The 453088-nt window shown below is 66.1% G+C and carries 421 protein-coding genes, 10 pseudogenes and 2 riboswitches (1 of these 433 running past the window's edge); of the genes and pseudogenes, 201 read left to right on the top strand and 230 right to left on the bottom strand.

Annotated elements, in window-relative coordinates; genetic code table 11:
• The first annotated feature begins 292 nt into the window (after positions 1-292).
• A complete protein-coding gene (locus BBJ41_RS30095) occupies positions 293-1132 on the top strand; it encodes a D-alanyl-D-alanine carboxypeptidase family protein (RefSeq protein WP_236872089.1) in 840 nt (279 codons plus the stop codon).
• Between the two features lie 64 nt (positions 1133-1196).
• On the opposite strand, the pseudogene aspA reads toward BBJ41_RS30095, so the two are convergent.
• From aspA to BBJ41_RS30040, 11 genes and pseudogenes are all read right to left on the bottom strand, one after another.
• Positions 1197-2614 (bottom strand): annotated as a pseudogene (gene aspA / locus BBJ41_RS30090) (aspartate ammonia-lyase).
• A 95-nt stretch (positions 2615-2709) separates the two neighbouring features.
• Positions 2710-4170: a cysteate racemase gene (gene cuyB / locus BBJ41_RS30085; RefSeq protein WP_069749813.1), complete on the bottom strand. Its 1461-nt coding sequence runs from the start codon at positions 4168-4170 to the stop codon at positions 2710-2712.
• Entirely contained in the window at positions 4167-5441 is a 1275-nt protein-coding gene (locus BBJ41_RS30080; RefSeq protein WP_069750441.1) for a dicarboxylate/amino acid:cation symporter, read from the bottom strand. Before BBJ41_RS30080 ends, cuyB begins: the two co-directional genes overlap by 4 nt.
• Positions 5442-5619: 178 nt before the next feature.
• Positions 5620-6534, bottom strand: coding sequence for a LysR substrate-binding domain-containing protein (locus BBJ41_RS30075; RefSeq protein WP_069750440.1), 915 nt, complete (start codon positions 6532-6534; stop codon positions 5620-5622).
• Positions 6535-6623: 89 nt separating this feature from the next.
• The gene (locus BBJ41_RS30070; RefSeq protein ID WP_069749812.1) at positions 6624-7427 is read right to left on the bottom strand and encodes a lipid II flippase Amj family protein; all 804 of its coding nucleotides are present in this window, start codon (positions 7425-7427) and stop codon (positions 6624-6626) included.
• A 258-nt stretch (positions 7428-7685) separates the two neighbouring features.
• Positions 7686-8234 (bottom strand): hypothetical protein, encoded by a 549-nt coding sequence (locus BBJ41_RS40760; RefSeq protein WP_156814900.1) that lies wholly within the window; start codon positions 8232-8234, stop codon positions 7686-7688.
• Positions 8235-8442: 208 nt separating this feature from the next.
• The gene (locus BBJ41_RS30060) at positions 8443-9615 is read right to left on the bottom strand and encodes an NAD(P)/FAD-dependent oxidoreductase (RefSeq protein ID WP_069749810.1); all 1173 of its coding nucleotides are present in this window, start codon (positions 9613-9615) and stop codon (positions 8443-8445) included.
• Complete coding sequence (locus BBJ41_RS30055) at positions 9612-9839, bottom strand: hypothetical protein (protein WP_069749809.1); 228 nt, start codon at positions 9837-9839, stop codon at positions 9612-9614. Before BBJ41_RS30055 ends, BBJ41_RS30060 begins: the two co-directional genes overlap by 4 nt.
• On the bottom strand, positions 9806-10957 hold the full coding sequence (locus BBJ41_RS30050; RefSeq protein ID WP_069749808.1) for a branched-chain amino acid ABC transporter substrate-binding protein: 1152 nt from the start codon (positions 10955-10957) through the stop codon (positions 9806-9808). Before BBJ41_RS30050 ends, BBJ41_RS30055 begins: the two co-directional genes overlap by 34 nt.
• 392 nt (positions 10958-11349) lie before the next feature.
• Positions 11350-11541 (bottom strand): CsbD family protein, encoded by a 192-nt coding sequence (locus tag BBJ41_RS30045; protein WP_069749807.1) that lies wholly within the window; start codon positions 11539-11541, stop codon positions 11350-11352.
• Positions 11542-11681: 140 nt separating this feature from the next.
• Positions 11682-13211, bottom strand: coding sequence for a helix-turn-helix transcriptional regulator (locus BBJ41_RS30040; protein ID WP_069750439.1), 1530 nt, complete (start codon positions 13209-13211; stop codon positions 11682-11684).
• Between the two features lie 371 nt (positions 13212-13582).
• On the opposite strand from BBJ41_RS30040, the gene BBJ41_RS41305 reads away from it, so the two are divergent.
• The 3 genes from BBJ41_RS41305 (at position 13583) to BBJ41_RS30030 (ending at position 14425) form a co-directional block, all read left to right on the top strand.
• On the top strand, positions 13583-13747 hold the full coding sequence (locus tag BBJ41_RS41305; RefSeq protein ID WP_163012986.1) for a hypothetical protein: 165 nt from the start codon (positions 13583-13585) through the stop codon (positions 13745-13747).
• Between the two features lie 71 nt (positions 13748-13818).
• Positions 13819-14169, top strand: coding sequence for a BON domain-containing protein (locus tag BBJ41_RS30035; protein ID WP_069749806.1), 351 nt, complete (start codon positions 13819-13821; stop codon positions 14167-14169).
• A gap of 58 nt (positions 14170-14227) precedes the next feature.
• The gene (locus BBJ41_RS30030; RefSeq protein WP_069749805.1) at positions 14228-14425 is read left to right on the top strand and encodes a CsbD family protein; all 198 of its coding nucleotides are present in this window, start codon (positions 14228-14230) and stop codon (positions 14423-14425) included.
• A 354-nt stretch (positions 14426-14779) separates the two neighbouring features.
• On the opposite strand, the gene BBJ41_RS30025 is transcribed toward BBJ41_RS30030, so the two are convergent.
• Positions 14780-15808 carry a DUF1338 domain-containing protein gene (locus BBJ41_RS30025; protein WP_069749804.1) on the bottom strand — a complete coding sequence of 343 codons (1029 nt, stop codon included), beginning with the start codon at positions 15806-15808 and terminating at the stop codon, positions 14780-14782.
• A 226-nt stretch (positions 15809-16034) separates the two neighbouring features.
• On the opposite strand from BBJ41_RS30025, the gene BBJ41_RS30020 reads away from it, so the two are divergent.
• On the top strand, positions 16035-16985 hold the full coding sequence (locus BBJ41_RS30020; RefSeq protein WP_069749803.1) for a LysR family transcriptional regulator: 951 nt from the start codon (positions 16035-16037) through the stop codon (positions 16983-16985).
• Between the two features lie 15 nt (positions 16986-17000).
• Here the strand turns inward: BBJ41_RS30020 and BBJ41_RS30015 are convergent, their stop codons facing one another.
• Together BBJ41_RS30015 and BBJ41_RS30010 are read right to left on the bottom strand one after the other, a co-directional pair.
• Positions 17001-17471 carry a hypothetical protein gene (locus tag BBJ41_RS30015; RefSeq protein ID WP_069750438.1) on the bottom strand — a complete coding sequence of 157 codons (471 nt, stop codon included), beginning with the start codon at positions 17469-17471 and terminating at the stop codon, positions 17001-17003.
• 87 nt (positions 17472-17558) lie between these two features.
• On the bottom strand, positions 17559-19688 hold the full coding sequence (locus BBJ41_RS30010) for a TonB-dependent receptor (protein ID WP_069749802.1): 2130 nt from the start codon (positions 19686-19688) through the stop codon (positions 17559-17561).
• A 966-nt stretch (positions 19689-20654) separates the two neighbouring features.
• Here BBJ41_RS30010 and BBJ41_RS30005 point away from each other — a divergent pair.
• Positions 20655-22283 (top strand): NADP-dependent glyceraldehyde-3-phosphate dehydrogenase, encoded by a 1629-nt coding sequence (locus BBJ41_RS30005; protein ID WP_069749801.1) that lies wholly within the window; start codon positions 20655-20657, stop codon positions 22281-22283.
• A gap of 75 nt (positions 22284-22358) precedes the next feature.
• Here BBJ41_RS30005 and BBJ41_RS30000 read toward each other — a convergent pair whose 3' ends face one another.
• Positions 22359-22991: a LysE family translocator gene (locus BBJ41_RS30000; protein ID WP_069749800.1), complete on the bottom strand. Its 633-nt coding sequence runs from the start codon at positions 22989-22991 to the stop codon at positions 22359-22361.
• A gap of 584 nt (positions 22992-23575) precedes the next feature.
• Here BBJ41_RS30000 and BBJ41_RS29990 point away from each other — a divergent pair.
• The 6 genes from BBJ41_RS29990 (at position 23576) to BBJ41_RS29965 (ending at position 29208) form a co-directional block, all read left to right on the top strand.
• Positions 23576-23899 (top strand): DNA-binding protein, encoded by a 324-nt coding sequence (locus tag BBJ41_RS29990; protein ID WP_069749798.1) that lies wholly within the window; start codon positions 23576-23578, stop codon positions 23897-23899.
• Positions 23900-23978: 79 nt separating this feature from the next.
• Positions 23979-24197: a hypothetical protein gene (locus tag BBJ41_RS29985; RefSeq protein ID WP_069749797.1), complete on the top strand. Its 219-nt coding sequence runs from the start codon at positions 23979-23981 to the stop codon at positions 24195-24197.
• A gap of 1 nt (position 24198) precedes the next feature.
• On the top strand, positions 24199-24753 hold the full coding sequence (locus BBJ41_RS29980; protein WP_069749796.1) for a hypothetical protein: 555 nt from the start codon (positions 24199-24201) through the stop codon (positions 24751-24753).
• 107 nt (positions 24754-24860) lie between these two features.
• The gene (locus BBJ41_RS29975; RefSeq protein WP_069749795.1) at positions 24861-25346 is read left to right on the top strand and encodes a hypothetical protein; all 486 of its coding nucleotides are present in this window, start codon (positions 24861-24863) and stop codon (positions 25344-25346) included.
• Positions 25347-25588: 242 nt separating this feature from the next.
• Entirely contained in the window at positions 25589-27052 is a 1464-nt protein-coding gene (locus tag BBJ41_RS29970; RefSeq protein WP_069749794.1) for a PepSY-associated TM helix domain-containing protein, read from the top strand.
• Positions 27053-27090: 38 nt separating this feature from the next.
• On the top strand, positions 27091-29208 hold the full coding sequence (locus BBJ41_RS29965) for a TonB-dependent receptor (RefSeq protein WP_069749793.1): 2118 nt from the start codon (positions 27091-27093) through the stop codon (positions 29206-29208).
• Between the two features lie 78 nt (positions 29209-29286).
• Here BBJ41_RS29965 and BBJ41_RS29960 read toward each other — a convergent pair whose 3' ends face one another.
• The 4 genes from BBJ41_RS29960 to BBJ41_RS29945 all read right to left on the bottom strand — a co-directional run bounded on the left by BBJ41_RS29960 (position 29287) and on the right by BBJ41_RS29945 (position 32516).
• Entirely contained in the window at positions 29287-29652 is a 366-nt protein-coding gene (locus tag BBJ41_RS29960; protein ID WP_069749792.1) for a copper resistance CopC family protein, read from the bottom strand.
• A 15-nt stretch (positions 29653-29667) separates the two neighbouring features.
• Positions 29668-30585: a hypothetical protein gene (locus tag BBJ41_RS29955; protein ID WP_069749791.1), complete on the bottom strand. Its 918-nt coding sequence runs from the start codon at positions 30583-30585 to the stop codon at positions 29668-29670.
• Between the two features lie 108 nt (positions 30586-30693).
• The gene (locus BBJ41_RS29950) at positions 30694-31077 is read right to left on the bottom strand and encodes a DUF2946 domain-containing protein (RefSeq protein WP_069749790.1); all 384 of its coding nucleotides are present in this window, start codon (positions 31075-31077) and stop codon (positions 30694-30696) included.
• 194 nt (positions 31078-31271) lie between these two features.
• Positions 31272-32516: an NADH:flavin oxidoreductase/NADH oxidase family protein gene (locus tag BBJ41_RS29945; protein WP_069749789.1), complete on the bottom strand. Its 1245-nt coding sequence runs from the start codon at positions 32514-32516 to the stop codon at positions 31272-31274.
• A 77-nt stretch (positions 32517-32593) separates the two neighbouring features.
• On the opposite strand from BBJ41_RS29945, the gene BBJ41_RS29940 reads away from it, so the two are divergent.
• The 3 genes from BBJ41_RS29940 to BBJ41_RS29930 all read left to right on the top strand — a co-directional run bounded on the left by BBJ41_RS29940 (position 32594) and on the right by BBJ41_RS29930 (position 34308).
• On the top strand, positions 32594-33052 hold the full coding sequence (locus BBJ41_RS29940) for a MerR family transcriptional regulator (protein WP_069749788.1): 459 nt from the start codon (positions 32594-32596) through the stop codon (positions 33050-33052).
• Between the two features lie 85 nt (positions 33053-33137).
• Positions 33138-33833 (top strand): hypothetical protein, encoded by a 696-nt coding sequence (locus BBJ41_RS29935; protein ID WP_069749787.1) that lies wholly within the window; start codon positions 33138-33140, stop codon positions 33831-33833.
• Between the two features lie 154 nt (positions 33834-33987).
• A complete protein-coding gene (locus BBJ41_RS29930) occupies positions 33988-34308 on the top strand; it encodes a DUF1330 domain-containing protein (protein ID WP_069749786.1) in 321 nt (106 codons plus the stop codon).
• 19 nt (positions 34309-34327) lie between these two features.
• Here the strand turns inward: BBJ41_RS29930 and BBJ41_RS29925 are convergent, their stop codons facing one another.
• Positions 34328-35164, bottom strand: a complete 837-nt coding sequence (locus BBJ41_RS29925; RefSeq protein ID WP_069749785.1) for an NAD-dependent epimerase/dehydratase family protein — start codon at positions 35162-35164, stop codon at positions 34328-34330.
• 108 nt (positions 35165-35272) lie between these two features.
• On the opposite strand from BBJ41_RS29925, the gene BBJ41_RS29920 reads away from it, so the two are divergent.
• Positions 35273-36388, top strand: coding sequence for a LacI family DNA-binding transcriptional regulator (locus tag BBJ41_RS29920; RefSeq protein WP_069749784.1), 1116 nt, complete (start codon positions 35273-35275; stop codon positions 36386-36388).
• Positions 36389-36478: 90 nt separating this feature from the next.
• Here the strand turns inward: BBJ41_RS29920 and BBJ41_RS29915 are convergent, their stop codons facing one another.
• The gene (locus tag BBJ41_RS29915; protein ID WP_069750437.1) at positions 36479-37771 is read right to left on the bottom strand and encodes an MFS transporter; all 1293 of its coding nucleotides are present in this window, start codon (positions 37769-37771) and stop codon (positions 36479-36481) included.
• Positions 37772-38090: 319 nt separating this feature from the next.
• Between BBJ41_RS29915 and BBJ41_RS29910 the strand changes: the two genes are divergently transcribed.
• Entirely contained in the window at positions 38091-39563 is a 1473-nt protein-coding gene (locus BBJ41_RS29910; protein ID WP_069749783.1) for a DNA-3-methyladenine glycosylase 2 family protein, read from the top strand.
• On the top strand, positions 39560-40093 hold the full coding sequence (locus BBJ41_RS29905) for a methylated-DNA--[protein]-cysteine S-methyltransferase (RefSeq protein WP_069749782.1): 534 nt from the start codon (positions 39560-39562) through the stop codon (positions 40091-40093). Before BBJ41_RS29910 ends, BBJ41_RS29905 begins: the two co-directional genes overlap by 4 nt.
• 28 nt (positions 40094-40121) lie before the next feature.
• On the opposite strand, the gene BBJ41_RS29900 is transcribed toward BBJ41_RS29905, so the two are convergent.
• Positions 40122-40940, bottom strand: a complete 819-nt coding sequence (locus BBJ41_RS29900; protein ID WP_069749781.1) for an AraC family transcriptional regulator — start codon at positions 40938-40940, stop codon at positions 40122-40124.
• Positions 40941-41017: 77 nt separating this feature from the next.
• On the opposite strand from BBJ41_RS29900, the gene panB reads away from it, so the two are divergent.
• The gene (panB, locus tag BBJ41_RS29895) at positions 41018-41872 is read left to right on the top strand and encodes a 3-methyl-2-oxobutanoate hydroxymethyltransferase (RefSeq protein ID WP_069749780.1); all 855 of its coding nucleotides are present in this window, start codon (positions 41018-41020) and stop codon (positions 41870-41872) included.
• 10 nt (positions 41873-41882) lie between these two features.
• Here panB and BBJ41_RS29890 read toward each other — a convergent pair whose 3' ends face one another.
• Positions 41883-42374, bottom strand: coding sequence for an Lrp/AsnC family transcriptional regulator (locus tag BBJ41_RS29890; protein ID WP_069749779.1), 492 nt, complete (start codon positions 42372-42374; stop codon positions 41883-41885).
• Positions 42375-42530: 156 nt separating this feature from the next.
• On the opposite strand from BBJ41_RS29890, the gene glmS reads away from it, so the two are divergent.
• Positions 42531-44360, top strand: coding sequence for a glutamine--fructose-6-phosphate transaminase (isomerizing) (glmS, locus tag BBJ41_RS29885; RefSeq protein ID WP_069749778.1), 1830 nt, complete (start codon positions 42531-42533; stop codon positions 44358-44360).
• A gap of 98 nt (positions 44361-44458) precedes the next feature.
• On the opposite strand, the gene BBJ41_RS40755 is transcribed toward glmS, so the two are convergent.
• The 3 genes from BBJ41_RS40755 to BBJ41_RS41715 form a co-directional block, all read right to left on the bottom strand.
• Positions 44459-44815 carry a hypothetical protein gene (locus BBJ41_RS40755; RefSeq protein ID WP_156814899.1) on the bottom strand — a complete coding sequence of 119 codons (357 nt, stop codon included), beginning with the start codon at positions 44813-44815 and terminating at the stop codon, positions 44459-44461.
• Positions 44816-44857: 42 nt separating this feature from the next.
• A riboswitch (SAM-I-IV-variant riboswitch) is annotated at positions 44858-44961 on the bottom strand.
• 230 nt (positions 44962-45191) lie between these two features.
• A complete protein-coding gene (locus tag BBJ41_RS29875) occupies positions 45192-46004 on the bottom strand; it encodes a hypothetical protein (protein WP_069750436.1) in 813 nt (270 codons plus the stop codon).
• 457 nt (positions 46005-46461) lie between these two features.
• Complete coding sequence (locus BBJ41_RS41715; RefSeq protein WP_236872088.1) at positions 46462-47277, bottom strand: hypothetical protein; 816 nt, start codon at positions 47275-47277, stop codon at positions 46462-46464.
• Positions 47278-47377: 100 nt separating this feature from the next.
• On the opposite strand from BBJ41_RS41715, the gene BBJ41_RS29865 reads away from it, so the two are divergent.
• Positions 47378-47629, top strand: coding sequence for a hypothetical protein (locus BBJ41_RS29865; RefSeq protein WP_069749776.1), 252 nt, complete (start codon positions 47378-47380; stop codon positions 47627-47629).
• A 156-nt stretch (positions 47630-47785) separates the two neighbouring features.
• On the opposite strand, the gene BBJ41_RS29860 is transcribed toward BBJ41_RS29865, so the two are convergent.
• The 9 genes from BBJ41_RS29860 to BBJ41_RS29820 form a co-directional block, all read right to left on the bottom strand.
• Positions 47786-48874 (bottom strand): porin, encoded by a 1089-nt coding sequence (locus BBJ41_RS29860; protein WP_069749775.1) that lies wholly within the window; start codon positions 48872-48874, stop codon positions 47786-47788.
• 231 nt (positions 48875-49105) lie between these two features.
• Entirely contained in the window at positions 49106-49441 is a 336-nt protein-coding gene (locus BBJ41_RS29855; protein ID WP_069749774.1) for a Rieske (2Fe-2S) protein, read from the bottom strand.
• 3 nt (positions 49442-49444) lie between these two features.
• The gene (locus BBJ41_RS29850) at positions 49445-49756 is read right to left on the bottom strand and encodes a YciI family protein (protein ID WP_069750434.1); all 312 of its coding nucleotides are present in this window, start codon (positions 49754-49756) and stop codon (positions 49445-49447) included.
• A 108-nt stretch (positions 49757-49864) separates the two neighbouring features.
• Positions 49865-50932, bottom strand: coding sequence for a maleylacetate reductase (locus BBJ41_RS29845; RefSeq protein WP_069749773.1), 1068 nt, complete (start codon positions 50930-50932; stop codon positions 49865-49867).
• Positions 50933-50939: 7 nt separating this feature from the next.
• A complete protein-coding gene (locus BBJ41_RS29840) occupies positions 50940-52406 on the bottom strand; it encodes an aldehyde dehydrogenase family protein (RefSeq protein ID WP_069749772.1) in 1467 nt (488 codons plus the stop codon).
• Between the two features lie 38 nt (positions 52407-52444).
• Complete coding sequence (locus BBJ41_RS29835) at positions 52445-53464, bottom strand: hydroxyquinol 1,2-dioxygenase (protein WP_069749771.1); 1020 nt, start codon at positions 53462-53464, stop codon at positions 52445-52447.
• Between the two features lie 41 nt (positions 53465-53505).
• Positions 53506-54000: a cupin domain-containing protein gene (locus tag BBJ41_RS29830; RefSeq protein WP_069749770.1), complete on the bottom strand. Its 495-nt coding sequence runs from the start codon at positions 53998-54000 to the stop codon at positions 53506-53508.
• Positions 54001-54126: 126 nt separating this feature from the next.
• Positions 54127-55056 carry a LysR family transcriptional regulator gene (locus BBJ41_RS29825; RefSeq protein ID WP_069749769.1) on the bottom strand — a complete coding sequence of 310 codons (930 nt, stop codon included), beginning with the start codon at positions 55054-55056 and terminating at the stop codon, positions 54127-54129.
• A 152-nt stretch (positions 55057-55208) separates the two neighbouring features.
• Positions 55209-56462: an MFS transporter gene (locus tag BBJ41_RS29820; RefSeq protein ID WP_069749768.1), complete on the bottom strand. Its 1254-nt coding sequence runs from the start codon at positions 56460-56462 to the stop codon at positions 55209-55211.
• Positions 56463-56781: 319 nt separating this feature from the next.
• Here BBJ41_RS29820 and BBJ41_RS40750 point away from each other — a divergent pair, with 319 nt between their 5' ends.
• Entirely contained in the window at positions 56782-56943 is a 162-nt protein-coding gene (locus BBJ41_RS40750; protein ID WP_156814898.1) for a hypothetical protein, read from the top strand.
• 76 nt (positions 56944-57019) lie between these two features.
• Positions 57020-57784, top strand: a complete 765-nt coding sequence (locus tag BBJ41_RS29815) for an SDR family oxidoreductase (RefSeq protein ID WP_069749767.1) — start codon at positions 57020-57022, stop codon at positions 57782-57784.
• Positions 57785-58022: 238 nt separating this feature from the next.
• Here BBJ41_RS29815 and BBJ41_RS29810 read toward each other — a convergent pair whose 3' ends face one another.
• Positions 58023-58982 (bottom strand): AraC family transcriptional regulator, encoded by a 960-nt coding sequence (locus tag BBJ41_RS29810; protein WP_197680899.1) that lies wholly within the window; start codon positions 58980-58982, stop codon positions 58023-58025.
• Between the two features lie 114 nt (positions 58983-59096).
• Between BBJ41_RS29810 and BBJ41_RS29805 the strand changes: the two genes are divergently transcribed.
• A complete protein-coding gene (locus tag BBJ41_RS29805) occupies positions 59097-60320 on the top strand; it encodes an MFS transporter (RefSeq protein WP_236872087.1) in 1224 nt (407 codons plus the stop codon).
• Positions 60321-60364: 44 nt separating this feature from the next.
• On the opposite strand, the gene BBJ41_RS29800 is transcribed toward BBJ41_RS29805, so the two are convergent.
• Both BBJ41_RS29800 and BBJ41_RS29795 read right to left on the bottom strand, forming a co-directional pair.
• A complete protein-coding gene (locus tag BBJ41_RS29800) occupies positions 60365-60979 on the bottom strand; it encodes an NIPSNAP family protein (protein ID WP_069749764.1) in 615 nt (204 codons plus the stop codon).
• A 95-nt stretch (positions 60980-61074) separates the two neighbouring features.
• On the bottom strand, positions 61075-62019 hold the full coding sequence (locus tag BBJ41_RS29795) for a LysR substrate-binding domain-containing protein (protein WP_069749763.1): 945 nt from the start codon (positions 62017-62019) through the stop codon (positions 61075-61077).
• Positions 62020-62128: 109 nt separating this feature from the next.
• On the opposite strand from BBJ41_RS29795, the gene metC reads away from it, so the two are divergent.
• The 6 genes from metC (at position 62129) to BBJ41_RS29765 (ending at position 68528) form a co-directional block, all read left to right on the top strand.
• Entirely contained in the window at positions 62129-63292 is a 1164-nt protein-coding gene (metC, locus tag BBJ41_RS29790) for a cystathionine beta-lyase (RefSeq protein ID WP_069749762.1), read from the top strand.
• A 42-nt stretch (positions 63293-63334) separates the two neighbouring features.
• On the top strand, positions 63335-64174 hold the full coding sequence (locus tag BBJ41_RS29785; protein ID WP_069749761.1) for an ABC transporter substrate-binding protein: 840 nt from the start codon (positions 63335-63337) through the stop codon (positions 64172-64174).
• A gap of 3 nt (positions 64175-64177) precedes the next feature.
• Complete coding sequence (locus BBJ41_RS29780) at positions 64178-64828, top strand: amino acid ABC transporter permease (RefSeq protein WP_069749760.1); 651 nt, start codon at positions 64178-64180, stop codon at positions 64826-64828.
• An 8-nt stretch (positions 64829-64836) separates the two neighbouring features.
• A complete protein-coding gene (locus BBJ41_RS29775; protein ID WP_069749759.1) occupies positions 64837-65595 on the top strand; it encodes an amino acid ABC transporter ATP-binding protein in 759 nt (252 codons plus the stop codon).
• Between the two features lie 64 nt (positions 65596-65659).
• Complete coding sequence (locus tag BBJ41_RS29770; RefSeq protein WP_069749758.1) at positions 65660-66823, top strand: NAD(P)/FAD-dependent oxidoreductase; 1164 nt, start codon at positions 65660-65662, stop codon at positions 66821-66823.
• A gap of 226 nt (positions 66824-67049) precedes the next feature.
• Complete coding sequence (locus BBJ41_RS29765; protein ID WP_069749757.1) at positions 67050-68528, top strand: aminotransferase class V-fold PLP-dependent enzyme; 1479 nt, start codon at positions 67050-67052, stop codon at positions 68526-68528.
• 33 nt (positions 68529-68561) lie between these two features.
• On the opposite strand, the gene BBJ41_RS29760 is transcribed toward BBJ41_RS29765, so the two are convergent.
• Entirely contained in the window at positions 68562-69389 is an 828-nt protein-coding gene (locus BBJ41_RS29760) for an AraC family transcriptional regulator (protein WP_069749756.1), read from the bottom strand.
• Between the two features lie 136 nt (positions 69390-69525).
• Here BBJ41_RS29760 and BBJ41_RS29755 point away from each other — a divergent pair, with 136 nt between their 5' ends.
• Positions 69526-70185 carry a glutathione S-transferase family protein gene (locus tag BBJ41_RS29755; protein WP_069750433.1) on the top strand — a complete coding sequence of 220 codons (660 nt, stop codon included), beginning with the start codon at positions 69526-69528 and terminating at the stop codon, positions 70183-70185.
• 68 nt (positions 70186-70253) lie between these two features.
• Here the strand turns inward: BBJ41_RS29755 and BBJ41_RS29750 are convergent, their stop codons facing one another.
• The 3 genes from BBJ41_RS29750 to BBJ41_RS29740 form a co-directional block, all read right to left on the bottom strand.
• Positions 70254-70685: a 2-oxoglutarate dehydrogenase gene (locus tag BBJ41_RS29750; protein WP_069749755.1), complete on the bottom strand. Its 432-nt coding sequence runs from the start codon at positions 70683-70685 to the stop codon at positions 70254-70256.
• A 43-nt stretch (positions 70686-70728) separates the two neighbouring features.
• Positions 70729-72576 carry a S10 family serine carboxypeptidase-like protein gene (locus tag BBJ41_RS29745; RefSeq protein WP_069749754.1) on the bottom strand — a complete coding sequence of 616 codons (1848 nt, stop codon included), beginning with the start codon at positions 72574-72576 and terminating at the stop codon, positions 70729-70731.
• Between the two features lie 697 nt (positions 72577-73273).
• The gene (locus tag BBJ41_RS29740) at positions 73274-75085 is read right to left on the bottom strand and encodes an ExeM/NucH family extracellular endonuclease (RefSeq protein ID WP_069749753.1); all 1812 of its coding nucleotides are present in this window, start codon (positions 75083-75085) and stop codon (positions 73274-73276) included.
• A 433-nt stretch (positions 75086-75518) separates the two neighbouring features.
• On the opposite strand from BBJ41_RS29740, the gene BBJ41_RS40745 reads away from it, so the two are divergent.
• Entirely contained in the window at positions 75519-76757 is a 1239-nt protein-coding gene (locus tag BBJ41_RS40745; protein WP_156814897.1) for a hypothetical protein, read from the top strand.
• A gap of 19 nt (positions 76758-76776) precedes the next feature.
• Here BBJ41_RS40745 and BBJ41_RS29735 read toward each other — a convergent pair whose 3' ends face one another.
• From BBJ41_RS29735 to BBJ41_RS29705, 7 genes are all read right to left on the bottom strand, one after another.
• Entirely contained in the window at positions 76777-77721 is a 945-nt protein-coding gene (locus BBJ41_RS29735) for a copper resistance D family protein (protein ID WP_069749752.1), read from the bottom strand.
• Positions 77718-78098 carry a copper homeostasis periplasmic binding protein CopC gene (copC, locus tag BBJ41_RS29730; RefSeq protein ID WP_069750432.1) on the bottom strand — a complete coding sequence of 127 codons (381 nt, stop codon included), beginning with the start codon at positions 78096-78098 and terminating at the stop codon, positions 77718-77720. Before copC ends, BBJ41_RS29735 begins: the two co-directional genes overlap by 4 nt.
• 14 nt (positions 78099-78112) lie before the next feature.
• The gene (locus BBJ41_RS29725) at positions 78113-78460 is read right to left on the bottom strand and encodes a copper-binding protein (protein WP_069749751.1); all 348 of its coding nucleotides are present in this window, start codon (positions 78458-78460) and stop codon (positions 78113-78115) included.
• A 71-nt stretch (positions 78461-78531) separates the two neighbouring features.
• Positions 78532-79827 carry a multicopper oxidase family protein gene (locus tag BBJ41_RS29720; RefSeq protein ID WP_069749750.1) on the bottom strand — a complete coding sequence of 432 codons (1296 nt, stop codon included), beginning with the start codon at positions 79825-79827 and terminating at the stop codon, positions 78532-78534.
• Between the two features lies 1 nt (position 79828).
• Positions 79829-81298, bottom strand: a complete 1470-nt coding sequence (locus BBJ41_RS29715) for a TolC family protein (protein ID WP_069749749.1) — start codon at positions 81296-81298, stop codon at positions 79829-79831.
• A complete protein-coding gene (locus tag BBJ41_RS29710) occupies positions 81295-81579 on the bottom strand; it encodes a hypothetical protein (RefSeq protein ID WP_069749748.1) in 285 nt (94 codons plus the stop codon). The genes BBJ41_RS29715 and BBJ41_RS29710 overlap by 4 nt, the downstream gene beginning before the upstream one ends.
• Before the next feature lie 88 nt (positions 81580-81667).
• Positions 81668-82024, bottom strand: coding sequence for a hypothetical protein (locus BBJ41_RS29705; protein WP_069749747.1), 357 nt, complete (start codon positions 82022-82024; stop codon positions 81668-81670).
• Between the two features lie 266 nt (positions 82025-82290).
• Between BBJ41_RS29705 and BBJ41_RS29700 the strand changes: the two genes are divergently transcribed.
• Entirely contained in the window at positions 82291-82962 is a 672-nt protein-coding gene (locus BBJ41_RS29700) for a heavy metal response regulator transcription factor (RefSeq protein WP_069749746.1), read from the top strand.
• On the top strand, positions 82959-84368 hold the full coding sequence (locus tag BBJ41_RS29695; protein WP_069749745.1) for a heavy metal sensor histidine kinase: 1410 nt from the start codon (positions 82959-82961) through the stop codon (positions 84366-84368). Before BBJ41_RS29700 ends, BBJ41_RS29695 begins: the two co-directional genes overlap by 4 nt.
• An 82-nt stretch (positions 84369-84450) precedes the next feature.
• Here BBJ41_RS29695 and BBJ41_RS29690 read toward each other — a convergent pair whose 3' ends face one another.
• From BBJ41_RS29690 to BBJ41_RS29680, 3 genes and pseudogenes are all read right to left on the bottom strand, one after another.
• Entirely contained in the window at positions 84451-84636 is a 186-nt protein-coding gene (locus tag BBJ41_RS29690) for a DUF1289 domain-containing protein (RefSeq protein ID WP_083282014.1), read from the bottom strand.
• 2 nt (positions 84637-84638) lie between these two features.
• Positions 84639-85649 (bottom strand): CDF family Co(II)/Ni(II) efflux transporter DmeF, encoded by a 1011-nt coding sequence (gene dmeF / locus BBJ41_RS29685; RefSeq protein ID WP_069749744.1) that lies wholly within the window; start codon positions 85647-85649, stop codon positions 84639-84641.
• A 12-nt stretch (positions 85650-85661) separates the two neighbouring features.
• Positions 85662-85936 (bottom strand): annotated as a pseudogene (locus BBJ41_RS29680) (metal/formaldehyde-sensitive transcriptional repressor).
• 116 nt (positions 85937-86052) lie between these two features.
• A riboswitch (yybP-ykoY riboswitch) is annotated at positions 86053-86221 on the top strand.
• An 80-nt stretch (positions 86222-86301) separates the two neighbouring features.
• On the opposite strand from BBJ41_RS29680, the gene BBJ41_RS29675 reads away from it, so the two are divergent.
• Positions 86302-87312: a sodium:calcium antiporter gene (locus BBJ41_RS29675; RefSeq protein ID WP_069749743.1), complete on the top strand. Its 1011-nt coding sequence runs from the start codon at positions 86302-86304 to the stop codon at positions 87310-87312.
• A gap of 105 nt (positions 87313-87417) precedes the next feature.
• Here the strand turns inward: BBJ41_RS29675 and BBJ41_RS29670 are convergent, their stop codons facing one another.
• The 6 genes from BBJ41_RS29670 to gstA form a co-directional block, all read right to left on the bottom strand.
• Positions 87418-87792 (bottom strand): copper-binding protein, encoded by a 375-nt coding sequence (locus BBJ41_RS29670; protein ID WP_069749742.1) that lies wholly within the window; start codon positions 87790-87792, stop codon positions 87418-87420.
• Positions 87789-90995, bottom strand: coding sequence for an efflux RND transporter permease subunit (locus tag BBJ41_RS29665; RefSeq protein WP_069749741.1), 3207 nt, complete (start codon positions 90993-90995; stop codon positions 87789-87791). Before BBJ41_RS29665 ends, BBJ41_RS29670 begins: the two co-directional genes overlap by 4 nt.
• On the bottom strand, positions 90992-92527 hold the full coding sequence (locus BBJ41_RS29660) for an efflux RND transporter periplasmic adaptor subunit (protein WP_069750430.1): 1536 nt from the start codon (positions 92525-92527) through the stop codon (positions 90992-90994). The genes BBJ41_RS29665 and BBJ41_RS29660 overlap by 4 nt, the downstream gene beginning before the upstream one ends.
• 11 nt (positions 92528-92538) lie before the next feature.
• Complete coding sequence (locus BBJ41_RS29655; protein ID WP_069749740.1) at positions 92539-93831, bottom strand: TolC family protein; 1293 nt, start codon at positions 93829-93831, stop codon at positions 92539-92541.
• A 92-nt stretch (positions 93832-93923) separates the two neighbouring features.
• The gene (locus tag BBJ41_RS29650; protein ID WP_069749739.1) at positions 93924-94310 is read right to left on the bottom strand and encodes a hypothetical protein; all 387 of its coding nucleotides are present in this window, start codon (positions 94308-94310) and stop codon (positions 93924-93926) included.
• A gap of 97 nt (positions 94311-94407) precedes the next feature.
• Positions 94408-95040, bottom strand: coding sequence for a glutathione transferase GstA (gene gstA / locus BBJ41_RS29645; RefSeq protein WP_069749738.1), 633 nt, complete (start codon positions 95038-95040; stop codon positions 94408-94410).
• A 136-nt stretch (positions 95041-95176) separates the two neighbouring features.
• On the opposite strand from gstA, the gene BBJ41_RS29640 reads away from it, so the two are divergent.
• The 4 genes from BBJ41_RS29640 (at position 95177) to BBJ41_RS29625 (ending at position 98412) form a co-directional block, all read left to right on the top strand.
• Positions 95177-95548, top strand: a complete 372-nt coding sequence (locus BBJ41_RS29640; RefSeq protein WP_069749737.1) for a winged helix-turn-helix transcriptional regulator — start codon at positions 95177-95179, stop codon at positions 95546-95548.
• 34 nt (positions 95549-95582) lie between these two features.
• Entirely contained in the window at positions 95583-95951 is a 369-nt protein-coding gene (locus tag BBJ41_RS29635; protein WP_069749736.1) for a hypothetical protein, read from the top strand.
• Positions 95952-95998: 47 nt separating this feature from the next.
• A complete protein-coding gene (locus tag BBJ41_RS29630; protein WP_069749735.1) occupies positions 95999-96850 on the top strand; it encodes an XAC2610-related protein in 852 nt (283 codons plus the stop codon).
• 182 nt (positions 96851-97032) lie between these two features.
• On the top strand, positions 97033-98412 hold the full coding sequence (locus BBJ41_RS29625; protein ID WP_069749734.1) for an MFS transporter: 1380 nt from the start codon (positions 97033-97035) through the stop codon (positions 98410-98412).
• A 52-nt stretch (positions 98413-98464) separates the two neighbouring features.
• On the opposite strand, the gene BBJ41_RS29620 is transcribed toward BBJ41_RS29625, so the two are convergent.
• On the bottom strand, positions 98465-99541 hold the full coding sequence (locus tag BBJ41_RS29620; protein WP_069749733.1) for a C45 family autoproteolytic acyltransferase/hydolase: 1077 nt from the start codon (positions 99539-99541) through the stop codon (positions 98465-98467).
• Positions 99542-99753: 212 nt separating this feature from the next.
• Here BBJ41_RS29620 and BBJ41_RS29615 point away from each other — a divergent pair, with 212 nt between their 5' ends.
• The gene (locus BBJ41_RS29615) at positions 99754-100716 is read left to right on the top strand and encodes a LysR family transcriptional regulator (protein ID WP_069749732.1); all 963 of its coding nucleotides are present in this window, start codon (positions 99754-99756) and stop codon (positions 100714-100716) included.
• 30 nt (positions 100717-100746) lie between these two features.
• On the opposite strand, the gene BBJ41_RS29610 is transcribed toward BBJ41_RS29615, so the two are convergent.
• The 3 genes from BBJ41_RS29610 to BBJ41_RS29600 form a co-directional block, all read right to left on the bottom strand.
• Positions 100747-102318, bottom strand: a complete 1572-nt coding sequence (locus BBJ41_RS29610; protein ID WP_069749731.1) for a DUF3138 family protein — start codon at positions 102316-102318, stop codon at positions 100747-100749.
• A gap of 90 nt (positions 102319-102408) precedes the next feature.
• A complete protein-coding gene (locus BBJ41_RS29605; RefSeq protein WP_069749730.1) occupies positions 102409-103524 on the bottom strand; it encodes a polyamine ABC transporter substrate-binding protein in 1116 nt (371 codons plus the stop codon).
• 214 nt (positions 103525-103738) lie between these two features.
• Positions 103739-105463, bottom strand: coding sequence for an amidohydrolase (locus BBJ41_RS29600; protein ID WP_069749729.1), 1725 nt, complete (start codon positions 105461-105463; stop codon positions 103739-103741).
• 238 nt (positions 105464-105701) lie between these two features.
• Between BBJ41_RS29600 and BBJ41_RS29595 the strand changes: the two genes are divergently transcribed.
• Positions 105702-106538, top strand: a complete 837-nt coding sequence (locus tag BBJ41_RS29595; RefSeq protein WP_069749728.1) for a helix-turn-helix transcriptional regulator — start codon at positions 105702-105704, stop codon at positions 106536-106538.
• 15 nt (positions 106539-106553) lie between these two features.
• Here BBJ41_RS29595 and BBJ41_RS29590 read toward each other — a convergent pair whose 3' ends face one another.
• The 4 genes from BBJ41_RS29590 to BBJ41_RS29575 all read right to left on the bottom strand — a co-directional run bounded on the left by BBJ41_RS29590 (position 106554) and on the right by BBJ41_RS29575 (position 110784).
• Positions 106554-107474, bottom strand: coding sequence for a LysR family transcriptional regulator (locus BBJ41_RS29590; RefSeq protein WP_069750429.1), 921 nt, complete (start codon positions 107472-107474; stop codon positions 106554-106556).
• 72 nt (positions 107475-107546) lie between these two features.
• Entirely contained in the window at positions 107547-108737 is a 1191-nt protein-coding gene (locus tag BBJ41_RS29585) for an MFS transporter (RefSeq protein WP_069749727.1), read from the bottom strand.
• Positions 108738-108834: 97 nt separating this feature from the next.
• Positions 108835-110295, bottom strand: coding sequence for an NAD(P)/FAD-dependent oxidoreductase (locus BBJ41_RS29580; protein WP_069749726.1), 1461 nt, complete (start codon positions 110293-110295; stop codon positions 108835-108837).
• A gap of 144 nt (positions 110296-110439) precedes the next feature.
• Complete coding sequence (locus tag BBJ41_RS29575) at positions 110440-110784, bottom strand: cupin domain-containing protein (protein ID WP_069749725.1); 345 nt, start codon at positions 110782-110784, stop codon at positions 110440-110442.
• A gap of 196 nt (positions 110785-110980) precedes the next feature.
• Between BBJ41_RS29575 and BBJ41_RS29570 the strand changes: the two genes are divergently transcribed.
• The 7 genes from BBJ41_RS29570 to BBJ41_RS29540 all read left to right on the top strand — a co-directional run bounded on the left by BBJ41_RS29570 (position 110981) and on the right by BBJ41_RS29540 (position 119727).
• On the top strand, positions 110981-111874 hold the full coding sequence (locus tag BBJ41_RS29570; protein WP_069749724.1) for a helix-turn-helix transcriptional regulator: 894 nt from the start codon (positions 110981-110983) through the stop codon (positions 111872-111874).
• 151 nt (positions 111875-112025) lie between these two features.
• On the top strand, positions 112026-112976 hold the full coding sequence (speB, locus tag BBJ41_RS29565) for an agmatinase (RefSeq protein ID WP_069749723.1): 951 nt from the start codon (positions 112026-112028) through the stop codon (positions 112974-112976).
• Between the two features lie 28 nt (positions 112977-113004).
• On the top strand, positions 113005-114486 hold the full coding sequence (locus BBJ41_RS29560; RefSeq protein ID WP_069749722.1) for an aldehyde dehydrogenase family protein: 1482 nt from the start codon (positions 113005-113007) through the stop codon (positions 114484-114486).
• Between the two features lie 370 nt (positions 114487-114856).
• Positions 114857-116311 (top strand): hypothetical protein, encoded by a 1455-nt coding sequence (locus BBJ41_RS29555; protein WP_069749721.1) that lies wholly within the window; start codon positions 114857-114859, stop codon positions 116309-116311.
• Positions 116312-116354: 43 nt separating this feature from the next.
• Complete coding sequence (locus tag BBJ41_RS29550; protein ID WP_167362223.1) at positions 116355-117569, top strand: S1 family peptidase; 1215 nt, start codon at positions 116355-116357, stop codon at positions 117567-117569.
• A 151-nt stretch (positions 117570-117720) separates the two neighbouring features.
• Positions 117721-118260, top strand: coding sequence for a hypothetical protein (locus BBJ41_RS29545; protein WP_069749719.1), 540 nt, complete (start codon positions 117721-117723; stop codon positions 118258-118260).
• Between the two features lie 120 nt (positions 118261-118380).
• On the top strand, positions 118381-119727 hold the full coding sequence (locus tag BBJ41_RS29540; protein ID WP_069749718.1) for a DUF2325 domain-containing protein: 1347 nt from the start codon (positions 118381-118383) through the stop codon (positions 119725-119727).
• Positions 119728-119751: 24 nt separating this feature from the next.
• Here BBJ41_RS29540 and BBJ41_RS29535 read toward each other — a convergent pair whose 3' ends face one another.
• The 4 genes from BBJ41_RS29535 to BBJ41_RS29520 form a co-directional block, all read right to left on the bottom strand.
• A complete protein-coding gene (locus BBJ41_RS29535) occupies positions 119752-120075 on the bottom strand; it encodes a winged helix-turn-helix domain-containing protein (RefSeq protein ID WP_048249146.1) in 324 nt (107 codons plus the stop codon).
• 120 nt (positions 120076-120195) lie between these two features.
• The gene (locus BBJ41_RS29530) at positions 120196-120696 is read right to left on the bottom strand and encodes a molybdopterin-dependent oxidoreductase (protein WP_069749717.1); all 501 of its coding nucleotides are present in this window, start codon (positions 120694-120696) and stop codon (positions 120196-120198) included.
• A 144-nt stretch (positions 120697-120840) separates the two neighbouring features.
• The gene (locus BBJ41_RS29525) at positions 120841-121608 is read right to left on the bottom strand and encodes a DeoR/GlpR family DNA-binding transcription regulator (protein WP_069749716.1); all 768 of its coding nucleotides are present in this window, start codon (positions 121606-121608) and stop codon (positions 120841-120843) included.
• 44 nt (positions 121609-121652) lie between these two features.
• Positions 121653-122333: an MgtC/SapB family protein gene (locus BBJ41_RS29520; RefSeq protein ID WP_069749715.1), complete on the bottom strand. Its 681-nt coding sequence runs from the start codon at positions 122331-122333 to the stop codon at positions 121653-121655.
• A 264-nt stretch (positions 122334-122597) separates the two neighbouring features.
• Between BBJ41_RS29520 and BBJ41_RS29515 the strand changes: the two genes are divergently transcribed.
• The 4 genes from BBJ41_RS29515 to BBJ41_RS29500 all read left to right on the top strand — a co-directional run bounded on the left by BBJ41_RS29515 (position 122598) and on the right by BBJ41_RS29500 (position 127105).
• Complete coding sequence (locus BBJ41_RS29515; RefSeq protein WP_069749714.1) at positions 122598-123542, top strand: choline ABC transporter substrate-binding protein; 945 nt, start codon at positions 122598-122600, stop codon at positions 123540-123542.
• A gap of 23 nt (positions 123543-123565) precedes the next feature.
• Positions 123566-124246, top strand: coding sequence for a histidinol-phosphatase (locus BBJ41_RS29510; RefSeq protein ID WP_069749713.1), 681 nt, complete (start codon positions 123566-123568; stop codon positions 124244-124246).
• Between the two features lie 116 nt (positions 124247-124362).
• Positions 124363-124551, top strand: a complete 189-nt coding sequence (locus BBJ41_RS29505) for a hypothetical protein (protein ID WP_232036196.1) — start codon at positions 124363-124365, stop codon at positions 124549-124551.
• Positions 124552-124651: 100 nt separating this feature from the next.
• Complete coding sequence (locus tag BBJ41_RS29500; RefSeq protein WP_069749711.1) at positions 124652-127105, top strand: phosphocholine-specific phospholipase C; 2454 nt, start codon at positions 124652-124654, stop codon at positions 127103-127105.
• 76 nt (positions 127106-127181) lie between these two features.
• Here the strand turns inward: BBJ41_RS29500 and BBJ41_RS29495 are convergent, their stop codons facing one another.
• Complete coding sequence (locus tag BBJ41_RS29495) at positions 127182-127841, bottom strand: M24 family metallopeptidase (protein ID WP_069749710.1); 660 nt, start codon at positions 127839-127841, stop codon at positions 127182-127184.
• Positions 127842-128060: 219 nt separating this feature from the next.
• A complete protein-coding gene (locus BBJ41_RS29490) occupies positions 128061-129224 on the bottom strand; it encodes a porin (RefSeq protein ID WP_069749709.1) in 1164 nt (387 codons plus the stop codon).
• Positions 129225-129973: 749 nt separating this feature from the next.
• On the opposite strand from BBJ41_RS29490, the gene BBJ41_RS29485 reads away from it, so the two are divergent.
• Entirely contained in the window at positions 129974-130567 is a 594-nt protein-coding gene (locus BBJ41_RS29485) for a GNAT family N-acetyltransferase (protein ID WP_069749708.1), read from the top strand.
• 30 nt (positions 130568-130597) lie between these two features.
• On the opposite strand, the gene tam is transcribed toward BBJ41_RS29485, so the two are convergent.
• On the bottom strand, positions 130598-131383 hold the full coding sequence (gene tam, locus BBJ41_RS29480; protein ID WP_069749707.1) for a trans-aconitate 2-methyltransferase: 786 nt from the start codon (positions 131381-131383) through the stop codon (positions 130598-130600).
• A gap of 138 nt (positions 131384-131521) precedes the next feature.
• Between tam and BBJ41_RS29475 the strand changes: the two genes are divergently transcribed.
• Positions 131522-132418, top strand: a complete 897-nt coding sequence (locus BBJ41_RS29475) for a LysR family transcriptional regulator (RefSeq protein WP_069749706.1) — start codon at positions 131522-131524, stop codon at positions 132416-132418.
• Positions 132419-132440: 22 nt separating this feature from the next.
• Here BBJ41_RS29475 and BBJ41_RS29470 read toward each other — a convergent pair whose 3' ends face one another.
• Together BBJ41_RS29470 and BBJ41_RS42030 are read right to left on the bottom strand one after the other, a co-directional pair.
• Positions 132441-133250 (bottom strand): transporter substrate-binding domain-containing protein, encoded by an 810-nt coding sequence (locus tag BBJ41_RS29470; RefSeq protein WP_069750428.1) that lies wholly within the window; start codon positions 133248-133250, stop codon positions 132441-132443.
• A 25-nt stretch (positions 133251-133275) separates the two neighbouring features.
• Positions 133276-134430 (bottom strand): annotated as a pseudogene (locus tag BBJ41_RS42030) (amidohydrolase).
• A 111-nt stretch (positions 134431-134541) separates the two neighbouring features.
• Between BBJ41_RS42030 and BBJ41_RS29460 the strand changes: the two are divergent.
• Positions 134542-135453, top strand: a complete 912-nt coding sequence (locus BBJ41_RS29460) for a LysR family transcriptional regulator (RefSeq protein ID WP_069749705.1) — start codon at positions 134542-134544, stop codon at positions 135451-135453.
• 54 nt (positions 135454-135507) lie between these two features.
• Here BBJ41_RS29460 and BBJ41_RS29455 read toward each other — a convergent pair whose 3' ends face one another.
• The 4 genes from BBJ41_RS29455 to BBJ41_RS29440 form a co-directional block, all read right to left on the bottom strand.
• Positions 135508-135942 (bottom strand): GNAT family N-acetyltransferase, encoded by a 435-nt coding sequence (locus BBJ41_RS29455; RefSeq protein ID WP_069749704.1) that lies wholly within the window; start codon positions 135940-135942, stop codon positions 135508-135510.
• A 167-nt stretch (positions 135943-136109) separates the two neighbouring features.
• Positions 136110-136949 carry an ABC transporter permease subunit gene (locus BBJ41_RS29450; RefSeq protein WP_069749703.1) on the bottom strand — a complete coding sequence of 280 codons (840 nt, stop codon included), beginning with the start codon at positions 136947-136949 and terminating at the stop codon, positions 136110-136112.
• Positions 136946-137932, bottom strand: coding sequence for an ABC transporter permease subunit (locus BBJ41_RS29445; RefSeq protein WP_069749702.1), 987 nt, complete (start codon positions 137930-137932; stop codon positions 136946-136948). The genes BBJ41_RS29450 and BBJ41_RS29445 overlap by 4 nt, the downstream gene beginning before the upstream one ends.
• A gap of 10 nt (positions 137933-137942) precedes the next feature.
• Complete coding sequence (locus tag BBJ41_RS29440) at positions 137943-139097, bottom strand: ABC transporter ATP-binding protein (protein ID WP_156814896.1); 1155 nt, start codon at positions 139095-139097, stop codon at positions 137943-137945.
• Between BBJ41_RS29440 and BBJ41_RS40740 the strand changes: the two genes are divergently transcribed.
• Positions 139012-139404, top strand: coding sequence for a hypothetical protein (locus BBJ41_RS40740; RefSeq protein WP_167362207.1), 393 nt, complete (start codon positions 139012-139014; stop codon positions 139402-139404). The two genes, BBJ41_RS29440 and BBJ41_RS40740, sit on opposite strands and share 86 nt — an antisense overlap.
• Before the next feature lie 161 nt (positions 139405-139565).
• On the opposite strand, the gene BBJ41_RS29435 is transcribed toward BBJ41_RS40740, so the two are convergent.
• The 3 genes from BBJ41_RS29435 to BBJ41_RS29425 all read right to left on the bottom strand — a co-directional run bounded on the left by BBJ41_RS29435 (position 139566) and on the right by BBJ41_RS29425 (position 141292).
• Positions 139566-140033, bottom strand: coding sequence for a nucleoside deaminase (locus tag BBJ41_RS29435; RefSeq protein ID WP_069749700.1), 468 nt, complete (start codon positions 140031-140033; stop codon positions 139566-139568).
• A 98-nt stretch (positions 140034-140131) separates the two neighbouring features.
• A complete protein-coding gene (gene cynS, locus BBJ41_RS29430) occupies positions 140132-140602 on the bottom strand; it encodes a cyanase (protein WP_069749699.1) in 471 nt (156 codons plus the stop codon).
• 30 nt (positions 140603-140632) lie between these two features.
• Positions 140633-141292, bottom strand: a complete 660-nt coding sequence (locus BBJ41_RS29425) for a carbonic anhydrase (protein WP_069749698.1) — start codon at positions 141290-141292, stop codon at positions 140633-140635.
• A gap of 113 nt (positions 141293-141405) precedes the next feature.
• On the opposite strand from BBJ41_RS29425, the gene cynR reads away from it, so the two are divergent.
• On the top strand, positions 141406-142338 hold the full coding sequence (gene cynR, locus BBJ41_RS29420) for a transcriptional regulator CynR (RefSeq protein WP_069749697.1): 933 nt from the start codon (positions 141406-141408) through the stop codon (positions 142336-142338).
• A gap of 43 nt (positions 142339-142381) precedes the next feature.
• Here cynR and BBJ41_RS29415 read toward each other — a convergent pair whose 3' ends face one another.
• Positions 142382-142582: a hypothetical protein gene (locus tag BBJ41_RS29415; protein WP_069749696.1), complete on the bottom strand. Its 201-nt coding sequence runs from the start codon at positions 142580-142582 to the stop codon at positions 142382-142384.
• Positions 142583-142616: 34 nt separating this feature from the next.
• Positions 142617-143936 carry a DUF3422 family protein gene (locus BBJ41_RS29410; RefSeq protein ID WP_069749695.1) on the bottom strand — a complete coding sequence of 440 codons (1320 nt, stop codon included), beginning with the start codon at positions 143934-143936 and terminating at the stop codon, positions 142617-142619.
• Positions 143937-144064: 128 nt separating this feature from the next.
• On the opposite strand from BBJ41_RS29410, the gene BBJ41_RS29405 reads away from it, so the two are divergent.
• Positions 144065-144940, top strand: a complete 876-nt coding sequence (locus BBJ41_RS29405) for a LysR family transcriptional regulator (RefSeq protein ID WP_059605089.1) — start codon at positions 144065-144067, stop codon at positions 144938-144940.
• Here the strand turns inward: BBJ41_RS29405 and BBJ41_RS29400 are convergent, their stop codons facing one another.
• The 3 genes from BBJ41_RS29400 to BBJ41_RS29390 form a co-directional block, all read right to left on the bottom strand.
• Complete coding sequence (locus BBJ41_RS29400) at positions 144941-145513, bottom strand: hypothetical protein (protein WP_069749694.1); 573 nt, start codon at positions 145511-145513, stop codon at positions 144941-144943. It lies immediately after the preceding gene.
• A 156-nt stretch (positions 145514-145669) separates the two neighbouring features.
• Entirely contained in the window at positions 145670-146020 is a 351-nt protein-coding gene (locus tag BBJ41_RS29395; protein WP_069749693.1) for a hypothetical protein, read from the bottom strand.
• A 251-nt stretch (positions 146021-146271) separates the two neighbouring features.
• Complete coding sequence (locus BBJ41_RS29390) at positions 146272-147183, bottom strand: LysR family transcriptional regulator (protein ID WP_069749692.1); 912 nt, start codon at positions 147181-147183, stop codon at positions 146272-146274.
• Between the two features lie 428 nt (positions 147184-147611).
• Here BBJ41_RS29390 and fae point away from each other — a divergent pair, with 428 nt between their 5' ends.
• The 4 genes from fae to BBJ41_RS29370 all read left to right on the top strand — a co-directional run bounded on the left by fae (position 147612) and on the right by BBJ41_RS29370 (position 152182).
• Positions 147612-148136, top strand: coding sequence for a formaldehyde-activating enzyme (gene fae, locus BBJ41_RS29385; RefSeq protein WP_069749691.1), 525 nt, complete (start codon positions 147612-147614; stop codon positions 148134-148136).
• Between the two features lie 40 nt (positions 148137-148176).
• A complete protein-coding gene (locus BBJ41_RS29380; protein ID WP_069749690.1) occupies positions 148177-149199 on the top strand; it encodes an aldo/keto reductase in 1023 nt (340 codons plus the stop codon).
• A 22-nt stretch (positions 149200-149221) separates the two neighbouring features.
• A complete protein-coding gene (locus tag BBJ41_RS29375) occupies positions 149222-150673 on the top strand; it encodes an NAD-dependent succinate-semialdehyde dehydrogenase (RefSeq protein ID WP_069749689.1) in 1452 nt (483 codons plus the stop codon).
• A gap of 135 nt (positions 150674-150808) precedes the next feature.
• Positions 150809-152182 carry an MFS transporter gene (locus BBJ41_RS29370; protein ID WP_069749688.1) on the top strand — a complete coding sequence of 458 codons (1374 nt, stop codon included), beginning with the start codon at positions 150809-150811 and terminating at the stop codon, positions 152180-152182.
• Positions 152183-152375: 193 nt separating this feature from the next.
• Here BBJ41_RS29370 and BBJ41_RS29365 read toward each other — a convergent pair whose 3' ends face one another.
• The 3 genes from BBJ41_RS29365 to BBJ41_RS40735 are packed head-to-tail and all read right to left on the bottom strand — an operon-like array spanning position 152376 to position 153159.
• Positions 152376-152675 carry a type II toxin-antitoxin system RelE/ParE family toxin gene (locus BBJ41_RS29365; protein ID WP_069749687.1) on the bottom strand — a complete coding sequence of 100 codons (300 nt, stop codon included), beginning with the start codon at positions 152673-152675 and terminating at the stop codon, positions 152376-152378.
• Positions 152672-152929 carry a type II toxin-antitoxin system ParD family antitoxin gene (locus BBJ41_RS29360; RefSeq protein WP_069749686.1) on the bottom strand — a complete coding sequence of 86 codons (258 nt, stop codon included), beginning with the start codon at positions 152927-152929 and terminating at the stop codon, positions 152672-152674. Before BBJ41_RS29360 ends, BBJ41_RS29365 begins: the two co-directional genes overlap by 4 nt.
• Before the next feature lie 50 nt (positions 152930-152979).
• Positions 152980-153159, bottom strand: a complete 180-nt coding sequence (locus BBJ41_RS40735) for a hypothetical protein (RefSeq protein ID WP_156814894.1) — start codon at positions 153157-153159, stop codon at positions 152980-152982.
• On the opposite strand from BBJ41_RS40735, the gene BBJ41_RS29355 reads away from it, so the two are divergent.
• From BBJ41_RS29355 to BBJ41_RS29345, 3 genes are all read left to right on the top strand, one after another.
• Positions 153158-153877: a hypothetical protein gene (locus tag BBJ41_RS29355; protein WP_069750427.1), complete on the top strand. Its 720-nt coding sequence runs from the start codon at positions 153158-153160 to the stop codon at positions 153875-153877. The two genes, BBJ41_RS40735 and BBJ41_RS29355, sit on opposite strands and share 2 nt — an antisense overlap.
• A 75-nt stretch (positions 153878-153952) precedes the next feature.
• Complete coding sequence (locus tag BBJ41_RS29350) at positions 153953-154711, top strand: hypothetical protein (RefSeq protein ID WP_069749685.1); 759 nt, start codon at positions 153953-153955, stop codon at positions 154709-154711.
• Positions 154708-155061, top strand: a complete 354-nt coding sequence (locus BBJ41_RS29345) for a hypothetical protein (RefSeq protein ID WP_069749684.1) — start codon at positions 154708-154710, stop codon at positions 155059-155061. The genes BBJ41_RS29350 and BBJ41_RS29345 overlap by 4 nt, the downstream gene beginning before the upstream one ends.
• A gap of 25 nt (positions 155062-155086) precedes the next feature.
• On the opposite strand, the gene BBJ41_RS29340 is transcribed toward BBJ41_RS29345, so the two are convergent.
• On the bottom strand, positions 155087-155962 hold the full coding sequence (locus tag BBJ41_RS29340; RefSeq protein ID WP_069749683.1) for a LysR substrate-binding domain-containing protein: 876 nt from the start codon (positions 155960-155962) through the stop codon (positions 155087-155089).
• A 223-nt stretch (positions 155963-156185) separates the two neighbouring features.
• On the opposite strand from BBJ41_RS29340, the gene BBJ41_RS29335 reads away from it, so the two are divergent.
• The 5 genes from BBJ41_RS29335 to BBJ41_RS29315 all read left to right on the top strand — a co-directional run bounded on the left by BBJ41_RS29335 (position 156186) and on the right by BBJ41_RS29315 (position 163269).
• Positions 156186-157124: a LysR substrate-binding domain-containing protein gene (locus BBJ41_RS29335; protein WP_069749682.1), complete on the top strand. Its 939-nt coding sequence runs from the start codon at positions 156186-156188 to the stop codon at positions 157122-157124.
• A 383-nt stretch (positions 157125-157507) separates the two neighbouring features.
• The gene (aldA, locus tag BBJ41_RS29330) at positions 157508-158932 is read left to right on the top strand and encodes an aldehyde dehydrogenase (RefSeq protein ID WP_069749681.1); all 1425 of its coding nucleotides are present in this window, start codon (positions 157508-157510) and stop codon (positions 158930-158932) included.
• A 106-nt stretch (positions 158933-159038) separates the two neighbouring features.
• The gene (locus tag BBJ41_RS29325; protein ID WP_083282067.1) at positions 159039-160370 is read left to right on the top strand and encodes an MFS transporter; all 1332 of its coding nucleotides are present in this window, start codon (positions 159039-159041) and stop codon (positions 160368-160370) included.
• Positions 160367-161584 carry a mandelate racemase/muconate lactonizing enzyme family protein gene (locus BBJ41_RS29320; protein ID WP_069749680.1) on the top strand — a complete coding sequence of 406 codons (1218 nt, stop codon included), beginning with the start codon at positions 160367-160369 and terminating at the stop codon, positions 161582-161584. The genes BBJ41_RS29325 and BBJ41_RS29320 overlap by 4 nt, the downstream gene beginning before the upstream one ends.
• A 17-nt stretch (positions 161585-161601) precedes the next feature.
• Positions 161602-163269 carry a GMC family oxidoreductase gene (locus tag BBJ41_RS29315; protein WP_069749679.1) on the top strand — a complete coding sequence of 556 codons (1668 nt, stop codon included), beginning with the start codon at positions 161602-161604 and terminating at the stop codon, positions 163267-163269.
• A 226-nt stretch (positions 163270-163495) separates the two neighbouring features.
• On the opposite strand, the gene BBJ41_RS29310 is transcribed toward BBJ41_RS29315, so the two are convergent.
• The 3 genes from BBJ41_RS29310 to BBJ41_RS29305 all read right to left on the bottom strand — a co-directional run bounded on the left by BBJ41_RS29310 (position 163496) and on the right by BBJ41_RS29305 (position 166398).
• A complete protein-coding gene (locus BBJ41_RS29310) occupies positions 163496-165007 on the bottom strand; it encodes a lysozyme inhibitor LprI family protein (RefSeq protein WP_156814892.1) in 1512 nt (503 codons plus the stop codon).
• Positions 165004-165678 carry a hypothetical protein gene (locus BBJ41_RS40730; protein ID WP_156814891.1) on the bottom strand — a complete coding sequence of 225 codons (675 nt, stop codon included), beginning with the start codon at positions 165676-165678 and terminating at the stop codon, positions 165004-165006. The genes BBJ41_RS29310 and BBJ41_RS40730 overlap by 4 nt, the downstream gene beginning before the upstream one ends.
• Before the next feature lie 432 nt (positions 165679-166110).
• Entirely contained in the window at positions 166111-166398 is a 288-nt protein-coding gene (locus BBJ41_RS29305; RefSeq protein ID WP_069749677.1) for a P-loop NTPase family protein, read from the bottom strand.
• A gap of 5 nt (positions 166399-166403) precedes the next feature.
• On the opposite strand from BBJ41_RS29305, the pseudogene BBJ41_RS42025 reads away from it, so the two are divergent.
• Positions 166404-166539: pseudogene (locus BBJ41_RS42025) on the top strand (GMC oxidoreductase); the annotation flags it as partial.
• A gap of 105 nt (positions 166540-166644) precedes the next feature.
• Here BBJ41_RS42025 and BBJ41_RS29300 read toward each other — a convergent pair.
• On the bottom strand, positions 166645-166944 hold the full coding sequence (locus tag BBJ41_RS29300; RefSeq protein WP_069749676.1) for a barstar family protein: 300 nt from the start codon (positions 166942-166944) through the stop codon (positions 166645-166647).
• 148 nt (positions 166945-167092) lie between these two features.
• On the bottom strand, positions 167093-167992 hold the full coding sequence (locus BBJ41_RS29295) for a LysR family transcriptional regulator (protein WP_069749675.1): 900 nt from the start codon (positions 167990-167992) through the stop codon (positions 167093-167095).
• 121 nt (positions 167993-168113) lie between these two features.
• Between BBJ41_RS29295 and BBJ41_RS29290 the strand changes: the two genes are divergently transcribed.
• The gene (locus BBJ41_RS29290) at positions 168114-169145 is read left to right on the top strand and encodes an NAD(P)H-quinone oxidoreductase (protein WP_083282009.1); all 1032 of its coding nucleotides are present in this window, start codon (positions 168114-168116) and stop codon (positions 169143-169145) included.
• A 13-nt stretch (positions 169146-169158) separates the two neighbouring features.
• Here the strand turns inward: BBJ41_RS29290 and BBJ41_RS29285 are convergent, their stop codons facing one another.
• The 3 genes from BBJ41_RS29285 to BBJ41_RS29275 form a co-directional block, all read right to left on the bottom strand.
• A complete protein-coding gene (locus tag BBJ41_RS29285) occupies positions 169159-169980 on the bottom strand; it encodes a quaternary amine ABC transporter ATP-binding protein (RefSeq protein ID WP_069749673.1) in 822 nt (273 codons plus the stop codon).
• Positions 169981-169994: 14 nt separating this feature from the next.
• On the bottom strand, positions 169995-170960 hold the full coding sequence (locus tag BBJ41_RS29280) for an ABC transporter permease (RefSeq protein WP_069749672.1): 966 nt from the start codon (positions 170958-170960) through the stop codon (positions 169995-169997).
• 70 nt (positions 170961-171030) lie between these two features.
• Positions 171031-172068, bottom strand: a complete 1038-nt coding sequence (locus tag BBJ41_RS29275; RefSeq protein WP_069749671.1) for an ABC transporter substrate-binding protein — start codon at positions 172066-172068, stop codon at positions 171031-171033.
• A gap of 569 nt (positions 172069-172637) precedes the next feature.
• Here BBJ41_RS29275 and BBJ41_RS29270 point away from each other — a divergent pair.
• The 3 genes from BBJ41_RS29270 (at position 172638) to BBJ41_RS29260 (ending at position 175967) form a co-directional block, all read left to right on the top strand.
• Positions 172638-173789, top strand: coding sequence for a porin (locus BBJ41_RS29270; protein ID WP_069749670.1), 1152 nt, complete (start codon positions 172638-172640; stop codon positions 173787-173789).
• 178 nt (positions 173790-173967) lie between these two features.
• Complete coding sequence (gene blaOXA / locus BBJ41_RS29265; RefSeq protein ID WP_462126753.1) at positions 173968-174831, top strand: OXA-1043 family class D beta-lactamase; 864 nt, start codon at positions 173968-173970, stop codon at positions 174829-174831.
• On the top strand, positions 174828-175967 hold the full coding sequence (locus tag BBJ41_RS29260) for an acyltransferase family protein (RefSeq protein WP_069749668.1): 1140 nt from the start codon (positions 174828-174830) through the stop codon (positions 175965-175967). The genes blaOXA and BBJ41_RS29260 overlap by 4 nt, the downstream gene beginning before the upstream one ends.
• Before the next feature lie 162 nt (positions 175968-176129).
• Here the strand turns inward: BBJ41_RS29260 and BBJ41_RS29255 are convergent, their stop codons facing one another.
• The 5 genes from BBJ41_RS29255 to BBJ41_RS29235 all read right to left on the bottom strand — a co-directional run bounded on the left by BBJ41_RS29255 (position 176130) and on the right by BBJ41_RS29235 (position 181539).
• Positions 176130-176873, bottom strand: a complete 744-nt coding sequence (locus BBJ41_RS29255; RefSeq protein WP_069749667.1) for a hypothetical protein — start codon at positions 176871-176873, stop codon at positions 176130-176132.
• Between the two features lie 33 nt (positions 176874-176906).
• Complete coding sequence (locus BBJ41_RS29250) at positions 176907-178298, bottom strand: alkaline phosphatase (protein WP_069749666.1); 1392 nt, start codon at positions 178296-178298, stop codon at positions 176907-176909.
• Positions 178299-178330: 32 nt separating this feature from the next.
• Positions 178331-179596: an alkaline phosphatase gene (locus BBJ41_RS29245; protein ID WP_069749665.1), complete on the bottom strand. Its 1266-nt coding sequence runs from the start codon at positions 179594-179596 to the stop codon at positions 178331-178333.
• Positions 179597-179740: 144 nt separating this feature from the next.
• Positions 179741-180331 (bottom strand): class I SAM-dependent methyltransferase, encoded by a 591-nt coding sequence (locus BBJ41_RS29240; protein ID WP_069749664.1) that lies wholly within the window; start codon positions 180329-180331, stop codon positions 179741-179743.
• Between the two features lie 224 nt (positions 180332-180555).
• Positions 180556-181539 (bottom strand): aldo/keto reductase, encoded by a 984-nt coding sequence (locus BBJ41_RS29235; protein WP_069749663.1) that lies wholly within the window; start codon positions 181537-181539, stop codon positions 180556-180558.
• A gap of 119 nt (positions 181540-181658) precedes the next feature.
• Here BBJ41_RS29235 and BBJ41_RS29230 point away from each other — a divergent pair, with 119 nt between their 5' ends.
• Positions 181659-182576, top strand: a complete 918-nt coding sequence (locus BBJ41_RS29230; RefSeq protein ID WP_069749662.1) for a LysR family transcriptional regulator — start codon at positions 181659-181661, stop codon at positions 182574-182576.
• Between the two features lie 69 nt (positions 182577-182645).
• Here BBJ41_RS29230 and BBJ41_RS29225 read toward each other — a convergent pair whose 3' ends face one another.
• The 3 genes from BBJ41_RS29225 to BBJ41_RS29215 all read right to left on the bottom strand — a co-directional run bounded on the left by BBJ41_RS29225 (position 182646) and on the right by BBJ41_RS29215 (position 185667).
• The gene (locus BBJ41_RS29225; protein ID WP_069750425.1) at positions 182646-183086 is read right to left on the bottom strand and encodes a GNAT family N-acetyltransferase; all 441 of its coding nucleotides are present in this window, start codon (positions 183084-183086) and stop codon (positions 182646-182648) included.
• Between the two features lie 62 nt (positions 183087-183148).
• Entirely contained in the window at positions 183149-184870 is a 1722-nt protein-coding gene (gene poxB, locus BBJ41_RS29220) for a ubiquinone-dependent pyruvate dehydrogenase (RefSeq protein WP_069749661.1), read from the bottom strand.
• A gap of 248 nt (positions 184871-185118) precedes the next feature.
• Positions 185119-185667: an Lrp/AsnC family transcriptional regulator gene (locus tag BBJ41_RS29215; RefSeq protein WP_069749660.1), complete on the bottom strand. Its 549-nt coding sequence runs from the start codon at positions 185665-185667 to the stop codon at positions 185119-185121.
• Between the two features lie 164 nt (positions 185668-185831).
• Between BBJ41_RS29215 and mdeB the strand changes: the two genes are divergently transcribed.
• On the top strand, positions 185832-188573 hold the full coding sequence (gene mdeB / locus BBJ41_RS29210) for an alpha-ketoglutarate dehydrogenase (RefSeq protein ID WP_069749659.1): 2742 nt from the start codon (positions 185832-185834) through the stop codon (positions 188571-188573).
• Positions 188574-188680: 107 nt separating this feature from the next.
• On the opposite strand, the gene BBJ41_RS29205 is transcribed toward mdeB, so the two are convergent.
• Positions 188681-189199 carry an Lrp/AsnC family transcriptional regulator gene (locus BBJ41_RS29205; protein ID WP_069749658.1) on the bottom strand — a complete coding sequence of 173 codons (519 nt, stop codon included), beginning with the start codon at positions 189197-189199 and terminating at the stop codon, positions 188681-188683.
• Between the two features lie 200 nt (positions 189200-189399).
• Between BBJ41_RS29205 and BBJ41_RS29200 the strand changes: the two genes are divergently transcribed.
• Positions 189400-190416: a 1-aminocyclopropane-1-carboxylate deaminase gene (locus BBJ41_RS29200; protein ID WP_069749657.1), complete on the top strand. Its 1017-nt coding sequence runs from the start codon at positions 189400-189402 to the stop codon at positions 190414-190416.
• A gap of 101 nt (positions 190417-190517) precedes the next feature.
• Here the strand turns inward: BBJ41_RS29200 and BBJ41_RS29195 are convergent, their stop codons facing one another.
• The 17 genes from BBJ41_RS29195 to BBJ41_RS29115 all read right to left on the bottom strand — a co-directional run bounded on the left by BBJ41_RS29195 (position 190518) and on the right by BBJ41_RS29115 (position 212390).
• On the bottom strand, positions 190518-191276 hold the full coding sequence (locus BBJ41_RS29195) for a heparin lyase I family protein (RefSeq protein WP_167362222.1): 759 nt from the start codon (positions 191274-191276) through the stop codon (positions 190518-190520).
• Positions 191266-192030 (bottom strand): WecB/TagA/CpsF family glycosyltransferase, encoded by a 765-nt coding sequence (locus BBJ41_RS29190; RefSeq protein ID WP_069749655.1) that lies wholly within the window; start codon positions 192028-192030, stop codon positions 191266-191268. Before BBJ41_RS29190 ends, BBJ41_RS29195 begins: the two co-directional genes overlap by 11 nt.
• Entirely contained in the window at positions 192027-193043 is a 1017-nt protein-coding gene (locus BBJ41_RS29185; RefSeq protein WP_069749654.1) for a glycosyltransferase, read from the bottom strand. Before BBJ41_RS29185 ends, BBJ41_RS29190 begins: the two co-directional genes overlap by 4 nt.
• Entirely contained in the window at positions 193040-194290 is a 1251-nt protein-coding gene (locus BBJ41_RS29180) for a hypothetical protein (protein WP_156814890.1), read from the bottom strand. The genes BBJ41_RS29185 and BBJ41_RS29180 overlap by 4 nt, the downstream gene beginning before the upstream one ends.
• A complete protein-coding gene (locus tag BBJ41_RS29175; RefSeq protein WP_069749652.1) occupies positions 194287-195573 on the bottom strand; it encodes a hypothetical protein in 1287 nt (428 codons plus the stop codon). The genes BBJ41_RS29180 and BBJ41_RS29175 overlap by 4 nt, the downstream gene beginning before the upstream one ends.
• A gap of 20 nt (positions 195574-195593) precedes the next feature.
• Entirely contained in the window at positions 195594-196838 is a 1245-nt protein-coding gene (wecC, locus tag BBJ41_RS29170; protein ID WP_069749651.1) for a UDP-N-acetyl-D-mannosamine dehydrogenase, read from the bottom strand.
• Between the two features lie 28 nt (positions 196839-196866).
• Positions 196867-198045, bottom strand: a complete 1179-nt coding sequence (gene wecB / locus BBJ41_RS29165; RefSeq protein WP_069749650.1) for a non-hydrolyzing UDP-N-acetylglucosamine 2-epimerase — start codon at positions 198043-198045, stop codon at positions 196867-196869.
• Positions 198046-198064: 19 nt separating this feature from the next.
• Positions 198065-200314 (bottom strand): polysaccharide biosynthesis tyrosine autokinase, encoded by a 2250-nt coding sequence (locus tag BBJ41_RS29160; RefSeq protein WP_083282007.1) that lies wholly within the window; start codon positions 200312-200314, stop codon positions 198065-198067.
• A 7-nt stretch (positions 200315-200321) separates the two neighbouring features.
• Positions 200322-200810 carry an arsenate reductase/protein-tyrosine-phosphatase family protein gene (locus tag BBJ41_RS29155; RefSeq protein WP_069750423.1) on the bottom strand — a complete coding sequence of 163 codons (489 nt, stop codon included), beginning with the start codon at positions 200808-200810 and terminating at the stop codon, positions 200322-200324.
• Positions 200810-201991: a polysaccharide biosynthesis/export family protein gene (locus tag BBJ41_RS29150; RefSeq protein ID WP_236872083.1), complete on the bottom strand. Its 1182-nt coding sequence runs from the start codon at positions 201989-201991 to the stop codon at positions 200810-200812. Before BBJ41_RS29150 ends, BBJ41_RS29155 begins: the two co-directional genes overlap by 1 nt.
• Before the next feature lie 86 nt (positions 201992-202077).
• Entirely contained in the window at positions 202078-203370 is a 1293-nt protein-coding gene (locus BBJ41_RS29145; protein WP_418222321.1) for an undecaprenyl-phosphate glucose phosphotransferase, read from the bottom strand.
• Positions 203371-204938: 1568 nt separating this feature from the next.
• Positions 204939-205598 carry a response regulator gene (locus BBJ41_RS29140; protein ID WP_069749647.1) on the bottom strand — a complete coding sequence of 220 codons (660 nt, stop codon included), beginning with the start codon at positions 205596-205598 and terminating at the stop codon, positions 204939-204941.
• Positions 205599-205967: 369 nt separating this feature from the next.
• Positions 205968-206156, bottom strand: a complete 189-nt coding sequence (locus tag BBJ41_RS29135) for a hypothetical protein (RefSeq protein ID WP_175984661.1) — start codon at positions 206154-206156, stop codon at positions 205968-205970.
• Positions 206157-206228: 72 nt separating this feature from the next.
• A complete protein-coding gene (locus tag BBJ41_RS29130) occupies positions 206229-209333 on the bottom strand; it encodes an ATP-binding protein (RefSeq protein ID WP_083282005.1) in 3105 nt (1034 codons plus the stop codon).
• 390 nt (positions 209334-209723) lie between these two features.
• The gene (locus BBJ41_RS29125; RefSeq protein ID WP_069750421.1) at positions 209724-210743 is read right to left on the bottom strand and encodes a hypothetical protein; all 1020 of its coding nucleotides are present in this window, start codon (positions 210741-210743) and stop codon (positions 209724-209726) included.
• Positions 210744-210857: 114 nt separating this feature from the next.
• The gene (locus tag BBJ41_RS29120; protein ID WP_069749646.1) at positions 210858-211685 is read right to left on the bottom strand and encodes a hypothetical protein; all 828 of its coding nucleotides are present in this window, start codon (positions 211683-211685) and stop codon (positions 210858-210860) included.
• A gap of 117 nt (positions 211686-211802) precedes the next feature.
• Complete coding sequence (locus BBJ41_RS29115) at positions 211803-212390, bottom strand: tetratricopeptide repeat protein (protein ID WP_069749645.1); 588 nt, start codon at positions 212388-212390, stop codon at positions 211803-211805.
• 359 nt (positions 212391-212749) lie between these two features.
• On the opposite strand from BBJ41_RS29115, the gene BBJ41_RS29110 reads away from it, so the two are divergent.
• Genes BBJ41_RS29110 through atsR form a run of 3 tightly spaced genes read left to right on the top strand, consistent with a single transcriptional unit; the run spans position 212750 to position 215993 of the window.
• Positions 212750-213622, top strand: coding sequence for a response regulator (locus BBJ41_RS29110; protein ID WP_069749644.1), 873 nt, complete (start codon positions 212750-212752; stop codon positions 213620-213622).
• Positions 213623-213667: 45 nt separating this feature from the next.
• Positions 213668-214168, top strand: coding sequence for a putative pterin-binding protein (locus tag BBJ41_RS29105; protein ID WP_069749643.1), 501 nt, complete (start codon positions 213668-213670; stop codon positions 214166-214168).
• Positions 214169-214181: 13 nt separating this feature from the next.
• Entirely contained in the window at positions 214182-215993 is a 1812-nt protein-coding gene (atsR, locus tag BBJ41_RS29100; RefSeq protein ID WP_069749642.1) for a hybrid sensor histidine kinase/response regulator AtsR, read from the top strand.
• 45 nt (positions 215994-216038) lie between these two features.
• Here atsR and BBJ41_RS29095 read toward each other — a convergent pair whose 3' ends face one another.
• A complete protein-coding gene (locus BBJ41_RS29095; RefSeq protein WP_069749641.1) occupies positions 216039-216458 on the bottom strand; it encodes a secondary thiamine-phosphate synthase enzyme YjbQ in 420 nt (139 codons plus the stop codon).
• A 10-nt stretch (positions 216459-216468) separates the two neighbouring features.
• Positions 216469-216795: a thioredoxin family protein gene (locus BBJ41_RS29090; protein WP_069749640.1), complete on the bottom strand. Its 327-nt coding sequence runs from the start codon at positions 216793-216795 to the stop codon at positions 216469-216471.
• Positions 216796-217027: 232 nt separating this feature from the next.
• On the opposite strand from BBJ41_RS29090, the gene BBJ41_RS29085 reads away from it, so the two are divergent.
• The 5 genes from BBJ41_RS29085 to BBJ41_RS29065 all read left to right on the top strand — a co-directional run bounded on the left by BBJ41_RS29085 (position 217028) and on the right by BBJ41_RS29065 (position 221782).
• On the top strand, positions 217028-217732 hold the full coding sequence (locus BBJ41_RS29085; protein WP_069749639.1) for a flavin reductase family protein: 705 nt from the start codon (positions 217028-217030) through the stop codon (positions 217730-217732).
• 121 nt (positions 217733-217853) lie between these two features.
• The gene (locus BBJ41_RS29080; protein WP_069749638.1) at positions 217854-218387 is read left to right on the top strand and encodes a MerR family transcriptional regulator; all 534 of its coding nucleotides are present in this window, start codon (positions 217854-217856) and stop codon (positions 218385-218387) included.
• The gene (locus BBJ41_RS29075) at positions 218368-219810 is read left to right on the top strand and encodes an MFS transporter (protein ID WP_069749637.1); all 1443 of its coding nucleotides are present in this window, start codon (positions 218368-218370) and stop codon (positions 219808-219810) included. The genes BBJ41_RS29080 and BBJ41_RS29075 overlap by 20 nt, the downstream gene beginning before the upstream one ends.
• Before the next feature lie 45 nt (positions 219811-219855).
• Positions 219856-220188 carry a DUF2322 family protein gene (locus tag BBJ41_RS29070; RefSeq protein WP_069749636.1) on the top strand — a complete coding sequence of 111 codons (333 nt, stop codon included), beginning with the start codon at positions 219856-219858 and terminating at the stop codon, positions 220186-220188.
• Between the two features lie 1162 nt (positions 220189-221350).
• Entirely contained in the window at positions 221351-221782 is a 432-nt protein-coding gene (locus BBJ41_RS29065; RefSeq protein WP_069749635.1) for a DUF1090 domain-containing protein, read from the top strand.
• A gap of 81 nt (positions 221783-221863) precedes the next feature.
• On the opposite strand, the gene BBJ41_RS29060 is transcribed toward BBJ41_RS29065, so the two are convergent.
• From BBJ41_RS29060 to BBJ41_RS39750, 6 genes are all read right to left on the bottom strand, one after another.
• A complete protein-coding gene (locus BBJ41_RS29060) occupies positions 221864-224926 on the bottom strand; it encodes a hybrid sensor histidine kinase/response regulator (protein WP_069750420.1) in 3063 nt (1020 codons plus the stop codon).
• A gap of 144 nt (positions 224927-225070) precedes the next feature.
• The gene (locus BBJ41_RS29055) at positions 225071-225748 is read right to left on the bottom strand and encodes a response regulator (RefSeq protein WP_069749634.1); all 678 of its coding nucleotides are present in this window, start codon (positions 225746-225748) and stop codon (positions 225071-225073) included.
• 331 nt (positions 225749-226079) lie between these two features.
• Complete coding sequence (locus BBJ41_RS29050; RefSeq protein ID WP_069750419.1) at positions 226080-228647, bottom strand: fimbria/pilus outer membrane usher protein; 2568 nt, start codon at positions 228645-228647, stop codon at positions 226080-226082.
• Between the two features lie 202 nt (positions 228648-228849).
• Positions 228850-229608: a fimbrial biogenesis chaperone gene (locus tag BBJ41_RS29045; RefSeq protein WP_083282003.1), complete on the bottom strand. Its 759-nt coding sequence runs from the start codon at positions 229606-229608 to the stop codon at positions 228850-228852.
• A gap of 107 nt (positions 229609-229715) precedes the next feature.
• On the bottom strand, positions 229716-230291 hold the full coding sequence (locus BBJ41_RS29040; protein WP_069749632.1) for a fimbrial protein: 576 nt from the start codon (positions 230289-230291) through the stop codon (positions 229716-229718).
• A 757-nt stretch (positions 230292-231048) separates the two neighbouring features.
• Positions 231049-231924, bottom strand: a complete 876-nt coding sequence (locus BBJ41_RS39750; protein WP_083282002.1) for a fimbrial protein — start codon at positions 231922-231924, stop codon at positions 231049-231051.
• A 623-nt stretch (positions 231925-232547) separates the two neighbouring features.
• On the opposite strand from BBJ41_RS39750, the gene BBJ41_RS29035 reads away from it, so the two are divergent.
• The 9 genes from BBJ41_RS29035 to BBJ41_RS29000 all read left to right on the top strand — a co-directional run bounded on the left by BBJ41_RS29035 (position 232548) and on the right by BBJ41_RS29000 (position 240527).
• Positions 232548-232811, top strand: coding sequence for a hypothetical protein (locus BBJ41_RS29035; RefSeq protein WP_069749631.1), 264 nt, complete (start codon positions 232548-232550; stop codon positions 232809-232811).
• A 106-nt stretch (positions 232812-232917) separates the two neighbouring features.
• A complete protein-coding gene (locus tag BBJ41_RS29030; protein ID WP_069749630.1) occupies positions 232918-233223 on the top strand; it encodes a P-loop NTPase family protein in 306 nt (101 codons plus the stop codon).
• A 229-nt stretch (positions 233224-233452) separates the two neighbouring features.
• A complete protein-coding gene (locus BBJ41_RS29025; protein WP_069749629.1) occupies positions 233453-233986 on the top strand; it encodes a fimbrial protein in 534 nt (177 codons plus the stop codon).
• A gap of 121 nt (positions 233987-234107) precedes the next feature.
• Positions 234108-234869 carry a fimbrial biogenesis chaperone gene (locus tag BBJ41_RS29020; RefSeq protein WP_069749628.1) on the top strand — a complete coding sequence of 254 codons (762 nt, stop codon included), beginning with the start codon at positions 234108-234110 and terminating at the stop codon, positions 234867-234869.
• Positions 234870-235032: 163 nt separating this feature from the next.
• Positions 235033-237693 carry a fimbria/pilus outer membrane usher protein gene (locus BBJ41_RS29015; RefSeq protein WP_069749627.1) on the top strand — a complete coding sequence of 887 codons (2661 nt, stop codon included), beginning with the start codon at positions 235033-235035 and terminating at the stop codon, positions 237691-237693.
• Between the two features lie 90 nt (positions 237694-237783).
• Positions 237784-238800, top strand: a complete 1017-nt coding sequence (locus BBJ41_RS39745; RefSeq protein WP_156814889.1) for a fimbrial protein — start codon at positions 237784-237786, stop codon at positions 238798-238800.
• Positions 238801-239063: 263 nt separating this feature from the next.
• Positions 239064-239696 (top strand): LysE family translocator, encoded by a 633-nt coding sequence (locus BBJ41_RS29010; protein ID WP_069749626.1) that lies wholly within the window; start codon positions 239064-239066, stop codon positions 239694-239696.
• A 215-nt stretch (positions 239697-239911) separates the two neighbouring features.
• Complete coding sequence (locus BBJ41_RS29005) at positions 239912-240253, top strand: type II toxin-antitoxin system RelE/ParE family toxin (protein WP_069749625.1); 342 nt, start codon at positions 239912-239914, stop codon at positions 240251-240253.
• Positions 240240-240527: a helix-turn-helix domain-containing protein gene (locus BBJ41_RS29000; RefSeq protein ID WP_069749624.1), complete on the top strand. Its 288-nt coding sequence runs from the start codon at positions 240240-240242 to the stop codon at positions 240525-240527. The genes BBJ41_RS29005 and BBJ41_RS29000 overlap by 14 nt, the downstream gene beginning before the upstream one ends.
• A gap of 68 nt (positions 240528-240595) precedes the next feature.
• Here the strand turns inward: BBJ41_RS29000 and BBJ41_RS28995 are convergent, their stop codons facing one another.
• The 3 genes from BBJ41_RS28995 to BBJ41_RS28985 form a co-directional block, all read right to left on the bottom strand.
• Positions 240596-241285 carry a YebB family permuted papain-like enzyme gene (locus BBJ41_RS28995; RefSeq protein WP_069749623.1) on the bottom strand — a complete coding sequence of 230 codons (690 nt, stop codon included), beginning with the start codon at positions 241283-241285 and terminating at the stop codon, positions 240596-240598.
• A gap of 242 nt (positions 241286-241527) precedes the next feature.
• A complete protein-coding gene (locus BBJ41_RS28990; RefSeq protein WP_069750418.1) occupies positions 241528-242097 on the bottom strand; it encodes a hypothetical protein in 570 nt (189 codons plus the stop codon).
• A 220-nt stretch (positions 242098-242317) separates the two neighbouring features.
• Entirely contained in the window at positions 242318-242776 is a 459-nt protein-coding gene (locus BBJ41_RS28985; protein WP_006749370.1) for an Lrp/AsnC family transcriptional regulator, read from the bottom strand.
• Between the two features lie 125 nt (positions 242777-242901).
• On the opposite strand from BBJ41_RS28985, the gene BBJ41_RS28980 reads away from it, so the two are divergent.
• From BBJ41_RS28980 to BBJ41_RS40725, 4 genes and pseudogenes are all read left to right on the top strand, one after another.
• Positions 242902-243636 (top strand): AzlC family ABC transporter permease, encoded by a 735-nt coding sequence (locus BBJ41_RS28980; RefSeq protein ID WP_069749622.1) that lies wholly within the window; start codon positions 242902-242904, stop codon positions 243634-243636.
• The gene (locus tag BBJ41_RS28975; RefSeq protein WP_069749621.1) at positions 243629-243937 is read left to right on the top strand and encodes an AzlD family protein; all 309 of its coding nucleotides are present in this window, start codon (positions 243629-243631) and stop codon (positions 243935-243937) included. The genes BBJ41_RS28980 and BBJ41_RS28975 overlap by 8 nt, the downstream gene beginning before the upstream one ends.
• A 180-nt stretch (positions 243938-244117) precedes the next feature.
• Positions 244118-244897 (top strand): 5'/3'-nucleotidase SurE, encoded by a 780-nt coding sequence (gene surE / locus BBJ41_RS28970; RefSeq protein ID WP_069749620.1) that lies wholly within the window; start codon positions 244118-244120, stop codon positions 244895-244897.
• A 43-nt stretch (positions 244898-244940) separates the two neighbouring features.
• Positions 244941-245078 (top strand): annotated as a pseudogene (locus BBJ41_RS40725) (5'/3'-nucleotidase SurE); the annotation flags it as partial.
• 102 nt (positions 245079-245180) lie between these two features.
• Here BBJ41_RS40725 and BBJ41_RS28965 read toward each other — a convergent pair.
• The 4 genes from BBJ41_RS28965 to BBJ41_RS28950 form a co-directional block, all read right to left on the bottom strand.
• Positions 245181-246002 (bottom strand): SDR family NAD(P)-dependent oxidoreductase, encoded by an 822-nt coding sequence (locus tag BBJ41_RS28965; RefSeq protein WP_069749619.1) that lies wholly within the window; start codon positions 246000-246002, stop codon positions 245181-245183.
• Positions 246003-246131: 129 nt separating this feature from the next.
• Positions 246132-247259 carry a cysteine desulfurase family protein gene (locus BBJ41_RS28960; protein ID WP_069749618.1) on the bottom strand — a complete coding sequence of 376 codons (1128 nt, stop codon included), beginning with the start codon at positions 247257-247259 and terminating at the stop codon, positions 246132-246134.
• Between the two features lie 4 nt (positions 247260-247263).
• Positions 247264-248535 (bottom strand): MFS transporter, encoded by a 1272-nt coding sequence (locus BBJ41_RS28955; RefSeq protein WP_156814939.1) that lies wholly within the window; start codon positions 248533-248535, stop codon positions 247264-247266.
• 13 nt (positions 248536-248548) lie between these two features.
• A complete protein-coding gene (locus BBJ41_RS28950; RefSeq protein ID WP_069749616.1) occupies positions 248549-249289 on the bottom strand; it encodes an MBL fold metallo-hydrolase in 741 nt (246 codons plus the stop codon).
• A gap of 72 nt (positions 249290-249361) precedes the next feature.
• On the opposite strand from BBJ41_RS28950, the gene BBJ41_RS28945 reads away from it, so the two are divergent.
• Complete coding sequence (locus tag BBJ41_RS28945; RefSeq protein ID WP_069750417.1) at positions 249362-250039, top strand: metalloregulator ArsR/SmtB family transcription factor; 678 nt, start codon at positions 249362-249364, stop codon at positions 250037-250039.
• A 36-nt stretch (positions 250040-250075) separates the two neighbouring features.
• On the opposite strand, the gene BBJ41_RS28940 is transcribed toward BBJ41_RS28945, so the two are convergent.
• The 6 genes from BBJ41_RS28940 to BBJ41_RS28915 all read right to left on the bottom strand — a co-directional run bounded on the left by BBJ41_RS28940 (position 250076) and on the right by BBJ41_RS28915 (position 259077).
• Positions 250076-252739 (bottom strand): GH92 family glycosyl hydrolase, encoded by a 2664-nt coding sequence (locus BBJ41_RS28940; RefSeq protein ID WP_069749615.1) that lies wholly within the window; start codon positions 252737-252739, stop codon positions 250076-250078.
• Positions 252740-252853: 114 nt separating this feature from the next.
• A complete protein-coding gene (locus BBJ41_RS28935; protein WP_069749614.1) occupies positions 252854-255316 on the bottom strand; it encodes a GH92 family glycosyl hydrolase in 2463 nt (820 codons plus the stop codon).
• Positions 255317-255643: 327 nt separating this feature from the next.
• On the bottom strand, positions 255644-256111 hold the full coding sequence (locus BBJ41_RS28930) for a cupin domain-containing protein (RefSeq protein WP_069749613.1): 468 nt from the start codon (positions 256109-256111) through the stop codon (positions 255644-255646).
• A gap of 173 nt (positions 256112-256284) precedes the next feature.
• Positions 256285-257637, bottom strand: coding sequence for a pyridoxal phosphate-dependent decarboxylase family protein (locus BBJ41_RS28925; RefSeq protein WP_069749612.1), 1353 nt, complete (start codon positions 257635-257637; stop codon positions 256285-256287).
• A 20-nt stretch (positions 257638-257657) separates the two neighbouring features.
• Positions 257658-257957, bottom strand: coding sequence for an ArsR/SmtB family transcription factor (locus BBJ41_RS28920; protein WP_069749611.1), 300 nt, complete (start codon positions 257955-257957; stop codon positions 257658-257660).
• A gap of 232 nt (positions 257958-258189) precedes the next feature.
• Positions 258190-259077: a LysR family transcriptional regulator gene (locus BBJ41_RS28915; protein ID WP_069749610.1), complete on the bottom strand. Its 888-nt coding sequence runs from the start codon at positions 259075-259077 to the stop codon at positions 258190-258192.
• Between the two features lie 125 nt (positions 259078-259202).
• Between BBJ41_RS28915 and BBJ41_RS28910 the strand changes: the two genes are divergently transcribed.
• Positions 259203-260240 carry an aldo/keto reductase gene (locus BBJ41_RS28910; protein WP_069749609.1) on the top strand — a complete coding sequence of 346 codons (1038 nt, stop codon included), beginning with the start codon at positions 259203-259205 and terminating at the stop codon, positions 260238-260240.
• A 36-nt stretch (positions 260241-260276) separates the two neighbouring features.
• On the opposite strand, the gene BBJ41_RS28905 is transcribed toward BBJ41_RS28910, so the two are convergent.
• The gene (locus tag BBJ41_RS28905; RefSeq protein WP_069749608.1) at positions 260277-261941 is read right to left on the bottom strand and encodes an ABC transporter ATP-binding protein; all 1665 of its coding nucleotides are present in this window, start codon (positions 261939-261941) and stop codon (positions 260277-260279) included.
• Positions 261942-262108: 167 nt separating this feature from the next.
• Here BBJ41_RS28905 and BBJ41_RS28900 point away from each other — a divergent pair, with 167 nt between their 5' ends.
• The 3 genes from BBJ41_RS28900 (at position 262109) to BBJ41_RS28890 (ending at position 264119) form a co-directional block, all read left to right on the top strand.
• Positions 262109-262411, top strand: coding sequence for an ArsR/SmtB family transcription factor (locus tag BBJ41_RS28900; RefSeq protein ID WP_069749607.1), 303 nt, complete (start codon positions 262109-262111; stop codon positions 262409-262411).
• A gap of 61 nt (positions 262412-262472) precedes the next feature.
• The gene (locus tag BBJ41_RS28895) at positions 262473-263468 is read left to right on the top strand and encodes a zinc-dependent alcohol dehydrogenase family protein (protein ID WP_069749606.1); all 996 of its coding nucleotides are present in this window, start codon (positions 262473-262475) and stop codon (positions 263466-263468) included.
• A 174-nt stretch (positions 263469-263642) separates the two neighbouring features.
• Positions 263643-264119, top strand: a complete 477-nt coding sequence (locus tag BBJ41_RS28890; protein WP_069749605.1) for a GNAT family N-acetyltransferase — start codon at positions 263643-263645, stop codon at positions 264117-264119.
• A gap of 23 nt (positions 264120-264142) precedes the next feature.
• Here the strand turns inward: BBJ41_RS28890 and BBJ41_RS28885 are convergent, their stop codons facing one another.
• Entirely contained in the window at positions 264143-264868 is a 726-nt protein-coding gene (locus BBJ41_RS28885; protein WP_069749604.1) for a class I SAM-dependent methyltransferase, read from the bottom strand.
• Positions 264869-265113: 245 nt separating this feature from the next.
• Here BBJ41_RS28885 and BBJ41_RS28880 point away from each other — a divergent pair, with 245 nt between their 5' ends.
• The 3 genes from BBJ41_RS28880 to BBJ41_RS28875 all read left to right on the top strand — a co-directional run bounded on the left by BBJ41_RS28880 (position 265114) and on the right by BBJ41_RS28875 (position 267383).
• Positions 265114-266034, top strand: a complete 921-nt coding sequence (locus tag BBJ41_RS28880) for a hypothetical protein (RefSeq protein WP_236872082.1) — start codon at positions 265114-265116, stop codon at positions 266032-266034.
• 384 nt (positions 266035-266418) lie between these two features.
• The gene (locus tag BBJ41_RS40720; RefSeq protein ID WP_156814888.1) at positions 266419-266580 is read left to right on the top strand and encodes a hypothetical protein; all 162 of its coding nucleotides are present in this window, start codon (positions 266419-266421) and stop codon (positions 266578-266580) included.
• The gene (locus BBJ41_RS28875) at positions 266574-267383 is read left to right on the top strand and encodes a TlpA family protein disulfide reductase (protein ID WP_069749602.1); all 810 of its coding nucleotides are present in this window, start codon (positions 266574-266576) and stop codon (positions 267381-267383) included. Before BBJ41_RS40720 ends, BBJ41_RS28875 begins: the two co-directional genes overlap by 7 nt.
• A 148-nt stretch (positions 267384-267531) precedes the next feature.
• On the opposite strand, the gene arsH is transcribed toward BBJ41_RS28875, so the two are convergent.
• From arsH to BBJ41_RS28840, 7 genes are all read right to left on the bottom strand, one after another.
• Positions 267532-268254 carry an arsenical resistance protein ArsH gene (gene arsH / locus BBJ41_RS28870; RefSeq protein ID WP_069749601.1) on the bottom strand — a complete coding sequence of 241 codons (723 nt, stop codon included), beginning with the start codon at positions 268252-268254 and terminating at the stop codon, positions 267532-267534.
• Between the two features lie 86 nt (positions 268255-268340).
• Complete coding sequence (gene arsB / locus BBJ41_RS28865) at positions 268341-269411, bottom strand: ACR3 family arsenite efflux transporter (protein ID WP_069749600.1); 1071 nt, start codon at positions 269409-269411, stop codon at positions 268341-268343.
• 65 nt (positions 269412-269476) lie between these two features.
• A complete protein-coding gene (locus BBJ41_RS28860; RefSeq protein ID WP_069749599.1) occupies positions 269477-269971 on the bottom strand; it encodes an arsenate reductase ArsC in 495 nt (164 codons plus the stop codon).
• 22 nt (positions 269972-269993) lie between these two features.
• Positions 269994-270329 carry an ArsR/SmtB family transcription factor gene (locus BBJ41_RS28855; protein WP_069749598.1) on the bottom strand — a complete coding sequence of 112 codons (336 nt, stop codon included), beginning with the start codon at positions 270327-270329 and terminating at the stop codon, positions 269994-269996.
• A gap of 94 nt (positions 270330-270423) precedes the next feature.
• Positions 270424-272016: a DHA2 family efflux MFS transporter permease subunit gene (locus tag BBJ41_RS28850; protein WP_069749597.1), complete on the bottom strand. Its 1593-nt coding sequence runs from the start codon at positions 272014-272016 to the stop codon at positions 270424-270426.
• The gene (locus BBJ41_RS28845; protein WP_069749596.1) at positions 272013-273131 is read right to left on the bottom strand and encodes an HlyD family secretion protein; all 1119 of its coding nucleotides are present in this window, start codon (positions 273129-273131) and stop codon (positions 272013-272015) included. The genes BBJ41_RS28850 and BBJ41_RS28845 overlap by 4 nt, the downstream gene beginning before the upstream one ends.
• 59 nt (positions 273132-273190) lie before the next feature.
• Entirely contained in the window at positions 273191-274672 is a 1482-nt protein-coding gene (locus BBJ41_RS28840; RefSeq protein ID WP_069750416.1) for an efflux transporter outer membrane subunit, read from the bottom strand.
• A gap of 98 nt (positions 274673-274770) precedes the next feature.
• Between BBJ41_RS28840 and BBJ41_RS28835 the strand changes: the two genes are divergently transcribed.
• Entirely contained in the window at positions 274771-275544 is a 774-nt protein-coding gene (locus tag BBJ41_RS28835) for an AraC family transcriptional regulator (protein WP_069749595.1), read from the top strand.
• 102 nt (positions 275545-275646) lie between these two features.
• Positions 275647-276459, top strand: a pseudogene (locus BBJ41_RS28830) (LysR family transcriptional regulator); the annotation flags it as partial.
• A gap of 321 nt (positions 276460-276780) precedes the next feature.
• On the opposite strand, the gene BBJ41_RS28825 reads toward BBJ41_RS28830, so the two are convergent.
• The gene (locus BBJ41_RS28825; protein WP_069749593.1) at positions 276781-277947 is read right to left on the bottom strand and encodes a Fic family protein; all 1167 of its coding nucleotides are present in this window, start codon (positions 277945-277947) and stop codon (positions 276781-276783) included.
• Positions 277948-278189: 242 nt separating this feature from the next.
• A complete protein-coding gene (gene leuA, locus BBJ41_RS28820) occupies positions 278190-279899 on the bottom strand; it encodes a 2-isopropylmalate synthase (protein ID WP_069750415.1) in 1710 nt (569 codons plus the stop codon).
• Positions 279900-280845: 946 nt separating this feature from the next.
• On the opposite strand from leuA, the gene BBJ41_RS28815 reads away from it, so the two are divergent.
• From BBJ41_RS28815 to BBJ41_RS28805, 3 genes are all read left to right on the top strand, one after another.
• Positions 280846-281235 carry a fucose-binding lectin II gene (locus BBJ41_RS28815; RefSeq protein WP_069749592.1) on the top strand — a complete coding sequence of 130 codons (390 nt, stop codon included), beginning with the start codon at positions 280846-280848 and terminating at the stop codon, positions 281233-281235.
• Positions 281236-281363: 128 nt separating this feature from the next.
• The gene (locus BBJ41_RS28810; protein ID WP_069749591.1) at positions 281364-282197 is read left to right on the top strand and encodes a fucose-binding lectin II; all 834 of its coding nucleotides are present in this window, start codon (positions 281364-281366) and stop codon (positions 282195-282197) included.
• Positions 282198-282554: 357 nt separating this feature from the next.
• Positions 282555-283760: an NAD(P)/FAD-dependent oxidoreductase gene (locus BBJ41_RS28805; RefSeq protein ID WP_069749590.1), complete on the top strand. Its 1206-nt coding sequence runs from the start codon at positions 282555-282557 to the stop codon at positions 283758-283760.
• Between the two features lie 69 nt (positions 283761-283829).
• Here BBJ41_RS28805 and BBJ41_RS28800 read toward each other — a convergent pair whose 3' ends face one another.
• Positions 283830-284351, bottom strand: a complete 522-nt coding sequence (locus tag BBJ41_RS28800) for an RrF2 family transcriptional regulator (protein ID WP_069749589.1) — start codon at positions 284349-284351, stop codon at positions 283830-283832.
• Between the two features lie 167 nt (positions 284352-284518).
• Between BBJ41_RS28800 and BBJ41_RS28795 the strand changes: the two genes are divergently transcribed.
• Entirely contained in the window at positions 284519-285358 is an 840-nt protein-coding gene (locus BBJ41_RS28795) for an AraC family transcriptional regulator (RefSeq protein WP_069749588.1), read from the top strand.
• A 110-nt stretch (positions 285359-285468) separates the two neighbouring features.
• On the opposite strand, the gene BBJ41_RS28790 is transcribed toward BBJ41_RS28795, so the two are convergent.
• The 3 genes from BBJ41_RS28790 to BBJ41_RS28785 all read right to left on the bottom strand — a co-directional run bounded on the left by BBJ41_RS28790 (position 285469) and on the right by BBJ41_RS28785 (position 290636).
• Positions 285469-288768, bottom strand: a complete 3300-nt coding sequence (locus BBJ41_RS28790; protein WP_069749587.1) for an autotransporter outer membrane beta-barrel domain-containing protein — start codon at positions 288766-288768, stop codon at positions 285469-285471.
• A 157-nt stretch (positions 288769-288925) separates the two neighbouring features.
• Positions 288926-289153: a hypothetical protein gene (locus BBJ41_RS40715; RefSeq protein WP_156814887.1), complete on the bottom strand. Its 228-nt coding sequence runs from the start codon at positions 289151-289153 to the stop codon at positions 288926-288928.
• A 109-nt stretch (positions 289154-289262) separates the two neighbouring features.
• The gene (locus BBJ41_RS28785) at positions 289263-290636 is read right to left on the bottom strand and encodes a M23 family metallopeptidase (RefSeq protein ID WP_069749586.1); all 1374 of its coding nucleotides are present in this window, start codon (positions 290634-290636) and stop codon (positions 289263-289265) included.
• Positions 290637-290964: 328 nt separating this feature from the next.
• Between BBJ41_RS28785 and BBJ41_RS28780 the strand changes: the two genes are divergently transcribed.
• Positions 290965-291834 (top strand): mechanosensitive ion channel family protein, encoded by an 870-nt coding sequence (locus BBJ41_RS28780; protein WP_069749585.1) that lies wholly within the window; start codon positions 290965-290967, stop codon positions 291832-291834.
• Positions 291835-291931: 97 nt separating this feature from the next.
• Here the strand turns inward: BBJ41_RS28780 and BBJ41_RS28775 are convergent, their stop codons facing one another.
• Positions 291932-293074 carry a branched-chain amino acid ABC transporter substrate-binding protein gene (locus tag BBJ41_RS28775; protein WP_069749584.1) on the bottom strand — a complete coding sequence of 381 codons (1143 nt, stop codon included), beginning with the start codon at positions 293072-293074 and terminating at the stop codon, positions 291932-291934.
• Positions 293075-293145: 71 nt separating this feature from the next.
• The gene (locus tag BBJ41_RS28770; RefSeq protein WP_069749583.1) at positions 293146-294183 is read right to left on the bottom strand and encodes a histone deacetylase family protein; all 1038 of its coding nucleotides are present in this window, start codon (positions 294181-294183) and stop codon (positions 293146-293148) included.
• Between the two features lie 125 nt (positions 294184-294308).
• On the opposite strand from BBJ41_RS28770, the gene BBJ41_RS28765 reads away from it, so the two are divergent.
• From BBJ41_RS28765 to dbpA, 5 genes are all read left to right on the top strand, one after another.
• Complete coding sequence (locus tag BBJ41_RS28765) at positions 294309-294797, top strand: Lrp/AsnC family transcriptional regulator (protein ID WP_047901925.1); 489 nt, start codon at positions 294309-294311, stop codon at positions 294795-294797.
• Between the two features lie 70 nt (positions 294798-294867).
• Entirely contained in the window at positions 294868-295161 is a 294-nt protein-coding gene (locus tag BBJ41_RS28760) for a hypothetical protein (protein WP_069750414.1), read from the top strand.
• Between the two features lie 571 nt (positions 295162-295732).
• On the top strand, positions 295733-297394 hold the full coding sequence (mqo, locus tag BBJ41_RS28755; protein WP_175972522.1) for a malate dehydrogenase (quinone): 1662 nt from the start codon (positions 295733-295735) through the stop codon (positions 297392-297394).
• Between the two features lie 274 nt (positions 297395-297668).
• The gene (locus tag BBJ41_RS28750; protein ID WP_048243036.1) at positions 297669-297866 is read left to right on the top strand and encodes a hypothetical protein; all 198 of its coding nucleotides are present in this window, start codon (positions 297669-297671) and stop codon (positions 297864-297866) included.
• A complete protein-coding gene (gene dbpA / locus BBJ41_RS28745) occupies positions 297863-299260 on the top strand; it encodes an ATP-dependent RNA helicase DbpA (RefSeq protein ID WP_069749581.1) in 1398 nt (465 codons plus the stop codon). The genes BBJ41_RS28750 and dbpA overlap by 4 nt, the downstream gene beginning before the upstream one ends.
• 64 nt (positions 299261-299324) lie before the next feature.
• Here the strand turns inward: dbpA and BBJ41_RS28740 are convergent, their stop codons facing one another.
• On the bottom strand, positions 299325-300149 hold the full coding sequence (locus BBJ41_RS28740; protein ID WP_069749580.1) for a phosphate/phosphite/phosphonate ABC transporter substrate-binding protein: 825 nt from the start codon (positions 300147-300149) through the stop codon (positions 299325-299327).
• A 267-nt stretch (positions 300150-300416) separates the two neighbouring features.
• Here BBJ41_RS28740 and BBJ41_RS28735 point away from each other — a divergent pair, with 267 nt between their 5' ends.
• Together BBJ41_RS28735 and BBJ41_RS28730 are read left to right on the top strand one after the other, a co-directional pair.
• Positions 300417-301442 carry a fatty acid desaturase gene (locus tag BBJ41_RS28735; RefSeq protein ID WP_069749579.1) on the top strand — a complete coding sequence of 342 codons (1026 nt, stop codon included), beginning with the start codon at positions 300417-300419 and terminating at the stop codon, positions 301440-301442.
• A gap of 239 nt (positions 301443-301681) precedes the next feature.
• Positions 301682-302884, top strand: a complete 1203-nt coding sequence (locus tag BBJ41_RS28730) for a benzoate/H(+) symporter BenE family transporter (RefSeq protein WP_069749578.1) — start codon at positions 301682-301684, stop codon at positions 302882-302884.
• Positions 302885-302918: 34 nt separating this feature from the next.
• On the opposite strand, the gene BBJ41_RS28725 is transcribed toward BBJ41_RS28730, so the two are convergent.
• From BBJ41_RS28725 to BBJ41_RS28715, 3 genes are all read right to left on the bottom strand, one after another.
• Positions 302919-303806, bottom strand: a complete 888-nt coding sequence (locus tag BBJ41_RS28725; protein WP_069749577.1) for an NAD(P)H-binding protein — start codon at positions 303804-303806, stop codon at positions 302919-302921.
• 283 nt (positions 303807-304089) lie between these two features.
• Positions 304090-305247 (bottom strand): PDDEXK nuclease domain-containing protein, encoded by a 1158-nt coding sequence (locus BBJ41_RS28720; protein ID WP_069749576.1) that lies wholly within the window; start codon positions 305245-305247, stop codon positions 304090-304092.
• Positions 305248-305920: 673 nt separating this feature from the next.
• A complete protein-coding gene (locus tag BBJ41_RS28715) occupies positions 305921-306838 on the bottom strand; it encodes an AraC family transcriptional regulator (protein ID WP_069749575.1) in 918 nt (305 codons plus the stop codon).
• A gap of 191 nt (positions 306839-307029) precedes the next feature.
• Here BBJ41_RS28715 and BBJ41_RS28710 point away from each other — a divergent pair, with 191 nt between their 5' ends.
• Positions 307030-307227 (top strand): hypothetical protein, encoded by a 198-nt coding sequence (locus tag BBJ41_RS28710; RefSeq protein ID WP_069749574.1) that lies wholly within the window; start codon positions 307030-307032, stop codon positions 307225-307227.
• Between the two features lie 54 nt (positions 307228-307281).
• Here BBJ41_RS28710 and BBJ41_RS28705 read toward each other — a convergent pair whose 3' ends face one another.
• On the bottom strand, positions 307282-308235 hold the full coding sequence (locus BBJ41_RS28705; protein WP_069749573.1) for a LysR family transcriptional regulator: 954 nt from the start codon (positions 308233-308235) through the stop codon (positions 307282-307284).
• 99 nt (positions 308236-308334) lie between these two features.
• On the opposite strand from BBJ41_RS28705, the gene BBJ41_RS28700 reads away from it, so the two are divergent.
• The 3 genes from BBJ41_RS28700 (at position 308335) to BBJ41_RS28690 (ending at position 312243) form a co-directional block, all read left to right on the top strand.
• Complete coding sequence (locus BBJ41_RS28700) at positions 308335-309693, top strand: NAD(P)/FAD-dependent oxidoreductase (protein WP_069749572.1); 1359 nt, start codon at positions 308335-308337, stop codon at positions 309691-309693.
• 322 nt (positions 309694-310015) lie between these two features.
• Positions 310016-310450: an HAD family hydrolase gene (locus BBJ41_RS28695; RefSeq protein ID WP_069749571.1), complete on the top strand. Its 435-nt coding sequence runs from the start codon at positions 310016-310018 to the stop codon at positions 310448-310450.
• Between the two features lie 179 nt (positions 310451-310629).
• Complete coding sequence (locus tag BBJ41_RS28690; protein ID WP_069749570.1) at positions 310630-312243, top strand: histidine-type phosphatase; 1614 nt, start codon at positions 310630-310632, stop codon at positions 312241-312243.
• An 18-nt stretch (positions 312244-312261) separates the two neighbouring features.
• Here the strand turns inward: BBJ41_RS28690 and BBJ41_RS28685 are convergent, their stop codons facing one another.
• Positions 312262-312942 (bottom strand): alanyl-tRNA editing protein, encoded by a 681-nt coding sequence (locus BBJ41_RS28685; RefSeq protein WP_069749569.1) that lies wholly within the window; start codon positions 312940-312942, stop codon positions 312262-312264.
• A gap of 83 nt (positions 312943-313025) precedes the next feature.
• Positions 313026-313997, bottom strand: a complete 972-nt coding sequence (locus BBJ41_RS28680) for a sterol desaturase family protein (RefSeq protein WP_069749568.1) — start codon at positions 313995-313997, stop codon at positions 313026-313028.
• A gap of 79 nt (positions 313998-314076) precedes the next feature.
• Between BBJ41_RS28680 and BBJ41_RS28675 the strand changes: the two genes are divergently transcribed.
• Complete coding sequence (locus tag BBJ41_RS28675; RefSeq protein WP_236872080.1) at positions 314077-315138, top strand: AraC family transcriptional regulator; 1062 nt, start codon at positions 314077-314079, stop codon at positions 315136-315138.
• A 73-nt stretch (positions 315139-315211) separates the two neighbouring features.
• A complete protein-coding gene (locus tag BBJ41_RS28670) occupies positions 315212-315511 on the top strand; it encodes a hypothetical protein (RefSeq protein WP_069749566.1) in 300 nt (99 codons plus the stop codon).
• A 42-nt stretch (positions 315512-315553) separates the two neighbouring features.
• On the opposite strand, the gene BBJ41_RS28665 is transcribed toward BBJ41_RS28670, so the two are convergent.
• Positions 315554-315850, bottom strand: a complete 297-nt coding sequence (locus BBJ41_RS28665; protein WP_069749565.1) for a hypothetical protein — start codon at positions 315848-315850, stop codon at positions 315554-315556.
• A 445-nt stretch (positions 315851-316295) separates the two neighbouring features.
• Here BBJ41_RS28665 and BBJ41_RS28660 point away from each other — a divergent pair, with 445 nt between their 5' ends.
• Positions 316296-317894 (top strand): EAL domain-containing protein, encoded by a 1599-nt coding sequence (locus tag BBJ41_RS28660; RefSeq protein WP_069749564.1) that lies wholly within the window; start codon positions 316296-316298, stop codon positions 317892-317894.
• 47 nt (positions 317895-317941) lie between these two features.
• Here BBJ41_RS28660 and kdgR read toward each other — a convergent pair whose 3' ends face one another.
• The 3 genes from kdgR to kduI are packed head-to-tail and all read right to left on the bottom strand — an operon-like array spanning position 317942 to position 320548.
• Positions 317942-318841 (bottom strand): DNA-binding transcriptional regulator KdgR, encoded by a 900-nt coding sequence (kdgR, locus tag BBJ41_RS28655; RefSeq protein ID WP_156814886.1) that lies wholly within the window; start codon positions 318839-318841, stop codon positions 317942-317944.
• Positions 318842-318900: 59 nt separating this feature from the next.
• Positions 318901-319707, bottom strand: coding sequence for a 2-dehydro-3-deoxy-D-gluconate 5-dehydrogenase KduD (gene kduD / locus BBJ41_RS28650; RefSeq protein ID WP_069749563.1), 807 nt, complete (start codon positions 319705-319707; stop codon positions 318901-318903).
• A 4-nt stretch (positions 319708-319711) separates the two neighbouring features.
• The gene (gene kduI / locus BBJ41_RS28645; protein ID WP_069749562.1) at positions 319712-320548 is read right to left on the bottom strand and encodes a 5-dehydro-4-deoxy-D-glucuronate isomerase; all 837 of its coding nucleotides are present in this window, start codon (positions 320546-320548) and stop codon (positions 319712-319714) included.
• Between the two features lie 279 nt (positions 320549-320827).
• On the opposite strand from kduI, the gene kdgT reads away from it, so the two are divergent.
• Positions 320828-321847, top strand: coding sequence for a 2-keto-3-deoxygluconate transporter (gene kdgT, locus BBJ41_RS28640; RefSeq protein WP_069749561.1), 1020 nt, complete (start codon positions 320828-320830; stop codon positions 321845-321847).
• 82 nt (positions 321848-321929) lie between these two features.
• On the opposite strand, the gene BBJ41_RS28635 is transcribed toward kdgT, so the two are convergent.
• The 3 genes and pseudogenes from BBJ41_RS28635 to BBJ41_RS28625 form a co-directional block, all read right to left on the bottom strand.
• A complete protein-coding gene (locus BBJ41_RS28635) occupies positions 321930-322850 on the bottom strand; it encodes a hypothetical protein (protein ID WP_069749560.1) in 921 nt (306 codons plus the stop codon).
• Positions 322851-322875: 25 nt separating this feature from the next.
• Positions 322876-323187: a hypothetical protein gene (locus BBJ41_RS28630; protein WP_069749559.1), complete on the bottom strand. Its 312-nt coding sequence runs from the start codon at positions 323185-323187 to the stop codon at positions 322876-322878.
• 29 nt (positions 323188-323216) lie between these two features.
• A pseudogene (locus BBJ41_RS28625) lies at positions 323217-324236 on the bottom strand (SEL1-like repeat protein); the annotation flags it as partial.
• Between the two features lie 25 nt (positions 324237-324261).
• Between BBJ41_RS28625 and BBJ41_RS42195 the strand changes: the two are divergent.
• Entirely contained in the window at positions 324262-324690 is a 429-nt protein-coding gene (locus BBJ41_RS42195) for a hypothetical protein (protein ID WP_425129375.1), read from the top strand.
• A gap of 165 nt (positions 324691-324855) precedes the next feature.
• Entirely contained in the window at positions 324856-325848 is a 993-nt protein-coding gene (locus BBJ41_RS28620) for an IS5-like element ISBmu2 family transposase (protein ID WP_006412423.1), read from the top strand.
• A 143-nt stretch (positions 325849-325991) separates the two neighbouring features.
• On the opposite strand, the gene BBJ41_RS39735 is transcribed toward BBJ41_RS28620, so the two are convergent.
• Positions 325992-326809 (bottom strand): IS5-like element IS402 family transposase gene (locus BBJ41_RS39735; protein ID WP_085954470.1). Its coding sequence is split into 2 segments (ribosomal slippage): positions 325992-326461 and positions 326461-326809, totalling 819 coding nucleotides; the frame shifts between segments, so codons are not numbered across the junction.
• Positions 326810-327001: 192 nt separating this feature from the next.
• Between BBJ41_RS39735 and BBJ41_RS28615 the strand changes: the two genes are divergently transcribed.
• A complete protein-coding gene (locus tag BBJ41_RS28615) occupies positions 327002-327304 on the top strand; it encodes a hypothetical protein (RefSeq protein WP_069749557.1) in 303 nt (100 codons plus the stop codon).
• Between the two features lie 58 nt (positions 327305-327362).
• On the opposite strand, the gene BBJ41_RS28610 is transcribed toward BBJ41_RS28615, so the two are convergent.
• Entirely contained in the window at positions 327363-327854 is a 492-nt protein-coding gene (locus BBJ41_RS28610; RefSeq protein ID WP_069749556.1) for an NUDIX hydrolase, read from the bottom strand.
• 217 nt (positions 327855-328071) lie between these two features.
• On the opposite strand from BBJ41_RS28610, the gene BBJ41_RS28605 reads away from it, so the two are divergent.
• From BBJ41_RS28605 to BBJ41_RS28595, 3 genes are all read left to right on the top strand, one after another.
• A complete protein-coding gene (locus BBJ41_RS28605) occupies positions 328072-330450 on the top strand; it encodes a DNA polymerase II (protein ID WP_069749555.1) in 2379 nt (792 codons plus the stop codon).
• A 265-nt stretch (positions 330451-330715) separates the two neighbouring features.
• The gene (locus BBJ41_RS28600; protein WP_069749554.1) at positions 330716-331039 is read left to right on the top strand and encodes a DUF4148 domain-containing protein; all 324 of its coding nucleotides are present in this window, start codon (positions 330716-330718) and stop codon (positions 331037-331039) included.
• Between the two features lie 110 nt (positions 331040-331149).
• Positions 331150-332277: a J domain-containing protein gene (locus tag BBJ41_RS28595; RefSeq protein WP_069749553.1), complete on the top strand. Its 1128-nt coding sequence runs from the start codon at positions 331150-331152 to the stop codon at positions 332275-332277.
• Between the two features lie 106 nt (positions 332278-332383).
• Here BBJ41_RS28595 and BBJ41_RS28590 read toward each other — a convergent pair whose 3' ends face one another.
• Positions 332384-333760, bottom strand: coding sequence for a pectin acetylesterase-family hydrolase (locus BBJ41_RS28590; protein WP_069749552.1), 1377 nt, complete (start codon positions 333758-333760; stop codon positions 332384-332386).
• 66 nt (positions 333761-333826) lie between these two features.
• Positions 333827-334537 (bottom strand): phospholipase C accessory protein PlcR, encoded by a 711-nt coding sequence (gene plcR, locus BBJ41_RS28585; protein ID WP_069749551.1) that lies wholly within the window; start codon positions 334535-334537, stop codon positions 333827-333829.
• A 139-nt stretch (positions 334538-334676) separates the two neighbouring features.
• Here plcR and BBJ41_RS40705 point away from each other — a divergent pair, with 139 nt between their 5' ends.
• The 6 genes from BBJ41_RS40705 to BBJ41_RS28560 all read left to right on the top strand — a co-directional run bounded on the left by BBJ41_RS40705 (position 334677) and on the right by BBJ41_RS28560 (position 341287).
• Positions 334677-334970, top strand: a complete 294-nt coding sequence (locus BBJ41_RS40705) for a hypothetical protein (protein ID WP_156814885.1) — start codon at positions 334677-334679, stop codon at positions 334968-334970.
• Positions 334967-336193, top strand: coding sequence for an amino acid deaminase/aldolase (locus BBJ41_RS28580; protein WP_069749550.1), 1227 nt, complete (start codon positions 334967-334969; stop codon positions 336191-336193). The genes BBJ41_RS40705 and BBJ41_RS28580 overlap by 4 nt, the downstream gene beginning before the upstream one ends.
• Positions 336194-336258: 65 nt before the next feature.
• On the top strand, positions 336259-337656 hold the full coding sequence (locus BBJ41_RS28575; protein ID WP_069749549.1) for a D-arabinono-1,4-lactone oxidase: 1398 nt from the start codon (positions 336259-336261) through the stop codon (positions 337654-337656).
• Positions 337653-338837: an MFS transporter gene (locus BBJ41_RS28570; protein ID WP_069749548.1), complete on the top strand. Its 1185-nt coding sequence runs from the start codon at positions 337653-337655 to the stop codon at positions 338835-338837. The genes BBJ41_RS28575 and BBJ41_RS28570 overlap by 4 nt, the downstream gene beginning before the upstream one ends.
• 136 nt (positions 338838-338973) lie before the next feature.
• On the top strand, positions 338974-340170 hold the full coding sequence (locus BBJ41_RS28565; RefSeq protein ID WP_069749547.1) for a porin: 1197 nt from the start codon (positions 338974-338976) through the stop codon (positions 340168-340170).
• Between the two features lie 94 nt (positions 340171-340264).
• The gene (locus BBJ41_RS28560) at positions 340265-341287 is read left to right on the top strand and encodes an AraC family transcriptional regulator (RefSeq protein WP_069749546.1); all 1023 of its coding nucleotides are present in this window, start codon (positions 340265-340267) and stop codon (positions 341285-341287) included.
• Between the two features lie 28 nt (positions 341288-341315).
• Here BBJ41_RS28560 and BBJ41_RS28555 read toward each other — a convergent pair whose 3' ends face one another.
• Together BBJ41_RS28555 and BBJ41_RS28550 are read right to left on the bottom strand one after the other, a co-directional pair.
• Complete coding sequence (locus BBJ41_RS28555; protein WP_069749545.1) at positions 341316-342590, bottom strand: Zn-dependent hydrolase; 1275 nt, start codon at positions 342588-342590, stop codon at positions 341316-341318.
• Positions 342587-343972, bottom strand: a complete 1386-nt coding sequence (locus BBJ41_RS28550) for a dihydroorotase (RefSeq protein WP_069750412.1) — start codon at positions 343970-343972, stop codon at positions 342587-342589. Before BBJ41_RS28550 ends, BBJ41_RS28555 begins: the two co-directional genes overlap by 4 nt.
• Positions 343973-344071: 99 nt before the next feature.
• Here BBJ41_RS28550 and BBJ41_RS28545 point away from each other — a divergent pair, with 99 nt between their 5' ends.
• The 7 genes from BBJ41_RS28545 (at position 344072) to BBJ41_RS28515 (ending at position 353378) form a co-directional block, all read left to right on the top strand.
• Positions 344072-344962, top strand: a complete 891-nt coding sequence (locus tag BBJ41_RS28545) for a LysR family transcriptional regulator (protein ID WP_069749544.1) — start codon at positions 344072-344074, stop codon at positions 344960-344962.
• 260 nt (positions 344963-345222) lie between these two features.
• Complete coding sequence (locus tag BBJ41_RS28540) at positions 345223-346314, top strand: DUF917 domain-containing protein (protein ID WP_069749543.1); 1092 nt, start codon at positions 345223-345225, stop codon at positions 346312-346314.
• A gap of 15 nt (positions 346315-346329) precedes the next feature.
• Positions 346330-347979, top strand: coding sequence for a urocanate hydratase (locus tag BBJ41_RS28535; RefSeq protein WP_069749542.1), 1650 nt, complete (start codon positions 346330-346332; stop codon positions 347977-347979).
• A 30-nt stretch (positions 347980-348009) separates the two neighbouring features.
• Positions 348010-349332 (top strand): MFS transporter, encoded by a 1323-nt coding sequence (locus tag BBJ41_RS28530; RefSeq protein WP_069749541.1) that lies wholly within the window; start codon positions 348010-348012, stop codon positions 349330-349332.
• Positions 349333-349349: 17 nt separating this feature from the next.
• A complete protein-coding gene (locus BBJ41_RS28525; RefSeq protein ID WP_069749540.1) occupies positions 349350-350984 on the top strand; it encodes an HAL/PAL/TAL family ammonia-lyase in 1635 nt (544 codons plus the stop codon).
• Positions 350985-351124: 140 nt separating this feature from the next.
• Entirely contained in the window at positions 351125-352225 is a 1101-nt protein-coding gene (locus tag BBJ41_RS28520; RefSeq protein ID WP_069749539.1) for a porin, read from the top strand.
• Between the two features lie 85 nt (positions 352226-352310).
• Entirely contained in the window at positions 352311-353378 is a 1068-nt protein-coding gene (locus BBJ41_RS28515) for a porin (RefSeq protein ID WP_069749538.1), read from the top strand.
• A gap of 39 nt (positions 353379-353417) precedes the next feature.
• Here the strand turns inward: BBJ41_RS28515 and BBJ41_RS28510 are convergent, their stop codons facing one another.
• Positions 353418-354122: a GntR family transcriptional regulator gene (locus BBJ41_RS28510; RefSeq protein WP_069749537.1), complete on the bottom strand. Its 705-nt coding sequence runs from the start codon at positions 354120-354122 to the stop codon at positions 353418-353420.
• A 183-nt stretch (positions 354123-354305) separates the two neighbouring features.
• On the opposite strand from BBJ41_RS28510, the gene BBJ41_RS28505 reads away from it, so the two are divergent.
• The 4 genes from BBJ41_RS28505 to BBJ41_RS28490 all read left to right on the top strand — a co-directional run bounded on the left by BBJ41_RS28505 (position 354306) and on the right by BBJ41_RS28490 (position 360886).
• Positions 354306-355526 carry a pyridoxal-phosphate-dependent aminotransferase family protein gene (locus BBJ41_RS28505; protein ID WP_069749536.1) on the top strand — a complete coding sequence of 407 codons (1221 nt, stop codon included), beginning with the start codon at positions 354306-354308 and terminating at the stop codon, positions 355524-355526.
• Positions 355527-355727: 201 nt separating this feature from the next.
• Positions 355728-357002 carry an MFS transporter gene (locus BBJ41_RS28500; RefSeq protein WP_069749535.1) on the top strand — a complete coding sequence of 425 codons (1275 nt, stop codon included), beginning with the start codon at positions 355728-355730 and terminating at the stop codon, positions 357000-357002.
• Positions 357003-357052: 50 nt separating this feature from the next.
• The gene (locus tag BBJ41_RS28495) at positions 357053-357814 is read left to right on the top strand and encodes a 2-keto-4-pentenoate hydratase (RefSeq protein ID WP_069749534.1); all 762 of its coding nucleotides are present in this window, start codon (positions 357053-357055) and stop codon (positions 357812-357814) included.
• A gap of 42 nt (positions 357815-357856) precedes the next feature.
• Positions 357857-360886, top strand: a complete 3030-nt coding sequence (locus BBJ41_RS28490; protein ID WP_069749533.1) for an FAD-binding and (Fe-S)-binding domain-containing protein — start codon at positions 357857-357859, stop codon at positions 360884-360886.
• Positions 360887-360930: 44 nt separating this feature from the next.
• Here the strand turns inward: BBJ41_RS28490 and BBJ41_RS28485 are convergent, their stop codons facing one another.
• The 6 genes from BBJ41_RS28485 to BBJ41_RS28460 all read right to left on the bottom strand — a co-directional run bounded on the left by BBJ41_RS28485 (position 360931) and on the right by BBJ41_RS28460 (position 366522).
• Complete coding sequence (locus BBJ41_RS28485) at positions 360931-361836, bottom strand: LysR family transcriptional regulator (RefSeq protein ID WP_069749532.1); 906 nt, start codon at positions 361834-361836, stop codon at positions 360931-360933.
• A gap of 100 nt (positions 361837-361936) precedes the next feature.
• Positions 361937-363181, bottom strand: a complete 1245-nt coding sequence (locus BBJ41_RS28480) for an acyl-CoA dehydrogenase family protein (protein ID WP_069749531.1) — start codon at positions 363179-363181, stop codon at positions 361937-361939.
• A gap of 33 nt (positions 363182-363214) precedes the next feature.
• On the bottom strand, positions 363215-363973 hold the full coding sequence (locus BBJ41_RS28475; RefSeq protein ID WP_069749530.1) for an SDR family NAD(P)-dependent oxidoreductase: 759 nt from the start codon (positions 363971-363973) through the stop codon (positions 363215-363217).
• 7 nt (positions 363974-363980) lie between these two features.
• A complete protein-coding gene (locus BBJ41_RS28470) occupies positions 363981-364745 on the bottom strand; it encodes an SDR family oxidoreductase (RefSeq protein WP_069749529.1) in 765 nt (254 codons plus the stop codon).
• 51 nt (positions 364746-364796) lie between these two features.
• Positions 364797-365828 carry a phosphotransferase gene (locus BBJ41_RS28465; protein WP_069749528.1) on the bottom strand — a complete coding sequence of 344 codons (1032 nt, stop codon included), beginning with the start codon at positions 365826-365828 and terminating at the stop codon, positions 364797-364799.
• A 19-nt stretch (positions 365829-365847) separates the two neighbouring features.
• Complete coding sequence (locus BBJ41_RS28460; protein WP_069749527.1) at positions 365848-366522, bottom strand: histidine phosphatase family protein; 675 nt, start codon at positions 366520-366522, stop codon at positions 365848-365850.
• Positions 366523-366716: 194 nt separating this feature from the next.
• Between BBJ41_RS28460 and BBJ41_RS28455 the strand changes: the two genes are divergently transcribed.
• The 3 genes from BBJ41_RS28455 (at position 366717) to BBJ41_RS28445 (ending at position 368813) form a co-directional block, all read left to right on the top strand.
• Positions 366717-366872 carry a DUF3309 family protein gene (locus tag BBJ41_RS28455; protein ID WP_069749526.1) on the top strand — a complete coding sequence of 52 codons (156 nt, stop codon included), beginning with the start codon at positions 366717-366719 and terminating at the stop codon, positions 366870-366872.
• 124 nt (positions 366873-366996) lie between these two features.
• Positions 366997-367731 (top strand): response regulator, encoded by a 735-nt coding sequence (locus BBJ41_RS28450; protein ID WP_069750410.1) that lies wholly within the window; start codon positions 366997-366999, stop codon positions 367729-367731.
• Positions 367728-368813 carry an ATP-binding protein gene (locus tag BBJ41_RS28445; RefSeq protein ID WP_069749525.1) on the top strand — a complete coding sequence of 362 codons (1086 nt, stop codon included), beginning with the start codon at positions 367728-367730 and terminating at the stop codon, positions 368811-368813. Before BBJ41_RS28450 ends, BBJ41_RS28445 begins: the two co-directional genes overlap by 4 nt.
• 25 nt (positions 368814-368838) lie before the next feature.
• Here BBJ41_RS28445 and BBJ41_RS28440 read toward each other — a convergent pair whose 3' ends face one another.
• On the bottom strand, positions 368839-369525 hold the full coding sequence (locus BBJ41_RS28440) for a hypothetical protein (RefSeq protein ID WP_069750411.1): 687 nt from the start codon (positions 369523-369525) through the stop codon (positions 368839-368841).
• Between the two features lie 296 nt (positions 369526-369821).
• Between BBJ41_RS28440 and BBJ41_RS28435 the strand changes: the two genes are divergently transcribed.
• The 8 genes and pseudogenes from BBJ41_RS28435 to BBJ41_RS41695 all read left to right on the top strand — a co-directional run.
• Positions 369822-371087, top strand: a complete 1266-nt coding sequence (locus tag BBJ41_RS28435) for an ABC transporter substrate-binding protein (protein ID WP_069750409.1) — start codon at positions 369822-369824, stop codon at positions 371085-371087.
• Complete coding sequence (locus BBJ41_RS28430) at positions 371071-372030, top strand: carbohydrate ABC transporter permease (RefSeq protein ID WP_236872079.1); 960 nt, start codon at positions 371071-371073, stop codon at positions 372028-372030. Before BBJ41_RS28435 ends, BBJ41_RS28430 begins: the two co-directional genes overlap by 17 nt.
• Positions 372018-372845 (top strand): carbohydrate ABC transporter permease, encoded by an 828-nt coding sequence (locus tag BBJ41_RS28425; RefSeq protein ID WP_069749524.1) that lies wholly within the window; start codon positions 372018-372020, stop codon positions 372843-372845. The genes BBJ41_RS28430 and BBJ41_RS28425 overlap by 13 nt, the downstream gene beginning before the upstream one ends.
• A gap of 10 nt (positions 372846-372855) precedes the next feature.
• Positions 372856-373890, top strand: coding sequence for an NAD(P)-dependent alcohol dehydrogenase (locus BBJ41_RS28420; protein ID WP_069749523.1), 1035 nt, complete (start codon positions 372856-372858; stop codon positions 373888-373890).
• A 3-nt stretch (positions 373891-373893) separates the two neighbouring features.
• Positions 373894-375087, top strand: coding sequence for an ABC transporter ATP-binding protein (locus BBJ41_RS28415; RefSeq protein ID WP_069749522.1), 1194 nt, complete (start codon positions 373894-373896; stop codon positions 375085-375087).
• A gap of 32 nt (positions 375088-375119) precedes the next feature.
• Positions 375120-376055 carry an AraC family transcriptional regulator gene (locus BBJ41_RS28410; RefSeq protein WP_069749521.1) on the top strand — a complete coding sequence of 312 codons (936 nt, stop codon included), beginning with the start codon at positions 375120-375122 and terminating at the stop codon, positions 376053-376055.
• A complete protein-coding gene (gene xylB / locus BBJ41_RS28405; protein WP_069749520.1) occupies positions 376052-377518 on the top strand; it encodes a xylulokinase in 1467 nt (488 codons plus the stop codon). Before BBJ41_RS28410 ends, xylB begins: the two co-directional genes overlap by 4 nt.
• Before the next feature lie 5 nt (positions 377519-377523).
• Positions 377524-377673, top strand: a pseudogene (locus BBJ41_RS41695) (MerR family transcriptional regulator); the annotation flags it as partial.
• A 7-nt stretch (positions 377674-377680) separates the two neighbouring features.
• Here the strand turns inward: BBJ41_RS41695 and BBJ41_RS28400 are convergent.
• Positions 377681-378496 carry an alpha/beta hydrolase gene (locus tag BBJ41_RS28400; RefSeq protein WP_069749519.1) on the bottom strand — a complete coding sequence of 272 codons (816 nt, stop codon included), beginning with the start codon at positions 378494-378496 and terminating at the stop codon, positions 377681-377683.
• 13 nt (positions 378497-378509) lie between these two features.
• Positions 378510-379802: an MASE1 domain-containing protein gene (locus BBJ41_RS28395; protein ID WP_069749518.1), complete on the bottom strand. Its 1293-nt coding sequence runs from the start codon at positions 379800-379802 to the stop codon at positions 378510-378512.
• A 309-nt stretch (positions 379803-380111) separates the two neighbouring features.
• Between BBJ41_RS28395 and BBJ41_RS28390 the strand changes: the two genes are divergently transcribed.
• Positions 380112-381068, top strand: a complete 957-nt coding sequence (locus BBJ41_RS28390) for an LAPAL motif-containing putative phage structural protein (RefSeq protein WP_083281999.1) — start codon at positions 380112-380114, stop codon at positions 381066-381068.
• 43 nt (positions 381069-381111) lie between these two features.
• Complete coding sequence (locus BBJ41_RS28385; protein ID WP_069749516.1) at positions 381112-381549, top strand: GNAT family N-acetyltransferase; 438 nt, start codon at positions 381112-381114, stop codon at positions 381547-381549.
• 22 nt (positions 381550-381571) lie between these two features.
• On the opposite strand, the gene BBJ41_RS28380 is transcribed toward BBJ41_RS28385, so the two are convergent.
• The 3 genes from BBJ41_RS28380 to BBJ41_RS28370 form a co-directional block, all read right to left on the bottom strand.
• Complete coding sequence (locus BBJ41_RS28380; RefSeq protein ID WP_069749515.1) at positions 381572-382402, bottom strand: peptidylprolyl isomerase; 831 nt, start codon at positions 382400-382402, stop codon at positions 381572-381574.
• 301 nt (positions 382403-382703) lie between these two features.
• Entirely contained in the window at positions 382704-384638 is a 1935-nt protein-coding gene (locus tag BBJ41_RS28375) for an SMP-30/gluconolactonase/LRE family protein (RefSeq protein WP_069749514.1), read from the bottom strand.
• A gap of 521 nt (positions 384639-385159) precedes the next feature.
• Positions 385160-386461, bottom strand: a complete 1302-nt coding sequence (locus BBJ41_RS28370; protein WP_069749513.1) for a dicarboxylate/amino acid:cation symporter — start codon at positions 386459-386461, stop codon at positions 385160-385162.
• On the opposite strand from BBJ41_RS28370, the gene BBJ41_RS40700 reads away from it, so the two are divergent.
• The 4 genes from BBJ41_RS40700 (at position 386442) to BBJ41_RS28355 (ending at position 389477) form a co-directional block, all read left to right on the top strand.
• Positions 386442-386849, top strand: a complete 408-nt coding sequence (locus BBJ41_RS40700; RefSeq protein WP_156814883.1) for a hypothetical protein — start codon at positions 386442-386444, stop codon at positions 386847-386849. The genes BBJ41_RS28370 and BBJ41_RS40700 overlap by 20 nt on opposite strands.
• 158 nt (positions 386850-387007) lie before the next feature.
• Positions 387008-388153, top strand: coding sequence for a glycosyltransferase (locus tag BBJ41_RS28365; RefSeq protein ID WP_069749512.1), 1146 nt, complete (start codon positions 387008-387010; stop codon positions 388151-388153).
• Positions 388153-388719 (top strand): hypothetical protein, encoded by a 567-nt coding sequence (locus BBJ41_RS28360; protein ID WP_236872078.1) that lies wholly within the window; start codon positions 388153-388155, stop codon positions 388717-388719. Before BBJ41_RS28365 ends, BBJ41_RS28360 begins: the two co-directional genes overlap by 1 nt.
• Before the next feature lie 38 nt (positions 388720-388757).
• Positions 388758-389477: a polysaccharide deacetylase family protein gene (locus BBJ41_RS28355; RefSeq protein WP_156814882.1), complete on the top strand. Its 720-nt coding sequence runs from the start codon at positions 388758-388760 to the stop codon at positions 389475-389477.
• A gap of 24 nt (positions 389478-389501) precedes the next feature.
• Here the strand turns inward: BBJ41_RS28355 and BBJ41_RS28350 are convergent, their stop codons facing one another.
• Complete coding sequence (locus BBJ41_RS28350) at positions 389502-390659, bottom strand: alkane 1-monooxygenase (protein ID WP_069749510.1); 1158 nt, start codon at positions 390657-390659, stop codon at positions 389502-389504.
• Positions 390660-390694: 35 nt separating this feature from the next.
• Positions 390695-391726 (bottom strand): 2Fe-2S iron-sulfur cluster-binding protein, encoded by a 1032-nt coding sequence (locus tag BBJ41_RS28345; RefSeq protein ID WP_069749509.1) that lies wholly within the window; start codon positions 391724-391726, stop codon positions 390695-390697.
• A gap of 137 nt (positions 391727-391863) precedes the next feature.
• Between BBJ41_RS28345 and BBJ41_RS28340 the strand changes: the two genes are divergently transcribed.
• Positions 391864-392871, top strand: a complete 1008-nt coding sequence (locus BBJ41_RS28340) for an AraC family transcriptional regulator (protein WP_069750406.1) — start codon at positions 391864-391866, stop codon at positions 392869-392871.
• 205 nt (positions 392872-393076) lie between these two features.
• On the opposite strand, the gene BBJ41_RS28335 is transcribed toward BBJ41_RS28340, so the two are convergent.
• The gene (locus BBJ41_RS28335) at positions 393077-393919 is read right to left on the bottom strand and encodes an oxidoreductase (RefSeq protein ID WP_069749508.1); all 843 of its coding nucleotides are present in this window, start codon (positions 393917-393919) and stop codon (positions 393077-393079) included.
• 26 nt (positions 393920-393945) lie between these two features.
• Positions 393946-394668: an SDR family oxidoreductase gene (locus BBJ41_RS28330; protein ID WP_069749507.1), complete on the bottom strand. Its 723-nt coding sequence runs from the start codon at positions 394666-394668 to the stop codon at positions 393946-393948.
• 99 nt (positions 394669-394767) lie between these two features.
• Between BBJ41_RS28330 and BBJ41_RS28325 the strand changes: the two genes are divergently transcribed.
• Positions 394768-395670, top strand: a complete 903-nt coding sequence (locus BBJ41_RS28325; protein WP_069749506.1) for a LysR family transcriptional regulator — start codon at positions 394768-394770, stop codon at positions 395668-395670.
• Positions 395671-395881: 211 nt separating this feature from the next.
• On the opposite strand, the pseudogene BBJ41_RS41690 reads toward BBJ41_RS28325, so the two are convergent.
• From BBJ41_RS41690 to BBJ41_RS41290, 4 genes and pseudogenes are all read right to left on the bottom strand, one after another.
• A pseudogene (locus tag BBJ41_RS41690) lies at positions 395882-396055 on the bottom strand (Crp/Fnr family transcriptional regulator); the annotation flags it as partial.
• Positions 396056-396176: 121 nt separating this feature from the next.
• Entirely contained in the window at positions 396177-396443 is a 267-nt protein-coding gene (locus BBJ41_RS28320) for a DUF1488 family protein (protein ID WP_069749505.1), read from the bottom strand.
• On the bottom strand, positions 396444-396629 hold the full coding sequence (locus BBJ41_RS28315) for a hypothetical protein (protein ID WP_069749504.1): 186 nt from the start codon (positions 396627-396629) through the stop codon (positions 396444-396446).
• Positions 396630-397160: 531 nt separating this feature from the next.
• Positions 397161-397316, bottom strand: coding sequence for a hypothetical protein (locus BBJ41_RS41290; protein WP_163012966.1), 156 nt, complete (start codon positions 397314-397316; stop codon positions 397161-397163).
• Positions 397317-397995: 679 nt separating this feature from the next.
• Between BBJ41_RS41290 and BBJ41_RS28310 the strand changes: the two genes are divergently transcribed.
• The 3 genes from BBJ41_RS28310 to BBJ41_RS28300 all read left to right on the top strand — a co-directional run bounded on the left by BBJ41_RS28310 (position 397996) and on the right by BBJ41_RS28300 (position 399624).
• Positions 397996-398535, top strand: a complete 540-nt coding sequence (locus tag BBJ41_RS28310) for a trimeric intracellular cation channel family protein (RefSeq protein ID WP_418222306.1) — start codon at positions 397996-397998, stop codon at positions 398533-398535.
• A 114-nt stretch (positions 398536-398649) separates the two neighbouring features.
• Positions 398650-399267: a LysE family translocator gene (locus tag BBJ41_RS28305; RefSeq protein ID WP_069749502.1), complete on the top strand. Its 618-nt coding sequence runs from the start codon at positions 398650-398652 to the stop codon at positions 399265-399267.
• A gap of 108 nt (positions 399268-399375) precedes the next feature.
• Positions 399376-399624, top strand: coding sequence for a hypothetical protein (locus BBJ41_RS28300; protein ID WP_069749501.1), 249 nt, complete (start codon positions 399376-399378; stop codon positions 399622-399624).
• Between the two features lie 97 nt (positions 399625-399721).
• Here BBJ41_RS28300 and BBJ41_RS28295 read toward each other — a convergent pair whose 3' ends face one another.
• The 7 genes from BBJ41_RS28295 to pobA all read right to left on the bottom strand — a co-directional run bounded on the left by BBJ41_RS28295 (position 399722) and on the right by pobA (position 406680).
• Positions 399722-401080, bottom strand: coding sequence for an MFS transporter (locus tag BBJ41_RS28295; protein WP_069749500.1), 1359 nt, complete (start codon positions 401078-401080; stop codon positions 399722-399724).
• Positions 401081-401281: 201 nt separating this feature from the next.
• Entirely contained in the window at positions 401282-401668 is a 387-nt protein-coding gene (gene pcaC, locus BBJ41_RS28290; protein WP_069749499.1) for a 4-carboxymuconolactone decarboxylase, read from the bottom strand.
• A gap of 10 nt (positions 401669-401678) precedes the next feature.
• On the bottom strand, positions 401679-402464 hold the full coding sequence (pcaD, locus tag BBJ41_RS28285; RefSeq protein WP_069749498.1) for a 3-oxoadipate enol-lactonase: 786 nt from the start codon (positions 402462-402464) through the stop codon (positions 401679-401681).
• Entirely contained in the window at positions 402464-403837 is a 1374-nt protein-coding gene (locus BBJ41_RS28280; RefSeq protein WP_069749497.1) for a 3-carboxy-cis,cis-muconate cycloisomerase, read from the bottom strand. The genes pcaD and BBJ41_RS28280 overlap by 1 nt, the downstream gene beginning before the upstream one ends.
• Positions 403838-403920: 83 nt before the next feature.
• Positions 403921-404577 (bottom strand): CoA transferase subunit B, encoded by a 657-nt coding sequence (locus BBJ41_RS28275; protein ID WP_069749496.1) that lies wholly within the window; start codon positions 404575-404577, stop codon positions 403921-403923.
• Between the two features lie 10 nt (positions 404578-404587).
• Positions 404588-405304 carry a 3-oxoacid CoA-transferase subunit A gene (locus BBJ41_RS28270; protein WP_069749495.1) on the bottom strand — a complete coding sequence of 239 codons (717 nt, stop codon included), beginning with the start codon at positions 405302-405304 and terminating at the stop codon, positions 404588-404590.
• Positions 405305-405447: 143 nt separating this feature from the next.
• Positions 405448-406680 (bottom strand): 4-hydroxybenzoate 3-monooxygenase, encoded by a 1233-nt coding sequence (gene pobA, locus BBJ41_RS28265; protein ID WP_069749494.1) that lies wholly within the window; start codon positions 406678-406680, stop codon positions 405448-405450.
• 116 nt (positions 406681-406796) lie between these two features.
• On the opposite strand from pobA, the gene BBJ41_RS28260 reads away from it, so the two are divergent.
• The 3 genes from BBJ41_RS28260 (at position 406797) to BBJ41_RS28250 (ending at position 409254) form a co-directional block, all read left to right on the top strand.
• Positions 406797-407723 carry a LysR family transcriptional regulator gene (locus BBJ41_RS28260; RefSeq protein WP_069749493.1) on the top strand — a complete coding sequence of 309 codons (927 nt, stop codon included), beginning with the start codon at positions 406797-406799 and terminating at the stop codon, positions 407721-407723.
• 92 nt (positions 407724-407815) lie between these two features.
• Entirely contained in the window at positions 407816-408451 is a 636-nt protein-coding gene (gene folE / locus BBJ41_RS28255; protein ID WP_069749492.1) for a GTP cyclohydrolase I FolE, read from the top strand.
• Positions 408451-409254 (top strand): SDR family oxidoreductase, encoded by an 804-nt coding sequence (locus BBJ41_RS28250; RefSeq protein ID WP_069749491.1) that lies wholly within the window; start codon positions 408451-408453, stop codon positions 409252-409254. The genes folE and BBJ41_RS28250 overlap by 1 nt, the downstream gene beginning before the upstream one ends.
• Before the next feature lie 182 nt (positions 409255-409436).
• Here BBJ41_RS28250 and epsC read toward each other — a convergent pair whose 3' ends face one another.
• Positions 409437-410357, bottom strand: coding sequence for a serine O-acetyltransferase EpsC (gene epsC, locus BBJ41_RS28245; RefSeq protein WP_069749490.1), 921 nt, complete (start codon positions 410355-410357; stop codon positions 409437-409439).
• Between the two features lie 136 nt (positions 410358-410493).
• Positions 410494-410727 carry a hypothetical protein gene (locus tag BBJ41_RS28240; protein WP_048250603.1) on the bottom strand — a complete coding sequence of 78 codons (234 nt, stop codon included), beginning with the start codon at positions 410725-410727 and terminating at the stop codon, positions 410494-410496.
• Between the two features lie 277 nt (positions 410728-411004).
• Between BBJ41_RS28240 and BBJ41_RS28235 the strand changes: the two genes are divergently transcribed.
• From BBJ41_RS28235 to fnr, 4 genes are all read left to right on the top strand, one after another.
• Positions 411005-411415 carry a DUF3005 domain-containing protein gene (locus BBJ41_RS28235; RefSeq protein ID WP_069749489.1) on the top strand — a complete coding sequence of 137 codons (411 nt, stop codon included), beginning with the start codon at positions 411005-411007 and terminating at the stop codon, positions 411413-411415.
• Positions 411416-411498: 83 nt separating this feature from the next.
• On the top strand, positions 411499-411786 hold the full coding sequence (locus tag BBJ41_RS40690; RefSeq protein WP_156814880.1) for a hypothetical protein: 288 nt from the start codon (positions 411499-411501) through the stop codon (positions 411784-411786).
• Positions 411787-412196: 410 nt separating this feature from the next.
• Complete coding sequence (locus BBJ41_RS28225) at positions 412197-412664, top strand: universal stress protein (RefSeq protein WP_069749488.1); 468 nt, start codon at positions 412197-412199, stop codon at positions 412662-412664.
• 143 nt (positions 412665-412807) lie between these two features.
• Entirely contained in the window at positions 412808-413554 is a 747-nt protein-coding gene (gene fnr / locus BBJ41_RS28220; protein WP_047902056.1) for a fumarate/nitrate reduction transcriptional regulator Fnr, read from the top strand.
• A gap of 50 nt (positions 413555-413604) precedes the next feature.
• On the opposite strand, the gene BBJ41_RS28215 is transcribed toward fnr, so the two are convergent.
• Complete coding sequence (locus tag BBJ41_RS28215) at positions 413605-414498, bottom strand: LysR family transcriptional regulator ArgP (protein ID WP_069749487.1); 894 nt, start codon at positions 414496-414498, stop codon at positions 413605-413607.
• Between the two features lie 100 nt (positions 414499-414598).
• Here BBJ41_RS28215 and BBJ41_RS28210 point away from each other — a divergent pair, with 100 nt between their 5' ends.
• The gene (locus tag BBJ41_RS28210; RefSeq protein WP_069749486.1) at positions 414599-415219 is read left to right on the top strand and encodes a LysE/ArgO family amino acid transporter; all 621 of its coding nucleotides are present in this window, start codon (positions 414599-414601) and stop codon (positions 415217-415219) included.
• Positions 415220-415312: 93 nt separating this feature from the next.
• Here BBJ41_RS28210 and BBJ41_RS28205 read toward each other — a convergent pair whose 3' ends face one another.
• From BBJ41_RS28205 to BBJ41_RS28190, 4 genes are all read right to left on the bottom strand, one after another.
• The gene (locus BBJ41_RS28205) at positions 415313-416956 is read right to left on the bottom strand and encodes a T6SS phospholipase effector Tle1-like catalytic domain-containing protein (RefSeq protein ID WP_236872077.1); all 1644 of its coding nucleotides are present in this window, start codon (positions 416954-416956) and stop codon (positions 415313-415315) included.
• A gap of 125 nt (positions 416957-417081) precedes the next feature.
• Positions 417082-417768 carry a DUF3304 domain-containing protein gene (locus tag BBJ41_RS28200; RefSeq protein ID WP_236872076.1) on the bottom strand — a complete coding sequence of 229 codons (687 nt, stop codon included), beginning with the start codon at positions 417766-417768 and terminating at the stop codon, positions 417082-417084.
• An 83-nt stretch (positions 417769-417851) separates the two neighbouring features.
• Positions 417852-418793, bottom strand: a complete 942-nt coding sequence (locus BBJ41_RS28195) for a DUF4123 domain-containing protein (protein WP_069749484.1) — start codon at positions 418791-418793, stop codon at positions 417852-417854.
• 13 nt (positions 418794-418806) lie between these two features.
• A complete protein-coding gene (locus BBJ41_RS28190; RefSeq protein ID WP_069749483.1) occupies positions 418807-421308 on the bottom strand; it encodes a type VI secretion system Vgr family protein in 2502 nt (833 codons plus the stop codon).
• Positions 421309-421679: 371 nt separating this feature from the next.
• Here BBJ41_RS28190 and BBJ41_RS28185 point away from each other — a divergent pair, with 371 nt between their 5' ends.
• From BBJ41_RS28185 to BBJ41_RS28175, 3 genes are all read left to right on the top strand, one after another.
• Complete coding sequence (locus BBJ41_RS28185) at positions 421680-422627, top strand: aldo/keto reductase (protein WP_069749482.1); 948 nt, start codon at positions 421680-421682, stop codon at positions 422625-422627.
• Positions 422628-422998: 371 nt separating this feature from the next.
• The gene (locus BBJ41_RS28180; protein WP_069749481.1) at positions 422999-423967 is read left to right on the top strand and encodes a helix-turn-helix domain-containing protein; all 969 of its coding nucleotides are present in this window, start codon (positions 422999-423001) and stop codon (positions 423965-423967) included.
• Between the two features lie 154 nt (positions 423968-424121).
• Positions 424122-425687: a GMC family oxidoreductase gene (locus BBJ41_RS28175; protein ID WP_069749480.1), complete on the top strand. Its 1566-nt coding sequence runs from the start codon at positions 424122-424124 to the stop codon at positions 425685-425687.
• A gap of 78 nt (positions 425688-425765) precedes the next feature.
• Here the strand turns inward: BBJ41_RS28175 and BBJ41_RS28170 are convergent, their stop codons facing one another.
• Positions 425766-426746: a helix-turn-helix domain-containing protein gene (locus tag BBJ41_RS28170; RefSeq protein ID WP_069749479.1), complete on the bottom strand. Its 981-nt coding sequence runs from the start codon at positions 426744-426746 to the stop codon at positions 425766-425768.
• A gap of 177 nt (positions 426747-426923) precedes the next feature.
• Here BBJ41_RS28170 and BBJ41_RS28165 point away from each other — a divergent pair, with 177 nt between their 5' ends.
• From BBJ41_RS28165 to BBJ41_RS28145, 5 genes are all read left to right on the top strand, one after another.
• A complete protein-coding gene (locus BBJ41_RS28165) occupies positions 426924-427457 on the top strand; it encodes a 2,4'-dihydroxyacetophenone dioxygenase family protein (RefSeq protein ID WP_069749478.1) in 534 nt (177 codons plus the stop codon).
• An 18-nt stretch (positions 427458-427475) separates the two neighbouring features.
• Positions 427476-428780, top strand: coding sequence for an MFS transporter (locus BBJ41_RS28160; protein WP_069749477.1), 1305 nt, complete (start codon positions 427476-427478; stop codon positions 428778-428780).
• Position 428781: 1 nt separating this feature from the next.
• Positions 428782-429903 (top strand): 2,3-butanediol dehydrogenase, encoded by a 1122-nt coding sequence (locus BBJ41_RS28155; protein WP_069749476.1) that lies wholly within the window; start codon positions 428782-428784, stop codon positions 429901-429903.
• On the top strand, positions 429881-430603 hold the full coding sequence (locus BBJ41_RS28150; protein ID WP_069749475.1) for an SDR family NAD(P)-dependent oxidoreductase: 723 nt from the start codon (positions 429881-429883) through the stop codon (positions 430601-430603). The genes BBJ41_RS28155 and BBJ41_RS28150 overlap by 23 nt, the downstream gene beginning before the upstream one ends.
• 169 nt (positions 430604-430772) lie before the next feature.
• Positions 430773-431864, top strand: coding sequence for a porin (locus tag BBJ41_RS28145; RefSeq protein ID WP_069749474.1), 1092 nt, complete (start codon positions 430773-430775; stop codon positions 431862-431864).
• Between the two features lie 264 nt (positions 431865-432128).
• Here BBJ41_RS28145 and BBJ41_RS28140 read toward each other — a convergent pair.
• From BBJ41_RS28140 to BBJ41_RS28125, 4 genes and pseudogenes are all read right to left on the bottom strand, one after another.
• A pseudogene (locus BBJ41_RS28140) lies at positions 432129-435095 on the bottom strand (TOMM system kinase/cyclase fusion protein); the annotation flags it as partial.
• Entirely contained in the window at positions 435092-436093 is a 1002-nt protein-coding gene (locus BBJ41_RS28135) for an FHA domain-containing protein (RefSeq protein WP_069749473.1), read from the bottom strand. The pseudogene BBJ41_RS28140 and the gene BBJ41_RS28135, both read right to left, overlap by 4 nt.
• 1193 nt (positions 436094-437286) lie before the next feature.
• Positions 437287-437715, bottom strand: a complete 429-nt coding sequence (locus tag BBJ41_RS28130) for a hypothetical protein (protein WP_069749472.1) — start codon at positions 437713-437715, stop codon at positions 437287-437289.
• 41 nt (positions 437716-437756) lie between these two features.
• Positions 437757-438539, bottom strand: coding sequence for a COG4705 family protein (locus tag BBJ41_RS28125; RefSeq protein ID WP_069749471.1), 783 nt, complete (start codon positions 438537-438539; stop codon positions 437757-437759).
• Between the two features lie 504 nt (positions 438540-439043).
• On the opposite strand from BBJ41_RS28125, the gene BBJ41_RS28120 reads away from it, so the two are divergent.
• From BBJ41_RS28120 to BBJ41_RS28110, 3 genes are all read left to right on the top strand, one after another.
• Complete coding sequence (locus BBJ41_RS28120; protein ID WP_069749470.1) at positions 439044-439757, top strand: PadR family transcriptional regulator; 714 nt, start codon at positions 439044-439046, stop codon at positions 439755-439757.
• 38 nt (positions 439758-439795) lie between these two features.
• Complete coding sequence (locus tag BBJ41_RS28115; RefSeq protein ID WP_069749469.1) at positions 439796-440611, top strand: siderophore-interacting protein; 816 nt, start codon at positions 439796-439798, stop codon at positions 440609-440611.
• 150 nt (positions 440612-440761) lie between these two features.
• Positions 440762-440995, top strand: a complete 234-nt coding sequence (locus BBJ41_RS28110; RefSeq protein WP_069749468.1) for a hypothetical protein — start codon at positions 440762-440764, stop codon at positions 440993-440995.
• Positions 440996-441015: 20 nt separating this feature from the next.
• Here BBJ41_RS28110 and BBJ41_RS28105 read toward each other — a convergent pair whose 3' ends face one another.
• Positions 441016-441597, bottom strand: a complete 582-nt coding sequence (locus BBJ41_RS28105; RefSeq protein ID WP_069749467.1) for an undecaprenyl-diphosphatase — start codon at positions 441595-441597, stop codon at positions 441016-441018.
• 439 nt (positions 441598-442036) lie between these two features.
• Here BBJ41_RS28105 and BBJ41_RS28100 point away from each other — a divergent pair, with 439 nt between their 5' ends.
• Genes BBJ41_RS28100 through BBJ41_RS28085 form a run of 4 tightly spaced genes read left to right on the top strand, consistent with a single transcriptional unit; the run spans position 442037 to position 445353 of the window.
• Positions 442037-442777 (top strand): acetoacetate decarboxylase, encoded by a 741-nt coding sequence (locus tag BBJ41_RS28100; RefSeq protein WP_021157498.1) that lies wholly within the window; start codon positions 442037-442039, stop codon positions 442775-442777.
• Positions 442778-442828: 51 nt separating this feature from the next.
• Positions 442829-443614 carry a 3-hydroxybutyrate dehydrogenase gene (locus BBJ41_RS28095; protein WP_069749466.1) on the top strand — a complete coding sequence of 262 codons (786 nt, stop codon included), beginning with the start codon at positions 442829-442831 and terminating at the stop codon, positions 443612-443614.
• Positions 443611-444828 carry a patatin-like phospholipase family protein gene (locus BBJ41_RS28090; RefSeq protein ID WP_069749465.1) on the top strand — a complete coding sequence of 406 codons (1218 nt, stop codon included), beginning with the start codon at positions 443611-443613 and terminating at the stop codon, positions 444826-444828. Before BBJ41_RS28095 ends, BBJ41_RS28090 begins: the two co-directional genes overlap by 4 nt.
• A 60-nt stretch (positions 444829-444888) precedes the next feature.
• Positions 444889-445353 (top strand): hypothetical protein, encoded by a 465-nt coding sequence (locus BBJ41_RS28085; RefSeq protein ID WP_069749464.1) that lies wholly within the window; start codon positions 444889-444891, stop codon positions 445351-445353.
• 40 nt (positions 445354-445393) lie between these two features.
• On the opposite strand, the gene BBJ41_RS28080 is transcribed toward BBJ41_RS28085, so the two are convergent.
• Positions 445394-446278, bottom strand: coding sequence for a LysR family transcriptional regulator (locus tag BBJ41_RS28080; RefSeq protein ID WP_069749463.1), 885 nt, complete (start codon positions 446276-446278; stop codon positions 445394-445396).
• 120 nt (positions 446279-446398) lie between these two features.
• Here BBJ41_RS28080 and argC point away from each other — a divergent pair, with 120 nt between their 5' ends.
• On the top strand, positions 446399-447337 hold the full coding sequence (gene argC, locus BBJ41_RS28075; protein WP_069749462.1) for an N-acetyl-gamma-glutamyl-phosphate reductase: 939 nt from the start codon (positions 446399-446401) through the stop codon (positions 447335-447337).
• 110 nt (positions 447338-447447) lie between these two features.
• On the opposite strand, the gene BBJ41_RS28070 is transcribed toward argC, so the two are convergent.
• The gene (locus BBJ41_RS28070; protein WP_069749461.1) at positions 447448-448371 is read right to left on the bottom strand and encodes a LysR substrate-binding domain-containing protein; all 924 of its coding nucleotides are present in this window, start codon (positions 448369-448371) and stop codon (positions 447448-447450) included.
• Positions 448372-448487: 116 nt separating this feature from the next.
• Here BBJ41_RS28070 and BBJ41_RS28065 point away from each other — a divergent pair, with 116 nt between their 5' ends.
• Positions 448488-449573, top strand: a complete 1086-nt coding sequence (locus tag BBJ41_RS28065) for a tartrate dehydrogenase (RefSeq protein ID WP_069749460.1) — start codon at positions 448488-448490, stop codon at positions 449571-449573.
• A gap of 48 nt (positions 449574-449621) precedes the next feature.
• Here BBJ41_RS28065 and BBJ41_RS41465 read toward each other — a convergent pair whose 3' ends face one another.
• The 3 genes from BBJ41_RS41465 to BBJ41_RS28055 all read right to left on the bottom strand — a co-directional run bounded on the left by BBJ41_RS41465 (position 449622) and on the right by BBJ41_RS28055 (position 451350).
• Positions 449622-449981, bottom strand: coding sequence for a hypothetical protein (locus tag BBJ41_RS41465; protein WP_156814878.1), 360 nt, complete (start codon positions 449979-449981; stop codon positions 449622-449624).
• Positions 449982-450200: 219 nt separating this feature from the next.
• Positions 450201-450680, bottom strand: coding sequence for a nuclear transport factor 2 family protein (locus tag BBJ41_RS28060; RefSeq protein ID WP_069749459.1), 480 nt, complete (start codon positions 450678-450680; stop codon positions 450201-450203).
• A 55-nt stretch (positions 450681-450735) separates the two neighbouring features.
• The gene (locus BBJ41_RS28055) at positions 450736-451350 is read right to left on the bottom strand and encodes a TetR/AcrR family transcriptional regulator (protein WP_069749458.1); all 615 of its coding nucleotides are present in this window, start codon (positions 451348-451350) and stop codon (positions 450736-450738) included.
• Positions 451351-451531: 181 nt separating this feature from the next.
• On the opposite strand from BBJ41_RS28055, the gene BBJ41_RS28050 reads away from it, so the two are divergent.
• Together BBJ41_RS28050 and BBJ41_RS28045 are read left to right on the top strand one after the other, a co-directional pair.
• Positions 451532-452170: a GNAT family N-acetyltransferase gene (locus BBJ41_RS28050; protein WP_069749457.1), complete on the top strand. Its 639-nt coding sequence runs from the start codon at positions 451532-451534 to the stop codon at positions 452168-452170.
• Positions 452167-452583: a hypothetical protein gene (locus tag BBJ41_RS28045; RefSeq protein ID WP_069749456.1), complete on the top strand. Its 417-nt coding sequence runs from the start codon at positions 452167-452169 to the stop codon at positions 452581-452583. The genes BBJ41_RS28050 and BBJ41_RS28045 overlap by 4 nt, the downstream gene beginning before the upstream one ends.
• Positions 452584-452981: 398 nt before the next feature.
• On the opposite strand, the gene tdh is transcribed toward BBJ41_RS28045, so the two are convergent.
• On the bottom strand, positions 452982-453088 hold the final stretch of the coding sequence (gene tdh, locus BBJ41_RS28040) for an L-threonine 3-dehydrogenase (RefSeq protein ID WP_047902093.1). It continues 922 nt past the right edge of the window; the window shows 107 of its 1029 coding nt (coding positions 923-1029); its start codon lies off the right edge, out of view — the gene reads right to left on this strand; its stop codon occupies positions 452982-452984.

The raw sequence follows: 453088 nt of genomic DNA, 5'->3' as shown, positions 1-453088 counted from the left end.
TCTCTGCTATGCCGCCCAAGCATCATGTTATGCCGATGCGGCATCAGGCATTCGAGTTGATCGTTTACGATCGGCGACTGCGAGTCATCTCAAGAACTCGCACCGTTGGCTCAGACCAACCGGGCGCCGGCTTCTTCGGCCGACGCGCTCGCTCTGAGCCGCTCCTCCAGCAACAACTCATATCTCCATGCAAGCTTTACGTTCGTCGATGCGACGATTGCATTCACTCCTTCAACTCCCCCTCTTGCTGGCTGGTGCTACATCCTGTCTGGCAGGTGGGGCAGGCAGTGCCATGGCACACGAACCGCCGAGCGTCCAGGCGGTGTCATGGATGGTGGTCGACGGCGAGTCGGAACAGATTTTGGCGGAACATAACGCGGATGCAGAACGTCAACCTGCATCGCTCACCAAGCTCATGACCGCGTATATCGTCCTTCGCGCTCTCAGAAACGAAACCCTGCGCTGGGACGAGAAGGTAAAGGTCAGTGCTTCAGACGTTGGAGTGGTTGGTGGTGACGAAGCCAAAATGTATTTGGCTCCTGGACAATTCGTTCCCGTCAGGGACCTGGTTCAGGGGCTGATTGTCGCGTCAGCGAACGATGCTGCCATGGTTCTCGCTCAACGCGTCGGCGGTTCGCTTTCCGGCTTTGAGCTGTTGATGAACGACACGGCCCGGCAGCTCGGAATGCAGCACACCCACTTCTCGACGCCGTCGGGCATCACGACTCCCGGGAACTATTCAACCGCCCGGGATCTGTCCACGCTGGCGCTGCGCCTAACCAGCGATTTCCCGGAATACTACGGTTATTCTTCCGAGCAGCATTTCGCATACGGAAAATTTGCAAAGCGGAACAAGAACTGGCTGCTGGGAATGGATCCGTCTGTGGACGGCCTGAAGACTGGACACACCAAGGCCGCGGGATACTGCATCGTTGCAACCGCGAGGCGGCCACAGGAAGCGCCTGCGATGAAGCGACGTGTATTTGCAATCGTCCTCGGTGCGCCTACAGCCGGCACTCGAATATCGAGCGCCGGTACGCTACTGAACTATGCCTTTTCGTCGTACAAGGACTACCCGGCATCCCGCGAGTCCGGACACCGTTTCGTCACGCGCGCGCTTGAGCCGAGTTGAGTGACGCAAAGGAGAACGTATCTGGCTCCGAGGTGCCTGAGCGCACCTCGGACTTGATGCATCGTCAGTTGAAAGCGAGGGGCTTCCTCGGCAGCGTCAGCATTGTCGGCTGGAGAATTTCGTCGAGTTGCGCACGTGTCAGCAGGCCTCTTTCGATCACGATCTCGGCGACGCCTCTGCCCGATTCCAGCGCTTGCCGCGCAACGTCGGTGGCATTTGTGTAGCCAATATACGGATTGAGCGCTGTCACGATTCCGATAGAATTCTCGACGATCGACTGCAGTCTTTCTCGATTCGCGGTGATCCCGTCGACACATTTCGATGCCAATGTGAGACAACCTGCACGCAGATGGGCGACGCTTTTGAAAAGACTGTAGGCGATTACCGGCTCAAACGCGTTCAACTGCAACTGCCCCGCTTCGGCGGCAAACGTAATCGTGACGTCATTGCCGATAACTTCAAAGGCGATCTGATTCACAACTTCGGGGATGACCGGGTTGACCTTGCCGGGCATGATGCTCGATCCAGCCTGAACCGCTGGCAGATTGATTTCACCGAGGCCCGCACGCGGCCCACTCGACAGAAGCCGGAGATCGTTGCAGGTCTTGGAGAGTTTGACGGCCACGCGTTTCAACACGCCCGACAACTGAACGAACGATCCGACGTCCTGGGTCGCCTCAACGAGGTTCGGTGACGTGGTTACCGGTATTCCGGTGATGGAAGCGAGATAGCGGCACACAAGGGGCGCGTACTCCGGCGAGGTATTGATACCGGTACCGATCGCCGTCGCTCCGAGATTGATTTCACAAATCAGTTTGGATGCCTCTCGGAGGCGCTCCTCGTCCTCTCCAAGCATTACCGCAAACGTGCTGAACTCTTGACCGAGCGTCATCGGAACAGCATCTTGCAACTGCGTTCGCCCCATCTTCAGGTCGTTGCGAAACTCTTCCGCTTTGCGTTCGAACGACGCACGCAGGACACCCATCGAATGGACCAGCTGCACAATCCCCATGTAGGCGGCAATCTTAAGCGCCGTCGGATAAACATCATTTGTGCTCTGCCCCATGTTGACATCTTCGTTAGGGTGCAGCATCGCGTAATCACCCCGCTTATGGCCGAGATACTCCAGGGCCAGATTGGCAATTACCTCATTCGCGTTCATGTTCGTGGACGTACCGGCGCCCCCTGGATCACATCTACGACGAACTGCTCGTGCGCGCTGCCATCACGTATCGTCCGACAAGCATGCGCGATCGCCAGCATCTTATGCTCCGGAAGCAGCCCCAAATCGTGGTTCGCCAACGCTGCTGCCTCTTTGACGCATGCCAGCGCGTTGACCAAGGCCGGATAGGTCGAAATCGGGACGCCTGAAATCGGGAAGTTTTCGAGTGCACGTAGTGTGTGGACGCCGTAATAGGCCTCGTTAGGTACTGCGCGATCGCCAAGAAGATCGTGCTCGATGCGTGTGTCGATATTTTTCATGCTGGTGATCATGGGATATAAGTCGATGCGAGGGGCCGGCGCCATATGCGACTGCAGGCACGCCGGATGTCTGAATGGGTTGGGGGCTCTACGGTTCAACCGCCGGCGGTGGTCGCATAAGCTATGCATCTGCGCGCCAGTACTTCGGTCGGATCGACAAGCGTGACCCGTGCGCCGTTTCGTGCGACGTACTCCCCGCTTGGCAGCAGAATCGGAAGCTCGGTACATCCGAGGACAATCACTTCGACACCGTCGGCAATCAATCCGTCGACAGCTGCGTTGATGTCTTCTTCACATCGTCCTGTCGAGAAACCTGCCTTGACGCCGTTCTTGCCGTAGATCGCTTCCATCACGCGCGCCTGCAGCGCTGGCCCTGGCGCTACCTGTTTGAGTCCGTGCGCCTCAAGCGCCTTCTTATAGACGCCGCTTTCGATCGTGCCGGACGTTGCGAGCACACCGACCTCTCGCAGCGCAGGGTAGGTCTCGCGCAGGTAAGCGACGGTGACCGTCAGCATGTTGACGATCGGGATGCCGAGATAAGGTTGAATCCGCTCGACAAACGCATGGGCGGTGTTGCATGGAATCGCAATGATGTCTGCGTCTCCGTCCTCGAGCTTCTTGCATGTCGCATACAACGAGATCGTCGGATCCGCACCGGTGCCGACGAGGTTTTCCGTCCGGTCTGGAATTTGTGGATTCTGTTCGACAAGCAGCTTGATGTGGTCCTGATCACGCGACGCCGGTGTGTTTCGAACGACCTTGTTCAAAAAATCGACTGTCGCCGCCGGCCCGACACCACCGACGACACCGACCTTGAACGTCGGTGCGCGCGAGCCGCCTGGCGCCGAGACGGCGTACTGCGCATATGCCAGATTGGAGTCAATCAGCGGCACCCGCTGCGGGCCGAGCTCGTCGGCTACAAGTGCGATTTCAGTCAGAGCCGGGACAATGACCTGTGCCCCCTGATCCACCAGATCCTCACTCGCAGCGCGCAGTAGTTCGATCGGCCGCCCGCGGAGGTTGCCACGTTTGATCCCGTCCGGCCCATAAATCGCGTCGGTCACAAGATCGTTATCGCCATGCGCCCGCGGATAGATGATGTCGAACTGCGGTGACGGGAAGTACGTCTCGAACAGTTTCTTGCCGCGCACATAGTCCGAAGCCATCACGCCAATGCGGGTAGCGCCGGGGAACTTTCGCTGCACGTAACAGCGAATCGCCTCGACGATGTTGACGATCGGCAGCCGCGTGTTCGCCTTCAATTCGTCAATAAACGTGTGGCTGAGAAAACATGGGAGCACTACGGTCGTCACACCGCGCTTTTCGAATTCCCGGATCATGTCGAAAACGTAAAGCTTGCGTTCCGTTGTAGCCGCGCTGCTTGATCCCGAGCCGCTGAATGGGCGCTGTTCGAAGATCAGATCGACATGCTCATCGTCGGACGATGCAGGGGTCGCCTTCACCAGCTTGAAAAAGACGTCCGCACTTCCGAGCGGCCCAAGGCCACCGACGACGCCGAATTTCTGCCGAGTGCTCATGGATTCGGGCCGTTTCATGCGTTCAGCTCCGGTTGGTCGAATGAGGCGTTGCTCGACTTTGCCGGCCGCTTACCTTCCCACTTCGCAATCACCGCAGTCGCGACACTGTTGCCGATGACGTTGGTCACCGTGCGTCCCATATCGAGAATCTGATCGATCGCGAGGACCATTGCGACGCCCGCGGCCGGCAGATGAAACATCGGTGCCACGGCAGCGACGACGACGACCGATCCGCGTGGCACGCTTGCCATGCCCTTGCTGCTAAGCATGAGAATCAACAACATGAAGATCTGTTGCGACAACGGCATGTCCACACCGAAGGCTTGCGCGATGAAGATCGCCGCGAATGCCTGATACATCATCGAACCATCGAGGTTGAACGCGTAACCCAACGGAAGCGTGAACCCGACCACCTTCTTGTCGACGCCGAACTTCTCCAGTTGTTCGGTCAGGCGTGGATAGGCGGCCTCGCTGCTCGCAGTGGAGAAGGCGATCAATGCGGGTTCACGCACCGCTTTCAGCAGACTGCCGATACGTCGCCCAAGAAATGCATAACCGATACCCACCAGGATCACCCAAAGGATGAGCAACCCGAGATAGAACGAGCCGATCAGCTTGCCGTACGTATAAATCACATCCAGACCGCGAAGCGTGACTGCGGAAGCAATTGCGCCGAATACGCCGAGCGGCGCCGCACGCATCACGTAGTTCGTAAGACGCAACATCACCGGCACCAGACCGTCAATTGCCTGGATAACAATGCCGACCCGTGGGTCTTTCTTCAGCGCACTCAGCGCGATGCCAAGGAACACCGAAAATACGAGAATCTGCAGAATGTCGTTGCGTGCCATCGCGTCGATCAGGCTGGTCGGGAATGCGTGCGTGATCACGTCCCGCGCGTTTAACGCAGCCGTATTCAGCCCAGTGTTTACCTCGCCGGCGGTGTCCGTGAGATGAAGACCGGCTCCCGGTTCCAGCGCATTGGCCATGATGAGCCCGAGGCCCAACGAAATCAGTGAGGCGCAGATGAACCAGCCGACCGAGCGAAGACCGATACGGCCGACGTCTTCGCCACTGTCCATCCCGGCCAGACCGGAGATGAGTGTGGCGAAGACCAGCGGCGCAATGATCATCTTGATCAGCCGCAGAAAGATGTCCGTCACGATCGAGAAATAGCCGGCGACCGTTTTGAGCGTGCCCGGGTCGGTGATGCTCTTGTGACACGCGTAGCCGGCAATGACACCGAGGATCATGCCGACAGCGATGCTGAGAGTGAGGCGATTTTTCATGTCCATTCGTCCTTGGGTGACGCCGGGCAGCCGAAGGCTGCCGAGCGCTAGGAATGGGCCCAAATGACGCTGGCCAGGCGTCACATTTGCCGTTGGAACGAATGGTAGGGAGCGTCAATAAAACCGTGATGCTAGTGCATCATGATGGTATGCGAGATCCGCATAACGTGGGAAAACCCTAGCTGAGTCGGGGCGACGCAGCACGGAGGTGTTGCCAAAGCGTATCTAGAAATTCGCTGCGGTTGGTGGCGTCGCGATAGACGCGCAGCTCGACTTCGAGATACCACGCTGCCGGGCCGGCAGGCACGAGGTCGCCAGTCTCCAGCTCGGCGGCGATCGAGCTCTTGGGCAACCACGCTACCCCCTCGCCCTCCAGCACGAGCTTCTTCAAGACTTCGGCCATGTCGGACTCGTAGTGCAGCTGCAACGCAGGCGTATCAGGTGCTCGAGCGAGCAGCAGCGCAAGACAGCGTCCGAAGTAGCTAGTTTCCGTATACGAAATATGCGGAAGCGGATTCTGCTTCGTCCCCGGCAGGCGAAAAGTGGGGGCCGACCGCCGGTTGGGCTTGCATGTTGGCATCAGCGTATCGATACCGACGGTCACGTGCTCGTATCTGCCCGGGTCGAGATGCAACGGCAGCTCGGGATGATGATAGGCAAACATGAGCTCGCAGTTTCCGTTGACGAGCATCAGGATCGAGTCGTGGACGTTCGTTGGAATGACGCGCGCCCGCACCTCGCCGAAATGGGGCGCAAGCGCTTTGAGCCAGCCCGGCAGGAAACTGAGCGCGATCGTGTGGCCGGCAGCAATCTGCAGGCTCTTGCCGGCGATTCGTTGCTCAGTCCGGATGATTGCACGTGTGTCGAACAGCCGGCTGAGCACGTCTTCAGCCGTCTCGCGAAATAGTTGTCCGGCCGGTGTCAGCACAGGCGGGAAGCTGCTGCGATCGATCAGTTCGGCGCCGATCCACTGCTCGAGCGACTGGATTCGGCGACTAAAACCCGACTGCGTTACGTTACGAAACTCCGCTGCTCGGGAGAAGCTTTGGTATTGGGCGAGAGCGATGAAATCCTCGATCCACTTGATTTCCATATTTGCCTTGGACATCCGGGGGCTGAATCGAAGACACATTAACAAAGGGGCGGGCAAATCGGTAGAGGATCACCGGGTACCATATCGCGCTAGATAAATTCGGCGACGCGGACGATCACCCATGCCGCCGGAACGAGCACAGCCTGCGCGCACAGCGTGCCGAGCACGCGCGCGCCGGCGAGCGTCGTGATGGCCCGGCGAAAGCTGTTTTCCGAGATCCGGCCTTCGATGACATCGTCGGTCATGACGGAAACCTGCGGGTCGATGACGACGGCCAGCACCACGGTCGCGAAACCGTTGATGACGGACGACAGATTCGCGCACGTCACTCTCAGGTCGGGTTTCAGGTAGCCCGCGTACAGCGACGCGAACACGCCGACCGTCCAGATCGCCATGGCAACGACGTTCAGCACGATGACTTTCCGCGACACGCCGGTACTCGAGGCCAGTTGCGTGACGTTGTGACGGGAAGGCATGCGCGCGCCGATCCGCAGATAGTTGACGCCTGCGCGACTGCAGGCGTCCAGCAGCAGCCGGGGAATCGAACGGTTCGCCTGAAAGTGCTCGACGGCGCGGCTGAAATACCGCTGGAAGGTCGGAATCAGGAACGCTCCGACGATGCTCGCCACGGTGGCGCTCAGCAGGAAGAATCGAAAGTCGGTGAGCAACCCGCTGCCCATCCGGTGCGCGATATCCATTTCGACCCGCTTCGCAATGAACGGCCCTTGAAACGAATTGGCGGTCCGGGAAACCAGCGCGATGATCCCGAACAAGGAAAACGACAACGCGATACGACGTGTGCGAACCCCGGCGATCCGCACGGCATACGCCAGTGTCGCGATCACATGGATGACAAACGTAAGCCCGCAAATGATCCAAAGCTGACTGTCCATGCTGGTGCCGTTCGCGTGACGAGAGCACGAGTGTACTTGAGCGAAGTACGGTGCCGACGACCGGCGAATCAGTCGGTCGCTCGTGCGACGAAAAAAAGGCCCGACATACAGTCGGGCCGCCAAGCTGAGAACACAAGAAGAATCCCGACCACCCCATCCCGGGCGGCCACGCCGCACTACACGACGTTCTGTCGGACGATCGACCGGTTGGCGCCCGATCGTCATGTTGCTGTCCCGGAAGCTTCCGGGGAAAAGCGGCTACTGCGAAACCGGCGGATTGGCCGGCGTGTCCGCCGGCATCGTCGGCAGCGGCACGGCCGCCGTGTTGTTCCCACCGCCGCCCGCCGCGCTCGTCGTACCCGCCTGTCCGCGACGGCCCCGGTGCGAACCGTGCACGGCCGTTGGCGCACTCGCGGCGACCGGCCGTATCGGCGGATGGGCGATGTACTGAAAATTCTCGTTGATCGCGCTGTTGCCCGTATCGTAAGGCGGGTGCACGAATACGCTGCTGGTCACGGGCGCACTGGCCTGTGCGAAAGCGGCCGGCAACGTGGTCATCAGGGCGGTTGCCGTCGCCGCGCTCAACGCAATGATGCGCACGAGCGAACCGGCATCACGGGCTGTCGGGCGAATGGTCACGCAGGTTTCCTCCAATCTGCATCCGGCCGGTGATCGTTCGATCGCCGCCGATGCCAGCCCGAAAAATTGGCCCACGCCGGAAAGCGCGGGCCAAGCGGAGACTACACAACGCCTTGGGGGGACAAGGCGAGACCAGTCTAGCCCGAGCCATCGAAAAGAAGATTTCATGCCGGATTACAGCTATTACCTCATATGACGAAGTGACGAAGCGGCGGCCGTCACCCGGCCACGTGGTGACACATCGCCCGCGCGGCCGCGTTCGCCGATCGTCTGCGCAGAACCGCAGCGCAAAAAAAAGCCCGACAACGTCGGGCCAATGGGTTGAGACACAAGGAGAATGACGCCCGCCCCACACCGGACGGGCGCTCACGCCGCGCTACACGACGTTCTTTTCGACGATCGGCCGGTTTTCCAGCACACGCGCCCAGCCGAGCGACGACAGGTCGAGCGTGTCATACCGCCCGCCCAGAATGAGTTCACTGACCCCGCGCCCCGTCGCCGGCCCCTGCTGCAGCCCGTGGCCGCTGTAGCCATTCGCGAACACGACGTTGTCGAGATCCGGGTGATACCCGATGATCGCGTTGTGATCGAACACGTTGTACTCGTAATAACCGGACCAGCAGTTCTCCACGCGCAGCGCCTCGAACTCCGGCACGCGGTTCGCGAGCGTCGGCCAGATCACCTCGTCGAACAAGTCGTGATCGACTTCGTCGAGCGGCAGGTCGTCCGGGTCGCGATCCGGGCTCGGCGACGTCCCGCAGATATACGTGCGCCCTTCCGGCCGGAAATACACGCCCGTCGGGTCGATCAGCAGCGGGCAATCCGCGAGCTTCGCCGGCGACGACACGTTGAAGATGCTGCGGCGCCGCGCATACACGGGAATGTCGATGCCCATCATCGATGACAGCGTGCGCGTCCACGCGCCGGCCGCGTTGACGACGGTGTCGCACGCATGGCGTTCGCCGTCTGCCGTCACCACGTGCGTGACCTTGCGGCCGTCGCGCACGACGTCCTTCACATCGGCCGCCACATAGCGCGCGCCGAGCGCCTGCGCTTTCTTGCGCAGCGCCTGCACGAGCCCGTAGCCGTCGAACCAGCCTTCGCCGCTCACGCCGTATGCGCCCGACACGAGATCGTCGACGTTCAGCCACGGAAACTTCGCGTGCAGCGCATCGCGATCCATCAGCCGGATATCCGCGCCGAGGCGCGTCTGCAGCGCATGGTTCTCGCGCAGCGTCGCCTCGCCGGCCGGCGTCGCGAGGAACAGGTAGCCGCCTTCGTGCAGATCGATCGACGGCCGGTTGCCGTCGACTTCCAGCCGCTCGCCGATCGTGCGCAGGAAGTCGATGCCGAACAGCGACATCTCGATCGACAGCGGCGTCGAGAACTGCTGGCGAATCGACGCGGCCGACAGCGCCGACGACGAGCGCGCATAAGTGGGATCGCGCTCGATGACGGTCACGGATACCGTTGGATCGGTGGCGCGCAGGAAGTAGGCGATCGAGCTGCCGATCACACCACCGCCGACGATGACGACTTGAGAACTCACGACTGACTCCAGTTGCACGTAAAAAGCGCGGCCAGCCGGCCGCGCCCGAGGGTTGTTCGTGCCGCGTCGCGCGCGGCGCCGCGCGTGCAGTGTTCCCGGGCGATCGCCCCGGCGTGCGCCGCGATCGCAACCGATCGCTCCGGGTATTTCAGCACGTCCGGCATCGCCGCGAAAGCCTGCGCGCGGGCGTTCAGTCCGCCGATTTCGTCGTGACGGGCTGCCACGCGGCGTTCTTCACTTCATAGAGCGTCGAGCTCGGGTTCTTCAGGTCGCCCGTGTTCGTGAACGCGATCGTGCCCGTGATGCCGTCGTAGCGCGTACCCTTCAGCGCGCCGTTGAAATCGGCCGGCTTCGTCGAGTTCGCCTTCTGCATCGCGTTGATCGCGATCCACGTCGCGTCGTACGCGAACGGCGCATACGCGAGCATGTCGACGCCGTACTTCTGCTTGAATTTCGTTTCGAACTGCTTGCCCTTCGCGAGACGCGACAGCGGCTGCCCGTATTCCCACACGGCCGCGCCTTCCGCCGCGTTGCCGGCGAGCTTGATGAAGTTCGCGTTCATCACGCCGCCGCCCGCGAGGAATTGCGCGCGGATGCCGAGCTGACGCATGCGCTTCACGAGCATCGCGGCCTGCGCGTCGAGACCGCCGAAGAACACCAGATCGGCGTTCGTGCTCTTGATCTTCGTGAGCTGCGCGCTGAAGTCGACAGCCTTGTCGTTCGTGAATTCACGCGCGACGATCGTGCCGCCGTTCGCCTTCACCGCCTTCTCGAATTCGTCGGCTTCGCCCTGGCCGAATGCGGTGCGATCGTCGATGATCGCGATGCGCTTCGCCTTGGTCACGCTCGCCGCATACGCGCCTGCGTTGCCGGCGTTCTGCGTGTCGGTCGCGATCACGCGGTACACGGTGCCGAGCCCGGCGCGCGTGATGTCGGGATTGGTCGCCGACGGCGTGATCATCGGAATGCCGGCCTTCGCGTAGATCTTCGACGCGGGCAGCGTCGTGCCCGAATTGAAGTGGCCGATCACGACGGCCACCTGCGCGTCGGCGAGTTGCTGCGCGGCCTGCACGCCGGTGCGCGGATCGCTCTGGTCGTCCTGCGACGCGACGACGAACTTCACCGGCTTGCCGCCCACCGTCGGGTGTGCGGCGTTCGCCTCGTCGACGGCCATGCGCACGCCGTTCTCGATGTCCTTGCCGTATGCGGCGCCGCCGCCCGTCAGCGGGCCGGCCACGCCGACCTTGACGACCGTCTCCTGCGCATGGGCCGCGCCGGTCTGGAATGCGAGGATCGCGGCGGTCAATGCGACGCCGGAAAGCGAGCGGATGCGGAACGTCATCGGGCAGTCCTTCTTCTGTGGGTCGGGGTGCAACGCGCGACTGCCGCGCGTCGGCGACCTCCTTCGGGCCGATGTTTTTTCGTCCGTCGCCAGCGTCATTCGACGCGCGCCGGACGGTCACCGCGGCTCCGTCTCCGAAGAACCTTTCACCGCGAAAGAGGTGAATGGATTGTGGGTAGCCAATACCCGTGCAGCAAACGAAATATCGGAACTATGTTGTGAGGATTTGTCATCAAGTTCCGGCCGCCCGAACGGCGCACTGCCCGCGCGACGGCGGGCCGCGGGTGAAACGCGTCAACCCGAATGCGCGCTGACGCCCGCGAACAAAGGCGCGCCGCGGTCATGCCGATCGGGCATCACCGCATCGGCGGCCCGTCGCGATGCGTGATCGGTCAGTGCCGATCGGTGCCCGTATGCTTGCGCACCGCATCGGCCGCCTCGCCGGCCTGCTCCTGGATCTTGCCGGCCTGCTGTTCGGCGACGCCCTCCGCTTCCGCCTTGCGGTCGCCCGTCACCTTGCCGAGTGCTTCCTTGACCGAACCCTTGACCTGCTTGAGCTTGCCTTCGATGCGATTCCTGTCCATGGTCGTCTCCTGCGATGGTTGGGGAGAACCGGCGATGTGACGGCCTGCGCCGCACCGCCGAGTGGACAGGATCGCAAGCGCGCGCCGCATGCGGCAGATACGGATGCACCAGCACGCATGGTGCATTCGTACCGACGGCGTCAGTCCTTGCCCTTCGCGCCGCCCTTCTCGCGCGCGCCGTTCGCTTCGGCCGCGCCGACGATTCCACGCTCGCGCGCCCACACGATCGCCTCGCCGCGGCTGTGCACGTCGAGCTTCGCGTAGATCGTCGCGACGTGATTGCGCACGGTGTTCGGCGCGAGCCCGAGGCGGCCGGCGATCTCCTTGTCCGCGAGGCCGTGGCACAGCAGGTCGAACACGTCGCGCTCGCGCGCGGTCAGGTCCGACAGTTGCGCGCCCGCATCCGGGGCATTCGCGCGCCGCACGTTCGCGAGCTTCTCGATCAGCGTGCGGCTGAACCACGACGCATCCTGCATCGCGGTTTCGATCGCATAGACGAGCTCCATCTCGGTGCGCTTGCGATCGCTGATGTCGAGCAGCGCGACGAGCAGGCAATCGCGCCCGTGTATCGCGACGGGGTCGGCCGACACGACGCAATCGCGCACGTCGCCGTCGCGCGTGCGGATCTGTACGTCCGCGTTGCGCACGTTGCCGTCGCGCGCGACGCGGCTTTCGATGCGCTGCCATGCGCCGCGCTCGGCCCACAGCCCGATCTCGTCCGCGGATTTGCCGAGCAGGTCGTCCTGCGGATGGCCCGTCATCGCCGCGAACGCGCCATTGACGTCGAGCAGTTCGAAGCGGTCGGCCGTGACGATCGCGGTCGGGACCGGCGCCATCCGGAAGGCGGTCGCGAAACGCTCCTCGCTTTGCCGCAGCGCGCGCTCGGCCTGCTTGCGCGGCTCGAGATCCATGAACGTGAACAGCATGCACGCCTCGTCGTTCATGTCGATCGGCTGCCCGGCGACGACCACCGCCTTCGTGCTGCCGTCCGCGAGTTTCAGCACGGCCTCCATCTGCGGAATCGTCGCGCCTTCGCCGAGCCGCTCGATCGCGAGCTCGCGCCGCTCGGCCTGTTCGAGCACGTCGACTTCGTAGACGGAGCGGCCGAGCACGTCGTCGCGCGCGTGGCCCGTCATGTCGAGAAAGCCCTGGTTGACCTTCACGTAACGCAGATCGTCGAGCCGGCAGATCACGGCCGGCGCCGGGTTCGCGTTGAACGTGCGCTCGAAGCGCTCCTCGGCGCTCGCCCATTCGGTCGCGTCGTGCAGCACGAGCGCGAGACAGTCGGGCTCGCCGGCCGCGTTCGTCAGCACGAGGCTGCGAATCCGGTGCACCCAGCTCACGGTTTCGTCGGCGGCCGATTCGACTTCGACCGTCACGTCGCTGAACTCCTCGCCCGCGATCACGCGATCCATCGGATAGTGGCCGTCGCGCACCGGATGGTTGTTCCGGTAACGCAGCCGGAATCGCTCGCGATACTCGGTGACGGTCGCGCCGAGCGCGTTCAGCTCGGTCACGCCATGCATCGCGAGCGCGGCTTCGTTCGCCCAGACGATCCGCTGGTCGGGCTCGACCAGGATCACGCCCTCGGTGAGCCCCGCGATGATCTGGTGCAGCTGGCGCCGGTCGGTATGCGACTTGAGCACCTGTTCGTTTACCTGTTCGTTCATCGAATCGTTCCACGTAGTCAACATGGCCGCGGCCGCGGTCGCCTGTTCGTCGACACGCGCCGGCCGGCGCGTGTGGCGATGATCGCTTGCCACGCCGGTGCGCAACAGGCGCGAATGCACTATCCGCAATAGTACATTCGCACGGCGCGCCGCCACCGTGCGGCATCCCGCCGATCCGCGAAGCAGCCGCCGCGCGCGCATTCCCCCGCGCCGCCGGCACCCGGCACCCACCCGCCCCGTCTCCGCCCCCCCGTGCAAACGCACTAGCCGATCAGGTGAATTTGCGCGATGTACGGCCGTCCTTGCACCGGTACGCTGGTCCTGCATCGGCGCTCATGCGCTGCCCTTCCGAACCGCAGAGGAGAAGCACGATGAAACTGCATCAGACTCCCGATCCGACGCGGCCCGAACCGCATCCGGACAGCCCGCCCGAACCGCCGCCCGGCACGGACCCGCCGGTCCCGCTGCCGCCCGACGTGCCGCGCCCGGACATCCCGCCGCGCGAGCCCGGCTACGACACGCCGATCGTCCGGTAACGGATGCCGCCTGCCGTATTCATCCACCGTATTCATCCATTCACCCACGCCAATCGACGGAGAACCCATCCATGAACAAGACCCCGCACCTTTCGACACTGCTCGCCGTCAGCGCGGCTTTCCTGCTCAGCGCCGCACCGCTCACGAACGCGCAAGCGCAGACCGCCTCGGCCGACAACGGCATGGCCGCCGAATCGAACCAGCCCGTCACCGACACGTGGATCACCACCAAGGTGAAGAGCCAGCTGGCCGCCACCGACGGCGTGAAGAGTTTCGACATCGGCGTGAAGACGGTCGACGGCGTCGTCACGCTGACGGGCGTACTGCCCAGCAAGATCGCCGTGAAGAAGGCGATCGCCGTATCACGCGCGATCAAGGGCGTGAAGCACGTCGACGCATCCGGCCTGAAGGCGAAGGCCTGACCTCCCGCGCGGCGGACGCCGCGCCTTTTATCCCCGAATCACCCAACAGGAGCACACGATGAACGAGGACAAGATCAAGGGCCAATGGAAGCAACTCACCGGCCAGCTGAAGGCCAAGTGGGGCAAGCTGACCGATGACGACCTGAAGGTGGCCGACGGCAATCGCGAGTATCTGGCCGGCAAGATCCAGGAGCGGTACGGGATTGCCCGCGACGAAGCCGAGAAGCAACTGAAGGATTTCGATCGCGAGCTGTAACGCGATCGGCGAACCTCACCCGCCGCGGCGCCGCCGGCGCTGCGGCCACCAGGACAACGACATGGGCAAATATCTGATCGCCTGGCTGCTCGGCGTACCGGTCGGGCTGCTGGTGCTGTTCTATCTGATCACGCACATCTTCTGACGATGCGGCGCCTGGCGCGCGCCGGCCGTCTCCGCAGCACCTTCCCCTTCCCTCTTTCCGGGCCGCGCAATCGGCGGCAACGCAGTGATCTGCCGCGCGCGCGGCCATCCGAATGCCGCGGCGTCATCCGCATCGCAGGGCGCCGAACCAACGCAAATCGGGCAGGACGCTCGCACGTCCTGCCCGATCCGTTTACCGCTTCGCATCCGTTACTTCGCCGCGCTCGCCGTCATCTTGAAGATGCCTTGCGCGTTGCCCGCATCGAAACGCAGGTCGGTCACCCAGCGGCGCGCCGCCTGGTCGAACGTGCGCTTGCGCGTGATGAACTCGTAGAACGACCCCGGCACGTTGCGCTTCACCGTGCCGCCGTCGCGCGTGCGGAACTCGCGCTCGACGGTATCCGCGCGATACGCGGTCTGGAACACGCGGCCCGAGCGCGAGCGCTCGACTTCCGGCTTCATCGGCCGGCCTTTCGCCTTTTCGTCGTCGGACAGCTTGAACACGTCGGCGACGCGGTCGGTCGCATGGTTGAACGCGTTGCCTTCGGTCGAGATCCACGCCATTTCCGCCGATTCCATCAGCAGCGTTTCGTAGTCGAGCTCGTTCGGCATGTCGTGCTGGCGCGCGAACGCGCCGACGATCTCCGGCAGCAGCGCATGCGCGGCGTCGAGCGACAGCCAGCCTTCGCGCTCGACTTCCCACAGCAGCGCGACGGCCGCCGGCGACAGCGGATCGCGCGACGTGCTCACGACGTTCGTCACGGCCTGCTGGAATTCCTTCGAGAAACGCTCCGGATGCAGCTCGCTGACGAAGAATTGCGCGATTTCGTCCGGCGCATCCTCGTGCGCATACGCGCGGCCGGTCATGCCGAGCTTGTCGAGCGGATAACGGCCGTTCAGGCGGAAGCCGAGCGGACGCAGGATGCGCGTGAACGCGGCCTCGCCCGGCGGCAGCGCGCCCGTGTGCGGCCAGCGCACCGTGCGCAGCGCGCCGTGATCGAAGTACACCGAGCCGCCGCTTCCGATCGCGTCGGCCGTATACGCGCGGCCGTTCGCCGAACGCTCGAGCAGCCCTTCGAACAGCGCCATGTTCATCGCCTGCGCGATTTCCGCGCGCGTCACGACGCCGTCTTCCCACTCTTCGAGGATGGCCGGCATGTTCAGGGTCGAGAACAGGGCGTCGGTCTTCGCCTGTCCCAGCAGCTTCGTCAGCAAGCTCTCGATATTCGGATTGCGCATCAGGATTCTCGTCTCGGGGGACCGCCGGCAAACGTGCCGGCAACTCGTCGGCCGGCTGCCCCGCGGGCGCCTGACCTTGCGTGGGGAGCATTATTCAAAGGGTTGCAGCCGGGCGTAAAGCGAGATTAAATTGATATGTGATGAGTTTTTGGAACTATCAGCCACCCGTCGCCCCTGCCTTACACTCTGCGCGGTGCGGCCCCGTTCATCAGACAAACCGAGCATCATGCGCAAATTCAAGATTCCCAACATGGGGGCGCTCGTGGCTTTCGAAGCCGCCGCGCGCCACGAGAGCTTCACGCACGCGGCCAAGGAGCTGTTCCTGACCGAAAGCGCGGTATCGCGCCAGATCGCGACGCTCGAGGCGAGCCTCGGCGTGCGGCTGTTCGCGCGCGTGAAGCAGCGCGTCGTGCTGACGCGCGCCGGCAAGCTGTACGGCACGCAGGTGCGGCGCGCGCTGGAAACGCTCGACCGCGACACGCTGTCGATCATCGCGCACGGCAGCGGCGGCGGCTACCTGGAGCTCGCGGTGCTGCCGACGTTCGCGTCGCACTGGCTGATCCCGCGCATCAAGAGCTTCTACGACCGCACGCCGGACGTGCGCGTGAACATGGGCAGCCGCACCGACCTGTTCTCGTTCGAGGACACGCACTTCGAAGCCGCGATCCACTACGGCAAGCCGACCTGGCCCGGCACGTCGTCCGACTACCTGTTCGGCGAGGAAGTCGTGCCGATCTGCTCGCCCGCGCTGCTCGACGGGCCGGTGGAACGCGTGGAGGACTTGCTCGCGTACCCGCTGCTGCACTCGACGACGCGTCCCGGCGCGTGGGCGCAGTGGTTCGAGACGCACGGCGTCGAGGACATCCGCACGATGCAGGGCGTGCGCTACGAGCTGCATACGATGCTGATCAGCGCGGCCGCGGCCGGGCTCGGGATCGCGCTCGTGCCGAAATTCTTCGTCGAGGAACAGTTGCAGCAGCTCGGCCTGATCGTGCCGTGCGACGCGGCGACGGTCGGCGATTCGGCGTACTACCTCGTGTATCCGACGGAGCTCAGCCACAGCAAGCCGCTGGAACTGTTTCGCGGCTGGCTGCTGGAACAGGCGAGCGCCTATGCGGCGCCGGATGCGGACGGCGCCACCGCGGAATACGACGAGGACGACGAGGACGTCGAGTAAGGTGCAGCCTGCCGGTCACGGCGCGGCGGCGTCGCATGCGCGCCGCACCGGCAACCCTGCCGAGATCACCTTCACCAGCCGCGCGCGATCGGGCGTCTCCAGCCCCGGGCACGCCGTTTCCAGATCGCGGATCACGATCGTCGCCCGCCCTTCCAGCCGGCACACGCCGTCGGGCTGCGCGGCGGGCATCCGCAGGCTGCGCATCGCATCGCGCTGGTTCGTGAAGTCGATCACGCCCGCGCGTTGCGAACGCTCCGGCAAGCGCCGCGCCGATGCGTCATCCGCTTCGAACCATACGTCCGACCCGATCGATTCGTCGCCGTAGTCGAGCGCGTAACGGCCCGACAGCGTGATCGTCCGCGCGATATGCACTGCGCGGCAATCCGGCTCTGCGTCGGCCGGTATCGACTGTGCGCGTACTGCGCCCGCCGCGGCTGCGCCGCACGTCAGCAGCGCCACGCACAGCATGCGCGCGCGGCCGTTCATGCTCGACACATCAATCGGTTTCCGGATCATGGGCAATGAAATGCAGGCCGTCCTGACGAAAGCCCGCATTGTCGCGCAGCGAACGCGTTACATGTGCCACTTGACCGTCGCGGTCAGCGTGCGCGGATCGCCGGGCATGTTGTACAGGTCCGCGTTGCCGTGCGCCGCAATGAAGTAGCGGCGGTTGAACAGGTTGTCGAGCGTGAGCGTCACGTCGACCTTCTTGCTGCGATACCCGGCGCCCAGGTTGAACACCGTGAACGACGGCAGCGTGACGAGGTCGCTCGCCGACGTGTAACGCGCCGACTGGAACTGCATGCCGGCCGCCGCATAGAAGCCGTACGGCAGCTCGCGCTTGACCCACAGGTTCGCGCTGTGGCGCGGCATCAGCCCCGGCGTGTTGCTCGACACCGCGAGGCCGGCCGCCGTCGATTGCGCCGAACCGTCGACCGTGCCGTTCAGGTACGCATAGCCCGCATACACCGACCACTTCGGCGCAATCTCGCCGGTGAAGCCCAGCTCCATCCCGTGCACGTGCTGCGTGCCGATCGGCAGCGCATAGCCGGGATTCGCGGGGTCGCCGATCTGCTGGTTGGTCTGGCGCATGTCGAACAACGCGACGCTGGCCGTCGCCTTGCCGCCGAGGTCGAAGCGTGAGCCGACTTCGTACGCGGTGGTTTTCTGCGGCGCGAGCGCGGCGCCGTTCGCGAACGCGCCGGAACTGATCAGCGTATCGGCGAGCGGCGAGAACGACTGGCTGAACGACCCGTACAGCGTCAGCCAGTCGAGCGGTTCGTAGATCAGGCCGACGCGCGGGCTCCATGCGTGATCGGTCCGGTCGAGATTGACGTTCGACGACGTGTAGTCGTGGCGGATCTGGTTCAGGTAGTCGAAGCGCAGGCCCGCAAGCACCTTCCAGTGCTCGGTCAGCGAGATCAGGTCCTGTGCGTAGACGCCCGCGAGCCCGACGACGGTCGACGCATTCGTCTTCGCACGCGCGCCGGTCGGCACGCCGGGCAGGATCACCGGCTGCGGATTGAAGAGATCGTAGGTCGCGACCTTCGACACGCTGTAGATCGTGTCGAACTTCTGTTGCTGCGACAGCTCCAGCCCGTACAGCAGCTCGTGACGCATGCCGAACAGCGAGGTCTTCTGCGTGAGTTCGAACAGGCCGTCGATGCCGTGGTCGGTGCGCTGGCGCGTCGACTGGTCGAGCGTCACGACCGGATGCGCGGCGGTCTTGATCGGCTCGTACGTGACGTAGTTCTTGCGTTCGAGCGAGAAGTCGTACGCGCGGATCGCGCCGTGGAACGACAGCGAATCGCTGAAGCGATGATCGAGCGACACCGTCGCGCTCTTCGCGGACACATCGTTGTACGAGCTGTTCGCCGCATCGGCCGAACCGTAGTACGTGTTGATCGGCACGTCGACCGGCCGGCCGAGATACGCGGGCAGCCCCTGGTCGGACGTGCGGCGGTCATGCAGGTAGTCGAATTCGACGTTCAGCACCGTATTGCTGTCGAGCTTGAACTGCGCGGACGGCGCAATCGCCTGGCGATTGAGCTGGAACTGGTCGCGAAAGCTGTTCGAGTTCTCGGCCGCGCCGGTGATGCGGAAACGCGCCGCGTCGTTCGCGTTCCAGCCGAGGTCGAATTCGCCGCGCCGCTCGCCGCGCGTGCCGAGCGTCACGCCCACATCGCGCACGGGGTTCGCCTCCGGCCGCTTCAGCACGCGATTCACAATGCCGCCCGCCGAGCCGCGCCCGTACAGCACGGCCGCCGGCCCCTTCAGCACCTCGACGCGCTCGACGTTCGACAGGTCGCGATAGTAGAGCGCATCGTCGCGAATGCCGTCGACGTACTGATCCGTGATGCTGTTGAAGCCGCGGATCGTGATCTGGTCGCGCTGGCCGTCGCCGACCGAGAAGCCGACGCCCGGCACGTTGCGCAGCGCGTCCTGCATCGACGTCGCGTTCTGATCCTCGATCACCGCGTGCGGGACGACGTTCACCGTCTGCGGCACGTCCATCAGCGACATGTCGGTCTTGGTCGCCGCGCGCGAGTGGCCCGCGTCGTACGACGCGCGCTCGGCGGCCGCGTTGACGGAAATCGCGGGCAGCGTCGTCGCCGCGTCATTCGCCTGCGCGAACGAAGTACGGGCGCCGGCCAGCGACGTGGCGATCAGAAGCGCATGGCAGGCGCTCTTGTTGAGTTTCATCGTTGAGGTAGAGGCTGAAGAAAAACGGCGAACGGAAACGCGTGCGGCCAACGCGCGAAGCAGGCGGCGAATCGCTGACCACATCCTTTCCGTGAAGAAGAAGAGGCGCGCGGGGGATCGCCCCGTCGCGCATGCCGGCCGGCGATCGGCCGGCGCGGGTGGATGCCGGCCGGCACAACCGGCACGAAAGAAGCCGTGACGGCTGGTCACGACTCGTAACGGAGCGAAATATTAAACGAGAATGATTCGTGTTTTTAATTAATTTTTATCGACCGTGTGCGAGATGTCGCCTGTCCGCAACGTGCCGGCGTTTTGCAGTCTGGATTCCTGACGAATGCCTTTCGCTTTCACGAAATTGATTCGTGCGACGGCGTGGGTTCAGCGGAAGAAGAATGCGGTCGCAATCGGCGCATCACGCGTTGCGTGCGATGGCGATCGGACAAAAAGTGGAATTCGGAAATTCGAAAACGAAGGGAATTTGAAAGGATCACGAATGATCGGGTGATGCCGGCGATACGCGTTCGATGTCCGGTGCGCGCCGGGTCGGGCAACCCCGACCCGGCGCTCCGGGCAGCCGACCTCGCTTCGGCGACGCGGCGGACCTTCTTCTGTTCTTCACTACGTCTGCTCTCTCAGGCTCACTTCATTTTTTTCTTCGCCGCGCCGCGCCATTATCCGCTCAAACCCGCCAGAGTGAAACGTTTGCGGGTGCCCCGTACGCGTTATACCGGCCATTCGGCAACAGTCTTTCCAAATGCTTACGATTAACGCGACGCCGCTCGGCAAATCTTGCATTCACGGCGGCGTTCCTTTTTAATGGAACTGGTTCCATTCGCCGATTCGGCCATGTTCTCGCGTGACGCTCCGTCGCGCGCGCGTCATCATGCCGATTCAGGATCGAGGATCGCCCCCGCTCAGGATTCGCATCGCCCGTCCTTCCCGGACACCCCGTCAAACGAGACCGTCATGCCCGATTCCGCCTCCCTGCAGCATCTGTTTCCCGCCTATCAGGACATCCCCGCCGAGTTCCGGCTCGCTTCGCCGATCCACCAGCGCGTGTCGCTCGTCGACGGCGAATTGCGGCCCTGGGACGGCACGACCAAAACCGTGCTGTCGCCCGTGTGCGTGCGCCAGGCGGACGGCAGCGTCGAGCAGGTCGAGATCGGCAGCTATCCCGTGATGGGCGAAACGGAAAGCGACGCGGCGCTCGACGCTGCTGTACGCGCATACGACTCGGGCCGCGGCGAGTGGCCGACGATGAAGGTCGAGCAACGCATCGCGTGCATGCAGGAGTTCATCAAGCGGATGGTCGCGCAGCGCGAGCTCGTCGTGAACCTGATCATGTGGGAGATCGGCAAGAGCCTCGCCGATTCGCAGAAGGAATTCGACCGCACCGTCACGTACATGACGCAGACGATCGACGCGCTGAAGGAGCTCGACAACGCGAATTCGCGCTTCGTGATCGCGGAAGGCACGATCGGCCAGATCCGCCGCACGCCGCTCGGCGTCGTGCTGTGCATGGGCCCGTACAACTATCCGCTGAACGAAACCTTCGCGACGCTGATCCCCGCGCTGCTGATGGGCAACACCGTGGTGTTCAAGCCGCCGCAGTACGGCACGCTGCTGTTCGAGCCGCTGCTCGAGGCGTTCCGCGACGCATTCCCGAAAGGCGTGATCAACACGATCTACGCGCCGGGCGCGGTGGTCGTGCCGCACATGCTCGCATCGGGGAAGATCAACGTGCTCGCGCTGATCGGTTCGAGCAAGGTGGCCGACCACCTGAAGAAGCAGCACCCGAAGTCGCACCGGCTGCGCGCGATCCTCGGCCTCGACGCGAAGAACGCGGCGATCGTGCTGCCCGACGCCGATCTCGACCTCACCGTGAAGGAATGCCTGCTCGGCGCGCTGTCGTTCAACGGCCAGCGCTGCACCGCGCTGAAGATGCTGCTCGTGCACCGCTCGATCGTCGATGAATTCCTGAAGCGCTTCACCGCCGCGCTCGAACAGTTGAAGATCGGCATGCCGTGGGAGAAAGGCGTCAGCATCACGCCGCTGCCCGGCATGCATCGCACGGCGTACATGACGGATGCGATCGACGACGCGAAGGCCAGGGGCGCGCAGGTCGTCAACGCGTCGGGCGGCGAGTTCAGCAAGACGCTGTTCTATCCGGCCGTCGTGTATCCGGTGTCCGAAGGGATGAAGCTGTATCGCGAGGAACAGTTCGGGCCGATCATTCCGGTCGCGCCGTTCGACGACGTCGACACCGCGCTCGACTACGTGACGACGTCGGATCACGGCCAGCAGGTCAGCATCTTCGGTTCCGATCCGGCGCAGATCGGCGCGCTCGTCGATCCGCTCGTGAACCAGGTGTGCCGCGTGAACATCAACTGCCAGTGCCAGCGCGGGCCCGACGTGTTCCCGTTCGCGGGCCGCAAGGATTCGGCGGAAGGCACGCTGTCGGTGAGCGACGCGCTGCGCGCGTTCTCGATCCGCTCGATGGTCGCGGCGAAGCAGACCGAAGGCAGCAAGCAGCTGCTCGATTCGATCGTGTCGGATCACTACTCGAAGTTCATCAATACGGGCTTCATTTTCTGAATCTGAAGCCATCTCGATGCCGGAACCCGCTGCCGCGCGCCCGCGCGGCGCCGGGTTCCGGCAAGCATTGCGCGGCTACGCGTTCGACACCAGCAGCCTGATCCCCGCCACGCCGAACACGACGGCAAGACACGCTTCCATCGCACGGCGGCCGCGCACGTACAGCCGGCGCGCGCCGTCCATCGAGAACACGAGCGCATAACCGCCGAACACCAGGCAGCCGATCACGAGGCAGCCCGGCACGACCGCGCCGTGCGACGCGCCAGCGCCGTTCGACGACAGCGCGACGATCGACACCCACACGAGAATGGCTTTCGGATTGGTCAGGTGCAGCATCGCGCCGCGCACGTAGAAACGCGACAGCCGCTGCCCGTGCGCCGCGTTCGGCGACGCCGCCGCCTTGCCCGACCATGCCATGCGCCCCGACTTGAATGCCAGCCACAGCAGGTACAGCCCGCCGAAGATCTTGATCGCGACCAGCAGCTTCGACCACGCGAGCAGCGCGGCCGACACGCCGAGCGCCGCCACCGACGCCCAGAACATCGATCCGGAAATGACGCCGAGCGCGAACGCCAGCGCCGCCTTGCGCCCCTGGTTCGCGGCGACCGACATGATCGCGAGATTGCTCGGCCCCGGGCTGGCCGTACCGATGAAATAGGCCGTGTAGGCCAGCAGCAGATTGGCCGAGAAGAAACCGTGGGCGCTCATGTCGAACCTCGGAGGAAGGATCCGGAGATTGTTGGCAAATGCGTGCCGCCTGCCCATGGACAGTTGGCCCGCGATTCGCTGGGCCAGTTGAAGGGCCTCGCAATCGAATCGCCGGCCGTGAGCGAAACCGTCTCGGTTCTGAAACACCTGGCGCATGCATCGCGGGTTTGCGCCGCACGATGGAACGCGTCGCGTTGCCGCCTCCGGCCGGCCGAACGCTTGGCAGACGCGAGGCGGCACGCTTCGTGCCGTCCGCCGGCCGAAACGCACGACACGTTTTATCTCGGCGTTACGTTACATCCGTGAAGCATTTCGCTTCGGCGAACCGCGCCATGCGGCCGATGCGCATCGCGCCGCACGTATGGATGCCTTCCTCGACTGCCTCTGCAACCCAGTATCGGCGGGACTCGCCGCCCGCGCCGCAGCACCGCTCAACATTGCTCAACAATCGGATCGCGGCGCTGGTACGGAACCTGCATTCCGTTCCGGTGAAAGCCGCGCCGGTCACCGCGCGGACACGAACCCACCCTCGGGCGCGTCCACCGGAAGCGCCCGAACGATCCGCACAAGCAACGAGGCACTTCATGGATGCGCTGCCCAATTCGTCCGACACGTCGTTCCAGCTCTTTCTCGCGAAACTGCTCGAACAGCCGCTGCCCGACTGGACCGAGAAACAGCAGATGGAACTCGAGATGGCGCGCACGCTGTCCACCGAAATGGTTCACCTCGCCGAAGACATGCGCGGCCGCACGCCCGATCTCGCGCGCTGCCTCGTGCTGCTCCGTTACGCGAAGGTGCTCGACTTCATGCTGACGTCGCTCGCCGCGCACCGCGACATTCATCCGCAGACGCTGCGCACGCTGTTCCGGCTCGCGAACCTGAAGGTCGACGATGCGTATCCGGCGTGAGCCGGCTTGACGAATCGGCTGCCGAAGACGGCAATCACGGCCACGTCCCATTCGAGCCCATGCCCGGCATTCTTGTCGCGTGAGCCCCCGGAACCGGAAATCCCGGCTGGCCGGTGAGCTCGGCGTCTTCGTCAAGCGATACGGGCGAAAGGCGCAGAAGCATCTCGACCCCAACGATCGCCGCTACGATCACGACGTCGAGCGCGCGATGAGACGGCTGTCGCCGGCCGACCTTTCCGCGCTGCTGTCCGCCGACGACGAACGCGAGGACGCCGCCGCGACCGGTTCCGCCCATTGACATGCAACCCGTGAACGCCGCCGACTTCGACCGGATCTGGCCGACCATCTGCGATACGCCCGCCTGGTCCGTGACGAAAGGCCAGGGCAGCTTCCTCACGTTCGAGTTCGGGCAACCCGAACTGGAGGTCCGGGAGCCACGGGCCGGCTCGCCCGACCTGTCCGCCGCGGCTCGGGACAGGCTCGCGTCGCGGCGCGTGACGGTCGCCGGCAACGGCCATCTGTGGATCTGCTACTGCCACTGGTCGATCGCGCTCGACGGCCGCGAGTTCGCACACAGCGAATCGCGGTCCGGCGACATCGCGGCCGCCGCGCAACGTCTCGACGGACAGATCCTGCAATCGCTCGCGCCCGGCGCCGAACCGGGTGCGTGGGCGTTCGACTTCGACCTTCGCGGCAAGCTGACGACCTGGCCGTACGGCGACGATCCGTCCGACGAACAATGGCACCTGTTCGACCGGCGCTCGGGCAACGTGCTGACTGCGCGAGCGGACGGCACCTGGTCGTACGGCCCGGCCAACGATCCGCCGGGCGAAGGGCCGTTCCGCCCGGCCTGACTGCCGCCACCGCGCGCCGCGATCCGCTTCCGGTCGCATGCGGGCCGATACCGCGCATCAGCACCGCGGCCGGCCCCGCCCCGCAAACGGAGGTACAATCGCGCGCCATGAACGCACTTCGCCGCTTCCTGCTCCGGCAAGGCGTCGCGCGACAGCTGCTGTGGGGGTTCCTCCTCGTGACGCTGCTGTCCCGCGCGCTGATGTCGGGCGCCGTGATGCTCGATCCGGACGGCCCGGATGCGGGCTCGGTGGTGCTGTGTTCGGGCCGCGGCCCGCTGATCGTCAGCGTGGCCGCACTGGCCGCCCGTTTCGATGCCGCCGCGCCGATCACGCCGGCCAACGATGCGCTGGCGCTCGTCGATGCGCTCAAACACGACGCGCATGCCGGCAAGACCGCATCCTCCGGAAACGGAGACGGCCTCTGCGCATTCGGCGCCGCGCTGTTCACGGCGCTCGCCTCGTTCGTCCTGCTGGTGCTGTTGTTCCCCGCCGCGGCTCCGCGGCGTTTCCGGATTCACTTCGACTGTCCTCCCGTCGTGCGATCGATATTCGACGATCGCCCGCCCTCCCGCGCCCCTCCGCTGTTCTGCTGAACGTCCCGCCCAGCGGCTCGTGCACGTCGATGTGCATGAGCCTTCATGCCGTTCGTTTCGCACCATCCGAATCAAGCGTTCACCCGAATGCCCGCGTCGCGCGGGCGACGCCGCCATGCGCTTCGCCTGCGCATGACGCCGCGCCGCCCGTTCCGGCTGCGCGCGCAGGCGGGTGGGCCGCACGTTGACGACCGCCGGCCCGCGCCGGCCCGGTCGATCGACGACCACGAGGAGCTGACATCATGTCGACCACCGTCGAGCGGGCGATCTCGCCCGCCCGTTCCGCAAGCGCCGGTTACCGGACGCTCTGGCGCTGGCACTTCTATGCCGGCCTGTTCGTCATGCCGTTCCTGGTGATCCTCGCGATCACGGGAACGCTCTATTGCTTTCAGCCGCAGATCGAGCCGCTGCTGTATCCGCACCGGCTGATCGTCGAACCGCTGGCCAAGCCAAGGCTCGACCCCGACACGCTGCTCGCCCGCGCGCGTACCGCGATGCCGGCCGGCGCAACGCCGGTGTCGGTCCAGGTATCGACCGCGCCGGACCGCAGCGCCGAGTACGTGTTCCGGCTCCGTGACGGCAGCCGCGAGAGCGTGTACGTGAACCCGTACGACGGCAGCGTGCTCGGCACGCTGAGCGTCGAGAACCGTTTCATGCAGGTCGACCGGATGCTGCATCGCAAGCTGCTGATCGGCAAGACGGGCGAGCTGCTGATGGAGCTCGCCGCGTGCTGGACGTTCGTGATGATCGGCACCGGCATCGCGCTGTGGTGGCCGCGCGGCACCGCGCGCGTCGGGCGCGCCCTGCGGCCCGACCTGTCGCTGCGCGGCCGGCCGCTGTGGAAGAGCCTCCATGCGACGGCCGGCATCTGGCTCGCGGCCGGCACGATCGCCTTCATCCTGACGGGGCTGCCATGGTCGGGCTCGTGGGGCAAGAACTTCAAGGCGCTCGCCGCGACCGTGAACCTCGGCGCGCCGGAAGGCGCATGGGGCGGCGCGTCGGTGCGCTCGACGCGCCCGGGCGCTGCCGCGATGCCCGCACCCGCGCAGGCCGCTGCATCGTCCGGCCATCACCATGAATCGGACGCGTCGATGCCGGGAATGGTGATGGACGACCTGCCGCTGCCGCAAACGCCGTGGGCGGTCGGCAACGTGCCCGTTCCGCATTCGCCGTCGGCGCCGACGCCGGCGCCGCTGCCGCTGGCCCGCGCGATCGCGATCGTCGCAGGGCTCGGCGTGACGAGCGGCTACACGCTCGCGTTGCCGTCGGGCGCCGACGGCGTGTTCACCGCGTCGTACTTCCCGGCCGACCCGAAGGCGGAGCGGACGATCTACATCGACCAGTACAGCGGCGCGGTGCTGAAGGACATCCGCTACGACGACTACGGCGCGGTGTCGCAGGCCGTGTCGTACGGCACGTCGCTGCACATGGGCCGTTACTTCGGGCTCGCGAACCAGATCATCTGCGCGGTGCTGTCGCTCGGGCTGGCCGCGATGGCCGTGACGGGCACGGTGATGTGGTGGAAACGCCGCCCGGCCGGAAAGCTCGGCGCGCCGTCGCGCGAACGCGGCGCGCCGCCGATGCGCGGCTGGATTGCGGGACTCGTGCTGCTCGGCATCGTGTTCCCGTTGACGGGTATCACGATCGTCGCGGTCTGGTTGATCGACCGCCTGCTGTTCGGCCGTGCAGCGCAGGCCGCAGCGTGAGCGAAAAACGCATCCACCGATCCGAAGGAAACCGAAACATGAAGTTCAGATTGATACTGCCCGCCGCCGTTTTCGCCGCCTTCGCACCGGCCGGGCAAGCGCAGGAAAGCGACGTCAAGGGCGCCAGCGCGACGCTCGCGCCGATTCGCGTCGACGCGCAGAAGCCCGCCCCGCTCACACGGCCGCTCGACACCGGCAGCCATCTCGGCCTGTCGGCGTTCGAAACGCCCGCGAGCGTCGAGCAGATCGACCGCGCGACGCTCGACACGCGCGGCGACAGCTCGATCGTCGATGCGGTGAGCCGCGCGACCGGCATCAGCGAATCGCCGCATCCCGGCAACGGCGGATCGGAGCTCGGCGCGCGCGGCTTCGTCGGCGCGTCGTCGGTCACGCAGCTGTACGACGGCGTGCGTCCGTACGGCGCGATCGGCGTCACGTTCCCGTTCGACACGTGGTCGGTCGATCATATCGACGTGCTGCGCGGCCCGGCTTCGGTGATCTACGGCGAAGGCGCGATCGGCGGCGTCGTCAACATCGTGCCGAAAAAGCCGACGCGCACGCCGATCCGCAACGAACTGCAGGTCGGCGGCGGCACCGAAGGCACGGCGCGCGCCGCGTTCGGCAGCGGCGGCGCGATCAACGACAAGCTGTCGTACCGCTTCGACATCAGCGGCAACCGCTCGTCGAACTGGGTCGATCGCGGCAATTCGCGCAACCTGTCGATCTCGGGCGCGCTGCGCTACGACGTGACGCCCGACCTGTACGTGACGGCGTCGTACGCTCAGGGCTTCCAGCATCCGATGCAGTATTTCGGCGTGCCGCTCGTGAACGGCGCGCGCGATCGCGCGCTCGACAAGAAGAACTACAACGTCGGCGACAGCGACATCGCGTTTCGCGACAGCTGGGCGACGGTGTCCGCGAACTGGCAGCCGAGCGACAGCCTGAACGTGACGAGCACGCTGTACCGGATGAAGAGCAACCGTCACTGGAAGGACGCCGAGTACTACACGTACCTGCCGTCGACCGCGCAGGTCAAACGCAGCAGCTTCACGGAAATCTTCCACGACCAGGAACAGTACGGCAACGTGACGACGGCCACCGTGAGCAGCGCGCTGTTCGGGATGCGCAACACGTTCTCGGCGGGCGCCGAGTTCAATCACACGACGTTCCAGCACGACAACAACTCGCCGTACTCGGGCACGTCGACGGTCGATCCGTTCAACTTCGATCCGGGCAGTTTCATCAACGTTGCAGGCACGTACCCGAAGTACCGCAGCCAGGCGAACCAGTACGCACTGTTCGCCGAGAACCGGCTCGAAATCACGCCGCGCTGGTCGGTGATCGGCGGGCTGCGCTACGACCATGCGAGCGTGAACCGCGACGATCTCGTGAACGGCGGCGCGTTCACGAAGGTGTTCGCGAACACGGGCTGGCGCATCGGCACCGTGTACGACGTGCAGCCCGGTCTCGCCGTGTACGGGCAATACTCGGTCGCGGCCGATCCGATCAGCTCGCTGCTGTCGCTGAATGCGTCGAAGGCGAACTTCACGCTCGCGACCGGCCGTCAGATCGAGATCGGCGTGAAGCAGTCGTTCCTCGACGGCAAGGCCGAATGGACGCTCGCCGCGTACCGGATCGTGAAGAGCAACCTCGTGACGGCCGATCCGCTGAACCCGAACCAGTCGATCCAGGTCGGCCAGCAATCGTCGCGCGGGCTGGAGGCGACGGTCGGCGCGGAGATCGCGAAGGACTGGCGCGTCGACGCGAACGTGTCGATCCTGCGCGCGAAATACGACGATTTCCAGCAGACGTCCGGCGGCACGACGATCTCGCGCGCGGGCAACGTGCCGGTGTCGGTGCCGCAGCGGCTCGCGAACCTGTGGGTGAGCTGGCGTTTCGCGCCGGACTGGACGGGCATTGCCGGCGTCAAGTACGTCGGCAAGCGGTTTGCCGATACCGCGAACCAGCTGGTGATGCCGTCGTACACGACCGTCGACCTCGGGCTCGCATGGAAGCCGCGCAAGGACACGACGATCACCGCGCGCGCGTACAACGTGTTCAACCGCCGCTACGTGCAGTCCGCGTACTACAACGAGACGCAGTACCTGCTCGGCAACGACCGACGGCTCGAAGTGCTGATGAACTACCGGTTCTGATGCCGCGCGGCATGACGTGACGCAACGTCATGCGGCACGTTCGCCGGCGCATGCGCGCGGCGAACGTGCCGAGCATCGTCACTTCACCGTGAACGCGTAATGCCCCTGCGTGCGATGGCCGTCGAGCGCGACGGCCACCCACGCGACCGTGTAGACGCCCGGCGTCAACGGGCTCAGCGCGACGGACATGTGCTTCCTGTTCGACGCATCGACTTCGGCGTTGCCGTTCGTGACGGACCGGCCCTGCGCATCGGTCACGGCGATCGAGCTGAACGCAGGCTCGAGGCCGTCGTCGAAATCGATCGCGACACGCTTCGGCGACGCGGTCACGGTCTCGCCCGCGGACGGCGCCTGATGCGTCGGAAACGCATGCGCGTGCGCGAGCTGCACGCCGGCGAGCAACAGCACGGCGGCCGCCGCGCGCATCGTGGTCAGGACGTTCATGCGGTTTCTCCTCGATCAGAACAGCGGCTTGCCGAGCGAGCCGGGGAACAGGTCGTCGAAATACAGATGCGCATCGAAGATCACGCCGACATGGTTGCCGCTCGCGCGATTGACCGGAATCTGCGCCTCGACGCCGAACTGCCCGTAGCGATTGACCCACAGTACACCCGGGTTGATCGTTCCGGTCGTCTGCCCCGAACACGCCCCCGCCGTGCACGTACTCATCGGCGCCTCGACGACGAAGATCATGTTGCTCAGCGGCTGCGGCAGGCCGAGGTTCTTCACCTGCTGCTGCAGGTACGGGATGCTGTATTGCAGCGTCACGCCCCAGCCGAGCGCATTCGGGCCCTGGTCCGACGATGCCGTGGTCAGGTTCGGCCCGAGCTCGGCCGTCACCGCGAACGGGCGCAGGTAACCGAGCGACGCGGGCAGATCGCCAAAGCCCTTGCCGACATAAACGGCCGGCGTAAACGTCGAGTACGGATTCGCGATCGACTTCGCGCCCGTGCCGCCGATCTCGGCCTTGAGACCGACCGACGCCATCAATTCGTGCGCGGGATTCACGTACGCGAGGTACTTCACGCCGAGCGTCACGTTGTCCCAGCCCTTCGCGGAGCCGCCGTCCGGCGCGTTCTGCGACACGTACTGGCTGGCGACGCTGAACGCGAGGTTCTTCGTGATCAGCTTGTCCCACTCGTACGACACGGTGTTGACGTTGAGGGTGTTGCCGCTGTCGTCGGTGCTCTTGATGTGGCCGAACTGCGTGTCGAATTCGTCGCCGACGCCCGGGTCGTCGACCGTCATCGTCGCGGGAAAGACGCGATCGCCGACCACGGCGTGCGCGTTCGCGAATGAAGCATGGGACAGGCCGACGATCGCGGCCAGCAGCGCGGCGCAGGCGCGAGGCGCGTGCCGTTCGGTAAAGCGGGGCATGTGTGTGTTCTCCGGTTGTCGTTCGATGCCGTCGCGCACGCGCGCGACGAACGACCGCCCGCTTCGGTCGTGAAGCGGCGGCGTGTCGGATGAAAGGATCAGACGAACTCAGGAGAACGCGGGCGGCGCGCGCGATTGCGCGACGGTGTGGACGACACGAATGCGCGCCGGAATCGATGCCGACACGACCGGCATCTGCGAGCCCGCAACCGGCACGTCGAACGCAACCGGACGGCCCGGCAGCACGCTCGCATGCGCGACGAAGCTGCAATAAGGACACGCTTGCCAGTGCGCGTTGGCGTGCGGTGCGGGCTTGCGGTCGTCGTGCGCAACCGGTGCTTCGTCGAGGCCGGCCGAGCAATAGACGGCCAGCGCGTCGACGAGCCGGTGACGCGACGCCATCATCTGCGAAACCGCGGGGGCGAGCGCCATCATCAGGATTGCGATCAATCCGATCAGGCTGCCGGGTTTGCGGAAACGGGCGACGTGCATGACGCGCGACGATGGCGGAGTGCGATGAAGGTGGCGAATTATGCCACGCGAAAATCGCAATCAGGCGCCGGAATAATGCAGTAAACGAACCCGATATTTCAGCAAGCAATCCGAAAGTATCGGGCTCGAAAGAAGGCCCGCCGAGTGGCGAGCCGATCAGTCTGAAGCAGGTGTTTCAGACACGCACGCGCGCGTCACGCACGCGGTGCCGCCACACGTCCGGCCATCCACTTCCGATAGCGCCGCGTCTGGCACTGCGCGGCCAGTTGCTGCTTGACCAGCGCGCGCAGCGGCGACACCTGCGGCTTCGTGCGCCGCCCTTTGCTGAGCCGCGTGAGCTGGAACTTGACGACGGCCATGTTGGCCAGCGCGCCCAGCGCCTTGTTCTTCCAGCGGATCGGCTGCAGCACCGGCGCAACGTCCTTGCCGGCGCGCCAGTCGCGCGGCAGGTTCGGCTCGATCGACAGCGCGGTCGCGATGCCGACCATCGCCACGCCGCTGTCGACCACCTGCTCGGCGACCGCGCGGCGGCGGATACCGCCCGTGACCATCAGCGGCATCCGCGCGACGGCCGTGATGTCGCGCGCGAATTCGAGGAAATACGCTTCGCGGGCGAGCGTGCGCCCGTCGCGTGCTTCGCCCTGCATCGCCGGCACTTCATAGCTGCCGCCCGACAGTTCGACGAGATCGACGCCGAGCGGATTCAGCAGTTCGACCACGCGCTTCGCATCGTCCGCGCTGAAACCGCCGCGCTGGAAATCGGCCGAATTCAGCTTCACCGCGACGACGAACCCGGGCGACACCGTCGCGCGCACGTCGCGCACGATGTCGAGCAGCAGGCGCGCGCGATGCTCGATGCTGCCGCCCCACTGGTCCTGCCGGCGGTTCGCCAGCGGCGACAGGAACTGGCTCAGCAGATAACCGTGCGCCGCGTGGATCTGCACGCCCGTGAAGCCACTTTGCTCCGCGAGCTGCGCGGCGCGCACGAAGCGCTGCTGCACGTCGGCGATATCGGCCGGCGTCATCTCCTTCGGCACCGGGAACTGCTTCGACAACGCGCCGAGCTCGAGCGGCACGGCCGACGGCGCGAGCGTCGTCTGGCCGAGCGCCGCCTGCATCTGGCGCCCCGGGTGATTGATCTGCATCCACACGTGCGCGCCGCCCGAGCGCGCGATCTGCGCCCAGCGGCGAAAGCGCTCGAGATGCGCGTCGCTCTCGAGCACGACACCGTTCGGCCCCGTCATCGCACGGCCGTCCACCATCACGTTGCCGGTCAGGATCAGGCCGACCTGGCCGTCGGCCCACGCCTGGTACAGGCGCAGCAACGCATCGGACGGCGCGTGGTCCGCATCGGCCATGTTCTCTTCCATCGCGGCCTTGGCCAGCCGGTTCGGGATCACCGCACCGTTGGGCAGTGTCAGGGGCGTAAACAGGTTCATGGAGGGCATCCTCGATTGACGATGCCCAACGATAACTTTAAAGTCAACTTTAAGGTCAAGCCCCTTTGGAGCACTGCATGAAAATCGGCGAACTGGCGCGCGCGAGCGGCATCGCTGCGTCGCGCATCCGCTTCTATGAAGCGAGCGGCCTGCTCGAGCCGGCGCGCCGGCAGGCGAACGGTTATCGGGAATACGGGCCGGAAGCGCTGACGCGGCTCGCGATCATCGACCGCGCCCAGCGCGCGGGTTTCGCGCTCGACGAGATCCGCACGGTGCTGCCGCCCGATCTCGGCGCGTGGCCGCGCGACGAACTGCTCGTCGCGCTGCGGCACAAGGTCGACGAAATCGCGCTGCTCGAACAGCGGCTCACGCAGAACCGGCAGCAACTGCAGGCGCTGATCGACGAAATCGAACACAAGCCCGCCGGCGAGGATTGCGCAGGCGCCGCGCAACGCATGCTCGACCGGTTGTGCGAACAGGCCAGCGAGCCGCTGGCGCCGGCGCCCGTCGCACGGCCGGCGCGCAAGCGCGCGTGACCGATCGCACTGCGTCACCCGCCGCTCAACCGGCCCGCGCCGCGGCGGCTCCCTTTCCTTTTCGCGACTTCATGACCCGATCCGCATGACGATCCCCCGCATTCGAGGATTTCTCGTCGCCGCGCTGCTGACGTTCGGCATCGGCGGCGCTTTCGCCGCACCGTGCGGCGACACGCCTTCGTCGATCCGCTGCCCGGACACGCCCGATCTTCCGGACGACATCGTCGCGCAGCTTCCCGCCGGCTACGAAGCGCTCGATGCCGCGTCCGGCCGCCTGACCGACGGCGCCCGCACCGGTTACGTGGTCGTCGCGCACCGGCCCGGCGACTCGATGGCCAACCCGTCGCTGCGTCCGCTGCTGATCTTCCTGCAGGGCAAGGACGGACACTACCGGCTGGCAGCCAGAAACGACACCGTCATCATGAAAGCCGACGCTGGCGGGATGGGCGACCCGTATCTCGATGGCGTCGCCGAGAACGCGCTCACGGTCGAGCCGCGCGCATTCACGGTCGAACAGGGCGTATTCGCGGGACCGAGCCATTGGCGCGACCGCGTGACCTTTCGCTACGACGTTGCGCGTCGCACGTGGGTGTTCCATCGGGAAGTGTTCCGGAACTGGCGGCGCAACGACGATCCGAACGGCGATGCGCTGAAGGCCGACCCCGTTCGCGTCACGCGGGCCGATGCGGCAAGGATCGTCGCGTTCGACGCATGGCGGCCGAGCGACTGGTGCGAATCGGGCGAGCGGCGCGAGACCGATCCCGTGTGCCGCACCCATTGAGATTGCGGCGGGCCTGACACCCGCCTGCGATGCCCGCCCGCCGGCCGGCACGGCGCGGCGTCACGCGATTTGCTTACGTCGCAGGTAATCGACGCGCACCGCCCGCGCCGCGATCATGGCTCCATCGACCTGCGTCACGCCAAGGAGCCCCGTCATGACCGCCTACGCCATCGCCCACCTGCACGACGTCGACATGTGCGACGACATCGTCGAATACCTCGAACGCATCGACGGCACGCTCGCACCGTACGACGGCCGTTTCGTGATCCACGGCGCGCGGCCGGAAGTACGCGAAGGCGCGTGGCGCGGCGACCTGATCGCGATCGCGTTTCCCGATCTCGGCACGGCGCGCGCGTGGTACGAATCGGATGCGTACCGGCAGATCCAGCCGTTGCGCGCGCGGCATGCGAGCGGCCCGCTGATCCTGATCGACGGCGTGGACGAACGGCACAAGGCGACCGACATCCTGCGGTGAACCTCGACGCTTGCGGCGCTTACGACGCCTTCCGCTCCATCGGCTCGCCAACGACGAAGCCGCCGCCCTGATACCGCTGCGCGGGATCGTCGTACTCGGCGGTCGGCGCCGCGACCGGGAACAGCCCCGCGAACTGCTCGGAGCTGTCGCGCGGACGGAAGCCGAGGAAGCCGGCCTTCGCGTTGTCCCACCACTTCACCGGGTTGTCCGACGCGCCGTAGACGATCGCGTGCCCGACGCGGTTCGTCAGCAGCGAACAGCGCACGAGCTCGATGAAGTCGCGATAGCTGAGGAACGTCACGAGCATGCGCGGGTTCTTCGGCACCTCGAACGACGAGCCGATCCGCAGGCACACGGTTTCGATTCCGAAGCGGTCGAAGTAGTAGCGCGACAGCGATTCGCCGAAGCACTTCGTCACGCCGTACAGGCTGTCGGGGCGCAGCGGCGAATCGGCGTCGAGCACTTCCGTGACCGGATGGAAGCCGATCGCATGGTTCGAGCTCGCGAACACGACGCGCTTCACGCCGTGCTTGCGCGCGGCTTCGTACAGGTTGTACGTGCCGGTGATGTTCGCCCCGACCAGATCGTCGAACGGCGCGTCGACCGAAATGCCGCCGAGGTGGACGATCGCGTCCACGCCGTCGACGAGCTGCATCACGGCCGGCCGGTCGGCCAGGTCGACGACGCGGGTTTCTTCATGTGCGGCCGCGTCGCCCAGCGCCGCGATGTCGCTGACGCGCACGACGTCGGCCCAGTTCGCGAGCGCGCCGCGCAACTGGCGGCCGAGGTTGCCGGCCGCGCCCGTCAGCAGCAGGCGCCCGAACGGTTTGCGCGCGTCGGTGGATGAAGCGTTCATCGGATCTCCCTCTCTTTGAATCCCTGAATCTGACTGGAATCCGGTCCGGAATTTAGCCCGAATCGGAAAACGTTTTCCAACTATACGCGGGACCGAAGCCGAACGTCAATGGTCGAACCCGTTCGCAGCCATCCGCACTTTCCCGATATCGGCGCGTGGCCGCACGCCGGCTTTTTCTGCCACAATCCGGCGATATCGAACGAAAACGTTACCCTTCGGATGAAAAAAGTTTCCCCGACGATCCGCGACGTGGCCGCGCAAGCCGGCGTGTCGGTCGCGACGGTATCGAAATACGTGAACGGCACGCAGCGTTTCTCGCCGACGGTCGAGGCACGGCTCAAGGAGGCGATCGACCGGCTCGGCTACCGTTCGAACCCGCTCGCGCGTTCGATGATCACCGGGCGCACGCGCACCATCGGCCTCGTGATCCTCGACATCAGCAACCCGCACTTCACGAACGTGGTCAAGGGCGCGAACCGCATCGCGCTCCAGCACGACTACACGCTGCTGCTCGTCGATACCGAAGAGAGCCAGGCGCGCGAACGCTCGCTGATCGAGGCGCTCGCGCAGCGCGTCGACGGGCTGATCGTCAGCACGCGGATGCCCGACGAGGAAGCCGGCTGGATGCTCGATCTCAACAAGCCGCTCGTGCTGTTGCGCCGCAGCTCCGGCCTGCCGATTCCGAGCGTCGGCATCGACAACCGGCTGTCGACCTACATGCTCGCGCGCCACCTGCTCAATCTCGGCCACACGCGCATCGCGTACCTCGGCTTCGGCACCGCGCGCGTGAACGACGAACGGATTCAGGGCGCGCGCGACTGCCTCGCCGAAGCCGGGCTCACGCTCGACGTGCACGACGCGCATGCGCCGACCGCCGAAGCCGGCGAGCGCGCCTGCTCGCGCGTGATGCTCGGGCCGCAGCGCCCGCAGGCCGTGATCTGCTACAACGACCTGATCGCGCTCGGCTTCATGAAGGAAGCCGCGTCGCTCGGTTTCCGGTTGCCGCAGGACGTGTCCGTCGCGGGCATCGACAACGTGCCGTACGGCGAATACGCGGCGCCCGCGCTGACCACCGTCGACATCCAGAGCGAGAACATGGGCGAGCTCGCGATGCAGAAGCTGATCGACGCGCTCGCGGGCCGCACCGACGCGAGCTATTCGACGTTCGAGCCGCGGCTCATCATGCGCGCATCGACGGCAGCGGCCACGACTGTGGCCGGCTGATACGCGCGCGCCGCACCGCTTTCTCCCGCATCAAAAGAAAACGCGCCGCCCTGGGCGGCGCGTTCGTTTGCCGGCCTGCAAGGCCTGCAATTACGCGTCGAGTTTCGCCGGCTTCATCTTCGGCGTGAGCACATGCATCACGGCCAGCGCGATCAGGTACGCCGACGCGCCGATCGCGAACAGCACCCAGTAGTGGCCCGTGCGTTGCAGCACCTGGCCGATCACTTCCGAGAACAGCACGCCGCCGATCGAACCGGCCATCCCGCCGATACCGACCACCGACGCGACCGCGCGGCGCGGGAACAGGTCGGAGGCCGTCGTGAACAGGTTCGCCGACCAGCCCTGGTGCGCGGCAGCGGCCAGCCCGACGATCAGCACCGCGATCCACAGGCTCTGCACCTGCGACACGAACGCGATCGGCAACACGCAGCATGCGCAGATCAGCATCGCCGTCTTGCGCGCGCCGTTCACGCTCCAGCCCGCGCGCAGCAACTGCGACGACAGCCAGCCGCCGCCGATGCTGCCGACCGTCGTCAGCGCATAGATGCAGACGAGCGGCAGGCCGATGTGCTGCATGTCCATCCCGCGCGACTCGTTGAGCCACTTCGGCAGCCAGAACAGATAGAACCACCACACCGGGTCGGTCAGGAACTTGCCGATCAGGAACGCCCACGTCTCGCGCTTGCGGATCAGTTCGCCCCAGCGCGGCGCGCCGGCGTTCGCATTCGCCGCGTCGAGCGCTTCGGCCTCGTCGCGCGGCTCGTCGTATTCCGCGGCGAGCGCGCACGTATCGGCCTGCCGATAGAGCACGAGCCACACCGCGAGCCACACGATGCCGATCGCGCCGATGATCACGAACGCCGCGCGCCAGCCGTAGGCCACCGCGATCGCCGGGATGATCGCCGGCGCGAACACCGCGCCGATGTTCGCGCCCGAGTTGAAGATGCCGGTGGCGAGCGCGCGCTCGCGGCGCGGGAACCACTCGGCCGTCGTCTTGATCGCGGCCGGGAAGTTGCCGCCCTCGCCGATCCCGAGCAGCGCGCGCACGAACGCGAAGCCCGTCACCGAGCCGACCGCCGCGTGCAGCATCGCGGCGATGCTCCACACCAGCATCGCCAACGCATACGACACGCGCGTGCCGAGCCAGTCGACGATGCGCCCGAAGCCGAGCAGCCCGAGCGCGTAGAACGCGGAAAACGCCATCACGATGCGGCCGTACTGCACCTGGCTCCAGCCGATGTCGTGCTGGAGCATCGGCGCGAGCAGGCCGAGGATCTGCCGGTCCATGTAGTTGATGACGGTCGCGAAAAACAGCAGCGCACAGACGGTCCAGCGGTAGCGGCTGGCGGCAGCGCGCACGGCGCCGACGACGGCAGATTGCATGAATGTCTCCGATGCGCGGCCGCGCCCGTCGCGCCGCACGATGTTCGTTGACCGGCGACCGGCGCCGGGGCGGGCAGCAGGCGCGTTGTCGCATCCCGGCCGATCGCCAACTAATTTGGAAAACGTTTTTCAAAGGATAAGGCGGCTGACGGCGCCCTGTCAGTCCGGGATTTCGATGAGTCATCTCAAATTCATCGCGGCAAAAGAGACGACTGTTTCGCAGCCTGGCATTAACCGTTTTTCCCGGATTTTCCAACGTGCGGGCGGGCGCGCGGCCACCGATACACATGTCCGATTCCAGCCAGAATCGATCGCGGGGATGGTTTACAGTCGTTTCATGCGCCTCGATCCCGACACCTGCTACGACGCCCTGCTTTCGCGGAACCGCCGCTTCGACGGCTGGTTCTTCGTCGGTGTCGCGACGACCGGCGTGTATTGCCGCCCCGTATGCCCGGTGAAGCCGCCGAAAGCGGGCAACTGCAGCTATTACCCGACCGCCGCGGCCGCCGAGAAAGCGGGCTTTCGGCCGTGCATGCGTTGCCGCCCCGAGCTTGCGCCCGGCCACGGGCTGCTCGACCTGTCCGGCAATCTCGCGGACGCGGCCGCCGCGCTGATCGAGAACGATTTCCTGAACGAGCATTCAGTCGACGCGCTCGCGCAGCGGGTCGGCGTGACCGAGCGCCATCTGCGCCGGATCTTCGCCGCGCAGTTCGGCGTGTCGCCGGTCGAATTCGCGCAGACGCACCGCCTGCTGATGGCCAAGCGGCTGCTGACCGACACCGCGTTGCCGGTGGCCGTCGTCGCATCGACGGCCGGGTTCGGCAGCGTGCGGCGCTTCAACGATCTGTTCCGGCAACGCTACGGCCTCAATCCGCTGCGGCTGCGCAAAGGCGCCGGCGCATCCGCCAACGGCGACATGACGTTTCCGCTGCCGTACCGGCCGCCGTTCGCGTGGGCCGACCTGATGCGCTTTCTCGCGCAGCGGCAGATCGACGGCGTCGAGCGGATCGACGCGCAGGGCTACGCACGCGTCGTCGAATTGCCGGGCAGAAACAATCACGGCGCCGGCCGCGTGACGGGCTGGTTGTCGGTCGCGCACGTGCCGCAGCGGTTCGCGCTGGCCGTCACCGTGTCGCCCGCGCTGACGCCGGTCGTACCAGCCGTGCTCGCGCGCGTGCGGCGGCTGTTCGATCTCGACAGCCGCCCCGACGTGATCGACGCGCATCTCGGCGAACTCGCGGACGGCTCGCCCGGCCTGCGCGTGCCCGGCGCGTTCGACGGCCTCGAGATGGCGATCCGCGCGATCGCGGGCGAACGACTCGAAGCCGTGCAGGCGGGTGCGATGCTCGCGCGCGTCGCCGAACGTTTCGGTACGTCGCTGGAAAGCGCGCCGCCGGGACTGACGCACGCGCTGCCTTCCGCCGCGACGCTGGCTGCCGTGCCGCCGGCGGCACTGGAAGCGATCGGGTTCACGCACGAAGCGGCGCAGGCGATCGTGTCGCTCGCACGCGCGGTCGCCGACGGCGCGCTCGCGCTCGAACCGATGGCGCCGCTCGACGCGACGCTCGCCGTGCTGCGCGCGATGCGCGGCTTCGACGAACGCGCGGTGCAGTACGTCGCGATGCGCGCGATGGCCTGGCCGAACGCGTTCCCGGCCGACGACGCGCTGCTTCCCGCGCGCGCCGACCGAGCGCACATGCCATCATCCACGCCGCACGCGGCGCGCTGGGCGCCGTGGCGCGCGTATGCCGCACTGCACGTATGGCGCCTTCATGGAGAAGTATTGCAATGACTCCCGCTCACCTGATTCCGAGCCCGCTGGGCGACATCGCCGTGCGTATCGAGGACGATGCGCTGACGGGCCTGTACTTCGTCGGCCAGAAATACTTTCCGTCGCTCGCGCTCATGCCGGCGGCGGACGCGCACGTCGCGTCGCCGCTCGCACGCAAGATCGCCGAAGAAGTCGCGGAATATTTCACCGGCACGCGCGAAACGTTCTCCGTGCCGATTCATCTGCGCGGCACGGCGTTTCAACGGAGCGTATGGAAGGAACTGCTGGCGATTCCGTTCGGCGAGCTCGTGTCGTACGGCGACATCACCGCACGCGTCGGCTTGCCGATGAGCGCCGCGCGCGCCGTGGGCGGCGCGGTCGGCCGCAACCCGGTATCGATCATGGTGCCGTGCCATCGCGTAGTCGGCGCATCGGGCAGCCTCACCGGCTATGCGGGCGGCATCGACCGGAAACGCGCGCTGCTGTCGCTCGAAGGCGCCGGGTTCGCGCGCGATGCGCGTCATCCGGTACAGCAGGCGCTTGCGTTCTAAGTAAGGCCGTTCGGCCTGCGTTGCCGCGCTATGCAGTCAATGCCGGGCGGCGCGCTTCACGCTTCGCATACGCGCCGGGCGTCACGTTGAATTTCGCCTGGAACAGCGCGATGAACGACGACGTCGAGTCGTAGCCCAGTTGCGCGGCCACCGCACCGATCGGCTCGCCCGCATCGAGCAGCGGCAGCGACGCGAGCAGCCGCACGGCCTGCCGCCACTCGGTGAAGGACAGCCCCGTGTCCTGCCGGAACAGCCGCGACAACGTGCGCCGCGTCGCGCCGACCTGATGCCCCCATTCGTCGAGACTGCGCGGATCGCCCGGATACGCATGCAACGCACGCGCGATTTTCAGCAGGCGCGGATCGCGCGGCAGCGGCACCGTCAGCGGCGCGGGCCGCATGCGCGCGATCCGGTCGGCGATCAGGCACACGAGCGCGCCGTCCGGCCCCGTCTCGTCGTAGTTCACCGGCAACTCGGCAGTCGCGATCACCAGTTCGCGCAGCAGCGGCGTCATGCAGAGGATCGTGCAATCGTCGTTCGCATCGTCGCGCGCGATCGCATCGTCGAGATACAGGCTGTGGAACGCGACGCAATCGCGCGTCGACACCGCGTGCGGCATATGCGGCGGAATCCACATCGCGTAGTGCGGCGGCAGCAGGTGCCGGCCCGACGGCGTCGATACCTCCAGCACGCCGCTCGTCGCATACATCAGCTGCGCCCACGGATGACTGTGCGCGTCGACGCACGCGTTGCCGGGAATCTCGAACGCGCGCACGAACAGCGGCCTCGGCAGGCGCGCCATCGGCGGCACCGCCCAAGGGTCACCCGATTGTCCCGCCAGCAACATAAGACGTCCTCCGAGGGTCATTGCATCAACGAACGCGATGCTACCGTGACGGCTCTTCTTTTACACGGCTTCCGTTCATGAGCGCACATACCCGCACCACCCGCAAGACCGTCACCGCGATCCGCGCGACGAAAGGCATCGGCAGCCTCGTGTCGCTGACCGCCTATTCCGCGCCGATGGCGAAGCTGGTCGACGACGTGGCCGACGTGATCATCGTCGGCGATTCCGTCGGCATGGTGCTGTACGGCATGCCCGATACGCTGCGCGTCACGCTCGACATGATGATTGCACACGGCGCGGCCGTCGTACGCGGCGCCGCGCAGGCGTGCGTCGTCGTCGACCTGCCGTTCTCGACGTACCAGGAATCGCCTGCGCAGGCGTATCGCTCCGCCGCGCGGCTGCTTGCCGAAACGGGCGCGCAGGCCGTGAAGCTCGAAGGCGGCAGCGAGATGGCCGACACGATCCGCTTCCTGACCGATCGCGGCATTCCGGTGATGGCGCATGTCGGCCTCATGCCGCAGCAGGCCAACGCGACGGGCGGCTTCCGTGCACAGGGCATGGACCCGCGCTCGGCCGCACAGGTGTTCGACGCCGCGTGCGCGGCCGAGCGGGCCGGCGCGTTCAGCGTCGTCATCGAGGGCACAGCCGAAGCGCTCGCGCGGCACCTGACGGAAACGCTGTCGATCCCGACGATCGGCATCGGCGCATCGCCCGCCTGCGACGGGCAAGTGCTCGTGACCGAGGACATGATCGGCGCCTTCGATGCGTACACGCCGCGCTTCGTGAAGCGTTACGCCGACGCGAACGCGGTGATGCGCGAAGCGATTCGCCAGTACGCGCACGACGTGCGGCAACGCGTGTTTCCCGAACCGGCGCATTGCTTCGGGTACGGCAAGCCGTTGCAACTGGCCGACGCCGAAGCCGCCGCCTGACGGCCGCGCGTCACGCGCGCTTGCGCATCGCATGCGTGACGCGCGCGTTCGCCTCGAACTTCGCGCGATGCGTCGAGAAGAACGTCCGCACGTTGCGGACGTTCGATGCACCGGTGAACAGCCGCCGCGCGAATTCGTCGTATTCGGCGACGTCGGCCAGATCGGCCACCACCACGAAATCAGGGCCCGGCGACACGCGATAGCACTGCGTGACGGCCGGCTCCGCGCATACGTACGCTTCGAACGCGTCGTAGTCTTCAGCCGTCTGGCGGTCGAGGCTGATCTCGATCAACGCAGTGACGGCCGTGCCGATCGCGACCGGATCGAGTATCGCGACCTGCCGGCGGATCACGCCCGCTTCGGTCAGCCGCCGCACGCGGCGCATGCAGGTGGGCGGCGACGACAGCGCGCGCTCGGCCAGTTGCAGGTTCGACACCGACGCGTCGTCCTGCAGGATCGCGAGGATGCGCAGGTCGAGATCGTCGAGGGTGATGCCGGCCATCGGCGGCTCCTTCCGGTCAGGATGTGAAATTTAATTTCAACATCATAGAGCATCCGCCGCTCGTTTCATTTTTCAATGTATTTTGAAATTTAATTCCATTCACTCGCCTCTACCATCGCTCTCACTGGTCCAGACAGGACATTTACGGAGCGCGATATGTGTGGAATTGTCGGGGCGGTCGCCCAGCGGGACATCCTGCCGAACCTCGTTGACGGCCTGAAGCGGCTCGAATACCGCGGCTACGATTCGTGCGGCGTCGTGGTCTACCGCGACCGTGCGCTGGCACGCGCCCGCAGCGTCGATCGCGTCGCGAACCTGCAGCGCGAGATCGCCGAGCATGCGCTGTCGGGCTACACCGGCATCGCGCATACGCGCTGGGCCACACATGGCGCGCCCGTCACGCTCAACGCGCATCCGCACTTCTCGCCGAGCGACGCCAATGCGCGCATCGCGCTGTCGCACAACGGGATCATCGAGAACTGCGACGCGTTGCGCGCGGAATTGCAGGCCCACGGCTACGTGTTCGCGAGCCAGACCGACAGCGAGGCGATCGCGCACCTGATCGACCACCTGTACGACGGCGACCTGTTCGATGCGGTCCGGCGCGCGGTCGCGCGGCTGCGCGGCAGCTACGCGATCGCAGTGATGTGCCGCGACGAGCCGCACCGGATCGTCGGCGCGCGCGACGGGATGCCGCTCGTGATCGGTGCTGGCGAAGGCGAGAATTTCCTCGCGTCGGATGCGATTGCGCTGTCCGGCATCACCGATCGCATCGCGTATCTGGAGAACGGCGACGTCGCCGATATCCAGCTGCATCGCTACTGGATCGTCGATGCGGCCGGCCAGCGCGTCGAGCGCGCGGTGCAGCGGGTCGCCGCGCATAGCGGCGCGGCCGATCTCGGGTCGTACCGCTACTACATGCAGAAGGAGATCTTCGAGCAGCCGCAGGCGGTGGCCGATACGCTGCTCGACGTCGGGTCGATCATGCCCGAGCTGTTCGGCGACGGTGCGTGGCGCGTATTCAACGAAGTCGATTCGGTGCTGCTGCTCGCGTGCGGCGGCAGCTATCACGCGGCGCTGACCGCGAAGTACTGGATCGAGAGCATCGCGAAGCTGCCGGCGAGCGTGGAAATTGCCAGCGAGTTTCGTTATCGCGACAGCGTGCCGAATCCGCGCACGCTCGTCGTCGCGGTGTCGCAGAGCGGCGAGACGGCCGACGTGCTCGGCGCCGTGCATGTCGCGAAGCAGAGCGGGATGATGCATACGCTCGCGATCTGCAACGTCGCGACGAGCGCGTTGATGCGCGAGTGCGCGCTGCAGTTCGTCACGCGTGCGGGGATCGAGATCGGGGTGGCTTCGACGAAGGCGTTCACAACGCAGCTCGTTGCGTTGTTCTTGCTCACGCTATCGCTTGCGCAGGTGCGCGGGCGATTGAGCGACGACGAGGAGAAGGAACACTTGCGGGCGCTGCGGCATCTTCCCGATGCGATGTCGAAGGTGCTCGCGCTGGAGCCGCAAATCATGGCGTGGTCGGAACTGCTCGCGCGACGCGACAACATGCTGTTTCTCGGGCGAGGAATGCATTACCCGATCGCGCTCGAAGGCGCGCTGAAGATGAAGGAGATTTCCTATATTCACGCGGAGGCTTATCCGGCGGGGGAGCTTAAGCACGGGCCGCTTGCGTTGGTCAGCAACGAGATGCCGGTGATTGCGGTGGCGCCGAATGACATGCTGCTCGAAAAGCTCAGGTCGAACATGCATGAGGTCAGCGCGCGGAATGGACGGCTTTTTGTATTCGCGGACGTGGATTGCGGGTTGGTGCCGAGTGAAGGGATCGAGGTGATTCGGCTCAATGAATACTACGGGCCGCTTTCGCCGATCCTGCATACGGTGCCGATGCAGTTGCTCGCGTATCACGCGGCGCTCGCGCGGGGGACGGATATCGACAAGCCGCGGAATCTCGCGAAGTCGGTGACGGTGGAGTGAAGTCTCCACGTCCGGGGACACACGTAATCATGGCCGGGTATTCAGAGGCCGTGAGAAACATTCACGAGCTCAGCGGCGGCACGTCGCGCTGCCATCGCCTAACAACCGCTCCCCCGCGCCTTCTCGGACGCAACTGATCCACTCCGCACGAAATGATGCTCCACCTTCGTGCGCAGTACCCCATCCAGCGCGGCAAGCCGTTCGCGCAGCCGCACCGCTTGCCCTTCCGTCATTTCGCCGAGCACGATCTTTTGCTCGAGAACGTCGCCACAGCGGGTAATGGCCCATCGATCGACCGTCGCCGTTTCGCCTTCGAGTACGGCCGCCGCGGTCGAGACGATGCCCGGATTCCGTCTCGATACGAGATGAACGGTATGCGTCAACGTGAAACCGGGAAGGAACTGCGACCAGTCTTCACAGACGGTCGGGCGGGAAGCGGAGGAAACTTGGCTCATGGTTGCTCCGGATGATTGGTGATCGAACCGGTGCCAGCCATGCTGCTCCCGTTTCGTTGCCGTCAATCGGCCGCATCGCCTCAAAGGCGTCCACCTTGCCCGGGAGGGCAGGTTGGCGTCGGATAACCCGACTCTGGATGCTTGATTTCTCACGTTCGACATCTCGAACGTTGGTCCATTATACCGAAAAGCAGGCGTCGAGCAAGACGCCGCAGGAAAGCAGCTTTTCAGTCGGATGCTTCACCGATCCGGCCCTTGCCGGCAACTCAACGGCAGCGGCTGTAGCGGTCGCACCGAACCTGTCCGCGCTTTTATGGGCGAGGCGGTTGAACAACAGGCTCACCACGCGCCTGCATAAACCGCTCGCCGAAACCCGCTACTTCGACAAACCCAGTTTCTTCGACACCACGACGCCGCTCGACGGACTCACCAGCGAGATGCCATGGAGATCCATGTGCAACGTGGAGGTTCTCGTCGTAATGTCCGTCGGCTCGTCGATACTCGGATCGGCATGTTCGGTTTGTTCGGTCAGGTAAGGCCGAACCAGGCGTCCGGAAAAAACGAGTGCGAAATCGCCTTTCGTTCGGGCGTACTCGGCAGGCGAAAGCCGCATGCGGCTACGAACCGTGGTCTTTTTGCCTTGCCCGGAATCGAGTTCGATGATGTCGACCTGCTGGATGTACCCTTTTGCCTTCGCTTCGGGTGCAATCACGAGCCCGCGCCCTCGTGGGCCCGTCGTAACCTTGCTGAGCAGGATGCTCGTCCGGTCGTCGCGCTCCGCGTCGAACAGGTCGACATCCAGCGTCAGCAGGTGCCGATGTGACCGGTACCTCACCCCGTACCGCACCGGCACCACGAACGTCACGTCACGATCCAGATCGACGGCCGCCAGGTCGGGATTCGGTTCATGCCGGCCGGCCGCGCCGGAAACCGCGCCACGAACCCGGTCGCGCAACGAAGGTGAGAGAGGGCTGATGTGCAGCTTCTTCAACGCATCCCGGATGGCAACCGGGTCGTCGCCGACAATCGGTCGCGCCGGTGACGTGTCGTGATCGACAGCCGACGCGATGCGCGTCGTGCCGTCGAGCGCCTCCGCTTCTGCGTGCGGCGCGACTGTCGCCAGCAGCGCCGTCAAGGCGACGATGCACGCGAAGTTCGAGCGACCCAATTTGGATTTCCGGTGCAACACGGCGAACTCCTGATTTGCTTGCAGATCGATCAACGACGAGCACTATAGAGTGGAGTGGAATGATCGGCAACGCATCTGCCGCTTGATATTCACCGATGCGGCCCGGGATCGGGAATGACATTGCGCTGATTGAACTGCGCACAAACAGGTCTCTGCGTATTCTGGACCTTGCGCGCCTTGAGACAGCGCGTTCGAGCAAGCCGCTCAGCTATTTTCAACCGGACTGTCAAAAGCAGCGAAAGCGACGCGACCTTCTGAAAGTGCTGCACGCGTTGATTGCGCAGCCCGTTCGCCGGGTCATGAATCCGAGTACCTCATCACCCGGACGATGGCGCGGTCTCGGTCAACTGGAATCCTGCCTGGCGCAAAGCCTGGCTACGATTTCGCCGCCGAAAATGCCTTGCCGGGGACGCATTCATTTCCTGCGGACAGCATGCAGATGGATCGCCAGTCGTATTCATCGACGTCGCTTTACTTGGAACGGGGCCCTTTTCTTGATGTCGTCGGAAAGATTCTCCAACTTGTCAGCGAGATGGATCATTTCCGCGACGCTGCGATCGGGTTCTACCCCGCTCAGCACACCCACATCGATTTCGAGAATATCCGCAATTTTCTTTGCAAGCCCCTTGGAAATCGGCCGATGCCCTTTCTGCCCTTTCGGGGTAAGGATGTGGCTCACCCGGGACATTGACTTCCACCCAAGCTCCAAAGCCAGTTTCTTTTTCGTCCCGGCCGGCATCTTTTCCAGCAGCTCAATCAGATTTCTCCGCGTGCGCTCCTCGGGAGGCAGTTGAAAGTCCTCAATGAGCTTGCCGGCGTCAAACACGAAATTTCGCCGGTTTCTCGCTGCTTGGTCCTCCGCTGCCTGGTCCAGCAACGCCTCGCGATGCCCCGCTTCGATTCGAGACTGATTCCGCGTGAGGCCCTGTCGGCGATTCCGCCGAGCCACTCGAACGTCATTGCCAAGCTTGACGAGCGCCTCGACATCGCCGCTTTGCGCCGCTTTGACACATGCGAGCAACTGCACCTCCAGGAAATCCTGAAGATTTTCCAACCATCTCGCTCGCTGGACACTCTGATCCCGCCTGATGTCGTCAACCTTGCGCCGCAGCGCGGCCGACAACCCCGAATCAAGGCGTTCCTCGAGAAGACGCGTGAGTTCCTGCCCGATGCCCGTCCCCTGCGCTTTCGCAGAAGCAACCAGACGCCTCTTGAGACTTGCCGGAATGCGAGCGAACAACGGCTCGACGGGCTCTTTGAGTTTATCAACCATGATATCAATTTATCATACCTGGCCCGACCACAAATCCCCGTCTAAAGTCGCTCAGGTCACATGTCGTGACGAACTTTTTTAGAAAGAGAGACAACCAACCATGTCCAAGCTTGGCATCGCAGAAGGCATCAAACTGCGCGGGAACGTCAACCGCATTACCGAAATCATGGAACGGGGCACGACGCAGGATGTCGTCGCCTGTTTCGCTCAGGGCGGTGTCACGCTGCGCGCGAGCGGCGGCGATTTACCCCTCCTGCACAACCTGCCGGAACTGACCCGGACGGCCTTGCCGAAACGGGTGGTCAAGAACTACTTCGGCACTCACGGCGGTGCCGCCATGAACCCCGCGTAAGCACGCATGGCAACCGCCAATGCGTCACAAATGGAAAACGGGCCAGCCGGCCCGTTTTCTTTTGGTGCGTTCGTTTTCCGCGAGACTGATCGATCTGGAAACGCAACTTCGCGCACGCCGATGCAGTACGGCAAACGTCGTCCCGCCCAGCCCCCCTCAAAACACCGTATGCACCCCCACCCTCGCCACCGCCTGACTCGCCGAACTCGACGCCCCGTTCGCATCCAGCACGCCATTCACCTGCGCATTCGCGCCGTTGTTCGCCCGCTGATAATCCGCTGACACATAAACCATCGTCCGCTTCGACAACAGGTACTGAAGCGCGACGCTGACCTGATGCGCATGGTTGTCGTTCAAGGCCTCGTTACCCTTCATGTACATGTATTTCGCGCCCAGCACGACATCCGGCCTGACCCGCCACACGCCACCGCCTTCGGCCATCCACACGCCCGCGCCGTTGAACGAATTTCGAACGGTCGTCACCAGCGCAGTCGCCTTCACGACACCGAAGTCGTAATGCATCCCGACACCCCAGTTGCGCACGCTCGTCGACGGCGCGCCAGGCGCCGGCCCGTACTTCTCGTTCGTATAAGCCGCGCCCACACCAAACGCACCCACCTCATAGTTCACCCCGGCGCTGACGGCATTGTCCGCACCGACCGAGCCCGCCACCCCGCCAAACGCATACATCACGCCACCGGAAAAACCCGCCACCGTCGGCGAACTGTATTTCACGGAATTCGCGATCGGCTTGCTGCCCGCAGTGCGGTCCCAATCGAACGCACCGGTCGGATTGTCCGGCAGCGCGAGACGCTGGAACGGGCCGTTCCTGAACCCGTACAGCCCCGAGATGTCTCGCCCGATCGCGTTTCCTCGGGAAAACAGCGAATCCACCATGAAGTCGTACTGATTCCCGAGCGTGACGCTGCCGAACCGGTCGCTCTCGAGGCCCACATACGCATTGCGCCCGAAAATCCCGGACCCGACGATGGCGCCGTTCGCCATCGAGAACTGGTTCACGAGCGCGAACGTGGCGCGATATCCGCCGCCGAGATCTTCCGTGCCGCGAAAGCCGAAGAGGTTGGGCGCATAGATGCCGTCGTCGAATTTGACGTTCTTCCCTCCGCCCTCGTTGCTGACATACGAGACGCCCGAATCGATCAACCCGAACATCGTCACACTGCTCTGCGCCCATGCACCATGCGCCACGGCAAGAATCGCAACTGCTCCAAACCTCAGTTTCATTTTGTCTCCGTCTTTTTTAGAAAATACGAATCCACCACCCGCGATGCGACGGGTGTTCGTTCAATGCTTCCTGGAACTGCGGCGTGACTTTCCCGGATCGCTTTCATCCAGGCGAACAAAGCAACGCCGAAAACATAATTTGGTCTACTGATTCAAGACGATGAACGGCATCATGCGGATCGCCCGATCGCAATCGCCTTGATTCAACCGCTCGCGACTGCAACGCTCGAATCAGGCACTCCGACAGACGATCCACGCCGTGGAATCCACCTCGACCGCCACGGCTTCCAGCGCCGAGCCCGAGCAAGGTCCATCGATACACACACCGTCGTCGAACCGGAACAGCGCGCTGTGATGCGCACACATCAACACCTGCGACCGATAGCAGGACACACTGCCCGGCTCGAAATCGAGCGGCACCGAAAAGTGCGGGCAACGGTTCACGTACGCCCACACCTGCTCGCCGCGCCGCACGACGATCACGGGCCGCCCGATACACGCTTCGTCGACGACCCGCGCGCCGCCGTCAGGCACCTCGGAAAACCGGCAGAGTTGTCGTGCGTCCATGACTCACACTCTCCGCTCGGGGTTGCCCAGGCTCCAGTCCCAGGGGCGCACTTCCACGCGCGAGAACAACCCTTCCTTCACATACGGGTCGTTGCCGACGAAATGCATCACGGCGTCGATGTCGTCCGCCTCCACGACGAGCAGGGTTCCGTTCATCGCGTCATCCTGCGGGTCCAGCGTCGGGCCGCCGAGCCGAACGTACACGCCGTGCTGTGCGGCTGTGCGCAGGTAAGTCCGATGCAGCGGACGCACGCGGTCGCGCACTTCACGCATACCCGGCTGATCGGTCGCAAACACCGCAAAAAATCGAGCCATGGCGATCAGCTCCAATCGAGGACGAAGTCGCACTGCGCATCACGGTACGCGCCGTTCAGGCCGATCCGGTCATTCGTCACGTTTGTCTCCCTTTGCGCTTTCGTCCGCTCAATGCGGCGCGCGCCCTTCCCACGCGTGCTGGAGCAACGTGCGAATCGCCGCGCGTTCGATCGGCCGCGGATTCGCATACGGGTTCCGGCAAGCAATGTCGGCCGCTTCGTCGAGGCCATCCTCCAGCATGCCGATATCGGCGAGCGCCGGCGCGATGCCGAGTTGCGCGTTCAGCTTGAACAACAGCGGGCCGGCTTCGGCCGCGTCGTTCCCGCCCAGCGCCCGCGCGACACGACGCAACGCGTCGGGCGCCGCCGCGTGGTTGTAATGCGCGGTATGCGGCAACATCGCCGCGTGCGTCTGCGCGTGCGGCAGGTTGAAGGTGCCCCCGAGCGTGTGACACAGCTTGTGATGCAGCGCCATGCCGACCGCGCCGAGGCAGGTCCCCGCGAGCCATGCGCCATACAACGCGCGGCTGCGCATCGCGCGGTCTTCCGGATCGCGCACCACGACCGGCAATGCTTCGCCGAGCGCGCGAATCGATTCTTCCGCCATCAGGCTGATCACCGGGTTCGCGTCTTCCGCATAAAGCGCCTCGACCGCGTGCGCCATCGCATTGACGCCGGATGCCGCCGAAATGCCCGGCGGCAGCGACAACGTCAACGACGGGTCGTACAGCACGGTACGCGGCAGCACGCGCGCATCGCGCCCGGTGCGCTTCAGGCGGCCTTCCGTGAGCCCGTAGATCGGCGTCATCTCCGAGCCGGCATACGTCGTCGGCACGGCGAGGATCGGCAGCGACGATTCGAGCGCGATCGCCTTGCCCAGGCCGATCGTCGACCCGCCGCCGATCGCGATGCAACAGTCCGCGCCCAGCTCGCCAGCCATCTCGCGCGCGGCGCGCGCGACTTCGACCGGCACGTGCATGACCGCCTGCGCGCACACGCCGGCGGCACGCTCGCCCAGCACCACCGCCACGCGCTCGGCGAGCGGCCGCTGCTCAGGCGTGCACAGGATGAGCGCGCGGTGCGCGCCGAGCGTCGACAACTCGTCGGGCAGCCTGGCGAGCGCATCCCATTCGAACACCACGCGCGAAGGCGTGCCCTGATAGACGAAGCGCTCCATGACGGCCTCAGCGCTTGAAGTGCGGCGGCACGTTGCCGTCGACGTTGACCCACACCGACCGCGCTTCCGTGTAGTCGTGCATCGCTTCGAAGCCCATCTCGCGGCCGTAGCCCGACTTGCCCACGCCGCCGAACGGGCTGCCCGGATTGACGCGCTTGTAGCAGTTGATCCAGCACATGCCGGCGTTGATCTGCGACGCCATCCTGTGCGCGCGCGACAGGTCGTTCGTCCACAGGCCGCTGCCGAGCCCGTATTCCGTTGCGTTGGCGATGGCCAGCGCCTCGTCGTCGCTGCCGAAGCGCAGCACCGTGACGAACGGGCCGAACACTTCCTCCTGCGCCACGCGATCGTTCGCGCTCTTCGCTTCGATGATCGTCGGGCGCACGTAGTAGCCATTGGCGAGCGCCGGATCCTGCGGCGCGCTGCCGCCCGTGAGAACACGGCCGCCCTGCTCGCGCGCGACGTCGACGAACGACAGCACACGATCGAGGTGTTGCTTCGACGTCAGCGGGCCCATCTCGGTATCGGCGTCGAGCGGGTTGCCGATCCGTATCGACGACGCGAGCGCGACGAACCGCTCGAGGAACGCGTCCGCGATGCGCTCGTGCAGCACGAGACGCGAGCCCGCGATGCACGCCTGCCCCTGGTTGTGAAAGATCGCCCAGGCGGCGCCGTTGATGGCCGCGTCGAGGTTCGCATCGTCGAACACGATGTTGGCACCCTTGCCGCCCAGCTCCAGTTGCACGCGCTTCAGGTTGCCCTGCGACGCTTCGACGATCCGGCGGCCGGTCGCCGTCGATCCCGTGAACGCGATCTTGCCGACGCCCGGGTGTTCGGCGAGCCGCTGGCCCGCCGTATGTCCGTAGCCGGGGACGATGTTGACGACGCCCGCCGGAAACCCGACTTCGGCCATCAGCTCGACGATGCGCAGCGTCGACAGCGGCGTGATCTCCGACGGCTTGAGTACCACCGTGTTGCCGGCGGCCAGCGCGGGGCCCATCTTCCAGCTCGTGAACATCAGCGGAAAATTCCACGGCACGATCTGGCCGACGACGCCGATCGGCGCGCGTTGCACGTAGTTCAGGAAGCCGGTTTCGACGGGAATCACCGAGCCCTGGAGCTTGTCGGCCATCCCGCCGAAGTAGCGGAAGCACGCCGCCGTGCGCGGCACGTCGAGCGAGCGCGAATCGCGAATCGGGTGGCCGGTGTCGAGCGATTCGAGCTGCGCCAGCTCGTCCGCGTTGGCCTCGATCGCGTCGGCCAGGCGCAGCAGCAGCCGGCCGCGCTCGGCGGCCGGCAGCGCCGACCATTTGGGGAACGCGCGGGTCGCGGCTTCAACGGCCAGGTCGACGTCCGCTGCGGTGGCGGCCGCGATCTTCGTGATCACGGAGCCGTCGTGCGGGTTCAGCACGTCGATGGTGCCGCGGTCGACGGCGTCAACGAAGCGCCCGTCGATGAAGAGTTGGGTTTGCATGAATCGTCCTCGGTGTAGTGCGGAAGCAAAAGCGCTGCTCAGAACGCGATCGGGTACGGCGCCAGTTCGCCGCTCTCGTATCGCTGCGGCAGGTTGGGCGTCGCGTTTTCCCAGACCAGCAGCATCGAGCGCTTCGTGGAGTAACCCTGATGCCGGATGTCGGCCGGCATCGCGCAGATGTCGCCCGCGCGCATCGTGACGCGTGCGCGCGGCGCGCCGGTGTTCTTGTCGCCGATGTCCCACACGATTTCGTCGGACAGTTGCAGGAACCATTCGACGCGGTCGTTGCCGTGGAAAACCGGCAGGATGAATTCCTCGGTGGTCGGGCAGAACAGGCTGCGCCCGCACACCGACGTGACCGACGGATTCCACGTCACGTCCGAGCGGGACAAGTACTTGAACAGGTTGAACGCGTGAAGCTCGCCCTCGAAACCCGGCTCGGCGTGCACTTCCGGCTCGTCCTGCACGACGTCGAGAAACGCGCGGTTGACCGGCAGTTCGTCGCGCAGCGGCGAGTCGCCTTCGAGGCCCGGCATGCGGCGCGTCGCGATGCGCGTGCGCTCGATCGCCGAACCGTTTTCGCCATGCTTGCGCCCGAATGCGGTGCCGGTTTCCTCGGGCGCCGCGAACGGATCGAAGCCTTCGTTGGTCCAGTCGTGCAGCATCGCCTTGAAGGTCGCCATGATGGTGGGCGTTTCGAAGGTCTCGGTGTAGTCGACGCCGGCGTCTTTCAGGATGCCGTTGAAGGTGCCCGCGTACATGTCCACCTTGCCGTAGTGATTGCGCGTGCCGAACACGTGATCGAAATTCACCCAGCCGTAGAAGAAGCCCCACGCCACGTCGCGCATCATCGCGCGCAGGAACGCGTCCGCCGGCACGGCGTGCGTGCGCGTCTGGCCTTTCGCCGGCCAGCTGATCTTCACGAAGTATTCGTCGCGCTGGAACGCGAATGCGCCGAGCTGGAAGCGGCGGTAGCCGGTGACGGCATCGGCTTCCGTGGCTTGCACCAGATCGGCGGCAAAGCCGGCGGATGAATCGAGGGTGTCGAGGGTGGCCATAACGTGTCTCCTGGATATTCGAATGGGGGCGGTCGGGGGGATCAGTGCAGGCAGATGTCGGCCCACTTCTCGACGGACAGCTCGCCGATCATGGTCTGCACGAGCGCGACGCCCGGCTTGCTTGCGGTGAAGCGGTACGCGCAGCCGGCCGGGAGCAGCGCCTGGTGTCCCTTGCGCAGGACGACGTGACCCATCTTGCGGCCGGCCGGCTGCGTGCCGGCGCTCACGGTGCCGTGTCCCGACGTCGGCGGGTTGTTCAGCTTGATGAATTCGATCCGGACTTCGCCGTCCATCTGGATCGCGAACTCGTCATGCGCGCACGCGAACCAGGGCGACTGGCCCTCGGTCCTCAACACTTCGATCACGTACTCGAGATTCTTGCCGGCGACGACCTTTTCGTAGGGCGCCGATTTCGATGCGACCTCGAAGACGTTCGAGAACGCGTAGTGCTGCGCGCTGCCGCTGGTGATTTCGATCTCGCCCTTCTGGTAGTTGTCGAGCGAACCAAAGACTGTGTGATATGCCGTGTCGGTCATTGCTGTCTCCTGAGTTGAACCGCTTGTTGGATTCAACTCTAGGGGCAACGAACACCCGCAACAAGGCGCCGGACGGCGACTACGGCATTTGCGTTTCGCGAATAATCGGCCGGCTCGTCGGCCGGTTCAACGCACCCAGCCGCGCGCGAGCAAAGGCAGGTCCCACGGGGATTCGTCGCCGATGTATTCCACGAGGAATTCCACCAGCGCCTTCACCTTCAGCGCCTGTCGCTGCGTTGCGGGATAAACGGCGGCAAAGCTCAGCGGCGCGAGCTGGTAGTCGGTCAGGATCGGCACCAGCCGGCCCGCGACGAGCGCGTCGCTCGCGACCAGCGTCGGCAGGCAAACGACGCCGCCGCCGGTCAGCGCGTACTCGCGCAGCAGGTGAACGGAGTTCGAGCGGATCATGCCCGGCAACTCCATTTCGACGACCTCGTCGTCGCGCGTCATCGTCCAGCGGTTGCGCGACGGATAGCCGGAATACAGCGCCGTCGTGTGCTGCAGCAATTCGCGTGGATGTTGTGGCGCAGCATGCGCTTCGAGGTAAGCAGGCGATGCGCAAAAGAGCCGGCGGACCGTGAACAGCCGCCGCTCGATCAGCGACTCGGAAATCGGCGGGAAGATCTGGAACGCGATGTCGAACCCTTCTTCGACAGGGTCCACGACACGGTCATTGACGATGACGTCGAGCTGGATGCCCGGGTAGCGCCGGTTGAATTCGGCCAGCGGCGCGCCGAAGTGATCGAGCGCGAAACCGGGCAGCATCTGGATGCGCAGCCGCCCGGTCGGCGTCGCGCGAAGCTCGCGCATCTGGTCCGTCAGCTCGTTGACGCGCCCCACCACCTCGGCGCATTCGCGATAGAACGCCTCGCCCACTTCGGACAGGCGCACATGGCGCGTGCTGCGGTGGAAAAGCGGCGCGTTGACGAACTTCTCCAGTTGCTGGATGCGGTTCGTCACCACGGAACTGGTCACACCAAGCTGCCGCGCCGCCTCGGCGAAGCTGCTCGCCTCCGCGACCCTCACGAATGCCTCGATGCTCAGAAACCGGTCCATACCGCGCCCTTTTTCGACAGCGAAACCGGCAGTCTACCCGCACCGGGTAACGGGTTGCGTCATGCGAAAAGCGTCACTGTGTCGCCGAATCGATGTCAATCGCGGCACGCGCCGTGACCGGTTCGCGCCGCCGCGCCGCACCCGCGCGGGGATCATCGCGGCTGCTCTCCCGCGGCCAGCTCCGGCTGCGCGGCCACGCGGCGCTGCAGCACGGCAGGCGCGGTTTCCTTCAGCAGCATGCTGACCACGATGCCGAGCAACACCGCGCACATCGGCAGCCACAGAATGTTCTGGATGCCAAAGTGTGCGGCGACGTAGCCGCCCATTGCCGGCGCGATGCCGCCGCCGAAGATCTCGCCGACGCCGACCACCACGCCGATCGACGTCGACACGAGCCCGATGGGCGCGGCTTCGGTCGCCACCGGGCCGGACAGCAGCGACACCAGCCCGAGCGTGAAGAACGACGCGACGAACAGCACGGCGAACAGCACGAGCGGCTGCGGGCCGAGGCCGCGGAAGATATAGAGCATCACGGCCGTGCCCGCGAACCCGACGATGCTCGCGAGGCGGCGGCCGACCAGATCGGAGAGGCCGGGCAACCCGAACTGCCCGAGAAAGCCGCCGAAGCCGATCGCCGACACGACGAGGCCCATCTTCTGCGTGCCGAGCGACAGGTAATCCGTCAGGTACAGCGGCAGCAGCGCGCCGAGCACGAATACGCCGGTCATCGCGCAGCACAGTGCGGCCATCGCGACGATGATGTTGCGGCTCTTGAGCACATGGCCGAGCGAAGCCGGCGCGTGTTCCGACGCCACCGCCTTCTCGAGCTTCGGCTCGCGGATGACGAAGAACATGATCGCGCCGAGGATCAGCCCGGGAATCGCGACGAGCGCAAACACCCAGCGCCACGACACGAAACCCAGCAACTGCGTGGCGATGATCGGCGACAGCGCCAGCCCGAACAGCGCGAAGCCGCTTTGCTGCAGGCCGAGGTTCAGCCCGCGACGCCGCGGATGCGACGCGTCGGCGGTCGCGGCGAAGCTCGTCGGGCAGAACGAGCCTTCCGCGACGCCCATCAGCCCGCGAATCGCCATCAGCCCGAGCAGGCCGCCCGCGAGCCCCGAAAAGCCCGACAGCAACGAGAACGCGATGATTGCCGGGATGAGCACCTTCCTGCGGCCGATCTTGTCCGAGATGCCGCCCATCAGCGCCGCGAAGATGCCCCACGACAGGCCGATCACGCCGATGCAGTTGCCGACGTCCTGCGCGGTCAGGTTGAGGTCCTTCATGATCGAAGGGAACAGCGGCGCGATCAGCCAGCGATCGAGGCCGACCAGCCCGAAGCCGAGCGCCAGCAGTGTCACTGCCTTCCACTCGTAGGAGGTATCCCACTCGTTTGCTTTCATTTCCGTCTCCGTGGACGCTGGTTCGCCTGCGCGCGCCGAAGCGCCTGCGCATGAGCCAGGTTCGATGTCTTTTATGTGTGCGACGCGAATCGCGAGGAGGTGCCGGCCGCGTTTCGGGTTTCAGGTGCCGAATGCAATCAGCCGACGCCACAACGATAGGTGCATGGCCGCGAATCGGGTATGGAACAACCGGCGAACGCGCCATTCGCGAAACGCAAATAATCGGCGGCGATGGGCGGGGAGCATCGACGCAGAAGGGCGGCGCGCATCGCCACGGCGCAGGAATGGCGTTGATGCGGGCATGACGGGGGAATCCCTCATGGACATCGCAGTAACCGCGTACGCCGATCCTGATGCTTCGCCAGCATCGCTGGCACACGATCGAGCTGCGGCGGTCTCGTTCCTGAAGGCCGGCTCAAGATCACTCGAGGCGGCGTTTTACTTTCCAGGCGCGCCCATGAAAAAGGCTGCTCGAATTTAACAGCAAGAAACGGAATGCTCGTGCGTCGATATCCGACCAGACTCGCAGTTGGTCAATCCGAACATGAGAAAAAACAATGAACGTGCTTGCAGGCAAGGTCGCCATCGTCACCGGCGCGAGTTCCGGAATTGGACGCGCGACCGCGTTGCTTTTCGCGCGCGAGGGCGCAGCAGTGGTAGTCGGCGCCCGTCGCAAGGCCGAGCTGGAAAGCCTGGTAGCCGACATCACCGCGCATGACGGAAAGGCGATATGCGTCGCCGGCGACGTCCGGGACGAAGCCTATGCGCAGACGCTCGTTCAGACGGCCGTCGACCGCTTCGGCGGCCTCGACATCGCGTTCAACAACGCGGGGACGCTCGGCGAAATGGGGCCCACGCCGCAGGTATCCGAAGCGGGCTGGAGCGAAACGATTGCCACCAATCTCACCAGCGCGTTCCTCGGCGCGAAGCATCAGATTCCGGCGATGCTGCGTCGTGGCGCCGGCAGCGTCATCTTTACTTCGACTTTCGTCGGGTACACGGTCGGCTTCCCCGGCGTCGCAGCGTACGCCGCCAGCAAGGCCGGATTGATCGGGCTGACCCAGTCGCTCGCCGCGGAGTTTGGACCGAAGGCCATTCGCGTCAACGCAATCCTTCCGGGTGGAGTCGATACCCCGATGGGACGCACGATGAGCGCGACGCCCGAAGCAATGGCGCATGTGGCGGGACTCCATGCGCTCAAACGCATTGCCACGCCGGAGGAGCTTGCGCAGTCGGTGCTCTATCTCGCTTCCGGCGCCTCGTCATTCATGACCGGCGGCGCGCTGCTGGTGGATGGCGGGGTATCGATCAATCGCACCTGATGTCGGCGCCTGGGCCGCTGTGAACCCGTTCGGCAACTTCGACGTGAACGCATCGGCCCGGCGAATCGCCGTCGCGCCGCCCCGTGTGCGCACGTCGGCCGGATCGACGTGGCATGACGCCGTCATTCCTGCGTCGCTCGCAGCAACTTCCCGTGATCGATCGAGATCGCGATCGCAATTTCGATCACGGCGCGGAACATGCGCATGACTGCGCGCAGACGCCCTCCTCCCAGGCCCGCTACACCCCGGCCTGCCGGCTGGCCCCCGGCGGCTTGCCGATCACGCGCTTGAACGCGCGGCTGAACGCGGCCTGCGACGCATACCCCAGTCGCAGCGCCACGGTTTCGATCGGCAGCCTGTCATGCGTCAGCCACTGGCTCGCCAGCCGCATCCGCAGCTCGGTCGCATAACGCAGCGGCGGTATGCCGATGGTGGCCTGAAAGCGCTCCGCGAAAACGGAGCGCGAGATATGGCATTCCGCCGCCAGCTCCGACACGCTCCACTCGCGACAGGGCTGCCGATGCAGCGCCAGGATGGCCCGCGCCAGCCGGGGGTCGCGCAGCGCGGCCACCAGGCCGGACGCGTTGTCGCAACCGCATTCGACCCAGCCGCGCACGAGCATCGCCGCGACCACGTCGGCGAGACGGGCGAGGATGCCCGCGAAGCCGATGCGCCCGGAGCAGATTTCGGCCTTCATCGACGCGAGGATCGGCATGAGCCCCGGATAGCGTTTGCCCATCGCGTCGACCACCATCACGCCCGGCATCAACCGGCCCAGGCCCTGCATGCCGCCGAGATCGAACTCCATGCAGCCGGAGAAGAGGATGGAGCCTGGCGTCACGCTCTTGCTCGGGCACGCGTTCACCGCGCTGACCGTATCGCCGAGCGGGGCTGCGTCGAACGTGTCGATATCGCGAACGGGGTGACCGGCGGCGGACAGCAGTTGATGCGCTTCGCCTCTCGGCATGAACACGGCGTTACCGGCCGACAACGCGTGCAACGTGCCGTCGTCGGTGCGCAGCACCGCGGAGCCGACCGCAAGGAAGTGGAAGTACGCGTGCCCGGGCCGCGTATCGAAGCCCAGACCGAACGCGGGCCCGGCTTCGATGCGCCGGTACTGGACGCCCCGCAGGCGCATGCCGGTCAGCAGTTCGCTGATGAGATCGGACGACAACGCGAAAGGATCGGGCAAGACCATCTTCGGGGTTTTGGGTAAAAATTCAAGGCTTTCTATCATAGATCATCCTGACATTCGCACCTAGACTCGGGCTGGATTTCATTTCCCGAGGGATGTCTTGTCATGAGCGATTGTGTGAGCAACGTTGTGCCCGACGCCGGCCGTGACGGCGCGATAAAAACCGAGCCGGCCTGGACGGCCGTGTTCTCGCTGGCGATGGGGGTGTTCGGGCTGTTGACGGCCGAGTACCTGCCGGCCAGCCTGCTGACGCCGATGGCCGCCGGATTGCACGTATCGGAAGCCCTGGCCGGTCAGGCGGTGACGGTCACGGCCGTGGTCGCGCTGTTTGCCGGATTGCTGGTGCCGGGCCTCACGCGCGGATTCGACCGGCGCACGGTGCTGCTCGGTTTCAGCACGCTGATGATCGCGTCGAACCTGCTGGTGGCGCTCTCGTCGAGCCTGGCGATGCTGCTGGCGATGCGGATCCTGCTGGGCATCGCGCTGGGCGGCTTCTGGAGCATGGCCGCGGCCGTCGCGATGCGTCTCGTGCCGCCGGCGCTGCTGCCGCGCGCGCTGTCGATCATCTTCAGCGGCATCGCGGTCGGCACGGTCGTCGCCGTGCCGCTCGGCAGCTATCTGGGCGGGTTGTACGGGTGGCGCAGTGCGTTCGTCGCGGCGGCGGCGGTCGGCGCGGTTACGCTGCTCTTCCAGTGGTTCACGCTGCCGCGGATGGCGCCGCGCGGAACCGTGCGGCTGAAAACGGTGCTGCAGGTGCTGCTGAGCCCGGGTGTCGCCATCGGCATGCTCGGTTGCGTCCTCGCGCACACCGGTCATTTCGCGTTGTTCACCTATATCCGCCCGTTTCTGGAAAGCACCGCAGGCGTCGGCCCGGACGGACTGGCGCTCATGTTGCTCGGGTTCGGCGTCGCGAACTTCGCCGGCACGCTGCTCGCCGGATTCCTGATGGAGCGCAGCCTGCGCGCGACGCTGGCGCTGATGCCCTGCCTCGTCGGCATCGCGGCGTTCGCGCTGGTGCTGCTGCCGGCGTCCGTCGCCGGGCAAGCGGTGCTGGTCGCGTTCTGGGGCATGGCGTTCGGCGGCGTGCCGGTGGCGTGGTCGAACTGGGTGACGCGCGCGGTGCCCGACCAGGCGGAAAGTGCCGGCGGCATGGTCGTCGCGTCGGTGCAGTCGTCCATTGCGGCAGGCGCCGCCGCGGGCGGTGCGATGTTCAGCTTCAGCGGCATCACCGGCGTCTTCGTCGCGGGCGGGGTCGTGATGCTGCTCGCGGCGTTGCTGATCGCGCTGTGCGTCAGCATCCCGGCGCCGCAATCCGGTGCCGGGCCGGCATTACACATCTGAGACGAACGGGCGGCCCTGCATTGCCGGACAGCGCCCGGCGCGTTTCAGCACAGCGGCGACCACGCTTCTGGCAGGCAAATCGTCGAAGTCGCGCGCTCGATCTGCTGCGGGCCGCCCTTGGGCGGCCACAGCCCTTCGGCGTAGTGGCGTGCCCGTAACGCCATGCGCTCCTCGAGGCTCGCGAATCCCCAGATATGCGTGATGCGCGGCGGGCCGTCGATCGCGTACATATTGGCGACGAGGTGGGACGTATAGGCTTCGGCAGGACCGACCGCTTGCTCCCACGCAGCGATCGTCGGCGCCAGCCCCGCCGGTTTGAGCCAGTAGCGGCGCATCTCGTAGAAGCGGCCCAGCTTCATCGGCGCGATCTCGGGCAGGAACGGGAACAGCGTGTGGCTTTCCATCGTGATGCCGACGTCGCGGCCGCCGAGATTGAACGGCCCGTCGCTCATCAACGCGCGTCGGCGTTCCTGCTGCAGTTCGTCGGGATGCGCGAAGCCGCGCAGCACGACGATCCGCCCCAGCTCGCCGATCTCCGAGCGCCATGCCCCAAAAAGGCGGCCCGTGGCGCTCGCATCCGATACCCATCGATGGGCGCCGGCGGAGACGGCATCCTGCTCCAGCAGCGGACACGACAACGTCGTCAACTCGTATTGCATGTCAATGCTCCTTCGTCTCGACGCAAATGCGGGAGCGCCCATTATCCGGCGAGCGTCCCGATCGCGTGCGCGACGGCACCGGAGCCCGCGCCACCCTACGCCCCCCGCGAATCCTTCGCCTTGCCTTTCCTGCCGAACAGCGCCCCGAGCGCATTTTTATCGGCCTCCAGCTGGATCCGCATGTGCTGGAGAAACACCCGCGCGTTCTCCGACATCGGCGTGCCCGGACGAAACACCAGCACGCCCGTAAACGCGACATCGACATCGAACGGCCGCACGACGAGCCCGCGCGACACGAAGTCCAGCGCCACGAGCGGATGCGCGAAGCCCACGCCCACCCCGGCGAGCGCGAGTTCGCACACGGTATGCGAGTACGGCGTCTCGACCAGCGGCTTCAGCACGACGCCGAGCCCGCGCAACTGCGTTTCGAGCCGCAGCCGCGTGCTGTCCTCCGGGTTCAGCGCGATGAAGGCCGTCTGCGAAAGATCGTCGGCCCGGATCACGCTCCTGGCGGCGAGCGGGTGCGCCGCATTCATCACCGCGACGCCGGGCATCGTGACGAACGCCGAGTGTTCGAGCCCGGCCATCGACATCTCGTCGGACATCAAGCCGAAATCCACCTGCCCGGCCGACACCTTCTCGTGCACCTCGCGGGAGCTCATCACCTGCAGCGAAATCTGGACATCGCGCGCCGCCGCGTCGAACGATGCAATCACGCGCGGCAGGAAGGCGGTGCCGAGCGCGGGCAGCGACGCGATCGCGAGCCGCCCCAATCCATAGGAACGCAGGCTGCGAATCCGGTGCTCGATCACCTCGAAGCCGAGAAAGTAGCGATCGACGTCGCGCATCAGCGCAACGGCCTCCTGCGTCGGCACGAGACGGCTGCGCACGCGTTCGAACAGGCGGAACCCCGCCATGCTCTCGAGCCGCCGGATCGACTGGCTCACCGCCGGCTGCGAAATCTCCAGCACGCCGGCCGCCTTGCTCGTACTTCCGGCGTTCATCACCGCCCGGAACACCTCGATATCGCGCACGCTCACCTATAACCCCGGCTTATCAACCTAATTATTTCCGATGTTGCTGCAAACGGACGCGAAAGTAAAACTGCACGTCATCCAATCAGCCCGCCACGGAGCACGCACCCGAACCATGACCACGACCACGCCGTTCCCCCCGCAACCGTTCCGCAGCCTGTCGCCGGCTGTGATGCGCGCATCGACCGTCGTGTTCGATTCGCTCGACGAATTCGCCCGCCGCAAGGAGCGCCAGCCCGACGGCTACAGCTACGGCATCACCGGCACGCCGACGGCGCGCGAACTGGAGCGCCGCATCGCCGCGCTCGAAGGCGGCGCGCACTGCGTGCTGGCGCCGTCCGGGCAGGCCGCGCTGATGACCGCCGTGATGGGCTTCGTGCGCGGCGGCGATCACCTGCTCGTTTCCGCCGCCTGCTACGGCGCGCTCAAGACCTTCGCGCAGAAATGGCTCGCGATGTTCGACGTCGAAGTCGAGCTGTACGAACCGGCGATCGGCGCGCGCATCGAGCAGTACGTGAAGCCGAACACGCGCATGATCTGCATGGAGTCGCCGGGCACGGTGACGATGGAAATGCCGGACATTCCCGCGATCGTCGCGGTCGCGCGCCGCCACGGCGTGATGACGATGATGGACAACACGTGGGCCAGCCCGCTCGCGTTTCGTCCGCTCGAACACGGCGTGGACCTGAGCGTCGAAGCGGCCACCAAGCTGTTCGGCGGCCACTCCGACCTGCTGCTCGGCGCGATCAGCATGAACGACTTCGCGTACTACGAGACCTTGCGCGAGACGCAGAGCATCCTCGGCCAGCAGGCCAGCCCCGACGACTGCTTCCTCGTGTTGCGCGGCCTCGAAACGCTGAAGGTGCGCTTCGATGCGCAGAGCGCGGCCGCGCTGCATGTCGCGCAGCAACTCGAAGCGCACCCGGCCGTTCGCAAGGTGCTGTTTCCGGCGCTCCCGTCCGACGCGGGCCACGCGATCTGGAAGCGCGATTTCTCCGGCAACGGCTGCCTGTTCTCGCTGATGCTCGAACCCGCGCCGGAGGCCGCGTTCACGGCGTTCTTCGATGCGCTGCGCGTCTTCGCGATCGGCGCGAGCTGGGGCGGCGTGCACAGCCTCGCCGCGTACTACCCGGCGCCGCTGCAGGCGCAGCGCGCATTCCCGCTGACCGACCAGCCGATCATCCGCCTGTCGATCGGGCTCGAAGCGCCCGATGTGCTGCTCGACGATCTCCACGCCGGCCTCGCGGCATTCGCCGACGCCAAGGCACGCGCGGCGTAACGCCGCCGTTGCGCCCGATCAACCGAAACGGAAGAACACACGATGAAAACGCAGACCTCTATCGTCATGGCCCGATGCCTGGCCGCGCTCGGAATGGCGGGCGCGCTGGCCTTCACCAGCGCCCAGGCCGGCGCAACGGATCTTCTCGCGGCCGCGCGCGCCAATGGCGCGTTGCGGGTCGCGAACACGCAGAGCAGCCCGCCGTGGAGCCTGCTCGACGATCGCAACCAGCCGGCCGGCTACGACGTCGAAGTCGCGCGCGAAGTCGCGAAACGCATCGGCGTGAAGCAGATCGTGTTCGTCGCCGACTCGTTCAAGAACTTCGTCGAAGGGCTCAAGTCCGGGAAATACGATCTGGTGATGAACGACCTGACGCCGACGGCCGAACGCAGCAAGCAGGTCGATTTCGCGAAACCCTACGGCGTCGAGGACTTCCGCATCTTCGTACGGTCCGACAACACGAGCGTGCACGGGCAGGCGGACCTGAAGGGCAAGCGCGTCGGCGTGACCACCGGCTCGTCGAACGAGGCATGGGCACGCGCGCACCTGAAGGATTCCGATATCCGCGCGTACGACAACGGCGGCCTCGTGTTCAACGATCTCGGCAGCGGCCGCCTCGACGCGGTCATCATCTCCCACTTCGGCGGGATGAAATACGCGAACGTGAATCACCTGCCGGTCAAGGAAGTCGGCGAGCCGCTGATCTACCAGCTTTCCGCGCCCGCGCTCGTGAAGGGGCAACCGGCGCTCCTCGCCGCGGTGGACAAGGCCATCGACGACATGACGGCCGACGGCACGCTCGAGCGGCTCGCGAAACGCTGGGTCGGCGCGGACTACGACATGGTCGGCACCATCGCGAAGGCGAAAGCGCAGAAGGAGTAACGCATGTTCGATCTCTTCGTGCGTTCGCTGCCGCTGCTCGAAAGCGCGGTGACGATGACCGTGTTCCTCGGCCTCTCGTCGTTCGCGCTCGGCTCGGCACTGGGGCTCGCCGTCGCGCTCGCGCGGGTCTCGTCGATCCGGTCGTTGCGCGGCATCGCGTTCGCTTACGTGTCCGTGTTTCGCGGCACGCCGCTGCTCGTGCAGATCCTGCTGATCTACTTCGGCCTGCCGCGCTACGGCATCACGCTCGAACCGGTGCCGGCCGCGCTGCTCGCGCTGACGCTCTTTTCGGCGGCGTATCTCAGCGAGAACTTCCGCTCCGGGATCAATGCGGTCGATCGCGGCCAGTGGGAGGCCGCGCATTCGCTCGGCATGAACTACTGGAAGATGATGTGGCGTGTGATCCTGCCGCAAGGGCTGCGCATCGCCATCCCGCCCGTCGGCAGCCGCATGATCGCGCTGATCAAGGACACGTCGCTGGCGTCCACGATCACCGTCGTCGAGCTCACCCGCGTGGCCGACCAGGTCGGCGCGTCGACCTTCCGGTACATGGAGATGTTCCTGATGGTCGGCCTGATCTACTGGGTCATCAACCAGATCCTGACGATCGTCCAGACGATTTTCGAAGGCCGCGTGTCGCGGCGCTTCCAATGACACTACCTATGAATACCATCGTCGTTCAGGGATTGACCAAATCCTTCGGAGCAAACGCCGTGCTGCGCGGCGTCGACTTCTGCGTCGCACGCGGCGAAGTCGTCGTCCTGATGGGCCCGTCCGGCTCGGGCAAGACCACGCTGCTGCGCTCGCTGAATTTTCTCGAGCTGCCCGATGCGGGCACGGTGTCGGTCTGCGGCATCGAGATCGAACGCACGGGCGGCGCCGCGCTGTCGCGCGACGAGCAGCAACGCGTGAAGGCCATTCGCCAGCGCACGGCGATGGTGTTCCAGTCGTTCAACCTGTTCCCGCATCGCACCGCGCTGGAGAACGTCATCGAAGGGCTCGTGAGCGTGAAGGGCGTGAGGAAAGGCGAAGCCGTCGAGCGCGGCCTGCACCTGCTCGATCGCGTGGGCCTCGCGCACAAGGCCGGCGAATATCCCGCGCGGCTGTCGGGCGGCCAGAAGCAGCGTGTCGCGATTGCCCGCGGCCTCGCGATGGACCCGGAAGTCATCCTGTTCGACGAGCCGACTTCCGCGCTCGATCCGGCGTTGCGCGAAGACGTGCTCGCGGTCATGCGCGAGCTGGCGGGCAACGGCATGACGATGCTGGTCGTCACGCACGAAGTGCGGTTCGCGCAGGACGTCGCCGATCGCGTGGTGTTCATGGAGAACGGCGTGGTCGTGGAAGACACGACGCCCGCCGCGTTCTTCACGGGCGGCACGCATCCGCGCGTTCGCCAGTTCCTCAATCTCATCGAAACCTGACGCGCGCCGGTCCGGCCGCCGATGTGATCCGCGTTGCGACAACCACCGAAAAAAGGAGACCCGCATGAACCGCCGGCAATTCTTACCCGTCCTGGCCGCCCCGCTCGCCGCAGCGCTGCCGCGCATCACGCGCGCGGCGAAACCGAAGGATCGCGTCATCGTGATCGGCAGCGGCGTGATGGGCGCGTCGATCGCCTATCACCTCGCCCGGCGCGGCGCGGACGTCACGCTCATCGAGAAGGACGCGCCCGCCTCCGGCACGACGCGAAATTCGTTTGCGTGGATCAACGCGAACAACAAGACGCCCTACTCGTACTACGCGCTGAACTACGAAGGCATCCTCGGGTGGCGGCGCCTGCAGCTCGAGATCGGGCCGTCGCTGCAGATTCAATGGGGCGGCGGCATCTCGTGGTGCGGCCCGGACCCGCAGCAGATCGACAAGCTCCACTACACGACCGCGCTGCACCAGCCGTGGGGTTATCCGATCCGCAACATCACGCGCGACGACCTCGAACGGCTGGTGCCCGGCGTGCACGCCGGCGATTTCGGCACGGGCTGGCATTCGACCATCGACGGGACGCTCGATCCGGTGGCCGCGACGCTGGCGCTGGTCCAGGCCGGCATCCGGGCCGGCGTCACGCTGCAGAAGGCCAGCGTCGCGACGATCGATTTCAGCGGCGGCCGCGCGAGCGGCGTGACGACAGACAAGGGGCCGTTCTTCGCGGATCACGTCGTGATCGCGGCCGGCAACGACTCGACCCGGCTCGGCGCGCAGGCGGGCATCCCGGTGCCGCTGCGCACGTCGAAAGGCATTCTGGCCCACAGCAAGCCGATGCCGCCGCTCGTGCACCAGGTGCTGATGCCGGCCGGCCTCGACATCAAGCAGAATCCCGACGGGCGCATCGTGACCGGATCGAATTTCGGCGACACCGGCGCGCTGGAACCGACGCCGGCACTCGGCGCGAAGCTCCTCGAACGCGTGACCACCGTGCTGCCGGATACGCGCGGGATCGAACTCGACTACATGACGCTCGGCTACCGCGTCCTGCCGCGCGACGAATATCCGATCATGGGCCGCGGCCGCCAATACGCGAATGTCCACGTGGCCGCGATGCACAGCGGCATGACGTCCGCGCCGGCCATCGGGCAGCTGCTTGCGATCGAAGTGCTCGACGGCGTCGAAACGACCCAGCTCCAGGACTTCCGCCCGCAGCGCTTTTTCGCTTGAAGCCGTGATCCGACGACCGGCCGGCCCGGGCGGGCGTCCGCCGGTCAAACCCGCTGTTGCCGGGCGCGGCGCGGGCCGGGTCGGGTCACGAAAAACAAATTCCCCCAATCCACATCCAGAGAAAACGTTATTCCATATCAAGCTGGATCGGCGACCCATTTTGGATCCATTTTCCCTCCTGTCCCCCGTATCATTTCTCCCATTCGGAAATGAGCAAGAGACGGACATGAGCGATACCCACACGTTGCACTACCTCGACTACGCGGCCACGACGCCTGCGGACCCCCGCGTGATCGAAGCGATGACGGCCTGCCTCGGCTTCGACGGCATCTTCGGCAATCCCGCGTCGAGCTCGCACGTCGCCGGCCGGCTCGCGCGGGAACAGGTCGAACGCGCGCGCGCGCAGGTCGCCGCGCTCATCGGCGCGGAGGCCGACGAGATCGTCTGGACGTCGGGCGCCACCGAATCGAACAACCTCGCGCTGAAGGGCTACGCGGAAACCGCGACCGACAAGCGCCACCTGGTCACGAGCCGCATCGAGCACAAGGCGATCCTCGACACGATGGCGAGCCTGTCCAAGCGCGGGACGTCGGTCACCTTCCTGACGCCCACGCGCGACGGCGAAATCACCGCTGACGCCGTGGCCGCCGCGATCGGCCCCGATACCGGCCTCGTGTCGCTGATGCTCGTGAACAACGAGCTCGGCACGCTGACCGACATCGCCGCGATCTCGCGCATCGTGCACGCGGCGGGCGCGCTCCTTCACGTCGACGCGGCGCAGGCGCTCGGCAAGACGCCGATCGACGTGCGCGCGCTCGGCATCGACATGATGTCGATGTCGGCACACAAGGTGTACGGCCCGAAGGGGATCGGCGCGCTGTTCGTCCGCCGCGACATCGCGGATCGAATCGCGCCTCAGATTCACGGCGGCGGACACGAGCGCGGCTTGCGCTCGGGCACGCTCGCGACGCATCAGATCGTCGGCATGGGCGTCGCGTGCGAACTCGCTGCTGAAAAACTCGATGGCGAAGCCGCACGAATCGCGGCGCTCGGCGCACGCCTGACGAGCGCGCTGTTCGCGCTCGGCGACGTCACGCAAAACGCGGCGGCCGCCCGCCGCATCCCGCACACGTTGAGCCTGACGGTGCATGCACCGGGCTTTTTCCCGTTCATGCTCGGCGATGCGCTCGCCGTGTCGTCGACGTCCGCGTGCAACTCGACCAGCGGCGCGCCGTCGCACGTGCTGACCGCGATCGGCCTCGATACCGAAACGGCCGGCCGTACCGTGCGCATCAGCTTCGGCCGCTTCACGACCGAACAGGACGTCGATTTCGCGATCGACTGTTTCCGCAAGGCGATCGAACAATGCCGCGCGACCGCGTCGAGCGGGTTTTCCGTGTCGCGGCAGATCACGCCGGCCGAGCTGAAAGCGATCCGGAATGCCGGCTTCCGCTCGATCATCTGCAACCGGCCGGACGGCGAAGGCGCCGATCAGCCCGCGTTCGACGAGATCGCCGCGGCCGCCCGCGAACTGGGCCTCGATGCGCGCTACCTGCCGGTCGAGCGCGATCGCATCGGCGAAGCGGAAGTCGACGCGTTCGAAGCGTTGCTCGACTCGCTGCCGAAACCCGTGCTCGCGTATTGCCGCAGCGGCAGCCGCTCGGGCGCACTCTGGAACCGCGTGGCGGCCCGGCATACGGCCTGAGCCGGCGCGTATTGGCCGACTAGCGCGCGACGCTCACTCCGCGCCCGTTGCGCGGCTGTCGTCCCGCCGGTACTCCGCCGGCGCCTTGCCCACCAGCTTGCGGAAATCGCGCGTGAAATGCGCCTGATCGAAATAGCCCAGCGCGTGGGCCAGCTCCGCCAGATCGACCGTCTCGCCGCCGGCAAGTTTGTCGGCGGCTTCGTGCAGGCGATAGCGGCAGATCACCCACTTCGGCGTCACCCCCACGTAGTCGGAAAAAAGCTGCTGCAACGTGCGCTCGCTCAGGCCGGCGCGTTCGGCGAGGTCGCGCACCTGCGTGAGGCCGATGTCCTGTTGCAGCATCTGCAGAATTGCGTGGATACGCTCGACCTGCGGATCGGGCGGCGGCAGCACGCGTAACAGCAGCGACTCGGCGGCCGACACCATCCCTGCATCGTCCTGCGCGCCGAGCACGCTGTCTTCGGCTTCGGCATCGCTGCCGCCGAGCAGCGTCGACACCGGCAGCACCTTGTCGGTCAACCCGTGCACCGGCTTGCCGAAAAATGCGCGGAACGCGCCGGGCCGAAAGCGCAAACCGATCACACGCCCCGCTTCCGCCAGCGTCGTCTCGAACGCGCCCGACACCACGCCGAAGATGCCCGTTTGCCGTCGGTCGAACACCATGTTCACGCATGGATACGGCAGCGTGCGCTGCACGTACGGCGGCTGGCCGCGCAAATCCCATTCGACGATCCAGTGGTGATCGAGCACGCCGGCCAGTTCCGCGCACGGGTAGTAGCGGTTCAGGCGAAAGCGCTGGCTGAAGGCGCGAGGGCCGACCACACCCTTGGGTGTCTCGGTGACGTGACGCAAGTCGGTCATGGTGCGGGCGATGGCAGGCAGTGAAAGCGGTTGCGTGATGATGCACCGCCACAGCGGATTTTTCCAAGACGGCGGCGCGCGGCCGGCCTACATTGGGTGTCTTCGTCCCGACCCGTCACGTTCCGGAGCCCCCGCCATCCAACAAGACCGCCACCTGATCCTCTACCACGCCACGCGCAGCCGATCGGCCGGCGCCCGCATGTTGCTCGAAGAACTGAACGCCGACTATGAACTGCACGCGTTCGACCTGCCCGCCGGCCGGCACCACGCGCCCGATTATCTCGCCATCAATCCGATGGGCAAGGTGCCCGCACTGCGCCACGGCGACGTGATCGTCACCGAGCAGGCCGCCGTCTACCTGTATGCGGCGGAACTGTATCCGGAAGCCGGCCTGTCGCCGGCGGCAGGCGATGCGCTGCGCGGACCGTACCTGCGCTGGATGGTGTTCTACGGTTCATGCTTCGAGCCGGCCATCGTCGACCGTTCGATGAACCGGCCGCCCGCGCCGTACTCGACGTCGCCGTATGGCGACTTCGATACCGTCGTCAACGCGATCGGCGCACAGCTGGCGAACGGCCCCTACCTGCTCGGCGAACGCTTCACGGCGGCGGATGTGCTGTGGGCGTCGGCGCTGAGCTGGATCACGATGTTCAAGCTGATACCCGACACGCCGGTGGTGCGCGGCTATATCGACCGCGTGCTGGCGCGGCCGGGCATCCAGCGCGCGATCGCGGCGGATGCCGCGCTGGCGGAAGCGGACGACCAGGCCAGGGCCGCCGCCGCGCAGGCAAGCTAGCGCGCCATCGATACATTCAACCGGCAGCCGGCGCGCATCATGCACCGGCTGCCGCCCTGCTCACGCCATCACTCGTCCTGCTGTTCCTGCTGCGCCTGCACCTGCCGCTGCTGGATGAACTGCCGCACATCGCTCATCGTCACGCGCCCGGTGTGCTTCGAGTCGATCTCGTCGAAGTGCTTGGACACGAAACCGAGCCCGCTGCTCTGCGCCTGCGCCTTCGTCACGGCCGCGCCATTACTCAGCACCGTATTGCCGCCGAGCCGCGCGTCGACGCGTTGCTGCGCCTGCTGCTGCAGCGTCGCGCCGGTCGACGGCAGGACCGGCGCCGCACGCGTCGCAGGAAAGAACGGACCGTCGACACCGCGCCCGCCATGCGGAAGCTTCACCGGCGCCACCGCCTGCGGCGGCAACGCGTAGGCACTGCTCATCACGGCACCGAGGACGATCAACGGAGACATACGCCGCATCATTTTGATTAGGGACATGATCACTCGCATTCAATGGATGAATAGAGGGTTCCTGTAACAAGGAGTCCGTCGCTCAGGGGGCCGCTGCCAGCGTCGTCGCGGCCGTCGCGCCCGGCACGCTGCCGGTCGGCACGCTGGGCGGGTTCTCGTCCGGCCACGGCGGCGGCAGCGTGTGCAGCGTCAGCGCCGTCGGAATCCGCGCGCCCTTGTAGAACGTCTTCAGGTCACGCTTCATCTGCGGACGGGCAACGTCGTCCAGGTAAATCATGTGGCCGCCCTGGAAGAAATTCACCTGCAGCTTCGCATGGAGGCCCTTCACCGTCTGCAGCCGCGCGAGTTGCTTCTCGGTGTTGAAGAACGGCGTCGCGAGATCGTGATAGCCGTTCTCCGCGAGCACGCGAAGCTTCGGGTTGAGCTGCAGCGCACCGAGCAGATCGGGGATCGTGTCCGGCATCGGCTGGCCGTCGTGCGTGAAGTCCCATACGCCGATGATGTTGTCGTTCAGCGGCAGGTACGTCGCGTTCGGCGCGGTGTAGCCGAGGTAATCCGGCATCTGTGTCGCGAGCGCGTTCGTGAACGGCTGCGAGATCAGGATGTCGGACGGATCGCCGTCGTTCTGCAGGCGCGGATCGGAATTCGGCAGCGACACGCGTCCGTCATACCGGCCGATCGTCGTGCCGGGCAGCAGGCTCGTGCCGAACGGATTCGCGTTGAAGTAGCCGCGCAGCGCCTGTTGCGTCAGGCTCGACGGTATCGACCACAACCTGAGCGTCGCATCGCTCGGGAATACCGGCGTGCCGAGCGCGTCCGGAATGCCGAGCTGGCTCAACACCCAAGACTGCGAATACTTCTGCAGCTGGTTGTAGATCAGCGTCGTGAACAGTTCGGTCTGCAGTGCATACAGCCCCTGGTTCACCGGCGCAGGAGACACCTGGTTGAAGTACGCCGCGACCGCCGCATACCCGGGCAGATACCCGGCCACGGTATCGGTTTCGAGCAGCAGCCCTTCCGTCGACTGCGTGATCGCCACCGCTTCCACCGCATCCGCGAAGTAGTTCAGGATCGCCGACTGCAGCACGATGCCCGTCAGGTGCACGCCGGCCGATTCGAGCGCCAGCGCCAGCATGTCGGTACGCGGCGTGCCATACGATTCGCCATACAGATAGATCGGCGAGCTGCTGCGGCTGTTGACGTTCAGGTAGCGCTGGATGAAGTCGCGCATGATGTTCACGTCCGCATCGGAACCCCAGTACTTCTGGTTGGTGTTCGGCAACACGGCTTCCGACAGCCCGGTTCCCGGCGGGTCGATGAACACGAGGTCGGTGGTGTCGATCAGGCTCTCCGCGTTGTCGACGAGCGGATAGTTCGGCCAGTTGTTGCCGAACAGCGGATCGGGCGTGGCGACGCGCGTCGGCGCGAACGAGCCGAGGCGCAGCCAGATCGACGATGATCCGGGGCCGCCGTTATACACGAACGTGACGGGACGCGGCTTGCCGTTCGTGCTCGGCGCCGTGTACGCGACATACGACATCGACGCTTCGGCATTGCCGTTCGCGTCCTGCGCGGTCAGGTGGCCGGTGGTGGTCGTGTAGTTGACGGTCGTGCCGCCCGACTTCCACTGGTAATGCATGACCGCCGCTTTCTCCGACACCTGCGCAGCGGCAAGGCCGTCGGTCGCGTTCATCGAATACGCGACCTGATCGACGTAAGGCTGGTTGGCCGCCGGCGCCTGGTTGCCGGCCGCTTGCGCGCTGGCCTGCTGGCTGGCCGTGGCCTGCGCGAGGCTGGACGCGCCGACGGACGACGAATCGTCGCCGCCGCATGCCGCGAGCGCCAGTGTCATGACGGTCAATGCGCCTAGCCCGGCCAACCGGCCGTGACGATCACGGCGGCTGCCGGTACAGCTCCTGTCTGGTTTCATCTCTATCCTTGTGCCTGGTTCGAATACCACTTCACAAAGGCCGCCTTCACTGGCGAGACGCGCAGCAACACCCGCCACTCGCGCACAAGGCGGTTGGGATCGGACTGCTTCAAGAGACTGAACGTGATACAGACACAGCAAACTGCTGGCGAGAATCGTGCTTGAACCGCCCCCTGCAGTTTGGACTTCTTTTCTGATTACCGAAATTTACGACATCGACAAAATAGGCGGTGCTGCGCCGCGTTGTCAAAGATCATTCCGATATTAAAAATCCCGTAATGATGCGAAGGGCCGCAAGTGTCTGGGATTTGAAAGAAAAAATGATTATTCGTGCAAGCTGCGCCTTATCGACAATGATTCGCCGAATATTTTAATTTTCCAGCACAACCTACAAGCCTTGCCCGTATTGATGCAGCGCCTCAAAACCCTTCAGATTGACTGGATTTTTCTTTCATTTTAATTATCGGGAATCGATTAAGCCGGCGGTGCGGTGCGCATACGTCATTCGACGAACCGATTCACTTCAGCCATTCTTCAATCCGGGTGCCTGCATGCGCCTCACCATCCACAAAATACCGATTCCGTTAATGCATACCGGTTTGGCGCGGCATTATTTACCCGATATTCGACGGCATTTTCCGCGCAGATGATGCGCGGCATGTCGTATCGCCGCGCATCGTCTTCATTCAACCCGCCATCAATGCCCGCCGCCCGGCAGCGCGATATCGATCAGCACCGGATCGTGATCCGACGAACGATACGCATCCGGCGCGTAGTACGTCTTCTGCTGCTCGGCCGACTTGTACGCGAGCGTGTACTGCAGCGCGAGCGGCTCGTCCGCGTTGATGTGCCATTCGTGCACGGCCTTCACGTGCGATGCGAGCGGCAGCGTTGCGAGCGCGTGATCGAGATAACCGGCTTCGCCGTTGTACACGTAGCTGTACGCATTCGCGCCGATCCAGCGCGCGACGAGGTTGCGGTAGCCGCGCGATTCGAGCGTGCGGATCGGGTCTTCGTACGTGTAGCTGTTGAAGTCGCCGATCAGCAGCACGCCCTGGCCCGCGACGCCCGTCGGCGAGCCGGCGAGCCAGTCGGCCACCTTCGCCGCCGCGCGCGTGCGCGTCGGGTTCCAGCAGCCCTGGCCGTCGCCCTGGTCGAGATCGTCGTTCGCGGCGTCCGGGCAGTTCTTCGACTTCAGGTGATTGACCGCGACGGTCAGCGCCTGATTACCGCCGATGCGGCGGAACGACTGCGCGAGCGGCTGGCGGTTCTTGTCGTCGATCGCGAGCGTCGCCGCGCGGCCGACCGGTTCGACCTTGCGGCTGTCGTAGATCATCGCGACCGCGATCGCATCGCCGCCGAGACGCGACGTGCCCGGATCGACGACGCGCCAGTGATTGCCGAGCTTCGCCGCGAGTTGACGCACCGCGCTCAGTTCGCCGTAGCCGTTGTTCTGGATTTCCATCAGGCCGATCACGTCGGCGTCGAGCGCCTTCAGCGCGCTGACGATCTTCGCTTCCTGACGCTGGAATTCCTGGAAGTTCTTCGCGCCGCGGTTGTTCGGATCGTCGAAGCCGCCGCCGAGACCGTTGCCGTTGAAGTAGTTGAGGACGTTGAACGACGCGACGCGCAGGTTCGATTTCGGATCGCGTGCGGGCGCGTTGGTGCGCGGGTTCGCACGCGTGTCGAACGTCGGCAGCGTCGCGCCCGGCACCGGCTGCACGCGCCATGCGCCGTAGCGCACTTCGAGCACGCCTTCGACGTTGCGCACCGTGTAGCCCGCGCGCAGCGTGTTCGCGGCCGACAGTTCCGGCGCCGGATACGGCACGGTCGCGGGGTTCTGCTTGTTCGAACCGTCGTCGAGGATCAGGCGGTTGCGCGCGTTGGCGTCGATCTGCGTCTGCGCCTGTGCGGGCGGCACGACGCTCGTCGGCGTGCGCAGGCGGCCGTTGCTCAACATCACGCTGCCGTAGCGGCCGAGTTCGTAGTTGTCGGTGACGTTCAGCGTCTGCGGCAGGCGCACGAGCATCCCTTCATACGCGGCGAACACGCTCGGGTTGTCGACCGGCAGCGTGAGCGTCGCGGGCGTGACCGTCTGGCCGTTCGCGCACACCGCGATCGCGCCCGACAGCGTGAGCTGCGTCTGCCCGTATTTCTCCTCGACCTTGCCCGTCACGTGCACGAGGTCGCCCGCTTTCGCGCGCGCTTTCGGCGCATAGACGAACAGGCCCTCGGACACGCCCGGCTGGTTGCGGCGCTGCGCGTCGGCCTGCTGGACGAAGAAGCCGCCGAAGCCATCGGTGCCGCCGAAATCGGCGGTGACGACGGCTTCGATCGACACGTTCTGGCCGGCGAGCGGCGACGGCGCGCCCGGCCCCTGGATATCGGCGATCGGCGTCGTACTGCCGCCGCAGTTCGGGCTGACGGGTGCGGCGGTAGCGGCGAGCGCAGGCGTAGCGAGCGCGGGCAGAAGCAATAGCGGGGCAAACAGGCGGATTGTCGAGCGCATGACGGGAAATCCCGGTTGTGAGGGTGGCGAAAGCTTAGCGGCGCTCAATGACAGTTTTTGGTAATAAATTGATGGGTAGATGTAATTTTTCCCGGTCGCCGCAAGAGAAGAACGCCACGTTCCCGACTTGAGCCCGGGATGCAGCTCACGCTTGCTCCGTCCGCCGGCAATAGCAAAGCGTGCGTGGCAGACGGTCCGTATCAGTCAACAGCGCGCCCCGAGAGCGATCCATCAATACCTCGCTCAACAGACACCCTAAAGAATGTTGAAGATCGTCCGTCATTAAAGGTGCCACATCACCGGAATCACCTCGTCACGTTGTTTCACCAAAAGTGATCCTCGCCTGGATTCGTCATTGATCCAGCGGAGTCACACGACCACACAACGCGCTCCGAAGCGTCACGAAACTCATTTCCTACGCATTCCAAATACCGTGAATTTCAAAGAAATCCCCCGGGTGGTCTCCGACACCGTCGCCGAAGTTCAGCGGCTATGGACAACGTACAAATGGGCGAGTCATCTCACCCGTTTCGACGACATCGCCGTGGTGCCCGAGCCAATCAACCGTTGTCGATATTTTTCAGGCTTTGCGTTGGTGCTCGCGACAGCAACATCCATTCTGCTAATGATGTCCTTGAGCTTGAATGTCCTAGACATACGTCACGGCATCAATGGCTATCCGGGAGTCGGGCGCCTTGCATTGGGTATCGCCGAGGATTGGGTGTCGATCGTTCCTCGTGCGTCATTCAGCAATCCGACAGTCAGTCGCCAAACACTCGAATTCGCCATCGCTCTTGTTTTCTCCACCCTGTCATATGGGTTGGTTGTATTCCTGGGCGTATGGCGGAGGTCAGCGACCACAAGCAGATATCGGCAACTTGTGTTCTCGTCGTTTATCGCGGCGCTCTGCTTGATTCGATACACGGCGGTGACACTCCCGATCATATTGCTGGTTTGGATTGCGCGACGGCTTGGCTTCGATCCTTCGTCGAGCTCAGTGATAGCGGTATGCATTATTTTGCTCACGTACTTCGCGAGTTTCGCGTGGTCACAGCTTGCGAACCGTACATCACAGCGACATGGAACAGCAGGACCTCGCAACGACGATGCCCCGCTTGCTTATTCCTTTTTCACACCGCTACTCATCAGCCTTGCCGTGCTTTGCGCTGCTACCTGGATCAACGACCATTTCAATCCGGGCATCATGCTCCAAACATCGGATGCTTGCGGCGCACCGGACAACGGCGCATGTACGCTCTACATACGCCCACACCATATAAACGAAACGATCTTCCTCGATAAGATCGACGTTTCCATGCAGGTTATGTTCGACGAGGCCCCTGATTTCGTAGGCCCACGATATATAACGAGCACCCGATCCAGTTTCCGAATGATTGAAGCACCGGACACTCCATTGCCTGTCCGAGTCGGCACGGAAACAACGCGTGGCGTGGTCGGACATCGTGAATTTCGATGCCCGACCAGAAAAATGGTGGGAAAGGGAACAACTCCGAAGATTCGCGTCCTTCGCTACTCTGCATCTGCATTTCCGAGAGCATTATCCGAAGCCGAACCAGAGCGCAGAATTCCAATGCCCATCATTTTCGAGCACCAGTTCGATGTCGAGCTCCTGTTCCGAAACGGAGTGAAAGGGTGCACACTGATTCCATAGAAACCTCCCCCGTACTACGCTACACCGTCCCCGGCAGCGCACTCGACACGAGCACGGCCGCCACCATCAGCACGCCGGCCAGCACGACGGCCTCGATCCGCAACACCGCGCCGAACCGCCGCAACGCGACGACCGGCAACGCGGCCGCCTGATCGTTCATCGCGGCCAGCAGTTTCGGCATCCCGAAGAACCGGTTGTGTCCGCCGAGCATCGCCGCGAACAGCACGAGCGCGAGCTTGAGCAGCAGGATCTGCCCGTAACCCGACGCGAACAGGTTCGCGGGCGTATCGACGCCGCGCCATCCGTTGTACGCGCCGGTCGCGAACAGCACGACGAGCGCATACGTCGACGCGTCGGAAAGCGCCTGCACGAACGATGCGCCGGTCGCGCGTTCGCTCGCGGGCATCGCCACAAGCCGCGGCATCACGCCGAACGCCGTCACGAGCACGAGCCCGACCCACGTGCTGATCGCCAGCAGATGCAGCCAGTCGATCCACACCGGCACACTGAACAGCCCCGCATCGACCGGATGCCCGCCGTTGCTGCGCGCAAGCGCGACGCACGCGAGCGCGCCCCACGTCGCGAACGACAGGACGCGCGTGTCGTTCGCGCGCCTGACGAACGACAGCAGCACGACGACGACCATGAACGCGGCGCCGGCCAGCCACGCGTGGCCGAACCCGGTGCCGGCCAGCATCGCGCAGACGGCCGGCCCGGCTTCCAGCAGCGGCACTTCGCTCATCAGCGCGCAGTGCGCCCAGAACGCCGTGATGCTGGCGAACAGCGAGACGACGGACGCGAGGCGCAGCGTCGCGACGAGACGCCGCCCGACACCGCGCTGCCACGCCGACGCGCCGCGCGCGAGCCAGTGGCTGCCGAGCAGCGCGCCGACGACGACGGCGAACCCGGCGTTCTGGATCACCACCGACGCGAGGCGCAGCAGGCCGACGAAGCCGTCGTTCATTCCTTCACCTTGAACGTATAGGCGCCCTTCGTGCGATGCGCGTCGGCCGTCATCGCCGCCCATTGCACCGTGTATGCGCCCGCTGCGAGCTTCGGCAACGCGATGGTCATCACGCGCGGGTTCGACGTATCGACCTTCGCCTTCTCGTGCGTGACGGCATTGCCGCTCGCATCCGACACCTTCACCGAACTGAATGCCGGTTCGAGGTCCTCGTTGAAAGTGAGCCGCAACGTATCGGGTGCCGTGTCGATCGTGCTGCCCGACGCGGGCGCGGCGCTTTCCAGCTTGCCGTGCGCCGAAGCCGCGACCGGTGCGGCGGCGAGAATCATGCCGGCCGCGACGAAGCCGGCCAGTCGGTTGAGCGTCGTGGTCTTCATGTGCATGCCCGGCATCACGGCTTGCGCAGTTGAACGACGGTCAGCGCACCGTCCACGTCCTCGGCGACGAAGTCGATCTTGTCGCCCGCCTTCACCTGCGACAGCATCGCCGGGTCCTTCACCTTGAACACCATCGTCATCGCGTCCATCCCGAGGTTGTCCAGCGGGCCATGCTTGATCGTCAGCTTGCCCGCGGCCGTGTCGACCTTGCGGATCTCGCCGTGCGACATGCCGCTCGCCGCGCTCGCGCCCTGCTTCGCGCCGCCGCTCATGTCCATGCCGGCCATGTCGCCGGCCGCGTACGTCGCCGCGGAAAACGCCAGCGCGCAACCCGTTGCCATCGAAACCAGTGCCTTCTTCATCGTGCTTGCTCCAGAGTGAATGAAATGAAACCGGCGGCCGCATCGGCTCGGCCGCCGCGTGCCGTTGCTGCTCAACCGTCCGGCAATTCGCCGGTGTATTCGTATGCGACGGTGCCCTTCGGATGCCTGAACCAGCCCGGATCGCGATAGTCGTTCCGGCCGAGCCCCTGCCGGACCTTGAGCACCGTGAACATGCCGCCCATCTCCAGCGGCCCGAACGGGCCCGTGCCCGTCATCATCGGCAGCGTGTTGTCGGGCAGCGGCATCTCCATGCCGCCCATCGCGCCGCCGGTGCTGCCCATCGCCATGTAGTCGGGCACGAGCTTGCCGATGCGCTGCGCGAGATCCTTCTGCGGCACGCCGATCAGGTTCGGCACCTGATGGCCCATCGCATTCATCGTGTGATGCGACTTGTGGCAATGGAACGCCCAGTCGCCGGGGCGATCGGCGGTGAATTCGATCGCGCGCATCTGCCCCACCGCGACATCGGCCGTCACTTCGGGCCAGCGCGCCGCCGGCGGAATCCAGCCGCCGTCGGTGCCGGCAACCTCGAAGCTGTAGCCGTGCAGGTGGATCGGATGGTTCGTCATCGTCAGGTTGCCGAAACGAATCCGCACGCGATCACCCGCACGCACCGGCAGCGGATCGATGCCCGGGAACACGCGCGAGTTGAACGTCCACATGTTGAAATCCGTCATCTCGTTCACGCGCGGCGTGTAGCTGCCCGGATCGATGTCGTACGCGGCGAGCAGGAACACGAAATCGCGATCGACCGGCATCGTGCCGCGATCCTTCGGATGCACGATGAACATGCCCATCATCCCCATCGCCATCTGCACCATCTCGTCGGCATGCGGGTGGTACATGAACGTGCCGTGCGCTTCGAGCTGGAACTCGTAGACGAAGGTCTTGCGCGGCGGGATGTGCGGCTGCGTGAGGCCGCCGACGCCGTCCATCCCGTTCGGCAGCCGCAGCCCGTGCCAGTGGATCGTCGTGTGCTCGGGCAGCCGGTTGGTCACGAAGATGCGAACCTTGTCGCCTTCGACAGCCTCGATCGTCGGGCCCGGCGACTGGCCGTTGTAGCCCCACAGGTTCGCGTTCATGCCGGGCGCCATCTCGCGCACGACGGGTTCGGCCGTCAGGTGGAACTCCTTCCAGCCGTTCGTCATCCGCCACGGCAGCGTCCAGCCGTTCAGCGTCGCGACGGGCGTATAGGGGCGGCCGTTCGGCGGCACGAGCGGCGGCTGCGTGCCGGTTTTGGCCATCGTGGGCGCTTCGGGCAGCGACGCGGCGCCGGCCTTGCTGACCATCGCGGCACCGAGCAGCGCGGCGCCCGAGCCGCTGAGAAATTGTCGACGGGACACCATGTCAATGACCTTCCGGATGCGTGGCGGGCGCCGGTTGCGCCGCGGGTGAGGAAGCCGGCTGCGGTGCAGCGGCGGGTTCGGGTTGGGTCGAACGCAGCGCAGCGCCCGAGGCGGGCAAGCGGCCGCCGACGGCCATCTGCAGGTCGGTTTCGGCGAGCCAGTAGTCCTTCAGCGAATCGATGTAGCCGTTGACCGCGCCGACCTGCTCGCGCGCATCGGTCAGCAGCTCGAACACGCTCGCGAGCATCCCGTTGTAGCGCAGCAGCAGCTCGTCCGAGATCGTCTTGCGTAGCGGTACGACTTCGTCGCGATAGTGTTTCGCGACGTCGTAGCTCGTCACGTACGCCGCATACGATTCGCGCACGTCGGAGCGCGCGTCGATGGCCGTCTTCGCGAGCCGGTTCGCCGACTGCATGTAGACGGCCTCGGCCCGCGCGACCTTCGCGCCGCCCCAGTCGAACAGCGGAATCTCGACGCTGATCTCGTAGCCGTGCTCGTGGCCCTTGTCGGTCTCGTAGTTGTTCACGTAGCCGAGATCGACCGCGTTGACGAAACGCGTGGCCTTGCTGAGGCCAAGCGACGACGCGACGCCCTGCGTCTGCAGCTTCGCGGCCTGGATGTCGAGGCGGTTCGCCATCGCGAAGCGTTCGAGATCGGGCAGCGCCGGGCGCGCCGCCGGCAGGTCGGGCAGGCGCTCGGGCAGCGCGTACTGCGCGCGCTCGCCCCACAGCCCCATCGCGCGCGTGAGCTTCTCGCGCGCGGCCACCGCCTGCTGGCGCGCCTTCGCCTGCTGCGCGACGGCATCGGCATGGAACGCCTGTTCGCGCGCGTAATCGAGCCGGCTGAAGTTGCCGGCCTGCCGCATGCGCAGCGCGAGTTCGGCAGCCGCGCCCGCGGCATCGCGCACCTGTTGCGCATAGTTCGCGGCCTGCTCGGCGGCAACGGCCTCGACGTACGCGCGGCGCGCATCGGCCGCGACCTTCAGCATCGCGTCGGCCGTTTCGAGCTTCGTCTGCTCGAAGCGGCGGCGTTCGATGTTCGTCGCGAGCGGCAGCGTCAGCAGCGCGAACACGTTCGCCGAGAACGTGCGGCCGAGACTCAGCTCGCCGTCGCCGGCGCGCGTGCGGCTGAACGAGAAACGCGGGTTCGGCAAGCGGCCCGCCTGCACGAGATCGGCCTCCGACAGCCCGAGTTCCGCATACGACGCCTGCAGGCCGCGGTTGTTCAGCAGCGCGACCTGCACCGCGTCGTCGATCGACAGCAGCTTCGCGAGCAGCTCCTTCGTCCGCTGGTCGACGGCTGCGCGGTCGGCATCCGTCCTGACGACGACGGCGTCCTTCCCGATGCGCTCCGATGCGGCCGTCGAAACCGCGTCGAAACCGCCGTCCTTCGAAAACGTCGTGCAGCCCGCGAGGAAGGCGAGCACGACCACGGCCGCGCCGATCCTCGGCGATATCGCAAGATGCGTCATCGCGCGGCCCCTCCGTGTGTCGAATGCACGCCGCCGTGACCTGTCGTGTTGCCGGGCTTCGCATCGCGCTTTGCGGGTCGTGCCATTACGTCCCGGTTCAGTTGTTTCCAGCCCGGGCCTTCGTCGTCCCGATACGGGCGATAGCCGTCGAACGCGGACGTCACGGTGACGTCCGGCACCGTCGCGGCGGCATCCGCCGGGTCGGGAAACAGGGTTTGCGCCGGCGCGAGCGACGGCACGATGGCCGCCGCGCCAAGCAGCGCCGCAGTAATCAGTCGCATGAATGAATCTCGTCGTGAGTCGTCCGGCGAGCCTTGCGCGGCTGCCGGCACGGAGGTCGGATCGCGGCCGGTCGGCCGCACGCGGGGACTAGGCAGGACGCCGACGTGGCGGCCGGTCGATGCCGCCGGTCAGGAACGACACGACGACGGCTGACGGCGGCGGCGAAACGATCGCGGCCCGGACGTCCGCGACGGCCGGCACCGCGAGCGCGCCCGACATGCCCGTGCCGAAGCAGCAGGACACGCAGGCGGAGCACGACGGCGCATGCGTCGTGTGATTGCCGTGATCGTGATGACTGCCCGGCGCGCCCGGCATCGCGTGCGGCGCGGTTTCCGCACGCTGCACCGCAGCGCCCGCGCACTGCATCGAAACAGCCGCGAACGACTGAATCGGCAGGCTCAGCGCCAGCAGCACGACGAGGATGAATTTGCGCCAGTACGACATGGAAACGGAATCAGGCAGGCAACGATCGAACGGGCCGGCGCAGCGCCGCGAAGGCGTGCTCCGGATACGAGACGGCTGCAGCTTATCGCCGCCGGCGTGACGACCGCATGGCCGAAACATGACCGGTTTTTCATGAAACGCGCGCGCAGCGGCGGGCCGCGCTTCATGACAATTCCGTCATCCGGCGGTCATGATTCGCGCACGCCCGACGCCGTAAGCTCAGGCGTTAAACTGACCGGCTGGAATCACGGACAGCCAGCCTCACCATGCGGATACTGATAGTCGAAGACGAACCCAAGATGGCGTCGTACCTCCGGAAGGGGCTGATGGAGGCGAGTTATACGGTCGACGTCGCGGAGACCGGCAAGGACGGGCTGTTCCTCGCGTTGCACGAGGATTTCGATCTCGTCGTGCTCGACGTGATGCTGCCGGAGATGGACGGCTTCGAGGTGCTCAGGCGGCTGCGCGCGCAGAAGCAAACGCCGGTGCTGCTGCTCACGGCCCGCGAGGCGATCGAGGACAAGGTCGCCGGGCTCGAACTGGGCGCCGACGACTACCTGCTCAAGCCGTTCGCGTATGCCGAATTCCTCGCGCGCATCCGCTCGCTGCTACGGCGCGCGCCGCGCAACGTGCGCGACATCCTGCATGTGGCCGATCTCGAAGTCGATCTCATCAAGCGCCGCGTGCGGCGCGCCGACAGCCGCATCGACCTGACCGCGCAGGAATTCGCGCTGCTGCAGTTGCTCGCGGAACGCGAAGGCGAGGTGCTGACGCGCACCTTCATCACGTCGCAGATCTGGGACATGAATTTCGACAGCGACACGAACGTCGTCGATGCGGCGATCAAGCGGCTGCGCGCGAAGATCGACAACGCGCACGAGAAGAAGCTGATCCACACGATCCGCGGGATGGGCTACGTGCTCGAGGATCGTTCGTGACCGGCGGCCCGGCATCGTATTCGCTGCTCCGGCGCCTGACGCTCGCGTTCGCGGCCGTCGCCGCGCTCGTGTTCGCGCTGACCGGCGCGTACCTCTATCGCTCGCTGTCCGCCGAGCTGACGCGGCGCGACGACATCGAGATCTCCGGCAAGCTGAACCAGTTCCTGCAGCTCGCGCATGCGAGCGGATCGACCGCCGCGCTGCGCGCCGATCCGGCCGTGTTCCATGAAGTGCTGCTGTCGCATCCGGGCGTCTATCTCGGCATCTACGATGCGCAGAACCGCGCGCTGGTCGAGCACACCGACGCGGCCGGCCACACGCTCGCGGCCGTGATCGCCGCGCCGCACCAGGCCGCCGGAGCCGGCAGCCCGTTCACGTGCGCGCCGCCCGGTGTCGGCACGTCGCGCTGCGTCTACGCGCGCGACACGCTGCCGTCCGGCGAAGCCGTCCAGGTCGCGCTCGCGCGCACGGCGACCGATCGCCAGTCGCTGCTCGAAAGCTATCGCGTCGACATCTGGCTCGCGGCGGCCGTCGGCGCGCTGCTGGTCGGAGCGCTCGGTTATGCGGTCGCGTCGCGCGGCCTGCGCCCGGTCGAGAGCCTCGGACGGCAGACGTCGCGTATCGAGGCGCACAACCTGAACGCGCGCCTCGACGCGCGCGGCGGCCCGGTCGAGCTGCGCGAGCTCGCGACGTCGGTCAACCGGATGCTCGATCGACTCGAACGCGCATTCGTGCGGCTGTCGCAGTTCTCGTCCGATCTTGCGCACGACATGCGCACGCCGCTCGCCAACGTGATCAGCTCATCGCAGATCACGCTGTCGCGCGCCCGCACGACCGAGGAATACGAAGCGCTGATCGATTCGAACATCGAGGAATGCGAGCGGTTGCAGCGGATGATCGAGAACATGCTGTTTCTCGCGCGCACGGACAATGCGCGGCAGCACCTGAAGACCGCCGAACTCGACGCGGGCAGCGAGCTGCGCCGCCTCGCGTCGTATTTCCAGGCGCTGGCCGACGAGGCCGGCGTGCGCATCGACGTGCGCGGCACGGCGCCAGTCGTTGCGGACGCAACGTTGTTCCGGCGCGCGATCAGCAACCTCGCGTCAAACGCGCTGGAACACGCGGACGCGGCGTCGACGATCGAGCTGGCGGTTTCCGTGCAGGCCGACTACGCGGTCGTCGAGGTCACGAATCGCGGCGTCGCGATTCCGCCCGAGCAGGTCGACCGGATCTTCGAGCGCTTCTATCGCATCGATTCGTCGCGGCACGGCGCCGCAAGAAACGCCGGGCTCGGGCTCGCGATCGTCAAGTCGATCATGGAGCTGCATCGCGGCAAGGTCGAGGTCGCGAGCCGCGACGGGCGCACGACGTTCGCGCTTTACTTTCCGCGCGGCGCGCAAGGGTAAGCCGTTTGCGTCGCCCGTCGCATCGGCATGACGGCCGGTGCGACACCAGACGCGGCACGACGACCGCCGCCGCCGACCGCCTTCACTCTCCCGGCTCGCGCCGGATTTTCGCCTGGCGGCGATTGCGGTCGTTCAATATCTGGTGCCGGCGATGGTCGGTCAGCTTCTTCCAGTCGCGCGCCTCGTCGCGTGTGCGCAGGCAGCCGACACAAAAACCCGTTCGGCCGTCAAACGCGCACAGGTCGATACAGGGCGATTTCACGGCCACGGTCAGGCCACCTTCGCAGGCGTCATCACTTCGACGGTCACGTGCGACACGCCATCGAAACCCTCGATCAGCCCATGGTAGAAACGCGCGTCGCGCATCGTATCGACGGTCTCGACCGACACGATCGCGCTCATGTGGCCCGGGCCGACGCGCCACACGTGAAGATCGTTGACCTTGTCGCCAAGCGCCTCGATCGCATGACGGACGCGCGCCGCCAGCTTGCGATCGACGTTGACGTCGAGCAGGATGCCGCCCGTATCGCGCATCAGCCCGTACGACCAGTTCGCGATGACGAGTGCGCCGATAATGCCCGCGACGGGATCCATCCAGACCCAGCCGAATGCACGGGCGAGCAGCAGGCCGACGATGGCCAGCACCGACACGGCCGCGTCGGCGATCACGTGCACGTAGGCCGACCGGATGTTGTGGTCGCGATGGGCTGCCGTTTGCGAACCGTGATCGTGATGCGCGTGATGGTCATCATCGTCGTGACCATGATCGTGGTCGTGACCGTGGTCGTGCCCATGGTGATGGCCGTGCCCGTGGTGATGGCCGCCGCTCAGCAGCCACACGCTGGCGAGGTTCACCGCGAGCCCCAGCACGGCAATCGGAATCGCTTCGCCGAAGTGAATGGGCACCGGAGCCAGCAGACGCGCAACCGCCTCGTAACCGATCAGGATCGCGATCATCGCGAGCACGATCGCGCTCGTGAATCCGGCGAGATCGCCGAGCTTGCCGGTGCCGAACACGAAGCGCGGATCGTCGGCATGCTTGCGCGCATAGGTATAGGCCAGCGCGGCGATCAGCATCGCGCCCGCATGCGTCGACATGTGCAGCCCGTCGGCGACCAGCGCCAGCGACCCGAACAGCGTGCCGCCGACGATCTCGGCCACCATCATTGCCGAGCACAGGCCGATGACCATCCAGGTCCTCCGCTCGTTCTGCTCGTGTGCCGCGCCGAGGAAGATATGGTCATGCCCCGCGCCGAACGCGTCATCCCGGAAAGAATTCATGCTCTGCCCCGATTACTTGAAATAGCTATGCACCACGTCGATCAGCTGCTCGGTCGCGCTGCCTTCGTGTGCGTCGGACTCGTGCGCATCGACCAGATGCTCGCGGATGTGGTCTTCCAGCACGACGGCCAGCAAGCCGTTCATCGCGCCGCGACAACTCGTGATCAATTGCAGAACCTCGTTGCAGCCGCGCTCGTCCCGAGCGCGCGCTCGATCGCCTCGACCTGGCCCTTGATACGGCGCACGCGGTTCAGCAGCTTCTGTTTTTCCCGAACGGTATGACTCATCGACGGCTCCTGTATAGGGAAGGGGAGTATATCTCCGAAGTGCTTTCCCTATAGGGTAGAGGGGTATATTTTTTTGAGATGAAGGCTTGTCGAAAGAAATTCGCTCGGCTAGACTGCCCTTCGTCTTTGGGGAGTAGCCTGCTTTCCGTCCCCCGGAAAGCGAACGCGTCAACACACTCGGCTTCGGCCGTGGCGCGTTCGGCCTGATCGGCTTGGCGAGACCATGGGCACATCGCGTCGTTCCTGGTCGGACGTCGGCGGATGTGCCATGGTTCGTCAGCGTCCGACCACGGAGTCCCCATGTTCCTCCCCGCCTGCTCCCCGCGCTCTGCCGCCGCCCGCATCCATGCCTGCGGAGGTGCCGCATGACTTTCATGTTCCTCGAACTCGCGTTCATGCTGGTCGTGATCCTCGTGGCCGCCGAGGTTTTCACCAATGCGCTCGAACATCTGGGCGAACGTCTGAAGATTTCCGAAGGCGTGACCGGGTCGCTGTTCGCGGCCGTCGGCACCGCGCTGCCCGAAACGATGGTGCCGCTGCTCGCGCTGGCCGGCGGCACGGCGAACCAGCAAGTGAACGAGGAAATCGGCGTCGGCGCGATCCTCGGCGCGCCGCTGATGCTCGCGACGCTGACCACCTTCCTGATGACGCTCGCCGTGATCCGCTCGCGCGGGCTGCGCGGCACGATCGCGCCCGAACGCACGGGTTTCGTGCGCGACATGAACTACTTCCTCGCCGCGTTCTCGCTGGCGACCGTCGCGATGTTCGTCCCGCATCACAACTGGGCGGTGCGCGCGCTGCTCGCCGCGATGCTGGTCGGCATCTACGTGATGTACGTCGTGATGACGTTCCGCGCGTCGAACCAGCTCGTCGACGCCGGCCACGGCACCGAAGCGCCGCACGCGATGCTGCTGTCGCGCGTGGGGTTGCCGACCAACCTGGCGACGATCGCGCTGCAGCTGCTCATCGGCCTCGCACTGCTGGTCGGCGGCGCGAAGGGCTTCATTCACGGCGTGGAAGGCGTGTCGCACGTACTCGGCGTATCGGCGCTGCTGCTGTCGCTGATCATCGTGCCGATCGCGACGGAGCTGCCTGAGAAGGTCAACAGCGTGCTGTGGATTCGCCGCAAGAAGGACACGCTCGCGTTCGGCAACATCACCGGCGCGATGGTGTTCCAGGGCACGCTGCTGCCGGCGATCGGCATCATGCTGACGCCGTGGGAGCCGCGCCCCGAAGTGCTGACCGGCGTGATCATCACGCTCGCGGCGGCCGCCTGGCTGCGCATCAATGCCCGTACGCGCGGGCTCGCGATCTGGGCGCTGCTCGCGAACGGCGCGGGGTATGCGGGGTATCTGTTCCTGACGCTGGCGCGCTGAAGCGCGCAGACGCGCACGCGCGCGGACGCGGCCTTGAAAACCGCGTCCGCGCGATGCGCTTCACTGCATTGATGCGGGCAAGCAGCACCGCCCGCATCCGGACGATCAGGATGCCTTCACGAGCTTCACGATCGTCAGCGTGCCGTTGACGTTCTCGATCCGCACCTTGACCTTGTCGCCCGCATGAACCTGTTCGAGCATGGCCGCGTCCTTCGCCTTGAACGCCATCGTCATCGGCGGCATCCCGACGTTCTCGAGCGCGCCGTGCTTCAGCGTGAGCTTGCCGGTCGCGGCATCGACCTTCTTCACTTCGGCATCGGTCAGCACGGCCTTCGATTCGGCCGAACCGCCGGACGACATTTTCATGCCGGACATGTCCATGCCCGACATGTCGCCGGACGCAAAGGCAGGCAAGGCAAATGCGCCGATCGCGAGCGCGGTGACGGTAACGGTAACGGTGGTGACAATCGACTTCTTCATTGAGACTCTCCGGTTGGGGTGGATGGCACGTTCATGCCGTGAGGAACTGCATCGGAATGCCGCGCACGGCTCGCGCTTCGCACACGACGGCGCTGAAGCAGAAGCCACGCGGCGGGAATGACGAACATCGACAGCAGCGGCGCGGTGACCATGCCGCCGACCATCGGCGCGGCGATGCGCTGCATCACTTCGGAACCGGCGCCGTGCCCGACCATGATCGGCACGAGGCCGGCCAGCACGACGGCAACCGTCATCGCCTTGGGCCGCACGCGCAGTACCGCGCCTTCGCGAATCGCGTCGAGCAGCAGCGCATCGGTCAGCGGTTCGCCGTCGTCGAGCCGGCGCTTCAGCGCGCCCTTCAGGTACAGCAGCATCACGACGCCGAATTCGGCGGCCACGCCCGCGAGCGCGATGAACCCCACCGACGTCGCGACGGACACCGCGTGGCCGAGCCCCCACACGAGCCAGAATCCGCCGACCAGCGCGAACGGCACCGTCGACATCAGCAGCAGCGCGTCGGCGGCGGAGCCGAACGTGAGGAACAGCAGCACGAAGATCACGACGAGCGTCACCGGCACGACGGTGCGCAGCGTGGCCGCCGCGCGTTCGAGATACTCGAACTGCCCCGACCACGCGATCGAATAGCCGGGCGGCAATACGACCTGCTGCGCGACCGCCTGCTGCATCGCGCGAACCGCCGTGCGCAGGTCGGTGCCGCGAAGGTCGACGTACACGTAACCGGACAGGCGCGCGTTCTCGCTGCGGATCATCGGCGGGCCGTCGGCGATCGTGATGCGCGCGACGTCGCCCAGGCGGATCTGCGCGCCGCGCGCGGTGACGACCGGCAACTGCCGCAGGTTTTCGAGCGAATCGCGGATCTCGCGCGGGTAGCGGATGTTGATCGGGAAGCGCTCGCGCCCCGCGATCACTTCGCCGACGTCCTCGCCGCCGACCGCCGACGACACGACCGACTGGATATCGGCAACCGACAGCCCGTAGCGCGCGGCGGCGAGCCGGTCGATGTCGACGTCGATGTAGCGGCCGCCGTTCAGCCGTTCCGCGAGCGCGGACGTCACGCCCGGCACGTGCTTCACGGCCGCCTCGACCTGCGTCGCGATCGCGTCGATCCCCGTCAGGTCCGGCCCGGAGATCTTCACGCCGACCGGCGTCTTGATGCCGGTGGACAGCATGTCGAGCCGGTTGCGGATCGGCGGCACCCACACGTTCGACAGGCCCGGCACCTTCACCGTGCGATCGAGTTCGTCGACAAGCTTCTCCGGCGTCATGCCGGGCCGCCATGCATTGCGCGGCTTGAAGCGGATCGTCGTCTCGAACATCTCGAGCGGCGCCGGGTCGGTCGCCGTATCCGCGCGCCCCGACTTGCCGAACACCGTATCGACTTCGGGCACGGTCTTGATCAGCCGGTCGGTCTGCTGCAGCAGCTCGCTCGCCTTGTCGGCCGAGATGCCGGGCAGCGCGGTCGGCATGTACAGCAAATCGCCTTCGTCGAGCGGCGGCATGAATTCGCCGCCGAGCCGCGACACCGGCACCGCCGTCAGCACGAGCGCGACGACCGCGACGCCGATCGCGAACCACGGGCGCCGCAGCGTCGCTTCGAGCAGCGGCCGGTACAGGCGGATCAGCACGCGGTTGATCGGGTTTGCGTGCTCGTGCGGAATGCGCCCGCGCACGAGATACCCCATCAGCACGGGCACCAGCGTGACCGACAGCCCGGCTGCCGCGGCGATCGTGTAGGTCTTCGTGAACGCGAGCGGCGCGAACAGCTTGCCCTCCTGCCCTTCCAGCGAAAACACCGGAATGAACGACAGCGTGATGATCAGCAGCGAGAAGAACAGCGCCGGCCCGACTTCCGCGGCCGACGCCGCGACGAGCTCCCAGCGCCGCGCATTCGTCATTGGCTCGCCGGGATGCGCGTGGTCGTATGCCTCGAGATGCTTGTGCGCGTTCTCGATCATCACGATCGCCGCGTCGATCATCGCGCCGATCGCGATCGCGATCCCGCCCAGCGACATCAGGTTCGCGTTCACGCCCTGGTAGCGCATCACGATGAACGCTGCCAGCACGCCGAGCGGCAGCGACAAGATCGCGACGAACGCGCTGCGCAGATGGAACAGGAACACCGCGCAGACGATGCCGACGATGATGAATTCCTCGATCAACTTGTCCTTCAGGTTGCCCACCGCGCGCTCGATCAGCTGCGAGCGGTCGTAGGTCGTGACGATCTCGACGCCGGGCGGCAGCGAACGCTTCAGGTCGGCGAGCTTCGCCTTCACCGCGTCGATCGTCGTGAGCGCGTTCTTGCCCGAACGCATCACGACGACGCCGCCCGTCACTTCGCCCTGCCCGTTCAGCTCCGCGATCCCGCGCCGCATCGCCGGGCCGACCTGGATGCGCGCGACGTCGCCGAGCAGCACCGGCGTGCCGGCGGCGTCCGTGCGCAACACGACGTGCCGGAAATCGTCGAGCGTGCGCAGGTAGCCGGATGAACGCACCATGTACTCCGACTCGGCCAGCTCAACGACCGAGCCGCCGGACGCCTGGTTGGCCTTGCCGAGCGCATCCGCGACCGCCTGTTGCGTGATCCCGTAAGCGCGCAGCCTGTCGGGATCGAGCACGACCTGGTACTGGCGCACCATGCCGCCGATGCTCGCGACTTCCGATACGTCCGGCACCGCCTTCAGCTCGAACTTCAGGAACCAGTCGTTGAGCGCGCGCAGTTGCCCGAGGTCGTGATGGCCGGTGCGATCGACGAGCGCGTATTCGTACACCCAGCCGACGCCGGTCGCATCCGGCCCGAGCGACACGGTCGCGCCGGCCGGCAGCCGGCTCTGCACCTGGCTCAGGTATTCGAGCACGCGCGAACGCGCCCAGTACGGATCGGTGTGGTCGTCGAACAGCACGTAGACGAACGCGTCGCCGAACGACGAATACGCGCGGACGGTTTTCGCGCCCGGCACGCCGAGCAGCGTCGTCGTCAGCGGATAGGTGACCTGATCCTCGACCACCTGCGGCGCCTTGCCCGGATACGACGCTTTCACGATCACCTGCGTGTCGGACAGGTCGGGCAGCGCATCGAGCGGCGTCTGCCGCAGCGAATGCACGCCCCACGCGGCGATCAGCACGGTGGCGAGCAGCACCAGGAAGCGGTTGCGGACGGACCAGCGAATGACGTGCGCGATCATCGTTCGCCTCCCTGCGGCTCGACCTTCGTCAGCCGATAGCCGTCGTCGGTCTGCGTGAACGCGAAGCGCACCGTCTCGCCCGGCTTCACGTCCGGGAACGCCTGCGCGGATGGCTTGCCGAACGCCATCGTCATCGCACCCCAGCCGAGCGCCGGCACGGGCTGATGCGAGAACGTGATGTCGTCGGCCGTGACCTTCTCGACCTTGCCGGTGGTTTCATAGACCGGCGCCGCTGCTGCCGTGGAGGACGATGCCGCGGCGGCCGTTCCCGGCGCGCTCGCACCGGCCGCACGCTCCAGCCGCGGCAGCACGCTCTTCAGGCTCGCCTCGGAATCGATCAGGAACTGCCCCGATGCGACGACCGTGTCGCCCTCGTTCAACCCGCCGAGCACTTCCGTGTCGCCACCGACGTCGTTGCCCGTCGTCACCGACACCGGCTGAAGCCTGCCGTCGCCGTTCTTCACGATGACGATCGTGCGCTTGCCGGTCGCGATCACCGCTTCGGACGGCACCAGCAGGCGCGCGACGGTTTCCTTCGCGGCGACGCGCACGCGCATCAGCATGCCGGGCGTGAGCTTGAGCGTCGCATTGTCGATCTCCACGCGCGCCTGCAGCGTGCGGCTCTCCGTGCTGATGCCGGGCAGCACTTCGCGGATGCGCCCGGTGAAGTGCCGCGCCGGATCGCCCGCGAACGTCGCGTCGACCGGCATGCCCGGCTGCACGTTCAGCGCGAGCGCTTCCGGCACTTCGACGATCAGCCACAGCGTCGACAGCCCGGCGATCTTCGCGAGTGTCTGCCCTGGCGCGACCATCGCGCCGTCGCGCACGTTCAGCTCGCTGACCACGCCGGTTTCAGGCGCGGTCAGCACGACGTGCGTCTGCGCGCGGCCGGTGCGATCGAGGTTCGCGATCATCCCGTCGGGAATCGACAGCGCGCGCATGCGCGCACGCGACGCATCGAGCAGGCTGCCGTCCATTCCGCCGCGCTTGAGCGCGAGATATTCCTCCTGCGGCGCGAGCCAGTCCGGCACGAACAGCGACGCGACCGGCGCGCCCTTCGCGATGCGCTGCATCGGCGCGCGCGCATAGAGCCGGTCGATGTAGCCGGTCACGCGCGACTGGACGACGTCCGCGCGCGATTCGTCGAACTGCGTGGTGCCCACCGCATCGAAGCCGGCCGCCGTCTGCTGCCGGCGCACGCTCGCATAACGGATGCCGAGGTTCTGCTGCAGCCCCGGATCGATCCGGATGCCCGGCGCACCGCCGCCTTCGTCCGCATAGACCGGCTGCAGCTGCATGTCCATGAATGGCGATTTGCCCGGTTTGTCGAAATGCTGGTTCGGCACCATCGGGTCGTGCCAGTACAGCACCTTGCGGCCCGTCTTCGCATCGGCCGCGTCGGGGGCCGTCGCGGCCGCAGCCGCCTCCGCGCCGCTCGCCGCGTGACGCATGCCCGCGACATACCCTGCGCCGAGCAGCGCCGCGCCGGCGCATACCGTCAACGCCGCGCGCGCCAGTGATTGCTTCTTCATGAGGTTCTCCTTCACTGCGCGACGGCCAGCGTCGCCGGCACGACCTGATATTCGAGCTGCGCCCAGGTCTGCGACACGTCGCGCCTGAGATCGAGCACCTGCAACTGCGCTTCCAGCTGCGCGCGCCGGGCGGCGAAGGTGTCGGCGAGCGAACCCGTGCCGGCCCGGTAGGCGGCGTTCGCGAGCTGCACGCGCTGGTCGGCGGCGGGCAGCAGCGACGCGCTCAGGTTCGCGATGCGCGCGCGGCCGCTCGCCAGCGTCTCGGATTGCGTGCGGATATCGGCCTGCACCTGGCGCAGCGTGTCCTCGTACATCAGGCGCGCCTTCGTCGCGAGTTCGGCTTTCTCGGCGACGTCGCGGTTCTGGCGGTTCTTGCGGTTGATCGGCAGCGGGATCGTGACGCCGACCGACACCATGTTCGAATACGCGCCGCCGCGCTGCTGGTACGCGATCTCCCACGTCCAGTTCGGGCTGCGCTCGCTGTTCGCCACCGCGGTGCCGGCTTCGGCGACCGCGATGTCGTTCGACGCGGCGACGAGCGCCGGTTGCGACAGCCGCAGTTCGTCCGGCGGCAGCGACGACACGAAGGATTCGGGCGCAGGCGGCGTGCCCGTTACGTCCGCGACGGGCGCGGCCGTCCAGCGGCCGAGCGCGATGAGTGCGGTGCGATACGACTGCTGCGCCTTGAGCACCTGATCCTGCGTTTGCGCGAGCATCGCGCGGGCCTGCACGACATCGCCCGCGCTCGCCTTCGCGCCGCGATACGACGCCTGCGTCGCGTCGAGTTCATGGTGCATGTGATCGAGCAGCGCCTGCTGAAGCGCGAGCGCCTGCTTCGCATAGATTGCGTCGAGCCACGCGGTCGCGGTCTGCCGGCGCACGTCGGCAAGCTGCACGAGATAACCCGCGCGTTCGCGGCCGACCTGTTCGTCGGCCAGCGCCGAGCGCAGCCGCCGCTTGTCGCCGGATACCCACTCCTGCTCGATGCCGACGCGGCGCATCGTCATGAAGTCCTGGCCGACGGTGAAGCGCTGCCCACCGTTGACGGGCAGGTTGTCGATGCCGGCCTTGAGCATCGGGTCCGGCAACTGGCCGGCCTTGACGGCCGCTTCGGAACTTGCGCGCACCGAAGCCTGCGCGGCCTGCATCGACGCGGAATGATCGGTGGCGGACTGCAGCGCTGCGTCCAGCGTGAATGGCGACTGCTGCGCGTGAACGGCGCCCGCCGCCAGCAGCGCGGCCCACAGCACGGGCGCGCGCCGACACGCACGCCGCATCCGCGGCGTGCAGAAATCGAATGACATGGTCTAACCCCAACGTCGGAACCCAAAGGGATTCCACGTCCTGCGCACAGGACGAACCTCACCGCGACGGCGGTGAACCGGTCAAATCGGGATCAGCTGATGCGTGGAGGGCGCCACAACCCGCTCGGGTCGCGGGCCGGGACGGACTGCGTGTAGTGGAAGACGATCGTGCTGGCGAATGCAGCGGGACGGCTGATATCGGCGCGGGCGGCCGGATGATAGAGACTGCCGAACTGGCATTGGGCCGTCACCTTGCAGGCCATGCCCTTGGCTTTGGCCTTCGTGGCGCCGGCGGATGGCGATTTCATCGAATCGCAATCGCTCATGTCGGCGGACATGGGCATGTTCATGCCCGTGTCCGCTTCCATCGACATCGTGTGCTGCATCGGACATTCACCGGTCAGGCCGCTGGCTGCCAGCCCGCTGATGGGCAGCACCGCGCAAAGCAGCAGCAGGATGAAGGTCCGAAGCAATTTCATGGCGGCGATTATAGCGCGGCATTTTGCGGCGTGGCGGCACGTCGATGCGACGCAACGGCGCGCGCAGCGGCAGCCGCCCGCGCACCGCCGCCGCGTGTTACCGCAACATGCCGTCCGCCGCCAGCACGGCCTGCACCGCCGGCCGTGCCCGCACGCGCTCGTACCACGCGCGCAGATGTTCATGCCGGCTCAGGTCGATATCCGTGTTGTACACCGAGCGCATCCAGTCGGCCTTGCCCCAGCCGGTCAGCGCGAACAGGTACGCATCGGCGACGGTGAACGTGTCGCCCGTCACGAACGTGTTGCCGTCGAGCTGCCGGTCGATCCAGGCGAAGCGGCTGTCGAGCTTCTGCCGCGCGGGCTCCACGTACTTCCCCGCCTGCACCGCGTACAACAGTGGGATGAAGCCCTTGTGGATCTCGGTGCCGAGGAAGTTCAGCCATTCCATCAGCCGGTAACGCGCGAGCGTGCCGTAGGCCGGCGCGAGCGCGGCTTCCGGGCGCCGATCCGCGAGATACTGCGCGATCACCGGGCCTTCGCGCAGCATCGTGCCGTCGTCGAGTTCGAGCAGCGGCACGTAGCCGAGTTCGGTCACGTCGTAGTAATTGCTGCCGTCTTCGACGACATGCTTGCGCGGGTCGACCTTGACGATCTCCGCGTCGATGCCGGCTTCGCGCAGCACGATGCAGATGGCCTGGGAACAGCTGCCGGGAGCGTGATAAAGCTTCATGCGTTTCCTTGGTGGGTTGTCCGTGTATCGATTCGCCGCGACGCGGGCGCTAATATCTCGCATCGACGCCACACTGAGAAGACGGCAGTCGTTTGTGCCGTAGTCACAAAAAATTTACCGACCAGGGTTCAGCAGGATGAAAACGAGTGCGACAGGATGTTCCGTTGAAGAAGCGATGCGCCTGCTCGGCGGCCGCTGGCGGCTGCTGCTGGTGTCGTATCTGCTCGACGGGCCGCGGCGCTTCAGCGACCTGCGCCGCGACATGCCGGGCATCTCGCAGCGCATGCTGACGCTCGACCTGCGCGCGCTCGAAGATGCGGGGCTCGTGCGGCGCACCGTGTATCCGGAAGTGCCGGTGCGGGTCGAGTACGATCTGACCGATGACGGCGGCCGGCTGCGGCCCATCGTCGAGGTGATGCGCGAATTCGGGCTGTGGCTGAAGGCGCGCGACGCCGATACGTCTTGCGATGGAAGCGTGATCGAAACGGCAACGCACGCACCGCGATAACACCAGACAACCCTTGAAACAGGAACCTACGTTCATGGAACTTCATGCCACCGTCGGCGCGGCGATATCCGATCCCGACGACGACGAAAGCTTCGCCAACATCTACTGTCACGACGCGGAGCAGGACTATTGCTTCGCGTTGTCGCGCTTTCCGGACGACGCGCTGATCGAAGTGATGGTGCGCGACCAGATCACCTGGCGCGTCAAGGATCTGTCGGTGCGCCTGACGGACGACACGATCGACGTCGAGATCGAACCGGGCATCGCGGCACGTCTCGACGGTCACACGCGTTACGTGATTCATCTCGCGCCGGGCCAGTACGACCCGGTCGCGCTGCGCGCCGCGCTGAAGGAGATCTTCGTCGGCAAGAACGGCTATCGCGACGACGGCACGCGCGGTTAGCCTGCCGCCTTCACGTGCACCCTCATCCTTCGCTCCGACGCCTGCTCATGACGCGTTCTCCCCTTCCCCGCCTCGCCGCGCTGCTGCTCGCCGCATGCGCCGCGTTCGCCCCCGCCGCGCACGCGGCCAAACCGCTGCTCACGTTCAAGGTCGACGACACCGTCACCGCGCGCGTCGAGCGCGCCGACGGCGCGCACATCACCGTGCGCTTCCTGCCGAGCGGGAAAACGCAGACGCTCGACGTCACCGTCACCGACGAGGAAGGCCACTATCACCTCGAGTCGGACGACTACAACTTCGACGGCCACCGCGATCTCTCCGTGCGCGCGCTGCTCGGCATGGTCAACGCAAGCTACGGCATCTACCTGTACAACGCCGCACGCCAGCAGTTCGAGCCGCTGCAAATGCCGGCGGCGAACATGCCGCACGGCAACTGCGACGACCTGATCAACATCGACGCCAAACCGAAGGAGCGCACGCTGTACAGCTCGTGCCGCGGCGGCCCGATCTGGTACACCGATGCGTACCGCTTCGACGGCAACGGCCGGATGTATCTGTACCAGTCCAGCGAAGCGGTGACGGACGACCTGCGCGGCTTGCTCGACGGCGACAACGGCCCGTCGTCGATGCTGCTGACCTACGACGAGCACGGCAAGCGCGTGTCGCGCCGCCCGCAGGCATACGGCGGCGGCACGGTCACGTTCAAGGTGCACGCGGCGCGCCTGCCGCTGCACGACACGATGAGCGACGCACCCACGCGCCGCTACGTCGTTGCCGGCGACACGCTGGAGCTGATCGACGCGAGCGACGATTTCCAGTGGCTGAAGGTGCGGTATCGCAATCCGCACGCCGGCGCCGTGCAAGGCTGGGTGAGCGCGAAAGAAGCGACGGCCGAATGATCTCCGGCGCGGCGTTCCCGCCACGCTTTCCCACATATTGAGCGCGCAAAGTCCCATTAATAGGGATGCCTGTTCAAATGTTGACGCACTTCGCTCCACGGCTCTAACGTTCGCCCCAACGCCATTCGATTCGGCCGCCCCGCTCGCGGGCGCCGGCCGGGCACAGAACACAGGAGACAACCGTGGCCCAATCCGCGTCACGCACCCGCGCCAACCCGCCCGAGCGGCCGCACGCACACGCCGCCACCGCAACCGATGCCGCCGCGCGCGCCGCTGCCACCACGCCGCCGAGCCGCAAGCGGCTGCTGATCCTCGCGCTGCTGTTCGTCACGGTCGTCATCAACTATCTGGATCGCAGCAACCTGTCGATCGCCGCGCCCGCATTGTTCAAGGAGCTGAACATCGATCCCGTCCGCGCGGGCCTCGTGTTCTCCGCGTTCGGTTGGACCTACGCGCTGATGCAGATTCCCGGCGGCTGGCTCGTCGACAAGGTGTCGCCGCGCGTGCTGTACGCGGGCGCGCTGGCGCTGTGGTCGGCCGCGACGCTGCTGCTCGGTTTCGCGGGTTCGTTCGTTGGGCTGATCGTGCTGCGTCTCGCGGTGGGCGCGCTCGAAGCGCCGGCGTACCCGATCAACAACCGTGTGGTCACGACGTGGTTCCCGACCCGCGAGCGCGCCAGCGCGATCGGCGGCTACACGTCGGGCCAGTTCGTCGGGCTCGCGTTCCTCACGCCGGTGCTCGCGTGGCTGCAGGTGCATCTCGGCTGGCACATGGTGTTCGTCGCGACCGGCCTCGCGGGCATCGCATGGGCCGCGATCTGGTATGCGGTGTATCGCGAGCCGCGCGCGTTTCGCGGCGTCAATGCGGCCGAAATCGCGCTGATCCGCGACGGCGGCGGGCTCGTCGATCTCGAGGACCGCATCGCGGCGCGCAGCGAACGCGCGCCGTCGACGTGGCGCGATCTCGGCGTCGTGCTCGGCCGCCGCAAGCTGTGGGGCATCTATCTCGGCCAGTTCGCGCTGAACTCGACGCTGTGGTTCTTTCTCACGTGGTTCCCGACCTATCTCGTCAAGTATCGCGGGATGGACTTCATCAAGTCGGGCTTTCTCGCGTCGCTGCCGTTCCTCGCCGCGTTCGTCGGCGTGCTGTGTTCGGGCGTGCTGTCGGACTGGCTGATGCGCCGCGGCGCGTCGCAGGGTTTCGCGCGCAAGCTGCCGATCATCTCGGGGCTGCTGATCTCGACCTGCATCATCGGCGCGAACTACGTGAGCTCGACCGGCTGGGTGATCGCGTTCATGACGATCGCGTTCTTCGGCAACGGCTTCGCGTCGATCACGTGGTCGCTCGTGTCGGGGCTCGCACCCGCGCGGCTGCTCGGCCTCACGGGCGGCATGTTCAACCTGATCGGCAACCTGTCCGCGATCGCGACGCCGATCGTGATCGGGCTGCTCGTGAACGGCGCGGACTTCTCGCGCGCGATCACCTACATCGCCGCGATGGCGCTCGCGGGCAGCCTGTCGTACGGGCTGCTCGTCGGCAAGGTCGAGCGCATCGACGCCTGAGCGCCGAAAGGGCGGCACGCGCGTGCCGCCCATGCGTACTGCTACACGTGCATCAGAACCGCTGGAACCCGTCGCGCGCGAGGTCGTGGGGATTACCGGCCACGTAGTCGAGCGCGCACGCATCGGTATCGATGCCGACCGTCAGCAGCGTTTCCCAGCGTTCGGTATCGGGCATCGACAGGTCCGGATGGAAACACACCACGGCCTGATCGCCGGCCGCGCCGCACATCGCCGCCGCGCGCTCGCGCACATCGGCGCTCGTCATCCCCGTCACGACATCGTTCAGGTGCGCGAAGCGCTCGCGCGTCGTCGAGCTGTCGGGCATGCACTCGCCGCCGCTCAGCGCGTGATCGAGGAAGTGGTTCGTATGCAGCAGCCAGCCGTCCGGGCGCGGCACCACGACGCCGACGCCCGACGGGCTCATCTCGATGCTCGCCGCGCGCGGGTTCGCGTCGTGCCGCGTGAACACGGTCAGCACCGTCGATGCGCTCACGCGCGCAGTGCGCGCAATGTCGATCGCCTCCTGCACCGTCGTCGCTTCTTCGAGCAAGCGCCGCGCGATCGCGTGCACGGGCACGCCCGCGCTATCGTTGTCGCTCGCGTGATGCAGGATGTTGAAATGCAGCCCGAGCCCCGCGCTGTTCACGCCGAGCTTCGCCAGCATCCCGAATTCGGAGAACAGCTTGACGGTGCGGCCGTTCGGCATGGCGAACTGCATCAGCAAGCCCTGCGGCGCGAGGCTGTCGTGCCAGTCCCAGGTTTGCAGCGTGCGCGGCGCATTCGGGCCGGCTGGCGCGTAGACGGTCGTCGAGCATTCGCCTTCGGCCGACGCGGGCGCGGTGGCGAGAATCTCGGTGCGCGCGTTCAGGCATGCGAGCTGCCAGCGCGGCAGGTCGACGCCGTCGCCGATCGCCTGCACTTCGTCGGCGAGGCGCGGGCACCACGCTTCGAGTTCGGCAAGGCTCGCTTCGCCGATCTCCCGCGCGCGCTGCGGATCGATGCCGAGCTTCGGGAAGAACGCGAGATAAAGCGCGACCGTCTCGCGGATCTCGGCGGCGAAACGCGCGCCGATCTGGCGGCCGCGTTCGCGCGGATCGGTGATGTCGGTCACGAAGGTGTGCAGCTTCACGATGGGGTCTCCTGTATCGAATGGGAGCAAGGCGCGCTTGCTCCGGAATGGGATGTGCCGCGCGGCGGCGCAATGCGAACGGATGCGTGAATCGCGGCGCGATCCGTCGTATCCTCATGCAGCCGGCGTATCTGTTCCAGCGTAACGGATGTGTGCGCGCCGGTCGCGCCCGGTTTTTGCATAACTTCTGTGCCTGTCAGGAATAGATTCACATGGACAAGATGACCGCGCTCACGATGTTCGTCGCGACAGCCGAACACGGCGGCTTCAGCCGTGCCGCCGAACAACTCGGCAAGACGCCGTCGGCCGTGACGAAAGGCGTCACGCAGCTCGAAGCCGATCTCGGCGCGCGGTTGTTCGAGCGCACGACGCGGCGCATGGCGCTGACGGAAGCCGGGCACCTCTATCTCGACGCCGCACGCCAGGCGCTGATGCAGTTGCAGCTCGCCGGCGAGGAAGTCGAGCAGTTGCAGCACGAACTGCGCGGCAACCTGCGCATCGCGACATCACCCGCGTTCGGCCCGGCGTTCTTCACGCAGGTGTGTTGCCGTTTCATGCGCGAGCATCCGCTCGTGCGCCTCGAAGTGGAGATGACCGAAGCCGACCCGCTCGACGGCAGCTACGATCTCGCGTTGCGCGACGGGCCGACCGACCTGCCCGGCGTGATCGCGCAGCCGCTGCTGGAGAACCGTCTCGTGCTGTGCGCGAGCCCCGGCTACATCGAACGCAAAGGCGCCGACGTCACGCTCGACAACTACCAGACGCACGACTGGCTGATCTTTCGTCATCCGCTAATCAACCGGCATTTCTGGTGGGTCGGGCACGACGACGAACGCATCCGCGTGAAGCAGCCGACGCCGCGGCTGTCGAGCGGCAACTACGACTTCCTGCTCGCATGCCTGCTCGACGGCCACGGCTTGCAGTTCGCGCCCGCGTGGAGCGTCGCGCGTTATCTCGCGCAGGGCGAGCTCGTCGAAGTGCGCACCGAGCTGTCGCGCGAGATGAGCGCATTCGGCCCGTGGATTCACGTACTGTTCCTCCCGCATCGCCGGCACACGCGCAAGGTGCGCGTGTTCATCCAGTTCCTGCGCGAGCAACTGCAGGCGCTCGGCCTGAACCTCGCGCCGCAGGGCACGCCGCTGCCACCGCCCGAGCCGGACGCGGCGCGCCCCTGACGCGTCGGCGCACCGCGCCGGTCGACGCGGTCAGAACGAGTAGATGAACTGCATCCCGGCCAGGTCGTTGCTGCGCGCGTACGTGCCGTTGCTCTTCAGGAACACTGGATGGTTCGCCGCGTCGTGGCGGTATTCGAGCTTCACGGTGATCTGCTGGGTCGGATAGAACAGCAGGTCGGCCGTGATCGCATAGCGTTGCGCGCCCTTGCACTCGGTGCCGTTCGTCGACGAGCCCTGGAAGCACGACGGATCGATGCCGAAGCCGCTCGACCCGTTCACCGACGGATTGCCGCCCGCGAGCCCGTACTGGATGTTCGTGCCGCCGCCGCCGTTCGCGGTATTGTTCAGGTAGTCGAAGCGCAGCGTCGCGCCCATGCGGCCGACCCACGACGTCGTCCACTTCGTGTGACCGAGCAGCGACATCCCGTACCAGCGCGCGGTGCCACCGTTCCAGGCGCCCTTCTGCAGTTCGCCGTAATCGACCTGCGCGTTGATCTGCGTCTTGTCGTGCGTATAGGTCATGTCGGCTTCCACGTACTTGTAGAGGCCGGTCGGCGACGAGCCGTTGCACTGGTAGCCGTAGCCGCCCGCCGTCGGGCACGGCGAGAACAGCGACTGCCGGCCGAGCATCGCGGAGATGCCGAAGTCGTAGGCGGTCGACGTCGCGTTGTCGAAGCGCGCGGTGATCGTCGGCGTCCAGTTGGTCTTCGTCGTGTTGTTCGCCGCGTTCGCGATCGCGCCGGCCGTGCGCAGCACCTCGTTGCCGATCACCACCTGCCAGAAGCGCGTCATCGCCGCGTTGTTGCCCTTCAGCCCGATGCCGACGAGGTTGCCCGGCTCGCTGAAGTCGTACAGCAGCCCGTGCGTGAGCGTCAGCATCTGGTTCGACGGCTGCACCTCGTAGCCCGCGAGGCTCGGCATCATCCCGACTTCGAAGGTGCGCGTCGTGCTGAGCGGCACGGTCACCAGGGCCTGCGTGATGATGTTGTTGCCGACGCCACCATGCGCGTTGCTGAACACGTTGCCGAAACCGCGGTTCGGCTGGATCACGATCTCCGCCGACGGCGCCATCGGGCCGACGCCGAAGGTCTTCTTGATGTCGAGGTAGACGTCGCCGATCGTGCTGTTGAAGTAGTCGTACGCACCCGGGTCGTGATTCAGGAACTGGAAGCCGGACGTGCGTTGCGCGCGGTTGAACAGGTACACGGGATCGACGTAGCCGGTGATGCTCAGGCCCGCGAGCGGGCCGGTCGTCGCGGCTTCCTGCAGCGAGTCGACCTTCAGCGACGCGTTCGAAATCTGTTCGCGCATCTGCTGCAGGTCGTCGTTGGTGAACGCGGGCGCCGAGTCGGACGCGGCAGCGCCCGCCGCCGTGTTGACGGAGCCGATCGGCACGCTGCCCGTTGCGGCAACGGTCGCCGTGCCGGGCCGCTTCGAGGCGATCATGCTCGCGCGCAGTTCGTTCACCTGCTGCTGCAGCGCGGTGACCTGCGCCTGCAGCGCCTTCATCCTGCTCGCGTCGGTCGTCTGCGGAGTATGCGCGAATGCCGAAGCCGCTTCGAACGCGAGCAGGCACAGCGCCGTCATGTGTTTGATTTTCATGTCGTGGGTGGTCGTCGGGACGAGCGCGCCCCCGCCCGCCGCGAAAAGCGGCGGGGCGCGCGAAAGATAGGCGGGAGTACGGGGGACGGCTTACTCGGTCTTCAGCTTCGTCCAGAGACGGTTCTGCAGACGCATCAGGTCAGGCGGGATCGGTTTGCTGAGGCTCAGCTTGCGGATGACGTCGGCCGGCGGAAACACGGCCGGATCGCTCGTCACCTCGGCGCGCACGAGGCGCTTCGACGACGGCACGGCCGACGGATACGACGTATCGTTGGTCAGGTTCGCGCTCTCTTTCTCTGACAGCACGAAGTTGACGAACTTCAACGCGGCGTCCGGATGCGGCGCATCCTTCGGGATCGCCATCATGTCGAACCACATCGCGCTGCCCTCGTTCGGTATCACGTACTTGATGTGATACGACTTCTTCGCGGAAGCGGCCGCGATGCGCGCCGAGTTCACGTCGCCCGACCAGCCGAGCGCGAGGCAGATGTCGCCGCCCGCGAGATCGTTGATGTAGCTGCTCGAATTGAACTGCGTGATGTACGGCCGCACCGATTTCAGCAGCTCGTACGCGGCCTGGTAGTCGGCCGGGTTCGTCGTGTTCGCGTCCTTCTTCAGGTAGACCAGCGCCATCCCGAACGCATCGACCGGCGAATCGAGCACCGACACGCCGCAGCCTTTCAGCTTCTGCGCGTATTTCGGGTCGAACAACAGCGCCCAGCTGTCGAGCGGCGCGTCGTTGCCGAGCGCGGCCTTGACCTTCTCGACGTTCATCCCGAGGCCATCCGTGCCCCACGTCCACGGAATGCCGAACTGGTTGCCCGGATCGTCCTTCGACAGCACCTTCATGATTTCCGGATCGAGCAGCCCGTAGTTCGGCACCTGGCTCTTGTCGATCTTGCGGAAGATGCCGGCCTGCAGCTGGCGCGCCCAGAAGATGTCGGACGGCACGACGACGTCGTAGCCCGACGTGCCCGACAGCAGCTTCGCCTGCAGCGTCTCGTTCGAATCGAACTCCTGGTAGACAACCTTGATGCCGGTCGCCTTCTCGAAGTTCGCGATCGTCGCCTTGCCGATCGAGTTGCCCCAGTTGTACACGTTGACGACGTCCGCCGCGTGCGCGACGGGCGCGCCCGCCCAGACGAGGCCGCCCAGCGCGAGCGCCGCGCATGCCGTTTTCAGATGATGTTTCCAGTCCCCTGCCATATTTTCCTCCGTCGATATCATGATCCGTTCGCGCCGAACGGTGTTTGCTTCGGTCAGGAAAAATGTAGCCAGAGGAAATTGGCCGGTCTGCCCTGCCAATAGGGGGACACGCCGCACAATCGGCGCATCCGGTGCGCGCCGGATGCGCCGGCCGGCCCAAAACGGAAGCATTCCGAAAGTTTCGTCAACGCTTCGTCAGCCGGCATGCGGTCGATCAGCGTGCGCCGATGCCCGTGCGCGCGCGAAAATCGTCGCCGACGTGCGTGATGTCGCCGTCCATCATCGTCAGCGCGACGTCGATGCGGCCGATATCGTACTGGCCGACTTCGAACAGGTCGTTCTCGAGCACGACAAGGTCCGCGCGCTTGCCGGGCGTCAGCGAGCCGATCTCGTGCTCCATCCCGAGCTGGTACGCGCCGTGGATCGTGTACGCGGCGATCAGCTGCGGAATGCTCAGGCGCTCGGCGATGTCCGGGAACACCGCCGCATCGGGCTCGCCCGCGAGCTGGCGCGTATGGCCCGACTCGATGTGTTCGAGCGGCTTGTGCTGGCAGCGGCACTGGCACGCGAGGCCGTCCATGCCGATCGACACCGTCACGCCTTCGTCGAGGAACGTGCGGAACTTGTACATGTTGCTCCAGCGCTCGTGGCCGTAGTGGTCGCGCAATTGCTCGGTGTACGCGTCGACCACGCCCCATTGCAGCTGCGTGTTCGCCATCACGCCCGCGCGGCGGAAACGCGGGATATCGTCCGGATGCGTGAGGAACGCGTGCGTGATCACGTGGCGACGGTCGCGCGGCGGGTTCGCGCGGTTGACCTCGTCGAAGCCGTCGAGCGCCATCCGCACGGCCGCGTCGCCGACGCAATGCACCATCACGTTCGCGTTCGCGCGATCGGCCTCGACGAGATAGCGGTTGAACGTGTCGGCCGGCATCGTCGGTGCGCCGCAGGTGTCGGGGCGATCCGCGTACGGTTCGAGCAGGTACGCGGTGTGGTTCGCCTCGGTGCCGTCGAGGAACAGCTTCAGCGCGCGCGCCTTCACGAGCGGCGAATCGTATTGCTCGCGATACCGGACGAGCGTGCCGACCGGATCGTCGATCTCGCCGATCACCGCGACGCTGCCGACCACGCGCAGCTTCAGGTCGCCCGCCCGCTCCATCGTCTGCAGCGTCTCGTACAGCAGCGACTGGTCGCCGCTCGGGTCGAAGAACCCCGCGTCGAACACGGTCGTCACGCCAGCCGCGCACAGCTTCTTCTGCCACGGCGGAATCGATTTCAGGTACAGGTCGATGCCGGTCGGCAGCAGGCCGGCCGCGCTGATCCGCTGCATCAGCAGCGAATACGCGGCGCCGTCGACGATGAGCCCGGTCGGCTCGCCCGTCACCGCGTCCTTCTCGAACCAGCTCGCGCCTTCCTGCACGGGCGGCGTCGACGCATCGATGCCGGCGATCTCCAGCGCCTTCGAGTTCACCCACATCGTATGGAAGTCGGTCGACAGCAGGCACACGGGGCGATCCGCGCAGATCGCGTCGAGCGTCTCCTTGCGCAGCAGCGCCGGCGGGATCGTCGCCTGCACCCAGCCCATCCCGGTGATCGCCGGCTCGTCCGGATGCGTGTCGACGTACGCGCGCAGCGCGGCGAGCACCTTCTGCGGGTCCTCGTAGTTCACGAACGCCTGGAACGCGAACGCGGTCGTCTCGAAGTGCCAGTGCGACTCGACGAAGCCCGGCAGCACGAGCCGGCCTGCCGCGTCGACGACCTTCGTCTGCGCACCGATGTAAGCCTGCACGGCCGCCGTGTCGCCGACATGGACGATCCGGCCGTCGCGCACGGCGACGGCCTGTGCCCACGGCTTGTGCGGATCGACGGTATAGACCTTCGCGTTGGTCAGAACGAAATCCGCCGGCGTCGCGGCGGTCTGCGTCGGTTGAATCTGCATTGCCTGTCCTTTCTGGTCATCGGGTTTTCGAAGCGCTTTCACTATAGGCAGACGATTCGCACGGGTCTGCCCCCCCGACGCAGGGGCTTTCGCGAATTCCGGCGGCGCAGGCACGCGGCGTGTCGTCGTTTTGGGGACAACGCCCGAAATCCGTGCCCCTGATCCGGTCATTCCCCGGCTGACGCGCGCGCGGCGTTCGCGTAACGTCGCGCTGTCCCTTGACCGCTCCCGCCCGACCATGCGAATTCTCCAGCCCGACCCGGCCGCCCGTGGCCACTACCTGATCGGCGTCCGCCCCGATACGCTCGGCTCGACGTTGCGCGCGGTCGGCACGCCGGGCTTCGTCGGCGCGGTGACCGAATTCGTCAACGACAGCATCGATGCCGACGCCGTGCATCTCGAGCGCTGGCGCGCCGACACGGGCAGCACGTCGGGCCACGTGGTCGAATGGCTCGGCAGCGGCAGCCTGCGCTTCGCGGCCGATACGCTGCGCGTGATGGACCTCTACTACCAGGACTACTGTCACGCCGATCCGCTGGTCGCGCCGCTGCGCGGCCAGGCCGGCACGCTGCTGGTGCAGCGTCATGTCGACGGCATCGCGCAAGGCGAATTCCGCCGCCGGATCTTCGATGAGCCCGGTATCGCGCAGGAGTGCCTGCTCGTGCACGGCAACGCGCACGTGCAGTACGCGCTCGGCCTCGCGCGCACCGTCGGGCGGGCCGCGTTCACGACGGACGAGCTGTTCCATTTCCGGCAGATGGTCGATCTGCTGTTCCCGATGTTCGAACTGCATGCGCGCACCTGCGCGGCGCGGCGCGTGACGTCGGGATCGGGGTCGGCGAATGCCGCGTCGCAGGCCGGTTTCGACGCGCGTCTCGAACGGCAGGACGTGCAGCTGTCGCGCCGCGAGCACGAGATCTGCCGGCTGATGCTGTGCGGGCGCTCGGTGCCCGAGGCCGCGCAGCAGCTCGACGTGAAGCTGTCGACGGCCGAGTCGTACGTGAAGCGCGCCTTCGCGAAGCTCGGCGTGCGCACGCGCCGCGAGCTGTTCGACTGGGTGCTTGTCGACTGCTGAGCCGGCGCCGCGCGCTTACGCCGCCAGCGCAACCGCCTTGATGTTGAAGGCGCGCAGCAGGTCCTCGCAGAACGCGTCGACGATCGGCTTGTCGCTCGTGCTGCGCTTCATCGCGAGGTGCAGCGGCACGTCGAAGCTGAAGGTCGAACGGCCGACCGCCTTCACGAGCCCGCGCTGCTCGAACGGCTCCGCGTAATGCGCGGGCAGGTAGCCGAGATGGCCGCCCGACAGGATCAGGATCGTTGCGGCCTCGATGCTGTCCGCGCTCGCGGTCACGCGCCGCTCGGGCAGCGGATACTGCTCCTCCGGCACCGGATAGGTGCGCCACACCCAGTCGTGCGCCTGCAGGTCGTCGGCCGACACCGGGCGCGACGCATGAAACAGCGGATGCCCGCGCCCGCAGTAGATCACCTGCTGCTCGGTGAACAGCGGCGTGTACAGCAGGCCCGGCACGCGATGCCAGAAATAGCCGATCGCGAGATCGAGCTGGTTGTTGACGAGGCTTTCTTCGAGTTCCTGCGGTGACGCGACCTTCATCGAGAACGTGACGGCCTGGTCGCGCTTGCGAAACGCGCCGATCGCTTCGGCCAGGCGCGCATTCTCGACGAGCGGCGCCTGCCCGATCAGGCCGATCGACAGCGTGCCGACCAGCTTGCGGTCGATGTCGCGCACGCGCGCGACGAATTCGGACGTCGCCGCGACGAGCGTGCGCGCGGTCGCCGCGAAGCGTTCGCCCTTCGACGTGAGGCGAAAGCCGCCGCGGCCGCGATCGCACAGCTTGAAGCCGACGCGCGCTTCGAGCGCCGACAGCTGCGTGCTGATGGTCGACTGCCGCACGCCGAGCGACGCCTCGGCGGCCGTGATGCCGCGTGCGTCGACGACGGCCAGGAAGACCCGGATGAGCCGGAGATCGAGATCGGAAGTATTCGAGAACATGCTGAGCGCCGCCTTCGCCGATGAACCGAACCGGACGCGCACCGCCATCGGCAGCGGCGCGCGCCGCATCCGTCAATCAGGTGTCGCCGCGAGCGCGCGTTCCATGCCGAACACGGCCGGCCGCAGCCGCCCGTAGCACAGGAACGCCACCGCACACAGCACGATCGCCGCAATCAGCGCCGACTGCGTGCCCGCGTTCTCGATCAGCGAGCCACCCGCGACCGAACCGACGCCGTAGCCGAGCGCGACGCAGCCCGGCGACAGCGCGGCCGACTTGCCGATCAGGTCGTACTGCGGGATCGTCGCGTAGATCAGCAACGCGCCGCCCGTCCAGCAGCCGATGAACACGACCGCGCCGAGCGCGAACGTCGCGACCGACGCCGGCATCGCGAGCAGCACGGCCGCGACCGCGCAGCCGCCGAGATTCACGAGCGTCCAGCGGCGCAGGCCCGCACCGGCGCCGAGCTTCGGCATCGCCGCGCAGATCACGAGGCTCGCGACGTTCGCGACGCCGAGCACGAGCGACACCGACTTGCCGCTCAGGCCCGCATCGGTGCCGATCTTCTCGAGGAAGGTCCACACGACGCCGACGCCGCCGTACAGCGCGAGCTGCGCGCACAGCACGAGCATCGCGCCGCGGCGATCGATGCTGCCGGCGATGCCGGCGGGCGTCGGCGCGGCCAGCGTCTCGCCGCGGCGAAACAGCGGCGTCGCGAGCACGAACACGCCGAGCACGCACGCGACGAAGCCGAACACGCCGTGCGCGCCCCATGCGCCGCTCAGCATCGGGAAGATGTACGCGAGCAGCACCATGCTCCACATCACCTGCCCCATCAGCATCATCCCGAGATTGCGTTCCGGCGCGCGCGAATACGACAGGTAGCGCAGCGCGATGCCGTTCAGCCCGCCCGAACCGACGCCCGCGATGAACTGCAGCGCCGAATAAGCCACAAGCCCGTGCGTCGCGAGCGTGCCGAGATTCGCGCCGGCCGCGAGCGTCACCGCGCCCGCGAGCACGAGCCGGACCGGCTGGCGGCCGAGCACGAACGCGACGAGCAGCGTGCCCGTCGATTCGCCGAGCACCTCGACGAAGCTGGACAGGCCCAGCGCCGCTTCGCCGAAGCCCCAATGGCGCTCGACCTGCCCGACGATCGCGGGCAGGCCGAGAAATACCGTCGGCCCGAGTATGCCGAGCAGCAGCATCACGACGACGAACAGCGCGCTTTCCTGTCGCGCTTCATCCTGCAGGTTGACTACGTTCATCCGGTGTCTCTCCCCGTGTCCGCCAGGCGGACCGTCCCCTTGCGGGATTCTGGTGTGTCTTGCATGCAGGCGGCCCGGCGCCGGGCCGCCGCGTCATTTACATCGGGAAGCCCATCGCCTTGAGGCCGCTGATCCACGCGCGTTTCCAGCCGCCTTCGGCATCCGCGCCGTCGAACGCATGGAACGTGATCTTCGCGGCGACCCAGCGCATCGGCTCCGGCGGGATGTAGCTCGGGCTCTGGTTCGCGATGTCGAGCTTGCGCTCGGGGCTGTCGCGATCGAACAGGATGTTCAGCCCCATGAACGCGCCGAACCGGCTCGCCGCGACGCCGAAGCCCGTATAGCCGGCGACGAACACGGCCTTGTCGCCGAGATAACGCTTCGCGAACACCGAGCCGCGCGAGCAGTAGTCGATCGGGCCGCCCCACGCATGCGAGAAGCGCACGTCGCTCAGTTGCGGGAAGGTGCGGTAGAACGCCTCCGCGAGCCGGTAGTAGGTTTCGCGCTGGCCGTCCTGGTGCGGCTCCGGATCGCCGTCGAAGTGATAGCTCACCAGGCCGCCGAAGATGATGTTGTTGTTCTTCGTCAGGCGGAAATAGTTGAGCTGCGTGCGCGTGTCGTACACGCCCTGACGATTCTTCCAGCCGATCCGTGCGAGCTGCTCGTCAGTGAGCGGCTCGGTCGCGAGCACGTGGTCGCGCACCTGCATCACGCGGCGGTTGATGTCGGGAATCCCGACCTTCGCGGTGCCGCTGCCGAACACGACGCGCGGCGCGCGCACGCTGCCCTTCGGCGTCTTCACGACCACCGTGCTGCCTTCGTCGGTCACGGTCGTGAGCGGCGTGTGCTCGTACAGCTTCACGCCGAGCGACAGCGCCGCGCGCTTCAGCCCCCACGCGAGCTTCGCCGGATGCACGATCCCGCTGCGGTTGCGCGACCACAGCGCGCCCGCGAACATCGGCGAATTCAGCTGTGCGAGCGTTTCCTCTCGGTTCAGCAGCACGACGTCGTGGCCGTATTCGCGATGCAGGTCGTAATCGCCCTTCAGGTGCGCGATGTGCTCGGGATCGACCGCCACCGTCATCTCGCCGTTCCATTCGATGTCGGCGTCGATGTCGTAGCGCTTCAGCGTCTCCTCGAACCCGTCGAGGTTGTGATGGCCGAATTCCTCGAGCTGCGCGATGTCGTTCGGGAACACGCGTACCGCGTTCGGCAGCCCGTGCATCACCGACGTCGAGATGATCCCGCCCGCGCGGCCCGATGCGCCGTGCGCAACCTTGCCGGCCTCGATCAGCACCACGTTCAGGTGCGGCATCTGTTCCTTCGCCTGCACGGCCGACCACAGCCCCGTGAAGCCGCCGCCGACGATCAGCAGGTCGGCCGTCACGTCGCCGACGAGTTCCGGCTCGGTTGCCGGCGCGGCCGGGTTGTCGAGCCAGTACGGGAACAGCTTCGTGTTCGCGAGCGCCGCTTCGGCGCCCAGCGCGACCGGCGCGCCACGCATTGCGTGCGCCTCTACCGGCGCGGTCTGTTTTGCTTCGTTGACTTCCATTTCCATGATCCCAGCCATCCCGCGCGATCGCGGTCATCCTGCCGCGCCGCGATGCACGCGCGACGGACTTCGCTTGCGGTCGATCGAAAACGAAACCGCCGCCGGGCTCGCGTCACACGGACGACGGCGCCACGGCGGCGATTTCTCACATCACGACTTTTCGAGCAGCACGTAGAACTTCTTCGCGTCCTCGATCGTCTCCCAGCGGCCCGCGAAGCCGGCCGGCAGCAGATAGCCCTGGCCCGGCGTGAATTCCTTGCGGTTGCCTTCGACGTCGGTCAGCGCGATCCGGCCCTCGACGAGCCACACGGCTTCGTCGGCTGCGGTTTCGGGAAACTCCACCGAGCCGACCTTGCCTTCCCACCAGCCGATGATGTAGTTGCCGCTCTTGCCTTCGGCCGCGCGCCAGTCGCTTTCGTCCATGCCGAAGTCGAGCTTCGTGAATTCGCCCATGCCTGCGCCCAGCGGCAGGATGTCCTTGATCAGTTTGGTCATCTGAATCTTTCGTCTCGTGATTGAAAAAAGCAGAGACAAAGTTACTCATTTACACTGCCCCGGTATGCCCCCCTTCGGGGGGACAAGCCGTGTTTTGCGGGGCAAACGGGTCGGCAGGACACCCGACGGTGTTTCCCCCTACTGACGTTTTTCGTTGCAAACGCTAGAATCCGGCCGCCTTAGACCGGGGAACCGCATGCTGCTCAACGTGAACCCCTTCCACCGCGACAACGACCGTTTCAACGTGTCGTTCAAGTCGCTCGGCGAGCTGATCGAGACGGTCGGCACGCCGCATTTCGTGCCGCGCCTCACGCAATTGCTCAACGAAGTGGTGCCGCTCGACGTCGCGCACGTCGAACGCTCGCGCGTCGACGGCACGATGCCCACCGGCTACCGATGCGAATGGATCGGCAGCAGCGGCATCGGCGCGGCAAGCGCCGACGTGTCCGACGTGATGACGCTCTACTACGAGCGCTTTCTCGACAGCGACCCGCTGTTCGCGGGGCTGCGCGGCAAGACGGGCACGATGCTCGTCGTGCGCGACATCGCGGCGATCCCGCCGGGCGAATTCCGCCAGCGATTGTTCGACGACGTGCATATCGGGCACGAATGCGTGCTCGCGCGCGGCACGCGCTATTCGCAGCATTCGATCGCGCTCGAGCGCGGCCGCGACCGGCCGCCGTTTACGCTCGCGGAGATGAACCGCTTTCGCAGCATCAGCGACGTGCTGTTCCCGCTGCTCGAACTGCACGCATCGACCACGGCCGCGCGGCGCATCGCGCACCCGACGCCCGAAGTCCATCCGCTCGCGCAATTCGATGCGCGAATCGCCGCCGACGGCGTGAAGCTGTCGAAGCGCGAATACGAAACCTGCAAGCACCTGCTCTCCGGCAAGACCGTGCCGGAAACGGCCGACATCCTCGGCGTGCGCGTCGCGTCGGCCGAGTCGTACGTGAAGCGCGCATTCGCGAAGCTCGGCGTGCGCACGAAGCGTGAACTCGCCGCGTGGGGCTCGGCAACCGTGGCCTTCCCTGCCGCCGGATCGCCCGACGGCGTCCCGCCGCCGGGCCGGCCCGCGATCTCCGGCTGACGCGGCCGCCTTCGGTTGCGCCGCGTCGATGCGGCAGCGCCGCTCGCATCGAAACCCGTCGATGTAAACGTTGCGACTTCAAAATCTTCGCGCGTACGTTCTCCTCTACCATCGGCCGATCGCTTTACACCAGACAAGAGGAGACGGTCCCATGCCCCGCGAACTCAACCAGCCGATGGGCGGCAACGAGATGCCGCGCTTTGGCGGCATCGCCACGATGATGCGCCTGCCGCAGGCCGACACGACCGACGGCCTCGACGTGTGCTTCGTCGGCGTGCCGCTCGACCTCGGCACGTCGAACCGCTCGGGTTCGCGCTTCGGCCCGCGCCAGATCCGCACCGAATCCGTGCTGCTGCGCCCGTACAACATGGCCACGCGCGCCGCGCCGTTCGACTCGCTGCAGGTTGCCGATATCGGCGACGTCGCGACCAACCCGTACGACCTGAAGGATTCGGTGCGCCGCATCGAGCAAGCGTACGACGCGATCGTCTCGAACGGCTGCCGGCCGATCACGCTCGGCGGCGACCACACGATCGCGTGGCCGATCCTGCGCGCGCTGCACAAGAAGTACGGCCAGGTCGCCGTCGTGCACGTCGACGCGCACGCGGACGTGAACGACACGATGTTCGGCGAGAAGATCGCGCACGGCACGCCGTTCCGCCGCGCGGTGGAAGACGGCCTGCTGCAATGCGACAAGGTCACGCAGATCGGCTTGCGCGGCACCGGCTACCACGCGGAAGATTTCGACTGGTGCCGCCAGCAGGGCTTCACCGTCGTGCAGGCGGAAGAATGCTGGAACAAGTCGCTCGCGCCGCTGATGGCGCAGGTGCGCGAACGCGTCGGCGATACGCCGGTTTATCTGAGCTTCGACATCGACGGTCTCGATCCGTCGTTCGCACCCGGTACCGGCACGCCGGAAATCGGCGGCCTCACCGTGCAGCAGGGCCTCGAAATCGTGCGCGGGATGAAGGGCTTGAACATCGTCGGCGCGGATCTCGTCGAAGTGTCGCCGCCGTACGACCCGACCGGCACCACCGCGCTCACGGGCGCGAACCTCGCCTTCGAGATGCTCTGCGTGATGCCGGGCGTCGCCTACCGCTAACCCGATCGACACCGACAGGATGACCCTCATGTCCACCGCCGAGCTTTCCCCTTCCGCCACGACGTTCGTGCTGCCCGCCGCGCGCATCGCCGGCCAGCCGGTGCGCACGCATTCCGATGAAGCCGGTGCGCCGATCTTCAACGCGTCGACCGGCCCGACGATCGGCTGGCAGGAATTCGCGACGGCCGCGCACGTCGATGCGGCAGTCCGCGCCGCGCGCGACGCCTTCGCCGGCTGGCGCGACACGCCGCCCGCCGAGCGCGGCCGCGTACTCGCGCAGATCGCCGCGCGCGTCGAAGCCGAACGCGAGCGCCTCGCGGCGCTGCAGATGCAGGTGAGCGGCAAGCCGCCGTTCGAGGCCGAAGCCGACGTCGGCGACGTCGCCGCGACGTTCGCGTACTACGCGAAGCTGTGCGAAGACCCGGCGTTGTTCGCGGCCGAGCCCGTCGCGCTGCCGAGCGACGCCGTCACGGCCGAGCGCTTCCACGACGCGGTCGGTGTCGCCGCGCTGATCATGCCGTGGAACTTCCCGATGGTCACGACCGCATGGAAGCTCGCGCCCGCGCTCGCGGCCGGCTGCGCGGTCGTGCTGAAGCCGTCCGAGCTCACGTCGCCGACCGAGCATGCGTTGCTCGACATCATCATCGAAGCCGGCGTACCGGCCGGTGTCGTCAACGTCGTGAACGGCGGCGCCGAAACCGGCGCGGCGCTGACCGCGCATCCGCTGATCGACAAGATCTCGTTTACCGGCAGCACGGCGGCCGGCCGCAAGGTGATGCAGGCCGCGGCCGAAGACATGAAACGCGTGACGCTCGAGCTCGGCGGCAAGTCGTCGCTGATCGTGCGCGAGGACGCCGATCTCGACGTCGCCGTCTCGCTCGCGGTCGCGGGCGCGTTCACGAACGCAGGCCAGATGTGCTCGGCCACCGCGCGCATCCTCGTGCACGACAGCGTCTTCCGCAGCTTCATGGCCGCGTTCGAGACGGCCGTGCGCGCGCTCGTCGTCGCGCCGCCAGCGGCGGAGCAGGTCGCGATGGGGCCGCTGATCTCGGCCGCGCAGCGCACGCGCGTCGAAGCGATGCTCGAGCACGGCATCGAGGCGGGGGCGCGCGTCGCGTTCAGCGGCCGTGTCGCGGATGCCGGCGGCGAAGGCTTCTTCATGGCGCCGGTCGTGATCGCCGAACCGGCCGCCGACAACCCGCTGTGGACCGACGAAGTGTTCGGCCCCGTCGCATGCGTGAAATCGTTCCGCACCGACGACGAAGCGATCGCACTCGCGAACGACACGCGCTACGGGCTCGTCGCGACCGTCGTGACGCGCGACGCAGCCATCGCGAAGCAGTACCAGCAGCGCGTGCGCGCCGGGCTCGTGTGGATCAACGCGCCGCAGCTGATCTACCCGCACGTGTGCTGGGGCGGCTTCGGGCTCAGCGGGATCGGCCGCGAGCTCGGCGTCGCGGGGCTGCGCAGCTATCAGGAACTGCGCCACGCGATGCACGCAATCGACTGACCAGAGCGGCCGTTCAGGCCGTTGGCGACACCGTGCCTCGGCGCGGTGTCGTTTTTTTTTGCAGGAATGCGAGCCGGCAACGAGGTTGTCGTTGTGAACTGTGGAACCGGTGCCTCGCATTAACTCTCAGAGCCGAATAGATCGCCGCCCCCCCTCGGGGCAGTCTGCATTTGAAAACGAAACGTCGTTGACATATCGACGTAATCGAATGATTTTCAGCACGAATTCAATGATCTGAACAATCGTGCCGGTGCGTTCCTCGATCCACGTTCGCCATTGTCGCTTGCATCCCCGGCGGCTATCACCTATCAATCAAGCTGCAAGAAGACAAATAAAGCCAAGTCAGTCATAGGCACGTTCGGGGGTAGTCATGTCCATCACAAAACTGACGGTCGCTCTGGCGACGGTGTTCCTGTACCCACTCGCTTGCGCACAAGGGCTCGAAACACGGGCCACCTGGATGGAACAGTGCCCAAGCGAACCGCGCGTCAGTGGCAACGGCAATCGTATATTGCCGATCGTGGCAGCACTTATCCCTTATGCCATCAGTGCCGGTATCGATTACGCCAGCGCCGCCCTGACGAAGGCTGTAAGCGACAAAGCAGAAACGAGCTCCGCCAGCGTCGACGACCATCTCTATGAAATCGATGCCACCGGCGGGCTATATCCTTCAAAGACAATCCAGTGTCTCGTCGTCATTCGAGGCATTTTTGACGGCACACAAAGTGCACCCGAATTTGCGACGTGGGCGACCGGAAGTTTGGCCGGACTGCAAACTCCGTACTTCAGATTCGAAGCGAAACTGATCAACAGCGACAACGACAAAGGCGTATATCGGTTACAGCCAATCTATGCAGAGAGTCTGAGAGCGGAGAGTCGCTCGATGTTTGCTTCGTCTCGACGCGACTACAACGTTTCGGTGACACTGACGCAATTCTCGTCATCCACCCCGTTCGCATCGACGACATTCACCATGACCGTCGAATCGCCGGGTCCCGATGGGAAACTCGGCGCCGATGTGCTCAAGCGGCTAGTCAGCGGCCCGATAACCATTCCCTCGTCATCTTCCGATATCACGGCAGAGCGCAAGAAACGCGAGAAAAAGACCGCTCGGGAAATCATTGCCGCCACCATTCTCGATGCCGACTGGGAATCACGACGCCCCAAGACGGATCCTCGGCCTGACGAATTCTCTCGACCTGAAGTACAGCATGCACTGCACGCGTATTGCGCCAATATTCAGAACAAGAACAAGACCCTTGCCGCCGATCACAAGTACTACGACGAGCGTTGCATCCACGACCTCGCCACGGAGAGTGCGGGTCTTGACACGACTATCGACAAGGCACTGATCAGCCAAGAATCCGTGGCGTGGGCTACCAAGGTCTGTCCGAGCTATCAGGTGACAGCCGACAACAGGCTATCCGGGTGCAAACTGACAACCAACCTCACGCCAGTCGGCTTGTTTTTCTCCAATGTGACCTTGACCGAAACTCGCCATGGCGCCGCGTGGGCAAAGGTGTTTGCCAAGGCAATTGAGGACTCCAAGGAAACGATCAAATCGTCGGCTAAATCCTTGCTCCCGTCCGAACAGGAAAAAGCTCGCCAGACTGCCCAAGATACCGCCCGGCAGAATGCGCAAGGCGTCATGCTGGCCGATCTGGTCGTCCAAAACGCGCAAGAATCACTGGACCAACTTGTCGCTTCCCAGGCGCCGCGCGCCGATATAACGACGGCGAGAATTGCACTGCTCAAGGCCAAGATCAGCCGCAACGATGCGTATCGAAAAGCAGGACTTCCCCTTCCCGATCCTGAAGTAGGCTGAATCTACCGGATATTCGAGGATATCGTCCATGTACGCGAGACACATGATTCTGGTCGCGTGGGCCGGGCTAACGGTACTTGCCGCCACCAATGTATGCGTCGGTGCCGACAATAAAACGATCGTCCAGACACCAGTTGTCGGCCAGGGCTTCGCCGATGCCCAGAAAAAAGCCGCAAGCGCCGCGAACGCCTACGCGTCCACGCTGGCGAAGAAGGGGACTCCGACGTATACCGCCGAGCTTCGAAGAGCACTGACGCTGGCCTATCCGACGAGCATTCTGTCATCACCCAAGGCGATAAACGAATTTTCGAGCTATCTCAGGAATAATTCGAAAGACCTGTCGGAAGCGACGCCACAGCAATTGCATGCGTCGATCGTCGATATCGTCGGAGGCACACCCGTCGACGGTGATGATCGACCATTGCCCCCGCGCCCGTCCATTCCGACCGTGACCAAAGTCGATCGCGATCCGCGATTTGCCCGCAATTTCCTGGCTTTATTGTCCGAATCGCATGACCGCGTCTACGGCGGCCTCCCCACCAAACAATTCCCCAATACGGTTGCCCTGTCGGGAAAAGGACTATGCACCGGCGTCGTGGTTGGCAAAAATGCCGTCCTGACCGCCCAACACTGCATCTGTGACGGGGCGACCGAATCTGTATTCGTTGGAGCCGACATGCTCGGCAACGGCGATGAATACAAAGTCAAGTCGACAGCAGTCATGAAAGCATGCGGCTCACCGAAAGCAAGCATGGCCGACGTCGGCATCATCTTCACGGAGAACGCATTTCGGGATCCAGTCGAACCGGCCAAGATGGCATCACCGACTCAAATCGATCGCGCAACGACGCTGCGGGCCGTCGGCTTCGGACGCACGGAAGACAATGTCAGCGGCCGCAAGATGATGGTCGATCTTCCAGTCGCATCGCCGAATTGCACAGGCGTCGTTCAAATACCAGGCGGCTCTGCGAGCGACACGATCTACTACGGATGCAATGCCCATTTCGAATTGGTCGCGGGCCAACCCTTGCTTGGCAAGGACACATGCAATGGCGACAGCGGCGGTCCTCTGTTCGTGGAAGACAAAGACCCAACAACCGGAGCCAAGACGTTCAGTCTCGCCGCCATTACGTCCCGGGCGGTCGAAACACCCGGCATGGCCGCTTGCGGTGATGGCGGCATCTACGTTCGAGTAGACAGCGCTGTCCGGTCCTGGATCGATACACAACTGAAACCCGTCGCCGTCGGAACGCGCTAGTCACCGAATTGCTCTCCCGTTATCGGGACTCGCGCGTCATTCGTCGTCCACCTTCTCATTCACCACAACTCCTCCTAATTCGGCGTCGGTCGACCACGTTATCGATATATTCCGTAGAATATATCGACACCTGCACACCCGGAGAAACGCCATGGCCCGCACGCCGACGGATCGCCCCCCGCTGCGCGCCGCACGGGAACAGCCGCTGATCCGCAAGATCAGCGCGCTCAAGCCGTTGTCGAGCGACGCACGCGCGCAGCAGGTCACGGATGTCGTCGATGCGTTCCGGCGCCTGCGCGGCAGCGTCGTGCGCTTCATCCGGATGTTCTCGGCCGCGCGCGATGCGATCGCGCCGGACGATGCGCTGTCCACGATGGGCTTTCGCGAGCTGCTGTCGACGCTCGAAACCGCCGCGCGCGCCGCCCGCTTCACACGCCTGCCCGATCTCGAACAGGCGATCGCGCACGCGCACCGCCTCGAACGCACGCGCGACGACGTGTTCTCCGAATCGTTCAGCAACGACCCGGTGGCGATGCGCGACACGGTCGCCGCGCTGGAGCGCGTCGACGTACTGTTCGTCGGGCTGTGCGTCGAGTACGTGATGGCGCGCCACGCGCCGGCATCGCGCCCTGTTTCGACTGCGGCCCCGGCCGCACTGCCGCGCAACGACTGTTCCACCGTGCTCTGCTAACCGCCTCGCCCCGCCTGGCTCGGTGATTTCCCCGGAATTTCACCCGTTATATTCCGTGGTATATTTCGCGAATCTTTCGCGCATCCGTCTCCGGTCCGACAGTGCCGGATAGAGGTCAACATGCACGCTCCGCCCTTTCGCCTTGCCCGTACGGCAGGCCTTTCGTCGCCCGGCGGCCATCCGGCCGCGGCAACCGGCGCGCGGGTCGACGCATGCTGCGCGCCGTCGCGCGCGCAACTGGCCGAACTGAAGCGCCGCGCACGCCTGTCCGAACTCGATGCGAACCTGCACTGCTCGATCATCGGCACCTGCCTGACCACGCACGAACTGCGCAAGCTCGTACCGAAATTCACCGATCTCGACCGCCAGCGCTCGACCGACCTGGAAATCCATCACGCTGCCGTCGAGCTTGCGATCGAAGGCGCCGCCGGCGGCAAGGCGTTGCACAAGGCGCTCGACGAACGCTATGCGGGTGCGATACGCGCGTTCGACGGCGCGAAGGATGCGGACGAGCTCCTCGCGCGCTGGAAGGAAGCCCTGAAGAACGGCGACATTCCGCCCGCATACTGGGCGCTGATGACGCATCCGCGCACGACGATGGGCGTGCGCCAGGTCGCGTTCGGCGATCTGCACATGCTGTCGCACCTGGTCGGCTCGGCCAATCGCGCCGATATCCGGCGGCTGGTCGCGCTGGAGGAAGAGAATACGGCACTGCACGCGAAAGTCGAACGACAGCAGGCGCGCCTGCAGGAGATGAGCGCGCAGCGTGACGCGGCACTGAAAGAGCTGGATGCGATCAACGCGCGCCAGAGCGCGCAGCCGCTGGCCGCCGAAAGCGTGTTGCGCAACGAAGTGCACGAACTGCGCGAAGCGCTGGCCGCGCGCGACGAACGTCTCGCGCTTCACACGAGCCGTCGCGAGGCAGCCGAACAGCGGATCGCCGCCGAACAGGCGAGCGCCCGCGCGATGCGCGCGCGGCTCGACGACCTGATGGCGATGGTGAAGACGCTGCGCGCCGAAGCGAGCGCGATCGAACAGGCGGTGCAGGCATCGACCGACGATCCGGCCGAGCAGACGGTGGACACACTGTCGATGCTTCGGCACCGGCGGCTCGTCTATGTCGGCGGGCGGCCCGGTTCGAACCGCGCGATCCGCCGGATCGTCGAGACGGCGGGCGGCGAGGTCACGATGCACGACGGCGGCATCGAGGATCGCAAGGGCCTGCTGGCCGCGGCGTTACCGGGCGCGCACATGGTCGTGTTCCCGGTCGACTGCATCGATCACGATTCGGTGAACCTGCTCAAGCGCATCTGCGAACGCCATCACATCGCGTACTACCCGCTGCGGACCGCCAGCGTCGCCAGTTTCGTCGAACTGATCGGGCGGCTCGATGCGCAGGCGCGCGATGTCGTTGCACCGGAGGCCGCCGCGGGCGACCCGTCGCGCTTTTGCCTGCGGCACGGGTAGGCACGCATCAGCCTGAAGAAGCCTTCAGCGGCGCACCATTTTCGTGAGCGCGGCGATCTCGTCCGCGCAGGCCGCATACGCGCGTTCCTCGATCCCGCGATAGAGGCGGATGATCTCCTCGCCGACCGGCGTCAGCACGCTGCCGCCGCCGCTCTGCCCGCCATGCTCCGACACCGTCGCCGGTGACTTCAGCGAGCGGTTCAGCTCGTCCATCAGCAGCCACGCGCGCCGGTACGACATCTTCATGCTGCGCGCCGCCGCCGAAATCGAACCATGCTCGCGCACGGCCTCCAGCAACGCGACCTTGCCCGGGCCGAGCGCGATCGTGTCGGCCTGCTGGATACGCATCCTGAAGCGCGCCTCTGGCTTGGGGAGTGCCGAAGTCTTCATGTTGTCCCGCCGTTTGAACGATGCGGGCAAGCATACACGATGGCCGGCGCGGCGAACGCCGTCGGCACGCGCGCCGGCTCAGACCTCGAGCACGCGCGCGACGATGCCGGCCAGCCGCTTCACGTGGCGCGGCGCGGGCAGGAGGTCGGCGCCGGAGAACAGCAGCGGCGCGCCGTCGTCGAGCGACAGCGGCGCATCGCCACATTCGAACGCGACGATCACGCGCTCGCCAATCGGCGTATTGAACAGTTCGTGCCATGAGAACGTGACCGCATAGCCGTCGTGCGCATGCGCGATGAACACCATGCGCTTGAAGTCGCCCGGCTCGGCGTTGTGCAGCCCGGCTGCTTCGATCAGGTCCTTCAGCCGCGCGCCGCGATACGGCGCGACCGAACGGATAAAACGGTTCGTCGTGAAGCAGCGCAGGTCGAACGGCTCGGCCGTCGCGCTCGCGTATTGGCGCAGATCGTCGAGCGTGACCGTCATCGGCCGCACGAATGCGCCCGTCAGCGTGATCGAGCCCGCCGCCGTGTGATGCGCCTGATGCGCCGAAGGCGCCGCCGTCCCTGCCATCTCCATCGCCCGCCTCCGTGACGGCGCCGCCGGCTGGCGCGCCTTCGCTGTATCGGCGGATATATTACGACGGGAAACCGCCGACGGGCAGAACACACGCCGCATGGGCGGCATAACGACAGCAGAGCGCCCGCCCGGCGCGTGCCTGCATCACGACAGCACGATGTTCTTCACGACCTTCCTGATGCTCTTGAAGCTGTCGACCGACTCCGCCTTCTGGTCCGTCACCAGCGTGCCGATCCGCGCCGGCTCGCAGAAGCTGATCCGGCTGTTCGTGCCGAGCTTGCTGAAATCGGCCAGGATCGCCACGTCCGCCGCGTTGCTCACCATCGCGCGCGCCACCTCGGTTTCCATCCGGTCGAAATTGGTCGCGCCCCGCACATGATCGACGCCGACCGGCGACAGCAGCGCGAGATCGGCGCGGTAGCGGAAGATTTCCGCGATCGTGCCGTCGCCGACCGTCGCGGCCGCGCGGCTGCCGATCATCCCGCCGAGCAGGATCGTTTCGTTCTTCGCCTGCGACGGGTCGCTCGAACGCATCTTCAACGCGACGTCGATCGAATTCGTAACGATCGTGAGACCCGACAGCTTCGCGAGTTCTTCGGCCAGCAGCGTGGTGGTCGTGCCCGCGTCGATGAACAGCGTCTGCGAGCCCGTGACCAGCCTGGCCGCCGCGCGAGCGATCGCCAGCTTCGCCTTGACGTGCGTCTGCGCGCGCTCGGCGATCGGCGCTTCGTCGCCCACCTGCACCGCGCCGCCGTGCACGCGCTTCAATTCCCCCATCGCCTCGAGGTCGACGAGATCGCGGCGCACGGTTTCCCGCGACACGTTCAGGTCGGCCATGATCCGGTCGGTGGAAACGCGCTGCATCTTCGATAGCAGAAGCCGGATTCTCTGATATCGCTCTTCTTGCCACATGAAATGTCCTCGGAGTGAACGTCAATGTTATTCGAACGGAAGTGTTACGCCGCGCTCTCCTCCATCTTTTTGATGCCGCCGAGGGTCTGCAGGGATTGACGGACGGCCTGGAATTCGGCGCTCGTCATCTTCGAAAACACGACATGGATGCGATCGTCGTCCGGTGCGGCGTCGTCCTGTTCGATGATGAACTGGACGATGCGCGCCTGATCGATGCCGGGCATCGCCTGCAGCGACGTCAGCTTCACGGCGCCGCGGCTCGCGAGAATGCGCACGCCCCAGCGCTGCCGCGTGGCGAAGAAGCGTTTCTCGATCGGCTTCAGCCCGGCGAGGATCGCCAGCACGATCGCCGTCGCGGCGATCGCGGCCACGTACATGCCGCCGCCCACGGCCAGCCCGACCGCCGCGACGACCCACAGGCTCGCCGCGGTCGTCAGGCCGCGGATGATCTCGCCGCGCAACATGATCGATCCCGCGCCGAGAAAGCCGATGCCCGACACGACCTGTGCGGCGACCCGCGACGGGTCCAGCGACACGTTCTTCGCGTCCTGGATATCCGCGAAGCCGAACGCCGACACGACCATCACGAGCGCCGCGCCCACGGCCACCAGCATGTGCGTGCGCAGGCCGGCCGCCCACGACAGCCGTTCGCGCTCGATGCCGACGATGCTGCCGAGCAATGCCGCCAACAACAGGCGGGAAATGATTTCCAGCTGACTGATCATCCGGGTTCTCCTTGCGTTGCCTATCCACTTGATGACGCGCGGCCCGTCCCGGCCACCGCCCCGACTTTTCCTGCGCCTGCTCGCCCGCCCCTCCGACGACGAGCAAGTTGTATTTTTGTGCGATCTTGCGATTTTGTGCTTTCTAATATACGGTACGAAAAACTGCACGGCTAGACCCAAGTTCGTTTGTTTCATCCGATCTGCACGATCAATCGTCTTACCAATCAGGCAACACGATCCGGAACACTTGCTTAGGAGACCAACATGGCAAAGAAGGCATGGCTGCTGGCCGCAACGCTGCTGGCGACACTCGCGACGACCCCCGTTCTCGCATCCGAAGGGGACGTCTGCAAGAAGGTGACGCTCGGCGATGTCGGCTGGAGCGACATCGCCGCCACCACCGGCGTCGCGATGATGCTGCTCGACGGGCTCGGCTACGACGCGACCAAGACGATCGCGTCGCCGCCGATCGTGCTGGCCGGCGTGAAGAAGGCGCAGATCGACGCGTTCCTCGGCTACTGGGATCCGAGCATGACGCCCACGGTGAAGCCGTTCGTGGATGCCGGCGCCGTGCATCAGTTGCCGCAGCCCAACCTAGTCGGCGCGCGCTACACGCTGGCCGTGCCGCAATTCGCGTCGGACAAGGGCCTCAAGAGCTTCGCCGACATCGCGAAGTTCCGCGACCAGCTCGACGGCAAGATCTACGGGATCGGCGCCGGCAACAATGGCAACGCGCTGATCCAGCGCATGATCGACAAGAACGAATTCGGGCTCGGCGGCTTCAAGCTGGTCGAATCGAGCGAGGCCGGGATGCTCGTGCAGGTGACGCGCGCCGTGCAGGAACACCGGATGATTGTGTTTCTCGCGTGGGAACCGCATCCGATGAACATCAACTACAAGATCTCCTACCTCGACGGCGGCGACAGCGTATTCGGTCCGAACTACGGATCGGCGAAGGTCTACACGCTCGTCACGCCCGGCTATCTCGAACGCTGCCCGAACGTCGGCCGGCTGCTGACCAACCTGAAATTCACGACCGACGAAGAGAACCAGCTGATGGTCCCGATCATGAATCATGCGGACCCGGTCGCAGTCGCGAAGGAATGGGCGAAGAAGCATCCCGGCGTGCTGTCGAAGTGGCTCGACGGCGTCACGACCATCGACGGGAAAAACGCCAAGGACGCGATCGAGAAGCTGATCGGCGCGTAAGCCCGCAATACAAGGAACCCAGCATGCACAAGAATCTCGCGCTGTTCGACCTCGATCACACGCTGTTGCCGCTCGACAGCGACCAGGCCTGGGCCCGCTTCATTTCGCGGGTCGGCTGGCGGGAAGACGACGCGCATGCCGCACTGATCGACGAGCACTACGGCCACTACGCGGCCGGCACGCTCGACATGAACGCGTATCTCGCCGTGACGCTCGCGCCGCTCACCCGCTACTCGCGCGAGCAACTCGAGCGCTGGCATGCGCAGTTCATGGACGAGGTGATCCGGCCGGCCATCACGCCGCAGGCGCGCGCGCTGGTCGACCGGCATCGCGAAAACGGCGATCTCTGCTGCATCGTGACGGCGACCAACGTGTTCGTCACGCGGCCGATCGCAGCCGAGTTCGGCATCGAGTATCTGCTCGGCATCGAGCTCGATACCGACGACGGCACGCCCGGCGGGCAGTTCACCGGGCGCAGCACCGGCGTGCCGAGCTTCCGCGAAGGCAAGATCGTGCGCACGGCCGAATGGCTCGATTCGCTTGGCTATGCGCCGTCGGATTTCGAACGGACCTACTTCTACAGCGATTCGATCAACGACGTGCCGCTGCTCGACTACGTCACGCATCCGGTCGCGACCAATCCCGACGATCAGCTTTCGCAAGTCGCAGGCAGGCGCGGATGGCCTGTCATGAATCTGTTTTGATTCGGACGTTATTCTCCGCAGTTCATTTCATGTCAGGAGGGGTGATGAATTTCAGAGCGTCGAACGCCAAGCTTCATCAATCAGGAATCCGACTCAATGACGAGCGGAGCAGTTCAATGTCGTCGACCGGCGCCGAGCGCCGCTTTCGGCACTGGCCCGGCGTGATCGCGATCGCGCTGCTGTGCACGCTGGCCGGTTGCGGCGACGGCGATTCGGGCGCAGCGGGCAATGCCGCCACCGCACTCGCATCGGCACCGGGTTCGGCGTCCGCGCCGGTCCTGCACTGCGCGAGCGCGTGCCACTGAGCCTGCGCATGCCCCACGGCAGCGGTGCCCTGCCCGTGCGCCCCACCGCACGCGGCGACACCCGGCACGTCCGATTGGCAATCCACGACAGAGAACGAACATGCAAAACAAACCCTCGACACGACGTCAGTTCCTCGCCGATGCGCTGAAGCTCGCCGGCGCCACCGCGGTCACCGGCATGCTGCCCGAGAGCATCCTGCGCGCGCAGTCGATTCCGGCGGCGACCGTCACCGGCACCCTTCAGGACGTCAAGCACGTCGTGATCCTGATGCAGGAAAACCGGTCGTTCGACCACTATCTCGGCACGCTGCGCGGTGCGCGCGGCTTCGGCGATCCGCGGCCCGTCGTGATTTCGAACGGCTATCCGGTCTGGCGCCAGCCCTGGATGCTGTCCTACGTATTCCCGTTCAACCCGTCGCCGCCCGTTTCCGGCGTCGCGAACGGCGACACCTACTACGGCGACCTCGATCACTCGTGGGGCGGCACGCACAATGCGTGGAACAACGGCAAGTACGACAACTGGGCCGATGCGAAGGGCAGCGGCACGATGTACTACTTCACGCAGAACGACATCCCGTTCTATTACGCGCTGGCGAGCGCGTTCACGGTGTGCGACGACTACCACTGTTCGATGCTCGGCCCGACGGACCCGAACCGCCTGTATCTGTGGACCGGCTGCTGCGGCAACGTGCCGGGCTATTCGCCGTACACGACGAACACGATGACCGGCACCGGCTGGACGACGATGCCCGAACGCCTGAACACGGCCGGCGTCACGTGGAAGTTCTACCAGGACAAGGGCAACGGGCTGGATTCCGGCCACGGCTACGGCGAATACAACGGTTCCAAAAGTGACCTCTGGTGGAACGGCAACTATGGCGACAACGTCATCCTGAACTTCAGGCAGTACCAGAACCTCGGCGCCAACGACCCGCTTGCGCCCGCGCTCAACGGCACGCAGATCGATCCGACCGGCGGCGGCAAGGAATACGACACGAATCTGTTCAGCCAGCTGCGGGCCGACGTCGCGAACGGCACGCTGCCGCAGGTGTCGTGGATCGCCGCGCCGTATGCGTATTGCGAGCATCCGTCGTGGGCCGCGAGCGGCGGCGAATGGTACGTGAGCAACGTCCTCAATGCGCTGACGTCGAATCCGGCGGTATGGGCCAGCACGGTGCTGCTCGTGATGTACGACGAGAACGACGGCCTGTTCGATCACGTGCCGCCGGCCGTCCCGTCGAGCGCCTACGCGGGCACCGGCCAGTCGACGGTGTCGACCGCCGCGGAATTCGTCGCCAGTAGCGGCAGCGCGTCGGACGGATCGGCAAACGGCGACGTGCCGATCGGGCTCGGCCCGCGCGTGCCGATGTTCGTGATCTCGCCGTGGTCGAAAGGCGGCAAGGTCAATTCGCAGGTTTTCGATCACACGTCGGTGATCCGCTTCCTGGAAGCGCGCTTCGGGCTGCAGGAAACGAACATCACACCATGGCGTCGCGCGGTGTGCGGCGATCTCACGTCGGCATTCGATTTCGCGAATCCCGACCAGACGATTCCGTCGATCCCGGCCGCGGCCAGCAACATGGACCCGAACGGCTCGACGGTCTCGATCCCTGCCGCGACCACCACCGCGGTGCCGGCGCAAACGGCCGGGCGCAACACCGCGTGCCGGCTGCCGTACGAGTTCTTCGTGCAGGGCAAGGTCAACCGCTCCGCCAAGACGCTCGCGTTGATGATGACCAATACCGGCACGGCCGGCGTGCATCTGCAGGCGTGGGTCGACGGCACGAGCACGATTCCGCGGCAGTACACGATCGGCGCCGGCACGAGTGCGTGCGCGAGCCTGTCGGATACGCTCGCGCTGAATTCGGGCGGCGGCTACGACTACTCGATCTACGGCCCGAACGGGTTCCTGCAGACGTTGCGCGGCAACATCGGCGCGTCGGGGAATACCGGATCGGCCGCCGAAGTGAGCCTCTGCTACGACGTGCAGAACGGCAACGTGCAGATCACCCTCGACAACTCCGCCGGTTCGAGCGCGACGACGTTCCAGCTCGTCGACAACGCATACGGGATGAACACGCCGCAATCGGTCAGCGTGCCCGCCGGCGCGACGCAGGCCGTCACGTGGTACGGCGACGCCGGCTGGTACGACGCGAGCATCCGCGACGCGAACGATCCGAATTTCCTGCGCCGCGTGGCCGGTTGCGTGCAGGCGCAATCCGGCGTCCTGCTGACGGATTCGGCGATCGGCAATACGAACGGGAAATTCGTCGCGGCGCTGGCGGCGCAAGGCGCGTCGTACGGCACGCTGCGGTTCGACTATGTCGCGCCGCCGTGGCGTCACAGCCCGAAGAACTGGGTCGGCATCTATGCGCGCGGCGCGCAGCCGACCAAGGGCAACTACAAGTCGTGGGCGTACCTGCCCAAGAGCACCGGCTCGCTGCTGTTCTCGTCGAGCGCGAACAGCTCGCTGGCGTCGGGCCAGTACGACGCGTGGTATCTGTTCGACGACGGCTACACGCCGCTCGCGGGGCCCGTTGCAATCAGCATCTGACGTCGCGGCCGCACCGCCGTCGCGTGCCGGCCCCGGGCCGGCGCGCATGCGCGGTGCGCGTCGCCGGGCGCCGCGCTTACACGAGCAGGTCTTCGTAGAACGCGCCGAACGGCCGCGTCGGGTGCGCGATCTGGATTTCGAGGATCCACAAACCGGCGGCCGGCGCGCCGTCGAAATCGCCGAGATTGCCGGCCTTGTAGATCGCGTGCGGGAAATCGCTGACGCGATGCCCCTTGATGTCGACGTTCAGCCGGAAGCCGTGCGCATCCGCGCGTTGCGCCGCGAATTCGTACAGCGCGATGCCCGCGCATCCGGTGGTCCGCCAATGATGCTCGACCTCGTCGTAGATGACGCGCGCCGCGCGCGCACATGCGTGCATGTCCGGATCGTCGCCGCACACGAACGTCGCGCCCGCGTCGCCCTCGTGCTTCGCCCAGACGGCGCCGAGATCGATGAAGAAGATGTCGGCGGCGGCGAGCACCGGGTCCGCCACCGAACGCTCCTTGAACGTACGCAGCGTGTTTTCGCCGAAGCGGACGAGGATCGGATGCCAGATTCGATCCATTCCGAGATCCTTCAGCACGCTCGACCCCAGCGCGTTGGCCTCCGATTCCCGCATGCCGGGCCGGACGCCCGCGGCGATCGCGTCGACGGCCTGCCAGGTCATGGTTCTTGCGTGCTGCATTGCGTCGAGCGAGAAAGCCTCGCCGACGGCTTCGCGGTGCGTCGCATTCAAAATCGTGCTCCCGTGCTGGTGAATGTGGGTCGGTGCAATCGATCGTCACGCCGATATGCATGCTCGAATATATCGCTTTCCACGCTGACGCGTTGCGCGGTCATCGTGTCGCCCACAGCAAAACGGGCGCTCCGACGGAGCGCCCGCTGTCGTGCCGGTTCGGGTTCCGGACGTTGCGACGGGCGCTGCCTGCATCGGCAGCGCCCATTTTCCCGTCAATCAGAACTTGTGACGCAGGCCGATACGCGTAACGAGCTGCGTGTTCGCGCCCGCGTTGCCGATGAACGACGGCGACGAGCCGATCTCGGCCTGCACCGGCGTCGCGCGGCCGTTGATCGTGTTGCTGCCCGACGCCTTCTGGAAGGCCGCGCTCACGTACACGTCCGTGCCCTTCGACAGCGCATAGTCCACCGCCGCGTTGACCTGGTGCCACTTGCCTTCAAAGCGGCCGTCGAGCTTCGAGAACGTATAACCGAGCCCGCCGCTCAATGCCGGCGTAAACGCATAACGACCGCCGATTTCGTAGTTGTTCAGCTTCGACGTTTCGCCCGACAGCGGCGCGAACTTCGTATGCGTCCAGTTCGCCCATACGAGGCCGGCCGCGATCGCGTAACGCGCGCCGACGCCGACCGTCTCCAGGTCGCGCAACCCGAGCGTGTTGATGTTCGCGATGCTCACGCCGAACGCCGGCGATGCGCCGTTCGGGAAGCGGATGTTCGTGTACGCCGCGCCGATGCCGAACGGGCCTTGCGCATAATTCGCGCCGAAGCTGTATGCGCTCGACGAACCCTGCGCGCCGTTCGCGCCGGTCGTGGTCGGCGTGCCCGCGAACTGCGTCGAGTTCGAGAAGCCGTACATCGCGCCGAACGTGAGGCCCGCGAAATTCGCGCTCTGGAACTTCACCGCGTTGTTGATGCGGCTCGACGTCAGCTGGTCGAGATCGTTGATGTGGTACGCGTAGTTGCCGGCCGGCGTCTGGCTGCCCATCGTGTAGTTCCCGCCGATGTAGTCGGTCGAGAACGAGTACTGGCGGCCGAACGTCAGCGAGCCGATCCCGTTCTTCGACAGCCCGACGAACGCCTGCCGGCCGAATATCGCACCGCCCTGGCCGATCGTGCCGTCGCCGCTGCTGAAGCCGTTCTCCAGCACGAACAGCGCCTTCAGACCGCCGCCGAGATCCTCGGTGCCGCGGATGCCCCAGCGGCTGCCCGACGCAACGCCGTCGCCGTACTTGACGAGCTTGCCGTGCCCGCCCGTCGTCGCGACCTTGTTCGAATACGTGATACCCGCATCGATCAACCCGTAGAGCGTGACGCTGCTTTGCGCGTGCGCGGCGCTGCCGAACATGCCGAGTGCGGCCGCAGCCACGATGGTCTTTTTCATTCTGCTTCCTTTTGTTGTAGACGCGCGCGCCCGCGTCGCAGCCAGACGCGCCGCGTGTTGATGAAAACCGTATGACGGACGAGCGCAAGCCGCCGGATCGCCGGACGAGCACACACCTCATGCGGGTGTGCACGATGTTCCATCTCGATGCCAGTGTGGGCTTGCTGAAGCGGCATGCCGCAGGGCGGCCGCTCGTGTTGCAGCGTCGGGAAGCGTGCGCACCGGTTGCGCATGCCATGACGACGCGTTGCTCCGGCGATGCAGGTCAGAATCTCTTCCGGCTTTCGTGGAGCGGGTGGACGACGCGACGCCAGACAGCGCCGCGACCTTCGATATATTTTTCGAAATATATCGAGTTGTCACCAAACGGTAAACAATTATTCGGGTTCCTGTCGTCTTTCATCCACAGGCGTTCGACCGTCGGCATGAACCGGCGACATGACCCGACGCGGACAGCCTCGCAGCGAGGTCGACGCAGGGTCCGCGCCGAAATCCAGCATAATCAGGCGGTTGAGCGCATGCCGCGAACGGCGCGCGAACGGCGCACATGCATGCGAAGTCGCCGGTTTATCGTTTGCGCGCAGCCTGCAGCCGGGGATGCGGCAAGTCTGTGCCGGTATCGCGCGCAGCCAATTGTGCAGGTGCAAAGAAACGAAGAACGAACGGACGCGATCCGATGCGCCTCATGGCGCGCGCGATCGAGCCGCGGACAAGACCACATCATTCCGCCGAAGACAGGACACCGACACATGGACCGAGCCGACGAGCACATCAGCATCGAACAGGCGAGCGGGCTTCCCGCCGACGAACTGGAGCGATGCGACTTCTCGTTCGAAATCGCATGGGAGCTGAATGCGCCGTATCAGGACTTGCTCGATCTTCGCGCGCTGCCGGTGCGGCGCAAGGACTACGGCTTCGATCCGGCCGGCTGGGCGCATGACGCGTCAGGCAGCGCGGCCCTGTTTCGCGCGACGGCCGACGGGCGGCTCGCCGGATTCGTGGCGATCTCGCAAAGCTGGAACGGGATGGCCGAGATCGCCGAGCTTGCCGTCGATCGCCGCTACCGGCGCCAGGGTATCGGGCAGTTCCTGCTGGCAGCCGCCGAAGCCTGGGCGCGCAGCCGCGGGTTCGGCTTCATGCGGCTGGAAACGCAGGCGAACAATGTCGCGGCCTGCTCCACGTATGCGCGCGCGGGCTTCACGCTCGGCGGCCACGACCGCTTCCTGTATGCCGACGGCGAGAACGACGGGGAAGTCGCGCTGTTCTGGTACAAGGACCTGCGCGACGGGCAGACCGCACGCAGCCGCACGGTCGACCCGGAATCGGTGCGGCCGGTACCCTGACGCACCGACGCCGGCTGCTTCACCGCAGCATCACTTCCGCGTCGCGACGATGAACAGACGCGGGAACGGCAACAGCACGGTGCCGTCGCCGAGCGCCGGATAACCGTTGGGGCCGGCGAGCGCATCGCGATAGCGCGCGAGGAACGCGCGCTGTTCGCCGTCATCGAGCGCGGCGAGGAACGGCCGCAGCGCGCTGCCCTTGAACCATTCGACCACCGCGTCGGCGCCGCCGCGCAGCGGGTGGTAGTAAGTCGTGCGCCACACGTCCACGCGCGCGCACAGCGGCGACAGCAGCGCGTAGTAGTACCGTGCGTCGAACCGCTCCGTGCGCGCCGCACCTTTCAGCTTGTCCGCCCACGGCCCCGCCGCGGCGACTTCGCGCATCAGCCGGTGCGCGGGCTCGTGCAGGTTGTCGGGCATCTGAACCGCCAGATGGCCGCCCGGCGCGAGCCGGCCGACGAGCATCGGAAACAGCGTGTCGTGCGCAGGCACCCATTGCAATACCGCGTTCGACAGGATCAGGTCATAGCCGCCCGGGTCGTCCCACGCGGCCACGTCGGCGATATCGAAACGCAGCCCCGGCAGGCGCTTGCGCGCGGCCGCGATCATGTCCGCCGATGCGTCGATCCCGTGGATCGTCGCGTCGGGTGCGCGTGCGATCAATGCTTCCGTCGAATTGCCGGGCCCGCAGCCGATGTCGATCGCGGTATGGATCGGCGTGTTCGGCACGGCGGCCAGCAGGTCGCGCACCGGCCGCGTGCGTTCGTCCTCGAATTGCACGTACTGGTTCGCGTATTGATCGAGTGGGGTCGTCACGATGGTTCTCCTGGTCGGCGTGGACGGCGTCGCCGCATCCGGACGCGGGATGCGCGCGGCCGTCGATGCAGCGAATTCTGCGACGCCCGGCGTACTTCAGTAAAATGAATTTAATATCGTTATTGATTCAAAATTCTGATGAAGATCGATACGCTGGGGGTACAGGCTTTCGTCGCGATCGCCGACGGCGGCAGCTTCAGGCAGGCGGCCGATACGCTGCACGTCACGCAGACGGCCATCACGCAACGGCTGCGCAAGCTCGAATCGTTTCTCGGCGTCGCGCTGGTCGAGCGCACGACGCGCCGCACCACGCTCACCGAGATCGGCCGGCGCTTCCTGCCGCAGGCGCGCCGGCTGCTGAACGAGCTCTCCGACGCGCTGACCGAAATCCGCGAGACGGGCCTGAGCCAGCGCGGCGACGTCACGATCGCGTGCGTGCCGACGGTCGGCGTGCAATATCTGCCGCGCATCCTGCGCGCGTTCTCCGGGCATCGCCCGCACGATCGCGTGAAGATCCTCGATCACGCATCGGCGTCGGTGCTGCAGGCCGTGCTGCGGCGCGAAGCCGAATTCGGCATCAGCATCGCCGGCGATCAGCACCCCGAACTCGTCAGCGTGCCGCTTACGCACGATCCTTATGTACTCGTCTGCCGCGACGATCATCCGCTCGCGAAGCGGCGGCGCATCCGCTGGGCCGCGTTGCAGCCGCATCCGCTGATCTTCGCCGGCGAAGTGAGCGGCAATCGCGGGCTGCTCGAAGGCGCGCTGAAAAACAGCGGCGTCTCGCTGCATTCGTTCTACGAAGTGCAGCGCAGTTCGACGGCGCTCGGGCTCGTCGCGGAAGGGCTCGGTGCGGCCGTGGTGCCGAAGCTCGCGCTCCAGAAGAATGCGTATCCGATGATCCGCACGATCGAGCTCGTCGAGCCGTCGGTGTCGCGCACGCTCGTGCTCGTGACGCGCAAGTCCGCGCAACTGTCGCCTGCGGCGCGCGCGCTCTACGACATGATCGTCGAGCGCGCGACGCCGCAGCAATAACGGCGGCACGGTTTCCCTGCTCTTATTTGGCGCCGTCTTGCGCGCCGAGATACTGCCGTTCGAGCCGTGCGATCGTGCCGTCGGCCTTCAACCGCGCAAGCGCCGAATCGAGCAATTGCAGCGTTTGCGCATCGCCCTTGCGCACGCCGATCACGCTCGACGCGCCGATGATCGCCGGATCGTCGATGCGCGGCCCCGACAGCGCGAAGCGCGCGCCCTGCGGCTTGTCGAGAAAACCGAGCCGCGCGGCCGTACCGAGCGCCAGCGTGCCGTCGAGGCGCCCGTTCGCGAGGTCGGCATAAATGCTGTTCTGGTCCGCGTATTCGTGCATGACGACGCCGCGCGGCTCCCAGTTCGCCTTCACGAACGCGGCCTGCGTCGAGCCCTGCAGCACGCCGATGCGCTTGCCGGCCAGCGACGCCGGGTCGGGCGTCAGGTGGCGATCGCGCGCGGCCACCAGCCGGATGTCGGCCGCATAGAGCGGCTGCGAGAAATCCATCACGCGGCGCCGCGCGGCGGTCGGCGCCATCGACGCGTCGATCGCGTCGAACTTGCGCGCGGCGAGCCCCGCGACGAGGCCGTCGAAGCTGCTCTCGACCCACACGCAGCGCACTTGCGCAGCCGCGCACAGCGCGTTGCCGATATCGATGTCGAGGCCGGCGAGGCGGCCGTCGGGCGTCTTGTACTCGTAAGGCGGATAGGTCGGGTCGGTGCCGAAACGCAGCGTCGCGCCGGCCGCGGCCACGTCGCCCGCGGCCATCGATGCGGCAACGGCCAGCACCGCCGCCAGCGCGCGGACGAAACCGCGCGGCTGTCGTGCTTCAGAAATCATCGCGATTGTCTCCAGGTCTTTCTCGTCATGCCGCCAGCCGCGCATGCGCGAGCGTCACGAAATAGCGCACGCCGAGCGGCAGCACGTCGTCGTTGAAATCGAATTCGGGGTGATGGCAGTACACGCCGCCCTGCCCGATCAATGCATACGCGCCGGGCCGGCGCAACAGGAATTCGGAGAAATCCTCCGAGCCGTTGAGCGGCGCGAAATCGCGCAGCACGTTCTGCGCGCCGAACACGTCGGCGGCGGCAGCGGCAGCCGCTTCGGCCTGCTCGCGGTGATTGACGGTCGCCGGCGAGCTGTTCGCGAATTCGACCGAAATCGCGCACTCGCTCGCCAGCGCGATCCCTTCACAGATACCGCGAATCCGCGTTTTCGCCAGCGTGCGCACGCGTTCGTCGAACGTGCGCAGCGTGCCGGTCAGCGCCGCGTGGCTCGGAATCACGTTCGGCGCGCTGCCCGCATGCACGCTGCCGATGCTCAGCACGGCCGTCGCGCTCGGCTCGGTCGTGCGGCTCACGACCGTCTGCAACGCGCAGATCAGTTGCGCGGCGGCCATCACCGGGTCCTTGGTCTACTCCGGCGCCGAGCCGTGGCCGCCGACGCCCGTGATCGAAATCAGGATCTCGTCGCATGACGCCAGCATCGCGCCATCGCGCACGCCGAACGTGCCGGGCTCGAAATGCGGCGCATTGTGCAGCGCATAAATTTCGTCGTAGCCGAAACGATCCTCGAGGCCGTCCGCGAGCATCGCGTTCGCGCCGCCCCCCGTTTCTTCAGCCGGCTGGAACACCAGCACGATCGTGCCCGCGAAATCGCGGTGGCGGCTGAAGTGGCAAGCCGCGCCCAGCAGCATCGCCGTATGCCCGTCGTGCCCGCAGCCATGAAACACGCCGTTGCGCAGCGACCGGTGCAGCGGGCGGCCCTCCTCTTCCATCGGCAGCGCGTCCATGTCGGCGCGCAGCGCAATCGTGCGGCCCGCGCCGCGCTGTCCGCGCACGACGCCGACCACGCCCGTGCCGCCGATCCCCACATGCGTTTCGATGTCCCACGCGCGCAGCTTCGCGGCGACCAGTTCGCCGGTGCGGTGCTCGTCGAACGCGGTTTCGGGGTTGGCGTGGATGTCGCGGCGCAGCGCGACGAGTTCGTCGAGATCGACGTCGATACCGTTCGGGGTCAAGCCTGCCTCCTTGCCTTGTATACTCGTGCCGGCTTGCCGGCCGGTGCCCACACGATAAGCGCGTCGGGCCGCCTGCCGATTTCCAATTTCTCATGCGCATAGCGAATGCTTATGGAACGCGGCACCCTGAAGACGGCGCAGTTGCAGATGCTCGTCGCGATCGCCGAGCACGGCACGCTGATGGCCGCGGCCGACGCGTTGAGCGTGTCGCAGCCGGCCGTCACCAAAAGCATCAAGGAACTGGAAGCGCGTGTCGGCGTGCAGTTGCTGGAGCGCAGCGGCGCGGGCGTGCGGCTCACGCGTTACGGCGAAGCGCTGCTGCGTCATGCGCGCACGGTGGTGGCCGAGATCGCGCTGGCCGAGCGCGAGCTGGAAGCGATGCGCTCCGGGGCGGGACGCATGCTGTCGGTCGGCGTGTCGCTGCTTGCCGCGTCGATCGTCGTGCCCGACGCGCTGCGGGCATTCCGGGCCGAATGCCCCGACGTGCTGCTCAACGTATACGAATGTCCGCCGATGCAGATCATCGACGGGTTGCGCGACGGCTCGTTCGACCTGTGCGTCGCGTTCGTCGCCGACAGCGACCGCACGGCCGAATATCGCGTCGTCCCGCTCGGCACGTCGACACAATCGCTTGCGGTCGCGCACGGCGATCCGCTGGCCGGCGAAACGCAGCTCGAACGGCTCGCCGGCGCGCACTGGCTCTACAACCACACGCGCGACAGCTGGCCCGCGTTCTGGCGGGCGCTATGCGGGAAAAGCGTGCATGCGCCGATGCCGCGCGTGACCGTCTGCACGTCGCAGCGGCTCTACGGCGAACTCGCGCGGGAGCCCGGCGTCGTCAGCGTGTGGCCGGATTTCCTGCTCGACGGCGGCGTGCGCGACGGCCGGCTGGCGCGGCTGCAATCGGATGCGCACCTGTCGCCGCTGACGCTCGGGCTGATGCATCGCAAGGATCTGGTGCCCGGTGCGAGCATGACGGCGTTCGTCGAATGCCTGCAACGGGCGGCGCATCGGTCGCCGTGATCCCCGCGGCCTGTATCGCATCGCCCGGCCGGGTCGGCCGCGCGGCGACGCTGCTCAAAGCGTCTTGACCATGAACACGCGCGCGGTCCCTTCCGGCTCGCACGGCACTTCGCCGAACGTCTCGTAACCCTGCTTCCGGTAGAAATCGGGCGCCTGAAACGAGATCGTGTACAGCACTGCGCGCGCGCATCCGCGCCGTTTCGCTTCCGCTTCGGCCTCGCGTAGCAGCCTGCTGCCGAATCCGCCGCCGCGCAGCGATTCGGGCAGATAGAACAGGTCGATGAAAAAGAGGCCGAGCGAAGTGCGGCCGGAGAGGCCGCCCAGGATCTCGCCGGTCGCGGGATCGGACACGTAGACGTCGAGCGCGGCCGCGTCGGCACGGCCCGTCATCGCGTGGTTGAATTCGCCGAGCTTGCGGCTGATGAAGTCTCGTGCGGCCGGCTGCTCGGTGTCGGTCAGCTGAAGGGTAACGTCGGGATGGGCTGTCATCGGGCGAACGCGTGCGTGAAATGGCCGCCGGGTGTGCAGCACCGCTGCGGGCGTCGCATGACTATAGCGCGTCGCCCGCGTATCGGCATGCGGCCGACCCGGCCGCTGCAAAAGCACAAACGGCGGGTGCATCACGCGCCCGCCGCTTCGTTTCACGTCGCGCCCGCTCACGCCACCGCGAACGCCGCCTTCATGTCGGCCACCCGGCGCCGCTCGCGCGCGATCATCATCCGGTTCACGACGATCACGCCGATCGTCACGGCCGTGATGAACAGCGTCGCCAGTGCGTTCATCTCCGGGTTCAGCCCCAGCCGCACCCGCGAGAACACCACCAGCGGCAGCGTCGTCGACCCCGGCCCCGACAGGAACGCCGACAGCACCAGGTCGTCGATCGACAGCGTGAACGACAGCAGCCACCCCGACAGCAGCGCCTGCGAGATCAGCGGCAGCGTCACCACGAAGAACACCTTCAGCGGCGTCGCGCCCAGATCCAGCGCCGCCTCCTCCAGCGACTTGTTCATCTCCTTCACGCGCGACTGCACGATGATCGCCACGTACGACACGCACAGCATCACGTGACCGATCCAGATCGTCAGCATCCCGCGACCCTTCGGCCAGCCGAACATCTGCTCCAGCGCCACGAACAGCAGCAGCAGCGAGATGCCCTGGATCACTTCCGGAATCACCAGCGGCGCGTTGATCATCCCCGTGTACAGCGTGAAGCCCTTGAAGCGGCCGAAGCGCGCGAGCACGAAACCCGCCCACGTGCCGATCACGACCGACGCGGTGGCCGTCAGGAGACCGATCTTCAGCGACAGCCACGCGGCCGTCAGCAGCTCGTCGTCGTCCAGCAACGCCGCGTACCACTTCAGCGAGAAGCCCGACCACACCGTCACCAGCTTCGACTCGTTGAACGAGTACACGATCAGGCTGATGATCGGGATGTACAGGAACAGGAACCCGAAGGCGAGGACGCCCGTCGACAGCGGTTTGCTCGGCTTGATCATTTCGCTTCCTCCAGTTCCTTGACCTGGTAGTACTGGAACAGCGCCATCGGCACCAGCAGCAGCATCACCATCGCGACCGTCACCGCGGACGCCATCGGCCAGTCCATGTTGTTGAAGAACTCATCCCACATCACGCGGCCGATCATCAGCGTGTCGGCGCCGCCCAGCAGCTCCGGAATCACGTACTCGCCCACCGCCGGGATGAACACCAGCAGGCTGCCGGCGATGATCCCGTTCTTCGACAGCGGCAGCGTGATCCGCGTGAACGCGACCCACGGTTTCGCGCCGAGGTCGTATGCGGCTTCGAGCAGCGTGAGGTCCATCTTCACGAGGTGCGCGTACAGCGGCATCACCATGAACGGCAGGTACGAATAGACCATCCCGATGTAGACGCCCGCATCGCTGTGATACAGCCGCAGCGGCGTGTGGATGATCCCCAGCGCGATCAGCGTGTGGTTCAGCAGGCCGTCGTCCTTCAGGATGCCGATCCATGCGTACACGCGGATCAGGAACGACGTCCAGAACGGCAGCATCACGGCCATCATCAGCACGTTGCGCCGGTTCGGTTCCGAGCGCGCGATGTAGTACGCCATCGGGTAGCCGATCAGCAGGCACAGCACCGTCGACACGGCGGCCATCTTCAGCGAGCTGAGGTAGGTCGCGATGTACAGGTCGTCCTGCAGCAGGAACGCATAGTGCGACAGCTGCAGCGCGAAGTGCACGACGCCGTCCTTGAACTCGACGAGCGACGTGTACGGCGGGATGCCCATCACCTGGTCGGCGAAGCTGATCTTCAGCACCAGCACGAACGGCAGCGCGAAGAACACGGCCAGCCAGAGGAACGGCACGCCGATCGCGACGCTGCGGCCCGACGGCAGGAAACGCGACAGCGCGGCGAAACGGCTCGGGCGCGGGCGGCCGGCGCCGGTGCTCGCGGCGCTCGACGACACCGAGGCGGACGGAGTGGAAGCAGAGGTTCTCATCGTGTCGTCCTCACTGCGTCAGCACGACGCCGCTGGCCGGCGACCACGACACGAACACGTCGTCGTTCCAGGCCGGTGCGTCATCGTTCATCAGGTGCGAGCTCGACAGGTTCGATACGACCGTCTTGCCGCTCGGCAGGCGCACGTGATACAGCGAGTAGCTGCCCATGTACGCGATGTCGGTCACGACACCGCGCGCCCAGTTGTGTTTCGAGCCGGGCTTCTCGCGCGACACGTGGATGCGCTCCGGGCGCACCGAGATGCCGACCGGCATCCCGAGCGGGCCCGTCACGCCGTGGCTCACGTACATACGTGCTTCGAGATCGTCGCTCTCGACGAAGATGTGATCGGGCTCGTCCTCGACGACGCGGCCTTCGAACAGGTTCGTCGAGCCGATGAATTCGGCCGAGAAGCGGCTGTTCGGAAACTCGTATACCTCGCCCGGCGCGCCGATCTGCACGATCTTGCCTTCGCTCATCACCGCGAGGCGGCTGGCCATCGTCATCGCTTCTTCCTGGTCGTGCGTGACCATCACGCAGGTCACGTCGACCTTCTCGATGATGTTGACCAGTTCGAGCTGGGTTTTCTGGCGGATCTTCTTGTCGAGCGCGGACATCGGCTCGTCGAGCAGCAGCAGCTTCGGGCGCTTGACCAGCGAGCGGGCCAGCGCGACACGCTGCTGCTGGCCGCCGGAGAGCTGGTGCGGCTTGCGCTGCGCGTACTTGCTCATCTGCACGAGCGCGAGCGCGTCGGCCACGCGCTCCTTGATCTCGTTCTTCGGCGTGCCTTCCTGCTTCAGGCCGAACGCGACGTTCGATTCGACCGACATGTGCGGGAACAGCGCGTACGACTGGAACATCATGTTGACCGGGCGGCGGTACGGCGGCAGCGACGCGAGGTCCTCGCCGTCGACGAAGATCTTGCCGGAGGTGGCCGTCTCAAGCCCGGCGAGCATGCGCAGCAGCGTGGACTTGCCGCAGCCCGAGCTGCCGAGCAGCGCGAACAGCTCGTTCTTCGCGATCGTCAGGTTCACGTTGTCGACGGCCGTGCTGTCGCCGAATTTTTTCACGACGTTTTCGATGCGCACGAAGGCGTCGTTCGGTTTGAGCATGTCCGTCGTCGCGCGACGTGCCGCTTCAGGTGTACTGAATGAATCCCGTTTCATGATGGTCCGTATTGAGCAGGTAAGCGAATGTCAGGCGTCAGGCGCGACCGGTCGGGCGGCCGCGCGGTGCTGGCGGAGAGGGATCGAGCGATTCCTCGTCCGCAACGAATGGCGCAATGAAACAGGTAGGGGGCAACGCACGGCGATCGGCGGCAATCAGCTGCGGCCGGAAGCGGCCGCCGCGCTGGCTGTCAGATTGATTTCATCGGTTTTCATCGGGCTTTCCGCACGTTTCTGTCGTCTCCAGTGCGAATTTTTAAACCCGTCAAAAACGTTATGGATCGCAGATTTCCGTTCCGGACATTGAACGGGATCGATGTTTGGGCAGGCGGGAAAACGGGGGCACGACACGGCCCCGCGCGGCAGCGCGCGCCCGGCGGCACGGGAGCCGCCAGACGAAGCGGAGGGTGGGGAAAACGAGCAGCCGGGGCGGCCGCACCGCGCGACAGGGGCGTCGCGCGGGTCACGTCACTTTGCGTTCAGTTCCTTCCAGCGCCGGTAGACGCCGATCGCGTCGGCGTGTTTCTGCTGCACCATCGGCAGCCGCCGCTCGCCGACCGGCTTCGCATATTCGGCATAGAACGTGTCCAGCTCGAAATATTGGCGGTCGTCGCGGTAGAACGGCGCGTAGTCCTCGCGCGTCGTGATGTAGATCACGCGCTTCGGGCTGCAGTAGTACAGCGATCCGAGGCACATCGGGCACGGGCTCGCGAGAATGTAGATCTCGCAGTCGGTCAGGTGCTCGGTGCCGAGCTTGCGGCACGCGTCGCGCACCGCGAGGATCTCCGCATGCGCGGTCGGGTCGCTGGTCTGCGCGACAAGGTTCGGGCTCTCTGCAACGATCTCGCCGTCGCGGACAATCACCGTCGCGAACGGGCGGCCGCCCTCTTCCACGTTCTTCATCGCAAGATCGATCGTGCGTTTCACAAAATCCATGGCTGCGTCCTCGCTGAAACGGAATGGCGGGAACGTGCGCCAGCCGGCGCAAGTCGGGGAAACCTGCGCGGCACCCTAAGCGCGACGCCGCGCAAGCGTCAGAACGGCTTGGTGGGCAGGTACTTGCCGTCGAGCGTGATCACGGCGCGCGAACCGCCTTCGGGGTCATCGACCTTCTTCACGTCGAGCCGGAAATTGATCGCGCTGATGATGCCGTCGCCGAACTTCTCGTGAACGAGCGCCTTCAGCGTCGTGCCGTACACCTGCAGCATTTCGTAGAAGCGGTAAATGGTCGGATCGGTCGGCACGCGATCGTCGATGCTGCCGCGCAGCGGGATCGTCTGCAACAGCAGCACCGCGTCGTCGTCGAGGCCGAGCTTGTCGGCGACGACGCGCGCCGCGTCGGCCGGCAACGCATGCTGGCCGAGCAGCGCGGCCGTGACGAACGCCTCGCTCAGGCCCGTGCCTTCGGTGAGCTGCGCGAACGACAGGTTCCTGCGCGCTTTCGCGAGAACGACGGTTTCGGCCAGCGCGTGGCGGGCAGTCTGGCTGTGCTGGGACTGGATCATGGCAATACCTCGTGGACGGGTGGGAAAGGTTCAGGCCACGACGGCGCGCGTCGCGGGCGTGGCGCGGACTTCGGGATGGTCCGCGAGCGGGACGAACCGGCCGGTCGCGCCGTCGAAGGCGTCGATGCAGCCCGATTCGATGTCGTAGACCCAGCCATGCAGCGCGAGACGCCCTTCTTCGAGCGCGAGCCGCACGGCGGGGTGCGTCTTCAGGTTCGCCAGTTGCGCGACGACGTTCTCGCGCACCATCGAGTCGATCCGCTCGCGCTCGCTGCGATGCGTGCGCGCCTCGTTCACGACGCGCGCCGAATCGGCATAACGCAACCAGTGGCCGACAGCCGGCATGTGATCCATGCACTGGCAGGTCGCGATCGCGGTCATCGCGCCGCAATCGGAATGCCCGCAGATCACGACGTCGGTCACGCGCAGCGCGGCCACCGCGTATTCGACCGACGCCGACACGCCGCCCGGCTCGGGGCCGTACGACGGCACGATGTTGCCGGCGTTGCGGATCACGAACAGGTCGCCCGGCTCGCGCTGTGTGACGAGTTCGGGCACGAGCCGGCTGTCCGAACACGAGATGAACAGCGCCCGCGGGTTCTGGCTGCGCGCGAGATCGCGGAACAGCGCGGCGCGCGCCGGATAGGCGTCGCGCTGAAACTTCAGAAAGCCTTCGATGATGTCCTTCATCGCGTGTCCTCCGGTGCTGACGAAATCGATGAAGGGCAGGTTACGCCGCGCTTCCAATAACGTAAAAGACTGATTTATGATCGACCGGATAAGCAAGACTTATAGGAACCGCCATGCTGCTGCGCCATATCAACTACTTCCTGGCCGTCGCCGAACACCGCAGCTTCACGCGCGCCGCCGCCGCGCTGCACGTGTCACAACCCGCGTTGTCGCAGCAGATCCGCCAGCTCGAGGAAACGCTCGGCGCGCAGCTGTTCGATCGCAGCGGGCGCGTGACACGTTTGACGGATGCCGGCGACGTCTATTTCCGCTATGCGCGGCAGACGCTGCACGATCTCGCGGAAGGCCGGCGCGCCATTCACGACGTGCAGGATCTCAGCCGCGGCTCGCTGCGCATCGCGGTCACGCCGACCTTCACGAGCTATCTCGTCGGGCCGCTCGTCGAGGCGTTTCACGGTCGTTATCCGGAGGTTTCGCTGTCGGTGCACGAGATGTCGCAGGAGCGTATCGAGGCGCTGCTCGTCGACGACGAGCTCGATGTCGGCATCGCATTCGAGGGCGTGCAGACGGCGGACATCGAAGTGGAAACGCTGCTGGTCGAGACGCTCGCGCTAGTCGTGAGCCGCGGGCACGCGCTCGCCGGGAAACGCAAGGCGGGCCTGCGCGCGCTGCACGACGCGCCGCTCGTGCTGCTGACCGCCGAGTTCGCGACACGCGCGCAGATCGACCGTTATTTCCGCGAGCACGATGTGCGGCCGCGCGTGCTGATGGAGGCGAATTCGCTCGGTGCGGTGATCGAGATCGTGCGCCGCACGAACCTCGCGACGCTGCTGCCCGAGACGATCGCAACCGGGCACGACGATCTCGTTGCCGTCGCGCTCGATCCGGCCGTGTTGCGGCGCACGGCCGTGCTGCTGCAGCGCAAGGGCGCATACCGGAGCGCGGCCGCGCGCGCGTTCGTCGAGCTGGCGCTCGCGCTGGGGGCGGGGAAAACGAAGGAGGAAGGCGATTCACGTCCGGCGCGCCGAAGGGCGGCCGGCAAATGAACGCCTGATGCTACATCGACTCGACGCGACGCGAAAAGTCGCGTCAGTTGTACCCGAGAATCGCCACCGCCGCGACATCCGGCCGATCAAGCGTATTCCCGACGAGCGACGTCATCGGCTCCTGCAGCACGGCCTGATACGACGTGACGCGTGCGTCGTCCGGCACACCGGCATCGTCCGGTGCGGGTTCGTCGAACGCGTCGAAAGCGCTGTAAAACCCGGGTTGCTTCTGCGAAAAAGTCATCTCCACTCCTTTCCTTGATTATGTTTTCGATGTTCTAACTGGCCTGCTTCAATACCGCCGCGTGCGCAGGCGCGCCTTCATGCGAGGCTTCCGATCGCGCAAGCTGCGCGCGCGTGCGCCGCGTGATGTGAATCACCGCGAACACGACCGGCGCGATCAGCAAGCCTTCCGCCAGCTCGGGATCGACCGGCAGGTTCATCACGTGCAGCGCCTTGAACGCCGCCGTCGCGAGCGACAGCACGTAGTACGAAATGGCCGCCACCGACAGCCCCTCGACCGCGTGCTGCAGATGAAGCTGGTTGCGCGCGGTGCGCTCCATGCCCGCCAGCAGGCGCGTCACGTCCTTTTCCTGCGCGAGATTCACGCGCGTGCGCAACAGGTCGACCGCGCGCGCGATCCGCGCGGCGATCTGCTCGTGGCGCGCCCATACGCTGCGGCACGTCTCCATCGCCGGCGCGAAGCGTCGCTCCATGAATTCGGCGATCGTCGGCATGCCTTCGATGCGCTCCTCGCGCAATTCCTGGATGCGCGCCAGCACGAGCTTTTCATACGCACGCGACGCGCTGAAGCGCGCGCCCGATCCCGACAGCGATTCGACCCGCACCGCGAGATGCGTGAGCTTGACGAGCAGCGCGGTGTCGTCGCCGTCGGCGCCGCTCGCGTCCATCCGCTGCATCAGCGCGTGCAGCGCCGCGTGGATCTCGTCGAGCTCGCGGCTCATCCGCCGCGCGACTGGCAGCGCGAGCAGCGCCATCATCCGGTACGTTTCGATTTCGTAGAGACGCTGCAGCAGGCGGCCGCCCTGCTCCTCGCGGAAATCCTCATCGACGACGAGAAAACGCATGAAGCCGTCGTCGCGCACGTGCCAGTCGCAGAACACCTTGCCGCCGCCGAGCACGCTGCTGCCGACGAGCGCGGGCCCGTCGATCCAGCGGCGCAGGTCGCCGCACGCGAGCTTCGCGGCATCGCCCGACAGCAGTTCCATCCTGACCGCGACGAACCGGATGCCCGCGAGCCGCGCGAACCACGCGGCCGGAATGCCTTCGATCGCGAGATCGTCGAAATAGCCGGTGTCGCGGCGCGGCGCGACGAACGTGAAGGTCGAGAATTCGGTGTGGCGTTCCCACTTCAGGTGCCAACCGCACGGCGATTGCACCGCGTAGTGCGTCGCGCCTTCGTGCGGCGCGGGGACACCCGTATCGCGGCACAGCGCGTGCAGCAGCGTTTCGTGGATGTCGGGCTGGCCGTCCGCGTAGATCGCGTAATGCGTGAGCGACACGGCTTCGGCGAGCCGCAGGAACGGCCGGGCATGCAATTCCGCGGCCAGTGCGGCGCGCAACGGATGGTCGATCATCGAGACACCACTTTCCCTGTTCAAGCCTGCGTGCCGGGCGAAACGCCAGCGTGATCGCACTATGGCAGACACACAGCAACAATAAAAACGCATAATGCTGATCGTTACGTTCAGTTTTCCTGATACCCATGAAGATGCTCGATCACGACGTGCTGGCCACCGTCGTCGCCGTCGCGGAGACCGGCAACATGACCCGCGCCGCCGAGGCCGTGAACCGCTCGCAGTCGGCCGTGAGCATGCAGATCAAGAGCCTGGAAGACGCGATCGGCCGGCCGCTGTTCGTGCGCAAGCCGCGCAGCATCGTGCTGACGCGCGAAGGCGAGGTGCTGCTGGGATTCGCCAGACGAATGCTGGCGCTGCGCGACGAGGCGTGGGCGGCCGTGGTGCGGCCGGAAGTGACCGGCAAGGTCGTGATCGGCGTGCCGGACGACTATGCGTCGTCGCTGCTGCCGTCGGTCCTGAAGAAATTCTCGGCGACCTATCCGAAGGTCGAGATCCAGGTGATGGGGCTGCCGAGCAGCGCGCTCGCGCCGTTGATCAAGGAAGGCACCGTCGATCTCGTGTGCGGCACGCGCATCAAGGGGCTGACCGGCGACTTCATCCGCCACGAGCCGATGGCGTGGGCCGCGATGACGAACGGGCCGCGCGTGTGGGAGGAGCGGCCGCTGCCGATCGCGGTGTTCATGCCGGGCAGCGTCGCGCGCGAGAACGCGATCCGCAGCCTCGAACGTGCGAAGGTGCCGTACCGCACGTCCTATGAAAGCCCGAGCCTGCTCGGGCTGCTCAGCATGGTCGAGGCCGGGCTCGCGGTCGCGCCGCTCGCACGCTGCGCGATTCCCGCGCAACTGTCGATGCTCGGCCGCTCGCACGGGCTGCCCGACCTGCCGCCGCTCGAACTGATCCTCGCGCGCAGCACGAAATCGAAACGTCCGCCGTGCGACTTTCTCGCGGAACAGCTGATGGAGGATCTGCAGCGGCAGACGGGGCAAACCGCCGACGCGTGATCAGCGCGTCGCGTCATACCCCGCCGCGCACAGCGCCGTATTGACGGTCGCCGCCGCCGCATCGACCAGCGCTTCGAGCGTATCGCCGCACACGTGCATGTTTTCCGGCGCGACGTGTTCGGCACGCCGCCAGCCCCACTGCGGCCCCGACGCAACCGACAGCGTCGCGCCGAACCGGTTGCCGTGGCGGCAGCCGAAGATGCTCACGCGCTGCTCGCTCACATATTCCTGCTCCGGCAGGCACAGCCGGATCTCGACCGCGACCTGATCGGGATCGTTGACCCGCGCGGCCGGACTGACCGCCGGCGCGAACACCTTGCCGATCCGCAGCGTCACGCAGTTTTCCCATGCCGCGAGCGGCCCGCCAGCCGCGTCGACACGCTCGGTGTCGACCGACCACTGATGCCCGTCGGGCACGACGATCGCCTGATGCAGCAGCATTTCGGCGACGCGCACCGTCGTCACGAGCTGCCGCGCGAGCTGCCGGTCCGACGGCAGCGACGCCGTCCGCACGCGGCGGCTTGCCGGCCGCGTGGCACGCATGGCTTCCCGCATCTCTTTCGCAAGGTACATGGACCCTCCACATTCAGGCGCCGCGCCGGCCAGGGCGCAGCGCGCAACCGTCCGCCGCCGCCGGGTGGACGACACGGCGACCAGCGATTCGGCAGCGCATCGATCGAACCGGAAACGAGCGAGCAGTCATCCGGCGCGCAATCACCGCCCCGCCGCTCACCGGGCCTTCTGCCCGACGCGCAGGCGCCGCGCGACGGGCCCGATCACGGCATCGGCCTGCTGCGCGATCAGCATGTGCAGCGTGAAATCCAGATCTTCCGGCGCGATGTCGAAGTGCACGTGGATCACGTCGCGCACGGCGCGCGCGCTGACGACATACACGCCGAGCGGGGAATGCAGCAGCGCGGCGAGCCGCTCGCGCGCGCATTCGCCGGAATCGGCCGTCAGCGTGACGGGCAACTGCAGGCGCGGGCGCGGCGGCGGGAAAGGCAGGACGTTGGCGCGGGTGCCGGCGCGCAACTGGCGGCCGGCGACATCGAAGGCGGGAACGGGATGGATGAAGGTCATGGAGCGGACGGAAGCCGTCTCGGCTGTTCGACACATCCCCAGCTTAGAAGACACGGCATAAACGCCGTGCAAAAAAACGGTGCGGCGGCGCAAAAAACGGCATGCGGCACAACGGGGGCCGCCGGCCTCGATACCGCCTCGATCGGGCTGTCACCAAGCGTCCCGGCAACCGTGCACCCGCCGGGACCACGCTCCGCAGACGTCATGCGCACAGCTCACCCTGCGGCGCTTTCCGCGCCCGGATGGCCCCGCTACGCGAACGCCTCGAGCGACGCGCGCCGCCGTTCGTCGACCATCGATTCGAGCAGCGACACGAGATCGTCGGTCATCGGGTCGCAGATGCCGGGCGAGCGATGCAGTTCGAGATCGGCCGCCGGCAGCGGCGGCAGCCCGTCCGCTTCGTCGAGCACGCGCCAGTTCTCGGGCAGCGTGCAGCGATCGATCATCGTCACGGCCGCGCCGTGGTTCACCGCGATCTTGATGCCGGTCGGGCTCTGGCTCGTATAGACGACGTGATACGGCCGCTCGGCCGTCGCGAGCGCCTGCAGCCCTCGCTGCCGGTAGCAGCACGTCTCCGGAAACAACGCGAGCGGCACCGACGCGCGCGGACCGAGCGAGAAGTCGCGGTGCGCGGCCCACACGACGTCGTGACGGCCGAGCAGCCGCCCGCCCGCGTTCGACCCATGCCGCACGACGAGCGCGACATCGAGCTCGCCGGCCTGCAGCCGCTCCAGCAGTTCGAGCGACGTCCGGCACTGCACATGCAGGCGCGCACCCGGCCGCAACGCATAGAACGACTTCAGCAGGTCGGGCAGCCACAGCTCCGCATAGTCCTCGGGCAGCCCGAAGCGCACGACGCCGCGATCGCTGCTCGCCTGCTTCAGCGCGATGATCGCGTCGTTCTGCACCTGGATGATCCGCCGCGCATGGATCAGGAAATTCTCGCCGTCGCGCGACAGTTCGAGCCGCCGGCTGTTGCGCATGAACAGGTGCGTGTCGAGCCGCTCCTCGAGCGTGCGGATGCGCAGGCTGATCGTCGACTGCGTGCGATGCAGCTGCCGGGCCGCCGCGGTGAAGCCGCCGCTTTCGACGACCGCGACGAATGCCCGGATCAGCTCCGGATCGAGCGAAGTCAGCTTCGACCAGTCGGGCTTCGAGAGCACACCGGGCCGCCCCGCGTTTTCCGCCCCGAAGGAAGGCCCCTTGGGGGCGTGCCCCGCCCGGGGCGCCTCGTGCAACGCGACAGGTTTCTCAATGGCAGCCATCGGAATTACTCGCTTTCGAAAATGGAAGGGAGGACGAAAGATAGGGCTCGGAGTACGCCGATTGTTGTCCGGATGCGCGCGGCCCTCCAACCCCTGCCCGGGTATGACAAACCCGGAGCCGGCACGCGAATGCCCGCCCGCCGATCCCGCCCCGCGTGCCGCCACGATGGCGGCCGCGGGCCGCCCGGCGGGCGTTTGCGCGACGACCCGAGGGCTTTCCCGGAGACGACGAAAACTCATAGCCCGATCAGGAAACATCGATTCACCGGCCGCGCCGCGGCCCACCACAATCGCCTCACACCCAACCTCATCGACGAGACATTGCAATGACCGCACCGCAACCCAGGCAGCTCTATATCGGCGAAGGCTTCGAAGGCCCCGGCGTCAACCTCGCGCACATCAACGTGCTGGTCGGCCCGCGCAACGGCCCGGCCGGGCAGGCATTCGCGACCGCGCTCGCGACGCCGTCGGCCGGCCACGCGCCGTTCGTCGTGATCGCGCAGCCGGGCGTGCCGACCAAGCCGCTCACGCTGTACGTGAACAAGGCGCAGATCGCCAGCGACTTCCACGGCAATGCGACGTGGGGCGCGTCGCAGGCCGGCATCGCGAAGGCCGTGGCCGAAGCGCTCGAGAACGGCACGCTGCCGCCCGAAGCGGAGAACGACTGGGTCGTCGTATCGGCGAACTGGGTCAACCCGCAGACCGACGACCTCGACGCCGTGTTCGAGAACAACTATCGCGCGTGCCGCAACGCGATCGTCGCCGCGATGGAAGGGCTGCCGCATCGCGACGCGGTGTTCGCCGCCGCGCGCGACGTATCGAACCCGTTCTACACGCCGAAAAAGAACTGACAGACAACGCGCGGCCGGCCAGGCCGCACCAGGAGGAAGCATGGAATACGTCCGCCTCGGCCAGTCCGGCCTGAAGGTGTCCCGCCTGTGTCTCGGCACGATGAACATGGGCACGCCCGAGTGGAAGCCGTGGATCTTCGACGAAGCGCAGAGCGAGCCGATCGTGCGCCGCGCGCTCGACGCCGGCGTCAACTTCATCGATCTCGCGGATTTCTATTCGACGGGCGTCGGCGAGGAAGTGGTCGGCCGCATCCTGAAGCGCAACGCGCGCCGCGAGGAGCTCGTCGTGACGACCAAGGTCGGCTACGACATGGACACCTACCCGAACGCGGGCGGCCATTCGCGCAAGCACGTGCTCGACGGCATCGACGGGTCGCTGAAGCGCCTCGGGATGGATTACGTCGACATCTTCATGCTGCATTTCTTCGACGTGAACACGCCCGTCGAGGAGACGATGAGCACGCTGCACGACATCGTGCGCGCGGGCAAGGCGCGCTATATCGGCGTATCGACGATGTACACGTGGCAGTTCGCGAAAATCATGCAGGCGTGCGAGCGCAATGGCTGGGAAAAGCCGATCAACATGCAGTTGCAGCTGAACCTTGCCTATCGCGAGGAAGAGCGCGAGATGGTGCCGTACTGCATCGACCAGGGCGTCGGCGTGTCGGTGTTCAGCCCGCTCGCGCGCGGCCTGCTGACCTGCGAGCCGCAATCGACGCGCAACCAGACCGACTTCTTCACCGCGCAGATGTACGGCGATGCGTCGTCGCTCGCGATCGCCGCGTCGGTCGCAAAGGTCGCGAAGCGGCGCGGCGTGCCGCCCGCGCAAATCGCGCAGGCGTGGGTGCTGAGCCGGCCCGGCATCGCCAGCATGCTGGTCGGCGCGGATTCCGTCGCGCAGTTCGACAGCGCGCTCGGCGCGCTCGAAACGCAACTCACCGACGAAGAACTGCACGAGCTAGAACGCAACTACACGCCGTGCGACCTGATCAACGACTACACGGCCGGCAAGCGCATCGCGCGCGAATCGCGCCCGGCGCAAGGCAGTTTCGCGGCAGACTGAAGCACGGAAGGAACGAAACACGATGAACGAATTTCTGAGAACCGGCCATTACATCGGCGGTGAATGGTACGAAGCGCACGGCGCGAGCGACGCGACCTATCCGGTGCTGAACCCGGCGACCGGCGAGACGATCGCGAAGGTCGCGAAAGGCGGCGCCGACGATACGCAACGCGCGATCGATGCCGCCGCGCACGCGTTTCCCGCGTGGCGCGCGCTAACCGCGAAGGAACGCGGCGCCCGCGTGAAGCGCTGGGGCGAGCTGATGCTCGAACACCGCGACGCGCTCGCCGAGCTGCTGACGCGCGAACAGGGCAAGCCGCTCGCGGAAGCGCGCGGCGAAGTGGCGTACGCGGCGAGCTTTCTCGAATGGTTCGCGGAAGAAGCGAAGCGCATGTACGGCGACGTGATCCCGAGCCCGAAGCCGAATGCGCAGATCGTCGTCACGCGTGAGCCGGTCGGCGTCGTCGCGGCGATCACGCCGTGGAATTTCCCGCTCGCGATGATCACGCGCAAGGCCGGCCCGGCGCTCGCGGCCGGCTGCACGATGGTGCTGAAGCCGTCCGAGGAAACGCCGCTGTCGGCATTCGCGCTCGCGGTGCTCGCCGAGCGCGCGGGCGTGCCGGCCGGCGTGTTCAACGTCGTGTCGGGCGACGCGGTAGCGATCGGCGAGACGCTGACGAGTTCATCCGTCGTGCGCAAGCTGTCGTTCACGGGCTCGACGCGCGTCGGCAAGCTGCTCGCGAAGCAGTCGGCCGACACGCTGAAGAAGCTGTCGCTCGAACTCGGCGGCAATGCGCCGTTCATCGTGTTCGACGATGCCGATCTCGATGCGGCGGTCGAAGGCGCGCTTGCGTCGAAGTTCCGCAACACCGGGCAAACCTGCGTGTGCGTGAACCGCTTCCTCGTGCAGGACGGCGTGTATGACGCGTTCACGCGCAAGCTCGCGGACGCCGTGCGCAAGCTGCGCGTCGGCAACGCGCTCGCCGGCGACGTCGACCAGGGGCCGCTGATCAACGAGGCGGCGCTCGGCAAGGTCGAGCGTCACGTCGCCGATGCCGCCGCGAAAGGCGCGAGCGTGCTCACCGGCGGCAAGCGCCACGCGCTGGGCGGCACCTTCTACGAGCCGACCGTGCTGACCGGCATGACGCCCGACATGCTGATCGCCGAAGAGGAAACCTTCGGCCCCGTCGCCGGGTGCTTCCGCTTCGCGACCGAAGAAGAAGCCGTCGCCGCGGCGAACGACACGCCGTTCGGGCTGTCCGCGTACTTCTACACGCGCGACCTCGGCCGCGCGTGGCGCGTGTCGGGCGCGCTGGAAAGCGGGATGGTCGGCGTCAACGACGGGATCATCTCGACCGAAGTCGCGCCGTTCGGCGGCGTCAAGCAATCGGGGCTCGGCCGCGAAGGCTCGAAGTACGGCCTCGATGAATACGTGGAACTCAAGTACACGCTGATGGCCGGCCTCGGCCGCTGACCCCTGACCCCTGACCCCTGACCGCTCTCCGCGGTCGATCCGCGCCGCGCGCCGCCCGGCCGCGCGGCGCCTCGCACGGCTTCGCGGCGTCGTTCGACGCCCGCGCGCCCCACGCATGACAAATCCGGAGGCAGCTTGAATCAAGCCAATGTTCAACCCGGCACGGCGCGCGCCTTGCCGCTCACGCGCGGCGCCGACGCGCCGCCACGCGCCGTCGCGCTCGACGACGTGCCGCTCAACCGCTTCCACGTGAAGATCGCGGGCCTCACGTTCGGCGCGCATTTCACCGAGGGCTACACGCTCGGCACGATCGGCTATGCGCTGGCCGCGCTCGGCAAGCAGATGCCGATCGACGCGTTCTGGATGGGGATGATCGGCAGCTCGGCGCTGATCGGCATCTTCTTCGGCAGCCTCGTGTTCGGCTGGCTGTCCGACCGGATGGGCCGGCAGAAGATTTTCCTGACGAGCTTCGTGATCATCACGGCGGCCGCGTTCGCGCAGTTCTTCGTGAGCTCGCCGCTCGAACTGTGCGTGCTGCGCGTGCTGATCGGCTTCGGGATGGGCGGCGACTTCACGGTCGGCCATGCGATCCTCGCCGAATTCTCGCCGCGCAAGCATCGCGGCGCGCTGCTCGGTTCGTTCAGCGTGATCTGGACGATCGGTTATGTCGCCGCGAACGTGCTCGGCCTCGCGTACAGCGACGTCGCGCCCGACACGTGGCGCTGGCTGCTCGCGTCGGCCGCATTGCCCGCGCTGATCGTGCTGGTGCTGCGGATCGGCACGCCCGAATCGCCGCGCTGGCTGCTCGGCAAGGGCCGCGTGAAGGAGGCGCGTGCAATCGTCGCGAAGCATTTCGGGCCGCACGTGATGCTCGACGGTTCCGCCGAGCCGCATGCGAACGCGGGCTTCGGCCGGCTGTTCCAGCCCGACCTGATCCGCCGGACAGCCTTCAACTGCGCGTTCTTCGTGTGCCTCGTGATTCCGTATTTCGCGATCTACACGTTCCTGCCGACGATCCTGAAGACGATCGGTCTCGCCGAAGGCTTTGGCGCGGACCTGTTGCTGAACGCGTTCCTCGTGCTGGGCGCGCTGATCGGCATCTGGCTGACGATCCGGCTGTCGCGGCGCGGCTTCCTGATCGGCTCGTTCGCGGTGACGTGCGCGTCGCTCGTCGCGCTGGCCGTGCTGCCGTCGTCGGCGGCCATCGCGATGATCGTCGCGTTTGCAGTCTTCACGCTGACGATGTCGGCATTCAGCAACCTCGTCGGCGTGTTCCCGCCGGAATGCTTCCCGACCGAAGTGCGCGCGAGCGGCGTCGGCCTGGCGATCGCGTGCAGCCGGCTCGGCTCGGCGATCGGCACGTTCCTGCTGCCGGTCGGCATCGCAACGCTGGGCTTTCACGCGACGATGTTCGCGCTCGCGGGTGTGTTGCTGGTGGGGATGATCGTGTCGATCGCGTGGGCGCCGGAGACGAAGCATCTGACGCTCGAGGAAGCGTCGGGGCATTGACGGACGACGCGGGTTTCGTGCGTGCCCGCATCGTCTTGTCCGGAACGGCAGCATCGACAGACAGCGCGTGTGATGCGGCGATGCTCAACGCGATTTGAACGAACCCGGCTTCGGCCGGGTTCGTTCATTCTGGCTGGCAGTTTTCGTATTCCCGACGAGACGAGACGAGACGCGACGCGACTCGCGAAATCGCTCAGAACAGGATCGACGCGTAGTCCCGCGCGCCGTGCAGTATGTGAAGAATGTCGATCCGCGCCGGCGGATCGCCCACCACCCGGTAGAAGATCTGATAGTTGCCGTACACGCGATGCCGCACGCCATGGCGCTCGAAGCGCGGCACCAGCGGAAACGCCAACGGCATCCCGGCGAGGCCCAGACACTGGTCGCGAATCTCCCGCACGAAAGTCACGGCGCGTTGCGGGTTGTCGCGCGCGATGAAATCGGCAATCGCTTCGAGTTCGGCAATCGCGAAATCCGACAGGCGGACGCTCACGCCTGACGATCCACCTGTGCCCGGTACTTCGCCTCGAGGCGATCGAATACGGCTTGCGCATCGGCGCCGCGTCCTGCTTGCGCATCGGCCAGGCTGCGCGCGATCACCGCGTCCAGCGCATTCAGTTGCGCCTCGCGATCCTGAATCAGGCGCACGCCTTCCCGTAGCACTTCGCTCTTGGACCCGTAGCGCCCCGATTCGACCAGCTTCGCGACGTAAGCCTCCAGCTGCTGGCCCAGTTCGGCACTGATCATGACGACCTCCTGACGGCATTGAATTCGATGCATCCAGCCTAACCCGGTTATCAACTATTATCAAGGGAACACACTCCAGACGGATCGGCGCGCATACCGGCGCCGCCGATCGGGTGGATGAACGGAACGGGATGCCCGTCGGGCACGTTGCGGCGGCGCCCGGCATTCATCCGGCCGTCGCACGCTTTCATGTAGCCTTGCCCGACCCTCACCGTGCGAACGCCGATCATGATTGAAGACATCGTCACGCCACAACCCGGCCTGAAGGTCTATCCGCCCGACGCCGACGTGTTCGCCGAGCCCGCTGCCGCGCTCGCGCGTCACCTGCACCCGCTCGTGTCGATCGATCTGTCGGCGGTCGATCCGTCGTGGCAGGGCTGGGTCCATCTGCTGAGCCCCGTCGAGCCGTACGACGGGCTCGTCGGGCAGGCCACCGCCGCGTATCACAACGACTATCTGCGCGCGAACTGGATCGGGTTACGCCTCGATGAAAACAACCGTTACACGCTGCTCGGCGACTCGCGCTACTTCTATCTGGAAAACCCGCCCGGCGATCGCGATGCGCGCTACCGCCAGGAGCTGGAGAAGCACTACGCGGAGCAGCAGGCGAGCATCGAAGCCGCGCGCGTGCGTTTCGCGGAACACGGCCGCCTGTACTCGTCCAACCGGTTCGCGCCGGCCGAGCGCGACTTCAGCCAGGAAAAGCCGTGCAACCTGCTCGACCAGCTCGGCGGCACGGTCGGCTGGGGGAACTGGTCGGGCACCTCCGACTTCCCGATCGACGACAGCGATCCGGACGACATCCGGCCGATCGGCCCTGACGGCGCACGCTTTCGCTTCGTCGCCGGCGTGACCGGCTGGGAGTACCGCGCGATGGGCGCGGACTGGATTCTTCTGTTCTACGAACCGGTCAGCCGCGTTGCGCTGCTGACGTTCGACTGGACGTAAGGCGGGCGGAAGAGGCCATCACTTCGTCCCGTGATTGGCCGTTCGGCGGACTCTGCGAACCGGATTCGCGACGATATGCTGGGTGTTTTCCGCTTATCGCCCACAGCCATGCCCGCCCAGCGTGTCGATCTCAGTCATGTCCTGCCGTACGAGACGACGTACTTCGACGATCGGCTCGCGGTCGATCGAAACGATCTGGATATTGCCGCGTTGCTGGGCGTGGACGGCGACGTTTCCGACGCGTTGCTCGTTTCGTTGTGCGGAGCGCCGGCGGGGTCGGAAATTGAAGCGTACCTCGACAGTACGGACAGGCTGACATTCGCCGTCACCCACCCGATACTGATCCGATCGGTGAATCGCGTGTCCGTGCTCAAAACCAACGACACGTCCGCACTCGAACTCGGAACCATCGATTTCGTCGACAACGCTGCCGCCGGGCTCGGCGCAGTGATGCTGTGGCGCATCGTCAGAGCGTGTGCTACGTTGAAGATCGCCTGGATTCGCACATTCGCGATAGGTGGTCGCAAAGCGCCACCGGAGCCCGGCGGGCCGAGACGCCATGGATACTATGCATGGCCAAGATTCGGCTTCGATGCTCCCATTCCCGACCCGCATGGCGACGAGGCAGCACTGTTCCAGTACTTCCAGGGCTATCCGGTCGGGTTGGCCGACGGATCGCTTCGATCGCTGCGAGCACTGTACGCGACGCGATCCGGGCGGGACTTCTGGCGCACGGCCGGGTCGCATCGCCTGATGACATTCAACGTCGCGCCGCATGGCAAGTCCGTGCTGGCGCTGCAAGCCTATTTGATTGAAAGAGGGATTTACGAATGACCCAACAGCACCGTCCGATCGCCGGATTCCGCGTCGCGAAACCCGTGACCAGGCGCAGTCGCGTGACGAACGAGAATCGCTCCATTCGTGTCTCGGAAATCAGGCAACTCATTCGTGAACTCATCGCGCACGAGCATCACCCCGATCAAGCGCAAGTCCCGCGCACGCCTGCCGTCGAACACGGCGCACAGTCGGCCGGCGAGCCGGCGTTGCCGCCGCAAAGAAAAGTCTTCGACATAGGGCATGTCGATTGGTCGAAGAGCACTCTGCGCACCATTTCGATGGCCGACGCCGACGCGCGTTGTCGCCGGGAAACGCTGCTGCACTTCGGAATGGACCCCGACCTGTAACTTCCCGCGACCACGAGGAGCGCCCCTACCCCTTCCTCGCCACCTGCTCCCGCAACCACGCGGCGAACGCGATCACATGCCCGATCGCGACGCTCTCCGGTTCAACGTCGAGCCAGTACCCGAACGGCCCGATCGGCTGCACCGGCGACAGTCGCACGAGGCTGCCCTCACCGATCTCCTCCTCGATCATGTTCAGGTCGACGACCGCGAGCCCCGCGCCTTTGCGCGCCGCGCGGATCGCCTGTTCGAGCGTCGAGAACTCGATGCCGTCGCCGATCCGCCCGACAGGCACGCCCGCCTGCTCGCACCAGTCGGCCCACAGGGTCAGGCGCTTGCCCTCGTGCAACACATGCAGCGACGGCAGCCGGCCGAGCAGCACGTCGAGTGTATCGCCGCGATAACGCGGCGCGCCGACGAGCGCATGCCGCTCCATCATCAGCAGCTCCGACTGCATCCCGGGCCGCGCCGCGCGCCCGAAGCGGATGTGGCAATGGCAATCGTCGGCCGGCTCCGTGCGGATCGACAGCTCGACATCGGGCAGCGCCTCCGCGAGCGTGCCGAGCCGCGGCGAGAACCACTGCGTCGCAAACGTCGGCGGCAGCGACACCGTGAGGCGCCGCTTCGCATCCGGCCGCGCGGCCGCGATTTCGCCGACGCCGCGCTCGATCGTGTCGAACGCCTGCCCGATGAACGGCAGCAACCGCTGGCCGGCATCGGTCAGGTGCACGCCCTTGTGATCGCGCTCGAACAGCCGCGCGCCGAGCGCGTCCTCGAGCAGCCGGATCTGCCGGCTCACCGCGCCTTGCGTCACGCACAGCGAAACCGCCGCGCGATTGAAGCTCAGGTGACGCGCGGTCTCCTCGAAAAATCGCAGCGCGATCAACGATGGCAGGCGTCGCATGATGTGTGTTCCTCTCTTTCGTCTCGCTGCCGGCCAGCCGGCCGGCCATCTTGCGGGCAGCTTTATCGCAGAAAAGCGCGCCCGCCGTCAGGCAGTGAAAACCCGGATACCCGGCGTGCGCGGCGCGAGCATCGATCGTGCCGTTCATCACCCCGCGTCGTTGGCCGCCCGCCTACAATAAGCATCCCGCACCCAGGACGACACCGCCCCCGTGAGACGCAAGATGCCGGCGCTGAATGCGCTGAAAGCCTTCGAGATGGCCGGCCGCACCGGCAGCTTCACACGCGCGGCCGAACTGCTCAACGTGACGCAGAGCGCGGTGAGCCGCCAGGTTCGCCAGCTCGAAGGCCAGCTCGGCGAAACGCTGCTCGAGCGCCGCCATCACCAGCTCGAACTGACCGCGGCCGGCCGCGTGCTGCTGCGCGCGCTGCAACAGTCGTTCGACAAGATCGAGCTGACCGTGCGCAGCCTGCAGGAAAAAACCCATCTGAACCGCCTGCGCGTGAACGTGCCGCCGACCTTCGCCGCGCGCTGGCTGATGCCGCGACTCGGCCGGCTGCGCGACGCGCATCCCGAATTCGAGCTGAGCCTCACGACCCGCATTCACGACAGCCTCGGCGAATCGCGCGTGCTCGACTGCGCGATCCGGTTCGGCGACGGCGAATGGGACGGTTTCGACAACGCGCTGCTGATGCAGGAGCAGCATATCGCCGTCTGCGCGCCCGCGCTGTATGCGCGGCTGCGGCAGGACGGCGCGCCGATCGACCTGAGCCGCTTCACGCTGCTGCACGTGCTCGCGACCGACGACCAGCGCTACCAGACCTGGCATCACTGGCTGAAGGCGGCCGGTATCGGCGACGTCGACACGCGCGGCGGCTACGAATTCGACCTGCTCGACCATGCGATCCGCGCGGCGATCGACGGCCTCGGGATCACGATCGCCGACCGCCACATGGTCGCGCGCGAACTCGCGGCCGGGCAACTGATGCAGGTGCTCAACGTGCACGTCGACGGCCACCAGTCGTACTGGTTCGTCACGCGGCCCGAGCAGACGAACCTGCCGCACATCGTGCAGTTCCGCGACTGGCTGCAGCAGGAAGTGTGGCTCGCGAAGCGCCACCTCGAACCGTCGTCGCCGCTGCCGCAGGTGCCGCTGGCCTAGGGCCTGTTCCCGCTCATCGCGGGCTCGCACCGCCCCTCCCGCAAACGACGTTCCCCAAGCCGGGAGAACATGCCCCGGCAAGCGATCCGTCCCCGAGCGTCGATCGCGGGCCAAACCTTACCGTCTCCCGCACCCGCCCGCACTCGGACCAGTCGGAAAACGCGGCCCAGCCGCTCCCCGCGCGCCGCCGCGCCATCACCGCGCCCGCCTTGCCGGACGGGCGATTCCAGCCGATTCACCGAGTAACGTGCGTTTTTCTCATGCCCGGCTAGAAAATAAGTCGTTTGTCGTGCGCTAAACGCATGAACAGAATGGCCTCTATCCCGCGACGCGTGTTTCGCCACCAGAAGCGATCCGCCCGCATCCATCGGAGGAGCCTCTTCATGCGTACCGAACGCAACTACGTGAACGGCGGTTTCGTCGTCCCGGAAAGCGACGCGTTCATCGTCGTCCACAATCCCGCCACCGAAGCGCCGTTCGCGCGCGTGCCGGCCGCGACGCCCGCCGACGCGCTCGCCGCAGTCGACGCGGCCGCCGCCGCGCAAAAAGCGTGGCGCAAGCTGCCGAGCGCCGAGCGCGCGACCTACCTGCACCGCTTCGCCGACGCGCTGACCGCGCGCGCGCCGGACATCGGCGCAGCGCTCGCGCAGGAATCCGGCAAGAGCGTCGAGGATGCATCGAACGAAGCCGTCTACGCCGGCCAGATCACGCGCTTCCACGCCGAGTGGGCGCGCCGGATCGAAGGCGAGATCATCCCGAGCGACACGCCCGACGAGAACCTGTTCCTGCAGCGCGAGCCGATCGGCGTCGTCGCGTGCCTGATCCCGTTCAACTATCCCGTCTACACGCTGCTGCGCAAGGTCGCGCCCGCGCTGATCGCCGGCAACACGGTAGTCGTGCGGCCGAGCAACCACACGCCGGTGTCGGCGTTCGAGATCGCGAAGGCCGCCGACGATGCGGGCTTCCCGCCGGGCGTGATCAACATCCTGACGATGGATCACGCGACGGCCGAGGCGCTGTGCACACACCCGGCGGTCGGGATGATCACGCTGACCGGCAGCGTCAACGCGGGCCGCAAGGTCCTCGACTACTGCAAGGCGAACATCGCGAAGCCGTCGCTCGAACTCGGCGGCAAGACGCCCGCAATCATTGAGCCCGACGCCGACCTCGAACGCGCAGCCGCCGCGCTCGTCGCCTCGAAGACGACGCACTGCGGCCAGCTCTGCACGGCCATCGAGCGCGTGTACGTGCACGACAGCGTGCACGACCGTTTCGTCGCGCTGCTGAAGGAAAAAATGGGCGCGGTGCGCAGCGGCAACCGTGCGGCCGATCCGTCGAACATGGGCCCGCTCGTCAGCGCATCGGCGCGCGCGCACATCCACGGGATGGTCGAACGCGCGGTCGCGGCCGGCGCGACGCTCGAAACCGGCGGCGCGATGCCCGACGGCCCCGGCTTCTTCTACCCGGCCACGCTGCTCACCGGCTGCCGGCAGGACATGGAGATCGTGCAGGAGGAAACCTTCGGCCCGATCATGCCCGTGCTGCGCTACACGACGATCGACGAAGCGATCGCCTTCGCGAACGACCATCAGTTCGGGCTGTCGTCGGTGCTGTACACCGAGAACTACCGCACCGCGATGAAGATGGCCAACGCGATCGAGGCGGGCGAGCTGTACGTGAACCGCACGCCGGCCGACCCGTACCAGGGCTTCCACGCCGGCTGGAAACGCTCGGGCCTCGGCGGCGACGACGGCAAGCACGGGATGCTCGAATTCACGCAGACGCGCCTCGTCGTCATGAAGTACTGATACAGCGCCGACGCGCCGTTACCGGCGCGCGCCGCCCCTGATCCGAACCAACACAAAACAAATCTGCGGACCGCCGCCTGAAGGCGGTCCGATGGAGGAAGACATCATGCCGACCCAACCGTCGACGCCCGCCGCGTCGCTCGCGTTGCAAGACAAGACGCACGACGCGCACGCGTCGCACGACTCGCGCGCGCAGCGCTACCTGCAACTGCTGCTGCTCGTGATCGCCGCGGGCGCGATCTACCCGATGCTGTACCTGCGCCAGGTGTACCAGCCGACGATGCTGCAGTTCTTCCGCATCGACGACGTGCAGCTCGGCTACCTGTATTCGTCGCTCGGCACGATCTTCCTCGTCAGCTACCTGCCGAGCGGCTGGCTCGCCGATCGCCTGTCGCCGCGCTGGCTGATCTGCTTCTCGCTGATCGCCACAGGCGCGCTCGGGCTCGTCTACGCGACCGGGCCGTCGTTCAACACGCTCGTGCTGATCTTCGGCGGCTGGGGGCTGACCACGGGCCTCACGTTCTGGGCGGCCGTGATCAAGCGCGTGAACATGATCGCGGGGCCCGACGAACAGGGCCGCTTCTTCGGGCTGCTCGACGGCGGCCGCGGGCTCGTCGAGGCGCTGCTCGCGACGATCGCGATCACGCTGTTCGCCTACGTGACGCAAGCGCACGGCGGCACCGATGCGGCCGGCTTCAAGCTCGTCGTGCATCTGTATGCGTTCTTCTGCATCGCGCTCGGCGTGCTGCTCGCGCTGGTGAAGGAACCGGCGCGCGAAGGCGAACGCACGACGCCGGCCGAGCGCCGCCGGGGCAGCGTGCTGACCGACCTGAAGACGCTCGCGGCGATTCCCGAGCTGTGGCTCGTCGCGGCGATCGTGTTCTGCGGCTACCAGGTGTTCTGGGCGACCTACAGCTTCTCGGCATACCTGCACGAAGGCAATTTCGGGCTCAGCGCGACGGCGGCCGGTTTCATCACGACGCTCAAGCTGTGGATGCGCCCGGTCGGCGGCATCGGCGGCGGCTTCCTCGGCGACCGTGTGTCGAAGGTGTCGGTGCTGTTCTGGGCGCTCGTGCTCGCCGCGCTGTCGCTCGTCGGGCTGATCGCAGCGCCGCCGCACAGCCCGCAGGCGATGCTCGTCGTGCTCGTGCTGTTCATCGGCATCCTCACTTACGCGGTCCGCGGCCTGTACTGGTCGCTGCTCGACGACTGCAAGGTGCCGACGCATTGCGCGGGCCTCGCGATCGGCCTGATCTCGGTGCTCGGCTATTCGCCCGACGTGTTCGTGCCGCTGATCAACGGCTACGTGACGCAGACCTACCCGGGCGCGCACGGCTACCAGCTCTATTTCGGTTACATCGCGGCCATCGCGCTCTGCGGCGCGGGCGCCGCCGCGTTCCTCAAATACCGCCTCAACCGCATCAAGGAGTCCGCATGAAGATCGTTTCGCTCGAAACCCACATCGTCGCCGTGCCGCCACCGCATGTCGGCGGGATGTACTGGATCTTCGTGAAGCTCAAGACCGACGACGGGATCGAAGGCGTCGGCGAGATCTATTCGGCGACGTTCCACCCGAAGGCGATGGGCCCGATCATCGACGACGTGTTCGACCGCTACCTGCTGAACCACGACCCGCACCACGTCGAGCGGCTGTTCCGCCAGACGTATTCGAGCGGCTTCACGCAGCGGCCCGACCTGACGATGATGGGCGTCGTCAGCGGGCTGGAGATGGCGTGCTGGGACATCATCGGCAAGGCCGCCGGCAAGCCCGTGTACGAACTGCTCGGCGGGAAGATCCACGAGCGGCTGCGCTCGTACACGTACCTGTACCCGAAGAACGCGAAGGGCGAATACGACTACGACGATCCCGATCTCGCCGCCGAATGCGCGGCCGAGAACGTGAAGCTCGGCTTCACCGCGGTCAAGTTCGACCCGGCCGGCCCGTACACGGCCTACTCGGGCCATCAGTTGTCGCTTGAAGTGCTCGACCGCTGCGAACTGTTCTGCCGCCGCGTGCGCGAGGCGGTCGGCAGCAAGGCCGACCTGCTGTTCGGCACGCACGGGCAGATGGTGCCGTCGTCGGCGATCCGGCTCGCGAAGCGGCTCGAGAAATACGACCCGCTGTGGTTCGAGGAACCGGTGCCGCCGGGCCAGGAGGAAGCGATCGCCGAAGTCGCAAGGCACACGTCGATTCCGATCGCGACCGGCGAGCGCCTGACGACCAAGTACGAATTCCACAAGCTGCTGCAGGCGGGCGGCGCGTCGATCCTGCAGTTGAACGTCGCGCGCGTGGGCGGCCTGCTCGAAGCGAAGAAGATCGCGACGCTTGCGGAAGTGCACTACGCGCAGATCGCGCCGCACCTCTACAACGGGCCGGTGGGCGCGGCCGCGAGCATCCAGCTCGCGACCTGCACGCCGAACTTCCTGATCCAGGAAAGCATCATGACGTGGGGCGGTTTCCATTCGGAGGTCGTGAAGACGCCGATCCGCTGGGAAGACGGCTACATCATCCCGTCGAACGAGCCGGGCCTCGGCATCGAGCTCGACATGGACGTCGTGAAGCGCCACACGCCGTATACCGGCGAGCGGCTGCACCTGCAGATGGGCGAGAAGCCCGTCGACGTGAAGGATCTCGCCCCCGCGAAGGGCTGACCAGGAAAAACGCGACCATGACTTACGACTACATCATCGTCGGCGCGGGCTCGGCCGGCTGCATTCTCGCGAACCGCCTGAGCGAATCGGGCCGGCATTCGGTGCTGCTGCTGGAGGCGGGCGAACGCGACGCGTCGTTCTGGTTCAAGGTGCCGGTCGGCTTCACGAAGACCTACTACAACCGCCGCTACAACTGGATGTACTACAGCGAGCCGGAAGCGCAGCTCGGCGAGCGCAAGCTGTATTGCCCGCGCGGCAAGGTGGTCGGCGGGTCGGGGTCGATCAACGCGATGGTCTACGTGCGCGGCCAGCGCAGCGACTACGACGACTGGGCGGCAGCCGGCAATCCGGGCTGGGCGTACGACGACGTGCTGCCTTATTTCCGCAAGCTCGAAACGCACGCGGCCGGCACGACCGATCCGCAGCATCACGGCGCGACCGGGCCGATCCACATCACGTCGATGAAGGCCGACGTGCATCCGATCGTCCACGAGTTCCTGAAGGGCTGCGCGCAGCTGAACCTGCCGCGCACCGACGATTTCAACGGCGCGCAGTTCGAAGGCGCGGGCATCTACGACCTGAACACGAAGAACGGCGAACGCTGTTCGAGCAGCTTCGCGTACCTGCGCCCCGCGCTGGCGCGCGCGAACCTCACGCTGCGCTCGGGCGTGCTCGTGCGGCGCGTGACGTTCGACGGCACGCGCGCGACTGGCGTAGTCGTCGCGGGCGAACACGGCGACGAAACGCTCGTCGCCGCGCGCGAGGTGATCCTTGCAGCCGGCGCGGTCGATACGCCGAAACTGCTGCAACTGTCGGGCGTCGGCGATCCGGCGCTGCTCGCACGCCAGCGCGTGCCGCTCGTGCAGGCGTTGCCTGCGGTCGGCCGCAACCTGCAGGACCACCTGTGCGTGAGCTTCTACTTCAAGGCGAACCGGCCGACGCTGAACGACGAGATGGGCACGCTGCTCGGCAAGATGAAGATCGGGCTGCGCTACCTGCTGACGAAGCGCGGCCCGCTCGCGATGAGCGTGAACCAGGCCGGCGGCTTCTTCCGCGGCACGCGCGAGACCGCGGAACCGAACATCCAGCTTTACTTCAACCCGCTGTCGTACCGGATTCCGAAGAGCGACCGCGCGAGCATCACGCCCGAGCCGTATTCGGGTTTCCTGATCGCATTCAATCCGTGCCGGCCGACGAGCCGCGGCACGATCGAGATCGCGTCGAACCGCGCGGAGGACGCCGCGAAGATCCATATCAACGCGCTCACCACGCGGAAGGATCTCGACGAAGCCGTGCAGGGCAGCAAGGTGATCCGTGCGCTGATGCGCGCGCCGGCGCTGAAGTCGATGACCGTCGAGGAAATCTCGCCGGGGCCGCAGGTCGATTCCGACGAAGCGATGCTGCAGTACTTCCGCGAGCAGTCGGGTTCGATCTATCACCTGTGCGGCTCGTGCGCGATGGGGCCCGATGCGGCGACGTCGGTCGTCGATGCGTCGCTGCGCGTGCACGGTTTGCAGCAGCTGAGGATCGTCGATGCGTCGGTGTTCCCGAACATCACGTCGGGCAACATCAATGCGCCGACGATGATGGTCGCGGAGAAAGGCGCGGATCTGATCCTGGCGGATGCGGTGCGCGGCGAGATGGCAGGCGTGCAAACGCACGAACAGGAGCCCGTTTCACCCTAACGGGGGCAGCCATGTCGCTACGCCGTTGTCGATGCATTACCATTCACTGCGATGCATTCGCTCAGACGGCGACAGGCGTTGCTTCAAGCGACATAAGCCAACTTCGGGCACGCCCTTCCATGCTTTTCCAAAGGAACATACCTGAAAAGCCGTATCGGTATCCACGCGTATCTCTCCGAGAGTTTCCCCCTTTTTCAAGGATACGCGCGGTACCGACCCACTGCCGTCAATTCACTTGTCCGGTCTGCGCTATCTGCGAAAGCACTGTTCGTTGAGCAACGTACCACCGAACCAGACACTCGCGATCGTGACACGTTCTTTCCCGATAGTTCCACTGCTGTCGGGTACTCTCCTTGAATGCAGTCTTGTCGATTGCCGCCGCTCTCGCACGGGCGAACAGTGACGCCAGTTCGACATCTCGCGCAGAGAGGTCCGCATCGGAGCAAATGATTCGCTCCGAATCCGACCTCGCCTTCGAACAATCGAAGCTCGGAGCGAACATACCGACATTCGCAGCCGCCATCGCGGGACTCGACGTGGCTGGCGCAACCATACTCGCAGGCTGCACGCTAGAACCCGCATCGGGGTTTGCCAAATCTATCCGCTTCGGTGGGCCATCCTTCTTCGTAAGTACGTACTTGCCGCCGGAATACTGATAGATATGGTCCGCAACATAAACCGATTTGCCTGGCAAGCCATACGAAATGGCGACCTTCACGTCGTAGTGCGCCGGGTCCTTGCCTTTAATAAACGTCGTTTGTGACGAGAGTGACTCTTGGTCCGAGTGCCCCGTATCGCCATCGCTAACGATATTCATAAACTTCCCGTCTTTCTGTCGCAAAAACGCCGTGGTAGAGGTCGTCTCATAGCCCTGATGCATGTCGCCGCCACCGACCACCAACGCATATACGTCGTCACCTGCCGCTACCCATTCGAAATGATTTCCCACTGAACCGGAAGCGCCCATGGATGCGATGTAGGGCTGGTTGGATTCAATCTTCCACTTGTCGCCGTCTCGAACAAACACCGCCACTCCGAGCAATCCGGTACACGCGTGGCAGCCTCCACCTTGAGGCATCGAGTTGGTGACAAATACTTTCTTCGATTTACCACCTTCCAAAAAACTAAAGGTCGCCATGCTCTTCACTTGCATGACTCCGCCATTGTCCAACCCAAGATTTTCGCGCCAAGGAAGATCCGCTGGAACGGATACGTCATCCCAACGAGCCGTACCAGACGCTGGATCGTACGCGCCATACAGTAATTCAAGCGCCGCAGGTTCGTTGAACTCACCAGCTATCGCACGCGATGCCATTGCGATGCCGCAAGCCGCCTGCATCAGCTCGCCCATCCCGGGCTCGGATTTCGCAGCCACGGCACTGTCATTGCCCGGGTACTCTTTCTCGGCAGTGCCATCCTCGCGGTACTGAGTGCCGGCCATTCTCTGCGTAGCGTCTCGGCAGTTCGTCGCAATGTCGAACCGCGCATACCCGTGAGGAAATGCCTTGAGAGCGTGAATGATGTAACTGCTGCCATTCCGAGCGATGTCGGTAGGATTGAACCAAAGTTGAGCGGCATCACCAGACGCGCCGACCTGTTGATATCCAGGGTATTGACTACTTGTCGTCCCGGCGCCCAGCTTACTTTCGTCTTTTCCGCAACCACTCAATGCCAGTGCAGTAGCAACGATGCCTGCGGCCACCCGTCTCCGATTACGACAAAGCGAAAAAATGTTCATACCGTAGATGCCTCGCGCTCACCAGCTGGAGTAGTCGTACTTTTCGTATGGCTTTGGCGCAGCGATCGGGTATTTCGTTCAATTGCGAGCAGAACAAGAACCAGACTGAACAACGCAACAAGAAGGAGCCCCGCCGCTGTGACTTCAGCAACGATTTTTAGGGTTTCCCATTTTTGCAGCGACTTTGCTGCCGCAGCCTTGTATCGATCGCTCTTCACCTGCATATACGAGTTGATTGCATCAATCGCCGGGACCTTTTGGGCCTCAGCAGCGGTGACCACTGCACCAAGTTCGTCGATATATGCTTGACGCTCCGCTTCCGGTACGCCGTCAAGTTGGCCGCGGACAATCTTGCCGTTCTCTCCAGAGATGTATTTCTGAAGTGAAAACGGAATTTTGTATCCAGCGAGCGCACTCTCCTCAGGTCCTTGCCGAGTGGGAGGCTGTGCTCCGGTCGGATCCGCTACTTCGCCCGGCTTGACATTCGTTACTTTTAACGGGTCAACAATCTCTTGCGCGGGTACTTTTGTATCGATTCGGTCCTGCCATATCGATACGCCATAAACTAACCCACCAACGATCATGACAAGAAACACGGTCACGCAAAATAAGGCCACTGCGCGCGTGATATTGAAGAGCGCCTTGCGCTCGAATCCTTCGACAATACTCATGGTCTACCCCGGTTCGTTTTGATTTTTTCTGACCCTGCACTAGATCAGCGGAAAGATAGTATATGCAAATGCCGTAGGCTGACTATACCGTCGACGTGGTACTTTCCCAACGATGCTTCGAATTTTTACTATCTAATCAGGACATCTTGAAAGTGACTATTTCGAACATCGTATGGTAGGCGCTTCACACATCATTCACCCTGATACTACGTAAAAGATGCAGGATGAATGAGAGCGTTCTACGCTTTGGGAGACCGCGCCGGCAAGGTGACCACCTCCAAGACTTACGAGGGATATCGTCGAGAGGCAATCCATCTAGGCGAGGAATTTCAAATGCGGAGGTTCTCCATTGCTCGGGCACAACTGGATAAGTAACCGTCCGATAACACGCGCTGCATCTGCAAATACTTGAACACGGCGTTGTGCCGCCTCTCATTCACAGTTCGATGCACCCGCTCGGTTCACGCTCGCGCGCTTCTCGACGAATCGCTTCACACAAGCGTCCGCCGGGCGCGACAGGATGTCGTCTGGCGTCCCGACCTGCACGAGCGTGCCATCGCGTAGGATCGCGATCCGCAGCGCCCAATTGAGATCGTACGCGGAGAATGCTTCGTGCATCAGCAGTACGTCGATTTCGGCGGCCAACCCGACGCGCTGCCGTATCCTGCCTGACAGCTTGTCCGGGTAATGATCGCCGTAGCCGTCGAGCCCGACCTTCATTATGGTGCGCGATGGGGCCCGGTGTGGCGACGTCGGTCATCGCTACGCATGCACGGGTTGCAGGCACTGCGGATCGTCGATGCATCTGTGTGCCCAAACAGCACGTCGGGCAATATCAACGCACCAACGATGATGGTCGCGCATTAGAGCGGCAGCGTTCCCGCCGATGCGGGTCGGCGTGCGCAATGCGCTTGCGTGCCGTCCCGGCGATCGACTTCACTTCACAACGCAATCTCGACGCGCCGACTACGCCCAGTAGGACAACACGATCAACGGATCGCCCCCTTCCTTCGTTGCGCGCCAGTTGATGAACGCGCTGCATCCGACGAGCGCGTCGAATATCTCCGGATTGCGGTCCTTCAACGCTCCGGCGTCGTCGATCCGCAGCGACACGATGCCGTGTTCGTAGCAGTAATCGCTCATGCAATCGTTCCATGCGTCCATGTTCCGGCCGTAGTAACCCGGAAATTCGAATTCGCTCGCGAAGTAGTCGTGAAACTTCTCCCAGTCGTCGAGCATTTTTCCATCCACGCTGAACCGCTTCATCGCGCCCTCCCGCTCCCCTGAGAATCATTGAGGCCATTCGTCGTACCGCACGAAAGGCCGGTTCGCCCCCATCGAGACCGGATGCCCGTACCGCGTCGATTCCGTCGATCGCCGATGCATCGACCCGCGCCGCACCTCAACCCTCGGCTCATTCTCCATCCTCCGTCCCGCCCGGTACCGCCACCTCGTCGAACACCCGCACGATGCGGTCGATCATCGCGCTCATCCGCGCGGTATGCCGCAAGTCCTTGTGCGTCACCATCCAGACTTCGTAGGGACGCGCGCCGGTACGCGTCGGCCACACGCGCACCAGCCCGTCGCGCTCCGCGATCGGCACCGCGAGCTCGCTGAGCCCGAGCCCGGCGCGCACCGCCGCGCGCAGCATCAGGTTCGAATTCAGCCCCGACACGATTCGCCCCGCGCGAACCGGCTCGCCGACCATCGTCAGCGGCCCGCGTGCATTCAGGTGTGGCAGGAAGCACACGAGGTCGTGCCCTTCGAAGCCGGCGCCGGGCACCGGCTCGCCATGCCGGTCCAGATATTCCGCGGACGCGTACAGCCCCGTCGGCCACGCGGCGAGCCGGCGCGTGAGCAGATCGGGATTGTCGGGCTTAATCGTGCGGATCGCGATGTCGGCTTCGCGCTTGGCCAGGTTCTCCACCTGCGTCGACGTGTTCAGCAGCACGCGCACGTCCGGATGCTCGTCGTGCAGGTTGCGCATCGCCCGCATCACGAACTCGAGCCCGATCGTATCGGTCGTCGTCACGCGCACGTCGCCCGCGAGGCGCCGGTCGACGCCCTGGGTCTGCCGCACCAGATCGATCGCCGATTGTTCCATCTTCTCCACGTTGCGCAGCGCGACCTCGCCCACCGCGGTCGGCACGTATCCGGCCGACGTGCGCAGGAACAGCGTCGCGCCGAGCGCGCGCTCGAGCGCCGCGAGCCGCCTGCCGACCGTCGCCTGGTCGAGCCCGACCGCCCGCGCGGCGCCGCGCAGGCTGCGCTCCCGGTAGATGGCAAGAAAAATCCGGGTGTCGTCCCAGTTCAAGAGCGCTCTCCTGGTGTGATGCAGATTTGCATCTGTGGTCGTGAAAATCGCTGCGCGAATTCATCAACGCCCAAGCCTATACTTTTTTCACCGATCACTCACCCGTCTTTTCGAGGTAATCATGTCAGATACGCGCTTCTCCGTTCCCGCCGACATGGCGGCAGTCGAAATCACCCGCCCCGGCGGCCCCGAAGTCCTGGCGACGGCACGGCGCCCCGTGCCGCAGCCGAAGGCCGACGAAGTGCTGATCCGGGTCCACGCCGCCGGCGTGAACGGCCCGGACGTGCTGCAACGCAAGGGACACTACAACCCGCCGCCCGGCGCATCCGACATCCCGGGCCTCGAGATCGCGGGCGAAGTCGTCGCGACCGGCGAAGCCGTGCGCGGTTTCGCGCCGGGCGACCGGGTCAGCGCGCTGGTGACGGGCGGCGGTTATGCGGAATACGCGGTCGCCAACCATCTCACGACGATGAAGCTGCCGCCCGGCCTCGACATGATCGAAGCCGCGGCGATGCCGGAAACGTTCATGACGGTCTGGCTGAACCTGATCCAGCGCGGGCGGCTGCAGGCGGGCGAGTCGGTGCTGATCCACGGCGGCGCGTCGGGCATCGGCACCACCGCGACGATGATCGCGAAGGCCATGGGCGCGTCGACCATCATCACGACGGTCGGCTCGGAAGGGCATCGCACCGCGAGCCTGCGGCTCGGCGCGGATCATGCGATCCACTACCAGGAGCAGGATTTCGTCGCCGAAGTCGACGCGATCACCGCCGGCAAGGGTGTTGACGTGATCCTCGACATCATCGCGGGCGACTACGTGGCGCGCAATTACCGGGCCGCGGCGATGAACGGGCGGATCCTGCAGGTCAGCGCGCTCGCCGGGCCGGCGAAGGAGCTCGACGTGTGGCCGATGATGACCAAGCGTCTCACGCATATCGGTTCGACGCTGCGCTCGCGCACGCCCGAGGAGAAAGGCGCGCTCATCGCCGAACTGGAACAACACCTGTGGCCGCATATCGCGGCCGGCACGGTCAAGCCGCAGGTGTTCCGAACCTTCCTGCTCGACGACGCGCGCGATTCGCACGTGCTGATCGATTCGGGCGTTCACATCGGCAAGATCGTGCTGACGACGGCCGCGCACCGCGCGGCCTGACCGGCCCCGCGCGTCAGTTCGCGCTCGTGCGTTTCTCGACGAACCGCCGCACGTAGTCGTCCGCCGGACGCGACAGGATGTCGTCCGGCGTGCCGACCTGCACGAGCGTGCCGTCCCTGAGGATCGCGATGCGGTCGCCGATTCGCAGCGCCTCGTCGAGATCGTGTGTGATGAACACGATCGTCTTCGCCAGCGTCGCCTGCAATTCGAGCAGCTGATCCTGCATCTCGGTGCGGATCAGCGGATCGAGCGCGGAGAACGCCTCGTCCATCAGCAGCACGTCGGTATCGGCGGCCAGCGCACGGGCCAGCCCGACGCGCTGCCGCATCCCGCCCGACAGCTCGTCCGGGTAATGATCGCCGTAGCCGTCGAGCCCGACCTTCGTCAGCCAGTTGCGCGCCGCGTCGGCCGCATCGTGCCGCTTCTCGCCGCGCGTGCGCAGCGCATACGCGGCGTTGTCGAGCACGGTCTGATGCGGCAGCAGCCCGAAGTTCTGGAACACCATGCTGACCTTGTAGCGGCGCAGCTCGCGCAGCCCGTGTGCATCGAGCTTGATCACGTCGCTGCCGTCGATCACGATCTCGCCGGCCGTCGGCTCGATCAGCCGGTTGAAGTGCCGCACGAGCGTCGACTTCCCGGAGCCCGAAAGCCCCATGATCACGAAGATCTCGCCCGACTCGATGCCGAGGCTTACGTCGTTGAGCCCGACGTTGCAGCCCGTTTCGGCCAGCACGTCGGCCTTGCGCTTGCCCGAGCGCAGCAGGTCGAGCACGCGCGCATGCGCGGCCTGCGGTCCGAACAGCTTGTACACGTGTTTGACGTCGATGGTCGCCATGTTCGCCTCCGTTCCTATGCGCGCGACGATTGCGTCGCCTGATTCGAATCGACGCCCGCCGACGACGCCTTGCGCGGCAGCCGGTACGGCACGCGCGATGCGCCCTTCTGCCGGCGCTGCTGCGCGAGCCGGCGGCGCGCGCGCCGCTCCTGGCCGAAGCCCTGGCTGATCCGGTCGATCACGATCGCGAGGATCACGATCGCGAGGCCGGCCTGCGTGCCCTTGCCGACGTCGAGCGTCTGGATGCCCGCGAGCACGTCCTCGCCGAGCCCGCGCGAGCCGATCATCGACGCGATCACGACCATCGACAGCGCCATCATCGTCGTCTGGTTGATGCCGGCCATGATGCTCGGCCGCGCGAGCGGCATCTGCACGTTCACGAGCAGTTGCCAGCGCGTCGTGCCGAACGCCCGCGCGGCTTCCGTCACGTCCGGGTCGACCTGGCGGATGCCGAGATCGGTCAGCCGGATCAGCGGCGGCAGCGCATAGATGATCGTCGCGAGGATCGCCGGCACCTTGCCGAGCCCGAACAGCATCAGCACCGGGATCAGGTACACGAAGCTCGGCAGCGTCTGCATCACGTCGAGCACCGGCAACAGCATCCGGCGCAGCCACGCGCTGCGCGACGCGAGGATGCCGACCGGCACGCCGATCGCGACCGACAGCACCGTCGAGACGAGCATCAGCGCGAGCGTCTGCATCAGCTTGTCCCACAGGCCAAAGCAGCCGATCGCGTAGAGCAGCAGCATGAAGAGCGCGCCGAGGCCGACGCGGCGCGTCGCATTCCACGCGATCGCGCCGACGACCAGCAGCACGAGCCACGGCGGCGCCACGCGCAGCGCGCCTTCGAGCGGCACGAGCAAGTAGCGCAGCAGCATCGTGCTGAAGTGATGGAAGCTGTCGCCGTACTGCGCGACGAAAGTCTCGAGCGCGCTGTTGACCCAGTCGGCGATCGACAGGTGCAGAAAGAAGCCGTTCATGATCGTTCTCCGTCGCGCCGCGAAGGCGCGTGACGGCGGCGGCAGGCGCGGGCCCGCCGCCGCGCGCAGGTTACGCGCCCTTCAGGCTGCCGGCGATCTTCTGCGCGACGTCGGCCGGCACCCACTGCTTCCACATGTCCTGGCGGGTCTTCAGGAACTGCGTGGCCATCGCCGCGCCGTCGATCTTCTTCGTCGTCATCTCGAGGATCGTCTGGTTCAGGAAGTCCATCGGAAAGCGCACCTTGCCGAAGACGCCGACGAGATCGGGGTTCGCATCCGCGAACGGCTTCGACACGCCGACCGTCAGCCGCGACACCATGTACGACGACGCGCACTGATGCGTGCTGCTCTCGTCGCGCAGCGTCTTCCAGCATGCTTCGTTATAGGCCGGCATCTTCAGCGCGGCGAACTTGTATTTCGCCATCAGCGCGGCCGGGCCCCAGTAATAGAACACGATCGGCGCGCCGCGCTGGTACGCGGACGCGATCGCCGCGTCGAGCGCCGCGCCCGTGCCCGGGTGGAAGTTCGTATATGACTGGTCGAGCTTCAGCACGCGCAGCAGGCGCGTGTTCACGCGCTCGCAGTCCCAGCCGGTCGGGCAGTTCAGGAAGCGGCCTTTGTCCGGTTCCTCCTCGTCGGCGAACACCTGCTTGTACTTCGGCAGATCGTCGACCGACACGAGCCCCGGCGCGACCGGCTTGATGTTGCGCGCCGGATCGCCCTTCACCACGTATTCGGGCACGAACCAGCCTTCGGTTGTGCCGCCCGGCAACGTGTCGCCGATCAGCTTCACGGCGCCCGACGCGACGGCCTTCGCGGTGATCTCGCTGCGGCCCGTCCACTGCTCGGCCCAGATCTGCAGGTCGTTGCGCGCGAGCGCCGTTTCGGTCGCGGCCGTGCTGCCCGGCACGACGTCCGTCTTGCAGCCGTAGCCCTTCTCCATGATCTGCCGCAACACCTCGGTCGCGAACGACCCGCTCTCCCACGTGATGCCCGCGAAATGGACCGTCTTGCCGTCCGCGCACGCGCCGCCGGCCGCGTGGGCCACGGGCGCGGACAGGATCGCCGCGGCGGCGAGAAGGACCGTTTTCAGTCGTCGAATCTGCATGGTGGGTCGTCTCCAAATCGAATCTGTTGTTTGTGCGCCGCGGCATGCGCGGCGGCCGGCGAATCGCGAATCCATCCACGTCCGGTCAGCCTGCATGTTTGAGCGGCCAATTTGTTTAGGGAAACGAGTAATTCCGATCATTGCAATCGGCAGCGCCAATCGATCGCCAGGCGCCCCGCTAGGCCCGCCGGACGGGGCTCCCGGCCGGTTTCTCGAGACGGCGCACGGGCCGGCGCGGGCCGTCTCGCGACAACGGCCGGCGGTTGTCCGGCCGGCGTGGCGCCACGGCCGCGCACGCGCCGTTTCGGCTGCCGAAACCGTCTGCCGCGCCCCCATTGGCGATCCCGATCCCATCCATCGAAATTACTCGCTTTCGATTCCGATTCGGCTTCGGAAGAATGCGCGGTGTCAACGGAGGAGACACGACCCGACGCCGCCGGTCGCCGCGCCGCCGCGCATCGCGCGCCCCGGCGCCGCACGCGCTGCGCCGGATCGCCCCGGATGACGGGACGCGCCTCGCCGGACGCGTTCACGACAACCGATACAAGCTGGATATCCCGGAGATCTCAATGAAAAAGACCCTGACGGCGCTCGCCGTAACGACCGCCTTTGCGTCCCCCGCGTTCGCGCAAAGCAGCGTCACGCTGTACGGCGTGATCGACGAAGGCCTGAACTACACGAACAACGTCGGCACCGGCCACGTCTACGAAATGGCGAGCGGCTATGCGCAGGGCAGCCGCTGGGGCCTGAAGGGCAGCGAGGATCTCGGCGGCGGCATGAAGGCGATCTTCCAGCTCGAAAACGGCTTCGACGTGAACAGCGGCCGGCTCAACCAGGGCGGCCGCATGTTCGGCCGCCAGGCGTACGTCGGCCTGAGCCAGACGCAATACGGCACGCTGACGTTCGGCCGCCAGTACGACTCCGTCGTCGACTATCTCGCGCCGACCACCGCCAACGGCAACTGGGGCGGCTACCTGCTCGCACACCCGTTCGACAACGACAACACCGACAACTCGTTCCGCCTCGACAACACGGTGAAGTACGCGAGCCCAAACTTCGGCGGCTTCCAGTTCGGCGGCGCTTACAGCTTCAGCAACAGCACGGGCTTCTCGGACAACCGCGCATACAGCTTCGGCGCGCAATACCAGAACAACGGGCTGCTGATCGGCGCCGCCTACCTGCAGGCGAACCATCCGGGCGACGGCTCGGCCGGCGCGATCACCGCGAACGACGCGAGCTACATCGCCGAGCGCATGCGCGTGTTCGGCGCGGGCATCAACTACACGTTCGGGCCCGCGACGGTCGGCTTCGCGTACACGAACTCGAACTACAAGAACCCGACCGGCAACGGCTACCTCGGCACGCCGGGCGCGATCATCGCGCCGGGAGCGACGGTCAGCGCGATCAAGTACCAGAACTTCGAGGTGAACGGTTCGTACCAGATCACGCCGGCGTTCATGGTGGGCGCGCAGTACGTGCTGTCGCTCGAGAAGTACGACGCGTCGACCGGCGACGCGAAGCCGAAGATCCACTCGGTCGGGCTGATGGCCGACTACAACCTGTCGAAGCGCACCGACGTGTACGTGCAGGCCGCGTACCAGCACATTGCCGGCGACAAGACGAACTCGATCCTCGACCAGGCGTTCATCCCCGGCACCGACGCGCCGTCGTCGACGTCGAACCAGGTGGCCGTGCGTCTCGCGCTGCGCCACAAGTTCTGACGCAGCCCGGTTCTCCGTTCTTCACGCGACACCCGCGCCGGTCGGCCCGAGGTGTCTTCGCCCGCCCGCAGGCATACGCCTGCCGGCGGGTTTTTTCATGGGGCGCGGCCCGGCAACCGTGACAGGTCAGCCAGCGTCGATCCACCGCTACACTGTGCGATTCCCGCGCGCGCCGTCCATGGCATCGGTCCTGCATACCCGGCGCGTCTTCCCTCTCCCGAAGGAGTCCCGCTTGAAACCCTGGCGCCGCACGCTGCTCGCCTTCACCGCCGGCCTGCTGGCCGCGGCTTCCGTTCAGGCCCGCCCCGTCTGCACCGTGGTTGCCGATGCAACCACCGGCCAGATGCTCGTGCAGCAAGGCGATTGCGCAACCCGTGTCACGCCCGCGTCGACGTTCAAGGTCGCGATCAGCCTGATGGGCTTCGATGCCGGCGTCCTGAAGGACGAACATACGCCAACGCTCGACTTCCACGCCGGCTACCCCGACTGGGGCGGTGCGCCCTGGCGCGAACCGACCGACCCGGCACGCTGGATGAAGCTGTCGATCTTCTGGTATTCGCAGCAGGTCGCGCAGGCGCTCGGGCAAGCGCGTTTCCAGCAGTACACGAGCGCATTCGGCTACGGCAACGCGGACGTCACCCGCCAGCAGGGCGAATCGAGCGGCGTGATGGGCGCCTGGGTCAATTCGTCGTTGCGGATCTCGCCGCTCGAACAGGTCGGCTTCATGCGCGGGATCGCGAACCGGACGCTGCCGGTCAGCGCGCATGCGTATGACATGACCGAGCGGATCACGCTGATCGACAGGCAGCCGGACGGCTGGATCGTGCACGGCAAGACCGGCACCGGGTCGCCGGGGCTCAAATACGACGCGTCGCACGCGTATGGCTGGTTCGTCGGCTGGGCGGCGAAGGGGACGCGCAAGCTCGCGTTCGCGTATCTGATCCAGGACGACCAGCGACAGACGCCGAACGCCGGCCTGCGTGCGCGCGACACGTTCCTCGACGCGCTGCCGGCGCTCGCCGAGCCGGGCCGGCCGCAATGAGCGCCGCCCCGCGCAACACGCGGATCGACCTGCTGCGCGGCGTGTCGATCCTGCTCGTCCTGCTGCATCACTTCAACATCGCGTATCCGCTGCGCGAGACGGCGCTCGCACGCGTGCTCGGCTGGGACACCGTGCATGCGGTCGTGCGCAACGGCAACTACGGCGTGACGATGTTCTTCGTGATCTCGGGCTACCTGATCACGTCGAATGCGCGCCGCCGCTGGGGCAGCCTCGGCGCGCTCGACGTGCGCGCGTTCTACGTATCGCGCGTCGCGCGCATCGTCCCGTGCCTGCTCCTGCTGCTCGCGCTCGTCAACGGCCTCGCGGCGGCCGGCGTGCCGATCTTCACGAACCACGCGCCGCAGGGCGTCGCCGTGTCGTTCTGGCTCGTGAACCTCGCGTCGCTCACGTTCTGGATGAACGTGCTGATCGGCGCCTACGGATGGGTCAACTACGCGCTCGGCGTGCTGTGGTCGCTATCCGTCGAAGAGGTGTTCTACCTGTCGTTTCCGCTGCTGTGCATCGCCCTGCGCCGCGACACGCGGCTGTTCGCGTTCTGGCTGCTGATCGCCGCGATCGGCCCCGTGTACCGCTTCACGCATCCGGGCGACGAAGGCGGTTTCCTGTATGCGTATTTCGCGTGCTTCGACGGCATCGCGATCGGCTGCTGCACCGCGTTGCTGGCCGAACGCGCGCGCTGGCAGGCGCTCGCGGCAGCGCCCGTGCAATGGCTCGCGGCAGCGGCGATGACAGCGCTCTATCTCGCGTGGCCGATCGCGGAAAGCCATGTCGCGGGCGTCTCCGCGATGGCGCTCGGCACCGCCGTGCTGCTGATCGGCGCGCATGCCGAACGCGCACGCGCGCACGGCCGCCTGCTCGCGCCGCTGCGCTGGAGCGGCCGGCTCAGCTACGAGCTGTATCTGTTCCATCTGATCGTGCTCGGCGTGCTGCGCACGTTCTGGCCGCCATCGGGCACGCACGGCGACGCCAAGCTGGGGTTGCTCGTCGCGTATCTGGCGCTGTCGGCCGCATTGAGCGCAGTCATCGCGCGCGGTTATGCGACGCCACTCGACCGCTTCATCAAACGGGTCGCGTCGCGGCCTTCGCCGCGCGTGCCGGACGGCGCGCGGTTCTAGCGCGCCGTCTGAAATCCAAGCGGGATATCTGCGGGAGAAGGAAAAAAACGGCCAGAGCCCGGCCGTATCGAGCGATACCGGCCGGTCTGACCGCAAGCCCCGCGTGAGAATGGTCGATCGACCGGGCGGCCGCGTCATCGGTTGATCGCGGCCGCCCGCCGGTCAATCCAGATAGTCGGCGTATTCCTTGCGCGTATAGCCGGCGAGCGTCGTCCACGGCAACGACTCGCGCCGCGCAGCCGGCGCCTGCGTCAACGTCAGCTTGCGCACGACGCGGCCGTCGGCGCTCCGGTATTCGATCGACAGCGGCGCCTGCAGCCGTTCGCTCCACAGGATCCGGTTCACTCCGCGCGCGCCGGGCGACTCGACCGCCTGCTCATACCAGAGCGTGCCGGGCGCGTCGCCGCGCTTCGCGGCCGCGAGCCGCTTCAACTGCGACGGCGGCGTCACGTAGTACGCGTTGTCCCACGAGCCGTCGAAGCCGGTGGTTTCGTACTCGGCCGGCGGCACGCCGACGACCGTCCGGGTCGCCGCATCCACGTATTCGATGCGCGCCGTCTTGCCGTCATACGTGACGTGCCGCGCGGCCGCCTGGAAGTTGAAGTGCTTGTGGCCGGCGTGAGCTGCCGCGCGCTGCATGCCCTGGGGAACGCGACCGTCGTGGTCATGGCCGTGATCGTGATCGTCGGCGTGATCGCCGCCCGCCGCCGCGACGGGCAGGACGCGCTCGACCCACACGTGGCCGTCGCGCCGCACCATCCGTTCGCGGTACGTCGTCGTGCGCGTCACGCCGTCGGCCGTCACCGTGCGGCTTTCGTGCAGCAGCACGGCGTCGAGGTCGGCCGCCGCGAAGGCGGGCAGCGCGGCCAGCCCGCACGCGAGCGCGCAGAGGAAATGGCGTTTCATCGCAGGTTTCCGTTCATCGTGAAGTCGCCGGCCTCAGAAACCGAACGCCGATCGCACGAGACCGAACACCTTCGTGTTGTCGATCGTCCCCTTGAACGCCTTCGCATCCGCGCCATCGGCAAACAGCATCACGTCGCCGCCGCCGTGCGTTTCCGAACCCGCGCTGCCCATCCGCACGCCGACTTCCTGCAGATACGCTTCGTTCGTCGCCGTGGCCGAATCGACCGACGTCCGCACGTTCGGCCGGTTCGCGCCGTTGCCGAACACCAGCGTCGTGTAGGTATTGCCGTCGGCGTCCTTGCTCGGCTGGCCGTCGCGGTAGTTGCGGCTGATGTCGAGAATCGGATTGCCGCGCTTCGAATAACCGTTGATCGTCATCGTGTGGTCGTGGTCGGCCGTCACGACGATCAGCGTATTCGACAGGTCGACCTTCGACAGCGCGACGCGAATCGCTTCGTCGAACGCCGCCGTGTCTTCCAGCGCCCGTTTCGCGTTGGTGCCGTGCAGCGCATGGTCGATCCGGCCGCCCTCGACCATCAGGAAATAGCCGTTCGAGTTCTTCGACAGCACGTCGATCGCCTTCGACGTCATGTCGGCAAGGCTCGGCTGCGACGGGCCTTCGCCCTTGCCCGCCACGCGGTCCAGCTCGTACTCGAGATGGCTCGTCGAGCTGAACAAACCGACCAGCTTGCCGTTGCCGGCCTGCGCGAGCTGATCCTTCGTGGCCACGACCGTGTAGCCCTTCGCCTTCATCTCGTTGAGCAGGTTGCGCCCGTCCGCGCGGCCGCGCTTGTTGGCCACCGGATCGAACGGCGTCCAGTGGTTGCGGCCGCCGCCCATCAGCACGTCGACGCCGTCGCCGAGCGCCGCGTTGTAGCCTGCGCCGCCCGGCGCCGCCTGCGCCGCGATGTCGTATTGCGCATCGCGATGGCAGATGTGCGAATACGTCGCCGCAGGCGTCGCATGCGTGAGCTCGGTCGTCGTGATCGCGCCGACCGCCTTGCCGCGCGCCTTCGCCAGTTCCAGCAACGTCGCGACCGGCTGGCCGTTGCCCGGTGCGCAGTTGTTGACCGTCTTGTTGCCGTTGGCGTCGTTGCCCGGTGCGACCGCGCGCGTGTCCGACGACATCGACAGCACTTCGTTGTTCATCTTCACGCCGGTCATGTACGCGGCCATCGACGGTGCGCTGTCGGTGGTCTGCGCGTCGTTCGAGAAGGTCTTGACGCGCGCGGTGCGCGCCAGCTTCTCCATGGTCAGCTGACCCGACTCGCCGACCTTGTAGATCCGGCTCGCCGTCACGGTCGTCGGCCCCATGCCGTCGCCGAGAAAGAAAATCACGTTCTTCGCCTGGCCGGCGGCCTGCGCCGCGCCGCATGCGAAACCCGCGACGGCCAGCGCCGCCGCGATGCACTTGATGGTCGACATCCTGTATTCCCCTGTACCCGTATGGTCGGCGCTCAAAGCTGCACCGCGTTGCGCACCAGCTCGAAGACCTTGTTGTTCTCGATCACGCCGTGGAACGCATCCGCGCCGCGGCCGATCGCACCGAGGAACACATCCGTGCCGCCGTGCGTCTCGTTGCCCTTGTCCATCCGCACGACCGCCTCCTGGCGATAGTCGTCGGCGCCCGTCACCGCATCGGTGAGCGTGGTGCCCGCGCGGCTGCCCTGCACGCGGTTCTCGCCGTTGCCGAAGCCGATGATCGTGTACGGCGCGCCGTCCGCATCCTTCGCGACCGAGCCCGTCTGGTAGTTGCGCAGCACGCCCAGCACGCCGGGCTTGCCCGCTTCGGTCTTGCCGGTGCGCGCCGCATAGCCGTTCAACACCAGCGTGTGATCGTGGTCGGCGGTGACGACGATCAGCGTGTTCTTCAGGTCGGGATCGGTCTTGCGCACCTTGTCGAGCGTCGCCTTGATCGCGTTGTCGAACGCGACCGTGTCCTGCAGCGCGCGCTTCGCGTTGGTGTCGTGCAGCGCGTGATCGATCCGGCCGCCTTCGACCATCAGGAAATAGCCGTTCGGGTTCTTCTGCAGCACGTCGAGCGCGCGCGTCGCCATGTCGGACAGGCTCGGTTCCTTGGTCGCGCCGCGATCGAGGTCGTAGCTCATGTGGCTCGACGAGAACAACCCGACCAGCTTCCCGTTCTTGGTCGCATCCGCGGACAGCAGGTCGTCGCGATTCTGCGCGAACGCGTAGCCCTTGGCCTTCAGCTCGTTGACCAGGTTGCGCCCGTCGGTGCGCTTGCCGCCGCCGTCCTTCGGTACGAAGAATTGCGTACCGCCGCCGAGCACGACGTCGACGCCGTCGCCCAGCGCGCCGTTGTAACCCGCGCCGCAGTTACCGGTGAGCGCGGCGCTCGGCTCGATCGCCTTCGTGTCCGGCGACATCGAAATCACTTCGTTGTTGGTCTTGACGCCGGTCATGTAGGCCGACATCGACGGCGCGCTGTCGGTGACCTGCGCATCGTTGGAATAGGTCTTCACGAACGCGGATTCGGGCAGCGTGTCGATCGTGAGCGCGCCGTCCTCACCGACCGCAAAGATTCGCGCGGCCGTCAGCGTCGTGATCCCCATCCCGTCGCCGAGGAAGAAGATCACGTTGCGCGCCGCCGTCTGAACGGGCGGCTGCGTGGGCGACGTGCTGGTCGGGCCGTCGTCGCTGCCGCATCCGGCAAGCGCAAAGGCGCCGGTACACAGCAGCGCCGCCATTTTGATTCGATTCATGTTGCCGGTTCTCCCCGCCGTTGATGCTTTCGAAATGAAAGGCGATGGTAGGAACCTGATGTGACGGCAATATGAATGGTAATTGGAAGGATTTGTATGACTTACGAAAGAAACCGGCGTGGCGGGGCCGGGCTCGCGGCGGCGTCAGCCGTCGGCTTCGGCGGTGGCGCCGCGCACAGTCACGATGCGCGCAGGCGGAATATTTGCCCAGACGATCCGGCTGCCGCTGGCAATAAATGCCGGATCGCCCAGCGGATGACGGCCGGGCGGTCGCAAATCGTAGGTGAATTGAATCAGCACGCCATCGGCCGGCAGCACACGGCGGCATTGATCGACGATGGCCGTCACGTCGTCGCGCGGCAGCGTGCGCAACGGCAGGCACGACACGATCGCATCGACCCGCGCGCCGGGCGGCAGCAGCCGCTCGAGCTGCCGCGCATCGCCCCACACCACCGACACATCCGGAAAGCGCCGCCGCAGGTGCTGCACGAACGCCGGCGAACGCTCGACCACGACGAGGCGCCGCGGCGCGACGCCGCGTTCGAGCAGCGCCGCGGTGATCGCGCCGGTGCCGCCGCCGAGTTCGACGACCAGCCCGTCGCCGTCCGGCACCGCATCTGCCATCTCGCGCGCCAGATGCCGCGAACTCGGGCACAACGCGCCCACCGCGGACGGACGGCCGACCCACTCGCGCACGAACAGTGCCGAGACACGCCACGCGTTCGGCCAGATCATTGGCCATCCTCAAGCAGTTGTGCAGCCGGCTTCGACGCGCCGATGACTTCGTGGAACAGGGCTGCGGCGACACGGGGCTTTTTCACGTGCATCCTCCTGGACGAATCGGTCCGCCGCAGGAAGAGCGACGATCAAATCGATTCTAGGAAACGCAAACTTAAGGCGACGTGAAGATTGTCCCTAGTACGCAGCCTCCCGCTCCTGTGCTGCGCGCCCGCACCGCATCAGCGATCGACGCGCTGCTGAAATTGCGCGGGATAACGCTCGCCGACGATCCGGACCTGCTGCAGCGCCGTCTCGATCGCGGCGAGATCATCGGCCGTCAGCTCGACGGCGGCCGCACCCACGTTTTCGTCGAGCCGGTGCAGCTTCGTCGTGCCCGGAATCGGCACGATCCACGGCTTGCGGGCCAGCAGCCAGGCAAGCGCGATCTGCGCGCGCGTCGCGCCTTTGTCCGTCGCGATCCGGCCGAGCAACTCGACGAGGCCCGCATTGGCCTTGCGGTTTTCCTCCGAGAAACGCGGCACGACGTTGCGGAAGTCGTTCTCGGCGAACGTCGTGCTCGCATCGATCGCGCCGGTCAGGAAGCCTTTGCCGAGCGGACTGAACGGCACGAAGCCGATGCCGAGCTCCTCGAGCGTCGGCAGAATGCGCGCCTCCGGCTCGCGCCACCACAGCGAATACTCGCTTTGCAGCGCGGCCACCGGCTGCACCGCGTGCGCGCGACGAATCGTCTGCTCACCGGCTTCCGACAGCCCGAAATGCGCGACCTTGCCTTCGCGGATCAGGTCCTTGACCGTGCCGGCCACGTCCTCGATCGGCACGTTCGGATCGACGCGATGCTGGTAGAACAAATCGATGCGATCGATCTTCAACCGCTTCAGCGCCGCATCGGCCACCTCGCGGATATGCGACGGCCGGCTGTCGACACCCTTCATCGGCTCGGCGTTCTCGAAGCCGAACTTGGTGGCGATCACGACCTGATCGCGAAACGGCGCGACCGCGTCGCCGACGAGTTCCTCGTTGACGAACGGGCCGTACGCTTCCGCCGTATCGAAGAACGTCACGCCGCGCTCGAACGCGGCGCGAATCAGCGCGATGCCGCTCGCCTTGTCGGTGGCGGGGCCGTAGCCGTAACTCAATCCCATGCAGCCGAGCCCGATTGCCGAGACTGCGAGGCCGCTCTTTCCAAGTACGCGTGTCTGCATGAATTTCTCCTGCTGAAAGTGATGACGATCGACGGGATGCCGAGGAAGCCAGTGTAGGTTGATGGATACGACTCAACAATCGGCGTACCATTTCATGCGTTATTGAGGAAATTTCATAAATGCTCCGCACCGGCCTCGGCGAACTGACGACCTTCATCACGATCGCGGAGCAGCGCAGCTTCAGCGGCGCGGCGCGCATCCTGGGCGTGTCGCCGTCGGCGCTGAGCCACGCGATCCGCCATCTCGAAGCGCGGCTCGGCGTGCGGCTGTTCAACCGCACGACGCGCTCCGTCGCACTGACGGAGGCCGGCGAACAATTGCTGCTGCGCGTGCGGCCCGCGGTGGCCGATCTCGAAGATGCGATGAACGACGCCGCGACCGCCCGCAACCGGCCGTCCGGCCAGATCCGGATCAGCGCGTCGGAGGCGGCATCGCGCCCGCTGATCCGGCATGTACTGCCGGCCTTCGTCGCGCGCTATCCGGATATTCACGTCGAATTCGTCGTCGATTCACGGCTGATCGACATCGTCGACCAGGGTTTCGACGCCGGCATCCGCGTGCACGAGGACGTGCCGCGCGACATGATCGCCGTGCGGTTCGGCGACGCGATGCGCTTCATCACGGTTGCATCGCCCGCGTACCTGTCGCGGCACGCGCCGCCGGAAAGCCCGCAGGACCTCATGCGTCACGCGTGCATCCGGTACCGCTTCGAAAGCGGCACGCTCTATCGCTGGGACCTGACGCGCGACGGCAAGCGCGTGAGCGTCGATGTCGACGGGCCGCTGACGCTCGGCAACCAGAACCTGATGATCGACGCGGCGCTGGCCGGCATCGGGATCGCATGGGTCACGGAATCGCGCGTCCACGATCATCTGGCATCCGGCCGACTGGTTCGTGTGCTGCCCGAGTGGAGCCAGACCTTCGACAGCCTGTGCCTCTACTATCCGGCGAACCGCCATCCGCCGGCCGCGCTGCGGCTGTTCGTGGAAGCCGTGCGCGAGTGGGCTGCCGCCGGGCGCGAAGCGGCGCCCGCTTGAGCGCACGCGGCACCCTGCCCGCCCATCGCAGCCAGCGCGCCGCGCGACACAGCGATTCCGCCCGCGCGCTCAGCGCGTCGAGCGCATCCGGATATTCGCAAACGGCAAGCCGTCGTCGTCCTCATCGCGCCGCGACACTTCCTCGAAGCCGAGCCGTGCGTAGAACGCGCAGGCGGCACGATTGTCCGCATACACCTCCAGGTCGAGCGTGCCCTTGATCGCCAGCGCATGCGCGACCAGCGCGCGGCCGATGCCGTGGCCGTGCATCCCCGGCGCGACGAACAGCCCGCCGATCGACGCGTCGAGCAGGCCGATGAAGCCGACCGGCTCGTCCGCGCGACACGCGACCCAGGTTTCCGAGCCGGGCAGATAGATGTCCTCGACGAGCGTGCGTTGCGCGCGCAGACGCGCCTCGCCGAGGAACGGATGCGCGAGCATCGATGCGTCGAACCAGATGGCCGACAGTGTGCTCAGGTCGGATGCTTCGTATGCGCGAATCTGGATTTCCATGCTTTCGTGTTGTTCGGCGATACGACAGCGCGCGACGCACGATGCGCCACGCGCGGCACGCATCACCGCAGGTTGGTTCGCGCGAGCTCGACGATCTCGTCGCCGCGGCCGCTGAGGATCGCGCGCAGCATGAACAGGCTGAAGCCTTTCGCATGCGCGAGCTCGATCTTCGGCGGCATCGCAAGCTCGTATTTCGACGTGACGACGTCGACCACCGCCGGCCCGTCATGCTCGAACGCCATGCGCAACGCCTGCTCGACGTTCTCCGAATGCTCGACGCGCACGCTGAAGATGCCCGCGCCCTTCGCGATCGCCGCGAAGTCGGTCGGGCTCAGGTCGACGTTGGTATCGAGATAACCGGCCGCCTTCAGCTCCATCGACACGAAGCCGAGCAGGCTGTTGTTGTAGACGACGATCTTGATCGGCAGCTTGAGCTGGCGCGCACTCAGCAGATCGCCGAGCAGCATCGACAGCCCGCCGTCGCCGGACAGCGACACGACCTGCCGCCCCGGATGCGCGCCCTGTGCGCCGAGCGCCTGCGGCATCGCGTTCGCCATCGAGCCGTGATTGAACGAGCCGTGCAGTTGCCGCTTGCCGTTCATCGTCAGGTAGCGCGCGGCCCACAGCGTGGGCGTGCCGACGTCGGCCGTGAAGATCGCATCGTCGGCCGCGACTTCGTCGACGATCTTCGTCAGGTATTGCGGATGGATCGCGCGGCCCGGCGGCTCCGCCACCGCGAGATCGTCGAGCCCCTTGCGCGCGGCCGTGTAGTGCTTCAGCGCATTCTCGAGGAAGCGCCACTGCGTCTTGCGCGTGAGGCGCGGCAGCAGCGCCGCGATCGTGTCCTTCACGGTGCCGACGAGGCCGAGCGCGAGCGGCGCGCGATGGCCGAGCTGCGAGCCCTTCCAGTCGATCTGCGCGACCTTCGCGTTCGACGGATAAAACGGCCGGTACGGGAAATCCGTGCCGAGCATCAGCAGCGTGTCGCACGATTCCATCGCGTGATAACCCGAACTGAATCCGATCAGCCCCGTCATCCCAACGTCGAACGGATTATCCCATTCGACGAACTGCTTGCCGCGCAGCGCATGCACGACCGGCGCCCCAAGCGTGTCGGCCAGCGCGACCACTTCGTCGTGCGCGCCCTGCGTGCCGCTGCCGCACAGCAGCGTGACCGCGTCGGACGCATTCAGCAGCGCCGCGAGCCGGTCGAGATCGGCATCGGCCGGCACGATCGACGGCGGCGCCGATTCGCTCCACGCAGGCAGCTCGTCCGGGCCGTCGCCGAGCGCGATGTCGCCCGGCAGCACGATCACCGCGACGCCGCGCTCCTCGATCGCGGTGCGCATCGCACGCGCGAGCACGCGCGGAAACTGCGACGCGTTGGTCACCAGCTCCGCGAAGTGGCTGCACTCGCGGAACAGCTCCTGCGGATGGGTTTCCTGAAAGTAGCCGAGCCCGATCTCGGTCGACGGAATGTGCGCGGCGATCGCGAGCACCGGCTGGTGATTGCGGTGACAGTCGTACAGCCCGTTGATCAGGTGCAGGTTGCCGGGGCCGCAACTGCCCGCGCACACCGCGAGCCGCCCGGTCGACGCGGCATCCGCACCGGCCGCGAACGCGGCGCTTTCCTCGTGCCGCGTGTGCATCCAGCGGATCGAGCCGATCTGGGCCAGGCTGAACGACAGGCCGTTCAGGCTGTCGCCTGTCACGCCCCAGATGCGCTCGACGCCCGCCGCCGCCAGCGTCTTCGCCAGATATTCCGCCATCGTCTGTCTTGCCATGATGCCCTCACGCGTTGATTGACCGAGACATGCCCGCCCCGCCCGCGCGTTCGCACGCGCCGCGGACCGGACGAGCATACGTGATTGGCCCGCGCCGTGCCTCGAAGGCGCGGGCGGCCCGACTGGCGTACGAGGCGTGCTCGTGCGATGGGTTCGATGACGGGTTCGATCCGTCGCCGCGCCGTGCAGCGCGTGTCATCGTTTCGTTACCTGCGTGTCGGCAAACGGACAGGCTGGCAGCGCGTCGCTCAGCTCCAGTCGGACGCCGATTCGTCCGGATCGACGAGCGTGAGCCCCGCCGCCGGCAGCGGCAGCGCGGTCTTGTAGCGCACCTGCTTCAGCGCGAAGCTCGACCGGATGTTCGACACGCCGGGAATCGTCGTGAGCCGCTCGATGATGAAACGCTCGAGCGTGCGCATGTCGGGCATCACGACGCGCAGCAGGTAGTCGGCGTCGCCCGACATCAGGTAGCACTCCATCACCTCAGGCCGCTGCGAGATCGCCTCCTCGAAGCGCTGCAGCGCATCCTCGAAGCGCTGCAGCGCATCCTCGACCTGCTTCTCGAGGCTGACCTGGATGAACACGTTGATCCGCAGCCCGAGCGGCTCGGGATCGAGCAGCGTGACCTGCTGCCGGAACAGCCCGAGCTTTTCCAGCGCACGCACGCGGTTGAAGCATGGCGTGGCCGACAGGTTCACGGCGCGCGCGAGTTCCGCGTTCGTGATCCGCGCGTTCTGCTGGAGCTGGTTCAGGATGCCGATGTCGATGCGGTCGAGCCGCCGCGGATTTGCGCTCATGGTCGAAATATTCCTAAAGAGTGGCCACAACCGGAATATTTACACTACCAGCGCGCAAATTCCCAATGAAATCAGACGCATATTTTGCAGATCGGCGGGTAGCATGATCCGACCGATTTCCACTGATTGCGCGCCGCCTCGAACCGGTGCGCGGGAGACCTGCGATGACGGACCTGTCGAACGGTATCGAAGCCACGCGGCGCGCGGGCCTCGCGCACGCGGACGCCGACCCCGAGGAAACCGCCGAATGGCTGGAAGCGCTCGACGCGGTCGTCGCGCACGTCGGCAAGGATCGCGCGCGGTTCCTGCTCGACCGGCTCGCCGCGCATGCGCACACCCGCGGGCTCGCGGCGTCGCGCGGGCCCGTCACGCCGTACGTGAACACGATCGCCGCGCACGAACAGCCGGCATACCCCGGCGATGCCGATCTCGAGGAACGGCTGTCCGCCGCGCTGCGCTGGAACGCGCTCGCGATGGTCGTGCGCGCGAACCGCGCGTACGGCGAGCTGGGCGGCCACATCGCGAGCTACGCGTCGGCGTCCGACCTGTTCGAAGTCGGCTTCAACCATTTCTTCCGCGCGGCAACGGCCGACGGCAACGACGGCGAAAGCGACACACGCGGCCCTGGCGGCGACCTCGTCTACTTCCAGCCGCATTCGTCGCCGGGCGTCTATGCGCGCGCGTATCTCGAAGGCTTCCTCGACGAGGAACACCTGAAGCACTACCGCCGCGAAATCGCCGGGCCCGGCCTGTGTTCGTATCCGCATCCGTGGCTGATGCCGGATTTCTGGCAGTTCCCGACCGGCTCGATGGGCATCGGCCCGATCAACGCGATCTACCAGGCGCGCTTCATGCGCTACCTGCAGCATCGCGGGCTCGCGAACACGGCCGGCCGCACGGTGTGGGGCTTCTTCGGCGACGGCGAGATGGACGAGCCCGAATCGCTCGGCGCGCTGTCGCTGGCCGCGCGCGAAGGGCTCGACAACCTCGTGTTCGTGATCAACTGCAACCTGCAGCGGCTCGACGGCCCGGTGCGCGGCAACGGCCGCGTGATCGACGAGCTCGAGGCGCTGTTCGCGGGCGCCGGGTGGAACGTGCTCAAGGTGTTGTGGGGCTCCGACTGGGACCCGCTGTTCGCGCGCGACCACGCAGGCGCGCTCGCACGCGCGTTCGACGATACCGTCGACGGCCAGTTCCAGACCTTCTCCGCGAACGACGGCGCGTACAACCGCGCGCGCTTCTTCAGTCAGGACCCCGCGCTCGAAGCGCTCGCCGCCCAACTCACCGACGCGGAGATCGACCGCCTGCGCCGCGGCGGCCACGACGCGCGCAAGCTGCACGCCGCGTATGCACGCGCGCTGGCCCATCGCGGCCAGCCGACCGTGATCCTCGCGAAGACGATGAAGGGTTACGGAATGGGCGCGGCCGGCCAGGGGCGGATGACGACCCATCAGCAGAAGAAGCTCGAGGTCGACGACCTGAAGGCGTTCCGCGACCGCTTCCGGCTGCCGCTGTCGGATCTCGACGTCGAGCAGCTCAAGTTCTACAAACCAGCCGAAGACAGCCGCGAGATGCGCTACCTGCATGCTCGCCGGGCTGCCCTGGGCGGCTATCTGCCCAGAAGGCGGATGGCGGCGTCGGAGGGGCTGACCGTCCCGCCGGCGCCGGCCTGGGGTGCGTTCGCGCTGGATGCGGCGGGCCGCGAGATGTCGACGACGATGGCGCTCGTGCGCATGCTCGCCGCGCTGCTGAAGGATCGCGCAATCGGCTCGCGCGTCGTACCGATCGTCGCCGACGAAGCGCGCACGTTCGGCATGGCGAGCCTGTTCCGGCAAGTCGGCATCTACTCGCCGCTCGGGCAGCGCTACGAGCCCGAGGATCTCGGCTCAATGCTCTACTACCGCGAGGACACGCGCGGGCAGATACTCGAGGAAGGCATCTCGGAGGCCGGCGCGATCTCGTCGTGGATCGCGGCCGCGACCGCGTACAGCGTGCACGACCTGCCGATGCTGCCGTTCTACATCTACTACTCGATGTTCGGCTTCCAGCGCGTCGGCGACCTGATCTGGGCCGCCGCCGACCAGCGCTCGCGCGGCTTCCTGGTCGGCGCGACGTCGGGCCGCACGACGCTCGGCGGCGAAGGCCTGCAGCACCAGGACGGCAGCAGCCATCTGGCCGCGTCGACGATACCGAACTGCCGCGCGTACGATCCGGCGTTCGCGTACGAAGTCGCGACGATCGTCGATGCGGGCATGCGCGAGATGGTCGAGCAGCAACGCGACGTGTTCTATTACGTGACCGTCACGAACGAGAACTACGCACAGCCGTCGATGCCCGGCGACGATCCGGACGCGCGCCGCGCGGGCATCCTGAAGGGCATGCATTTGTTGCCGGCCGAATCGAACGCGACGGCGCGCGTGCAGTTGCTCGGCGCGGGCGCGATCCTCGGCGAAGTGCTCGCCGCGCAGCGCCTGCTGAAGGACGACTGGGGCATCGACGCGGCCGTGTGGAGCGTCACGAGCTTCACCGAACTGCAGCGCGACGGGATGGAAGCCGAGCGGCTGTCGCGGCTCGGTGCGGTGGCGGACGAGCCGTATGTCACGCGGATGCTGTCGGCGGCGCAAGGCCCCGTGATCGCCGCGACCGACTACGTGCGCGCGGTGCCCGAACTGATCCGTGCGTTTGTGCCGCGCCGCTACTTGACGCTCGGCACCGACGGGTTCGGACGCAGCGACACGCGCGACGCGCTGCGCGCATTCTTCGAGGTCGATCGCGCGAGCATCGTGCTCGCCGCGCTGAAGGCGCTGGCCGATGACGGCGAACTCGACCCGGCGATCGTGAGTGCCGCGCGTGAACGGCTCGGCAAGACGATGCGGCAGCCTGGCGACGCGCCCTGGCAGCGCTGAGCATGCGGGCCGTGTCCACCGTGGTGCGCTGCCCTGTCGGGCAGCGCCACCGATCAGCACGCGGCTGACGCCGCACGCGTCGCCGGCCGCGCGGCACATACGCGCCGCTACACGGGCAGCGCGTGCGTCGACAGGATTTCCTTCAGCACCATGAAGCTGCGCACCTGCCGCACGCCCGGCAGGTACAGCAGCTGCTCCGCATGCAAGCGGTTGAAGCTCTCGCTGTCACGCGTGCGCACCAGCATGAAGTAGTCGAACTCGCCGGTCACGACATGGCATTCGACACACCCCGACACCTTCTGCGCGGCCTTCTCGAACGCGGCGAACGCTTCCGGCGTCGAGCGATCGAGCACGAAGCCGATCACGACGAGCATGCCCGCGCCGAGCGGCTTCGGGTCGAGCAGCGCGACGATCCCGCGGATCAACCCCGTTTCCTTTAACCGTTCGACGCGCCGCAGGCACGCCGGCGCGCTCAGTTTGACTTTCGCGGCGAGCGCCACGTTCGAGATCGATGCGTCCTGCTGCAAATACCGGAGGATCGCGCGGTCGATGCGATCGAGCGTGGCGGCGGGCGCGGTGGACTCGGGTGCGGGTATGGCTGCCGCCGGTTTCCTGCCTAATTTCATTGCGTCTCCATGGTTTTTTGAAAACCGAAAATGCGTGACTGGCGATGTGTTCCTCATGAACGTAGGCCAACGTTATTTATTTCGCAAGCTCATTTCTCGCGTGCACGCCTATCATTTTTTCATCGGATGCCGGCCTGCGCGCAGGCGCCGAGTCCTTGATTCCCGTGCGACACACACACCACCTTCCCGGAGACGCCTCGATGAACCTGCAACGCTTCCCCCGTTATCCGCTGACGTTCGGCCCGACCCCGATCCAGCCGCTCAAGCGCCTGAGCGAACACCTCGGCGGCAAGGTCGAGCTCTATGCGAAGCGGGAGGACTGCAACAGCGGCCTCGCGTTTGGCGGCAACAAGACGCGCAAGCTCGAATACCTGATCCCCGACGCGCTCGCGCAAGGCGCGGACACGCTCGTATCGATCGGCGGCGTCCAGTCGAACCAGACGCGGCAGGTCGCGGCCGCCGCCGCGCATCTCGGGATGAAATGCGTGCTCGTGCAGGAGCACTGGGTCAACTACGACGACCCCGTGTACGACCGCGTCGGCAACATTCAGTTGTCGCGCATGATGGGCGCCGACGTGCGGCTCGTCGCAGACGGCTTCGACATCGGCATCCGCCGCAGTTGGGAAGAAGCGATGGAGAGCGTGCGACAGGCCGGCGGCAAGCCGTATCCGATTCCCGCCGGCTGTTCGGAACATCCGTTCGGCGGGCTCGGTTTCGTCGGCTTCGCGGAGGAAGTGCGCGCGCAGGAGGCGCAGCTGGGCTTCAAATTCGACTACATCGTCGTGTGCTCGGTGACGGGCAGCACGCAGGCCGGGATGGTGGTCGGCTTCGCGGCCGACGGGCGCGCGGATCGCGTGATTGGCATCGACGCGTCGGCGACGCCCGACAAGACGCACGCGCAGATCGCGCGCATCGCGCGCCATACGGCCGAACTCGTCGAACTCGGGCGCGCGATTACCGATGCGGACGTCGTGCTCGATACGCGTTATGCGGGCCCCGAGTATGGGCTGCCGAACGATGGCACGCTCGACGCAATTCGGCTGTGCGCGCGGCTCGAAGGCGTGCTGACCGATCCCGTCTATGAAGGCAAGTCGATGCACGGGATGATCGACAAGGTGCGGCGCGGGGAATTCGAGCCGGGGTCGAAGGTGTTGTATGCGCACCTGGGCGGGGTGCCGGCGTTGAGTGCGTATGCGGAGATTTTCCGGAACGGGTGAGGTGGGCGGGCATGACAAGGTGCATCGGCGCACCCGGTTCAGGAAGCCTTCGTTGGAGCCGGTGCGACGCACGCCCGGCCCGACTCCGCTCGCCAGACGGCCTAGCGCAAGACCTTCATTTCGATGTCGCCGTAATACATCGTCCGCTCGTTCACATCGGACGGGCGGGTCTTCCACCACCACTTGTAGAGGCCGAGCTTGAAGTAGGCCTGGCGATCGTCCGGATACGCATTCGGCGTACCCGTCACATGCACGACGCGCTCGCCGTTCCGGAAGACGTCGGTCAGCGCGTCGCCGCCTCTATCGTCCGGCCGATAGCGCAGCACCCACCGGACCGGTTGCCCGCGGTCCGCCGACGGGTCGCCGAATGCAAACGACTGGGTCGGCGTACCCGGCGCACCGCGTACGTCGACCTCATATTTCCCGGCGTTCAGCAGCAGCGCGAACGGCGGCGATCCGTCGTTGCCGCCCTGATGCAACTGCGCGATGAGTTCAGGCTGCCTGGAATCGAACCGGTAGTCGGCTGGAATCACCGTCGACCAGCGCACCTCGTAATCGCGGCCGTTGATGAAGCGAAACACCGGGGAAAAGCTGATCTCCGAACGCGGCGTGCCGCTCGCCACGCCGCTGAAGTCCTGCGAACGATTCATCGTCACCCTCAACAGCGGGCCGTGAATACCGGGAAGCTCGCCAGTCGCGATGTTCTGCGGCGCAGGTTCCTGCAAACGAAGCCGCGCATCGATGCCGCTCGCCCAGTCCGACCGATAGAAGCGCGTTTCGTCACGCGCGCCGCTTTCCGGGCTCGCGTGACAGAGCGACGCGACGAGCACGCAGGCGGCAGCAACGAATCTAGCGCGCATCGGACGCCCCTTTTCGCCGAAACACCCGCGACACATATGCGCCCGCCAGCATCACCAGGAACCGGCTGTTGGTCGACAGATAGCGTTTCCACATGCGCCCCGGCTCCTGAATCACGCGAAACGCCCACTCGAGACCGCTACGCTGCATCCAGATCGGCGCCCGCTTCACCTTCCCCGCCACCACATCGAACGCCCCGCCCACACCCATCACGAAATCAACGCCCAATTGCGATTTCCAGCGATTGATGAAGTTCTCCTTGCGCGGCGACGTAATCGCGACGAACAGCAGTCGCGCGCCTGACCGGCGAATGTCGTCCACGACCGCCTGCTCGTCGTCCCAGAAATAGCCATGGTGATATCCGGCGATCGGCAAGCGCGGGTAGCGCGCTGCCGCGATCCCGGCAACCCGCTCGACGATTTCCTGTGTCGCGCCGAGCAGGTAGACGGGTAGCCCTTTCGCGTCAGCCAGCGCCAGCAGCCGAACGAAAAGATCCACGCCCGCGACGCGCCCGGGCACCGGAATGCCGAGCAGCCGCGCGCCCCAGACGACGCCCATACCGTCGACGTTGACGATGTCGCACGCGCGGACCGACGCGGCGAGTTCCGCGTCGCGCTGCAGGTTGACGATCTTCGCGACGTTGACGACGACGTGCTGCGTGAATTGCCGCTTCTCGACTCTCGCGCCGACCCACTCGACCGTATCGTCCATCGACATCAGGTCGATCGGGCATGAAAAGAATTCAGCACGGTTCATTGCATTTCCTCGCTTTCCTGCCGTTCGACATCGGGACGATCGTGAGCGCACCGGGACGGCCGGCAAATCGACGTGTACAACGCCTTCAACTTCGCCGACACGTCGGCCGAGAAGTACCCGAGCGCCGCAAGTTTCTCGCGCCCGTTGGATCGCGCGCCGGCGTTCAACACATCGGCAAGCTCGTTCGTGAGCCGACCCGCGTCGTGGTCGAACACGACCATGCCCGGCGACACGCCTTCGAGCAGTTGCCGCACGTTGCCGACATCGACCGACACGACCGGCAGATTGAGCGCCATCGCCTCCTTGACCGATTGCGGCGACCCTTCCCGGGCCGACGTCATCAGCAGGCACGCGGCACGTGCCAGCAGATCGCGCACCTCACTGCGATCGAGACCGTCGATATGCCGCTCCTGAACCCGGATGCCATGTTGCGCCGAAAGCTGCCGCAGCACCTGTGAAAACAGCGGATAGTTCTTCTCCGGCCGCTGCGGCGACGACGGAAAGACGACGATCGGCACATCGGATTCCGCACGCGCATCGTCACGATGCTCAATGAAGAGCGTCTCGTTGACGGCGCACGGGATCGTCGCGCAGCGGCTATTCAGCCGGATCAGTCGCGATGAAATTTCCGCGCTCACGCCAATGCACGCGTGCGCGAAGCAGGCCATCGTTTTCGACACCGCGCGCATCCATAGCGGGCCCAGGATGTCCGTGCCGTGGAACGTGATGACGACCCGCGCCTTCGTGAACAGCCGGACCAGCGGCGCAGAGCACGCGCTCAGGCCGAAGTGGTAATGCACGATGTCGTACCGGCCCGCTCGGGCCGTCTTCCAGACCTGCCCGATCGAGCGCAGGTACTCGCTCTTGTCGCGATACCCTTCGACGACGAGCACATCCACCGTGCAGTTGCCGGATTGCCGAAGCGCCTCGACCTGCTCGGTTACGAACACACCTTGCCATGGGCTCTCGCGGTTGCTGCCGAGATACATGTTCGTGACGACCAGAATATTCATGAGCGAACCTCCACCGCACCGTCGCGATACGCCGGGCCAGCGCCCGGCCGACCCCACGAAAACGCATACATCGCCAGCAGCGCGGAAAATACGTAAGACGGCGACACAAACGCCATCGAGAAGATGTTGTCGAAGCAGAACGCGCCGACGATGTACAACCAGACAGCAGGCTTGCGCCGCGCCTGTCCGTACCCAAGCACGAACACCAGCCACGCGATCGCACCGAACACGCCCATCTCGACGAACAGGTGCGGGTAAAACGTGTCGGTCGTCTTCAGCAGGCCGCCGAGTCCGTACCAGTCGAAGTGATAGAGCTGATAGAGCGGCGACGAGAACTTCACCGAGGCTGGGCCACCGAAGCTGCCCAGCCCTTCGCCGAGCAGATGGCCGTTGCGAATCGACTCGAACATCACCCGATAGGATTCGGCGCGTGCCGAATTGCCCGCGACGACGTAGAACAGGATCTTCGCCATGCCGACCTTCAACAGCGAATCCAGCACGCCCGTCGCCGCGAGCGTGAGCATCGCGCCGGCGAGGCCGGCAGCGGCCAGCCATGTCCGCACGTCCCTTGCATTCCTCACGAACGGGTAGAACGCGAGCGCGGCGAACAGTTTGAACGAGAAGCCGAGTAACCCGAAGAACAGGAAAACCCACGACGCAATCGCCGCGCGGCGGCCGGACCAGTACCAGCGACACAGCAGGAACGCACAGAAATTGATGAAGCTGAATTCCGAAAAGAACCCCATCCACCCCTGCGCACGCAGGAACAATCCGGAGTCGATCCGCACCGGCATGAACAGCGGCAGGCCGGCCGCATACGACGCGTAGAAATACAGCTGGAACAGATCGTTGCTCACGACCACGCCGATGAACGTCTTGACCAGCACGTCGAGCCGGTCACGGTACGGGAAGATCGCCACCGTGATCGCGACCGGAAAGAGGAAGCGGACGAGCTCCTCGATCCCCGCGTCGACATTGAGCGCCAGCAGCATCCCGATGCAGAGCGACACAGCCACCGGAAGCGCGACGACGGCCAGCCGGTGAAAGCGCGGACGCAGGAGGATCGCCGCGAACACCAGGCCGAACGCGCCCATCTTCACGACCTGCGATCGATCGTCGTCGAGCGTGAGCAGCGTATCGCTGACGCAGAAGACAACGTACGCAAGCGCCAGCAGGCCGGCGCCCAGGTCGGCCACACGCGACCGACGATGCGGCGCGATCGCCGCCATTCGAATCGCCGCGCTCATGAACCCACTCCCGCCGCCATCGGCATCGCCTTGGGGTCAGCGGCGTCCGTCGCCCTGACCGATTCCGCATATGCGGCACGCACCCGTCGCGCATGCATCACGACAACGGCGTTCCGGATCAGCGTCACGACCACCGCGGCCCCCATCATGCAGAAGAACCCGGCTTCGCCGCCGAGCGCCACGCAACCGCCGAGCAGCGCGATGAACAGCACCGACGTGCCGATGTTGATCCGCGCGGTAGCCGCGCTCTGTTCGAACACCATCATCACGTTGCTGCTGACAACACCGAGCACGCCGGCCGCGCACTGGATCGCCAGCAGCACGCCGCCCGCCAGCACCGCATACGCGCCGTTGTCGCCAAGTCCATAGCGATAAGTCAGCCCCACCACCATCACCAGATTCGCAACCAGCACGACCAGATTCGACAGGTCGATGTTGCGCCGCATCGCGCCCAGCGTCGCATCGATTGACGCCTTGTCCTTCTTGCGCTTCACGAGCTCGGGCAACTGCGCGATCGAAATGGCGCGCGGCAGCAGGTTGCCGACCGCGGTCAACGACGAGAACAGCGACAGCATCCCCGCGAACGATGCGCCGCACATCGCATTCGCGGCCGGCACGATCACCAGCGCGATGCCGCCGGACAGGAAATTGGTCAGCCCGAACTGCAGCCCCTTGACGTCGATGCGCATCGAGAACGCGTGACGCACCGGCGCACCGATCGCGGCGAACATCGCGATCGACACCGCAACCAGCGAGACGGCCAGACACAGCGACGCGGATGCACCATGCCGCGTGCCGACCCAGAGCGCCGCACACGACCCCGCGATCAGCAGGCAGTCGAACGCGATCGTGATCCGGTAGCGGCGGTACGCCACGAAGAAATGCCGCGCCAGTTGATATCCGGTCCAGCCCCACATCAGCGCCACCACGCCGCCGAGATCGAACTCGACGAGACCGGTCGCGGACACCAGCATGCACGCGAGCGTGGCGGCCACGGCCGTCCATCCGGCCATCGACACCAGCGCGTAGAACGCACCGCGCGCCGCCAGCTTCCCGTCACTCGCGGGCACGCGCACCAGAATCAGCGTCGCCCAGCCGATGGCCGTGAAGAACCCGATCATCTGCGCAATCGACAGGTTGGACGCCGCATGCCCGAGCTCATCCAGCGAACAGATCCGCTGGATGAGCCAGAACGTCAGCACGCGATAGAGACCGGGCGCCCCCGTACAAACCAGTGCCTCGAGACGGCCCAGCAGCTTTCCGGCATCGGCATTCGACAGCATGACTTTCGCGCGCCCGTCCGTTACGCGCGCGCCAGCACGCCGCGCGTGTCGATCACGACCTTGGTCTGCAGCCGCACCGGGTCCATCCGCCGGAACTGCGCATGGTCGACGAGGATGACGATCACGTCTGCTTCGGCCAGCGCGGTGGTCAGATCGCACAACTGCGTCCGGCCTTCGAGCGACGCCGGCAGCGCATCGATATTGGGCTCGACGACCAGCAAGGTCGCGTTGTCGTTCTCCGCCAGCGCCTCGACGATTTCCATCGCCGGACTCTCGCGCAGGTCGTCGATATCCGCCTTGAACGCAATGCCGAGACACGCGATCACCGGCTCGCGGAAACGGCTCGCCGCCTGCTGCACGCGCTCGTAGACGAAATGCGGCTTGGCGTCGTTCACGTTACGCGCGGTGCGGATCAAGCGCGCGTGCTCGGGCGCCGAATCGACGATGAACCACGGATCGACCGCGATGCAATGCCCGCCGACGCCCGGCCCGGGCTGAAGCACGCTGACGCGCGGATGGCGATTCGCGAGGCGGATCAGCTCCCACACGTTGATGTCGAGCTGATCGCAAATCACCGACAGTTCGTTCGCGAACGCGATGTTCACGTCGCGGAACGCGTTCTCGGTGAGCTTGCACATCTCGGCGGTGCGCGCATCGGTCAGGACGCACTCGCCGCGCACGAACACGTCGTACAGCTCTTGCGCGCGCGTGCCGCATTTGCGCGTCATCCCGCCGATCACGCGGTCGTTCTCCACCAGTTCACGCACCACGTGGCCCGGCAGCACGCGCTCGGGGCAATGCGCGATACGGATGTCCGAGCGCTCGCCGGCCTGTTGCGGGAACGTCAGGTCCGGGCGCTGCGCCGCGAGCCATGCGGCCATCTTTTCGGTCGCGCCGACCGGCGACGTCGACTCCAGCACCACCAGGTCGCCCTTCTTCAATACCGGCGCAACCGACCGGCATGCAGCCTCGATGTAGCTGAGGTCCGGCTTGTTGCCGTCGGTAAACGGCGTCGGCACCGCGATCAGGAACGCATCGGCCGGCTCGGGCGCCGTCGTCGCGCGCAGGTAGCCTTGCGTCACGGCCGCATGCACGAGCATGTCCAGCTCCGGTTCGACGATATGGATCTCGCCGCGATTGATCGTGTCGACCGCGTGTTGCGACACGTCGACGCCCACCACGCTTTTACGACGCGCGGCAAAGGCCGCTGCGGTGGGCAGGCCGATATAGCCCAGCCCGATGACGGAAACGGTTTCGAATGACATGAACGGGATTCTCCAGACTTCGGGGGATTCAGCAGGACGAGCCGGCCAGGTAAGCCGGCCCCTGCGTCAGGACCGGCGGCGAGACGAGCAGATCCGCAATCCGCTCGCTCGCACGGCCGTCGCCATACGGGTTGTGCGCGCGGCTCATCGCGCGATAGGCGCTGCCGTCGTCCCACAGCTCGACCACCGCGCCGACCAGGCGCCCGACCTCGGTGCCGACCAGCCGCACCGTACCGGCCGCGACGGCCTCCGGCCGCTCGGTGGTGTCGCGCATCACGAGCACCGGCTTGCCGAGCGACGGCGCCTCTTCCTGGATTCCGCCGGAGTCGGTCAGCAGCAGCCACGCGCGGCTCATCAGATAGACGAACGGCAAATACTCCTGCGGCTCGATCAGCACGACGTTGTCGATGTCGCCGAGCAGGCGCGTGACGGGTTCGCGCACGTTCGGATTCAGGTGCATCGGGTAGACGATGCGGCACTCCGGATAGCGCTTCGCGATGGTCGCGATCGCTTCGCAGATCTGCTCGAACCCGCGGCCGAAATTCTCGCGGCGGTGACCGGTCACGAGGATCATGCGCCGCTCGTCGTCGACGAACGGGAAGCACTCGCGCATCTGCCGCACCAGCGCCTGGTCACGCTTCAGACGTTCGGTGATCGTCAGCAGCGCATCGATCACGGTGTTGCCGGTCACGTGCACGCGTTCGGCCTCGACGCCTTCGGCCAGCAGGTTGGCCCGTGAGGTTTCGGTCGGCGCGAAGTGATGCAGCGCGAGCGCACCCGTCACTTTGCGGTTCGCCTCCTCGGGCCACGGCGAATACAGGTTGCCAGTGCGCAGCCCGGCTTCCACGTGCCCGACCGGAATGCGCCGGTAATACGCCGCGAGCGTCGCGCCGAGCGTGGTGGTCGTATCGCCGTGCACGAGCACGAGATCGGGCCGGAACGATTCCAGTACCGGGTCGAGCGCATTGAGGATGTGCCCGGTCAGGCCGCCGAGCGTCTGCCCGGCGCGCATCAGGTCGAGGTCGAAATCCGGCGTGATGTCGAACAGGTCGAGCACCTGGTCGAGCATCTGGCGATGCTGGGCCGTCACGCAGACGCCGCAACGCACGCCTTCCCGGGCACGCAGCGCGTGAACGAGCGGCGCCATCTTGATGGCTTCCGGGCGAGTGCCGAAGATAACGAGAATGTTTTCGTAGCGATGGGTCATCGGATTCTCCGTCGGCGGATCACGTGCGATCCTCAGCGGTTTGCGGATCGGCGCCGTTGTACGCGTAGGCGCCGTAGTTGCCGTACTGCGCGGAGCGCAGCCCCGGCCGGAAGCCGTTGAACACGACGGCGGTCGTGCGTGCACCGACCCGCTCGATCCGCTTCGCGGATTCGAGCAGCTCGCCCGCGCTCGTCTCGCCGGAGCGCGCAACGAGCAGGATCGTGTCCGCATGCTCGGCCAGCACGACGGCGTCCGTCACGGGCAGCAGCGGCGGCGCATCGAGCAGCACGACGTCGTAATCGCGCGCGACGTGCGCCAGCCAGGCGGCAAAACGATCCGACGAAAGCAGTTCGACAGGCCGCTCGGCACGCGGCCCGGCCGGCAGCAGATCGACATTCGGCGCGGCGTCGCGAACGATCGCGTCGAAGGCGGTCACCCCGCCGCGCAGCACGGTCGACAGGCCGATATCCGGCCGGATGCCGAAACGCTTGGCCAGCTCGCCGCGCCGCAGGTCGCCGTCGATCAACAGCACACGCTTGTTCGCCTGCCCGAGCAGCGCGGCGACGTTGGCCGACACGAACGATTTGCCGACGCCCTCGGACGGCCCCGTGATCAGGACGCGGTTCGCATCGGGCCGGTCCATCAACTGGAACCGCAGCGCCGTGCACAGGCTGCGCAGCGCCTCGACCGCAGGCTCGTCCGGCTGCTCCAGCGCCAGGATCGAAGCACCTCGCCCGGCGGCGTCGGGCTGAGCGAGCCGGCGCCGAACGGTGCATTGCGGAATCGTGGCGATCACGTTCAGGTTCGTGTCGCGCTCGATTTCGACCGGATCGGTCAAACCGCCAAACAGCATCGCGCGGCCGATCACACCGCACGTACCGAGCACCAGCCCCACCAGCGCGGCAATCGCCGTGACCAGCGCGGGCTTCGGCCGCACGGGCTCGTCCGGCACGATCGCGCGATCGATCACGCGCACGTTGCCGACCTTGCTCGCGGTCGCCAGGTGAAGCTGCTGGATGCTGCTCAGCAGGCCGACGTAGATATCGGTTTGCACGGTCACGTCGCGGCGCAGCCGCACGACGTTGCGCTGCGTGTCGGGCAAGCGCCGGATCGCGTCGTTGACGGTCCCGACCTGCGCGCGGGCAGCGGCGATCTGCCGGTCGACGGCCGCGAGTTCCGGATGAGCCGGCGTCAGCGTCGACGCCAGCGCCAGCCGTTTCTGTTCGAGCTCGAACAGCGTCGTCTGCGCGGTTGCCGATTGCGTCACCATCGCCTTCGCCTGCTCGGTCAGATCCACGATTTCATGGCGCGCCTGGTATGCGTTGAGGCGGTCCTCGGCTGCACGCAACTGACGCTCCACCGTCGGCAACTGATCGCTCAGGAACGCCAGCGACTTCTCGGCGGCGGCCGCCTTGCGGTTCGCGTTCTGCCGCACGTAGTTATCGGCGATCGCATTCAGCACGGCCGCCGCGCGCGCCGGATCGTGGCCCTCGTACGACACGCCGATCACGCCGGACTGATCCTTGCCGCGGTTCGCGATCGCGAGCTTCTTCTGCAGCGCGGCGAGCGCGACCTGCTTCGACTCGGCCTTCACGACGAACTGCGCGCCGGCTTCGGCTTCGATGCCGGCCACCTGCAGCGTCACGTCACCGGCCGCCGTCTTCACCCGAAGCGGCTCGCCGGTCACGCCTTCCGCTTCGCGATCGAGACCGGCGCCGGACAAGCGATAACGCCCGTCGCCCGCCGACGTGACGATGAACGTGTGCTCCTGCAGCTCACGCGGCACGTCGAACACCGAAATATCGATACGCTCGCTGCCCCAGACGAACCCGCCGATCCCGAGCAAGCCGGGCGTCGAAACCCCGCGATTGAAGCGCGCGACGATGGGGCCGATCACGGGCACGCGGCGCGGCCGCGCTTCGATGTGCAGGTTCTGGCTGTCGACGACCGGTTCGGTCACGAGCCGCGAACGCAGGATCTGCATTTCGCCGTCGTCGGTCGATTTCACGTCGAACAGCCCACCGAGACTGCCGACCAGCCCGCCTTCCGTCATGCTGCGCAGGTCGGAGCCGCCGCTTTCCACCTGCACGGCAATGTCGGCCCGGTACACCGGCTTCGCGACGAGCGCATAACCGGCGCCGAGCGCGGTACATGCCGCGGTGACTGCGGCGATGCGGCCTGCGTGCCGGATCAGCATGTCGAGGATGCCGCGCACGTCGAGCTCGTCGGCATCGCGCAAGCCGGTCTGGTTTAGGTTCGATACGTTCATGTGAAGCTCACTGCAAGTGGTCCGGCATATCCGCGCCGGCGCCCGGACGTCGCGGCCGGTTTTGTTCGAAGGTGGCGATCCGCGCGCTCCAGTCGGCGACGCCGTGCTCGATCAGCCGCATCGCGTACTCGTAGACGTGGCGACTTCGGCGATACGGATCCGGAACGTCGGTCTGATAGCGCTCGGCCAAGCGATACACGCGGCCGCGCGCGGTCGGGTGGGTCCGCTCGATCACGTGGCGATGCATCGTCTCCATGACGAAAATCAGGTCAGCCCACCGGCATATCCCGTCGTCGGTACGCCGGGCCCGATGCGCGGCCCAGTCGAAGCCGCGCGCGGTCAGCAGGTCGTTCATCACCGGGTCGATCGCCATCCCGCCGATCGCGGCGATGCCCGCCGACTCGACCGTGCAGCCGGGCAGCGCGCGCGCAAGCAGTGCTTGCGCGGCCGGACTGCGGCAGACGTTGCCGGTACACACCACCAGGATTCGTTTCATCATTTCGTGACGATTGCGGCAGTCAGGCCCGCATTGATGGCCGGCAGCAGTTGCGCGAGCACGCGGCCGAAGCGCGCGAGCTTCGTGCTGTCGACGTACACGACGTCGCGCGGCTGCAACTCGAATTCGTTGGCGAGCACCATCGACACCGGCGAACGACCATCCAGGTGAAACACCTGTGCCTGCCGGTCTGCGCCTGCGCGAATCACGTAGGTTTGCTTCGGATCGGCCGTACTCTGGTTCACGCTGCCGGCCTGCGACAGTGCATCGGCGAGCGTGAGCCGGCCGTTGCGCAGCGGCAGCGCCGTCGTCGGCTTGTTGACTTCGCCCATCACATACACGCCGAATTGATCGCGCGCGCCGACCTGCAACAGATCGCCGCTGCGCAGCACGATGCGCGAAGGATCGAGACGCTCGCGAATCAATCCCGGCAGATCCACCGGATAGGCGTTGCCGTCACGCACGAGCGTCATGCGGCTCTGATCGGCATCGGCCGTGAAACCGCCCGCGCGCGTGACAGCTTCGAGCAGCGTCATTGGCGTGTCGTTGAGCGCTTGCGCGCCCGGGGTCCTGACTTCGCCGTCGACGTAGACACGACTCGCGCGGTACGACGCGACGCGCACCGTCATCTGCGGCGCGACGAACCACTTCGACAACCGCGTGCGAAGCGCGGCCTGAATCTCGCTCGTGCTCATGCCGGCGACATGCAATTCGCCTGCGTACGGAAACGCCAGATTGCCGGCCTGATCGACGACGAAACCGGCCGGCGGATCGGCGGCACGTACCTGCTGGGTGCCCGGGTTGCCCTGTGCGGCAGCCAGCTCGGGGTGATCCCACACGGTGATCTGCAGCACATCGCCCGCGTCGACCGTATAAGGCGCCGGCGTGGCAAGGAGCGCCGCGCGGATGCGCTCGCCCTCGGCACGCGCATCGCGCCGCTGGGTTTCGATCAGTGCACCGTCGATCGGACCGATCGGTACCGACGCCGCGTCATGTGAAGCGGCCCCTTGTTGCGGTTGACCGAGCGATGCCGCATCGATGCGATGCATCGACACCTTCAAGCCGCTTTCCACTGCCTGCGCCGTCACGCCGCCGTCCTGCGATGCATCGTTCGCAAGACTCATATGCATGCCCGGCTCGACCGCACAAGCGGACAGCAGCATCATGGGCAAAATCGCCATCACCGCTCGCAGGCGTTGCGCCCGTGAGCAGGACCATTTTTCAGTTTCCATTTCCGTTATCCAGACCGCGTGCGCAGACGCGTCATTCAATAGGCGTTGCGATGCGTGAAGCCATGCAGAACGGTCGCCGCCACGATCCGCATGTCCATCGAAAACGACCAGTTGTTCAGGTAGTAGAGATCGTGTTCGACCCGCTTCTGCATCTTCTCGACGCGATCCGTCTCGCCGCGATGTCCATTGACCTGGGCCCAGCCCGTGATGCCCGGCTTGATCCGGTAACGCTGGATGTAGCCGTCGACGAGGTGCTGGTAGAAGCGGTCGTGCTCCACCGCATGCGGGCGCGGCCCGACCACCGACATGTCACCCTTGAGCACATTGAAGAACTGCGGCAGCTCGTCGAGGCTCGTGCGCCGCAGCAGCGCACCGATGCGCGTCACGCGCGGATCGCCTTGCGTCGCCTGCCGGACTTCACCCTGCGCGCCCGTGTCGTGCACGTGCATCGTCCGGAACTTGTAGATCGTGAAGATGCGCCCGTAAGCGCCCCTGCGTTGCTGCCGGAACAGCACCGGCCCCGGCGACGAAAGCTTCACCGCGAGCGCGACGGCGGCCATCAACGGCGCGATGCCGACCAACGCCAGGCCCGCGAACGCACGATCGAAAATCGCCTTGCCCGCCAGCGCCCGCGCGGACAGCGGCGACGCGACGAGGTCGAGCGCGTGACTGCGAATGGCTCCGTGCGGATGAACCGGCGTCATGCCTGTCAGGTCCGGCATGAAGCGAATGTCGACCAGATCCTTCGCGAACGCGCGGACGATCTCGTCGACGCGATCGGCCTCCGCCAGCGGCAGCACGATCCAGATTTCCCCCGCGTGGGCGCGGCGCACGTTCTCGACGAATGCCGCCAGATCGCGATGCACCGTGGGTGTATCCGGATCGATCGACGACGACGCGGACATGTCGAGGATCGCGGCCACCTGAAACGGCGACGCCGTATCGAGCGCGCCGCAGCGAGCGATCGCATGGCACCGGTCGCGATGCCCGGCAAGCGCGATCGGCTTGCGGCGAGCGCGACGTGCCGCCGCACGAACGCCAAGCCATCGCCGCAATGCTTGCGATGCGACCAGTGCGACCACCGACAACGCGAACCAGCCGATCACCCAGCCGAGCGCGACTTCGGATTTCCAGTCCAGCGATACGACCGAAATCGCGCCGACGCACAACGCGACGGCCACGCCGGCCGGCGCCAGCCACACGTGACGCCACGGGGCACGGCGCACCGGATCGCCGTACAGACCCAGCAACGGAAACAGGACGAGCGCACACGCAATCGAGATCGCGACCAGCACGGAATCGGACCGGGAATATGACGAATCACCCAGCCAGCTTCTCGCTACCCATGCGGTGGCGACAAGCAGCCCGGCGTCCAGCAGCCTGAACCGGAAAGCTGTCCTGCGAGAGACGGAGGCGTATCTGACGTGGTTTAACGAAGACATAACCCTGATCGATCGCCCGCCTCGATCGAACGACGACGGAGCAGCGGTGCGTATTCAAATCGCACACATCACACCGGCGCCGACCGATTCCCCGATCGACGAGCAATTCTTCCTTATGTTTAGTAAGCCTAATCTCAACGAATTGCCATCAATCCGAAAAAACCTTCACAAACCATTAAATTAAGAATCCTGAAGACAGACGAAAAAACTATGGATGGTTTCCGTCGCACTCGGTTTATCGTGAATCAATCGTTGAGAGAGGCAACGCAAGTGTGAATACTGCCACCACGACCCTACGTTTTAAATCGGTCAAGTCCTAAACAAATTGATATAGAGCCGATTCTCGTCCTATTGATTGAGAATAGGCCTTTGCTTACACGACGGATTGGTGGCGGTCAAGATTACGCGGATCAACAGCACATTGCGCGATACGTATCGCGCGCCACGCCAGCCAGCGTCGAAGCAACCGCCATCATGCGATCAAGACGCACGATCGGTATCGGTGTTGCGCGCCGGAAAGACCGGCTCATGACGATCGAAGTTTTCAGTCGTCGGCAGAGATGGCACGAGAATCCCTCGTCCGCCAGCGAACATCATGCAAGGCGCATTGACTCCGCACACGTCAGTATTTATTCGATTTTCGTGCGGATGGTCTTCTCGAAATATTCGGTGAGCCGCAACGGACGAGTACGGACCCTCGAGACCGGTTCACATTATTCGATTCGGGATGGGGTATTCATATGAGCAGTCGCACTCAGGCAGCTACGCTCATCCGTATGTCGGCGGTCATGTCGGGTGGCTGGACTCCTATGCCTGGAACGAACGCATCGTCGTCACCGCCACGTACGGTTTCCGGCGACAGGCATGCGCTTCTTCTCAATGCGCTTCACATCGTGGCTCGATCGGATACCCGGTCGCGCTCCTGAAGCCTTGCATGCACGCAGAATCCCAACGCCTGGCAGGCGATACGTGACATCGAAACCGCCTGACCCGCTCGCCCTGAATCGACCCTGTGAAATCGACCGGCCTGCGTCAGAAACAGCCAGCCTGGCCACCGACGCCACCGGCTCTCGCCATCGTCCAGGTTCTTTGCATCGAAGGCGGCACGCGCGTCACGGTCGCTCAACTGAAGCTGGCACTCGCCGTTCGTGTTGACTGCAGGTTCACCGTCAGCAAACTGCAGCAGGCCACGGCATGTGGGCAACCGGAACACCACGCGGCCCGGCCAGCAACGCGCGTCAACGCGACTTCCAACCGTCGTATCCGGTGTTCGTCGGCTGGCGGTAATGCGCGCGGGAGTCACTCATTCGAACATGAGCGATCGTCTCGGTCACCACGCCTGAGCCAACCCGGTGTCGGCTCGCGCCCCGTCGCGTGAGCATGCGCTTTCAGTTTCGCAAACCGGGGCTCGCTGGCACCGCTCGGGCCGCACCGAACCAGCACATGCGCGATCGTTATACGTCCGACTCGGACCCATCGGGTAGCTTGTTCTCGCTCGCATAGCGGATCAGATCCGCGTCGCGGACGATACCCAGTTTCTTCATCGCGCTCGATTTCTGCGAACTGATGGTCTGCTTGCTGCGGTGCAATTGCGTGGCGATCTCGCCGACGGTAAATCCCGTTCCGTAGAGCCGCACGACTTCGATCTCGCGGGCCGTCAGCGTATTCGTGCGCGGCGACGGTTCGCTGCTTTCCAGGAGTTGCTTGACGAACGGCGACAGATAGCTCGCGCCGACATAAGCCGCATGAACGGCGCCGACCAGATGCGAAATGGCATCCGACTTGCTGAGAATGCAGCCGACGCCCTGCTTCTGGATCGCCCGCAACACGCTCGGGTTGTCGATCATCGTGATCGTCACGAGGTGCAGCGCCGGATAGCGGCGCTGGAGAAACGACAGCAGCGTCAGGCCGTCGCCGTACTTGCCGCCCGGCATCACGTAATCGACGACCAGCACGTCGCTCGGATGCTCGTCGAGCATCGCAACGAGATCCGTCGAATTCGACACGGTACCCAGCAGCTTGATCGTGCTGCTTCCCCCGAGCGCCTGCGACATGCCGAGCGCGGACGAAGGATGATCGTCCGCCACCATCACCCTCACGAAAAATTCACTCATCGTTCTGTTCTCCCCGATACACGCGGCCAACGTGTCATATCTCTAAGCGCCGGCATTCGAATCGTCCGGTGACAGGAACGCGCCACCGCGATCCGCGAATTGCGGCGTGCGTTACGCAATTTTAAGATAAGTGGCGGCTCAGGCGCGGCACCGGCTCACACGAACATCACGGCACCCGCGCTGGTTCGCGCCGAATGTCGACTCCGTCCACTTACCGGCAACGTGCGGAACCCCTTTTTTGCATTGCCAGCCCCGAGACGCAGCCACGCGCTGCGGAATCTCCGGTCGACCCGCTATCCGGGCCGCCGCGAACAACGCGGCCCGATGCGCCCCATTCATTACAAGCGGCTCGGCCAACCGAAGCAGCGGCTAATGCTTGCCTGCCGGCTCTTCCGGATCGCCGATGCAGTCGTCCGTCGCCTGCTGCCATTCGGCGATGGCCCGCCGCTTCTGCGGCGGCGACATTATCATGAATTCGTTCAACCTCGTGAGAAAGTCCCGTCTGGATTTCTCCGGCAGCGTCGCGAATCCAAGCAGTAGCCCGAACACCTTCTTCATGTAGCGCACGGCTTCCCCTTTGTTATTCATTCGATACCGCGCCCATCGGAGCGATGCGACGCGCCTGCCTTCTTATTTCGACGCGTGCGGCTTGTACGGCTTCCGCGTCGTATCGATTTTCCTCGTTCGCTCCGCTGGCGCGGCTGTCCGGGAAGTGCCCGGGTCTGCCGCGGCATCCGCGGTAAATTCGGCTCCCCGCCTGCGCGCGACGCGCTTCAGCGCGCGGCGCAGGTCGGCCAGCATCACCGGCTTGGTCAACACGCACTCGACATTCGCCGCCGCGTAACGACGCGCGTCATCGGGTGCGAGATGCGATGCGACGACGATCACGTCGCTTGGCAGCACGCGCTGCCGAACAGCCTCCGCGAGCTCGGCGGCCCGCATGTCCGGCAAATCGGCGCCGAGCAGCAGCACATCCCATGTCCCGCGCGCGATCGCATCGAGCGCCGCACGGCCAGACACCGCACTGCCGACCACGCACCCCAGGACGTCGAGTTGCTCGTGGAATATCGACCCGTTGACGATCGGATCGTCGGCCACCAGCACTCGAAGCGCGTTACCGCGTGCCGATGCGCGGGCCGCGCCGCCTGCGGGACCTCGCAACGCGCGCGACTCGCCCGTATCGATGCGCGCGCGGGCCAGCGCCGCACGCAGCCCGCTCAGCGAATAGCTGGACACCCGAATCACGCGACCGGCCACATCGGGCTGCAGCGGGCCGTCCGGCGACGCCAGCACGACGGGCGTGCACCCGCCGAGGCTGTCGATCTCGTCGCGCCGCCACTGGTCGGTATCGCCGAACAGCACGACCGCATGCGCGCGCGCGAGGCACCCGGCCGAAATCGCCGTCGGGCTGGAATGCATCGCAACATCGACGCCCCATTCGCGCAGGTGCGGGTACGCGAACGTTCGCCATGCCTCGTCTTCCGCCACGACGATCAACGTCCGGCCGGCGATCGGGCCGTATGCCCGCTCGACCGCGACGTCCACGCCGAGCGGCAGCCCGACTGTGAACCGGCTCCCGACGCCCGGCGTGCTGTCGACGGTGATCGCCCCTCCCATCGCCGTGACGATCCGGTCGCACAACGCGAGCCCCAGCCCCGTGCCGCCATAGCGCCGCGTGATCGACGCGTCGACCTGCGTGAACGGCTTGAACAACTTGGCCTGCTGCGCGCTGTCGATCCCGATGCCCGTATCCTCGATCGCAATCACGAATTGCGCGGCGCCCCGCGCATCGCGACGCGAGGACGCGCGAACGACGACGTGTCCGTCGCTCGTGAACTTGATCGCGTTGCCGAGCAGATTGCCGATCACCTGCGCAAGACGCGTGGGATCGCCGCGCATGCGCTGGGCGCTGCTTGCGTCGATGTCGGCGAACAGCGACAGCCCCTTGGCCTTCGCGATCGGCGCGAATGCGGCCAGTGCGCGCTCGATCACCGCGATCACATCGAACTCGATCGACTCGACCGACATCGCACCGGCCTCGATCTTCGAGAAATCGAGGATGTCGCTGACGATCGCGAGCAGCCCCTCGGCCGACGCGCGCAGCGTCTGCACACGGCTCTGCTGCGACGTGTCGAGCGCCGTGCGCTCCAGCAATTCGAGGTTGCCGAGGATCACGTTGAGGGGCGTGCGAATCTCGTGGCTCGTCGCGGCGAGGAACGACGATTTGGCCGCATTCGCCGAATCGGCCGCGCGCACGGCCTCCTCGAGCGACTGCACGAGCCGGCGTTCGGCCGTCACGTTGACGATCGCCGCGATCAGCACATCGTCGCCCTGATAGCGCGCGCCGCGCGCGATGATCTCGAGATACATGGGTGCGGCGCCGTGCTCGTCGAGTACGAAATCGACCTGCATCGTCGCGTTGGCGTCGCCGCCCGCAACGAACGCCTCGTACTTCGCGAGCACCTGCGCGGACAGCGCATGATGATCGACGCCATGCGGCAGGATCATCTGCTGGAGCGCGTCGCTCGCGAGCATCACGCGCCGGTCGGATCGCGACACGAGACCGATGCCGACCGGCGCCATGCCGATCACGCTGCGGCACAGGTTCTCGCTGTCGAACACCCGCGCCGAACGCGCATAAACGGGCACGAGCACGCGCCGGTGGAATCGCACGAGCAGCAGCCACATCACCGCGATCGCCAGCAGCGTCGGCGCCGCAAGCGCGCCCACCCCGGCACCGACGTCGGCCGCCACATCGGCCCACGACAGCGTGTAGGCAATCGTCCAGCCCGTCGCACCCAGCTTGCTGCGAAACACGATCGATCCATCGCGGAAGGCCATTTCGCCGGTCGTGCCGGCCCCCTTCGCGACGTTGAGCCTCAGCAGGCGCTCGGTCAGCGCGATCGTGCGATCGGCGCCCGGATCGATCGAGATGAGCCGGTTGTCGGCCGTCGTGATGAAGAACACGCCCGTCGACTCGCGCTCGGACAGCCACGACAGCAGGTAGTCGGGCGCATATTCGGTCACCAGCACCGCGAACGGCTGGCCGTTGGCGCGCGCCTCGGCGGCGAGGCGGATGCGGACCTGCCCCGACACGGGATTCACGTACGGCGGCAGCCAGTGGATGTGAGGCCGGTTGTCGTTCGCATCCGGCGGTGGGTCCGGGAAATCGATGTGCAGCCCGGCCATCGCATGCGCGCGCGCGTCGGGCGCCGAGAGCACCGGATTGTCGCGCGACAGGTACGGCACGAGGCCGAACAGCCCCGTGCGCGTGCTGTAGTGGTAGCCCTCGAGCGTGCGCCCGCGATTGATGGAACTGGCCGCGCAGATGCGCGACAGCATGGACGAAAGCGCGATGTAGCGCGCGACTTCCGCGCGCTGCGACGTCTGCCCCGGCACACCGACCACGAACGACGGGTAAGGCTTGATCACGACCTGCTGGTCGTTCCGGAAAAAATCGTCCACGACGCTGTCGGGCGCGGGCCCGAGGTCGCGCCAGATGAGCTGGGTGTTCGCGACAGCGTTGCGGAACGACGTCTCGCTCACCTGGACTTCGTCGATGGTCTCCTCGACGCCGTTCATGAAGCTGCGCCGCTCGCTCTCCAGATGGCCGTAGACGATCGACGCCATCCCGAGCCCGCAGGCGATCAGGATCAGGATCGTCACGACGATGCCGCCACCGAACATCGAAATGCTCTGGTAGCGGCGGATGGATTGAAGCGTGCTGTACGGCATGGCCTGGCGCGACGACGCATCAGGCACGGGCGATGAACATGCCCGGCCAGGATGGGCGTCAAGACGGAGATAGACGGGATGAAAGGATCCCGATCATGCCAAACGACACCGTGAAAATCAGCCGAGTATGAACCTTTTAGTACACGTCTTATTATTTTTGATATTGGTTTTGAACTTGACCTATCTTTCGGTCCGAAATCGTTGGCCGGCTGCGTCAAATCGACGAAGCGGATGCGCGATCGGCCCGTGACGGGCCGATGCGCCAATGAAACGCCGCCGGCGAGCCGGCGGCAAAAGGCACGCACGATACCACCATGCGTACCGAGGCACTCGAGACGTCGAACCTGCCCGACGCGTGAACGCGGCGTGTGCCGTACCGCGAAAGGCCGCTCAGTTCTGCGTGAGCGGATTCAGCGTCGTGCACAGGAAACCCGTGCAGTTCGTCGGCTTGAAATAGTACGACGCCATCACCGGCGAGGAACCGCCGAGCGCGATATCGCTCAGGTACGCGGAACCCTGCGCGCCGTACGAGTTCGATTGCTGGACGAAGCTGGCGCCGGTCGACTGGATCGTGGCCGACTGGTACGTGAAGGTCGGCGACTGCGTCTGGTCCTTCACGTAGATCCACGAAATCGCCATGCCGAACGCCATCGCCCCCTTCGCGCGATAGCCCTTCGCGCCTTCGCTGTTGGCCTGCGCGATGAAGTCGCTGACGGTCGACGTCGGCGCCAGCGCGTCGTACGTATAGGTCGCGTTCGACGCGTTGTTCTTCATGTAGACGTTCGCCTGCACCGACGCCACTGCCATCGGGCCGAGGAACCAGTAGCCCGACTGGCCCTGGCCGTTCGCCTGTGTGAGGAATGCGTTCGCGTCGGCGGGCAACCCGGTCGTCGTGTACGTGTAGGTAGCCGACGAGCCACCATCCTTGCGATAGAGATCGCCGTACGTGAGCGGTCCTTCGTAGCGGTAGCCGCTTGCCCCTTGCGCGTTGGCCGCGTTGACGAAGGACGTCATGTCGGCCGGCGCCGTCTGCAGCTGGTACGTGTAGGTCTGCGCAGTGCCGTCGTTCACGAAGATCGATTGCGTCCCGCCGTTGCCCGCGCTGTAGTAGTAGTCGCCCAGATAGCGGTAGCCCTTCGCGCCTTCGCTGTTCACCAGCGTCAGGAAGCTCGCCTTGTCGGCCGAGACGGGCTGCGCCTCGTAGCGCCACGTCAGCGTGCCGCTGCCCGAGCCGCCCGAGCCACCGGTTCCGCCGTTCCCCGTCCCGCCGGAGCCCGTGCCGCCGCTTCCGCCGGTGCCGCCGTTATTGCTCGTCCCCGATCCGCCGCCGGACGATGCAGGCGAATTGTCGTCGCCGCCGCAAGCAGTCAGCGCCAGGCAGGTCAATGCGATCAATGCAGCGGCTTTCATCGGAATCACCTCGAAACGGAAACGGCGAACGAAGCCGGCGCGCGCAAGCAGCGCCGCGCGCACGGACGGTCAGGTACGGGAATCGGCCGACGGCGCACCGCCGGCCCGTGAACGTCAGTTGACCTGGAGCTGGCCACCGCGGCCGAGGCCGCCCTTGACGTCCTGCGCCTTGTAGCTGCGCAGTGCGACGACCATCTTGTTGTACGCGTCGATGAACGCGACGACGGTCGCCTTGCCTTCCGGCGTCGACGAGAAGCCGGCCAGCGCGCCGCCCACGCCGCCGCCGAAGCCGCCGAGCGCCGCGCCGTAGTTGGTCGCCGTCGAGCTGCCTTCCGACGCCGCGATCTGCACGGCCGAGCGCACGTCGAACAGCGTCAGCGTGACGACCGATGCCTTCGTCTGCAGGTGGCCGGCCACCGCCGCCACCGCGCCGTTGCCGATCAGCCCGCCGATCATGCTGCCGATGCCGCCGATCGGCGAATCGTTGATGACGATCTGCGGTTCCATGTAGTAGTCGGCCGCGACACGTTGGCCCTTCTGCTGCTTCGAGCCCGCACGGTATTCGCCGGAGTTGCGCTGCAACTGCGTGATGCGCGACAGGCGCGCGTCGCTCTTCTGGTTGCCGATCGACGTGATCACGAAGCAGTTCGACTGCTGGACGGCCAGGCGCAGCAGCGGGTCGATGGTCGTCATCTTGGTCGCGCTGCCGAACGGGCCCCACCAGTCGGCGTTACGGCCGTCGTCGACGGCGATCGTGCCGAGCGGCGACGCGCAGCGCTGCAGCCCCGAATCGGCGCCGGCGCTCGCGCCGCCCGCAGCCGCGCCGGTCACACCGGCGTTCTGGCCGCCGGGCGTCACCACGCCGCCGCAGCCCGCCACGGAGGCGCAAAGCGCTGCGACCAGCGCACCTTGGGTGAGACGATGGGAAAGGATGGTCTTCATGTCGTTGTCGATCGTTAGAGTCGTTGTTCGGCTTATGTGTCCGTGCGAACTTCGTAAGCCCCCCGGGCATGGCGCGATGGTGGTCTCCCCGCTGCCGCCCCGTTGCTTCCAGACTGGTCAGTAGTACCAGTACGTCTGATTCCAGACGCCGTAGTACGGATAGCCCGAGTACCAGTAGCCGTAATAGACGTCACGCCATTGCGTGCGCCATTTCCAGTCTTCTTCGTCCTCTTTCTTCGCCTTGCGCGCGAGCTCGAGCAGCTTCTTCGACTCCTTGTCGCCGCGGCCTGCGGCGATCGACAGCCACTTCTCCGCTTCGCGCGGATCGGAGCCCATTTCCTCGAGACCGAACAGGTAGAAACTGCCGAGCGCCTTCTGCGCCTGGAGGTCGCCGCGCTCTGCCGCGTCGCGCATCCACTTGAGTGCCTGATAGCTGTCCTGGCGCACGCCGTCGCCGCGGAAATAACGCAGGCCGAGATCGTAGGCCGCCTTCGGCTGGGCCTTCGCGGTCTGCTTCAGCGCAACGATCCGCGGGTCTTCGCGGTCTTCCGCATCGTCCTTCTTTTGGTAGGAGACCTGATCTTTAGGACGATCGGAACAGCCAGTGTCGTCGCAAATCCGTACCGTGTTGCTCGTCACGGAAGGATCCTGCGCGCACGCGGCCAACAGCAACAGCAGCCCCGGTGCGAGTAAACGGCGATACATTGGTACTTTCCTCAAGTTTTATTGGCGCCGCAATTCTTCGAGCTATTCCCCCCGCGAGCTCGCCTCACACCCGGTTGCGCGCGGCGCGGCGAATATAATCCGCCAGCGCCGACACGCAGCCCTAGGCTCTCTCAGGTTCTCTCTTCGAATCGATCTGTCACTCTTTGCAGCCGCTTGTTCCGGTGCCGACTGTTGTCGACAACGCTCTCCAAACATGACGCGACAAACAATAGTGACGTGGTGAGCAATAATAATGGAGAAAAATGGCATGTCAAGGTCATTCGCTTTTTCAAAGCTTGCATGACGCGTCACTTTTGATATGCTCTTCCTCGCCAAAAACCCCTGGAGACCCCATCGAGATGTCCAACAGCGAGCAGGCCAACGTCGATCTCATCACCGCCACCAAGGTGCGCGATCTCCTGACCCGGAACGGCATTCCGCCGCGTAGTCACAACACGACCATCGCGAATGTGCTGGGCCTCAGTTTCTCGGTCGTCACGCGCAAGATGAAAGGCCTGATCCCGTGGAACCTGTCGCAATTGCAGGACATCGCGACGCACTTCGGCGTGCCGCCCGCGATCCTGCTCGACGACAAGGGCACGCAACCGGCCGCCGCCGAGATGGTCGACGCGACGCTCGTGATCGAGTCGCGGCGCTTTCGCTGCCGCGCGGCGATCTCGACGAAGGCCACCAGCCAGATCGAAACGGATTTCGTCGCGCTGCAGTGGCAAGGCGAATGGATCATCAGCGAACGTCAACACGCACGCGAAGGGCGCACGTATCCGGTCGATGTCATCGAGCTGCGCTCGAGCCAGCCGAACGTGTACGCAGCGCGAATTGCCGTGGTCGACGACTCGCAGGACGTCGCCGAAACGGTGTGTGAATATTTCATCGAGAAAGGCGTGAACGCGATCCCGTATTTCGACGGCGCGACGTTCCGCAAGGCGCTGGAAGTCGAGGATTTCGACGGCTACATCCTCGACTGGATGCTCGGCGACCAGACCGCCGCCGATCTCGTGCGCGGCATCCGTTCGAGCGAGAACAGCGGCGCGCCGATCTTCCTGCTGACCGGCAAGATCTCGACCGGCGAAGCGAGCGAGGACGAGATCGCGCACATCGTGTCGCACTACAACGCGCGCTGCGAAGAAAAGCCGGTGCGCCTGCCGATCCTGTTCGCCGAAGTGGCGCGCGAGCTGAAGATCACGCTGCCGGCCCAGGCCGCCGCGAACTGACATCAAAAAAAGACAATCCACCATTACCCAACCGAGGGAAAAGACATGCGCGTTCCGACCATCTGGGCCAAGAGCCTGCTGACAGCCTGCCTGCTCGGCATGGCCGCGGCGTCATGGGCCGCTTCGTTCACGTTCACCGTCGACGGCAAGATCGACAAGAGCAACCAGTCCGGCAAGACGGCCTACGTGTTTTCCGAGGAAGCGCTGATGGCGCTGCCGCAGCACACGATCGTCACGTCGACGAGCTGGACGCCGAAGGCGACCTTCACCGGCCCGCGCCTCTCGGACGTGCTGAAGACCGTCGGCGCGCACGGCACGCAGATCGAATTCCGCTGCGTCGACGAGTACACGTTCACGATTCCCGTGTCCGACGCCGATCGTTACGGTGTGATCCTCGCGCGGACGATGAACGGCAAGGTGCTCGGCAACGACAACTACGGCCCGCTGTGGATCATGTATCCGCGCGACCAGTATCCCGACGAGCTGAAGACGCCGCTCGGCGAAGCAAAGTTCGCGTGGCAGATCATCGGCCTGACCGTGAAGTGAGCCTGATCGCGACATGAAGCGTCGGCGGTGGAAAAACCGAAAAATCATCCTGGTCCTCGGGTCGCTGTGGATCACGGGCTTCGCCGCGTGGGCGTTCCTGCTGTGGGACCTGCTCGCGACGTCGGTCAACGAGGGCGTGCTCGAAGGGCCGCGCGAAGGCGTGTTCTGGACCGCCGCGCAATACCGCAACGTCTATACGCGGTTCGACCGGCAGCTGATCCTCTACGCGACGCGCGAGGACGACGACTTCGACCACGTGCAGATGCAGCTCGACAGCCTGTCGGTGTCGTTCGGGTTCCTGCAGCGGCCGTCCGAGGTGTCCGAATACTGGTTGCGCATCCCGCGCGCGCGCAACGAAATCGAAGCGCTCGGCGAATTCATGGCGCGCCTGAAGCAAGAGGTGCCGTTGTTGCGCGATACGCCGAAGCATGCGCAGCGCGTGATCGACGAGGTCAACGCGTACTGGCCGAAGGTCAACGGCCTTGCGAATTACTTCCGCGCGATCGAGATGGCGCAGCGCGACTTCACGTTCCATCAACTGAAGGAAAAGCAGCGAGCGATCCTGATCCTCGGCAGCGTGCTCGGCGTGATCCTGTGCGCGCTGTTCCTGCTGCTGTTCTATACGATGCGCACGCGCGACGAGCTGCTCGAGCGGCAGGATGCGGCGCTCGATGCGGAACGCAAGGCGTCCGACCGCGCGTTCGAGATGATCGAGGCGAAGAACGCATTCCTCGGGATGGTCAGCCACGAACTGCGCACGCCGCTGCAGGCGATCTGCGGATCGATCGAGATCCTGCTCGCGCGCCCGCAGTCCGACGCGAACCTGAAGACGATCCGGCGGCTGCAGAATTCCGCGCTGTCGCTCGAAGCGCTCGTCAAGGACCTGACCGACTACATCAAGCTGCGCTCGACGAAGCGCCTCGCCGAACTGGAAACGGTCGGCATGGCGTCGCTGCTCGCCGAAGTGGTCGAGCCGCTGCGCGAGAAGATCGCGGCCAAGCGGATCGCGATCACGCAGCTGGTCGACCCGCACGAGCTCGCGATCCGCTCCGACCGCAAGCTGTTGCGACAGGTGCTGTCGAACCTGATCGAGAATTCCGTGAAGTACACGGTCGGCGGATCGATCAGGGTATCGATCACGCTCGCCGACGCGCCGGCCGGCCAGCAACTGACCATCGCCGTGCGCGACACCGGCGCCGGTATCGCGAAACAGCATCTGTCGAAGATCTTCGAGCCGTTCTACCGCGCGAACGACGCGGTCGGCCTGCACGTGGACGGGATCGGCATGGGGCTCGCCGTCGTACGCGAAATCGTGACGACGCTGCGCGGGCATGTGGACGTTCGCAGCGTCGTCGGCGAAGGCAGCGAGTTCGTCGTGACGCTGCCGGCCGAAGCGCCCGGCACGGACGATGCGGCCGGCGATGTGCCCGCGCTGCCGGACGCTGCCGTGCACCGCGACCGCCGTGCGCTCGTCGTCGACGACAACGACAACGCGCGCGAAACGCTCGGCGCGATGCTGTCGGCGCTCGGCATCGAAGCCGACCTGTGCGGCACCGGGCAGGAGGGTGTCGCGCGATTCAACGCGGGCCGCTACGACCTCGTGGTGCTCGATCTCGAGCTGCCGGACCTGAGCGGCTTCGAAGTTGCGCGGCGTATTCGCGCCGTCGCGCAGCCCGACGACGACGGCCGGCATCCGGCGATCCTCGGCGTCAGCGCCTATGAATCGGCCGCGCTGCGCGAGAACAAGCTGGCGTTCGACGCATTCCTGCCCAAACCGGTTCACCTGCGCGAACTCGGCGCACTCGTCGAAAAGCTGCTCGCCTGAAGCGGTACGCCGCGTGCAAGCGCGCGGCGCCGCTCACACGTTCGTTTATTCGCCGATCAGGTGCAGCACGACGTCGCGCCGGTGCGCCGCGCGACGATGCTCGAACAGATAGATGCCCTGCCAGGTGCCGAGCACCATGCGCCCGTGCTCGACCGGAATCGACAGCTGCACCTGCGTGAGCGCCGTGCGCAGATGGGCGGGCATGTCGTCTGCGCCTTCCGTGTCGTGCTCGTAGCGCGTGTCGTCCTCGGGTGCGAGCGCCGCGAAGTAGCGTTCGAGATCGCGCCGCACCGACAGGTCCGCGTTCTCCTGGATCAGCAGCGATGCCGACGTATGGCGGCAGAACACCGTGAGCAGGCCCGTGCGGATTGCCTGCTGGTCGACGAACGCGCGCACTTGCGGCGTGAACTCGACCAGGCCGCTCCCGCGTGCGTCGATGGCGATGTGCGTGATGGCCTGTTGCATGGCCGTGACGTCAGGCCAGTGCGGCGAAGCCGTCGGCTTCGATCTGCTTCGCGTCGGCGGGGCGCACGACGCGCGCGACTTCCACGCCATCGCGCAGGAACACCAGCGTCGGCCACAGCTTCACGCCGAACGACCGGCCGAGCGGACGGCCCGGGCCATCCTCGATCTTCAGGTGCCGTACGGCGGGGTGCGCGGAGAACGACGCAACGATCGCGGGCTGCGCGCTCGCGCAGATCCCGCACCAGTTCGCGCCGAATTCGATGACTGTGGTGCCGGCCAGCGCGTCGACTTCGGCGCGCGTCGGCGCATTGGCGGTATAGCGTTGCTCGGTGTCCATCGGGGCCCTCGTGTGCAATTGCCGAAACGTGGCCGCGTTGCGCGCCCGGTCATGCGGCGCGGCGGCGTGCGATTTCTCACTGTAGCGGAAAAGCGCTCGCGATGCCGGCAGGCCGGACCGACGCGGCCGCCGCATGCAAGCGCCGTTTCGAATGACACGACAAGATTCGGAGCGCCGCGCCGCCGCAGCGGGATCAGCATGCGGACTGATCCCGTCAACGAAGGCTCCGACCATGAACGCTCCGCATCGTGTCACCGAACCGAACATCCTCTATTTCGGCACGCCCGTCGTGCTGGTCAGCACGCTGAACCCGGACGACACGGCCAATCTCGCGCCGATCTCATCCGCGTTCTGGCTCGGCTGGCGCGGCGTCATCGGCATCGCCGCCAGTTCGCAGACCACCCGCAACCTGCTGCGGACCGGCGAATGCGTGCTGAACCTGCCGTCGCCGGCGCAAGCGCACGCGGTCGACCGGATCGCGCGCACGACCGGTACGTATCCGGTGCCCGACGGCAAGCGCGCGAAAGGCTACGTGTACGAATCCGACAAGTTCGGCACGGCAGGGCTCACCGAGGCGGCATCGCAAACCGTATCGCCGCCGCGCGCGCTCGAATGCCCGGTGCACATGGAAGCGGTCGTCGCGGCCACGCACGGGATCGGTGACGAAGCGCCCGACCTGCGCGGCCACATCCGCCTGTTCGAATTGCGCATCCAGCGCGTGCACGTGCATCCCGACCTGCTGATGGACGGCCATCCGGACCGGATCGACCCGGACAAGTGGTCGCCGCTGATCATGAGCTTCCAGAAGTTCTACGGCCTCGCGCCGCATCAGGTGCACACGTCGCGGCTCGCCGAGATTCCCGAGCGTGCCTATCGGAGCCCGGACATCGAGCGCTCGCGCGATGCACGCATGCTGGTCGACGCCGGTCAGCAATGAAGCACGACGCACGGCCCGATGCGACCCGACCCTCGATTGCCCCGGCCCGCCGGCTCGGCAATGCTTGACCTGGAGTGTGCTCTACGGTGTTCACTGGTCGACATGACCCCGAGGAGCGCACATGACGAACCGACCCCGCAGCGTCGGCACGGACGACGCAAGCGAGCAGTCACTCACGTTGCTGATCGGCGAGATCGCACACGCGACGGGACGCAGCATCCACACGATCCGTTGGTACGAATCTCAAGTACAGCGCGACGCGGCCGGCCGGCGGCGCTACAGCCGGCATCACGCCGGCTGGCTCGACCTGATGGAACGGCTGCGCTGCATGGGGATGTCGATCGCGCAGCTGCGCGCGTACACGACGCTGGTGAAACAAGGCCCCGCATCGCTGCGCGAACGGCGCGCACTGCTGGCTGCGCACCGTGCTCGCGTGCAGGACAACATCCGCCGCTGGACCGACGCGCTCGAACTGATCGACGCGAAGGTCGCGTTCTACGACGAGTGGGTCGCGAGCGGCGAGCGTCCGGTCGTTTCGCCGCACCAGCGCATTCGTGCAACGCACGGCGGTACGCCAGCGGCGTCGAAGCCCCGGCGAATACCGACCACGACGGGAAACGCCCAGGAGAACACCGATGAACCCGACGATCCGTAATGCGCCCACCGGCACGGCAATTGCAGCCGATGCCGTCGAACCCGCCCGACACCGCCTCGTACTGCCGGCCCTGTGCATCGCCGTGCTGATCGCCCAGATCGACACCGCGATCGTCAATCTGGCGACCCAGCCGATCGGCGCCGCGTTCGGTGCGCGTGTCGGCGCGCTGCAATGGGTCATCGACGCATACAACCTCGCGTATGCGGTGCTGCTGCTCACGGGCGGCCTCGTCGGCGACCTGTACGGCAGACGGCGCGCGTTCATCCTCGGTGCGGCCGTGCTGAGCGGCGCGTCGGTCGTATGCGCGCTCGCGCCGACGCTCGGCGTGCTGATCGTGGGCCGCGCGCTCGCCGGGGCCGGCGCCGCCCTGCTGATTCCCGCGTCGCTCGCGATCGTCCGCGTGATCTGGCGCGATCCGGCCGAGCGCTCGCGCGCGCTCGGCATCTGGGCCGCGTGCGGCGGCATCGCGATGATCGTCGGCCCGACGCTCGGCGGCGTCCTGATTCATGCATTCGGCTGGCAGAGCATCTTCTGGGTCGTGATCCCGTTCGGCGTCGCCGCGATCGTGCTGGCTGCCGCCGTCGTACCGGAATCGGCCGACCCGCACGGCCGCCGCTTCGATCCGGCTGCTCAGATGCTCGGTGCGTTCGCGATCGCCTGCGTCGTGTTCGCAACGATCGACGCACGCCACGATGCACCGCGCGCAGCGCTACTGGCTGCAACGGGAGCGGTGGCAGTCGCGCTGTTCGCCCGCATCGAACGGCGTCTCGGCACGGCCGCGCTCGTGCCGCTCGACCTGTTCGCGAATCGTCCGTTTCGCGGGATGCTGATCGCCAACGGCGCGATGACGTTCGGCGGCTACGGGATGCTGTTCGTGCTGCCGCTCGCGTGGCAGAGCCACCACGTGCTCGACGCAACCGGTGCGGGCCTCGCGCTGCTGCCGATGTCCGTGCTGTTCGCGCTCGTGTCGTTCGGCTCCGGCGCGGTCGCCGCACGCTTCGGCGGACGCGCGGCCGGTGCGGGCGGCGTCGCGCTGATGGGCGTCGGGCTCGCCGCGATCGGCATCGGTGCGGCGGGATCGACCGACGCGCATGCGCCGCTGCTCGGCTGGGCGGAAACGGGCCTGGCGCTCACGGGCACCGGGCTCGGGCTCGCCGTCGGATCGCTCGCCGCGACGGCCGTCGGTGCGGTCGACGCGGCCCGCGCAGGCACGGCCGCTTCGCTGATGAACGTCATGCGGATGATCGGCGCGGTATTCGGCGTGGCCGTGCTGGGCGCGTTGTACGATGCGTGCGGCGGGGGCGCAGCCGGGTTACGGATCGCGATGATGGTTGGCAGCACCGTGCAGCTCGCCTGCGCGGCGCTCGCATGGCGCACATCCGGCTCGGCCACGCGGGCGGGCTCGCCGCGCCCGATCGGATAAGATACTGGCCGCCCTGCCTTTTATCGAACCGACGGAGTGTTTTCAGTGATTCAACCGACCGCAGTATTCAAGGACAACCTCGCTCAACTGCCGGCCATCGACGGCATCGCCCGCATCGATCTCGTCGGTACAAACGGCGAGGTGGCCGCCAGCATCGAGAACCAACCGGGCAAGCAGGGCTCGCTCGCGGTGTACAACTATCTGAAGCAGGCATTCGGCACGCTCGATGCGAAGGCCGCCGAGCACGGACTCGCCGTGTTCGCCGAGCATACGGCCGATGCACGCAATCGTCCGGGCGCGCATCCGAACGTCGATCGGCTGCTTGCGATCGTCGCCGGTGGCGAAGCGCTGCGGATCGACGTCGTCGCGAAGGACTGAGCGACTGACGGGACAGCGATGCCGCACATGAAAGTGCGGCACGCTCGTGGGCTTTGCGGTGCACATCATGCATGTCGAATCATCGTTCTGCATACGACGCTACAGTTCGACACCTTGCATAACTGGCGATATGTCGCTCAAGATCAACGACGATAAGGGCTGCCATTATTCAATGGCCTGCTTCGCATATCGTGTGAAATCGATCAGCGCGTGGCTGCGCATGTGCGGCATGTGGAATGTATCGAGCGCGAGCGGTCGACCATGAGCAACCGCGTCGATCAGCGCCGATTGCTCACCACACTGCCGAAGGCATCAAACGATTCTCGTGACCGGATACCGGGTCAATGGGATTGTTGATTCGGCGACACATCACACGCCCTGCCGCCTTGCTCCCACGCATCAATTGCATGTCGCCTCTGAACATGCGACATCATCAAGTACTCGTTCATTTCCGTAAGGAAATCCCTTCTTGATTTATCAGGAAGTGATGCAAAGTCGAGCAATAAAGTTAATATTTTCTTTTTATCTCGCACAGAAATATCTCCTCCGGATTGGGCTCACCTCCATGTGGGCCGACACCGTCCGATTACTTGCGCTTATCGCACCATCAATTGGCTTTTCCGATTGAGCTGAAGCTTGCATCCATTCAATGACCGGAGCTCTGCCAGCGCCGGCCGAATTGCCCACCACGATATTCCAGCCGACCGTGACGCCCGGTGATTGCCCGTGTGTACGGGTGGCGCCGCCGATGACCGGCGGGCCTCCCGGGACGCCGCCGCTTTCTACGGGGTTCGGACTTTGCACGTTGCGGACTCCTGGAACTCGACACAACAAAAACACGACGAATCATGACATCGATAGCTTTCCAGACCTTAGCGAAAGCTATCGAACGACGCGTCGTGAGGGGGCGCACGCCCAACACCAACAGAAAATTCATCTTAGAATTTTTAGAGGGTTGGCACCATGAGACGAATTCGAAATTTGTAAATTTAATAATTAAACAATTCCGGACGCGTCCGATTTACCACCTCGAAGATTGCCGTTCTAATGACGTCCCTCATGTCACTCGGCCACCATTCCGTCGCATCGACGTGACCGGCCAGGCCCACAAACGGCGATACGTACGCCGCCCCTCATCCATGACACACCCGCGAAATTGCTCATGAAGAAGATCCTGATTGCCGCCACCGTTCCATTCGTCCTGCTCGCCAGCACTCATGCGACTGCGGGCACGCGTCATTGTGACGCGCGGATCCAGGCGATCCAGGCGCAAATCGACAAAGCGAAGCGGTACGGCAATACGCACCAGGTGATCGGCAAGCAGGCTGCGCTCGCGCATGTCGAAGCGAACTGCAAGGGCACGGGCCACGTTGCCGGCACCGAACGCAAGCTGCGGGACAAGCAGCGTAACGTGCTCAGCGCACGGGACGATGTCCGTCAGGCAGAGGAACGCCTGCGCGAAGCCCGGGCATCAGGAGATGCGAAAGGGATCGCAAAGGCGCAGCGAAAACTCGCGAAGAAGCAGGACAAGCTGCGCGACAAGACGCGCGACCTGCAAGAAGTGGAAGCCGATCTCGGCATGTCGCAGCGCTAACGCGCCTCGCTCGGTGGTGCGCGCAGTACCCGAACCGCTCGCGCCGCCGACACGCCCCGCACACAATCCGCGCTGTTGCGCCTATGGCGCATCAACTTGCGCATCTCCACTCGCCAGACGCCTGAGCGCGAGCGTGACCGCCGCTTCGATCGAAGGCCAGATCCGTTTGAGCGCGTCGGACCCCTCGTCGCGCAAGGTCGACTCGGCGCGCGCGCACGCATCCCGTGCGTCGGCATCACGAACCAGCGCGAAACCGCCTCGCATCGAATGAAGCTCGACCCGGATGGTTTCAGAGTCGCCGCTCGTCAGCGCTGCCTCGATTGCCGCGAGCGAGTGCTGCGTCGATGCGAGTAGTGTCTCGCGAATCTCGTCGGTTATTTTCAGTTCGCGTTCCGGGTCTCCCTGCGATGCGGGTGCAACGATGTCATGCCCCGCATGCCGGCGCAACACGGCATTGAGTGCGTCGATCGATAGCGGCTTCAGCACGACTTCCACCGCGCCCGCCTTCTCGCAACGCTGGCGATCTTCGTCGGTCGCATGGGCTGTCATCGCAATCACGGGCACCCGTGCACCCTGTTCTCGCAGAAAATTCGCGAGCGCAAAGCCATCGAGTTCCGGCATCCCGAGGTCGGTCAACACGATATCGTACGGCTGCTCGAAATATGCCCGCATCGCCTCGACCCCGTTGGCCACGATCGTCGCGTCGTAACCGAGTGCATCAAGCTGATCGCGCAGCAGCGCGCGGCTCGCGGGATGATCCTCGGCTACCAGCACGCGCACCGGCTCTCCGCCAGCGCGTTGCGCCTTGACGGTTTCGTCCGTCGCCGGGGCATCGTCCAGACCGAAACCGGGCGCCCGGGCAAGGTGCGTGTCGAGATCCGACTGCTCGGCACACCAGCCGCGCGGCGCATCCGGCAGCGGTAATGCGACAACGAAATTCGAGCCTTCGCCGGGACGACTGTCGACGGACAATTCGCCATCCATCAGCCCGACGATACGTTTGCACAGCGGCAACCCGAGCCCGGTGCCCCCGAAACGCCGGTATGTCGACGCATCGGCCTGAATATAAACGTCAAACAGCGTCGACATGCTCTCCTCGGGAATGCCAACCCCTGTGTCGCCGACGACAATCTCGACACGCCGGGTTCCAAGACCGACCGGCGAGAGCCGCGCGTCTACCGTCACGGTGCCGTGCTCCGTGAATTTGATCGCGTTGCTGACCAGGTTCGTGACGACCTGCCTCAGCCGCACCGGGTCGCCTACGTAGCCATCGGCCAGCTCCGGCGAAAGACGGCATATGAGTGCCAGACGCTTCGCTTCGGCGAGCGGCTGGAAGATCGCGGTGACGTCGCGCAACAACGTGCGCAAGTCGAAGGCGATATGCTCCAGCACCATCTGGTTCGATTCGGCCTTCGACAAGTCGAGCACGTCGTTGATCACACGCAGCAACGCGTCCGACGACGACATGATCGTCCCGAGCCGGCGCCGCAACGGCGCGGTTATCTCGGCGCGCTCCATCAACTCAAGGTTGCCGACGATCGCGTTGAGCGGCGTACGGATCTCGTGACTCATCGTCGCAAGAAACGTCGACTTCGCCTTGTTTGCATAGTCGGCCGCCTCACGCGCCTCGCGGAGCTTTTCCTCCATCTGCTTTCGGGCGGTTATGTCGACCAACGTGCAAAGCAGTACATCGACGCCGCGATATCGCGTTCGCACGATGTTCACGGCAAGATAGACCGCCTCCTGGCCGGCCAGCTCGACGGCCAGCTCCCGCATCATGAAGCGCGGTGCATCGGGCGTTTGCATGCCATCCTGATACGCGCGCCAGATTCGCTTGCCGAGCGGCAAACCCGAACGTGTGTCTTCATACGGAAGAACGGCATCGTTGCGCATCATCGTCTCGCCGTCGGCCAACGACAACAAGATGATTCCGGCAGGCGCCGAACGAATCAGCGTGCGGTTGAGCGCCTCGCTTTCGATCAAGCGAATCGCGCGGCGGTTCGCAGGACGCAATGCCCTCAGGTCGAAGCGGATGATCCCGATCCAGAGAAGCGAAATCGCAATCAACGCAATTCCGGCCGTCAGACTGACGGTCTTGAAAACGGCCGCCGCAACGCTTCGCCACGAGAACGTCGCGATCATCACGAGATCGGACCCGGGCATGTAGTCCCCCATGACGAAACTGGTGCCAACGCGGCGCGCGCTCACGTGATCGCCATACGGGGCGCGCGCGTGGCCGATCGCCGTGGCTATCATCTCGCGGCCTGGCGCAGCACCGGCCAATACATTGGCGTGCGTATCGACCAATGCGTAATGATCGTCGCCGGACTGCGATGCAAGAATGTCGCCGACCTGCGCGCGACAGTTCATGATCGCCCAGGCGAACTGCTGCCCTTTGCCGTCGTACAGACGCCGGGCAAATCGCAGCACGCGACGTCCTAGCAGCGGATCGAAGTGGTTCTCGAGCAGGACGGCATTGTCACGCACGGCTTCCTGATGCCCCGCTGCAAAACTCGTATTCGACGGCGCAACTTGCTGCATCAACGACTTCAACGAGAATCCAGGCGGCAGGGCGAGTGCACGTTCGACAAGCTCGATATTGAATATGCTGAGATATTCATCGTTGGTTGCGACCAGGTAACCGGATCGACCTTTCTCGTCCGAAGTCTGGTTTACCGTGATTTTGACCTGAGGTAACGCCAACGCAAGATAGCGCGCATACCGGCTCGCCGGATACTCAGGCGTAATATGGGCCATCCCGACAAACCAGGGATGACCGCGCCGATATCCAACCATGCGCCCCTGGTCAACGATAAAACTCTGCAGTACCTCGTTCGGGACCGGCTCAGCAGCCATCCACCGCCCCTGCGCCGTGTTGACGAATTGGCCGAACAACGATTGCGTCGACATCAATTCGGCATGCAGTTGCGCCTCGCGCTTCAGAAACTCCCCGCGCACCTGCGAGAAGTAGCCAAGCACTTCGAGTCGCGCTATCAGCACGACGCACGCCAGGATGAAAACCGTGATCGCCACGCCGCTGCCATACAACAGCGTTTGCTGTTGACGCCGGACTCGGTCCGGTTCGAATGGCTTTCGACCCGCGGCCGCAATTCGCGCGCCGTGTCGTTTCAGTTTCTCTTGCATGCGCTTCATGTGGGGCAATCGTCGCGTACTGCCAGCCGGCCATTCGTGCGGATCCTGCTTCATCCGCCCTGGCCCAATACGCGATAGGTGAGCGAGTCAATGGTATCGCGCGAGCTTCATGCGATCGCGCGCGATCCGCGCCCGTTATTCCTCTTTGTGCGGGGTGCTCGACGCGGGCGAATCCGCGAATATTACAGCATCGGCATAACGGATCAGATCGACCTCGCGCGTGATGCCGAGCTTCTTCATTGCACTCGTCTTTTGCGAACTGATGGTCTGCTTGCTGCGATGAAGCTGCGCGGCGATCGCGCCCACCGTATTCCCCGCACAGAAAAGACGCACCACCTCGATCTCGCGAGAAGACAACGGCCGGGCGACAGGCTCGACATCCCCGTCGTCATTGAGCAGACTCTTGATGAACGGCGATTCGTAATGCGCGCCCACATAGGCTGCGTGCACGGCGCCGATGATGTGCGATATCGCATCCGACTTGCTCAGAATACCGCTCACGCCCTGGTTTCGAATCGCGCGCAGGATGGTGGGGGTGTCGAGCATCGTGATCGTCACGATGCGCAGGGCCGGATACCGACGCTGCAGAAACGACAGCAGCGCGAGCCCGTCGCCGTACTTGCCACCCGGCATCACGTAATCGAGCACAAGCACGTCGCTTGGCTCCTCATCAAGCGCCGCGACCAATTCAGTCGAGCTGGAAACGGTTCCCACGAGTTCGATCGTGCTGCTTCCCTGAAACGCTTGCGAAATCCCGAGTGCCGCGGCCGGATGATCGTCGGCCACCATCACGCGCAAGAAGAATTCCTTCATGATTCGTTTCCTTGATGATGTCGGGCACGTATTGCGTTCGGCGATTCGACCGACGAACGCGCTCGTGCCGTCCCGTGGATGAATAGCTACATTTGATCCTCTGAATGGAAGGTGGCGGATCGTGAATAACGTAGGAACAACTTCACCTACCGAGTGGGCTAGCGCATCGACACTGATTGCGGGCATGACATACGAGAGCCGGCGAACGCGCCTCCACGGCGCGTGACAACGTGGCCTGCCGAACGATACGGACGAACGTTCCCCGCGTTGTCATGTGCCTCGTCCGATCTTCACGCGCCCGCATCGAATATCAGGTGTTGCGCTTCAAGCATTACTTGCCGGCGACACATGTCGAATAAAGCTGTCGCACGCCACGCGCGGCCGCGCCGTGCTTTGCAACCGGCAGCATGTATTTGAGCGAACACACCTGGTCGCTCGCATCGCTCCAACGCACCGTCAACGTGCCTTGGTCATCGAGTCCGCGTGCGAAGATCCGGCTGCCCTGACCGACGACGCCGACTTCGGTGCCCTGCGCATTGACGACGGCCGCACCGAACGGCAGTGCGCTGCCGTCGCTGAGCCGAGCGTCGATCACGGCCGACTTGCCCGACGCCGTCGAGAATTCGATCAGCGGCACGGCGCCCGCGCGCGGTGCGATCTGCTGCGTGGTCGCCTTCAACTCGACGTCCGTCGACAGCCCTTCCGGGTCGAGTTCGACCGAATTGAGCGAATACGGCGTCAGGAACGGCACGATCGCATAGCCACGCCCGTCGACGCGCGCGCCCGGCGAGTTCAACACGCGTGCGCCGGCCGCGTCATCTGCCTTGACGATCGCGAAGGTTTCCGACAGCGGCTGCGACAGCGTGATCCCGCCGCGATGCGCGACCACACCGCCCCGGATGCCGACGGAGCCTTGCTGGTAGCCCGATCCTGCGCCGGCCGTCGCCGACAGTTCGCCCAGCGCGCCGCGATAGACGATGCTGCCGCTGCCGTCGTTGCTCGAGCTGCCATTGCCCGACGCCCGGTTCGCGGTGACGCTGTACGACATGTTGTCGTCACGGCCTGCGGAACCCGAGACCGTCGCGAGCGCCTGATTCTGGCCGCTCGTGCTGTGCGAGAAGCTCGTCGTGGCCGTCACCGGCGACTTGCGGCCGAGCGGGATCGTCGCGCTCACGTAGTACTGCGTGTCGCTGCGGCCCATGCTGTTCTGCTGGCGCAGCACCGACACACCGTAGGTAATGCGCTTGAACGTGTTCGAGTACGTCGCCGAATAGGTGACGTCGGTGCCGCCGCGGTTCCAGTAATTCGTCGCGGATGCCGTGAGCCCGAGTCGCCCCCCGCGTTCGCCGAGCGCCTGGTTGATCGTCACCGACGTACGACTGCGCTGCCGCGCAACCGAATCGACGTGACCGCCGTTCGCGATGCGGTCACGCGTGAGCATCGCGTCGTTCAGCCCGAAAAAGCCGTTCGTCGAGTAGCGGTATGCTGCCAGCGCGACGTCGGTCTGCGTCTGCGTGATCGACTTCGCGTAACTGACACGCGCGCTGGTGCCACTGAAGCGTTTCACACCCGGCACTGATGTGCTCGCCTGCGTGACGTCGAAGCCGAACGCGCCGAATCGCGTGTTGAGCGCGACGCCGATCATGCCGGACAAGTACCCTTGCGCGACAGTCGCGCCAGTGTATGCCGTCACCATGTTTGTCAGGCCCTGCTGCCACGTCGCCTGCATGAACAGCGGATTGCTGTCGCTTTGCGTGTCACGCACCGTACCCGCAACGAAACTGTAGCGGTGAATACCCGGCCGCAACGACATCGGCACGGCCGCATACGGCACGCTGAACTGATGGACCGAGCCATCGGCTTCCGTCACTTGCACGATCAGGTCGCCACCATAGCCGGTCGGATACAGGTCGTCGATTTCGAACGCGCCCGGAGCGACCGTCGTCTCATAGATCGTCAAGCCGTTCTGACTGATTCTCACCTTCGCGTTGCTGTTCGCCACACCCCGCACGACGGGCGCAAAACCGCGCACCGAGTCCGGCAGCATCCGGTCGTCCGACGCAAGCTGCACGCCGCGGAATTGCGTCGAATCGAACAGTTCGCCCGACGTATACGATTCGCCGACGGTGAGCTGCGATTTGAGCGCGGTGAGGTCGCGGCGCGCATAGGTTGCGATGTCCTGATACTGGGCGCCACCGCCCGTCGACCAGCTATACGAGCCCTCGTGACGAAAACGCCAAGCGCCGACGTTGACGCCGCCCGTCAGACCGACATAACCCTGCGTAAGCGTCGGGCCACCGCTGCCGCGACGGCTGTACACGTTCGCGTTGTAATTCAACATGCCGGCCGTCACACCGTCGTCCCATCGCTCGGGACTCACGTAGCCGCGCGGGCTGCGACGCAGCGCCGTTTGCGGGATGCTGAGGCGCAGACGCTGTTCACCAAATTCAAACGCCGCACGTGCGTCGGGAATTGCATCATCCACTTCGACGCATGCACGTTCGTCGCGCAGCTTCGACAGCACGTTTGGCGCGAGCCGCTCCATATCGACACCGATCGATTCCAGCTGTGCTTCGTCGAAGCACGGCTGCGCGTCAACCGATTGCGCCGACGCGCGGAATGTGACCTGCATCGTCGTGACGAGGTTTTCGTTCACATAGACGTCAACGCCATACGTACCTGGCGTGGTCGTATTTCCTTTTTCAAACCGTGACACGTCGACCTGCCCGCGGGCCTCGCGGGACAAGAACCCACTGTCGAACTCCACGCTCGCCACTTGCGTAGCGACCGCTTGCGATTCGGCATGCGCGTCCGAATGTACGGATGCGCCATCCGCGTGGACCGTCCAGCCGGCAAGCGCGGACAGCACCATCGAATAGAGTACATTCTGACGTGGCATGCGGAGCACGCTTTCGTTCGTTTTGAGATGTAGGTTCATGGTCGATTGTTATTTATTTCGTTATGCGAATTTATCGGCGAATTACTCCGCAGAAAAAATCTCCCAATATCGATCAATGCTGCCGAATGGACTCTGAAAGAGCTACCGGCCTTCGGCATCGACCCATCGCGCAAGCCATTACTACGTCGGGCAACGCGGTCGATCAGTCGTGTGCCCCGCCTCCGACCTTGACTTGTTTGATCGGCTTGATGGTGCCCCAATCGTCGATGTAGCTATAGTCGACAACGGCGCTTGCAGGCTCGGCCGCACCCGACGGAAGCGGAAACTCCTTCGTCTCACCCGGCCGCACGAAGCTCGGTTTCAGTTCGTGCTTTTGGCCGCCTACGTTGATATCGAGCTCGCCGAGATTCACGACGTACGGCGACGGGTTCGAGGCCTTCAACGCATATCCGTTGCCGCCCGACTGGCGCGCAAGCGTCCACTTCAATTGATCCGCTGCCGCCTCCGGGTGCCCGGCCAGACCGCTCGGGCGATACATCACCTTGATTCTTGAACGGAACGCGAGTTGAACCTTGTTCGCGGAATCCCCCGCACTCGCTTTCGGCGGAATTTCAAGCACGTTGAGCCAGAACAGCGACTCTCGATCCGCAGGCAGCGATTCCTGCGTCTGGATCAGGCGCAGCGATTGTCCTTTTCCGGCATCGAGCCGGAACATTGCCGGCGTGAGCACGAACGGCACCGAAATCTGCTCGGGCGTTTCCTTCTCGTTGCCGGTGTCGATCCATGCCTGAACGAGCGCGGGCGCAGTGCCATCGTTCATCAGGCGCACGGTCACCTCACGGCTTTCGCCAGGAAAGATCACGCGCGTTCCGGTGATGACGACGCTGGCTTGCGCACTGCCCATCCATAACGTTGCCAATAATGCAAATGCGGCCGTCGCCTTCGGTAGCTTCCAGTTCATAGGTCTTCCGTTGGAATTTGGCGCCGACGATCACTCCGTGTGGAGGCGGCCGACGTGAGGATTGGAGGATTGCCGCCCGGCATTGCGCCAAGCGGCCCAGTAACGGGTTACTGGTAATCGAGCGAGTACTGCACACGCGTGTTTGCCGAACCGGCGACCGACTTGCCGGTGGCGTAGTATTCCGCGAAGTAATTCAGCGTTGCGCCGCCGTCGGTCAGCGTCACGGCCTGCGAGTTCTGCTGCCCGCCCGCAGCACCCGCCACGATCGGCGCCTGCTTGTCGTTCAGCAGATTGATCTGGACATTCTTCGCGACCGTGTCTTCCGCGCCAGCCGAGACGAGATTCAGGCGGCCGCTAGCAGCGTCGATCGTGTCGCCGGGCTCGAACACGGTCGAAACCTTCGTCGAGTCACCCGTGCACCCGCTCAGCACGATCGAGAACGGCGTGCGGCCCGCCACATTGCCGGCAGTCGTAAGCGTGCTTGCGGAAACGCTCGGCAGTTTCACGGTCATGTTTTTGCTGCCCGTCGCACCGCCGCCCGCACCGATCGAACAGGTGGTCGACAGCACCTTACCGTTGAACGCGATTTCACCGTCAGCCGCCATCGCGGGAGACATCGACGCGATGATGCCCACTGCTGCCAGACCCTGAACGATGCGTGCGACGTTGATTTTCTTTTGCATGTGATTACCTCAAATATAGTTAAGCAATCTGAATAAACCGCTCTTGGAAATTGAATTCACAATCCAAACATTGCGAATCACATTTCAAGAACAATTATCCAGATCAGGCGAAAACATGAATATTTGACGTGAACGAATGTTATCTGCCATCGCATCGTACTTGTACTAATTCCAAAGACTGCACTGCGCTGACGGGCGATTTCTTCGATAGAGTCCTATCATTTGAATCGCGGGGACAGACGCGACAGAATGACGCAGGGATACATGAAGTACGCAGACTCAACCTACCGCATGTCGACGCGTCAAATCTGAACGAAAGCAAATCGCCAAAATCGATTAATGATTGAAAATTAATCGATCGACAATCTTGTTACCCAATGGAATTTGAAATGAATATAGAAAATCTATCTCGGATGGATGCACACTACTCCGATCGCCCCGCCCCTGATAAGCGAAATGACTAGTGTGTCCGAGTAGATTGTCGGTCCCCGCATCTTTTGAAGATACAAGGCGGCAACTGAGGGCGCGGCTGTCACGCTCCCCGTCAATCGGATCGCATGACGCGCCCGGCCGGTTCGGATGGTGCTGCATTGCGCGCCCCGCCGAGCATTCAGAGGGGCACTACGCCTAACGGAGTTCGCATGGAACATTCGCGATGCATGCGCACATCGAAGTTACAGACGGCCACGGTGGGCCGGTTGAAACCACACGCCCCGCTCCATGAACATCGCGCCATGTCGCGACGGACGAGAGCTTGCTACTGGTAATCGAGTAGTACAAGCGCACCTGCCCGCACCGTTCCACCTGTGACCGTTTCCGCTGTCTGCACATACGCAGCATTCAACGGAATGTCGACCAACGGCGCTGCGCTACCGTTGTAAGGGGTCGCGATCGAAAAATAGAACGGCAGCGGCAGGTCGGTTTTCGCATCGGTCAACTTGACTCCAATTCCGCTCGCAGTCGATTCGGGCCGCAGTTTCAACCATCCGGGACGGTTGCCTACGCTGCCGTCCAGTGGCACCACCTGATACCCGACCCGGTTATAACCCGCCGGACAGTTCGTCAGCCGAAGCGAAAAAGGCCGGACTCCGGCCGTCGAGCCGATACCCCGAAAGCTCGTTCGAGACACATCCGGCAGATTGACAGTTTGATTCGGGACTGAACATGTTCCGTTGATGAAATTAACATCAGCCGAAAACGATATAAGCGTAGTATCCGATGAAATTATTCCGGTTTTGTACGTGATTTGAAAATAACTCCTGAAAGGCCCCGGCCTTATCTCGCCATTCTTCGGAGTTCTGCTGTCCCTGAATAACTGGACTTCAAGCGTGTTCTGCACGGACATCCGTGTCGTCGAAGTCAGTGGCACGCCATCCAACAATAGTCGGGTCGATAGACCGTCGACCGTTGTCTCGAGATCCGGTCCCCCGCTCGTGAGAAGCCCCCCTTTCGGGTTCAAGATAGCGTACGTCACTTCGCAAACGCTTTTTCCACAAAACGCTTGTGGCGTAATGTAGTGACGAGCCAGAATGGTGCCGGATGGCGTGTTCGAAGGCGCAGCTATTCGGCCACCACCAAATGCCGTTATCGTCTCAGTACTGTGCGCTTCCCATGGAAAAAATGCACCGACCATCAACAAAATCCCTGGCAAGTACCTCGCATTGATTCCAGTACGTGATTTCGCCTTGATGCTTCGACGCGACAACGTTCGCCGAGCGATTGCGCTCGCTAGCGATGATATTTTTAACGATCTCACAGACAGGGTATTTTTTATTTCGGGCACGACATGCCTCCGGCGATAGAAGTTTCAGCACGCGTACTTGCACGGCTGACCATAGACGATGGTGAACATGCTATGGCACCAACGAGGCACGATGAATGCGACACGTACCAAATCTACATATTTATGCATCGTACAAGTACGAATAACAATCTCGTCGCCACCAAATCCAAACAAGTGAATGCATAGTTCGTCGTGCAGCGCGAATGGCAGCACGACGCCGGCTCCGATAGATGCTCAGATTTCATACACTAGTTTTCCCGCAACGTCACTGCATCATAGTCTTTTTCAACGATCGAAAATTCAACACTTCCGCCGACCGGCCCAATACCCATTCCGGTATTTACCAGGCCAATCTGACGCGATAATCAATTGAGCCCCGGATATGCGAACCCGCGCACAATATTCCACATGATCGACGTACATGTAGCGGCCACATACAAACACACCTCTCGATCGTCGTACACGCAAACAAAATGAATGTGAAACATTTGATTCAACTGGAGGTCGAGTTCATACCGGTTTCCGTCGCGCATCCGTCGCCGGCCGCGGATCTGCTCGACGCGGAATCGACGCCGCGCGGAAATTCGACACCGGCATTTCAGCCGCGCGCACTGGTTGATGGAAACTACACAAAGCGGGATCAACCGAACGCGCCGTACACGGCCGCCGTTCGCCGGCATAGCGTGTCGACCACCATCACACTAACGATCTTCGATGCTGCCCGGATTGCCGACTAAAGGCGCGACGGCACACGGCCCGACCAGACACACATCGAGGAAGCTGCGCGACTCGCGCAGGTCCACGACGATATCGCCGTCATGCTAATTAGCGATCAGTGGCGACATGGGTTCGTCGCCGTCGGACAGTCAGTGCCCGCGCGTGCTGCTCGTGCACGCGTTCTACATGCCCTCTCGCAAGCCTGAGATTCTCGTACTCGACGAGGCGACCAGCCACCTAGAGGTCGAGCGCGAGCGGCTGGTCAACGATGCGGTGCACGCGATGGACGTCACGCGGATCAGCATCGCGCACCCGCCAGAAACGATTCGGCGTGCGGGTCGGTTGATCTTGCTGGCGTACGGATGCGTGCACGAGAGTGATCCCGATGCATCCGCCCCCCCTAATTCAAACAGAGCCAAAACCGGCATTTAACAGTTTTTGCCATCTATTTATCTCACAATTTCACACAATAGATTTCGTACCGGTCCTATACAAATTAACCAGCATTTAATACTACGACGTATATGCTGAATTTTAAAGATGCGCGAAAATTCCCCTCGAAATGTCACCCATCAAATCGAGATGCTTAATTTTAGTTAACGATTTTTTTTGCGATATTTCGATAATCTCAACCTCCCAAACTTTTAAAAGATAGGTAAATATGAATAAAGCACTCGTATCGACGCTTGCAACTGTCGCGGCACTTGCTTCGTTTTCGTCCATCGCCCAAGCGGCGGATGGCCTGATCGAGTTTTCCGGTTCGTTGACGTCGGCAACCTGCAAGATCAATGGCGGCACCAAAGACTTCACTGTGACGCTGCCGTCCGTCTCCACCAATACCCTGACTAACGCTGGCTCGTGGGCCGGCCGACAGCCCTTCAAGCTTTCGCTGACCGAATGTCAACCGACAACCGGAATCGTCAGCGCATACCTCGAACCGGGTGCGACGGTCAACCCGACGACCGGCAACCTGAAGCTGGACGCAGGCGGTGCGACGAACGTCGAAATCGCTCTGCTCAACAGCAACTACGACAAGATCAACGCATCGTCCCCGATCGGCTCGCAGAACGTCGACAAGGTCAACATCAGTGCCGGCAAAGCGGATCTGCAGTTCTATGCACAGTACCAATCGCTCGGTAGCGCCACGGCTGGTGCAGCGAAATCGCGCGTGAACTACACGATCACGTACCAGTAAGCGTACAAGCGAGCGGCCGCCAGAGACTCGGCGGCCGTTCCGTGCAATCCCATCATGTCGATTTTCACTCGAAAAACCTTCACAGAAAATATAATTATCCGATGAGGTTATAGAAATTAAGATGAAAAAATCATTGATAAACCTCATATACTCGATGCTGATATGTGTAGGCTCATCAACAATTTGTGCACATGCTAGCGTCGTAATAGACAACACTCGAGTCATTTTCCCGGGCAGCGAACGCGAAGTCACAGTCAAATTGAAGAACGCCGGAACGCGGCCGGCACTCATTCAGACGTGGCTCGACAAAGGAGATCCTCGGGCATCACCTGACAAGATCGACGTGCCGTTCATGCTGACACCGACAATGTTTCGCCTTGACGCAAAGAAAGGTCAGGCGATTCGACTGATCTATACAAAGGAGCCACTCGCACTCGATCGGGAAACGCTCTTCTGGCTGAATGTCCTTGAAGTCCCGCCGGAGGCGACCGATGATGCCGCTGGCGAAAACCGCTTGCAACTCGCATTTCGTACGCGGATCAAGGTAATGTTTCGCCCGAAAGGACTGCCCGGTGATCCGCTCGATGCGCCGGGAAAGGTCAAATGGTCCGTCGTTCGCGACCCGAGCGGGCACGGCTATGCGTTGAAGGGAAAAAATCCTACGCCGTACTTCGTCAATCTCGGTGAAGTCAAGTTGAAGACACCCACTGGCAACTATAGTGCGGGATCTGGTTACATTGCACCGCTGGCGTCTGAAACGTTTCCCATCGAAAAACTCGGGCAGAAGCCGGATGTCGACGCTGAAGTCGACTATTTGTCGATCAACGACTATGGTGCCGGGCTACCGGGCACGGCCCAACTCGATACGCAGACTCATCGCTGATCTTCGACGGATCGACTGACCGTCAGGCGCTGCGGATTCGATACGGCTCCAATCCGCCGATTATTTCCAATTCACTCGAGAATCCGGACGACGCAGCCGTGCTCCGGTTGATCTTTCACGCCCGCACCGGGGGCGTGACAATCGATTAGTTGTGCAACACGATATGAACATCATCCAATCCGACATTCGGCGTAAGGCACTGTGCCTCCGACCGCTCTGCGCGGCCATGTTGTCGGCGCTGCCTTTCCATGATGCCACTGCATCGATCACCGAATCGGGCGGCGAACCGTTCGCGGTCGCCCAGGTGAAATTCGACAAACGATTCTTTCCGTCGGGTAGCAGTGCGACAACCGATTTGACTCGCTTTGAGAAAGGCAACGCGGTGTTGCCCGGTACGTACAGCGTCGATATTTATGTCAATGACAGCTGGAGCGGTCGCGCTGATGTTCGGTTCGATGTCCCGGAAGGATGGCACGGTGTAGACGCACACGCGTGCTTCGACAAATCTTTGCTGGCTCGTATCGGCGTCAGTCTAGCGAAACTCGCTCCAGCAACTCAGGAAACGCTGAGCGTTCCAGACGCATGTTTGCCGATTGACCGAATCGTCGAAGGCGCAACCGCCGCCTTCGATTTTGGTGAACAGCGTCTCGCCCTTACCATTCAGCAAGCGTCACTGGATCGAAATCCGCGCGGATACGTACCCGAAGAATTATGGGACGCTGGTGTAAACGGTGCGTTTGCCGGCTATGACGCAAACATCTATGCATACAACAACAGCGGAGCCGGTACTCAGACCCAAGGTTACCTTGGCCTGAACGGGGGCGTGAATCTCGGCGCATGGCACTTTCGACACAACGGCTCGTATGGTTGGGATTCGCAGGGGCGGTCGCAGTATCAAAGCCTCAACACCTACGTGCAGCGCGATGTGGCGCGACTCTCCTCGCAACTGGTCGCAGGTGAGTCGTATACGACGGGTGAGTTGTTCGACTCGGTCGGCTTTCGCGGTATTCGGCTTGCGACCGATGACCGGATGCTTCCGGACTCGCTGCGTGGGTACGCGCCGACGATACGAGGTGTAGCCAACAGTAACGCAAAGGTTAGGATTACACAAAACAGTGCAACGATCTATGACACGACGGTCGCACCCGGTGCATTCGAGATCAATGACCTGTATGCCACGGGCTACGGCGGCGATTTGACTGTCCAGATAACCGAGGCGGACGGCAGCGTACATTCGTTCAAGGTGCCGTATGCGTCGGTACCGATGTCGTTGCGCCCCGGGATCAGTCGCTATAGCGTGACCGCAGGCACGCTTCGTGATTTGCAGCTTTCCGGCAATCCACTGTTCGCGCAGGGAACCTGGCAACGAGGATTCACGAACGCATTGACGGGATATGTGGGCGCGACGTTCGCAGCGGGTTACGGCTCGGCGATCGCGGGCGGTGTACTCACGACCTCGGTCGGCGCATTCGGCGCCGACTATACCCAGTCAACCACGACCGTACCCGGATTCGGTCGGATGACCGGCGGCAGTGCCCGTGTCAGCTATTCGAAGAACCTGCCGCAAATCGGCACGGACATCTCTATCGCAGCGTACCGCTATTCGACAGGGGGGTTCCTCGATCTGAGCGCCGCGATGCAGGCGCGCGATGCCGTAACCTCCGGGCAGGTCGGCATCGACAGCGTAATACGTCCGCGCAATCGCGCACAGGTCACGCTCGGTCAGCAACTCGGACAACGCGGCGGCCACTTGTCGCTGACAGCCTCAACCGTCAATTACTGGAATCAGCGCGGGTCGGATATCAATTTTTCAGTCGGCTACAGCAACACATTCCGTAACGTGGGCGTGAGCCTTCAGGCAACGCGGCAGCAAATGGCGTTCGGTCGACAAAGCACGCTTTACTATTTGAGCCTCACGATTCCGCTCGGCCGTACCTATCCTGTTACGGCAACTTCGAGTGTCTCGTACGATACCGACGGCCGTACGCAGGTCCAGTCGATGCTGTCTGGCTCCCTCGGCGTGGATCGCAATTTGTCATATGGTGTCAGCGTCAATCACAGTGCAAGCGACAGTATGCGGAATACGGCCGGTAGCGCGAATGTGCTGTACCGCGGTCGTCTCGCCGACGTCTCTGCCAGTGCAGGCTCGAATGGTGACAGCTCGCAGGTATCGATCGGCGTACGTGGTGCGATCGTGGCACATCCCGGCGGCATCACGCTGTCCCAACCGTTGTCGGAAACGATCGGCATTATCGAGGCGAAGGGAGCGGGCGGCGCACGTGTGCTCAATGCGTCCGGCGTAAAACTCGACAGTCGCGGATACGCTGTCGTGCCGTACCTCACACCTTATAGCTTGAATTCGGTTGACGTTGACCCGCAAGGACTCTCTACCGACGTTGAGCTGAAAACTACCAGTCAACAAGTCGCCCCCCGCGCCGGTTCGATCGTCATGCTCAGGTATGAGACGAACACGGGCCGCTCGGCAGTCATTCGAGCGATGCAGTCAAACGGCGAGGCGCTGCCCTTTGGTGCGAACGTACTTGATGCGGAAGGTAATCTTGTCGGAGTTGTCGGGCAGGCAAGCAAGATTCTCGTTCGCGGCATACAAGACCACGGCGAACTTTCAGTACGTTGGGCTAGTACACCTGAAGCCCGATGCACGATTAAATACGACATTCCGGTTCGCACCGGTCATTCGCAAACGACCGGCTACCAGCGTATCGATACGGTATGCCGGCTCGGAGATGCCAATCCGAGAATCAGCGGTATTCCTGGCGACCGACATGCCTCCGAACCGTCAACGCACCCGACATCGTCTGACTAGCGGCTCGATATTCAATTTTCCGATCGCCATAAAAATTGATCGAGATAATTTTCATTTAAAACACCACCCATCACTCAGCAACATGCCATCATGATTAAAAATTACTGGAAATTATTTATTGCCGCGACTTCCCTACTCCCGAGCTTGGCTCATGCATTTGAACCGACATGCAAGCCAAGTCAGAATTACCCCGGATCCCAAGTTCCAGCCCCGTGGTACTTTGATGCCAGCAAGATACCACCGTTTGACCCCAACGTGGCTAATGGCGCCATCCTGGCTACTATTAAAATAAATTCCGATTCGGGTCCATATCATGCATCAGAATGCAACTTTTATACCTTCAGATACACTCGCTACATTGGATCTTATCCATATCTGGGCGCACGTGATTACCAAACACCAAAAGAAGGAGTTGGAATGAGGATTCGCCACGAAGGATTCGGAAATTATTTACCATATGAATCTCAACTTCCAAATGATCTTAACAAGATCGCAACATCCGGAGGCTTTAACGGAAATTTCTACACCTTTACGTTTATTTTTTTTAAAACTGGACCAATTACCGGAAGAGGTTCTCTGACAGGTGAATTTGCCAGACGAATCAATACCGTCTATAATTTTCCAATACAGAATTTCTTGTTCACCAAAGATATCGAGATCAAATCTCCGACGTGCTCCGCCGTAACCGGCACGCAAGCCGTGGACCTTGGGAAATATCCAACAAAACGATTCACGGGGATTGGCAGCACCTCTGATCTTAAGCCATTCAGCATCAATTTAAGCTGTTCGGGCGGTGATGAGAATGTACAGGCCAAGATATACATAACGCTGACCGACAATACAACGCAGACGAATACATCAAACACGCTATCGCTTGCGCCGGATTCGACTGCGAAAGGAATCGGCATCCAGGTATTCAAGGATTCGACACTGCTCGGTTACGGGCCCGACTCGTCAGCGCCGGGCAATACGAACCAGTGGTACGCCGGCTCGACGGGTAACGGCTTCTTCTCGATTCCATTGAGCGCGCGATTCATCCAGACGGCATCGACTGTAACGGCAGGCGCAGCCAAGGGGCGCATGACCTTCACGATCAGCTATCAATGACGCGCGACCGACACTGGAGACGGCCGGATGCAACAGAGGGTGCGCCCAAAACTCGGACGGCATGACGAATGAAAGTACCGCACATCGAAAGCCACGCCCGGCATCCCGAGCACGCATGCTGCTCTCGATACGTCAATGAGTTCTCCCGGCCCGTACCATTCATGTTGGGGGCGGGAGGCAGCAGCAGCGCAATCCTCGTTGACCGCCTGCGGCCGCGCTCCTAAACTGGCCTCCCTTTAGCCGTTCCGGCGCAAAGGCCCTCCATGATCGACCTCTCCACGCTCGCTCTTTTCTCCGGCGCATGTCTCGCGCTGACCGCCACGCCCGGCCCCGACATGCTGCTGATCGCGTCCCGCAGCGTGAGCCAGGGCCGGCGCGCGGGCTTCGCCACGCTCGCGGGGATTCAGGCCGGCACCTACTGTCATGCTCTCGCCGCCGCGCTCGGGCTGTCGCAGCTCTTTCTCGCGGTGCCGGTCGCCTATGACGTCGTGCGCTTCGCCGGCGCCGCCTATCTGCTGTATCTCGCGTGGAAGACCTTCCGTTCGAATGCGACCGCGCTGTCGCCCGTCGCGTCGCAGCGCCGGTACTCGAGCGCCGCGATCTTCCGTCAGGGCCTGATGACGAACCTGCTGAATCCGAAAATGGCGCTGTTCGTACTCGCACTGTTCCCGCAATTCGTCCGCCCCGAGCACGGCTCGATCGCCGTGCAGATTCTCGTGCTCGCGACGGTGCTCAACCTGATCGGGCTCGTCGTGAACGGTGCGGTGATCGTGTCGGCCAGCCGGTTGAGCCAGCGGATCGGCGCGCGCCGCCGCCCGTCGAAGCTGCCGCAGTATCTGCTCGGCACGGTATTCGTCGGGCTCGCGGCACGGCTCGCGGTGGCGGGGCGGAACTGATCACGCCGCCTCCCGCGACGCCCGGGCAGGCCTGATATCCATTCGGACAGCTTGGCGAAATCAGATCGCCAGCAAACAATGCGGCTCGACCATCCGCAGCGAGGCACCGAAGAAACGTCAGCACGTTTCCCCGGTGCTTCCGCGCATTCGACGAGCCGCCCTCACGACAGACACGACGGCGCTCCTTCTTGCAAGGAAATAACATATTTGTTACTATGCCAACCGTCGAATATGAAATCCGTTTTTTCAGTGAACGCGTCGAGGCTGACATTTTTGCGTTGCCGAAGACGCTCACCGCCAGGTTCTTCGCGCTCTCGGACCGAATGGAACGATATGGCCCGAATCTGGGCGAACCGCACACCAGGTCGATGGGCGACGGGTTGTATGAAATGCGCTTGAAGGGCCTGGAAGGTATCGCCCGTGTGTTTTACTGCGCGGTCGTCAATCGTCGGATTGTCATGCTTCACTGCTTCGTGAAGAAGACCCCGAAGACGCCGCCGAAAGAGCTGGAAACTGCGCGCCGCCGATTGAAGGAGATTCGAGATGGCAACCTATAGGGAATTGCGCGAACGCGCGCTAGCCGATCCGACGATACGCGCCGAATACGAGCGATTGAATCGCGAGGAATTCGCGCTGCTCGATACGATGCTTGCCGCCCGTCGGGCCGCCGGTCTTTCACAAGCCGATGTTGCGGAGCGCATGGGCACGAAGGCGCCAGCCATCACGCGGCTCGAGCGCGCGCTCGCGACGGGTCGGCACTCTCCGTCCATTGAAACGCTGCGCAAGTATGCTGCCGCTTGCGGAAAGAAACTCGTGATCTCTTTCGCCTGAGTCACACCGAACGAACGGACGGGCCACGCCCCCCGTTTCCGCTTTCTCGCCGCCTGCTCCACATCCGTTTATTCTCCGCCCGTGAATGCGCCGTAAGCGCAATCGCGCGTATCGACTACCACGCGCAATTCCCCGCTGCTCATCAGACTCGCCGGCGTCACCGTGCGGCGCTGCCACGGAATCCGGCCGAAATACCAGACCTTCCAGAAGCCAAGCGGATGATCGGGGTTCCGGCGCAGCAGCGTGTCGAAGGTTTCGACATCGCCGAGCACGATCCGCGTCGCATCGCGCACGACTTCACGCACGAAACGCGAACAGAACTGCCGGCGCGACGCGAGATTGAAACCCGTGTCGTAGACCACGCCGACCCGGCGCATCGCCGCGTCGACGAGCCGGCGCCGCTGCGCGGCGTCGAGCGGCTGCTTCAGGCGGGCGATCACGCACGCGCCGCGATCGGAGCGCGCGAGAAACCGCGACATCGTCGTGACACGCGACAGCGGAAACGTGCTTTCCGCCACCAACGGCTCGCCGCCGCGCCGGCCGACGACGATGCCGACATGATTCGTCCACGATCGCGTCGCGCTCGCCACTTCGAGAAACGGCCGCACCGTCACGCGGATGAACACGATGTCACCGATCTCCGGCTCGACCGGCAACGGCCTGTCATGCGTATCGGGAGAACCGGCGAGGAAAAGGTGCTGCCGGCCTGCGCCGGGCGAACGGATCATGAGCGGCTGGCAGCCGGTGTCGACGACCATACGGACCTCGCGCGAGTGAACATGGCGCGAGCATGTCAGCAGCGCCCGCGCCGCGCATCCGCCGCGTGCGCGAGGGCGTGAATCCGTGCCGCCGAGTGGCGGATTTCGATACCGGTGTGCGGTGTGCGGTGTGCGGTGTGCGGTGTGCGGTGTGCGGTGTGCGGTGTGCGGTGTGCGGTGTGCGGTGTGCGGTGTGCGGTGTGCGGTGTGCGGCGTGGCGCAACACCGCAACGCCCCGGCCGTCAACGCGTCGCGCCCAGCGCCACGCGCAGCCGCTCCATCAGTTGCGTGTAATGCCGCAGCACGTCGTCTCTCGGCACGACATTCGAGGTCGAGAAGCGCTCCGACCACGCCGGCTTCCACGTGTACGAACCATGCACGCTCCGGTCGCCATCGGGCGCCTGGATCAGCGAACGGATCCGCGCATCGCGGCCCGGGCCGGTGTGCATGTCGAACAGCGCGTGGATGTACGTGTGATACGCGTCGTACACGTCGTCGTCGAACAGGTAGCGGTAGATGTGGAACGTGCGGTCGAGTTCGCGCTTCGCGCGGATCACGTCATCCGGCGAAATGTCCTTCCAGTAGCCGATCCACGTGTAGAAGCACAGCAGCGCATTGAGCTGCGGCGCGACCGCGTCGTACAGCGCGAGCCGCTTCTCGATCAGTCGCTGGTTGGTCCACTGCACGAGTTCGAGCCGTTTCAGCCGGCGCGCGACGAGCCAGCCGAGGCCGGCCACCGACAACGGCGTCATCACGCCGAGCACGAGCTTGACGATTTCCAGCGAATTCCACGGACTGTTGAATGGCTGCATGAGTGGCCCGACAAGAAGAACCGCATCCGCAACCGCGCATGACCCGGCGCGCAGCGCCGTTTGCCCGATCGCGTCGACATTGACCGTTAGTTGCTTGCGCATCGAACGCCGCACGACAAGCCATGCGAGGCGTACGAAGCGGCATACCGCGCCAGTTTATCGGGCGATTGTCACCCGCCCGTGACCGTTCGTCGATGCATCGCCGCGCGCCCGCGCCGCACTAGGTCGGCAGTGCCGACGTGAGCTTGACCTTCTGCATCGGAATGTCGGTCTTCACGCTCAGCACGCCCGGAATGCGCGTGAGGGTTTCCATCTGGAAGCGCCGGTAGTCGTCGATGTCGGCCGCGACGACGCGCAGCAGGAAATCGCAATCGCCCGCCATCAGGTGGCATTCGACGACTTCCGGCATCTGCTGGACGGCATCGGCGAAACGGTTCACGGATTCCGCGTCCTGCCCCTTCAGCCACACCCGCGTGAAGATGGTCAGCCCCTTGCCGACCTTCGCGGGGTTCAGCACGGCCACGTATTTCTCGATCACGCCGGCTTCCTCGAGCAGCCGCACGCGCCGCAGGCACGGCGACGGCGACAGCCCGACCTCGTGCGCGAGCTCCACGTTCTGCATGCGGCCGTCGCGCTGGAGCGCGCTCAGGATCCGGCGGTCGATGGCGTCAAGTTTCATTTGGCATCCGATTCCAAAAAATTCGCAAATCGCGTGTTCAATGCCAAATTCTCCGAAAGTTATGGCCACAACGCAACCCGATTCGAGTCAAAAAAGCAGACAATCCTTCCCCCGAAGGAGGAGTAATGAGCAGTAGCGTTTCAACGTCGTCCGGGCTTCGCGACAAGCCCGCCTATGTCGCCGAGATGGGTCGCGGGTTGCGCGCGGCGCTGCCCGTCATGCTGGGTTTCGTGCCGTTCGCGCTCGTGCTGGGCGCGCAGGCCGCGCAGAAAGGGCTGAGCCTGTTCGAAGTGCCGATGATGACGGGCCTGAACTTCGGCGGCGGGTCCGAATTCGCGGCGATCCATCTGTGGACCTCGCCGCCGCACATCGCGCTGATCGTCGCGATGTCGTTTCTCGTGAATTCGCGCCATATCCTGATGGGCGCAGCGTTCGAGCCGTACATCCGGCGCTTGCCGCGCCGCCGCGCGTTCATCGCGCTGTTCTTCATGTGCGACGAGAGCTGGGCGATGTCGCTCGCCGATGCGCGCTCCCGCTCGGCCACACACATCAGCGTCCCCTATTACGCGGGCATCTGCATCGGGCTCTACCTGACGTGGATCTCGATGACCACGCTCGGCGCGGCAGTCGGCCCGACGATCGGCAACGTCGAGCAGTACGGCTTCGACATGGCGTTCACGGCGGTATTCCTCGTGCTGCTGCGCGGGATGTGGAAGGGCATGCGCGCGAGCCGCCCGTGGTTCGTGAGCCTCGTCGTCGCGGCGGCCACGCACCTGGCCGTGCCCGGCGCGTGGTACGTCGCAGCCGGCGCGTGTGCGGGGCTGATCGCCGCGCTGCTGTGGGAGCCGCGCGATGCCTGAGCTTCCGGATTTCAGCACGGTCGCGACGATCGTGCTGATGGCGTCGACGACCTACCTGTCGCGCATCCTCGGCTACGTGCTGCTGCGCAACCGCACGCTCAGCCCGCGCATGGCCTCGGTGATGGAGAACGTGCCCGGCTGCGTGCTGATCTCGGTGATCGCGCCGGCCTTCGTGTCGACGCGTCCAGCCGACCTGCTCGCGCTGGCGATCACGCTCGTCGCGGCGACGCGCCTGTCGATCCTGCCGACCGTGATCGTCGGCGTCGTGTCGGCGGGGCTGCTGCGGTATCTGCTCGGATAAGCGGTTCCGACCCGCCGCGTGTGCGGCACATCCATCGACGAACGGGCGCGCCATGCGCCCGTTTTTGCATCCACGCCGACGCGCGCGACACGACAGCGTCCGCATCGGGGTGCTAGCCTTGCGGCTGTACGCCACGATGCCTTCCCCCCGTCACCGCCCATCTCCACGAGGATCGCCCCGATGCAAGAAGCCCGCCCGCTGTTCGACCGTGTCCTGCTCACCAACGACGATGGATTCGACGCCCCCGGCCTTGAAGTACTCGAACAGGTCGCCGCGCAACTGGCGCGCGAAGTGTGGATCGTCGCACCGGCGGAGGACCAGAGCGGCACGTCGCATTCGCTGAGCCTGCACGAGCCGCTGCGCGTGCATCGCAAGGGCGAGCGCCGCTTCGCCGTGCGCGGCACGCCCGGCGACTGCGTCGCGATCGCGGTCAGCCATCTGATGAAGGACGCGCGGCCCGACGTCGTGCTGTCCGGCGTGAATCGCGGCGCGAACCTCGGCACCGAAACGGTGTTTTCCGGCACGGTCGGCGCCGCGATGACGAGCATGCTGGTCGGCGTGCCGGCCATCGCACTGAGCCAGGCGTTCACCGATCGCAACGCGGTGCCGTGGAACACGGCGCTCGCGCATGCGCCGGACGTCATTCGCCGGCTCGTCGCCGCCGGCTGGGACGACGACGCGTGCCTCAACGTGAATTTCCCTGCCCGCCCCGCGCAGGACGTGCGCGGGCTGAAGGTGACGAACCAGGGCGCCGGCACGCTGCAGGGCGTCGAGATCGTGTCGGGGCGCGACCCGCGCGAGATCGACTATCACTGGCTGAAGCTGGCCCGTGCGCCGCGCGAAGACGATCCGGATTCGGAAACGGTCGCGCTGGGCGAAGGGTATATCGCCGTCACGCCGCTGAAGTTCGAGCGTACGCACGACAACGCGCTTGCGCGGCTGCGGTCGAGCCTCGGCTGATCGGGTATTTCGGGAAGCGGCCCCGGCAGGTGTGCGCGTGATGCTGGCGCGCGCACCGTGTAATGACGAGGCCGATCCGGAGACGGTCCTACTCGGCGAAGGGTATATCGCCGTCACGCCGTTGAAGTTCGAGCGCACGCACGACAGCGCGCTCGCGCGGCTGCGGTCGAGCCTCGGCTGATCGGATATTCCGGCATGTGGCCCCGACGCGTGCGCGCGTGATGCTGGCGCGCAGCCGCCCGACTGCATCACCGCGCCTCTGCGCAACGCCCGCCGCCCCGCATCACGTCAGGTTCAATCCCCCGTCGAGCATCACGATCTCGCCCGTCACGTAATCGGACGCGACGAGCATCGCGACCGTCTGCGCGATGTCATCCGGCGTCGCCGCGCGGCGCATCGGCGCGCGTTCGCGCCAAAGTTGCTGCGCCTCGGTCCAGTCGGCGGTCAGCGGCGTATCGACCAAACCCGGCGCGACCGCATTGACGCGAATCGCCGGCGCGAGCGTGCGCGCCAGCAACCGCGTCGTGTGGTTGAGCGCGGCCTTCGCCGCCGCATACGGAATCGACGCGCCCTTCGGCCGCACGCCCGCATGCGAGCTGACGTTCACGACGCACCCGGCCCGCCCGCGCGACGCCGCTTCGAGCAGCGCGGGCTGCGCTTCGGCCACGAGCCGGAACGGCGCGATCACGTTGATCTCGTGCATCTCGCGCCACACGTCGGGCGTCGCCGCGGCGAGATCGTCGTGCGGAATCACGCGGCTGACGCCCGCGTTGTTGACGAGCACGTCGAGCCGCCCGTGCACGGCGAGCGCGTCGCGAATCAACCGCACGCGCTCGGCATCGTCGGCAAGATCGGCCTGTACGTAGGCCCCGCCCAGCTCACGCGCCATCGCACGACCTGCCTCGGCCGAGCGGCGGGAATGCAGGATCACCGCGTAGCCGTCCGCCGTCAGGCGGCGGGCGATGGCCGCGCCGATCCCCGACGTCGATCCGGTGACGAGCGCGACGGGCCGGTGCAGGCGCGACGCGCGCGGTTCGGCGACGGCTTCGGTTTCAGGTGTCGTTTCGGGAATCGGGGCAGACATTGGCGGGTGCGGCGCGTCCATATCGGGGAACCCTGTTGGTGATGTTCCCGCATCATAAGCGCGACGTCCGCTGACGCAAGCGTGACGACCGCCCTGGCCCGAGTCGCAGTGCCAAAGCCGAAGCGGCCGGGAGCGAGGCCCGCCGACCGCTCAGGTGTCGAGGGCGCGGACTTGATCCAGTTTTTCAATCACGGCTTCGATCTCTTCGGGTGTCGTTTCCCGACCAAGACTAAACCGGACGGCGCCCATTCCAGCATGTTCGGATACGCCCATTGCAGCAAGAACGGGCGAGAGCTCGACACGGCCGGAATGACAGGCAGAGCCGGTGGAAGCCGCGACCCCGTCGAGACGGTTCAACACGTCGGCCCCGACGAGCCCGACGAATGAAACGTTCAGCGTATTGGGAAGCAGGTGCTCAGGATCTCCGTTCAGCGCGACACGATCGCCAAAGCGGTCCGTCAACGCGTTCCACAATCGATCCCGCAAGACGCGCACGCGCGCCATCGGCGTCAGATCGTGCGCCAGCGCACTCGCTTCTCCCAGGCCTGCCGCCATGAGCGCGCTTTCGGTACCGGCCCGACGGCCGCCTTCGTGTCCGGCTCCATGGATCAGCGGCTCCAGCTCGACGCCGCGTCGCACATAAAGCGCACCGATCCCCTTGGGCGCATGGAACTTGTGTCCGGCGATCGACAGCAGGTCCGCCCCGAGCTCGTTGACGTCGACGGGTATCTTGCCGATCGATTGCGCAGCGTCCGTATGTAACCGGATACCGTGCGCGCGAGCAATCTCGCCAATTTCCGCAACGGGCTGGATCGTGCCCGTCTCGTTGTTGGCGTGCATGATCGTGATCAGCCGGGTACGGGGCGTAATCGCTCGTCGCACCGCATCGGGATCGACTCGCCCATGACTGTCCACCAGCAGGCGCGTGACCTGCGCACCCAGTCGCTCCAGAAAAGCCAGGGGCCGCAGGATGGCCGGATGCTCGGTGACCTGGGTAATGATGTGATCGCCCGCGGCACAAGTCGAAAAGAACGTGCCCTTGAGCGCCAGATTGTTGGCTTCGCTCCCGCCGCTCGTAAAGACAATCTCGTCGGGCTCTGCGCCGATCGATGCAGCCACCTGGCTTCGCGCGCGCTCCAGCGCAGCTTTGGACGCAATACCCGCCCAGTGTTTGCTGGACGGATTGCCGAATGCGCTCGTGAGGAGCGGGTGCATGGCTTGAACCACGCGCCGGTCGACCGGCGTGCTCGCGTTGTAGTCGAGGTAAATGTTTGCCATTTCATCAGTCCTTGTGCGAAGCGAGAGCCGCCGGAGCCGTGCTCGGGTGACGCTGCTGCATCATGAGTGCGACAACCAGGCCGGAGAGGAAGGTCAAAGCGGCGACCGCCAGGATCGCAGCGGCAAAGCCGAAGCGGTCGGCCAGGAGGCCGGCCGACAACGCGCCGATCGCATAGCCGAGATCGCGCCAGAACCGGTACACGCTCAGCGAGCGCGCGCGCCAGCCGGGCTCGGACGCATCCGACACCGCCGCAATCAGGCTCGGATAGACCATCGCGGTGCCGAGGCCGAGCAAAACGCTCGCGACGAGCCACCAGCTGAACTGCCCGGTGAGCGCGGTCAGCGCGAGCCCGGCCGCCTGCACCCACATTCCGGCGACGATCAGCCCCTTGCGCCCCCACCGATCGCTGAGCGGCCCCGTGACGATCTGGCAACTGCCCCACACGACCGGATAGACGGCTTTCAGGATTCCGATCCGCTCGATGCCGAGCCCGAGCGTCATGAAGAACAGCGGGAAGATGCCCCAGCTCATCCCGTCGTTGAGGTTGTTGATCATGCCGGCCTGAGAAGCCGCGAACAGGTTGCGGTCGCGAAACGACGTCAGCATGAAGACCTCGCGAAACGACAGCGCGGACGCGCCGCTCGCCTGGCCGCTTTCGAGCCGCACGAACTCGCGCGTGTCGCGCACGACGAGGATCGACAGCAGCAGGCCTGCAATCGCGTAGAACACGCCGAGATAGATCGGTGTCGGCCGCAGCCCGTAGCGGCTCGCGAGATAGCCGGTCGCGAACGCGGTCGCGCCCACCGCGAAATAGCCGGCGAATTCGTTCAGGCCGACCGCGAGGCCGCGACTCTTCGGGCCGACGAGGTCGACCTTCATGATCACCGTCATCGACCACGCGAACCCCTGGCTCAGCCCGAGCAGCACGTTCGCGGCGATCACCCATTCCCAGTTCGGCGCCGCGATGATCATGAACGGCACCGGCAAGCCGAGCAGCCAGCCGGCGATCAGTACGCGCTTGCGCCCCCACGTATCGGCAAGCTGGCCCGACACCAGGTTCGCGAACGCCTTGACCAGCCCGAAGCTGACGATGAACGACGTAATCAGCGCGGTCGATTCGAGATGAAACTGCTCGGCACCGATCAACGGCACGACCGTTCGCTCGATGCCGACCATCCCGCCGACGAACGCGTTGACCAGCACGAGCAGCGCGAATTGCCGCCAGTTCTCGCGCAGGCCGAGCACCACCGCACGCCCGCCGCGCGCTACCGCCATGCTCTCCATCGCATCAGCCTCCCGCCGCCTCGCGCCCCGCGTTGAGCGCGCGCAGTTGCGCGGCGGCCGGCGGGGCGGGCGGCACGTCGGTCAGCATGAAGCGAACGAACGCGCCTTCTTCGTCAATGCGCAGCGCCGCGTTGTAGCGCTTCTCGAAACCGACCGTCGATGCCGGTTTGCCGCTGAGCCCGCGTCCGCACACGGAACCCGAGAACGCGCCGGGCAGCACCTCGACGTGATCCGGCAGCGCGGCAAGACGCCGGAGGCTGCGGAACAGGTCGCGCGCGCCGGTTTCCGCGCTGACGGCCAACTCGGTGCGGCCGACGTCGCCGATCATCAGCGTATGGCCCGTCAGCACGAACCACGGTTCGTCGGCACGCGAGCGATCCGTCACCAGCAGGCTGATGTGCTCCGGTGTATGGCCCGGCGTATGCAGCACGTCGACGACGACGTTGCCGAGCGCGAGCCGATCGCCTTCCTCGACACCGGTAAACGGCACCGCGACGCCGGCCCGCGCGGACAGCACGTACGCCGCGCCGGCCGCATCGGCCAGCGCGCGGCCGGTCGACAGGTGGTCCGCATGCACATGCGTGTCGATCACGTACGCGATCTTCATGCCGGCCGCCTCGGCCGCACGCAGGTAGTCGCCGGGCGCGTCGACCGGGTCGACGACCGCGCCGGCCGCCTTGCTGCCGCAGCCGAACAGGTATGAAATGCCTCCCGTATCGGGATGAAGGAATTGTCTGAGGATCATCGGATTGCTCCCGTCCCGCGAATGCGGTAACATTCAATCAATTTGATGAATGATTGATCGATGGGAGGCGACTTGTCAAGCACGGGACCCAAGCAAGCGATCTATGCGAGCCTCGCCGAGGTTGCGCAGGCGATCGGCCACCCGAACCGGCTCGAACTGCTCGAGCACCTCGCGCAGCGCGAACGGTCGGTCGAGGAACTGACGACGCTGTCGGGGATGACGTTCGCGAACACGTCGCGGCACCTGCAGATCCTGCGGCGCGCGCGTCTCGTCGATACCGAGCGGCACGGCAAGCGCATCGTGTACCGGCTCGCCGGCGACAGCGAGGTCGTCGTGCTGATGAAGGCGCTCGGCCGCGTGGGCGAGCGCAATGTCGCCGAGGTCAACCAGGTGCTCGGCGATTACTTCCATGCGCGCGATGCGCTGGAGCCGGTGTCGCGCAACGAGCTGACCGCGCGGCTGGCCGACGGGATCGTCACGCTGCTGGACGTGCGTCCGCACGACGAATTCGCACTCGGGCACCTGCCGGGCGCGGTCAACATTCCGTTGAGCGACCTCGAAGAACGCCTCGGCGAACTGCCGGCCGGCACGGAAATCGTCGCGTATTGCCGCGGCCCTTACTGCGTGCTCGCGTTCGAGGCAGTTGCCGCCTTGCGCGCGCGCGGGTTCAAGGCAGCGCGGCTGGAAGACGGATTTCCGGAGTGGAAGGCGGCCGGCCTCGCGGTCGAGACCGACGCCGCCGCCGAGTGAAGGAACGCGGCCCGCATCGATGCGGGCCGCTTGCCGCTACTGGCCCGCCATCGCCAGCGAAGGCGCCAGCGCGCTGTTCGGGTCCTGCCCGTTCCACTGGGCGACCCACGCATCGTTCGGCGTCGGGCCCATCACGAAATCGAGCTTGCCGCCGGCCTTCATCTCGTCATAGGTGATGTACGGCCGATGCAGCGGCGTGCCGTTCAGGCTGACCGATTGAACGTAGCGATTGACCGACGACGGCGCGCCGCCGCTGGCCGTATGCGCGGTCACCCTGAAGCGCCGCGACGCGCCGAACTTCAACGCGCCACCGGCTCCGCCGCCCGATGCGACCGGGATGTCGATCGTCGCTTCCTCGAACAGCGGCGTGCCGAGGTAAAACACGCCGCCCACCGGATTGAGCGAATAGATGCCGAGCGCGGACAGCACGTACCACGCGGACAATTGCCCGCAATCGTCGTTGCCCGGAATCGCCGAATCGCGCACGCGCCTCGGGTCGTTCACCGCGGCCTTCAGGCTGTCGCCGCTCAACAATGCGCGATCGCCGGCCGTCAGCGTCAGCGAGTACATGTCGTCCATCACCGTGCGAACGCGGTCCTGCGTCTTCGACGGCATGCCCGCGACCGCATACAGGTACGGCAGGTGGTTCGCCGGCTCGTTGCCCGCGAAGAACTGGCCGCTGCGCCCGGTCAGGTCCGGAAAGCCCTGGTTGTTGAGGAAGGTCAGCGGGTTCGCCGGATCGAACGTGCGGTCGAGCTGCGCGATGAACTGGCTCTTGCCGCCCAGCAGCGCCACGAGGCCGGGGAAGTCGTGGAAGATGTTCCACGTATCGACCCACGAGTTCGATTCGGAGAAGTCGGTTTTCTCGGCCGCGCTCGGATCGAAACCGGGCACCCAGTTGCCCTGCGCGTCCTTCGGCTGCGCGAACTTCCAGCCGTTGTTCGACACCGGGTTGAACACGTTCCGGTAGTTCTGGCTGCGTTGCAGGTAAGGCCGGTAGTCGGCCGCGCTCTTGCCGGCCGCCTTGCCGACCGCCGCCGTCGCCCAGTCGTCGAACGAATAGTCCTGCGTCGTCGACACCGACGCGTTGTCGCCCGCGAACACGTAGCCGCTCTGACGATACTGGTCGAAGCCGTGCGCGCTCGCGCTTTGGGTCGTCGTCAACGCGGTCCAGATGTCGTCGATGCCCGCGCTCGTCAGATGCTTCAGATACGCATCCGCGATCAGCGGAATCGACGGGTGGCCGGCCATCGTGAAGGTTTCCGTTTGCGCGAGCGGCCACACCGGCAGCTCGCCCTTGCCGTTCTGCTTGAATTGCGTCAGCAGCGACTTGACCCAGCCGTCGACGCGCTCGGGCTGCACCAGCGTCATCAGCGGCGATTCGGCACGGAAGGTGTCCCACAGCGAGAACGTCGACGAATAGTCGAAGCCCGGATTCGCGTGCTTGCTCGTCGTCGGCGGCGAGCGCGTGCCGTCGTTGGTCGAATCGGTGCCGACGTAGCTGCCGTCCGCATTGTTGTAGACCGTCGGCGCGAGCATCGTGCGATACAGCGACGTGTAGAACATCGTCCGCTGGTCGGCGCTGCCGCCCTTGATGCGGACCCGGTCGAGCGCGGCGCTCCACACGCGCTCGGCCGCGCCGCGCACCTGGTCGAACGACTTCGCGCCGACTTCCGATGCGAGATTGGCCTGCGCATCCGCGATGCTCGACGGCGAAATGCCGACCTTCACCGTGACCGCGCCGCCGTCGTTGCCGTCGGCGAACGTCAGGTAGGCCTTGAAGCCGCTCGCGCTGAACGCGACGTTCTTCGTATCGAACGGCTTCGAGAAGCGCGCGACGAAATACGTCGGCTTGTTGTTCGCCCAGTTGTTCGTGATCTGCCAGCCGGCGATCGTCTGCGCATCGACGACCTGGATCTTGCCGCTCGCGGTCGATCCGCCGATCGGGTCGTCGATGCTCACGATCATGCTGCGCTTCTGCGCGGCCGCGCTCGGGAAATAGGTGTAACGATGCACGCCCGCATGCGAGGTGGCGGTCATCTCCGCGAGGATCTTCGCGCCTTTCACGTTCCACGGCGTGTTGCCGGTGCCTTGCGGCGACATCCGCACGCGGTAGTAGCCGGGGCTCGCGCTTTCGTCGTCGTGGCTGAACGACGCGTTGTAGGTGATCGACGAATCGGCGGCGACCTTCGCCAGCGTCGCCTTGTCGACCGGCGCGAGCGTCGGCATGAAGCGCACTTCGCCGCCCGAGCCGATGCCGGTGCCCGACAGGTGCGTATGCGTGAAGCCGGTGATGAACGGATCGTCGTACTGGTAGCCGGACGTGCGATCCCAGTTCCACGGCAGCGTGTGCGCGCCGCCGGCCGTGTCCGGCCCGAGCTGCACCATCCCGAACGGCACGGTCGCGCCCGGGTACACGTGGCCGTGGCCGCGTACGCCGCTGCTCCAGTCGGCATTGATGTCGAGATTCGCGGTGCCGATCATCGGATCGACGCTGCGCAGCACCGAATGCCTGCCGGCGCCGCCGTTTCCGCCCTGCTCGTCCTGATCGCCCTGATCGTTCTGGTCGCCTTGCGACGCGCCCGATCCGGCCGCGTTCGACAGTTGCGCCAGCATGCTCGCATCCGTCGACCCCTGATCGCCCCCGCAACCCGACAACACGGCAAGGCACCCGATACCCACCACATGACGCAGCTTCATCCGTTCGTCCCTCCCTCTCTGTGTCGATCCTGTTCGCAAGAACCGCTCGTTGAACTGCCTTCGTCTGCCACACGTGCCGAATGTGTATTCCCGTTCGCGACTGACGGCGCCGACTCAAGGCGCGCTCGCCGCCTGCGGGAACGACGGCATCGCGGACGCATCGGCGCCCCACGTCGCCGCTGCCGCGTCCGCCGTCATCGCGTATGACAGCGTGCCGCCCTTCGCGATCTTCTCCAGCGGCAGCCAGGCGGCCGGCCACGACGCGCCGTTCAGTCGCAGCGACTTCACGTAGAACGACGCGGTATCGGCAGCGCCCGCGCCGGGCGCCGCGATCCGCAGCAGGCGGTAGCTGCCGTCCATCTGCCCGACGCGCACGTCGATCTTCTCGAACTGCGGGCTCGATACCGCGAGCCCGCTCACGCCCGGCACGACCGGATAGAGGCCGAGCGAAGCCCACACGTACCAGCCCGAGATCGCGCCGAGATCGTCGTTGCCCGGCAAGCCGGCCGCGTCGGCGCCGAACGCGTTCGCGAGCGACGCGTGCAGCACGCGCTGCGTGTGCGACGGCGCACCGGCCCACGCGTAGACCCACGGCACGGCCATCGTCACTTCGTTGCCGACGTAGAAATACGGCTGCACGGTGCCGATGTTCAGGTGCGTGAAGAACGTGTCGAGCCGGTCGACGACCGACGCGGCGCCGCCGGCCTGCGCGACCACGCCGCCGAGATCGTGCGGCACGTACCACGTGTACTGCTCCGAGTTGCCTTCCATGAAGCCGGTGCCGTCGGTGACCCACGCGCCGGCCGACGTCTTCGGCTGAATCGCGTTCTTGTCGAACAGGTTCCGCCAGTTGCCGCTCGACTTCAGCAGCGTGCCGGCCGTCGCCGAATCGCCGAGCGCGGTTGCAAAGCGCGACACTGCGAAATCGCGCACCGCGTATTCGAGCGTGTTCGACGCGGTCTGGTTGTCGCCCGAGCCCGACGACGGCACGTAGCCGAGCCGGTCGTAATCCGCGCGGCTGCCCATCACCGGCGTGCCGGCGCACGCGGCGCCCGGCGCGGTGCTGCGCTTCATGATCGACAGCGCGCGCTGCGTGTCGAAATTCGTCGCGCCGAACGCGTACGCGTTGGCCGCGATGATCGAGCCCGCGTCGCCGGGCATCACGGCCGTCTCCGTATTGAAATAGGCCCAGCGCGGGAAGGCGCCGCACGCGGCCGCGTCGAGCACGAGCGACTGCACGATGTCGCTGGTGCGCACCGGATCGAGCAGCGCCTGCAACTGGATGAACGAGCGGTCGATGTCCCAGCCGGAGAAGTTCGCGTACATCGTGCGGCCCTTCTCGACCTGGCGCACCGGCGCAGACGATGCGCCGTTCGACGCATAGAAGTCCGGATACTGGCCGTTCGCATCGTTGAACACGTTCGGGTGCAGCGACGCGTGATACAGCGCGGTGTAGAACTTCGTCTTGTCGGCATCGCTGCCGCCCTTCACCTGGATCGCGTTCAGGCGCGCGTTCCATGCGGCGCTGGCCGCATTGCGCACCTTGTCGAAATGCCAGCCCGCACGGCCGTGCGCGTCGGCGCCCGGGTTTTCCGCGTCGAGGTTCGCCTTCGCATTCGCCTCGCTGACGAACGAGATGCCGAGCTTCATCATCACGGCCGGGTGCTGCCTGTCGACCGCGAACGTCACCGCGAGCGGGCTGTTGGCGGCGAGCGACGGCTTCGCCGCGAACGGCTCGCTGAACTCCGCGTAGTAGTAGAGCGGCACCGCGTGCCCGGCCCAGCAGAAGCCGCTGCCCGCGATCGTGCCGGACAGCGCGCGATCGCCGACCTGCTTCACCGTATCCGCGGTCGAGGCCTGCGAGCGGTTGTTCTGCACGGTCGGATCGATCGCGATGGTGGCCTGCTGGCCTTGCGCGAGCGCCGGATACGTGAAGCGCGCGAAGCCGGTGCGCAGCGTCGTCGTCAGCTCGGCCTTGATGCCGTTGCCGAGCGTGACGCCGTAGTAGCCGGCCTGCACGGTTTCGTTGGCATGGCTGAAGGTCGCCGGCGTGCCGGCGTCGCCGGGCGCGAGCTGCGGCATCACGTTCAGGTAGCCGCCGTTCGCCCAGCAGCCGGTGCCGCTCAGGTGCAGCACGCTGAACGCATTGATCGACGTATCGCCGTACCAGTAGCCGCCGGAGAAACCGGAGCCGTCGCCCTTGCGCGAATCGTATTGGGCCGTGGGCGTCATCGGGCTCCACTGCATCATCCCGAACGGCACCGTCGGCCCCGGGAACGTGCCGCCGCCCAACCCCGAGCCGACCGGGTCGGCCGGCTGGTCGGTCGCGTAGTCGGTGCCGATCAGCGGATTGACGTACTGGACGACGCGAATGTCGTGGTTCTTCTTCGGTGCGCCGTTTTCGTTGCCGTTGCTGTTGTCGTTGCCGCCGCCGTTGCCGTCTTCATTGCCCTGCGCGTGCGCGGCGGCCGACAGGTTGACCGCCGCTGCCGACGGCGAATCGCCATCGCCTCCACATGACGTCACGGCAACGCACAGCGCCAGCAGCGCCGTTCCCAGCCCCCAGTTCCTCGTCATCGCCTGTCTCCGGATCGTTCTTGAATCAAGCCATTGTTTCGAATTACTGATCGTTTAATCGGGAATCTTCTTGTGACTTGTCGTCCGCCCGGCCAATCGGTCGAAAATCCCGGTGCGGGTATTTATTTCCGCGCTCGGGTGGCTCAAAAAAAGACGCGCCGGCATGTCGAAATACCGGCGCCAGGAACGGACAATGGGCACAAGCGTGCCCAAATAAACGCGATTTCTCTACCCCGTATTTTTACGAATTTTTATTTTGTTTATCTAAACACGAGGTTATTGATTCTGATTTTATGCGGAATTTGGCATCGCGAATGCGATTGGCAATCAAGGTTGTTTCGGCAGATCGACATAGTCCTCGAGCTGGCCGGCGATATACAACCGTTTGCCGATTCTCGGGTATTCGCACACGTCGTGCTCGAGACGCTGGCCCATGACGATCAGTTCGAGCGGCGCGTCGCCGGTGTTCTGCAGCGTGTGCGCTTCGCCGCCGCGCGGGAAGCCGATGAAATCGCCGGGCCCGACGTCGTGCGGGCGTTCGCCGATCGTGACGGTGCCCGTGCCGGACAGCACGTACACGCATTCTTCTTCATACAGGTGCCGGTGATACTCCGCCGATTCGTGGCCGGGCATCAGCGTGAGCAAATGGACGCCGAACTGCGTCAGGCCGGTCAGGTCGCTGAGCTGTCTTTTGAGGCGAACGGCATTGGGATTCAGCGAATGCACGGCGCGCGCGGGTTCCATCTTCGCGATATCGGCGGCCTTCAGCAGTTCCCGGGGAGGGGTGGTCGACATGGGGGCTCTCGTTGGCGTGACTGCATCGGTTTGTACGAGCCGCCCGAAACGGGAAACGCGCTGCCGGGCGACGCGGCGCATCTGCGCGCACGCGTCGGTATTGTCCGGCATTTCCGTTCACGCCGCGACCCGGCATCCGCTCCACTTTCAGCGCTGCCGGGCCGCTCCGCCGTTCAGCGCGTGTGTACGCCGCGCAGCTTCGTCAGCAATGCAACGAGACGATCGATGTGCGTGTCTTCCGTGCGCCACGACGACACGCTGATCCGGAACGCCGGCCGCCCCTGCCACACGGTCGCGCCGAACCATACGTCGCCCGAATCCTGCGCGGCCGTGAGGATCGCGGCGGTTTCGTCGTCGGTGCCGGCGCGCACCAGCACCTGGTTCAGCACGACGCGGTTCAGCACGTCGTAGCCGGCTGCGCGCAGGCCGTCCGCGACACGCGCCGCCTGCGCGCAATGCCGCTCGATCATCGTGGCCAGCCCCGCGCGACCGAGCGAGCGCAGCGCCGCCCACACGGGAATGCCGCGCGCCCGCCGCGAGAATTCGAGGTTCAGGTTCTTCTGCGCGTCCTGCGCGCCGCTCAGGTAGACGGCGTCGCTGTTCATCGCGGTCGCGAGCGCGGCCGCGTCGCGGCAGATCACCATCGCGCCGTCGTACGGCGTGTTGAGCCACTTGTGGCCGTCGGTCGTCCAGCTGTCGGCGCCGTCGACGCCGTCCGTCAGCGCGCGCTTCGACGATGCGCGCGCCCACAGGCCGAACGCGCCGTCCACGTGCACCCATGCGCCGGCCGCCTTCGCGCGCGGAACCAGCGCCGCGAACGGATCGAATTCGCCGGTGTTCACTTCGCCGGCCTGCACGCAGAGGATCGTCATGTCGTCGAGCGGCGGCAGTTGCGCCGGGTCGATGCGGCCGTGCTCGTCCACGGGCGCGACGGCGATGCGCTTCATCCCGAAGCCGAGCACGCGCAGCGCCTTCTTCACCGTGATGTGCGCGAGCTCGGAGATCACGACCTTCACTTCGGGCGCACCGATCAGGCCGTCCTCGTCGATGTTCCAGCCCTTGCGCGCGAGCAGCGCACGCCGCGCGGCCACCAGCGCGACGAGCGTGCACGCGGTCGCGCTCGTACCGAAACCGACTGCGCTGCCTTCGGGCAGCGCGAGTGCGTCGACGACCCAGCGCGCGGCCTGGCGTTCCAGCGTCGCGGCGACCGGCGAATTCGCGTAGGACGATGCGCACTGGTCCCACGCGAGCATCAGCCGCTCGGCCGCCGCCGCGGCCGGCAGCGTCGCGCCGATCACGAAGCCGAAGTAGTTCGGGCCGTTCGACGCGACGGTCGCGGGCGTGCCCCGCTCGTCGAGCAGGCGCAGCACATCGTCGGCCGGGCGGCCCGCATCGGGCAAAGATTCGTCGAACGCGGCGAGGCCGGCCAGCGCAGCTGCGTCGGGGAACGCGCGCCGTTCGTTCGTCGATGCGAGATACGCGTGCGCGCGCCGGTCGGCGTCGGCCAGCAATTCGAGTTCGTCCATGTCGGTTGCCTCGGTGAGCGTCAGAGTTGCGTAAGCGCGCGGCCTAGCTGCTGCAACGCGCCGTCGATCCGTTTGTAGTACGTGAACTTGCCGACACGGGTCGCCTGCACGAGCCCCGCATCCGCGAGGATGCGCATGTGGCGCGTGGTCGTGGCCGGCGCGATGCCGAGCTTCTCGGTGATGTACGTGCAGCACACGCCGAGCTCGTCGAAATCGCCGTGCGGCTGCGGCGGGAAATGCTTGCGCGGCTGCTTGAGCCAGCGCATCACGGCCAGGCGGCTTTCGTTGGCCAGTGCGCTGATGCGGGTAACGTCGTCCATGTGGTCGGTGTGGTCGGTGTGCTTCGTTTAACGTTTCGAATATTAGCTAAATGACGAAACGTGAGCAAGCCGGTCGAACACAGTTTCACGCGGTCAGGTCGTTCGCCGGATACCGATGGTTGTTGTCATGCAGGATTCGACGTTGCGGCGTCGGCAAGCACGATGCCGTCCCGTCGAAACCGGGCGATCGGGCTGCGACTCCGTCGTCATCCGTGCGAGGTTCGGCGCACACTCAGGCGCCTGCGAGCGCCTGCGCCAGCCGATCGATCAGCGCACGCACGCGCCGCGGCTGCGCGGCGCTGCCCGGGTAGACGATCTGCAGATCGACGTCGCCCGGCGAATACGCGCGCAGCACCTCGACGAGCGCGCCGGACGCCAGATCCTGTTCGACGTCGACCAGCGACTTGAGCGCAACGCCGTGCCCTGCGATGCACCACGCGCGCACGAGCGCACCGTCGTTGGCGACGCGCCGGCCACGCACCATCACGCGCTTCGATTCGCCGTCGATGCTGAACGGCCATTCCGCATACAGGTCGAGGCCGAAGCGCATCACGATGCAGTCGTGCGCCGCAAGATCGTCAGGATGCCGTGGCGTGCCGTGCGCGGCCAGATACGCAGGCGACGCGCACACCACGCGCCGTGCACGGCCGAGCGAACGGCTGCGCAGCGAACTGTCGGCGAGCGTGCCGCGACGGATCGCGAAATCGAGCCCCTGCCCGACGAGATCGACGTAACCATCGCCGAGATGCAGGTCGACCGTGACGCCCGGATGCTCGGCCAGGAACGCGTCGACGACGGGCACGACACGCTCGCGCCCGAGATCGGCCGGCGCGCTCAGGCGCACGGGCCCCGACAGCGTCTGCACGCCGAGCCGCACACGGCTTTCGAGTTCGTCGGCCTCGGCCAGCAGGCGCCGCGCGCCCGCGACGAGCGTGCGGCCTTCGTCCGTCAGGCTGATCGCGCGGGTCGTGCGCGTGAGCAGCGCCGCGCCGTAGTGACGCTCGAGCGCCGTCAGCCGCTCGGACACCGTGGCCGGCGACAGGCCGACCTCGCGGCCCGCCGCGGCCAGCCCGCCCTTCTCCACGATGCACAGGAACAGTTCGAGGTTGTCGAGCAGCATTGTTCGCCTCTTCCGAAGGATATTTTCGTTATCTTCAGGATTATCAGGAAAAGCCGCAAACGGTACATTGGCTGCCTGGCGACCGGCATGCGGTTGCCCCGCTCATACGACGAGAGGACATGCACATGGAATACCGTACGCTCGGCCGATCCGGCCTCAAGGTTCCCGTTCTGAGCTTCGGCGCAGGCACCTTCGGCGGCACCGGCCCGCTGTTCAGCGCATGGGGCAACACGGGCGTCGCCGAGGCGCGCCGCCTCGTCGACATCTGCCTCGAAGCCGGCGTCAACCTGTTCGACACGGCCGACGTGTATTCGGACGGCGAATCCGAACGTGTGCTCGGCGCGGCGATCAAGGGGCGTCGCGACCAGGTGCTGATCTCGACGAAGACCGGCTTGCCGACCGGCGACGGCCCAAACGACGCGGGCACGTCGCGCGCGCGGCTCGTGCGCGCCGTCGACGCCGCGCTGCGCCGCCTCGACACCGACTACATCGACCTGCTGCAACTGCACGCGTTCGACGCGAGCACGCCGGTCGAGGAGGTGATGTCGACGCTCGACGATCTCGTGCGCGCGGGCAAGCTGCGCTATATCGGCGTATCGAACTTCGCCGGCTGGCAGATCATGAAATCGCTCGCGGCGGCGGACCGGCACGGCTGGTCGCGCTACGTGGCGAACCAGGTCTACTACTCGCTCGTCGGCCGCGACTACGAGTGGGACCTGATGCCGCTCGGCGCCGATCAAGGGCTCGGCGCGCTCGTGTGGAGCCCGCTTGGCTGGGGCCGGCTCACCGGCAAGATCCGGCGCAACGCGCCGCTGCCCGAAGGCAGCCGCCTGCATGAAACGGCCAGCTACGGGCCGCCCGTCGACGACACGCGCCTGTACGACGTGGTCGATGCACTCGACGCGATCGCGGAGGAAACCGGCAAAACCGTGCCGCAGATCGCGCTGAACTGGCTGCTGCAGCGGCCGACCGTATCGTCGGTGATCATCGGCGCGCGCAACGAGGAACAGTTGCGCCAGAACCTCGGCGCGGCCGGCTGGTCGCTGACCGATGCGCAGGTCGCGAAGCTCGACGCGGCGAGCGCGGTGGAGGCGCCTTATCCGTACTTCCCGTACTACCGACAACCGGCGTTCGCGCGACTCAATCCGCCGATGCCCGGATAAGCGCCAGCGGCCGACCGGCGACGCGGCTGTGGCGCACTACACGGCCACACCCGCCTCGCCGAGCCGCACGACCTTGTCGGTCGCGCCGATGACCGAGCGCCGGTGCGTGATCGCGATCACGGTGACGTCGCGGGCCAGCAGCCGCACGTGCTCCATGATGTCGCGCTCCGTGGCTTCGTCGAGCGCGGAACTCGCCTCGTCGAGAAACAGCACGGTCGGATTGCCGTACAGCGCGCGGGCGATCGCGATGCGCTGGCGCTCGCCGCCCGACAGCTTCAGCCCGCGCTCGCCCACCGTCGTGCGAAAGCCGTCCGGCAGACCGTCGATGAACGGCAGGATCGTGGCCTTCGCGGCTGCCTCGCGCAAGCGCTGCGCGTCGCGCGGCCGGCCGAGCAGGATGTTGTCTTCCAGGCTCTCGTTCAGCAGCACGACGTCCTGCGGCACGACGGCGACCGCGCCGTACCAGTCGGCGCGGTCGATGTCGGCGAGATCGACGCCGTCGACGAGAATGCGCCCGCGGGTCGGCTCGATCGATTTCAGCGCCAGCTTGAACACCGTGGATTTCCCCGCGCCCGTTTCGCCGACGACGAACGTGATCGCGCCGCGCGTGGCGACGAAATCGACGTCACTCACGCCGCGCCCGTTGCCGTACGCATAACCGACGCGATCGAACACCACGCGCCCTTCGCGCGGCACGAACGCCGACGCATGCGACACCTGCCGCTCCTCGGGCGCCGTCCACATCGCCGCGAACGGCGCGAGCGCCGCGCGGGAGCGCACGCTCTCGTCGATGGAGCGCGCGAGCATTTCGAACGGCAGATTCAGCTGCAACAGCAGCGTGTTGAACAGCACGATATCGCCGATCGACAGCGCGCCGGCCGCGTGGCGCGGCAGGAGCAGCCAGAACGTCACGGAAAACTGGATCGCAAGACCGAAGCCCAGCAGCGCAAGAAAGCCGACGTGTTGCATCACGTACGCGCGCCAGTTGTCGCGCTCGGCGCGCGCCTTCTCCGAGAAACGCTCGCTCATCCAGCGGTGGCTGCCGAAATGCCGGAGCGTTTCCATCGCGCTGATCGCGCCGCCGACGAACCGCGCATTCTCCTGCCCGGCCTCGATCGCGCGGTCGAGGAACGCCCGCGAGCGCCGCGCGGACACGATCGCGATCGTCACCGCGATCGCGCCGTATGCGGCGGTGATGGCCATCACTTCCAGATTGATCAGCGCGCCGAGCGTGACGAGCGTCAGCACGATCTGCAGCGTGCCGGGGATCAGGTCCATCAGCGCGAGCTGCACGAGTACCGACAGCGCACGGCTGCCGCGCGCGTTCGCGTTCTGGATTTCCGCCGGATTGTGCTCGACGAAGAAGGCCGTGGTCTTCTTCAGGATGCGCTCGAAAAAACGCGTGCTGGTGATGAACCCTAGGTTCTCGGCACTCATGAAGGACAGGTACTGCACCATGCGTTGCAGCGCGCTGGACAGGCCCAGTAGCACCGCATAGAGCACGAAGCCCGGAATCAGCGCGTGGAGTGCGCCGCGATGCGACAGCGCGTCGATCAGGCGCGAGAACAGGTAAGGCGCGGCGACGGCGCTCGTGCTCGCCAGGACGACGACCGCCACGACCGTCAGCAACATCCAGCGATCGGCCTTCCAGTAGGCTCGCAGCACCTCGGTCAGAGGATTCGGCGCGTGGTGTTCGTTCATGACGCGAAAAACCGGGTGCGGCCCGGATGGCGACAGGCGGCCGAAAAGTCTAACAGACCGAAAGGAACACCGCGGCGGCGTGCAGCCGGCATGGCGATGGCGGTACGCGGCCCCTGGCGGCGGACTCCCGCATTGACATATCGGTAATTCTCGATATACTGCGCGCCATGGAATTGCTCGACGTATTCAAAGCCCTCTCGAACCGGACACGCCTTGAAATCCTGCAAGGCTTGAAGGATCCCGTGAAGAACTTCCCGCCGCAGGATGAAGGGGACGTGCTCACGGTGGGCGTCTGCGTCAGCAGCATTCAGGAGGGCGTCGGCCTGTCGCAGTCGACGGTGTCCGACTATCTGGCCACCCTGCAACGCGCAGGCCTGGTCGAAGTCAGGCGCATCGGCCAATGGACCTACTACAAGCGAAACGAAGCAACCATCAGCGCCCTTGCCAAGCGCATCGGGAAAGAGCTGTAATTTTTTGTCCCATGATATCGATAATTCCCGATATCCCTTTTTATCGAAACGAGGATTTGCAATGAAAGCACTCATGCTCAAATCATTTGGCGGCCCGGAATCGTTCGAACTCCGCGACGTGCCCAAGCCGGTGCCGCCCGCTGGGCACGTCCTGGTCCGGGTACATGCAACCTCCATCAATCCGCTGGATTACCAGGTCCGGCGCGGCGACTATCCCGACCTGGTGCCGCTGCCGGCCATTACCGGACACGACGTATCCGGCGTCGTCGAAGCAGTCGGGCCGGGGGTGACGGCCTTCTCGCCGGGAGACGAAGTCTGGTACACGCCGCAAATCTTCGGCGGGCCGGGCAGTTATGCCGAATACCACGTGGCTGCCGAAGGCATCGTCGGGAAGAAGCCGCCATCGCTGAGCCATCTCGAGGCGGCAAGCCTGACCCTGGTTGGCGGGACGGCGTGGGAAGCACTGGTCGTGCGTGCGGCGCTGAGGGTGGGGGAAAGCATCCTGATACACGGCGGTGCGGGAGGCGTCGGCCATGTGGCGATCCAGCTCGCCAAAGCCATCGGCGCAAGGGTGCTCACGACCGTGCGCGACGCAAACGCCGAGTTCGCACGACGCCTGGGGGCCGATGCGGTCATCGACTACACGAAGGACGATTATGTCGACGCCGTCATGCGGGAAACGGGCGGCCGCGGCGTCGATGTCGTGTTCGACACCATCGGCGGCAACACCTTGTCGCGCAGCCCCGACGCGCTCGCCCAACTTGGCCGCGTGGTCACGATCGTGGACATCGCACAGCCGCAAAACGTGATCCAGGCCTGGGGCAAGAACGCGAGTTATCACTTCGTTTTCACCCGGCAAAACCGCGGCAAGCTCGACGAGTTGAGCGCCTTGATCGCGCGCGGCCAACTGCGGCCGCACGTGGGCGCCGTCTATTCCCTCGCCGACATTCCGCTCGCCCATGCACGACTGGAGTGCCCCGACAACGGGGTTCGGGGAAAAATCGCGATTGCGGTCGAGCCGTCGGCTCACCCCGAGCACGCCGCCGGCACTCGATGAACGCGATTTTTTCTCGGATGTCGACGGTCGCGCGCTGACCGGCATGCGCCGTGGCACCAGAAAGCGCCGTCGCCATGGGCCTACCCGTCGCGCCGCGAACTGCCTATCGTAGAGACCTGCGCGGTGCCGGCCCGTTCGGCACCGCGCCCACTCCTCATCGACAGGTCCGCAAACATGAACGCCAACGATGCCGGCCTGACCGTACGCGCGGTCCGGGAAGACGACTACGACCAGTGGCTACCGCTGTGGGACGGCTACAACCGCTTCTACGGCCGCTTCGACGATACCGCGCTGCCACTGGCCATCACGCAGCTCACGTGGTCGCGCTTCTTCGACGGCTACGAACCCGTGCATGCGCGCGTCGCGGAGCGCGGCGGCCGGCTCGTCGGGCTCGTGCATTTCCTGTATCACCGCAGCACGACGCTCGCCGGGCCGACCTGTTATCTGCAGGATCTGTTCACGCTCGACAGCGAACGCGGCAAGGGTGTCGGCCGCGCGCTGATCGAGGCCGTGTACGACGCCGCGCGCCAGCATCGCGCCGAACGCGTGTACTGGCAGACGCACGAGACGAATCACACGGCGATGCGGCTGTACGACACCATCGCGGAGAAGTCGGGGTTCGTGGTGTACCGGAAGGTGCTGCCGCGCTGAGTGTGACGGATCGGGCCGGGCGCTCAGGCGAGCGGCCGCGCCTTGATCCACAGAAACAGCGGCACGCGCGCCCACTGCTTCAACGTGTCCGTATCCGCACGGTCGGGCGGCGGCTCGCGCAGCGACACGATCGCGAACCCGGCCGCTTCCAGCGCATCCATGTACGCCTGAAGCGGCAGCGACCAGCCCGCGAAATGCATCGACAGGCCGTCGCGCGTCTCGACGCCTTCGAAATGCTCGCGGCCGAAATACGTGCCTTCCAGCACGAACGGCGCATCGGGTTCCGGCCCCGCGAAGCGGCCGCGATCGCGGAACGGATGCACGAGCGAAACGAACAGCGTGCCGCCCGGCTTCAGCACGCGGCGGGCTTCGTTCAACGCGCGCTGCATGTCGTCGAGGTCCATCAACACGTTGTAGGCCATCACGAGGTCGAACCCGGCATCGTCGAACGGCAGCGCCGCCGCGTCCGCCAGTTCGTAGTGGTGCGCGGAGTCGGCATGACGCGCGGCGTCGAGCATCGCGGGCACTGCGTCGCTCGCGGTCACGTCGTAACCGAGCACCTTCAGCTCGCGGCTCACACGGCCTTCGCCGCAACCGATTTCCAGCGCGCGGCCGGTGCCGCGACCGATGTAGGCCGCCAGCCCCGCCCGGTATTTCCAGAACGCATCGTGGCCGGGCCTGCCGGCCCAGTCGATCCATTGGCCGGCGACCCGGGTCCAGTGGGCGGTGATGGGGTTCGTATCGGTCATGGGCGCTCCTGATCGGGGTTCGTCATCCGTGGCTCGGGTGGCGCATGGTAAGCCGAAGCGGCAAAACGCGTGAGCGGGTTTCGTTTCCGGCGACGGCGTCATACAGTGGTGTGATACCAACGCCCGCGCGCCGCGCAGACCGCTTCCACCCGGCCGCACGCGCCCAAATCCGAGGAACCGCCATGCCGCCTGTCGCCATCCTTTCGCCCGATCTGCCCCCGAGCCCCGTCGCGGCGGAAACGCGCATGGTGCACGACGTCGCAACGCTGAAGCCGTCCGACTATCGTTCGGCGGATGGCGCGTCATGGGTCATTGCCCGCATCACGCCCGCGCAGGACAGCGGCGCGGCCGTGACGGGTACGTCGTACTTCGATACCGCGAAAGGACAAACCGTCCCGGTGCCCGATGCGCGCCGGCGTTACGCGAACCGCGGCACATGGCAGGTCGTCGCGAGTTCGAACCCGTCGGTGCCCGCCGCCGGCCGCTACGACTGGCTGACGCTCTCGTGGCTGCCGATCAACCGCCGGCCGCTGCCACAAACGCCCGAACACCTGTATTCGCCGTTCATTCGCGGCGGCACGATCGTGTATCGATGGAATCCGGCCGCGGAAGGCGGCGAGCAGTTCGGCAACGTGCGGATGATCTTTCCGGAATGGCAGCAGCAGGTTGCCAAGGCGCTGCGCGCGGCGTCGGCGCACGCGCCGCATACGCCGCCCCTCGATCGCGTGGAACGCGACAGCAATCCGATGACCGCCGTGCTCGACTTCGGCGACGCGCTGCGCGACGAACCTGTGGACAAGATCGTCGCGCGGTTGCCTGGCCTGATGCGCGTGGACGACCTGCACGAACTGTCGACACTCGTATTTCTGTGCGTGTCGGCGTCGCGCGATGACGACCGGTCGCGCTTCATCGAGACGATCGACGCGTCGATCGGCCGTATCGACGACGGCGCGCGTCTGCTTGCGATCGCATACGGCGCGTTCGCGGCGGGCAGGTCGCGGCCGTATCCGTTCAACGACGCCGCGCAGCAGGCTTCGATCGACACCGTGTTCAGGGCGCTCAGGCAGCGCGTGTCGGCGCTGAACGTGCCGGTCGGGGAAGGATCGCCGTGGTACGAGTTCTTCACCGCGTATCGGCTTGGCGAGCCGGCAGAGCAGCGGAACTGAGCCGCGACCGGGGCGCTGCTCAACGCTTCGTGTCTGCCTCGAGCATTCGCTTCAGCAGCAGGCAGGCACCGCCGCCCACCGCACTGACAGCCGCGACATACCCGAAGTGCATCCCCGGATACGCGGTCGTCAGTCAGCCGTTCAAGAGCAGCAGGAACACGTCGGGCGAATACCCGAGCAGCGATACGACACCGCTCCGATGCCCCACACCCTCGGCGATGCGCCGAACCCGACCGCGACGATCGACACGCCGATGCGCGGCCGCTACAAGCGCGGCGTGATGCCGCAGGTCGCCCGCGGCAGGCGCTCGCCACGGAACACCCCCAGCGCGAACACCCGCAAATCACGGTTACACACGAGCGTCAGCAAGTCGCGGCCGGTATCATGGACACCGAACTCATCGCGGCCGCGCCCGAACGCGAACCGTCACCGCACGCCTCATCCGGCAACGTCGATGCGATCACCACGCCGACGCACGACGCGTCGAAACGATCGTCGCCGGCCCCCGTCAATCCATCAACGACACTGAACGCCTTCTCATGTTGAGCATTGGTCCTTTTTCGATCCGCGTCGTCGCTGTCGTCGTCGCGGCCCTGCTCGCGTGGCTCGTTGCGCGCGTCATGCAGCGCACCCGGCCCGACGGCCAGCACCGCACGGCGGCAAGCCTGCTGCTCGATGCACTGTTGATCGGGCTGCTCGCGGCACGCATCGGCTACGTCGCGCGCTGGTGGCACGACTACGCAGCCGCGCCGCGATCCATCGTCGCACTCGGCGACGGCGGATTTACCTGGTGGATCGGCCTGCCGGTCGCGCTCGCGTATATCGGCTGGCGCTCGCGCCGCCTGCCCGGGTTGGCCCGGCCCGCGCTGGCCGGCATCGCCGCCGGCATGCTCGCGTGGGGCGCCGCGCAAGGCGTACTCGCGACCGTCGAGCACACCGCGCCGCCGTTGTCCGCGCTGCGCGCGGAAACGCTCGATGCCGCGCCCGTCGCACCCGCCAGTTACGCAGGCAAGCCTGTCGTCGTGAACCTGTGGGCAACGTGGTGCCCGCCGTGCCAGCGCGAGATGCCGATCCTCGCGCAGGCGCAGCGCGATTACCCCGGCGTCACGTTCCTGACGGTCAATCAAGGCGAGGATGCGTCGACCGTACGCGCGTTTCTCGAACGCGAAGGGCTGCGTTTCGATCACGTGCTGCTCGATCGATCGCTCGGCGCGATGCGAACCTACGGCTCGCGTGGGTTGCCGACGACGCTGTTCTTCGACGAGAAAGGCAAGCTGGTCGAGTCGCACATGGGCGAGATCACCGCCGCGCGACTCAAGGACGCGATGAATACACGCTTCAGTCGGTAACGCGTGGTGGTGTTGCGGGTGAAACGCAGCGCGGCGATAGAGATCCCCGCGCGCGTCTTCATCAGTTCGTCAGCACACCGATCATACGCAGCGTCAACGGGTACGGTTCACTGCAGACGATCCGACATGCCCTTGACACCGCGGTACGTCAGATACTCCGCTGATTAACCCGCTTCGACAATTCCTCCGCGCTTTCCTTCCGTTCGCTGTACCGATCAACCAGATAAGGCCCGACGTCCCGCGTCAGCAACGTGAACTTCACCAGTTCCTCGAGCACGTCCACCACGCGATCGAAATACGCCGACGGCTTCATCCGCCCGGCCTCGTCGAATTCAGCGAACGCCTTCGCCACCGACGACTGGTTCGGGATGGTCAGCATGCGCATCCAGCGTCCGAGCACGCGCATCTGGTTCACCGCGTTGAACGACTGCGAGCCGCCGCTGACCTGCATGACCGCAAGCGTCTTGCCCTGCGTCGGCCGAACGGCGCCCATCGACAGCGGAATCCAGTCGATCTGCGCTTTCATGATCCCGGTCATCGCGCCATGCCGTTCCGGCGAGCACCACACCATGCCTTCCGACCACTGCACGAGTTCGCGCAACTCGACGACCTTCGGATGACTCTCCGGCGCATCGTCCGGCAGCGGCAGACCGCTCGGATTGAACACGCGCACCTCGGCGCCCATCGCGGTAAGCAGACGCTCGGCTTCCTCGATCAGCAATCGGCTGAACGAACGCTCACGCAGCGAGCCGTACAGAAGCAGGAACCGGGGCGGATGGGTCGACGGCGACGCAGGCCGCAGCTGGCCGGCATCCGGCACGCGGAACGAATCGATGTCGAGTTGCGGCAGATCGTCCGGACGGTCAGACATGCGTGCCCTCCGCGTCGAGCGCGCGTTCGCCGTTCGGAATGCGATGAATCGTGATGTAGGTCATGTCGCCAGGTTCTCCTGTTTGCTCAAGCGCGCTCATACCAGCCCTTCGACCGGTTGACGATGCGTACCACCAGCAGCATGACCGGCACTTCGATCAGCACGCCGACGACGGTGGCCAGCGCCGCGCCGGAATGAAAACCGAACAGGCTGATCGCGGCCGCGACGGCCAGCTCGAAGAAGTTGGACGCGCCGATCAACGCCGACGGGCACGCGATGTTGTGCTTCTCGCCCACCGCGCGATTGAGCCAGTAAGCGAGCGCAGAATTGAAAAACACTTGAATCAGGATCGGCACCGCGAGCAGCGCGATCACCAGCGGCTGCTTCAGGATCGCTTCGCCCTGGAACGCGAACAGCAGCACGAGCGTCGCCAGCAACGCGGCGATCGACCACGGGCCGATCTTCGCCATCGCGGCGTCGAATGCCGCCTGCCCGTTCGCCAGCAGCCGCTTGCGCCAAAGCTGCGCGAGGATCACCGGAACGACGATATAGAGCACGACCGACGTGAGCAGCGTCGCCCACGGCACGGTAATCGCGGACATCCCGAGCAGCAGCCCGACCAGCGGTGCGAAGGCAATCACCATGATGCTGTCGTTCAGCGCGACCTGCGACAGCGTGAACAGCGGATCGCCGCCCGTCAGCCGGCTCCACACGAACACCATCGCCGTACACGGCGCTGCGGCCAGCAGGATCAGGCCGGCGATGTAGCTGTCGAGTTGTTCCGCCGGCAGCATCGGCGCGAACAGATGCCGGATGAACAGCCAGCCGAGGAGCGCCATCGAGAACGGTTTGACGAGCCAGTTCACGACGAGCGTGACGCCGATGCCTTTCACGTGCTGACGCACTTCATGCAGCGCGCCGAAGTCGACCTTGACGAGCATCGGGATGATCATCACCCAGATCAACAGGCCGACCGGCAGATTGACCTGCGCGTACTCCATCCGGCCGATCTGCTGGAACAGGCCGGGCAGCATCTGGCCGAGCGCGATGCCGGCGACGATGCACAGCGCGACCCAGACGGTCAGATAACGCTCGAAGAAGTTGATGGAAGGCTTGGCAACGGCCTTGCGGGGCGGAATGACGTTGGAGGTGTTCATGGGGACGGGGCTGGTCTCGCAGACGCACGCGGCACCCGGGCTCGGGCACGCCGCCGTGCGAACGCTCAGTTTCGCGAAATGTCGGTCAAGGCCGCCTGAAGGTCGGCATTGCTCATCCGGTCGAGCGGCAGCGCGAGCAATTGCAGCATCCGATAGCCGATCGCCTCGCGCGTGAGTTCGAACGCGAGACGCTTGCCTTCGTCGCCACCCGACGCGTTCGACGGATCGGCATAACCCCAATGCACTTTGACGGGGCTGCCGGGCCAGTACGGGCACGTCTCGGCGGCCGCGCTGTCGCATACCGTGATGACGATGCGCATTTCCGGCGCGCCGTCGCCGACGAATTCATCCCAGCTCTTGCTGCGGTAGCCGCTCACGTCGACACCGGCGTTCGTCAGCGCTTCCAGCGCGAACGGATTCAGCCGGCCGCTCGGCGCGCTGCCCGCGCTGTACGCGCGCACGTCCCGGCCGAGCTTCGCGGCCCAATGATTGAGCATCCCTTCCGCGAGCACGCTGCGCGCGGAGTTGTGGGTGCAGAGGATCAGTACGTTCGTGGTCATGGGCGGGGTACGCGAAGGCGCATCAGGAGGATTGCGTGCCGGACGTCGAACACGCGAACACCGGCGAACACGGATTGCCGCCACAGCAGTTCTCCGTGAGGTAGGCCAGCAGGCCGTTCATCGTCGCGAAGTTCGCGCAGTAGATGACGAAGCGGCCTTCCTGCCGGCTCGTGACGAGCTCGGCATGCGCCAGTTCTTTCAGGTGGAAGGACAGCGATGAAGGGGGCACATCCAGCAGCGTGGCGATCTGCCCGGCGGGCAGGCCCGTCGGCCCGGCCTGCACGAGCGTGCGGAAGACGGCGAGCCGGGATTCGTGCGCGAGCGCCGACAGCGCGGCAATGGTCTGGGTCGTTTCCATGTTTCGATAATAGTCGAAATATAGAACGATGGAAAGCCACCGAGATAAGAGCCGAGGCAAACGAAGCGGCGGCGCACCGTCGCGCCGCCTGCCCTTATCCGGCCTTCTTCCCCTTCAGCAAGAACGCCGCCGCCGTACAGGCGACCATCGCGACGCCGGCGATCAGGAACGTGTCGCTATACGCCATCAGCAATGCCTCGCGCATCACGCGCTGATTGACCAGCGCGAGCGCCAGTTCGTGCACGCCGCCGGTCGCACTGCCCGGCAACGCGTCGGCGCGCGGCACGTGCACGCGCGCGAGCAGCCGCGCGAGCGTCGCCATGCGTTCCTGGAACGCTTCCGAAAACGGCGTGACGGCCTCGCCGATCCGCATCGCGTGCAGCTTCTGCCGCTCGACGACGATCTGGCTCGCCACCGCGATGCCGATCGCGCCGCCCACGTTGCGCACCATGTTGAACACGCCGGACGCCGAGCCGAGCTGCGCCTTCTCGATACCGTCGACGGCCATCACCGACAGCGCGATCACCACGAGCGACTGCCCGACGCCGCGCACGACGAGCGACGGCACGATCACGTTCGACGCGGCGTCGGCGCTCAGGTGGATGTTCATCAGGCAGCCGGCCGCCACCAGCGCGAAGCCGAGCACGATCGTCGTGCGCGGGCTCGTGCGGCGCATCAGCGGCGGCGTCAGGAACGACATCACGAACTGCACGAGCCCGTACGGAATCATCGCAAGGCCGATGTCGCGCGCGCTGTAGCCGTGCAGCTCCGCGAAGTAGTTCGGCACGAGGAACACGACACCGAACACCACCGCGCCGAACAGGAACTGCATCAGGCTCGCGATCCCGAAGTTGTAGCGGCCGAGCAGGCGCAGGTTGATGAACGGCTCCTTGCGCCGCAGCTCGATCGCGACGAATGCCACCAGCCCCGCCGCCGCGACGATCGACAGCTCGACGATCAGGCCCGACGCGAACCAGTCCTTGCGCCCGCCCTCCTCCAGCACGATCTGCAGTGCGCTCAACCCGATCGCCATCGTCGCGATGCCGAACCAGTCGGCCTGGCGCAGCTTCGACAGTTGCACGGGCACCGGGCGGATCGCCCATGCGATCGCCACGATCAGCGCGATCGCGGGCGGGATCTGCAAGTAGAAGATCCAGCGCCACGAATACATGTCGGTGAGCCAGCCGCCGAGCGACGGCCCGGCCGCCTGCGCGACGTTGTTCGCGACCGCGAACAGCGCCATGCCGAGCGGATGCTTCGACGGCGGCAGCTCGGTGACGATCAACTGGAACGACAGCGGGATCAGCACGCCGCCGAACGCGCCCTGCAACGCGCGCGCGACGATCATCGACGAGATGGTCGGCGCGACCGAGCACGCGATCGAAAACGCGAGGAAGCCGCATGCGCCGACGAGCAGCACACGCCGCGCGGAGAACACCTGCACGAGCCAGCCGGTGAGCGGAATCACGACGATCTCGGCGACGAGGTACGCGGTCGAGATCCACGAGCCTTCCTCGAAGCTCGCGCCGAGCGAGCCGCGGATGTCGGGCAGCGACGCGTTCGTCACGTGCACGTTCATCCCCGCCATGAAGCAGCCGAACACGCCGCCGAGCACCGCGACCCATGCGCGCAGCGAGACGGCGTCGTCCGGTGCGGCCTGCGCGGCCGGTGATGTCGCGGCCGTCACGAGCCGGCTCCCGGCGCGCCGCGCGTATCGACGCGCGCGATCACGGACATGCCGGGCCGCAGCACGATGCCCGTCGGCGGCGCATCGAGCCGGATCTTAACGGGCACGCGCTGCACGATTTTCGTGAAGTTGCCGGTCGCGTTGTCGGGCGGCAGCAGCGCGAACTCGGCGCCCGAGCCCGGCGCGAGCCCGAGCACGCGGCCGTGCAGCGTGCGGCCCGAATAGGTATCGACGTCGATCTCGACCGGCTGGCCGTCGTGCATCGCGCCGAGCTGCGTCTCCTTGAAGTTCGCGACGACGTACACGTCGCGTAGCGGCACGACCGCGAGCAGCGGCATGCCGACCTCGACGTACTGGCCAGCCCGCACCGCGCGCTGGCCGACCGTGCCGTCGCGCGTCGCGCGGATCACCGTGTGTTCGACATCGAGTTGCGCGAGCGCGAGCTTCGCGCGGGACGCCGCAAGCCGTGCGCGCGCCTGTTCGATCGCGGCCGTGCTCTGCATGCGACGCCGGCGCAGCACCGTCTGCTGGTCGTCCTGCGCACGCACGGCTGCGCTCGCGCGGGCCAGTTCGGCGCGCGCCTTCAGCGCGTCGGCGTGCGCCTGCTCCCAGCGTTGCCCGCTCGCGGCCGATTCGGCGAGCAACTGCCTGTAGCGCGCCGCATCCGCATCGCGTCGTGTCGCCTCGGCGCGCGCGGCGGCCGCGTCGGCCTGCGCCTGCTCGATCACGCTGCGCTGCTGGCCGACTTGCGCGTCGAGCGTCGCGGCCGCGGCTTCTTCCGCCTGCAGCGTCGCATCGGCTGCCGCGACGGCCGCCTGCGCATCGTCGAGTTTCGCGCGATAGTCGCGGTCGTCGAGCGCGACGAGCACGTCGCCGCGCTTGACCGGCTGGTTGTCGTCGACGGCCACCCGCGCGACGTAGCCGGCCACGCGCGGGCTGACGGTCACGATGTCGGCGCGCACGTACGCGTCGTCGGTGTGCTCGATGAAGCGGCCGACCGTCCACCAGCGCCAGCCGAACACGGCGAGCGCGACGACAGCGATGAAGGCGCCCGAGGCGATCCAGTGGCGCCGGGCGAACCGGGCGGATTTTTCAGGTACGACTGTGGTGCTCATGATCGGAATCGGAAGGGTGGGTTTGCGTGCGGGTTTGCGGCGGATTCGCGAACGGCCGGCTAGCGCTGCCAGCCGCCGCCCAGTGCCTTGAAAACGGCGACCTGGTCGAGCGCGACCTGCTGCGTCGATGCGGCGAGCGCCGAATCGACCGCGACGAGGCTGCGCTGCGCGTCGAGCACACCGAGAAAATCCAGCGCGCCTGCGTCGTAGTTCAGCTCGGCGAGCCGGTAAGCGCGGGCGTGCTCGGCGCGTGCGGTTTCGAGCACGGACTTGCGCCGCCATTCGGCGCCATAGCGCGCGAGCGCCTGCTCGGTTTCCTTCAGTGCGCGCAACACCTGCGCGTCGAACGACGCGCGCGCGGCGGTATCGTCCGCGCGCGCCTGCGCGAGTTGCGCGCGGCTCGCCGCAAGATTCGGGAAGCGCCACGTGATGAGCGGCCCGACGCCCCAGGCGATCGCGTACTTGTCGCCGAGCGACGACGGATCGCCGGTCGTCGACAGCCAGTTCACCGAGCCGCCGAGCACGATCGACGGGTACAGCTCAGCCGTCGCGACGCCGATCCGCGCGTTCGACGCGGCGAGCCGGCGCTCGCTTTCGCGCAAGTCGGGGCGGCGCCGGAGTAACGCCGCACCGTCACCGATCGGGAATGGTCGAGCCAGCGCGGGCGTTGCGTGGCAGTGCGCGGCCGAATCGGGAATCGCGCCGGGCGCGTTTCCGGTCAGCACCGCCAGCTCATACAACGCGGCGCGGCGTGCGCCTGCAAGCGCCGGCAGGTCGGCGCGCGTGTCGTCGGCGAACGCGCGCGATCGCGCGACTTCCAGGTCGGACACCAGCCCGTGCGCGCGCTGCCGCGCGGTCAGCGCGGCGAGCCGGTCGGCGATCGCGATCGAGCGCTCGGCCACGTCGATCCGCTCGCCATATGCGCACGCTTGCGCATACGCGGCCGTCGTCTCTGCGGCCACCGCGACGCGCATCGCATCCGACGCGGCCTGCACAGCGTCCGAATCGGCGCGCGCGGCATCGACGAGATGGCCGACGCGCCCCCACAGATCGACTTCCCACGACACCGCGAACGACGGCGCGAAACCCCAGCGCGTGCGTGCGTCGGTGTCTTTCGCAGCCGCGACGATCTGGTCGGGCGAGTGCTTGCCGTAGTCGACGCCGAAGCCGGCCGTCGTGTCGGGCAACCGCGCGGCGTCCGCTTCGTCGAGCATGGCCCGCGCACGCGCGACACGCGCCGCGGCCACCGCGAGATCGCGGTTCTGCGCGAGCGCTTCACGCACGAGCGCATCCAACGCCGGATCGTCGAACAGTTGCCACCAGCGATCGGGCAAGTCGCCGCCGCGCGCGACCGGTGCGTCGGCTGCGGCATCGAACGGTGCGGTACGCGCCGCATCGATCGCGGGCGGCGTGTACGGCTCGCCGACGGAGCATGCGGCAAGCGTCGCCGCGCTCAACAGCGCGACGGCGAGGCGCGGCGCGCAGGACGCGGCAGCAACGGGTAAATCGAAGGAAAGCGAAGAGAGGAGCGAGGCGCGCATCGTGCAATGGCAGTCGAACAAACGATGGGCCTATGGTAATTTCGACCCCTTCGGTCGATCTCGCGCGCAAAGCGCATTCGTCGTCGAGAAAAGGACAAGTGGACCCATTCTTCAGCGCGCGCGAGCGTCAGGACAAGCACAAGCAGATCGCCGTCGTCGCATCCGATGCGGCGTCCGGCGTTCTGTATCCGCCGCATTCGCACCGGCACGGGCAGCTGATTCACGCGATTTCCGGCGTGATGCTCGTGCATGCGGATGCCGGCAGCTGGGTCGTGCCGACCGGGCGCGCGGTGTGGGTGCCGGGCGGCACGCAGCACGAGATCAGGATGGCCGGCGACGTGCAGATGCGCTCCGTGTTCGTCGCGCGCGAAGTGCGGCCGAGCCTGCCGCACGAGTGCCGCGTGATCGAGGTCGGCACGTTGCTGCGCGAACTGATCGTGACCGCGTGCGAGCTGCCGGCCGACTACGATCTCGCGCATCGCGCGGGCCGCGTGCTCGCGCTGATCCTCGACGAAATCGAGATCGCGCCGCTGCTGTCGCTGCATGTGCCGATGCCGCGCCATCCGGCGCTCGCCGCGCTGTGCACGCAACTGATCAACGAGCCTTCGTCGGTCGTGACGCTGCAGTCGTGGGCGCGCGACGCGCACATGAACGAGCGCACGCTCGCGCGCACGTTCAAGCGCGAGACGGGCATGACGCACGGCGCGTGGTGCCGCCATGCGCGGCTGCTGCTGAGCCTGCCGCGCCTCGCGGCCGGCACGCCGATCCTCGAACTCGCGCTCGAGCACGGCTACGACAGCCCGAGCGCATTCGCGGCGATGTTCCGCAAGGCGCTCGGCGTGCCGCCGAGCGAATACTTCCGGCGGCGGTAAGCGGCACTGTCCGTTTCGCGACGACCGATCGCTGCCGCGCGGGCGCGGTGCGGCGGGCCGCTCGTTACAGTAACGGCATCGCCCGACACTCGCGTCACGCCGATGGATCTGATTCAAAGCATGCAGGTTTTCGTCACGCTCGCCGATGCGGGCACCTTCACCGAAACCGGCAGACGGCTCGACATCACGACCGCGCAGGTCAGCCGGATGATCGCGTCGCTCGAAACGCATCTCGGCATCCGGCTGCTGAACCGCACGACGCGTTCGATGTGCCTGACCGAAGCCGGCGAACGCTATCTGGTCCGCGCGCGCGACATCACGCTCGCGGTCGACGCAAGCGAACGCGAAGCGCGCGGCGCACGGCTGCATCCGCACGGACGGCTGCGCGCGCATTGCAGCGCCAGCATCGCGAACCACTTCGTGATTCCGCTCGTCGCGCGCTTCCAGGCGCGCTATCTAGACGTCAGCGTCGACCTGACGCTCGCGCCGCATCTGCCGGACCTGATCCGCTACAGCTACGACGTCGCGATCATCGCGATGCCGAGCCTGCCGAGCTCCGACCAGGTTGCGATCGACGTCGGCCGGATCGGCAGCCTGCTGTGCGCGTCGCCCGCGTACGTCGCGCGCCACGGCCTGCCCGACACGCCGCGCGCGCTCGCGCATCACCGCTGCGTGCAACTGGTCGCGCCCGCGTATCAGGAGCGCGAATGGACGCTGACGAATGGAGTCGCCCCGGAGACGATCGCGTTCGAGCCCGCGATGACGGCCGACGTCGCCGCGTCGCTCGCGATCGCGGTGCGTGAAGGTGCGGGAATCGGTTTGCTGCCGGCGTTCGTCGCGGCGGACGATCTGCGTTCAGGCGCGCTGGTGCGCGTGCTGCCCGATTACCGCGCGGAAGACGTGGGGGTGTTTCTGGTGTATCCGTCGCGCCGGCATATCGACGCGAAGACACGCGCGTGGGTGGATTTCATGAAGGTGGAACTGCGCGACGCGCTGGCCGCGCAGCACGGCGACAGTGACGACGATCGCGATGCGGCCGCGCCGGCCCCCGCCGACGCGACCGTCACCGCGTCGCTTACGCGACGGCCTTCACCGCGGGCTGCGCGGCAAAAAACGTCGCCTGCGCCGCTTCGTCCGCGCGCACATACGCGCGGTTGACGCCGCTGATCACCGCGCGAAAGCTGGCGGTGACGCGCGGCGCCGTCGCACCGCTGGCTTGCGCAACGGTTTGACGTATCAATGTCGCGCAACGCCAGAAAGCTGATCGGAGACAAAGCCGTTATCGGCAAGCGCCTGCAATACACCCCGTAGCAGAAAGCTGTTTGTGAAGCCGGCCATATACGTGCGTGCGCCCTCGGCAAGCGGCTGAAGCATCTGGCGCTCAACGAGCTTCTTGATTTGATACGTCCGTTGAGTAGAAGACATGCCCGGCAATGCGTCAGCGAGATCCGCCGACTTTACTTCACCGAGCTTCACCGCTTTCAGCAACACGCCATACTCTAATGGTGTGATTAGACGACGCTCGCGAGCATAAGCAAGGGCCGGTTCCAGGATATAGCGGGTTAAGTAGTCAAAATCCGCCAACCGGTCCACCTTCTTGAGTTCATCCAAAATGCCCTCGAGAACGTAAACGCACCATACCTCGAGCCCCTCGTTCGTTCCCGCGTCCGCCTCCGCAAGCATGGCGTAGTAACGCTCGCGGTCATTACAGAAGACCGCTGTCGGATTGAGGATGCGATCACCGCCGGAGTGAACTCGAAACCCGTACTTGATCAGCATTGCATGCGTCAATAACCGCACGACTCGACCGTTACCATTCGAGAACGGATGTATCCAGCCAAAGCGATGATGTGCAAGCGCGACCTTCATCAAGTCATATTTGGGTGGATCGTCGCCATTGATGAAATCGACGAGTTCGTCGATGTACTCTGGTACAGCGATATGTTCGGGGGGAATATGGTTCGACTTGCTGATGCGTACTGGCCCCGTCCGAAATGCGCCGGGCGTGCGGTCGCCTTCTCGCTCAAGATCCGAGACCGCAATGTGATGCAACTCGCGAATAAAAGAGGCCGTGATGGGTGTCTCACGATTCACCGCATCCTCGGCGAATGCCATCGCCCTCTCGATGTTGGCGATTTCTTTCAGGTGATCACTGGCACTTGCCGTACCTTCGATCCGGCTCTCGACATAGTCCGCGAGCGTCGTGTTGTTCCCCTCGATCCGTGCCGACCCCAGGCTCTCCATGATGTGGAAGATGCTCTTCATCTGGTAGTACAGCGCTGGGGGCGTCGTGCCCGATATCTGCAACCTTCTGAGATGCTCCAGTTCGGTCAATACGTCAACCAACGGGGAATCGAAACCAGGGTTCAGCACTCGCAGGTTATGGTGGACAAATGTAAGCATGATTCACTTTACGTTATCTAGACTTCACATGATAAGGAAGTGTATCACTTGCCCGCAAACGCCCGTGTAGCAAGGGTCACATTAATTGGGGCCAGCAAATTATGTTGAATCCCCCTTCACGCCTTTGTGCAAATTCGAGCTCCACGATCGGAAACCGCCTTGAGGCAACGCGGGCCACATAGCGACGACATCGATGCCCGCGGCCGCGCCGGACCCCGCCGGCGCGACCGTCACCGCGTCGCTTACGCGACGGCCTTCACCGCGGGCTGCGCGGCAAAAAACGTCGCCTGCGCCGCTTCGTCCGCGCGCACATACGCGCGGTTGACGCCGCTGATCACCGCGCGGATCGACGCGGTGGTCAGGTTCGCGTCGATGCCCACGCCGAACGCGCTGCCTCGCACGCCCGACCCGGCCAGTTCCGCGATCGCGATCGCCTTCGCATCCGCGCCCTGCGACAACGCGCGTTCCTCGTAGTGCTGAATCTTCAGCGGCGTGCGCAGCGCGTGCATCAGCGCGTCGAGCGGACCGTTGCCTTCGCCGCGCAGCACGCGGCGCTCGCCGTGCACGTCGGCGGTCAGCACGATCGTCTCGCGGCCGTCGCGCTCCGACAGTTCATGGCCGACATAGTGCAGCGGCGCATCGCCTTCCACGTACTCCTGCTGGAACAGCGACCAGATCTGCGCGCTCGACACTTCGTGTCCGCTGTCGTCGGTCAGGCGCTGCACGGCCGCGCTGAAATCGACCTGCAGGCGGCGCGGCAACGCAACGCCATAACCCTGTTCGAGCAGGTACGCGATGCCGCCCTTGCCCGACTGGCTGTTCACGCGAATGATCGAATCATAAGTACGGCCGAGATCGCTCGGATCGATCGGCAAGTACGGCATTTCCCACACGGCGTCGGGGCGCTGCACCGCGAAGCCTTTCTTGATCGCATCCTGGTGCGAGCCGGAGAACGCGGTGAACACCAGGTCGCCGACGTACGGATGACGCGGATGGATCGGCAACTGCGTGCATTCCTCGGCCGTGCGCGCGATTTCGTTGATCTGCGAGAAATCGAGGCCCGGATCGACGCCCTGCGTGTACAGGTTCAGCGCGAGCGTAACGAGATCGACGTTGCCGGTACGCTCGCCGTTGCCGAACAGGCAGCCCTCGATCCGGTCCGCGCCGGCCATCACCGCGAGTTCGGCCGCCGCGACCGCGGTGCCGCGATCGTTGTGCGGATGCACCGACACGATCAGCGCATCGCGCCGCGCGAGGTTGCGGTGCATCCATTCGACCTGGTCCGCGTAGAAGTTCGGCGAGCCGACTTCGACGGTGGCCGGCAGGTTCACGATCGCCTTGTGCTCGGGCGTCGGCTGCCATACGTCGAATACGGCGTCGCAGACTTCCTTCGCGAAGTCGAGCTCGGTCGCCGTGAAGGTTTCCGGGCTGTATTGCAGCGTGAAATGCGTATCGGTCGCGGCGTCGGCGAAGCGCTTGATCGTGCGCGCCGCGTTCACCGCGAGCTGCTTCACGCCGTCGCGATCGAGCCCGAACACGATCTTGCGGAATTCCGGCGCGGTCGCGTTGTACAGGTGCACGATCGCGCGCTTCGCGCCGCGCAGCGAGTCGAAAGTGCGCTCGATCAGGTCGTCGCGCGCCTGCGTCAACACCTCGATCGTCACGTCGTCGGGAATGTGGCCGCCTTCGATCAGTTCGCGCACGAAGTTGAAGTCGGTTTCCGACGCCGACGGGAACGCCACCTCGATCTCCTTGAAACCGATCGCGACCAGCGTCTTGAACATCCGCATCTTGCGCGTCGCGTCCATCGGCTCGAACAGCGACTGGTTGCCGTCGCGCAGGTCGGTGCTCATCCAGATCGGCGCTTGCGTGATCGTGCGCGACGGCCACATCCGGTTCGGCAGGTTGACGGGCGTAAACGGTCGGTACTTCGTCGCAGGGTTCTTCAGCATCATGATGTTCGGTCCTCGGTCGGTTTGTCGGGAAACCGCGGCGCGGCGGCCCCCCGGAGCGGAGGCCGGCTGCGCGCGCAGCGGTCGAAGCGGTAAAAACGGCACAACGGCAAAGCGGTACGGCAAACGACAGCCTTGGCGGTTGAGCGACCGGGACGGAGCAGAGCGATACGGAGAAAAGACGAACTCAGGCGCCGGTCGACAACCGGGGCCAGGTCAGTGATACGGGGGAAATCTGGCGCTTCAGGAAAGAAGCAGATGGAAAGCGCGCAGCCGCAGACCCAGCCCGGAAGAACGGGCTAGTAGTCGTAGCGAGAAGAGGGACTGGGCGGCTTGCATGGCCGGAATCAGATCACAGTGCGCCGGGGCTGTCAACGGGTCGTTGACGGGACAGGCCCCCGTCGCGCGACGGCGCAGCCGCCAGAATCAGTCCAGTCCGATAGGCGGCGGTCTGTCGCGCCGATATGCTTCACGGGTGCGGCGCCGGTGGAGTCCTGTTCACGTTCGGAGTGAGTCAACGATCTTCGCCGGTTGCCGCACCCCTTCCCTTTGCGATCGGGCTTCGGTGCAGGCGTTCGACGGTGGCCGGTGGGCGCGGCCATGACAGAGATGCTGATGTTGAAACAACACGCTGCCATATGCGAGCGCCGAACACCTGCTCCGAAGCCCGATTGCCCCCCGCCTCTCCCGAACCGCTTGCGCGGCCGCGCATCATTCAAGATAACGATACGTGTCTCGATATAATTTTCCAAATATATCGAAATACACTTGATTAAACATACTCCATTAAATCAACCTCCCATCATTTTCGATTTATCAAACAATAATCGAATCAAGACGAATATTTTCTTATTTATTTTTCGACATGCTTTCCGAACCGCGTTTCAAACGACAAACGTTTGCGCAACGCGGCGAGACGCCTTACCACTGTTCTTCAGGAGGAAGCATGGCCGATTCTCAAACGTCATCCAATCGCGCCGGCGAATTTTCGATTCCGCCGAATACTGATTTCCGCGCGATTTTCTTCGCGAATGCCGCCGAACAACAGCACATCAAGCTGTTTATCGGCGACAACAAGGAACCCGCCGCTTATCACAAGCTGACCACGCGCGACGGTACGCGCGAAGCCACGCTGAATTCCGGCAACGGCAAGATCCGCTTCGAAGTGACGGTGAACGGCAAGCCGTCGGCCACCGACGCGCGCCTCGCGCCGATCAACGGCAAGAAGTCGGACGGTTCGCCGTACACGGTCAACTTCGGGATCGTCGTGTCGGAAGACGGCCACGACAGCGACTACAACGACGGCATCGTCGTGCTGCAGTGGCCGATCGGCTGATCGGCTAGCCGATCGCTCCATCGATCCGCTCACGACCGCCGGGCAGCCGCCTGTCGCGCCGCCCGGCGGTCCTGCATCGCATCGAAAAGCAACGCAATCGAAACCCGTTTCGCTTCCAGGAGACCACGATGCCCATCCTTTCGGCTTCGATCACCAGCGCGCCTGTCGTGACGTCCGAGACTTACGTCGACATCCCCGGCCTGTATCTCGATCTCGCGAAAGAAAACATTCGCGACGGCAAGCTGCTGGTCACGCTCAACGTGCCGACGCCGTACGCCACCGGCAACAATTTTCCCGGCATCTATTTCGTCATTACGACCAACAAGGGGATCGTCGCGGACGGCGCGTTCTCGTACTTCTCCAAGGTGCCGGAGAATCCGAGCCGCACGCCGTTCACGCTCGTCGTCGCCATCGACGCTGCCGACGGCCACACGTTCGTGAAAGGCCAGTGGAAAAGCGTGCGCGGCAGCGCGATGCACATCGATTCGTTCGCGAGCCTTTCCGCGATCGGTGAAACGGCCGCGCCATCGTCGTCGCAAGGCGGCGGGAATCAGGGCGCCGAAGCAGGCGGCGGCAATGGAACCGGCAACGCCGGCAACATCGGCGGCGGCGGCGAACGCGACGGCACGTTCAACCTGCCGGCCAACATCAAGTTCGGCGTGACCGCGCTCGCGAACGCGGCGAACGAGCAGACGATCGACATCTACATCGACGACAACCCGAAGCCGGCCGCGACGTTCAAGGGCGCCGGCACGCACGACGAGAACCTCGGCACGAAGGTGCTCGACTCCGGCAAGGGACGCGTGCGCGTGATCGTGACGGTGAACGGCAAACCGTCGCGCCTCGGCTCGCGGCAGGTCGACATCTTCAAGAAGTCGTTCTTCGGGATCGTCGGGTCGGAAGACGGCACCGACGACGACTACAACGACGGCATCGTGTTCCTGAACTGGCCGCTCGGTTAAGTCACACCATCCCGCCGGTCATCGCCACGCCGCCCGGCGTGGCGATGTGCTTTGGCGCGTCGTACCGGCCTATCCGGATGTCTCCCGCCTCCGCGACACATCGGCGCAGCCGGCGCCACGCTGCAAGCCTGCGATACATGCCTGGCCACGGTCCGATCGCCTTCGTAGCGATGCGGCTTCCCGTTCCCGACACTGCCTCTCGACGGGTCGCTCCCCGATATTTCGCCGACTCGTTTCCAACACGGGACTTGCGCTCCATAACTACGACTCATAGAATCGTAGTTATGGAGCGCATCGATGCGGCAGGTGAGGTCGGTGTGCGATCAACCTCACGCATCAATCAACCGGAGTGGAACAGTGGCACAGCGGATTCTTGTTATCGGGGCCGGCTTCGCCGGCATGTGGAGTGCATTGAGCGCGGCACGCTTGCTCGACGCACACGGCCGAACCGACGTGGAGATCATCGTGGTCGCGCCCGATGCGCATCTGCATGTTCGCCCACGCCTTTACGAGGATGGCCCGGCGAATTTCCGCGCGCCGCTCGGCGAGATCTTCGACGCGGTGGGCGTGAAGTTCGTCCAGGGCACGGTCGAGCACATCGACGTGGCGCGCCGGGCCGTCGACGTGCTGGGCTCCGACGGGCACGCGTCGACGCTCGACTACGACCGTCTCGTGCTGGCAACCGGCAGCCGCCTGTTCCGTCCGGCGATTCCGGGTCTGGCCGAGCACACGTTCAGCGTCGATCAGACCGACGAAGCCGTCACACTCGAAACGCATATTCGCGATCTCGCGCGGCAGCCGGCGTCGACCGCGCGCAATACGGTCGTGGTGGCGGGCGGCGGATTCACGGGCATCGAGACGGCGGCGGAAATGCCGGCTCGCGTGCGCGCCGCGCTGGGCGAGCACGCGGACGTGCGCGTCGTGATCGTCGAGCGCAACGACGCCATCGGCCCCGATCTCGGTGCGGGTCCGCGCCCCGTCATCGAGGAGGCGCTGCGCACGCTCGGCGTGACGTGGAAACTCGGGTCCGGTGTCGCGTCGGTCGACGCAGGCGGCATCACGACGGCGGACGGCGAACGGCTCGAATCGAGCACCGTGATCTGGACGGCCGGCCTGCGCGCGAGCGCACTGACCGAACAGATTCCCGGCCGCCGCGACGCAACGGGACGCCTGCATGTCGATCGCAGTCTCGCGGTCGACGGCGTGCCGGGCGTCTATGCGACGGGCGACGTCGCGTATGCGGCAACCGATGAAGCGGGCAACCACACGATGATGTCCTGCCAGCACGCGATGAACCTGGGCCGTTCCGCCGGGCACAACGCGGCGGCCGATCTGCTGGGTCTCGAACGGATTCCGTACAGCCAGCCGAAGTATGTGACGTGCCTGGATCTCGGCCCGTGGGGCGCGGTTTATACGGAAGGTTGGGATCGCGAAGTGAAGTTGACGGGTGCGGAAGCGAAGAAACTCAAGCACCAGATCAATTCGGAGTGGATCTATCCGCCGCGTGCAGATCGCGCGGAAGCGCTGGCAGCCGCGGATCCGTTGCGAATCGTCGTCGCCTGAGCGATACGCCTGCGGCGATGATGCGCCGAGTGCGCCGGACGCGCCGCGCGTGTTGTCGTCCGGTGCGAATCAGCGCTCGCCGCCGCGGCTCGCCGCGCGATCGGCAAACCAGCCGACCACCTTGGGGCCGTAACCGGCCGGCGCTTTCGACCACGCGCGCTCGGCGAGATCGGCGAGCGACTGCTTTTTGAGTTCGTCGCGCATCGCCTGTTCCGCCGCCTGCATCACTGCATGAATCGAACAGGTGCCGCGCGTGGCCCACGCGGGCGCGTCGCCTTCGAACACTGCACACTGGCCGCGCACCTCGCGGCAGTCGAACAGCCGCTTGTCGCCGTCGATCGCTTCGACGACATCCTGCACGGAGATGTCGCGTGCCGGCTTCGCCAGCGTAAAGCCGCCGCGAATGCCCTCGCTGGACACGACGATCCCGGCCTTCGCGAGACGCGTGAACAGCTTCGCCGCGTAATCGACGGATACGCCCTGCATCTCGGCCAGATCGCGCACGCTCGCGTCGCGCACGCCCGTGGAAGTGTCGGCAAGGTAGAGCAGGCAATGCAGGCCATACTCGACGCCGGTGCTGATGAACGACATGCTATTGCGACTCGGAGTATCGGAGTTGCGAGCGTAGCGCAGGTCGGCGACAAAGTCATCCGTCGCGTCGTGTGTTCCGGCACCTGCCGATGGAAGCTGCGCAAGAACGATCAAATGCCCCCGCCACCGATACCATATAGTCCACCCGACACCCTCACTGGCACGCTATGAACCCGGTTGGAAAAGCGCTTTGGTTTATCGAAACCGAACTGAACAGGGAACTGACGCTCGACAGGATTTCCGCCGGTTGCGACATGACGCGCTTCGGCTTTTCGCGCCTGTTCTCGATGAATACCGGCTGGCCGGTGATGCGCTACGTCCGGTCGAGGCGGCTGACGCGCGCGGCGCGGGCACTGGCGCAAGGCGCGCCCGACATCCTTCACGTGGCGCTCGATGCCGGATATGGCTCCCATGAGGCGTTTACGCGCGCCTTCCGCGATCTCTTCGGCGTCACGCCCGAAGAAGTGCGGGCACGGCGCACTCTCGACGGGTTGTCTCTTGTGGAGCCGTTACGCATGAAAGAGCTGAAAATCATCGCCGTTGCACCGTCACGTTTCGAAGCCAGCGAAAAGCGGCTGATCGCGGGCATGAGCAGCCGGTATACGTTTGATACCAATGAAGGGATTCCGGCGCTCTGGCAAGCCTTTGTTCCGTATATCGGCAACATACCGGGCCAGGTCAGCGACGTCACTTACGGCGTGTGCTGCAACCCGGACGCAGATGGCAGCTTCGAGTACATCGCGGGCGTGGAAGTCACGCATCGCGACCGGGTGCCCGCTCCATTGCGTTGTGTCGAACTCGAACCGCAACGTTATGCGGTTTTCGAACACAGCGGGCACATCTCCACGCTTTACCAGACCTTTTACAGCATCTGGAACGGATGGCTGCCGGCGTCGGGATTCAAGGCCGTGGACGCGCCCGAGTTCGAGCGCTACAGCGCGGACTACGATCCGGCCACGAGCGCCGGCGTGCTCGAGATCTGGTTGCCGATAGAAGATGCGCAGTGATTCGCCCGCGCGGGAACGGATCGCGTGGCGAATCCGCTCAGCGCAACGAACCGGTCGGCCGCGACGACGTGCGCCGCGCCCGATCGATCAACGCATCATCGCCATCGACATCACCACGCCCAGCGCACGCCCGCATTCCCGGTAATCGTGCGCTGATGCTCGCCGCCGAGGTTCGTCAGGTAGCTGACCGTCGCATACACGCTGCCGCGCTTCGTCAACTGCGCGACGAGCCCCGCGCCGATCTGCCCGGCCGTTTGACCAACCTGCGTGCCGATCGTCGTCGTGCCGCCGAACGTCGTTTTGTCGTCGGCGCCGAACGAGCGCAGCACGTTCACGCGCAGGTACGGCTTCCAGCTCACGCCGTTCGAATCGAACGCATATTGCAGCCGCGCGCCGATCCGGCCGAGGAACGTGTTGCCGTTGTTCCATCCAATGCTCGACACGCCGTCGTTGAAGCGATCGAGCGACAGCCATTGCCACACGAGCTGCGCCTGCGGCTCGAGCGTCAGCCCGTAGCCGAGCGCGATCGGCAGCCCCGCCTCGACCGAACCGGTGAACGCATTGCCGTTCGTCGAGCCGTTCACGTTGTCGTTCGAATGCGTGCGCACGGTCAGTGCGCTGCCCATCAGCACGGCATCCGTGTACCAGCCGCCCGGGCCGATATGCGTCCAGTAGCCGCCGAGGTTGTATGAATTGACCTGCAACGTGCCGACGCCCATGTCCTGCTGCGCGAGCGCGAAGCCGTTCACGTCGCCGACCGCGCGCGCGAAGCCGAGGAAGAAGCCGTAGTGGTTGCGATGGCCGCTCGCGGTGGTGTCCGCGTACAGATCCTGGCCGACCTGCATCCCCCACACCGTGCCGTCGAACGACGGCGTCACGTCGCCCTTCTGCTTGATGTTGCTGTTGCCGCCCCACACGCGCGCCCACGCTGCGGGCACCGAGCCGTTTTCGGCCAGCAGCCCCTGTTCGCCCTGCCGGTCATGGAACGTGTCGATCTGCAGCAGCCCGAGCTGGCGCGCGACAGCCGGCGCTTCCGCGTACAGCGGCACTTCGGGGCGGTAGACCGGCTCCGGATTGCCGCCCGCGCCCGCTTCGTCGACCGCATCGACGATCGATTCGGGCGTGCCTTCGCCCGGCGTGATCGGCGTCACCGGCGGCGGTGTCGGCTGGCCCGGTTCGACGACCGGCGGCTCCGGTTTCGGCGGCACCGTATTGCGCAAATACCAGCTGTCGCCGGTGCCGCTCGCCGCACCGCCTTTGGCGAGGAAGTACGAATACGCGCCGGCGCTCACCGTGCCGCCCGACAGCGTGAACGCGCCTGCGCTCGACGTCGCGCCGTTCGTTGCCTGCACGACCTGGATGCCGTCGCCCGTCGTCTGCGCACCCGCGCCGCCGACGTTCGTCACCTTCAGCGTACTCGCGCCGCTTGCCGTGCCGCCGCTGACGACCAGCTTGTCCGACGGCGCGCCGTCGCCGGCGAGCGTCGTGTTCAACGCGATCGTCGCGTTCTGGCCGACGTAGTTGCCGGCCACCGTCAGCGTGTTGCCCACGCCGCTGCCGCCGAGCTGCACGAGCCCCGCGTTCGTCAGATTGCCGTTGATCCGGAAATTGCCGGTCGCGCCGCTTGCGAGGCTCGCAAGCGCGTTGGCCACCGAGATCGTGCCGTTGTTCGTCACGTTGCCCGTGACGCTGCCGTAACCGCCGAGCGTCGCGCCCGATGCAACCGTCACCGGCCCGCCACCGCCCAGCGCCGCCGACGCGCTCGTACCGTCGCCGACGATCACGGTGCCGGCGTTCACGTTCGTGCCGCCCGCATAGCTGCTCGCGCCGTTCAGCGTCAGCGTGCCGCTGCCGAGCTTCGTCAGCGCTCCGGCGCCGGTGATGCCCTGCGTCAACGTCGAGTTGAAGCCCTGCGTATCGATCGTGCCGTTGTTCGACGTGATCGACACCGCGCGGCCCGAAGCGAGATTGAACGCGCTGCCGAGTTGCAGCGTGCCGCCGTTGAAAGCCAGGCTGCCCGACGATGCGCCGAGCGCGTTGTCGGCCGCAACCGACAGCGTGCCCTGCGTGATCGTCGTGCCGCCCGAATACGTGTTGCCGCCGGCCGCTGAAGGCGCGACCGTCAGCGTGCCCGCGCCAGTTTTTTCCACCGCGCCCGCGCCGCTGATCGTGCCCGTGTACGTGCCGGCGCTGTCCTGCTGGAAGCGCACGAGCCCGTTGTCGGTGACGGACAGCGGCAGGTTCGACGCATTCGCCTGCAGCGTCGCGCCCGCGTTGACGGTGGCGACGACGGACGCCGTCGTCGTGCCGAGCGTGCCCGTGAGGTTCAGCGTGCCGCTCTGCACCAGCGCGGTCGAGAACGTGCCGGTGCCCGCCCACGTCCAGTCGGTGCCGGCCATCGTCAGGCTCTGGAAGTTCGTGAACGCGTTCGACGCGGTGCCCGTGCCCTGCAGCGTCACGGTGTTGGTGCCGTTTCCGCCGTTCGCGATGCCGACGATCTGCGAGCCCGTCTGCAGGATCAGCGTCACGTTGCCGTTGCCGCCCTGGATCGCGGTGCCGCCGCCGCCCTGGATCAGCCCTGCGTTGGTGATCGTCGTCGCGCCGTTGGTCGAGCGCACGCCGATGCCGTTGTTGCTGATGATCTTGCCGCCGGCCTGGTTCGTGATCGTCGCGGTGAACGAGCTGCCGAGCGTGTTCGACACGACCGCGTCGACGCTGCCGCTGCTCGACGCGGTGCCGGCCGTCTGGATCGTGCCGCTGTTGACCAGCGTGTCGTTGTTGCCCTGCATGTAGACGGCCGGCGCGTCGCGGCCGTTCGACGTCAGCGTGCCGCTGTTGGTGATCGTGCCGTTGCCGCCGAGCAGCGACGCCGCGCGCGCGTTGTTGCCGGAGGTCGTCACGGTGCCGGTATTGACGAGCTGGTTGCCCGACGCGCCGGGATTGCTCTGCCCCCACGCGGCCGTCATCCCGTACGAGTTGTTGCCGGTGGTGGTAATCGAGCCGTTGTTGACGAGCGTGTTGTTGTTGCCGTTCGCGGCCATCCCGTCGTTGTACTGGCCGGTCGTCGAAATCACGCCGGTTGCGGCATTGGTGATGGTATTGCCGTTGTTCACGCCGATCAGCATCGCGCCGCGGTTCGCCACGCCCGTGCCGTTGCCGGACATCGACAGGTTGCCGTTGTTGGTGATCGCGCTCGACGTGTCGACGGAGAACGGTGTCGGCGTCGTCGTCACCACGTAGCTGCCCGTCACGGTCGAATCGAGGTTGATCGTCACGTTGGTGCTGCCGGCCGCGGCCACGACCGACGGCGCGTTGGCGCCGGAACACGTGACCGTCGTGTTGCTGCCCGGCGCGGTGGCCGAGCATGCCGCATAGGCACCCACCGGCATCGCGCCGGTCAGGATCGCCATACCACCCAAACCCAGGCTCCACACGTTTCTTTTCATCGTTCCGCTCGCATTTATTGGTGACGTTATTGCAGCAAACCGGTGTGTGAAACGGGTTATATCACCTGTCTCGAAATAATCGCAAGATCAGAACGCGTGATATCGGCAATCACGCCGTGATTCATTTCGCATCGGGAAATAAAGAGATGGTTTTTTCTGCGCCGCAGCATATGCCCGGCACGACAGGCGTCGTGGCCCGATGAACGGAAAACCGGTTGAATTTTCCGGCTTCCGTCAACGCGTTGAAAGTGATCGCGATGTAATCCGAAGCAATCGGAAAATTTGACGCAATTCGGTAAGCGATCGGTCGCGCACGTACTGCACGCCAATCGGCGATATTGCGTCGCATAACGCGCCGCCATTCAAATGCGGACGCACGTCGAATATCGACGCTTTCGCATCAACGCGTGTGCTTGAACGCGCGACGCGGGCCGACATGGCCGGCATCCGGCTGGCGATCAGCCCGCATGCGGCGCCACGGCCGCCGACATTGCGACCGGTTGCGTCCACGTGGCCGCGGCCAGTTGCGTGCGCGCGGCACGCACCACGCGGTTGAACGCGACACGCCGCTCGCCCTTCAGCCTCGCCGCTTGGGCTGCCTGCACCAGTTCGATCGGATCGACGAGACGCGCGTGCCGCCGGACTTCGAAATGCAGATGCGGGCCGGTCGCCGTCCCCGTACTGCCGACCGCGCCGACGCGCTGGCCGCGAACGACGCGCGCGCCGGTTCGCAGCGTCGGCTCGAACGCCGACAGGTGCGCGTAGTACGACGCATAGCCACCGGCATGGCGAATCACCACGTACTTGCCGTAACCGTTCGCCTCGGTGCCGATGAACGATACGACGCCACGCTCCGATGCATGGACGGCACGCCCGGCCGGCGCAGCGAGATCGACGCCGGAATGCACGTGGCGCGCGCCCGTCACCGGGTGCACGCGCGTGCCGAAATGCGAGCTGATCCGCGTTGCCGCGACCGGCATCGCGAACCGCGTACCGGCAAGCGGCACGCCGGCGAGGTCGTAGTACGCGCCCTGCGCGCCGGCATCGGGCGCAAACCACACGCCGGCCACCCGCTGGCCGCGAAAGCGCACGTCGAACGCCGTCACGCGCACGCCGCCCGGCAGCGTTGCGCCGTCATCCGGTTCGAATTCCACGCGGAAGGTGTCGCCGATCGCGCCGCGCTGTTTCGTATCGATGCGCGCAGCCAGCAAGCGCATGACCTGCGCCGCGACGCCGGGCGGCAGTTCGGCGCGCGCGAGCGACGCCCGCAGCGTGCCGGCAATTGGACCGGCGCGCGTGCCGCGATCCGGCTCCGCGAGCGTGAACGACTCGGCCGATGCGAGATCGACGGAACCCTGCTCGAACGCGGGCAGCGCCCCCATCGCCGGCAACGCCGACGCAAGACCGTAATCGAACCGTGCCGCGTACGCGCGTTCGACCGCCCCGCGCGCCGCCTCGCACAGCACGCGGTAAACCACGCATGCACCGAAGTGCGCAGCGGGGTCGTCACGATCGGTGCGCGCCGGCACGTTCATCGCGTGAGAGGCGTGGGTGACGTCGAGCGGCGCTGCCGCCGATGCACGCAAGCCGCCCCACGTCGTCCGGGCAACACTGAAAAAAGGCACGTCGACAAGGTCGGTCGTTTCCGCCGTCGCCGGCGCGAACGGCACGGCATCGTGAACCGCCTGTGCTGCCGCACCCTGTGCGCCGGCCACGCAGACCGTCGCGACGACACCGCGCAACAGCGCGCGGCGAATCGGAACGCATCGGACGCCGCGCCGGGCGGGTTGACCTTGTTCGCGTGCGAGACTGAAACGCAGGTCGAACCGCATGACGTCGTCACTCGCTATCAATGAGAAATCGGGAAAAAACCGGGGTTCGCGGAGGAACTGGCGTCGCGGCCCGGCAACTTGAAAGCGAGTGTATCGGCGTGCCGGAAACGCCTAAATAGGACCAATCCTATTTTTCGGAACCACCACTTAGTACTAGAACGAAACCCGCATTTCACCGTCCGACGTCATGCCGCGTCGACCCCGCGCATTCGCGCGAACCATCGTGCGGCATGTGCGGTCGAATGCTGCCTGCGCGCGAGCCCGCGCCTGCCCGAACGAGGCAGGACCGCCGCGTGTCGCGCATCGTGTCACCCAACCGGAATCCCGCATGTTTCTCGATCACCTTCATCCGGAACGCTGGACGTTCCTGTGGAACGCACTGTCCACGCTTTCCATCAAGCTGTGCGGCGGCCTTGCGCTGCTCGTCGCGGGCTGGTGGCTGTCCAAACGCATCGGCAACTGGCTGAACCGGCTGCTCTCGAACAAGGAGCGCGTCGACGACACGCTCCGGCCGATTCTCTGCGACGTCGCCGTGTGGGGCATCCGCATCGTCGCAATCGTCGGCGCACTGTCGCAGCTCGGCATCGAAACCGCGAGCATCGTCGCGGTGCTCGGCGCGGCCGGCCTCGCGATCGGGCTCGCGCTGCAGGGCACGATGCAGAACATCGCGGCCGGCATCATGCTCCTGCTGCTGCGGCCGTTCAAGGTCGGCGACTACATCGACGGCGGCAGCGGCGTCGCGGGCACCGTCGACGAAGTCGGCCTGTTCATGACGCGGCTGACGAAGCCGGACGGCATCTGCGAATACGTGCCGAACAGTGCGCTGTGGGGCAGCTCGATCCGCAACTACACGCGCAACCCGACGCGCCGCCTCGATCTCGAAGTGGAAGTGTCCGTGCACGACGATATCGACCGTGCGCTCGACGCGTTGCGCGCGCTGGCCGCGGCCGATCCCGACGTGCTGCAGGACCCGGCGCCGGACGTGATGGTGATGCGCTTCGACGACAGCACGGCGGTCGCGAACATGCGCGTCTGGACGCATACCGACAAGTTCTGGGCGATGCGCTGGCGCCTCGCGCGCCAGGTGCGCAAGACGCTCGCCGATGCGAACTGCGCGCTGCCGATCCGCACGCGCGAACTGCATATCGTGCACGACGCGGCGCGCAGCGTGGACAACGTGCGCACGCGGGCGCTGTAACGGCCGCCGGCATCGGCCGGGCCGTCGGCCCGGTCCTGCGACGGAACGCGCGCATGCGCAAACGGGCAGCAACGCCTGCTGCCCGCCCCCGCCGGCATCACATCTTCACGATATCGAGCAGCGCCTTCTTCCCGCTCTTGTACGTGAACACCGAGATCGCGCCGTGCTTCAGGTCGCCCTGCGGCGTGAAGCTCGTTTCGCCGATCACGCCGCGATAGTCGGTGGCCGGCATCGCGGCCAGCACCTTCGCCGGGTCCGTCGAGTTCGCGCGCTTCATCGCGTCGACGATGATGTACACCGCGTCGTACGAGAACGGCGCATACACCTGCATCGGCTGGTGGTAACGCGCTTCGTAGCGCTTTACGAACGCCGCGCCGCCCGGCATCTTCTCGAGCGCGATGCCGGCCTCGGAACACACGACGTTGTCGGATGCCGGGCCTGCAAGCTTCGGCAGGTCGGTCGAGCACACGCCGTCGCCGGCGAGAATCTTCGCGCGCATGCCGAGCTGCCGCGCCTGCTTCGCGAGCGGGCCGCCGGTTGCATCCATCCCGCCGTACATGATCGCGTCCGGATTCTCGCCCTTGATCTTCGTGAGGATCGCGCGGAAATCGATCGCCTTGTCGTTGGTCGCGTCGCGCGACACCACCTTCATGCCGGACGCCTTCGCCGCCTTCTCGAACTCGGTCGCGAGGCCCTGCCCGTACGCGGTCGAATCGTCAACCACGGCAACCGTCCTGATCCCCATGTTCTTCGCCGCATACATCGCGAGCGCCGGCCCCTGCTGCGCGTCGGTCGCGACGACGCGATACGTCGTCTTGAAACCCTGCTGCGTGTACGTGGGGTTGGTCGCGGCCTGCGAGATCTGCACGACGCCGCCGTCGCGATACACGCGCGACGCCGGAATCGACGTGCCCGAGTTGTGATGGCCGACGACGCCGACCACCTTGTCGTCGACGAGCCGCTGCGCAACCTGCGTCGCGGTGCGCGGATCGCCCGCGTCGTCCTGCGCGTCGAGTTGCAGCGTGACCTTCTTGCCGCCGATCACGAGCCCCTTCGCGTTGATTTCCTCGACCGCGAGCCGCGCGCCGTTCTCGCTGTCCTTGCCGAGATGCGCGATCGCGCCGGTCAGCGGCGCGACGTGGCCGATGCGCACGATCTCGTCCGCGTGCGCCGGGAACGCGGCCACCGCGCACGTCAGTGCGGCCGCAGCGGCCAATGCCGTCTTGTGATGTCGATTCATGGTTTGTCTCCTTCCTTGTCGCGCTTCGTTCGTGTTCGGATACGTCGTTCGTTGAAGGCAATGCGACGCGCTCACGCGCGCCCTTCGAAACCCAGCAGCACGTTCACCGCGTTGATGCCGATCTCCTCGACCATGTAGCCGCCTTCCATCACGAACAGCGTCGGCAGGTTCAGGCGCGCGAGCGCCTCGCCGATGCGCAGGTAGTCGGGCGAGCGAAGGCGGAAATGGCTGATCGGGTCGTGCTCGAACGTGTCGACGCCGAGCGACACGACAAGCAGATCGGGTGCGTGCGCAACGATCGCGTCCGCCGCATGGCCGAGCGCCGTTGCATAGGTGTCCCACTGCGTGCCCTTCGGCAGCGGCAGGTTCAGGTTGAAACCTTCACCCGCACCCGTGCCGCGCTCGTCCGCATAGCCGGAAAAGTACGGGTACGACACGTGCGGCTCGCCGTGGATCGACGCGAACAGCACGTCCGCGCGTTCGTAGAAGATGTCCTGCGTGCCGTTGCCGTGATGGAAATCGACGTCGAGCACCGCGACGCGCGCAGCGCCCTGCGCGATGCCGTGCTGCGCGGCGATCGCCGCGTTGTTCAGGTAGCAGTAGCCGCCCATGTACTCACGCCCCGCATGGTGGCCGGGCGGGCGGCACAGCGCGAAGGCCGCGCGCGCGCCGCCGTTCGACAGCAGGTCGGCGCCGGTGAGCGCCGAGTTCGCGCTCGCGCTCACCGCGTCCCACGTGCCCGCGTTGATCGGCGCGCCGGCGTCCATCGCGAAGAAGCCGAGCTTGCCGTCGATGAAATCGGGCAGCGTCGCGGCCGCCGGCATCGCGCGCACCGGCCACACGAGCGGCAGCGCCTGGCAGGTGCGGCCGGTCGCGGTCCATTCATCCCACGCGCCGGCGAGGAAATCGACGTAGCGCGCGCTGTGCGCGCCCGCATAACACGCGCGGTCGAACGCGCGCGGCGCGATCACGTCGCCGAGGCCGGCCGCGCGGACCTGCGCAAGCACCGTTTCGGCACGAAGGGGGTTTTCGAACGACTCGGTGATCGCGCCGTCCTTCAGTTCGACGCCGCGATGCAGGTGATGATCGCTGCTGTAGACCGTGAGCATGGTTGAGCGGGGCAGTGATGACAGTGAAGGGTGACAACAGTCTATTGACCCCGACCGGCAATAACTTTGCTTTTCGCTCGCACGTTTCGTAGAATTTTGAGAAAACTGTCTACGGAATCACGGATATGAGCAAAAATCGCGCTTCGGTTGAACTGGACGGCGTCGACCGCGCGATGCTCCGCCTGCTGCAGGAAGACGGCGCGCTGTCGAACGCGACGCTCGGCGAAAAGCTGTCGCTGAGCGTCACGCCGTGCTGGCGCCGCCGCAAGCGGCTCGAGGACGAACGCGTGATCACCGGCTACCAGGCGAACCTCGACCGGCGCGCGCTCGGCATGAACGTGTTCGCGTTCGTGCAGGTGACGTTCAACATGCACTCGGACCAGGATTCCGATCACTTCGAGGATGTGATGCGCCGGCACGACGAGGTGACGTCCTGCCACAAGATCACCGGCGCGGCCGATTACATCCTGCAGGTCGTCGCGGCCGATCTCGACGCGTATGCGGAATTCGTCGAGCGCGTGCTGCGCAAGCAGGCCGGCGTATCGTCGATCCAGTCGAGCCTCGCGTTGCGCGAGGTGAAGTTCTCGTCGCGCGTGCCGGTGCCGGACGCATGAGCGGCGCGATGCAGATGCACATGCAGGCCGTCATTCCGTTCCCGATCCCCATCCCATGGAGCACTACCTGATGAAGCGTTTCACTTCTTTTGCCCCGGCGGCCGCCGCGCTTGCGTGCGCGTTCGCATTGAGCGCCTGTGCGGCGCAATCGTCTGCGCCGGCGCCTGCCGATGCTTCGGCGCAGGCCGCGCCGCCGCGCGTCGGCGGCGATCGCGACGCGCACGGCTGCATCGGCTCGGCCGGTTACGCGTGGTGCGAAAAGACGCAGCAATGCGAGCGCCCGTGGGAACTCGCGAAGCAAAAGGGTTTCGCGAATTCGGCGCAGGCGTACGACCAGTTCTGCGGAAGCAGCGCAGCGAAGTGATGCGGGTCGCGGCGCCATGCCGCGACGCAATGACATCGCCGACGTGAAGCGTGGCACGACCGTTCGTGCACCGCATCGGCACATCGACATTCCGACGTTTCCCGTCGGCACGCGGCGCGCACGAAATCGCGCGCGTCGGACCTTCGAATTCCCGCCTTTTTTCCGGCATCGCCCACCGCGATTCCGGAAACCCGGACGCACAAAAAACCCCACGAAAACAAGGCTATTTCGCGTGTGCGACACGGCAATCGAGTTCGGTTATATTACGCGCCCCTTGCCACCCCGCCCACGGCAGCGACGTCGCGTGCGGCCCTTTCAGACGCAGCCTGAACCCCCAACCGCTCAGGCTTGCCGCAAGGGCCCCGGCGCAATGCGCGCCCCGTGACGTCCGCAATTGCGCGCCTGCCGCGAGCCGAACCGAAGGTGTCCTTCGCATCGGTCTCGCGTGCGCAAATGCAACGCCGGCACGCACCAATCCGGAATTCCGGATTCGCGATCCGGATCTCCGGATACGCGTGCCGGCCGCGATCGACACGCGCGCCGGGCGGCATGGCAAACCGATGCATCCAAGTTGAAAAAGGGATCTGCTGTGATCAAAACGTTACGGGTAATACTGTCGGCGCTCGCGCTGTGCGTCGCCGCGTCGTCCGCGCACGCCGCCGACACCAAGAAGGTCGACGTCCTGCTGGTGGGCGGCGGCATCATGAGCTCGACGCTCGGCGTCTGGCTGCACGAGCTTCAGCCTGACTGGTCGATGACGATGGTCGAGCGCCTCGACGGCGTCGCGCTGGAAAGTTCGAACGGCTGGAACAACGCCGGCACCGGCCACTCGGCGCTCGCCGAGCTGAACTACACGCCGGAGAAGGCGGACGGCAAGATCGACATCTCGAAGGCGATCGAGATCAACGAGTCGTTCCAGATCTCGCGCCAGTTCTGGGCATGGCAGGTCAAGCAGGGCGTGCTGAAGAACCCGCACTCGTTCATCAACTCGACGCCGCACATGAGCTTCGTCTGGGGCGACGACAACGTCCGCTTCCTGAAGAAGCGCTACGACGCGCTGCAGGCGAGCCCGCTGTTCCGCGGCATGCAGTATTCGGAAGACTACGACCAGATCAAGCAGTGGGTGCCGCTGATGATGGAAGGCCGCGACCGCAACCAGAAGGTTGCCGCGACGTGGACGCCGATCGGCACCGACGTGAACTTCGGCGAGATCACGCGCCAGTTCGTCGGCTACCTGAAGACGCAGCCGAACTTCACGCTGTCGCTGTCGAGCGAAGTGCGCGAGATCACGCGCAATGCCGACGGCACGTGGCACGTGTCGTGGGTGAAGCTGCATTCGGATGAACCGCCGCAATCCGTCGACGCGAAGTTCGTGTTCATCGGCGCGGGCGGCGGCGCGCTGCACCTGCTGCAGGCGTCGGGCATCCCCGAGGCGAAAGACTACGGCGCATTCCCGGTCGGCGGCTCGTTCCTCGTGACCGACAACCCCGACGTCGTGAAGCAGCATCTGGCGAAGGCATACGGCAAGGCGTCGGTCGGCTCGCCGCCGATGTCGGTGCCGCACCTCGACACGCGGATCATCGACGGCAAGAAGATCATCCTGTTCGGGCCGTTCGCGACGTTCTCGACCAAGTTCCTGAAGAACGGCTCGTATTTCGACCTGCTCAAGAGCACCAACACGCACAACGTCGCGCCGATGATGCGTGTGGGCGTCGACGAATTCCCGCTCGTGCAGTACCTCGCGGGCCAGCTGATGCTGTCGGACGACGACCGCTTCAACGCGCTGAAGGAATACTTCCCGAACGCGAAGAAGGAAGACTGGCGCCTGTGGCAAGCCGGCCAGCGCGTGCAGATCATCAAGCGCGACCCGGTGAAGGGCGGCGTGCTGAAGCTCGGCACCGAGATCGTCAGCTCGCAGGACGGCAGCATCGCGGGCCTGCTCGGCGCGTCGCCGGGCGCATCGACGGCCGCGCCGATCATGCTGAACCTGATGAAGAAGGTGTTCAAGGACAAGGTCGCGACGCCCGAGTGGCAGCAGAAGATCCGCCAGATCGTGCCGAGCTACGGCACGAAGCTGAACGACAGCCCGGCGAAGGTCGTCGAGGAATGGACCTATACGAGCGACGTGCTGCAGCTCTCGCCGCCGCCGAAGATCGACCTCAACGTGCCGTCGCAGCCGACCGGCAACGCGCCGGCCCGTCCGGCGAAGGCGTCGGCCGACATGGCGCTGTAACGCAGCGAGCGCCGTTTCGCCCCGTTTCACCCCGTTCCGCCGCACGACACGGCCGCCCTCCGGGGCGGCCGTTTTTCATGGCAGGCACCGGCGGGGCGGCCCGCATCCGCTAGAATTGCGGCACGCGCGGCCCCGTCGCCGCCCGATCCATCATCCGCATCGACGCAATCCAGGCGACCGCCAGTGCGGCCCGCGCCCAAGCCGCGCGAGCGCCGCCCGCCGCTGTCGCGCCCGCCCGGGCGCGCCACCAACCGAATTCAGCTGGAGAAAGACCGTGTTTACTTGCCGAAACCAGAGCTGCGGCACGCAGTGGGAGACGTCCGACGTCGTCATCAAGGACGAAGGCCAGGGGCTGCTGTTCCGCTGCCCGCTGTGCGGCGCGCGCAACTACCTCGAACGCTTCGAGGGCGACGACGGCACCGTCGTCTACGAACAGATGGAAGGCAAGCCTTACCTCGGAGACCTCGAATGACCCAACCGACCGCCACGCCCTTCAGCGCGCTGCCGCTGACGCCTGCGACGCTCGCCAACCTCGCGCAGCTCGGTTATGTCGACATGACGCCGATCCAGGCCGCGAGCCTGCCGATCGCGCTGGCCGGCCAGGACCTGATCGCGCAGGCGAAGACGGGCAGCGGCAAGACCGCCGCGTTCTCGCTCGCGCTGCTGTCGCGCCTCGATGCGCGCAGCTTCGACGTGCAGGCGATGATCCTGTGCCCGACGCGCGAGCTCGCCGATCAGGTCGCGCAGGAAGTGCGCCGCCTCGCGCGCGCCGAGGAGAACGTGAAGGTGCTGACGCTGTGCGGCGGCACGCCGATGCGCCCGCAGGCGCAGAGCCTCGAACACGGCGCGCATATCGTCGTCGGCACGCCGGGCCGCATCATGGATCACCTCGACCGCGGCAACCTGAAGCTCGACGCGCTGAACACGCTCGTGCTCGACGAAGCCGACCGGATGCTCGACATGGGCTTCTTCGACGACATCGCGAAGGTCGCGCGAATGTGCCCGACGACGCGCCAGACGCTGCTGTTCTCCGCGACCTATCCGGACGGCATCGTCAAGCTGAGCCAGCAGTTCCTGCGCAACCCGAAGGAAGTGAAGCTCGAAGAGCGCCACGACAACAGCAAGATCCGCCAGCGCTTCTATGAAGTGACCGAGAACGAGCGGCTGCACGCGGTCGGCCAGTTGCTGAACCACTACCGGCCCGTGAGCACGATCGCGTTCTGCAACACGAAGCAGCAGTGCCGCGACCTGCTCGACGTGCTGCATGCGCAGGGCTTCCACGCGCTCGCGCTGCACGGCGAGCTCGACCAGCGCGAGCGCGACCAGGTGTTGATCCAGTTCGCGAACCGCAGCTGCTCGGTGCTGGTCGCGACCGACGTCGCCGCGCGCGGGCTCGACATCGCACAGCTCGAAGCGGTGATCAACGTCGACGTGACGCCCGACCCCGAAGTGCACGTGCACCGCATCGGCCGCACGGGCCGCGCGGATCAGGACGGCTGGGCGCTGAGCCTCGCGAGCATGGACGAGATGGGCCGCGTCGGCGCGATCGAGAACGCACAGAAGCGCGACGTCGAATGGCATCCGCTCGCCGAGCTGAAGCCGGCCGGCGACGACACGCTGCTGCCGCCGATGGAGACGCTGCAGATCCTCGGCGGGCGCAAGGACAAGATCCGCCCGGGCGACGTGCTCGGCGCGCTGACCGGCGACGCTGGCTTCGACGGCAAGCAGATCGGCAAGATCAACGTGACCGAGTTCTCGACGTATGTCGCGATCGAGCGCGGCGTCGCGCATGATGCGCTGCGCAAGCTCAATGCAGGGAAGATCAAGGGCAAGCGGGTCAAGGTCCGGTTGATGGACGAAGAGTGACGGAAAGCGGCGCGGACGGTCGCACCGTTGCGCGCCGCCCGGCACGACCCGCACACCCCGCGCATCACGCCAGCTCGGGATACCCGTGCGCGGCGGCGTCCCGCGCCAGCCGGTCGATCGTGTCGTAATCGACCGGCGACAGCCGCTCGAACCCCTTCAGCCGCAACACGCGCGCACGTTGCGCATCGGCCGCGACCGCGCGATCGAGCGCATCACGCAACGCGTCGGTCCGACCTTCTTCCAGCCCCCGCGACGCGATGAACGGCAACCCCGGCGCGAACGCGGTCGTGCCGATGATCCGGATGTCCTTCAGCAGCTCAGGCAACCCGTCGCGCACATACGCGAACGTCACGCAGTCGATCGCCGCGCAATCGGCTTCGCCCGACCCGAGCGCACGCAGCACGTTCACGTGCGAGCCGAACGGCGTGACCGATCCGAAGAATGTGCCGTCGTGCGCATGCGGCGCGACCGCATGCCTGAACGCATTCATCCCGCTGTGCGAATCCGCGCCGTTGAATCCGGCCCGCAGCCCGCGACACGCGGCGAGCGTCGTCGCGCCGCCCGCATGCACGCGCGCCGACACGACCAGCACGCTGCTGTAGTGCGCCCCCCGGCAGCCGTTCACGTCGAACACCGGCGTCGCGATCAAGCGCACGGTGTCGCGCAGGCCGAGCATCCGGTACGGGTAGCCGCAGGTCTGCGACAACAGCAGATCGCCGCGCCGCCACAGCGCATGCAGGTCGGCGGAAGGCGCATCGGGCAGCGCGACGTCGGCAGGCCCGCCCGCCGCCGCGAACGCATCGAGCGTGTCGCGCAGCAGCGCGCGCCACAGCGTGGCGTGGCGCGGCGTCACGTTGTACATCGGCAGTTCGGCGATCCATGCGTTCATGCGCGCATTCTACGCATCGCCGCCGGCACCGTGGAACCCGGTGCGATCGCACCCAAACGGGGGCCGAACGCGCCCCGGCAGCCCGAATGCTTATCGGCCGCCCGGCGATAAGCAAATGCGAATCGCTTGGTTGGCCATGCCGCGCGATCCCGGTAACGTCCCGATGCCTGCCCCGCATCACCGCCGCGCGTCATGCGGGGGCAGACCGACCGTGATCCGCGAGACACCCGGGCATCCGGGCCGCCCGTTCCATCCCGCTTCAGCACCATGGCCGAATACTTCGACGTCGATCATGCGCGCGCGATTGCCGCGCTCGACGCCCGCTTCACTGCCCGCACCGAATGGCCGACCTGGCTGCTGATCGCCGCGATCTACGGCGGCTGGCTCGCGGTAATGCTGCTCGTGCGCGCGCGGCACCTGTCGCTCGCGACTGCCACGCCGCCGCTGATCCTGCTCGGCGCGTGGCACCTGTCGCTGCAGCACGAGCTGCTGCACGGCCATCCAACCCGTTCCGCTCGCTTGAACAAGCTGCTCGGCTACCCGCCGCTGACGATCTGGTATCCGTACACGCTGTATCGCGACACGCACCTCGACCATCATCGCGACGAAGACCTGACCGTGCCCGGCGTCGATCCGGAAACGAACTACGTATCGCGCGAACGCTGGGCGCGGCTGCCACGCTGGCGCCGCGCACTGACGGCCGCGCGCAAGACCTTCGTCGGACGGATCGTCGTCGGGCCGCCGCTCGCCATCGCCGCGATGTTCGCCGATGCGTTCGCCGAACTCCGGCGCGGCGAGCGCCGCTACCTGCCGATGTGGGCGACGCACATCGCGTGCGTCGCGGCGCTGCTCGCGTGGCTGCAATCGGCGATCGGCGTGCCGTGGTGGTACTACCTGCTCGCCGTCACGTGGCCCGCGCACGCGCTCGCGATGATCCGCTCGCTGTACGAGCACCGCGCCGCGCGGCATCCGAAGGCGCGCATCGCGATCAACGAAGCCGGCTTCGCGATGCGGCTGCTGTACCTGAACAACAATTACCACCTCGTCCATCACGACCTGCCGAAGCTGCCGTGGTACGACCTGCCGCGTGCGTACCGGATGCGGCGCGACGCGTATGCGGAAAAATGCGGCGGCTTCGTGATCCGCGGCGGATATCGCGAGCTGCTGACGCGCCATGCGTGGACGCCGACCGATACGCCCGTGCATCCGTTCGATCAGGGCACGGCATCGCTGTCGACAGGCAGCGGGGTGAAGGTGGCGGCGGTCGACAAGGTTCTGCAGATCAGTACGTAACGGTCGAGCGCACCGCAATCCGTCGTCACGCCGCGGTTCGGCGATGCCGTTTCAATGCCCCGCGGCAAGCCGCCCCGCCCGCTCCGGCGCGAACACCTTACGAAATGCCGACAGCGCGGCAACCTGCCGGCGAATTGCCAATTGCATCGTCAATGCGCAGAATGGCGGCTCATCCGGGGCTTCCAACAATCATTCGCCCCGGCTCTGCCTCCGGCCCCGCGCCACATTCCCCGACGACGATGCAACCGAACACCCCGCCCGGCGCGATCCGCGCGATCGGCAACGACTGGTCCGTTTCCGCGATCACCGCGGGCTTTCTCGCGGTCCTGATTTCCTACGCGGGCCCGCTCGCGATCTTCTTCCAGGCCGCGCAGGCCGCTCACGCATCGAACGAGATGGTCGCGTCGTGGGTGTGGGCGATCTCGATCGGCGCGGGCGTATCGGGCCTGTTCGCGAGCTGGAAGCTGAAGGTGCCGGTGGTCACCGCATGGTCGGCGCCCGGCACCGCGCTGCTCGTCGGCCTGTTTCCGCAACTGACGCTCAACCAGGCGGTCGGCGCGTACATCACGGCCGCGCTGATCATCCTGCTGATCGGCGTGACCGGTTATTTCGACCGGCTCGTGCGCCACATCCCGCGCGGCATCGCATGCGGGATGATGGCCGGCATCCTGCTGCCGTTCGGCACGCATGCATTCGCCGCTGCGTCCGCGCAGCCCGCGCTCGCGTTCGGGATGATCGCGGCCTACGTGATCTTCAAGCGCCTGCTGCCGCGCTACAGCATCGTGCTCGTGCTGCTGACCGGCGCCGCGCTCGCGGCGCTGCTCGGGATGACGCATCTCGGCAACGTGTCGCCGAGCATCGCGCGGCCGATCTTCATCGCGCCCGAATGGACGCTCGGCACGACGCTCAGCCTCGCGCTGCCTCTCGTCGTCGTGAGCCTCACCGGCCAGTTCCTGCCGGGAATGACGATCCTGCGCGTATCGGGCTATCACACCCCCGCGCGCCCGATCATCACGGCAACGAGCGTGATGTCGCTGGTCGTCGCGTGCTTCGGCGGGATCACGATCGTCGTCGCGGCGATCACCGCGGCGCTCTGCACCGGCAAGGACGCGCACGAGAATCCGGACCGGCGCTACATCGCGGGGCTCGCGAACGGCGCGTTCTACCTGATCGGCGGGCTCTTCGCGGGCACGATCGTCACGGTGTTCTTCGCGTTGCCGAAAGCGTTCGTCGCGATCCTCGCGGGGCTTGCGCTGATCGGCGCGATCGGCGCGAACGTGCACGGGATCTTCGAGGACGAGAACCACCGCGAAGCGTCGTTGATCACGTTCCTCGCGACCGCGTCGGGCATGACGTGGCTCGGGCTCGGTTCCGCGTTCTGGGGGATCGTGATCGGGTCGCTTTCGTATGCGGTACTGAACAAGGTGCGGCGGCAAGCGTGATGCACGGTGTGCGCACGGTTCGCCGCCGCTTCGATCACCGCGCGTGCCGGCTGACGAGTTGCGCGAGCGCATCCGTCAGCGTTGTCGTGCCGTAAAGCCGCTCCGACACGCCGTCCTCCACATCGATCTGCCCCGCGTTGTGCACGTCGTAGAGATCGACGATCAGTTGCGCATGGCGTTCGCTCAGCCCCGCGCGCAGCAGCGTTGCCACCCACGTGTCGCGCGGCAGCTCGTGCGCGACGATCGCGCGGCCGGCCGCTGCGCCGAGCGTATCGGCGATCGCCACCACGCTCACCCGCCGCGGCCCTTCGATGCTGACGATGCGCGGCTCGCTGCCGCCTTCCGGCGCATCGAGCAGCAGCCGCGCGGCAGCGACGCCCACATCGGGCGCCCAGACGGTCGGAAACACCTTGGCCACCGGATGATGAAAGCTCGGCAGCACACCGGTGCCGAGCGCGACGGGCAGCACGCGCGCCCAGTTCTGCAGATGCTCGGCCGAGCGCAGCAGCGTCAGCTGCGTCGGGATCGCCTTCAGCCGCGCTTCGAAATGATGGAAGAGACGCGTGATGCCCGTATTGCCGTCGCGCTCGGCGCCGTAGTCCGACAGCGCGAGCAAAGCCGGCGGCGGGTTCGCGGCGAGCGCGGCGGTCGCGATGTCGATCGTCCGCGTCATCGTCGCGGCCGGATCTGAGTCGGCGACGGGCACCGGGCACAGCAACTGCACGGCACGCGCGCCGTCGATCGCCGCCGCGACCGCGTTTGCATCCGTCAATTCCGCGATCGCCACGTCGCAGCCGAGCTGCGCGAAGCGCTCACGATGGCGTGTATCGCGCAGCACCGCGCGCACGGGATGGCCTGCGTTACGCAAGGTCGTCACGGTCGACAAACCGACATTGCCTGATGCACCGAAGATCACGAACACGATCCGCTCCTGGGGGATGAAGGTGAGGTGATTGTCGGCATGCGCGGCCGGAATGGCGCGCAGGGAGGGATGAATCGAGCAGGAAAGGATGACGGATTGAGTGGCGGCTGCGATGCATGTTGTGCGTTGCGTCGACCGTCCCTTCAAAGGCCAGGGTTTGCCAAAGAGCGATCCCGGCGATCGACTGGATACTAGAAATAACTAGGCCGCCGCGTTCAGCAAGCGCCTCGACCTCGGTCACTCGCGAACAAGGCATCGTTCGTCCCGTGTTCGCATCGCAGTGTCACTTGCCGCGGCCACGTCGCTCGAGCTCGACACGGGTGCGGTCCAACTCCCTCACAAAGGTAGCTTCGTCCGGCAACACCATTTGATATTCAGCGGCAAGCACCTTGTTTGGCAAGTTGTCCAGCGCGTAATGTGCCTCCGCAGCGCCTTTTTCAGCACACAGGATCAGGCCCACCGGCGGATTTTCTCCGGGCTTGGTCCAATGCTCGCGAGCGTAGTTCAGATACAGATGCATTTGGCCCGCGTCTGCATAGCTGAAGCGCCCGACCTTCAAATCAATAATCAGCAGGCATCGCAACCGACGATGAAAGAACACCAGATCGACCCGAAACCACACGTCATCGATTCTCAGGCGCCGCTGCCGCCCAATGAAGGCAAAGTCGTCGCCGAGCTCCAGCAAGAAATCGGCGAGGCGCTGGATCAAGGCTGCCTCCAGATCCGACTCGGAGTACTCGTCTTTCATATCGAGAAACTCGAGGACGAACGGATCGCGGATCGCTTCTTCCGGCGTGAGGAGATCCCCCTTCTGAACGTCAGACGCTTTGCCCAGGAGCGCAGCCTTGTTGTGCGACAGCGCCAGTCGCTCGTATAGCTGACTGCCAATTTGTCGATCGAGCTGACGCACCGACCAGCCTTCGCGTAACGCCTCGGCCTCATAGAACGCACGGGCATCAACCGTCTTCACGGAAAGCAGGCGCACGTATGCAGACCAAGGCAAGGGGAAGGCCTGCGCGAGAACTTCCGGGCCTGGAATATGCCGTATAGGGTGGTCGGCAGCCATGCGCTCGGCCGATTTTGCAGATGGTGTCCGCACAATCCATGACTCAAGCGATTTTGCAGACAGCGTCTGCAAAATCAGCTCGGCAGGCCAGGCGAGGAAAAAGGCACGCATCTGCGCAAGATTCCGCCAGCCAAAACCGCGGCCGAAGCGCTGCGATAGATCAGTGCCGAGGCGCTTGATCAGGGCCTCGCCGTACGTGGCCCTGCCCGCGCCACCTTGCTCGAACTCGACAATTCGCCGACCAATTTCCCAGTAAGTCGCCGTCATCAATGCATTGACGCTGCGAGCCGCAGCTGCGCGCGTGGACTCCACAACGCCCGCGATCTCACGGTGCAGCCCCGCATAGGCTGTCTGCGGAACGTCTTGATTCATCATGAGGCGTTCACCACACCCTTGAATGCCTTGTTGGCGGTGGCTTTCGGAGTTTTCGCTGCGGTCATCGCGCTGATCGGTTCCTGCTTATTCATGATTGGCGTTGCTTACAAAACGAAAGCATCACCGTAACGCATCCCACACCCAATAAGCAAACCCGCGAAAGCCGCTAAATCAGCACCCCCGTGCAACTGCCCGCTCGCCCAACGACACGCAGCAGAATCGGATTCAACACGCGGCCTACGTAGTCGCCCATACGAAGCGTGCCCCTTGTTCGGTCGATCGAAACCCTGCTTCTCGACCCTCCACAATCAGAAAATGATTGTGGGGCACGGCTGCAGCGGAGCCTGGAATCCGGGCGAGCATGCGAGGCGGGCTGGCCATGCAGGACAGACAGCATCGCCTGTCCGACCGGTACGCAATTGCCCGTAGGCCAGTTTCCAAATTGTCCTGACTTGGGAGCGCTGCGAATCGACGCGTGGACAGAAGCAATCAGGATTGGGCACGCCCCCTATCGTCGAATACTCGCGCCGGATAGTGACGAATCGTTTCGTCGTGCTTCAGGCGCTTGGAACCGTCGAATTCGCTGGCTCGCTGATTTTCAAACTCGTTCCTTCAGTCTGCCAACGAGCGGATCGGACACTGCGCGCACATCCGGCGCGATGTCATTGCTCCGTTATGCATCACTCCCGCTTCCATCGCCGTCATACGCGAGCCGCAGCCCGCCCCGCGCACCCGACCGCACGATCTCCGTCGGCGTCGCGCCGAGCACGCGGTTCATCCAGTTCGCCATGTGGCTCTGGTGCGCGAACCCGGCTTCGAGCGCGATCTGGCTAATACTGAGCCGCCCCTCGAGCAGCAGCGCCTTCGCGCGCTCGACCCGGCGCCGCACGACGTACTGGTGCACGGGCATCCCGAGCGTTTCGCGGAACAACACCTTGAAATGCGGCACGCTGATCGACACGAGCGCCGCGAGTTCGGCCAGCGTCAGGCGCCGGTCGAGGTTCGCTTCGACGTAGTCGATCACGCGCGCCGCCGCTTTCGGTGCGAGCACGCGCCGGCGCTCGCGGAACGCCGGCTGGCTGTCGACCAGCCGTGCGACGAGCGCCGTGCACAGGCTTTCTGCGTAAAGAGGATCCGATGCGTCGTCGGCTTCGAGTTCGGCGGCCATCGCCCACGCGATGTGCTGCATGCGCGGATCGCGCACCTGCAGCCGGCGGCGGATCTGCGCCTGCGACGGCTTCAGTTCGAGATGCTCGAAGGTCCGCCGCACGAACGTATCGCTGAGCATGATGTGCAGGATCCGGCAGTCGGCGCTGTCGGTCCACTGGCCGGGCACGCCGGCCGGAATCACGTCGACGTCGCCGTGCGCCTGGATGCGCGACACGCGTTCGCCGTCGCACACGCAGTCCGCACGAACAGGCCCGCCGATATGCACGCCGATGCGGTGATGGTCGGCCGCCGGAATCCGGTACGTGCCGGCACGAATGTCGAGCAGCGCCGCGCCGAAGCCGCGCCAGCCGAGCCCGCGGCTGGAACGCAGGCTGACCGGCAGGCCGTTGTCAGGCGGCGCGGCGAGAATCGGGTCGCTCATGGCTGGGCTCCACCAGATCGTGTGTCGAACGCGCATTGTGACGCGTTTTCCGCCCGCGTGCCGGGGCTGCGGGGGCCTGATCCGGGCCGGCGGAAAAGATCATCCGTTTCTGCTCAGGCCGATCCTTACGTGAGCGCCGGCGGGCACCGGGCCGCCTACGATTGCGCCATCCGACACCTACGGAGCCCGTCATGCCCCATTCCTGCCCGCAATGCGCGGCAATCGCCGCCTTGCCGCCGTCCGGCGCCGCTCGCCGCCAATCCCCGTCCCGCGCCGGTGGCGCTCGGTCCGCCGTCGCCGAATGGTGCCTGCGCGTGATCGGCTGGCACCGGCTCGAACGGTTGCTCGCATCGATTCCCGACAGCAACGACGATTTCGGGCTCGTCTGACCGGCCGGCGCGAGCGGCATCCGTCCGCTTGCGCCGACGTCGACCGACGTGTGCCTACTTGCGCCGCCGATCGTGCGGCGCCACCGTCGCGCCGTCGATCACCGGCGCACCCTGCTTGATCAGGAAGTCGCGGAACAGCCCCGTCACCTGCGAGATCCGGCGGTCGGCAAGCGTGACCACATACCATTCGCGCTCGATCGGGTTGCCGGGAAACGGCAGTTGCCCGAGCAGCCCCGTGCGCAGTTCGAGTGCACACGCGTGCAACGACAGGAACGCGATGCCGAGCCCTGCTTCGGCCATCTGCTTGATCGCCTCGTTACTCGACAATTCGGACCCCACATGGAAGCGGTAGCCGGACGTCTTGAACAGGTTCTCGACCGTCGAACGCGTGCCTGCGCCGCGTTCGCGCACGAGCAGGTGTGCGGATTCGAGATCCTTCAGCGAGATCCGCTTGCGCTGCATCAGCGGATGGCCGGGCGCCGCGACGAACACCATCGGATGCTTCGCGAACTCGACCGCGTGCGTGCGCAGCTCCTTCGGCGCGCTGCCCATCACCGCGAGATCGATTTCATGCGTCGCGAGCATGCGGATGATGTCGTCGCGGTTGCCGACCTTGAAGTACGTCTTCACATGCGGGCGCGTCGCGGTGAATTTGACGAGCAGCGGCGGGATCAGGTACTCGGCCGTCGTGATCGCGCCGATCCGCAGCGTACCGCCCAGATCGCCGGTCAACGCCGCGACTTCGTCGCCGGCCTCGCTCCACAGATGCAGGATCTCGCGCGCATAACGCGACACGATCTCGCCGGCCGCGGTCAGTTGCACGCCGCGCCCCACCCGTTGCAGCAATGCGGCGCCCACCGCCTCCTCGAGCAGGCGAACCTGCAGCGACACGGCCGGCTGCGTCAGGTTCAGCTCCTCGGCCGCGCGCGACACGCTGCCGAGCCGCGCAATCATGTCCAGCGCCTTCAATTGCCGGAACGTCGCGGTCTTTCCTATAAGTGAATACATATGAGTCGCTTATAAACATTAAATTGTTCGAGTGGGTTCGAAACTATATCGTCGGTTCTTGAGCAATGTCATCCGAATCGTCATCAGCGGGAGCCCAATATGGACAACATCACGCCCAACCTTGCAACGGACCGCGCACCGCGCATGCCGCGCATCGTGATCGTCGGCGGCGGCGCCGGCGGCCTGCAGCTCGCCACGCGCCTCGGCGATACGGTCGGACGCCGCGGGCAAGCCGAAGTCGTGCTCGTCGACCGCTACCCGACGCACTTCTGGAAGCCGCTGCTGCACGAAGCCGCATCGGGCCATCGCGACCCGGCATCGCACACGATCGAATACGCGGCGCAGGCGAAGCGCCACGGCTTCCGCTTCGTGCAGGGTGCGCTGCAACGGGTCGACCGCGCCGCACGCACGGCGACGATCGCGGCCGTGCAGGACGCGGACGGCACCGAAATCCTGCCGCAGCGCGAGCTCGCCTATGACGATCTCGTGCTGGCGGTCGGCAGCGTGACGAACTTCTTCAACGTGCCCGGCGCGGCACGCCATGCGCTGCCGCTCGAAAACCTCGACCAGGCCGAGGATTTCCGCCGCAAGTTCCTCGCGGCGTGCACGAAGGCGAATCACCTGGCCGAGCAGCATCCGGCGCGGCGCGCGGCGCCGATCTGCATCAACGTGATCGGCGCGGGCGCGACAGGCGTCGAGCTGGCCGCCGCGCTGCGGCACGCGATCCAGCAACTGACGACGTACCGCTTCAAGGCGCTGGTGTCCGCGCGCGACGTGCATATCCGGCTGATCGAAGGCGGCCCGCGCATCCTGCCGGCGCTCGACGAGCGGCTGTCCGGGAAGATGCATGCGCAGCTTCGCGCGCTGAACGTCGACGTGCTGACGGACACGCGCGTGGCGGAAGTCGGCGCGGACGCCGTGACGACCGCGACGGGCGAGCGGCTCGCGAGCGACATCACGATCTGGGCGGCCGGTGTCGCGGGACCTGCGATCCTGCGGGAAATCGGTGACATCGCGCTCAACCGCTCGAACCAGGTGATCGTGACCGACACGCTGCAGACGCCCGACGATCCGCACGTGTATGCGTTCGGCGACTGCGCCGCATGCCCGTCGGCCGGCGCGAGCGGCTTCCTGCCGCCGCGCGCGCAGGTCGCGCACCAGCAGGCCGTGTATCTGGTCAACGCATTCGCGCGCCGCGTCGCCGGCAAGCCGGTGGCCGGCTTCACGTTCCGCGATGCGGGCACCGTCGTGTCGCTCGGGCAGGCCGGCGCCGTGTATCAGGCCGACGTCGGCGCGCGTTCGCGCTCGCTGATCGTCGACGGGCTTGCCGCGATCGGCCTGTACAAGTTCCTGTACCGCAAGCACCTGTTCAGCGTGGTCGGACTGAAGCGCGCGCTGTTCCAGTCGCTGAGCCACTGGCTGCAAAGCCGCAACCAGCCGTCGATCAAGCTGCACTGAACGACAGCCTGCACGCGGCATCGCAAGACGGCATATCGGGTGCATCGCCCGATATGCCGTTTTTTTATATGCATATGACCGTTGCATACGCAACGTGCGCGAGTTTGGTGCATCACATCGAACCCGGTCGATGCGATGCATGTCTCGCGAAAACCGCCGCATCACACGCATCCCGCGCCGGCTCTGGCTCGCCGCCCGATTCATTAGCCAAATCGTATGAGTCGGCTATAAATATTAATTAGTCGCAATTTCCGGATCGACGCTAAGGTGTGTGGCATTCCCGTCGGCGAACGGACCATCACGTTTCTGAAGAGGAATCACCGTGGTTATCGAAGCCATCGTCACCCGTCTCGACGCTGCATTCGCGCAAATCGAAGCAACACCGGATTCGCGTGAATCGCGCCATCAACGCGATGCGATCATCCAGTGGCTCGACCGGGCATCGGAAGAAGGATATCGACTCGGTCTCGTCACGACGCTGCCGGCCGCACGGCTCAGCGACATGTTCGAAGGCCAGTTCGGCCGCGCGAATCTCGACCGCTTCTCGGTCGTCGTCACGGACGCCAATCAGCAGGATTCCGGATCAAATCAGCATCCGTTCGACGTCGCGCTGCAAGCGCTCGGCGTGCCGCCCGAACGTGCGGTGGCCATTGCGAGCAGCGAACCGGAGCGCCGCGAAGCCGAGCATTTCGGCCTGTCGCGCTGCGTGCACATCACCGACACAGTGCGCTCGATCGCATCGGCCGGCCTGCACTGAACGCCGGCACGCGGGCCGGCGGTGGCCGGCCATCTTCGGTTTGGCCGCATTCCGACGATTGCCCGACCGAATCCTGACATTCTGCTGTCAAAGTCGCTTGCAACACTTCCGGGCTTGACCGATCCCTCCCGGACACGGGACGACGCGAACCCGCATCGTCCCGCCCGTTGCACGCCACGATGACACGCCCGACCCGCACCGCCTCCGCCCTCACGCTCGCCTGCCTGCTGCTAGCCGCTTGCGGCGGGGAGACCTCGACACCGCCCGCCACGCCGGCCGACAACAACGGCTCGACGCCCGCGCCGCAACCCACGCCGACACCCGCTCCCGCGACCTACTACCAGACGAAAACGCCGTATCGTCCGCAACAGGACGCCGCGACGTACGAAGCGCCGCCCGCCGGCTACACGCCGGTCTACGTCGAACTCGTCGCGCGTCACGGCTCGCGCGGGTTGTCGGGCTTCAAGTACGACGGCGCGATCTACGCGATGCTGGTCAAGGCCGAGGCCGATGGCGCGCTGAGCGCGCTCGGCGTGCAGCTCAAGGCCGACACGTACGCGATGATGAAGGCCAACGCGTTGCTCGGTTACGGCGTGTCGGGCATCTCGACACCCGGATACGGCAACCTCACGCAAACCGGCATCCGCGAACACCAGCAGCTTGCCGCACGTCTCGCGCAGCGGCTGCCCGCGCTGTTCTCGGCGGGCAACCGGCAAATCGTCGTCGTCAACTCGGGGCAGGATCGCGCGGTCGACAGCTCGACGTATTTTTCCGCGGCGCTCGTCGCCGCACAACCGGCGCTGGCTGCGGCGATCACGCTGCCGGCCGCACCGTCCGGCTATCCCGCGAGCGCGCCGGCCGCGCAGCCGGCCGGCACCAACCGCTTCCTGCTGTATTTCCACTCGCTGAAGCCGGGCACCGATCTCGTGACCGATACGAGCGATCCGTACTACGCGACCTATCAGGCGAGCCAGGCCTATCAGGCTTACGCGAACGATACGGTGGTGGCCGCGAAGCTCAAGGCGATCAAGGCCGCGCCGCAGGCGGCCGACGTCGCGCAAACGGTGCTGTCCGCGCTCGTGTCGCCGGCGTTCATCGCGAAGCTCGGCACCGACGGCTACACGTTCGCAAACACGGGAACCTACGCGTTCACGTCGGCGGACGGCAAGTTCACCAACACGCTGAAAGGCGACGGCAAGACGAAGATCTCGACGGCCGTCGATGCGGTGAACGTGCTGTACAACCTGCTGCAGGTCGCACCCGCGATGACGGCGGAAACCGGCGGCGTCACGATGGAGAAATACATCGGCGCGGAGCAGGCGCAGTATCTCGCCTATCTGCAGGATGCCGAAGACTATTACCAGAAGGGGCCCGGCATCCAGGAAGCGAACCCCGTCACGTACCGGATGGCGAAGGTGCTGCAGGACGACTTCTTCGGCGAAGTCGATGCGGTCGCGCGCGGCGACCTGACCCGCGCCGCGAAGCTGCGCTTCACGCATGCGGAGATCGTGATTCCGTTCGCGTCGATCATGAACCTGAAGAACGGTTTCGTGCCGACGCCGCAGGCGCAGACGTACACGTATGCGAACAACCCGTGGCGCGGCGACCAGGTATCGCCGATGGCCGCGAACATGCAGTGGGACGTCTATCGCAACGGGTCGCGGCTCATCGTGAAGATGCTGTACAACGAGCGCGAAACGGATTTCCAGGCCGCGTGCGACGGCGCGAAGATCGCGCCGGGGAGCCACTTCTACGACTACGCGGGGTTGAAGCGGTGTTACGGGTATCAGTGACGTGACGCGGCGCGCGGGTCAGGCAACGCGCTCGCCCGAATGCCTGCCCGCGACCTGCGGGTCGAGCAGCATGACCTCGATCCGCTCCTTGCCCTTCCCGGTATTTTTGCGTTTGAGCGTCAGCATGCCGATCTCGCCGGTCGATGCCGGATGCGTGCCGCCGCACGCCATCGTCGCAAAACCGTCGACCGTCCAGAAGCGGCGCTGCGCATCGACATCGCTGAAGTCGGTCACGATGCGCAGGTCGCGCTTCGACAGGTCGGCCACCGCCGATTCGATCTCGGGAAACAGCGGCGACAGGTTCGTGTCGCTCGCGAAATCGATGCGCGCCTTGTCCTGCGCGATATGCGCGCCGATGCGCTCGATGCCCGGCCTGAGCCGATACACCAGTTGCAGCACCATCTCGGCCGCGAAGTGCAGGCGCATCAGCCGGTATCGCCGCGCCCAGTCGATGCGCCAGGTCACGCTGTCCCCGACGCGCAGCGCATGGTCGCGCGGCAGCGTATAGACGATGTCGAGACCCCGCTTTTCAGCGCTGATGACCGGATAACCGCCGAGCGACCCCGCGTCGCTTTCCTGACCGCCCGAAAACGCGAAGAAGATCGTCGCGTCCACCCGCACACGGTCGTCGTCGACGTGACTGACGACGGTATCCAGCGTGGTCCGGTACGGATCGTCCCAGAATACTTTCTTCGTCATCGCCAGCCTGTCCTTTCGCGCAAGAGAGGAACAGGTTAGCCGCGACGTGCCCGGGTGGCTTGTACGATCTTGCGGCCGGATCGTCACGCGCGTTCGGCAGGCACGGGATGCGGCGCCGCCGCGCGTTCCTCGCCCTCTTTCCGCTCGACGCTCCACGTATGGATCGGCCGATGCCCGGGCCGCTCCCACTCGGGCGGCATCCAAAGATGCCTGATCCGCTGCCGCAACGGCCCCGGTGCGAGCACATCGCGCCACATGTCGACGAACTCGTGCAGGTTGAGCACCAGGAAATTGTACGAACGGATCTGCTGCGTGATGCCGTAGTCGACCGGCTCCGTTTCCTCGACATACGTGCCGAACATCCGGTCGAAGATGATCAGGATACCGCCATAATTCCTGTCGATATAACGCGGGTTGCGGCCGTGATGCGCACGATGGTTCGACGGCGTGTCGAACACGTACTCGAACCAGCGCGGCAGCCGCCCGATCGATTCCGTGTGCACGAAATACTGGTACGTGAGATCGACCGCGAGCAGGAACAGCACGACGGCGGGCGGAATGCCGAACCAGACCGGCGGCAGGTAGAACAGGAACACGCCGACGAACGCGTTCAGCAACGACTGCCGCATCGCGGTCGTGAAGTTCATCACTTCGCCACTGTGATGCGGCACATGCGCGGCCCAGAACCAGCGCACGCGGTGCGACGTGCGATGAAACCAGTAGTAGCAGAACTCCACGACGACGAAGATCGGCACGATCGTGAAGCCGTTCACCGGCACGTCGAACAGCCGGTGCCGGTAGACCCACGCGAAGATCGCGCCGGTGAACAGCAGCCCCATCACGGTCTCGGCCACCTGATAACCGGCGCCGAGCGACAGGTTCGCGACGATCTCCTTCCAGCGGAACGGCTCGCGGCGCCCGCGCCGGGTCGCGATCGCGTATTCGATCGCGAACGCGATCAGGAACACCGGCGTCATGCCGATCAGCAGCACCTGCTTCCAGTCCACGTCGTTCCCCAGGAACGCATGAAGCCACGTCATCAACTCGGTCGGCATGTTCACGGCCTCGATCAGAAACTGACGGGCAGTATGGTCGCGCGCGGGTCGGCTCGCGTTGACACTTGCCGACGATTACTTGACACTTTCCGCCATGCCCGCCGCCTCCCCGCTCTCGACCCAGCGCGTCTACTACTCGAGCACCTACGTGCGGCTGCTGTTCGACTATCTGTCCGAGCAAGGCAAGGATGCGGCGCGCGTGCTCGGCGAAGCGCGCCCGCCCGAGGACGATCGCGGACTGACGCTCTACGCGAGCGCGCATTGGCGGCGCCTGCTCGAATGCGCGGTCCGCGCGCTCGACGATCCGTTGCTCGGCCTGCACGTCGGCCAGCGGATCACGCCCTCGCATCTCGGCGCGCTCGGTTATGCGCTGCACGCTTGCCGCGATGCCGGCGCCGCGCTCGCGCGCTGGCAGCAGTACGAACACCTGATCGCGAACGTCGCGCGCATGGAAGTGCGCGTCGAAGCCGCGTCGGTCGCGATCGAATGGCACGACGCGCCCGAGCCGCTCGGCCCGCTCGTCGACGAAGTGGCGCTCACCGCCATCGTCCAGTTTGCGCGGAACATCACCGGCACGCGTGACGGGCCCGACGAAGTCTGCTTCGTGCATCCGTCGCCCGGCGACGAACAGCCATATGTCGACTATTTCGGCTGCCCGGTCCGGTTCGGCCGGCCGGTGAACCGGCTCGCATTCCCGTTGCGCCTGCTCACGCAGCCGCTGCGTCAGCCGGACGACGCGCTGCGGCAAATGATGGAACGCCAGGCGAGCGCGCTGCTCGCCGAGCTGCGGCAGACGGACGATCTCGAACAGTCGGTGCGCGAAGCGGTCGCGCGCCTGCTGACGCAAGGCGAAGCGAGCATCGAGCAGATCGCGGCGGAGCTGCATGTGTCGTCCCGCACGCTGCATCGCCGGCTGGCCGAACTCGGGCTCAACTTCCGGATCCTGCGCGAGGACACGCGGCGGCGGCTCGCGATCGACCATCTGAACGATCCGCGGCTGACGCTCGCGGAAGTCGCGTGGCTGCTCGGTTATTCGGAACACAGCGCGTTTACGCGCGCCTTTCGGCGCTGGACCGGCGAATCGCCGCAGCAATGGCGCACGCGGCAGCCGGCTCGCTCGGCAAACGTCGCGCGCGGATGAACGGCCGGCGCAGCCGCGCCGTGACGAACTCGCGACCGCGCGCGCAGTCGAACGAGCATCGCCGGAGAATCCCATGAAACGCGTTGCCGCCTTCGCCGTACTGACCCTGCTCGCCGCCGTCAGCTTGCCGGCCACCGCCGGCGCAGCCGCGGATGCCGCCGCACCGGTTCCGGTGCATGCGAAAAATTGCGTTCCGTCCCGCGATGCCGCGCGTGACGCGCGCTCGCCGTCGAAGGCGCCGCCGATCAGCGTGTGCGTCGGCGATTCCAATACCCAGCTGAACCTGCCGTGGTTCCTGACCGACGTGCTCACCGCGGTCGACACGCGCCAGTCGCCCGGCGACCTGCTTCACAAGATGCGCAACGATTTCTGAATCACGGCCGGCCCGTTCCAGCGCTGGCCGGCACTACACCGTTCATTCGACGGCAGGCTGCGTCAGCACCTGCATGAACGTGTCGACGATACCGGCCCACATGCCGGGGTCGGCAATACGCGCCAGCAGCAACAGCAATTCCTGTCGTTCTCCTTTCGACAGCGGGCCGTTTGCGCCGCGGATCTCGTCGTAGCGCGGTGTCCCGCGCGACGTGAGTGCGCGATCGAGCAGGTAGTTGCCGATCTGTCCGTTCACTGAAATCCGGATCCACAGCGAGCCGCCGTCGGTCGCGGCTGCGCCATCGGTCACAACGACCGTGGGTGCGGTATTTTCTTCCATCGCGAAACGCCTGCAGGACAGGTGCCCGGGCCGCTCGCGCGCCCGCCGCGGATCGCCGCGAACCGCACCTTGCGACAATAATTCCTGTCGATACGCAATCACAAAACTACACCATTTGTTAAATAACAATATTTCGTAATCTCGCGTCCCATCTTATACTTGCCGCGCACCATCCTCGTGCCAAGAGACGGTGTCTTTTTATCCCGGCCGCACCACCGTGCGGCCGGGGTTTTTTTCGGTGTGCTACGTCATATACATGTGCAATACGCACATGTTATGGGCGCCAGTTTCCGGAAGAACGGCCGATTGCGACGGTGCTGCCACCCATGCCCCTCGCGACCGTTGAATCGATTAGCATCGCGATATCGGCGCGCGCGCCGTATTGCCGGACCAGGCATGACGCATGCTCGCCGCTTGCGCATCGACCGGTCCGACTTGCCTCTCCATGCGAACAACATCAAAGGCAACCGCGGGAATGTCGGCGCTCATGCCAGGCTCGAAGCCAGTTTTCCAGCGCAGCGGTGCGTGGCCGCGAGTTGTCTTTTTCGTTGCCGTAATCGTTTGCGTGCTGGTGCCCGCATTCGCGATGATGCTTGCCGACCGCTACGCGCGCGAGGCCGTGACCACACATGAACGCGTCGTCGCGAACGACATCGTGGCATCGGTGGACCGCATCCTCGACGGCGTTCAACTGCGGCATTCGGACGAGCTGACCGCGCTCGTCGGGCGGCCATGCGCGGCGGTATTCCGCACGCTGGCCGAAGTGGGCACCCGCTTGCGCTACCTGCGCGCCGTCGGGCTGGTGAGCGGCGGCCGCGTCATGTGCTCGTCGGCGCTCGGCGCGATCGACTTGCCGCTCGACGCCTACACGCGCGAGCCGGAGCCGGGATCGACGATCGTCACGCTGCTGCGCCAGACGCCGTTTCAGCACAACGTTCCGGTGCTCGCCGTGTTTCGCTCCACTGCGCGCGGCGCGGGCCTGCTCTACCTGATCGAAGGCGACTATGTGGCCGACGCGCTCTCGCACAGCGCCCGATTCGGCGCGGAAACCGCCACGCTGTCGATCCAGGGTTCAGGCCGCCTCGACCAGCGCGGGAAATACACGCCGGAATCGGCCGCAGGCCCCGCACGCGGCAGCGCGATCGCGTCGCACCGCTGGCCGTTCACGGTGTCGGTCGCCGCATCGACCGGCTATGCGTCGCAGGTCCAGCGCCGCTACCGGCTGACCTGCGCGACGATCGCACTGCTGGCCGACGGCCTCGTGATGGCCGCCTACCTGCTGGCGATGGCGCCTCGCCGGTTGTTGCTGAAAGCCGTTCGCCACGCGCTCAGGCGCAACGAATTCCACGTCGTGTACCAGCCGATCGTCGATGTGCAGACGCGCAGGACCGTCGGCGTCGAGGCGCTGCTGCGCTGGCACCATCCGAAGTGGGGGGCGATCAGCCCGGCCGGGTTCATCCCGCAGGTGGAATCGAGCACGGTGCTGCCGAAGGTGACCGAATTCGTGCTGCGCACGGCGGTATCCGAACTGACCGCGCTGACGCCATCCATGCCGTTGCGCATTGCCGTGAACATCGCGCCGAAGGATCTCGAACGCGCACGGTTCGTGTCCGTCGTCGACGACGTGATCCGCGCGTTGCCGCCCGGCTTTACGCTGGTGCTCGAAGTCACCGAACGCATCCTGCTCGAAAAGAACGCGCGAACCACCGAGATATTCCAGGCACTCCGATCCAAAGGCGCGAAGTTCGCCATCGACGATTTCGGCACGCATCACAGCAATCTCGACATGCTGTCGCGCTTTCCGTTCGACTACGTGAAGATCGACCGCCAGTTCGTCGCACAACTGAACGATGGCGGTGCGGGGCTGATCGAGGGGATCGCGGCCGTCGCGCATCACTATGACCTGAAGATCATCGCGGAAGGCGTGGAAACGGAGGCGCAGCATCGCGCGCTGCATGCGGTCGGGATTCAGTATGCGCAGGGCTATCTGTATCAGCGGCCGCAGCGGGCGGAGAGTTTGAAGCGCGACGGCGCGTGGGCGTAGCGTCGTGGCGGCCGATGCGTGCAGTCATCGCGCCGCACGCCGAACGCTCAGTCCTGCGCGACGACCGCCGCCGATGCAGCGCCGGCGGCTGCCGGACGATGCCCGAGCCGCGCGGAAATCGCCTGCCCGGCCGCCTTCAGCAACGCGACGTAATGCGCCTTCGTATCCGCGCCGCAGCGCATCGTCGGAAACGAAATCGACAGCCCCGCGATCACGCGATCGAAACGGTCGAACACGGGCACCGCGAGACACATCAGGCCGTCTTCCTGTTCTTCGTTGTCCTCGCCATAACCCTGCTGCCGCACGTGCGGCAGGATGCTCATCACCGCGTCCGCCGACGACAGCGTCTTCGCGGTCGACTTCCTGAACTCGATGTCGGCCAGCACCGCGCGCGCCTCGCCGGGCGCCATCCACGCGAGCAGCACCTTGCCGATCGCCGTGCTGTACAGCGGATTGCGCCGGCCGATCCGCGACTGCATGCGCAGCCCGTAATCGGCGTCGATCTTGTGGATGTAGATGATTGCGTCCTCGTCGAACGCGCCGAGATGCACGGCTTCGCGCGTCAGTTGCCCGATGCGGCGCATCTCGAGATCGGCCTCGCGCACGAGGTCGACGCTCTCCAGCGCCTTGCTACCGAGCTCGAACAACCGGATCGTCAGCCGGTAGCGATCGGTCTCGCCTTCCTGCGCGACGTAGCCGAGCGTCTTGAGCGTCTGCAGGAAGCGATGAACCGTCGTCTTCGACATGCCGAGTTGCTGCGATAGCTCACTGATGCCGATCTCGCGGCGATCGCCGAGCGCCGCGAGGATCGTGAAGACCTTCCCGACGGCCGCGACCGAATCGGCCTTTTCCGCAGCGCCGGCCGCCGGCGGCTCGGCCCCCGGATGGCCGGCCCCCTGCTCCATGTTCGCCTGATCGCGGTTGCGCTGTCTGGGCGTTGCTGTCATGTCCGTGAATCCGTGAGATGCGAATCGGGAGAGCATAACGCGTCCGCCTCGCCGCACGGTCAACGCGCGAGCCACCCGCCGTCGACGGCGAGCGTGTGACCGTGCACGTAGTCCGACGCGCGCGAGGCGAGGAACACGGCCGCGCCCGCGAGATCATCGGGCACGCCCCAGCGGCCCGCCGGGATGCGGCCGAGAATTTCGTCGCTGCGCCGGCTGTCCTCGCGCAACTGCGCGGTGTTGTCGGTTTCCATGTAGCCGGGCGCGATCGCGTTCACGTTGATCCCGCGCGCGGCCCATTCGTTCGCGAGCAGGCGCGTGAGGCCCAGCACGCCGCTCTTCGACGCCGTATACGACGGCACGCGGATGCCGCCCTGGAACGACAGCATCGACGCGACGTTCACGATCTTGCCGCCGCCGCCCTGCCGCACCATCTGCCGCGCAACGGCCTGCGACAGGAAGAACACGCTCTTCAGGTTCACGTCGATCACGGCATCCCAGTCGGCCTCGGTGAAATCGAGCGCATCGCAGCGGCGAATCATGCCCGCGTTGTTGACGAGGATGTCGACGTGACCGAACGCATCGACCGCGCCGCCGACGATCCGCTCGACCGGCTCGAGCGTCGACAGGTCCGCGCGCACGTCGACGAAACGCCGGCCGGCCGCCTCGACGCGAGCCGATGTCTCGGCAGGTGCCGAACGGTTCGCGCCGACGATGTCGCACCCGGCCGACGCGAGCGCGACGGCCATCGCCGCGCCGAGCCCCGTGTTGCAGCCGGTGACGATCGCGACCTTGCCGGTCAGGTCGAACAGGCCGGCGAGCGCGGAACGCGCATCGGCGGAAGGAAGATCGGGGTTGTCGCGTTTCATGGTGTCAGCGCAGGTCGGCAACGGCGATGTGGTCCATGTCCTTGAACACCTGGTTCTCGCCGACCATCCCCCAGATGAACGTATAGGCCTTCGTGCCGACACCCGAATGGATCGACCAGCTCGGCGAGATCACCGCCTGCTCGTTGTGCACGACCACGTGGCGCGTCTCCTGCGGTTCGCCGAGCATGTGGAACACGGCCGCGTCGTCGGCGAGGTTGAAGTAGAAATACACCTCCATCCGGCGCTCGTGCGTATGGCACGGCATCGTGTTCCACAGGCTGCCCGGCTCGAGTTTCGTCATCCCCATCGACAGCTGGCACGTGGGCAGCACGTCGGGCACGATGAACTTGTAGATCGTGCGGCGATTGCTCGTGGCCGCATCGCCGAGCGTTTCGGGCGACGCCTGCGCGAGCGTGATGGTGCGCGTCGGATACGCGGTGTGCGCGGGCGCGCAGTTCAGGTAGAACTTCGCCGGATGCGCGCGATCGTCGCTGCCGAACACGACACCCTGCGCGCCTTGCCCGATGTAGATCGCCTCCTCGGTGCCCACCGCGTGACGCTGCCCGTCGGCCTCGACCCAGCCCGGCCCGCCGATGTTGATCGCGCCCAGCTCGCGCCGCGCCAGTAGATGACTCACGCCCATCGCGGCGCCAAGCGACGCGGGCACCTCGACCGGCCGCTCGGCCGGCCACGCGCCGCCGACGATGATGCGGTCGATATGGCTGTAGGTGAGCGACAGCGCGTCCGGCGCGAACAGGTTCTCCACCAGGAAATGCCGGCGCAGGCCGGCCGTATCGAGCGTCTTCGCGTGTTCGCTATGTATGCCTTGCCGCACTTCCATGCCGGTTCTCCGTGGGGATGGACAGGCCGCCGACGCCGGTTCGGCCGGTGGTCATACGATGAATTGAAGCACAAATTTTTCAATTCCGGAACGACGAACCGAATTTTTCGGTCATCGCAAAAATACCTTCAAGCCCATATTTATCAAGGATTTATAGTGATACGGGTATACGACTATTCGTGAATTCAACAAAAACGGACCACCGTTCCGAATCATGTCCTATAGTCAGTCAGCAGACATCATTCGACAACGGGACGCATCGACGTCCACGGAGGAGACGTGAAGCTGAAACAGGCCATCGACCGCATTCCCGGCGGACTCATGCTGGTCCCGATGCTGCTCGGCGCGTGCGTGCACACGTTCGCGCCGAACGCCGGGAAGTACTTCGGCTCGTTCACCAATGGCCTGATCGCGGGCACGGTGCCGATCCTCGCCGTCTGGTTTTTCTGCATGGGCGCGACGATCAACCTGCGCGCGACGGGCGTCGTGCTGCGCAAATCGGGCACGCTGCTCGCCACGAAAATCGTGGTGGCGTGGCTCGCGACGGTGATCGCCGCGCAGTTCATCCCCGACGACGGCATCCGGACCGGCCTCTTCGCGGGCCTGTCGCTGCTCGCGATCACGACGTCGATGGACATGACCAACGGCGGCCTCTACGCGGCCGTGATGCAGCAGTACGGCAGCAAGGAGGAAGCCGGCGCGTTCGTGCTGATGTCGATCGAATCGGGGCCGCTCGTCAGCATGCTGATCCTCGGCGCGGCGGGCGTCGCGGTGTTCGAGACGCGGCTGTTCGTCGGTGCGGTGCTGCCGTTCCTGATCGGCTTCACGCTCGGCAATCTCGATGCGGACCTGCGCGAGCTGTTCGGGCGCTGCGTGCATCCGCTGATCCCGTTCTTCGGCTTCGCGCTCGGCAACGGCATCGATCTGAACGTGATCGCGAAAAGCGGGCTGCCGGGCATCGCGCTCGGGCTCGCGGTGATCGTCGTGACGGGCGTGCCGCTGATCCTCGCCGATAAATTCCTCGGCGGCGGCAACGGCACGGCCGGGCTCGCCGCGTCGTCGACGGCCGGCGCCGCGGTCGGGAACCCGGCGATCATCGGCGAGATGATTCCGAAGTTCAAACCGATGGTGCCGGCCGCGACGGCGATCGTCGCGACGGCTTGTCTCGTGACAGCGATTCTCGTGCCGATTCTGACGGCGATGTGGGCGAAGCGGGCGGCACGGGCGTCAGGGGCGACGGTGATGGTCGCGGCAAGAGCCGGGCGCGGTGGGGTGGTCGAACATGAGGGGCATGTTTGAAGGGGGCGTCGGGATCTGCAATCTTCCGGTGATCCGCCGTCGCGCCGTGCGCCGGCGAATCGCCCCCATCCGCGTTCGGCTGCTACGACGACGGCAATCCCTGAGACGTTTCCGCAGTCTCGCGGCCCACGGGAGCGTAGAACACGCGGAACCACACCCAGTAAGCAACAAAGGCCCCGCCGAGAACAACGATCGCCATCACTCCGGACAACATGCTCACCCCAAGCAGGCTCTCCAGCAACTGCAACGCCAAATAGAACAGAACCGCGGTGGATGCCATCGCCGCGAGCGACGCGCCCAGCCAACGCCAGCCGTGCAGTCGAACGAGATCACGACGCAGACCGAGCCTCGCTCCCGCAAAGATCAGCGCCGCGGGAACCGCCAACGCGCCAACGTAGCTGAACATCACGCGCATGAGGTCGTCGTCGAAGGTGTCGAGCAGCATCGGCACGGTCTGCGTCATCAAAAGCAGCCATACGCTTGCGAACAGCCAGGCCGCGAGGCCTGCGATGGACCGCGTTGCGTGACCGCGGGGCGCCTCGGCGGGTAACGCATCGTTGCGAAACACGCGCGTGACGAACCACCACGCAAGCCAGGCCACGCACGCATAGAGGACGGCACTTACCGGCGCGATGAGCGTCAAGATCGCCGTCAGATGGGCGCCATTGCCGACCAGACTCAGCATCATCACCTGGATGATGAATATCTGCGCGACCTGCCAGACCAGCAGGCACAACGCATAGGCCGCCAGCAGCCGCGCGGGGCGCCGGAACGCAAGCCGATCGCGATGCTCCCCGTACCAGCGAACGATCAGATAAACCAGGCCGGTTCGAAACACCAGGTTCTGGATGAAGCTGGTCAGTTGAATAACCACCATCTGCGAGCTTGGCGAGAACTTCGTCAACTGCACGTAGAGGCTGGGTAGAAACAGCACCGTGATGATGAGTGCTGCGACGAGCGCTGCCGCACCGGGTAACGAGACGGGCCGGGTTTGTGAATTCATGTGGATTCCAGGGAAAATAAGATCATCAGCCGTGCGGCGCCAAACTTCCAATAAAAATGGCCAACCACGCCATCCCGGCTCCAATAGACCAGCCCAGCATCAGCCAACCGATTTCGCCGGTGCGTCTTGCGTCGTACTTCCAGGCAGTGACAAACAACAAAGGCACCGGCACGCCTGCAATTCCAGCCATTTTCGGCCACTCGGCAAACCGGTCGAGTACCTGCAGCGCATCGCTGAGAAGCGCCCAACACGGCAGCCCAACGACGAACAGCAACCAGCCGAAACCGATCAGGGTCAGCGGATGTGTTTGCTTTTTCGACTCTTCACTATCGCTCATGTCGAACGATGTTCCTGCGGGTTACGGAGCGGCCGCTCAAGCGGCAACCCTGTCGCTGGATCGAGATGCTTGGCTTTCGCCATCTCGTTGACGAGCTCGTCCGAAGGCTTCTGCGCCGGCTTGGCTGCGTCTTGTTCCTTTTGCCACTGGAACGTGCCGTCCCACGGCGGGAGCTTGGCAGGTGGCAGTGGGACGATCCTGTCGATGTCTGGAACCTTGGGGCTGCGACCATCGTTGGCATCGAGAAATTTGCCAATTAAATCGTATCGTCGCGAACGCTCGGGATCGTTCGGCAGGTCGAGATAATCGAGTTGATTCGATTGGGGCGGCCCCTTGAATCCGTCTCTCAAGAACGACGCAGACATGGTATCGCCTGCACTCACGCCTTTCTGAAAAGTCCTGGCGGCGTCGGGATATAGCCCACCCGTCTTTTGGTCGACCCCTAGCAGGTTTGCCGCCTCGCCAAATCCTTGATCGGCTGCACACGCCAACATGTGCCTTGCGATATCAGGAGCTTTGTCATTGGGCAGAAGCAGATCTCCGACATGGAACTGCGCTTCCGGATTACCAAGATCGGCTGCCTTGCGAAAATATTGCAATGCCCCTTCGGCGTCCTGCTTCAATCCATAGCCTGTCTCAAGATAGTGACCGATATCGTAATAACCACTTGGGATACCTTGCTTGACCAATTTCATGCCAAGGTCGACGACCTCCGTCGGTGCGTTCGGTGAGTCAACCAGCCCTTGTGAGATAAGTGATTGCAGGTTCTGGTTCGCCTTGTAATGATCGTGCTCCGCCGCGATCCTGTAATAGCGGGCGACATCGTTGAAGTCCTTCGGGCCGTCCTTTTTCTCCAGATACCTTGCGTAACGAAACAGGCTGTCGGCTTGCGGATCGAGTGGCGGCAGATGGTCCGCTTGATGCATACAGGTAAAAGCAAGATTGGCGCGCACGGCGCTCATGTCAGATGCTGAGGCCACCGGGGGTTCCTTTTTCGTGCAAGCACACAACAGGAGCGAAAGCGCAACGATCAGAATGTGCCGGGTCATGGCTCAATCACTACGGGTAATGTCGTTGGACGATCGCAAAAACCCGACAAGCGATGCGGCAGGATCCAAGCCTCGATTTTTATTGACCTTGTTCTGCGTGATGATTTTTCCCCATCGCTTGAATGCTTCTGCGGGATCGTCTTGTATGCCGGCCCCACTGCTAGGCCATGCGTCCGACGAGGGATTAAGCAAATACCTGATGATCGATCGGCAACTGTCCCGTCTTGTCGAACATGCCCTGCTTGACCAGCTCACCATCCGCACCCAGTTTCCTTGCGGTATGGACATAACCGTGATGGGGAAAATAAGTCTTGTCGGTCTGCTGAATCCAGAACGTGACGGGCTGCGAAATCAGCGCCTTGAGCTGAACGTCGTTCGAAGTCGATCATGCTGCGCGCATCCATGGCGCCTCTCTCAGAATTATGTTGTTCTTGATCGAGGATTCTACGGATGACGAATCTGTGACGTCAATCAGGCGGAAGTCAAACAATTGAAAATTGTAATTAGATATTCACTTATGTGAATCAGTTTAGGGAAACGCTGATTTATTCGGCTCGGCGGTCATCGCAGACGTAGCCGAGGACGTTTAGAAGACAGCTCACGGAACGGACCCACGACGATGAAGAGGCAGATCGGCTTCGCGGAAGCGGAAATTGCAGGCAAGAAGCGAGTGACGAGGCGCCAACGCTTCCTGGAAGAGATGGAGAAGGTCGTTCCGTGGCAGCGCTTGCTGTCGGCCATCGAACCGCACTATCCGAAGGGCACGCGAGGTCGCCCGCCGATTGGCCTTGAGCGGATGCTGCGAATCTACTTCGTGCAACAGTGGTACGGACTGTCGGACGAAGGACTGGAAGACGCGCTGTATGACAGCATCACGCTGCGAGCCTTCGCCGGCATCGATCTGGCGATCGAGAACGTGCCTGATGCAACCACGCTGTTGAAGTTCCGGCGCCTGCTGATCGAACACGAACTGACACGGAAGTTGTTCGACGAGATTGGCATCTCGCTGTGCGAGCGTGGGCTGATGATGAAGGAAGGCACGCTGGTTGACGCGACGATCATTGAAGCGCCGCCGTCGACCAAGAATGCCGGGAAGAGCCGTGACCCGGAAATGCATCAAACGAAGAAGGGCAACGAATGGCACTTTGGCATGAAAGCCCACATTGGCGTCGACGCCGACTCGGGCCTGATTCACAGTGTGGTTGGCACGGCGGCCAACGTGTCGGATGTATCGCAAGCTCATGCCCTGCTGCACGGGCATGAAGAGCAGGTGTTCGCCGACGCGGGCTACATTGGCGTCGACAAGCGCGAGGAAATGGCGGGCAAGGCCGTGAAGTGGCACGTCGCTGCCAGGCGGGGAAAGATCAAGGCGATGCAAGAAGGAGCGCTGAAGGACCTGGTGATCGCGCTCGAGCGAACCAAGGCGCAGATCCGTTCGCGGGTTGAGCATCCGTTTCATATCGTCAAGAATCTGTTTCAGCATCGCAAGACCCGATACAAGGGCTTGGCCAAGAACACCGCGCAACTGTTCAGCCTGTTCGCTCTGGCGAATCTGGTGATTGCGCGAAATCTGTTGCGATCGGTCCATGGGAGCAGTCCGTCATGCGTATGAAAAATGCGAGCAGGGGAGGCTCGCTTACGCGCCAAATTCACTGAATTGAGCGCCGATTCGCTTCGTCATCCAGAAAATTTGAAGCCATCTCGCCTGCAACTTCGGAAGTTGGTCCATTGATCAGCGTTTCCTTAGAGACGGTTTCATAAAGACTGATCGGCCCGCCGAAGGGTATTCCAGCAGATCAGACAGCAACCGAGTTTGAGGAACGCGCCGTGAATGTCTGCACGGCGCTCGAAACGAATACGGAGACGACGGAAGTGATGCAGCCAGGCATGCGTGCGTTCGACGACCCAGCGATATTTGCCAAGGCCGCTGCCATGTTCGGTACGGCGCTTGGCGATCACTGGCTCGATACCGCGATCGCGCAACGCGCGCCGATGTCGCTCGGAGTCGTAACCGCGATCCGCGTAGACCACACGCGGCCGCTGCAATGGGTGGCCACGCAATCCGCGGATCGGCGGAATCGCGTCGATCAGCGGCAGCAATTGCGTGACGTCGTTGACGTTCGCGCCGGTCAGGATCGCGGCGAGCGGCGTACCGTTGGCGTCGGTGACGATGTGGTGCTTGGAACCGGGTCGCGCGCGATCGGTGGGGTTTGGCCCAGTTTTTGGCCTGCCCCAACGGCGCGAATCGATGATGAATCGACGGCGGCTCGTGAGAAGTCGATCTGGTCCGCTGCGCGCAGCTTTGCGAGCAGTAGCTCGTGCAAGCGATCCCAGACACCGGCTGCTTGCCAATCGCGCAGCCGGCGCCAACATGTCACGCCCGAGCCGCATCCCATCTCGGCCGGCAGGTCGCGCCAGCGTAGTCCGGTCTTGAGAACGAACAGGATGCCGGTCAGCGCGGCGCGATTCGAAACAGGCAGGCGGCCCGGGTTCTTCTCGCGCCGCGGCTTGGGTGGCGGCAGTAACGGCTCGATCAGTGTCCACAATTCATCGTCGATGATCGGCTTGGCCATCTCCTCAGTCTCGGTTGTTCCGATGCCTGAGGTTAACAGCTCACCGCGAAAGTTAACAGCCCCACGGGGCCTTTTTGAAACCGTCTCTTAGTAATGTTCAATTCCGCATATAGCGGTATGACGCACGCTGTCGCATCTGCTCCGGAACGCCGCGCGCGTCACCCGGGCACGCTTCTTCCGGAGCCGCCTTCAATGTCCACCGCCCTGCTGCTGCGCACAACCCGTTCGCACCTATACCCCGGCAGCATCGTGACGTTCGGCAAAAACGCGCCTCGCATCGGTGAACCCCATCCCGCCGTGATCGAATTCGCCGACGGCTCCGGCGCGTCCGCAACGCTCGCCAGACTCGACGACGACACGCTCGAACTCGCCGTCGATGCCTACGTCACGCACAAGCGCCACGCGATCGTCGCGAAGCGATGGCTGCTGCGGCCCGAGGACGCGGCGCGCACGACCTGGCGCGTGGCGAAACGCACTGCGGATGCACGAACGTGACGAGCGACAAAGTCGCTCGTCACCCGCGAACGATCCGCCCGCTTCATGTCACCTGATGTCAGTACGCGATTTCGTAATGCTCGTCCTGCTGGACGACGTGCGCGAGCGTGTGACGATCGGCATTGAGCAATTCGCGCAGGAATGCAGGCTGCACGTCGATTTCGGACAGGCGATCGCGCAGGAACCATGCGAACGTCAGCCCCTTGTCGGCTTCGGCGCCGCGATGCGCCGTCGTCACATCCGACAACGGCGAGCCGGCTTCCAGCTCCGCCGCGAAATAGACACCGACCTCATGGTGTTGCCGGCCGGCGTGCGTGTAGAAGTTTTCCGCGATGCACAGCATTTTCCCGGCCCGGACCGACGCGCCGATCTCTTCCCGCATTTCGCGGACGACCGTATGCGCGGCCGGCTCCCCCGGCTCGACGCGTCCGCCGGGGAGACTCCAGAAGTCGTCGCCGTCGACGCGATGCAGCAGCACGTATTCGCGTTGAACGATGACGGCGGCCGCCCTCAGGTTGAAACGGTGACTCCCTGCATCGAACGAAATCATGGCGCTGCCTGACGAATGTTGTGGGGGCGCTATTTCACACAAGTGCGCGCATCATCGCAAGTGGGCGCCGTATCGGGCATCGCCATCCGGCCACCCGACAGGCCCGGCGACATCGGTGCCAACCAGTCCGCCCCCTTTTCCCGCGCGGCCGCCTCGGACACATCCCGCGCCCAGGCGCTAAAATCCGCCGCCTGGGCATCCACGACGAGCAAGCGTTTTGACGGAGTTCGAGCAGGGTTTCATCCTTACCCGCCACTGGCGGGACACCGCATCCGGCATCGAGATCGAGTTCTGGCTGGCAACCGAACACGGTCCGCGCCGCGTGCGGTTGCGCCCGCAGGAAGCCGTCGCGTTCATTCCGGCCGAACAGCAGGCGCTCGCCGAACGCGCGCTGGCCGGCGAGCGCGAAGCCGAACTGCGCCCGCTCGCGCTGCGCGACTTCCGGCAGCGCCCGGTCGTCGGCCTCTATTGCAAGCGCTACCGCCATCTGTCCGGGCTCCAGAAGCGCCTCGCGGCGGCCGGCGTCGACGTCTACGAAGCCGACGTGCAACCGCCCGACCGCTACGCGATGGAGCGCTTCATCACGGCCTGCGTGCAGTTTCGCGGCCAGCCCGGCAACGATGGCACGCTGACCGGCGTCGAACTGAAAACCGCGACCGGCTACCGCCCGGCGCTGCGCTGCGTGTCGCTCGACATCGAAACCAGCGTGCACGGCGAGCTGTATTCGATCGCGCTCGAAGGCTGCGGCCAACGGCAGGTCTACATGCTCGGCCCGCCGAACGGCGACGCCGACACGAGCGCCCTCGACTTCCGCCTCGACTACTGCGACAGCCGGGCCGCGATACTCACGCGGCTCAACGACTGGTTCGAAACGCACGATCCCGACGCGGTGATCGGCTGGAACCTCGTGCAGTTCGACCTGCGCATCCTGCATGCGCATTCGGAGCAATACGGCGTGCCGCTGAAGCTCGGGCGCGGCGGCGGCGTGCTCGACTGGCGCGCGCACGGCCAGCAGCCCGACCACTTCTTCGCGGGCGCGGCCGGCCGGCTGATCCTCGACGGCATCGACATGCTGAAATCGGCGACGTGGACGTTCCCGTCGTTCAGCCTCGAATACGTCGCGCAAACGCTGCTCGGCGAGGGCAAGTCGATCGACAATCCGTACCAGCGGATGGACGAGATCCAGCGCCGCTTCGATCACGACAAGCCCGCGCTCGCGCGCTACAACCTGAAGGACTGCGAGCTCGTCACGCGCATCTTCGACAAGGCCGACCTGCTGTCCTTCGCGCTCGAACGCGCGAGCGTCACGGGGCTCGCGGCCGATCGCACCGGCGGGTCGGTCGCGGCGTTCACGCACCTGTACCTGCCGCGCATGCACCGGCTCGGTTATGTCGCGCCGAACCTCGGCGACGTGACGGGACAAAACAGCCCCGGCGGCTTCGTGATGGATTCGCGCCCTGGCCTCTACGACTCGGTGCTCGTGTTCGACTACAAGAGCCTCTATCCGTCGATCATCCGCACGTTCCTGATCGATCCGGTCGGACTGATCGAAGGGCTCGCGAATCCCGGCGACGACGCATCGGTGCCCGGCTTTCTCGGCGCGCGCTTCTCGCGCACCGCGCATTGCCTGCCCGATGTCGTGCGCCGCGTGTGGGAAGGCCGCGACGACGCGAAGCGCCAGCGCAACGCGCCGCTGTCGCAGGCGCTGAAGATCATCATGAATTCGTTCTACGGCGTGCTCGGCTCGACCGGCTGCCGCTTCTTCGACCCGCGCCTCGCGTCGTCGATCACGATGCGCGGCCACGAGATCATGCATCGCACGCGCGAGCTGATCGAAGCCCAGGGTTACGAAGTGATCTACGGCGATACCGATTCGACGTTCGTGTGGCTCGGCCGCGCGCACGACGACGACGAAGCCGGCCGCAAGGGCCGCGCGCTCGTCGAACACGTGAACCGCTGGTGGCAATCGCACCTGCACGAAAACTTCGGGCTCGAAAGCGCGCTGGAGCTGCAGTACGAGCGGCATTACCGCCGGTTCCTGATGCCGACGGTGCGCGGCGCGGAGGAAGGCAGCAAGAAGCGCTACGCGGGCCTCGCGGCAGCAGCCGACGGCGGCGAGGATATCGTCTTCAAGGGGCTCGAAACGGTACGCACCGACTGGACGCCGCTCGCGCAGCAGTTCCAGCGCGAGCTGTACCGACGCGTGTTCCGGCGCGAGCCGTATCAGGATTTCATCCGCGACTACGTGCAGCGCACGCTGGCCGGCGAATTCGACGACCAGCTCGTCTACCGCAAGCGTGTGCGCCGGCCGCTGCGCGAATACGAGCGCAACGTGCCGCCGCACGTGCGCGCGGCACGGATCGCCGACGAGTTCAACCAGGCGCAGGGCCGGCCGCTGCAGTACCAGCGCGGCGGCTGGATCAGCTACGTGATGACGACGGCCGGCCCCGAGCCGCTCGAGACGATGGGTTCGCCGATCGATTACGCGTTCTACCTGAGCCGCCAGCTTCAGCCGGTCGCGGATGCGATCCTGCCGTTTCTGCGGGACGATTTCGAACGCGTGATTTCCGGGCAGGGGCAGTTGTTCGGCGATTGATGGAGCGGAGCGGTGCCGCGCCGCACGCTCGCTTGCGCAGCAGCCGCCTCGCCCCTTCTGCCCGCGATTCCGAAGCAAACCGACGGGTCACTGCACATGCGGCAGCCGACGCCGGCATCGCCCCGCGCCGCCCACTCTGACGCATTCTGGAACACTGCTGGCCAGGAATCGCCCTATATCCGGCCGCTCCGGGTTCCTAAACTTGTCTCGTCGGTTCAGCCAGGCATGTGCGGGCAGAACCGCAACGAAACCGTCTGAGGAAACCGTGAAATCCATCATCGTCACCATTGCCGCCGTCGCCGCTACCGCCACCGCTCTCCTTGCCGCACCGGCCGCGTCGTACGCGCAGTCGTCGCACTCGACGCTCACGCGCGCACAGGTTCGCCAGGAATTGCTCGACCTCGAATCGGTCGGCTACGAGCCGGTGGCCGGCGACGGCGACAACTATCCGGGCGACATCGTCGCCGCGCAGGAACGCCTGGCGGCCAAGCGCCTCGCCGAACGCAAGAGCGCCGAAGCCGCCTACGGGTCGAACGGCGCGCCGGGCACGGATTCGGGCGCGCCGGCGGTGACGGCAGTGAAGCAGTAACGCGCCGCCGGCCACGTCGGCGGAGCACGCCCGTTCCGGGCCGCCGCACGGGACATCCGGCTAAAATACCGGCCTGCCGCGCGTCCTGCCGCGGCCGGAGGACATTCATCATGACCGCACGTCGCGGTGCCGCGGTCGTCATCGCGCCCAGCCACGAGACAGCCAGCCTGTCGAAAGCCCAGAAGACGTTCAATACGCTCGTCAAGGAAATCGAAAAGCGGCGCGAGCGTCTCGGCGCGTGGGAAGCCGTCATGCCGGCCTTCCAGAAAAAATTCGTCGACGGACTGTTGCCGCTCGAACAGGCGTCGACGGCGCTGCGGATCGAACTGCTCCATCGGCTCGACGACGCGTTCCTGCAGAAAGGGTTGAGCAAGGCCGAGCAGCGCACGCTGTCCGAGCTGATCGCCGGCATGGCGCGCAACCTGCTCGACGTCAGCGACGACGCGCAACTGAAAGGCATCTACGACCGGCATCGCGCAACCGGCTACGACGACAAGGCAGCCGCCGCCCCCGAGCCGGCGAAACCGGCACCGGAACCGGCCCCCCGCGTCGAAGCGGCCGACGATCTCGACTCGCTGTCGCCCGACGAACTCGCCGCGCGCATGCAGGCCGAGCAGGACGAACAGTTCAGGCGCGACATGGCCGCCCACGAGGCCCGCGAGGCGCAGCGCGCGAAACGCAAGAAGGCGCCGAAGCAATCGGCCGCGCAGGCCAAACGCGAAGCCGAGCAGGCCGAATCGAGCCGGTCGATCCGCGAGGTCTACCGCAAGCTCGCCAGCGCGCTGCACCCCGATCGCGAAACCGATCCCCGGGAACAGGAACGCAAGACCGTGCTGATGCAGCGGGTCAACCTGGCTTATGCGAAGGGCAATCTCCTGCAACTGCTGGAGCTGCAGCTGGAGATCGAGCAGATCGACCGGCGCGCGATCGACGGCCTCGGCGAAGAACGGCTGACGCGCTACAACGGCATCCTGGAAGACCAGCTTCGCGAGCTGGACCAGGAGATCGTGCACGTCGAGACCGGTTTCCGGCGGACTTACGGCATCGCGCCGTCGGTCAAGGTGGCGCCCGACACCGTCGTGCGCATGCTCACGCGCGACATTGCCGGCATGCAGCGCAGCAACCACGACCTGAGCGTGGCGCTGCGCGAATTCGACGATCCGGAAAAAGTCAGGGACTGGCTGAAAGACGTGAAGCGTCAGCACGCATCGTCCCACTTCGACGACGATCCGTTTTAAGCGCACGCGCTTCCCGCACGACGCCGGGCGCGCCTCACCCATGAACGAAACGGCGGCGCGGCATGGCACGCCGCGCCGCCGACACCCTCTCAAGCCAGCCGTACGGTCACGCCTTGTGCCCCGAGATCGGCCCCGCTTCACCTGTCAGGTTGAACACGCTGTCGATCCACGCGAGAAACGTCGAGAACGTGAAATCCGACCACTGCTGCGTGCGGAATGCCTTCATCACCGGCGTATCGGCCGGGTCCTGCTGGTTCAGCAGGTTGTCGACGAACGTGCCGATATCGGCATCGATGCCGTTCTCGTGGATCCCCGACCCGGTGAAGCTGACCGCCGTCACCTGATGGTTGGCGATGAAGTCGTTGCGCGCCCACGGCATGAAGTAGCCGAAGTTCGGCAGCGGGTTCAGCGTCTGCTTCAGCCCGTCCAGTTCCGTCGCGAACATCGCGAGCGACAGCGAATCCTTCGTCGCGTCGTCGGGCGCCGCCATCACGGCCGGCACGAATGCGCGGTAGTGATAGGCCGCGATGATCTTGTCGCGCTGGTAGCTCGAGAAGCCGAAGCGATCGTGCGGGTAAGTCGCCGACAGCGCCGCATACGCGCTTCCCATGTTGCCCGGATCGAACTTGCTGGTGAGCCGGCTGTTCACGGTGATCATCCCGTCGGGGCCGGTCATCCCCCACTCGGTGCGCACCTTGTCGTACAGGCCGACCGACGGATGCGTAGCCGCATCCGCATCGAACGGCGTGTTGAACACGGTGCCGGCATCGTCGAGCAGCGAGCTATGCGCCTGCGGCTGCAGCGTGTTGCGCAGCGTCGCGTAGTTCGCGAGCGTGCCGTAGCCGCCCGCGCTCATCCCGTACACGAGCAGCCGGCTCGGCTTGCCCAAGCCGTGCGACACCAGCCATTGCGCGACGGCCTGGATGTTCTTCAGGCCGCTGTAGTGCTGCAGGCGCCAGTCGCCGTTCGGCGACGTGTAGTTGCGCACCGCGCTGCCCATGTGGATATCTCCGGTGCAATAGGGCACGAAAACCTGTGTCCACTGCTGCGTCTCGACCTTCGGCTCGCCGACGAGGATGTGCGCGAGATCCATGCGCGTCAGCAGCGGCGACAGGAACGACGACAGCAGGCTCTCGTTCGCGGTGCCGTTCATGTAGTTGTGCGGGATGCCGTCCGGGTTGAAGCCGCCGAGGCCGGCCTCCGCGCCGGTGGACGTCTGCGTGCAGGTGCCGTAGTCCCAGCACGCGCCGCCGGGCTCCATCATGTACAGCAGGTTGTCGGACTGCGCGCGATTGACGTAGAAGCGCATCGGCGTGCCGTTGCCGCACGACGCGCCGCTGCTCTCCGGCAACGTCACTTCGTACCACGAGTAATACGGAATCGACGGGTCCGGCGCCGTCGTATCGGCGGCATGGCCGTTCAGTGCCGCGCAACCGAGCAGCGTGGCGACGGCGACGCGCAGCAGGCATCGTGCTGATGACATTTCCCCTCCTGGTCCATGGACATGACGCGGCCGCCGGGCATCGGCCCGGCGTCGCGGATTCGGCGCTCAGTGCGCGCCGGACGGTGAAGCGCCGTCGAACAGCTGGACACGCAGCGCCTGCAGGCGCTGCGCGATGACGGTCTGTTGCTGGTCGGGATCGGCAATGCTCGCCTGCACCTGGCGGACCACGTCGCGGCTCTGCTGCTCGTAGGTGAGGTAGCGCGGGTCCTGCGCGGGCGACGGGCCGACCGTCTGCTGCGCATATGCGTCCCATTGCGCGCGCATCGACCGAATCGCCGCGCCGCGCGTCGCCGGATCGGCTTCGGTGTCGGTCAGCAGCGCGGCGCTGAGCGCTTCGGCCTGCACGGGCACGATCTCGTTGCGCGCGACATGGTCGGGCAGCTCGTCGAGAATCCGGCGCGCGAGCGCGCTGCGCTCGGCTTGCGGCAGGCTGTTGCGGCCATTGCCGTAAACGGCGACCTCGTCGCGAAAACGCGCGAACGCGACGATGCGCTTCACTTCGGCATCCGCATCGGGACGCCCCGCGAGGCTGCGGCGCAGCGCGTCGACATCGAGCCGCCGCTCCTCGGGGCCGGGTGTCGCGGGGCCGCTGCCGAACGCATCGGCAGCGGCAAGCTGCGTGCTCGCCGTCGCGCCCGGCATGCCGGATGAAGCAGCCTGCGCCGGCGTCGCCGATTCGTATCGCCAGATCGCGACGGCCACGCCGATCGCCGCGATCGCGCCCGTGCGCCGCCAGAGTGCCCTGTTCTTCTTCACGTCCCCTCCTCGTCACGTCATGCCGTTCTTCGCCGGTGCATCCGCGAGTAGGTTCTAGGTCGAATCCGGCACGCAGTCAAAAGCGTCGCTAGAACGCAGGCACTAAACCTGCGCGCTGCGGTGATGCCCGGCGAAACGTTTGAAACGCATTTCGCCGCTGCACACGCGAACGCGCGGCCTCGCGCGCCACGCCCGTCCGGCGGCGGTTCGCGTCGGCACGCATCACATGCGTCGCGACGCCAAGCAAACAGCGAACCAGCCGCGCATCGGACGACGGACGGCCATCCGCATGGCCGATACGGATGGCCGGATCGGACCCGTCGAACGACCCGCTCAGCGCTTGGTCGGCATTTTGGCGAGCCCTATGCTGATTTCCGACACGCGCCGAACGGTCGGCGCGACGCACCCCGACCCAGCCGAGCCCGCCCCATGAGCCGTGCAGACCTCCCGCATCGCGCACCCACCGCCGTCCACGATTACCCGACCTACCGCGACGCACTCGCGGGCCGCCGACTGCCCGCCGCGTTCGTCGATCTCGATTGCCTCGACGCCAATCTCGCCGACCTGAAGCGCCGCGCGCGCGGCATGCCGATCCGGCTCGCGACGAAGTCGGTCCGCTCGCGCGAACTGATCGGCGCGGTGCTGGCCGCCGGCCCGTTCATGCAGGGGCTGCTGTGCTATTCAGCGGCAGAAGCCGCGTGGCTCGCGCAAGGCGGCTTCGACGACATCGTCGTCGCGTATCCGACCGTCGAACCCGACGACCTGCGCGCGGTGGCCGCACAACTCCGGCAGGGCCGCTCGATCACGCTGATGGTCGACGACGATGCGCAGGTCGACGCGATCGACCGCATCGCGCGCGACGAACGCGTGACGATCCCGCTCGCGATCGATCTCGACATGTCGTCGGCGTATCCGGGCCTGTACTTCGGCATGTACCGCTCGCCCGTGCGCGATGCCGCAGGCGCGCTCGCGCTCGCGAACCGCATCGGCCAGCGGCAGCACGTGCGGCTCGACGGGCTGATGGGTTACGAAGGGCAGATCGCGGGCGTCGCGGATACCGCGCCGGGCGGCGGCGCGCGCAACGCGCTGGTGCGCCACCTGAAACGGCGCTCGGCCCGCGAAATCAATGCGCGCCGCCACGCGGCCGTGCAGGCGCTCGCAGCGGCCGGCCACACGCTGCGCTTCGTGAACGGCGGCGGCACCGGCAGCTTCGAGAGCACGCTCGACGACGCGTCCGTCACCGAGCTCGCGGCCGGCTCCGGCCTCTACGCGCCAGCGCTGTTCGATCACTACGCGGCCTTTCACGTGCAGCCGGCCGCCGGCTTCGCGCTGCCGGTCGCGCGGATTCCGCAGCCGGGCATCGTGACCTGCGCGGGCGGCGGGTACATCGCGTCCGGCCCGGCCGGCAAGAGCCGCCTGCCGCGGCCGTGGCTGCCGGCCGGCTGCACGCTGATCGGCAACGAAGGCGCGGGCGAAGTACAGACGCCCGTGCGCGTGCCGCACGGCTTCTCGCCAAGGATCGGCGAACCGATCCTGTTCCGTCACGCGAAGGCCGGCGAGCTGTGCGAACGCTTCAACACGCTGCTGCTGATTCGCGGCGGCCGCGTGGTCGACGAGGCGCCCACCTATCGCGGCGAAGGCAAAAGCTTCTTCTAGCGGGCCGCACGGCCCGTCGTTCAAACCGTTCAAATCATTCAAACGATAACCAGGGAGACAACGCCATGTGGCGAAACTGGTCGGGATATGTCTGCAGTCCTGATGCAACCGTATCGACGCCGACGTCGCGCGCGGCGCTCGCGGCCGTGCTGCGCGACGCGGCGGCGGCCGGCGCAACCGTGCGCGCGGCCGGCGCGGGTCATTCGTTCTCGCCGCTCGTGCAGACCGACGACGTGATCCTGTCGCTCGACGCGATGCAGGGCGTGATCGACGTCGATCGCGACCGGCGCGTCGCGCGCGTGCATGCCGGCACGCGGCTGTGGGCGCTGGGCCCCGCGCTCGCCGCGCACGGCCTCGCGATGGAGAACCTCGGCGACATCAACGTGCAGTCGATCGCCGGCGCGACCAGCACCGGCACGCACGGCACCGGCATCACGCTCGGCAACCTGGCGACGCAGATCGACAGCCTGACCTTCATGTGCGCGGACGGCAGCGAGATCCGCGCGACGGCCGACACGCATCCCGAGCTGTTCGCGGGCGGCCGGATCGGGCTCGGCGCGCTCGGCGTGCTGACCGAGATCGGCCTGCGCCTCGTGCCCGCGTTCAACCTGCGCCTCGAGCGCGGCGGCATGCAGCTGGACGACTGCCTCGCGCAAGCGGACGCGCTGATCGCGCGCCACCGCTCGTTCGAGTTCTACTGGTTCCCGCATACGGATACCGTGCTGACGAAGGCGTGGGACCTCACCGACGAGCCGGCCGACAGCGTGCACTGGGCGAGCCGTGCATCTGAGTCGTTCCTCGAGAACACCGTGTTCGGCGCGCTGTGCGGGCTGGGCAAGCGCGTGCCGTCGCTGTGCCCGGCGCTGAGCCGGCTGTGCGCATCGACCGTGTCGGCCGGCCGGCACGTCGACGCGAGCTACGCGATGCTGTCGACGGTGCGCCGCGTGCGCTTCAACGAAATGGAATGGTCGGTGCCGGCCGAGCGCGGCGCCGACGCGCTGCGCGAAATCCGCGCGTTCATCGCGCGCCGCAGCTTCCCGCTGATGTTCCCGATCGAATACCGCTGGGTGCGCGGCGACGACATCTGGCTGAGCCCCGACTACGGGCGCGACAGCGTGCGCATCTCGGCGCACCAGTATCGCGGGATGCCGTTCGATGCGTACTTCTCGGGCGTGCAGGCGATCTGCCGCAATCACGGCGGGCGGCCGCACTGGGGCAAGGTGCATGCGCTGAAAGCCGCCGAACTCGCGGCGTGTTATCCGCACTGGGACGATTTCCTCGCGCTGCGCGAACGGATGGACCCGCACGGCCGCTTCCTGACGCCGTACTTGCGCACGCTGTTCGGCATCCGGCAGGGCGGGCGCGCCACCGCCGCCGCGCCCGCCGGCCGCGGGACACACCCGATGCACGAAACGGCCGGCATCGCGCAAGATCGGCCGCGATCCAACCAGGAGGCCTCATGAGCACCGCCACCCTGCACCTGGCCGCGCAGTCGCGCCCCGACCCGTCGACCGGTGCGGTCGTCCGCCTCGCGCTCGCATTCGCGGCGGCCACCAACGGGCTGATCCTGTCGCCGTTCCTCGTCGCGGCGGTGATGACGCGCTTCCGGCTCGACGAAGGCATGGCGACCGCGCTCGTCAGCGCCGAGATCCTCGGTATCGCGATCAGTTGCGCGCTGCTGTCGCACCGGATCGCGCGCGCCGCGCGGCCGTTCACGCTGGCCGGCCTGATCGGCGCGATCGCGGGCCAGGCGCTCAGCGCGGTCGCGCCCGGCATGGCATCCGCGGCCGTCGCGCGCGGCATGACGGGGCTGTTCGAAGGGATGCTGTTCGTCGTGGTCGCGTCCGGCGTGTCGCAGCGCGCGTCGACCGACCGCCTGTGGGGGCAAATCAACCTGCTCGCGGGCGGCATCAACGGCGGCATCCTCGTGCTGATCTCCGCATTGCCGGCCGCGTGGCTCGGGCGCTGGGTCTTCGCGCTGCTGGCGGCCGTCGTCGCCGTGCTGGCGCCCGCGATCCGCGGCATCGGCGCATTCGCGAGCGCGCAGTCGCAGGCCCGCGCGCGCGGCCACGCGCTGCCGTGGCGGCCGGTCGTCGCGATCTGGGTCGTGACCGCGCTCGTCTACGGCGTGCAGGCGTCGCAATGGGCGATCGCCGGTTTCGTCGGCATGCGCGCCGGGCTGTCGGCCACGACGATCGGCGTGCTGCTGTCGGTGTCGTCGCTGCTCGGTTTCGTCGGCGCGGCGATCCCGTCGCATCCGGCCAGCCACAAGCACCGCCTCGTGCTGATCTGGGCCGCGCAGCTCGCGATGATCGGATCGATCGAATGGTTCTTCGGCGCGCGCGGCGGCAGCGCGTACTTCCTGAGCCAGTTCGTGCTGAACAGCGCGTTCTTCGTGATCGTGCCGTTCCTCACCGGCATGCTGTCCGACGTCGACCCGGACGGCTCGCTCGTCGCGCGCACGCTCGTCGTCACGTTCTTCGCGGCCGGCATCGGCACCGCGCTGTCCGGCGCGCTGCTCGACCGCTTCGGCGGCACGCACGTCGCGCACGTGCTGTGCGTGGCCGTGCTGGCCGCCGCGCCGTTCGTGCGGCTCGCGCTACGCCGCCCGGCGGAGGCCGCCGTGGCCCGCGCGTCGCCCTGACCGCACTGCGCCATCGGGTGGCCGCGACGCACCACGAGATTGGCCGCCGCGACCTTGGCCCGTGCAAATTTGGCTTTCTACATTCGTTTCCGGCGGTGCGAAGCCGCCTGTTCCACTATTCCATGCGGAGTCCGGAATGAATCGTCCCGATAGCATTCGCGCGGCGTGCTGCGCGTTGATGGTCCTGGCCTGGTCCGGCGCGTACGCGCAAAGCAACGTGACGCTGTACGGCGTGATCGACGCGGGCATCCGCTACGAAACGCACGGCGTGTCCTACGGCGCCGACGGCACGCCGGTGTCGACCGGCCGCAAGATCTCGATGGCCGACGGCGGCGGCCTGACCGAAAGCTACTGGGGCCTCAAGGGCAACGAGGACCTGGGCGGCGGGCTGTCCGCGCAGTTCAACGTGGAAAGCCACTTCGGCCCCAACAGCGGCGCCATCGTGCCGGCCGGCTCGCCGAACTTCTTCCAGGTCGCGTACGTGGGGCTCACGTCGACGTCGCTCGGCCAGCTCGCGCTCGGGCGCCAGTACAACGTGCCGTTCGAGATGGTGTCGCTGACCTTCGGCTCGAACCTGTGGGCCGGCCCGCAGGACCCGTACTTCAACCTGTTCAAGCCGGAGCAGACGATGCTCGCGGGCGCGCGCACCAGCAACATGATCCAGTACGGCGCGCAGCTCGGCAGCCTGTACCTGCTCGCACAGTACGCGCCGGGCGGCCACGCGGGCGGCGGCGTGCTCGGCAGCCAGCTCGGCGCGGCCGTCGCGTACGCGCCGGACAAGGGGCCGTTCACGGTCGGCGCATCGTTCATGCGAAGCTGGGACGACGTCACGCACGCGAAATTCGACATCTACACGGGCGGCGGCTCGGTGACGATCGGCAACGCGACCGTCAATGCCGGTTATATCGAGAACGCGCGCGACAACGACTTCACGTCGTTCGAGAACGGCCCGTTCAGCCCGACCGATCTCGCGGGCCTCGGCATCATCTCGCCCACGCAGGTGGTCGATCCGACGACGCCCGGCGGGTTCCGCCGCCGCAAGATGGCGCTCGCCGGGCTGACCTACCGCTTCACATCGGCGTTCACGGCGGCCGTCAATGCGTGGTGGACCCAGCAGTCCGGCTACACGTCGGATTTCGACGGCCGCGCGCGCCAGTTCCAGGTGATCGCCGGCTACAACCTGTCGAAGCGCAGCATGCTCTACGCGGAAGTCGACTACGCGATCTATCGCGGCGGGCTGGTGGGCGCGCAACTCGTCGGCGTGAACGGGCAGGCGCCGAGCACGAGCACCACGCAGCTCGGCGCGACGGTCGGCCTGCGCCACTACTTCTGAAGCGGGGCCGCGTGGCATGTGGCCGATAACGGCCGGGGCGGCACCCCGGCCGGGCGGGACGAGTACAATCCGTGGAAAAAAACACGGAGCGTTCATGGACGATACCGCCCGTTATACGACGGCGAATCTGCCGGTCCATTTACTGCGGTGCCTCACGGAGACAAGCAAGGAACTGGGCATCGACCCCACCCGGCTATGCCTCGGGCTCGGCTTCGACGTCGCGGATCTGTCGAATCCGTCGTGCCGGATCTCGCTGCGCCAGGCGAGCACGATGATCCGGCGCGCGCTCGAGATGGCGCCGGGGCGCGCGCTCGGCCTCGAACTCGGGACGAGCGAGACGATCGCGTCGATCGGGCTGGTCGGCTACGCGATGCTGACGAGCCCCACGCTGAAGGATGCGATCACCGTCGGCCTCGAATTGCAGCGCCACACGGGGCCGCTGATGCGCTTCGACCTGGTGTCGGACGCGCGCACGCTGTCGATCCGCGCGACCAACGTGTTCCTCGAGCCGGACATCGAGGCGTTCCTCGTCGAGGAAGCGTTCGGCAGCTTCATGAAGATCGGGCGCTCGCTCGCGGGCCCCGCGTTCCAGCCGAAGGTCATCGATCTCAGCTACCCGCCGCCCGCCTATGCGGAGCAGTACGCGCGCGTATTCTCCTGCCCGGTGCGCTTCGAGCAGGAGCAGAACCTGCTGTCGTGCGACGCGTCGCTCGGCAGCCGCGCGATCGCGACGCACGATCCGCTCGCGCATCGCCAGGTGCTCGAATTCCTGCAGGACGCGCTGCCGCCCGAACCCGAAGGCACCGATTTTCTCGAATCGATCGAACGGATCATGCGGCGCGACCTGCGCCATACGCCGACGCTCGCCGAAATCGCCGCGCAGCTGTTCATGAGCGAGCGCACGCTGCGGCGCAGGCTGGCCGACCAGGGCGTGTCGTACCAGACGGTGATCGACACGATCCGCCGCAAGCGCGCGTTCACGCTGCTGAGCAATCCGCGGCTGTCGATCGAGGACGTCGCGCACGAAGTCGGGTTCAGCGACGCGCACAACTTCCGGCGCGCGTTCAAGCGCTGGACCGGGCACGGCCCGAGAGAGGGGCAGCGGACGGTGCTGTAAGGGCGCTGCCCGCCGCCGCTCGCCACCGTTACCCGGCGTTCGCCAGCGAGCGATCGAGCGCGACGAGCGTCTGGTACAGCACGCGCGTGCCGTCGAGCAGTTGCTGCGGCTCGATCCACTCCTCCGGGCAATGGCTGCGGCCGCCCAGGCACGGAATGAAGATCATCCCGATCGGCCCGGTCGGCGCAACATACACGGCATCGTGCCCCGCACCGCTCGGCAGCCGCATGCTCGGATAACCGAGCTGCGTGGCCGCCTGCTCGACCGCGTCCATCACGAGCGGCTGGCAGTCGGTCGGCCGCGCGCGGCTCACGTGCTCCGCGCGGGCAGCGAGCCGCAACGCGTCGAGCCGCGCGGCCGCACCGGCCAGCAGCGCCTCGGGGAAGTCGTCGAGCACCGCATCGCTGTCGCTGCGCACTTCCAGCATCAGCTCGACGTGCCCCGGCACCGCGTTCGGCACGTTCGGCGTCATCGCGATCCGCCCGATCGTCGCGACCACGTAGTGAGGGTTGCCCGACAGCGCCGATGCGCGCGCATGCGCGGCCTCGATCAGGTGCGCGGCGCCGACGAGCGCGTCGCGGCGGATATCCATCGGCGTCGTGCCCGCATGATCGGGCTGGCCGGTCACGGTGATCAGCACGCGCCGGATGCCGACGATGTTGGTCACGACGCCGATCGGCAAGCCGCGCGTTTCCAGCACCGGGCCCTGCTCGATATGCAGTTCGACGAACGCGGCCGTGCTGCCCGGCGCGCGCAGCGGTTCGCGCAATGCGTCGGGGTTGCCGCCGATACGGCGCAACGCTTCCGCGAGCGTTTCGCCTTCGGCGTTGGTCGCGCGCAGCATGCCCGCATCGAGCACGCCGGACAACGCGCGACTGCCGACGCACGAAATGCCGTAATCGCTCGGCTCCTCGGACAGGAAGTCGATCACCTCGAACGGATGGTCGAGCACGATTCCCTGCTCGTTCAGCGTGTGCGCGACCTCGATGCCGGCCAGCACGCCGATGATCCCGTCGAAGCGGCCGCCGCCGACGACCGTGTCGCAATGCGACCCCGTGACGAGCGGCTTCGCGCAGCGGCCGCTGCCGGCGCGGCGGCCGATCAGGTTCCCGCCCGCGTCCATCGACACCGCGAGCCCGGCTTCGGCGAACTGCGCGGCGAGCCATGCGCGCGCTTCCGTGAACAGCGGCGAGAACGCGCGGCGCGTCCACGGGACGTCGGGCCGCGTGAAGCGCGCCAGTTGCTCGACACGCGCGTTCAGGCGCTCGGCGTTCAGGGGCGGGAATACTACCGTCGGATTCATGCCTGCTCCATGTGTGTGGCAATCGACCGGCTGCCGTGCGGCTTCAGGAAGCGGCCCGACCCTGCCGGATTGACGACGCGCTCGCCGTCGTACACGAGCGCGCCGCGACAGTAGGTGGCGGCGATGCGCACCGTGAATTCCATGCCCTCGAACGCGCTCCACTGCACGGCGGACAGGCTGCGCGACGGATCGAACGCGTAGCGTTCGGGCGTGAGGATCACGAAATCCGCGTCGGCGCCGACGTCGAGCGACCCCTTGCGGTCGTCGAGCAGGAAGTGCCGCGCGGGGTTCGTCGCGAGCAGCTCGGCCACGCGCGTCGGCGCGACGCCGTGCTGCTCACAGCCGGTCCAGAACGCGGGCAGCAGCGTTTCGAGCCCCGGGCCGCCGGACGCGTTGCGGAACACGTTGGCGTCGCCCTTGCGTTCGAGCCCCCAGCTCACGTGATCCGACGACACGAACGTGCACTCGCCGCGCGCGATATGCGTCCACAGCAATTCCTGCTCCGCGCGCGGCCGGATCGGCGGATAGTGCTTCGTCTTCGCGCCGAAGCGCTTCGTATGCGTTTCGTGATCGAGCATCAGGTACTGCACGCATGTCTCGATACTCGCGCGATGGCCGGCCTGCCGGAACATGTTGCACAGTTCGAAGCCGCGCGACGTCGACACATGCACCGCATGCGCGCGGGCGCCCGTCTCTGCACCGATCTCGTAGATCAGCGCGGTCGCGAGGTTCTCGATCAACGGCGGATGCGCGCGCAGGAACGCGTCCCAGCCCGTGTCGCCGGCCTCGATCATCCGCGCGACGCTCTTGCGCGTCATGTCCTGCATCTGGTTGTGCACGCCGCAGGCGAGGCCCGACGGCGCGATCAGCCGGAACGCGTCGTACAGCACGTCCTCCTCGACACGCGGGAACCGGCCGGGCGTCGCCTCGAACGTCGAGAACTTGAACGCGCATACACCGCCGTCGATCAGCCCGGCGGCCGCCTCGAGGCCGTGCTTCGCGTTGAGCGTGCCGTACAGCGCGACGTCGACGTGACAATCGCGCTCGGCTTCCGCGATCTTGCGATCAAGCTGCGCGCGCGACGCGACCGGCTCCGGATCGTCGTACGGCATGTCGACCATCACCGTCACGCCGCCCGCGGCCGCCGCGCGCGACGCATGGCCGAGCCCTTCCTGGTTCGCCTGGCTGGCCGCATGCACCTGCCCGTCGACGACGCCCGGCAGCACCCACTGCCCGCGCGCGTCGATCGTGTCGCGCGCCGCCGGCGGCGCACCCGCGCCGCGCGCGGCGATCCGCCCGTCGCGAATCGCGAGCCAGCCGTCGTCGACCACCTCGCGCGCATCGACCAACCGGCCGCGCACCACCTGCTCGAATTCGCTCATCTCCACCTCCTGCATTTTTGATCACGAGCAGTTTAGGCAGCGCTCTGACAGAATGTCTCATGCCGATTTATCACCCCCACATAACATGGAGTTAAGGCTGTGCGTCTGAACCTGCGCCAGATCGAGGTGTTTCGCGCCATCATGCTGACCGGCTCGATCAGCGGCGCCGCGAAGCTGCTGCACGTGTCGCAGCCGGCCGTCTCGCGGCTCATTTCGTATGCCGAGCAGCGGCTCGGCCTCGCGCTGTTCGAGCGCATCAAGGGGCGGCTCTACCCGACGCCGGAAGCACAGCGGCTGTTCGTCGAAGTGAATGCGGTGTACCAGAGCGTGCAGCGCGTCAATGAAATCGCGGAAGACCTGATCGAGAACCGGATGGGCCACCTGCGCATCGCGTGCAGCCCCAATCTCGGGCAATCGCTGCTGCCGCGCGCGATCGCCGCGTTCTACGCGCGCTTTCCCGACGTGCGGATCATCCTGCACACGATGATCCCGAGCGTGTTGCTGCAGGCCGTGCTCACACAGCAGGTCGAGCTCGGCATCGCGTTCCTGCAGGACACGCACCCGAACGTCGAGAGCCAGCGCCTGTATGAAAACCGGATGGTCGCGGCCGTGCCCGCGTCGCATCCGTTCGCGCGGCGCAAGACGCTGGCCGTGCGCGATCTCGCGAACCAGCCGCTGATCGGCTATGGCAGCGACATTCCGCTCGGGCAACTGGTGCGGCGGCTGTTCAGCGACGAAGGCCTCGTGCCGCAGGTCAAGATCGAAGTGCAGCAGGCGCACGTCGCATGCGCGCTCGCGCAGGCCGGCACCGGCATCGCGCTGATCGACGAACTGACGGTCGCGGGGCCCGTGTGGCCGCAGATCGTCGTGAAGCCGATCGTGCCCACCATCGCCGCGCCGGTCAGCGTGCTGCACCCCGTGCTCGCGCCGCTGTCGCGCCTTGCGCACGAGTTCATCGACACGCTGCACGCGCTTTCCGCCAACGCGTGAATTTCGTTGCCCGAACAGGCTGAAACCGTTGTCCAGCCTGCCGTTCATCGTCGAACCGGCGGCTGCGGATCGCACCGCTCGCGATCCGTCGCTCGAGCGTCACCGGGATTACCCTACGCTTAACATCGCGTTATGAAGTCTCCATAAAATAGCAATAACGCTCAATATTCGGCGTCCCTAGAATCGTTTGGACAGTACCGCCACACAAGGCTTTCAGCCCGGCGCGTACAGCCCTTTTCCCCTCTCAGGACAAACGACACATGGGACGCATTCTGTCTTCGAAGGACGTCGAAGCCGCCGTCAAGGGCGGCTCGGTTTTCGCATGCGGCGGCGGCGGCTGGGCCGACCACGGCCGTGAGCTCGGCACGCTCGCGGTCACGATCGGCCGCCCCGAACTGGTGACCATCGACGAATTGCCGGACGACGCATGGATCGCCACGGCCGCCGCGATTGGTGCGCCGGGCGGCCTCACCGACTGGCAAATGCTCGGCGCCGACTACGTGAAGGCCGCGCAGCTCGTGCAGGAAGCACTCGGTGCGCCGCTCGCCGGGCTCATCATCGGGCAGAACGGCATGTCGAGCACGCTGAACGCGTGGCTCCCGTCCGCGCTGCTCGGCACCAAGGTGGTCGACGCGGTGGGCGACATCCGTGCGCATCCGACCGGTGACATGGGCTCGCTCGGTCTCGCATCGAGCACGGCGCAGATGATCCAGGCCGCGGCCGGCGGCAACCGCGCCCGGCATGCGTATATGGAAGTCGTCGTGCGCGGCGCGACCGCGAAAGTGTCGCCGGTGCTGCGCAAGGCGGCCGACATGGCCGGCGGCTTCATCGCGAGCTGCCGCAACCCGATTCGCGCGTCGTACGTCCGCCAGCATGCGGCGCTCGGCGGCATCAGCCGGGCGCTCGCGCTCGGCGAAGCGATCATCGACGCCGAACGGCGTGGCGGCAGCGCGGTGATCGACGCGATCTGCGCGGCCACGCACGGCGAGATCATCGCGAGCGGCAAGGTCGAACGCAATACGCTCGAATACACGCGCGAAGCGTTCGACGTCGGCCTCGTCTACCTCGGCGGCGGCGCACGGCGCGCGGTCATCCATGTGATGAACGAACACATGGCGGTGGACGACGCGCACGGCGAGCGGATCGCCACCTACCCGGACGTGATCACGACGCTCGATGCCGAAGGCCGCCCCGTCAGCGCGGGCCAGTTGAAGGAAGGGATGGAGATTCACGTGCTGCGGGTCGCGAAGGCGCACATTCCGCTGTCGTCGTCGGTGTTCGATCCGGCGGTCTATCCGCCCGTCGAAGCGGCGCTCGGCATCTCGATCGCCGACTATGCGCTCGCGCGCTGAACGGAGGGCACGACCGTGAACCAGACGACCCGTACCTTCGAAGTCACGTCCGGCAATACGCTGCGCTGCAAGGGCTGGCGCCAGGAAGCGCTGCTGCGCCTGCTCGAGAACGTGCTCGCCGTCGGCGAGGACCCCGAACAATTGATCGTCTATGCGGCGCTCGGCCGCGCGGCGCGCGACTGGCCGTCGCACGACGCGATCGTGCGCACGCTGAAGACGATGGACGAAGCGCACACGCTCGTCGTCCAGTCCGGCAAACCCGTCGCGCTGCTGCGCACGCATGCGAGCGCGCCGCTCGTCGTGATGGCGAACTGCAACCTGATCGGCCAGTGGGCAAAAGCCGAGCACTTCTACGAACTGGAACGGCGCAACCTGATCTGCTGGGGCGGGCTCACGGCCGGCGACTGGCAGTACATCGGCTCGCAGGGCGTGATCCAGGGCACCTACGAGATCTTCTCGCGGATCGCGGAGCGCCACTTCGACAACGACCTGCGCGGCCGCTTCATCCTGACGGCCGGCCTCGGCGGCATGGGCGGCGCGCAACCGCTCGCGGGCCGGATGGCGAACGCGGCGACGCTCGTCGTCGAGATCGACCAGACGCGCATCGACAAGCGGCTGCAGATCGGCTTTCTCGAACGGCAGGCGCGCGATCTCGACGAGGCGCTCGCCCTGATCCGCGACGCGCAGGCGCGGCGCGAGCCGATCTCGGTCGGCCTGCTCGGCAACGCGGCCGACGTGTTCCCGGCGATCCTCGCGCGCGGCGTCGTGCCCGACATCGTCACCGACCAGACGGCCGCGCACGATCTCGTGTACGGCTACGTGCCGTCGGGTTACACGCTCGACGAAGTGCGCGCGCTGCGCGACAGCGATCGCACCCGGCTGATGGACGCGAGCCGCGCCTCGATCGTGCGTCACGTCGAAGCGATGCTCGGCTTCAAGGATCGCGGCGCGATCGTGTTCGACAACGGCAACCTGATCCGCACGCATGCGAAGGACGGCGGCGTGGCGCGCGCGTTCGAGATTCCGGTGTTCACCGAGGCGTTCCTGCGCCCGCTGTTCTGCCGCGCGATCGGCCCGTTCCGCTGGATCGCGCTGTCGAACGACCCGGACGACATCCGCATCATCGACGACTACCTGCTCGAACACTTTCCGGACAACCGGATCGTCACGAACTGGATCCGGCGCGCCCGCGAATGCGTGCCGTTCGAAGGCCTGCCGGCGCGCATCGCCTGGCTCGGCCACGGCGAGCGCACGCGGCTCGCGCTCGCGGTCAACGCGATGGTGCGCGACGGCGTACTGGCCGGGCCGATCGCCTTCACGCGCGACCACCTCGACGCCGGCGCGATGGCGCACCCGAACATCATGACCGAGAACCTGCGCGACGGCTCCGACGCGGTGGCCGACTGGCCGCTGCTCAACGCGATGATGAGCTGTTCGTCGATGGCCGATCTCGTCGCGATCCATTCGGGCGGCGGCGGCTACAGCGGCTACATGACGAGCGCGGGCATCACCGTCGTCGCCGACGGCAGCGCGGCCGCGAACGAGCGGCTGACGCTGTCGATGACCAACGACACCGCGCTCGGCGTGATCCGCTATGCGGACGCCGGCTACGAAGAAGCGCTCGACGAAGCGGAACGCAAGCAGATTCCGCATATCCGGCTGTAATTCCGTCCCGCACGACGACAGGAGATCGAAGTGAAGCAAACCGCGGTTCCCCTCGACACGGCCACGGCCGTGTCGCCCCCCGCCACGCGCGCCGGGCGCGCCATCGCCGCGGCCTCGATCGGCAACGCGCTGGAGTGGTACGACTTTTCCGTCTACGCGTTCTTTGCCGTGTATATCGCGCAGAACTTCTTCCATCGCGGCGATACGGGCACCGAACTGGTCGAGGCGTTCATGGCGTTCGGGATCGGCTTCATCGCACGGCCGCTCGGCGCGCTCGCGATCGGCGTGTACGGCGACCGGGCGGGCCGCAAGGCCGCGCTGACGCTGACCATCCTCGTGATGGCGGCCGGCACCGGCATCATCGCGTTCGCGCCGCCGTTCACCGCGATCGGCATCGGCGCGCCGCTGCTGATCCTGTGCGGCCGCCTGCTGCAGGGCTTCTCGGCCGGCGGCGAAGTCGGCGGCGCCGCGGCGTTCCTGATCGAGCACGCGCCGGCGGACAAGAAGGGCCGCTACGCGTCGTGGCTGCAGGCGAGCATGGCCGCGTCGAACATTCTCGGCGCGCTGGTCGCCACCGGCGTGACGCTCACGCTGTCGCACGAACAGATCGGCGACTGGGGCTGGCGGATTCCGTTCATCCTCGGTCTCGCGATCGCGCCGGTCGGCCTGTGGCTGCGCAAGACGCTCGACGAAACCCCGCATTTCCGCGCGGAGATGGCCCGGGCCGCACACGCGCCGGCCGAGCGCAAGACGCCGCTGCTGCAGGTCGTGCGCGACTATCCGCGCGCGCTCGTCGTCGGTACCGGGTTCTCGGTGCTGTGGGCCGTATGCGTGTATGCGCTGGTGATCTACATGCCGACGCACGTGCAGCGCGCGCTGCACTTCGACGGCCGCGACGCGTTCATCGCATCGCTGGTCGGCAACTGCCTGATGGCCGTCACCTGCGTGTGCGCGGGCAGCTGGTCCGATCGCTTCGGCCGGCGCACGGTCCTCACGGCCGGCGCGGTGCTGATGCTCGTGTCGGTGTATCCGCTGCTGCGCTGGCTCGCCGATGTCCACACGCTCGCGGCGCTGATCGTGGTGCAGAGCGCGTTCTGCGTGATGGTCGCGATCTTCACCGGCGTCGCGCCCGCCGCCCTGTCGGAGTTGTTCCCGACCCGCGTGCGCGCCACCGGCATGTCGCTGTCCTACAACATCGCCACGACGATCTTCGGCGGCTTCGCGCCCGCGATCCTCGCGTGGCTCACGCAACGGTCCGGCAACCCGTTCGCGCCTGCCTGGTATGTGATGGTCGCAAGCGTCATCGCGCTCGCGTCGATCGCCGCGTTGTCTTCCACGTCACGTCACGCCTGAATTCGGAGAACTGCTTCATGCAACGCTTCCTCATGCGGAGCGCGGTCGCGCTCGCGCTTTTCGCCGCCGTCCCGGCCTTCGCGGACGTCACGCTCGACGGCCGTTCCGTCACGCCCGAATCGATCGCGCGCATCGCCGACGGCGAAGCCGTGTCGATCGCACCTGCCGCCCGCCAGCGGGTCGTCGCCGCGCACGACGTGCTGCTGAAGGCCGCCGCGGCCGGCCAGCAGATCTACGGGCTGACGGTCGGCGTCGGCCTCAACAAGGACCGCGAGATGGTCGACGCGCACGGCAAGCTGAGCCAGGAGGTCATCGACGCGTCGACGCGCTTCAACATCGGGCTGATCCACGCGCACTCGGGCAGCGTCGGCCCCGACATGAGCGTGCGCGTCGCCCGCGCCGCGATGGCCGCGCGCCTGAACGCGATGCTCGACGGCGGCGCCGGCGTGCAGCCGGCGATCGTCGACGCCTACGCGCAGTTCCTCAATCGCGGCGTCACGCCGGCGATGCCGGCGGACGGCTCGATCGGCGAAGCCGACATCACGATCCTGAGCCACGTCGGCCTCGCGATGCTCGGCGAAGGCGACGCGTACTACCAGGGGCGCAAGCTCGCCGCCGCCGACGCGTTGAAGTCGGCCGGCATCGCGACGATCCGTCCTTACGGCAAGGACGCGCTCGCGATCCTCAGCTCCAACGCCTATTCGGCCGGCATGGCCGCGCTGGCGCTCACCGACATGGCGCGTCTCGCGCGGGTGTCGAAGGCCGTGTTCGCGTTGAGCCTGCAGGGGCTGAACGGCAACGTGTCGCCGTTCCGCGAGGACACGCTGGCATTGCGGCCGTTCCCGGCCACGCTGCGCGCCGGCGCGACGCTGCGCACGCTGCTCGCGGGCAGCAGCCTGTGGAACAAGGACCCGGACCGGCCGCTGCAGGATCCGCTCAGCTTCCGTTCCGGCGTCTATCTGCTCGGCGAAGAAGATCGCACCTACGACGAAGCGCGCGCGCTGCTGCAGGTCCAGCTCAATTCGAGCGACGACAACCCGGGTGTCGCGGTCGGCGTCACGCCGAAGTCGGCCCGCGCGCAGGATGCGGCCGGTTATGTCGACGGCGGCGGCGCGGTGCTGCCGAGCGCGAACTTCGAGCCGCTGCCGTGGGTGCTCGCGTTCGAACAGCTCGGGCTCGCGCTCGGCCACAACGCGCTCGCGTCCGCGCAGCGCATCGTCAAGCTGAACGACCCGCACCTCACCGGCCTCGCACGCTTCCTCGGCACCGAGGAAACCGTGCATGCGTTCGGCGCGATGGAAAAGCCGCCGACCGCGCTCGCGATGACGGTGAAGTCGCTCGCGATGCCCGTGTCGCTCGACTACCTGCCGGTCGCCGGCGGCATCGAGGACATCGCGACGAACGCGCCCGACGTCGTACGGCGCGTGCAGCAGCAGATCGACGCGAGCTACACGCTGCTCGGCCTCGAACTCGTCGAAGCCGCGCAGGCGATCGACCTGCGCCAGCGCAAGCAGCCGTCGTTCACGCTCGCGCCAGCCACGCAGCCGCTGTACCGCGCGCTGCGCGCGAAGGTCGCGTTCCTCGAGCGCGACCGCCCGCTCACGCCCGACTTCCGGGCCGCCGATACGTTGCTGCGCGCCTATCGCGACTGAGCGAGCGCGGCACGCCCCTTCCCGTTCGCTTCACCGTTTTTGCCGCCGCCGCGATCGTCGTCCGATCGCGGCGCGGGCAACGCATGTCCGCCTGCAACCCCGTTCGCCGTCCTTTACCCACATCGCACCGGAACACCACCATGAAAAAACTCCTGTTCGCGCTGCCGCTCGCCGCGGCTGCCACCGCTCACGCGCAAAGCAGCGTCACGCTGTACGGCATCGTCGAGGACGGCGTCGACTACGTGTCGAACGTGCAGGGCAAGCACCTCGTGCAGCTCGCGTCGGGCGTGACGGCCGGCAGCCGCTGGGGCGTGCGCGGCACCGAGGATCTCGGCGGCGGCCTGAGCGCGATCTTCCGCCTCGAAAGCGGCTTCGACATCAACTCCGGCCGCCTCGGCAGCGGGCTCGCGTTCTCGCGCAACGCGTACGTCGGCCTGAACGATGCGAAGCTCGGCACGCTCACGCTCGGCCGCCAGTGGGATTCGATCGTCGACTACGTCGAGCCGTTCACGCTGAACGGCAACATCGGCGGCTACTACTTCGCGCACCCGAACGACATGGACAACACCGACAACGGCTTCCCGATCTCGAATGCGGTCAAGTACCGCAGCCCGACGATCGCGGGCGTCACGTTCGGCGGCCTCTACGCGTTCGGCGGGCAGCCCGGCCGTTTCTCGGACAACGCGACGTTCAGCGTCGGCGCGAGCTACGCGGCAGGCCCGGCCGGCTTCGGCATCGGCTATCTGCGGATCAACAATCCCGGCGTATCGACGCAGGGCTACCAGAACTATCCGGGCTTCACGAACGCGATCTACGGCAACTACCTCGATGCGGCGCGCGCACAGAAGGTGTTCGGCGTCGGCGCGTCGTACCAGGTCGTGCAGTGGCTGAAGGTACTGGCCGACTTCACGAACACGAACTTCCAGCAGGGCAGCGCGGGGCACGACGCGACGTTCCAGAACTACGAGGTGTCCGCGCTCGTCACGCCGACGCCGGCGGTGACGATCGGCACCGGCTATACGTACACGACGGGCCGCGACCACGCGACGAACGCGGAGCCGAAGTATCACCAGTTCAACCTGAGCGTGGAATACGCGCTGTCCAAGCGCACGAGCGTCTATGTGATGGGCGCGTTCCAGAAGGCGGCGGGCGATGCGCCGGTCGCGCAGATCGCGGGCTTCAATCCGTCGGGCAACCAGAAGCAGGCAGTGGGCCGAGCCGGCATCCGGCACGCGTTCTGACGTTCCCCATGGCTGCCTGAACGTGCGTCGCGCGTGCAGGCAGCCGTTCCGCCCGCCTTCGCCTCCTTCACACGATTCGATCAGTATGCCTGTCCATTCAATCCGGAATACCGGCCGGCACCGCCTGCTGTCGACCCTCGGCGCATCGCTGCTCGCGTGCACGATCGCCGGCGACGCCGCGGCCCAGTCGTCCGTCTCGCTGTACGGACTGGCCGACGTTTATGTCGGCACGCAAAAGAGCCTCGGCAAGCCGCGCGCATACGCGATGAATTCGGGCGGTTTCACGACGAGCTTCTGGGGCATCGGCGGCCGCGAGGATCTCGGCGGCGGGTACGCGCTGCAGTTCGCGCTCGAAGCGTTCATGCGCCCGTCGAACGGCGGCGCCGGCCGCTTCGGCGGCGATACGTTTTTCGGGCGCAACGCGTATGTCGGCGTCGCGACGCCGTACGGCGCGCTGCGTGCGGGACGCAACACGACGCCGTATTACATCTCCGTCGTGCGCTTCAACCCGTTCTCGACGTCGTTCGGCTTCTCGCCGGCGCTGAACCAGATGTACAAGGGCGTCTCGGCGCAAGGCCTCGTCGGCGACAACGGCTGGAGCAATTCGGTGCTGTATGCGACGCCCGCCGACCACGCGCTGCAGGCGAGCCTGATCTATGCGACGGGCAACGAACCCGGGCACGCCGGCGCGAACCAGTGGGGCGGCAGCGTCACCTACGACCCGCAACGCGCGTTCAGCGCGACGCTCGCTTTCCAGCAGGCGAAATACGACCGCACGCCGGGGGACCTGAGTGCGTCGGTGACCGGCTTCACGCAGCAGGACGCCATGCTCGCCGGCATCGGCTACGACCTGAAGTTCGTGAAGTTCACCGCGTTCTACCAGTACGTGCACGACGCGATCGACGGCGGCGGGCTCGGCACGCACAGCGGGCAGGTCGGCGCGGCCGTGCCTGTCGGCTTCGGCACGCTGCTCGCGTCGGTCATGGCCGCGAAAAGCCACGGCCGCGACCGTCCGTCGAGAACGACCTGGGCGCTCGGCTACGACTACCGGCTGTCGAAACGGACCGACGTCTACGTCGCGTTCATGCGCGATCGCGCGAGCGGATACGGAAACGGCGATTCGGCCGGGCTCGGCCTGCGCACCGCATTCTGAGCCGGCGCGGCATCACGACGGCTCGCACTCGGTGCGCGATCAGGCGTCGGCTTCCGCGTGCAGCAGCAACACCGCGTCGCGCTTCTCCAGCAGATGCCGCCTGAGAATCGCCGCGAGCGCCTTGCCGTCGCGCGCCTCCAGCGCCTTGATCATCTCCTCGTGATCGTGCACCGCGCGATCCCACTTCTCGACGTGCTGGTTCGAGCGAAACCGCATCGACATGATCCGCCGGTTGATCGACTGGTACGTGCCGCGCAGCGCCGAATTGCGCGCAGCCTCGTTGATGCGGTCGTGGATCTCCTGGTTGCGGCTGTAGTAGCCGGGCAGGTCGTTCTGCATCCGGCACGCGAGCATCGAGTAATGCAGCGCCTTGATCTCGGCGAGCTCGGCCGGCGTGATGCGCTCGCAGGCCAGCTCGCCTGAAAACGCCTCCAGCCCGGACATCAGCTCGAAGGTCTCGCGGATCTCCGATTCGCTCATCCGGTACACACTCGCGCCGCGGTTCGGCGACAGCACCAGCAGCCCCTCGGCGGCCAGCACCTTGAATGCCTCGCGCAGCGGCGTGCGCGAGATGCCGAGCGTCTCGCACAACTCGCGCTCGTTCAGCCGCATGCCCGGCGTGAGCACGCCTTCCACGATGAATTTGCGCAGGTGCTCGACCACGGTGTCGTGCAGCCGTTGCCGCTCCAGTTTCGGCAGTGCCGGCGCGCCGCCGGCATGCTCCAGATCGTTCAAATCTTGCATGCAAAGTCCTTCCTTCTTGCTTCCCGCGATTCTACTGCAACTCGCCCGACCCGAATATCTCCCCTCGAATGCCGGGTAAACACCGGCATTTTCGGTCAAATCAGCGCTTGGTTTACCGTCGGGCGCTCTGCTAAAGTATTTTGCATGCAAAATTCAAAATGCAACCAAGGAGACAGAACGACCATGCTGCAACTCGACTTTCATCCGTCCGGCCGCCACTTCCTGCAGATCCCGGGGCCGAGCCCGGTGCCCGACCGCATCCTGCGGGCGATGAGCTATCCGACCATCGACCACCGTGGCCCCGAATTCGGCGCGCTCGGCCTGAAGGTGCTCGCCGGCATCAAGAAGATCTTCAAGACCACGCAGCCGGTGATCATCTATCCGGCGTCGGGCACCGGCGCGTGGGAAGCCGCGCTGACCAACACGCTGAGCGCCGGCGACACCGTGCTGATGTTCGAGACGGGCCACTTCGCGACGCTGTGGAAGAAGATGGCCGAAGCGCTCGGCCTGAAGCCCGAATTCCTCGGCCTGCCCGGCATCGAAGGCTGGCGCCGCGGCGTGCAGCCCGACATGATCGAAGCGCGCCTGCGCGCCGACACCGCGCACGACATCAAGGCCGTATGCGTGGTGCACAACGAGACGTCCACCGGCGTCACATCCGACATCGCCGCGGTGCGCCGCGCGATCGACGCGGCCGGGCACCCGGCGCTGCTGATGGTCGACACGATCTCGGGGCTCGCGTCCGCCGACTACCGCCATGACGAATGGGGCGTCGACGTCACGGTGTCGGGCTCGCAGAAAGGGCTGATGCTGCCGCCGGGCATCAGCTTCAACGCGGTGTCGCCGAAGGCGCTCGCGGCGAGCGAGCACGCGAAGCTGCCGCGAGCGTTCTGGGGCTGGCAAGAAATCATCGAAGCGAACAAGCACGGCTACTGGCCGTACACGCCGAACACCAACCTGCTGTACGGGCTCGCCGAAGCGCTCGACATGATCCTCGGCGAAGGGCTCGACACGGTGTTCGCGCGCCACCAGCGGCTCGCGGAAGCGACGCGCCGCGCGGTGCGCGCCTGGGGCCTCGAGATCCAGTGCGCGGACCCGGCCGTCTACAGCCCCGTGCTGACCGGCGTGATGATGCCCGACGGCGTCGACGCGGACGCCGTGCGCAAGCTCGTCTACGAACGCTTCGACATGTCGCTCGGGCAAGCGCTCGGCAAGATGCGCGGCAAGATGTTCCGCATCGGCCATCTCGGCGACTGCAACGACCTCACGCTGATGGCCACGCTCGCCGGCTGCGAGATGGGACTGAAGCTCGCCGGCGTGCCGGTTGTCGCGAGCGGCGTCGTCGCGGCGATGGACACGCTCGCATCGAACCCGCACGCGCCCGCACTGCGCGCGGCGGCCTGAGCGCCGGCCAGCGGCGCGCACGCTTTCCGCGCGCCGCCTGACACGCCCTTTCCCCTTCACGGGCGGCCGCACGCCGTCGTCAGGGCGCGCACCGTCCGCGGCCGACGCGCGGCCGCCCTTGCTTCATCGGCACGACCCGCCTCGATGCCGGCCTCGACGCCGGCACGGGCAGCAAACCAGACAACATCCAGGAGACAAGACATGAAGCTGTTCCGAGCGACCGGCATCGTGCTGGTGATGCTGTGCGTGATGTACTTCATCACGTATCTCGACCGCGTGAACGTGAGCACGGCCGCCGCCGGGTTCGGCAAGGAATTCGGGCTGAACAAGACGGAAATCGGCCTCGTGTTCTCCGCATTCGCGTATCCGTACCTCGTGTTCCAGATCATCGGCGGCTGGGTCAGCGACCGCTTCGGCGCGCGCCGCACGCTGCTCGCGTGCGGGCTGCTGTGGGCCGTCGCGACGCTGCTCACCGGGATGGCCGGCGGCCTCGCGTCGCTGCTCGCCGCGCGCCTGCTGCTCGGGCTCGGCGAAGGCGCGACGTTCCCGGCGGCGACGTCGGCGATGTCGCGCTGGGTGCCGCGCGAGAAACGCGGCTTCGCGCAGGGCATCACGCACGCGTTCTCGCGCGTCGGCAACGCGGTCGCGCCGGCCGCCGTCGTCGCGGTGATGGCCGTGTACGGCTGGCGCGAATCGTTCTACATCTGCGGCGTGATCAGCATCGTCTGGGTCGTGATCTGGGCGCTCGTCTACACCGAACACCCGAAGGATCACCCGCGCATCACGCAGGCCGAACTCGACGCGCTGCCGCCGCCGAAGCAAAAACCCGCAGCAGTGCCGTGGGGCCCGCTGTTCCGCCGGATGATGCCCGTCACCCTCGTCTACTTCTGCTATGGCTGGACACTGTGGTTGTTCCTGAGCTGGATTCCGCAGTACTTCCTGCACAGCTACGACCTCGATCTGAAGAAATCGGCCGTGTTCGCGTCCGCGGTGTTCTTCGCGGGCGTGATCGGCGACACGCTCGGCGGCCTCGTCACCGACCGCATCCTCGCGCGCACCGGCAGCCTCAAGCGCGCGCGCAGCTGGATGGTGTCGATCTGCATGCTGCTCACGCTGCTGTCGCTGTTGCCGCTGCTGTTCATGCACGACCTGTACGTGTCGATGGCATGCCTCGCGGCCGGCTTCTTCTTCGCCGAGATGACGATCGGGCCGATGTGGGCCGTGCCGATGGACATCGCGCCGGAACACTCGGGCACCGCGAGCGGGATGATGAATTCCGGCTCCGCGCTCGCGGCGATCCTGTCGCCCGTGATCTCCGGCTACGTGATCGACCGCTTCGGCAGCTGGGAGCTGCCGTTCATCGGCAGCATGGTGCTGATGGGCCTGGGCGTGCTGCTCGCGTTCCGCATGCAGCCGGAAAGCCGCTTCGCCGATGCGCCCGCCGAGCAGGCCACCGCCAATCGCTCGCCGGCCTGATGCCGCCGGGGCGGTGCGCCGCCCCGCTTCTTCTCCTTTTCACACTCACGATGACTCAAGCCACTCACGACCTCGCCGCCCGGCTCGCCGCCGGCTGGCAACACGGCATCGCGTTCGCCGCGCTGCCGCCCGAACTCGTCCCCGCCAGCGCCGACGCGGCCTACGCGGTGCAGGCGCAGGTGCTCGCCGAACGCAACGCCGCGATCGGCGCATGGAAGGTCGGCGCGAAGCAGCCCGACGGGCCGATCCAGTGCGCATCGCTGCCCGACGATTGCCGGCACGCGAGCGGCGTCACGCTGCCGCGCGGCGCGTACCGGCCGCTCGGGCTCGAACTGGAAATCGCGTTCCGCTTCGGCCGCGACTTCGCGCCGCGCGCCGGCGCGTATTCGGATGACGAAGTGTTCGACGGCATCGCGCAGATGGGCGCGGCGATCGAGATCGTCGCGAGCCGCTACCGCGAGTGGCCGGACGTCGCGCCCGCCGCGCAGCTCGCCGACCTGCAGAACCACGGCGCGCTCGTGCTCGGCGAGATGACCGGCTACCGCGCCGATTTCCCGTTCCTGTCGCCCGACCTTGCGTTCGCGTTCGATGCGCAGGACATCGCCGGCACAGCGCCCCACGCGAACCCGGCCGGCGACCCGCGCCGCCTGCTGCCGTGGCTCGTGAATCACGCCTCGCGGCGCGGCATCGCACTGCCGGCCGGCACCGTCGTCACGACCGGCTCGTACACGGGCATGCATTTCCCGCAGGCCGCAGGCACGGCCGCCGGCCGCATCGCGGGGCTGCCGCCCGTCAGCGTCACGCTCGCCTGACCCCGTCCGCCCCGTTCTCACCCGATACCGACTGCCGCCGCCATGAAATCCGCCGTCCCGTCTTCGCTGGTTCGCCCCGTCCACCTCGTGCCGTCGCAAGGCGCCGCGCTGTCGCCGCTGTTCGAGCGGCTGCGCACGGAAATGCGCGGCGACGTCCTCGCCGACCGCGCGAGCCGCGGCCGCTACGCGACCGACGCGTCGATCTACCAGATCATGCCGCTCGGCGTGGTCGTGCCGCGCGACCAGGACGACCTGCGGATCGCGCTCGACATCGCGCGCGACCGCAAGATCCCCGTGCTCGCGCGCGGCGCCGGCACGAGCCAGTGCGGGCAGACGGTCGGCGAGGCGCTCGTCGTCGACAACAGCAAATGGCTGAACCGGATCGTCGAATTCGATGCGCAGGCGCGCACCGTCACCGTCGAGCCGGGCATCGTGCTCGATCACCTGAACGCGTGGCTGAAACCGCATGGGCTGTGGTTCCCGGTCGACGTGTCGACCGGCGCGCAATGCACGATCGGCGGGATGGCCGGCAACAACTCGTGCGGCTCGCGCTCGATCGAGTACGGCAACATGGTGCACAACGTGCTCGCGATCGACGCGATACTCGCCGACGGCAGCGAATGCCGCTTCGGCTCGCTCGCGCAGCCGGTCACCGAGCGCCGCACGCTCGCGCTGCTGCACGGCGTCGAACGGATCGCGAAACGCGAGCGCGACGAGATCGTCGAGCGCGTGCCGAAGGTGCTGCGCCGCGTGGCCGGCTACAACCTCGACCTGTTCGACTGCCAGAATCCGCGCGCGTACACCGACGACGGCCACGCGAATCTCGCGCACCTGCTCGTCGGCTCGGAAGGCACGCTGGCCTGCAGCCGGCAACTCACGCTGAAGCTCGCGCCGCTGCCCGCGCACAAGGCGCTCGGCGTCGTGAATTTCCCGACCTTCTACCAGGCGATGGACACCGCGCAGCACATCGTGAAGTTGAAGCCGGTGGCCGTCGAGCTCGTCGATCGCACGATGATCGACCTGTCGATGGAGAACCCCGCGTTCCGGCCGGTGATCGAACAGGCGCTGGTCGGCGAGCCGCAGGCGATCCTGCTCGTCGAGTTCGCGGGCGAATCGCGCGATGCGCAACTCGCGCAGCTCGATCGCCTGGCCGAACTGATGGCCGATCTCGGCCTGCCCGGCAGCGTCGTGAAGATGACCGACGCCGGCGCGCAGAAGGCGCTGTGGGACGTGCGCAAGGCCGGGCTGAACATCATGATGAGCATGAAGGGCGACGGCAAGCCGGTGTCGTTCATCGAGGATTGCGCGGTGCCGCTCGAACATCTCGCCGAATACACGCGCCGCCTGACCGACGTATTCCACAAGCATGAAACCGAAGGCACGTGGTACGCGCACGCGAGCGTCGGCACGCTGCACGTGCGGCCGATCCTCGACATGCGGCGCGACGGCGCGGCGCGCATGCGCGAGATCGCCGACGAAGCCTCCGCGCTCGTGCGCGAGTACAAGGGCGCGTATTCGGGCGAGCACGGCGACGGGCTGTGCCGCGGCGAATGGGTTGCGTGGCAGTACGGCCCGCGCCTCAATGCGGCGTTCGCGGAGATCAAGGCGCTGTTCGATCCCGACAACCGCTTCAACCCCGACAAGATCGTCAATCCGCCGCGCATGGATGCGCGCGAGAACTTCCGCTTCGCGCCCGGCTATGCGGCGCTGCCGCTGCAGCCCGCGCTCGACTGGTCCGCATGGAACGTCACGCGCAACCCGCTGACCGGCGAAGAAACCGAACCCGGCACGGGCACCGACATCACGCACGGGCTCGCGTCGGCGGTCGAGATGTGCAACAACAACGGCCACTGCCGCAAGTTCGACGCGGGCACGATGTGCCCGAGCTACCGCGTGACGCGAGACGAGCAGCACGTGACGCGCGGCCGCGCGAACACGCTGCGGCTCGCGGTGACGGGCCAGCTCGGCGCGGACGGCCTCGCCGGCGACGACGTGAAGGCCGCGCTCGATCTGTGCGTGTCGTGCAAGGGCTGCAAGCGCGATTGCCCGACCGGCGTCGACATGGCGCGCTTCAAGATCGAAGCGCGGCACGCCTGGAACCGCAAGCATGGCGCGACGCTGCGCGAGCGGCTCGTCGCGTGGCTGCCGCGCTATGCTCCGTGGGCTGCACGGATGCGCGGCGCGATCGCGTTCGCGAACGGCTTGCCGGTCGTCGCGCCGGTGATGAAGCGGTGGATCGGCCTCGCGCCGCAACGCGCACTGCCTTCGTTCGCGCGGCCGTTCCTGCCGGATGTCGTTGCGGCTCAGGCGCACGCGCAAACCGGCGCGGCCATCCGCGAAGTGCTGCTGTTCGTCGATACGTTCAGCAACTACCAGGAACCGGACAACGCGCGGGCCGCGCAGGCCGTGCTCGAAGCAGCCGGTTATGCCGTGCATTTCAACGTGCGCGAAGGCGAACGGCCGCTGTGCTGCGGTCGTACGTTTCTCGCGGCCGGTCTCGTCGACGAAGCGAAGGCCGAGGCGAAACGCACGCTCGACACGCTGCGGCCTTACCTCGAACGCGGTGTCGCCGTCGTCGGGCTGGAGCCTTCATGCCTGCTGTCGATGCGCGACGAATTTCTCGCTTACGGCTACGGCGACGAAGCGGCGCGGCTCGCGAGCCACGCGTTCCTGTTCGAGGAGTTTCTCGTGCGCGAGCACGACGCCGGCCGGTTGCAACTGCCGCTGCGCGCGATCGATGCGGCCGAGGCGCTGGTGCACGGTCACTGCCATCAGAAGGCATTCGGCGCATTCACGCCGGTGCAGACCGTGCTGCGCTGGATTCCGGGGCTGAAGGTGTCGCCGGTCGAATCGTCTTGCTGCGGGATGGCCGGCAGCTTCGGTTACGAAGCCGAACACTACGACGCGTCGCAGGCGATGGCCGAGCTGTCGCTGCTGCCGGCCGTGCGCGCGCGGGCGGATGGCGCGATCGTCGTCGCAGACGGCACGAGCTGCAGGCATCAGATCAAGGACGGCGCGCAGACGCAGGCGCTGCACGTGGCACGGGTGCTGGCGCAGGCGTTGCGCGGTTGATGGCGATATCGGGAAACGCGTGATGCAAGCGCAACCCGCCTGCGTCACAGCGGCTCGCCCATCCCGCCCATCAGCGTCATCAATTGCTCGCGCAGCCACTGGCTGCCCTGATCCTGATCGGCGCTGCGATGCCAGTAGCAGAAGTAGTCGAGCCCCGGCATCTCGAACGGCAGTTCGAGGATGCGCGCCGGATAACGCTGCAGCAGCCGCAGCGGCGCGGTCAGCGCGAGATCGCCGCGCATCGCGATCAGCGGCGCGACCATGTAGTGCTGCACGCGCATCTGGATGTTGCGGCGCAGCCCGAGGCGCGTCAGTTCCGCGTCGACGTGCCCGCTGCCCTTGCGGCGGCTCGACACGTGGATGTGCCCCATCGACAGGTAGTCGTCCATGGTCAGCGTGTCGCCCTTGAACGGGTGATCGTCGCGGATCATGCACGCGTAGCGGTCGCGCACGAGCAAGGCCTGGTGAAGATGCGGATCGCCGATCAGCGGCGCGTCGATCGCGAGGTCGACCGAGCCGTTCGCGAGCGCGGTGGCCACTTCGCGGCGGTCCATCGTGTAGCTGCGCACGTGCATGCCGGGCGCTTCCCGTTGCAGCAGCTCGCCGAGCGCCGGCAGCAGCAGCGCTTCGGTCAGGTCGCTCATGCTGAGCCGGAACACCCGCGCCGACGAAGCGGGATCGAACACGTCGCCTTCGTGCGCGCTCGAATCGAGCAGTTGCAGCGCCTCGCGCACGCGGCCGACGATGTTCTCGGCCATCGGCGTCGGCATCATCCCGGCCGGCGTGCTGACGAACAGCGGATCGTCGAGCGTCTTGCGCAGCCGCGCCAGCGCGTTGCTGACGGCCGGCTGCGTGAGGTTCAGCACCTCGGCCGCGCGCGTCAGGTTGCGCTTGTTGTAGATCGCCTCGAATACGACGAACAGGTTCAGATCAATCTTCGAAAGGCGCATCGCCGGATCTCCTTGCCGGCATCTTACGGCGTGCGCCTCTCGTTCGTCCATGCCGGCCCCGCGCGGGTTCGCGGATGCGTTGCGCATGCCGGCGCGACGGTCAGCCGCGCAGCGGCGGGGTCAGGTACGGCGCGGTCGAACCCGGTTCGCCGTTCTTGATCTCCATCCGCGCGATCGTCTGCAAGTGCACCTCGTCCGGGCCGTCGGCGAAGCGCAGCGCGCGGCCCCAGGTCCACAGATCGGCGAGCGGCGTATCGGGGCTCAACCCCGCCGCGCCGAACACCTGCATCGCGCGATCGCACACGTCCGTATAAACGGTCGGCACGAGCGCCTTGATCATCGAGATTTCCTTGCGCGCGGCCTTCGCGCCGACCTTGTCGATCATCCACGCGGCCTTCAGCACCAGCAGGCGCGCCTGGTCGATCTCGATACGCGAGCGCGCGATCCATTCGCCGACCGTACCGTGACGGTTCAGCGGCTTGCCGAATGCGACGCGCGACTGCGCGCGGTCGACCATCAGCTCCAGCGCGAGCTCGGCCGCGCCGATCGAACGCATGCAGTGATGGATGCGGCCCGGCCCGAGGCGCGCCTGCGCCAGCGCGAAGCCGCTGCCTTCCGCGCCGAGCAGGTTGCTCGCCGGCACGCGCACGTTGTCAAACGTGATCTCGCAGTGCCCTTCCGGCGCGTAGTGATTGACCACCGTGATGTTGCGCACGACCGTCACGCCCGGCGTGTCGCGCGGCACGAGGATCATGCTCTGCTGCTGGTGCGATTCGGCATCGGGATCGGTCTTGCCCATCACGATGAAGATCTTGCAGTTCGGATGCGCGGCGTTCGTGATGAACCACTTGCGCCCGTTGATCACGTAGTCGCCGCCCACGCGCTCGATGCGCGTCGTGATGTTCGTCGCATCCGACGACGCGACGTCGGGCTCCGTCATCGCGAACGCCGAGCGGATCTCGCCGCGCAGCAGCGGCAGCAGCCATTGCTCGCGCTGCTCGGGCGTCGCGAACATGTGCAGCAGCTCCATGTTGCCGGTGTCCGGCGCGTTGCAGTTGAACACCTCCGACGCCCAGCTCACGCGGCCCATGATCTCCGCGAGCGGCGCGTATTCGAGGTTCGTCAGGCCCGTGCCGGGCTCGTCGTCCTTCAGGTGCGGCAGGAACAGGTTCCACAGCCCTTCCGCCTTCGCGCGCTCCTTCAGCTCCTCCATGAACGACACGGGATAGTGCCCCGCGTGCACTTCCTCGTTCCACTGGCGGATGCGCGGCACGATGTGCGCGTCCATGAACGCGCGCACGCGCTCACGCAATTCTTCCACTTTCGGGGTGTAGCCAAAGTCCATGATCGACTCCTCGAGATTCCGTGTTGCGTTCGGTCAGAAGGCCGAGACACCGCCGTCGACGGCGACGGCCTGCCCGGTCAGATAAGTGTTTTCCTTCGCGCACAGCATCAGCATCGTCGCGACGATTTCGTCGGGCCGGCCGAGCCGCTTCATCGGCGAGCCCTGTGCGAGAAAATCCTGGCGGTCGCCGATCTCGCTGTCGGTGACCATCGGCGTCGTGCTGTAGAACGGGCACACCGCGTTCACGCGAATGCCGTGGCGCGCGTATTCGAGCGCGGCCGTCTTCGTGAGGCCGATCACCGCATGCTTCGACGCCGCATACGCAGCCAGCTTCGGCGCGCCGCCGAGCCCGGCCATCGACGCAACGTTCAGGATCACGCCTTCGCGCTGCGCGAGCATCTGGCGGATCTGGTGCTTCATCCCGAAGAACACGCCCTTCGCGTTCACCGCGAAGTTCAGGTCGAGATCGGCTTCGTCGGTGTCGATCAGCGCCTTCATCGGCGGTGCGATGCCCGCATTGTTGACGCCGACGTCGAGCCGCCCGAAGCGCGCGACGGCCGCCTGAACCAGCGCCGCAACGTCCGCTTCGACCCGCACGTCGCAGCGCTGCGCGATCACGTCCGCGCCGGCCGCGCGCAGCGGCGCGGCCACGCGTTCGAGCGCTTCGCCGTTCAGGTCGCCGAGCGCGAGCCGCGCGCCCATCGCGGCCAGCTCGCTCGCGAGCAGCGCGCCGAAGCCGCTCGCGGCGCCGGTGATCATCACGGCCTGCCCGGCGTAGCTGTCGATTTTCATCGCGCGCTCAGATCGTCAGGCCGCCGTCGACGACGATGCATTCGCCGTTCGTGTAGCTCGCTGCGTCCGACACGAGGTACAGCACGGTGCCGGCCATCTCGCGCGGCTCCGCGTGACGGCGCAGCGGAATCTTCGCCATCCAGTTCTCATAGATGTCCTTGTCGGCGAACAGCGCGCCCGCGAACTTCGTTTTCGTCAGCCCCGGCAGCAGCGCGTTCACGCGGATGCCGAGCGGCCCGCACTCCTTCGCGAACGCCTTCGTCATGTTGACGACGGCCGCCTTCGTGATCGAGTAGATACCCTGCCGGTCGCCCGGCTGCAGCGCGTTCACCGACGCCGTGTTGACGATCGCGCCGCCGCCGTGCGTCTTCATCAGCTTGCCGGCCTCGACCGACATGAAGAAGTAGCCGCGGATGTTCACGTCGACGGTCTTGTCGTACGCGGCGAGGTCGGTATCGAGGATGTGCCCGAAATACGGGTTCGCGGCCGCGTTGTTCACGAGGATGTCGAGCCGCCCGTGCTTGCCGCGGATGGTCTCGAACGTCGCGGCGATATCCTCCAGCCGCCCGACGTGGCACGCCAGCGCCTCGGCGCGGCCGCCGGCCGCGACGATCTCGTCGGCCACGGCCTGGCAGTCGTCGAGCTTGCGGCTCGACACGATCACGTGCGCGCCCTGCTCCGCGAGCAGCTTCGCGATTTCCTCGCCGATGCCGCGGCTCGCGCCCGTCACCAGCGCGATCTTGCCCGTCAGGTCGAACAGATTCGTTGCCATGTTGTTTCGCTCCTCCATTGATGGATTGTGTCGTGTCGTCGCCCGGCGGTCTCAGCGGTGCGCGTCGATCACGCGCACGGCTTCCTCGGCGAGCTTGCCGGCCATCGCGCCGACGCGCAGCGCTTCCGCGCTCGACGCATTGCCCTGCAGCGCGCGCGCCTTCACGCCTTGCGCGATCGACGCGAGCCGGAAGAAGCTGAACGCGAGATAGAAGTGCCAGTCGCGGATCGGTTCGATGCCGCGCAATTCGCAATAGCGCGCGATGATCTGCGCTTCGTCCGGCACGCCGAGCGCCGCGCGATCCAGGCCCGCGATCCCGCGCACCTGCCCGCCGGACGGCAACCGCAAGCACATGCAGAAATACGCGAGATCGGCGAGCGGGTTGCCGAGCGTCGACAGTTCCCAGTCGAGCACGGCCTGCACGCGATAGCCGTCGCGCGCGAACATCACGTTGTCGATCCGGAAATCGCCGTGCACCAGCGCCGGCCGGCCCGTATCGTCGGGGCATGCTTTCGGCAGCCAGTCGATCAGCGTCTCCATCGCGTCGAGGCGCTCCGTCTCCGCCGCGCGATACTGCTTCGTCCACACGCCGATCTGGCGCTCGAAGTAGTTACCGGGGCGGCCGTAGTCGGCCAGGCCCACCGCGTCGACATCGACGTCGTGCAGCGCGGCCATCGTCTGCAGCAACGCGTCGTAGCACACCGCACGATCGGCCTTCGGCAGTTCCGGCAGCGCCGGGTCCCAGAAGATCCGGCCGTCCTCGAAGCTCATCACGTAGAACAGGCTGCCGATCACGTCGCGGTCTTCGCAGAGGTGATACGGCCGCGCGACCGGCACCGCCGTGCCCGACAGCGCGCTCAGCACGCGGAATTCGCGGTCGACCGCATGCGCGGATTTCAGCAGTTCGCCCGGCGGCTGGCGGCGCAGCACGTAGCGGCCGCTCTTCGCGTGCAGCAGGAAAGTCGGATTCGACTGGCCGCCGGCAAACTTCTCCGTGTCGACCGGGCCTTCGAAGCCCGGCACGTGCGCTTCGAGGTAGCGCGTGAGGCGGGCTGTATCGAGTTGCTGGGAAGGGTTCGTCATCGTCGCGAGGGTTCGTGGGTCAGCCGTAGGTCCGCCACGTGTGTCGTGCGGGATCCTCGAGATGCGGGATGCCGTTGAACGACGCGAGGTGGAACGCATCGGCGTTGAAGAAAAACTGCGAAAGACTGCTGTTGCGGATCTGCAGGTTCAGCGCGATCGCGCTCGACGGCGGCGCGGCCAGCACCTGCTGCACGGTGACCGCGATCGGGCCGCCGGAGCTCACCGCGAGCACGCGCTGCCCGCCGCCGCCGCGGATCGCGGCGCGCGCGTCGGCGACGCGCTGCTGGAAGTGCGCCCACGTCTCGGGGGCCGATTCGCCGAGCTTGTCCTCGGACCACAGCTGCAGCACCTGCCGAAGCGCGCGGAAATGTTCCTTCATCGATCCGGCCGCGAGCCGCGCGATCTCCGGATAGTCGCTGGCGGCCGCCGCGAACAGCCCGTGGAAGTCGTATTCGTTCAGGCCCGGATGGCGGTCGACCACCACGCCTTCGCGGCCCATCCCGCGCAGGATCGCGTCGACCGTCTGCGCGTGGCGGTTCAGCGTGCCGCACATCACGCGGTCGAACGTCAGGCCCTGCTGCGCGAAGTATTCGCCGAGCCAGACGCCCTGCTGTTCGCCGGGCGCGGAAAGCCGGTCGTAGTCGTCGGTGCCGAACGACGCCTGCCCGTGCCGTACCAGAAAGAGTTCAGCCATCGCATGCCCGCCAGATCAGAAGGATTCAGCATAGCGAGCGGAGGTGCATTTTTGAAATTTATTTTCTGAATCGGTCGGTATTCATTTCGTGAATTCAAACGCTTTCGGCCCGACCGCGTTGGGAGACGCCGTCGGCGGCACGCGAATTGCGGCGCCAGCCACCGTCAAGTCGGCCACCTTCCAGGAGGAACGCGATGCTCGGTACGATCCTTATCGTCATACTGATTTTGGTGCTCATCGGTGCATTTCCTACATGGCCGCATAGCCGAAGCTGGGGCTATTGGCCATCGGGCTCGGTCGGGCTGATTGTCGTCATCGTCGTCGTGCTGGTGGTGCTGGGTCAAATCTGACGCACGACGCGACGGCTGGCCATCACGCACGGAGGCGCACGCCGTGTGCGCCTCCGCTCTGTGCACCAAACCGTGCGGTAGTATGGCGACTCGATGGAAACCCGATGGATCTGAACGAATGGCCCTGCCCGATACTTCGTCATCTTCCGGCGCCGGCCAGAGCGCCCAGGCGCTCGTCCTCATCGCCGAGGACGAACCCGAGATCGCCGAGATCCTGATCGCCTATTTCGCGCGCAACGGCCTGCGCACCGTGCACGCCGCCGACGGCCGCCGCGCGCTCGAACTCCACCTGTCGCTCAAGCCCGACCTCGTGCTGCTGGACGTGCAGATGCCGCACGTCGACGGCTGGAAGGTGCTCGCCGAGATCCGCCACCGCGGCGACACGCCCGTCATCATGCTGACCGCGCTCGACCAGGACATCGACAAGCTGACCGGGCTGCGCATCGGCGCCGACGACTACGTGGTCAAGCCGTTCAATCCCGCCGAAGTCGTCGCGCGCGCGCAGGCCGTGCTGCGCCGCTCGATGGCGGGCGCGCGCCAGGAAGAGCGCGTGCTGCGCGCCGCGCCGTTCGAGATCGATCTCGAACGCCACGAAGCGACGGTCGAGGCCGGCGGCACGCGGCACACGCTCGTGCTGACGCTGACCGAATTCAAGCTGCTCGCGCAACTGGCGCGCGCACCGCGCCGCGTGTTCAGCCGCGGCGAACTGATGGCCACCTGCCTGCCGGAAGGCGATGCGCTGGAGCGCACGGTCGACAGCCACGTCAGCAAGCTGCGCAAGAAACTCGACGACCTCGGCGTCGCGGGCGTGCCGGTGAGCGTGCGCGGCGTCGGCTACAAGCTGTGGAGCGGCGAATGAAGCTCGACGGGCTGAGCCGCCAGATCGCGCTGACGATGGGCGCGATGGTATTCGGCGTCACGCTGCTGCTCGTGCTGACGGCCTACGTGTTCTATTACCTGCTGTACACGTACCAGCCCTCGGCCTTCAACCTGTCGGACTGGACGCCGACCGGCCCCGAATGGGTCTGGCTGGTCGCGACCACGGCGGTCGGCCTCGCGCTCTCCGTGTTCGTGGCGACCCACCTTGCGGGGCGCATCCTCGAACCGCTCAACTCTGTGACGGACAGCATCCGCCGCGTCGCGCGCGGCGATCTCGGCGCGCGCGCCGTCGCCGGCGACCGTTCGCTGCGCGAAGCCGCGCTGCTCGCCGACAATTTCAATGCGCTGGCGAGCGAGCTGCAGCGCGTAACCGACGAGCAGACGTTCTGGAACGCGGCGATCGCGCACGAACTGCGTACGCCCGTCACCGTGCTGCGCGGGCGCCTGCAAGGGCTCGCCGAAGGCGTGTTCACGCCCAGCGAAACGCTTTATCGCAGCCTGCTCGCGCAGGTCGAGGGGTTGACGCGGCTGATCGAGGATCTGCGCGTGGTCAGCCTCGCGGACAGCGGCCACCTGAGCATCGAGATTCGCGAAACCGATCTCGCCCACGACGTGCACGCGGTGGTCGACGCGTTCGCGCACACGTTGCAGGCCGCCGGCCAGCATGCGACGCTCGATCTCGACACGCGGCGCATGTGCTGCGACCCGGTCCGCATCCGCCAGGCGTTGCTGGCGCTGCTGGAGAATGCGCGCCGCCATGCGGTGCCCGGCGCGATCCGGATCCAGACGCGCGTCGAAGGCGGGATGTGCCGCCTGCGCGTCGAGGACGACGGCCCCGGCATCCCGGCCGATTTCGCGGCCCACGTGTTCCAGGCGTTCCGGCGCGTCGACGATACGCAGCCCGGCGGCAGCGGCCTCGGGCTCGCCGTCGTCGCGGCGATCGCGCATGCGCACGGCGGCGAAGCCGTCTGCGTGCCGACCGGCGCGGGCGGCACGCGCTTCGAGGTGCAGTGGCCCGACAACCTCGTGCCGGCGCCGGCGCATCGGCGCTTTCCGGCTTAGCGCGGCTCCGCGCCTTTCCGCGCCGTTATGCGCGCGGTTCGTGCCCGACCTGTTCGAGCGGCGGGCTGAAGCCGAGCACCGTGTACTCCATCACGGACACCGTCCCTTTCCCGGCCGCGCCCCGCACGACCACCGCCCGCACGGCGCCGGCCCGGTCGAATTTCAGCTTCGTGCCGACGGTGGCATTACGCAGCGCTTCCAGCTCCTCGATCCGCGCGATCGCCAGCTTGCGCACCGCGCCGGAGACATACACGGGCAGGAACACCAGCGCGATGAAGATCGATACGGCGTCCTTCGACACGCTGTCGAGCATCGGCTGACCCGACAGCACGAGCGACAGCGACGTCGCCGCGACGAAGATCGCGAGCACTGTCGCGCCCACGCCGAGCGACGAGAACCGCTCGGCCGCCTTCTTCGTGCGCGCCTTCACGAGCGCGCGCGTGGTCGCGGACGTCACGAGCCATTCGTGCTGCGCGCCGTGGAACCCGGCGAAGCCGAGGAACAGCGTCGCGACGGCGCTCACCGCGATGCTGGGGTACAGCGCGTCGAACATCATGCAGACGAATTCGAGCGCGAACACGATGACGGGCGGCACCAGCAGCAGGCGGAACGAATAGCCGTCGCGGCCGTGCCCGCGAATCCACCATCTCACCGGCGCAAGCCGCCAGAAGCGGCTTTCCGGGCGAAGCGAAAGTTCGTCGTTGTCGGTCAATTTCCCACCTGTCGGATCCCGCGCCGTGTCGGCGCCGGCCGTGAATCGGCACGGCCGCAGCCGCATTCTCCCAGATGCGCGACGCAGCGAGAAAGGGGGCGCCGCCGGCCACCCGATTCCTTGCCGATTCTCTGCCCACCGACACATTTTTTGCATCGCACGATCAACCTTGAGCAAAAAGTATCGGTTCGCGATTTCTTTTGATGTGGTGAACGCATCGCCCCCGTCACACCATTGCTCCTGCCGTCACCGACGGCATTCGAACAAGCAGAATCAAGGAGACACGGGTGAACAAGATGCGAATCGTCGCAGCCTGCCTGCTGCTCGGCGCCTGTCTGCCGGGCGTCGCGGCCGCACAGGTCTGCAAGGTGCCGACCCTTCGGGTGCTCGCGCAGAAGAGTCTCGGCCTGTCGGTGATGGAGAAATCGCTGGCCGACTACGAAAAGAAGAACGGCACCAAAGTCGAGATCAGCTATTTCGGCGAGAACGACCGCCGCGCGAAATCGCGTCTCGACGCATCGACGGGCGCCGGCTCGTACCAGATCTACTACGTCGACGAGGCGAACGTCGCCGAATTCGCGTCGGCCAACTGGATCGTGCCGCTCCTCAAGTACTACCCGAAGGAATACGACTACGACGATTTCCTGCCCGGCCGCCGTGCGGTCGCGAGCTACAACGGCGTCGCGTACTTCGCGCCGCTGATCGGCGGCGGCGACTTCCTGTTCTACCGCCGCGATATCCTCGACGCCGCGCACATCCCGGTGCCGAAGACGCTCGACCAGCTCGTCGCCGCCATCAAGAAACTCAACGCGCCGCCGAAGCTGTACGGCTGGGTCGCGCGCGGCCAGCGCGGCTCGGGGATGAACGTGTGGCGCTGGTCGCCGTTCATGCTCGGGATGGGCGGCGCATGGACCGACAAGGGCGGCCAGCCCGCATTCGGCTCACCGGCCGCCGTGAAGGCCACGCAGCTCTACAGCGACCTGTTCAAGTACGCGCCGCCGGGCGCCGCGACCTACGACTGGAGCAACGCGCTCGAAGCGTTCCGCTCGGGCAAGGTCGCGTTCATGATCGAATCGACGCCGTTTGCGGACTGGATGGAGGATGCGGGCAAATCGAGCGTGGCCGGCAAGGTCGGCTATACGCGCCCGCCCGCGCCGCTGCCGTCGGCCGCATACGGTCACGGCTTCGCGATCTCGGCGGTCGGCGCGAAGGACGACTGCACGCGGATGGCCGCCGGCCGCTTCATCGCGTGGGCGACCAGCAAGGACCAGGAACAGGCGCGACTGCGCAACGGCGTGTTCAGCGACTACAACCGCACGAGCACGATCGGCAGCCCGTACTTCAAGCAGCACGTCGCGCCGCAGATCCAGGCCGGGCTGAACGACACCAACCCGGTCACGCAGGTGACGATCTGGCGCACGCCGCAGTGGCCGGATATCGGCGACAACCTCGGCATCGCGCTCGAACAGGTATTCACCGGCACGCAGACGGATATCCGCGGCACGCTCGACGACGCGGCCCAGTACGCGAAGGACGCACTCGAACATGGCGCTCGCAAATGACGGCGCCGGCGGACGCGCGCTCGGCGTCCGCCCGGCCCCTTCCGCACTTTCGGCCCGCCGCGGCCGCGCCCGCCGCGACCGCACGAGCCTGCCGTGGGTGTTCCTCGCGCCCACGCTCGCGCTGCTCGCGGTCCTGAGCCTCGTCCCGACAATCGCCGCGATCAATCTCGCGCTGCGCAACCGCGTGCTGCGCTACCCGGACAGCGAATACGTCGGCCTGCGCAACTTCGTGCGGCTCGCATCAGACCGGCGCTTCCTGAACGCGATCGAGGTATCGGTGCTGTGGGAAATCGTCACGATCGCGGGCGCGGTCATCGTCGGGATCGCGCTCGCCGTGTTCCTGTTCGAGCGCGTGCACGGCCGCTGGCGCCGCCTCGCATCGCTGGTGCTGATCCTGCCGGTGCTGCTGCCGCGCGTATCGGCCGCGTTCATCTGGAAGTTCATGTACGCGCCGCTCACCGGGATCCTGAGCTGGCTGCTCGGCGCGCTCGGCATCGAGAACACCGCCTTCCTCGCCGATCCGCATCTCGCGCTGTACGCGGTCGCACTCGTCGACGTGTGGCAATGGGGGCTGTTCTTCGCGGTCGTGATCCTAAAGCTGCTGGAGACGCTGCCGCCCGAGCCGCTCGAAGCCGCGCGGCTCGACTACGCGACCACCTGGCAGGTGCATGCGTACATCGCGCTGCCGATGCTGAAGGCGCCGCTCGTGAGCCTCGTGTTCATCAAGATGGTCGAATCGCTGCGCTCGTTCGACCTGATCTACGTGATGACCAAGGGCGGCCCCGGCATCGCGACCGAGACGCTCGATCTGTACGCGTACCAGCAGGGCATCGGCCTCGCCGGCAAGGTGTCCTACGCATCGGGCATGGCCGTGCTGATGATGGTCGCGACCACGCTCGTCTTCACGCTCATCTGGAAGAGGGTCAACAAATGGGACGACTGATCGCCCGCGGCGGCGCCGCCACCGTTTCGACCGTCGCGATCGCCGGCCTGATCCTGCTCGTCGCCGCGTTCCCGCTGTTCTGGGCGGTGCTCAATTCGCTCAAGCATCTGCTCGACATCGTCACGCCGACGCCGCGCTTCTTCTTCACGCCGACGCTCGCGAACTACGAACAGGTGCTGTCGAGCCCCGAGGTGCTGATCGGCCTCGGCAACAGCATCGCGATCGTCGGCGCGGCCGTCGCGATCGGCGCGCTGCTCGGCGTGCCGGCCGCGTATGCGATCGCGCGCTACCCGGTGCGCGGCAAGCGCGACATCCAGTTCTTCCTGCTGTCGCTGCGCTTCCTGCCGCCGGTCGCGGTCGCGCTGCCGCTGATCGCGATCTGGGTCGATCTCGGGCTGTACGACACGAAGCTGTCGATGATCGTCACGTACCTGCTCGTCACGCTGTCGACCATCACGTGGCTGTCGATCCCCGTGTTCCGCCGGCTGCCGCGCGAGATCGAGGAAGCGGCCGCCCTCGACGGCTACGGGCCGTACGCGGTGTTCTGGCATATCGCGCTGCCGGTGTGCGCGAGCACGCTGCTCGGCGGCATCGTGTTCAGTTTCGTGCTGGTCTGGAACGAACTGATGATCGCGCTCGCGCTCACGTCGTCGCGCAGCGCGACGCTGCCGGTGGTCGCATCCGCGTTCACGTCGCTCGGCCAGGAAGTGCCGTGGGGTGTCATCAACGCGTCGACGGTGCTGCTCGCGCTGCCGCCGCTCGTGTTCGTCGGCATGCTGAGCCGGCTGCTCAATTCGATGGTCAAGGGAAAATAAGGAGGATGTGTTGAAAGCCCTCGTACTCGAACGCACGCGCGAGCTCGCGCTGCGCGACATCGACCTGCCGCAAGAGGTCGGCCCCGGCGACGTCCGGATCAAGGTCCATACGGTCGGCGTCTGCGGCAGCGACGTGCATTACTACGTGCACGGCGGAATCGGCCCGTTCCGCGTCGACGCGCCGATGGTGCTCGGCCACGAAGCGTCCGGCACCGTCGTCGAGACCGGGCCCGGCGTCACGCACCTGCGCGTCGGCGACCGCGTGTGCATGGAGCCCGGCGTGCCGCGCCTCGACTCGCCCGCGACGCTGCGCGGCCTCTACAACCTCGACCCCGACGTGCGCTTCTGGGCGACGCCTCCCATACACGGCTGCCTGACGCCGTTCGTCGTGCATCCGGCCGCGTTCACGTACCGGCTGCCCGACAACGTGTCGTTCGCCGAAGGCGCGATCGTCGAGCCGCTGTCGATCGGCCTGCAGGCCGCGAAGAAGGCGGCGATGAAGCCCGGCGACATCGCGGTCGTGATCGGCGCGGGCACGATCGGCGCGATGACGGCGCTCGCCGCGCTCGCGGGCGGCGCCGCGCGCGTGATCCTCGCCGACGTCGTGCCCGACAAGCTCGCGCTGTTCGACGGCAACCCGGCGGTCACGACCGTCGACGTGCGCGCGCGGCCGCTCGCCGATGCGGTCGCGGAAGCCACCGGCGGCTGGGGTGCGGACGTGGTGTTCGAGGCGAGCGGCAGCGCGAACGCGTATGCGGGCCTCGTCGACCTGATGTGCCCGGGCGGCTGCGCGGTGCTGATCGGCATGCCGGTCGATCCGGTGCCGCTCGACGTGGTCGCGCTGCAGGCGAAGGAAGGCCGCATCGAATCGGTGTTCCGCTACGCGAACATCTTTCCGCGCGCGCTCGCGCTGATCGCGTCCGGCGCGATCGACGTGAAGCCGTTCATCTCGCGCACGTTCCCGTTTTCCGAAGGCGTGCGCGCGTTCGAGGAAGCGGCGAGCGGCCAGCCGCGCGACGTCAAGATTCAGATCGAAATGGATTGAACCATGGCCCAGATCACCTGCAAGGCTTTGTCGAAACACTACGACGGCGGCCCCGCCGTGCTGCACCCGCTCGACCTCGAGATCGCCGACGGCGAATTCATCGTGCTGCTCGGCCCGTCCGGCTGCGGCAAGTCGACGATGCTGCGGATGATCGCGGGCCTCGAGGCGATCACGGGCGGCGAGATCGTGATCGGCGACACGGTCGTCAACGACCTGCCCTCGCGCGAGCGCAATGTCGCGATGGTGTTCCAGAACTATGCGCTGTACCCGCACATGACGGTGTACGACAACATCGCGTTCGGGCTGCGGCGCCTGAAGGTGCCGGCCGACGAGATCGACCGCCGCGTGCGCGACGTCGCGCGCATCCTGGGCCTCGACGCGCTGCTCGAGCGCCGCCCGCGCGCAATGTCGGGCGGCCAGCAGCAGCGCGCGGCGATCGCGCGCGCGATGATCAAGACGCCCGCCGTGTTCCTGTTCGACGAGCCGCTGTCGAATCTCGACGCGAAGCTGCGCACGCAGTTGCGCGGCGACATCAAGCGGCTGCACCGCCGGCTGAAGACGACGACGCTGTACGTCACGCACGACCAGCTCGAAGCGATGACGCTCGCGGATCGCGTCGTGCTGATGCGCGGCGGCCACATCGAGCAGATCGGCACGCCGGCCGAGCTGTACGGCCAGCCGCACACCGTGTTCGCCGCCGGGTTCGTCGGCACGCCCGCGATGAATTTCGCGGCGGGCACGATCGAGCGCATCGGCGCGAACGTCCTGCTCGACTGCAACGGCGCGCGCTGGCCGCTCGCGTCGCCGCGCTTCGCACGGCTGCAGGACGGCCAGCAGGTCAAGGCCGCGATCCGCCCGAACCACCTGCGGCTCGTGACTGAAAACGATCTGACCCCCGGCGTGCTCGCGCTGACCGGCACGGTCGAGCTCGTCGAGCTGCTCGGCGCCGAGGCGCTCGTGACGCTGGACTGGCGCGGCCAGCCGTGCGCGGCCCTCGTACCGGCCCCGATGGCCCCGGCGCCGGGCGCCGTGGTAGCGTTCCGCTTCGACGAAGAAGCCCTGCATCTGTTCGACACCGGCACCGAGCGCAACGTCGCGCTGCCGGATGCGAACCCGATCGCGCACGCAGCGCCGCCGGCTGCCGCGACGCGCGCCACGCCGCCAGCCGCGACGGGCTGGTCGATGTCCCGTTCGTAGCGCGCCGGCCCGACCCGCACACGGAGCACACGATGAACCCGGATCTCGAGATCGTTCCCACCCACCGCGACGAATCGTTCCGCGCGTGGATTCACGACTATCCGCATTCGGTCGCGAAGTGGCACTTTCATCCCGAGTACGAGATTCACCTGATCCAGGCGTCGCACGGCAAGGTGTTCGTCGGCGACCACATCGGCGATTTCGGCCCCGGCAACCTGATCGTCACCGGGCCGAACCTGCCGCACAACTGGGTCAGCGAGCTCGCCGACGGCGAACGCGTGCCGTCGCGCGACGTGGTGCTGCAGTTCTCGCGCGACGCGATCGAGAAAATGGTCGACGCGTTCAGCGAGCTGCAGCCGGTGATCGAGCTGATCGACGATGCGTCGCGCGGCGTGCAGTTTCCCGACCGCGTCGGCATCGAGGTCGCGCCGCTGATGTTCGAACTCGCGAACGCGCACGGCTGCCGGCGCGTCGAGATCCTGATGTCGCTGTTCGACCGGCTGTCGTCGTGCCGCGAGCGGCGCGTGCTCGCGGGCCCCGGGTACCGCAGCGATGCGCAGCACTACATGTCGTCGACGATCAACCAGGTGCTGTCGTACCTGCAGCAGAACCTGCCCGGCATGCTGCGCGAGACCGACGTCGCCGCATTCGCCGGCATGAGCGTCAGCACCTTCACGCGCTTTTTCCGCCGTCATACCGGCTCGTCGTTCGTGCGCTACCTGAACCGGCTGCGCATCAACGAAGCCTGCGAGCTGCTGATGTTTTCCGACCTGACGGTGACCGACATCTGCTACCGGGTTGGCTTCAACAACCTGTCGAACTTCAACCGTCAGTTTCTCGCGATGAAGCAGGTGCCGCCGTCGAGGTTCCGCGCGCTGCACCGCCTCAACGAACCGCATGACCGCGACGACGCGCCGCCCCCGCGCCGCGCGCCGCCGCGCGCCCCAGACAGGATGCTTCATACGTGACTTTTCTCGGCATCGATCTCGGCACGTCCGAGGTCAAGGTTCTCCTCACCGATGGCCAATCGGTGCCCCTCGCGACCGGCTCGGCCACGCTGTCGATCAGCCGGCCTCATCCGCACTGGTCCGAACAAAGCCCGCAGGCGTGGTGGCACGCGATGCTCGACGCGATCGCGTCGGTGCGCGCCGCGCACCCGGCCGGCTTCGCCGCGCTGCGCGGCATCGCACTGTCCGGGCAGATGCACGGCGCGACGCTCGTCGATCGCGCGGATCAGGTGCTGCGCCCCGCGATCCTGTGGAACGACACGCGCGCCGGCACCGAATGCGTCGAGCTCGAGGCGCTGGTGCCGGAATCGCGCGCGATCACCGGCAACATGGCGATGCCGGGCTTCACCGCGCCGAAGCTGCTGTGGCTCGCCAAGTACGAGCCCGCCGTGTTCCGCGCGGTGCACAAGGTGCTGCTGCCGAAGGATTACCTGATCTGGCGGCTGTCCGGCGAATTCGTGTCCGATCTCTCCGACGCGTCGGGCACGCTGTGGCTCGACTGCGCGCGCCGCGACTGGTCCGACCGGATGCTGGCCGCCACCGAGCTGTCGCGCGCGCAGATGCCGCGCCTCGTCGAAGGCAACGCCGCCGCCGCGCAGTTGCGCGATGCGCTGCGGCGCGAATGGGGCATCGCCGGGCCCGTGACGATCGCCGGCGGGGCCGGCGACAACGCGGCGTCGGCGATCGGCATGGGCGTCACGGGCGCCAGCAGCGGCTTCCTGTCGCTCGGCACGTCGGGCGTGCTGTTCGCCGGCAACGACCGCTTCGCGCCGAACCCGGACGCCGCGGTGCACGCGTTCTGCCACTGCGTCGAAGGGCGCTGGCACCAGATGAGCGTGATCCTGTCCGCCGCCGCGAGCCTCGATTGGCTCGCCCGCGCGCACGGCACGACCGCCGGTGTGCTGGCCGCGCGCGCCGAACGCGCCGATCCGGCCCGCGCGCCGGTGTTCCTGCCGTATCTCGGCGGCGAACGCACGCCGCACAACGACGCACATGCACGCGGCGTGTTCTTCGGGTTGACCAACGAACACGATACGCACGACCTGGCCTACGCGGTGATGGAGGGTGTCGCGTTCGCGATGGCCGACGGTTACGACGCGCTGCGCACGGCCGGCACCACGCTCGACGCCGTGTCGTTCATCGGCGGCGGTTCGAAGAGTGCGTTCTGGGCGCGGCTGTGCGCGAATGCGACCGGCATTGCGATGCATCGTCATGCGGATGGCGCGGTCGGCGCGGCCTTGGGCGCCGCGCGTCTCGCGCGACTGGCTGCGACGGACGACCCGCTCGCTGCAGTCTGCGTTGCGCCGTCCGTCACGGAGACGGTCGCACCCGATCCGGCTTCGGCCGATCTGCTGGCGGGGCGGCTCGCGCGGTACCGGCGGTTGTATCGTGCGCTGCGGGATGAGTTCGCGTACGGCGACTGAGCGGTGACGAAACCATCATCCTGTGCCCGGCCAATCACATCCCGCCTGCGCGCGTGACGCCTTACGCGGGCGCGCCCGGTTACGAAGCCGTCGCCACCTGCCTGGCGTCGCCCGAGATCCGCGAGCGGATTGCACGACGGCCGGACGCAGCGTAGTCCGGCGTCAGGGTTCCAGCCGCCCCATCCTACGCGCCATCGCCGGGCTCACCGCATGCACCGGATCGAAGCCGAAGAATTCGAGCACATGCCGCGCGACGTCGTCGCGATCGTTGTCCGCGCAGATCATGTGGTAGCTGTTCTCCAGCACGATGCCGCGCGCGTCGGGCATCTTCTCCAGCAGGAAATCGGCCGAGCGCAGGCTCGTCAGTTCGTCCTCGCGCGCATGCAGCACGAGCGTCGGGCAACGCGTGCCGGCCGCGGCCTCGAGCGCCCAGTCGCGCATCCGGTCGACCTGGCGCACGCACGCGAGCGGCACCCACGCGTAGTGGAAACTGTCCTGCCGCTCGAACTTCTTCTTCACGATCGCGCGGATCGTCGCGTTCTTGATGCCGAACGGCTCGCCTTCTTCGACGCGCATCCGTTCGGCGACGCCCGGCACGCGATACAGCACGTGCCGCAGCCCGCGATACCACGGCGTCGACCAGCCGTCGATGAACATCGGCGTCGCCAGCAACGCCAGCCGGCCGCGCGCATGCTGCACGCGATGACACAGCAGCAGCGCGACCAGCGCGCCCATGCACATGCCCGCGACGTGCAGCGTGTCGTATTCGCGTTCCAGCGCGCGATACTGCCCGATCACCGCGTCGAGCCACGCCTCCGCGCGCACGCCGACCAGATCCTCGGGGCGCGTACCGTGCCCCGGCAGTGTGATCATATGCGTGTCGGCGCCCGCGCGCCGCATCGCCTTGTGCAGCGCACCGAGATCGTATTGCGTGCCGCCGAGCCCGTGGATCAGCAGCACGCCGGTGCGGCCGGTCATGACGCGCTCCCGCTCATTCTTCCGCCGGCCACACGCGCTCGATCTGCCAGACGCCCGCGACCACCGTCACGTCGACGTTCGAATCGAGCAGCGGCGCGCCGTGGTCGGTGATCGTCTGCGTACTGCCGTCGCGCTGCACGACACGCAGCGACAGCGATGCGCGATCCTCGCCCGCGATCTCCGCGTGCCAGTACTCGCGCAGCGCATCGCGGTCGCCGGGCTGCACGCGCTCGAGCACGAGCGGCACGCTCGCGATCTGCGCGGCATCGACGCCGACGCCGAACACGCGCTCGACGTCGCCGCTCCATTCGATCCGGCCCGATTCCGGATCGAGCACATACGCGATCTGGCCGGCGCTCGCGAGCGCGAGCTCCATGTTGTTCTGCAGCACCGCCGCATGCTCGTGCACGCGCTCGCGCGTCGTCTTCAGCGTGCTCACCGTCAGCACCAGCAGCGACGCGACCGCCAGATAGAGCTGCGCCTCGAGCAGCGAGCTGCCGTAATGCTCGTGGAACGACGCGAACGGGCCGTCGCCCTGCGCGGTCTGCTCGATCACGAGCAGCGCGAGCACCAGCACCGACGACGAGCCGGCGCGGCCGCCGAGCAGCAGCGTCACCGCGACGGTCAGGAACAGCGGGATGTAGGTCAGCGCGAAGCCGGCGCCCGTGCCGAATTTCTGCGACGTGTCGCCATCGAAGATCACCAGCGCGACGATCACGAGCAGCACGAACGCGACGATGCCGAGCATCAGGTCGAAGCGCTCGTGGTCGCCCGAGCGGTGCGCGCGAAAGCGCGACCACGATGCGAGCACCGGCGTGACCAGCAGCACGCCGACGAAATCGGATGCCGCCCACACGGACCACACGTCGAAGAACGGCGCGCCCTTCACCGTCGTGTACCACGCCGCGCCGCCGATCGCGCCGACGACGCCGGCGATCAGCCCGGCGAGGATCACCGAGCGCAGGAAGTACAGCCCTTCGAGCGAGAAGCGGATACGCCGCACGAGCCACACCGCGAGCGCGGACGCGCCGACCTCGTCGACCGTGAACAGCGTCGCGTTGACGAGGTTGCCGTGCTCGATGCCCGTCAGCGCGAGCTGCGCGACGAGGAACGCGCCGGCCAGCGTCAGCCAGTCGCGCGTCGGCCTCAGCATGAACGCGCCGACCGTCACGCCGGCGGGCAGCCAGATGTAGCCCGTCAGCCGGACGGGGCCGTTGAACTCGTGCGAGATGTAACCGGTCGCGAGATACAGCGCCGCCCAGAGCAGCGCGGCGACGAGCCCCGGCCGCGATCGTTTGGTGTCCATCGGGAATCCCTGTGTGCTGCGCCTGCGGCCTGCAGGTGCGCGATGTGCGAATGATATGCGGACGCGGCGGGCGGGGGAATACCGGGTGCCGGAGGCGCATTCGGGGCGCCGGCATGCCCGCAAGCTGACGGTTGTGACCGGGAAAATATCGGAAAAGTTCGTGGCTTGCCGGACGCTATCGGGACACGTCCGCCTGCCGTCTTGTCCGGATGGCCAAAATCGCGTGCAGCCGGTCGTTCGGCCCTACCATGAAAGACATTCGAAAGCGCTCGTTTCGGGTATCGTCCACTTCTCCAGCCCACATCCCGCATGTCTACACATCATGGAAACAGTCCCGGCCCGGCCGATGTCGGCCCCTTCGATGCAATGAGCCGATTTCGCGTCACGTACGACGGGCCCGCGCTCGAATCGTCCGAGATGGACGTGCGCGAACTCGCGCCCGCGCTGCTTGCATTCGGCGATTTACTCGACGCGTCGACGCGCGCACTGTGCGGCGATCAGGTCCGGCCGCAGGTGAACGTGCGCGGCAGCTTCAAGACCGGCAGCTTCGGCATCGACTTCACGCTGGCGACCTCGCTGCTCGGCCGCATGCGCGACATGCTGAGCGGCAACGAAGGCACGGCGCTCGCCAATGCGGTCACGATCCTGACCGCGCTCGGCATCGCCGCACCCAAGGCGCGCAAAGGGCTCTTCGCCGTCCTCAAATGGCTGCGCGGGCGCGAGATCCGGCAGGTGCGGATGCGGGACCATACGGCGGTGCTGCAGGTCGAGGGCGACGAACTCGAAATCGACCTGCCCGTCCTCACGCTGCTGCGCGACGTCCGCGTTCGCCACGCAACCGCGCAGGTTCTCGCGCCGCTCGCACGCGAAGGCATTGAGATTTTCGCGGCTGGCACCGATACGGAAGTGTTCGAGACGGTCGCCCGCCACGAAATTGCGTGGTTTCACGCGCCCGAGCCAACCGACACGCTCCTGCTCGACGAGCATCGCAAGATGGCGTTCTCGATCGTGTCGCTCGCGTTCAAGGACGACAACAAGTGGCGGCTGTACGACGGCACGTCGACGATTCATGCGGCGATCACGGATGCCGGCTTCCTGTCGCGCGTCAACAACAGCCAGATCAGCTTCAGCAAGGGAGACGTGCTCCTGTGCAATGTCCGTATGCAGCAATGGCAAACTTCGGACGGGGCAAAAACCGAATACGAAGTCACGGATGTCCTCGAACATCGCCCGGCCGGGTTGCAGATTCAGTTGCCCGGCCTGTGATCCGCGTCGAAGTCCAGGCGCTCAACGCCCCCTCTCGTCCATCATGAAACCGATGATCCGTCTGCGCGCTGCCTCGTTGGAAGACATGCCGTTCCTGCTCGCGCTGCGCAAACTCACGATGACCGAGCACCTGCAACGGGTCGGCGAACCGACCGACGACGACGCGCACGACCAACGCATCCGCGCGCACTTCGACGATGCGTTGATCGTCTGCGAAGGCGCCGAAGCGATCGGCCTGCTCAAGGTGACGCGCGCCGCCGACGAATGGCACGTGCATCAGATTCAGATTCTCCCCGCCCGCCAGGGCCGGGGCATCGGCGAGGCCGTGCTGCGCGAATTGCTGAGCGACGCGGCACGCGAGAACGTGCCCGTGTCGCTCAGCGTGCTGCACGGCAACCCGGCGCGGCGCCTCTACGAACGACTCGGCTTCCGGCCCGCAGCGGAGACGGAAACGAGTACGAGCCTCGTCTGGCGCGCGTGACGCTTCACGTGTCGACGCGGCATTATTGCGTGATCTTCGCGTCCTTCAGCAAATTGCCGATCATCTGCGCGCTCGCCTTCTCGACGGCGATCGCCTGCAGTTGCTGCTGAAGCGCGGGCTTCGCGGTCTCGAAGCCCGGTACCTGCGTCGGCCGCTTCGCATCCAGCTTCACGATTGCGCGCACGCCGTCGACCGGAATCGAATCCTTCGTCGCGGCGCCGACCGTCAGCTTCTCGATCGCCTGAGCAACCGGCAGCGGCAACCCGCCTGTCTTACCCTCCGCCGCCGGCGTGTGGAAGCTTACCCACGGCAGCTCGCCGCCGGTATCGCGGCTCGGCGCCATGCTGTACTGACGCGCCAGCCCCTCGAACGACTTGCCCGACTTCAGCTCGCTCAGCACGGTCGCGGCCGTCACCGGGTCCTTGACGACGATCAGGCGCGGCTTGTATTCGTTTTTGCCGAGCGCCGCGACGAGTTCGTCGTAACGCGCCTTGACCTGCTCGTCGGTCACCGGCTCGGGCTTCACGTTGTCGCGCAGGTACAGCTGCACCTCGGCGTTCACCTTCGCCTGCTGCACCGCCGCCTTGACCTCGGGTTTGTCGCCGTAATTCGCCTTCTCGGCCGCCTGCTGAACCAGCACGCGCGTGATCAACTGGTTCTTGATCGCCTGGCGGACCTGCGGCGAATCGGGCTGCCCGGACGCGCGCAGCAGCGTGTCGACGTCCGCCTGCGTGATCGCCGTGCCATTGACCGTCGCAACGGCCGCGGCCGTCTGCGCATGGACGGGGCCGCTCAGCACGCCGGCCAGCGCGGCAATCAGCAACAGGCGGTTCGGTGTCGTTTTCTTCATCATCGTTTCGTCGCTTCGGGCTCAAAAAACGCGGCAGGGGGTTGCCGCGCAAGTTCTCACGTGCGCGGGCAGCCGCTGCCCGCGCCGCTGTCATTGTGCCCGGAACCGGATTCCTGCGTCGGGACGTTGGGGAAGGCCGCCCGAGGCGGCGACGCGCGCGTTGCACGCGCGTTCCGTCACGCGCGCGGATACGCGCGCCCGGTGCGGAACCCCCGCGACGGCGCGACGAACGCCGTCGTCGCCTCGCCAGCGCGCCGCCGGCGCAGCGGCCGGCATGCGCGGTCGATGCCGGCCGCTGCCATCGTCAAGGCGTCCACCGATACACGGTGATGCTGTTTCCCTTCACGTTGTTCTTCGTCACCACGTACTCGCCGTTCGAGCGGCGAAACGCGCGGATGCTGTACATCGCGTCGATCGCGCTGCTGGTGTCCACGGTCGCGGGGCTCGCGTTGACCAGCGTGGTGTCGAGGCTGCCCGTCGTGAGGTTGAACGCGTCGACGTTCGGCCACAGCGGCCCGCTGCTGCTGAACCAGTAGCCGACGAACAGGTGGTTGCCGGCCGCGTCGATCGATTTCGCGCCGCTGTGCGGCAGCGTGATCACCGGGTCCGGCCGGGTCGTGTTGCCCGCGCTCCAGCCGTGATACACCTCGATGCGCGTGCCGATCGACGTCCAGTCGTTGGTCCCGACGGCGCCCTGCGCGAGCACCATCGTGTCGCTGTCCGCGAGGTAGACGATGCGCGTCAGCGGCTGAATGCTGGCGGGAATGCGGGTCGCGACGCCCGGCCCCCACGACGGCTTGCCGCTCGCGTCGAAGCCGGTCAGCGGGTAGTGGGTGATCGCGCCGGTCTTGTCGAGGCCGGCCCACACGCCGCCCTTGCTGTCGATGCTGAAGCCGCCCGTCACGCGCTGCGTCGTGTTGAACGCGGGGCCCGGGATCGATCCGTCCGGAATCGCGATGTAGCCGTTCGCCGCGTTGAAATGGAAGAAGTACAGGACCGGCGGATTCTGGCCCGCCGCGACGAGAATCCGGTTCGCGCCGACCGACGTGAGCAGCCCGAAATGCTCGTCGCGCTGCGTGTCGCTCATGTTGATGCGCGGGTCCGACGGGTACGCGAACGGATCGACGGTGTTCGCGACGAACGTGCCGCCCGCGCCGCCGCTGTAGATGTGCGTGCCGCCATAGAACAGCGCGCCGTCCGTGACCGGGTCCGGCGCGGCGATGCCTTCGAAGTTCAGCGACTGCAGCGTCCAGCGCAGGCTGCCGGCGCTGCCGTACGCATGAATGTCGGTCGCGCCGTTGCGGCCGAGATCCCAGCTGCCGCCCCACGGGTTGTTTAGCACGTAGAGGTTGCCGCCGGTGTCCTTGCCGAGCCCGGCGATGCGCGTGAAGCGCTGCGCGCCGACCTGCCCCTTGATGCCGGTCGTCGTGTCGAGATAACCGCCGCGCACGCCGAACGTGCCGGCCAGTGCGGGCCGGCCCGACACCGCATAGCGTTTGATGTTCATATCGGGGCCTTCGTCGCCGACCAGCAACTGCCCGGCCGCCGCATCGAAATACAACGCCGACGGCTGCGACCCGGCCGGCATCCGGATCGTGTTCAGCAGCGCGCCGGCGGGGCTGAAGCCGACGACCGAGCCCGCACGCTTCTGCGCGACCCACACGTTGCCCGCGCCATCCACCGCGAGCGCGCCCGGGCTCGACACGTTGATGTCGCGCTGCCACACGCCGTCGGTGGTGAACACCCGCACGCGATTGCCGTAGAAGTCGCTGGCATAGAGCAGCGAGCCGGCCGTCGCGAGCCCGGTGACGACGTCGATACGCGGCTGGTTGGTCGCCGCGCTGACCTGGATAACGCGATCGCGATACTTCGTGGCGCGGCTGTAACGCCCGACCGCGCCGCTGCCGTATGTTTTCCCGGGCTGCAATGCGACGAACAGCGACGTTGCGTTGCCGGTGATCGCGCTGCCCTGGAATTCGGAATGCGTGCCGATCGAGCCGACGCTCTTGCCGTTCTGGTAGATCGCGACGCCGCCTTCGTCTTCGTCCCACATCGACGCCGTATAAATGACGCCTTCGGGCGCGACCCACATCGAACGCGCGACATTGCCGACGTGGGCCGCCAGCGTGCCGTACGTGTTCGCGAGCCAGTCGGTAGTGTTGCGGGCGGGCGTGGCAGGCGCAATCGCGGCGATCGCCGCGGCGAGAAGCGCGGCCTGAATGCGTTGTCTGGCGACCATGACGGATGCTCTCCTGAATGATGCAAACATTCACATGAGGGGTCGGCCGGCCAGACGGCTTGACATCCGCGATCCGTAAATTCTTCCCTGAATCATCTGGCGCAGTCGGTAATTGCGTGCCGCGTGATGCCGATAATGAGCAGGGCGAGAATAGCGCTATATAAATCGAAAAAAATTGCGGACCGTCCGGTTTGCGCGGATACGCATTTCACCGGTTCGGCTTCGCGCGCAGCGCCAGTGGAAGCGGCGCGCAACGACGCGACAGTGAATGTTCACTCGCGCATTCGATCGGGAATGGGGAAAGTCAGGCCGTCGCCTGCGGGAATATCGCCGCGCGTTCGACGACGATATATTGAAACTGAAAATGCCTTTTGCGGAGAATCGGCGAACGCCGCCGCCGGTCATGCTGCATCACCGCATCAAAAACAAATCGCCGGCCCGAATCCGTTGCGGATCCGGGCCGGCGATCATCATTTACCGTGCAGGCAGGCCGCGTGCCGTTGCGGCCGCGTTGCCGCGCATCATGCCGATGCCGACGTCTCCGGCACCTTCACCTGCATTGCGCGCCCGCCGTCCGGATCGTCGTCGCGCGGCTCGTCGAGCTGGCCTTCCCACTTGGCGACGACAGCCGCCGCGATCGAGTTGCCGACCGCATTGGTGGCCGAGCGCCCCATGTCGAGGAACATGTCGACGCCCATGATCAGCAGCAACCCCGCTTCGGGCATGTTGAACTGGTTGAGCGTCGCCGCGATCACGACCAGCGATGCGCGCGGCACGCCGGCCATCCCCTTCGACGTCACCATCAGCAGCAACAGCATCGTGATCTGCGTGCCCAGCGGCAAGTGGATGCCGTACACCTGCGCGATGAACAGCACCGCGAACGTGCAGTACATCATCGACCCGTCGAGGTTGAACGAATAGCCGATCGGCAGCACGAAGCTCGAGATCTTGCGGTTCACGCCGAAGCGGTCGAGCGCGTCCAGCAGCTTCGGATACGCGGCTTCGGAGCTCGCCGTCGCGAACGACAGCAGGAACGGCTCGCGGATCAGCCGGATCAGCGTGAACGCGCGCTTGCCGAGGAACGTCACGCCGGCGAGCGTCAGCACGCCCCACAGCAGCGCGAGCGCCAGATAGAAGCTCGCCATGAACTTCGCGAACGTGAGCAGGATGCCGAGCCCTTCGGTCGTGATCGTCGACGCCAGCGCGGCGAACACCGCGACGGGCGCGAACCACATCACCGCGCTCGTCACGCGCAGCATCACTTGCGCGAGATCGTCGATCACGCCGGTCAGGCGCTTGCCCGATTCGCCGAGCGCGGACAGCGCGGTACCGAAGAAGATCGAGAACACGACGATCTGCAGGATTTCGTTGTTCGCCATTGCCTCGGCGATCGATTTCGGCACCAGGTGGACTACGAAATCCTTCAGCGTGAACGCACCCGTCTTCAGGTTGAGGGTCGCATCGGAAGCCGGCAACGGCAGGCTCAGGTGGCTGCCCGGCTGCAGGATCGTCGCGGTCAGCAAGCCGAGCAGCAACGACGTGAACGACGCGATGAAGAACCAGCCGAACGCCTTGATGCCCACGCGTCCCACCGCGCTGCCGTCACCCATCTGCGCGATGCCGACGGTCAGCGTCGCGAATACCAGCGGCGCAATGATCATCTTGATCAGGCGCAGGAACACGTCGGACAGCAACGATACGTAGCCCGCGACTTCCTTGGCCATCTTCGGGTCGGGAAACGCGCTGTGACACGCGTAACCCACTGCGATACCAAGAATCATCGCGACAACGATGTACTTGGTAATGTTGTGCTTCTTCTTCATTAGCAATCCAAATTACAAGGCGTGTGTTTCCAACGGCTGGCGAATCATTCGTGCCCGGCTGCGAACCGAAAACCATGCCGCAATGGGCGCGACGCGCCCGCTTCCGGCGGTCGCCATGGCGGACAGGGGGGGCATTCTAACGCAATTGGTGCACCTGCTTTCAAATCTGAAAGCAGGTGCGGGTTATCTGCGTCCATCCCGCACAGGAAAGGCACGTTTTGTCGCGATCCCGCCGAGCGGCGCGAACGGGCGTCGGGCGCTTCGACCCGGCTTCGATCCGGCCGCACAGACCGCCCGCGCCGACAAACGGCGACACAGGCTGACGATCGCGACACATTCTCACAAAGATGCGCAGAGCTCGACACTACGCCACGTAACCAATCTGTAATATTACGAAATGTTTCGTGTTGCCGGCGTGCCCGGGCGTCATCGCGCCATCGCACGCCGGGAACGCGCAACCGTGTTCGAGTCGTTGTTCCAGACAGGGCGAGTCGTTCGTTTCATAAGCAGTCCTCCCAATGAATCGACGGGAAAACCGGCATCGTGATGAACATTCTGTACACCAACTTCCATGGCGACTACGGCGGCGGCCAGGATACCTACGTCCGCGATCTCGCCGCCGAGATGAGCCGGCATCACCGCGTGACCGTCGCGTCGCCGGAAGGAAGCCGCCTGTCGCGACTGTTGAAGGACAACCCCGACGTGGCCATCTTCGACATGGAATTCAAGCCGCGCTGGAACCGGCTGTACACGGAGCTCGCCCGGCTGCGCCAGCGGATCGCCGCCGAGCGCTTCGACATCATCCACGTCAACGGGTCCGCCGATCATCGGCAGGTGATGCTCGCGCTGCTCGGGTGCCGACATCGGCCCGCGGTCGTCCTCACCAAGCACAACACGTATCGCGCCGACAGCTTCGGCAATCTGCTGCGCGCCCGGCTCGCGACGGATCACACCATCGCGGTCAGCGACTACGTGGCGAGCATGCTCGCGCTGCGGTCGCCGTACGGCAAGGTCACGGTCGTCAAGCACGGCGTGCGCCGGCCGGCCGCGGAGCGACTGGCCGGCGACGAGATCCGCCGCCGCAAGATCGCGCTGTTCGGGCCGTCCGGCGCAAACGCGATCGTCCTGGGCAGCAGCGCCGGCACCGCGCCGGAAAAAGGCTGGATGGACCTGATCGCGGCGCTCGGCCGCCTGCCCGAACGCGAGCGCGAGCGATTTCGCGTGCTGCTGGTCGGCGCGGAGCCGTCCGGCGAGCAGCGCGAGCAGATCGCGCGGCACGGCATGGCGTCGCGCACCGCGTTCACCGGGCGGATCGACGACGTATCGGCTCCGTTCTCGATCATCGACGTGTCGTTCGTGCTGTCGTACCACGAGAGCCTGTCGTACGCGTGCCGCGAAGCGATGTCGCTGGGCTGCCCCGCGATCGTCACGCGCGTGGGCGGCCTGCCCGAAAACGTCGAGCCGGGCGTGGACGGATGGGTCGTTCCGCCGCGCGAGCCCGAGGCGATCAAGGCGATCCTGCGCGCGATCGTGCGCGAACCGGGCTGCGTGCGCGCGATGGGACGTTGCGCGCTGCTCAAGGGCGACCGCGAGTTCTCGTTCGACAAGTTCGTCGACGCCACGTTGTCCGTCTATCAAAAGTCGATCCGGCACAACCCCGATCGCTGGGTGACATCCATGAGGTCCTTGTAATGGCAATGAATATCTGGAAGAAGTATTGGGACCTGCGGACGCAGGAGTGTCCGTGCGACGTGCACTTCGTCGAATGGCTGGAATCGGTTCGTCTCAACGGCATCCGCATCTATCACTTCGGCACGGGCGGCCACCACTACGTCGGCACGGAATGCGCGCGCCCGCACCTCAACAACACGGTGTTCGGCGTGACGGCGTCGCCGAAGGAATACAAGTCGTACGTCGATCTCGTCACGCGGCAACCGGAGGTGAGCAAGACCTACCTGGCCTATTTCGGCGACATCTATACGAGCAACTCGGACCTGCTGCCGGCATTCGACGTCGTCACGCTGTTCCACCTGTGCGAATTCCGCGACGAGGCCAACAGCCGCTACGGCGCGCAGACCGACGCGGAAGTGCTCGAGCTGTTCGCACGTCATACCGCGCGTGAAGGCCATCTGCTGTTCTACAAGGGCTCGTCGGCCTACCGCAAGGCCGAGCCGATCATCGAGCAATGGGCGGCGAATGCCGATTTCACCGAGATCGGCGACTTCAAGACCCTGCGGATCTTCCGCAAGGCCGCGTAATCGCGCGTCTTCGCGGCCCGCCGATGCCTGAGCCCGCCATGCGCCATCCGATCCTGATGTATCACCAGATCCGCCCGCTGCCGCCGCCGGCCGACCGGCTGCGCGGCCTGAGCGTCGCGCCCGATGCCTTCCGCCGCCAGATGACGCTGTTCAGGCGGCTCGGCTACCGCGGCCTGAGCGTGGGCGAACTGCAGCCGTATCTTCGCGGCGAGCGGCACGGCAAGGTCTTCGGCATTTCGTTCGACGACGGTTTTCGCAACGTGCTCACGCATGCGATGCCCGTGCTGGACGCACTCGGGTTCACCGCAACCTGCTACTTCGTCGCCGGCCGGTTCGGCGGCGAGAACGACTGGGATGCGCTCGCCGATACCGCGCGCGCACCGTTGATGACGTGCGAGGAGATGCTCGCGTGGCGCGATCACGGCCATGAAATCGGTTCGCACACGCTCGATCACGTCGCGCTGTCACGTGTGCCGGAGCATGCGTCCGATCTTCAGATCACCGAATCGAAGCGACGACTCGAAGCGATGAGCGGCCGGCGCGTCGAATCGTTCTGCTATCCGTACGGCGACCTGGACGCGCGGGTCCGGAACCAGGTCGCGGCCGCCGGCTACGGCAACGCGACGACGACCCGGCGCGGCTACGCCGATACGGCCGACGATCCGTTTCTGCTGCCGCGGATTCCGGTGGCGGGCGGCGTCGGCGCGTTTCGGTTGCTGTTCAAGTGTGCGCGCTGGCGTATGCGCAAGCGCGGGTAGCGCCGGGCATGCGCGTTGGCCTGCTCACGTCGCGGCAGCAAACCTGGCTACGCCGCTGCGCGCGTTCGCATCGGCGGCGAGGCGTCTTTCGCGTTCCGTCGCGTGGTCGCGATCCCACGCGAGCACCTTCGGCGTCATCAGCCGGTGCCAAAGCGGCGGGATCATCGCGACGACGATCGTCGTCAGATAACCGCCGATCATCATCGGCGCATCGGAAAACGGCTTGAGATCCTGGTAAGGCACTTCACCCTGCGCATGATGATGCGAATGGCGCGTCAGGTTGAACATCGACCACGAACTGATGCGCCTGTTCGTATTCCACGAGTGACGCGGCTGAACGGGCGTGGCCGGATCGCGCACGATGCCGTAGTGCTCCATGTAGTTGACGATTTCCAGCAGCGCCTTGCCCCACAGCGCGCAGACCATGAAATAGGCGGCCGTTCTCCATCCGCCGACGCCCCATGCGCACGCGAGCAACAGCACGCTCATCAGGTGCCCGCGAATAACCGCATTGAACGGCGTGAGCAGCCCGTGCCCGGCGCGCTTCAAGCGCTTTCCCTCGATCTTCCACGCGCTGACGTTACCCCGGATCGTCGAAATGATCACGTGCAGGTAGACGTTGCGGCCGCGCGGGGCAGTCGCGGGATCTTCCGTCGTCGACACGTAGCGGTGATGCCCGTATACGTGCTCGATCGAGAAAATCGTGTCGAAGCTGAACGCCAGCAGCCAGCGGCCGATGAACATCGACATCCGGTCCCAGGTGCGATGCGTCAGCTCGTGCGCGGGAATCGTCCCGATCATGCCGATCATCAGGCCGGTCAGCAGCACGCCGGAAACGTGGTGCCCCCAACCCGTCGCGGCGCGCGCAGCCAGGGCGTCGTATCCGGTCACCCTGCCGACCAGCGCGCCGAACCCGAGCGGATCGGATGGACTGATCGACCACACCGACGCGAACACGATCAGCGACAACAGCGGCAACGCCATCCAGAGCTGGAACGTCAGGATGCCGGAATGCCGCAGCACGGGTGTCGACGTGTCATCGCCGGCTATCGCGTCGCCGACGATATAGAACATGACGATCGCGATGAAATCAGCCGTGATCCAGGCGCCGCCGGCGACGAACGCGATGACCGACGCGATTCCGACAAGGTGGAACAGAAAGTACTTCAGGTAATGGAACATATCGACGTGTCCTCCTCCATGTTGGTATTTGAAATTCAGGCCGCAGCCTGAATGTCGTGCTGCGTGGTGAAACGATCCGCGTGGATATGCGCGCGAGAAAGGCCGCGCGCGATCAGCACGTCGGTGGCTGCATCGATCATCCGGGGCGGCCCGCACAGGTACGCATGCGCGTCCGGCGGCAAATCGGCGGCGATACCGTCGGTCACCAGCCCGCGCGATCCGCGCCATGACGAATCGGCCGGCTCTTCGGACAGGATCGGCAGGAAATCGAAGCGGCCCTGCCAGCGGCCGGCAAGATCGCGAATCGTGTCGAGCGCGTACAGGTCGCGCTGCGCGCGGGCGCCGAACAGCAGCGTGACGGGGCGTGCCACGCGCGCCGCCGCCCCCTCTTCCAGCAGTGCAAGAACGGGCGCAAGCCCGCTGCCGCCGGCAATCAGGATCAAAGGAGCGCCAGCCGGACGCATCCAGAAATCCCCGAGCGGGCCTTCGACCGTCACCGTCCGGCCAACGAGGTCGTGATCGTGAACATGGCCGGAAAACACGCCGCCCGGCACCTTGCGCACGAAGAAGAACGCTTGCGCATCCGGCCGCACGTTCGTTGCAAACGAGTAATTGCGCGCTTCGCCGGGTAACGACGCGATCGACACCAGCGCGTACTGCCCGGCCTTGTACGGAAGCGCTTCGTCGAGCTGGACGCGCAAGCGCAGGATGTCGTGCGTCAGCCGGTCCTGGCCGATCACGCGGCCGTCGATCTTCCGCCGCGCGCCATAGCGGCTCGTGTCGACGGCGATTGTCACGTCGGATTGCGGGATGCTCTGGCACGCGAGAATGAACCCCTGATCGAGCTCTTCGTCGGACAGGATGTATCCGCTTTGCGTGAGTTCCTTCACACGCCCGTCGATCAGCTGGCACTTGCAGGTCGCGCATCCGCCGACCCGGCAGCTATGCGGGAAATCGATGCCCTGGCGCAATGCCGCCTGCAACAGCGTTTCCGCGGGTTGAACCGTGATCGCGCGATCGTTGATGACGGCCGTCACAGTCTTGGATTTTGTCAGGAGCCTGAACATGGTGCGATCCGTCCGGTCGGTGCGGTTGAGGTAGGTTCATCGTAGGGAACCGGCCGCCGTTACGGGAGTGCGCGAATTGACATCGATGGCGCATTTAATGTCAATTGATGTCCGTCGCCTCACCAAGGATGTCCGACATGTCCGAGACGGACTTTTTTCTTCAACCGCAATACGTGTTTCAGATCTCGGATCAGCTCGTCCGGATGGGTGCGCATTTGCCCGACTGGTTTGTGCAATTGCAGCATCCCGGGCCGAACGGTGAGCTGACCATCCGCGATTTTTCGTTCGACGCATTCAAGCGGCTGGTGCGCGATGCGATCGACGCGACCGGCGAGCCCGCATTCGGGTTGCTCGTCGGCGAACGCTTGCGCGTCGGCAGTCACGGGATACTGGGCTATGCGGTCACCAACAGCGTGACGCCGCGGCAAGCACTCGAACTCATCGAGCGTTTCGTGCAGGTGCGGACCTCGCTCGTTTCCGCGAAGCTCGTGATCTCGGGCGAACATGCGCAGCTCGTATTCGCCGAGTGTCATCCGCTCGACAGGATCCGGCAGCCCGTGATGGAGGCGATCGTATTGACGATCAAGAATATGCTCGACTACATCACGCGCGGCGCGAACCCGGCATCGTTCGTGGCGCTCCCGTTCGATGTGCCCGACTACGCGAATCTCGCAAGAGACTTGTTCGGTTGCGACGTGCGTTACGGCGCCGAATGGGCCGGCATGGCATTCCCGGTCGCCGATCTCGACCAGCCGCTCGGCAGCAGCAATCCGCGCGCGTTGACGGAAGCGGTGCGCGTCTGCCAGGTCGAACTCGCGAACCTGACCCGACAGCACGCGCTTTCATCGAGGGTCCGCCGGTTGATGTTCGAGAAGGTGGGCGATTTCCCGTCGCAGCAAGTGACGGCACAGCTGCTGAACATGACGCCGCGCACGTTGCACCGGCGATTGACCGACGAGGGCACGTCGTATCGCGACATCCTGGAAAGCGTGCGCCACAAGCTCGCGGTCGAGAGCGTCAAATCGGGCAAGCTCAGCCTGCAGGAAATCGCGTTCCTGCTGGGCTACGACAGCCTCGGAAATTTCCGGCGCGCCTTCATACGCTGGGAAGGCAAATCGCCGTCCGAATATCGTCGATCGGTGTAGTGCGTGTTGCACGCACCGCTCACTACCGTCAGCGCTGATCCAACGCCTCGCGCTTTGAACCTCGCGCTTCGCGCCGAACAACGCGCGATGTCGACCGGGATATGGTCGACGCGCCGGGCGCATCGCGGTGGCCTCACCTGCGCATGCGACGCATCGGCACGTCGGCACGTCGGCACGTCGGCACGTCGATTTCACCCGGCCGGCATCACGCCGGGAAATCGGCACTTTTCGTCGTGTCCGCCCACGCTTCGAAGTTCTCGCGCAGCGCATCGAGCCGCGCAAGCGCGACCTTGAGCGCGATGCTGCCGAGCAGAAGCCGCAGCGGCGGCTCCCCGGCTTCGTACGCGGCGATGATGGCCTGCGCGGCACGCGCCGGGTCGCCGGGCTGCTTGCCCGATACCGCGCGCGTCGCGGCACGGCGTTTTCCGGCCGTTTCCGCGTAGTCGTCGATCACCGTCGCGGATTCGACCATCGAACGGCCGGCCCAGTCGGTGCGGAAGGCGCCCGGTTCGACGAGGGTGACGCGGATGCCCAGCGGCGCGACTTCATGTGACAACGATTCGGACAACGCCTCGACCGCGAATTTCGTCGCATGGTAATAACCGGTCGCGGCGAACGCGACGAGCCCGCCAAGCGACGAGAAATTGAAGATGTGGCCGCGGCGCTGCTGCCGCATGCCGGGAAGCACGCGCTTCGTCAGCGCATTGAGGCCAAAGACGTTGACCTCGAACTGGTTGCGGATCTCGCGGTCCTCGCCCTCCTCGATCGCGGCCAGATAACCGTAGCCGGCGCAGTTGGCGAGCACGTCGATCGTGCCGAAACGCGATCGGGCGTTCTCCACGGCGCTGTCGATCGAAGCCGGATCGGTGACGTCGAGCGGCAGCAGCAGCGCACGTTCGCCGTATCGGCGGGAGAAATCCGACAGGCTGTCGGGCCGGCGCGCGGTCACGACTGCGCGCCAGCCGCGTTCGAGCACGGCTTCGGCCAGCGCGCGGCCGAGGCCGGACGATGCGCCGGAAATGAACCACACGGGTGATCGATCGTTCATCGGTCGTTCCTCGGGAATGCGGGGTTTCAGCTGACCTGGCCGGTCGGCCGGATCGTCAGTTCGTTCACGCTGACGCTCGCCGGCGACTCGATCACGTGGCGCACCGCGCGCCCGATATCCGACGGTTGCAAGGCGATCGCGCGGTACTCGTGCATGAATGCCTGGGTCGGCGCGTGCGTGATCGTGTCGGCCAGTTCGCTTTCGACGACGCCCGGGTTGATGCAGGTGATCTGCAGCGCCGGATGTTCCTGGCGCAAGCCATCCGACAACGCGCGCACCGCGAACTTCGTTGCGCAGTAGACGGCGGCGGTCGGCACGACCGACAGCGCGCCGATCGACGCGATATTGATGATCTGCCCCGTGCCGCGCGCGTCCATGTGCGGCAGCACGGCCGCGATGTTCCACAGGACGCCCTTGATGTTGACGTCGATCATGCGGTCCCATTCGTCGTGATGACCGGCGACGAGCGGCGACAGCGGCATGATGCCCGCGTTGTTCACCAGCACGTCGATCCGTCCCCACGCTTCGAGTGCCGCATCCGCGAATGCCTGCGCCGAACGGCGATCGGTGACGTCGAGCGCGCAGGTCTCGACCGCCGCGCCCGTCGCGCGCAGATCGCGGGCGATGGCGTCGAGCCGGTCCGTGCGGCGCGCACCCAGCATGAGCTTGACGCCCGGTGCGCCGAGTGCGCGTGCAATGCCTTCGCCGATTCCGCTCGACGCACCCGTGATGAGAATGACTTTGTCCATGACGACTCCCTGTTTCGATGGGAGAACGATATCGCCGCTTCTCTGTCGCTTGTAGATGGTTAATACTGCACGGGTTGGTTAGCGTTACTGGACAATGATATGGACCTGAATCTTCTGCCGCTCCTCCTCGCGGTCGCGAAAGAACGGAATTTCCGCGCGGCGGCCGACCGGATGGGCGTCACGCGTTCGGCGGTCAGCCAAGGCATCCGGCGGCTCGAGGACAGCCTCGGCGTCGCGCTGGTGGTGCGTACGACACGGTCGGTTCAACTGACCGAAGCGGGCATGCAGTTGGTTCAGTCGCTGGAAGGGCCGCTGGTCGACATCGGCAGCGCGCTCGACGCGACGGGCACGACGGACGCGCCGCGCGGCCATCTTCGGCTGACGGCCACGTCGATCGCCGAACCCTTTCTCTCCGGCCCGCTGCTGGCGAGCTTCGCCGAGCGCTATCCCGACGTGACGATCGACGTGACCGTCACGGACGAGGAATTCGATATCGTTGCGCGGGGCTTCGATGCCGGAATCCGGCTCGGCCAGGTGATCGAGAAGGACATGATCGCCGTACCGCTGGGCGGCGAGCAGCGCGAGCGCGCGGCGGCGGCGCCGGGTTACGTCGAGAAACATGGCGCGCCCGGCCACCCGAACGAGCTCGTCCGGCATCGCTGCATCGGCTGGCGCCTGTCGCCGGAGCTTGCGCCTTATCGCTGGGAGTTCGTCGAAGACGGCCGCCCGTTCGACGTCGCGGTCGAGCCGCAGCTGACGACGAACGACCTTCGCCTGATGCTGCGGCTCGCGCTGGCGGGGGCCGGCATCACGTTCGCGCCCGAAGACTGCCTGCGCGCGCATTTCGACGACGGCTCGCTCGTGCCGTTGCTGGAGGAATTCCTCCCGCCGTTTCCGGGCTTCTTTCTCTACTTTCCCGGGCGACGCAACATGGTGCCGAAGCTGCGTGCATTGATCGACCATGTACGGCAATGGCAAGCGCCTTCCGGCGTCACGGATTGACTCGCGCCGCTCGAGCCGAAATAAAACCGCACAAGTGAAACGGATAGCAGCGGCCCGCTTCCCTCGCGGCGTACCTGTCATCATGAAAATTGCGGCTGGTCTGCGGCCTGCGCGTCATGTGCCGCGATGCGCCCGCACGCTTCGCGCAGTCGGTACGCTGCCGTACGGGCCTGACGGCACGGGTACGCGCGTGGCCCCGGTGACGGTTATGCAGGCGTTGCAGATCCGGGAGCAAGCCATCGAATTTTCGCCGGGCCACGCCGCAGCATTCGCACACGCGCTTTTCAAGCTCGGCGCGATCCAGTACCTCGATGTGCCCATGACCGGGCCGGATCAACCCGGCATCCAGAAGTTTCAGCACGGCTTCCGTCGTGCCCGATCGCCGGAAAGTTGCTGCAGGTCTGCCTTACCGAGCCATCAGGCTTTTTCGCCAGAATGATTAGCAGTCCAGATACAACACGACAAAGAAAGCGCATGCCGAATACGTGCGTAAACGGAAAGCACGCTCACGAGATCGTGTACCGGTTCTGGGGGCCGCCCTTGTAAAGCTCCCTGGCGAGCCCCAGAATCCGGTCGCGGTTGCGGTCGAATGCCGCAAGCAACGCGGGCTCGCTGGAATCCATGCCGGTGTTCAGTTTCGCCAGCATCGTATCGACGACCTGGAAGGTAATCTCGCGAGCATTGTCGTAGCCCCAGAAGCACACACAGTGCCTGGACGTGTCGTAGGTGCGGCTGGGATTCGGGAAGTTGAGCGTCGCGTCACTTTTTCCCATCTAGCCCTCCTGACAGATATAGCGCCACTTGCTCGCGTTGACGTTGATGCGCGCATCATTCTCAGCCCGCTTCTCGGCGCGTTCGATGTCCGCGCGCTTCAGCGCCTGGGCGCGAGACTTCTGCAGGTCGACGTAATCGTTCTGCCGGACGGGCGTGGCCGACTTCGGTGTGGTTTGCTTGGGCATGCCGGTTCCCGAAAAATGAATTTCAAATGTCAGGACCGTCGCGGCGACCGAATTTCGTCGTCGTCCGCCGTACACGAGGCATGAACGACTACCCGCGGGCCTGCCGCCGACGGCCTCTCTTGCGCACTGAACTGCCGGATCGAGCCTCACGGGAAGGCCGGGTTGACGCGCGACGTCAGCAGCTTCGACGTTCTCGCGCGGGATCGTGGTGGTGAGCGTTCTGCGGAGCCGTGCGGGCAGGGGGAAGCGTAAGGAGTCGAAACAAAAACGCCGGCGCGCACATCGAACCTCATGAGAATGCGCCCTATATCACGGCCATGCAAGCGCTATCTCGCATCGACGGCACGATCGGCACGATCTCCGTCACGCCACACGGGTGTCATCAACTCAGGCATCGCAGCCTTCGGCCGGTGTATTACCCGACCCCATGCCCCGGTGCAGCGCAGTGCGCGCGACGGCGGGTTCGACGTGGCGCGCAACTGTATTCACTACGTCGCAGAGCGGGATCGGAACCGCATTGTCGACACCACATCAATGCTTGTGGTGCATCCAGCTCATGTGATGGGCATCAAGCCACTGAACCATCCCTTCGCTCTTGTGGTCGCGCAGGTAGCGTTGCACCAGCATGACCACGATGGCCAATACGACGGCCAGGCCAACCACAAAGCTAATCATTGACTGAGTCATGGCAGCCTCCTTACCAGGTCGCGACCATCTTTACATTGTAGGTGACGTACTCACGGAAACCAGCATCCGTCCTGACCCTATCCATCAGGAAAACAAATCAGAAATTTCCTGTTTTGGTGGTCGATGAAGGCTGCGAGCTTCGCTCCGGATTCGGCTAATTTCCTGGTGCGTCAGACAAAAGATGGGGGGTGCTCAGATGGATTCTGCCGACTGCTCGCCAGCAGTCTCGCGACTGACGCTCGGAATGTGCACGGCAATTCAGAACGCGATGTGATTGCTTTACCGACAGGCGTGCGCCTCATCAATATTTGATATGGAGTCCATCATTTATCGCACTTCGGAGCATGCGCAGACCGCACGTAAAATCACGATCGGTCAACCCGCGGCTCAAGATACCAAGGCACGTCGAGTTCCGGATGCGCTTCGCGTACGATTCGTTTGGTCACCACCCATGTCCCGAGCTCCGGTCCGGCATCGAGAAACGCGTCGTCACCACTCGCGCGTCTCGCCAGGAACCTGTACCCGGAAACCCGTGCCGCTTGTTTCACCATTTTCATGCAACGTCCGCTCGTACGCGGGCTCTCCTCTTCCGCGCTCAATGAAAACTACGACGAAGCTCGTTCTGGCAGCCGATCTGGCAGGCACAGCCGTATTCGCCATCGAAGGCGCGATCGCCGCCATGCGCGGCGGCCTCGATCTGCTCGGCGTGATGGTCATCGCGTTCACCGTGGCGCTCGGCGGCGGTGTAGTCCGGGACCTGTTGATCGGGGCAGCGCCGCCGAATGCAATCCGTGACTGGCGCTACCCGGCACTCGCGTTCACGATGGGGCTCCTCACCTTCGTGTTTCACGCGCAAATCCTCGCCATTCCCGAACCGATCCTCGTCGCGCTCGATGCGGCTGGGCTCGCGTTGTTTGCGGTCGCCGGCGCGCAGAAGGCAGTCGAATACGGGATTGGTCCGTTCATCGCGGCGCTGATGGGTGCCGTGACGGGCGTCGGCGGTGGCGTGGTGCGCGACCTGCTGCTCGCGCGCGTGCCGACCGTCCTGGTGGCCGACATATACGCGAGCGCGGCGTTCGTCGGCGGCGTGCTCGTCGTTGCCGGCCGCCGCGCAGGATTGCCGCCAGTCGTTGCGGCGGTGGGTGCGGGCGCCGCCTGCTTTGCCCTGCGGCTCACCGCCGTGCGTTATGGCTGGCATCTGCCGCGTGCGGAGCTTTGATACCACCACCCCTCCCCGTACCGGCAATCGTCAAACAAACTGTACCGGTACTGTACAGAAAACCGTCGCTAAACTGACCTCCATCCCAGTCTCGAACCGAATGGAGAATCCGCGATGGAATTCCTCACCCTGAGCGCGCTGCCCGCCGGCATGCTGTTCGCGCTCGTCACGTCGATCACGCCCGGCCCGAACAACACGATGCTGCTCGCGTCCGGCGTGAATTTCGGTTTCCGCCGCACGATGCCGCACCTGTTCGGCATCAGCATCGGCGTCGCGATCCTGATGCTGTGCGTCGGCTTCGGCCTCGGCGAGGCGTTCAAGCGCCTGCCGCTGCTTTACACGATCCTCGAAGCCGCGAGCGTCGCGTACCTGCTTTATCTCGCGTGGCGCATCGGCACGTCCGGCGAAGTGAAGGCGCACGGCGGCAAGCCGCGGCCGATGACGTTCATCGAAGCCGCCGCGTTCCAGTGGGTCAATCCGAAGGCATGGATGATGGTGCTGACCGCCGCGACGACGGTCCGCCTGTCCGCCGACTACGGCATGAACGCCGCGTGGATGGCCGTCGTGTTCATCCTGATCGGCTTTCCGTGCATCTGCCTGTGGGCCGCATTCGGCCTCGGCCTGCGCCGTTTCCTGTCGAACTCCCGGGCGCTACGCATCTTCAACGTGACGATGGCCGTGCTGCTGATCCTGTCGCTGTATCCGCTGATCGCGCATCTGCTGCCGCAGTAAGCGCTCACAGCGCGCGCGTTGAGATTCGCGCGACGCAGGCGTACCCTCTCGGTACGGGCGCGCGCGGCCGCTTCACCGGCTGCGCCGCTGCTGCCGGGAGACAAGCCCATGAAGCCATTGCTGAAGGCAGGCGAGCACATCGAGGGGATGCACTGGGTCGCCGAGTATCGCCCGCTCACGCACGATATCCGCGTGCTGCGCGAGAACATCGAAGTCGGCACTTACTGCGCGCCGCCGACGCTGTTCGGCGACGAGGAAGAGATGGGCGCCGCGAACCTCGCCGATCATCGCGGCCGGGAGGCCGCGCTGCGCGCGTTTCTGCGCAACTTCGTCAAGGAACACGACGCGGAGGAATAGCGGCGCGAAGCCGCCGGATCGGCAGGGCTGCGAAAAGCAGCCTGCCACGCGTTCGCGCATCGGCCCGCGCGCAGGATGCGCGCCGGCCGCGGCCTGCTCAATGCCCGAGCGACTCGATCTTGCCCGCCGGCTGCGCGACGCCATGCGGCCGCGCCATCTGCTTGATCAGCAACGCGACGCAGGCCAGCACGCCCGCAACCGCGATCGTCGCGAACACGCCCGCGAACGTGAAGTGGCGGCGCGTCAGTTCGGCGACGAGGAACGACCCCGCAATCCCGCCGAAGCGGCCGACGCCGAGCATCCACGCCACCCCCGTGCCGCGCCCTTCGGTCGGATAGAACGCGGCGGCCAGCGCCGGCATCGACGATTGCGCGGTGTTCATCAACACGCCGGCCACGAACACGACCAGCACCAGCAGCCCGACGTTGCCGGCCGCCTGCCCGATCGCATACACGCTGACGGCCGTCAACGCATAGCACACGGCGATCACGCGGTTCGCGTTGAACCGGTCCATCAGCACGCCACACAACACGGCGCCCACGCCGCCGAGCGGGAACAGCGCGGAGATCAGCGTCGCGCTCTTCGGCGTCAGGCCGGCATCCTTCAGCAGGATCGGCATCCAGTTGATCGACGCGTAGAAGATCACGAGGCCCATGAAGTACGCGATCCACAGCATCACGGAGCCGACGATGTACGAGCGCGACAGCACGACGCCGAGGCCCTTGCTGCCCGTCTGCGGCGCGGCTTCGGTCATCGCGAACGAGCCGGCGTTCAGCGCGTCGCGCGAGATGCGCGCGAGCGTTGCACGGATCTTGTCGACGGTCTGGCCGCTCGCGACCATGAAGCGCACCGATTCAGGCATCTTCAGCAGCAACAGCACGCCGAGCAGCAGCGGCGTCACGCCGCCGAGCATCAGCACGCTGCGCCAGCCGAAATGCGGAATCATCCACGCAGCGAGAAACCCGCCGAACGCGGCGCCGAGCGGGAAGCCGCAGAACATCAGGTTGATCACGGTCGCACGGCGCTTGTCCGGGCAGAACTCGCCCATCATCGTGACCGCGTTCGGCATCGCCGCGCCCAGCCCGACGCCGGTGATGAAACGCAGGATCGTCAGGTGCCCGATGGTCGTCGAGAAGGCGGACACGAAACACGCGACGCCGAACAGGAACACCGAGCCGAGCAGCAGCGAGCGGCGCCCGAGCCGGTCGGACAGCGGGCCGGACACGAGCGCGCCGCACGCGAGGCCGAACAGCGCGGCGCTCAACACGGGCGCGAGATCGGGTTTGGTCAGGTTCCATTCGCCCAGCAGCGACGGCGCGATGAAGCCGATCGCGGCCGTATCGAAGCCGTCGAGCAGCACGATCACGAAACACATGAGGAACACGAGCCACTGAAAGCCGCCGAACGGCTGCTCGTTGATGAAGGTCTGGACATCGACCACGGGTGCGCGATTCATCGCGAGTCTCCTGGATATATATCTGAGCAATACGGCCTGAAGGCCGCGCCCTTCCTTTGTTCGCACACCGGCCATCCGGTGCGCCGCGCGCCGATACTCTGCCGGCGCGTTCATCGATGCCATCGTCGACGGCTCACATGCAACAGCAAGCCGCGCGATCGGTTGCGGCCGCCCTCAGCCGGCCGCGCCTGACCGGCCGTCTTACGCGGCCGCGTCCTGTTCCTTGAAGATCCTGTCCGCGAGATGGAACGCGGAATTCGCGGCCGGCACGCCGCAATAGATCGCGGTCTGCAGCAGCACTTCCTTGATCTCGTCGCGCGTGACGCCGTTGTTGCGCGCGGCGCGCAGATGCAGCGCCAGTTCCTCGCCGCGATTGAGCGCCACCATCATCGCGATGGTCAGCAGGCTGCGCGTATGGCGCGGCAGGCCGTCGCGCGTCCAGATCTCGCCCCATGCGTAGCGCGTGATCAGGTTCTGGAATTCGTCGGTCACCTCGGTGCGGTTCTCGAGCGAACGGTCGACGTGCGCGTCGCCGAGCACCGCGCGGCGCACCTTCATCCCTGCTTCGTAACGTTCCTGGTCGTCCATCGTCGAACCCTCACGCAGTCAGAAAATCGAGCAGCGCGCGGTTGAAGCCGTCGGTGCACTCGATGTTCGAAATATGCGCGGCGTCGAATTCGACGTGACGCGCACCGGGAATCGCGGCCGCGAGCGCACGGCCCAGATCGGGCGGCGTCGACATGTCCTTCGCGCCGGTCACGACGAGCACCGGCAGCGCGATGCCCTTCACTTCGTCGCGCAGGTCGGCCGCGTTCAGCGCGTCGCAGTTCGCTGCATAGCCGTCCTTGTCGGTATGCACGAAGGTGTCGCGGATCGCGTCGAACAGGCGCGGCTCGCGTTCGACGAATGCGTCCGTGAACCAGCGCGGCAGCACGGCGTCGGCCAGTGCGGCCATCCCTTCGGCGCGCGCCTTCTGCGCACGCGGCGTCCAGACTTCCGGCGAGCCGATCTTCGCGGCGGTGTTCGACAGCACGGCGCGCACGATGCGCGATGGAAAGCGCGCGGCCAGCGCCGCGCCCGTCAGGCCGCCCATCGAGATCCCGCAGAAATGCGCGCGCGCGATGCCGACGTGATCGAGCAGGCCGATCACGTCGCCGGCGAGCTGCTCGATCGTGTACGACCCGGCCGGCGCATCCGAATGGCCGTGGCCGCGCGTGTCGTAGCGCAGGATGTTGAAGTGCTGCGTGAGCGGACGGATCTGCGGCGCCCACATCTGCAGGTCGGCGCCGAGCGAGTTCGAGAAGACGAGCCACGGCGCGTCGTCGCGCGCGGCACGGTCGATCCGGTAATGCAGTTTCACGCCGTTGACAGTGGCGAAAGGCATCAGTGTTCTCCTGGTTGTGTCGTGCCCGCATGCAGCGCGAGCACGGCGTCGACGTAGGCCTGCGCCTCGCCGACGTAATGTGCGGGATCGAGCAGCCGCGCGAGCGCGTCGCGCGACAGGTGGGCCGAGACGGTCGCATCCGCGGCGAGCACGTCGAACAGCGTCGCGCCCGCGCGCACGGCTTCCTTCGACGCGTGCTCGACGACGTGATGCGCATCGAGCCGGCCGATGCGATCGCCGAGCGCGAGCATCACGGCTTCGCCGAGGATCAGCCCGTGCGTCAGGTCGAGGTTCGCGGCAAGGCGTTCGGTGTTGACGTCGAGGCCGGCGACGATCTGCGCGATCTGCGCGAGCGCGCCGCCCGTCAGGCGCGCGAGGTCGGGCAGCGCATCCCATTCGGCCTGCCAGCCGCCGAGCGCGCGCTCGTGCTCCTGGACCATCCCCGCGAACACGGTCGCGACGAGGTTCGGTGCGCGTACGGCAGCGGTCAGCACGGCCGCGCAGCCGACCGGGTTGCGCTTGTGCGGCATCGTCGACGAGCCGCCCTTGCCGGCGGCGGCCGGTTCGCCGAGCTCGCCGACTTCGGTCTGCATCTGCAACGACACGTCGCGCGCGATCTTGCCGAGCGTGCCCGTCAGCATCCCGAAGCATGACGCGGCTTCCGCGATGCGATCGCGCTGCGTATGCCACGGCACGGCCGGCACGGCGAGCTTCAGGTCGGCTGCCAGCGCGGCCGTCACGCCGGCCGCGTGCTCGCGCAGGCTCGCGAGCGTGCCCGCCGCGCCGCCGAATTGCAGCACCAGCACGCGTGCGCGCAACTCGGCGAAGCGCGTGCGATGGCGCAGCAGCGCATCGAGCCATTGGGCGAATTTCAGGCCGAGCGTGATCGGCAACGCCTGCTGCAGCCACGTGCGGCCGATCATCGGCGTCGCGCGGTGCGTACGCGCGAGCGCCGCGAGCGACGCGCAGGCTTCGTCGAGCATCGGCTCGAGCACGTCGAAGGTATCGCGGAGTTGAAGGACGGTCGCGGTATCGATGATGTCCTGGCTCGTCGCGCCCCAGTGCACGAACTTCGCAGCCTCGGGGTCGTCGGCCTTCACTTGCGCGGTGAGCTGCTTGACGAGCGGAATCGCGAGATTGCCGCCGAGCGCGGCGCCGTGCGCGAGCGCGTCGGCATCGAGCCGGCTCGCGTCGCATGCGCGTTCGATCGGCGCGACCGCGGCGGCAGGAATCACCTGCTGCGCGGCGAGCGCACGCGCGAGCGCGGCCTCGACGTCGAGCATCCGCTGGATCGTCGCGTGCGGCGACCAGATCCGGTTGAGCGGCTCGGTGCCGCAGATGAGGGAGGTCAGGCGGGCGCTGTCTTCGAGCATGGCATCAGATTGGGGAAACGGCGTGCGCCTATTGTCCACCCAAGCGTGCCGGCGTGCGCTCGCGCGCGCCGGCCGCTTCCGGTTCAGGCGGCGGCCTTTTGCGTCGCGTCGATCAGCGGCACGCCGGTCAGCTTCTGCAGTTCGTCGAACGACAGGTCGGTGAAGATCTCGCTCACCGCGAGGCCGTCGGCCGTCACGTCGAGCACGGTGAGATCCGTATAGATGCGGCTCACGCATTGCACGCCGGTGACCGGATACGAGCACTGCGCGACGATCTTGCTTTCGCCCTGCTTCGTCAGGTGCTCCATCATCACGAACACCTGCTTCGCGCCGATCGCGAGATCCATCGCGCCGCCGACCGCCGGAATCGCGTCGGGCGCGCCCGTATGCCAGTTCGCGAGGTCGCCGGTCGCGGACACCTGGAACGCGCCGAGCACGCAGTAGTCGAGGTGGCCGCCGCGCATCATCGCGAACGAATCGGCGTGGTGGAAATACGCGCCGCCGGTGAGCAGCGTCACGTGCTGCTTGCCGGCGTTGATCAGTTCGTCGTCTTCTTCGCCGGGCGCGGGCGCGGGGCCCATGCCGAGCAGCCCATTCTCGCTGTGCAGGAAGATTTCCTTGCTCGGGTCGAGGTGGTTCGCCACCAGCGTCGGCACGCCGATGCCGAGGTTCACGTACGCGCCTTCGGGGATGTCCTGCGCGACGCGCTTGGCCATTTCATCGCGGGTCAGTCGTTTCATGTCGATCTCCTCAGGCGGCTTGCGATGCAGCGTGTTCGGCGGCCAGCTCGGCCGCGTGCGCGGCCTGCGGCACCTCGACGACGCGCTGGACGAAAATGCCCGGCGTCACGATGTGTTCCGGGTTCAGCGCGCCGAGCGGCACGACTTCCGACACCTGCACGATCGCGACCTTCGCGGCGCTCGCCATGATCGGCCCGAAGTTGCGCGCGGTCTTGCGATACACGAGATTGCCCCAGCGATCGCCCTTGTACGCCTTCACGAACGCGAAATCGGCGTGGATCGGCGTTTCGAACACATACTGCTTGCCGTCGATCACGCGCGTTTCCTTGCCTTCCGCGAGCTTCGTGCCGTAACCGGTCGGCGCGAAGAAGCCGCCGATGCCGGCGCCCGCCGCGCGGATGCGCTCCGCGAGGTTGCCCTGCGGCACGAGCTCCAGCTCGATCTCGCCCGCGCGGTACAGCCCGTCGAACACCTGCGAGTCGCTCTGGCGCGGGAACGAGCAGATGATCTTGCGCACCTGTTTCGCCTTGAGCAGCGCCGCGAGGCCCGTCTCGCCGTTGCCCGCGTTGTTGTTGACGATCGTCAGGTCGCGCGCGCCCTGCTCGATCAGCGCGTCGATCAGCTCGGACGGCATGCCGGCCGTGCCGAAGCCGCCGATCATGATTGTCGCGCCATCGTGGACGTCGGCAACCGCCGACTGAAGCGATTCGAAAATCTTGTTGACCATGTCTCTTCCTGATACGAACCCGCGGCACGATGCGCGGCCTGTCGAGGGGACACGCGCGTGCCGCGTGCCGCGCCGGGGCCGATATCGAACCCGGCATTTGTTCGCTATTCGAACCTAGATTCGATTAGCGAACGATGCGCCGATCATAGAGTCGCGCACAGCGCGTTGTCAAGGCGGGTTGCCTCGGGGGGCGTCGCATCGTCGAACGGCAATCCGACGTAGTTTTCGGCGAGCGATTGCGCGGCGGCCCGCGAGCGCGTCACGTATTTCAGTTCGGCAAACTTCAGGCGATTGACGAACGGCGAATCCTCCGGCGACGAATGCAGCATGTTCGTCATGAAGTACGAGAAGTGTTCGGCGCGCCAGACGCGTTCGAGGCAGGTCGCGGAATACGTGTCGAGCAGCGTCGCGTCGCCGTTCCGGTAGCGCGCGCCGAGCGCGCGGGACAGTGCGCGGACGTCGGCCACCGCGAGGTTCATCCCCTTCGCGCCGGTCGGCGGCACGATGTGCGCGGCATCGCCGGCGAGGAACAGGCGCCCGTGCTGCATCGTCTCCGACACGAAGCTGCGCATCGGCGTCACGCTTTTCTGCGTGATCCGGCCCTCGGTCGGCGTCCAGCCGGTGTCGTTCGAAAAGCGCGTGTGCAGTTCGTCCCAGATCCGCGCATCGGACCATTCGGCCAGGTTTTCGTCGGGCTTGCACTGCAGGTAGAGTCGGGTAACCGTCGGCGAACGCATCGAGAACAGCGCGAACCCGTTGTCGTGGTGCGCATAGACCAGTTCGTCGAGCGACGGCGCCGCGTCGGCGAGGATGCCGAGCCACGCGAACGGGTAGACGCGTTCGAACGTATTCAGCCGCTCGGCCGGGATCATCTGGCGCGCGATGCCGTGGAAGCCGTCGCAGCCGGCGATGTAGTCGCAGTCGATGCGGTCTTCGCGGCCGTCCGCGTGCTTGAACGTGACGAACGGGTGCTCGCCTTCGACATCGTGCAGCGCGACGTCGCTGACTTCGAAGTGCATCGCGTGGCCCTGCTCGACGCCCGCCGCGATCAGGTCGCGCACGACTTCGTGCTGGCTGTAGACGGTGATCGCGCGCCCGCCGGTCAGCGCGCTCAGGTCGATGCGGTGGCGCTGGCCCGAGAAAAGCAGCTCGATGCCGTGATGTTCGAGCCCTTCGCGGCGCATCCGGTCGCCGAGGCCGGCTTCGTTCAGCGTGTCGACCGTGCCCTGCTCCAGCACGCCGGCGCGGATGCGGTTCTCGCAGTATTCGCGCGAACGCGCTTCGACGAGGATGGAATCGACGCCTTGCAGGCGCAGCAGATGGGAAAGCAAAAGGCCGGACGGACCGGCGCCGATGATGGCGACCTGGGTGCGCATTGTTCGTCTCCTGAACATTGGTTCGAGTAATGGAACACATTTGAGCGCTTTCCCGACTATGCGGCAACGCGATTCAGGAGATATGTTGTATACGTTTTGAAGATAGTGGCCCGGTGATGGATACGCTCGATCTCAACCTCATTCCGTACCTCGTCGCACTCGACGACACGCGCAACGTCAGCCGCGCGGGCGACCTGCTCGGCGTGAGCCAGCCGCGCGTGAGCACGGCGCTCGGCAGGCTGCGCGAGTATTTCGGCGATCCGCTGTTCGTGCGCACGTCGCGCGGGATGGAGCCGACGCCGCGCGCGCTCGCGCTGCTGCCGGCCGCGCGCGACGCGCTCGCGCAGATCGAGCGCGGCCTCGTCGCGCCGCACGACTTCGATCCGGCCGCGAGCACGCATACGTTCTCGATCGCGCTGTCGGACGTCGGCGAGATCGTGTTCCTGCCGAAGCTGCTGCAGGCGTTCGCGACGCGCGCGCCGCACGCGAACCTGCGCTCGGTCTCGCTCGCGCACGACGAGGTCGGGCGCGGCCTCGAAGCCGGGTCGATCGATCTCGCGGTCGGCTACTTCCCCGATCTGGACGGCAACAACTTCTTCCAGCAGCGTCTGTTCACGCACCGGTTCGTCTGCCTGATGCGGCGCGGCCATCCGTTCGAACAGGCGCCGCCGTTCACGGTCGAGCAGTTCCTCGCCTGCGGGCACGCGGTGGTGCGCGCGGAAGGCCGCAGCCAGGAGGTGCTCGAGAAATATCTCGCGAAGCAGCGCATGCAGCGCCGCGCGGTGCTCGAAACGCCGCACTTCATGAGCCTGCCGTTCATCCTGAGCCGCACCGACCTGATCGCGACGGTGCCGCATGCGATCGGCTATGCGTATGCGGCCGAGCACGCGTTCATCGTGCCCGTCGAGCCGCCGCTCGCGCTGCCGCGCTTCGACCTGAAGCAGCACTGGCACCGCAAGTACCACAACGATCCGCGCACCGCGTGGCTGCGCGGCGTGGTCGCATCGCTGTTCAACGACGAGCAGGACGAATGGCCCAAGTAAGCGCCGGGGCCCGGCACGCACGCCCCGCGAAAGCATGAAACAATGCCCGGATTCAGGCCGCCTCGGGCGGCTGCATTCGATGGAGTCTGTACATGGGTAAAAAGAAGACCGTGCGGCCCGAGCCGGCCGCGGCATCCCGACCGAGCCGTGAAGAAGCCGAGGACGCCGTCCGCGTGCTGTTGCGCTGGGCCGGCGACGATCCCGCACGCGAAGGCCTGATCGACACGCCCGCGCGCGTCGTGCGCGCATACGAGCAGTTCTTCGCCGGCTATGCGCTGGAGCCGCGCGACATCCTCGCGCGCACGTTCAGCGAAGTCGATGGCTACGACGAGATGATCGTGCTGAAGGACATCCGTTTCGAGAGCTACTGCGAGCACCACATGGTGCCGATCATCGGCCGCGCGCACGTCGCGTATCTGCCGAACCATCGCGTGGTCGGCATCTCGAAGCTCGCGCGCCTCGTCGACGCGTTCGCGAAGCGCCTGCAGATCCAGGAAAAGATGACCGTGCAGATCGCCGATACGCTGTTCGACGTGCTGCAGCCGAAAGGCGTCGGCGTGATCCTCGAAGCCGCGCACCAGTGCATCTCGACGCGCGGCGTGCACAAGCCGGGCGTCGAGATGGTCACGTCGCGCATGCTCGGCACGTTCCGCACCGATCCGTCGACGCGGCGCGAATTCCTGTCGATCGTCGCCAATCCTTCTTCAGTCAACCTGACGAACACGTAATGGAGTCGACGAAGCAAACGGCGCACGCGCCCGTCGTGCTCGTGACCGGCGCGGCGCGCCGGGCCGGGCGCGCGTTCGCCGAGTATTTCGCCGCGCACGGCTATCGCACCGCGGTGCACTACGACCGTTCGGCCGATGCCGCGCAGGCGGCGGCCCGCGCGATCGCCGAACGCGGGCCCGATTCGATCGCGCTGCAGGCCGACCTGTCGGATGCCGCGCAGATCACCGCGCTGATCGATCAGGTGTATGCACGTTTCGGGCGCCTCGACGTGCTCGTCAACAACGCGTCGGTGTTCTGGCAGGATCATTTCCCGAGCTTCGACCTCGCGGCGTTCGACCAGGCATGGGCCGTCAACTGCCGCGCGCCGATCCTGCTCACGCGCGCGTTCTACGAGCGGGCCCGCGCGGCCGGCACGCAGGGTGTCGTCGTGAATGTGGTCGACCAGAAGATCAAGGAAAACTTTCACCGCGACCACTTCAGCTACACGGTCGCGAAGGCCGCGCTCGGCAATCTCACGCAGATGCTCGCGTTGTCGTCGGCGCCCGTGCTGCGCGTGAACGCGGTGTCCCCGGGGCTGATGCTGCCGAGCGACGACCAGACGCAGGCCGACTTCGAACACGCGAGCCGCGCGTCGACGCCGCTCGCGCGCATTGCCGGCCCCGACGATGTCGCGAGCGCAATCCTGCTGCTGACGGGCAACGCGTACAACGGCGTCGATTTCGTGGTGGATGCGGGGCAGAACCTGATCCGCGTCGACCAGGACGTGCTGTACAAGCACCGCTCGCCCGACGGCAAGCACTGACACGAGCGTCGTGGCGGCCGCGCGCCGCCTTCGCTCGCCGGAGCGCTCGGCCGGTCGGACATCGCGTCGCACACGATGTGCATCGGCAGCTGCGCGCCGGCCGCTCCGGTGCCCTGATGCGCTGCGGCCCTTCGCCGGGTTGCGTTGCGCGAAAGACGCCCTCGCCTTTCGCGCGCACCGCGTTACGGCTTGTCGGCGCTCCCGCCTTCGCGAACCTTGCCCTGCGCGACGCTCGTGCCGGGCGGCACGCTGTGCGTGAGCCACACGTTGCCGCCGATCACCGAGCCGCGCCCGATCGTCACGCGGCCGAGAATCGTCGCGCCCGCGTAGATCACCACGTCGTCCTCGACGATCGGGTGCCGTGCGTTGCCCTTCACCAGCGCGCCTTCGCCATCGGCCGGGAAGCTCTTCGCGCCGAGCGTGACGGCCTGGTACACGCGCACGCGCTCGCCGATGATCGCCGTTTCGCCGATCACGACGCCCGTGCCGTGGTCGATGAAGAAACTCGGGCCGATCCGTGCGCCCGGGTGAATATCGATGCCGGTGGCCGAATGCGCGATTTCATTGATGAAACGTGCGAGCAGCGGCACGCCAAGCTGGTGCAACGCGTGCGCGAGCCGATGGTGCATCATCGCCAGCACGCCGGGGTAGCACAGCAGGATCTCGGTGATGTGCTGCGCGGCCGGATCGCCCGCGTACGCGGCCTGGATATCGCTGACGAGCAGCGCGCGGACCGCCGGCAACTGGCGGCCGAACTCGCGCGCGATCTCGAACGCGCGTTCGTCGAGCACCGCGAACGGCGTGTCCGCATACTCGGGCAGAAACGGCAACGCGCGCCGGATCTGTTCGGACAGCACACGCAGCGTGCTTTCGAGCGTGTGGCCGACGTAGTAGTCGACGCTTTCGTCGGTGAGATCCGGCGCGCCGTAGTGCGTCGGAAACATCGACGCGCGCAGGCCGGTCACAATCTTGCAGATCGCGTCGCGTGACGGCAGTTCGCGGATGCCGCGCGGGTGGCGCGTGCGATGGAGTTCCTCGCGCGACTCGCGCAAGCCGGCAACGATTTCTTCGAGGCCCCACTGACGGGCGGGTGATGTCGACATATGCCAATGCAGGCGGCCGCGCTCGGTCGCACGGCCGCTAATAAAGTGACGGGTTCCGCAAGATTACCGCGTTTTCTGTCGGGAGCGGCACGCCGGGAATCGGCCGGACGGCCGACGGCGCCGGAACGCGGCGGCGTCAGATCGTGATGCTGCTCGCGTCGATCCAGCGCACGGCCCAGTCGCGCGCGTGCGCGATCGCGGCGTCTTCGTCGTTGAACTGGAGCTCGATCGGAAAAAAGCGGTTCGCAACGAGCTCCCCGTCGCTCGATCGGGAGATCACGACGTAGGGCTTGAACGAACCGTCACTGGCGCGTGCGGGCGCGCAATTCAACAGATAACCGCGGTGCGTGAAGGCAGTAGTCGCTTGCATGAATCCGCCACCTCTAGTCCCTTGCTTTGTTGTTCACTACCCGTCTTAAGGGTGCTGCGGCGCCCCGGCGCGGGCAGAGGCGGCGAGATCGCATCCCCTGTCGCCGCTTCGCAGGAAAAGAATCATACTCTGTAGAAAACGCGTCTTCTAGCTGAAATAAATCACGACAAATCAGTGCGCGCCGCGCGACCGCGGCGATCGTCCGCGCGCCTTTTCCCGTCGTACCCGGAACGGGATTTGCTTCGATCCGGACCGCTTCGCCGCCAGGAGAGCCGCGATGGAATCATCCGGTCAAACAGGTCGTTTGCATCCGCACAGCGTCGAGCTCGACAACGACGACACGCATGACAGCACGGTCGACACCGATGGCAAGAACCGCGAGGCGGCGCTGCTCGCGGGCGGCGGACCGATCTCGCCCGACCAGGTCACGCGCAGCAACGCGTCGCTCGTCAATGCGATGCCCGAAGCCGGCGACGGCTTCGCCGGTTTCGACAGCCGTGTCGGCGGTAACCATCCGGCGTTCGCGCTGCGCGCGGGCTACACGGTGATCGAGAAAGGCTTCACCGTGCCGCCGCCCGCGAGCGACGCGCTGTTCGGTCCCGTCCACCGGATGTACGGCAGCGCGTACTGGCCCGGCCATGCACGGCGTCCGGAGCGCGTGATCGAGCTGACGTCCGTGCCGAGGTAGCCGGCGCGGCGTTTGAATCGATCGTTCGTTTGCGGATCGGCATCGGTCGAAAGCCGACCGCTGCGGATCGGTGCACGCGCGCGGTGCGCAAGCGGACGATTCCGCGCTTCGGCTTCGGCTTCGGCTTCGGCTTCGGCTTCGGCTTCGGCTTCGGCTTCGGCTTCGGCTTCGGCTTCGGCTTCGGCTTCGGCTTCGGCTTCGGCTTCGGCTTCGGCTTCGGCTTCGGCTTCGGCTTCGGCTTCGGCTTCGGCTTCGGCTTCGGCTTCGGCTTCGGCTTCGGCTTCGGCTTCGGCAGCATCATGCACACAACGAATCGCGCCAACGCACATGCGTTGATCGAAGTCATGCCGAAACTGCGCGGTTGCGATTGAATGGCGATGCGTGCGGCGCATCGGTGCGACTGTCACGTCATGTCGATGCGGAATGCGTGCGCCGCAATGCGCGTGCGTCTGCGTCTGCATCTGCATCTGCATCTGCATCTGCATCTGCATCTGCAACGTGCGATGCCGATGCGTGCGCATTCATTCCCTGCGACGACACGATCGTCACTCGCAGTCGACACGCGTCCGGCTGCCGCGAGCCGCCGTCGGCCACGCATCGCGCAATGCAGCATGCGCGGCGCGCATGGTCGCGCGTCGCAGCGACTGATGCGTCGCGGCTGCGCGGCACGACGGGCACCGCACTGCAAAGTCCCCGCCATTGGTTTACTCTGCCTCGCAGCACTACCCAGCCTGATCGGCCATCCGGCCGACTTCGTTTCAACCCGCCACTCGGAGACACTATGTACAAGCGTATTCTGGTTGCCGTCGACGGCAGCGACACGTCCCGCCATGCGTTCGATGCCGCGCTGGCGCTCGCGAAAGCGCACGGCGCCGAGCTGCAGCCGTTCTACGTCGTCGAGAACGCCGCGATCTACTACAACGTGCCGGGCTACGATCCGTCCATCCTGCGCGACCAGCTCGTCGAACAGGGCAACGCGCTCGCGAAGGATTTCACGCAGCTGATGCAGGCAGCGGGCGTGAAAGGCGAGACGCGGCTGAGCGAAGCAACCTCGCTCAACGATGTGTCGTCGCTGATCCTCGACGGCGCGACGGCATTCGGCGCCGATCTGCTGGTGCTCGGCACGCATGGCCGCCGCGGGTTCCGCCGTCTCGTGCTCGGCAGCATCGCGGAACAATGCGTGCGGCACGCAACGCTGCCCGTGCTGCTGATTCCGGCGGCGGCAAACGCGAACGAGCCGGCGGCCTGAACGGCGTTCGGCCGCGCACGCCGCTGCGCTGCGATGTCATACGCGCGCGCGGCATGCGCAGCGGTCGCGACGTTTTGTCACCCGACAGCGGCAACTTGCGGTGGGACAATGATTCCGTCGATTCAACGCCGGAGAAAACGATCATGCTGACGCCCGTCGCCACACGTCCCGCCGCCACGCCTCATGCCGGTAGCTGGGCCCCTCGTCAGGCCGCGCACTGCTCGTCGTGCGCCATGCGGCATCTGTGCATGCCGCAAGGCCTGGCGCCCGAAGCGCTCAGCCGCCTCGAGTCGGTCATCTGCGCAGCGCGCCCGGTCAAGCGCGGCGAAGCGCTGTTCCGCGAAGGCGACGCATTCGACAACCTGTACGCGGTGCGCTCGGGTTCGCTGAAAACCGTCGCGACGCGCCATGACGGTCGCGAACAGGTCACGGGCCTGCATCTCGCGGGCGAAGCGCTCGGCCTCGACGGCATCTGCGACGACACGCATCCGCGCACCGCGGTCGCGCTGGAAGACAGCTCCGTCTGCGTGATTCCGTACAGCGCGCTCAAGACGCTGTGCTCGGAAGCCGGCTCGATGCAGTTGCGCATGCACAAGCTGATGAGCGAACAGATCGTGCGCGAAACGTCGCAAACGATGCTGCTCGGTTCGCTGAATGCCGAGGAACGTGTCGCCGCGTTCCTGCTCGACGTGTCGTCGCGCTACCTGAAGCGCGGTTACTCGCCGTCGGAATTCAACCTGCGGATGACGCGCGAGGATATCGGCAGCTATCTCGGCATGACGCTCGAAACGGTCAGCCGCACGCTGTCCAAATTCCAGAAGCGCGGCCTGATCGAAATGCAGGGCCGCCACGTCCAGATCGTCGACTTCGACGGCCTGCATCAGGTCTGATACGGCACGGCACGCGCATCGCGCGCGTGCGGTTCGCCTCCCGCCATCGATCAATCGAGAAACAGCGCGGCACGCGCCTTGAGCGCCGCGCTGAAATCGTCGAGCCAGCCGATCGACAGGCGCCAGCTCTGCCAGTAGAGATCGATGTCGGTGGTGCGTCCCGGCGACATGTCGACCAGTTCACCCGCCGCCAGTTGGCGATCGACCATCCGGTCCGGACACATTCCCCATCCCAGCCCCGTTTCGCATGCGCGCAGGTAGCCCGCGACGTGCGGTATCCAGTGCTGCGGCGGATCGAGATCCGCTCGCGTCACGCGCCGGATGAAACGCGCCTGCAGCCCGTCCTTCGGATTGAACATCACGCACGGCGCGCGGCGCAGCGCGTCGCGCGTAACGCCCTTGCCGAAATAGCGTTCGTGAAACGCCGGCGAACACACCGCGCGATAGCGGATGCGCCCGAGCCGCACCGAACGGCACCCCTGGATCGGCTCGGCCTGCGCGGTCACCGCGCCCTGCACGCTGCCGTCGCGAATACGTGACGCCGTGTAGTCCTGGTCGTCGATCACGAGGTCGAGCAACATCTCGCGTTCGTTGCAGAACGGCCCCACCGCGTCGATGAACCACGTGGCGACGCTGTCGTCGTTGACGGCCACGCGCAACATCGGCCACGCGCTCGCGATCTGGCCCGGCAACGCCGGCATCCGGCCGCCCAGTTCGGCCTCGAGCAATTGCACGCGCTCGGTATGCCGGCACAGCAGCGCGCCTGAGGTCGTCGCGACGCACGGCTGCCCGCGCTTGACGAGCACGCTGCCGACGCGTTCCTCCAGCAGCTTCACGCGCTGCGATACGGCCGACGGCGTGACGTTCAGCTCCCTGGCCGCACGCTCGAACGAGCCGTACCGGATCACCGCCGAGAGCGCATCGAGCAGGGCGTAGTCGAGCATTAGATTTCCTTAATCCGCATTAGGTGATTTAGCTTCTCTTATTTTCATGCTGACCGCAGACTAGCGCTACCCGATCCTTCCGTCTACTGCCGTCACCATCATGAACTGGCTTGCCTTCTCTCACGGCGTCGCCCTGTGCGCGTCGCTCATCGTCACCATCGGCGCGCAGAACGCATTCGTGCTCCGGCAGGGCATCATGCGCTCGCACGTCGGCAAGATCGTGCTGCTGTGCGCGCTGTCGGACATGCTCCTGATCGGCGCGGGCGTCGGCGGCGCATCGGTGCTCGTCGAACGCTATCCGACCTTCGTTCACGCGGTGCTGTATGTCGGTCTCGCGTATCTCGCGTGGTTCGGCATCAATGCGCTGCGCCGTGCGTTCAAGCCGGGGCACGCAACGCTCGACGTGCGCGGCGACGCGGTCGCGCCGCCGCCGCAAAGCGGGATGGCGGTCGTGCTAATGACGCTCGCGTTCACGTGGCTCAACCCGCACGTGTATCTCGACACGTTCCTGCTGATCGGCACGGCCGGCGCACGCGAGCCGGAAGGCGCGCGGTCCGCGTTCGCGATCGGCGCGATGACGGTCAGCGTCGTGTGGTTCGTCGGGCTCGGGTATGGCGCGCGGCTGCTCGCGCCGTGGTTCCGCAAGGCCGTGGCGTGGCGTGTGCTGGACGGCGCGATCGGCAGCATGGTGCTGTTTCTCGCGGCCGTGCAGTTGCGGTAAGGAAGGAAGCGTCCCGGCAGAGGCAGAAGCAGATCCGCTCTGCCGCGACGACAGCTCAACCGCCCGCATTCGCGGGCGGTGTCGCGTTCGGCGTCAGGCCGTCGACGTCGCGTCAGGCAGCGTGCCGCCGGTCGCCGCAGGCTGGTTGCTGGCGAGTTGAGGCTCGTTGGCCGCCGCCGGGTCGGTCTGCTTGGCCGGATCGACCTTGGCCAATTGCGTCGCGGCATGCTCGGCCTTGTCGCCTTCGTAGCGCCAGTACAGGTACTTCTTGCCGCGCTTGCCCATGAAGTACTGGCGATTCACCGACCAGCGGCTCGATTCCGCAAAGCCGACGTGCCCGTCTTCCATCTGCTTCTTGAAACCGGCGATCGAGTCGTGCACGTAGTGATCGAAGAACTGGTCGAACGTCGCGCGCGCCGCCGCATCGATGCCGCCCAGCCAGTTGCCCTTGACCCGCGTGGCCACATCGATGGCCTTGTGCTGCTCCGATACGTAGCTCGTCACGAAGCCGCCGGCGTCCTCGCGGATGTCTTCGGCATCCGCGTTCCATTCGCCGTCGGTAATGGCCATGTAGGAATTCACGCCGCCCGGCGGCTTCAGCCGGCCGTCGTGCAGGCGCCGGCTGCGGCTGGCGCGCCACTGGTAGTAGCGGTTCATGTGCCAGATGATCTGCGGCTCGAGCCTGTCGCTGTTCGGCGCCACGCCCGCGCGTCTTTCGTTGCCCTGGCCCATGTACACGTTCCAGGCCGCCTCCAGTTCCTTTGAAATCGCGAACAGGCCGCCGGCATCGGCCATCACGTCCTTCGGCGGGCGGAACGGCACGCCGGCCTTCCACGCCTCGATGTAGAGATTGTTCAACGGGACGTTGGCCAGTTCGTTGGTTCGCCCTTCCTGATAGTTGCGCTCGTAGCCGCCGCCCACATCCGAGTGCATGCCGGGGTAATACACCTCGCGGCAATTCGACGGAAGCTTCTGGTCCTCCCGCACCGAGTCGCCGGGGAATTTCTCCCGGACTTCCTGCGAAGCGACATAGTGGACGCACTGCCGCACGTAGTCCGGAATGCGGATGTCGTTCGCCCACTCCGCATGACCGCCCTTGTCGATGTTGCGGAGCAGCCCGCCGGCAACCGGCCCGAGGATCCCGCCGACGATGTAGGGCGCCGCCTTCTCCAGGCGGCTGCCGCCGAAGCCCGTCGACGCCACCGTATCCAGGATGCCGAGGAAGTAGACGACCACTTCGGGCCGCATCCCCTTCATGTTCTGCTTGTTCCACCAGAGCCGGCCGCCGATGTTCTCGGACAGCCGCTCGGTCAGCATGCGAACGAACGCCCGGGCCTCCGTGGCGCCGCGCGAGAAACCGAACGCGGCCACGTTGATCTGGCTCACGGCCGGCATGTGGTTCGTCACGTGCTTTTCGAGTTCGGCGAGCATCCAGCGGATGCGTGCCTCGCCCTTTCTCGCGGCCGCCATGCCCAGCGCGCCGTCGAGGCCATCCCCCGAATCGCCGACCTTGCTGCAGGGCGTGCCGACGCCTTCGACATACCGGCCCATCGTGCGCGGATTGGCCTTGTTGAACGGGACGTGCGCAAACATCGCGAGCTTCGCGATGTTGCTGTATTTGGTCTTCGCGACATCCGTCGAGCCGTTGCCGTCCGCGCCGTAGTTGTTGCCCGTTCCGTCGAAGAACGCCGTGAACCACACCGGCTTCGGGCACTCCTTGCATTGCTCGACGCGCACCGGATCGAGCGCCTCGCGATGCCCGGTGCGGATGGCGTCCTCGACGGACGTGAGATCGGTGATGCGTCGAACGAGGGGGGATTGCTCATGACAGTTACGCTCCTGTTCCGGCTATGCGTCCAGCGTCAATTCCACTGGGCCGGTTTCTTGCGCCCATAGAACGGATTCGGAATTTCCTTCAGGCACGCGCGGCCGGCCAGCACACGCTGCGCGTCGCGCTTTGCGAGCGCGACCTTCGGGTCCGGGCCGTCGGCTTCGAAATCCATGTCGCCTTCCACGCGGCCGTCGGGGAAGAAGTGCAGCACGATACCGCCGGCCTTGTCCTTGACGGGCGCACGCGTGACCGTGATTTCGCCTTCGCACCACGCCATGCCCGGCTGGGTTTCGCGATGCGTGTAGGGGTCGTAATTCGCGGACGACGCTTCCATCGCCTGCTTGTCGACCACCCGCTCCCACCACACCTTGAACTTCTTCGGCGTATTCCAGCGGAAATCCCACGCGAGACTCGCGCGCGAACCGCCGCCACCCGACCAGTACTTCGCGCTTCGCGGCGTGGCACGCGCGCCGTCGGCGCTTGCCGCGTCATCGAGGCTGTTCTTGTCCGGCGGCAGCAGATAGACGCCGTAAATATCGTAGTCCGTATAGTTGAAGGACCCGGCGGTGATGATGTCGTAGTTCGGGTCGTTCCATTTATTCACTTCGCCGGGCGCAAGGCTGTCCTTTTCGGCATCGTTCACGCCCTTGCTGCACGCAGCCGTGGAAAAAACCATCACGGACAGCACGGTGATCCAGCAGCGGTTCATGTTGAACATCCTTCTTTTCCTGTCGATTTCATTCGGGGCGCCCGCGGCATCCGGGACGCAAATCCGGTCGGAACGGCGCCGCGAACGCGCCATCAGCCTGCCGCTTCCTGCATCCGCCGCCAATCCTCGGCGGGCACCAGCGCCAGCGCCTGCGGAAATTCCTGTCCTTGCGCGACCGCGTCGAACACCACGGCCATCGCCGGGTCCTCGTCGAAGCGCGGGCCATACTGCAGCGCCAGTTCGCAATAGATCAGCAGCGACACCGCGCTTTCCGCACCGTGTGCGCGGCATCGCGCCAGTTGATCGCGCACGAAACCGTAGTGCTGCCCAGCCGGCAACGCCGCCAGCAGCGCGGGCTTCTCGGTCCGTAGCCGCTCGATCAGCGTGTACGGATAGCAGGCGGCCAGCAGGTCGTCCTCCTGAGCCTGGGTCAACTGAAGCGGAAATTCAGCGTCGGCCTTGACGTTGGCGGGTGCTTCAATGTCCGCGGCCCGGATCTTCAGTTCGGTATCCGGATGAATCCAGTGCCGCACCCCCTGCGCCAGATACGCGCGATGCGCCGCGGGCAGCGTATCGAGCCAGAACGGCAGCACGCGCGGATCGAAGAAGCGCATCAGCATCGTGCTCTCCATCTGCTCGAGCTGAACGTCCAGCATCGGCGCGAGATGCGCGGCCAGCCGCCCGAACGGCAGCGGGGAAACGAGCACGCTCGCGGCCGACCACGGGATGCTGCGCGGATCGGTCGGGTCCTGCGCCCCTGCGTCGGCGTCGGCGTCGGCGTCGGCTTCGGCTTCGGCTTCGGCGCCGCCGGCCGGATGCCACTCGAACAGCAGCGGGCCGACGGCCCGCGCGTCGTCGTCGGCATCCTCCAGCAGCGACGCGGCGACGAACGCCGGCCACCGGGCCCGTTCGTCATCCGGCAGGCTGTCCAGCAACGCGCCGTCGATCAGCACGTATGCGCGCAACCCGTCCTGCGACGACAGCGCGCTACGAAGGGCATCGGCCGCCTGCGCGGCCATCGGGTCATTCGTCATTCGGCACCCTGCTTCAAGCCTTGGCCGCGAATGGCGACGCCATCGACGCCGCATTGACCATGCACGGCGCGCACGCGGTGCCCGGGAACGCGCGCGCGGGCACCGGCAGGCTGTCCGGCCCGATGAACGTATGCGACGCGGCATGCGCGGTCCATTCGCCCTTGGTCCCGTGGACGATACCGCCGCCGCTCCAGCGCGTGTAGCTGGTGCCGCCGTTGATCAGGACTTCTTCCTTGGCGGTGATCGTGATGCGGTTCGCATCGACCTTGACGTCCAGCTTGGCCAGCACGTTGATGCTGTCCTTCAGCGCCTGGATGTCGATGTCGGCGGCGGCCGCAACGAGCCGGATGCCCTTCTCGAACGCGGCGACGCGCACGGCTTCCTGCGCGCTGACCAGCATGCTTTGGCCCGCGCCGATGCTCGTATGCGCGCCGCTCGTCAGCGCGACGTGCTGATCGCTCGCGACATGGGTCGACCCCGTCGTCGTCGCGAGGATGCCGGCCGGGCTGGCGAATGCCAGGAACGGCTGCGCAAACTCCGGAAACTCGCCCTGCTGCGGATTGCCGCCGGTGCCCTTGAGGCCGTCGTTCTGCGTCCTGATCGCCTGATGAACGGCATCCTGGTCGCCGGACTCCTGCGCCTTCACGTCATGCGCGGAGCCCGACAGCGATTCGTGCAGGTCGTGCGCCTTCTCGAGTCGCGCGACGGTCTCGCCGATGTCCGTCGCATGGGCGCGCGCGTCGGGGCGCGCTTCGCTGGTCACCAGCAGGCCCTTGGCTGCCCGCACGGCGCCGTGCGCGTCGGTTCGCAGCTCGAAGCCGCGCGCGCGCTGATCGGTGCGCCCCTGCGTATTGTCGATGCGGACGTTGTGCCCGAGCGTCAGTTCGCTGGCGTCGGTATCGCTGCGCAGCTTGAGCTGGAGCTGCTGCGGCGTGTCGTCGAGCAGCACGTGATTCGAACGGCCGCCCGCCGCATTGCCGGCGTCGCCCAACTCGCGGCTGCGCAGGCCGGTCAGCACCTGCTGGTCGGGCAACGCCCACGGCGGCATCCGTTCCGCGTTGTACGTGGTGCCCGACACGACGGGCCGGTCGGGATTGCCGTCGAGACACATCACGAGCACTTCGCTGCCCACGCGCGGATGCGCGATCATGCCTTTCTCGCCGCCGGCCCAGCCGGCGGCCACGCGAATCCGCGCGCTGGTCTGCGCCGCGCGATCCCAGTGATACACGATGCAGACGCGGCCGTATTCGTCGACGTCGACACTGCCCGCGCCCTTCGCGCCCGCGACGGTCGCGGTTTGCGGCGCCAGCACCCGCACGGGCTCGCTGTTCAACCCGCGGCCCGGGCGCCAAGGCGTGTGCCGAAGGCCCGCGACGAAACGGTTGCGATACTCGGGCTTGCCGTCGGCCTGCAGATAATTGTTCGCCGCCTCATGATGGGCTTCGAGAATCAGGTACCGGTGATCTTCCGGGCTGCCCGACGCCGTGCTGAAGTGGTCGGACAGCTGGAACCAGCGTCCGGGCAGGATGCCGTGATGGTTGCCGGCCGCATCGAAGCGCGACGCCGCGGCCTCGATCTCTTCCATCCGCATGCGCGCCAGCGCATCGCCGGAACGCGTTTCCTTCACGAAACCATAGTGCCCCACGTATTCGTGACGCTCGACCTGCGGCGCGACGCCCGACGGATGCAGCGTCGGTATCTGCGCACTGGCGGCATGCGGCGCCTTGAAGTCGAACGCCGTCGCGCTATAGCTGCCTGCAGCCAGCGACCGCACTGCGGACCACTGCGAAATCGCGTCCGCGGCCATCGGGCCGTCATGCGTCTGGAAACGGATCTCCGGCGAACGGCCGTCGACGGCGGGGCACTGCACCGTGCTGTCGTCGCCGACGATCAGCTTCAGCCCCTTCTCGTCGTGCTCCCACCAGTACAGGCAGCCGGCGGCTTCCAGATGGCGCACGATGTAGTTCCAGTCGCTTTCGCCGAGCCCGCCGCCCTGCACGTTCATGGTTCGCGCAGGATCATCGCCGCGCACGCGCCACTCCCACGACGGTGCGAGCCCCTGGTAATCGGCGAGCAGCGTGCCGATCTGCTGCTGAAGCGATTGCCCGAGGAACAGGCGGTTGTTCACGCGCGTTCTCAGGAAGTGGCTCCACGGGCGCAGCACCGCGCGGTATTCGGCGATCGAATCGTCGTTGCGGACGAGCGAGAACTCCGTGCAATAGCCGGTGAAATGGCGAAGACCGCCATCGGGGCGCACCATCGACACCGCGAGCAGCTTGCCGAGCATGTCGGCCAGCGTCACGCCCGCCTCGCCGGACAACAGCGTCACGTCGAACGTGAAGTCGATCCCCAGCCCCTCGTGCGCGACGAGACGCTCGACGACCAGCCGCGCCGGACGATGCCGGCCATACGAGTCGGTGACGGAGGGCGCGTCGTCGTGAGGAAAAGACAGCGCAAGCAGGCGCTTGTCTTGCAGGAAAAACGGGGTTCGAATGAATGCCGCAAGGTCAGCCATGACCGCCTCTGAATGATTTTTTCGTTCGTATGGCAGCGGCCCGCTGCCTCCCTTGATTTTGGGATGAAAGGATATCGTAGAGAACGCCGCGCGACAACGTTGACGCTTGACGTCAACTACCTGATGCAGCGCCGCAAATCGGTAATAAATGCAGGATTCCGTGAGAATTCCGAACGGGCGCCCTGACAGACGGCTTCGTCGCGATCGCGTCGCGTCGTCCGCGATGCCGGCGCGCGGCCTCAAAACGTGGTGGAAACACGGCGATTTGCGCGCCGGCGGCGGAACCTCGCGACCCGCGCCGCCGTCTCACCGCGACCGGCTTCGTCTCCCCGCAGTTCAATCGCACCATCCCGCAGATATCGGAGAGCACCATGGCACTACGCACCCTCGGCACGTCGGATATCCAGGTTTCGCCGCTCGCGTTCGGCGGCAACGTCTTCGGCTGGACCGTCGACGAGAACACGTCGTTTTCGCTGCTCGACGCGCTCGCGGATACCGGCATCAACTTCATCGACACGGCCGACGTCTATTCGGCCTGGGTACCCGGCAACAGCGGCGGCGAATCCGAAACGATCCTCGGCAAATGGCTCAAGCGTTCCGGCAAGCGCGAACAAGTCGTGATCGCGACCAAGGTCGGCCTGCTGGCCGCGCGCGCGGGCCTGACGAAGGACAACATCCTGAAGGCCGCCGACGATTCGCTGCGCCGCCTGCAGACCGACTACATCGACCTGTATTTCTCGCATCGCGATCTCGCCGATACGGCACCGCTCGAAGAAACGCTCGGCGCGTACCAGGCACTGATCGACGCGGGCAAGGTGCGCATCATCGGCGCATCGAACTACAGCGGCGCGCGCCTGCGCGAAGCCGCCAGCATCAGCAAACGCGACGGCCTGCCTGCGTATCAGGTGATCCAGCCCGAGTACAACCTGATCGATCGCGCCGAATACGAACGCGATCTCGAACCGGTCGTGCGCGACCTGAAGCTGGGCGTCGTCAACTATTACGCGCTCGCGAGCGGCTTCCTGTCGGGCAAGTACCGCAGCGAGGCCGACCTGAAGAAGAGCGTGCGCGGCGATCGCGTCGCCGGTTATCTCAACGAACGCGGCCTGCGCATCCTCGCGGCGCTCGATGCCGTCTCGACGAAGCACGGCACGCAACCGGCCGCGATCGCGCTCGCATGGCAGATCGCGCGGCCGACGATCACCGCGCCGATCGCGAGCGCGACGTCGCTCGCGCAGCTCGGCCTGCTCGGCGAAGCGATCCGCGTGCGGCTCGATCAGGACGACATCCGCCGGATCGACGAGGCCAGCGCGACCTGACGTCGGGGGCCGCAGGCAAGCGGCCAGGCGGAATCGCGCAAGCTCGTGAATCCGCCCGGCCTGCCTGTGCCACCTGCGTTCACGCATCCTGGCACGTGCTGAAAATAGCGGCGATACCGGCCTGCGCCTTCGACGAAACGAAACGCCGCCACGGCCATTCCTGTGTCGCACCCAAAAACCTAGCCGTTATTCGCGCCTGCGTTTTGATCCATACGGCCGCTTTTTTTGACTCAGCCGGACATCGATCGCCCACGCGGGCGCAACGCGCCGCCGCAAGCGCATCACACGCATTTCCCCGGTCTTTCACGGATTGACCCCGGCATTCGACGTGCCCGAGACTGCGCCGCTCGGGCGGTCATTGGGAGAACGTCATGCCGGACATCAGCACGGGGATCGACACGATCTCGACGCGCGCCGTACGCGGCGCGGAGCGCATCGACTTCTGGGTCGACCATGTCGCCCGCACGCTCGTGCGGATCGAATGCAGCGGAAAATCGTCCGAAGGCATCGACGCGACACTGCGCAAGCGCGATCTCGGGCTGTTCAGCGCATGCGACATCGTCGCGAACCGGCATGCGGTCGTGCGCACGCCGCACAACATCCACGCGGACCAGCGCGATGCCGTGTTCATCTGCCTGATGCACGAGGGGCAAGGCTATACGTTCCAGGACGTCGACTGCATGCAGCACGCGCCCGGCGACCTCGTGCTCTACGACACGTCGATGCCGTACGGCCACGGCTTTCCCGCCGACATGGCGATGACCGTGCTCGACGTGCCGCGCGACGTGTTCGAGGCGCGCGTCGGCCCGTGGCGCTATCGCAGCCTCGTGAAGATCGACCGCGGCGACGGTGTCGCGTCGTGGGCCGTGCGGCAGGTGTATGCGCTGCTCGCCGCGCCGCAGGAGAGCGCGCCGGACGCGCGCGAACGGCGCGCCGCCGCGATCCTCGATCTCGTACAGTCGATGCTGCGGCTGCGCGACGGCGACACGTCGCCGACGAAGTCGACCGTCCACACGCTGTCGCGCGCGAAGGCGTTCATCGACAGCCATCTCGCCGACGACGATCTCGACAGCCAGTCGGTGAGCCGCGCGATCAACCTGTCGCCGCGCCAGCTCGCGCGCGTGTTCGAGATCGAAGGGATGCCGCTCACGCGCTACATCCTCGCGCGGCGGCTCGAACGCTGCCGCGCCGACTTGCGCGACCGGTCGCTGAAGCACCTGACGGTCAGCGAAATCGCATTCCGCTGGGGCTTCAACAACAGCGCGCACTTCAGCCGCAGCTATCGCGCGCGCTTCGGCGAGACGCCGAGCGACACGCGCGCGCCGACCAGCGCGCGATAGCCTCGCGCGGTCCGGCCCCGCCACCCGACACCGCGTCCCGGCGAGGCAAGCACGGCGTCCGTCCCGGTCAAATGGGGTGGCAAGGCGCTCGCTAAGCTGGCTTCTTGCGCGGCGGCACTCGTTCCGCCGCCGGACAGCAAGGAGAAGAAGCGGGATGGAGACGTACGACCACATCGTCGTCGGCGGCGGCTCGGCCGGTTGCACGGTCGCGCACCGGCTGGTGAAGGCCGGCAGGCGCGTGCTGCTGCTCGAGGACGGCCCGAAGGACGACAGCCTGTTCATCCGGATTCCGGCGACGTTCATCCGGGTGCTCGGCACGCAGCGCACGGTCACGTTCGAAAGCGAGCCGCAGCCCGGCGCGGCGGGACGCAAGACTTACGTGCCGCAGGGCCGCACGCTCGGCGGCGGCAGTTCGGTCAACGCGATGCTGTACGTACGCGGCACGCGCGACGACTACGACGACTGGGCCGCGCTCGGCTGCACCGGCTGGGGATGGGACGACGTGCTGCCCGTTTTCAAGCGCGCCGAATCGCACCTGCGGCTCTCCGAGCCGTTTCACGGCACCGACGGGCCGTTGAAGGTCGGCGACACGCGCTTCCGGCATCCGCTGAGCCTCGCGTTCGTGAAGGCCGCACAGGAAGCCGGCATCGCGTACAACGACGACTTCAACGGCGCCGCGCAACACGGCGTCGGTTTCTATCACACGACGATCTTCGACGGACAGCGCGGCAGCACGGCGGCCACCTATCTCGCCGACGCGATCGGCCACCCGAACCTGCGCGTGCTGACCGGCTGCCGCGTGACGCGCGTGCGGTTCGACGGCCGGCGCGCGACCGGCGTCGAATGGCGCACGGAAAGCGGCGCGACGGGTTCGGCCGCCGCGCGCGCGGACGTCGTGCTCGCGGCCGGTGCGCTGAGCACGCCGAAGCTGCTGATGCTGTCAGGCATCGGCCCCGGCGCACACCTGCGCACGCACGGCATCGACGTACTGCACGACAGCCGCGACGTCGGCGCGAACTACCAGGACCACCTCGAGGTATCGATCTACGGCCGCAGCCATGCGCCGGTCAGCCTGCTCGGCGAGGATCGCGGGCTGAAAGCGTTGCGTCACGGGCTGCAGTGGATGCTGTGCCGCACCGGCCTGCTGACGTCGAACGTCGTCGAATCCGGCGCGTTCGTCGACACGACCGGCAGCGGCCGCCCGGACATCCAGTTCCACGTGCTGCCGACACTCGTCGGCGACGTCGATCGCGAACCGCTGCCCGGCCACGGGCTGTCGATCAACCCGTGCCTGCTCAGGCCGCGCTCGCGCGGCTCCGTGCAGTTGCGCGGCAGCGATCCGGCCGCACCGATCCTGTTCGACAGCGGCGCGCTGTCCGACCCGGCCGACGTCGCGGGCCTCGTGCGTGGCGTCGCGCTCGCGCGGCAGATCATCCGCGCGCCGTCGCTCGCGCGCATCGTTCGCGAAGCGGAGACGCTGAATGATGCGGCGCTCGCCGACTACGTGCGACGCCGCGCGAAAACCGTCTACCACCCGGCCGGCACCTGCCGCATGGGCAACGACGCGCATGCGGTCGTGACGCCGCGCCTCGCGGTGCAAGGCGTCGACGGGCTGAGGATCTGCGATGCGTCGGTGATGCCGCGCATCGTATCGGGCAACACGAACGCACCGACGATCATGATCGCGGAGCGCTGCGCGGCGTTCATGCTGGCGGATTGACGCGGCGCACCTGCGCAACCGCGCAAACAAAAACGGCGCGTGGAACGCACGCGCCGCCGCGACCGCACGCCGCCGGCCTCAGCGTTCCGCCGCACGCACCGCGTCGCGCAACGCCATCGGCGACGCGCCATAGCGCTCGCGAATCGCGCGGCTGAAGTGCGCCTGGCTCGAGAACCCCCAGCGAAACGCAATCTCGCCGATGCTCGTCTTGCGCAGCCGCGCGTCCGTCAGCTCGCGATGCGCGTGCGACAGCCGCTCCGACCAGATGTGCTGCGTGATCGACTCGCCTTCGGCGGCAAAGAGCCGGCCGAGGTGCCGCAACGACAGGCCGACCGCATCGGCGACGGCCTGCGGCCCGAGCTCCGGCTCGCCGAGATGCGTCGCGATGTACTGCTTCGCGGTCAGCAGGTACGACAGCGATGCGCGCGACGCGCCCGCGCCGTTCACTTCCGCGTCGATGAGTTCCGCGATCAGCGTGCGCGTGTGCTCGGCAAAACGCGCGGCGTCCTGCTCGACCGGCTCTTTCATGAACCGCTCGACGCTCGCACGCAGCGTCGTGCCGAGCATCGCGCCGGCGCCCGGCTTCGGTGCGATCCGCAGCGGCAGCGCCGCCAGTTCGGCATCGAGCCGGTCGTCGAACGTCGTGATCGGGATATCGATCAGCAATTGCCGCATCGGCGTCAGGAATCCGAACAGATAAGGCACGCGCGTGTCGTAGACGACCACGTCGCCGGCTTCCGCGAGCAGGCACCGGTCACGCTGGATGAAATACGCGCGCCCGCTCAGGATCTGGCACGCGAACAGCGACTCCTTCGGCAACTGGCGCACCAGCGCGGGGCTGCGCTCGATCACGTGATCCCGGCCGCTGATATCGGCGATGCCGAGGCCCGGCAGCGCGATGTCGGTCTTCTCCACTTCGAGCCCCGCGGGCGACAGCGACGAGCAGCGCAAACCGACCAGCGTCGCCGCATTGAACGCATCCCAATACGCCATCCTGTCGCGCGCCGGCACGTCGGCCGTCGAGCCTCGCGTGCGTGAAAAAACGGTCGAATTCGTCACGTCGCCTCCTGCGGGCGCCTGTCGTGCGGAGCGGCACGGATTGGGGGATGGTTCGTCTGGATTCTGGTGCAGCGCAATGTCCGGCGCGGTCAAGCAATTCGTCCAGCCCAGTCAAGAGCGGCGCGCACCGGCTGGCTAAAGTCGAGCCCACGACACCCATACACAAGGAGACGAACCGTGGTCGACAAAGCCGTATCCGAATTCTGGCAAAACATCCCGCCGATTGCCAATCCGTTCAAGCCCGATGCGCTGCCCGAAGCCTACATCCCGAACGCGGCCACCGACGACGAGCGTTATTACGTTCCGTTCACCGAAACGGTTTCGTCGCGGCCGCTGTGGATCTCGCCGTCGCAGAACAAATGGTGCGACATCCTGATGGCGAAGGAAGCCGGGCTCGTGAACCGGCACTATCACCCGCACGAGGTGTTCGCGTACACGCTGTCGGGCAAATGGGGGTATCTGGAGCACGAATGGACCGCGACGCGCGGCGATTTCGTGTACGAGACGCCGGGCGAAGGCCACACGCTCGTCGCGTTCGACCACCCCGAGCCGATGCGCGCGTTCTTCATCGTCAAGGGGCCGCTGATCTGGCTCGACGAGGCAGGCAACCCCGACGGCTACTTCGACGTGCATTCGTACATCGCGATGTGCAAGGCGCATTACGAGAAGGTCGGCCTCGGCGCGCAAGCGATCGAGAAGCTGTTCCGCTGACGCGCGACGAGGCCGGCCATGACATCCCACCCCTCCCCCAAACGCGCATGGACGTACGAGAACAGGCTGCTGCTGATCCTGTTCATGACGTTCGGTTTCGTCTTCTTCGACCGCCTCGCGCTGTCGTTCCTGTTCCCGTTCATGTCGGCCGAGCTGCACCTGACGAACACGCAGCTCGGCATGGTGTCGTCCGCGCTCGCGCTCACGTGGGCGCTGTCGGGCGCCGCGACCGGCGCATGGTCCGACGCGCGCGGCACGCGCAAGCCGCTGCTGATCGCGGCGGTGCTCGGTTTTTCCGTGTGCTCGGCGCTGTCGGGGCTCGTCGGCGGCTTCGCGAGCCTGATCGCGTTCCGCGCGCTGATGGGCATCGCCGAAGGCCCGGTGCTGCCGCTGTCGCAATCACTGATGGTCGAGAGTTCGACGCCGAGCCGCCGCGGGCTGAACATGGGCCTGCTGCAAGGCTCGGCCGCCGGCCTGCTCGGCGCGATGATCGGCCCGCCGATCGTGATCGGTATCGCGACCGCGTACGGCTGGCGCGAGGCGTTCTACGTGTCGTGCATTCCGGGCTTCCTGATCGCGTTCTGCATCTGGCGCTGGGTGCGTGAAGTGCCGCCCGGCGGCGTGCGGCATGCACAGGCCGACACGGCCGCCGCGCCAGCCACCGTCGGCGCGGCGATCAGCCGCTGGGCGCTGCTGAAGGAACGCAACATCCTGCTCTGCGTGCTGATCAGCTGCTTCTTCCTCACGTGGTTCGTCGTGATCATCTCGTTCGCGCCGGTGTTCCTCGTCGACAGCCGCCATCTCTCGCCGTCCGACATGGGCGTCGTGATGACCTGCCTCGGCGCCGCGTGGGTGTTCTGGGGTTTCGCGGTGCCGGCGATCTCCGACCGGATCGGCCGCAAGCCGACGATGATCGTGTTCGCACTGATCGCCGCCGCGTGCCCCATCGCGATGATTCACGCGAATTCGCTGGTGGCGCTCTGCGTGCTCGTGCTCGCGACCTACACGGGCCTCGGCTGCTTCACGCTGTTCATGGCGACGATCCCGGCCGAAACGGTGCCGCCCCGCTCAATCGCCAGCGCGCTCGGGCTGATCATGGGCGCCGGCGAGCTGATCGGCGGCTTCGTCGCGCCGACCGTCGCCGGCTTCGCGGCCGACAAGTACGGCCTGCAGTTCGCGATGTGGACCTCGGCGACCGGCGCGATCCTCGCGTGCGTGCTGTCGTTCGGCCTCGTCGAAACCGCGCCCGCCGTGCTGCGCAAGCGCGCGCTCGCCGGCGCCGCCGCGACCCGTCTCGATACGCAGAACCTCGGAGGCCGATGACATGCGAGCCCTTCAATGGCATGGCCCGCGCGACGTCCGTCTCGTGGAAATCGACGTGCCGCGCGTCGGCCCCGGCGACGTGCGCATCGCGGTCGCGTATTGCGGCATCTGCGGCAGCGACCTGCACGAATATGCGGACGGCCCGCACGCGATTCCGGTCGACACGCCGCATCCGCTGTCGCAACGCACCGCGCCGCTGACGCTCGGCCACGAATTCTGCGGCACCGTCGTCGAAGTCGGCGCAGGCGTGACGGCGCTGCGCGCGGGCGACCGCGTCGCGGTCGAGCCCGAATATCGCTGCCACCAGTGCGCGTACTGCCGCTCCGGATCGTACAACCTGTGCGTGTCGATGGGATTCGCCGGGCTGATGGGCGACGGCGGGATGGCCGACTTCGCGGTCGTGCCGGCCTACATGCTGCATCGCCTGCCCGACGGCGTGAGCCTCGAACAGGCCGCGGCGATGGAGCCCGCTGCGGTCGCGCTTCACGCGCTGCGACGCGGCGCGCTTCGGCTCGGCGAAACCTGTGCGGTATTCGGGCTCGGGCCGATCGGCCTGCTGCTGATCATGCTCGCGAAGCTGCAGGGCGCAACGACGATCGTGGCCGTCGACGTGTCGCCCGAACGGCTCGCGGCAGCCACACGCTTCGGCGCGACGCACGCGCTCGATGCGCGCGCGCTCGACGCGCCTGCGCTGCAGGGCGCGATCCGCGCGGCCACCGGCGGGCTCGGCGTCGACGCGAGTTTCGAGGCGGCCGGCCTGCCGGCCACGTTCGAAGCGGCGATGCAGGCGCTGCGCAAGGGCGGCCGCGTCGTGATGGTCGGCCTGATGCCGCACGCGGGCTTCGACGCGTTCCGCGCGGTCAACGACGAGCTGACCATCACTGCGAGCGTCGGCTACCGGCATGCGTACGAAGACCTGCTGCGCATCGTCGCGTCGGGTGCGCTCGATCTCACGTCGATCGTCACGCGCACCGTGTCGCTCGAAGACGCCGTCACCGACGGCTTCGACGCGCTGCTCGCCGATCGCACGCAGATCAAGATCCTCGTTTCACCCGCGCAACGGCCGGCCCGGCGCGCACACACCACCGGGAGTGTCGAGCATGAGTCGTCAGTGGGCGTTTGACGGCCAGTCCGTCGTCGTGACGGGCGGTACGTCGGGCATCGGCGCGCGTACCGCGCTGCGGTTCGCGCAAGCCGGCGCGTCGGTCGTCGCGCTCGGGCTCGATGCCGCCGGCCCGCATGCGCCGGTGCATCCGGGCATCCGCTGCGTGGAGCTCGACGTGACCGACAGCGATGCGCTGACGCGCACGATCGCCGCGCTGCCGCGGCTCGACGCGCTCGTCAACGGCGTCGGCATCAGCCGGCACGCGGACGAATACCGGATGGACCAGTTCGAGCTCGTGCTGAACGTGAACCTGACGTCGGTGATGCGCGCCGCCGATGCCGCGCGACCGGCGCTGTCCGCGAACGGCGGCAGCATCGTCAACATCGCGTCGATGTACACGTACTTCGGCAGCAAGGACCGGCCCGCGTACAGCGCGAGCAAGGGCGGCATCGCGCAGCTCACGCGCTCGCTCGCGCAGGCGTGGGCCGATCGCGGCATCCGCGTGAACGCGGTCGCACCCGGCTGGATCGATACGCCGCTCAGCACCGGCCTGATGGCCGACGCACAGGCATCGCGGCGCATCCTCGAGCGCACGCCGCTCGGGCGCTGGGGCACGGCCGACGAAGTCGCGGAAGTGATCCTGTTCCTGTGCTCGCCCGGCGCATCGTTCGTGACCGGCGCGGTCGTGCCGGTGGACGGCGGGTATTCGACGGTCTAGCACGCGGCGCGCGAGGCGTCGGCAAGCGCTGCCGAACCCTCGCGCGCCATACCGTTCCCTTCGGTTGCACCCGAACCGGCTTCCCGTCGGTCCGGGTTCAGCCGTTTCAATCAGTAGTCCAATTAAAAATATCCGACTCGATCGGAAACATGTGAGGAGCACCCTGGAGATGACGAAAAAGACCATTCTGGCGCTCGCCGCCTGTGCGATCCCGGCCGTATCGTTCGCGCAAAGCAGCGTGACGATGTTCGGGCTGATGGATGCCGGTATCAGCTATGTCAGCAACGAAGGCGGCCACGGCAATCCGAAATTCGACGACAACATTTTCTTCCCGAACCTGCTCGGTTTCGAAGGCAAGGAAGATCTCGGCGCGGGCACGCGCGCGATCTTCCGGCTCGTCAACCAGTATTCGCTCGGCAACGGGTCGATCATCGGCGGCGGGCTGTTCGCGCGCACGGCCTATGTCGGGCTGCAGAACGACCGGTACGGCACGCTGACGCTCGGCACCCAGTACGAGTTCATGGTCGATTCGCTGGCCGCCAGCGGCAACGAGATCGCGCAGGATCTCGTCGGCCTGTACGGCTTCCGCAACGGGCCGTTCGACAAGCTCGCGTTGCCGAACAACCCGACCGGCGCCTTCGACTGGGATCGCGTCGCGGGCAGCAATCGCGTCGCGAATGCCGTCAAGTACACGAGCCCGTCGCTGTCGGGCCTGACCTTCGGCGCGCTGTACGGCTTCGGGAACGTCGCGGGCTCGGCCGGCGCGAACAACACGGTCAGCATCGGCGCGAGCTATGACAACGGCCCGTTCGGCGCGGGCGCGGCCTATACGAACCAGAAGTACGGCGCAGCCGGCGGGATGCCGGCCACCAGCGTGCGCAACTGGGGCGCGGGCGTGCATTACACCGTCGGCACGGTCACGGGGAAGGCGCTCGTGACCACCGTGCACAACGCGCAGAACGGCGCGGGCGTGTGGTCGGCGGAAGCCGGCGCGGCATGGCGGCCGGCGCCCGAGTGGGTCATCGGCGCGTCGTACACGTACATGAAGGGCAACGACACGCTCGACAACGCACATGCGCATCAGATCCTGGCGGCCGTGCAGTACTGGCTGTCGAAGCGCACGATGGTGTACGTCGCAGGCGTGCATCAGCGCACGGGCCACGGCAGCAACGCGCAGATCAACGGCGTGATGGACGCGAACGGCGCGTCGAGCAGCGCGCTGCAGTCGATCGCGCGGGTCGGTTTCAGCACGCGGTTCTAGGCTTCAGCTCCGCGGCGAATCCGGCCGGTGGTCCGGCACGGCAGCCGGATCGCCAGCTCGTGGTGTTCTCGGCCGCCATGTCGGGATCTCCCCGTCGACGGCCGGAATTCGCGGATGAACCGGCCGCTCATGCGGCAGCGGCGCACCTCGGTCGACACCCTGCGACACGGTTGTCGCGCATCTGCAGTCGCCCGGCGACGCACGGCAACCGCAATGTCTGCTTCAACTCCGGTTCGCCGCGCGGCCGGGTGTGCCGGCCGGGTTCCGCCCGAACCGGATAACGCCGTCGCGTACCGACACATGGCCGGAAATCGCGCGGCGCGTCGCGCCGATGCAGCGGGCGATCGCTGCAGCGAAAGCGCCCGGCCGGGCATCGGGCCCGACGATACGGAACGCCTGTGAGCAGGCCCGACGATCGGCATCCGTGACCAGCGCCCGGTCCACGCGCGCATGGTTGTCGCGCCGCATGGCAGGCTGCATCGATGCGTAGGCCGCATCGCGAATCAACGCGTGGCGGAACGTATAGAACACGCGATCGCGACGATGTTGCGCGTACATGATCCGCTCGTCGACCAGCAGCCGCAGATGTGCGTCGAGCGTGGCGCGATCGTGCGGCGAGGCGTCGGCGAGCAGTTGCGCATCCACCTCGACGCCGATGGTTGCGGCAAGCTGCGCGGTGTCGCGCGCGCCGTCGATCCGGTCGAGCGCGAGATCGAGCATGGCGCCGAGACTGACCGGAATCGGGCAAGGGTCCGTCGCCTCCCGGCCCGCGAGCGGACCGTCCGCGCCGCTCATCGCGAGCTCGCGCGCGACGGCCTCGATGAACAGCGGGATACCGGCCGTGCGTTGCGCGAGGTGGTCGAGCCACGCCGGATCGGGCGCGCCCTGGCCGAGACACGCCGCGACCAGCCGCCGCGCGTCGTCGCGCGGCAGGCGGCGCAACGCCAGGCGTTCGGCCGCGCCGCGCCAGCGCCCGAGCTTGTCGGGGCGCGACGTGAGCACGATGCCGAGCGCCGCGGCGCGCGGCGAGCGCTGCAGGTACGCGAGAAACGCCTCCGTCGAGCGGTCGATCCACTGTACGTCCTCGACGACGAGCAGCACCGGGGCGCCGCTGCCGAGCGACGCGATCAGTTGCTCCAGAACGTCAAACAGCAGGTGCCGCTCGCGTGCGCTCGACCACTGGACCCCCTTCGTATCGCAGGGCAGCCCAAGCCAGCTCGCGAGTGCGATTCGGGCCGCCGCATGATCGCATTCGAGCGGCGCGATCATCGCGTCGATCGCCGCGAGCGTGAAACCGCCCGGGAAATCGGCGTCGATGTGCCAATGCGCAGCGATGAATCGCAGGATCGGAAACAGCGCATGATTCACCCGTTCGGGCAGGCACCCGCAATACGCGAACGCGTGGCCGCGCGCCCGAACCGCTTCGCACAGCGCGTGCACGAGGCGCGACTTGCCGAGCCCCGCGTCGCCGACGACGAGCCACGGCACGCTCCACGGCGCATGCTCGCCGCGCGTCACGCGACGATGTCGCGCGAGCGTGTCCTGCCACCCGCGCAGCAGTGCGTCCAGCTCGCGTACGCGGCCGACCATCGGCACGCTCGTGCTGGCGTCGAGCGAATCGAACGGCGTATCGGCGCGGCGCTCGCCGAGCAATTCGTGCACCGGCTGCGCGCCGAAACCCGCCCGCGCCAGCCGCAACGACGTCGGTCGATGGTCGGCATGCCGTTCGAGCGCGCGCCGCGCATCGTCGCTGATCAGAATCTGCCCGGGCCCGGCAAGCCGCAGCAGCCGCGACGCAACGGCGGACGTCGATGCGTCCGGCAGGCGCGACGCATCGGCGAGAACCCGCCCGACGTGAATCGCGGCGGCCACCTCGACGCGCCAGCTTGCGCTGTCGTCGGCCGCCGGTGCGGGCAACCGGGCGCGCTCGGCCACCCGCACCATGTCGAGCGCCGCACGCGCCGCACGGCGCGCCGGCCGATCGATATCGCCTCGCAGTCCGAAGTGGAACAGCAGCGTGTCGCCGAGCCGTCCGCCGGCGTGCGCGCCATAGCCGATCGCGATATCCGCGCACGTCGTCAGCCATTGCGCCGCGTAGCCGTCGAGCCATTCGCCGTGATCGGCGTCGGCCGGGTGTTGCCGGCCCGCTCCGGCAATCGTCACGCAACAGCACAGCGTCGTGACCTGCCGGTACTCGCCGACCGTTCCGTTCGTGCCGTCGTGCGGCGCGAACGGACGCGGACCTGCATCCTGGTCCGTGCGGCCGGCATCGAGCCGGCCGACGAGCGCCGCGAAGTTGAGCGCGCGAAACTGCTCCGCGAGTTCGTCGGCCGATGCGGCGCGCTGCGTCGGATCCTTGCTCAGCGCACGCCGCAGCACCGGGCCGAGCGAATGCGACGCGATCGACGGCGGAAGCGCGACATCCCCCGGGCTGAGCTGCTGATAGAGAATGTCGGCCACGCTCGCGCCCTGCATCACGACAGCGCCGGTCAGGCACTCGAGCACCACCAGCCCCCACGCATACAGATCGCTTCCGGGCGTCGGCGTCTCGTTGCGCAACTGCTCGGGCGCGCAGTATTGCGGCGTGCCGATCACTTCGGTCGCCCGCGTCGCGGTCTGGTGCGCGATGCCGTCCGTACCGGGCAGCAATGCGCCGATGCCGAAGTCGAGCAGCTTCGCGTGCGGCCCGTCGTCGTCCGTCGTGATCAGGATGTTCTGCGGCTTCAGATCCCGATGCACGATGCCGCGCCGATGCGCGGCCGCCAGCGCGTCGAGCACCTCCGCCATCAGCCGGCCCGTCTCGACGGCCGACAGCGGCCCCTCCGCCGCGAGCCGATCGCGCAGCGTCCGGCCCTGCACGAATTCGAATACCGCGAACAGCCGCCCGTCGGGCGCTTCCCCCTTGTCCAGCAACGCCACGATGTTCGGATGCCGCAGCGCCTCGCACAGGCGCGTCTCGCGCCGGAAACGCGTACGCTGGCGCGCGCGCTCCGCCGCGGTTCGCGCGGCATCGTCGCGCATCAGCTTGATCGCGACGTCTCGTCCCGTCTCGTCGCAGGTCGCGCGAAACACCACGCCGTTACCGCCCTCGCCGAGCAGCGGCCCGATCCGGTAGCGCCGCTGGCCGGCCAGTTCCGCAAAAGGCGCGGCGGCCCGATGCGGCCCGGGCGTGTCCGGCGCGACCAGTGCGCCGGACACGATCGGCAACCCGGCCGGCTCCCCCGCGTTCACGAGTAGTGGGCGACCGGGTTCGGCGCCACGCGATGCACGCCGATACGCGGCTCTGCGCCCGGCACCGACTGGCATTCGAGGTGCTCGCCACGCACGATGCGGAACGGGAAATCGCCGAAGCGGACGCTGCCGCGCCGGCGCTCGACGAGCTGGCTCGCGTCCAGCCCGGGCAGCGCCGCGAACTGGCTGCGCGCGCGGTGAATCTGCACGTTGAGATGAGACGGATCGATGCCGAGCATGCGGGCCAGCCGGTCGAGTTCGATCCAGCCTTGCGTGGCCGCGTCGTAGCCGGCCTGCATGTCGGCCGAGCGCGCGCGGGCAAGCGTGACGAGGCTGTAGTGATGGGCGCGCTCGCCGAGGTCGACCACGCCACCGCGCACATGCAGCAGCATGCGCACGTGCTCTTCGTTCCGGCTGACGAAGAATTCGAGCAGTTGCGGCGTCGCGGCAGGACCGCCCGCCGCCGCCAGCGTCAACGTCGAGCCGCTGCGCACGAGCGCCAGGCGCCAGGTGAAATCGCCGGTCGACACTTCGTCGCCGTCATGGAGCGCGCGCGGCGGCAGCGTGTCGTCGCACAGCCATTCTCCGGCCGACGACCGGACGATCGTGACCGGCTGCGCGGCGTGTGCAGGCAGGATCTGGCGCGGCGCGAGCACGATCGGATGCGCGGCGCCGCGGATCGGCCACAGCGTATCGGCCGGATCGTCGAGCGCATCGATGCGCCACGGCGCGATGCCCGCCTTGCCGAACCGGATCACGTCGCCTTGCTGCAGCACCGCATGCTCGCCGTCGCGCAACCGCACGCCCGATACCGACGTGCCGTTGCTGCTGTGGTCGTGCAGTTCCCACAGCCCGCCGACCCAGCGGATATGGGCATGCACGCGAGACACCGACGCATCCCGGATGACCGTGTCGCAGCGCGCGGCATCGCGGCCGAACACGTGATACGCGCGGAGCAAGCACACTTCTCCGGAAGAATCATTCTTGAGTATCGCCATGACCGCCCCGTGTCGGATTCGCCCGGATCGCCCGAGTGACGCATCGGCGCTGCCGGGCAAGCGATTGATTCGCTGATCGCGAACAATGTCGAATGTTCGCCGCCTCATTACCTGTTTTTTCGTCCGCTTCCTTTCAAATCGTTGCCCGTCCGGTGCGCGTTATTTCATCCAGTTGAATTGTCGGCCGCTTTGTTGTTTTAAAATCCGGCAACTTGATAAAAATCCTGCCAAATAAATCATAGCGTCGCAACAGGAATAATCAGCCCGGCATTTTATATTGCAATGCTTTACGTTTTCGACAGGTTTTCAGGCTGGAAATATAGGGTCGAAGAACAATCAATTCCCCGCAAACCCATGTAGCGCCTGGCCATCAAGGATACATGCGCATTGAATTACAGGTCGGATTTTCAGGATTTTGCTGGCGCGGAAATTTAGTTTGATGAAACGGAACACCCATTAAATCATTTTCACACCTTGAATAATGATCGCCGGTGTTTTGGTAATTCACATTACATCATCCATTACGGGAAATTGCTGCATTACGGTAAATATCTCGCGATGTCACCGGCTGACAAACGAGGGTCGGTACCGCTGCTGCAGCGGCTGCGAAAGCAGACATCGCGCCGGTCATCCGACCATCGGAATCTGGCCGCCAGAGAGGTTGACGGAACGCATCGACGGCACCCCTCGCCGCACGCTTCAGGTTTGAAGAACAGGCGGCCTTTCCCGACAGGATTGGCGGAAGAGTTGGTCTCCGCGCTTCGGCGATTCGGTCACTTTCGTGAAAGCGGCAGCCTGCCTCTGCGCCCGGAGCGGGGCGGGCCGGATGCATGTTGATCCAACCCGCTACGCGCAAGCGTTCGATGGGTGGTGCCGAGAAGTGATGACGCCCGGCGAAGAAAAGTGTCCGGACGTTCCATCGGGAAGCGTGTCGACTCGTCTGCGCCGCAACCGACGTATCGGGCGGCGTACAGCGCACGCCATTCGGGTATCGCGACGAGCCGTCTCGCCCATGCTTGACGATGAGACCACCGAGCGATTCGTGCCTGACGGGCGTGCGAATGAACCGTCTCGCTACATCGCGTCACGTGAGGCCGATGCTGCGGGATGGAACATCAATGCTCCCCCGCCGTGGTCGCGCTTCATCACACGACCCCGGCGCGTTGCTGGCACGTAAAAAAGCGCGGCGTTTTTTATTTGTGACCTGCCAGCGTGTCGAACGTGTGAAGCAGGTCCGTCATGGCCGCCGCGCAATCAGCCTGCGCGGGATGATCGGCACGCAGCGCGGCGAGCGAGCGGTCGATCGCCTTGTCGAGAACATGCCAGTCGTCGGCCGCACGCGGCTTCAGGCCGGCTTCGGCTCCGTCCCACGCAACTTCCAGATCCTTGATGCGGGCCTTGCCTGCGGCAAGATCGCCCTTCGCGACGAGACCGGCAACGTCGGAGGCGATCGTCCGGAACTGCGACAGGTCGCCGAGCTTCGACGCGCTCGCGGGTGCGGAAGCAGCCGACGCGGGCGACGCGGCGCTGTCCGCCGGCTTCGAGCAACCGGCGGTCAGGCCCAGCGCGGTGCACACGGCAACCGTGACGAACAGACGTGACGAAAAAACCGAATGACGCATGAGGGAACCTCGATTCGTGGATGAAGAAAACAGGGCGCAGCTCATTGGGAAGCGTCGGACGCTCCGCGATTTCCGGAGGCGAATTGCGCGACCGCAACAAGCAGCACGATGACGGTCAGGAACAGCAGGCTGGTCCAGGCGGCGCCGATCCCGACGCCCCCATACGTGTGCGATTGCGTCAACAGGTCGCCGAGCGCGGCACCGAACGGACGCGTCAGGATGTATGCGGTCCAGAACGCCAGCACCGCGTTCACGCCGAGCATGCGCGCAACGTAGACGGCCGCGAGCAGTCCGCCGAAGCACACGACGCCGATCGAGAAACCCAGGCCGAGCGCTTCGGTCGCCAGATCGCCCGCTGCGGTGCCGAGCGCGAACGTGCACAGAATCGCCCCCCAGTAGAACAGCTCGCGGCGCGGCGTGACGACCGCTTCGATCGATAGCGTGCGCTCGATCCGATACCAGATCGCAAAGATCATCGCGAGCGCGACCGCGAACACGCCGGTGCTCACGTACAGGCTGACGCCGAGGCCATCCGTCAGCAAATCGGTAATCTGCGTGCCGACGATGCTGACGAGCACGACCGTGAGCCAGTAGACCCATGGCGTATAGCGGCGCGTGCGCAACTGCAGGAACAGCGCGACGGCGAGCAGCGAGGCCATCAGCGCACGCGTCGTGCCCTGCCCCCATCCCGCGTTGACCGCGAGAAAATCCGCGGCGGTCTCGCCCACGGTCGTCGACATGATCTTGATGATCCAGAACGCGAGCGTCACGTCCGGAACCTTGTTCAACCAGCGCAACGCCGGTCGGTCGGAAGAAGTAATCATGCCGGGTGCCTCTGGAAAATTCTGGGTTAAGGGCGGCAGTCCGGACGGGCGAACCCGGCCAGCCATCGACACACGTGACCGGCATCGGCTCCCGCACCAGACGCGCATACGCCGAATCTTGTTCCGTCGATGCTTAAGCGACCGTTAAGCAGGTGGCCGACGGGATCATGCGAACCCGCGTTCCGACGTACCGGATGATGTTTTCGTGATGACCGTAACGGGAGCGCCTGTTGTGCCGCTCGTCCCGGACGGGGTCGTCATGGCTCGCACGCTCGCCGCATGCGCGCAGTCGGACGGCTCCGAACCCGGCACAGGACGCATGCACACCCTCGGCCGGCCGGGCCGCCCTTACGCACCCGGCCCGCCGGCGTCCGTCACGGGTCGGTCGACACCGACAATCTCGAAGGCGAACCCGCCCCTCACTCCATCCCCATTAATTCCCCTTGACGACCTATCTTTCGATATATATCTTTAGATATGTTTTCCGATATATAGGACACGATCATGCGACACAACCACTTCCGCGGCCATGCCCGATGCGACGGGCAAGGTGCGCATGCCCGCCCTGACTGGTTCGCCGGTCTCTGGTACGCGATCGGCCGCCACCGCCGCGGCCACGATTCGTTCGGTGGCGGCGGCCCGTTCGGCGGCCGTGGCGGGCGCGGCGGCTTTGGCGATTTCGGCGACGACGGCATGCCGCGTGGCCGCCAGTTCAGCTCCGACGATCTCCAGTTGCTGCTGCTCGCGCTGGTCGCCGAGCAACCGAGCCACGGCTACGAGCTGATCAAGGCGCTCGACACGCGTTCGAACGGTTTCTACAGCCCGAGCCCCGGCATGGTGTATCCGGCGCTCACGTATCTCGAAGAAGTCGGCTTCGTCGCGTCGACGGCGGAAGGCAACCGCAAGCGCTATGCGCTGACCGACACCGGCCGCGCCCATCTCGACGCGCAGCGCGAACGTGTCGACACGCTGTTCGCCCGCCTCACGCACCTCGCACGCAAGATGGAATTCATGCGCCGCGCGTTCGCCGGGGAATCGGCGGGCACCGAGGCGCAGGACGAATCGCAGGCCGGCTGGCTGCCGGAGTTCGTCGAGGCGCGTCTCGCGCTCAAGCGGGCGCTGCTGCACAAGAGCGCCGCCGACGCCGACGAACAGCGGCGCATCGCGGCGATCATGCGCCGCGCGACGGCCGAAATCGAAGGCGGCACCGGCGCGTAACCCGCGCCGCCCCGTCAAAACCCAAGGAGAACGGATTAATGCAGAACGCATCCGAGCGCACCGTGACCCGCGTGCGCCACACCCTCAAGTTCCGCCTGCTCCAGGTGCTGCGCGTGCACGCCGTGACGCCGCATCTGTTGCGCGTCACCGTCGGCGGCCCCGATCTCGCGGATTTCGAATCCGCGTCGTTCGACGATCACGTGAAAGTGTTTTTCCCGCCGCCCGGCGCAGAACGGCCCGCGATGCCGACGCTCGGTGCGAACGGCCCCGAGTTTCCGGAAGGCGAGCCGAGGCCGGTCGCGCGCGACTTCACGCCGCGCCGCTTCGACCGCGCTGCCTGTGAACTGGATCTGGAATTCGTGATGAACCATCCGGGCCCCGCGTCGCAGTGGGCCGCGCAGGCGCGCGTCGGTCAATGGCTCGGCATCGGCGGCCCGCGCGGTTCGTTCGTCGTCCCGACCGGTTTCGACTGGCATCTGCTGATCGGCGACGATACGGCGCTGCCGGCCGTCGCGCGGCGTCTCGAGGAATTGCCGGCCGGCGCACGCGCGGCGGTCGTCCTCGAAGTCGCGGATCGTACCGCGCAGATCTCGTTCGACACGCGCGCCGACGTGCATGAAATCTGGCGCTTCCGCGCCGAAGCAGCGAGCGGCGACACGTTGCTGGATGCCGTGCGCGACCTGCCGCTGCCGCCGTCCGGCGAAGGCTACGTGTGGGCGGCCGGCGAAGCGCAGTCGATGCGCGCGGTGCGCCAGCACCTGACCGGCGAGCGCGGCATCGACAAGTCGCGCATCCGCGCGGCGGCCTACTGGAAGCGCGGCGCGGCGGGCGTACACGAAACGCTGGAAGACTGACGCGACGGGCACCTGTCCGAAGGACGGGCATGGGACCGTGGCACCGGCGCACCGGCGGGCTTGGCATCGGCATCGCGGCTGGTATATATCTATGTCTGCGACGCCGCTGTCGGGCGACAGCCGCCGCAGCCCGCCCAGGAGCGCCCGGTCATGACAAAAGAAAGCCACGCTTCGCCTTTCCTTCGCAACCTGAAGATCGTCGGCTATTGCGGCCTCGCCGCAGTCGTACTCGCGCTGTTCGTCGCGATGTGCGCGATCCTGAAGGAAAGCGCCCTCGAGCGCGACGCCGCGCAGCACCCGGCCGATACGCCTGAACTTCACGATGCAGGCGGCGGTCCTTCCGCATCGGCCGAATCGGCCCGCACGCCGGGCTCGCCCGGCTGACGGCCGCCGGCCTTTCCCGCTTACGGCGCGCGCTCGCGCCCCATCATGACTGCGTGCACGGCATCGCCGATCCGCTCCAGCGGCGCGGTGATGCGCTGCCCGTACAGGTGTGCCGCCAGCGCGCCCGCCGTACCGACCAGCACGCCGCCCGCCATGTCGAACGGCCAGTGCACGCCCGCATAGATACGCCCCCAAGCGATCACCACGGCCAGCGCGGCCATCACGAACCCGGTCACGCGCGTCGTGCGGCCAAGCAGCATGCCGACTGCCATGCTCCACGCGAACGTCATGTGATCGCTCGGAAACGAGCTGTCCGGCGAATGCGGAATCAGTTGCGTGCCGACACCGGCCATGAACGGGCGCGGCGAAAACCAGAAATGCCCGATCACTTGCGCGAGCGCGAGCGCCACGCAGACGCCGACACCGGCCTCGATCGCCTGGCGCCGCGTCGGGCGCTCGCCGAAGATCCAGGTCAGCAGCAGCATCACGGGCAGCGCATAGACGAGCCAGTCGGCGGCGAAGATGGCAAGACGGGCAACGCCGGGATGCGGCGCAGCGCCGGCGTTGATGGCGGAAAACAGGGTGAGATTGAGGTTCTGCATGAATCCGGTTGCGTGGGACGTGAAGATTCGACCGGTGGTCCGGCCGTACATCGACGATGCTAGGGGGCGCCCGCTTAAGCGATGCTTAATCCGGCGGGAATGCACGACAGGCGCTACCCGCCGCGGCGAACGCACTTAGAGCCTGCACCGCAACACAAGTTCACACAATTGTCACATTCCCGCGCGACCTTCTCCCGAAAAGGCTCACCCGGCATCCTGTAAAAGCTCACCTTTTTCACATCGTGGCGTCATCGACGCATGCGAACATCGGGCCGCCGGGCGCCTTCCGGGCCGTTTGCACCGTTCATCTCAATATTTACGCCGCGAATTCCTCGAAATCGGCAACAATTAATTCCAAATGCGGCATCGCACAACGGCAACGCACAGGCATACGATTACGAGCACTCATCCACGAAGCGATCAACAACAAGGAGTCCGCATGAAACCCAGCGATGTCCGATCGAAAGCGTTTGCGATGCCGTTGACCAGCCCTGCCTTCCCCATGGGCCCTTACCGTTTCGTCGATCGTGAGTTTCTGATCATCACGTATCGCACCGATCCCGACCGTCTCCGTGAAATTGTCCCCGAGCCGCTGCAGGTCACCGAGCCGCTCGTACATTACGAATTCATTCGCATGGCCGATTCGACCGGCTTCGGCGACTACACCGAAAGCGGCCAGGTGATTCCGGTCGAGTACAACGGCCAGCCGGGCGGCTACACGCTCGCGATGTATCTCGACGATCACCCGCCGATCGCCGGCGGCCGCGAGCTGTGGGGCTTCCCGAAGAAGCTCGCGTCGCCCACGCTGCACGTGAACACCGACCACCTCCTCGGCACGCTCGACTACGGCAAGGTGCGCGTCGCGACCGGCACGATGGGCTACAAGCACAAGGAACTCGACATCGACGAGCAGACGAAGCGTCTCGCCGGCCCGAATTTCCTGCTGAAGATCATTCCGCACGTCGATGGCACCGCACGCGTGTGCGAACTGGTGCGCTACTACATGCAGGACATCAAGATGAAGGGCGCGTGGACGGGCCCCGCATCGCTCGAGCTGGCGCCGCATGCCCTCGCGCCCGTGGCCGACCTGCCCGTGCTCGAGATCGTCGAAGCCCGGCACATCGTCGCAGATTTGACACTGGGCCTCGGCGAAGTCGTCTACGATTACCTGGCTCAATAACACGTCCGCAGTCCTTTCTCCCTGTCAAACCTTTCACCACGGGAATTCGAAATGAGCAATCTGAATGGCAAGACCGCAGTCGTCACGGGCGCCGCGAGCGGCATCGGCAAGGAAATCGCACTCGAGCTCGCGAAGGCGGGCGCGGCCGTCGCGATCGCCGACCTGAACCAGGACGGCGCGAATGCGGTCGCCGACGAGATCAACAAGGCGGGCGGCAAGGCGATCGGCGTCGCGATGGACGTGACGAATGAAGAAGCCGTGAACAGCGGCATCGACAAGGTGGCCGAGGCGTTCGGCTCGGTCGACATCCTCGTGTCGAACGCGGGCATCCAGATCGTCAACCCGATCGAGAACTACGCGTTCTCCGACTGGAAGAAGATGCAGGCGATCCACGTCGACGGCGCGTTCCTGACGACCAAGGCCGCGCTCAAGCACATGTACAAGGACGATCGCGGCGGCGTCGTGATCTACATGGGTTCGGTGCACTCGCACGAAGCGTCGCCGCTGAAGTCGGCCTACGTGACGGCCAAGCACGGTCTGCTCGGTTTGGCACGCGTGCTCGCGAAGGAAGGCGCGAAGCACAACGTGCGCTCGCATGTCGTGTGTCCGGGTTTCGTGCGCACGCCGCTGGTCGACAAGCAGATTCCGGAGCAGGCGAAGGAGCTCGGGATCAGCGAAGAGGAAGTGGTGAAGAAGGTGATGCTCGGCGCCACGGTCGACGGCGTGTTCACGACGGTGCAGGATGTCGCGCAGACGGTGCTGTTCCTGTCGGCGTTCCCGAGCGCCGCGCTCACGGGCCAGTCGTTCATCGTCAGCCACGGCTGGTTCATGCAATGAAGCCCCACGCCCGCACCGAAAGGCAGGCCGTCGATGCGGCGGACCTGCATCACGAAGCCGGCGCGCCCACCGCTGCGCGGTCGTTGCCGTACGAGACGATCGCGCTCGTCCTGCAGGGCGGCGGCGCGCTCGGCGCGTATCAGGCCGGCGTGTTCGAAGGGCTGCACGAAGCAGATATTCCGCTCGACTGGATCGCGGGCATCTCGATCGGCGCGCTCAACACCGCGCTGATCGCCGGCAACGCGCCCGAGCATCGCGTCGAGCGCCTGCGCGAATTCTGGGAAACGATCTGCCAGCCGGCGTTCTTTCCCGTCATTCCGGCCGCGTTCGAATTCGCGCTGTTCAACAGCATCGACCAGATCCGCACGTTCTTCACGGCGTCGCAGGCCGCGAGCGCGATGATGCAGGGCCAGCAGGGCTTCTTCTCGCCGCGCTTCCCGCCGCCGCTGCCGGGCGTGTCCGACCATCCTGAAAAAATCAGCTGGTACGACACGTCGGCGCTGCGCACGACGCTGCTGAAGCTGTGCGACTTCGACCGGATCAACTCGGGCGAGACGCGCGTGTCGGTCGGCGCGGTCAACGTCGGCACCGGCAACTTCGTGTACTTCGACAACTCGCGTATCCGCCTCGCGCCCGAGCATTTCATGGCGTCCGGCGCGCTGCCGCCTGCGTTCCCGCCGGTCGAGATCGACGGCGAGTATTACTGGGACGGTGGTGTCGTGTCGAACACGCCGCTGATGGAAGTGCTCCGCGCACGGCCGCGGCGCGACACGCTCGCGTTCCAGGTCGATCTGTGGAGCGCGCGCGGGCCGCTGCCGCGCACGATGGCCGACGTCGCCGAGCGCACGAAGGACGTGCAGTATTCGAGCCGCACGCGTTTCGTCACCGACACGCTGCAGCGCGAACAGCGCTACCGCAACGTGCTGCGCCACGTGCTCGAGCAGGTGCCGGAGGAGCAGCGCAAGAACGACCCGTGGTGCATCGAGGCTGATGCGATGTCGAGCGGGAAGAAGTACAACATCCAGCACCTGATCTATCAGCAGAAAGCGTACGAGCATCACTACAAGGACTATCAGTTCGGTCTGTCGACGATGCGCGACCATTGGTCCGCGGGTCTCGACGACATCCGCAAGACGCTCGCAGTGAAGGACGGCCTCGCGCTGCCCGTCAACGACGCGGGCTTCGTGACGCACGACGTTCACCGCAAGCGGTAATGCCGTGTGCGACGGGTCGGCGCGATGCATGCGCCGGTCCGTCCTCTTCTCCGATTCGACATGCCGATTTTCATTGCACTGTTCGCGCTCATCGCTCTGGGATGGGGCGCGGTTCACCTGTTTCACGTCATCGCCGCGCAGTTCGGCCAGCCGGTTGCCATCGCCGCCGCCGTGCTCGCCGCCGCGATCCTGATTGCGCTGGTTGCGTGGTGGATCAAGCGCCGCCGCGACGTCGCACCGAACACGAAGGAAGAAGGCTGGACGCACGTCGTGCATCGCGCGTGGGGCGAGTTGCGCGTATCCGCGACGCAAGGGCTGCTGTGGCTGTCGCACGACGGCGCGGACGGCCGCTATACGCTGTCGCAGCTCGACGGTTGCCAGGCCGCGCCGATCGGCGGCCGCTGGCATCTCGTCGTGCACGTGCGCGACGCCGTGCGCAGCGAATGGAAGCTGCCGATGACCGACAAGCGCGATGCACAGCGCTGGGCGCGCGTGCTGATGCTCGCGAAGGACAACCGGCTCTGAACGCGCAGGCCGCCCGGACGGGCAGCCGCGCCATGATCCGCTATCGCGCGCCGAGCGCCCACAGCGCATCGAGCACGTGCTGCGTCGCCCGCTCGACCGACCCCGCCCGATGGGCGATCCCCAGTTCCCGCCACAACGCCGGCCGCAGCGCGCGCATGACGATGCGCGCATCCGGCAGCGGCGCTCCGGCCTCGTGCGGGAGTAGCGTCGCGCCATACCCCGCGGCGACCAGGCTCTTGATCGCATCGTTGTAGTTGAGTTCGATCCGCGGCGCGGGCCGATGGCCGCTGAGCGCAAACCATTCCGTCGTGAGTCGCGACAGGCGCGTGGACGCATCGTTGAGAATCAGCGGACGCGCGGCCAGATAGGCCGGCGTCACGCGAGCCGGAAGCCGCCAGTCCGCGGGCAGGAAAGCCATCACCGGATCGCGCCGCCATGCGCGGATCGACAACCCCGCGACCGGCGCCTGCGGTAGCGCGACCAGCCCGACGTCGAGCGTGCCCTGTGCAATGCGCGCCAGCGTATCGTGCGACGTGAGCACCGCGATCTGGACGTCGATGTCCGGATGCTGTTCGCGCAGCCGCGCCACCGCCTGCGGCAACAGGTGCGCGATCGCCCCGGTCGACGCGCCGAGGCGCACCCGTCCGGTCAACCCCTGCACCTGCCGCTGCACGTCGTCCAGCGTGGATTCGACCTCGGCCAGCAGACGGCGCGCCCGCTCCACCAACACTTCGCCGATAGCCGACGGCCGCACGTTGCCGCGCGTGCGGGACAGCAGCGGCGCGCCGACGCGGCTTTCCAGCTCGGCGACATGAAGACTGACGGTCGGCGGCGCGAGATGAAGCAATTGCGCCGCCGCCGCAAAGGAGCCCTGGTCCGCGATCGCGACCAGCGTGCGCAGGCGGTCCAGACTGATCTCGCGCATCACACACCTCTCGTTCAGAAAAGCTGAATCAGATGGTCAGTAAATTCAACTTTTCCTATTCTAGGCGTTCGATGGACGATACGGTTTTCTCGACGACCGAGCGCAAGGAACGCGACTATCATGAGCTTCCCCACTGTCTATATCGACGGCGATCAAGGCACGACCGGATTGCAGATTCACGCGCGCCTGAGCGGGCGCACCGACTTGCAGCTCGTCACGCTGCCGGATGCCGAGCGCAAGGACCCGGTGCGGCGCGCCGAAGCGATCAACGCAGCCGACATCGCGATCCTGTGCCTGCCCGACGCGGCCGCACGCGAAGCGGTCGGCTTCATCCGGAATCCTGAAGTCCGCGTGATCGATGCGAGTTCGGCCCATCGCACGCAGCCGGAATGGGTGTACGGCTTTCCCGAGATGGCCGACGGACATGCGCAGACGATCGCGCACGCGCGGCGCGTCACCAATCCGGGCTGCTACCCGACCGGTGCGATCGGCCTGTTGCGACCGCTGCAACAGGCCGGCCTGCTGCCGCGCGACTACCCGGTGAGCATCCATGCCGTCTCCGGGTACTCGGGCGGCGGCCGAGCGGCCGTCGACGCATTCGAAGCGGACGGCGCCGTGCACGCCAAGCCGCTGCAAATCTATGGCCTCGCACTCGCGCACAAGCACGCGCCCGAGATCCAGCTGCATGCCGGTCTCTCGCACCGGCCGCTGTTCGTGCCGGCTTACGGCGCCTATCGGCAAGGCATCGTGCTGACCGTGCCGATCGAGATGCGCCTGCTCCCGGCCGGCGTGACCGGTGAGCAGCTGCATGCGTGTCTCGCGCACCATTACGCCGGCGCGCGTCACGTCGACGTCACGCCGCTCGCAGACACGCCCGCGATCACGCATCTCGATCCGCAAGCGTTGAACGGCACCAATGACCTGCGGCTCGGCGTGTTCGTCAATGCCGATCACGGTCAGGTGCTCCTGTCCGCCGTGTTCGACAATCTCGGCAAGGGGGCCTCCGGCGCAGCGGTGCAGAATCTCGACCTGATGCTCGGTGCGTCGGGCGCGGCGTGAGTTTCCCGCGGACACCGTCGAAGGCCTGCGCAGCAGGCCGATCGGCGTCGCGTGAAGCGACGCGTCGGTGCCTGCGCACGCCCCCCGTAAAAGCTCACCTTTAGCCGTATTCAGGCCGCATCGTCACCCGCTGCGGCGTTCAGGCCGGCCAGCGTCTCCACGAGAAAATCCACGCACACGCGCACTTTCGCCGATGCCGCGACGCGTTCCGGATACACGGCCCAGATGTTCGCGGGCTGGATCGCGTCCGGCAGCACGCGGCACAATGCGCCGCGTTCGATCAGCGGCCCGGCTTCCCAGATCGAGCGCAACACGATCCCGCGTCCGGCCAGCGCCCACTGCACGGCCACCTCGCCGTGGTTCGTCGACAGCGCGCCGCCGACCTTCACCGTCGCCGTTTCTCCACGCACGTTCAGCCGCCACACGCCGAACGGGTGATCGCGCTCCTTGATCGCGAGACAGTCGTGCGACGCGAGATCCGCGAGCGAGCGCGGCGTGCCGCGTCGCGCGAGATAGTCGGGCGACGCGCACAGCACGCGATAGTTCGCCGCGAGGCGGCGCGCGATCAGGTGATCGGAGATCTCGTCGCCGATCCGCACGTCGAGGTCGTAGCCTTCGCCCGCGACGTCGACCAGCCGGTCGAACAGATCGAGCCGCACGTTCAGTTGCGGATAGCGCGCGGTGAAGTCGAGCAGCGCCGGTGCAACGACGTGCCGGCCGAAACCGAAGCTGCTCGACATGCGCAGCGTGCCGCGCGGCACCGTGCGCGTGGTCGACACGTCTTCGACGAGATGATCGACGTCGTCGAGGATCTTCTCGGCGCGCGCGAACACGCGTTCGCCGGCTTCCGTGACCGTCACGCGGCGCGTCGACCGATGCAGCAGGCGCGTGCCGAGTTGTGCTTCGAGCAGCGCGATGCGCTTGCTGACATAGGCGGGCGACACCGCGAGCTGTTCGGCGGCCGCGCTGAAGCTCGTCAGACGGACGACCAGGCTGAACACGCGCAGGTCGTCGAGGTTCGGCGATTTGTTCACGATTCGTGGAAAGTCGATTAACCTTTCGCGCGATTTTAATCCGGATGGAAATAAATAGAATGGCGTGACGTGCCGCTGCCTCCCCCGCAGCAGGCCGACCAGCCAAGGAGCTTTGCATGACCGACAGGACTTACAGGATTGCCGTGATCCCCGGCGACGGCATCGGCCGTGAAGTGATGCCCGAGGGCCTGCGCGCGCTCGACGCCGTGACCGCGCGCTTCGGCATCCGCTTCGACTTCGAACAGATCGACTGGGCCAGCTGCGACTACTACGCGCAGCACGGCAAGATGATGCCGGACGACTGGAAAGCGCAGTTGTCGGGCATGGACGCGATCCTGTTCGGCGCGGTCGGCTGGCCCGCGACGGTGCCCGACCACATTTCGCTGTGGGGCTCGTTGCTGAAATTCCGCCGCGAATTCGACCAGTACATCAACCTGCGGCCCGCGCGCCTGTTCGACGGCGTGCCGTCGCCGCTCGCCGGCCGCCGCGCGGGCGACATCGATTTCCTGATCGTGCGCGAGAACACCGAAGGCGAATATTCGTCGGTCGGCGGCACGATGTTCGAAGGCACCGAGCGCGAAGTCGTGATGCAGCAGTCGATCTTCACGCGTCACGGCACCGAGCGCGTGCTGAAATTCGCGTTCGAGCTCGCACAGCGGCGCGCGAAGCGCCTCACCGTCGCAACGAAAAGCAACGGCATCGCGATCAGCATGCCGTGGTGGGACGCGCGCGCGGCCGAGATGGCCGAGCGCTATCCGGAGATCGCCGTCGACAAGCAGCACATCGACATCCTGTGTGCGCGTTTCGTGCTGCAGCCGGACCGCTTCGACGTCGTCGTCGCATCGAACCTGTTCGGCGACATTCTTTCGGATCTCGGGCCGGCCTGTACGGGCACGATCGGCATCGCACCGTCGGCGAACCTGAACCCCGACCGCACGTTTCCGTCGCTGTTCGAACCCGTGCACGGCTCGGCGCCCGACATCGCGGGGCAAACCATCGCGAACCCGGTCGCGATGATCTGGTCGGCGGCGATGATGCTCGACTTCCTCGGCAACGGCACGGGCCGCGAACGCGAAGCGCACGATGCGATCGTCGCCGCGATCGAGGACGTGCTGCGCACGGGGCCGCATACGCGCGACCTCGGCGGCAACGCAGGGACGCAGGAAGTGGGGGAGGCGATCGCGGCGCGGATCGCGGGCTGACGATCAGGCCCGGCGCGAGTGATCGTGCCGGGTCGGATGCTTCACGGATCAACAGAACGTGGTGCGCGGCAACGCAAGGATGCAGCGCGAGGTCGTCTGTCGCTGATGCAGCAAACCGTTGGCAGGCCATGTGTGCATCAGGTTCTTCGGTGAGCTGCACGACATGCGCGCACGCACCGGTACCGCTTCCGGCGCGCACATGCGGAACGTCGAACGGTGAGAAACAAGATACGGTGATGCGCACTGCTTGCCTCGAAGCCGTAACCGGTGTCTCTCGTTGAATCCGATCCGATCGGTGAGTTGCACATCACGCGCAGACACACCGATCGCCCGCGCACTTTCGAACCCGGCGTGATCCGTGAGCTGCAACACGTGCTGAAGCACACCGTTGCGCGTCGACACGCGCATCACGCAGCACCGTTACCGGCTGCACGCATGCGCTTCAGCGTATGAGACATGCGCGGCGGACCACGTGCAAAGCAGTGTCGATCAGCTCGACGTACACAGTCCGACGCGACATTTCACGTGGTCCCGAAAAACCTCACCTTTCGCGCACCACCTCCCGAATTTCCTCACCGTCGACCACAATCGACGCGTTCGCCGCTCCGCCGAACCGGCGCACGTTCATCACAGCCCGAGATCGGACAGCCCCGGATGATCGTCCGGACGGCGGCCGAGCGGCCAGCGATAGAGACGATCTTCCTCGCGAATCGGCAGGTCGTTGATGCTCGCGTGACGATGCGCCATCAGGCCGTTTTCGTCGAACTCCCAGTTTTCGTTGCCGTATGAGCGGAACCAGTTGCCGGCGTCGTCATGCCATTCGTATGCAAAGCGCACCGCGATGCGATTGCCGCCGAACGCCCACAGCTCCTTGATCAGCCGGTAGTCGAGCTCGCGCGTCCATTTCCGCTGCAGCAGCCCGACGATCTCGTCGCGGCCGGTCACGAATTCCGCGCGATTGCGCCATCGGCTTTGCGGCGTGTAGGCGAGCGACACGCGCTGCGGATCGCGGGTATTCCACGCGTCCTCGGCGGCGCGCACCTTCTGGCGGGCCGTTTCGAGCGTGAAGGGCGGAACGGGCGGACGGACTTCGGGGGAAGCGGACATGGGTTGCTCCTGTTCAGGGTTCTGGCCACGGACGACCGCGGCCGGTTCGGAAGCGCTACATCGACTGCCGCGAAACGGCGTCGAGCAGCAGTTCGGCCATCGCGCGCGCATCGCGCGCGGCATTTGCATCGCCGCTGACGAGCGCCACGCCGATGGCGCCGTCGATCAGCACGAGCCACTGACGTGCGATGCGTGCAAGCCCGCGGCGCTCGATGCCTGTTTCGTCGGCATACGCGTCGAACCGCTCGCGCACGAATGCCAGCAGGCGCGCCTTGTGCACCCGCGCGACAACGCGCACGGGATCGTCGGCATCGTCGATCTCGCCCGATGCGTTCAGGAACGCGCAGCCATGAAAATCGGGCTGCCCGAACCAGTCGCGCAGCACATCGAACATGCCGAGCAACTGCGCGCGCGGCGCCTTGCCGCGTGCCTGGGTTGCATCGACGAACCAGCGCATCCAGCGCTCGTCGCGGCGTTCGAGCGCGGCGACGACCAGCGCCTCTTTCGATTCGAAATGCGAATAAAAGCTCTTTCGCGCCGCGCCGGATCGCTTCACGATCGCATCGACGCCCGTTGCGTGGATGCCGCCTGAATAGATCAGCGCTTCGGCCGCGTCGAGCAGCCGGTCGCGAACGCCCGGTTCGCCGGAGGAGTCGAGTGGTGTGTTCATGTGTTTACGGTAGAACGATCGTTCTCCCTCGTCAAGCGCATGCGGAAAATCCATGCCGACGAGAGGGCTGAATCGCGGTCAGGCCGCGCGACGACGCCCGCCACGTTTACGACATTTTTTCTTGAAGCGGAGACGCGACGCTCACTACACTTCGGTCACCCTGTCTGGGCGAAAGGACATCATGCAGCGACCGGAATCCGCGCGCCCTGCGCGCGCCTATGCGGCTTATGCCAAACGGCTCGACGGCCGCGTCGTCGTGCGGCGCTTCGACCCGCGCAGCGATTCGTACGACTCGCTGACCGCGCTGCTGCATCGCGCCTTCGCGCATCTCGGCGCGTTGGGCTTCAACTGTCCGTGCGTCGATCAGCCGGCCTCCGCGACGCGCGAACGCGTGCTCACCAGCGAGTGCTTCGTCGCGCTCGGCAACGCGCATCTGGTCGCGACGATGACGATGCATTCGCACGATCCCGATTCCCGCTGCGATACGTATCGCAGCCGGCGCGTCGCGACGCTCGGCCAGCTGGCCGTCGATCCCGTCTGGCAGGATCGCGGCATCGGACGCGCGCTGCTCGCGTTCGCGCAGCGGCGAGCCGCCGCGCGCGGTGCAACGCACCTTGCGCTCGATGCGCCGCACGCGGCTGTCCGGCTGATCGAGTTCTATCGGCGCGAGGGCTTTCAGCCGGTCGACGTGATGCGCTTTCCGGGACACAACTACGACAGCGCGATCCTGTGCAAATCCGTCGGCCTTGCGGGCGATCGCATGCACGCACACGATGCAACGCAGATCGACGTCGCACGGCAAGCCGGTGCGGCATCATGAAACACGATGCGCCTAAGCGCGATGGCGGCGACGATCGCGCGCAGCTGGCCGGCCGGCACGCACGCTTGCGGACGGCGCTGCGGCTGCGCGGCGTGGTGAAGCTGACGATCGTCACGATCGCGGTTGCGCATCTGCTGACGTTCGCGTTCGATGGCCTGCTGATCGCGGCCGGTTTCGCGCCGGAAGCCGCGACGCTGCTGCTGTTCCGCTTCGTGACCTGCGCGCTCGTCAGCTTCTGGCTGCAGGCGGATGCGTTGCGCGCTTGCCGGTATGCGGCGCAACACGGGTTCGTCACGATTCCCGGCGCGCATGGTGATCCGATCGACATCGCGCCGCAGTGCCCGAAGCGCTGGCTCGTGGTGCTGAGTCTCCAGCTCGAACCGCGATGGTTGAATGGTGAACGGATCAAGTAGCAGGATGCGCACCGATCGATGCCGATCGGCTCACGCATGAGTGAGCCGCGACGAGGCGCGCGGGTTCACGGTTGATGCGCTGGTTCGACGCGGCAACACACGGGATGCGCGGCGGACGTTCGCATCAAACGAAACGGGGAAACGTGGGGCGCGAAACGACAAACGCCGGATGGTGTGACGGGAGAAGCCGGGCAGAGTTGGCAGGAAGGTCGCGACAGGTGAACTCAACCGTGCGATTGCCGATCACCCATGTGCGATCGAGTCGCTATTCGAAGCGCAAGAACACAGCTCCCGAATAATCTCACCTTAAGCCCGGTTTCGCGCGTGACGGTTTCGAACGCGCACCGGCAATCGAAAGCGGGGCAGGCGGCGATCGCGCCGCGCGGCCCCTTCGGCACTCAGGCCGTCCAGTCGAGAATCACCTTGCCGCTTTCGCCGGACAGCATCGCGGCGAAGCCTTTTTCGTAATCGTCGGCGGCAAAGCGATGCGTGATGATCGGCGACA

Origin of the sequence: Burkholderia stabilis (assembly GCF_001742165.1) — a bacterium.
In the GTDB taxonomy this organism is placed as follows: Bacteria; Pseudomonadota; Gammaproteobacteria; order Burkholderiales; family Burkholderiaceae; genus Burkholderia; species Burkholderia stabilis.
Note: the sequence above shows the minus strand (reverse complement) of the source record. Positions and strands in the feature narration are given on the sequence as shown.

What these genes read in the sequence shown, in the direction of transcription:
- BBJ41_RS28845 (WP_069749596.1), bottom strand. Translation starts at nt 273,131, where the DNA reads ATGAGCACCACAGTCGTACCTGAAAAATCCGCCCGGTTCGCCCGGCGC.
- BBJ41_RS29040 (WP_069749632.1), bottom strand. Translation starts at nt 230,291, where the DNA reads ATGCAAAAGAAAATCAACGTCGCACGCATCGTTCAGGGTCTGGCAGCA.
- BBJ41_RS29900 (WP_069749781.1), bottom strand. Translation starts at nt 40,940, where the DNA reads ATGTTGCTGGCGGGACAATCGGGTGACCCTTGGGCGGTGCCGCCGATG.
- BBJ41_RS28565 (WP_069749547.1), top strand. Translation starts at nt 338,974, where the DNA reads ATGAATCGTCCCGATAGCATTCGCGCGGCGTGCTGCGCGTTGATGGTC.
- BBJ41_RS28360 (WP_236872078.1), top strand. Translation starts at nt 388,153, where the DNA reads ATGGCAATGAATATCTGGAAGAAGTATTGGGACCTGCGGACGCAGGAG.
- BBJ41_RS28340 (WP_069750406.1), top strand. Translation starts at nt 391,864, where the DNA reads ATGTCCGAGACGGACTTTTTTCTTCAACCGCAATACGTGTTTCAGATC.
- BBJ41_RS28210 (WP_069749486.1), top strand. Translation starts at nt 414,599, where the DNA reads ATGAACTGGCTTGCCTTCTCTCACGGCGTCGCCCTGTGCGCGTCGCTC.
- BBJ41_RS29080 (WP_069749638.1), top strand. Translation starts at nt 217,854, where the DNA reads ATGACGAACCGACCCCGCAGCGTCGGCACGGACGACGCAAGCGAGCAG.
- BBJ41_RS28180 (WP_069749481.1), top strand. Translation starts at nt 422,999, where the DNA reads ATGCCGGACATCAGCACGGGGATCGACACGATCTCGACGCGCGCCGTA.
- BBJ41_RS28320 (WP_069749505.1), bottom strand. Translation starts at nt 396,443, where the DNA reads ATGGGAAAAAGTGACGCGACGCTCAACTTCCCGAATCCCAGCCGCACC.
- BBJ41_RS29200 (WP_069749657.1), top strand. Translation starts at nt 189,400, where the DNA reads ATGAACCTGCAACGCTTCCCCCGTTATCCGCTGACGTTCGGCCCGACC.
- BBJ41_RS29000 (WP_069749624.1), top strand. Translation starts at nt 240,240, where the DNA reads ATGGCAACCTATAGGGAATTGCGCGAACGCGCGCTAGCCGATCCGACG.
- BBJ41_RS28345 (WP_069749509.1), bottom strand. Translation starts at nt 391,726, where the DNA reads ATGTTCAGGCTCCTGACAAAATCCAAGACTGTGACGGCCGTCATCAAC.
- BBJ41_RS29555 (WP_069749721.1), top strand. Translation starts at nt 114,857, where the DNA reads ATGTCCATCACAAAACTGACGGTCGCTCTGGCGACGGTGTTCCTGTAC.
- BBJ41_RS29990 (WP_069749798.1), top strand. Translation starts at nt 23,576, where the DNA reads ATGGATGCGCTGCCCAATTCGTCCGACACGTCGTTCCAGCTCTTTCTC.
- BBJ41_RS29215 (WP_069749660.1), bottom strand. Translation starts at nt 185,667, where the DNA reads ATGAGCGCAAATCCGCGGCGGCTCGACCGCATCGACATCGGCATCCTG.
- BBJ41_RS29060 (WP_069750420.1), bottom strand. Translation starts at nt 224,926, where the DNA reads ATGCAAGAGAAACTGAAACGACACGGCGCGCGAATTGCGGCCGCGGGT.
- BBJ41_RS28965 (WP_069749619.1), bottom strand. Translation starts at nt 246,002, where the DNA reads ATGGACGCGCCGCACCCGCCAATGTCTGCCCCGATTCCCGAAACGACA.
- BBJ41_RS28380 (WP_069749515.1), bottom strand. Translation starts at nt 382,402, where the DNA reads ATGATGAAGAAAACGACACCGAACCGCCTGTTGCTGATTGCCGCGCTG.
- BBJ41_RS28825 (WP_069749593.1), bottom strand. Translation starts at nt 277,947, where the DNA reads ATGCTTACATTTGTCCACCATAACCTGCGAGTGCTGAACCCTGGTTTC.
- BBJ41_RS28990 (WP_069750418.1), bottom strand. Translation starts at nt 242,097, where the DNA reads ATGCAGCCATTCAACAGTCCGTGGAATTCGCTGGAAATCGTCAAGCTC.
- BBJ41_RS28680 (WP_069749568.1), bottom strand. Translation starts at nt 313,997, where the DNA reads ATGCCGACCGAGTTGATGACGTGGCTTCATGCGTTCCTGGGGAACGAC.
- dbpA (WP_069749581.1), top strand. Translation starts at nt 297,863, where the DNA reads ATGACCCAACCGACCGCCACGCCCTTCAGCGCGCTGCCGCTGACGCCT.
- BBJ41_RS28120 (WP_069749470.1), top strand. Translation starts at nt 439,044, where the DNA reads ATGCGACACAACCACTTCCGCGGCCATGCCCGATGCGACGGGCAAGGT.
- BBJ41_RS29090 (WP_069749640.1), bottom strand. Translation starts at nt 216,795, where the DNA reads ATGGACACCGAGCAACGCTATACCGCCAATGCGCCGACGCGCGCCGAA.
- BBJ41_RS28790 (WP_069749587.1), bottom strand. Translation starts at nt 288,768, where the DNA reads ATGGCGATCCTGACCGGCGCGATGCCGGTGGGTGCCTATGCGGCATGC.
- BBJ41_RS29315 (WP_069749679.1), top strand. Translation starts at nt 161,602, where the DNA reads ATGACTTACGACTACATCATCGTCGGCGCGGGCTCGGCCGGCTGCATT.
- BBJ41_RS28430 (WP_236872079.1), top strand. Translation starts at nt 371,071, where the DNA reads ATGGCGCTCGCAAATGACGGCGCCGGCGGACGCGCGCTCGGCGTCCGC.
- BBJ41_RS29155 (WP_069750423.1), bottom strand. Translation starts at nt 200,810, where the DNA reads ATGAAACGAATCCTGGTGGTGTGTACCGGCAACGTCTGCCGCAGTCCG.
- BBJ41_RS28185 (WP_069749482.1), top strand. Translation starts at nt 421,680, where the DNA reads ATGGCACTACGCACCCTCGGCACGTCGGATATCCAGGTTTCGCCGCTC.
- BBJ41_RS29310 (WP_156814892.1), bottom strand. Translation starts at nt 165,007, where the DNA reads ATGAACATTTTTTCGCTTTGTCGTAATCGGAGACGGGTGGCCGCAGGC.
- BBJ41_RS28465 (WP_069749528.1), bottom strand. Translation starts at nt 365,828, where the DNA reads ATGACGAACCCTTCCCAGCAACTCGATACAGCCCGCCTCACGCGCTAC.
- BBJ41_RS28610 (WP_069749556.1), bottom strand. Translation starts at nt 327,854, where the DNA reads ATGATTTCGTTCGATGCAGGGAGTCACCGTTTCAACCTGAGGGCGGCC.
- BBJ41_RS28200 (WP_236872076.1), bottom strand. Translation starts at nt 417,768, where the DNA reads ATGTTCAACATGAACCGCTGCTGGATCACCGTGCTGTCCGTGATGGTT.
- BBJ41_RS29670 (WP_069749742.1), bottom strand. Translation starts at nt 87,792, where the DNA reads ATGAAGAAGTCGATTGTCACCACCGTTACCGTTACCGTCACCGCGCTC.
- BBJ41_RS30040 (WP_069750439.1), bottom strand. Translation starts at nt 13,211, where the DNA reads ATGAACGAACAGGTAAACGAACAGGTGCTCAAGTCGCATACCGACCGG.
- BBJ41_RS29580 (WP_069749726.1), bottom strand. Translation starts at nt 110,295, where the DNA reads ATGGAAATGGAAGTCAACGAAGCAAAACAGACCGCGCCGGTAGAGGCG.
- BBJ41_RS29125 (WP_069750421.1), bottom strand. Translation starts at nt 210,743, where the DNA reads ATGAAAGCCGCTGCATTGATCGCATTGACCTGCCTGGCGCTGACTGCT.
- BBJ41_RS29610 (WP_069749731.1), bottom strand. Translation starts at nt 102,318, where the DNA reads ATGAAAATCAAACACATGACGGCGCTGTGCCTGCTCGCGTTCGAAGCG.
- BBJ41_RS29915 (WP_069750437.1), bottom strand. Translation starts at nt 37,771, where the DNA reads ATGCAATCTGCCGTCGTCGGCGCCGTGCGCGCTGCCGCCAGCCGCTAC.
- folE (WP_069749492.1), top strand. Translation starts at nt 407,816, where the DNA reads ATGGGTAAAAAGAAGACCGTGCGGCCCGAGCCGGCCGCGGCATCCCGA.
- BBJ41_RS30005 (WP_069749801.1), top strand. Translation starts at nt 20,655, where the DNA reads ATGCCCGATTCCGCCTCCCTGCAGCATCTGTTTCCCGCCTATCAGGAC.
- BBJ41_RS28330 (WP_069749507.1), bottom strand. Translation starts at nt 394,668, where the DNA reads ATGGACAAAGTCATTCTCATCACGGGTGCGTCGAGCGGAATCGGCGAA.
- BBJ41_RS28765 (WP_047901925.1), top strand. Translation starts at nt 294,309, where the DNA reads ATGAGCAAAAATCGCGCTTCGGTTGAACTGGACGGCGTCGACCGCGCG.
- gstA (WP_069749738.1), bottom strand. Translation starts at nt 95,040, where the DNA reads ATGAAGCTTTATCACGCTCCCGGCAGCTGTTCCCAGGCCATCTGCATC.
- fnr (WP_047902056.1), top strand. Translation starts at nt 412,808, where the DNA reads ATGCTGACGCCCGTCGCCACACGTCCCGCCGCCACGCCTCATGCCGGT.
- BBJ41_RS29865 (WP_069749776.1), top strand. Translation starts at nt 47,378, where the DNA reads ATGTCCAAGCTTGGCATCGCAGAAGGCATCAAACTGCGCGGGAACGTC.
- BBJ41_RS28500 (WP_069749535.1), top strand. Translation starts at nt 355,728, where the DNA reads ATGAAGCTGTTCCGAGCGACCGGCATCGTGCTGGTGATGCTGTGCGTG.
- blaOXA (WP_462126753.1), top strand. Translation starts at nt 173,968, where the DNA reads ATGGCATCGGTCCTGCATACCCGGCGCGTCTTCCCTCTCCCGAAGGAG.
- BBJ41_RS28160 (WP_069749477.1), top strand. Translation starts at nt 427,476, where the DNA reads ATGACATCCCACCCCTCCCCCAAACGCGCATGGACGTACGAGAACAGG.
- BBJ41_RS29405 (WP_059605089.1), top strand. Translation starts at nt 144,065, where the DNA reads ATGAAGATGCTCGATCACGACGTGCTGGCCACCGTCGTCGCCGTCGCG.
- BBJ41_RS28135 (WP_069749473.1), bottom strand. Translation starts at nt 436,093, where the DNA reads ATGGCGATACTCAAGAATGATTCTTCCGGAGAAGTGTGCTTGCTCCGC.
- BBJ41_RS29705 (WP_069749747.1), bottom strand. Translation starts at nt 82,024, where the DNA reads ATGTCGTACTGGCGCAAATTCATCCTCGTCGTGCTGCTGGCGCTGAGC.
- BBJ41_RS29970 (WP_069749794.1), top strand. Translation starts at nt 25,589, where the DNA reads ATGTCGACCACCGTCGAGCGGGCGATCTCGCCCGCCCGTTCCGCAAGC.
- BBJ41_RS28150 (WP_069749475.1), top strand. Translation starts at nt 429,881, where the DNA reads ATGAGTCGTCAGTGGGCGTTTGACGGCCAGTCCGTCGTCGTGACGGGC.
- BBJ41_RS30025 (WP_069749804.1), bottom strand. Translation starts at nt 15,808, where the DNA reads ATGCGCAATCCGAATATCGAGAGCTTGCTGACGAAGCTGCTGGGACAG.
- BBJ41_RS29850 (WP_069750434.1), bottom strand. Translation starts at nt 49,756, where the DNA reads ATGGCTCGATTTTTTGCGGTGTTTGCGACCGATCAGCCGGGTATGCGT.
- BBJ41_RS28235 (WP_069749489.1), top strand. Translation starts at nt 411,005, where the DNA reads ATGGAATCATCCGGTCAAACAGGTCGTTTGCATCCGCACAGCGTCGAG.
- BBJ41_RS29820 (WP_069749768.1), bottom strand. Translation starts at nt 56,462, where the DNA reads ATGAAAGCAAACGAGTGGGATACCTCCTACGAGTGGAAGGCAGTGACA.
- BBJ41_RS30015 (WP_069750438.1), bottom strand. Translation starts at nt 17,471, where the DNA reads ATGAACGGCCGCGCGCGCATGCTGTGCGTGGCGCTGCTGACGTGCGGC.
- BBJ41_RS29635 (WP_069749736.1), top strand. Translation starts at nt 95,583, where the DNA reads ATGGAACTTCATGCCACCGTCGGCGCGGCGATATCCGATCCCGACGAC.
- BBJ41_RS28375 (WP_069749514.1), bottom strand. Translation starts at nt 384,638, where the DNA reads ATGGTCGCCAGACAACGCATTCAGGCCGCGCTTCTCGCCGCGGCGATC.
- poxB (WP_069749661.1), bottom strand. Translation starts at nt 184,870, where the DNA reads ATGGCAAGACAGACGATGGCGGAATATCTGGCGAAGACGCTGGCGGCG.
- BBJ41_RS28910 (WP_069749609.1), top strand. Translation starts at nt 259,203, where the DNA reads ATGGAATACCGTACGCTCGGCCGATCCGGCCTCAAGGTTCCCGTTCTG.
- BBJ41_RS29615 (WP_069749732.1), top strand. Translation starts at nt 99,754, where the DNA reads ATGGACAAGATGACCGCGCTCACGATGTTCGTCGCGACAGCCGAACAC.
- BBJ41_RS29400 (WP_069749694.1), bottom strand. Translation starts at nt 145,513, where the DNA reads ATGTACCTTGCGAAAGAGATGCGGGAAGCCATGCGTGCCACGCGGCCG.
- BBJ41_RS28555 (WP_069749545.1), bottom strand. Translation starts at nt 342,590, where the DNA reads ATGAATCCGACGGTAGTATTCCCGCCCCTGAACGCCGAGCGCCTGAAC.
- BBJ41_RS28090 (WP_069749465.1), top strand. Translation starts at nt 443,611, where the DNA reads ATGAAGCCCCACGCCCGCACCGAAAGGCAGGCCGTCGATGCGGCGGAC.
- BBJ41_RS29435 (WP_069749700.1), bottom strand. Translation starts at nt 140,033, where the DNA reads ATGGATTTTGTGAAACGCACGATCGATCTTGCGATGAAGAACGTGGAA.
- BBJ41_RS28175 (WP_069749480.1), top strand. Translation starts at nt 424,122, where the DNA reads ATGGAGACGTACGACCACATCGTCGTCGGCGGCGGCTCGGCCGGTTGC.
- atsR (WP_069749642.1), top strand. Translation starts at nt 214,182, where the DNA reads ATGAAGCGTCGGCGGTGGAAAAACCGAAAAATCATCCTGGTCCTCGGG.
- BBJ41_RS28305 (WP_069749502.1), top strand. Translation starts at nt 398,650, where the DNA reads ATGGAATTCCTCACCCTGAGCGCGCTGCCCGCCGGCATGCTGTTCGCG.
- BBJ41_RS29415 (WP_069749696.1), bottom strand. Translation starts at nt 142,582, where the DNA reads ATGACTTTTTCGCAGAAGCAACCCGGGTTTTACAGCGCTTTCGACGCG.
- BBJ41_RS29180 (WP_156814890.1), bottom strand. Translation starts at nt 194,290, where the DNA reads ATGAGCGCGGCGATTCGAATGGCGGCGATCGCGCCGCATCGTCGGTCG.
- BBJ41_RS28060 (WP_069749459.1), bottom strand. Translation starts at nt 450,680, where the DNA reads ATGTCCGCTTCCCCCGAAGTCCGTCCGCCCGTTCCGCCCTTCACGCTC.
- BBJ41_RS29835 (WP_069749771.1), bottom strand. Translation starts at nt 53,464, where the DNA reads ATGGCCACCCTCGACACCCTCGATTCATCCGCCGGCTTTGCCGCCGAT.
- BBJ41_RS39750 (WP_083282002.1), bottom strand. Translation starts at nt 231,924, where the DNA reads ATGGTCGGTGCATTTTTTCCATGGGAAGCGCACAGTACTGAGACGATA.
- BBJ41_RS28525 (WP_069749540.1), top strand. Translation starts at nt 349,350, where the DNA reads ATGCAACGCTTCCTCATGCGGAGCGCGGTCGCGCTCGCGCTTTTCGCC.
- BBJ41_RS29015 (WP_069749627.1), top strand. Translation starts at nt 235,033, where the DNA reads ATGAACATCATCCAATCCGACATTCGGCGTAAGGCACTGTGCCTCCGA.
- BBJ41_RS28960 (WP_069749618.1), bottom strand. Translation starts at nt 247,259, where the DNA reads ATGGCAAACATTTACCTCGACTACAACGCGAGCACGCCGGTCGACCGG.
- BBJ41_RS28240 (WP_048250603.1), bottom strand. Translation starts at nt 410,727, where the DNA reads ATGCAAGCGACTACTGCCTTCACGCACCGCGGTTATCTGTTGAATTGC.
- BBJ41_RS29160 (WP_083282007.1), bottom strand. Translation starts at nt 200,314, where the DNA reads ATGAACGTATCGAACCTAAACCAGACCGGCTTGCGCGATGCCGACGAG.
- BBJ41_RS29410 (WP_069749695.1), bottom strand. Translation starts at nt 143,936, where the DNA reads ATGATCGACCATCCGTTGCGCGCCGCACTGGCCGCGGAATTGCATGCC.
- BBJ41_RS40760 (WP_156814900.1), bottom strand. Translation starts at nt 8,234, where the DNA reads ATGAAATCTTCTTTTCGATGGCTCGGGCTAGACTGGTCTCGCCTTGTC.
- BBJ41_RS40750 (WP_156814898.1), top strand. Translation starts at nt 56,782, where the DNA reads ATGGACATCGCAGTAACCGCGTACGCCGATCCTGATGCTTCGCCAGCA.
- BBJ41_RS29845 (WP_069749773.1), bottom strand. Translation starts at nt 50,932, where the DNA reads ATGGAGCGCTTCGTCTATCAGGGCACGCCTTCGCGCGTGGTGTTCGAA.
- BBJ41_RS29350 (WP_069749685.1), top strand. Translation starts at nt 153,953, where the DNA reads ATGCTGGGTGTTTTCCGCTTATCGCCCACAGCCATGCCCGCCCAGCGT.
- BBJ41_RS28195 (WP_069749484.1), bottom strand. Translation starts at nt 418,793, where the DNA reads ATGACGAATGACCCGATGGCCGCGCAGGCGGCCGATGCCCTTCGTAGC.
- BBJ41_RS28110 (WP_069749468.1), top strand. Translation starts at nt 440,762, where the DNA reads ATGACAAAAGAAAGCCACGCTTCGCCTTTCCTTCGCAACCTGAAGATC.
- BBJ41_RS29785 (WP_069749761.1), top strand. Translation starts at nt 63,335, where the DNA reads ATGAAAACGCAGACCTCTATCGTCATGGCCCGATGCCTGGCCGCGCTC.
- BBJ41_RS28800 (WP_069749589.1), bottom strand. Translation starts at nt 284,351, where the DNA reads ATGTCGTTCATCAGCACCGGCGTCGAGTATGGCCTGCATTGCCTGCTC.
- BBJ41_RS28740 (WP_069749580.1), bottom strand. Translation starts at nt 300,149, where the DNA reads ATGAACGCATGGATCGCCGAACTGCCGATGTACAACGTGACGCCGCGC.
- BBJ41_RS29395 (WP_069749693.1), bottom strand. Translation starts at nt 146,020, where the DNA reads ATGACCTTCATCCATCCCGTTCCCGCCTTCGATGTCGCCGGCCGCCAG.
- BBJ41_RS28875 (WP_069749602.1), top strand. Translation starts at nt 266,574, where the DNA reads ATGTTGAGCATTGGTCCTTTTTCGATCCGCGTCGTCGCTGTCGTCGTC.
- BBJ41_RS29800 (WP_069749764.1), bottom strand. Translation starts at nt 60,979, where the DNA reads ATGCAATACGAGTTGACGACGTTGTCGTGTCCGCTGCTGGAGCAGGAT.
- BBJ41_RS28050 (WP_069749457.1), top strand. Translation starts at nt 451,532, where the DNA reads ATGCAGCGACCGGAATCCGCGCGCCCTGCGCGCGCCTATGCGGCTTAT.
- BBJ41_RS28715 (WP_069749575.1), bottom strand. Translation starts at nt 306,838, where the DNA reads ATGAGCGACCCGATTCTCGCCGCGCCGCCTGACAACGGCCTGCCGGTC.
- BBJ41_RS30030 (WP_069749805.1), top strand. Translation starts at nt 14,228, where the DNA reads ATGAACGAGGACAAGATCAAGGGCCAATGGAAGCAACTCACCGGCCAG.
- BBJ41_RS28325 (WP_069749506.1), top strand. Translation starts at nt 394,768, where the DNA reads ATGGACCTGAATCTTCTGCCGCTCCTCCTCGCGGTCGCGAAAGAACGG.
- BBJ41_RS29225 (WP_069750425.1), bottom strand. Translation starts at nt 183,086, where the DNA reads ATGGAAATCCAGATTCGCGCATACGAAGCATCCGACCTGAGCACACTG.
- surE (WP_069749620.1), top strand. Translation starts at nt 244,118, where the DNA reads ATGCAAGAAGCCCGCCCGCTGTTCGACCGTGTCCTGCTCACCAACGAC.
- BBJ41_RS29920 (WP_069749784.1), top strand. Translation starts at nt 35,273, where the DNA reads ATGGTCGAACCCGTTCGCAGCCATCCGCACTTTCCCGATATCGGCGCG.
- BBJ41_RS29455 (WP_069749704.1), bottom strand. Translation starts at nt 135,942, where the DNA reads ATGACAGCCCATCCCGACGTTACCCTTCAGCTGACCGACACCGAGCAG.
- BBJ41_RS28880 (WP_236872082.1), top strand. Translation starts at nt 265,114, where the DNA reads ATGGTGCACGACGTCGCAACGCTGAAGCCGTCCGACTATCGTTCGGCG.
- BBJ41_RS28115 (WP_069749469.1), top strand. Translation starts at nt 439,796, where the DNA reads ATGCAGAACGCATCCGAGCGCACCGTGACCCGCGTGCGCCACACCCTC.
- BBJ41_RS29725 (WP_069749751.1), bottom strand. Translation starts at nt 78,460, where the DNA reads ATGAAGAAGGCACTGGTTTCGATGGCAACGGGTTGCGCGCTGGCGTTT.
- BBJ41_RS29910 (WP_069749783.1), top strand. Translation starts at nt 38,091, where the DNA reads ATGGTTTACAGTCGTTTCATGCGCCTCGATCCCGACACCTGCTACGAC.
- BBJ41_RS29780 (WP_069749760.1), top strand. Translation starts at nt 64,178, where the DNA reads ATGTTCGATCTCTTCGTGCGTTCGCTGCCGCTGCTCGAAAGCGCGGTG.
- BBJ41_RS28785 (WP_069749586.1), bottom strand. Translation starts at nt 290,636, where the DNA reads ATGCGGTTCGACCTGCGTTTCAGTCTCGCACGCGAACAAGGTCAACCC.
- BBJ41_RS28815 (WP_069749592.1), top strand. Translation starts at nt 280,846, where the DNA reads ATGGCCGATTCTCAAACGTCATCCAATCGCGCCGGCGAATTTTCGATT.
- BBJ41_RS29745 (WP_069749754.1), bottom strand. Translation starts at nt 72,576, where the DNA reads ATGAAACCAGACAGGAGCTGTACCGGCAGCCGCCGTGATCGTCACGGC.
- BBJ41_RS29535 (WP_048249146.1), bottom strand. Translation starts at nt 120,075, where the DNA reads ATGCGTATCCAGCAGGCCGACACGATCGCGCTCGGCCCGGGCAAGGTC.
- BBJ41_RS29540 (WP_069749718.1), top strand. Translation starts at nt 118,381, where the DNA reads ATGCACGCTCCGCCCTTTCGCCTTGCCCGTACGGCAGGCCTTTCGTCG.
- BBJ41_RS28280 (WP_069749497.1), bottom strand. Translation starts at nt 403,837, where the DNA reads ATGCTCGAAGACAGCGCCCGCCTGACCTCCCTCATCTGCGGCACCGAG.
- BBJ41_RS29065 (WP_069749635.1), top strand. Translation starts at nt 221,351, where the DNA reads ATGAAGAAGATCCTGATTGCCGCCACCGTTCCATTCGTCCTGCTCGCC.
- BBJ41_RS28985 (WP_006749370.1), bottom strand. Translation starts at nt 242,776, where the DNA reads ATGAAACTTGACGCCATCGACCGCCGGATCCTGAGCGCGCTCCAGCGC.
- BBJ41_RS28570 (WP_069749548.1), top strand. Translation starts at nt 337,653, where the DNA reads ATGAGCACCGCCACCCTGCACCTGGCCGCGCAGTCGCGCCCCGACCCG.
- BBJ41_RS28125 (WP_069749471.1), bottom strand. Translation starts at nt 438,539, where the DNA reads ATGATTACTTCTTCCGACCGACCGGCGTTGCGCTGGTTGAACAAGGTT.
- BBJ41_RS29630 (WP_069749735.1), top strand. Translation starts at nt 95,999, where the DNA reads ATGACGCGTTCTCCCCTTCCCCGCCTCGCCGCGCTGCTGCTCGCCGCA.
- BBJ41_RS28855 (WP_069749598.1), bottom strand. Translation starts at nt 270,329, where the DNA reads ATGGAAACGACCCAGACCATTGCCGCGCTGTCGGCGCTCGCGCACGAA.
- BBJ41_RS29115 (WP_069749645.1), bottom strand. Translation starts at nt 212,390, where the DNA reads ATGTATCGCCGTTTACTCGCACCGGGGCTGCTGTTGCTGTTGGCCGCG.
- BBJ41_RS28670 (WP_069749566.1), top strand. Translation starts at nt 315,212, where the DNA reads ATGAAACGCGTTGCCGCCTTCGCCGTACTGACCCTGCTCGCCGCCGTC.
- BBJ41_RS28520 (WP_069749539.1), top strand. Translation starts at nt 351,125, where the DNA reads ATGAAAAAACTCCTGTTCGCGCTGCCGCTCGCCGCGGCTGCCACCGCT.
- BBJ41_RS29570 (WP_069749724.1), top strand. Translation starts at nt 110,981, where the DNA reads ATGCTGCTCAACGTGAACCCCTTCCACCGCGACAACGACCGTTTCAAC.
- BBJ41_RS29095 (WP_069749641.1), bottom strand. Translation starts at nt 216,458, where the DNA reads ATGCAACAGGCCATCACGCACATCGCCATCGACGCACGCGGGAGCGGC.
- BBJ41_RS29120 (WP_069749646.1), bottom strand. Translation starts at nt 211,685, where the DNA reads ATGAAGACCATCCTTTCCCATCGTCTCACCCAAGGTGCGCTGGTCGCA.
- BBJ41_RS28225 (WP_069749488.1), top strand. Translation starts at nt 412,197, where the DNA reads ATGTACAAGCGTATTCTGGTTGCCGTCGACGGCAGCGACACGTCCCGC.
- BBJ41_RS28485 (WP_069749532.1), bottom strand. Translation starts at nt 361,836, where the DNA reads ATGCGCCTTTCGAAGATTGATCTGAACCTGTTCGTCGTATTCGAGGCG.
- BBJ41_RS29815 (WP_069749767.1), top strand. Translation starts at nt 57,020, where the DNA reads ATGAACGTGCTTGCAGGCAAGGTCGCCATCGTCACCGGCGCGAGTTCC.
- BBJ41_RS28105 (WP_069749467.1), bottom strand. Translation starts at nt 441,597, where the DNA reads ATGCAGAACCTCAATCTCACCCTGTTTTCCGCCATCAACGCCGGCGCT.
- BBJ41_RS28860 (WP_069749599.1), bottom strand. Translation starts at nt 269,971, where the DNA reads ATGACCACGAACGTACTGATCCTCTGCACCCACAACTCCGCGCGCAGC.
- BBJ41_RS29020 (WP_069749628.1), top strand. Translation starts at nt 234,108, where the DNA reads ATGAAAAAATCATTGATAAACCTCATATACTCGATGCTGATATGTGTA.
- BBJ41_RS28730 (WP_069749578.1), top strand. Translation starts at nt 301,682, where the DNA reads ATGCAACCGAACACCCCGCCCGGCGCGATCCGCGCGATCGGCAACGAC.
- BBJ41_RS29715 (WP_069749749.1), bottom strand. Translation starts at nt 81,298, where the DNA reads ATGACGCATCTTGCGATATCGCCGAGGATCGGCGCGGCCGTGGTCGTG.
- BBJ41_RS28905 (WP_069749608.1), bottom strand. Translation starts at nt 261,941, where the DNA reads ATGAACGAACACCACGCGCCGAATCCTCTGACCGAGGTGCTGCGAGCC.
- BBJ41_RS28470 (WP_069749529.1), bottom strand. Translation starts at nt 364,745, where the DNA reads ATGGCAACGAATCTGTTCGACCTGACGGGCAAGATCGCGCTGGTGACG.
- BBJ41_RS28930 (WP_069749613.1), bottom strand. Translation starts at nt 256,111, where the DNA reads ATGTCGACCACCCCTCCCCGGGAACTGCTGAAGGCCGCCGATATCGCG.
- BBJ41_RS29840 (WP_069749772.1), bottom strand. Translation starts at nt 52,406, where the DNA reads ATGCAAACCCAACTCTTCATCGACGGGCGCTTCGTTGACGCCGTCGAC.
- BBJ41_RS28130 (WP_069749472.1), bottom strand. Translation starts at nt 437,715, where the DNA reads ATGCGTCATTCGGTTTTTTCGTCACGTCTGTTCGTCACGGTTGCCGTG.
- BBJ41_RS30080 (WP_069750441.1), bottom strand. Translation starts at nt 5,441, where the DNA reads ATGAAAAATCGCCTCACTCTCAGCATCGCTGTCGGCATGATCCTCGGT.
- BBJ41_RS29710 (WP_069749748.1), bottom strand. Translation starts at nt 81,579, where the DNA reads ATGCGACTGATTACTGCGGCGCTGCTTGGCGCGGCGGCCATCGTGCCG.
- BBJ41_RS28615 (WP_069749557.1), top strand. Translation starts at nt 327,002, where the DNA reads ATGTCCACCGCCCTGCTGCTGCGCACAACCCGTTCGCACCTATACCCC.
- BBJ41_RS29140 (WP_069749647.1), bottom strand. Translation starts at nt 205,598, where the DNA reads ATGAGTGAATTTTTCGTGAGGGTGATGGTGGCGGACGATCATCCTTCG.
- BBJ41_RS29030 (WP_069749630.1), top strand. Translation starts at nt 232,918, where the DNA reads ATGGGTTCGTCGCCGTCGGACAGTCAGTGCCCGCGCGTGCTGCTCGTG.
- BBJ41_RS29760 (WP_069749756.1), bottom strand. Translation starts at nt 69,389, where the DNA reads ATGACCGACTTGCGTCACGTCACCGAGACACCCAAGGGTGTGGTCGGC.
- BBJ41_RS40720 (WP_156814888.1), top strand. Translation starts at nt 266,419, where the DNA reads ATGGACACCGAACTCATCGCGGCCGCGCCCGAACGCGAACCGTCACCG.
- BBJ41_RS29740 (WP_069749753.1), bottom strand. Translation starts at nt 75,085, where the DNA reads ATGCGCTCGACAATCCGCCTGTTTGCCCCGCTATTGCTTCTGCCCGCG.
- epsC (WP_069749490.1), bottom strand. Translation starts at nt 410,357, where the DNA reads ATGTCGACATCACCCGCCCGTCAGTGGGGCCTCGAAGAAATCGTTGCC.
- BBJ41_RS29720 (WP_069749750.1), bottom strand. Translation starts at nt 79,827, where the DNA reads ATGGTGTCCCGTCGACAATTTCTCAGCGGCTCGGGCGCCGCGCTGCTC.
- BBJ41_RS29150 (WP_236872083.1), bottom strand. Translation starts at nt 201,991, where the DNA reads ATGGCGATTTTGCCCATGATGCTGCTGTCCGCTTGTGCGGTCGAGCCG.
- kduI (WP_069749562.1), bottom strand. Translation starts at nt 320,548, where the DNA reads ATGGAAGTGCGGCAAGGCATACATAGCGAACACGCGAAGACGCTCGAT.
- BBJ41_RS29700 (WP_069749746.1), top strand. Translation starts at nt 82,291, where the DNA reads ATGCGGATACTGATAGTCGAAGACGAACCCAAGATGGCGTCGTACCTC.
- BBJ41_RS28935 (WP_069749614.1), bottom strand. Translation starts at nt 255,316, where the DNA reads ATGACGAGGAACTGGGGGCTGGGAACGGCGCTGCTGGCGCTGTGCGTT.
- BBJ41_RS28190 (WP_069749483.1), bottom strand. Translation starts at nt 421,308, where the DNA reads ATGGCTGACCTTGCGGCATTCATTCGAACCCCGTTTTTCCTGCAAGAC.
- BBJ41_RS29560 (WP_069749722.1), top strand. Translation starts at nt 113,005, where the DNA reads ATGTCCACCGCCGAGCTTTCCCCTTCCGCCACGACGTTCGTGCTGCCC.
- BBJ41_RS28300 (WP_069749501.1), top strand. Translation starts at nt 399,376, where the DNA reads ATGAAGCCATTGCTGAAGGCAGGCGAGCACATCGAGGGGATGCACTGG.
- BBJ41_RS29510 (WP_069749713.1), top strand. Translation starts at nt 123,566, where the DNA reads ATGCACAAGAATCTCGCGCTGTTCGACCTCGATCACACGCTGTTGCCG.
- BBJ41_RS29260 (WP_069749668.1), top strand. Translation starts at nt 174,828, where the DNA reads ATGAGCGCCGCCCCGCGCAACACGCGGATCGACCTGCTGCGCGGCGTG.
- BBJ41_RS29355 (WP_069750427.1), top strand. Translation starts at nt 153,158, where the DNA reads ATGATTGAAGACATCGTCACGCCACAACCCGGCCTGAAGGTCTATCCG.
- BBJ41_RS29195 (WP_167362222.1), bottom strand. Translation starts at nt 191,276, where the DNA reads ATGCGCGCTAGATTCGTTGCTGCCGCCTGCGTGCTCGTCGCGTCGCTC.
- BBJ41_RS28665 (WP_069749565.1), bottom strand. Translation starts at nt 315,850, where the DNA reads ATGGAAGAAAATACCGCACCCACGGTCGTTGTGACCGATGGCGCAGCC.
- BBJ41_RS29250 (WP_069749666.1), bottom strand. Translation starts at nt 178,298, where the DNA reads ATGTCGACCATCAAGTGCATCGCGGCGGCGCTGGCCGTCGCGGGTTTC.
- BBJ41_RS41715 (WP_236872088.1), bottom strand. Translation starts at nt 47,277, where the DNA reads ATGGTTGATAAACTCAAAGAGCCCGTCGAGCCGTTGTTCGCTCGCATT.
- cuyB (WP_069749813.1), bottom strand. Translation starts at nt 4,170, where the DNA reads ATGAAACGGCCCGAATCCATGAGCACTCGGCAGAAATTCGGCGTCGTC.
- BBJ41_RS29775 (WP_069749759.1), top strand. Translation starts at nt 64,837, where the DNA reads ATGAATACCATCGTCGTTCAGGGATTGACCAAATCCTTCGGAGCAAAC.
- BBJ41_RS28915 (WP_069749610.1), bottom strand. Translation starts at nt 259,077, where the DNA reads ATGCTGCTCGACAACCTCGAACTGTTCCTGTGCATCGTGGAGAAGGGC.
- cynS (WP_069749699.1), bottom strand. Translation starts at nt 140,602, where the DNA reads ATGATCCAGTCCCAGCACAGCCAGACTGCCCGCCACGCGCTGGCCGAA.
- BBJ41_RS29425 (WP_069749698.1), bottom strand. Translation starts at nt 141,292, where the DNA reads ATGAAGGACATCATCGAAGGCTTTCTGAAGTTTCAGCGCGACGCCTAT.
- BBJ41_RS28270 (WP_069749495.1), bottom strand. Translation starts at nt 405,304, where the DNA reads ATGGTCAACAAGATTTTCGAATCGCTTCAGTCGGCGGTTGCCGACGTC.
- BBJ41_RS28560 (WP_069749546.1), top strand. Translation starts at nt 340,265, where the DNA reads ATGGACGATACCGCCCGTTATACGACGGCGAATCTGCCGGTCCATTTA.
- BBJ41_RS28425 (WP_069749524.1), top strand. Translation starts at nt 372,018, where the DNA reads ATGGGACGACTGATCGCCCGCGGCGGCGCCGCCACCGTTTCGACCGTC.
- BBJ41_RS29305 (WP_069749677.1), bottom strand. Translation starts at nt 166,398, where the DNA reads ATGAAGGTCGGGCTCGACGGCTACGGCGATCATTACCCGGACAAGCTG.
- BBJ41_RS29235 (WP_069749663.1), bottom strand. Translation starts at nt 181,539, where the DNA reads ATGCAGACACGCGTACTTGGAAAGAGCGGCCTCGCAGTCTCGGCAATC.
- BBJ41_RS28395 (WP_069749518.1), bottom strand. Translation starts at nt 379,802, where the DNA reads ATGGACACCAAACGATCGCGGCCGGGGCTCGTCGCCGCGCTGCTCTGG.
- BBJ41_RS29980 (WP_069749796.1), top strand. Translation starts at nt 24,199, where the DNA reads ATGCAACCCGTGAACGCCGCCGACTTCGACCGGATCTGGCCGACCATC.
- BBJ41_RS29860 (WP_069749775.1), bottom strand. Translation starts at nt 48,874, where the DNA reads ATGAAACTGAGGTTTGGAGCAGTTGCGATTCTTGCCGTGGCGCATGGT.
- BBJ41_RS28895 (WP_069749606.1), top strand. Translation starts at nt 262,473, where the DNA reads ATGAAAGCACTCATGCTCAAATCATTTGGCGGCCCGGAATCGTTCGAA.
- BBJ41_RS29105 (WP_069749643.1), top strand. Translation starts at nt 213,668, where the DNA reads ATGCGCGTTCCGACCATCTGGGCCAAGAGCCTGCTGACAGCCTGCCTG.
- BBJ41_RS29380 (WP_069749690.1), top strand. Translation starts at nt 148,177, where the DNA reads ATGGAATACGTCCGCCTCGGCCAGTCCGGCCTGAAGGTGTCCCGCCTG.
- BBJ41_RS28100 (WP_021157498.1), top strand. Translation starts at nt 442,037, where the DNA reads ATGAAACCCAGCGATGTCCGATCGAAAGCGTTTGCGATGCCGTTGACC.
- BBJ41_RS29830 (WP_069749770.1), bottom strand. Translation starts at nt 54,000, where the DNA reads ATGACCGACACGGCATATCACACAGTCTTTGGTTCGCTCGACAACTAC.
- BBJ41_RS28775 (WP_069749584.1), bottom strand. Translation starts at nt 293,074, where the DNA reads ATGAATCGACATCACAAGACGGCATTGGCCGCTGCGGCCGCACTGACG.
- BBJ41_RS28580 (WP_069749550.1), top strand. Translation starts at nt 334,967, where the DNA reads ATGAGCCGTGCAGACCTCCCGCATCGCGCACCCACCGCCGTCCACGAT.
- BBJ41_RS29485 (WP_069749708.1), top strand. Translation starts at nt 129,974, where the DNA reads ATGGACCGAGCCGACGAGCACATCAGCATCGAACAGGCGAGCGGGCTT.
- BBJ41_RS29340 (WP_069749683.1), bottom strand. Translation starts at nt 155,962, where the DNA reads ATGCGACGCCTGCCATCGTTGATCGCGCTGCGATTTTTCGAGGAGACC.
- BBJ41_RS29675 (WP_069749743.1), top strand. Translation starts at nt 86,302, where the DNA reads ATGACTTTCATGTTCCTCGAACTCGCGTTCATGCTGGTCGTGATCCTC.
- BBJ41_RS29335 (WP_069749682.1), top strand. Translation starts at nt 156,186, where the DNA reads ATGCCGGCGCTGAATGCGCTGAAAGCCTTCGAGATGGCCGGCCGCACC.
- BBJ41_RS30050 (WP_069749808.1), bottom strand. Translation starts at nt 10,957, where the DNA reads ATGACGTTCCGCATCCGCTCGCTTTCCGGCGTCGCATTGACCGCCGCG.
- BBJ41_RS28660 (WP_069749564.1), top strand. Translation starts at nt 316,296, where the DNA reads ATGCGAACAACATCAAAGGCAACCGCGGGAATGTCGGCGCTCATGCCA.
- BBJ41_RS29960 (WP_069749792.1), bottom strand. Translation starts at nt 29,652, where the DNA reads ATGAACGTCCTGACCACGATGCGCGCGGCGGCCGCCGTGCTGTTGCTC.
- BBJ41_RS29240 (WP_069749664.1), bottom strand. Translation starts at nt 180,331, where the DNA reads ATGATCTGGCCGAACGCGTGGCGTGTCTCGGCACTGTTCGTGCGCGAG.
- BBJ41_RS28350 (WP_069749510.1), bottom strand. Translation starts at nt 390,659, where the DNA reads ATGTTCCATTACCTGAAGTACTTTCTGTTCCACCTTGTCGGAATCGCG.
- BBJ41_RS29605 (WP_069749730.1), bottom strand. Translation starts at nt 103,524, where the DNA reads ATGGCAGGGGACTGGAAACATCATCTGAAAACGGCATGCGCGGCGCTC.
- BBJ41_RS40735 (WP_156814894.1), bottom strand. Translation starts at nt 153,159, where the DNA reads ATGATCGGCGTTCGCACGGTGAGGGTCGGGCAAGGCTACATGAAAGCG.
- wecC (WP_069749651.1), bottom strand. Translation starts at nt 196,838, where the DNA reads ATGTCATTCGAAACCGTTTCCGTCATCGGGCTGGGCTATATCGGCCTG.
- BBJ41_RS28735 (WP_069749579.1), top strand. Translation starts at nt 300,417, where the DNA reads ATGGCCGAATACTTCGACGTCGATCATGCGCGCGCGATTGCCGCGCTC.
- BBJ41_RS39745 (WP_156814889.1), top strand. Translation starts at nt 237,784, where the DNA reads ATGATTAAAAATTACTGGAAATTATTTATTGCCGCGACTTCCCTACTC.
- BBJ41_RS29950 (WP_069749790.1), bottom strand. Translation starts at nt 31,077, where the DNA reads ATGCACGTCGCCCGTTTCCGCAAACCCGGCAGCCTGATCGGATTGATC.
- cynR (WP_069749697.1), top strand. Translation starts at nt 141,406, where the DNA reads ATGCTGCTGCGCCATATCAACTACTTCCTGGCCGTCGCCGAACACCGC.
- BBJ41_RS29360 (WP_069749686.1), bottom strand. Translation starts at nt 152,929, where the DNA reads ATGATCAGTGCCGAACTGGGCCAGCAGCTGGAGGCTTACGTCGCGAAG.
- BBJ41_RS29575 (WP_069749725.1), bottom strand. Translation starts at nt 110,784, where the DNA reads ATGACCAAACTGATCAAGGACATCCTGCCGCTGGGCGCAGGCATGGGC.
- BBJ41_RS29275 (WP_069749671.1), bottom strand. Translation starts at nt 172,068, where the DNA reads ATGCAGATTCGACGACTGAAAACGGTCCTTCTCGCCGCCGCGGCGATC.
- BBJ41_RS28400 (WP_069749519.1), bottom strand. Translation starts at nt 378,496, where the DNA reads ATGACCGGCCGCACCGGCGTGCTGCTGATCCACGGGCTCGGCGGCACG.
- BBJ41_RS28710 (WP_069749574.1), top strand. Translation starts at nt 307,030, where the DNA reads ATGCCCCATTCCTGCCCGCAATGCGCGGCAATCGCCGCCTTGCCGCCG.
- BBJ41_RS29765 (WP_069749757.1), top strand. Translation starts at nt 67,050, where the DNA reads ATGAGCGATACCCACACGTTGCACTACCTCGACTACGCGGCCACGACG.
- copC (WP_069750432.1), bottom strand. Translation starts at nt 78,098, where the DNA reads ATGAAGACCACGACGCTCAACCGACTGGCCGGCTTCGTCGCGGCCGGC.
- arsB (WP_069749600.1), bottom strand. Translation starts at nt 269,411, where the DNA reads ATGAACACCTCCAACGTCATTCCGCCCCGCAAGGCCGTTGCCAAGCCT.
- BBJ41_RS28540 (WP_069749543.1), top strand. Translation starts at nt 345,223, where the DNA reads ATGGGACGCATTCTGTCTTCGAAGGACGTCGAAGCCGCCGTCAAGGGC.
- BBJ41_RS29005 (WP_069749625.1), top strand. Translation starts at nt 239,912, where the DNA reads ATGCCAACCGTCGAATATGAAATCCGTTTTTTCAGTGAACGCGTCGAG.
- BBJ41_RS29750 (WP_069749755.1), bottom strand. Translation starts at nt 70,685, where the DNA reads ATGCGAGTGATCATGTCCCTAATCAAAATGATGCGGCGTATGTCTCCG.
- BBJ41_RS29975 (WP_069749795.1), top strand. Translation starts at nt 24,861, where the DNA reads ATGAACGCACTTCGCCGCTTCCTGCTCCGGCAAGGCGTCGCGCGACAG.
- BBJ41_RS30095 (WP_236872089.1), top strand. Translation starts at nt 293, where the DNA reads ATGGCACACGAACCGCCGAGCGTCCAGGCGGTGTCATGGATGGTGGTC.
- BBJ41_RS29825 (WP_069749769.1), bottom strand. Translation starts at nt 55,056, where the DNA reads ATGGACCGGTTTCTGAGCATCGAGGCATTCGTGAGGGTCGCGGAGGCG.
- BBJ41_RS29770 (WP_069749758.1), top strand. Translation starts at nt 65,660, where the DNA reads ATGAACCGCCGGCAATTCTTACCCGTCCTGGCCGCCCCGCTCGCCGCA.
- mdeB (WP_069749659.1), top strand. Translation starts at nt 185,832, where the DNA reads ATGACGGACCTGTCGAACGGTATCGAAGCCACGCGGCGCGCGGGCCTC.
- BBJ41_RS29525 (WP_069749716.1), bottom strand. Translation starts at nt 121,608, where the DNA reads ATGTGGCAAGAAGAGCGATATCAGAGAATCCGGCTTCTGCTATCGAAG.
- BBJ41_RS29175 (WP_069749652.1), bottom strand. Translation starts at nt 195,573, where the DNA reads ATGCTGTCGAATGCCGATGCCGGAAAGCTGCTGGGCCGTCTCGAGGCA.
- BBJ41_RS29955 (WP_069749791.1), bottom strand. Translation starts at nt 30,585, where the DNA reads ATGCCCCGCTTTACCGAACGGCACGCGCCTCGCGCCTGCGCCGCGCTG.
- BBJ41_RS29085 (WP_069749639.1), top strand. Translation starts at nt 217,028, where the DNA reads ATGAACGCTCCGCATCGTGTCACCGAACCGAACATCCTCTATTTCGGC.
- BBJ41_RS28620 (WP_006412423.1), top strand. Translation starts at nt 324,856, where the DNA reads ATGAAGAGGCAGATCGGCTTCGCGGAAGCGGAAATTGCAGGCAAGAAG.
- BBJ41_RS40755 (WP_156814899.1), bottom strand. Translation starts at nt 44,815, where the DNA reads ATGAGCCAAGTTTCCTCCGCTTCCCGCCCGACCGTCTGTGAAGACTGG.
- BBJ41_RS29520 (WP_069749715.1), bottom strand. Translation starts at nt 122,333, where the DNA reads ATGATCAGTCAGCTGGAAATCATTTCCCGCCTGTTGTTGGCGGCATTG.
- BBJ41_RS28365 (WP_069749512.1), top strand. Translation starts at nt 387,008, where the DNA reads ATGAACATTCTGTACACCAACTTCCATGGCGACTACGGCGGCGGCCAG.
- BBJ41_RS28495 (WP_069749534.1), top strand. Translation starts at nt 357,053, where the DNA reads ATGACTCAAGCCACTCACGACCTCGCCGCCCGGCTCGCCGCCGGCTGG.
- BBJ41_RS30035 (WP_069749806.1), top strand. Translation starts at nt 13,819, where the DNA reads ATGAACAAGACCCCGCACCTTTCGACACTGCTCGCCGTCAGCGCGGCT.
- metC (WP_069749762.1), top strand. Translation starts at nt 62,129, where the DNA reads ATGACCACGACCACGCCGTTCCCCCCGCAACCGTTCCGCAGCCTGTCG.
- BBJ41_RS29470 (WP_069750428.1), bottom strand. Translation starts at nt 133,250, where the DNA reads ATGATTTCTGAAGCACGACAGCCGCGCGGTTTCGTCCGCGCGCTGGCG.
- BBJ41_RS29515 (WP_069749714.1), top strand. Translation starts at nt 122,598, where the DNA reads ATGGCAAAGAAGGCATGGCTGCTGGCCGCAACGCTGCTGGCGACACTC.
- BBJ41_RS29075 (WP_069749637.1), top strand. Translation starts at nt 218,368, where the DNA reads ATGAACCCGACGATCCGTAATGCGCCCACCGGCACGGCAATTGCAGCC.
- BBJ41_RS29445 (WP_069749702.1), bottom strand. Translation starts at nt 137,932, where the DNA reads ATGAGAACCTCTGCTTCCACTCCGTCCGCCTCGGTGTCGTCGAGCGCC.
- BBJ41_RS29285 (WP_069749673.1), bottom strand. Translation starts at nt 169,980, where the DNA reads ATGGCGACCATCGACGTCAAACACGTGTACAAGCTGTTCGGACCGCAG.
- BBJ41_RS28950 (WP_069749616.1), bottom strand. Translation starts at nt 249,289, where the DNA reads ATGATCCTCAGACAATTCCTTCATCCCGATACGGGAGGCATTTCATAC.
- BBJ41_RS29050 (WP_069750419.1), bottom strand. Translation starts at nt 228,647, where the DNA reads ATGCCACGTCAGAATGTACTCTATTCGATGGTGCTGTCCGCGCTTGCC.
- BBJ41_RS28510 (WP_069749537.1), bottom strand. Translation starts at nt 354,122, where the DNA reads ATGCAAGATTTGAACGATCTGGAGCATGCCGGCGGCGCGCCGGCACTG.
- BBJ41_RS29855 (WP_069749774.1), bottom strand. Translation starts at nt 49,441, where the DNA reads ATGGACGCACGACAACTCTGCCGGTTTTCCGAGGTGCCTGACGGCGGC.
- BBJ41_RS28435 (WP_069750409.1), top strand. Translation starts at nt 369,822, where the DNA reads ATGCGAATCGTCGCAGCCTGCCTGCTGCTCGGCGCCTGTCTGCCGGGC.
- speB (WP_069749723.1), top strand. Translation starts at nt 112,026, where the DNA reads ATGCCCCGCGAACTCAACCAGCCGATGGGCGGCAACGAGATGCCGCGC.
- BBJ41_RS29585 (WP_069749727.1), bottom strand. Translation starts at nt 108,737, where the DNA reads ATGAACGTAGTCAACCTGCAGGATGAAGCGCGACAGGAAAGCGCGCTG.
- BBJ41_RS29600 (WP_069749729.1), bottom strand. Translation starts at nt 105,463, where the DNA reads ATGCAGATTCAACCGACGCAGACCGCCGCGACGCCGGCGGATTTCGTT.
- BBJ41_RS28315 (WP_069749504.1), bottom strand. Translation starts at nt 396,629, where the DNA reads ATGCCCAAGCAAACCACACCGAAGTCGGCCACGCCCGTCCGGCAGAAC.
- BBJ41_RS28390 (WP_083281999.1), top strand. Translation starts at nt 380,112, where the DNA reads ATGTCTACACATCATGGAAACAGTCCCGGCCCGGCCGATGTCGGCCCC.
- BBJ41_RS28460 (WP_069749527.1), bottom strand. Translation starts at nt 366,522, where the DNA reads ATGGCTGAACTCTTTCTGGTACGGCACGGGCAGGCGTCGTTCGGCACC.
- BBJ41_RS28780 (WP_069749585.1), top strand. Translation starts at nt 290,965, where the DNA reads ATGTTTCTCGATCACCTTCATCCGGAACGCTGGACGTTCCTGTGGAAC.
- BBJ41_RS28415 (WP_069749522.1), top strand. Translation starts at nt 373,894, where the DNA reads ATGGCCCAGATCACCTGCAAGGCTTTGTCGAAACACTACGACGGCGGC.
- BBJ41_RS28370 (WP_069749513.1), bottom strand. Translation starts at nt 386,461, where the DNA reads ATGAAGAAGAAGCACAACATTACCAAGTACATCGTTGTCGCGATGATT.
- BBJ41_RS28355 (WP_156814882.1), top strand. Translation starts at nt 388,758, where the DNA reads ATGCGCCATCCGATCCTGATGTATCACCAGATCCGCCCGCTGCCGCCG.
- BBJ41_RS40700 (WP_156814883.1), top strand. Translation starts at nt 386,442, where the DNA reads ATGTTGTGCTTCTTCTTCATTAGCAATCCAAATTACAAGGCGTGTGTT.
- BBJ41_RS29270 (WP_069749670.1), top strand. Translation starts at nt 172,638, where the DNA reads ATGAAAAAGACCCTGACGGCGCTCGCCGTAACGACCGCCTTTGCGTCC.
- BBJ41_RS29655 (WP_069749740.1), bottom strand. Translation starts at nt 93,831, where the DNA reads ATGTCATTCGATTTCTGCACGCCGCGGATGCGGCGTGCGTGTCGGCGC.
- BBJ41_RS28840 (WP_069750416.1), bottom strand. Translation starts at nt 274,672, where the DNA reads ATGCGCGCCTCGCTCCTCTCTTCGCTTTCCTTCGATTTACCCGTTGCT.
- BBJ41_RS28215 (WP_069749487.1), bottom strand. Translation starts at nt 414,498, where the DNA reads ATGCTCGACTACGCCCTGCTCGATGCGCTCTCGGCGGTGATCCGGTAC.
- BBJ41_RS29660 (WP_069750430.1), bottom strand. Translation starts at nt 92,527, where the DNA reads ATGAAGAAGCAATCACTGGCGCGCGCGGCGTTGACGGTATGCGCCGGC.
- BBJ41_RS29550 (WP_167362223.1), top strand. Translation starts at nt 116,355, where the DNA reads ATGATTCTGGTCGCGTGGGCCGGGCTAACGGTACTTGCCGCCACCAAT.
- BBJ41_RS28480 (WP_069749531.1), bottom strand. Translation starts at nt 363,181, where the DNA reads ATGGACTTTGGCTACACCCCGAAAGTGGAAGAATTGCGTGAGCGCGTG.
- BBJ41_RS28590 (WP_069749552.1), bottom strand. Translation starts at nt 333,760, where the DNA reads ATGTCATCAGCACGATGCCTGCTGCGCGTCGCCGTCGCCACGCTGCTC.
- BBJ41_RS28475 (WP_069749530.1), bottom strand. Translation starts at nt 363,973, where the DNA reads ATGAAAATCGACAGCTACGCCGGGCAGGCCGTGATGATCACCGGCGCC.
- BBJ41_RS29320 (WP_069749680.1), top strand. Translation starts at nt 160,367, where the DNA reads ATGAAGATCGTTTCGCTCGAAACCCACATCGTCGCCGTGCCGCCACCG.
- BBJ41_RS29255 (WP_069749667.1), bottom strand. Translation starts at nt 176,873, where the DNA reads ATGAAACGCCATTTCCTCTGCGCGCTCGCGTGCGGGCTGGCCGCGCTG.
- BBJ41_RS40715 (WP_156814887.1), bottom strand. Translation starts at nt 289,153, where the DNA reads ATGCGACGCAATATCGCCGATTGGCGTGCAGTACGTGCGCGACCGATC.
- BBJ41_RS41305 (WP_163012986.1), top strand. Translation starts at nt 13,583, where the DNA reads ATGAAACTGCATCAGACTCCCGATCCGACGCGGCCCGAACCGCATCCG.
- BBJ41_RS29045 (WP_083282003.1), bottom strand. Translation starts at nt 229,608, where the DNA reads ATGAACTGGAAGCTACCGAAGGCGACGGCCGCATTTGCATTATTGGCA.
- BBJ41_RS28760 (WP_069750414.1), top strand. Translation starts at nt 294,868, where the DNA reads ATGAAGCGTTTCACTTCTTTTGCCCCGGCGGCCGCCGCGCTTGCGTGC.
- BBJ41_RS29440 (WP_156814896.1), bottom strand. Translation starts at nt 139,097, where the DNA reads ATGAAACGGGATTCATTCAGTACACCTGAAGCGGCACGTCGCGCGACG.
- BBJ41_RS30000 (WP_069749800.1), bottom strand. Translation starts at nt 22,991, where the DNA reads ATGAGCGCCCACGGTTTCTTCTCGGCCAATCTGCTGCTGGCCTACACG.
- BBJ41_RS29325 (WP_083282067.1), top strand. Translation starts at nt 159,039, where the DNA reads ATGCCGACCCAACCGTCGACGCCCGCCGCGTCGCTCGCGTTGCAAGAC.
- pcaD (WP_069749498.1), bottom strand. Translation starts at nt 402,464, where the DNA reads ATGCCTTTCGCCACTGTCAACGGCGTGAAACTGCATTACCGGATCGAC.
- BBJ41_RS29025 (WP_069749629.1), top strand. Translation starts at nt 233,453, where the DNA reads ATGAATAAAGCACTCGTATCGACGCTTGCAACTGTCGCGGCACTTGCT.
- BBJ41_RS28310 (WP_418222306.1), top strand. Translation starts at nt 397,996, where the DNA reads ATGCGCGGCGGCCTCGATCTGCTCGGCGTGATGGTCATCGCGTTCACC.
- kdgR (WP_156814886.1), bottom strand. Translation starts at nt 318,841, where the DNA reads ATGACAGCAACGCCCAGACAGCGCAACCGCGATCAGGCGAACATGGAG.
- BBJ41_RS28900 (WP_069749607.1), top strand. Translation starts at nt 262,109, where the DNA reads ATGGAATTGCTCGACGTATTCAAAGCCCTCTCGAACCGGACACGCCTT.
- BBJ41_RS30075 (WP_069750440.1), bottom strand. Translation starts at nt 6,534, where the DNA reads ATGGAAATCAAGTGGATCGAGGATTTCATCGCTCTCGCCCAATACCAA.
- BBJ41_RS28575 (WP_069749549.1), top strand. Translation starts at nt 336,259, where the DNA reads ATGTGGCGAAACTGGTCGGGATATGTCTGCAGTCCTGATGCAACCGTA.
- glmS (WP_069749778.1), top strand. Translation starts at nt 42,531, where the DNA reads ATGTGTGGAATTGTCGGGGCGGTCGCCCAGCGGGACATCCTGCCGAAC.
- BBJ41_RS29505 (WP_232036196.1), top strand. Translation starts at nt 124,363, where the DNA reads ATGTCGTCGACCGGCGCCGAGCGCCGCTTTCGGCACTGGCCCGGCGTG.
- BBJ41_RS29110 (WP_069749644.1), top strand. Translation starts at nt 212,750, where the DNA reads ATGTCCAACAGCGAGCAGGCCAACGTCGATCTCATCACCGCCACCAAG.
- BBJ41_RS29135 (WP_175984661.1), bottom strand. Translation starts at nt 206,156, where the DNA reads ATGAAGAAGGTGTTCGGGCTACTGCTTGGATTCGCGACGCTGCCGGAG.
- BBJ41_RS29500 (WP_069749711.1), top strand. Translation starts at nt 124,652, where the DNA reads ATGCAAAACAAACCCTCGACACGACGTCAGTTCCTCGCCGATGCGCTG.
- BBJ41_RS28455 (WP_069749526.1), top strand. Translation starts at nt 366,717, where the DNA reads ATGCTCGGTACGATCCTTATCGTCATACTGATTTTGGTGCTCATCGGT.
- BBJ41_RS29650 (WP_069749739.1), bottom strand. Translation starts at nt 94,310, where the DNA reads ATGAAATTGCTTCGGACCTTCATCCTGCTGCTGCTTTGCGCGGTGCTG.
- BBJ41_RS28995 (WP_069749623.1), bottom strand. Translation starts at nt 241,285, where the DNA reads ATGGTCGTCGACACCGGCTGCCAGCCGCTCATGATCCGTTCGCCCGGC.
- BBJ41_RS28335 (WP_069749508.1), bottom strand. Translation starts at nt 393,919, where the DNA reads ATGAACGATCGATCACCCGTGTGGTTCATTTCCGGCGCATCGTCCGGC.
- BBJ41_RS28505 (WP_069749536.1), top strand. Translation starts at nt 354,306, where the DNA reads ATGCTGCAACTCGACTTTCATCCGTCCGGCCGCCACTTCCTGCAGATC.
- BBJ41_RS29945 (WP_069749789.1), bottom strand. Translation starts at nt 32,516, where the DNA reads ATGAACCTGTTTACGCCCCTGACACTGCCCAACGGTGCGGTGATCCCG.
- BBJ41_RS40730 (WP_156814891.1), bottom strand. Translation starts at nt 165,678, where the DNA reads ATGAGTATTGTCGAAGGATTCGAGCGCAAGGCGCTCTTCAATATCACG.
- BBJ41_RS28085 (WP_069749464.1), top strand. Translation starts at nt 444,889, where the DNA reads ATGCCGATTTTCATTGCACTGTTCGCGCTCATCGCTCTGGGATGGGGC.
- BBJ41_RS29460 (WP_069749705.1), top strand. Translation starts at nt 134,542, where the DNA reads ATGGAACGCGGCACCCTGAAGACGGCGCAGTTGCAGATGCTCGTCGCG.
- BBJ41_RS29530 (WP_069749717.1), bottom strand. Translation starts at nt 120,696, where the DNA reads ATGGAGATGGCAGGGACGGCGGCGCCTTCGGCGCATCAGGCGCATCAC.
- BBJ41_RS29475 (WP_069749706.1), top strand. Translation starts at nt 131,522, where the DNA reads ATGAAGATCGATACGCTGGGGGTACAGGCTTTCGTCGCGATCGCCGAC.
- BBJ41_RS29905 (WP_069749782.1), top strand. Translation starts at nt 39,560, where the DNA reads ATGACTCCCGCTCACCTGATTCCGAGCCCGCTGGGCGACATCGCCGTG.
- BBJ41_RS29590 (WP_069750429.1), bottom strand. Translation starts at nt 107,474, where the DNA reads ATGTTCTCGAATACTTCCGATCTCGATCTCCGGCTCATCCGGGTCTTC.
- pobA (WP_069749494.1), bottom strand. Translation starts at nt 406,680, where the DNA reads ATGCGCACCCAGGTCGCCATCATCGGCGCCGGTCCGTCCGGCCTTTTG.
- BBJ41_RS28700 (WP_069749572.1), top strand. Translation starts at nt 308,335, where the DNA reads ATGGACAACATCACGCCCAACCTTGCAACGGACCGCGCACCGCGCATG.
- dmeF (WP_069749744.1), bottom strand. Translation starts at nt 85,649, where the DNA reads ATGAATTCTTTCCGGGATGACGCGTTCGGCGCGGGGCATGACCATATC.
- BBJ41_RS29735 (WP_069749752.1), bottom strand. Translation starts at nt 77,721, where the DNA reads ATGAACGACGGCTTCGTCGGCCTGCTGCGCCTCGCGTCGGTGGTGATC.
- BBJ41_RS29890 (WP_069749779.1), bottom strand. Translation starts at nt 42,374, where the DNA reads ATGGCCGGCATCACCCTCGACGATCTCGACCTGCGCATCCTCGCGATC.
- BBJ41_RS28550 (WP_069750412.1), bottom strand. Translation starts at nt 343,972, where the DNA reads ATGAGCGAATTCGAGCAGGTGGTGCGCGGCCGGTTGGTCGATGCGCGC.
- BBJ41_RS29205 (WP_069749658.1), bottom strand. Translation starts at nt 189,199, where the DNA reads ATGAAATTAGGCAGGAAACCGGCGGCAGCCATACCCGCACCCGAGTCC.
- argC (WP_069749462.1), top strand. Translation starts at nt 446,399, where the DNA reads ATGAGCTTCCCCACTGTCTATATCGACGGCGATCAAGGCACGACCGGA.
- kduD (WP_069749563.1), bottom strand. Translation starts at nt 319,707, where the DNA reads ATGAAACGCGACAACCCCGATCTTCCTTCCGCCGATGCGCGTTCCGCG.
- BBJ41_RS30070 (WP_069749812.1), bottom strand. Translation starts at nt 7,427, where the DNA reads ATGGACAGTCAGCTTTGGATCATTTGCGGGCTTACGTTTGTCATCCAT.
- BBJ41_RS28155 (WP_069749476.1), top strand. Translation starts at nt 428,782, where the DNA reads ATGCGAGCCCTTCAATGGCATGGCCCGCGCGACGTCCGTCTCGTGGAA.
- BBJ41_RS28260 (WP_069749493.1), top strand. Translation starts at nt 406,797, where the DNA reads ATGGATACGCTCGATCTCAACCTCATTCCGTACCTCGTCGCACTCGAC.
- BBJ41_RS29450 (WP_069749703.1), bottom strand. Translation starts at nt 136,949, where the DNA reads ATGATCAAGCCGAGCAAACCGCTGTCGACGGGCGTCCTCGCCTTCGGG.
- BBJ41_RS29290 (WP_083282009.1), top strand. Translation starts at nt 168,114, where the DNA reads ATGTCAGATACGCGCTTCTCCGTTCCCGCCGACATGGCGGCAGTCGAA.
- BBJ41_RS28720 (WP_069749576.1), bottom strand. Translation starts at nt 305,247, where the DNA reads ATGATGAATCAAGACGTTCCGCAGACAGCCTATGCGGGGCTGCACCGT.
- BBJ41_RS28595 (WP_069749553.1), top strand. Translation starts at nt 331,150, where the DNA reads ATGACCGCACGTCGCGGTGCCGCGGTCGTCATCGCGCCCAGCCACGAG.
- BBJ41_RS28630 (WP_069749559.1), bottom strand. Translation starts at nt 323,187, where the DNA reads ATGAGCGATAGTGAAGAGTCGAAAAAGCAAACACATCCGCTGACCCTG.
- pcaC (WP_069749499.1), bottom strand. Translation starts at nt 401,668, where the DNA reads ATGGACGACCAGGAACGTTACGAAGCAGGGATGAAGGTGCGCCGCGCG.
- BBJ41_RS29185 (WP_069749654.1), bottom strand. Translation starts at nt 193,043, where the DNA reads ATGAATATTCTGGTCGTCACGAACATGTATCTCGGCAGCAACCGCGAG.
- BBJ41_RS28810 (WP_069749591.1), top strand. Translation starts at nt 281,364, where the DNA reads ATGCCCATCCTTTCGGCTTCGATCACCAGCGCGCCTGTCGTGACGTCC.
- BBJ41_RS30045 (WP_069749807.1), bottom strand. Translation starts at nt 11,541, where the DNA reads ATGGACAGGAATCGCATCGAAGGCAAGCTCAAGCAGGTCAAGGGTTCG.
- BBJ41_RS29930 (WP_069749786.1), top strand. Translation starts at nt 33,988, where the DNA reads ATGACCGCCTACGCCATCGCCCACCTGCACGACGTCGACATGTGCGAC.
- BBJ41_RS28925 (WP_069749612.1), bottom strand. Translation starts at nt 257,637, where the DNA reads ATGGACGAACTCGAATTGCTGGCCGACGCCGACCGGCGCGCGCACGCG.
- BBJ41_RS29640 (WP_069749737.1), top strand. Translation starts at nt 95,177, where the DNA reads ATGAAAACGAGTGCGACAGGATGTTCCGTTGAAGAAGCGATGCGCCTG.
- BBJ41_RS29130 (WP_083282005.1), bottom strand. Translation starts at nt 209,333, where the DNA reads ATGCCGTACAGCACGCTTCAATCCATCCGCCGCTACCAGAGCATTTCG.
- BBJ41_RS28795 (WP_069749588.1), top strand. Translation starts at nt 284,519, where the DNA reads ATGAACCCGGTTGGAAAAGCGCTTTGGTTTATCGAAACCGAACTGAAC.
- BBJ41_RS28980 (WP_069749622.1), top strand. Translation starts at nt 242,902, where the DNA reads ATGAGCAGTAGCGTTTCAACGTCGTCCGGGCTTCGCGACAAGCCCGCC.
- BBJ41_RS29965 (WP_069749793.1), top strand. Translation starts at nt 27,091, where the DNA reads ATGAAGTTCAGATTGATACTGCCCGCCGCCGTTTTCGCCGCCTTCGCA.
- BBJ41_RS28770 (WP_069749583.1), bottom strand. Translation starts at nt 294,183, where the DNA reads ATGCTCACGGTCTACAGCAGCGATCATCACCTGCATCGCGGCGTCGAA.
- fae (WP_069749691.1), top strand. Translation starts at nt 147,612, where the DNA reads ATGACCGCACCGCAACCCAGGCAGCTCTATATCGGCGAAGGCTTCGAA.
- BBJ41_RS28295 (WP_069749500.1), bottom strand. Translation starts at nt 401,080, where the DNA reads ATGAATCGCGCACCCGTGGTCGATGTCCAGACCTTCATCAACGAGCAG.
- BBJ41_RS41290 (WP_163012966.1), bottom strand. Translation starts at nt 397,316, where the DNA reads ATGACTCAGTCAATGATTAGCTTTGTGGTTGGCCTGGCCGTCGTATTG.
- aldA (WP_069749681.1), top strand. Translation starts at nt 157,508, where the DNA reads ATGCGTACCGAACGCAACTACGTGAACGGCGGTTTCGTCGTCCCGGAA.
- BBJ41_RS29490 (WP_069749709.1), bottom strand. Translation starts at nt 129,224, where the DNA reads ATGAAAAAGACCATCGTGGCTGCGGCCGCACTCGGCATGTTCGGCAGC.
- BBJ41_RS28975 (WP_069749621.1), top strand. Translation starts at nt 243,629, where the DNA reads ATGCCTGAGCTTCCGGATTTCAGCACGGTCGCGACGATCGTGCTGATG.
- BBJ41_RS28045 (WP_069749456.1), top strand. Translation starts at nt 452,167, where the DNA reads ATGAAACACGATGCGCCTAAGCGCGATGGCGGCGACGATCGCGCGCAG.
- BBJ41_RS30010 (WP_069749802.1), bottom strand. Translation starts at nt 19,688, where the DNA reads ATGAAACTCAACAAGAGCGCCTGCCATGCGCTTCTGATCGCCACGTCG.
- BBJ41_RS28690 (WP_069749570.1), top strand. Translation starts at nt 310,630, where the DNA reads ATGACACGCCCGACCCGCACCGCCTCCGCCCTCACGCTCGCCTGCCTG.
- BBJ41_RS28410 (WP_069749521.1), top strand. Translation starts at nt 375,120, where the DNA reads ATGAACCCGGATCTCGAGATCGTTCCCACCCACCGCGACGAATCGTTC.
- BBJ41_RS28515 (WP_069749538.1), top strand. Translation starts at nt 352,311, where the DNA reads ATGCCTGTCCATTCAATCCGGAATACCGGCCGGCACCGCCTGCTGTCG.
- wecB (WP_069749650.1), bottom strand. Translation starts at nt 198,045, where the DNA reads ATGACCCATCGCTACGAAAACATTCTCGTTATCTTCGGCACTCGCCCG.
- BBJ41_RS28275 (WP_069749496.1), bottom strand. Translation starts at nt 404,577, where the DNA reads ATGAAACGACTGACCCGCGATGAAATGGCCAAGCGCGTCGCGCAGGAC.
- BBJ41_RS28385 (WP_069749516.1), top strand. Translation starts at nt 381,112, where the DNA reads ATGAAACCGATGATCCGTCTGCGCGCTGCCTCGTTGGAAGACATGCCG.
- BBJ41_RS29935 (WP_069749787.1), top strand. Translation starts at nt 33,138, where the DNA reads ATGACGATCCCCCGCATTCGAGGATTTCTCGTCGCCGCGCTGCTGACG.
- BBJ41_RS28095 (WP_069749466.1), top strand. Translation starts at nt 442,829, where the DNA reads ATGAGCAATCTGAATGGCAAGACCGCAGTCGTCACGGGCGCCGCGAGC.
- BBJ41_RS28890 (WP_069749605.1), top strand. Translation starts at nt 263,643, where the DNA reads ATGAACGCCAACGATGCCGGCCTGACCGTACGCGCGGTCCGGGAAGAC.
- BBJ41_RS29280 (WP_069749672.1), bottom strand. Translation starts at nt 170,960, where the DNA reads ATGAACGGCTTCTTTCTGCACCTGTCGATCGCCGACTGGGTCAACAGC.
- BBJ41_RS28635 (WP_069749560.1), bottom strand. Translation starts at nt 322,850, where the DNA reads ATGAATTCACAAACCCGGCCCGTCTCGTTACCCGGTGCGGCAGCGCTC.
- BBJ41_RS28080 (WP_069749463.1), bottom strand. Translation starts at nt 446,278, where the DNA reads ATGCGCGAGATCAGTCTGGACCGCCTGCGCACGCTGGTCGCGATCGCG.
- BBJ41_RS29055 (WP_069749634.1), bottom strand. Translation starts at nt 225,748, where the DNA reads ATGAAGGAATTCTTCTTGCGCGTGATGGTGGCCGACGATCATCCGGCC.
- BBJ41_RS28490 (WP_069749533.1), top strand. Translation starts at nt 357,857, where the DNA reads ATGAAATCCGCCGTCCCGTCTTCGCTGGTTCGCCCCGTCCACCTCGTG.
- BBJ41_RS28055 (WP_069749458.1), bottom strand. Translation starts at nt 451,350, where the DNA reads ATGAACACACCACTCGACTCCTCCGGCGAACCGGGCGTTCGCGACCGG.
- BBJ41_RS29810 (WP_197680899.1), bottom strand. Translation starts at nt 58,982, where the DNA reads ATGGTCTTGCCCGATCCTTTCGCGTTGTCGTCCGATCTCATCAGCGAA.
- BBJ41_RS29345 (WP_069749684.1), top strand. Translation starts at nt 154,708, where the DNA reads ATGACCCAACAGCACCGTCCGATCGCCGGATTCCGCGTCGCGAAACCC.
- BBJ41_RS28250 (WP_069749491.1), top strand. Translation starts at nt 408,451, where the DNA reads ATGGAGTCGACGAAGCAAACGGCGCACGCGCCCGTCGTGCTCGTGACC.
- BBJ41_RS40740 (WP_167362207.1), top strand. Translation starts at nt 139,012, where the DNA reads ATGCGCACGAAGGCGTCGTTCGGTTTGAGCATGTCCGTCGTCGCGCGA.
- BBJ41_RS29035 (WP_069749631.1), top strand. Translation starts at nt 232,548, where the DNA reads ATGAATGTGAAACATTTGATTCAACTGGAGGTCGAGTTCATACCGGTT.
- BBJ41_RS29665 (WP_069749741.1), bottom strand. Translation starts at nt 90,995, where the DNA reads ATGATCGCGCACGTCATTCGCTGGTCCGTCCGCAACCGCTTCCTGGTG.
- arsH (WP_069749601.1), bottom strand. Translation starts at nt 268,254, where the DNA reads ATGTCTGACCGTCCGGACGATCTGCCGCAACTCGACATCGATTCGTTC.
- BBJ41_RS28955 (WP_156814939.1), bottom strand. Translation starts at nt 248,535, where the DNA reads ATGGCGGTAGCGCGCGGCGGGCGTGCGGTGGTGCTCGGCCTGCGCGAG.
- BBJ41_RS28940 (WP_069749615.1), bottom strand. Translation starts at nt 252,739, where the DNA reads ATGAAGCTGCGTCATGTGGTGGGTATCGGGTGCCTTGCCGTGTTGTCG.
- BBJ41_RS28145 (WP_069749474.1), top strand. Translation starts at nt 430,773, where the DNA reads ATGACGAAAAAGACCATTCTGGCGCTCGCCGCCTGTGCGATCCCGGCC.
- BBJ41_RS30020 (WP_069749803.1), top strand. Translation starts at nt 16,035, where the DNA reads ATGCGCAAATTCAAGATTCCCAACATGGGGGCGCTCGTGGCTTTCGAA.
- BBJ41_RS29595 (WP_069749728.1), top strand. Translation starts at nt 105,702, where the DNA reads ATGCGAATTCTCCAGCCCGACCCGGCCGCCCGTGGCCACTACCTGATC.
- BBJ41_RS28445 (WP_069749525.1), top strand. Translation starts at nt 367,728, where the DNA reads ATGAAGCTCGACGGGCTGAGCCGCCAGATCGCGCTGACGATGGGCGCG.
- BBJ41_RS29245 (WP_069749665.1), bottom strand. Translation starts at nt 179,596, where the DNA reads ATGAATCGAATCAAAATGGCGGCGCTGCTGTGTACCGGCGCCTTTGCG.
- BBJ41_RS29940 (WP_069749788.1), top strand. Translation starts at nt 32,594, where the DNA reads ATGAAAATCGGCGAACTGGCGCGCGCGAGCGGCATCGCTGCGTCGCGC.
- BBJ41_RS29230 (WP_069749662.1), top strand. Translation starts at nt 181,659, where the DNA reads ATGCTCCGCACCGGCCTCGGCGAACTGACGACCTTCATCACGATCGCG.
- BBJ41_RS29375 (WP_069749689.1), top strand. Translation starts at nt 149,222, where the DNA reads ATGAACGAATTTCTGAGAACCGGCCATTACATCGGCGGTGAATGGTAC.
- BBJ41_RS29545 (WP_069749719.1), top strand. Translation starts at nt 117,721, where the DNA reads ATGGCCCGCACGCCGACGGATCGCCCCCCGCTGCGCGCCGCACGGGAA.
- BBJ41_RS41465 (WP_156814878.1), bottom strand. Translation starts at nt 449,981, where the DNA reads ATGCGCGTGTCGACGCGCAACGGTGTGCTTCAGCACGTGTTGCAGCTC.
- panB (WP_069749780.1), top strand. Translation starts at nt 41,018, where the DNA reads ATGAGCGCACATACCCGCACCACCCGCAAGACCGTCACCGCGATCCGC.
- BBJ41_RS29300 (WP_069749676.1), bottom strand. Translation starts at nt 166,944, where the DNA reads ATGAAGCGGTTCAGCGTGGATGGAAAAATGCTCGACGACTGGGAGAAG.
- leuA (WP_069750415.1), bottom strand. Translation starts at nt 279,899, where the DNA reads ATGCTGAAGAACCCTGCGACGAAGTACCGACCGTTTACGCCCGTCAAC.
- BBJ41_RS28885 (WP_069749604.1), bottom strand. Translation starts at nt 264,868, where the DNA reads ATGACCGATACGAACCCCATCACCGCCCACTGGACCCGGGTCGCCGGC.
- BBJ41_RS28705 (WP_069749573.1), bottom strand. Translation starts at nt 308,235, where the DNA reads ATGTATTCACTTATAGGAAAGACCGCGACGTTCCGGCAATTGAAGGCG.
- BBJ41_RS28685 (WP_069749569.1), bottom strand. Translation starts at nt 312,942, where the DNA reads ATGACGAAGAAAGTATTCTGGGACGATCCGTACCGGACCACGCTGGAT.
- BBJ41_RS29010 (WP_069749626.1), top strand. Translation starts at nt 239,064, where the DNA reads ATGATCGACCTCTCCACGCTCGCTCTTTTCTCCGGCGCATGTCTCGCG.
- BBJ41_RS28920 (WP_069749611.1), bottom strand. Translation starts at nt 257,957, where the DNA reads ATGGACGACGTTACCCGCATCAGCGCACTGGCCAACGAAAGCCGCCTG.
- BBJ41_RS29925 (WP_069749785.1), bottom strand. Translation starts at nt 35,164, where the DNA reads ATGAACGCTTCATCCACCGACGCGCGCAAACCGTTCGGGCGCCTGCTG.
- BBJ41_RS29190 (WP_069749655.1), bottom strand. Translation starts at nt 192,030, where the DNA reads ATGAACCGTGCTGAATTCTTTTCATGCCCGATCGACCTGATGTCGATG.
- BBJ41_RS28065 (WP_069749460.1), top strand. Translation starts at nt 448,488, where the DNA reads ATGACCGACAGGACTTACAGGATTGCCGTGATCCCCGGCGACGGCATC.